381 protein-coding genes, 16 tRNA genes, 3 rRNA genes, 1 other RNA gene, 4 pseudogenes, 1 riboswitch and 1 other annotated feature (1 of these 407 running past the window's edge) are annotated in these 461,373 nt (G+C 23.9%); of the genes and pseudogenes, 221 read left to right on the top strand and 184 right to left on the bottom strand.

The window, feature by feature from the left end:
- The 7 genes from D500_RS01005 to D500_RS01035 form a co-directional block, all read left to right on the top strand.
- On the top strand, positions 1-574 hold the 3' portion of the coding sequence (locus tag D500_RS01005; RefSeq protein ID WP_008362551.1) for a bifunctional 5,10-methylenetetrahydrofolate dehydrogenase/5,10-methenyltetrahydrofolate cyclohydrolase. It extends 281 nt beyond the left edge of the window; the window shows 574 of its 855 coding nt (coding positions 282-855); its start codon lies off the left edge, out of view; it ends in the stop codon at positions 572-574.
- Positions 575-577: 3 nt separating this feature from the next.
- The gene (locus tag D500_RS01010) at positions 578-1,357 is read left to right on the top strand and encodes a hypothetical protein (protein WP_008362549.1); all 780 of its coding nucleotides are present in this window, start codon (positions 578-580) and stop codon (positions 1,355-1,357) included.
- Positions 1,358-1,466: 109 nt separating this feature from the next.
- Complete coding sequence (locus D500_RS01015) at positions 1,467-2,714, top strand: BspA family leucine-rich repeat surface protein (RefSeq protein ID WP_008362547.1); 1,248 nt, start codon at positions 1,467-1,469, stop codon at positions 2,712-2,714.
- Between the two features lie 109 nt (positions 2,715-2,823).
- Positions 2,824-2,899, top strand: a tRNA-Asn gene (locus tag D500_RS01020).
- Between the two features lie 7 nt (positions 2,900-2,906).
- Positions 2,907-2,982, top strand: a tRNA-Glu gene (locus D500_RS01025).
- 7 nt (positions 2,983-2,989) lie between these two features.
- Positions 2,990-3,065, top strand: a tRNA-Val gene (locus tag D500_RS01030).
- A gap of 12 nt (positions 3,066-3,077) precedes the next feature.
- Positions 3,078-3,153 (top strand) — tRNA-Thr (locus D500_RS01035).
- Between the two features lie 230 nt (positions 3,154-3,383).
- Here the strand turns inward: D500_RS01035 and D500_RS01040 are convergent.
- Positions 3,384-4,166 (bottom strand): hypothetical protein, encoded by a 783-nt coding sequence (locus D500_RS01040; RefSeq protein ID WP_051014125.1) that lies wholly within the window; start codon positions 4,164-4,166, stop codon positions 3,384-3,386.
- A gap of 183 nt (positions 4,167-4,349) precedes the next feature.
- Positions 4,350-4,901 (bottom strand): hypothetical protein, encoded by a 552-nt coding sequence (locus tag D500_RS01045; protein WP_008362543.1) that lies wholly within the window; start codon positions 4,899-4,901, stop codon positions 4,350-4,352.
- Between the two features lie 651 nt (positions 4,902-5,552).
- On the opposite strand from D500_RS01045, the gene dhaK reads away from it, so the two are divergent.
- The 43 genes from dhaK to D500_RS01260 all read left to right on the top strand — a co-directional run bounded on the left by dhaK (position 5,553) and on the right by D500_RS01260 (position 40,088).
- On the top strand, positions 5,553-6,551 hold the full coding sequence (dhaK, locus tag D500_RS01050) for a dihydroxyacetone kinase subunit DhaK (RefSeq protein ID WP_008362541.1): 999 nt from the start codon (positions 5,553-5,555) through the stop codon (positions 6,549-6,551).
- 257 nt (positions 6,552-6,808) lie between these two features.
- On the top strand, positions 6,809-7,117 hold the full coding sequence (gene rpsJ / locus D500_RS01055) for a 30S ribosomal protein S10 (protein ID WP_008362538.1): 309 nt from the start codon (positions 6,809-6,811) through the stop codon (positions 7,115-7,117).
- A gap of 72 nt (positions 7,118-7,189) precedes the next feature.
- Positions 7,190-7,861, top strand: coding sequence for a 50S ribosomal protein L3 (rplC, locus tag D500_RS01060; RefSeq protein WP_008362536.1), 672 nt, complete (start codon positions 7,190-7,192; stop codon positions 7,859-7,861).
- A 12-nt stretch (positions 7,862-7,873) separates the two neighbouring features.
- On the top strand, positions 7,874-8,500 hold the full coding sequence (rplD, locus tag D500_RS01065) for a 50S ribosomal protein L4 (protein ID WP_008362534.1): 627 nt from the start codon (positions 7,874-7,876) through the stop codon (positions 8,498-8,500).
- Positions 8,500-8,784: a 50S ribosomal protein L23 gene (gene rplW / locus D500_RS01070; protein ID WP_008362533.1), complete on the top strand. Its 285-nt coding sequence runs from the start codon at positions 8,500-8,502 to the stop codon at positions 8,782-8,784. Before rplD ends, rplW begins: the two co-directional genes overlap by 1 nt.
- Before the next feature lie 54 nt (positions 8,785-8,838).
- A complete protein-coding gene (gene rplB, locus D500_RS01075) occupies positions 8,839-9,687 on the top strand; it encodes a 50S ribosomal protein L2 (RefSeq protein ID WP_008362531.1) in 849 nt (282 codons plus the stop codon).
- A 21-nt stretch (positions 9,688-9,708) separates the two neighbouring features.
- Entirely contained in the window at positions 9,709-9,975 is a 267-nt protein-coding gene (rpsS, locus tag D500_RS01080; protein WP_008362529.1) for a 30S ribosomal protein S19, read from the top strand.
- A 22-nt stretch (positions 9,976-9,997) separates the two neighbouring features.
- Complete coding sequence (gene rplV / locus D500_RS01085) at positions 9,998-10,333, top strand: 50S ribosomal protein L22 (RefSeq protein WP_008362527.1); 336 nt, start codon at positions 9,998-10,000, stop codon at positions 10,331-10,333.
- Between the two features lie 17 nt (positions 10,334-10,350).
- A complete protein-coding gene (rpsC, locus tag D500_RS01090) occupies positions 10,351-11,052 on the top strand; it encodes a 30S ribosomal protein S3 (RefSeq protein ID WP_008362525.1) in 702 nt (233 codons plus the stop codon).
- Between the two features lie 2 nt (positions 11,053-11,054).
- Complete coding sequence (rplP, locus tag D500_RS01095; RefSeq protein ID WP_008362523.1) at positions 11,055-11,468, top strand: 50S ribosomal protein L16; 414 nt, start codon at positions 11,055-11,057, stop codon at positions 11,466-11,468.
- On the top strand, positions 11,468-11,884 hold the full coding sequence (gene rpmC / locus D500_RS01100) for a 50S ribosomal protein L29 (RefSeq protein WP_008362520.1): 417 nt from the start codon (positions 11,468-11,470) through the stop codon (positions 11,882-11,884). Before rplP ends, rpmC begins: the two co-directional genes overlap by 1 nt.
- Positions 11,884-12,141 carry a 30S ribosomal protein S17 gene (rpsQ, locus tag D500_RS01105; protein WP_008362518.1) on the top strand — a complete coding sequence of 86 codons (258 nt, stop codon included), beginning with the start codon at positions 11,884-11,886 and terminating at the stop codon, positions 12,139-12,141. Before rpmC ends, rpsQ begins: the two co-directional genes overlap by 1 nt.
- Positions 12,142-12,156: 15 nt before the next feature.
- Complete coding sequence (gene rplN / locus D500_RS01110; protein ID WP_008362516.1) at positions 12,157-12,525, top strand: 50S ribosomal protein L14; 369 nt, start codon at positions 12,157-12,159, stop codon at positions 12,523-12,525.
- 13 nt (positions 12,526-12,538) lie between these two features.
- On the top strand, positions 12,539-12,865 hold the full coding sequence (gene rplX / locus D500_RS01115; protein ID WP_008362515.1) for a 50S ribosomal protein L24: 327 nt from the start codon (positions 12,539-12,541) through the stop codon (positions 12,863-12,865).
- 18 nt (positions 12,866-12,883) lie between these two features.
- Positions 12,884-13,426: a 50S ribosomal protein L5 gene (rplE, locus tag D500_RS01120; RefSeq protein ID WP_008362513.1), complete on the top strand. Its 543-nt coding sequence runs from the start codon at positions 12,884-12,886 to the stop codon at positions 13,424-13,426.
- An 18-nt stretch (positions 13,427-13,444) separates the two neighbouring features.
- A complete protein-coding gene (locus D500_RS01125) occupies positions 13,445-13,630 on the top strand; it encodes a type Z 30S ribosomal protein S14 (RefSeq protein WP_008362512.1) in 186 nt (61 codons plus the stop codon).
- A gap of 21 nt (positions 13,631-13,651) precedes the next feature.
- Complete coding sequence (gene rpsH, locus D500_RS01130) at positions 13,652-14,041, top strand: 30S ribosomal protein S8 (RefSeq protein ID WP_008362508.1); 390 nt, start codon at positions 13,652-13,654, stop codon at positions 14,039-14,041.
- Between the two features lie 15 nt (positions 14,042-14,056).
- Complete coding sequence (gene rplF / locus D500_RS01135) at positions 14,057-14,599, top strand: 50S ribosomal protein L6 (RefSeq protein ID WP_008362505.1); 543 nt, start codon at positions 14,057-14,059, stop codon at positions 14,597-14,599.
- A gap of 25 nt (positions 14,600-14,624) precedes the next feature.
- Positions 14,625-14,975 carry a 50S ribosomal protein L18 gene (rplR, locus tag D500_RS01140; RefSeq protein WP_008362503.1) on the top strand — a complete coding sequence of 117 codons (351 nt, stop codon included), beginning with the start codon at positions 14,625-14,627 and terminating at the stop codon, positions 14,973-14,975.
- A gap of 18 nt (positions 14,976-14,993) precedes the next feature.
- Positions 14,994-15,752, top strand: coding sequence for a 30S ribosomal protein S5 (rpsE, locus tag D500_RS04530; RefSeq protein ID WP_008362502.1), 759 nt, complete (start codon positions 14,994-14,996; stop codon positions 15,750-15,752).
- A 16-nt stretch (positions 15,753-15,768) separates the two neighbouring features.
- Entirely contained in the window at positions 15,769-16,206 is a 438-nt protein-coding gene (gene rplO, locus D500_RS01150) for a 50S ribosomal protein L15 (protein WP_008362500.1), read from the top strand.
- Positions 16,206-17,654, top strand: a complete 1,449-nt coding sequence (gene secY / locus D500_RS01155; RefSeq protein WP_008362497.1) for a preprotein translocase subunit SecY — start codon at positions 16,206-16,208, stop codon at positions 17,652-17,654. Before rplO ends, secY begins: the two co-directional genes overlap by 1 nt.
- 130 nt (positions 17,655-17,784) lie before the next feature.
- Complete coding sequence (locus D500_RS01160; RefSeq protein ID WP_008362494.1) at positions 17,785-18,426, top strand: adenylate kinase; 642 nt, start codon at positions 17,785-17,787, stop codon at positions 18,424-18,426.
- Positions 18,426-19,181, top strand: coding sequence for a type I methionyl aminopeptidase (gene map / locus D500_RS01165; RefSeq protein WP_008362491.1), 756 nt, complete (start codon positions 18,426-18,428; stop codon positions 19,179-19,181). The genes D500_RS01160 and map overlap by 1 nt, the downstream gene beginning before the upstream one ends.
- A gap of 11 nt (positions 19,182-19,192) precedes the next feature.
- On the top strand, positions 19,193-19,417 hold the full coding sequence (gene infA / locus D500_RS01170) for a translation initiation factor IF-1 (RefSeq protein ID WP_008362489.1): 225 nt from the start codon (positions 19,193-19,195) through the stop codon (positions 19,415-19,417).
- 59 nt (positions 19,418-19,476) lie between these two features.
- A complete protein-coding gene (gene rpmJ, locus D500_RS01175; RefSeq protein ID WP_004429078.1) occupies positions 19,477-19,590 on the top strand; it encodes a 50S ribosomal protein L36 in 114 nt (37 codons plus the stop codon).
- Between the two features lie 35 nt (positions 19,591-19,625).
- Positions 19,626-19,991: a 30S ribosomal protein S13 gene (rpsM, locus tag D500_RS01180; protein ID WP_008362477.1), complete on the top strand. Its 366-nt coding sequence runs from the start codon at positions 19,626-19,628 to the stop codon at positions 19,989-19,991.
- A gap of 25 nt (positions 19,992-20,016) precedes the next feature.
- Entirely contained in the window at positions 20,017-20,406 is a 390-nt protein-coding gene (rpsK, locus tag D500_RS01185; RefSeq protein ID WP_008362476.1) for a 30S ribosomal protein S11, read from the top strand.
- Positions 20,407-20,409: 3 nt separating this feature from the next.
- Positions 20,410-21,363, top strand: coding sequence for a DNA-directed RNA polymerase subunit alpha (locus D500_RS01190; RefSeq protein WP_008362471.1), 954 nt, complete (start codon positions 20,410-20,412; stop codon positions 21,361-21,363).
- Positions 21,364-21,382: 19 nt separating this feature from the next.
- Positions 21,383-21,742 carry a 50S ribosomal protein L17 gene (rplQ, locus tag D500_RS01195; protein ID WP_008362469.1) on the top strand — a complete coding sequence of 120 codons (360 nt, stop codon included), beginning with the start codon at positions 21,383-21,385 and terminating at the stop codon, positions 21,740-21,742.
- Between the two features lie 108 nt (positions 21,743-21,850).
- Entirely contained in the window at positions 21,851-23,077 is a 1,227-nt protein-coding gene (locus D500_RS01200) for an energy-coupling factor transporter ATPase (protein WP_008362467.1), read from the top strand.
- Positions 23,065-23,976, top strand: coding sequence for an energy-coupling factor transporter ATPase (locus tag D500_RS01205; protein ID WP_008362465.1), 912 nt, complete (start codon positions 23,065-23,067; stop codon positions 23,974-23,976). Before D500_RS01200 ends, D500_RS01205 begins: the two co-directional genes overlap by 13 nt.
- Before the next feature lie 11 nt (positions 23,977-23,987).
- Entirely contained in the window at positions 23,988-24,998 is a 1,011-nt protein-coding gene (locus D500_RS01210; protein ID WP_008362463.1) for an energy-coupling factor transporter transmembrane component T family protein, read from the top strand.
- Position 24,999: 1 nt separating this feature from the next.
- Positions 25,000-25,755, top strand: coding sequence for a tRNA pseudouridine synthase A (locus D500_RS01215; RefSeq protein WP_008362454.1), 756 nt, complete (start codon positions 25,000-25,002; stop codon positions 25,753-25,755).
- 101 nt (positions 25,756-25,856) lie between these two features.
- Positions 25,857-29,996: an ABC transporter permease gene (locus tag D500_RS01220; protein ID WP_008362453.1), complete on the top strand. Its 4,140-nt coding sequence runs from the start codon at positions 25,857-25,859 to the stop codon at positions 29,994-29,996.
- Between the two features lie 164 nt (positions 29,997-30,160).
- The gene (locus tag D500_RS01225; RefSeq protein ID WP_008362452.1) at positions 30,161-31,201 is read left to right on the top strand and encodes a BspA family leucine-rich repeat surface protein; all 1,041 of its coding nucleotides are present in this window, start codon (positions 30,161-30,163) and stop codon (positions 31,199-31,201) included.
- A 128-nt stretch (positions 31,202-31,329) separates the two neighbouring features.
- Positions 31,330-31,785: a 50S ribosomal protein L13 gene (rplM, locus tag D500_RS01230; RefSeq protein ID WP_008362451.1), complete on the top strand. Its 456-nt coding sequence runs from the start codon at positions 31,330-31,332 to the stop codon at positions 31,783-31,785.
- Positions 31,785-32,183 (top strand): 30S ribosomal protein S9, encoded by a 399-nt coding sequence (rpsI, locus tag D500_RS01235; protein WP_008362449.1) that lies wholly within the window; start codon positions 31,785-31,787, stop codon positions 32,181-32,183. The genes rplM and rpsI overlap by 1 nt, the downstream gene beginning before the upstream one ends.
- A 159-nt stretch (positions 32,184-32,342) precedes the next feature.
- Positions 32,343-35,153 (top strand): MOLPALP family lipoprotein, encoded by a 2,811-nt coding sequence (locus D500_RS01240; protein WP_008362445.1) that lies wholly within the window; start codon positions 32,343-32,345, stop codon positions 35,151-35,153.
- Positions 35,154-35,220: 67 nt separating this feature from the next.
- A tRNA-Ile gene (locus D500_RS01245) sits at positions 35,221-35,297 on the top strand.
- A 136-nt stretch (positions 35,298-35,433) separates the two neighbouring features.
- Positions 35,434-37,848, top strand: a complete 2,415-nt coding sequence (gene leuS / locus D500_RS01250) for a leucine--tRNA ligase (protein WP_008362434.1) — start codon at positions 35,434-35,436, stop codon at positions 37,846-37,848.
- A 66-nt stretch (positions 37,849-37,914) separates the two neighbouring features.
- Positions 37,915-39,474 carry a hypothetical protein gene (locus tag D500_RS01255; protein WP_008362432.1) on the top strand — a complete coding sequence of 520 codons (1,560 nt, stop codon included), beginning with the start codon at positions 37,915-37,917 and terminating at the stop codon, positions 39,472-39,474.
- A gap of 95 nt (positions 39,475-39,569) precedes the next feature.
- Positions 39,570-40,088, top strand: coding sequence for a hypothetical protein (locus D500_RS01260; RefSeq protein ID WP_008362430.1), 519 nt, complete (start codon positions 39,570-39,572; stop codon positions 40,086-40,088).
- Between the two features lie 13 nt (positions 40,089-40,101).
- Here the strand turns inward: D500_RS01260 and D500_RS01265 are convergent, their stop codons facing one another.
- The gene (locus tag D500_RS01265; protein ID WP_008362428.1) at positions 40,102-40,866 is read right to left on the bottom strand and encodes an ABC-2 transporter family protein; all 765 of its coding nucleotides are present in this window, start codon (positions 40,864-40,866) and stop codon (positions 40,102-40,104) included.
- Position 40,867: 1 nt separating this feature from the next.
- Positions 40,868-41,755 (bottom strand): ABC transporter ATP-binding protein, encoded by an 888-nt coding sequence (locus D500_RS01270; RefSeq protein WP_008362427.1) that lies wholly within the window; start codon positions 41,753-41,755, stop codon positions 40,868-40,870.
- Between the two features lie 237 nt (positions 41,756-41,992).
- Here D500_RS01270 and D500_RS01275 point away from each other — a divergent pair, with 237 nt between their 5' ends.
- The 12 genes from D500_RS01275 to D500_RS01330 all read left to right on the top strand — a co-directional run bounded on the left by D500_RS01275 (position 41,993) and on the right by D500_RS01330 (position 49,976).
- Positions 41,993-42,382 carry a TIGR04554 family membrane protein gene (locus tag D500_RS01275; RefSeq protein WP_008362425.1) on the top strand — a complete coding sequence of 130 codons (390 nt, stop codon included), beginning with the start codon at positions 41,993-41,995 and terminating at the stop codon, positions 42,380-42,382.
- A gap of 251 nt (positions 42,383-42,633) precedes the next feature.
- Positions 42,634-43,728 carry a putrescine carbamoyltransferase gene (ptcA, locus tag D500_RS01280; protein WP_008362424.1) on the top strand — a complete coding sequence of 365 codons (1,095 nt, stop codon included), beginning with the start codon at positions 42,634-42,636 and terminating at the stop codon, positions 43,726-43,728.
- 12 nt (positions 43,729-43,740) lie between these two features.
- On the top strand, positions 43,741-45,162 hold the full coding sequence (locus tag D500_RS01285; protein ID WP_008362422.1) for an APC family permease: 1,422 nt from the start codon (positions 43,741-43,743) through the stop codon (positions 45,160-45,162).
- Between the two features lie 4 nt (positions 45,163-45,166).
- Complete coding sequence (gene aguA, locus D500_RS01290) at positions 45,167-46,261, top strand: agmatine deiminase (RefSeq protein WP_008362420.1); 1,095 nt, start codon at positions 45,167-45,169, stop codon at positions 46,259-46,261.
- Positions 46,262-46,352: 91 nt separating this feature from the next.
- Entirely contained in the window at positions 46,353-47,285 is a 933-nt protein-coding gene (arcC, locus tag D500_RS01295) for a carbamate kinase (RefSeq protein WP_239759462.1), read from the top strand.
- 119 nt (positions 47,286-47,404) lie between these two features.
- Positions 47,405-47,480: transfer RNA gene (locus D500_RS01300), tRNA-His, on the top strand.
- A 100-nt stretch (positions 47,481-47,580) separates the two neighbouring features.
- On the top strand, positions 47,581-48,651 hold the full coding sequence (locus tag D500_RS01305; RefSeq protein WP_008364168.1) for a hypothetical protein: 1,071 nt from the start codon (positions 47,581-47,583) through the stop codon (positions 48,649-48,651).
- On the top strand, positions 48,638-49,006 hold the full coding sequence (locus tag D500_RS01310; RefSeq protein WP_008364166.1) for a hypothetical protein: 369 nt from the start codon (positions 48,638-48,640) through the stop codon (positions 49,004-49,006). Before D500_RS01305 ends, D500_RS01310 begins: the two co-directional genes overlap by 14 nt.
- Positions 49,007-49,026: 20 nt before the next feature.
- The gene (locus D500_RS01315; RefSeq protein WP_008364163.1) at positions 49,027-49,248 is read left to right on the top strand and encodes an acyl carrier protein; all 222 of its coding nucleotides are present in this window, start codon (positions 49,027-49,029) and stop codon (positions 49,246-49,248) included.
- Entirely contained in the window at positions 49,249-49,710 is a 462-nt protein-coding gene (locus D500_RS01320) for a Fur family transcriptional regulator (protein WP_008364161.1), read from the top strand.
- A 78-nt stretch (positions 49,711-49,788) separates the two neighbouring features.
- A tRNA-Trp gene (locus D500_RS01325) sits at positions 49,789-49,864 on the top strand.
- Positions 49,865-49,901: 37 nt separating this feature from the next.
- Positions 49,902-49,976: transfer RNA gene (locus D500_RS01330), tRNA-Trp, on the top strand.
- A 35-nt stretch (positions 49,977-50,011) separates the two neighbouring features.
- On the opposite strand, the gene D500_RS01335 is transcribed toward D500_RS01330, so the two are convergent.
- On the bottom strand, positions 50,012-50,863 hold the full coding sequence (locus tag D500_RS01335) for a DegV family protein (RefSeq protein WP_008364160.1): 852 nt from the start codon (positions 50,861-50,863) through the stop codon (positions 50,012-50,014).
- A 12-nt stretch (positions 50,864-50,875) separates the two neighbouring features.
- Positions 50,876-51,715: a DegV family protein gene (locus D500_RS01340; RefSeq protein WP_008364158.1), complete on the bottom strand. Its 840-nt coding sequence runs from the start codon at positions 51,713-51,715 to the stop codon at positions 50,876-50,878.
- 73 nt (positions 51,716-51,788) lie between these two features.
- Here D500_RS01340 and ytpR point away from each other — a divergent pair, with 73 nt between their 5' ends.
- The 10 genes from ytpR (at position 51,789) to D500_RS01390 (ending at position 66,141) form a co-directional block, all read left to right on the top strand.
- Positions 51,789-52,397 carry a YtpR family tRNA-binding protein gene (gene ytpR, locus D500_RS01345; RefSeq protein WP_008364155.1) on the top strand — a complete coding sequence of 203 codons (609 nt, stop codon included), beginning with the start codon at positions 51,789-51,791 and terminating at the stop codon, positions 52,395-52,397.
- Positions 52,375-53,436 carry a nicotinate phosphoribosyltransferase gene (locus D500_RS01350; protein ID WP_008364152.1) on the top strand — a complete coding sequence of 354 codons (1,062 nt, stop codon included), beginning with the start codon at positions 52,375-52,377 and terminating at the stop codon, positions 53,434-53,436. The genes ytpR and D500_RS01350 overlap by 23 nt, the downstream gene beginning before the upstream one ends.
- An 8-nt stretch (positions 53,437-53,444) precedes the next feature.
- Complete coding sequence (tyrS, locus tag D500_RS01355; RefSeq protein ID WP_008364150.1) at positions 53,445-54,689, top strand: tyrosine--tRNA ligase; 1,245 nt, start codon at positions 53,445-53,447, stop codon at positions 54,687-54,689.
- Positions 54,690-54,867: 178 nt separating this feature from the next.
- Positions 54,868-57,831 (top strand): DNA polymerase III subunit alpha, encoded by a 2,964-nt coding sequence (gene dnaE, locus D500_RS01360; protein WP_008364148.1) that lies wholly within the window; start codon positions 54,868-54,870, stop codon positions 57,829-57,831.
- Positions 57,832-57,839: 8 nt separating this feature from the next.
- Positions 57,840-60,569, top strand: a complete 2,730-nt coding sequence (gene polA, locus D500_RS01365; protein WP_008364146.1) for a DNA polymerase I — start codon at positions 57,840-57,842, stop codon at positions 60,567-60,569.
- A 10-nt stretch (positions 60,570-60,579) separates the two neighbouring features.
- Complete coding sequence (gene mutM / locus D500_RS01370; protein WP_008364144.1) at positions 60,580-61,404, top strand: DNA-formamidopyrimidine glycosylase; 825 nt, start codon at positions 60,580-60,582, stop codon at positions 61,402-61,404.
- A gap of 157 nt (positions 61,405-61,561) precedes the next feature.
- Positions 61,562-62,740 (top strand): DnaD domain protein, encoded by a 1,179-nt coding sequence (locus D500_RS01375; protein WP_008364143.1) that lies wholly within the window; start codon positions 61,562-61,564, stop codon positions 62,738-62,740.
- Between the two features lie 9 nt (positions 62,741-62,749).
- Positions 62,750-63,688 carry an ATP-binding protein gene (locus D500_RS01380; RefSeq protein WP_008364142.1) on the top strand — a complete coding sequence of 313 codons (939 nt, stop codon included), beginning with the start codon at positions 62,750-62,752 and terminating at the stop codon, positions 63,686-63,688.
- Between the two features lie 105 nt (positions 63,689-63,793).
- On the top strand, positions 63,794-64,810 hold the full coding sequence (gene gap / locus D500_RS01385) for a type I glyceraldehyde-3-phosphate dehydrogenase (protein WP_008364141.1): 1,017 nt from the start codon (positions 63,794-63,796) through the stop codon (positions 64,808-64,810).
- 116 nt (positions 64,811-64,926) lie between these two features.
- Positions 64,927-66,141 (top strand): phosphoglycerate kinase, encoded by a 1,215-nt coding sequence (locus D500_RS01390; RefSeq protein ID WP_008364140.1) that lies wholly within the window; start codon positions 64,927-64,929, stop codon positions 66,139-66,141.
- Between the two features lie 79 nt (positions 66,142-66,220).
- Here D500_RS01390 and D500_RS01395 read toward each other — a convergent pair whose 3' ends face one another.
- The 4 genes from D500_RS01395 to D500_RS01410 all read right to left on the bottom strand — a co-directional run bounded on the left by D500_RS01395 (position 66,221) and on the right by D500_RS01410 (position 71,647).
- On the bottom strand, positions 66,221-66,889 hold the full coding sequence (locus D500_RS01395) for a LemA family protein (protein ID WP_008364139.1): 669 nt from the start codon (positions 66,887-66,889) through the stop codon (positions 66,221-66,223).
- Positions 66,890-66,901: 12 nt separating this feature from the next.
- The gene (locus D500_RS01400; protein WP_008364137.1) at positions 66,902-68,656 is read right to left on the bottom strand and encodes an MAG1210 family protein; all 1,755 of its coding nucleotides are present in this window, start codon (positions 68,654-68,656) and stop codon (positions 66,902-66,904) included.
- A 130-nt stretch (positions 68,657-68,786) separates the two neighbouring features.
- Entirely contained in the window at positions 68,787-69,734 is a 948-nt protein-coding gene (locus tag D500_RS01405; RefSeq protein ID WP_008364135.1) for a hypothetical protein, read from the bottom strand.
- Between the two features lie 71 nt (positions 69,735-69,805).
- Positions 69,806-71,647 carry a ribonuclease J gene (locus D500_RS01410; RefSeq protein WP_008364133.1) on the bottom strand — a complete coding sequence of 614 codons (1,842 nt, stop codon included), beginning with the start codon at positions 71,645-71,647 and terminating at the stop codon, positions 69,806-69,808.
- Between the two features lie 547 nt (positions 71,648-72,194).
- On the opposite strand from D500_RS01410, the gene D500_RS01415 reads away from it, so the two are divergent.
- A complete protein-coding gene (locus D500_RS01415) occupies positions 72,195-72,878 on the top strand; it encodes a lipoprotein (protein ID WP_239759464.1) in 684 nt (227 codons plus the stop codon).
- A gap of 482 nt (positions 72,879-73,360) precedes the next feature.
- Positions 73,361-74,766: pseudogene (locus D500_RS01420) on the top strand (IS3 family transposase).
- A gap of 46 nt (positions 74,767-74,812) precedes the next feature.
- Here D500_RS01420 and D500_RS01425 read toward each other — a convergent pair.
- From D500_RS01425 to D500_RS01435, 3 genes are all read right to left on the bottom strand, one after another.
- Positions 74,813-76,324, bottom strand: coding sequence for a BspA family leucine-rich repeat surface protein (locus D500_RS01425; RefSeq protein ID WP_008363291.1), 1,512 nt, complete (start codon positions 76,322-76,324; stop codon positions 74,813-74,815).
- Positions 76,325-76,573: 249 nt separating this feature from the next.
- The gene (locus tag D500_RS01430; protein ID WP_008363293.1) at positions 76,574-77,386 is read right to left on the bottom strand and encodes a Fic family protein; all 813 of its coding nucleotides are present in this window, start codon (positions 77,384-77,386) and stop codon (positions 76,574-76,576) included.
- A gap of 93 nt (positions 77,387-77,479) precedes the next feature.
- A complete protein-coding gene (locus D500_RS01435; protein WP_008363296.1) occupies positions 77,480-82,162 on the bottom strand; it encodes a DUF4011 domain-containing protein in 4,683 nt (1,560 codons plus the stop codon).
- Between the two features lie 272 nt (positions 82,163-82,434).
- On the opposite strand from D500_RS01435, the gene D500_RS01440 reads away from it, so the two are divergent.
- From D500_RS01440 to D500_RS01455, 4 genes are all read left to right on the top strand, one after another.
- The gene (locus tag D500_RS01440) at positions 82,435-84,213 is read left to right on the top strand and encodes an MATE family efflux transporter (protein ID WP_008363299.1); all 1,779 of its coding nucleotides are present in this window, start codon (positions 82,435-82,437) and stop codon (positions 84,211-84,213) included.
- Positions 84,214-84,367: 154 nt separating this feature from the next.
- Positions 84,368-85,840: a DUF2130 domain-containing protein gene (locus tag D500_RS01445; RefSeq protein WP_008363300.1), complete on the top strand. Its 1,473-nt coding sequence runs from the start codon at positions 84,368-84,370 to the stop codon at positions 85,838-85,840.
- Between the two features lie 23 nt (positions 85,841-85,863).
- The gene (locus tag D500_RS01450; protein WP_008363302.1) at positions 85,864-86,313 is read left to right on the top strand and encodes a hypothetical protein; all 450 of its coding nucleotides are present in this window, start codon (positions 85,864-85,866) and stop codon (positions 86,311-86,313) included.
- 231 nt (positions 86,314-86,544) lie between these two features.
- Positions 86,545-87,957, top strand: a complete 1,413-nt coding sequence (locus D500_RS01455) for an ATP-binding protein (RefSeq protein WP_008363304.1) — start codon at positions 86,545-86,547, stop codon at positions 87,955-87,957.
- 218 nt (positions 87,958-88,175) lie between these two features.
- Here the strand turns inward: D500_RS01455 and D500_RS01460 are convergent, their stop codons facing one another.
- From D500_RS01460 to D500_RS01470, 3 genes are all read right to left on the bottom strand, one after another.
- A complete protein-coding gene (locus tag D500_RS01460) occupies positions 88,176-90,590 on the bottom strand; it encodes an Eco57I restriction-modification methylase domain-containing protein (RefSeq protein ID WP_239759465.1) in 2,415 nt (804 codons plus the stop codon).
- A gap of 314 nt (positions 90,591-90,904) precedes the next feature.
- Entirely contained in the window at positions 90,905-92,170 is a 1,266-nt protein-coding gene (locus tag D500_RS01465; RefSeq protein ID WP_008363308.1) for a DEAD/DEAH box helicase, read from the bottom strand.
- Positions 92,171-92,196: 26 nt separating this feature from the next.
- Positions 92,197-93,183, bottom strand: coding sequence for a restriction endonuclease subunit M (locus tag D500_RS01470; protein ID WP_195886729.1), 987 nt, complete (start codon positions 93,181-93,183; stop codon positions 92,197-92,199).
- A gap of 222 nt (positions 93,184-93,405) precedes the next feature.
- Between D500_RS01470 and D500_RS01475 the strand changes: the two genes are divergently transcribed.
- Positions 93,406-95,238 (top strand): AAA family ATPase, encoded by a 1,833-nt coding sequence (locus D500_RS01475; protein ID WP_008363311.1) that lies wholly within the window; start codon positions 93,406-93,408, stop codon positions 95,236-95,238.
- Positions 95,239-95,316: 78 nt separating this feature from the next.
- Positions 95,317-97,437 carry a BspA family leucine-rich repeat surface protein gene (locus D500_RS01480; RefSeq protein ID WP_008363313.1) on the top strand — a complete coding sequence of 707 codons (2,121 nt, stop codon included), beginning with the start codon at positions 95,317-95,319 and terminating at the stop codon, positions 97,435-97,437.
- A gap of 145 nt (positions 97,438-97,582) precedes the next feature.
- On the opposite strand, the gene D500_RS01485 is transcribed toward D500_RS01480, so the two are convergent.
- Genes D500_RS01485 through D500_RS01495 form a run of 3 tightly spaced genes read right to left on the bottom strand, consistent with a single transcriptional unit; the run spans position 97,583 to position 101,186 of the window.
- Positions 97,583-98,524 (bottom strand): 1-phosphofructokinase family hexose kinase, encoded by a 942-nt coding sequence (locus tag D500_RS01485; RefSeq protein WP_008363316.1) that lies wholly within the window; start codon positions 98,522-98,524, stop codon positions 97,583-97,585.
- Between the two features lie 15 nt (positions 98,525-98,539).
- Positions 98,540-100,441, bottom strand: a complete 1,902-nt coding sequence (locus D500_RS01490; protein ID WP_008363318.1) for a PTS transporter subunit EIIC — start codon at positions 100,439-100,441, stop codon at positions 98,540-98,542.
- A 10-nt stretch (positions 100,442-100,451) separates the two neighbouring features.
- The gene (locus D500_RS01495) at positions 100,452-101,186 is read right to left on the bottom strand and encodes a DeoR/GlpR family DNA-binding transcription regulator (RefSeq protein WP_008363319.1); all 735 of its coding nucleotides are present in this window, start codon (positions 101,184-101,186) and stop codon (positions 100,452-100,454) included.
- Positions 101,187-101,387: 201 nt separating this feature from the next.
- Between D500_RS01495 and D500_RS01500 the strand changes: the two genes are divergently transcribed.
- The 18 genes from D500_RS01500 (at position 101,388) to D500_RS01585 (ending at position 130,306) form a co-directional block, all read left to right on the top strand.
- Positions 101,388-102,233, top strand: a complete 846-nt coding sequence (locus D500_RS01500; RefSeq protein WP_239759467.1) for a class II fructose-bisphosphate aldolase — start codon at positions 101,388-101,390, stop codon at positions 102,231-102,233.
- A 183-nt stretch (positions 102,234-102,416) separates the two neighbouring features.
- Positions 102,417-103,382 (top strand): ABC-three component system protein, encoded by a 966-nt coding sequence (locus tag D500_RS01505; protein ID WP_008364068.1) that lies wholly within the window; start codon positions 102,417-102,419, stop codon positions 103,380-103,382.
- A gap of 2 nt (positions 103,383-103,384) precedes the next feature.
- Positions 103,385-103,612: an ABC-three component system middle component 6 gene (locus D500_RS01510; protein WP_008364071.1), complete on the top strand. Its 228-nt coding sequence runs from the start codon at positions 103,385-103,387 to the stop codon at positions 103,610-103,612.
- Positions 103,603-105,312: a DUF2326 domain-containing protein gene (locus tag D500_RS01515; protein WP_239759469.1), complete on the top strand. Its 1,710-nt coding sequence runs from the start codon at positions 103,603-103,605 to the stop codon at positions 105,310-105,312. The genes D500_RS01510 and D500_RS01515 overlap by 10 nt, the downstream gene beginning before the upstream one ends.
- Before the next feature lie 106 nt (positions 105,313-105,418).
- Positions 105,419-106,120 carry a hypothetical protein gene (locus D500_RS01520; RefSeq protein WP_008364076.1) on the top strand — a complete coding sequence of 234 codons (702 nt, stop codon included), beginning with the start codon at positions 105,419-105,421 and terminating at the stop codon, positions 106,118-106,120.
- A gap of 281 nt (positions 106,121-106,401) precedes the next feature.
- Entirely contained in the window at positions 106,402-108,630 is a 2,229-nt protein-coding gene (locus D500_RS01525) for a putative immunoglobulin-blocking virulence protein (protein ID WP_239759471.1), read from the top strand.
- 24 nt (positions 108,631-108,654) lie between these two features.
- Positions 108,655-111,300 (top strand): Ig-specific serine endopeptidase MIP, encoded by a 2,646-nt coding sequence (gene mip, locus D500_RS01530; RefSeq protein ID WP_239759473.1) that lies wholly within the window; start codon positions 108,655-108,657, stop codon positions 111,298-111,300.
- Positions 111,301-111,686: 386 nt separating this feature from the next.
- Positions 111,687-113,924, top strand: coding sequence for a putative immunoglobulin-blocking virulence protein (locus D500_RS01535; protein WP_239759474.1), 2,238 nt, complete (start codon positions 111,687-111,689; stop codon positions 113,922-113,924).
- 26 nt (positions 113,925-113,950) lie between these two features.
- The gene (gene mip / locus D500_RS01540) at positions 113,951-116,587 is read left to right on the top strand and encodes an Ig-specific serine endopeptidase MIP (protein ID WP_239759476.1); all 2,637 of its coding nucleotides are present in this window, start codon (positions 113,951-113,953) and stop codon (positions 116,585-116,587) included.
- A gap of 225 nt (positions 116,588-116,812) precedes the next feature.
- Positions 116,813-119,041 carry a putative immunoglobulin-blocking virulence protein gene (locus tag D500_RS01545; protein WP_008363128.1) on the top strand — a complete coding sequence of 743 codons (2,229 nt, stop codon included), beginning with the start codon at positions 116,813-116,815 and terminating at the stop codon, positions 119,039-119,041.
- A 21-nt stretch (positions 119,042-119,062) separates the two neighbouring features.
- Positions 119,063-121,708: an Ig-specific serine endopeptidase MIP gene (gene mip / locus D500_RS01550; RefSeq protein ID WP_008363130.1), complete on the top strand. Its 2,646-nt coding sequence runs from the start codon at positions 119,063-119,065 to the stop codon at positions 121,706-121,708.
- Between the two features lie 59 nt (positions 121,709-121,767).
- Positions 121,768-123,186, top strand: coding sequence for an MSC_0624 family F1-like ATPase-associated membrane protein (locus D500_RS01555; protein WP_008363132.1), 1,419 nt, complete (start codon positions 121,768-121,770; stop codon positions 123,184-123,186).
- A gap of 9 nt (positions 123,187-123,195) precedes the next feature.
- Positions 123,196-123,693: a DUF2714 domain-containing protein gene (locus D500_RS01560; protein WP_008363134.1), complete on the top strand. Its 498-nt coding sequence runs from the start codon at positions 123,196-123,198 to the stop codon at positions 123,691-123,693.
- Position 123,694: 1 nt separating this feature from the next.
- The gene (locus tag D500_RS01565) at positions 123,695-124,606 is read left to right on the top strand and encodes an MSC_0622 family F1-like ATPase gamma subunit (RefSeq protein ID WP_008363136.1); all 912 of its coding nucleotides are present in this window, start codon (positions 123,695-123,697) and stop codon (positions 124,604-124,606) included.
- Positions 124,606-125,070, top strand: a complete 465-nt coding sequence (locus D500_RS01570) for an MSC_0621 family F1-like ATPase epsilon subunit (RefSeq protein ID WP_008363139.1) — start codon at positions 124,606-124,608, stop codon at positions 125,068-125,070. The genes D500_RS01565 and D500_RS01570 overlap by 1 nt, the downstream gene beginning before the upstream one ends.
- Positions 125,057-127,375, top strand: a complete 2,319-nt coding sequence (locus D500_RS01575) for an MSC_0620 family F1-like ATPase-associated subunit (RefSeq protein ID WP_008363141.1) — start codon at positions 125,057-125,059, stop codon at positions 127,373-127,375. Before D500_RS01570 ends, D500_RS01575 begins: the two co-directional genes overlap by 14 nt.
- Before the next feature lie 4 nt (positions 127,376-127,379).
- Positions 127,380-128,927: an MSC_0619 family F1-like ATPase alpha subunit gene (locus D500_RS01580; protein ID WP_008363143.1), complete on the top strand. Its 1,548-nt coding sequence runs from the start codon at positions 127,380-127,382 to the stop codon at positions 128,925-128,927.
- On the top strand, positions 128,927-130,306 hold the full coding sequence (locus D500_RS01585; RefSeq protein WP_008363145.1) for an MSC_0618 family F1-like ATPase beta subunit: 1,380 nt from the start codon (positions 128,927-128,929) through the stop codon (positions 130,304-130,306). The genes D500_RS01580 and D500_RS01585 overlap by 1 nt, the downstream gene beginning before the upstream one ends.
- 55 nt (positions 130,307-130,361) lie before the next feature.
- Here D500_RS01585 and D500_RS01590 read toward each other — a convergent pair whose 3' ends face one another.
- From D500_RS01590 to D500_RS01600, 3 genes are all read right to left on the bottom strand, one after another.
- On the bottom strand, positions 130,362-132,866 hold the full coding sequence (locus D500_RS01590; protein WP_008363147.1) for an MOLPALP family lipoprotein: 2,505 nt from the start codon (positions 132,864-132,866) through the stop codon (positions 130,362-130,364).
- A 272-nt stretch (positions 132,867-133,138) separates the two neighbouring features.
- Positions 133,139-135,622 (bottom strand): MOLPALP family lipoprotein, encoded by a 2,484-nt coding sequence (locus tag D500_RS01595; RefSeq protein WP_239759478.1) that lies wholly within the window; start codon positions 135,620-135,622, stop codon positions 133,139-133,141.
- Positions 135,623-135,802: 180 nt separating this feature from the next.
- Positions 135,803-136,717 carry an MOLPALP family lipoprotein gene (locus tag D500_RS01600; RefSeq protein ID WP_008363151.1) on the bottom strand — a complete coding sequence of 305 codons (915 nt, stop codon included), beginning with the start codon at positions 136,715-136,717 and terminating at the stop codon, positions 135,803-135,805.
- A gap of 111 nt (positions 136,718-136,828) precedes the next feature.
- Between D500_RS01600 and D500_RS01605 the strand changes: the two genes are divergently transcribed.
- The 18 genes from D500_RS01605 (at position 136,829) to D500_RS01690 (ending at position 165,231) form a co-directional block, all read left to right on the top strand.
- Entirely contained in the window at positions 136,829-137,158 is a 330-nt protein-coding gene (locus D500_RS01605; protein ID WP_239759491.1) for a class II fructose-bisphosphate aldolase, read from the top strand.
- Positions 137,159-137,341: 183 nt separating this feature from the next.
- Positions 137,342-138,307 (top strand): ABC-three component system protein, encoded by a 966-nt coding sequence (locus tag D500_RS01610; protein ID WP_239759480.1) that lies wholly within the window; start codon positions 137,342-137,344, stop codon positions 138,305-138,307.
- A gap of 2 nt (positions 138,308-138,309) precedes the next feature.
- The gene (locus D500_RS01615) at positions 138,310-138,537 is read left to right on the top strand and encodes an ABC-three component system middle component 6 (RefSeq protein WP_008364071.1); all 228 of its coding nucleotides are present in this window, start codon (positions 138,310-138,312) and stop codon (positions 138,535-138,537) included.
- A complete protein-coding gene (locus tag D500_RS01620) occupies positions 138,528-140,237 on the top strand; it encodes a DUF2326 domain-containing protein (RefSeq protein ID WP_239759469.1) in 1,710 nt (569 codons plus the stop codon). The genes D500_RS01615 and D500_RS01620 overlap by 10 nt, the downstream gene beginning before the upstream one ends.
- Before the next feature lie 106 nt (positions 140,238-140,343).
- Positions 140,344-141,045 (top strand): hypothetical protein, encoded by a 702-nt coding sequence (locus tag D500_RS01625; protein ID WP_008364076.1) that lies wholly within the window; start codon positions 140,344-140,346, stop codon positions 141,043-141,045.
- Positions 141,046-141,326: 281 nt separating this feature from the next.
- Positions 141,327-143,555 (top strand): putative immunoglobulin-blocking virulence protein, encoded by a 2,229-nt coding sequence (locus D500_RS01630; RefSeq protein ID WP_239759471.1) that lies wholly within the window; start codon positions 141,327-141,329, stop codon positions 143,553-143,555.
- Between the two features lie 24 nt (positions 143,556-143,579).
- On the top strand, positions 143,580-146,225 hold the full coding sequence (gene mip / locus D500_RS01635; RefSeq protein ID WP_239759473.1) for an Ig-specific serine endopeptidase MIP: 2,646 nt from the start codon (positions 143,580-143,582) through the stop codon (positions 146,223-146,225).
- Between the two features lie 386 nt (positions 146,226-146,611).
- Entirely contained in the window at positions 146,612-148,849 is a 2,238-nt protein-coding gene (locus D500_RS01640) for a putative immunoglobulin-blocking virulence protein (protein WP_239759483.1), read from the top strand.
- A 26-nt stretch (positions 148,850-148,875) separates the two neighbouring features.
- Positions 148,876-151,512, top strand: a complete 2,637-nt coding sequence (mip, locus tag D500_RS01645; RefSeq protein ID WP_239759476.1) for an Ig-specific serine endopeptidase MIP — start codon at positions 148,876-148,878, stop codon at positions 151,510-151,512.
- 225 nt (positions 151,513-151,737) lie between these two features.
- Positions 151,738-153,966, top strand: coding sequence for a putative immunoglobulin-blocking virulence protein (locus D500_RS01650; protein ID WP_008363128.1), 2,229 nt, complete (start codon positions 151,738-151,740; stop codon positions 153,964-153,966).
- Between the two features lie 21 nt (positions 153,967-153,987).
- Positions 153,988-156,633 carry an Ig-specific serine endopeptidase MIP gene (mip, locus tag D500_RS01655; RefSeq protein WP_008363130.1) on the top strand — a complete coding sequence of 882 codons (2,646 nt, stop codon included), beginning with the start codon at positions 153,988-153,990 and terminating at the stop codon, positions 156,631-156,633.
- A gap of 59 nt (positions 156,634-156,692) precedes the next feature.
- Positions 156,693-158,111 (top strand): MSC_0624 family F1-like ATPase-associated membrane protein, encoded by a 1,419-nt coding sequence (locus D500_RS01660; RefSeq protein WP_008363132.1) that lies wholly within the window; start codon positions 156,693-156,695, stop codon positions 158,109-158,111.
- Between the two features lie 9 nt (positions 158,112-158,120).
- The gene (locus tag D500_RS01665; RefSeq protein ID WP_008363134.1) at positions 158,121-158,618 is read left to right on the top strand and encodes a DUF2714 domain-containing protein; all 498 of its coding nucleotides are present in this window, start codon (positions 158,121-158,123) and stop codon (positions 158,616-158,618) included.
- 1 nt (position 158,619) lies between these two features.
- Complete coding sequence (locus D500_RS01670; RefSeq protein ID WP_008363136.1) at positions 158,620-159,531, top strand: MSC_0622 family F1-like ATPase gamma subunit; 912 nt, start codon at positions 158,620-158,622, stop codon at positions 159,529-159,531.
- The gene (locus D500_RS01675; protein WP_008363139.1) at positions 159,531-159,995 is read left to right on the top strand and encodes an MSC_0621 family F1-like ATPase epsilon subunit; all 465 of its coding nucleotides are present in this window, start codon (positions 159,531-159,533) and stop codon (positions 159,993-159,995) included. Before D500_RS01670 ends, D500_RS01675 begins: the two co-directional genes overlap by 1 nt.
- Positions 159,982-162,300 (top strand): MSC_0620 family F1-like ATPase-associated subunit, encoded by a 2,319-nt coding sequence (locus tag D500_RS01680; RefSeq protein WP_008363141.1) that lies wholly within the window; start codon positions 159,982-159,984, stop codon positions 162,298-162,300. Before D500_RS01675 ends, D500_RS01680 begins: the two co-directional genes overlap by 14 nt.
- 4 nt (positions 162,301-162,304) lie before the next feature.
- On the top strand, positions 162,305-163,852 hold the full coding sequence (locus D500_RS01685) for an MSC_0619 family F1-like ATPase alpha subunit (RefSeq protein ID WP_008363143.1): 1,548 nt from the start codon (positions 162,305-162,307) through the stop codon (positions 163,850-163,852).
- Positions 163,852-165,231 (top strand): MSC_0618 family F1-like ATPase beta subunit, encoded by a 1,380-nt coding sequence (locus D500_RS01690; RefSeq protein ID WP_008363145.1) that lies wholly within the window; start codon positions 163,852-163,854, stop codon positions 165,229-165,231. Before D500_RS01685 ends, D500_RS01690 begins: the two co-directional genes overlap by 1 nt.
- 55 nt (positions 165,232-165,286) lie before the next feature.
- Here the strand turns inward: D500_RS01690 and D500_RS01695 are convergent, their stop codons facing one another.
- From D500_RS01695 to D500_RS01710, 4 genes are all read right to left on the bottom strand, one after another.
- A complete protein-coding gene (locus D500_RS01695) occupies positions 165,287-167,791 on the bottom strand; it encodes an MOLPALP family lipoprotein (RefSeq protein ID WP_008363147.1) in 2,505 nt (834 codons plus the stop codon).
- A gap of 272 nt (positions 167,792-168,063) precedes the next feature.
- Complete coding sequence (locus tag D500_RS01700) at positions 168,064-170,547, bottom strand: MOLPALP family lipoprotein (protein ID WP_239759478.1); 2,484 nt, start codon at positions 170,545-170,547, stop codon at positions 168,064-168,066.
- A 180-nt stretch (positions 170,548-170,727) separates the two neighbouring features.
- Entirely contained in the window at positions 170,728-173,205 is a 2,478-nt protein-coding gene (locus D500_RS01705) for an MOLPALP family lipoprotein (RefSeq protein WP_239759485.1), read from the bottom strand.
- A 140-nt stretch (positions 173,206-173,345) separates the two neighbouring features.
- A complete protein-coding gene (locus D500_RS01710) occupies positions 173,346-175,844 on the bottom strand; it encodes an MOLPALP family lipoprotein (RefSeq protein WP_008362973.1) in 2,499 nt (832 codons plus the stop codon).
- Positions 175,845-176,045: 201 nt separating this feature from the next.
- Here D500_RS01710 and rdgB point away from each other — a divergent pair, with 201 nt between their 5' ends.
- From rdgB to D500_RS01930, 44 genes are all read left to right on the top strand, one after another.
- Entirely contained in the window at positions 176,046-176,648 is a 603-nt protein-coding gene (rdgB, locus tag D500_RS01715) for an RdgB/HAM1 family non-canonical purine NTP pyrophosphatase (RefSeq protein ID WP_008362975.1), read from the top strand.
- A 12-nt stretch (positions 176,649-176,660) separates the two neighbouring features.
- Positions 176,661-177,206: a tRNA (cytidine(34)-2'-O)-methyltransferase gene (locus D500_RS01720; protein ID WP_008362978.1), complete on the top strand. Its 546-nt coding sequence runs from the start codon at positions 176,661-176,663 to the stop codon at positions 177,204-177,206.
- On the top strand, positions 177,206-178,072 hold the full coding sequence (locus D500_RS01725; protein ID WP_008362980.1) for an HAD family hydrolase: 867 nt from the start codon (positions 177,206-177,208) through the stop codon (positions 178,070-178,072). The genes D500_RS01720 and D500_RS01725 overlap by 1 nt, the downstream gene beginning before the upstream one ends.
- A gap of 160 nt (positions 178,073-178,232) precedes the next feature.
- Entirely contained in the window at positions 178,233-180,374 is a 2,142-nt protein-coding gene (locus D500_RS01730; RefSeq protein ID WP_008362982.1) for an ATP-dependent Clp protease ATP-binding subunit, read from the top strand.
- Positions 180,375-180,380: 6 nt separating this feature from the next.
- Positions 180,381-181,403 (top strand): heat-inducible transcriptional repressor HrcA, encoded by a 1,023-nt coding sequence (gene hrcA, locus D500_RS01735; RefSeq protein ID WP_008362985.1) that lies wholly within the window; start codon positions 180,381-180,383, stop codon positions 181,401-181,403.
- 1 nt (position 181,404) lies between these two features.
- Positions 181,405-182,007: a nucleotide exchange factor GrpE gene (locus tag D500_RS01740; protein ID WP_008362987.1), complete on the top strand. Its 603-nt coding sequence runs from the start codon at positions 181,405-181,407 to the stop codon at positions 182,005-182,007.
- A 59-nt stretch (positions 182,008-182,066) separates the two neighbouring features.
- Positions 182,067-183,842, top strand: coding sequence for a molecular chaperone DnaK (gene dnaK, locus D500_RS01745; RefSeq protein WP_008362988.1), 1,776 nt, complete (start codon positions 182,067-182,069; stop codon positions 183,840-183,842).
- A gap of 62 nt (positions 183,843-183,904) precedes the next feature.
- On the top strand, positions 183,905-185,032 hold the full coding sequence (gene dnaJ, locus D500_RS01750; RefSeq protein WP_008362990.1) for a molecular chaperone DnaJ: 1,128 nt from the start codon (positions 183,905-183,907) through the stop codon (positions 185,030-185,032).
- A 190-nt stretch (positions 185,033-185,222) separates the two neighbouring features.
- On the top strand, positions 185,223-186,065 hold the full coding sequence (gene rpsB / locus D500_RS01755) for a 30S ribosomal protein S2 (protein WP_008362992.1): 843 nt from the start codon (positions 185,223-185,225) through the stop codon (positions 186,063-186,065).
- Positions 186,066-186,075: 10 nt separating this feature from the next.
- The gene (gene tsf, locus D500_RS01760; protein ID WP_008362994.1) at positions 186,076-186,963 is read left to right on the top strand and encodes a translation elongation factor Ts; all 888 of its coding nucleotides are present in this window, start codon (positions 186,076-186,078) and stop codon (positions 186,961-186,963) included.
- On the top strand, positions 186,963-187,568 hold the full coding sequence (locus D500_RS01765; RefSeq protein ID WP_008362996.1) for a hypothetical protein: 606 nt from the start codon (positions 186,963-186,965) through the stop codon (positions 187,566-187,568). Before tsf ends, D500_RS01765 begins: the two co-directional genes overlap by 1 nt.
- Before the next feature lie 134 nt (positions 187,569-187,702).
- Positions 187,703-188,416, top strand: a complete 714-nt coding sequence (gene pyrH / locus D500_RS01770; protein WP_008362997.1) for a UMP kinase — start codon at positions 187,703-187,705, stop codon at positions 188,414-188,416.
- A gap of 10 nt (positions 188,417-188,426) precedes the next feature.
- Positions 188,427-188,975, top strand: a complete 549-nt coding sequence (frr, locus tag D500_RS01775) for a ribosome recycling factor (protein WP_008363000.1) — start codon at positions 188,427-188,429, stop codon at positions 188,973-188,975.
- A gap of 1 nt (position 188,976) precedes the next feature.
- Positions 188,977-190,641 carry an arginine--tRNA ligase gene (gene argS, locus D500_RS01780; protein WP_008363002.1) on the top strand — a complete coding sequence of 555 codons (1,665 nt, stop codon included), beginning with the start codon at positions 188,977-188,979 and terminating at the stop codon, positions 190,639-190,641.
- Between the two features lie 214 nt (positions 190,642-190,855).
- Positions 190,856-192,382, top strand: a 16S ribosomal RNA gene (locus D500_RS01785).
- Between the two features lie 229 nt (positions 192,383-192,611).
- Positions 192,612-195,507: ribosomal RNA gene (locus D500_RS01790) — 23S ribosomal RNA — on the top strand.
- Positions 195,508-195,568: 61 nt separating this feature from the next.
- Positions 195,569-195,677 (top strand): 5S ribosomal RNA (gene rrf, locus D500_RS01795).
- Together the 16S, 23S and 5S rRNA genes form the textbook arrangement of a ribosomal RNA operon.
- 122 nt (positions 195,678-195,799) lie before the next feature.
- On the top strand, positions 195,800-200,239 hold the full coding sequence (locus D500_RS01800; RefSeq protein WP_008362873.1) for an ABC transporter permease: 4,440 nt from the start codon (positions 195,800-195,802) through the stop codon (positions 200,237-200,239).
- 7 nt (positions 200,240-200,246) lie between these two features.
- Positions 200,247-200,855 carry a hypothetical protein gene (locus tag D500_RS01805; protein ID WP_008362871.1) on the top strand — a complete coding sequence of 203 codons (609 nt, stop codon included), beginning with the start codon at positions 200,247-200,249 and terminating at the stop codon, positions 200,853-200,855.
- 28 nt (positions 200,856-200,883) lie between these two features.
- Positions 200,884-201,936, top strand: a complete 1,053-nt coding sequence (pheS, locus tag D500_RS01810) for a phenylalanine--tRNA ligase subunit alpha (RefSeq protein WP_008362869.1) — start codon at positions 200,884-200,886, stop codon at positions 201,934-201,936.
- An 8-nt stretch (positions 201,937-201,944) separates the two neighbouring features.
- Positions 201,945-204,329, top strand: coding sequence for a phenylalanine--tRNA ligase subunit beta (gene pheT, locus D500_RS01815; protein ID WP_008362868.1), 2,385 nt, complete (start codon positions 201,945-201,947; stop codon positions 204,327-204,329).
- The gene (locus D500_RS01820) at positions 204,329-204,847 is read left to right on the top strand and encodes a DUF177 domain-containing protein (RefSeq protein WP_008362866.1); all 519 of its coding nucleotides are present in this window, start codon (positions 204,329-204,331) and stop codon (positions 204,845-204,847) included. Before pheT ends, D500_RS01820 begins: the two co-directional genes overlap by 1 nt.
- Positions 204,848-204,861: 14 nt before the next feature.
- Positions 204,862-205,041: a 50S ribosomal protein L32 gene (gene rpmF, locus D500_RS01825; protein ID WP_008362864.1), complete on the top strand. Its 180-nt coding sequence runs from the start codon at positions 204,862-204,864 to the stop codon at positions 205,039-205,041.
- Positions 205,042-205,147: 106 nt separating this feature from the next.
- Entirely contained in the window at positions 205,148-205,549 is a 402-nt protein-coding gene (locus D500_RS01830; protein ID WP_008362860.1) for a division/cell wall cluster transcriptional repressor MraZ, read from the top strand.
- Positions 205,550-205,557: 8 nt separating this feature from the next.
- Positions 205,558-206,484, top strand: a complete 927-nt coding sequence (gene rsmH / locus D500_RS01835) for a 16S rRNA (cytosine(1402)-N(4))-methyltransferase RsmH (protein WP_008362858.1) — start codon at positions 205,558-205,560, stop codon at positions 206,482-206,484.
- A gap of 8 nt (positions 206,485-206,492) precedes the next feature.
- The gene (locus D500_RS01840; protein ID WP_008362856.1) at positions 206,493-207,641 is read left to right on the top strand and encodes a hypothetical protein; all 1,149 of its coding nucleotides are present in this window, start codon (positions 206,493-206,495) and stop codon (positions 207,639-207,641) included.
- Positions 207,642-207,767: 126 nt separating this feature from the next.
- On the top strand, positions 207,768-208,913 hold the full coding sequence (gene ftsZ / locus D500_RS01845) for a cell division protein FtsZ (RefSeq protein WP_008362854.1): 1,146 nt from the start codon (positions 207,768-207,770) through the stop codon (positions 208,911-208,913).
- An 11-nt stretch (positions 208,914-208,924) separates the two neighbouring features.
- A complete protein-coding gene (locus D500_RS01850) occupies positions 208,925-209,362 on the top strand; it encodes a cell division protein SepF (RefSeq protein ID WP_008362852.1) in 438 nt (145 codons plus the stop codon).
- 24 nt (positions 209,363-209,386) lie between these two features.
- Positions 209,387-210,367: an alpha/beta hydrolase gene (locus tag D500_RS01855; protein WP_008362850.1), complete on the top strand. Its 981-nt coding sequence runs from the start codon at positions 209,387-209,389 to the stop codon at positions 210,365-210,367.
- Between the two features lie 483 nt (positions 210,368-210,850).
- Positions 210,851-213,577, top strand: a complete 2,727-nt coding sequence (ileS, locus tag D500_RS01860) for an isoleucine--tRNA ligase (RefSeq protein WP_008362848.1) — start codon at positions 210,851-210,853, stop codon at positions 213,575-213,577.
- A gap of 8 nt (positions 213,578-213,585) precedes the next feature.
- Positions 213,586-214,200 carry a signal peptidase II gene (locus tag D500_RS01865; protein WP_008362846.1) on the top strand — a complete coding sequence of 205 codons (615 nt, stop codon included), beginning with the start codon at positions 213,586-213,588 and terminating at the stop codon, positions 214,198-214,200.
- Positions 214,181-215,113 carry an RluA family pseudouridine synthase gene (locus D500_RS01870; protein ID WP_008362843.1) on the top strand — a complete coding sequence of 311 codons (933 nt, stop codon included), beginning with the start codon at positions 214,181-214,183 and terminating at the stop codon, positions 215,111-215,113. The genes D500_RS01865 and D500_RS01870 overlap by 20 nt, the downstream gene beginning before the upstream one ends.
- Positions 215,106-216,407 (top strand): hypothetical protein, encoded by a 1,302-nt coding sequence (locus D500_RS01875; protein ID WP_008362840.1) that lies wholly within the window; start codon positions 215,106-215,108, stop codon positions 216,405-216,407. The genes D500_RS01870 and D500_RS01875 overlap by 8 nt, the downstream gene beginning before the upstream one ends.
- A gap of 2 nt (positions 216,408-216,409) precedes the next feature.
- Complete coding sequence (locus tag D500_RS01880; RefSeq protein WP_008362837.1) at positions 216,410-216,892, top strand: deoxycytidylate deaminase; 483 nt, start codon at positions 216,410-216,412, stop codon at positions 216,890-216,892.
- A gap of 31 nt (positions 216,893-216,923) precedes the next feature.
- Positions 216,924-218,195, top strand: coding sequence for a membrane family protein (locus tag D500_RS01885; RefSeq protein WP_008362835.1), 1,272 nt, complete (start codon positions 216,924-216,926; stop codon positions 218,193-218,195).
- Between the two features lie 19 nt (positions 218,196-218,214).
- Positions 218,215-218,559 carry a holo-ACP synthase gene (locus D500_RS01890; RefSeq protein WP_008362834.1) on the top strand — a complete coding sequence of 115 codons (345 nt, stop codon included), beginning with the start codon at positions 218,215-218,217 and terminating at the stop codon, positions 218,557-218,559.
- A 24-nt stretch (positions 218,560-218,583) separates the two neighbouring features.
- On the top strand, positions 218,584-219,861 hold the full coding sequence (locus D500_RS01895) for a hypothetical protein (RefSeq protein ID WP_008362832.1): 1,278 nt from the start codon (positions 218,584-218,586) through the stop codon (positions 219,859-219,861).
- Positions 219,862-220,007: 146 nt separating this feature from the next.
- A complete protein-coding gene (locus D500_RS01900; RefSeq protein ID WP_008362830.1) occupies positions 220,008-220,955 on the top strand; it encodes a lysophospholipid acyltransferase family protein in 948 nt (315 codons plus the stop codon).
- Between the two features lie 50 nt (positions 220,956-221,005).
- Positions 221,006-221,650, top strand: coding sequence for a hypothetical protein (locus D500_RS01905; protein WP_008362828.1), 645 nt, complete (start codon positions 221,006-221,008; stop codon positions 221,648-221,650).
- A 125-nt stretch (positions 221,651-221,775) separates the two neighbouring features.
- Positions 221,776-221,851 (top strand) — tRNA-Thr (locus D500_RS01910).
- A 6-nt stretch (positions 221,852-221,857) separates the two neighbouring features.
- Positions 221,858-221,941 (top strand) — tRNA-Tyr (locus D500_RS01915).
- Between the two features lie 6 nt (positions 221,942-221,947).
- Positions 221,948-222,022, top strand: a tRNA-Gln gene (locus tag D500_RS01920).
- Positions 222,023-222,026: 4 nt separating this feature from the next.
- A tRNA-Lys gene (locus D500_RS01925) sits at positions 222,027-222,102 on the top strand.
- Between the two features lie 10 nt (positions 222,103-222,112).
- Positions 222,113-222,201: transfer RNA gene (locus tag D500_RS01930), tRNA-Leu, on the top strand.
- Positions 222,202-222,297: 96 nt separating this feature from the next.
- On the opposite strand, the gene D500_RS01935 is transcribed toward D500_RS01930, so the two are convergent.
- The gene (locus D500_RS01935) at positions 222,298-223,377 is read right to left on the bottom strand and encodes a hypothetical protein (RefSeq protein WP_008362827.1); all 1,080 of its coding nucleotides are present in this window, start codon (positions 223,375-223,377) and stop codon (positions 222,298-222,300) included.
- A gap of 172 nt (positions 223,378-223,549) precedes the next feature.
- Between D500_RS01935 and rpmG the strand changes: the two genes are divergently transcribed.
- From rpmG to D500_RS02010, 15 genes are all read left to right on the top strand, one after another.
- Complete coding sequence (rpmG, locus tag D500_RS01940) at positions 223,550-223,693, top strand: 50S ribosomal protein L33 (RefSeq protein ID WP_013729662.1); 144 nt, start codon at positions 223,550-223,552, stop codon at positions 223,691-223,693.
- A gap of 57 nt (positions 223,694-223,750) precedes the next feature.
- Positions 223,751-224,641, top strand: coding sequence for a 16S rRNA (cytidine(1402)-2'-O)-methyltransferase (gene rsmI, locus D500_RS01945; protein WP_008362824.1), 891 nt, complete (start codon positions 223,751-223,753; stop codon positions 224,639-224,641).
- A gap of 22 nt (positions 224,642-224,663) precedes the next feature.
- The gene (locus tag D500_RS01950) at positions 224,664-225,065 is read left to right on the top strand and encodes a hypothetical protein (protein ID WP_008362822.1); all 402 of its coding nucleotides are present in this window, start codon (positions 224,664-224,666) and stop codon (positions 225,063-225,065) included.
- Between the two features lie 64 nt (positions 225,066-225,129).
- Positions 225,130-225,203, top strand: a sequence feature (ribosomal protein L21 leader region).
- A gap of 6 nt (positions 225,204-225,209) precedes the next feature.
- On the top strand, positions 225,210-225,512 hold the full coding sequence (gene rplU, locus D500_RS01955) for a 50S ribosomal protein L21 (protein ID WP_008362819.1): 303 nt from the start codon (positions 225,210-225,212) through the stop codon (positions 225,510-225,512).
- Positions 225,513-225,514: 2 nt separating this feature from the next.
- Positions 225,515-225,829, top strand: coding sequence for a ribosomal-processing cysteine protease Prp (locus D500_RS01960; protein WP_008362817.1), 315 nt, complete (start codon positions 225,515-225,517; stop codon positions 225,827-225,829).
- 1 nt (position 225,830) lies between these two features.
- Positions 225,831-226,112 carry a 50S ribosomal protein L27 gene (rpmA, locus tag D500_RS01965; protein WP_008362816.1) on the top strand — a complete coding sequence of 94 codons (282 nt, stop codon included), beginning with the start codon at positions 225,831-225,833 and terminating at the stop codon, positions 226,110-226,112.
- A gap of 181 nt (positions 226,113-226,293) precedes the next feature.
- Positions 226,294-227,181 (top strand): N-acetylneuraminate lyase, encoded by an 888-nt coding sequence (locus D500_RS01970; protein WP_008362811.1) that lies wholly within the window; start codon positions 226,294-226,296, stop codon positions 227,179-227,181.
- Position 227,182: 1 nt separating this feature from the next.
- A complete protein-coding gene (locus tag D500_RS01975) occupies positions 227,183-228,883 on the top strand; it encodes a sodium:solute symporter (protein ID WP_008362809.1) in 1,701 nt (566 codons plus the stop codon).
- An 8-nt stretch (positions 228,884-228,891) separates the two neighbouring features.
- Positions 228,892-229,341: a YhcH/YjgK/YiaL family protein gene (locus D500_RS01980; protein WP_008362808.1), complete on the top strand. Its 450-nt coding sequence runs from the start codon at positions 228,892-228,894 to the stop codon at positions 229,339-229,341.
- Positions 229,334-230,209: an ROK family protein gene (locus tag D500_RS01985; RefSeq protein ID WP_008362806.1), complete on the top strand. Its 876-nt coding sequence runs from the start codon at positions 229,334-229,336 to the stop codon at positions 230,207-230,209. The genes D500_RS01980 and D500_RS01985 overlap by 8 nt, the downstream gene beginning before the upstream one ends.
- A 63-nt stretch (positions 230,210-230,272) precedes the next feature.
- Positions 230,273-230,953, top strand: a complete 681-nt coding sequence (locus D500_RS01990) for an N-acetylmannosamine-6-phosphate 2-epimerase (protein WP_008362804.1) — start codon at positions 230,273-230,275, stop codon at positions 230,951-230,953.
- Positions 230,954-231,108: 155 nt separating this feature from the next.
- Positions 231,109-232,458, top strand: coding sequence for a M20 family metallopeptidase (locus D500_RS01995; protein WP_008362803.1), 1,350 nt, complete (start codon positions 231,109-231,111; stop codon positions 232,456-232,458).
- Between the two features lie 72 nt (positions 232,459-232,530).
- Positions 232,531-232,968 carry a hypothetical protein gene (locus D500_RS02000; RefSeq protein WP_008362801.1) on the top strand — a complete coding sequence of 146 codons (438 nt, stop codon included), beginning with the start codon at positions 232,531-232,533 and terminating at the stop codon, positions 232,966-232,968.
- A 23-nt stretch (positions 232,969-232,991) separates the two neighbouring features.
- Positions 232,992-233,615, top strand: coding sequence for a uridine kinase (udk, locus tag D500_RS02005; protein WP_008362799.1), 624 nt, complete (start codon positions 232,992-232,994; stop codon positions 233,613-233,615).
- 145 nt (positions 233,616-233,760) lie between these two features.
- The gene (locus tag D500_RS02010; RefSeq protein ID WP_008362797.1) at positions 233,761-234,984 is read left to right on the top strand and encodes a Y-family DNA polymerase; all 1,224 of its coding nucleotides are present in this window, start codon (positions 233,761-233,763) and stop codon (positions 234,982-234,984) included.
- An 8-nt stretch (positions 234,985-234,992) separates the two neighbouring features.
- Here D500_RS02010 and yqeH read toward each other — a convergent pair whose 3' ends face one another.
- The gene (gene yqeH, locus D500_RS02015) at positions 234,993-236,096 is read right to left on the bottom strand and encodes a ribosome biogenesis GTPase YqeH (RefSeq protein WP_008362795.1); all 1,104 of its coding nucleotides are present in this window, start codon (positions 236,094-236,096) and stop codon (positions 234,993-234,995) included.
- A gap of 8 nt (positions 236,097-236,104) precedes the next feature.
- Entirely contained in the window at positions 236,105-237,025 is a 921-nt protein-coding gene (locus D500_RS02020) for a hypothetical protein (RefSeq protein WP_008362793.1), read from the bottom strand.
- Positions 237,026-237,100: 75 nt separating this feature from the next.
- Between D500_RS02020 and D500_RS02025 the strand changes: the two genes are divergently transcribed.
- Positions 237,101-237,907, top strand: coding sequence for a hypothetical protein (locus D500_RS02025; RefSeq protein WP_008362791.1), 807 nt, complete (start codon positions 237,101-237,103; stop codon positions 237,905-237,907).
- 2 nt (positions 237,908-237,909) lie between these two features.
- Here the strand turns inward: D500_RS02025 and D500_RS02030 are convergent, their stop codons facing one another.
- From D500_RS02030 to rpsU, 4 genes are all read right to left on the bottom strand, one after another.
- The gene (locus D500_RS02030; RefSeq protein ID WP_008362790.1) at positions 237,910-239,271 is read right to left on the bottom strand and encodes a dihydrolipoyl dehydrogenase; all 1,362 of its coding nucleotides are present in this window, start codon (positions 239,269-239,271) and stop codon (positions 237,910-237,912) included.
- Between the two features lie 75 nt (positions 239,272-239,346).
- Positions 239,347-240,270 carry a Holliday junction branch migration DNA helicase RuvB gene (gene ruvB, locus D500_RS02035; RefSeq protein ID WP_008362788.1) on the bottom strand — a complete coding sequence of 308 codons (924 nt, stop codon included), beginning with the start codon at positions 240,268-240,270 and terminating at the stop codon, positions 239,347-239,349.
- 14 nt (positions 240,271-240,284) lie between these two features.
- Positions 240,285-240,845, bottom strand: coding sequence for a Holliday junction branch migration protein RuvA (gene ruvA, locus D500_RS02040; RefSeq protein WP_008362786.1), 561 nt, complete (start codon positions 240,843-240,845; stop codon positions 240,285-240,287).
- Between the two features lie 127 nt (positions 240,846-240,972).
- The gene (gene rpsU, locus D500_RS02045; RefSeq protein ID WP_008362785.1) at positions 240,973-241,137 is read right to left on the bottom strand and encodes a 30S ribosomal protein S21; all 165 of its coding nucleotides are present in this window, start codon (positions 241,135-241,137) and stop codon (positions 240,973-240,975) included.
- Between the two features lie 337 nt (positions 241,138-241,474).
- On the opposite strand from rpsU, the gene D500_RS02050 reads away from it, so the two are divergent.
- The 3 genes and pseudogenes from D500_RS02050 (at position 241,475) to D500_RS02060 (ending at position 244,304) form a co-directional block, all read left to right on the top strand.
- Entirely contained in the window at positions 241,475-241,831 is a 357-nt protein-coding gene (locus D500_RS02050; RefSeq protein WP_239759487.1) for a lipoprotein, read from the top strand.
- A pseudogene (locus tag D500_RS02055) lies at positions 241,813-243,223 on the top strand (IS3 family transposase). The gene D500_RS02050 and the pseudogene D500_RS02055 overlap by 19 nt, the downstream one beginning before the upstream one ends.
- Before the next feature lie 403 nt (positions 243,224-243,626).
- Positions 243,627-244,304 (top strand): lipoprotein, encoded by a 678-nt coding sequence (locus tag D500_RS02060; RefSeq protein ID WP_008364391.1) that lies wholly within the window; start codon positions 243,627-243,629, stop codon positions 244,302-244,304.
- A 170-nt stretch (positions 244,305-244,474) separates the two neighbouring features.
- Here D500_RS02060 and D500_RS02065 read toward each other — a convergent pair whose 3' ends face one another.
- The 4 genes from D500_RS02065 to D500_RS02080 all read right to left on the bottom strand — a co-directional run bounded on the left by D500_RS02065 (position 244,475) and on the right by D500_RS02080 (position 248,746).
- Positions 244,475-245,212, bottom strand: a complete 738-nt coding sequence (locus D500_RS02065; protein ID WP_008364389.1) for an Mbov_0400 family ICE element protein — start codon at positions 245,210-245,212, stop codon at positions 244,475-244,477.
- Positions 245,213-245,629: 417 nt separating this feature from the next.
- Positions 245,630-245,863 carry a hypothetical protein gene (locus tag D500_RS02070; protein WP_008364386.1) on the bottom strand — a complete coding sequence of 78 codons (234 nt, stop codon included), beginning with the start codon at positions 245,861-245,863 and terminating at the stop codon, positions 245,630-245,632.
- Between the two features lie 96 nt (positions 245,864-245,959).
- A complete protein-coding gene (locus tag D500_RS02075) occupies positions 245,960-246,325 on the bottom strand; it encodes a hypothetical protein (protein WP_008364384.1) in 366 nt (121 codons plus the stop codon).
- Between the two features lie 213 nt (positions 246,326-246,538).
- A complete protein-coding gene (locus tag D500_RS02080) occupies positions 246,539-248,746 on the bottom strand; it encodes a hypothetical protein (RefSeq protein WP_008364382.1) in 2,208 nt (735 codons plus the stop codon).
- A gap of 151 nt (positions 248,747-248,897) precedes the next feature.
- On the opposite strand from D500_RS02080, the gene D500_RS02085 reads away from it, so the two are divergent.
- A complete protein-coding gene (locus D500_RS02085) occupies positions 248,898-250,580 on the top strand; it encodes a hypothetical protein (protein ID WP_008364380.1) in 1,683 nt (560 codons plus the stop codon).
- 4 nt (positions 250,581-250,584) lie between these two features.
- The gene (locus D500_RS02090; protein ID WP_008364377.1) at positions 250,585-251,175 is read left to right on the top strand and encodes an MFS transporter; all 591 of its coding nucleotides are present in this window, start codon (positions 250,585-250,587) and stop codon (positions 251,173-251,175) included.
- A gap of 10 nt (positions 251,176-251,185) precedes the next feature.
- Here the strand turns inward: D500_RS02090 and D500_RS02095 are convergent, their stop codons facing one another.
- Positions 251,186-252,001, bottom strand: coding sequence for a hypothetical protein (locus tag D500_RS02095; protein ID WP_040538512.1), 816 nt, complete (start codon positions 251,999-252,001; stop codon positions 251,186-251,188).
- Positions 252,002-252,093: 92 nt separating this feature from the next.
- Between D500_RS02095 and nagA the strand changes: the two genes are divergently transcribed.
- Positions 252,094-253,251, top strand: coding sequence for an N-acetylglucosamine-6-phosphate deacetylase (gene nagA / locus D500_RS02100; protein WP_008364374.1), 1,158 nt, complete (start codon positions 252,094-252,096; stop codon positions 253,249-253,251).
- A 51-nt stretch (positions 253,252-253,302) separates the two neighbouring features.
- Entirely contained in the window at positions 253,303-254,259 is a 957-nt protein-coding gene (locus D500_RS02105) for an L-lactate dehydrogenase (RefSeq protein ID WP_008364372.1), read from the top strand.
- Positions 254,260-254,321: 62 nt separating this feature from the next.
- On the opposite strand, the gene D500_RS02110 is transcribed toward D500_RS02105, so the two are convergent.
- From D500_RS02110 to D500_RS02120, 3 genes are all read right to left on the bottom strand, one after another.
- The gene (locus tag D500_RS02110) at positions 254,322-255,077 is read right to left on the bottom strand and encodes an ABC transporter permease (RefSeq protein WP_008364370.1); all 756 of its coding nucleotides are present in this window, start codon (positions 255,075-255,077) and stop codon (positions 254,322-254,324) included.
- Positions 255,077-255,796 (bottom strand): ABC transporter ATP-binding protein, encoded by a 720-nt coding sequence (locus D500_RS02115; protein WP_008364368.1) that lies wholly within the window; start codon positions 255,794-255,796, stop codon positions 255,077-255,079. Before D500_RS02115 ends, D500_RS02110 begins: the two co-directional genes overlap by 1 nt.
- Before the next feature lie 176 nt (positions 255,797-255,972).
- Positions 255,973-257,043: a lipoprotein gene (locus D500_RS02120; protein ID WP_008364366.1), complete on the bottom strand. Its 1,071-nt coding sequence runs from the start codon at positions 257,041-257,043 to the stop codon at positions 255,973-255,975.
- 275 nt (positions 257,044-257,318) lie between these two features.
- Here D500_RS02120 and D500_RS02125 point away from each other — a divergent pair, with 275 nt between their 5' ends.
- Positions 257,319-258,485, top strand: coding sequence for a Myrrcad domain-containing protein (locus tag D500_RS02125; RefSeq protein WP_008364365.1), 1,167 nt, complete (start codon positions 257,319-257,321; stop codon positions 258,483-258,485).
- A gap of 16 nt (positions 258,486-258,501) precedes the next feature.
- On the opposite strand, the gene D500_RS02130 is transcribed toward D500_RS02125, so the two are convergent.
- From D500_RS02130 to D500_RS02140, 3 genes are read right to left on the bottom strand one after another with little or no spacing between them, the layout of a single operon-like run.
- A complete protein-coding gene (locus D500_RS02130; RefSeq protein ID WP_008364363.1) occupies positions 258,502-259,299 on the bottom strand; it encodes an alpha/beta fold hydrolase in 798 nt (265 codons plus the stop codon).
- Between the two features lie 7 nt (positions 259,300-259,306).
- Positions 259,307-260,098 (bottom strand): alpha/beta fold hydrolase, encoded by a 792-nt coding sequence (locus tag D500_RS02135; RefSeq protein ID WP_008364361.1) that lies wholly within the window; start codon positions 260,096-260,098, stop codon positions 259,307-259,309.
- Between the two features lies 1 nt (position 260,099).
- The gene (locus D500_RS02140; RefSeq protein WP_239759490.1) at positions 260,100-260,894 is read right to left on the bottom strand and encodes an alpha/beta fold hydrolase; all 795 of its coding nucleotides are present in this window, start codon (positions 260,892-260,894) and stop codon (positions 260,100-260,102) included.
- A gap of 192 nt (positions 260,895-261,086) precedes the next feature.
- Between D500_RS02140 and D500_RS02145 the strand changes: the two genes are divergently transcribed.
- Genes D500_RS02145 through D500_RS02160 form a run of 4 tightly spaced genes read left to right on the top strand, consistent with a single transcriptional unit; the run spans position 261,087 to position 264,487 of the window.
- Entirely contained in the window at positions 261,087-261,431 is a 345-nt protein-coding gene (locus D500_RS02145) for a glycine cleavage system protein H (protein ID WP_008364355.1), read from the top strand.
- 1 nt (position 261,432) lies between these two features.
- Positions 261,433-262,281 carry an SIR2 family NAD-dependent protein deacylase gene (locus D500_RS02150; protein WP_008364354.1) on the top strand — a complete coding sequence of 283 codons (849 nt, stop codon included), beginning with the start codon at positions 261,433-261,435 and terminating at the stop codon, positions 262,279-262,281.
- Positions 262,269-263,306: a lipoate--protein ligase gene (locus D500_RS02155; protein ID WP_008364351.1), complete on the top strand. Its 1,038-nt coding sequence runs from the start codon at positions 262,269-262,271 to the stop codon at positions 263,304-263,306. The genes D500_RS02150 and D500_RS02155 overlap by 13 nt, the downstream gene beginning before the upstream one ends.
- A complete protein-coding gene (locus D500_RS02160) occupies positions 263,306-264,487 on the top strand; it encodes an NADH-dependent flavin oxidoreductase (RefSeq protein ID WP_008364350.1) in 1,182 nt (393 codons plus the stop codon). The genes D500_RS02155 and D500_RS02160 overlap by 1 nt, the downstream gene beginning before the upstream one ends.
- Positions 264,488-264,551: 64 nt before the next feature.
- Here D500_RS02160 and D500_RS02165 read toward each other — a convergent pair whose 3' ends face one another.
- The 10 genes from D500_RS02165 to D500_RS02210 all read right to left on the bottom strand — a co-directional run bounded on the left by D500_RS02165 (position 264,552) and on the right by D500_RS02210 (position 280,132).
- On the bottom strand, positions 264,552-268,067 hold the full coding sequence (locus tag D500_RS02165) for a BspA family leucine-rich repeat surface protein (RefSeq protein WP_008364348.1): 3,516 nt from the start codon (positions 268,065-268,067) through the stop codon (positions 264,552-264,554).
- A 566-nt stretch (positions 268,068-268,633) separates the two neighbouring features.
- Positions 268,634-269,812: a BspA family leucine-rich repeat surface protein gene (locus D500_RS02170; protein WP_008364346.1), complete on the bottom strand. Its 1,179-nt coding sequence runs from the start codon at positions 269,810-269,812 to the stop codon at positions 268,634-268,636.
- A gap of 5 nt (positions 269,813-269,817) precedes the next feature.
- Positions 269,818-270,384, bottom strand: a complete 567-nt coding sequence (locus tag D500_RS02175) for a BspA family leucine-rich repeat surface protein (protein ID WP_008364344.1) — start codon at positions 270,382-270,384, stop codon at positions 269,818-269,820.
- A 592-nt stretch (positions 270,385-270,976) separates the two neighbouring features.
- Complete coding sequence (locus D500_RS02180; protein WP_008364342.1) at positions 270,977-272,827, bottom strand: P68 family surface lipoprotein; 1,851 nt, start codon at positions 272,825-272,827, stop codon at positions 270,977-270,979.
- Between the two features lie 133 nt (positions 272,828-272,960).
- Entirely contained in the window at positions 272,961-273,761 is an 801-nt protein-coding gene (locus tag D500_RS02185) for an ABC transporter permease subunit (RefSeq protein ID WP_008364340.1), read from the bottom strand.
- Positions 273,742-274,755 carry a sugar ABC transporter permease gene (locus D500_RS02190; RefSeq protein ID WP_008364338.1) on the bottom strand — a complete coding sequence of 338 codons (1,014 nt, stop codon included), beginning with the start codon at positions 274,753-274,755 and terminating at the stop codon, positions 273,742-273,744. The genes D500_RS02185 and D500_RS02190 overlap by 20 nt, the downstream gene beginning before the upstream one ends.
- Positions 274,748-275,962, bottom strand: a complete 1,215-nt coding sequence (locus D500_RS02195) for an ATP-binding cassette domain-containing protein (RefSeq protein WP_008364337.1) — start codon at positions 275,960-275,962, stop codon at positions 274,748-274,750. The genes D500_RS02190 and D500_RS02195 overlap by 8 nt, the downstream gene beginning before the upstream one ends.
- Before the next feature lie 5 nt (positions 275,963-275,967).
- Positions 275,968-278,151 (bottom strand): SF1B family DNA helicase RecD2, encoded by a 2,184-nt coding sequence (gene recD2 / locus D500_RS02200; RefSeq protein WP_008364335.1) that lies wholly within the window; start codon positions 278,149-278,151, stop codon positions 275,968-275,970.
- Positions 278,152-278,315: 164 nt separating this feature from the next.
- On the bottom strand, positions 278,316-279,083 hold the full coding sequence (locus tag D500_RS02205; protein WP_008364332.1) for a type II restriction enzyme: 768 nt from the start codon (positions 279,081-279,083) through the stop codon (positions 278,316-278,318).
- Positions 279,084-279,091: 8 nt separating this feature from the next.
- On the bottom strand, positions 279,092-280,132 hold the full coding sequence (locus D500_RS02210) for a Dam family site-specific DNA-(adenine-N6)-methyltransferase (protein WP_008364330.1): 1,041 nt from the start codon (positions 280,130-280,132) through the stop codon (positions 279,092-279,094).
- A gap of 192 nt (positions 280,133-280,324) precedes the next feature.
- Here D500_RS02210 and D500_RS02215 point away from each other — a divergent pair, with 192 nt between their 5' ends.
- Positions 280,325-280,492, top strand: a complete 168-nt coding sequence (locus D500_RS02215; RefSeq protein WP_008364326.1) for a hypothetical protein — start codon at positions 280,325-280,327, stop codon at positions 280,490-280,492.
- Between the two features lie 61 nt (positions 280,493-280,553).
- Here the strand turns inward: D500_RS02215 and D500_RS02220 are convergent.
- The 3 genes and pseudogenes from D500_RS02220 to D500_RS02230 all read right to left on the bottom strand — a co-directional run bounded on the left by D500_RS02220 (position 280,554) and on the right by D500_RS02230 (position 286,668).
- Positions 280,554-281,961 (bottom strand): annotated as a pseudogene (locus D500_RS02220) (IS3 family transposase).
- An 83-nt stretch (positions 281,962-282,044) separates the two neighbouring features.
- Positions 282,045-284,735, bottom strand: a complete 2,691-nt coding sequence (gene parC, locus D500_RS02225) for a DNA topoisomerase IV subunit A (RefSeq protein WP_008364028.1) — start codon at positions 284,733-284,735, stop codon at positions 282,045-282,047.
- Position 284,736: 1 nt separating this feature from the next.
- The gene (locus tag D500_RS02230) at positions 284,737-286,668 is read right to left on the bottom strand and encodes a DNA gyrase/topoisomerase IV subunit B (protein WP_008364026.1); all 1,932 of its coding nucleotides are present in this window, start codon (positions 286,666-286,668) and stop codon (positions 284,737-284,739) included.
- A gap of 217 nt (positions 286,669-286,885) precedes the next feature.
- Between D500_RS02230 and D500_RS02235 the strand changes: the two genes are divergently transcribed.
- The 3 genes from D500_RS02235 to gnd are packed head-to-tail and all read left to right on the top strand — an operon-like array spanning position 286,886 to position 289,819.
- Complete coding sequence (locus D500_RS02235; RefSeq protein ID WP_008364023.1) at positions 286,886-288,493, top strand: PTS mannitol transporter subunit IICB; 1,608 nt, start codon at positions 286,886-286,888, stop codon at positions 288,491-288,493.
- Positions 288,480-288,920, top strand: a complete 441-nt coding sequence (locus D500_RS02240) for a PTS sugar transporter subunit IIA (protein WP_008364022.1) — start codon at positions 288,480-288,482, stop codon at positions 288,918-288,920. The genes D500_RS02235 and D500_RS02240 overlap by 14 nt, the downstream gene beginning before the upstream one ends.
- On the top strand, positions 288,920-289,819 hold the full coding sequence (gnd, locus tag D500_RS02245; RefSeq protein ID WP_008364020.1) for a phosphogluconate dehydrogenase (NAD(+)-dependent, decarboxylating): 900 nt from the start codon (positions 288,920-288,922) through the stop codon (positions 289,817-289,819). The genes D500_RS02240 and gnd overlap by 1 nt, the downstream gene beginning before the upstream one ends.
- A 60-nt stretch (positions 289,820-289,879) precedes the next feature.
- On the opposite strand, the gene D500_RS02250 is transcribed toward gnd, so the two are convergent.
- The 11 genes from D500_RS02250 to D500_RS02300 form a co-directional block, all read right to left on the bottom strand.
- Entirely contained in the window at positions 289,880-291,295 is a 1,416-nt protein-coding gene (locus tag D500_RS02250) for an NADP-dependent glyceraldehyde-3-phosphate dehydrogenase (protein ID WP_008364018.1), read from the bottom strand.
- Between the two features lie 176 nt (positions 291,296-291,471).
- A complete protein-coding gene (locus D500_RS02255) occupies positions 291,472-292,239 on the bottom strand; it encodes a TrmH family RNA methyltransferase (RefSeq protein WP_008364016.1) in 768 nt (255 codons plus the stop codon).
- Positions 292,240-292,269: 30 nt separating this feature from the next.
- A complete protein-coding gene (locus D500_RS02260) occupies positions 292,270-292,773 on the bottom strand; it encodes a dUTP diphosphatase (protein WP_008364013.1) in 504 nt (167 codons plus the stop codon).
- A 23-nt stretch (positions 292,774-292,796) separates the two neighbouring features.
- Positions 292,797-293,102 (bottom strand): hypothetical protein, encoded by a 306-nt coding sequence (locus tag D500_RS02265; protein WP_008364011.1) that lies wholly within the window; start codon positions 293,100-293,102, stop codon positions 292,797-292,799.
- 105 nt (positions 293,103-293,207) lie between these two features.
- Entirely contained in the window at positions 293,208-293,534 is a 327-nt protein-coding gene (locus D500_RS02270) for a hypothetical protein (protein WP_008364009.1), read from the bottom strand.
- A gap of 92 nt (positions 293,535-293,626) precedes the next feature.
- The gene (locus D500_RS02275) at positions 293,627-294,088 is read right to left on the bottom strand and encodes a hypothetical protein (protein WP_008364007.1); all 462 of its coding nucleotides are present in this window, start codon (positions 294,086-294,088) and stop codon (positions 293,627-293,629) included.
- Between the two features lie 10 nt (positions 294,089-294,098).
- The gene (locus D500_RS02280; RefSeq protein WP_008364005.1) at positions 294,099-295,382 is read right to left on the bottom strand and encodes a glucose-6-phosphate isomerase; all 1,284 of its coding nucleotides are present in this window, start codon (positions 295,380-295,382) and stop codon (positions 294,099-294,101) included.
- A 178-nt stretch (positions 295,383-295,560) separates the two neighbouring features.
- Positions 295,561-297,456: a M13 family metallopeptidase gene (locus D500_RS02285; protein WP_008364004.1), complete on the bottom strand. Its 1,896-nt coding sequence runs from the start codon at positions 297,454-297,456 to the stop codon at positions 295,561-295,563.
- Between the two features lie 10 nt (positions 297,457-297,466).
- On the bottom strand, positions 297,467-298,021 hold the full coding sequence (locus D500_RS02290) for a 5-formyltetrahydrofolate cyclo-ligase (RefSeq protein ID WP_008364002.1): 555 nt from the start codon (positions 298,019-298,021) through the stop codon (positions 297,467-297,469).
- A complete protein-coding gene (locus D500_RS02295; RefSeq protein ID WP_008364001.1) occupies positions 298,014-298,451 on the bottom strand; it encodes an iron-sulfur cluster assembly scaffold protein in 438 nt (145 codons plus the stop codon). Before D500_RS02295 ends, D500_RS02290 begins: the two co-directional genes overlap by 8 nt.
- A 2-nt stretch (positions 298,452-298,453) precedes the next feature.
- Positions 298,454-299,692: an aminotransferase class V-fold PLP-dependent enzyme gene (locus D500_RS02300; protein ID WP_008363999.1), complete on the bottom strand. Its 1,239-nt coding sequence runs from the start codon at positions 299,690-299,692 to the stop codon at positions 298,454-298,456.
- Between the two features lie 206 nt (positions 299,693-299,898).
- Here D500_RS02300 and D500_RS02305 point away from each other — a divergent pair, with 206 nt between their 5' ends.
- Genes D500_RS02305 through D500_RS02315 form a run of 3 tightly spaced genes read left to right on the top strand, consistent with a single transcriptional unit; the run spans position 299,899 to position 305,335 of the window.
- Positions 299,899-302,796: a lipoprotein gene (locus D500_RS02305; RefSeq protein WP_008363996.1), complete on the top strand. Its 2,898-nt coding sequence runs from the start codon at positions 299,899-299,901 to the stop codon at positions 302,794-302,796.
- Positions 302,796-304,934 carry a hypothetical protein gene (locus tag D500_RS02310; protein WP_008363995.1) on the top strand — a complete coding sequence of 713 codons (2,139 nt, stop codon included), beginning with the start codon at positions 302,796-302,798 and terminating at the stop codon, positions 304,932-304,934. The genes D500_RS02305 and D500_RS02310 overlap by 1 nt, the downstream gene beginning before the upstream one ends.
- A 2-nt stretch (positions 304,935-304,936) precedes the next feature.
- Entirely contained in the window at positions 304,937-305,335 is a 399-nt protein-coding gene (locus tag D500_RS02315; protein WP_008363993.1) for an HIT family protein, read from the top strand.
- 35 nt (positions 305,336-305,370) lie between these two features.
- On the opposite strand, the gene D500_RS02320 is transcribed toward D500_RS02315, so the two are convergent.
- From D500_RS02320 to rpmB, 16 genes are all read right to left on the bottom strand, one after another.
- Positions 305,371-306,351 (bottom strand): 3'-5' exoribonuclease YhaM family protein, encoded by a 981-nt coding sequence (locus D500_RS02320; RefSeq protein ID WP_008363991.1) that lies wholly within the window; start codon positions 306,349-306,351, stop codon positions 305,371-305,373.
- Positions 306,352-306,423: 72 nt separating this feature from the next.
- Entirely contained in the window at positions 306,424-307,077 is a 654-nt protein-coding gene (locus D500_RS02325) for a uracil-DNA glycosylase (protein ID WP_008363989.1), read from the bottom strand.
- A complete protein-coding gene (locus tag D500_RS02330) occupies positions 307,070-307,999 on the bottom strand; it encodes a type I phosphomannose isomerase catalytic subunit (RefSeq protein WP_008363987.1) in 930 nt (309 codons plus the stop codon). Before D500_RS02330 ends, D500_RS02325 begins: the two co-directional genes overlap by 8 nt.
- A 46-nt stretch (positions 308,000-308,045) precedes the next feature.
- Positions 308,046-309,362 carry a methylenetetrahydrofolate--tRNA-(uracil(54)-C(5))-methyltransferase (FADH(2)-oxidizing) TrmFO gene (gene trmFO / locus D500_RS02335; protein ID WP_008363986.1) on the bottom strand — a complete coding sequence of 439 codons (1,317 nt, stop codon included), beginning with the start codon at positions 309,360-309,362 and terminating at the stop codon, positions 308,046-308,048.
- Complete coding sequence (locus D500_RS02340) at positions 309,346-310,038, bottom strand: copper homeostasis protein CutC (RefSeq protein WP_008363984.1); 693 nt, start codon at positions 310,036-310,038, stop codon at positions 309,346-309,348. The genes trmFO (D500_RS02335) and D500_RS02340 overlap by 17 nt, the downstream gene beginning before the upstream one ends.
- Positions 310,029-311,192: a methionine adenosyltransferase gene (gene metK / locus D500_RS02345; RefSeq protein ID WP_008363981.1), complete on the bottom strand. Its 1,164-nt coding sequence runs from the start codon at positions 311,190-311,192 to the stop codon at positions 310,029-310,031. Before metK ends, D500_RS02340 begins: the two co-directional genes overlap by 10 nt.
- Before the next feature lie 77 nt (positions 311,193-311,269).
- Positions 311,270-311,365, bottom strand: a riboswitch (SAM riboswitch).
- A 55-nt stretch (positions 311,366-311,420) separates the two neighbouring features.
- The gene (locus D500_RS02350) at positions 311,421-312,194 is read right to left on the bottom strand and encodes a TIGR00282 family metallophosphoesterase (RefSeq protein WP_008363979.1); all 774 of its coding nucleotides are present in this window, start codon (positions 312,192-312,194) and stop codon (positions 311,421-311,423) included.
- A complete protein-coding gene (locus tag D500_RS02355) occupies positions 312,182-312,517 on the bottom strand; it encodes a putative DNA-binding protein (RefSeq protein ID WP_008363976.1) in 336 nt (111 codons plus the stop codon). The genes D500_RS02350 and D500_RS02355 overlap by 13 nt, the downstream gene beginning before the upstream one ends.
- The gene (gene ftsY / locus D500_RS02360) at positions 312,507-313,751 is read right to left on the bottom strand and encodes a signal recognition particle-docking protein FtsY (protein WP_008363974.1); all 1,245 of its coding nucleotides are present in this window, start codon (positions 313,749-313,751) and stop codon (positions 312,507-312,509) included. The genes D500_RS02355 and ftsY overlap by 11 nt, the downstream gene beginning before the upstream one ends.
- Before the next feature lie 67 nt (positions 313,752-313,818).
- The gene (gene phoU, locus D500_RS02365) at positions 313,819-314,493 is read right to left on the bottom strand and encodes a phosphate signaling complex protein PhoU (protein ID WP_008363972.1); all 675 of its coding nucleotides are present in this window, start codon (positions 314,491-314,493) and stop codon (positions 313,819-313,821) included.
- Between the two features lie 8 nt (positions 314,494-314,501).
- Positions 314,502-315,311, bottom strand: a complete 810-nt coding sequence (gene pstB, locus D500_RS02370) for a phosphate ABC transporter ATP-binding protein PstB (protein WP_008363970.1) — start codon at positions 315,309-315,311, stop codon at positions 314,502-314,504.
- Positions 315,304-317,394, bottom strand: coding sequence for a phosphate ABC transporter permease PstA (gene pstA / locus D500_RS02375; protein WP_008363969.1), 2,091 nt, complete (start codon positions 317,392-317,394; stop codon positions 315,304-315,306). Before pstA ends, pstB begins: the two co-directional genes overlap by 8 nt.
- 40 nt (positions 317,395-317,434) lie before the next feature.
- Positions 317,435-318,568 (bottom strand): phosphate ABC transporter substrate-binding protein, encoded by a 1,134-nt coding sequence (gene ptsS / locus D500_RS02380; protein WP_008363967.1) that lies wholly within the window; start codon positions 318,566-318,568, stop codon positions 317,435-317,437.
- An 87-nt stretch (positions 318,569-318,655) separates the two neighbouring features.
- Positions 318,656-319,099, bottom strand: a complete 444-nt coding sequence (locus tag D500_RS02385; RefSeq protein ID WP_008363965.1) for a hypothetical protein — start codon at positions 319,097-319,099, stop codon at positions 318,656-318,658.
- A gap of 82 nt (positions 319,100-319,181) precedes the next feature.
- Positions 319,182-319,266, bottom strand: a tRNA-Leu gene (locus tag D500_RS02390).
- 61 nt (positions 319,267-319,327) lie between these two features.
- Entirely contained in the window at positions 319,328-319,525 is a 198-nt protein-coding gene (gene rpmB / locus D500_RS02395; RefSeq protein WP_008363963.1) for a 50S ribosomal protein L28, read from the bottom strand.
- 168 nt (positions 319,526-319,693) lie between these two features.
- On the opposite strand from rpmB, the gene D500_RS02400 reads away from it, so the two are divergent.
- The 8 genes from D500_RS02400 to D500_RS02435 all read left to right on the top strand — a co-directional run bounded on the left by D500_RS02400 (position 319,694) and on the right by D500_RS02435 (position 328,236).
- Positions 319,694-320,005 carry an Asp23/Gls24 family envelope stress response protein gene (locus tag D500_RS02400; RefSeq protein WP_008363960.1) on the top strand — a complete coding sequence of 104 codons (312 nt, stop codon included), beginning with the start codon at positions 319,694-319,696 and terminating at the stop codon, positions 320,003-320,005.
- Positions 320,006-320,029: 24 nt separating this feature from the next.
- On the top strand, positions 320,030-321,673 hold the full coding sequence (locus D500_RS02405; RefSeq protein WP_008363958.1) for a DAK2 domain-containing protein: 1,644 nt from the start codon (positions 320,030-320,032) through the stop codon (positions 321,671-321,673).
- Between the two features lie 36 nt (positions 321,674-321,709).
- Positions 321,710-322,714, top strand: a complete 1,005-nt coding sequence (gene plsX, locus D500_RS02410) for a phosphate acyltransferase PlsX (RefSeq protein ID WP_008363956.1) — start codon at positions 321,710-321,712, stop codon at positions 322,712-322,714.
- Complete coding sequence (rnc, locus tag D500_RS02415; RefSeq protein ID WP_008363954.1) at positions 322,704-323,402, top strand: ribonuclease III; 699 nt, start codon at positions 322,704-322,706, stop codon at positions 323,400-323,402. The genes plsX and rnc overlap by 11 nt, the downstream gene beginning before the upstream one ends.
- A gap of 157 nt (positions 323,403-323,559) precedes the next feature.
- On the top strand, positions 323,560-324,012 hold the full coding sequence (locus tag D500_RS02420; RefSeq protein ID WP_008363951.1) for a Panacea domain-containing protein: 453 nt from the start codon (positions 323,560-323,562) through the stop codon (positions 324,010-324,012).
- A 164-nt stretch (positions 324,013-324,176) separates the two neighbouring features.
- Positions 324,177-324,632, top strand: coding sequence for a Panacea domain-containing protein (locus tag D500_RS02425; protein ID WP_008363949.1), 456 nt, complete (start codon positions 324,177-324,179; stop codon positions 324,630-324,632).
- A gap of 2 nt (positions 324,633-324,634) precedes the next feature.
- On the top strand, positions 324,635-325,024 hold the full coding sequence (locus D500_RS02430; protein WP_040538495.1) for an MAG6450 family protein: 390 nt from the start codon (positions 324,635-324,637) through the stop codon (positions 325,022-325,024).
- A 245-nt stretch (positions 325,025-325,269) separates the two neighbouring features.
- Positions 325,270-328,236 (top strand): chromosome segregation protein SMC, encoded by a 2,967-nt coding sequence (locus D500_RS02435; RefSeq protein ID WP_008363947.1) that lies wholly within the window; start codon positions 325,270-325,272, stop codon positions 328,234-328,236.
- A gap of 40 nt (positions 328,237-328,276) precedes the next feature.
- On the opposite strand, the gene D500_RS02440 is transcribed toward D500_RS02435, so the two are convergent.
- The 16 genes from D500_RS02440 to D500_RS02515 form a co-directional block, all read right to left on the bottom strand.
- Positions 328,277-330,541, bottom strand: a complete 2,265-nt coding sequence (locus tag D500_RS02440) for a RelA/SpoT family protein (RefSeq protein WP_008363946.1) — start codon at positions 330,539-330,541, stop codon at positions 328,277-328,279.
- Between the two features lie 82 nt (positions 330,542-330,623).
- Positions 330,624-331,136 carry an adenine phosphoribosyltransferase gene (locus tag D500_RS02445; protein WP_008363945.1) on the bottom strand — a complete coding sequence of 171 codons (513 nt, stop codon included), beginning with the start codon at positions 331,134-331,136 and terminating at the stop codon, positions 330,624-330,626.
- Between the two features lie 11 nt (positions 331,137-331,147).
- Positions 331,148-335,290 carry a protein translocase SecDF, variant type gene (locus D500_RS02450; RefSeq protein WP_008363944.1) on the bottom strand — a complete coding sequence of 1,381 codons (4,143 nt, stop codon included), beginning with the start codon at positions 335,288-335,290 and terminating at the stop codon, positions 331,148-331,150.
- A 120-nt stretch (positions 335,291-335,410) separates the two neighbouring features.
- Positions 335,411-336,916 (bottom strand): YitT family ABC transporter, encoded by a 1,506-nt coding sequence (locus D500_RS02455; RefSeq protein WP_008363943.1) that lies wholly within the window; start codon positions 336,914-336,916, stop codon positions 335,411-335,413.
- A 47-nt stretch (positions 336,917-336,963) separates the two neighbouring features.
- Positions 336,964-338,328 carry a DEAD/DEAH box helicase gene (locus tag D500_RS02460; protein WP_008363942.1) on the bottom strand — a complete coding sequence of 455 codons (1,365 nt, stop codon included), beginning with the start codon at positions 338,326-338,328 and terminating at the stop codon, positions 336,964-336,966.
- Positions 338,329-338,337: 9 nt separating this feature from the next.
- On the bottom strand, positions 338,338-339,114 hold the full coding sequence (locus D500_RS02465; RefSeq protein ID WP_008363941.1) for a Nif3-like dinuclear metal center hexameric protein: 777 nt from the start codon (positions 339,112-339,114) through the stop codon (positions 338,338-338,340).
- Complete coding sequence (locus tag D500_RS02470) at positions 339,101-339,778, bottom strand: tRNA (adenine(22)-N(1))-methyltransferase (RefSeq protein ID WP_008363940.1); 678 nt, start codon at positions 339,776-339,778, stop codon at positions 339,101-339,103. The genes D500_RS02465 and D500_RS02470 overlap by 14 nt, the downstream gene beginning before the upstream one ends.
- Positions 339,778-341,301 (bottom strand): sigma-70 family RNA polymerase sigma factor, encoded by a 1,524-nt coding sequence (locus D500_RS02475; RefSeq protein WP_008363939.1) that lies wholly within the window; start codon positions 341,299-341,301, stop codon positions 339,778-339,780. The genes D500_RS02470 and D500_RS02475 overlap by 1 nt, the downstream gene beginning before the upstream one ends.
- A gap of 2 nt (positions 341,302-341,303) precedes the next feature.
- On the bottom strand, positions 341,304-343,148 hold the full coding sequence (dnaG, locus tag D500_RS02480) for a DNA primase (RefSeq protein ID WP_008363938.1): 1,845 nt from the start codon (positions 343,146-343,148) through the stop codon (positions 341,304-341,306).
- 34 nt (positions 343,149-343,182) lie between these two features.
- Entirely contained in the window at positions 343,183-344,553 is a 1,371-nt protein-coding gene (locus tag D500_RS02485) for a glycine--tRNA ligase (protein ID WP_008363937.1), read from the bottom strand.
- Positions 344,554-344,615: 62 nt separating this feature from the next.
- A complete protein-coding gene (gene recO / locus D500_RS02490; RefSeq protein ID WP_008363934.1) occupies positions 344,616-345,365 on the bottom strand; it encodes a DNA repair protein RecO in 750 nt (249 codons plus the stop codon).
- A complete protein-coding gene (era, locus tag D500_RS02495) occupies positions 345,365-346,270 on the bottom strand; it encodes a GTPase Era (RefSeq protein ID WP_008363932.1) in 906 nt (301 codons plus the stop codon). Before era ends, recO begins: the two co-directional genes overlap by 1 nt.
- A 3-nt stretch (positions 346,271-346,273) precedes the next feature.
- Positions 346,274-346,768 carry an rRNA maturation RNase YbeY gene (gene ybeY, locus D500_RS02500; RefSeq protein WP_008363929.1) on the bottom strand — a complete coding sequence of 165 codons (495 nt, stop codon included), beginning with the start codon at positions 346,766-346,768 and terminating at the stop codon, positions 346,274-346,276.
- 4 nt (positions 346,769-346,772) lie between these two features.
- A complete protein-coding gene (locus tag D500_RS02505; RefSeq protein WP_008363927.1) occupies positions 346,773-348,557 on the bottom strand; it encodes a cysteine peptidase family C39 domain-containing protein in 1,785 nt (594 codons plus the stop codon).
- Between the two features lie 97 nt (positions 348,558-348,654).
- Entirely contained in the window at positions 348,655-349,203 is a 549-nt protein-coding gene (locus tag D500_RS02510) for a DJ-1 family glyoxalase III (protein ID WP_008363925.1), read from the bottom strand.
- A 48-nt stretch (positions 349,204-349,251) separates the two neighbouring features.
- On the bottom strand, positions 349,252-354,513 hold the full coding sequence (locus D500_RS02515) for an ABC transporter permease (RefSeq protein ID WP_008363922.1): 5,262 nt from the start codon (positions 354,511-354,513) through the stop codon (positions 349,252-349,254).
- A gap of 148 nt (positions 354,514-354,661) precedes the next feature.
- Between D500_RS02515 and D500_RS02520 the strand changes: the two genes are divergently transcribed.
- Both D500_RS02520 and D500_RS02525 read left to right on the top strand, forming a co-directional pair.
- Positions 354,662-357,139: an MOLPALP family lipoprotein gene (locus D500_RS02520; protein WP_008363919.1), complete on the top strand. Its 2,478-nt coding sequence runs from the start codon at positions 354,662-354,664 to the stop codon at positions 357,137-357,139.
- 38 nt (positions 357,140-357,177) lie between these two features.
- Positions 357,178-359,427: an MAG6410 family transglutaminase-related lipoprotein gene (locus D500_RS02525; protein WP_008363918.1), complete on the top strand. Its 2,250-nt coding sequence runs from the start codon at positions 357,178-357,180 to the stop codon at positions 359,425-359,427.
- Positions 359,428-359,457: 30 nt separating this feature from the next.
- Here D500_RS02525 and D500_RS02530 read toward each other — a convergent pair whose 3' ends face one another.
- The 26 genes from D500_RS02530 to D500_RS02655 all read right to left on the bottom strand — a co-directional run bounded on the left by D500_RS02530 (position 359,458) and on the right by D500_RS02655 (position 386,276).
- The gene (locus D500_RS02530) at positions 359,458-360,693 is read right to left on the bottom strand and encodes a replication-associated recombination protein A (protein WP_008363915.1); all 1,236 of its coding nucleotides are present in this window, start codon (positions 360,691-360,693) and stop codon (positions 359,458-359,460) included.
- 108 nt (positions 360,694-360,801) lie between these two features.
- Positions 360,802-363,165 carry an endopeptidase La gene (gene lon / locus D500_RS02535; RefSeq protein ID WP_008363913.1) on the bottom strand — a complete coding sequence of 788 codons (2,364 nt, stop codon included), beginning with the start codon at positions 363,163-363,165 and terminating at the stop codon, positions 360,802-360,804.
- Between the two features lie 120 nt (positions 363,166-363,285).
- Entirely contained in the window at positions 363,286-364,572 is a 1,287-nt protein-coding gene (tig, locus tag D500_RS02540) for a trigger factor (protein ID WP_008363912.1), read from the bottom strand.
- Between the two features lie 16 nt (positions 364,573-364,588).
- The gene (locus tag D500_RS02545; RefSeq protein WP_008363909.1) at positions 364,589-364,891 is read right to left on the bottom strand and encodes an MMB_0454 family protein; all 303 of its coding nucleotides are present in this window, start codon (positions 364,889-364,891) and stop codon (positions 364,589-364,591) included.
- A gap of 15 nt (positions 364,892-364,906) precedes the next feature.
- Positions 364,907-365,461, bottom strand: coding sequence for an elongation factor P (gene efp / locus D500_RS02550; RefSeq protein WP_008363907.1), 555 nt, complete (start codon positions 365,459-365,461; stop codon positions 364,907-364,909).
- Between the two features lie 88 nt (positions 365,462-365,549).
- On the bottom strand, positions 365,550-366,503 hold the full coding sequence (fmt, locus tag D500_RS02555; protein ID WP_008363906.1) for a methionyl-tRNA formyltransferase: 954 nt from the start codon (positions 366,501-366,503) through the stop codon (positions 365,550-365,552).
- Entirely contained in the window at positions 366,493-368,637 is a 2,145-nt protein-coding gene (locus D500_RS02560; protein WP_008363903.1) for a DUF2779 domain-containing protein, read from the bottom strand. Before D500_RS02560 ends, fmt begins: the two co-directional genes overlap by 11 nt.
- Before the next feature lie 76 nt (positions 368,638-368,713).
- Positions 368,714-369,331, bottom strand: a complete 618-nt coding sequence (locus tag D500_RS02565) for a hypothetical protein (protein WP_008363901.1) — start codon at positions 369,329-369,331, stop codon at positions 368,714-368,716.
- 46 nt (positions 369,332-369,377) lie between these two features.
- Positions 369,378-370,505, bottom strand: a complete 1,128-nt coding sequence (gene mnmA / locus D500_RS02570) for a tRNA 2-thiouridine(34) synthase MnmA (protein ID WP_008363899.1) — start codon at positions 370,503-370,505, stop codon at positions 369,378-369,380.
- A gap of 114 nt (positions 370,506-370,619) precedes the next feature.
- On the bottom strand, positions 370,620-371,390 hold the full coding sequence (locus tag D500_RS02575) for a hypothetical protein (RefSeq protein ID WP_008363897.1): 771 nt from the start codon (positions 371,388-371,390) through the stop codon (positions 370,620-370,622).
- Between the two features lie 57 nt (positions 371,391-371,447).
- Complete coding sequence (locus tag D500_RS02580; RefSeq protein WP_008363895.1) at positions 371,448-372,248, bottom strand: hypothetical protein; 801 nt, start codon at positions 372,246-372,248, stop codon at positions 371,448-371,450.
- A gap of 12 nt (positions 372,249-372,260) precedes the next feature.
- Positions 372,261-372,983 carry a hypothetical protein gene (locus tag D500_RS02585; RefSeq protein WP_008363893.1) on the bottom strand — a complete coding sequence of 241 codons (723 nt, stop codon included), beginning with the start codon at positions 372,981-372,983 and terminating at the stop codon, positions 372,261-372,263.
- 82 nt (positions 372,984-373,065) lie between these two features.
- Complete coding sequence (locus D500_RS02590; protein ID WP_008363890.1) at positions 373,066-374,016, bottom strand: putative lipoprotein; 951 nt, start codon at positions 374,014-374,016, stop codon at positions 373,066-373,068.
- Positions 374,017-374,249: 233 nt separating this feature from the next.
- Positions 374,250-374,888, bottom strand: a complete 639-nt coding sequence (locus D500_RS02595) for a deoxynucleoside kinase (RefSeq protein ID WP_008363888.1) — start codon at positions 374,886-374,888, stop codon at positions 374,250-374,252.
- 11 nt (positions 374,889-374,899) lie between these two features.
- Positions 374,900-375,562: a 5'-methylthioadenosine/S-adenosylhomocysteine nucleosidase gene (gene mtnN / locus D500_RS02600; protein WP_008363885.1), complete on the bottom strand. Its 663-nt coding sequence runs from the start codon at positions 375,560-375,562 to the stop codon at positions 374,900-374,902.
- Positions 375,546-376,664 (bottom strand): nicotinate-nucleotide adenylyltransferase, encoded by a 1,119-nt coding sequence (locus tag D500_RS02605; RefSeq protein WP_008363883.1) that lies wholly within the window; start codon positions 376,662-376,664, stop codon positions 375,546-375,548. The genes mtnN and D500_RS02605 overlap by 17 nt, the downstream gene beginning before the upstream one ends.
- 17 nt (positions 376,665-376,681) lie before the next feature.
- Positions 376,682-376,990: a TIGR04561 family membrane protein gene (locus D500_RS02610; protein WP_008363881.1), complete on the bottom strand. Its 309-nt coding sequence runs from the start codon at positions 376,988-376,990 to the stop codon at positions 376,682-376,684.
- A gap of 5 nt (positions 376,991-376,995) precedes the next feature.
- Complete coding sequence (gene nadE, locus D500_RS02615; protein WP_008363879.1) at positions 376,996-377,733, bottom strand: NAD(+) synthase; 738 nt, start codon at positions 377,731-377,733, stop codon at positions 376,996-376,998.
- Position 377,734: 1 nt separating this feature from the next.
- A complete protein-coding gene (obgE, locus tag D500_RS02620) occupies positions 377,735-379,036 on the bottom strand; it encodes a GTPase ObgE (RefSeq protein WP_008363877.1) in 1,302 nt (433 codons plus the stop codon).
- Positions 379,037-379,106: 70 nt separating this feature from the next.
- On the bottom strand, positions 379,107-379,418 hold the full coding sequence (locus tag D500_RS02625; protein WP_008363875.1) for a hypothetical protein: 312 nt from the start codon (positions 379,416-379,418) through the stop codon (positions 379,107-379,109).
- Positions 379,408-380,160, bottom strand: a complete 753-nt coding sequence (locus D500_RS02630; protein WP_008363873.1) for a hypothetical protein — start codon at positions 380,158-380,160, stop codon at positions 379,408-379,410. Before D500_RS02630 ends, D500_RS02625 begins: the two co-directional genes overlap by 11 nt.
- Before the next feature lie 54 nt (positions 380,161-380,214).
- Positions 380,215-380,291, bottom strand: a tRNA-Arg gene (locus D500_RS02635).
- Positions 380,292-380,346: 55 nt separating this feature from the next.
- Positions 380,347-381,954 carry a hypothetical protein gene (locus D500_RS02640; RefSeq protein WP_008363871.1) on the bottom strand — a complete coding sequence of 536 codons (1,608 nt, stop codon included), beginning with the start codon at positions 381,952-381,954 and terminating at the stop codon, positions 380,347-380,349.
- Positions 381,955-381,988: 34 nt separating this feature from the next.
- Positions 381,989-383,842: an ABC transporter ATP-binding protein gene (locus tag D500_RS02645; RefSeq protein ID WP_008363869.1), complete on the bottom strand. Its 1,854-nt coding sequence runs from the start codon at positions 383,840-383,842 to the stop codon at positions 381,989-381,991.
- 16 nt (positions 383,843-383,858) lie between these two features.
- The gene (locus tag D500_RS02650; protein WP_008363868.1) at positions 383,859-385,730 is read right to left on the bottom strand and encodes an ABC transporter ATP-binding protein; all 1,872 of its coding nucleotides are present in this window, start codon (positions 385,728-385,730) and stop codon (positions 383,859-383,861) included.
- 240 nt (positions 385,731-385,970) lie between these two features.
- Entirely contained in the window at positions 385,971-386,276 is a 306-nt protein-coding gene (locus tag D500_RS02655; protein WP_008363866.1) for a single-stranded DNA-binding protein, read from the bottom strand.
- A gap of 163 nt (positions 386,277-386,439) precedes the next feature.
- On the opposite strand from D500_RS02655, the gene D500_RS02660 reads away from it, so the two are divergent.
- On the top strand, positions 386,440-387,672 hold the full coding sequence (locus tag D500_RS02660) for a YeeE/YedE family protein (protein WP_008363864.1): 1,233 nt from the start codon (positions 386,440-386,442) through the stop codon (positions 387,670-387,672).
- Positions 387,673-387,691: 19 nt separating this feature from the next.
- On the opposite strand, the gene D500_RS02665 is transcribed toward D500_RS02660, so the two are convergent.
- The 15 genes from D500_RS02665 to D500_RS02735 all read right to left on the bottom strand — a co-directional run bounded on the left by D500_RS02665 (position 387,692) and on the right by D500_RS02735 (position 400,054).
- Positions 387,692-388,315: a ribonuclease HII gene (locus D500_RS02665; RefSeq protein WP_008363862.1), complete on the bottom strand. Its 624-nt coding sequence runs from the start codon at positions 388,313-388,315 to the stop codon at positions 387,692-387,694.
- Positions 388,309-389,259, bottom strand: coding sequence for a ribosome biogenesis GTPase YlqF (gene ylqF, locus D500_RS02670; protein ID WP_008363860.1), 951 nt, complete (start codon positions 389,257-389,259; stop codon positions 388,309-388,311). The genes D500_RS02665 and ylqF overlap by 7 nt, the downstream gene beginning before the upstream one ends.
- A 98-nt stretch (positions 389,260-389,357) precedes the next feature.
- Complete coding sequence (rplS, locus tag D500_RS02675; protein WP_008363858.1) at positions 389,358-389,741, bottom strand: 50S ribosomal protein L19; 384 nt, start codon at positions 389,739-389,741, stop codon at positions 389,358-389,360.
- 1 nt (position 389,742) lies between these two features.
- On the bottom strand, positions 389,743-390,465 hold the full coding sequence (trmD, locus tag D500_RS02680) for a tRNA (guanosine(37)-N1)-methyltransferase TrmD (RefSeq protein ID WP_008363856.1): 723 nt from the start codon (positions 390,463-390,465) through the stop codon (positions 389,743-389,745).
- A 2-nt stretch (positions 390,466-390,467) separates the two neighbouring features.
- Positions 390,468-390,962 (bottom strand): ribosome maturation factor RimM, encoded by a 495-nt coding sequence (locus D500_RS02685; protein WP_008363854.1) that lies wholly within the window; start codon positions 390,960-390,962, stop codon positions 390,468-390,470.
- A 30-nt stretch (positions 390,963-390,992) separates the two neighbouring features.
- Complete coding sequence (gene rpsP, locus D500_RS02690; protein WP_008363852.1) at positions 390,993-391,271, bottom strand: 30S ribosomal protein S16; 279 nt, start codon at positions 391,269-391,271, stop codon at positions 390,993-390,995.
- Positions 391,272-391,359: 88 nt separating this feature from the next.
- On the bottom strand, positions 391,360-391,827 hold the full coding sequence (locus tag D500_RS02695; protein WP_008363850.1) for a 23S rRNA (pseudouridine(1915)-N(3))-methyltransferase RlmH: 468 nt from the start codon (positions 391,825-391,827) through the stop codon (positions 391,360-391,362).
- A gap of 3 nt (positions 391,828-391,830) precedes the next feature.
- Positions 391,831-393,174, bottom strand: coding sequence for a signal recognition particle protein (ffh, locus tag D500_RS02700; protein ID WP_008363848.1), 1,344 nt, complete (start codon positions 393,172-393,174; stop codon positions 391,831-391,833).
- 31 nt (positions 393,175-393,205) lie between these two features.
- On the bottom strand, positions 393,206-394,735 hold the full coding sequence (gene rny / locus D500_RS02705; RefSeq protein ID WP_008363846.1) for a ribonuclease Y: 1,530 nt from the start codon (positions 394,733-394,735) through the stop codon (positions 393,206-393,208).
- Between the two features lie 137 nt (positions 394,736-394,872).
- On the bottom strand, positions 394,873-395,910 hold the full coding sequence (gene recA, locus D500_RS02710; protein ID WP_008363844.1) for a recombinase RecA: 1,038 nt from the start codon (positions 395,908-395,910) through the stop codon (positions 394,873-394,875).
- 42 nt (positions 395,911-395,952) lie between these two features.
- The gene (locus D500_RS02715; RefSeq protein ID WP_008363842.1) at positions 395,953-396,423 is read right to left on the bottom strand and encodes a CinA family protein; all 471 of its coding nucleotides are present in this window, start codon (positions 396,421-396,423) and stop codon (positions 395,953-395,955) included.
- A 36-nt stretch (positions 396,424-396,459) separates the two neighbouring features.
- An RNA gene (gene rnpB, locus D500_RS02720) (RNase P RNA component class B) lies at positions 396,460-396,801 on the bottom strand.
- Positions 396,802-396,858: 57 nt separating this feature from the next.
- Positions 396,859-398,085 (bottom strand): BspA family leucine-rich repeat surface protein, encoded by a 1,227-nt coding sequence (locus tag D500_RS02725; RefSeq protein ID WP_008363841.1) that lies wholly within the window; start codon positions 398,083-398,085, stop codon positions 396,859-396,861.
- 92 nt (positions 398,086-398,177) lie between these two features.
- Entirely contained in the window at positions 398,178-399,530 is a 1,353-nt protein-coding gene (locus D500_RS02730; protein WP_008363839.1) for a BspA family leucine-rich repeat surface protein, read from the bottom strand.
- Between the two features lie 146 nt (positions 399,531-399,676).
- Entirely contained in the window at positions 399,677-400,054 is a 378-nt protein-coding gene (locus D500_RS02735) for a DivIVA domain-containing protein (protein ID WP_008363837.1), read from the bottom strand.
- 63 nt (positions 400,055-400,117) lie between these two features.
- Between D500_RS02735 and D500_RS02740 the strand changes: the two genes are divergently transcribed.
- Positions 400,118-400,627: a Holliday junction resolvase RecU gene (locus D500_RS02740; protein ID WP_008363836.1), complete on the top strand. Its 510-nt coding sequence runs from the start codon at positions 400,118-400,120 to the stop codon at positions 400,625-400,627.
- Here the strand turns inward: D500_RS02740 and D500_RS02745 are convergent.
- The 7 genes from D500_RS02745 to D500_RS02775 all read right to left on the bottom strand — a co-directional run bounded on the left by D500_RS02745 (position 400,590) and on the right by D500_RS02775 (position 406,125).
- A complete protein-coding gene (locus D500_RS02745; RefSeq protein WP_008363834.1) occupies positions 400,590-401,138 on the bottom strand; it encodes a DnaD family protein in 549 nt (182 codons plus the stop codon). The genes D500_RS02740 and D500_RS02745 overlap by 38 nt on opposite strands.
- 55 nt (positions 401,139-401,193) lie before the next feature.
- Positions 401,194-401,466 (bottom strand): HU family DNA-binding protein, encoded by a 273-nt coding sequence (locus D500_RS02750; protein WP_008363832.1) that lies wholly within the window; start codon positions 401,464-401,466, stop codon positions 401,194-401,196.
- A 31-nt stretch (positions 401,467-401,497) separates the two neighbouring features.
- The gene (locus D500_RS02755) at positions 401,498-402,487 is read right to left on the bottom strand and encodes an NAD-dependent glycerol-3-phosphate dehydrogenase (RefSeq protein WP_008363831.1); all 990 of its coding nucleotides are present in this window, start codon (positions 402,485-402,487) and stop codon (positions 401,498-401,500) included.
- A gap of 1 nt (position 402,488) precedes the next feature.
- Positions 402,489-403,796, bottom strand: a complete 1,308-nt coding sequence (der, locus tag D500_RS02760) for a ribosome biogenesis GTPase Der (protein ID WP_008363828.1) — start codon at positions 403,794-403,796, stop codon at positions 402,489-402,491.
- Complete coding sequence (gene cmk, locus D500_RS02765) at positions 403,796-404,464, bottom strand: (d)CMP kinase (protein ID WP_008363827.1); 669 nt, start codon at positions 404,462-404,464, stop codon at positions 403,796-403,798. The genes der and cmk overlap by 1 nt, the downstream gene beginning before the upstream one ends.
- Before the next feature lie 8 nt (positions 404,465-404,472).
- Positions 404,473-405,168, bottom strand: a complete 696-nt coding sequence (locus D500_RS02770) for a hypothetical protein (protein ID WP_008363824.1) — start codon at positions 405,166-405,168, stop codon at positions 404,473-404,475.
- 69 nt (positions 405,169-405,237) lie between these two features.
- Entirely contained in the window at positions 405,238-406,125 is an 888-nt protein-coding gene (locus D500_RS02775; protein ID WP_008363822.1) for an ECF transporter S component, read from the bottom strand.
- Positions 406,126-406,256: 131 nt separating this feature from the next.
- Between D500_RS02775 and D500_RS02780 the strand changes: the two genes are divergently transcribed.
- On the top strand, positions 406,257-406,817 hold the full coding sequence (locus D500_RS02780) for an inorganic diphosphatase (RefSeq protein ID WP_008363820.1): 561 nt from the start codon (positions 406,257-406,259) through the stop codon (positions 406,815-406,817).
- A gap of 97 nt (positions 406,818-406,914) precedes the next feature.
- Here the strand turns inward: D500_RS02780 and D500_RS02785 are convergent, their stop codons facing one another.
- From D500_RS02785 to D500_RS02885, 21 genes are all read right to left on the bottom strand, one after another.
- Entirely contained in the window at positions 406,915-407,616 is a 702-nt protein-coding gene (locus tag D500_RS02785; RefSeq protein WP_008363818.1) for a hypothetical protein, read from the bottom strand.
- 141 nt (positions 407,617-407,757) lie between these two features.
- Positions 407,758-410,013 carry a hypothetical protein gene (locus D500_RS02790; RefSeq protein ID WP_008363815.1) on the bottom strand — a complete coding sequence of 752 codons (2,256 nt, stop codon included), beginning with the start codon at positions 410,011-410,013 and terminating at the stop codon, positions 407,758-407,760.
- A 64-nt stretch (positions 410,014-410,077) separates the two neighbouring features.
- Positions 410,078-411,625, bottom strand: a complete 1,548-nt coding sequence (locus D500_RS02795) for a coiled-coil domain-containing protein (protein ID WP_008363814.1) — start codon at positions 411,623-411,625, stop codon at positions 410,078-410,080.
- Positions 411,626-411,652: 27 nt separating this feature from the next.
- Positions 411,653-412,813 (bottom strand): hypothetical protein, encoded by a 1,161-nt coding sequence (locus tag D500_RS02800; protein WP_239759404.1) that lies wholly within the window; start codon positions 412,811-412,813, stop codon positions 411,653-411,655.
- A gap of 642 nt (positions 412,814-413,455) precedes the next feature.
- A complete protein-coding gene (locus tag D500_RS02805) occupies positions 413,456-415,297 on the bottom strand; it encodes an ABC transporter ATP-binding protein (RefSeq protein WP_008363810.1) in 1,842 nt (613 codons plus the stop codon).
- Positions 415,298-415,577: 280 nt separating this feature from the next.
- A complete protein-coding gene (locus D500_RS02810) occupies positions 415,578-416,276 on the bottom strand; it encodes a lipoprotein (RefSeq protein ID WP_008363809.1) in 699 nt (232 codons plus the stop codon).
- A 178-nt stretch (positions 416,277-416,454) separates the two neighbouring features.
- The gene (locus D500_RS02815) at positions 416,455-417,105 is read right to left on the bottom strand and encodes a ribulose-phosphate 3-epimerase (protein ID WP_008363807.1); all 651 of its coding nucleotides are present in this window, start codon (positions 417,103-417,105) and stop codon (positions 416,455-416,457) included.
- The gene (locus D500_RS02820) at positions 417,105-418,913 is read right to left on the bottom strand and encodes a PTS ascorbate-specific subunit IIBC (RefSeq protein ID WP_008363805.1); all 1,809 of its coding nucleotides are present in this window, start codon (positions 418,911-418,913) and stop codon (positions 417,105-417,107) included. The genes D500_RS02815 and D500_RS02820 overlap by 1 nt, the downstream gene beginning before the upstream one ends.
- A gap of 11 nt (positions 418,914-418,924) precedes the next feature.
- The gene (locus tag D500_RS02825) at positions 418,925-419,374 is read right to left on the bottom strand and encodes a PTS sugar transporter subunit IIA (RefSeq protein WP_008363803.1); all 450 of its coding nucleotides are present in this window, start codon (positions 419,372-419,374) and stop codon (positions 418,925-418,927) included.
- A gap of 322 nt (positions 419,375-419,696) precedes the next feature.
- The gene (locus D500_RS02830) at positions 419,697-419,972 is read right to left on the bottom strand and encodes a hypothetical protein (RefSeq protein WP_040538493.1); all 276 of its coding nucleotides are present in this window, start codon (positions 419,970-419,972) and stop codon (positions 419,697-419,699) included.
- Positions 419,950-420,030 (bottom strand): lipoprotein, encoded by an 81-nt coding sequence (locus tag D500_RS02835; protein ID WP_230197107.1) that lies wholly within the window; start codon positions 420,028-420,030, stop codon positions 419,950-419,952. Before D500_RS02835 ends, D500_RS02830 begins: the two co-directional genes overlap by 23 nt.
- Positions 420,031-420,458: 428 nt before the next feature.
- Positions 420,459-420,659: a hypothetical protein gene (locus D500_RS02840; protein WP_239759406.1), complete on the bottom strand. Its 201-nt coding sequence runs from the start codon at positions 420,657-420,659 to the stop codon at positions 420,459-420,461.
- Between the two features lie 119 nt (positions 420,660-420,778).
- The gene (locus D500_RS02845) at positions 420,779-421,072 is read right to left on the bottom strand and encodes a lipoprotein (protein ID WP_008363797.1); all 294 of its coding nucleotides are present in this window, start codon (positions 421,070-421,072) and stop codon (positions 420,779-420,781) included.
- Positions 421,073-421,498: 426 nt separating this feature from the next.
- Entirely contained in the window at positions 421,499-422,326 is an 828-nt protein-coding gene (locus D500_RS02850; protein ID WP_008363795.1) for a hypothetical protein, read from the bottom strand.
- 98 nt (positions 422,327-422,424) lie between these two features.
- Complete coding sequence (locus tag D500_RS02855) at positions 422,425-423,138, bottom strand: YebC/PmpR family DNA-binding transcriptional regulator (RefSeq protein ID WP_008363793.1); 714 nt, start codon at positions 423,136-423,138, stop codon at positions 422,425-422,427.
- A gap of 9 nt (positions 423,139-423,147) precedes the next feature.
- Positions 423,148-423,762, bottom strand: a complete 615-nt coding sequence (locus D500_RS02860) for a deoxynucleoside kinase (protein ID WP_008363791.1) — start codon at positions 423,760-423,762, stop codon at positions 423,148-423,150.
- A gap of 9 nt (positions 423,763-423,771) precedes the next feature.
- Positions 423,772-424,527: a pseudouridine synthase gene (locus D500_RS02865; RefSeq protein WP_008363790.1), complete on the bottom strand. Its 756-nt coding sequence runs from the start codon at positions 424,525-424,527 to the stop codon at positions 423,772-423,774.
- A gap of 73 nt (positions 424,528-424,600) precedes the next feature.
- The gene (gene scpB, locus D500_RS02870) at positions 424,601-425,236 is read right to left on the bottom strand and encodes an SMC-Scp complex subunit ScpB (protein ID WP_008363788.1); all 636 of its coding nucleotides are present in this window, start codon (positions 425,234-425,236) and stop codon (positions 424,601-424,603) included.
- Positions 425,220-426,056: a segregation/condensation protein A gene (locus D500_RS02875; RefSeq protein ID WP_008363786.1), complete on the bottom strand. Its 837-nt coding sequence runs from the start codon at positions 426,054-426,056 to the stop codon at positions 425,220-425,222. The genes scpB and D500_RS02875 overlap by 17 nt, the downstream gene beginning before the upstream one ends.
- 9 nt (positions 426,057-426,065) lie before the next feature.
- On the bottom strand, positions 426,066-426,827 hold the full coding sequence (locus D500_RS02880) for a hypothetical protein (protein WP_008363784.1): 762 nt from the start codon (positions 426,825-426,827) through the stop codon (positions 426,066-426,068).
- 18 nt (positions 426,828-426,845) lie between these two features.
- Positions 426,846-428,342, bottom strand: a complete 1,497-nt coding sequence (locus tag D500_RS02885) for an MFS cation transporter (protein WP_008363782.1) — start codon at positions 428,340-428,342, stop codon at positions 426,846-426,848.
- 246 nt (positions 428,343-428,588) lie between these two features.
- Here D500_RS02885 and D500_RS02890 point away from each other — a divergent pair, with 246 nt between their 5' ends.
- Positions 428,589-429,113: a BspA family leucine-rich repeat surface protein gene (locus tag D500_RS02890; protein ID WP_008363780.1), complete on the top strand. Its 525-nt coding sequence runs from the start codon at positions 428,589-428,591 to the stop codon at positions 429,111-429,113.
- A 435-nt stretch (positions 429,114-429,548) separates the two neighbouring features.
- A pseudogene (locus tag D500_RS02895) lies at positions 429,549-430,956 on the top strand (IS3 family transposase).
- A gap of 55 nt (positions 430,957-431,011) precedes the next feature.
- Here D500_RS02895 and D500_RS02900 read toward each other — a convergent pair.
- The 8 genes from D500_RS02900 to trmFO (D500_RS02935) form a co-directional block, all read right to left on the bottom strand.
- The gene (locus D500_RS02900) at positions 431,012-431,809 is read right to left on the bottom strand and encodes an alpha/beta fold hydrolase (protein WP_008364512.1); all 798 of its coding nucleotides are present in this window, start codon (positions 431,807-431,809) and stop codon (positions 431,012-431,014) included.
- Positions 431,810-431,817: 8 nt separating this feature from the next.
- Entirely contained in the window at positions 431,818-434,655 is a 2,838-nt protein-coding gene (locus D500_RS02905; RefSeq protein ID WP_008364511.1) for an MAG6410 family transglutaminase-related lipoprotein, read from the bottom strand.
- A gap of 86 nt (positions 434,656-434,741) precedes the next feature.
- The gene (locus tag D500_RS02910; protein ID WP_008364510.1) at positions 434,742-436,280 is read right to left on the bottom strand and encodes an SNF2-related protein; all 1,539 of its coding nucleotides are present in this window, start codon (positions 436,278-436,280) and stop codon (positions 434,742-434,744) included.
- A gap of 62 nt (positions 436,281-436,342) precedes the next feature.
- Entirely contained in the window at positions 436,343-436,588 is a 246-nt protein-coding gene (locus tag D500_RS02915; protein WP_008364509.1) for a YneF family protein, read from the bottom strand.
- 15 nt (positions 436,589-436,603) lie between these two features.
- On the bottom strand, positions 436,604-438,574 hold the full coding sequence (tkt, locus tag D500_RS02920; protein WP_008364508.1) for a transketolase: 1,971 nt from the start codon (positions 438,572-438,574) through the stop codon (positions 436,604-436,606).
- Between the two features lie 26 nt (positions 438,575-438,600).
- Positions 438,601-438,882 carry a hypothetical protein gene (locus D500_RS02925; protein WP_008364507.1) on the bottom strand — a complete coding sequence of 94 codons (282 nt, stop codon included), beginning with the start codon at positions 438,880-438,882 and terminating at the stop codon, positions 438,601-438,603.
- Positions 438,883-439,003: 121 nt separating this feature from the next.
- On the bottom strand, positions 439,004-439,771 hold the full coding sequence (locus D500_RS02930) for a folate family ECF transporter S component (protein ID WP_008364506.1): 768 nt from the start codon (positions 439,769-439,771) through the stop codon (positions 439,004-439,006).
- A gap of 106 nt (positions 439,772-439,877) precedes the next feature.
- Positions 439,878-441,149: a methylenetetrahydrofolate--tRNA-(uracil(54)-C(5))-methyltransferase (FADH(2)-oxidizing) TrmFO gene (gene trmFO, locus D500_RS02935; protein WP_008364505.1), complete on the bottom strand. Its 1,272-nt coding sequence runs from the start codon at positions 441,147-441,149 to the stop codon at positions 439,878-439,880.
- 177 nt (positions 441,150-441,326) lie between these two features.
- Between trmFO (D500_RS02935) and D500_RS02940 the strand changes: the two genes are divergently transcribed.
- Together D500_RS02940 and D500_RS02945 are read left to right on the top strand one after the other, a co-directional pair.
- Positions 441,327-442,394 carry a DNA recombination protein RmuC gene (locus D500_RS02940; protein WP_008364504.1) on the top strand — a complete coding sequence of 356 codons (1,068 nt, stop codon included), beginning with the start codon at positions 441,327-441,329 and terminating at the stop codon, positions 442,392-442,394.
- 56 nt (positions 442,395-442,450) lie between these two features.
- The gene (locus D500_RS02945) at positions 442,451-443,353 is read left to right on the top strand and encodes a hypothetical protein (protein WP_008364501.1); all 903 of its coding nucleotides are present in this window, start codon (positions 442,451-442,453) and stop codon (positions 443,351-443,353) included.
- Between the two features lie 20 nt (positions 443,354-443,373).
- Here the strand turns inward: D500_RS02945 and trpS are convergent, their stop codons facing one another.
- The gene (gene trpS, locus D500_RS02950; protein ID WP_008364500.1) at positions 443,374-444,384 is read right to left on the bottom strand and encodes a tryptophan--tRNA ligase; all 1,011 of its coding nucleotides are present in this window, start codon (positions 444,382-444,384) and stop codon (positions 443,374-443,376) included.
- Between the two features lie 151 nt (positions 444,385-444,535).
- On the opposite strand from trpS, the gene D500_RS02955 reads away from it, so the two are divergent.
- The 4 genes from D500_RS02955 (at position 444,536) to D500_RS02970 (ending at position 451,953) form a co-directional block, all read left to right on the top strand.
- Complete coding sequence (locus D500_RS02955; RefSeq protein ID WP_008364499.1) at positions 444,536-445,612, top strand: M24 family metallopeptidase; 1,077 nt, start codon at positions 444,536-444,538, stop codon at positions 445,610-445,612.
- Positions 445,613-445,807: 195 nt separating this feature from the next.
- A complete protein-coding gene (locus tag D500_RS02960; protein ID WP_008364498.1) occupies positions 445,808-446,836 on the top strand; it encodes a phosphatidate cytidylyltransferase in 1,029 nt (342 codons plus the stop codon).
- Positions 446,837-446,844: 8 nt separating this feature from the next.
- The gene (locus tag D500_RS02965; RefSeq protein ID WP_008364497.1) at positions 446,845-451,290 is read left to right on the top strand and encodes a PolC-type DNA polymerase III; all 4,446 of its coding nucleotides are present in this window, start codon (positions 446,845-446,847) and stop codon (positions 451,288-451,290) included.
- Between the two features lie 12 nt (positions 451,291-451,302).
- On the top strand, positions 451,303-451,953 hold the full coding sequence (locus tag D500_RS02970; RefSeq protein ID WP_008364496.1) for an NAD(P)H-dependent oxidoreductase: 651 nt from the start codon (positions 451,303-451,305) through the stop codon (positions 451,951-451,953).
- A 59-nt stretch (positions 451,954-452,012) separates the two neighbouring features.
- Here D500_RS02970 and D500_RS04535 read toward each other — a convergent pair whose 3' ends face one another.
- From D500_RS04535 to D500_RS02990, 4 genes are all read right to left on the bottom strand, one after another.
- Positions 452,013-452,444: a hypothetical protein gene (locus D500_RS04535; protein ID WP_081587458.1), complete on the bottom strand. Its 432-nt coding sequence runs from the start codon at positions 452,442-452,444 to the stop codon at positions 452,013-452,015.
- The gene (locus tag D500_RS02980; protein WP_008364493.1) at positions 452,423-453,598 is read right to left on the bottom strand and encodes an Mbov_0396 family ICE element transmembrane protein; all 1,176 of its coding nucleotides are present in this window, start codon (positions 453,596-453,598) and stop codon (positions 452,423-452,425) included. Before D500_RS02980 ends, D500_RS04535 begins: the two co-directional genes overlap by 22 nt.
- Positions 453,555-453,851 (bottom strand): hypothetical protein, encoded by a 297-nt coding sequence (locus tag D500_RS02985; protein ID WP_008364492.1) that lies wholly within the window; start codon positions 453,849-453,851, stop codon positions 453,555-453,557. Before D500_RS02985 ends, D500_RS02980 begins: the two co-directional genes overlap by 44 nt.
- A 253-nt stretch (positions 453,852-454,104) precedes the next feature.
- Positions 454,105-455,553 carry a BspA family leucine-rich repeat surface protein gene (locus tag D500_RS02990; protein ID WP_008364490.1) on the bottom strand — a complete coding sequence of 483 codons (1,449 nt, stop codon included), beginning with the start codon at positions 455,551-455,553 and terminating at the stop codon, positions 454,105-454,107.
- Positions 455,554-455,824: 271 nt separating this feature from the next.
- Between D500_RS02990 and rimP the strand changes: the two genes are divergently transcribed.
- The 5 genes from rimP to infB are packed head-to-tail and all read left to right on the top strand — an operon-like array spanning position 455,825 to position 460,533.
- Positions 455,825-456,319: a ribosome maturation factor RimP gene (gene rimP / locus D500_RS02995; protein ID WP_008364489.1), complete on the top strand. Its 495-nt coding sequence runs from the start codon at positions 455,825-455,827 to the stop codon at positions 456,317-456,319.
- A gap of 8 nt (positions 456,320-456,327) precedes the next feature.
- Entirely contained in the window at positions 456,328-458,103 is a 1,776-nt protein-coding gene (gene nusA, locus D500_RS03000; RefSeq protein ID WP_008364488.1) for a transcription termination factor NusA, read from the top strand.
- On the top strand, positions 458,078-458,365 hold the full coding sequence (gene rnpM, locus D500_RS03005) for an RNase P modulator RnpM (RefSeq protein WP_154645070.1): 288 nt from the start codon (positions 458,078-458,080) through the stop codon (positions 458,363-458,365). The genes nusA and rnpM overlap by 26 nt, the downstream gene beginning before the upstream one ends.
- Positions 458,352-458,651: a L7Ae/L30e/S12e/Gadd45 family ribosomal protein gene (locus tag D500_RS03010; protein ID WP_008364486.1), complete on the top strand. Its 300-nt coding sequence runs from the start codon at positions 458,352-458,354 to the stop codon at positions 458,649-458,651. The genes rnpM and D500_RS03010 overlap by 14 nt, the downstream gene beginning before the upstream one ends.
- A gap of 19 nt (positions 458,652-458,670) precedes the next feature.
- A complete protein-coding gene (gene infB / locus D500_RS03015) occupies positions 458,671-460,533 on the top strand; it encodes a translation initiation factor IF-2 (RefSeq protein WP_008364484.1) in 1,863 nt (620 codons plus the stop codon).
- A gap of 13 nt (positions 460,534-460,546) precedes the next feature.
- Here the strand turns inward: infB and D500_RS03020 are convergent, their stop codons facing one another.
- The gene (locus D500_RS03020; protein ID WP_008364483.1) at positions 460,547-461,194 is read right to left on the bottom strand and encodes a DxFTY motif-containing membrane protein; all 648 of its coding nucleotides are present in this window, start codon (positions 461,192-461,194) and stop codon (positions 460,547-460,549) included.
- 99 nt (positions 461,195-461,293) lie between these two features.
- Positions 461,294-461,367: transfer RNA gene (locus D500_RS03025), tRNA-Gly, on the bottom strand.
- Positions 461,368-461,373: the final 6 nt, after the last annotated feature.

Below are 461,373 nucleotides of genomic sequence, written 5' to 3' on the forward strand. Positions count from 1 at the left end.
ATTACAATTACCACTACCAAAACATTTAAACGAACAAGAGTTTTTACAAGCCATTATTCCTTTAAAAGATGTTGATGGTTTTCATTATATTAATCAAGGAAAAATGTTAGAAGGATATGATACTATTTATCCTTGCACTCCAATTGGTGTAGTTAATTTATTAAAAGCTTATGATATTGATGTTAAATCAAAAGATGTTACTATAATTGGAACTTCAAATATAGTTGGAAAACCTTTAGCTATAATGTTATCTAATATGGGTGCAACTGTTAGTATGTGTAACAAAAACACAAAATCATTAAAAAAATATACTAAAATATCTGATATAGTGATTTCAGCTACTGGAAAACAAAATATTATTACAAAAGATATGATTAAAAAAAATGCTATTGTTATTGATATTGGTATTACAAGAGATCCTATAACTAATAAAATAGTTGGTGATGTTGATTTTGAAAATGTCAAAGAACTTTGTTCTTATATAACTCCAGTTCCAGGTGGAGTAGGACCAATGACTGTTAGTATGTTATTAGAAAATACTTTAGAATTATACAAATTACACATAGGAAAATAGGTTATGAAAAAATCTTTTAAATCTGATCGACCAAAAAGACATTATACATATAATGATATTTTTAAAAAAGCTAATTTAATTATTCAAATATCTAGTTCTATATTTATGTTATTAGCAACACTTGGGTTTATGTTTGGTATTGTTGGAATTACTTTAGGAGTTGTTAACAATACTACAAATATTAAGTTAAATACAGTTAGTGGAATTAGTTTATTAGTAATTAGTAGTTATGTGTTTTTAATGTGTGCTATTAGTTTATGTTTATCAGTAATTAGTAATTATTATAAAACTACAATTTATCTTGAAATTTTAGCTATATTTTCTATAGTTTCAATTGTATGTATGATTGGTGGGTTTTTAATTATATTTAGTGGTTATAAATATCAAGAACAACAAACAAACAATTTCCAAACAAATAATCAACAAGTAGTTAGATCAGATCAACAAGTTGAAAATAAAGCTCAAACTAGAGATCAAACAAATTCTCAAATATTAGAACAAAACCAAATAGATACTAATCAAAATACTATAAATCAAACTAATATAAACCAAAATACTTCTGATCAATTATCAGATAATCATATTATTAATACATCTAAGTCATTTAATCAAAACGAACAAGCTTTATTACAAGCTAAAAGAAATGAAAAATATCACCAAGTTAAAAGAACTTATCAACTAGTTAAAGAAAATAAACTAAGTGAAGAAAAATTACATACTATTTTTAATTCAGATCCTGAGTTTAAAAAAATGTATGAGGAATTTAAGAAAAAATCTAATTAGACAAAATAAGCAAAATTGCTTATTTTTTTTATTTTTTAATAAAAATTAAAAAAACTACTAGTAAAAAAAATTATAACTTGTAAAATATTTAAAAAAAGGATGATTTGTTATGAAAATGTTGTTAAAAGCTTTAAGTTTTATATTAGTAAGTAGTTCATCACTATTAGTAATTAGTTGTACAAATAATAAACCAAGTAGTAGTCAAAATATAAATTCTAATACAATGAATGCTAATACAAGAAATAATAATAATAATAATAATCAAAATCAGCCTAATATGATTAATGATCAAAGAGAAAAAAATAAAAGAGATTTAACAGAAGAAGAAAAACAAACTATTAATGATATTTTTACAAATCAACAAGACGCTTTTGCAACTTTTCATAATTACCAAGATGTTGTAGATCAACTGCAAGTTTTTTTAGCTGACAAGGGTTTAAATGAAGTTATATTAGCTAGACCAGAAGAAAAAAATAAAACGTTAGACTTAGATGAATCTGGTGCTAAGAACTCTGTAAAAGTCAGAGTTTTTGGTAATGAATTTGAATTTAAACCAAAGACTGTAAAAGATACTGTTGAAACTAAATATAGTGATAATAAAAAGGAAAAGGCTATTCAACTTGGATATAAGAAACAAACTGAAGGTAATATTAATTATTATGTTTTAAATAAATTGGATGAAAATATAAAAGAAGTCCCGATTCATTTACCACTAAAAGTTAATTCTTTAAAAGAATCCTTTAAAGATTTAAAAAATGATAAAGTAGAAAACATAGATAAATGAGATACTAAAAATATTGTTAGTCTAAGTAGTATGTTTTCAGACGCAAAGAAATTTAATCAAAATTTATCTAGTTGAAATGTATCAAATGTTAAAAATATGTCTCATATCTTTTCTGGTGCTGAGAGTTTTAATTCTAAATTAGATGGTTGAGATGTTTCTAAAGTTACTGATATGGAATCTATGTTCGATGGTGCTTTTTCATTTAATCAAAATTTAAATAATTGAAAAACAAAGAGTTTAAAAAATTTAACCTCTACATTTAGAGAAGCTAAGAAATTTAATCAACCATTGGAAAAATGAGATGTTTCTAATGTAACAATTATGGAAGGTACTTTTTCTGATGCTATTAGTTTTAATCAAGACCTTAGTTCTTGAAAAACAAATAATGTTGGTACAATGAATGGTATGTTTTCTGGCGCAACATCATTTAAACAAGATTTAAAGAAATGAAATGTTGAAAAAGTGGGAAATGCACAAAATTTTGCTAAAGATATAAAGGATAATTTACCCAAAGAAAAATTGCCAAAATTTAGAGAAGCTTACTCAGAAGATAAATATATTTATGGTAAGTAGAAATAATTTATAAAAATAAAAAAAATATTATTAAAATATTGAAAATGATAATCCGTAATGGTATTATTTTTAGTGTCTTAGATAAAAATATGACCAATTAAGAGATTATGGCTTTTTAGCTCAGCAGGTAGAGCAACCGGCTGTTAACCGGTTTGTCACAGGTTCGAGCCCTGTAAAAGCCGCCATTATCTTGGCCTGTTGGTGAAGCGGTTAACACACACGGTTTTCATCCGTGGACACACGGGTTCGAACCCCGTACAGGCTACCATATTTTTGGAGTGTTAGCTCAGCTGGGAGAGCTCCTGCCTTACAAGCAGGCGGTCATAGGTTCAAGTCCTATACACTCCACCATTTTTTATTTTTGCTGACTTAGCTCAGCAGGCAGAGCAACTGACTTGTAATCAGTAGGTCGTAGGTTCGATTCCTATAGTCAGCACCATTAGAAAACTCGAGCACTTTGTGCTCTTTATTTTTAAAAATTAAACAACCAAATATCTTACAAATTGTTCTATTTGACATTCATATTACTAATAAGATAAATTAATTATTTATATAGAATTTAATTTATATAATTTGAAGAAGATCTTTTTGATCTTCTTTTTTTGTTTTACAAAGTATTTATAAATAAAAAAAGTAAGTCTCTTTTAACTTACCTTGTTATATATTTAGTTATTGATTAGTTTTATCTTCTTTTTTAGTTCTTCTTTTAGTAGACTTAGTAGTACTTTTATCTACTTGATTATTAGAATCATTTTCTTCTGTTTTTGTAGTATCAAGCTCTTTATCAGTAGTACTTTTCTTTTTAGCTTTACTAGTTTTCTTAGTAGTTTGTTCTACTTTATTATCTTCTTCTACTTTCATAGGTTCACTAGTATTATTAGCCATTTGATAAGTAGTGTTATTATCATCTTCAACTTTACTAGTTGCACTAGCACTTTCATCTACTTGAGTATTAGCATCATTTTCTTCAATTTCAGTAGTTGTATTAGCACTTTCATCTACTTGGTTATTAGCTTCTTCTTCTGTTTTGTTATCAACAACAGTAACTTCTTCTGCTTTATTTTCTACACTAGTATTTTCTTCTACTTTATTAGTAGTTTCAACTTTTTTTGCTGATTCATTATACATACTAGTTGCTCCTAGTATTAATAAAACTCCTCCAGCAATAAAACCAAAAGGAATGTTAAAAACACCAGCTGTTATAAGTAACTTTTTATTATTACTAAATTTAGGAACAAATGTAAGACTACTTAAAACTAATGCAGCTATTGCTAGTAGTAATTCTATACAGTATAAAAACATTAAAAAATGTTGTCCAAAAGATATTTCTGATTCTAAAAGCGTAGTGCTTATATAAATAAAGTAACTAGCTAATGATATTGAAATAATAGATCCAACTATTGATACAATACCACCTGCTAAAATAAAAGTTTTTGATTTATTTTCGTTCACAGTTTTTCCCCTTCTATTTTTAAAACTTAATCATAATAATAACATATACAACTAATTTGATTATATTTAATATGACTATAGTTTTACAAGTATAAAAAAAGCCAATTTCTAGAATATAGTATTTAAAAATAAAAAAAGTAAGTCTTTTGAACTTACTTTGTAAATCTAGTTATTAATTTTATCTTAAACTTTTTCAATGATTTCTGTTTTAGATTCTATTATTTTTTTAATAATAACACCAACTAAAACTAGTAAACCACCAGCAGAATTAACAATTATTGGATGAACAAAAAATATAGATATAGCTGATATAAATATTAAAAACATATCACTATTCTTTTTAATAGTTGATAACCCAACTATACTCATTATTATTTGTATACAGTAAAATGACGGTATAACATATACTTGATAGATATGTGGTAATAATCCAGTGTTTGAAATAGGGTATCTATAAGGACTATTAAGATCAACACGTCCAAATCAATATGATGTTCAGTGCTTAGCATCTATTGATGTAATTGCTAGACCAATGATTGAATTAATTAAAATTATTATTAGTCCTGATAAAATTAAAGCTTTATAATTAAATGGTTTTTTAGTAATTTTTAATGAATTTGATAATTCTTTAGTTTGTAAATTATTAACTTGGTTATTATTTTCAACTGTTGTTTCTTGTTTAACTGGTTCATTTGTCATTTGCATATTAGTATTTGTAGTTATTGAAGTTGGCATATTAGTTCAACCAACTATTAATAATACTCCTCCAGCAATTAAACCAAAAGCAACGTTAAAAATACCAGTTGTTATAATTAATTTTTTATTGTTAGTAAATTTAGGAACAAGAGCAAGAATACCTAAAACTAGTGAAGTTATTGCTAACCCTAGTCCTATAAAGTTTAAAAATGTTTTAAAAATTTGACCAAAAAATGGAAATATTGCTGAGAATGCAATATTTATATAAAATAAATAATCTACTACAAATATTGAAACAATAGAACCAACTACTGAAACAATACCACCTGCTAAAATAAGGCTATTACTAGACTTGTTTTTTTTCCATAGTTCGCTTTCTTTCTATTTTTTATTAAATATAAAAATAATATTTAACTAAAAAAAATTATATTTTATAAGAAAAGAAAAAAAGAAAATTACAAGAAAATATGACATTGGCATAGTATCTACTTGTATGAACAACAGTACTATATTTATGACAAAAATAACTTATTAACTAAAAAATAATTAAACCTTATCAAGTAATTATATTTGATTGTAATTAAATCTAATTTTTTATAACAATTTACAAAATAAATATCAATTTTATTAAATAGTATAATTTAATTAAGCCTTTAATAAAAAAAGTTTATTAAAAAAGAAAGGTAAATTATGAAAAAGTTAATCAATAGTCCTGAAACATTAGTTAATGAAATGCTAGAAGGTTTAGTTAAAGCTTATCCAGATAAATTAAAAAGAGTTGATGGTTTTGATGTAATTGTTAGAAAAAACGCCCCTGTTGAAAATAAAGTTGCTCTTGTAAGTGGTGGAGGTTCAGGTCATGAACCAACACATGCTGGTTATGTTGGATATGGTATGTTAGATGCAGCTGTTGCAGGAGCTGTATTTACTTCACCAACTCCAGATCAAGTATATGAAGCAATTAAAAATGTTAACTCAAATAAAGGAGTATTACTAATTATTAAAAACTATACTGGTGATATTTTAAACTTTGAAATGGCTCAAGATATGGCAAGTATGGAAGGAATTGAAGTGGATTCTGTAGTTGTTAATGATGATGTTGCTGTTGAAGATAGTTTATATACAGCTGGAAGAAGAGGAGTAGCTGGTACTGTTTTTGTACATAAAATAGCTGGAGCTAAAGCTGAATTGGGAGCTAGTTTAAGTGAAGTAAAACAAGTTGCTTTAAAAGTAGTTGATAATGTAAGAACTATGGGAATGGCAATTTCTCCATGTATTGTTCCAGCTGCTGGTAAATCTAATTTCTCATTAGAAGAAGATGAAATGGAAATTGGAATTGGAATTCATGGTGAACCAGGAGTTTATAGAGAAAAATTAAAACCAGTTGATCAAATTGTAGATACTTTAACTGAAAAGATTTTAAGTGATATTACTATTAATAAAGATGATGAAGTTGCAGTTATGGTTAATGGAATGGGTGCTACTCCTGAAATGGAATTATTAGTAATTAATAATCATCTAAACGATATATTAACTAAAAAAGGTATTAAAATTTATAAAACTTTTGTTGGAAACTTTATGACTTCTATTGAAATGGGTGGATTTTCAATTTCAATTCTAAAATTAGATAATGAATTAAAAGAATTATTAGATCATAAAGCAGATACTGCTGGACTTAAAGTATTTTAATTAACTAATAAATAAATAATGTTAAAATTACATCGAATTTGATGTAATTTTTTTTAATTTAAATAGAATTTTAATTCTTAAAACTAGCAAAAATAACTAAAAAAATTAGTTCTAAAATTAATTAAAAAATATTTGGAATTAATCTAGTATTTAATATTAAAAAAGTATAGAATATTAATTGCATGTATATTTTGTGTGCTTTTTTACAACACACCCATAGGAGTTGTTGATTAAATTAGTAAATTTAGGAGGTTAGTATGGCAGAAAACAAAATGAGAATTAAGTTAAAAGGCTACGATCACGCTATTGTTGATCAAAGCATTACAAAAATCATTCAAGCTGCTGAAGGTACTGGAGCTAAAGTTAGAGGACCAATCCCACTACCAACAGAAAAACAAGTTATTACTATTTTAAGAGCTGTTCACAAATACAAAGACTCACGTGAACAATTCGAAATGAGAACACATAAAAGATTATTAGAAATTTTAAATCCAACTGCTGCAACAATGGATATCTTAAAAAGAGTTCAATTACCAAGCGGTGTTGATATTGAAATTAAACTATAATCTTCTATTTATTTAAAAAACTACAAAATATCAAATAGCAGAATATACGTGATTATCAATTAGGAGGAAAACATGAAAGGAATCTTAGGTCGTAAGGTAGAAATGACTCAAGTATTTACTAGTGCTGGTCAATTAGTTCCAGTTACAGTAGTTGAAGTTCTACCAAACACAGTTTTACAAGTTAAAACTATTGACAGTGATGGATATGTTGCTGTGCAATTAGGTACAACTGATAAAAGAGTTAACTTAGTAAATAAACCTGAATTAGGACACTTTAAAAAAGCTAATTCAAATCCTAAGCGCTTCGTAAAAGAAATCAGAAACATGCAAGGATATGAACTTGGACAAGTTATTAATGTAAGTGATATCTTTGTTTCTGGTGAATACGTTGATGTTACAGGAATTTCTAAAGGTAAAGGATTTGCTGGAGGAATTAAAAGACATAATTACTCAAGAGGACCAATGGCTCATGGATCAGGATACCACAGAGGAATTGGTTCAATGGGAGCAATCATTAACCGTATTTTCAAATCTAAAAAAATGCCAGGGCACATGGGTAATGCAAAAAGAACTATTCAAAATCTAGAAATTATTGCAATTGATCAACCAAATAACATTATGTTGATTAAAGGATCAATTCCTGGACCAAAAAATAGTTTTGTACAAATCAAACAAAATGTAAAAGGTATGAGTTCTAAACAAGCAGTTGAATTATTAAATAGAAATGCATCAGTTGAAGCATAGTTGAGGTAAAAGATGAAATTACAAGTTTTAGACATTAAAGGTAATGAAGTTAAAGAAATTGCTTTAAATGATTATGTTTGAGGAATTGAACCTCATCAACAAGCTATTTATGATACTGTTGTAAGTCAACAAGCTGCTTTAAGACAAGGAACTAAAAAAGTTAAAACCCGTGCTGAAGTATCTGGAGGGGGACGTAAACCTTGAAAACAAAAAGGTACAGGACGTGCTCGTCAAGGATCAATTAGAGCTCCACAATGAAAAGGTGGGGGAGTTACATTTGGACCAACTCCTGATGTTAACTACAAAAAATCTGTTAATAAAAAAGTAAGAGCTTTAGCTTTTAGATCAGTTTTATCATTAAAAGTTAAAGAAAATAATCTTGTAATCGTTGACAAATTTGAGTTTGCTAAACCATCAACTAAAGAAATGGTTGTAGTAATGAAAAATTTAAAAATTGATGATCAAAAAACATTAATAGTTACAAAAGAAAAAGAAGAATTAGTAGTTAAATCTGCAAACAATATTACTGGAGTTAAAACAATTTCTACTAACCAACTAAATGTATTTGATTTATTAAATGCTACTAAACTACTAATTACAGAAGAAGCTGCTATTGCAGTTGAGGAGGTATACGCATAATGCATATCACTGAAGTATTAAAAAAACCAGTATTAACTGAAAAATCATTTGCTGGGCATAAAGATAATGTGTATACATTCTTAGTTGACAAAAAAGCTAATAAAGTTCAAATTAAAAAAACTTTTGAAGAAATTTTTGAAGTAAAAGTTGAATCAGTTAGAACTATTAATTATGATGCTAAAGAAAAAAGATTAGGAAAATATGTTGGTAAAAAATCATCATATAAAAAAGCAATCATTACATTAAAAGAAGGTCAAAAATTAGACGTACTAAGCGACTTATAGAAAAATCGACCCGGATAAATTATTATAAGCGCATCAAAATAGAAAGGGAAAAACATGGCAATTAAAAAGTATAAGTCAACAACTAATGGTCGTAGAAATATGACTACAATTGACTATTCAGCTGTTTTAACAACAAAAAATACTCCTGAAAAGTCATTAGTTGTTTCTAAAAACTCTAAAGCCGGAAGAAATAATCGCGGTTTAATTACTACTCGCCATAAAGGTGGGGGTCATAAACAAAAATACCGTATTATTGACTTTAAAAGAAATAAAAGAGATATCTTTGGAACTATTTCAACAATTGAATATGATCCAAACAGAAATGCATTTATTTGTTTAATTAATTATGTAGATGGAGAAAAACGTTACATTTTATTTGCAAAAGGAATGCAAGTTGGACTAAAAGTGGTTGCTGGTGAAAATGCTGATATTAAAGTTGGAAATGCTGCACCATTAAAAAATATTCCTGAAGGAACTTTAGTTCATAATGTAGAATTAAAACCTGGAAAAGGTGGACAATTAGCAAGAAGTGCTGGTTCATCAGTTCAAATTTTAGGAAAAGATGATGATGGTAGATATGTAACTTTACGTTTATCATCTGGAGAAGTTAGAAAAGTTTTAGCTGAATGTTATGCAACAATCGGTGAAGTAGGAAACGAAGAATACAACTTAGTTAACTGAGGAAAAGCTGGACGTAATAGATGAAGAGGAATTCGTCCAACTGTTAGAGGATCTGTAATGAACCCTAATGACCACCCACACGGAGGAGGAGAAGGACGTGCTCCAATTGGTCGTAAGTCTCCAGTTACTCCATGAGGTAAGAAAGCTTTAGGTGTAAAAACAAGAAACACTAAAAAAACTTCAGAAAAACTAATTGTAAGAAAACGTAGTAATAAAAAATAGGAAAGGAGAATAGAAGATAATATGGCAAGATCATTAAAAAAAGGACCTTTTGTTGACGAAAGCTTATTTAAAAAAGTTACTGCAGCAAAAGATGGTGAAGTAATTAAAACTTGATCACGTAGATCAACTATTTTCCCTGAATTCATCGGTAAAACATTTGGTGTTTATAATGGAAAAGAATTTATTCCAGTTTATGTTACTGAAGATATGGTTGGAAATAAATTAGGTGAATTTGCTCCAACTCGTAAATTCGGTGGTCATGGTGATGACAAAGGTAAGAAAAAATAATAGGAAGGATAAGAATTAAATAATGGAAGCAAAAGCAAAATTAAGTATGATTCGTATCTCTCCTAGAAAAATGAGATTAGTTGCAGATACTATCAGAAATAAAGCTGTATCAGTTGCAGTTGCTACTTTAAAAAATCTAAATAAAGATGCTGCTGAACCAATTTTAAAATTATTAAACTCAGCAGTTGCTAATGCTGTTAATAATAACGGTATGGAAGCAGATAAATTATATGTTAAAACAATTTTTGTTAATGAAGGACCAACTTTAAAACGTTTTAGACCTAGAGCTCACGGTAGAGCATATGAAATTTTTAAAAGAACTAGTCATGTTGTGATTGTAGTTAGTGATGAAAAATAAGAAAGGATAGTTAGGAAATGGGACAAAAAGTATCACCAAACGTTTTACGTTTAGGAATCGTTAGAGATTGAGAAAACAGATGATATGCTGAAAAAGATCAATATGTTAAATGATTAGATCAAGATATCAAAATCCGTACTGCATTATTTAAATTATTAAAAGATGCTGCTGTTTCAAAAATTGATATTGAAAGAACTACAAAAGATCTAACTTTATTTATCAAAACTGCTCGTCCAGCTATCGTTTTAGGTCAAGAAGGTAAAAACATCGAAAAAATTGTTTTAGCTGTTAGAAAAACTGTTAAAAATAAAAAATTAATTGTTAATGTTAGAGTAATTGAAATTAAAAACCCTGATGCTGATGCAACATTAGTTGCTAGATGAATTGGTGAACAAATTTCAAACCGTGCTTCATTTAGAACAGTTCAAAAATTAGCTATTAAAAAAGCTTTAAAAGCTGGAGCTAAAGGAATTAAAACTGCTGTAAGTGGAAGATTAGGTGGAGTTGAAATGGCTCGTACTGAAGGATATTTAGAAGGATCAGTACCTTTATCAACTTTAAGAAATAATATTGATTATGCTTTATATGAAGCTCCAACTACATATGGTCAAATTGGAGTTAAAGTATGAATTAATCATGGTGAAGTATTTAAAAAAGAAAGAATGGCTAATTCACCGATGATGGCAAAACCAAGAACTAATAAAGGAGGTAAAAGATAATTATGTTACAACCAAAAAGAACAAAATATCGTAAACCTCATAGAGTTAGTTATGAAGGAAAAGCTAAAGGAGCTAAAGATTTAAACTTTGGTGACTTTGGATTAATGGCTTTAGATGGTGCTTGAATTGATAACCACCAAATCGAAGCTGCACGTATTGCTATGACACGTTATATGAAACGTGATGGAAAAATTTGAATGAGAATTTTCCCACATATGGCAATGACTAAAAAACCTGCTGAAGTACGTATGGGATCTGGAAAAGGGAACCCTGAAAAATGAGTAGCAGTAGTTAAAAAAGGAACAATTATGTTTGAAATTGCTCAAGTTAATGAGCAAGTAGCTAGAGAAGCTTTAAGACTAGCAATGCACAAATTACCAATTCGTTGCAAATTTGTTAAAAGAGGTGAAAATTAATGGCTAAATCAAAAATGTTAGATCTAAGAAATCTATCTGTTGATGAATTAATTAAAACAAATGAATCAAAAAGAGCTGAATTATTTGCTTTAAAATTCCAAGCTGCAGTTGGAAGTTTAGAACAAACTCACCGTATTAAAGAAATTAAAAAAGAAATTGCAAGAATTGAATTAGTGTTATCAGAAAAACGTTTAAGTGGAGAAAACACAAACAAAGTTATTAAAGCAGATTACAACAAAGCCGTAGAAGAAGCTGAAAAAGCTGGAAAAGAAGTTAGAGCAAAACAAAGAAAATTCTTAGAAGAGCAATATGGTCAACAAAACCCAACTGAATTAAATGAAGCTGATATTCAAAAAGCAATGCAAGCAGCTGAAAATGAAACTGTTGAACCTGATACTAAAGGAGAAACTAAATAATGCAAAGAAATAGTAGAAGAGTACTAATTGGTAAAGTAGTATCTGATAAGATGGATAAAACTATTACTGTATTAGTTGAAACTTACAAAAACCACCCAATTTACAAAAAAAGAGTTAAATATTCTAAGAAATATAAAGCACATGATGAAAACCAAGTTGCTCAAATGGGTGATAAGGTTGAAATTATGGAAACACGTCCTTTATCAAAAACTAAAAACTTTAGACTAGTTAGAATTATTGAAAAAGCAACTTTATAATAGGAGATAAAAAATATGATTCAAACATTATCTAAATTAAAAGTAGCAGATAATTCAGGTGCTAAAGAAGTTCGTGTTATTCGTAATCTAGGTGGTTCAGTTAGAAAATTCTCAGGTATTGGTGATATTATCATTTGCTCAGTAATTTCAGCAACTCCAGGTGCAGTAATTAAAAAAGGTCAAGTTGTAAAAGCAGTAATTGTTAGAACTACTCGTGAATTAAGAAGAGAAGATGGAACTTATATTAAATTCTCAGAAAACGCAGCAGTATTAATTAAAGAAGATAAAACACCACGTGGAACTCGTATTTTTGGTCCAATTGCACGTGAAATCAAGGACGCTGGATTTGCAAAAATTGCATCTCTAGCTCCAGAAGTATTATAGGAGGAACCAGTTTATGGCAAAGTCAAAAATATTAAAAGGTGATGTAGTTAAAGTTATCGCTGGTTCTCACAAAGGACAAATCGGACCAATCACTTCAATTTCAAAAGATAAACAATGAGTTTCAGTTCAAGGTATAACAGTTAAAAAACACGTTAAACCAACTAATGAAGATAATGAAGGTGGGATTAAAGATATTCCTGCAAAACTTCACATTTCAAACGTTGCATTACAAGACCCAAAACACAAAGATCAAATTACAAAAGTTGGTTTTGAAATTATTGATGGTAAAAAAGTTCGTATAGCTAGAAAATCAAAAACTCAAATTAAAACAGCTAAATAAGAAAGGAAATAAATTAGTATGAAATCAAGATTAGAAGTTAAATACAAAAATCAAATTGTTCCTGAATTATTTAAAGAACTAAATTACAAATCAATAATGCAAGTTCCAAAAATCCAAAAAGTTGTAATTAACATGGGTGTAGGAGATGCTACAACAGATCCTAAAAAATTAGATGCAGCTATATCTGAATTAGAAAAATTATCTGGACAAAAACCAATTGTTACAAAAGCTAAAAAATCACTAGCCGTATTTAAATTAAGAGAAGGTATGGCAATTGGTGCTAAAGTTACTTTAAGAGGTAAAAAAATGTATGACTTTTTAGATAAGTTAATTAACGTTGCTTTACCACGTGTACGTGACTTTAGAGGAGTTTCAAAAACTTCATTTGATGGATTTGGAAACTTTACAACTGGAATTAAAGAACAAATTATTTTCCCAGAAGTAGATTATGATAAAGTTATTAGATTACGTGGTATGGATATTACTATTGTAACTTCTGCTAAAACAAATAAAGAAGCATTTGCATTACTACAAAAAATAGGAATGCCATTTGAAAAGTAGAACAAGGGAGATATTATAATGGCTAAAAAATCATTAAAAGTTAAACAAGCTAAACACCAAAAGTTTAATGTTAGAAATTACACACGTTGTAATCATTGTGGAAGACCTCATGCTGTGCTAAAGAAATTCGGAATCTGCCGTTTATGTTTTAGAAAATTTGCTTATGAAGGACAAATTCCTGGTATTAAAAAAGCTTCATGATAGAAAGAGAAAGGATTCAAAAGTATGACAACAGATGTTATTGCAGATATGCTAACTAGAATTAGAAATGCTAATCAAAGATACTTAAAAACTGTAAGTGTTCCATCAAGCAAAGTAAAACTAGAAATAGCAAGAATTTTAAAAGAAGAAGGATTCATTTCAGACTTTACTGTTGAAGGTGATGTTAAAAAAACTATTAATATCGAATTAAAATACCAAGGAAAAACTAGAGTAATTCAAGGATTAAAGAAAATTTCTAAACCAGGTTTAAGAGTTTATGCACAAGCTAATGAAATCCCACAAGTATTAAACGGATTAGGTATCTCAATTGTTTCAACATCACAAGGAATAATGACTGGAAAAAAAGCTCGACTAGCTAATGCTGGTGGAGAAGTTCTAGCATTTATTTGATAATAGGAGAACTTAAATATGTCTCGTATAGGTAATAGATTATTACAAATTCCAAATGGTGTTGAAGTTAAAATAGCAGAAAACAATTTAGTAACAATTACAGGATCTAAAGGAACTTTATCAAAACAATTTTCACCTTTAATCAAAATTGAAGTTGAAGAAAATAAATTAATCACTAAAAGATTAAATGAACAAAAACATACAAAACAATTACACGGAACTACTAATTCATTACTACAAGGTATGTTAGTTGGAGTTAGTGAAGGGTTTAAAAAAGAATTACAAATTACTGGGGTTGGGTATAAAGCAGCAGTTAATGGTTCAAAATTAAACTTAAGCTTAGGTTATTCACATCCAGTTGAATTTGAAATTCCAAACGGTGTATTAATTCAAGCAGTTAAACCAACTGAATTACTTATTACTGGAATTGATAAACAATTAGTTGGTCAAGTAGCAGCAAATATTAGAGCATATAGAAAACCTGAACCATACAAAGGTAAAGGAATTAAATACAAAAATGAAACTATTATTAGAAAAGAAGGGAAAGCAGCTGGTAAATAGTACCAGAGCTTAGGGATTACTAAGTATGAAATTTACTAAAACTGAAGCTAGAAAACGTAGACATTTCAGAGTAAGACAAAAAGTTGTTGGTACTGCTGAAAGACCTAGATTAAATGTATTTAAATCAAATACTAATTTCTATGCTCAAATTATTGATGATACTAAAGGAGTTACATTAGTATCAGCTTCTACTTTAAAAATGGATTTACAAAGTAAATCAAATACTTTAGCTGCAGAAAAAGTTGCTGAAGAAATTGCTAAAAAAGCTTTAGCAGCAAACATTAATCAAGTGGTATTTGACCGTAATGGGTATTTATATCACGGTAAAATAAAAGCATTTGCTGAAAAAGCAAGAGAAAATGGATTGAAATTTTAAGAAAGGGTAGAAGAGATTATGACTGAAGAAATGAATGTAGTAGAAACCTCATCAGAAATGAATTCTAATGTTGAAAAAGCTTCTACTCAAGTTAAAGAACCTAAAAAATTTGAAAGAAAACAAAGACCAAGTGTTAAAGCAAAACAAGTAAAAGACGAATTTGAAGAAAAAGTTGTAACAATTAGACGTGTTACAAAAGTAACTAAAGGTGGACGTCATTTTAGATTTGCAGCAGTTGTAGTTGTTGGAAACAAAAAAGGTTTAGTTGGAATGGGAACTGGAAAAGCTAACGAAGTTCCTGAAGCAATTAAAAAAGCAATTAAAGAAGCTAAGAAAAACTTAGTAAGTGTTACTTTAAGAAACACAACAGTTCCTCATGAAGTTTTAGGTACTTTTGGAGCAGGTAAAATTTTAATCAAACCTGCTAAAGTAGGAACAGGTATTATTGCTGGTGGACCAGCTCGTGCGGTTATTGAATTAGCAGGAATTTCAGATGTTTATGCTAAATCATTAGGAAGCAATAATGCAATTAATATGATTAGAGCAACTTTTGAAGGTTTAAGTTCTATGCAAACTCTAAAAAGAGTTCATGAATTAAGATATGGTAAAACTTTTGAAAAACCAAAAGCTGTAGTTGTTGAAAAACAACAAGTTAATGAAGTTAAAAGTGTTGAAAAAAAAGCTAAACCAGCTAAAAAAGTAGCTAAAAAAGTTGAAAATCAAGAAGTTGTAACTGAAGTTATGACTAATAATGAATCTGAAAGTAAAGCTGAATAATAGAAAGAGTCATAGTATGAAATTAAATGAATTAAAATACACACCAGGTAGCAAAACTAAAGCTACTATAGTGGGTAGAGGTATGGCTTCTGGAAAAGGAAAAACAGCTACTAGAGGACATAAGGGACAAAATTCTCGTTCAGGTGGAGGAGTTCGTCCTGGATTTGAAGGTGGTCAAACACCATTATTTAGAAGACTTCCAAAAGTTGGATTTACTTCATTAAACCAAAAACAATACACTATTTTAAACTTAAGTGATTTAGAAACTTTAGGATTAGAAAAAGTTGATCACGAAAGCTTAATTAATAGTAAAATTATTAAAAATAGTTCAGTATTAGTTAAAATACTAGCTAATGGATCATTAACTAAAAAAGTTGATGTTAAAGTAAACAAGATCTCAAAAGCAGCTAAAGATGCTATTGAGAAATTGGGAGGAAAAGTAGAGGTGATTTAATGGTTTTTAAAAAACCTACTAATAAAGGTGATAAAAAATTGACTTTTAAATCATCTACTAAAAAGAATAATCTTACTAAATCTAATTTTTTTACAAAAAACAAAGATTTAATTCTTAGAATTCTTTTTACATTATTAGCTCTTATTATTATTAGACTTGGTGTTTATATAACTGTTCCTGGTGTAACATTAGATAAAAGATTTGCAACAGATTCAAGCAGAATTCAATTCTTTCAGCTACTTTCAACTTTAGGTGGAGGAAGTATAGGAAGATTTTCAATACTAGCTTTAGGAGTCTCTCCATATATTACTGCTTCAATTATTGTGCAACTTTTATCAACTGATGTAATTCCTGTTTTAACAAGATGATCTAAATCTGGAGAAAGAGGAAGAAAAAAACTTGATAAATTAACAAAAATTATTATGATTCCGTTTGCATTAATGCAAGCTGAAGCTACGATATTTACTTTATCAAGTCAAGGTTTAATTGTTCCAGGATGAGATAGTACTAATGTAATTGCAAATTCGGCATTTTATTATATTTTAATACCTTTAGTAATGTTAGGTGGTTCATTTTTCATGTTATGAATTGCTGATCAAATTACTATAAAAGGAATTGGTAATGGTATTTCAATAGTAATTTTTATAGGAATTATTATTTCAATGCCAACTAATTTAAAAGCAACATTTGAATATTGAGTATCAAATTCTGGTGAAGAAGCAAATATCTTTTTTTCAGGATTATTAAACTTTATGATATATATTAGTGTGTTTTTACTAGTTATATTATCAGTTGTAATTATGAATGAAGCTGAAAGAAAAATCCCAATCCAACAAACTGGATCAGGATTAACTGATTCAAATGAACATACTCCATATTTACCTTTAAAACTTAATAATGCTGGAGTTATTCCTGTTATTTTTGCTTCAGCAATTATTTCAACACCAGTTACTATTTCTCAAATTATAGAAGCAGTAAATCCAGATAGTGGTTTTGTAGCATTTACAAGAGACTATTTATCATTTAATACTTGGTGAGGAATTTCTATATTTGGAATATTAATTGTTTTATTTACATTCTTATATTCTCAAGTACAAATCAATCCTGAAAAAATTGCTGAAAACTTTCAAAAATCTGGAACATTTATTCCAGGAATTAAACCAGGAAAAGATACAACAAAATATCTAACAGGAATAATTAATCGACTTTCTGTTGTTGGATCAATATTTTTAGCAATTATTGCATTATTACCTTATGTAATTTCAAAATTAACACAACTTCCATCAAATCTTGCAATTGGTGGAACTGGATTAATTATTTGTATTTCAGTTGCTATTCAAACTGTTCAACAATTAAAAGGAAGAATTATTCAACAAAACTTTATTGAAAAGAAAAAAGAAAAATTCACTGATAATACTAATAAGAATAAAACATCTCATATTTGATAAAAAAGGCAGTTTGCCTTTTTTAATTTATAGTAATTTACTATTAAACTTAAGTATTTTATTTGCTTATTTTATTTAGAATTTAGATTATTATAAAATACATTTATAGTGCTATAAAAAAGGAACTTTATTTATGAATATTATGCTATTAGGAGCGCCTGGTTGTGGTAAAGGTACACAAGCAGAACAACTTGTTAATAAATTAGATTTTATTCAAGTTTCAACTGGTGATTTAATGAGAAAAGAGATTTCATTAAATACTAGTTTGGGGTTAAAATGTCAAGAATATATGAATGCTGGAAAATATGTCCCAGATGAAATAGTTAATAAAATTGTTGACCAATTTTTAACTCATTCAAATGACAAATTAATTTTTGATGGATATCCTAGAACTTTAGAACAAGCTAAAAGTTTAGAAAAAATGTTAGAACAATATAATAAAAAAATTGATTATGTTTTTTATATTGATGTAAATCATGAGATTTTAATTAAAAGAATTACAAATAGATTAGTATGTCCAGTATGTAAAGCTAGTTTTAATCTAGAAACTAGAAAACCAAAAAATGATAATCTTTGTGATTTTGATAATACTAAATTAGTTAAAAGAAGTGATGATAGTTTAGATAAAGTTAAAATAAGATTACAAACTTATACAGACCAAACTTTACCTTTAATTGACTATTATAAAACTAATTCAAAATTTATTGAAATTAAAGCAGATGATTTATCAGCTGAACAAGTTTTTAATTACATTAAAGGAGAGTTGAAATTTTAATGATTACAATTAAAAATCAAGAACAAATTAAAAAAATGAAAATAGCTGGACAAGTTTTAGCTAAAGGATTAAATTTATTAAAATCTATGATTAAACCTGGTGTTAATTGTTTAGATTTAGATAAAGCATTTGAAGAGTTTATTAAACAAAATGGATGTGAATCTAATTTTAAAAATTATCAAGGTTTTCCAAAAACTATTTGTATTTCTATTAACGATCAACTAATTCATGGAATCCCTAGAGATCGTGTTTTATTAGATGGTGATATTGTAAGTATTGATGCTGGATGTATGTATGAAAAATGACATGCAGATAGTGCTTTTACTATGGTGTGTGGAGTTGCAAAAGACAAAAAAAATGATATACTTATATCGGTCACTGAAAAAGCACTAGAACTTGCAATTGCTGAACTAAAACCTGGAATAAGAATTGGAACAATTGGTTCAATTATTCAAACTTATGTTGAATCACATAATTTTAGTGTTCCTAGAGATTATACTGGTCATGGAATTGGTTTAAATTTACATGAAGATCCTTATATTCCAAATTATGGAATAGCAAATACTGGAATTAGATTACAAGAAAATATGGTTATTTGTATTGAACCTATGGTTCAAATGGGAACTTATAAAACTAAACTTGCAGATGATAAATGAACAGTGTATTCAGCTGATCATAGTATGACAGCTCATTTTGAACATACAATTTTAATTACAAAAGATGGTTGTGAAGTACTAACAAAAGAAGAAAGATAGGTGCATTATAGATGGCTAAAGAAACAGAAATGGAATTCGAAGGCACTGTTGTTGAAGTATTACCTAATGCCCAATTTAAAGTGAAATTAGAAAATGGAGTAGTTATTAATGCCCACGTGTCAGGTAAAATCCGCATGCATTACATCCGCATTTTACCTGGAGATAAAGTAACTATTGTAATTTCACCATATGATATGACACGTGGAAGAATTACTTATAGAAAAATTAATAAGTAATTATAAAAACAATTTAATTTTTTAATATTGTTTTTTTAAAAAATACGGAGGTTTTAAAGATGAAAGTTAGATCATCAGTCAAGCAAATTTGTGACAAATGCCGTGTAATTAGACGTAAAGGCCGTGTAATGATCATTTGTGTTACTCCAAAACACAAGCAAAGACAAGGTTAAGAGTTTAATTAATAATTAGAAAGGATACCTAGAATATGGCTCGTATTAGTGGAGTAGAAATCCCAAATAATAAAAGAGTTGTTGTTTCTTTAACATATATTTATGGAATAGGGCTACCAACTGCTCAAAGTGTTTTAAAAACATTAAACATTTCTGAAGATATTAGAGTAAAAGATTTAACAGAAGAACAAATTAAAAATATTTCTATGGAAATCTCAAAATACAAAACTGAAGGAGAATTACGTAGAGAAGTATCATTAAACATTAAACGTTTAATGGAAATTGGAAGTTACAGAGGACTAAGACACCGTAAAGGGTTACCTGTTAGAGGACAATCTTCAAAAACTAACGCAAGAACTGTTAAAGGTCCAAGAAAAACTGTAGCTAATAAGAAAAAATAGAAAGTAGAAAGAAGAGGAAAAAATCATGGCAAATCCAAAACCACAAGCTAAGAAAAAAATTAAGAAAAATATTCCTAAAGGCATTGCACATATTCATTCTACTTTTAACAACACAATTGTTACAGTTAGTGATGAAAAAGGAAACGTTCTTTCTTGATCTAGTGCGGGAGCAATAGGATTTAAAGGTTCTAAGAAATCTACACCTTATGCAGCTCAATTAATTTCTGAAGCTGCTGCTAAAGGTGCTATGGATAACGGTGTTAAAACTGTATCTGTTGAAGTTAAAGGGCCTGGACCAGGACGTGATGCTGCAATTAGAGCATTACAAATGGCTGGTTTAGAAATTACATCAATTAAAGACACTACACCAATTCCACATAACGGAGTGCGTCCAAGAAAACGCCCAAGAGGTTAATTTATGAAACAATTTGTGAGACCAGAATTTATTCTTTTAAAAGAAGGACAAGATAAAAATTACGGAAAATTTAGTGTATCGCCTTTAGAAAGAGGATTTGGTACAACTTTAGGTAATGCAATTAGAAGAACTTTATTAGCAGCAACTCCCGGAGCAAGTGTTTATGCGATAAAAATTGCTGGGGCAACTCATGAATTTACTTCAATTCCAGGAATTATTGAAAACGTTACAAAAATTATTTTAAATATTAAGCAATTGGTTTTAAAAATTGATACTTCTATGTATAGTGATGATGAAGTAGTACAACTAAGAATTCGTTCAGATATCCAAGGACCAGTTTATGCTGGTGATTTAGATGTACCTGCTGGTGTAGAAGTTTTAAATAAAGATTTATTAATAGCAACTATTAGTGAAGGTGGAGTTTTAGATTTAGTATTATATGCTAAAAATTCACGTGGTTATAAAACATTTAAAGATAATAAAAATGAAAAAAATATTGAACCAGGAATGATCACAATTGATTCAAACTATTCACCAATTATAAAAGTTGCATATAATGTTGATTCAGCAAAAATTGGAAGAGCTATTGATCTTGAAAAATTAGAATTAGAAGTAACAACTGATGGTTCAATTACTGCAATTGAAGCTATTAGTATTGCTTCAAGAATTCTAGTTGCTCATTTAGAATTCTTTATTGATTTAAATCGTGAAATTAGTGTGTTAGAAGTTATTGGAACTAACCAAACTGATGATAAAGAATTAGATAGAACTGTTGAAGAATTAGATTTTACTCAAAGAAGTTTAAATTGCTTAAAACGTGCTGGAATAAACACATTAAGAGAATTAGTTACTAAAAATGAAGATGAAATAGGTTCAATTAGAAATCTAGGTCGTAAGTCATTAAAAGAAATCAAAGATAAAGTTGCTTCATTAGGATTAGCATTCAGACAATCATAATAATAGGAGGTAAAAACTTATGTCATACATTCAAAAACGTGGCCAAAATACTGCTTGAAGAACTTCTTTAATGCGTAATTTAACTACTGAATTAATCATTAATGAAAGTTTAGAAGTTACTCAAACAAGAGCAAAAGAATTAAGAAGACATTTGGATCATATGATTACATTAGCTAAACGCGGTGACTTACATTCAAGACGTCAAGCTGCTAGTTGATTAAGAGATATTGATGCTGATAAAAAAGAAACAGCATTACAAAAATTGTTCAATAAATTAGCTAAAAAATATGAAAATCGAAATGGTGGTTACACAAGTATTTTAAAATTAGACAACCGTAAAGGTGATAATGCACCTATGGTTATCATTAAATTAATCTAGTCTCAAATTAATAAGGTCATTGCACCTTATTTTTTTATTTCTATTATTTTTTTAAATACTTTTTAATTTATAATTATTATAATGAACAAATAGAAGCGGGGCTTTTAAATGGATAATTTAGCAGTTTTTGAAGAGTTTAATTCTAAAAAAATATCTCAAGATGATCTAGAAGCAACTATTAATTCTCTTAATAATTATTTTGTTAAATTAAACGATTTAAACAACCAATATATTAACTTAATTCGCCAAGATACTATTGATAAACTAGAAAAACAAAACATTAGAAAACAACAAAGTCAAGTTAAAAACGAAATTAAAAAATTATCAGCAACTACTAAACTTTTTAAACAAAACGTAAAACTAGCTGAAAGCTTATATAAAAAAATTAAATCTACAAACAATCAAGATGATATTAATAAAGCAAAAACTGAAGTTGAAATTGCAAAAAACATGCTATTACAACTAAAAGAAGTTATTAATGGTCAAGGAAAAAGTATTAAACTTAAAAAACTTTCAGATATTGCTATTGAAATTAACCATTTATTTTTTAAATATGGTCCTGAGTTTCCTAATGCGATTGATGATGTTTCATTTACTATTAATAAAGGTGAATATGTAACTATTATTGGTCATAATGGTTCTGGTAAATCAACTATTTCTAAAATTCTAATTGGTGTTTTAAATGCTCAACAAGGTGAAATTAAAATCTTTGGAAATGTTGTTGATGAACATAACATTGAACAAGCTAGAAAATTTTTAGGAATAGTTTTTCAAAATCCAGATAATCAGTTTATTGGTTCAACTGTTGAAGCTGATATTGCTTTTGGATTAGAAAATAAAAGAATTGATCCTAAAAAAATGCCAGATATTATTTTAGATTCAGCTAAAAAAGTTGGTATGGAATGAGCTTTAAAAAAAGAACCATTAAACTTAAGTGGTGGACAAAAACAAAGAGTTGCTATTGCTTCAACTTTAGCTTTAGATCCAGATATTATGATTTTTGATGAAGCAACTAGTATGTTAGATCCAAAAGGAAAAAGAGAAATTAAAGAAATTATGGTTCAACTAAGAGAAACTAGAACTAAAACTATTTTATCTATTACTCATGATATGGATGAAATTTTAAATGCTGATAAAGTAATAGTTCTAGATCACGGTAAACTAGTAAGAGTAGCTAAGCCTTTAGATATAGTTGAAGATAAAGAGTTTTTAAGAAACATTCAACTAGATGTTCCTTTTGTTGGTTTGGTTAGAGAAGAATTAGAAAAAAAAGGGATTAAAATAGCAAGTACGCAAAATATAGATGAACTGGTAGAACAAATATGCAAAAAGTAGATAAAAAAACTAATAAAAATTTAGAAAATATAGATTTTTCAAAAGACATTATTTTAGATAATGTCTCATATACATATGCTAAAAAAACCCCTTTTGAATTTAGAGCTTTAAATAATACTAGTTTAACATTTAAAAAAAATAAAGTTACTTGTGTAATAGGTACTACTGGTTCTGGAAAATCAACAATGATTCAATTAACAAATGGATTAATTATTTCTGAAACTGGTCAAACTATTGTTGGAGATTATTCTATTCCAGCAAACACTAAAAAAATTAAAGAAGTTAAACGTTTAAGAAAAGAAATTGGTTTAGTTTTCCAATTTCCTGAATATCAATTATTTCAAGAAACTATTGAAAAAGATATTGCTTTTGGTCCAGTTAATTTAGGTGAAAATAAACATGATGCATATAAAAAAGTTCCTGAACTTTTAAAACTAGTGCAATTACCTGAAGATTATGTAAAACGCTCTCCTTTTGAATTATCTGGAGGTCAAAAAAGACGTGTTGCTTTAGCTGGAATTATTGCTATGGATGGTAATACTTTAGTTTTAGATGAACCAACTGGAGGATTAGATCCTAAAGGAGAAGAAGACTTTATTAATTTATTTGAAAGATTAAATAAAGAATATAAAAAACGTATTATTATGGTTACTCATAATATGGATCAAGTATTAAGAATTGCTGATGAAGTAATTGTTATGCATGAAGGAAAAGTAATTGCTATAGGTACTCCTTTTGAAATATTTTCAAATATGGAGTTATTAACAAAAATAGAAATTGATCCCCCTAAACTTTATCAACTAATGTACAAGTTAAAAAATAAAGGTATTGACTTATTAAATAAAAAGATCAGAACTATTGAAGACTTTGCTGATGAATTAGCTAAAGTTTTAAAATAGAAAGGACTAATATGAGAATTACTTTTGGTAGATATATTCCTAAAAATTCATTAATACATAAAATGGATCCAAGATTAAAACTATTTATGATTATAGTTTTAATTGTTTCTGTATTTTTCCCTATTGGTCTTACTGGATATTTAATAATTAGTGGAATTATTATTGGTCTTTTTGCTTTAAGTCAATTAAGCTTTAAAATGTTAGCTAGATTATTTATTCCTGTTACTTTTATTTTTGCAATTATTGTAATAATGAACTTTTTCTTTATTCATCCTTCAAATAATGCTGTTGAACAAATTACAGAATGAATAAAAACTCATCCAAATCAAATTTTTTGAAATAAAACTAATCAAGCAATTGTAGGTCAATTAGATGTTGATGCTGTTAATAAAATAAATCAAACAATACATGGTGGAATAAAAAACTTACAACCTATAGGATACTTCTTTAATTGAAAAGTCTTTTGATTTAGTGAAAAAGCTTTATATAGTGCTTTAGTAATGGGTATGAGAATTTATTTAATGATTACTTTAACTTGTATACTAACAGGAACAACTCCTTCATTACAACTTACTTTAGCTATTGAAGATTTATTAACACCATTAAGATTAATAAAAGCCCCAGTTTATATACTTTCAATGATTATTTCAATTGCTTTACGTATGATTCCAACTTTAATTGATGAAGCTGGAAGAATTATGAAAGCTCAAGCAAGTAGAGGAATTGATATTAAAAACGGTAAGTTTAAAGATAAAGTTAAAAGTTTAACCTCACTAATTATTCCTTTATTAGTTTCATCATTTCAAAAAGCTGAAGATCTAGCTTATGCAATGGATGCTAGAGGTTATGATCCAAATGCTTCAAGAACTAGATTTGTACAATTTAAACTACGAACTGCTGATGTAATATTATTTATTTTAGGTATTGGTTTAGCTATATTTATGATGGTTTATGGTTCAAATCCAAGTGGTATATTTACTAATTGACATATTAGTCATGTTGATTCACTAGTAGCATATTAAAATGAAAACAGGTATATTACTAACTTTATGTTATGATGGTAGTAATTATCATGGATGAATTAATCAAACTAATTCAATAAGTATACAAACTACTTTAAATAAGGCTATTAAAAAAGTTATTAAAACTAAAGAATTTAAAACAATTGGAGCAAGCAAAACTGATGCTAATGTACATGCTTTAGATCAAAAAGTATTATTAATTATTTACTTTACTCCTATTTTAGAAAAATTTATTAAAGCAATTAATAAAGCTTTACCTAGTGATATTAGAATTTTAGATGCTAAATTTGTTGATCCAGATTTTAATATAAGAGAAGTTAAATATAAGATTTATAACTATTATATTAATGATGATAAATTTGATATTTTTACTAATAGGTATGAATATTTTTGAACTCATCAAAAAATAGATATTATAAAGCTACAAAATATTTTTAACCTTTTTATAGGTTTTCATGAATTTAAATTATTTTCTGGATTAAAAGAAAATGAAATAGATCAATATCAAACAAAAAGAAGTATTGATGATATTAAAGTTTTAAGAATTAATAATAAAGTTGTGATTCAATTTAAAGCTACTGGTTTTATTAGATATCAAATTAGAATCATTATTGCAAATTGTTTAAATGCTTATTTAAATCACAAAATCACAATTGATACTTTAGTTTTAATGTTACAAGGAATTGGTAAAAAAACTCCTTTTATAATTGATGCTAAAGGATTAGTGTTAGAAAAAATAGAATTTAATAAAATTTAAATCACCTAATTTGTTAGTTGTAACAAAAATGGTGTTTTTTTACTATATTGATATAATAAAAATAAGTGTGTTATTAGAAAAACAAACTAGAAAGAATAATTATGAAAACTAGGTATAAAAAAAATAGATGACTAGGATTAATTTTAAAAAACTCTTTAAAAAATTCTTTTAAATATAAATCACAATTATTTGGTTTAGTTTTATTAGTAATGATTATGAGTTTAATTATGTCTTTAATTTCTGCAATTAACTCAAGAGTTTTAGATAAATATGATGATCTAATTACTAATTCAAATCAACATAATCTAGTTTTAAAATTAGATCCTTATGAAAGTTTACCAAATAGTCTAACTACTTCTAATAACCAGATCCAAGCTCAACAACAATACATTAATCGTTTAAATGATAAGTTGTATTCTAGATATAGTTTTAAATTTGATTGATCTAGAACTGAATCACGCGAATTTAAACAAGTTAAATCTTTAAATAATTTACAAACTTTAAAAGCTGTTTCTAAACAATATCTAACTAATAATAAAGTAGATCAACTAGTAATTAGTAAAGGTAGAGATATTAGATCAGAAAAAGAAGTTGTAATTGATCCAATTTATGCAAAAAAACATAATATTAAAATCAATGATATTATTAGATTTCAAAAAGATGTTTTAGGAGATCAATTATTAGTTAATTCACTTGAAAATAAAACTACAACAAAACAACAATTTGAAGATATTAATAAAATTACAAAGCAAGGTTTAACTGATAGTAATGGTGTTTATCAGATTAAATATGCAGGAAGTTTTGATTGATATCAAGTAGTTGGTTTTGCAAATTCTGCTGATTTTATTTTCCCAACAATTAATTCTTATTCACCAATTCCAAACCGTTTAAGTGAAGGAATTGTTTATGTTGATCCATTAAGATTTGGATTAATTAAACAAAATGATGGATTTTATCGTTATGATTCAACTAGTGCAAAATTAGTTGTAAGTTCTAATAATGAATGAGAATCTTTTTATTCACTACAAACAAATAATGATATTAGTGATGAAATAGTTGAATGAATGAATCAATACTTTAATCAACTAATTAATAAAAAATTAGATACTAAATGAATTTATAAATTAGAAGATCCAAATTATAGATTTAATTCAAGAACTAGTGTAATTGATAAAACAATTAATGCTTATAACATATATGCACTTATAGTTTTATTAGCTGTAATTAGTGTTGTTTTATATACTACTTTTTTAATTACTAAAAAACAAATTTTAAACTCTCGTGGTCAGATTGGAACAATGAGAGCGATTGGTTATAAAAAGCGTCAGATGGTGTTTAACTATGTGATGATGCCTTTTTTTACAAGTATAGTTGGTGGAATTTTAGGATATATTTTATCTTGTTTAATTTCAGTAATTATTATTAATAGATTTTCTAATTACTTTAGTTTAGATTATGGTGTTTTTAGTTTTGATTGAATTGGACTTTTAAATAATTTAATCTTTATGTGATTAATTATTTCAGCAATTTCTTTTTTAATTGCTTATTTAATTATGAAAAAAGGAGCAATTAATCTATTAGAAAATAGAAATGCTAAAAAGATTTCAAAACTAGGTAGTTTAATTAAAAAAATCTCAAGTAAAAGAAAATTTAATCACAAACTAAGAGCAGCTTTATTAGTTAGTTCTGGATCAAAATTAACTGGAGTTGGATTTGTTGTTTTAATAGCTACTATGTTATTTACAATTTCATTTGTTTCACCAAATCTGTTAAAAAATAATAAGATTTATGCATATAATGGAGTTAAATATAACCAAGTAGTTGAATATAATCAACCAACTTATAACAACCCATTTTCTTTTATAAGAGTTTTTAATCCAGATAAAAAATCAAATGATACATATAATGTAATTAAAAATAATAATAAGTATTTAGCTACATCTTTACCTACTAAAAATGATCAATATGATTTACAAACTATTATTAAAGATTATTTAAATCAAACTTATAATAATGCTTATTATAGTTTAGATATTAATTTAGAAGATAAAAAAGAATTAGATTCAATTCAATTAGCTTTAGCAAATACTAAGTTATTACAAGCTCAAGATATTGCTTTAACAAAACAGTATTTTAAATACATTTCAAGTCTATCAGCAGCACCTAGTTCAATTAACTTTTTATTATTAAAAAATTGACCTGATTATATTAATTTATTAGAAAATCTAAAACAAACTAAATCTGATCAAACTTTATTAGAACAATTTAAATATTTACAACAATTTTATGCTACTTATACTAATAGTATTGGTTTAGCAATTAATAGAAATTATATTAATAGTTTTAATTTAAAAGATAGTGAAGATTCAAGAATTAATAAATTTAATGATTCAAATAAAGATCAAAACAAACTAAGAATTAAAGCTTATGATGATGTTTTAAATGATGATATTTTATCAACAAGTAAATCTAGTTTATCTGAAAATACTTTTAAACAAAACATAGCTAGTCAATTTAAACTAACAAATAGTAAATCTAGTTTAGGTTTATATCATATACTAGATAATAAGTGAAATAAACTAGATTCTAAATCAGATAAGTTTTTAGATATTTCAGCTTCTGATTTTATTAATAAAAAATATAATGAAAATGATCTAAAAGATATAGTTGCTAAACTTGTTTTATGATTTAGTGTAATGTTTTATAAAAGAGATGATCAAGCATTAATTCAAGCAGCTTATTCCCGTGCTCCTTATTTTGTAAAACAAAATCTAAAGATTTCATATAATAGTGATAAAGATTATACTTTAGGGTTTAATCTAGCTCCTTTTAATAAAGAATATGAACAATTAGGAACTTTATTAAATGTAAAAACATTAGATGATAAACATTCATTTAAAATTTATGGAATACAAAATAATCACGATTATATTGATTTATATGATGAAAATAAAACTGATTTAATTAAAAAGTTATTTGAATTAGATACTAATAGTATAGTAATTAATCAAACTATTGCAAAAAGACTAAATTTAAAAACTAATGATACTATTAGTTTAAATGTATTACAAAATGAACTTTTACATACTCAAAATAATAAAACTACTAGTTTTAAATCAACAGATTGATCTATGAAACAAAACAAAAACTATGATAGTTTTATTCAACGTTCTCAAATTAGTACTAATAATTTAAAAGTAAAAACTAATAGTAGTGAATTAAAACTAGGCTTTGATTTATTTAGTTTATCTGATGTTACTAGTTATTATCAAGATTATTTAGATAATAAAATTCAACTTAAAACTAAAAATCAAATTAAAGAGTTTAAAATAGTTGGAGTTCATAATGGATATAACATACCTACTGCTTGAATTAAAGAAAATGATGCTCAAGAAATTTTAAACTATAAACAAAATAAAAATATATGATGATCTGATATTTTTGCACCTCAATGAAATAAAACTTTTGCTTCTAATGATGCTAAAGTTGTTTTAAATGATACATTAGATAAATCTTTAACTGATTATACTTATGATCAATTTGTTCAAGAATTTATTAATAATAAGAATCATAAAAAACATAATGTAGCAAAAAAAGTTCTTCAAATATTTGATAACCAATTTCCAATTTTTAATTATAAATATTCAAAAAGTCAAGATATTGGTAATTTAGATACAATAGTTTCAACTTATTCAAAAATAGCTGATTATAACCCTGTTAGTTTAAATGGTCAGCATTTAGAAAATAAGATGATTTATGATGGAATTGGAGAAGGTGTAATTCAAACAATTACTCCAATTAAAATCACAAAACAAATACTAGATCAAATATCTAATTTAGTAATGTTAGCTTTAGTTTTAGCAATTATTACAATATTAATGATTGTATTTGTAATTATTTTATTAACTACTTCATTAATCATTTCAGATAATATTAGGTTCATTGCTACTTTAAAAGTTTTAGGATATTCAAATAAATACATTACAGAAAATATATTAGGAATGTATTTTATAGTAATTGCTAATATGTTAGTAGTTGGATTTATTAGTGGATGGTTTATATTTGTTTGAACAATTAAGTCATTATATCCTATTTTTGTTCTTCCAATTATTTTTCCAATTTGATTACCATTTGCAGTTATTTTTGCAGTTAGTGGAATTTATTTAATTACTTTAATAGTTGGCTTTAACTCAATTTATAAAACTGATGCAACATTAACTTTAAAAGATACTGATGTTTAGAAAATCATGTCTAATAGACAAGATTTTTATTTGTTTAAGTTTTAGTTAACAAATTTTAAAATAGAGTATTAATATTTAATTTTTTATGTTATTATTAAGTGCTGTGTAATTAAAAGTAAATAGTTTTTTAATAATTGAATTAGTAAAGTGTTTATAGGTGGAATATGAAAATAATAAAATTAACTAGTTTTTTAAGTTTATCAATAAGTAGTTTATTTGTTATTAGTTGTACTAGTAAAACTGATAATAAAAATATTAATAATTTAAACCAAATTTTTAAAGATTATAAAAGTTCTTTTTCAACTTTTCATTCACATAATGATGTTTTAGATCAAATAAAAATTTATGCAAATGATTTAAATATTAAGGATGTACAATTAAAAGATATTAATAAAAAGAATAATTTATTAGTTGAAGATAATATTGGTAATAAAAATAAAATAGATTTTATTGTTAATAAAAAAGTTGTGAGTTTTTATTTAGATAAAGTTTTAAAAAATAAAGTTGAAACTATTTATAACAATAATAAAACTGAAGTTATTCAATTAGGTTATAAAAAAGATGATTTAACTAATCAAATTATTTTAGATCAAATAAGTAATTTAACAATAAAAGTACCAAAGCATCTACCATTAAAAATTACTTCACTTAAAAGTGCTTTTTATGAATCAAATGCAATTAAAATAGAAAATTTAGATAAATGAAATACTTCTAATATCATTGATGCAAGTGAGATGTTTAAAGATGCTAAAAAGTTTAATCAAAATTTAAATAATTGAAATGTAGAAAAACTACAAACAAGTGAATCTATGTTTGAAGGTGCTTTTAGTTTTAACCAGAATTTAAATAATTGAAAAATTACTAGTTTAAAAAATACAAGTAAAATGTTTTGATCAGCAGTTAAGTTTAACCAAAATCTAAATAATTGAAATACAAAAAATGTAACTGATATGTCTAAAATGTTTAAAGAAGCATATATGTTTAATCAAAATATTTCAAATTGAAATACAGATAATGTAGAAAATATGGAAGGTATGTTTTCTAATGCAACAAGTTTTGATCAGAATCTAAGTTCTTGAAAAGTTGATAAAGTAACTAATGCAACTGGATTTAAAGAAAACATAAATTTAGATAAAAATAAACTACCAAAGTTTAATAAAAATATATTAGATACTGTAGATGAAGTTAGTGAATTTGATTATTAATTTAAATGTAAATATTTATCTTTTTAAAAGTGTGTTATGTTGATAAGGTTATGACATTTCTATATAATATATATTGCTTATCACACTTTAAAGACCCCGGACAAGTCAATTAAAGGAAGTTAGCAAAAATGAAACAAACTACAATGATTTCTGCAAAAGACATTAATAAAAAATGATACATTGTTGATGCAGAAAATAAAACTGTGGGTAGATTAGCAACTCAAGTTGCTCTTGTATTAAGAGGAAAACACAAAGTTGATTTCACTCCACACATTAATAATGGAGATCACGTTATTGTAATTAATGCTGAAAAAGCAATTTTTTCTGGTAAAAAAGAATCTAATAAATTCTACTATCAACACTCAATGCACCCAGGTGGATTGAAAAAAAGAAGTGTATCAGTTCAAAGAGAACTAGATCCTACTAAGATTTTAGAAAGAGCTATTAGATTAATGCTTCCAAAAAACGTTCAAGGTTCAAACCAATACAGAGCTTTACATGTATTTAAAGGTTCAGAACACCCATTTGCTGCACAAAAACCTGAAGTTTTAGAAATCCAAACTAAAAAAGGAGATGTTAAATAATGTTTAAAGATAAAGTTATTTATAGAGGAACTGGAAGAAGAAAATCTTCAGTTGCTCAAGTTATTTTAACTCCTGGTTCAGGTTTAATTACAGTAAATGAAAAACCAGCATTAGAATTCTTTCCTTATGCTACTTTAGTTCAAGATTTAGAACAACCATTAGTAGCAACTAACACTTTAAAAGATTTTGATATTTTTGTTAAAGTTGTTGGTGGAGGATTTACAGGTCAAGCTGGAGCAACTAGATTAGGTATTGCTAGAGCTTTACTTCAAGCTAGTGAAGATTATAGAAAATTATTAAGAGATCAAGGGTTATTAACTCGTGATGCTCGTATTAAAGAACGTAAAAAATATGGTCTACGTGGAGCACGTAGAGCACCTCAATACTCAAAACGTTAATCTCTGAGCAACACATTTTGTGTTGCTTTTTCTTTATTTAAGATAAAATAATATAGTCAAAGAACTTATATGCTATTTTGTTAAGCTTGTTGTAACAAAAATAAGATATTTTTAATATGTTATAATTTTTATAATTGCTATAGATCAAAAGGGGTTTTTATGAGAAAAATACTTGCTATTTTTAGTTCGTTGACTTTAGTAAGTACTGGTGTATTTTCTACAGTTTTAGCTTGTAAAAAAAATCCAACTCCAACAACTATAAAACCAAATACAGATACAACAATTATTCTTAAAAATAATTCTTTAAATAATATTAAAACTACTTCAGCTACTCTTTTAAAACAAGTAGTTTTAGCTGATACTTATGGATATAATTTTGATTTTTTAAAATCTTATTTTAATAATAAAAACTTTAATGAACAAGCAAAAAGATATAAGTTAAATGCTGAAAATAAAGATAATATAACTTTAACAACTGATTTTGATGATGCATTATCTACTTATTTTTCAAAAAATTTAACTATTAAAAATAATCAAAATGTCAATTTAGATGGTATTAAAGGAAGTAATGTTGATTTTCTAACTTCAGTTTTACCAAAATCATTGTTTGGGGCAACTAGTGAACAAATTAGTGGTGCTATTTCTTTAATTTTAGAAAACATTAGTAGTGCTGGACTTTCAGGATTACTTGATCTAGCAAAAAACATAGATATTAATTCTAAATTTTCTAGTTTTGTAAATAATCTAAAGATAAGTAAAGATTTAATAACAACACTTTTAAATTCAATATTTACTAATGAAAAATTTTTAAAAGAGTTAAATAATGATATTGAATTATTTGATGCTATTAATCTTTATAAGGATTTTGAATTATCTGATCTAATGAATTTGTCTCTTTTGAATATTTTAGATGGTGTTAATGGTCTTTTAGACAAAAATTATAAATTAATATCTAATAGTATTAAACAATCTGAAGATTCTTTGAACGTTAAATTATGAGATACTTCAAAAACTTTTATAAGAAAAATTAAAAAAATAGATATTTCAGCAAGTTCAGTTAGTTCTTCAGAGTTATCTAATAATGGAGAATCAATTATTCCCGATAATATCAAAAGATATATCAGCGTGGCTGCCAGCTTAATTAGAGGACTACAATTATTACAATACCAATTTAGTTTATTTGATGAAACTAGAACTAATGATTTTAAAATTAATGATACCAACATTTTTAAAAAAGAAAAAAGCAATACTGATTTTATTAAAGAAACATATGGACTAAACAATAATGGTTCTAATACTTCTAATAAAAAAATAAGCAGTCTTAATAACGCTTCTACTAATGGTTCTAATTCAAAAACTACTATAAATTTAAAATATTTATTAGATACTTTGAATTATTATTTAGGTAATGCAAATAAAAAAGAAAATGCTTATAGACTAAGACAATTTCTTGGTATTTTATTTTCAGGTAAATATACAGAAAACAAGTATAAATATGAAAGTACTAATAGCGGTTCAACAAGTGGTAATGGTGGGACTAATAATACATCACAGGAATATAAAAGCTTATTTTTCGAATTTAATGGGAATGGAAATAAAACTTTAAAAGAAATTAAATTAAATGGTCTTCAAACCTTTTTAACTGCCATATTATTTGAATCTCTATCTAATATCAAACTTCAAAATCTAAAGATTGATAATCCAATTTTTAGTATTGCTAAAACTTATATAGAAAAAATAGATCTTAAGAACTTTTTTGAAAGTGATGTATTTTTAAAAAAAGGATTAGCTGATGTTTTTGTATCTTTAATAAATTTAATTATTGATGCGTTTATATCTAACAAACCAATACTTAATGATAATTTTGACAAAATTATAGAAAATATACCATTAATATTAAAAAAAATAACTACAGATGATTTGTTAAAAGCTTTGTTTAAAAATGCAAATGGAACAGTTGAAATTATTAAAAAAATATTAGAAAATTTTGTTAAGTTTGATGATATTTCTAAAAAAATAGAAGATTTTATTAAAAAGCAACCAACATTTTCTTTAGTTAAAGTAGGTATTAAAAGTTTAATTCCAATTCTTGGAGAAAATTTCTTTGAATATATATATGATAAAAATGTTGAACAAACTTTTGATACTATTGCAACAATTACAGATAAAAATATAATAGATAACTTGTCTAAGAAATTAAATATACAAATACCTGCTGTTTTAGGGTTTATTTTGCCATACTTTAAAAAACTAGCTGTTAGTCTGAGAAATATATTCCCAAGTAATGTTCATTTAAATCTTCAAAATTTATTTAGTATTAAATTATCAGATTTTATTAAAATGGATAATGAACCAAGTTTTGGATCTTATTATATGAATAAATCAATAACTGAAATTTTAAATGAACTATCATCTTCAGATGGTTCTAGTTCAAAACTAAAAGAATTAAATGATAGTTATGGATTAAAAATTGAATCTTTAAAAGACTTTATAAAAGGCATTTTCAAATACGAATACAAGTGAAATAATGGAAAAAGTGTTGAGAAAAATATATTTTCAATTATTTTAGAAAATCCTAATAAATTTAAAGAAATTATAGGATTGACTAATGAAGGAATGAAAAAAGATTCAAAATCGTTAATTGATCTTTTTGCAAATAAATTAGTACCTGGTGATAAAGATAAAAATCAAGATAGTCTAAAATGATTTACTGGATTGTTAAACAACATTATTAATAATCTAAATAAAAAACCAAACTTTACTGTTGGTTTAGAAAAACATTTTAATGATGACAAGTTTAATAAGTTTGAATTTGGTGAAACTAAACAAGAAAAATCTGGTCTAATTACTTCTCAAGTCGTTACAACTACAGTTAATAATCAAAAATACACACTAATTGTAACTAGAGATCCTAAACAATCTACATTTATAGTTGATTCTATTAAAAAAGAATCAGTACAAAATAATTAATATTTAAACAAAATTTAAGATAAATATTGAATTTATAACAAAAAAAATATATGATTATTTTGTTATTCGGAATATAGCTCAGCTGGTTAGAGCACTCCGCTGATAACGGAGAGGTCGTTGGTTCAAGTCCAATTATTCCGACCATATAGATATTATTTTGACACCAATTGGTGTCTTTTTTTTGTTCTTTTTTATATAATTAAATAATAGTTATTCTTATTCTTATTTAAATTATTTTTTAAAAATAAATGTTGATTAATTTTGGTAAAGGAGTATTTGTATGGATTTTTCACATAAAGCTATTGAAAAAAAATGACAAAAATATTGAAAAGAAAATAATGTTTATAAAACTACTAATAATAGTGAAAAAAAAGCTTATGTTTTAGATATGTTTCCTTATCCAAGTGGAGCTGGTTTACATGTTGGTCATATTAAAGGATATACAGCAACTGATGTTTATAGTAGATTTAAAAGAATGCAAGGTTATGATGTACTTCACCCAATTGGATGAGATGCATTCGGTTTACCAGCTGAACAATATGCTTTAAAAACAGGAAATGATCCTAGAGAATTTACTTTAAAAAATATCGAAAACTTCAAAGTCCAACTTCATAAAATGGGATTTAGTTATGATTATGATAAAGAAGTAAATACAGCTGATCCAGATTACTATAAAGTTACTCAATGAATTTTTAAACAACTTTATAAAAAAGGTTTAGCTGAAAATAGAGATATTGATGTTAATTGATGTCAAGAATTAGGAACAGTTTTAGCTAATGATGAAATTATTGAAAAAGATGGTTTAATGGTTAGTGAAAGAGGAGAGCATCCTGTTGTTAAGAAAAAAATGCGTCAGTGAGTTTTAAAAATTACTGATTATGCTGACAAACTTTTAAATGGATTAGATCAATTAGATTGACCAAATTCAGTAAAAGAATTACAAAGAAATTGAATTGGTAAATCTGAAGGTTGTGAAATTAACTTTAAAGCAAATGATATTAATATACCAGTTTTTACAACTAGAGCCGATACTATTTTTGGAGCAACTTATATTGTTTTAGCTCCAGAAAACGAACTTGTTTTAAAACTAACAGCACCTGAAAAATTAGAAGAAGTTAAAAAATATATTGACTTAACTGCTAATAAATCTGAAATTGAAAGAAAAGATGAATCTAGAACTAAAACTGGAGTGTTTTTAGGAACTTATGCAACTAATCCTTTAACTTCTGAACAAATTCAAATTTGAATTAGTGATTATGTGTTAAATGATTATGGATCAGGAGCTATTATGGCTGTTCCTGCTCATGATAAAAGAGATTGAGATTTTGCAACTAAATTTAATTTACCAATTAGATTTGTAATTCAAACAAAAGATGAGTCTAAAGCTTTTGTTGGTGAAGGAATACATATTAATTCTGACTTTTTAAATGATCTTGATAGAGTTCAAGCTTTACAAGTAATTCATGAATATGTTGAAAAAAATAATTTAGGTAAGAAAAAAGTTAATTATAAATTAAGAGATTGATTATTTTCAAGACAAAGATTTTATGGTGAACCTTTTCCAGTTTTATATGATAAAGATAATAATATTATTTTAGTTGAAGATGATGATCTACCAGTAACTTTACCAAAAACAGATTATATAAAACCAACTAATACTGGTGAAAGCCCATTAGCTAATGTTAAAGATTGAGTTAATGTAAAAATTAATGATAAAGAGTATAGAAGAGAAACTAACACTATGCCTCAATCAGCTGGTTCTAGTTGATACTTTATTGCTTATATATTAGCTAATTCAAAAAATAATTTAATTGATTTAACTAGTGATGAAGCTAAAAAAAGACTAGAAAAATGACTTCCAGTTGATCTATATATTGGTGGTCAAGAGCATGCTGTTGGTCATTTATTATATTCTAGATTTTGAACTCACTTTTTATATGATTTAGGATTATTACCAACTAGTGAACCATTCCAACGTTTATTTAATCAAGGAATGATATTAGGTCCTGATAATAGAAAAATGTCTAAATCTTGAGGAAATGTAATTAATCCAGATGATGTTATTGATTCTCATGGAGCTGATGCTTTAAGATTATATGAAATGTTTATGGGTCCTTTAGATGCTAGTTTACCTTGAAGTTTTGATGGACTAGATGCTAGTTTAAAATGATTAAATCGTTGTTATAGAATGATTAATAAAGTTGAATTTAGTAATACTAATAATCACAAATTAGATTATGTTTATAATGATGTAGTTAAAAAAGTTGGTCAAATGCTTCAAGAATTAAAATTTAATACTGCAATTAGTCAATTAATGGTATTGGTTAATGCAATCTATAAAGAAGAATTAACTACAGTTTATAAACCATACATTGAAGGTTTTGTAAAAATGTTAAGCTTATTTGCTCCACATTTAGCTGAAGAATTATGAGAAAAATTAGGACATAATACTAGTGTAACTTTACAAACTTGACCTAGTTTTGATGAAACTAAAATCATTAAAAACACAGTAACTATTGCTTTACAAGTTAATGGAAAACTAAGATCAACAATTGAAGTTGAAAAACAAACTGATAAAGAAACTCTAATAAAATTAGCTCTAGAAAACGAAAATATTATCAAATTTACAAAAGATCATAAAATTTTAAAATGCATAGCAGTTATTGATCGAATTGTCAATATAGTGATTGACTAAAAAGGTAGAAAATACCTTTTTTATTTTGCAAAATTATATAATTACAATTGTAGAAAAGGAGTTAAAATGAAAAAAACCGTTAAATTAACAATCATTTTATTAGTTGTTGCAGTAATTTATTTTGGTTATTCAGCTTGACTTGACGGGGTTGCAATTTATGCAATTAGAGGTGTAAAAGATGATGGTAATTCATTTTTCTCACTAATGACTTCAACTTCTGCATGAGTTAATAATTGAAAAACTATTTTGATTGAAAAATTAGGAGCAGCATCTGAATGAGGTAAAAAAGTTGATGCTTATAACGGATCAACTTCATGAACTGATTGAGTAAATGCTATTAATGCTTCTGGATATAGACTAACTGGATTTATGGCTCCAGACTCATTATTATATACATTGTTAAGTCCATTTAAACTAATTTTAGTTGGTGGGGTATTTGCTATGTTTATACCTTTATTAAAACAATTATTATTTAATACAATTATTGGTATTAAATCATATTTAAAAAATAGAGATATGAATGTTTTATTTAACTACTCTAAAACTATTGAATTTGTTGAAAATTTAAAAACTAAAATTAGTGAAGATGATTTTGAAGGTGTTAAAGCGGCTTATTCATCTTATTCATCACTAGCATTTAAACCAGTATTTTTAACTAATTTAATGCATGAAATTTATAAAACATTAATTAAATTTGGTGATATTAAAGTATTTGAAAATGGTTGTGTTTCAGTACTAGAAGCAATTAATGAAATGTATGTAAAAGAAAAAAGACGTGCAATGAATAACGGAAGAGGAGATGAAATGTTTTATGATATAAAACGTGGATTTGAATATTCTTCTTATAGTTCAAGATATTTTGTTAAATATTATGAAGCAATGGCTAAAGATTCTAAAAAATTAGGATGAAAAATCTTTAGTATTGAAATTTCACGTTTTTCATTATTCTTATTATTTGCTTTATTACCAAGTATTTTATTATCTGGAATTATAAGTGGTGTGTTATTACAAGTAATTGATCAAAATTCATCAAATATTACTGCTTTAATAACTATTGGTTCATTTATAATGTTATGAGCAATATTTGCAATTATTTTCCATGCATTTTATATTTTCTTTAAAAAAGAATACAAGATAAATAAACATATTCTAATAAGACCAGCAATTACTTATTATTCATTATTATTACTAACATTTATGACTTTAACAGCTGGATGTGTTGGTATTGCTCAAGTTGGAAATATTGCTGAACCATTTACAGCACCATTAATGACTAAATGATTTGGAGCATTAGCTTATTTAGTATTAACAACTTGTTTAGTAATGTATGTATTAGCTACTTTAGTTGATAATTATAGATCAGGAAAACAATTATCAGTTAAATTAATAATTAATAATATAGTTTTACCTGCAATTATTTGAACTATTACAACTGGAGCTAACTTTGTTGCATTATTTGCTAAATCACAAGAAGTAATGAATTATAGTAATCTAATTTCTGGTGTTAATACTTTAGTAATGGTAGTATTTTGAATTTATTTATTTACAGCTCAATTCTTAATTAACAACTTAATTACTTCAAAAACAGCAAAAATTTTAAGTCAAACTAAAATTATTGAAAAATAAAACAATTTTAAAAATTATTATTGATTGATTTTATAAATTGTATAGTTATAAAATTATAACGATATAAGCATAAAATCAAAAAGAAAGGTGATCTAATGAAAAAGTTATTAAGTATTTTAGCTATTTGTACTTTAGCTACTACTAGTATTTTATTAAGCCCACTTTTAATTAATAATAATTCTAATAATAATATTGTCTTAAAAGCTGAAACTAAAAAAGAAGATAAAGAAGATAAAAAAGAAGATAAAAAAGAAGAACATAAAAAACTTGCTAGTTTAATTAAAAAAGAGAAAATAGGTTCTTTTGATAGAAAACCAACTATTAGTGAAATTATTAAAAGAGTTAATGAGATAAATGAACTAGATAAAGATAAACTAAAAGAATCTGATGTTGATGTTAAAATTGATAAATATACAGCAACTATTAATTTAAAATCAGATAAATTAGATAAGGTTGTTGTAAAATATAAAAACACTCATAAAATTGCTGAAATTATTGGTGGTTCTTTAGCTGGAGTTGTTGTTTTACTAGGAGCAGGGTTCTTTTCTTATAAAATCATTAAAAAACAAAAAGCAACTAAAAAACAAGAAGAACAAACAAAAAGAGAAGATTAAAATCTTCTCTTTTTTATAATGGTAAATCTTTTTTAATAAAACTAGTAATACTAATAGTTGTTGATATACCTATAATTAAAGCTAATATTATAAAACTCATATAAAATTCAGAAATGTTTTTAGTTGATACTTTACTAAAATCAATCAAACTTAATATAGTAAAGTGTTTAAAGTTAATTAAATAATCTCTATTTAAACTAACTCCAACTTGACTAATAACATCACTAGCTACAAATATTGTAAAAATAGCTCCGTTAAAAATTAAAACTCATACTCCTTTATTAAAAATACAACTAAACATAAAACATAATGATCCAATTGCACTTATCATTAATCAAAATGAAAAACATTGTAAACTTCAGTTTGCTAAATTAAATTGTTCATTATTTATATGATTAATCTGCATAAACACTGCATTTATTATAAATACAACAAGTACATAAACTGTAATACTAAATATAAAGTATAAAAACCTACTTAAAACAATACTAGTTCGAGATAAATTAGATGAAAGTATAAAAGTTAAATGACCTTTTTCAATTGGTCTTGTTATTAAAGAAATAGTTCCTGAAATTAAAAAAGTTGAAATAACTAAAATTCCATATTGATCAAAAAGAATTTTTATTACAGTTTTATATAATTCTAAACTTATTGTTTGATTATTATACTTTATAGAAACTAATAAAATAATTGTTATAAAACTAAAAAAAGGAATACAAAACAATCAAACTATTAATGTATTTTTAAATGAATTTTTTCATAATTGTAAATTAAACATACTAATTTGATTCTCCTTCTTTTTTATAAAATTTTAAAAAGTAATTTTCTAATGAAAAAGGAATTTCTTCAAATAGACTAATTTCATATGATTTTAATTCATTAAAAAAATAATTAACTTTACTAATTGGAACTTTATAAGTTGCAATGAAATTATTATTATTTACTAAAAATTCATTTCTATAAATATTATGGTCTTTAAAAGTAATTTTATACTCTCTATCACTAGTAGTTTTGATTTGATCTAAATCTAGTTTATTAATAATTCTTCCATTTTTAATAATTGCTACTTTATTACATAGTTTTTCGATTTCTTCAAAAATATGAGAACTTAGAAAAACAGTAGTGTTATTTTGTTTTAATCTTAAAATTAATTGGATAAATTTATTTTTCATTAAAGGATCTAATCCTGTTGTTGGTTCATCTAAAATTAGAACTTTAGGTTGATGCATTAAACATAAAACTAAACCTAGTTTTTGTTTCATACCTTTAGACATTTTTTTAATTTTAATATTTGGATTAAACTCTCAATATTTAATTAATTTTTCAACATAATCTCAATTAGTTTGTTCTCTTAATTTATAAATAAATTTAATATAACTTAAACCATTTTCGTTTTCTGGATAATTAATTTCACCAGGTAAATAACCAACTGAGGGTTGAATTTTATGTGAGTGTTTTCAACAGTCTTTATTTAAAATTGTTGCTTTTCCTTTATTTTGTTTAATATATCCCATTAAATGTCTAATAGTTGTAGATTTTCCAGCTCCGTTTGGTCCTAAATAACCATAAATTTCACCTTTATTAACTTCTAAGTTAATATCAAAAATCCCATAACCATTATTATATTTTTTAGTTAGATTTTTAATTTCTATAATTTTTTCTGACATAACTTTCCTAACTATAACTTGTTTATAAAAATAAATTCGTTCATATAAAAACAAAAATTAATTAGCAATTTAAGTTTTAAAAAGAACTTAAGTTTTTGTAGTGTGAGGTAATTTTAACATTAAATAATCAATAAAAAAAGACTAAATTTTTTGTTTAATATTTCAACATTTTTTGTTGGATTTTAAATTATGAATAATTAGAAATTATAAAATTTTTACAGGAGGCTAAAAAATATAATGTTTCACATTTTATCAGAAAAATCAGAAGAATTAGGAAAAGACATAGTGCCTGTTAGTGTAATTGGATTAGTAATTACTTTAGCTGCTATTATTTTTGTTTCATGATTAGTATTTAAAAACAAAGACAAACTTATTGCAAATAAAAATAACTTAGTTATTGTTGTTATTGGTTATGTAGTTTTACTTATTGCTTTAATTTTAGCTTCAGTTGCTCTAGCTAAATATAATTCTTATGGTTTAGCAAATGCGTTAGAAGATCTAGATGCCGCATTAAGTGGGAAATCTAACACACCAGCTAAACTTAAAGGTCTTGCATATTCAGGTCTAGTATTTTCATTAATTGGAGCTGGATTATCAGGATTTATATTCACAAAAGCAAAAAAATAAAACTTAGATTAGACTATTAAATGATCTTAATCAAATGATTAAGATCTTTTTTTATTTTTTTATTTAAATTAAAAAAATATCATTAAAAGCTATCTATATAAGATTTAAGAAGAAGTTTATTATATAAACTTCTTTTTATTTTTGATAAATTTTTGCCATTAAATAACTTGTATATAGGTGCTAAAACCTTTTGTAATTTAAAAAAAAAAAAACAATCAATGCTAAAATAAAGTTAAGAAAGGAGTTATTCTATGAATAAAGTTCGTCATTTTATTGATACTCAAGATTTGAGTACAAAAGAAATTTTTGAAATATTTAGGTTAATGAAAATGTTAAAAGAAGCACGTTATAGTGGTGCTGTTCCTGAATTGTTAAAAAACAAAACTTTAGCAATGATTTTTGAAGAACCATCAACAAGAACGCGTGTTTCATTTGAAGCTGCAATGACTTTATTAGGTGGTCATGCACAATACTTAAAACCAGGTGAATTACATTTAGGTGTACGTGAAAGTTTATACGATACAACTAAAGTTTTATCTCACATGTGTGATGGAATTATGTGTAGAGCTTTAAAACACGAAACTGTTTTAAATTTAGCAAAATATGCTGATGTTCCAGTTTTAAATGGACTAACAGATTATAACCATCCAACTCAAGTAATTTGTGATGTGTTTACAATGTTAGAACATTTATCAAAAACTAAAAACAAAGAATATGAAGATATTAAGTTTGATGATATTAAAGTTGTATTTATTGGAGATAGAACTAATGTATGTTCATCAACAATGCATATAACTACTAAACTAGGTATGAATTTTGTTCATATTTCACCAAAAAAATATCAAAGTCCACAAGAATGAGTTGATATTGCCAACGAAAATATTAAACAAGCAAATAGTGGGTCTGTATTAGTAACTGAAGATTTAGAGCACGTTAAAAATGCAGATATTATTTATACTGATTTATGATGATGAGTTGATCAAGAAGATGAAGCTGAAGAAAGAGTGCAAGCTTTCAAACCAACTTATCAAGTAACACCAGAATTAATGCAAAAAGCAGGAAAACAAGCATTATTTATGCACTGTTTACCTGCTTCAAGAAATGTAGAAGTTTATGATGAAGTAATTGATTCAGAACAATCAATTGCTTTTGAGCAAGCTGAAAATCGATTAACAGCTCAAATGGGTCTGTTAGTTTACTATCTATACCCACAAATTGATAAATCATCTAATGCTGTTAAAGATTATTATAGAGGTAAAGTTGAAGCTTTCATGGAACATCAAGACAGATCATGAAAGCAACGTTATTCATATAATAATGATTATGCTGAAAAAAACAATAAGTAATTTATATTAATTATGTCTAAAGCAAAAAAAGGTCTAAGATTATTTGATATTATTGCCTTTACATTTAGTGCAGTTTTTGTCTTAGATTCATTTGCATCAGCAGCAGCAATTGGTTGACAATCAATAATTTATTGAATTTTATTAGCCATTTTATACTTTTTACCTTATGGGTTAATCACAGCTGAATTAGGAGCAGCATATAGTGATAGTGGTGGAATTTATACGTGAGTAAAAAATGCTTGTGGTAATAAATGAGCGGCTAGAACAAATTGATTTTATTGATTAAATGTTGGGTTATGAATGTCTTCAGTTTACATTGCATTTTCTTCAACTTTATCAAAAATATTTTTCTCTCACGCTCCTTTATCTTTATGAACTCAAATAGGTATTGCTATTCTTATTACTTGATTAACAGTATTTGTTGGATTATTAAATTTCAAATATACTAAGTGATTACCTAATTTTTCATCAATTTCAAAACTAATTGTAACAATTGGTTTAATTGCTGCAGCTATTACTTGATTAGCTACTGGAAATAGTGTTAGTACAAGTATAACTGATAAAGAATATGGAATTTTACCTTCATTTAGTAAAGGAATTGTTTTTCTACCAGTAATTATTTATAACCTTTCTGGTTTTGAATTAGGTTCAAATACTGCAAGTGAAATGAAAAATCCAAAACGTGACATTCCATTATCAACTATATTAGCTGGAGTTACTATTGTAATTTCTTATATCATTGGAACTATTGCAGTTAATGTTATATTAGATGTTAAAACTTTAGACGTTTCTAATGGTATTATTCAAACTATAGAAAAAGTCTTTCCTAATTGGCTAACTAAAATTTTAGGTGTTTTCTTATTATTTACTTTTTTTGGAAATATGATTACTTGAAGTACTGGAGCAAATAAAGCTATTCAAGAAGCAGCAAGTGATAAAGAGTTTCCAAAAGTATTTGCAATAGTTTTAAAAAATGATTCTCCATTATGAGCGACTATTATTACTGGAAGTGTATGTACAGTTTTACTAATTATTGCCGGGTTATTATCACCAAGTGGAGAAATTTCTGAAATCTTTTGACAGTTGTATGCCTTTTCATCAATTATTTTCTTATTACCTTATTTACTAATATTTCCAAGTTTTATTATTATTAGATACAAATATCCAGATTTAAAACGTCCATTTAAAATACCTGGACCTAAATGATTTGCTTGAATTGTTGTAATTACTCCAATGGTCATTTTATGTTTAAGTATCATATTATTCTTATTTGGTGAAATAATTGTAGGACAAAAAACTTGAGCATTAAATTCAGGTGGTGGATATGTATTATTTGCCTTAATTGGAACTATTATTTGTATTGGTATTGGAGAACTTTTAATATGATGATCATCACGTCAAAATAAAAAACAAAAATTAGCTAAAGGAGAATAAAGTTATGAGTAAAAAACTAAATTCAACTCCTAAACAAGATGGTTTTAGAATGCCAGCTGAATGAGAAGTTCATGATCAATGCTGAATGATTTGACCAGAACGTACAGATAATTGAAGACTAGGAGCAAAACCAGCTCAACGTGTGTTTGCAAATGTAGCTAATACTATTTCTAAGTATGAAAAAGTTAGTATGGTAGTTTCTCATCAACAATTTGAACACGCTAGAAATCTTTTAAATGAAAATGTTAGATTAGTTGAAATGTCAAATGATGATTCTTGAATGAGAGATGTAGGACCAACTATTGTTAAAAATAGTAATGGAGAAATTCGTGGAGTTGATTGAGTCTTTAATGCTTGAGGAGGATTTAAAGGTGGATTATACTTTCCTTGAGATAAAGATGATGCTATAGCTAGAAAAGTTTGTGAAATTTCTAATATTGATTATTATAGAACTGATTTTGTTTTAGAAGGTGGAAGTATTCATACTGATGGAGATGGAACTTTATATACAACTGAAGAATGTTTATTAAATGAAAATAGAAATCCAGATCTAACAAAACAACAAATTGAAGAAAATCTAAAACAATATTGTGGTGTTGAAAAAGTAATTTGATTACCATTAGGAGTTTATAATGATGAAACTAATGGTCATGTTGATAATCTATTAAATGTTGTAAGTCCAGGTCATGTTGTTTTAACTTGAACAGATGATACAACTGATCCACAATATGAACGTTCTAAATTAGCGTATGATATTTTAACAAATACTTTAGATGCTAAAGGAAGAAAAATTAGAGTAACTAAACTATATCAACCAGGTCCATTATTTATTAAAGCTGAAGAAGCTGATGGAATTGATGTTTGTGATACTATGTCAAGAGAACCTGAACAAAGATTACCAGCAAGCTATGCAAATTATTATATTGCAAATAATGCAATCATTTTGCCAATTTTTGGTGATAAAAATGATGAATCAGCTATTAGAACACTTCAATCAGTTTATCCAGATTATACAATTGAACCAGTAATGGCTCGTGAAATATTACTAGGTGGTGGTAATATTCACTGTATAACTCAACAACAACCAACAAATAAATAATTTAATTTTATAAATATTTAACTACCACTCATTAATCTTATATTTTAATGAGTGGTTTGTTTTTAGTTAAAAATAGAAAGGAATTTATAATATGTCAAAAATTGTAATAGCAATTGGTGGGAATGCTTTAGGAAATTCACCAACTGAACAGTTAGAAATTGTTAAAAAAACAGCTAAATCTTTAGTAGATTTTATTCAACAAGGAAATGATATTGTAATTGTTCATGGAAATGGTCCTCAAGTTGGAATGATTAATAATGCTTTTGATATTGCAAATAAAAATGAATCAAAATCTCCAATTGTAGATTTTCCTGAATGTGGATCAATGAGTCAAGGATATATTGGGTATCACTTACAACAAGCTATTGATAATGAATTAAAACAAAGAAATATTAATAAACATACAGCAACTATTGTTACTCAAACTTTAGTTGATAAAAATGATCCAGCGTTTTTAAAACCAACTAAACCAATTGGTTCATTTATGAGTGAAACTGAAGCTAAAAAACTAGCTTTAGAAAATAACTGAAGTATTTCTGAAGATGCTGGAAGAGGATGAAGAAGAGTAATTGCTTCACCAAAACCAATTGATATTGTTGAAAAAGAAGCTATTTTACAACTAGTTAATAATTCATTTATTGTGATTGCTGGAGGTGGTGGTGGAATTCCAGTTTATCTAGAAGATGATAAATTAGTAGGAATTGCTGCAGTTATTGATAAAGATTTTGCAGCTGCTAAAATTGCTGAAATTATTGATGCTCAAAGCTTGATTATTCTAACAGCAGTTGATAAAGTGATGATTAATTATAAAAAAGAAAATCAACAAGCTTTAGATCAATTAACTTTAGCTCAAGCTCAAGAATATATTGAACAACACCAATTTGCATCAGGATCAATGCTTCCAAAAATTCAAGCTGTAATGTCATTTGTTCAAAAAACAAATGGTAAACCAGCATACATCGGATCTTTAGAACAAGCTGAAAAAGTTTTACAAAATTTAAGTGGAACTAAATTTGTTTTATAAAAATAACAATTAATAGATAATAAATAAAAGTAGTTAAAAATTAACTACTTTTTTAGATTAAAAAAAGTTCAATTATATTGACTTTATATAATAAATTTTAGATAATAAAATAGTTAATGGCGTAGGTGGTGAAGTGGTTAACACATCAGGTTGTGGCTCTGACATTCGCGGGTTCGATCCCCGTTCTACGCCCCATAAAGAAAATAACAAACAACACTTAGGTGTTGTTTTTTTGTTTTTATTAAAAAAGGTTATTTTTCTAATTTTTTTTCTAATACTTATATGAGGTGTAATTATGAGTATTGAATATAAAGAAATAGAAGTTAGAAATAGTAGATTAACTCAAAAACCTAACTATTTAGTTGATGCAATTTTTTCAAAACAAAAATATCAAGAAGATAAAAAAGAATTTTATAAACTTTATTTAATAGTTTCTAAAAATTCACGTTATTATGATGAAACTAAGTTATCAAATAATTTGTATAATCTTTTTTATTCAATTAGTTATAAAAATAACAACAAGCTAGTTAAACTAACTAGTAATGAAAAAAATCTAATTAATTATCAAATCTCAACTAATAAAGAAAAACAATTTATCATAATAAACATACCAGTAAATATTTTTAATAATAATAAATTAGAATTATTTTTTGATGCTAAGTTTAAAGCTAATAATTTAAATGAAGAATTTAGTAATACTATTTTGTTAAACACTAAAGCTAAACATAATAAAAACAAATATTTAAACAATCTAATCACTTATTATAAAAACTTTGATAAATACAAAAACAAATCAGAATTAACTAGTCTTTTAACTTATGAATTAAACTACAAACAACTAGATTTTATGATTAATCAAAAATATCAAAAAATTATGGATTTTGATTCTAATTTTAATGTGAATTTACATAAAGACTTTAATACTAATTGAGAAATTAACAATTTAATTAATAATCTTTTAAACTCTAATGTTAATAATTTTATTCAAATAAATAAACTACAAATTAATGATTATATAAAACCTAATAAATACTATAAAGATCTACCTAAAGGCTTAGTTAAAGATGATGGAATTTATTTTAACAACACTTCAATAATAAAAGATCAAATAGTTATAAATAATTCAAATACCAAAGGTTTTATTTTTAATGGGTTAGTTGAAAATACTTTTTATTATGATTTAAAGATTTTTGATGATTTATTAAAATTTGAAAACAAAATTAATAGCATTAAATTTGTTGATTGTAATGATTGTGATTTTATAAATCAGTTTGTAAGCAAATATTTATTATCAAAAGAGTTTTTTTATAGTCTAGAAATTAATCCTAATTTAGAAAGTGAGTTAGTTAAATATGAAGTTAAGTAAAAATATTAAGATTTCAATTATGTTTATTTTAATAGTTTCTTGTATATTATCAACAATTGCTTCTATTTACTTTTCTAATGTTTTTTCACTTGATAAAAATAACTTATTAAAACAATCAGTTAATATAAATAAACCAATAATTGATAGTTCAAAATATTTAAATAAATTACTAACTAATGATAATAAATTAAATATTAATCAGTTTAAAACTATCTTTTTAAAAGAGTTAAAAAAACAAAACAAAAATCTTTTTGCACTTGATGATTTACTAACATTTTCATATGATAATACTAGAGTAAGTGTTGGATATCAAAACTATAAATGGTCTTATAAAATTGTATATAATAATAAATAGAAGAAAGCTTAGGTGAAATAATGACTATTTATAATCAAATTATTAAAGAGTTAAAAAGTAGAGGTGCTAAGGGCAATATTACAAAAGACAGTGAGTTCAAATCTCTAGGTTTAGATTCTTTAGATTTAATGGATATGGTCGTTACATTAGAAGAAAAGTTAAATATTAGAATTAGTGATGAACAATTACTAAGCTTACGTACTATTGAAGATTTATTAAAAGTAATAGAGGAATTACAATAAATGATTCATTTATCTAAAACTCAACAAAATAAATACAAACAAATAGTTGAAAAATTACAATTAAAAAAAATCAGATTAACTGATATTAGAAGCATTATTATTAAAATGTTACTTGTTTCTGATCATTTAACTATTCAAGAAATTATTAATAATTTAGAATCTGAAATTAATAATATTAATGTAATGAGTGTTTATAATACAATAGATTTACTATTAAAAGAACATATAGTTTTTGCAAATACTTTTAATGGTAAAGATATTTCATATGAAATAGCAGCAGATAAATCAGTACATTTAAAGTGTGATGAATGTTTAAAAGTAATTCATTTAGATGATAAAAGCATTGAAAATTATCATTTTTTAGAATTACTAGATTTATGTGAAAAAAACAATATCAAACTAACTCATTTTAAAATTGAAGGCCATGGTTATTGTTTAGAATGTTCTAATAAAGAAAAATAACTTTAGTTAATTAATGATATGTGTTTAACCTTGAAAAACTTATGATTTATATTTATAATATTAAAGATAAGTTTTATTAGGGGCATAGTTCAGTAGGTAGAACATCGGTCTTCAAAACCGAGTGTCACGAGTTCGAGTCTTGTTGCCCCTGCCATTTTGAAATCAAATCACACTTAGTGTGATTTTTTTATAGGAGAGTAGTTCAATGGTAGAACGTCGGTCTCCAAAACCGAGCGTTGAGGGTTCGATTCCTTTCTCTCCTGCCATAGAAATTAAAAAAAACTGGATTTTTCCAGTTTTTTTATTCTTCTATTGCAACAAAACCAATAGTTTCTATACCAGCATGAATAGTATAAATATTTGGTACTTTTCCGTGGACAAAATTTACTTTTTCATCAGTAAGAATTTGTTTTACAATATCAACAGTTTTACTTGATGTTAATGGGGTTGATAAAAAGTATAGCTTATACTTATTTTTTTTAAACTTATCAGAAAGATTTTTAATTAGTTTTTCAATAAGACTATTATAAGTTCTACCAATAGCTTCTTTTTTAGGTTCTTTTGCTCAAATGATTAACAACTTAGTTTTTAAAAGATTTAAAACAGTAGCAATAACTCCTTTAGCTCTACCACCATTTGATAGTTTTTTTAGATCTCCTGGGATAATAGCTATTAAAACTTTTTCTTTATAGTTGTCAATAAATTCAATAACTTGTTCTACTGTTTGAACTTTATTTTCTTCAATAGCTTTTGCTAGTGCTAAAGCAGTATAACCAATACCTTGAGCAGCAAGGTCATTATTTTGATATACTGTTACTTTATCTTTGTATTTTTCATCTTGGCTAACTAAAGTAGCGGTTTGTAGCATTGATGATAAATTATTAGTAATTGGAATATGAATAATATGTTCATATTTTTCTAATAATTCATCGTATTTTTTTTCTAGTTCACCAGGGCTTGCTTGACTAGTTTTTATATTAGCCCCATCTGAAACTCTTTCTAAAATTTTTTCTTGATCTACAATACTATTGATATCTAAATATTCATCATTATTTGGAAAAACAATATGTAATGGAATTACATCAATAATTGTATCTTTAAATTCAATAGGATCATAAATAGCAGCACTATCAACTAATATACCAAATCTCATTATATTCTCCTTTTATTTTTTTCAACCCACTAATGCAACAGTATCAGTTCCAGTATGTGATGCTATTACATTTGTTAATTCTGATTTTAGTCTTATTTCTAATTGTTCTTCTTTAATAATAGTTTCAATCAATTCTAAAGTTTGTTCATCAGTTCTAGAATATGAAATATCTATTATTTTTAAATCTTTGATTTGTTCTTTTAATAAGCTTAAAGCTTCTTTTAAAGCCTTTTTAAATGTTCTAGCTGTTGATTGTTTATCAATACTTCCATCGTATTTTAGAATTGGAGTTATTTTTAAAATCTTAGCTAAAGCTGCAGCAGCTGGAGAAATTCTTCCACCTTGTTTTAAAGTATCTAAGTTTTTTGGAATAATAAAAGTTACAAAATCATCAACTAAGCGTGAAACTAAATCACAAATTTCAGCTGCAGTTTTATTTTCTTTTATTCACATAAACACTTTTTTAACAACTTCTTGCATAATAACACTAACTGCATTAGTATCACATACAAAAACCTTATTTTCATATTTTTCTTCAGTTTGTTGTAGCATTTTAAAAGTATTGTATTGCCCACTTAATCCTTTTGAGATTGGTAAAAAAATTACTTGATCATATTTAGTTAATAGATCATCTCACATATTTAACATATCTCCAGGAGTAGTTTGACTTGTTTTTAAAACTTGACTATTTAATAGGTCATAAAACTTGTCTTTTGATAAATGTTCATCATCATAATATGTTTGATTATCTTGAGTTACGATCATTAAAGGAATCACATATAAATCTTTATAATCACTAACTCTTCCATCAAAAGATGAATCAGTAAGAACCGCTATTTTTATATTAACCACTCATTTCTATTTCTTTAATTAAATTATATAAATTGATATAATATAATACAATGGTATAAGGAGGATATTGACTGTGAATAGCATAAAATTTGGAATTTTTTATAGTAAACAGTTCAATAGTTTATTGGTAAGTTTTTATAACAAAAAAGTTACATCCACTCAACAAATAAATAATATAACAATATTGAAAAATAATGATCAAATAATTGGGGCAAATATCTTTGATGTTGATCCAAATTTAGAACTAAATTCAGGATTTTGTTCTGAAGATACAAAAGTAGTAGATTATGTTATTAATACATTAAAAGATATTTATGAAGTTAAACAAGAATTACAATTTGTAATTGGAAGAATTATTGAATGTGAACCAATTGAAGGAACACATTTAAATATTTGTCAAGTTGATATTAAAAGTGAAGTTTTACAAATTATTTGTGGAGCAAGTAATGCTAGAAAAAAAGTGATTTGTGTTGTTGCTACTTTAAATAGTTGATTACCTAATGGACAACAAATTGTTCAAAGTAAAATCAGAGGTGTTGATTCATTTGGAATGTTATGTAGTTATAAAGAATTAAATATAGAAAATGATCAACAAGGAATTATTGAATTAGGTAGTGAATATAATAATAAAATTGGTGAAAGTTTTTGAAAGGAATATTATGCAAAACAAGACCAAGTTTAAGTTTGACTCTAGAATAAAAAATGGTTATTTTGTAGCTGACTATTTTAAAAAAACTGTAGAAATTTTAAAAAACTTTAAACCTGATCAAAAAATAACTATGCAGTTTTTCCAAAGAAATGATAATGTAGTTTTATGTGGAATTAGTGAAGTTATAGATCTTTTAAAATTTGCTTGTCCTAATTTTAATGATTTAGAAATATTTGCTTTGAATGATGGAGATATTATTAGTAATAAAGAACCTGTTTTAAAAATTACTGGTAAATATCACGATTTTGGTTGATTAGAAGGAATGATTGATGGAATTTTATCAAGAAATACTTCTATAGCAACTAATTCAAAGCAAATAATTAATGCAGCTAACAATAAACCTGTTTTAAATATGTTAGATAGAGCTGATAATTATTTAACATTAGCTAGTGATGGTTATGCTTCTTATGTTGGTGGGTTTAAATTATTTGTAACTCAAGCTAGTTTAGAATATATCAATGATAACAGTATACCAACTCCTTCAGGTACAATGCCTCATGCTTTAATTCAATCTTTTAATGGAGATACTTTAAAAGCTGCTCAAGCATTTCATCAAACTTTTCCAAATAATAACTTAGTTGTTCTAATTGATTATGATAATGATTGTGTTAATATGGCAACTAAAATTGGAAGTCATTTTAAAGACAAACTATATGCAGTTAGATTAGATACTTCTGAAAATTTAACTGATAAGTTTTTTATTAATAATAAAGATTATGTTGGTCAAACTAATTTAAATGGTGTTAGTGAAGCTTTAGTTAGAGAAGTTAGAAAAGCTTTAGATAATGTTGGATGTAATCATACTAAAATTATTGTTTCATCAGGATTTAGTGCAAACAAAATAAAAGAATTTGAAAAAAATAATGTTCCAGTAGATATTTATGGAGTTGGTTCTGCTCTTGCTAAAATCAATATTCACTTTACAGGAGATGCAGTTTTACTTAATAATCAAAAACAAGCAAAATTTGGTAGAGAAAATATTGAAAATCTTAGATTAAAAAAAGTTGAATAGGAAGTTTTATGAAAAATAATATATTAGAAGAATTAAAATGAAGAGGTTTAATTAAACAAGTTACTAATGAATCTAAAATTTTAGATGCTCAAAATAATAATGATGCAGTATATTGTGGGTTTGATCCAACAGCTGATTCACTTCATGTTGGGCATTTAATGATGATTATTACTTTAAAAAGATTTGCTGATTTTAACTTTAAACCAATAGCTTTGATTGGTGGAGCTACTGGAATGATTGGTGATCCTTCATTTAAAGCAAGTGAAAGAGTTTTACAAACTAAAGACCAAGTTGATCATAATATTAAAAAAATTAGTGAACAATTAAAAGAAATTATTCCAACAGTTAGTTTTGTAAACAATAATACTTGATTAGCAAATATTAGTTTAATTGACTTTTTAAGAGATATTGGAAAACATTTTAATCTAAGTTATTTATTAGCAAAAGAATCAATTGCTACAAGAATTCAAACAGGTTTATCAGTAACTGAGTTTTGTTATACTATGCTACAAGCTTATGATTTTTATCATTTATATAAAAACAATAACTGTAGTATACAAATTGGTGGTTCTGATCAATGAGGAAATATTACTAGTGGTATAGATTTTATTAGTTATACTATTAATAAAAATAATAAAGCTGCAGGTTTAACTATTAATTTATTAACTAAATCAGATGGTCAAAAATTTGGAAAAACTGAATCTGGAGCTGTGTGATTAGATAAAAATAAAACTAGTGAATATGAGTTTTATCAATTTTGATTTAATCAAACAGATCAAGATTGCATTAATTTATTAAAATGTTTAACATTTTTAACTAAAGATCAAATTGATCAATTAGTAAAAGAACATGAAAAAGAACCTTATAAACATTTTTTACAAAAAGCTTTAGCTAGTGAAATGACTCAGTTTGTTCATAAAAAACAAGGTCTAGAAAAAGCTTTAAAACTAACTGATGCCTTTTTTAGTGGTGATTTATTTTCTTTAACTGATGATTTATTTCAAATGGCTTTAAACTCTTTACCAAATACTCAAATTAGTAAAGAAACTAAAGTAATTGATGCTTTAATCCAATTAAAAACTGCTAGTTCAAAAAGAGAAGCTAGAGAATTTTTAACTAATAAAGCAATTATGATAAATAATCAAATTATTGAAGATGAAAATATACTAATTAGTGATTTTAAATTAATTGAAAATAAATATTTATTAGTTAAAAAAGGTAAGAAAAAATATTTTGTTATTTTAGTAAAATAAAAAATCTAAGTTATATAAAAACTTAGATTTTTTTATCTATTTAAAATATTCTTATTTAATCTATATTTTATAATGTTTTTCTATTATTTATTAATATTTAAATCTATATATAACTTATAACTTGTTTATTATTTTAAAACTATAAAAAACTCACTAAAATTATTATTAAGGAGTAACTATGAACTATTTATCTTTATTAACTGTTAAAAATGAATATGATTTTTTAGAATCTTTAATAACTATTGATCAATACATAGAATTTATTAAAAAAAATAATCTTAGTTATGCTTTTTATAGTGAGACTCATAATATGTATGGAGTAGCTGAGTTTTTTAAAAAAGCTACTGATAATAACATAAAACCAATAATTGGATTAACAATCTGTTTACAAGATTTTTCTAAACTAGTTATTTATGCTAAAAATAAAAAAGGTTATCAAATTCTAAATTTTATTTCTAGTTTTTTAAATGATGGATTTAATCATTATGATTATGAAATAAAAGAATATATTTTAGAACTAGTTAATAATAATGTGATTATAGTTGGTTTAATTAATGATTTAGATTTTAAAAATAATTTAATTAATAAGCTTAAAGATGATTTTTATGATGTTAATTTTTTAAATTTATATTTTGATCAAATTAGTTATTTAGATATTAATGATAAAAAAGCTTATAGTATTTTAAATGCAATTAAAACTAATAAAACTATTGATCAAATAACTAATACTAATAATTATTTTTATCCAGATATTAATTTTTTATCTACTAATTATTCAATAGATAATATTAAAAAAGTTAATGAACAAATTAATTTAAAAGTTGATTTTAACTTATTTGAAAACTCAGAAAAACATTTAGTTAAATATAAAAATGCCAACAATTTATCTTCATATGAATATTTAAGACAAATCTGTTTATTATCATTAAAAAAATATAAGCAAAAAGTAAAACCAAATATTAATTTAGATTTATATGTTAATAGATTAAATTATGAATTAGAAGTTATTAAACAAATGGGGTTTAGTGACTATTTTTTAGTTGTTAGTGATTATGTAAATTTTGCTAAGAAAAATGATATTTTAGTAGGTCCTGGAAGAGGAAGTGCTGCTGGTAGTTTAATTAGTTATTTATTAAGAATTACAGATATTGATCCATTAGAATATGATCTTTTATTTGAAAGATTTTTAAATCCTGATCGTTCTAATTTACCAGATATTGATTTAGATTTTCAAGATAATAGAAGAGAAGAAGTTTTAGAATACTTATTTGAAAAGTATGGAAAAAATCACGTAGCAATGATTACGACTTATCAAACTATTGGATATAAAATGGCTTGAAGAGATGTATGTAGAGTTTATAATATTGATCTATTAATTGTAAATAAAATTTCAAAAATTTTAGATCAATTTGCTAGTTATGATTTTTTAGAATTTGTTAAAGAAAATAAATTATTAAATGATTATTTTAAAGATGACTTATTTAAAGAAATTTTTTTAATAATGCATAAAATTATAGGCTTACCACGTCAAACTTCAACACATGCAGCTGGAGTTGTTTTAACTGATTGTGATTTAAGAGAACTAGTACCTATTAAAAGTGGGTTTAATGGAATTAATCAAACTCAATTTGATATGAACTATTTAGATGTTTTAGGTTTAATTAAAATGGATATTTTAGGGTTAAGAAATCTAACTACTATTCAAGAAATTAAGCATTTAATTTATTTAAATCAAAATTTAAAAATTAGTTTAAATAAAATTCCTTTAAATGATAAAAAAGCTTTTGAACTTTTAAAAAACAAACAAACTTCAGGAATCTTTCAACTTGAATCAAAAGGTATGACTGATTTAGTTTCTAAAATGCAAGTTGATTCTATTGAATTAATTTCAACAGCCTCAGCTTTATATCGCCCAGGTCCTCAAGAAATGATTCCAACTTATTTAGAAAATAAAAAAACTAATAAATATAAAATTATTGATCAAAGTGTTTATGAGATTTTAAAACCAACTTATGGAATTATTGTTTATCAAGAACAAGTAATGCAAATGCTAAATAAAATAGCTAATTTTTCTTATGCAAAAGCAGATATTATAAGAAGAGCTATGAGTAAAAAAAATAATAAAGTAATGCAATCTATGAAATTAGAATTTATAAATAGTGCAGTTAAAAATAATTTTTCTTATAATAAAGCTAATTTAATTTGAAATTGAATTGAAAAGTTTTCAAATTATGGATTTAATAAATCACATTCAATTTCTTATTCTTATATTAGTTATTGATTAGCTTATTTTAAAGCTCATTTTACATCTGAATTTTATACTAGTTTATTAGATCAAAATATTGGTAATGAAATTAAAACTCAACAATATATTAAAGAGTTGTATGAATATAAAATTAAAGTAAATAAACCTAGTGTAATTAATTCTACTTTTAATTATCAAATTATTGATAAACAAATTTTTATGCCTTTAACTTGTATTAAATCTATTGGATATGAAATAGTTAAAAAAATTAATCTAGCAAAAAAAGAAAATAAAGATATGTATTTAGATATCCATAATTTCATACTAGCTATGGTTAAACAAAAAATTAACGTTAATACTTTACAAACTTTAATTAAAGCTGGAGCTTTAGATGTTTTTAATTATAATAAAAAAACAATGTTAGAGAATTTAGATCTTTTAATTAATCAAGCTAATGCTTATAAAGAAGTGAATAATATTTTAGATGATGAAAAAATTAATCTAATTATTTATGATGAATATGAAGATGAAACTTTAGCTAGTTTTGAAAAAGAATTATACGGATTTTTTATAGACCAAAACCCAATTTTAAAATTAAAAACAAGTAATTTTAATTTAAACTTAGTAGATATTTCAAAACTTGAATATAATAAAAACCAAGTAATTTTAGGTTATGTTTTAAAGATTAAAGAAATTAAAGATAAAAATAATAACAAAATGGCATTTGTAACAATTTTTGATAACACTAGTGAAATTGAATTAACAATATTTAGTAGTGATTATATGAATTTAATAAATCAATTAGTAGTTAATAAAGCTTATATTTTTAAAGTATTAAAAACTAAAAAAGATAATAAAACTTCAATTAAATTTGTTAGTTTAATTAAGAGTATATAGGAGATTGTATGAAAACTAAAATATTAGTAGTTGATGGAAATTCTTTAATTTTTAGAGCTTATTATGCTACTGCTTATTCATCTAATTCTTATTTATTAAAAACAAATACAGGTGTTATTACAAATGCTGTTTATTCTTTTATTAGTATGTTATTATCTGTTATTAATCAAAGAGGACCTTATGATCATATTTTAATTGCTTTTGATAAAGGTAAAAAAAATTTTAGACACGATTTATTAACTGATTATAAAGCTAATAGAATTAAAACTCCAGATGAATTAGTTCAACAATTTAGTATTATTAGAGAGTTTTTAACAAAAGCAAATATTCAATGATTTGAACAAGATAATATTGAAGCTGATGATATAGTTGGATCAATTTGTAAACTAGCTGAAAACCAATTTGAAAATCTACAAGCTGAAATTTTAAGTAGTGATAAAGATATGTATCAACTAATTACAAATAATGTTATTTGTTTAAATCCAATTCAAGGTGTTAATGAACTTGAAGAAGTTGATACTAATAAATTATTTGAAAAATGACAAATACAACCTAATCAAGTTGCAGATTATAAAGCAATTGTTGGAGATAGTTCTGATAATTTAAAAGGAGTTAATGGGATTGGACAAAAAGGAGCTATTAAATTAATTCAACAATATAATAATTTAGAAAATATTTATAATCATTTAAATGAACTAACTAATAGTATTAAAACTAAATTAGAACAAGATAAAGATATGGCTTTTTTATGTAAAAATCTAGCTACTATTAAAACTGATGTTAATATAGATAATTTTTCATTTAAAAAACTAAATTTTAATATTAATAATATTGAAGAATTTTTAAATAAATATCAAATGTTTTCTTTAAAAAAACGTTTTACAAATATTTTAAATATTGATTTTAAATCAGTTGTTAAAGAAAAAATTGAAACTAAAATTATTAATTCTTGATCTAAAGATTATCAAGATCAAATAAATTATTTATATGTTGAATCATTAGAAGAAGATTATCATAAAGATAAAATTATTGGAATAGCTATTTCAAATACTAAAGGAAATTTTTATTTAGATTTTAAAAATAAAGCTCAACAATTATCATTTTTTGAAGATACTAATTTAGATAGTGTTGATGTTTTATTTGAAGAGTTTTTAAATGATCCAAGTTTTTTAAAATACACTTATGATATTAAAAAAACCTCTTATTTATTAAAAAACCATAATTATAATGTAAAACCAAGTAATTTTAGTTTTGATTTTATGGTAGCTTGTTATTCTTTAAATGCTAATATTAGTGCTGATTTATCTAGTCAAATTAAACTAATTGATGAACAAGTTGATCTAGATACTAATGAAAATGTTTTTGGTAAAGGTGTTAAAAAAAATCCTGATATTGATTTAGATATTAAGTCAAAATATATTACTAAAAAAAGTTATTTATTAAAAAAATATACTGATAAACTAATTGAACAATTAAAAGATACTAATACTTATAATCTATATTTAAAAATTGATCATCCTTTAATTGAAGTTTTATATGATATTGAAGAACAAGGAATTTTAATTGATAAAGAACAATTAAAACTACAAACTCAACAAATTTTAAAAAAAATTAATCATATTGAAGGACAAATGAAAATCATTGTAGCTGAATATATTGATAGTGATTTTAATTTTTCTTCACCAAAACAAATTCAAGAATTATTATTTGATAAATTAAAATTACCTAATTTAGAAAAAGGAACTACTAGTAAAGAAGTTTTAGAAAGACTAGTTAATTATCATCCAATTATTAACTTATTATTAGAACATAGAAAATATACTAAATTATATACAACTTATTTAAAAGGTTTTGAAAAGTTTATTTTTGATGATAATAAAGTTCATACTATTTTTAATCACACTTTAACAAATACCGGAAGATTAAGTTCATCTTATCCAAACATTCAAAATATTTCTATTAGAGATACTGATCAAAAAGAAGTTAGAAAAATATTTATAGCAAATAAAAACAAGACTTTTTTAAGTTATGATTATTCTCAAATTGAATTAAGAGTACTAGCTCAAATGTCAAAAGAACCTAATTTAGTTTTAGCTTTTAATCAAAATGTAGATATCCACTCAAGAGCTGCTAAATTAATTTTTAATTTAAAAGATGATGAAATTACTAGTGAACAAAGAAGAATAGCTAAAGTATTTAATTTTGGTATTTTATATGGTTTAACTGATTTTGGATTAGCAAATGATTTAAATATTAGTGTTAGTCAAGCAAAACAAATGATCAATGATTATTATGCTGCTTTTCCTAGTTTGTTAGACTTTAAAGAAAAACAAGTAGAAATTGCTACAAATAATGGGTATATAACAACTTTATCAAATAGAAGAAGATATATTAATGAATTAAATTCAACAAATTATAATGTTAAACAATTTGGAAAAAGAATAGCAGTTAATACTCCAATTCAAGGAACAGCTTCAGATATTTTAAAAGTTGCTATGATAAGTATTTATAAAAAGTTAAAAGAACAAAATTTAGATGCTAAAATTGTAGCTCAAATTCATGATGAAATTATTTTAGAAGTTGATGATAATCAATTAGAACAAACTAAAACTATAGTTATAAATGAACTACAAAATGCTTTAGAAAAACTATTTACTGATTTAAATATTAATGATCAAGTTGTAGTTAAATTAAAAGTTGGAGAATCAGTTGGTAAAACTTGATTTGATTTAAAATAGAAAGGATTTTATGCCAGAACTACCAGAAGTTGTTACAGTTACAAATACAATAAAACCAAGCTTAATTAATAGAACTATTTTAAATGCACAAATATTTACAAATAAAATCATTTCATCAACTAGTGTTGATCAATTTATTAATTTAACTAAAAACCAAAAAATATTAGATGTTTATAATCTAGCAAAATATATAGTTTTTGAATTAAAAGATCATGTGATTATTTCACATTTAAGAATGACTGGTAAATGAGTAATTGAAAATGTTGATCAATTTGCTTATAAAAAATCTTGATTAAGAGCTGAAATATTATTAGATAATAATTTAGTTTTTAGATTTTATGATATGCGTGGATTTGGTACTTTAAATATTTATAATAAACAAACATTTTTAAAAGATTCTCATTTAGATAAACTAGGACCAATTCCTTTAAACAATTTAACTAGTGTTGATTACTTATTTAATAAATTACAAAAATCAAATAAAGCAATTAAAACAGTTTTACTAGATCAACATGTAATTAGTGGATTAGGAAATATTTATGTAAATGAAGTATTGTTTTTATCAAAAATTAACCCTTTAACTAGTGCTAATTTAATTACAAAACAACAAACAAGTGAAATTATTAAAAACTGTGAACAAGTTTTAAGTGAAGCTATTTTATTAAAAGGAAGTACAATTAGTGATTTTGAATCACTTCCTGGAGTTACTGGAAGTTATCAAAACAAACTTTTAGTACACTTAAATAATAAAAATTGTAAAATTTGTGATACTAAAATCTCAAAAATAAAAGTTAATGGTAGAGGAACTTATTATTGTTCAAATTGTCAAAAATAAATGTGGATAAGTGGAAAAGATATAGATAACTACTATTTAAAACTACTATTTTTAACTTCTAACAAGCAATTAATTACCAATTAAAAATAATTGCTTTTTTCTTTTAAAAAAGAATATAAACTTAGATATTATAAGTTATAGAAAAGAGGTTAAAGATATGTTGAGTAGGAATTTTTCTTATTCTGTTAGCTTAAATTTTGAACTAGATCAAGAACAATATAAATCTCTAACTTGTTTATATCAACCTCTTATTAGTGCTCAAGCTATTAGTTTGTATTTAACTTTAATTCAAGAAGTAAAAATTAGTAATATTTTAAAAGAAGAAGCTTTAGAATCTAAAAGATTACTAAACATCACTAATTTTACTTACAAAGAACTAGTTAAAACACTAGATCTATTAAATGCTTTTAAATTAATAAAAGTTTATGTTAAAAAAAGTGATTATAGTTTAATTAAATTTGAAATTTTAGCTCCTTTAAAAAGTTATGATTTTTTTAATCATAAATATTTAAATAATTTGTTATTAAATAAATTAGAAGCTAATGATTATGAAATCACTAGATTTATGTTAATTAATGATAATAAAATAAACACTAGCCAATATCAAGAAATAGTTGTTGATTTAGTAGATATTTATGATCAAACTATAATTAGTGATTCAAATGTTTTTGAATTTGAAACTAATAAAGAAATTAGTTATTTTGAAAAACTAAAAGAATTTGTTAATACTGATTATTTAATTACTAGTTTAAAAAAACAAAATATTGATTTAGATTTTGTTGATGAAACTAGTTTAAAAAGTTTATATGATTTATTAACTGTTAAAAAACTTGATGAAGATCAAATCATTAATTTAATTATTAATTCATATAACTTTACTAATAAAAACATTGATCTAAATAAATTTAAAAGCTTATTATTTAGTTTAATAACTAAAAAACAAACTAATAAAAATCAAGAACTAATTGATTTAATTAATCAAACTAATTGATCTGAATATAGTAAACAAAAATATGATATTGATTTAACTTCATATACTAGTGTATTTGAAAATATTAAACAAAATTATTGTTTATCTAATGGAATAATTAATTGTTTAATTGATTTTTCTTATAAAAAAAATAATGGACAAATTATTGTAAATTACATAGCTAAAATTGCAAAAACTTTATTTGAAAAAAACATTAACACTACTTTTAAAGTAATGCAATTTTTAAAAAATATTCAATCTAAAACTTTAACTAATAACCAAATAATATTTGATTCTAATGATTTTAATTTACAAACTGAATCTATTTTTGAGTTTAGTGAAGAAGAGTTAAAGTGTTTAGTATAGAAAGTATTTATGAAACTAGATGATTATAAAAACAATGTTAAAATTAAAAAACTAATTGATGAATCGTTAAATTCAAATGACATAATTACTGATCAAGTTTTACTAGATAATCAAAATATTTTAGATGAGTTTTTATTAAACTATAAAGAATGTAGTTTAGATAAAGAATGCAATCAAGTTGTTAAAAATTATCAAGTAGATTTAGTTTTTAAAGATCATCAGTTTTATTTAAAAAACGTTTTATGTATTCATGGAAAACAAACAGAAAAGCTTTTTATAATTAAAAAAAATTATTGATTTAGTGATTTTGACATTAATTCATTTCATTTAACTTATGATGAATATTTTAATAATCAATTAAATAATTTATCTTTTAATTTATTAGATCAAAATGAAAAGAATTTTAGAAAGACTTTATTAAGTAATATTTTAAAAGCTATTCAAAAAGGTTATAAAAAAGGTATTTATTTATATGGTAATTCTGGAATTGGAAAAACTTATATGTTTAAAGTTTTAGCAAATACATTAGCTAGTAAAAATAAAACTGTAATTTTTTCAACACTAAGATCTTTAATAGATAAATTAAAAGAATCTTTTAATTCAAATGAAATTAATTCATCAGAGTTATTAAAAAAAATTAAAAACGTTGACTTTTTGTTTTTAGATGATATTGGTGGAGAAAATCTAAGTTTATGAGCTAGAGATGATTTTTTATTTGAAGTATTAAATTATCGACTAGAAAACAAAAAACCTACTTTTTTTACTTCTAATTTTTCTATTGATTTATTAGAAAAAAACTTACAATTTACAAGACAATATAATAATTTTTTAACTTCAAAAGATGTTTTTGAATTAGAAAAAATTAAAATTGATCGTTTAATTTCAAGAATAAAAGCCTTAGTAAAAGAGATAAATTTTACTGGAATAAACAAAAGAAGAACTAATTAAAATCCTTTTATTTTATAAATATTTCAGAAATTTATTTGTATAATTTAAAATGTTATAATTTTTTTATATGAATGAATTAAACAAAACAAAAGAAAGGTAACTAATATGTCAAAAAAAGTTGCAATTAATGGATTTGGTAGAATTGGTCGATTAACATTTAGACGCTTATTTGAAAAAGGTGTTGATATTGTTGCAATTAATGACTTAACAGACACTAAAACATTAGCTTATTTATTAGAATTCGATACAGCTCAAGGAATTTTTTGTGAAGGTGAAATTTCATACACTGATAACTCAATTTTAGTTAAAGGAAAAGAAGTTAAAGTATTTGCTGAAAAAGATGCCACTAATTTACCATGAGGTGAATTAAAAGTTGATTTAGTTGTTGAATCAACTGGATTTTACACTGATAAAGAAAAAGCTTCAGCACATATTAAAGCAGGAGCTAAAAAAGTTGTTATTTCAGCTCCAGCTACTGGTGATTTAAAAACTATCGTTTATGGAGTTAACCACAAATCATTAACTAGTGAAGATACAATTATTTCTGGAGCATCATGTACAACTAACTGTTTAACACCATTTACAAAAGCTTTAGATGACGCATTTACTATTAAAAAAGGATTCATGACTACAGTTCATGCTGTAACTAATGACCAAAGATTATTAGACTTAAATCATAAAGATGTACGTAGAGGAAGAGCTGCTGCTTGAAACATTGTTCCTTCAACTACTGGAGCTGCAAAAGCAGTTAGTTTAGTATTACCTCATTTAAAAGGTAAATTAGATGGATATGCATTACGTGTTCCAACTATTACTGGATCAATTACTGATTTAACTGTTGAATTTGAAACTCAAGGATTAACAATCGAACAAATTAATAACGCAGTTAAAAAAGCATTAGAAACTGATGCTGATTTAGCTTTAGCAATGAAATATGAAACTAAACCTATTGTTTCATCAGATATTATCGGATCTAAATTTGGATCTATCTTTGATGCTACTTTAACAAAAGTTATGGACGTTGATGGAAAACAATTAGTTAAAGTTTGCTTATGATATGATAATGAAAGTTCATACGTTTCACAATTAGTAAGAACTACAGTTTACTTTATGTCATTATAAAAATATTAAAATCTAAACTTTTTGTTATGTTTTACAACGGGTTTAGATTTTGTTTTTAATTGTGAATTTATTTAAATATAGTAGAATAATTATTAACTACTATAAAAGGAGAAAATATGAATTACAATAATAAAAAAACATTAAAAGACATAGATGTTAAAAATAAAACTGTACTAGTTCGTGTTGATTTTAATGTACCAATTCAATCTGGAGTTATTACTGATGATAATCGTATAATTGCAGCTCTTCCTACTATAAATTACTTAATAGAAAATGATGCTAAAATCGTGTTATTTTCACACTTATCAAGAATTAAATCAAAAGAAGATAAATTAAAAAAATCATTAGCTCCTGTTGCTAAAAGATTAGAAGAAGTTTTAAATAAACCAGTTAAATTTGTTAATAAAACTAGAGGATTAGAACTAGAACAAGCTATAAGTTCATTACAACCTAAAGAAATAGTTTTAGTTGAAAATACAAGATTTGAAGATGTATTAGAAGATGAAGTTGTTAAATACGAATCAAAAAACAATCCTGAATTAGGTAAATATTGAGCTAGTTTAGGAGAAGTATTTGTAAATGATGCTTTTGGAACTGCACATAGAGCTCATGCTTCAAATGTTGGAATTGCTTCAAATATTAAGGTTTCAGCTATTGGATTTTTAGTTGAACAAGAATTAAAAATGTTATCTCAAGCAGTTAATGAACCTAAAAAACCATTTGTTGCTATTTTAGGTGGAGCTAAAGTTTCAGATAAAATTGGAGTTATTGAAAACTTATTACCAAAAGTTGACAAACTATTAATTGGTGGAGGAATGAGTTATACATTCTTAAAAGCACTAGGTCGTAACATTGGTAAATCATTATTAGAAGAAGACAAAATTGATTTAGCTAAACATTATTTAGAAATTGGTAAAGATAAAATTGTAGTTCCAGTTGATACTGCTTGTTCAAAAGAATTTGCTGATGTAACACCAACTATTTTTGAAGGTAATATTCCAGATGAATGAGATGGTTTAGATGCTGGACCAAAAACAATTGAATTATATAAAAATGTAATTAAAGATGCTAAAACTATTGTTTGAAATGGACCTGTTGGAGTATTTGAATTTAAAAACTTTGAAAAAGGTACAAGAGCAGTATGTCAAGCAATTGCAGAACAAACTAAAAAAGGAGCATTTACTTTAATTGGTGGTGGAGATAGTGCTTCAGCTGCAATTAATATGGGATTTAAAGATGACTTTTCATGAATTTCAACTGGTGGAGGAGCTTCACTAGAATTTATGGAAGGAAAAGAATTACTAGGTATTTCTGCAATTCAAGAAAAATAATTTTAATAATAATTTAATAGATACAAAAAACTCACTTATGAATTCACAAGTGAGTTTTTATTTGCTTATAAATTAGTTATTATTTAAAAAAGTCTTGATTTGCTAGTTCTTTAATTTCACTACTTGTTGCAAAAGGAATTCTAGTTGTGTATTGCATTTTAGCAGCAACTATCATTTTTGTAGGTCATTCATTTATTGAACGATTTCATTGAAACACTGTATCATTATAAATATCTCTAGCTGCAGTTATTTCTTTTTGTAAATATAAGTTTTGTTGTAATGCTTGTCTGATTGATTCATGAGCTTGTAAATCTGGATAGTTTTCAATTTGTAAATTTAATCCTCTAATAGTTGTATCTAATTGAGCAGCAACATCAGTTCTGTTTTCATCATTTAAATTAATTCCAGCTCTATAAGCTGCAACTGTTTTCATAACATCTTTATCTAAGTCAACAGATTTAGATACTAATGAAGCTAAATTTTTCATAACGAAAAATTTTTGTTCTATATAGTTGTCAATTTGTGAAGCGTTGTGTTGTAGTTTTTGTTCTAATTGAGCTAAGTAGTTTTTAGCTTTAATTTTCATAAATGTAAAAACAATTCCAGGAATAATTCCTAATACTCATAAAAGTATTTCAAAAAACAATGAACCTTTTCCAACAGTTATTAAGATTTTTTTATTAATAACATTTACTTGTCTTCCTTGTTCTAAAATAGGGTCATTCATTTCATCTAGTTGATTTGCCATTTTTATATGTCCTTATTCTATTATTTCAACAGCACCATATTCTGTTAAAATATCATTTTCATTATATTTAGCATTTACTTCTTGATCTCATAATTCATTATCAATTGGTAAATGGTTAAAGATTTTAATTTTTAAATCAGTTACTTTATCATATCTTATATATTCATCTCAAGGAACTGGAACATCATGATATCTTCCATCTCCTCCTCAAACTGGAATATAATCAACTCTTGGTACAATATCAAATCCAATTGAAGTTGCTCTAACATAATCAATATCATCTCTATTAGCAACTAATTGGGTTTTTATAATTGAATTTGTTTTAATATTTGGATGGTCTAATAATTTTGGTGGTAAAAAATTAGCACATACTTCATGTTCATAATCACTAAGAGCTAGTTTAGTTTCAGTCTTATCTATATATCCTGGATTGATTTGAGCAAGTGATGGTATTGAAAAGTATGGAGCTAATGATCAATACATTGTTTTAAAGTAATTTTTATTTATACTATAAAAATGATTTTGTATATGTTCAATACTATAATGTTCATATTGATCTTCGTGATCATAAAAGTTGATTTCATTTAATTTATCAGTTGTAAAAACAATTCACTTATTAACTTTTAACATATGATAATTATCACCAAAACTCTTATTACGATCTTGAACTAATTCAACTAAATTTTGTTGAGCTAATGGAGTGAATAATAATCTAAATTCTCTTTCATTATTTCTATCAAAACAAGATCAAAATGATTCGAATTTAGTATTTGATAAAGGAGTAAAGTTCAGATTTTTTTCACTATATTTTTTTAGTTCTTTTTCAACATTTTTAATTAGTTTATTTTTGTCTTTTTCATTTAGTCTATCGATGTTTTGAGGTTTTCTATAAAATTCTAAGTTTGGTGCTAATTCAGTTGAAAAACGAATTTTTGAAAGATGAGAAAACTCAACAAAAGGTTTGACTACACTAGCTGTTAAGACTTGAGTTTTTGTAACTGTTCTTCTGTTTCCATTACTATCAGTATAAGATTCAGTTCAACTAATTGTTAAAGAACCAGTATAAGTTTTTCTAACAACTTCATATTTATAATCATTAGTTAGTAAGAAATAATTATCATTAATGGTTCCTGATTTTACATAAACTGTTGTTTTATTTTCATCAGATGAACTATTTAAAAAACCATATTCTTCAACTAGTTTATTTATTTTATTTACTCCTAAATGTCTATTTAAATGAATAAAAGGCATTGTTTGAGTTAAAAGTTTGTTTTTAGTTCCAATTTTAATTAATTCTCTTAAAGCTTTAGTTTGTTCAAATCCTATTTTAATTAGTTCATCTAGTTCTTTTTGTTGTTTATATTTTAAATCATTAGCTTGTTTTTTCTTTTTATTAATTACTAAGAATTGAACTAATATAAATACTATAAATAAAATAAGAACAATAACACAAGTTAATACTTCATATCATTGGTAATCTTTAGATGTAACTAAAGAATAAATAAATGATGCACCTAATACACCTGTTAAACAAATTAAAACTATATTAGTAATAAATCAAAATTTAAGTTTTTTTAAACTTGAATTAGAACTATTTATTTCAGCTTGTTTTTTATTAATTTTTATAACTTGTTCTTTATTTTGTTCAACATCAACTTTTGAAGTTGTTATTAAATTATCAAAATATTCTTTAATAATGTTTGTGTTTTTTTCTTGGTATTTGTCATATTCTTTAAGAGGTTCAAAAATAAATTCGCTACTTTCCATTCAATTTCCTTTCTATAAAATACCCTTATTTTTATTTTATATTTTAAAAAAACAAAAAATAAAACACTATCTAAAAATGTTTTATTAAAAATAAAAAACCCTGAACTTTTGTTCAGGGTTAATTAAGGTTTTATTTTAAATTGTATTTTGCTTCTTTTTCTTTAATTTTGTCATATACCTTAATAGTTATAATTCCATCTTTTCTTCAAATACCTTTGATTGTTTGACCAATCATTATTGTTAAAAATATTACATAATAGATTTGGAAAAAGATAGTTAATAACCCTCATAATAAGTATAAAAATCCAATAATAGCATTATCTGCATTTAATACTCTAGCAGCTGTATTTAAAATATTTCCTATTAATCTTAATATTGAATAAATCATTAATATTATTAATTCAACAGTCACGATTACTAAATAAAATACAGCAATAGCTTTCATTAAAAAGCTAGTAAAAGTATTTCCTTCAAATCTTTCTTTTGAGTTTTTATTAAAAAATAAAGCAAATGCTAATAGTCCAACTACTAGTAAAACACCATTACCAATAACTAATCCAACTAAAATTCAATATCAATCTTTTGATTGATCAAATCAAGTATTCATATTTGAATTAAGTATTCTTAATTGTCAGAATAATATAGCTAAAAAGATAGCTGATCCAATTGTTGTAATAATAGCAAATGATCTTGATAAGAATCATTTAGGTTTAATAGTTGAATAAGTAGTTTCATTTGGTAAACTAGTTAAAACTCAAGGAGTTAAAAATCCCCCTAAATTTAAACTTAAACATGCTAGAATATATCTATTTGCAACAAGTTCTTCATCTTGACTTTTTTTAACAAATCTTAAAATAATTGCTGCTGAAATAATAGTTTTTCAAAACATATATCCCATACTTGCATAACCAATTGATAGTAAAACTTGTTTTGAAGGTTCTAATTCTCTAATATTGATTTTGCTTAAAAAATAAAGAGATATAAGCATTCCGATTACAGCAAAAATTGTTCCAACTCACTGAAAGATAACTATTTGTCTTCTTGCTGAAGCATAAATAGGCGAATTATAATTTTTCACTTTTGTTCTCCTTTTGATACAAAAAATATTATATATCAATTGTCTAAGTATAACAAATTTATAAAATTGTTCTACTGTTGAGTCTTTTTATTTAAAATCACAGGAATAATTAACGGATTTCTTCTTTTTACTTTAAATATGTATGGACTTAAAGAAGATTTAATTGCTTTTTTAATAGCAGCAAAAGTTGGTTTATTAGAAGTTAAAACTTCATTAACAGCATTAGTAATAATTTGAATTGAATCACTAATAATTGATCCAGCATCTTTTACATAAAAACTACCACGAGAAATAATTCTTGGTTGAGCTATTAATCTATTAGTTTGTGAATCTAGTGAAATTACAACTGCAATTAATCCATCTTTTGAAAGAATTTCTCTTTCTCTAATTACATTACTTGCTTTTCCAGTCATATCTTTTCCATCAACATAAACTGCATCAGCTTCAACACGTTTTCCAATTTTAGCTTTACCTTGTAATAGTTCTAAAACATCACCATTAGCCATAATAAAACCATTACCTTTTTCTAAATTAACACTTTCACCAGTTTCGACGTGTTTTTTTAACATACGATATTCACCATGCATTGGCATAAAGTATTTTGGTCTAATTAAACTAAATAATAGTTTTTGTTCTTCTTGACTAGCGTGACCTGAAGTATGGATTTTATTATCTGAAGTATTTTCAATTACTTTAGCTCCAACTCTAGTTAGTTTGTTAACTAGTTTTTCAACATCTGCTCTATTTCCTGGAATTGGTGAAGATGAAAATACAACAGTATCTCCTGGAATAATATTAATTGATAAGTGTTTATTATTTGCAATTCTTGATAAAGCAGCCATTGGTTCACCTTGACTACCTGTTGTTAAAATCATTAATTCTTCTGGTTTATATTTATCAATATCAGTTGATTTAATAAATTCTTTTTCACTTATTTTTAAATGCCCAATTTGACGAATAATTTTAATTATTCTTTCAAATGATCTACCTAGAATTACGATCTTTCTATTATATTTATGAGCAGTTTCAATAATATGTTGAATTCTGTGAACATTTGAAGCAAAAGTAGTTAGAAAAATTCTTCCTTTAGCTTGTAAAAATAATTTATCAATATTTGAAATAATGCTTTTTTCACCTTGTGTATATCCTTCAACTTCACTATTAGTTGAATCTGCCATTAATAATTCAACTCCATTTTCTCCCATTGAAGCTAATTTAGTAAGTTCAGCAAAATGACCTAATGGAGATCAGTCAAATTTATAATCTCCAGTTGAAAAAATATTACCATTAGGAGTTTGAACTAAAATACCAAATGCATCGGGAATGGAATGGTTTAAAGCAGCATAACTAACTTTAAAGTTTTTAGTTTTTCATACATCATCAGCATCATATTCTTTAACAATAGTTTTATCTTCTATTTTATATTCTTTTAATCTATCTCTAATTAACATTGCAGCTAATTTTGGAGCATAAATCACAGGAATATTTACTTGTTGAACTAGATATTGAATTCCACCAATATGATCTTCATGACCATGAGTAATAAATAAAGCTTTAATTTTTTCTTGATTTTCAATCAAATAAGAATAATCAGGAATAACAGCACTAACACCTAACATTGTTGATTCAGGAAATTTAACTCCAGCATCAATCATTATTAATTCATTATCATATTCAATACAATAAGTATTTTTTCCAACTTCTTCTAATCCACCTAAAGCAAATATTTTTGTAGGAATGTTAGTTTTTTGATATTGTCTTTTAACTTCTTTTTGTTTAAATACATATGGTTTAAATTCTTTTTCATCAATACTGATATTTAATTCATCACCATCATCATCAAAGCTACTAATTTGGTTTTCTATTTCTTCATCTAATATATCTAGTTGTTTTTTATTATCGATATTTGACATTTTTTCCTTTCCAAATAAAAAATATTAAAATAAAAAATTAAAGTTATTTTAATTATTAAATATTACTGTTAGTTAATTAATTTTATAGTATGTTTGCTTATTAATATTGTATAACATTATTTGTTATAAAAGAAATTAAAAAAAGTTATAGAACTTATAAAAAATATAATACACTTATTAAATTATAAATATAAATAATTAACGATTTTGTTTATTAAACTAAAAAAAGAGACTTTTAAAAGTCTCTTTTTTATACTGATAAATTTAGAAATTCTTTAATTATTTTTATTTGGCCATCTTAAATGTTAAAAAGAATCAAAAAAAAATTTTAACTCTCAATCTTATTAATAAAAACAACATTATTTATAAAATTGCTTCATTTAATAGTTAAATACATTTTGCAGTTAGTTAGCAATTGTGTTAAAAATACTGGGTTTTTTCACTTTTTTTTTGTAAATTAGATTTTTCAACAATTTGTATAAGTAAAATAATACCGTATAAAAACGCAAGTTCTGTACAAATATTAATTAATTTATAGGTGTAATATATGAAAAAATTACTAACAATATTAGGTTCTCTAATGATTAGTACAAGTGGAGCTAGTCTAGTTGTTGCGTGCGGAAATATTAATGAACCAAAGGCAGAAAAGAAAACTAAACATGATGATTCAACAAAAATGGATAAAACCACTGAATCTAGTGAAAACAAAAATGAAGTAGATCCAAAAAATGATCCTACTAAACATACAAAACCAGTGGGTCCGATAAATGAACCTACCAGAAAGGCTAAATTGGTTTCAATAAACGATACTATTAATAATAGAAGTTTTATAAGTGGAACTCCAAGTGAAATTACTGGAACTATTCATAACTCTCATTTTGTAAGCAAAGTTGAAAGTGATCCAGTTTCAATAAACGATACTATTAATAATAGAAGTTTTATAAGTGGAACTCCAAGTGAAATTACTGGAACTATTCATAACTCTCATTTTGTAAGCAAAGTTGAAAGTGATCCAGTTTCAATAAATGATACTATTAATAATAGAAGTTTTATAAGTGGAACTCCAAGTGAAATTACTGGAACTATTCATAACTCTCATTTTGTAAGCAAAGTTGAAAGTGATCCAGTTTCAATAAACGATACTATTAATAATAGAAGTTTTATAAGTGGAACTCCAAGTGAAGCAACTATGCCTTATGGTTATTTAGGACTAGAAGATCTAATTAAATAATTTAAATTTAATAAATACACGTTGAAATCTAAAATAATGTCTAATAATTTATAAATTTGCCCTCATTTATCACACATATAAAATAAAAATTTTAATATGATAACAAGTTGTTTTCTAAACAAATGCAGATATCAACTTGATTAGTTATCACACAGCGTATATATCTAGATATCAACTTATTTTGTTAAACGTTGAATTAGAGTTATAGATTTTCGTGCTTAAATCTAACGTTAACGACTTTATTTATTAAACTAAAAAGAGACTTATAGTCTCTTTTTTTTCTACTAATGTGTTTAGAAGTTTTTTAGTTTCTTTTATTGTTTATCATTTCAAACGTAAGGAAGAATCAAGACGAACTTTAACCACAAATTTTGTAAAAACAACAATATGAAAATATTTAAATATTATTCATAAAAAAAGACACATTTAAGTCCCCCGAACCCCATATTCCGGACTAAAAATCCAGGAAGTGGGGTTTTTATATGGCTAAATGAAGCTTAGAAAAAAAATTAAAAATTGTCAAAGAAGCTAAAAGACTTAATGTTAAAAATAGCACCTATTTGGCAGACAGGCATAATGTCTCGGCTAATACTTTAAAGGGTTGAATTTACAAATATGAAATGTTTGGAATAGAAGCGCTTACCCACAAGAAAACAAAACCTCATTATAGTTTGGAAGCAAAACAAGAAATAGTATTATATAAACTTAAAACTAAAGAATCATACAGGGAAATTGCAAAAAAATTTAATATTATACATTCATCAACTATAGCTGGTTGAGTTAAAAGTATAAAGAAAATGGAATTTTAGGGTTAAATAATAATATAGGAAGACCTAAAAAATTATGAAAAACTCTAAGAAAAACCAGTTAAAAAAAAGAAAACAAAAATAACAACTAATAATGAAGATAGAATAAAACAATTAGAAGAAGAAGTTGAATACTACAAATTAGAGGTTGAATTCTGAAAAAAGTTAAACACCTTGTTGACAGAAGAAGAATCAACAAGGAAAAAACAAAAGTAATTTTAGAAATGCTAAAAACTCACAAAAAAGCTAAAGTTTCTATTCTTTTAAAAATAGCAAAATTACCTAAATCCTCTTTTATGAATGAAAAAGAAATTAGAAAATTCAATAGATAAGGATATGGAATTAAAAAATATAATTGTTGATATATTCAACAAATCATTTGAAAGATATGGCTATAGACGGCTAAAAATGACCTTAAAATCAATGGGATATATTGTGAATCACAAAAAAATTTTAAGGCTAACTAAAGAACTTGGTATTCAGTGTGTCAAATTTAGAACAAAGAACAGAAGATATAGTTCTTATAAAGGAACTGTTGGGAAAATCGCAGACAATGTTTTAAAAGAAATTTTTCTTCAACAAAAGCAAACAGAGTTTGATGTACTGATGTAACAGAGTTTAAAGTTAATGGTCAAAAACTATATCTGTCACCAATTATTGATCTTTATAACAGTGAAATTATTTCATATTCAATTCAATCTAGACCTAACTTAAACCTAACTAATTCAATGCTAAAAAAAGCGCTTAAGAAGGTTAAAAATACAAATGGTTTAGTAATTCATTCTGATCAAGGATTTCATTATCAGCACATGAGTTGAGTAAGTACGCTAGAAGAAAATAACATAATACAAAGTATGTCTAGAAAAGGTAATTGCTTAGATAATGCTATTATAGAAAATTTTTTTGGTTTATTAAAACAAGAAATTTATTATGGTGAGAAATACAATTCAATAGAAGATTTAACTAAAGCAATACATAAATATATTTATTGGTTCAACAATATAAGAATAAAAGAAAAATTAAAAGGATTGTCTCCTGTACAATTCAGAAAACAATCCTGTTATAATATTGAAAATTTTTAGTCCGTGTTTAAGGTAGCGGGGGGAAGTGTCTAATGATTTTTATAAACTATTTAACAAATTTTTTAGGGATTTTTTTATTGTTAAATTCTGAATGAGAGTTAGTATTAAAGTCTCTTACATAACTAACTCTATTTACATTTCATTCTGATAAATTCTGATTAAATAAACTAGCACCATTAAACATACTATTCATATCAGTTACTCTTGAAGTATCTCAATTTGAAATGTCTTGATTAAATGCTTTGGCATTTTTAAATAACTCACCCATATTTTGAACTCTTGAAGTTTTAAAGTGAGATAAGTCCTGATTAAATGAACTAGCTCCTGAAAACATTCTACCCATATCAACAACTCTAGAAGTATCAAAATTAGAAATATCCTGATTAAAGTTAGTTGCATCTTTAAACATATCAATCATATTTGTAACATTAGAAGTATCTCATTGTTCTAATCCTAAAATTTCTTTATTAACATTATTTTGAAATGCACCTTTTAAATTAGTAATAAAACCAGGTAATTTTGAAGGAACTTTTTTAACATGACTTGGAATTGGTTTAATTTGTCATTGACCATAATTATTTTTAAAATAACCAATTTCTTTAAGTTCAGTTTGATCTTGTTTATCTAAAACTTCATCTTGATTTTTTTCAGGTTCTGGTTTAACTTTATAATCTAGTTCTAATTTATTTGAATAATTATCATTATTTGGAGTAATGATAATCTTATCTTTTGTTATTTGGATATTAAAATTGTCTTTAAAATCTATGTCTTTTAATTCAGGATTTTTTTCTTTAATTAAATCAATAATTTTTTGTTCATCTGGTTGTAGATCAAACTCATAATTATTAATTTCATTAGTGTTAATCACTTCTTCAAGTTTTTTTCTAATTTCAAATTTATAACCTGTAATTTGTCCCTTATAAAAATCTGAATCAGGTTTTGATTTAATTGTTACAATGTTATTTTTAATATCTAATTCAAAATGATCTTTAAAATTAATATCTTTTAAACTATCTTTATTTAATTCGATAATTTTATTAATAATTTGATCGTGATCAACACTATCAAATTTACCTAGATATTTATCTTTTGAATTAAATAATTGATCAATATTAGTTCTTGCAAATCTGATTTCAATTTGTCCTTCATATTTGCTTTGTTCTAATTTTGCAACAACTTTAACACTATTAGTATCTTTTAATAATACTAAGTCAACATCATCTAAACTAAGTTTTATATTTTTATAAGCTTTTTGCTTATTAATCTTAGTATTGATGTGTTTTAAAATATTTGTTTTATCTTCAGTATAGAAAATTGGTAAAAATCGAGAATTAATATTAATTGTATTTTCTAAATTAATAACAGTGTTTCTATTTCTATCATCCTTTCTAACTACTCTTCTTCTGTTTTTATTAATACCAACAGCAGTAGCTGTTATTAAGCTAGTTCCAAGTAATAAACCGGCCAACACAATTAAATATTTTTTCTTTTTCTTTTTATCATTTTGTTCTTTTTTATTTTTACTTGTAATTTTAATGTTAGTTTTCTTTATAGCCATACAATTATTTTTTACAAAATTTTAAAACAAATTTCAAATTTTTTGCAAAAAATATTCTAATTTTCATAAAAAAAATATATAATAATTATTTATTTTGTTAAAAAATAGTTGTTTTTTAGAGTAATTTTAGATAATTTTGCATAAAAAAAGACTAGGGTGCGTACACTTACCTAGTCTAGTTCGATCGGAGGAGCCCGACCTGTTTTTTTTATTATACTAAAAATAGTTAATGAAGGAAAATATCTAAAACTATAAACTATTTTCTTTTAAAATTCTTATATAAAAATTTAATCTTAATAACTCGTAATTAGCAATTAAATTAGTCATAGTAGTTAGATCATTTTTCTTATGATAATCATCAAAAGCTTGATAATATAAATCTCTATTTACAAACTTAATATCAATAGGATAATAACCATTTTTAATTAACTGATAATTAATTAAAAGTCTACCTGTTCTTCCGTTTCCATCAATAAAAGGGTGAATTGATTCAAACTCTAAATGAAACTTAGCAATCTTTTTAATAATATGATCACTAGAATTAAAATATTGTTCTAATAATTGTTCTAATTTAGGTTCAATTAAATAAGGTTGAACTGGTTGATGAGAAGCATTTAAAATACTTACTGGTAGTTTTCTAAAAATTCCAGCATTCATTTTATTACTTTGTAAAACAAAATAATGTAAATGTTTAATAGTTTTTAAATCTATTTCTAAATTATCATTTAATAATTCATTCATATATAAAAATGCTTGTTTATTTCCAATGGCATCTAAATAAAATTCATAATCAATATTATCTAAAACTACATCATTATTTAAAACTAGTTTTGTTTGTTCTAAAGTTAAAGGACTATTTTCAATAGCATTAGTATTATAAACATATTCTTCTAAAAACTCATTAAATATCTTTTGTTTTAATTCATCACTTAATGGTTTTAAAGACTTAATAATTTGGATTTTTTGATCAATTAAATCTAATAAATCAACATTAATTAAATCTAATGGATTATCTAAATCAATTGGAATTAAATAATTATTATCTTTAATAATGATAACCAAGTAATTTATTAGTTTTAATTAGTTCTAATATTTTATTTTCACTAATATTTCATTTTTCACTTGTTTGTTTAATAGTTAAATACATAAAATCACCTAAATTAAACGATAAACATTTTTAGATTCTTCAACTATAATTTTATCTTTTATCATTTGATCTAAAACATGTTGAACTTTATTGATACTTGATTGTAAAACTGATTTATTATAAGTTTTTAAAGTTAATTCTTTTGTAAAATCAGTTGTACTAATTGCCATATTATTAGTTTTAAATACAGTTAAAATAAAATGTTTAATTTCATTATCGTGTATTTCACTAATTGATCTTTTATTATCATTATTTGTACTTTGTTTAAATTTAAATTCTCATCCATAAGGAATTAAGAATTGATTTTCATCTAAAATACCAATTGAATTAATCATACGAGAAACTACTAATTTAACAGTATCACTAACTTTTTGTTGTTTTGTTAAATCTCTAACTATTTTATAAACTGAATTTAGTAAAATTGGTCCTGTTTGATTAACTATATAATTAGTTGCATCTTCTAATTCTTTGACTCTTTTTATAAAAAATCCAGATTCATTTCCTAAACTATAATATCCAACTTGTTTAATTAATTTATCAATACTTGGGTATGTTTCAAAAATTTCAGCTTGTGTATTAGTTTTTTTAATAAATTTATCTTCTTTAATTTCAGATTTAGTTTCTTTAATTTCAATTTTATTTTCTTTATTTGAATTTAAAATTTTATTTAGTTTTTCTTCAATTAAATTAGTTTGTAAACTTGGGTTTTTAAATCAATCAGTTGATCAAATTCTATGAAATGCTCAACCACGAGATTCTAGTACTTGTTGACGTAATCTATCTCTATCTCTTGATGATTTTGATGAATTAAAAGTTGAACCATCACATTCAATTGCTAATAAGAATTTGTTTTCATCTCTAGGATCAACTATAGCTAAATCAATTTTAAATCCAGAAGATCCAACTTGCTTTTTAACTTTTCATCCCTTTTTAGTTAATTGTTCATAAACTTCTTGATCAAAAGAATGTTTAGATTGTTCATCAAAAGTAGTTAAATTTTCTAAATTATTAACACCAAGCTCAGCGTTTTTAATAAATTTTTCTAACATTTTAATTCCATCTTGATCACTTTTATATCAATCAACTTCATTATGTTTAAAGTTAGATACAACAATCATTCCTCTTTTAGCTCTTGAAATTGCAACATTTAATCTTTTATAACCATTTTGTTTATTAATTTCACCAAACATAACACTAACTCTACCAGCTTTATTAATCTTTCCATTAATTATAAAAATAATAAAGTCACGTTCATCACCTTGAACAGTTTCTATGTTTTTAATAAAAAACGGTTCTTTTACATCTTCACTAAAAAATGGTAATAAATCAGGATTTTGTTCTAAGAATTTATCTAAATACTCATTTGCTTTTTGTTCTACTTCAGTATTAAATACAACAATTCCAACTGAGTATTTATTTTGATAAGTTAAAATTAGTTGTTTTAAAGTTTCTAGTGCTTTTAAAATAGTGTGATAATCATCATTTTGATCTATATATTGAGAATAAATGAATTTTAATCCTTCATAATCTTTTGGAAGTTTTGAATTTGGAAAAGTAATTAAATCATTATAAATAAATTTATTTGACGTATAAATTAAATCTTCAAATTTAGATCTATAGTGTCATTTTAATCTAATAGAATTTAAATTACCTTCAGCTAAACTTAATAAAGATTCATATCCTGATGAAATATCTTCATCATAATTAGTTTGTTCTATAAGTTCATCACTTTCTAAAGCAGTAAAGAAATTAGTTGGTGGCATTTGTTCTTTATCTCCAACTATAATTACTTGTTTTGCTCTAAATAAAGAACTTATAGCAGTTTCTGGTTTAATTTGTGATGCTTCATCAAATATTACAGTATCAAACTTATAATCAATATCTTTAAATAAATAACTAACAGTTAAAGGAGATAACATTAAACAAGGTTTAATATTTAAAATAAACTCTAAGGCATTTTCAAAAATAGTTTTAAATGACATTCTTAATCTTTTTTTAGAAGCTTCTCTTTTTAAAATATTATATTGAGGGTTTGTGTTTTGAAAAATTAAAGATTCTTTAATTCTTTTATCTAAAACCATAATGATGCGGTCTTTTGCAATATTACTAATTTCTTTGTCTTTAGTTCTAAATAACTCTAAATTACTATTCATAAAAATAGCATCTTTATTTTGCAATTCAGTATCAATAATATTTTGAATTAATAGTTTATAAAAACGTTTTAAAAAGATTTCTTTATAGTTAGTAGTAATTTTATTTTCAATAATTTTATTAATAAAATCACTTAGATCTTTTTCTAGTTCTTGTTTGTAAAAAATAAAACTAATGTATTGATCTAATTGGTGTTTATTATTTAAAAGATTATCTATTAAATTTTTAAATTCTAAATAACTATATTTTAAATAAGTAGTTTTATCTTTATTTAATAAAGTTAAAAAGTCTAAATATGAATTATAAAAATTATTAATATTATTAGCTAATTGTTCTTTTTTATTATGATCAGCTAAAATGTTTAAAATCGTATTACTAATAGTTTGATTTGAATATAAATTAATAATATTTTCTAATGTTTGTTTATTTTCTAATAACTGATTAATATCTTTTATATCTATATTAAACATTAACTTTTGACTTAGATCTTGTTCTTGTTTATAAGTGTTAAATAGATCTAAAAACAACTCAAGTTCTTTAACAATATCAATTTGTTTTATATCTAAATGATCTTTTAAATTATTTTTTAATAACTTATAGTATTTATTTCATTTTAAAGATAAAGTTTTTAAAGGTTTGTTAATAGTTGTTTTAACATAATTTATAGTTTGTTGTATGTCATCTTTATTAATAAAATCTAAGTTTTTTCAACTGTTGTTTAAAGTATCAATTAATAAACTTTTAATATAGTGTAGTTCAACTAATTGGCTAGTTATTTCTAATTGATTTTTAAAATCATTAATATCTAATATTTGGTTTTTATAAAGTGTTTTTGTGTTTTGATATAAATTAATAATTTGTTTTAAATAAGTAATTTTTAAAATAAATTCTAAATTAATAGTATTAGTATTTGCTAAAACATTATGCTGATTAATATAGTCTTTAATATTTGTAATTTGTTTGTTAAATAAATACAAGTTTTCAAAGATTTGATTTTTAGTTAAAAAGTCAACATTTGTTTTATTAAACCCATATCATAAACTATTTTTATAATTAAATCCAATTACTTTAAATGCTTCATAAAATCTATTAATTAGTTCTAAGTTATGTTCAAAGTTTTGATTTGTAATTTGTAAAATATTATTAATTTCAAAGTTTAAATCTAAATAATTTTTATATGAATAATATTTATTAATATAACCATAAACATTATCAAACTCAACACTACGTTTTTTTAACAACACATCTTTATAGTTATTAAAAATATCTTTTATTTGTTGATAATTAGAAACAAAACTTTCTAGTTTTTGATCATCTAAATCAAAAAACTGTGAGTTATTTGCATCAGAAACTAGTTCGTTTAAAATTTCAGATTTATTAATTTTTGAATCATGAATTGGAATAGCATATTTTTGTAATCCAATCTTTTTTAAATTGTTATAAACTACTTGTAAAGCTGCGTTTTTTTCAGCAACAAATAGAATTTTTTTACCTCTTGAAATTAGTTCAGTAATAATGTTTGTAATAGTTTGAGATTTACCAGTACCAGGTGGACCTTGTAAAACAAAGCTTTTTCCTAAAATTGCATTTTGTATAGCAATTTCTTGAGATGAATCTGCATCTAGAATTTTATATTGTTCTAAAATATTTAATTTAGTATCTAAATTATTTTCATTAACAACTGAAATATCATTATCTAAATTATTAGTTTGATCAACAATTGCTTTAAAAAAATCACTTGCAACAATATTATTAATATTTGCTTCAATATCTTTATAAATATTAATTCTTGAAAAATCAAAATTAGCTAAATAAACATCATCAATTATCTCTCATCTTTTATCAATAACTTGATTTAATATTTGTTCAGAATAACTTTTATAAGTATTAATTAAATCATCTTTATTTAAATTTAATTCAGCATCAATATCAAAATCATTTTTTAACTTTTTAACTAAAGCTTCATTTTGAATAAAGTTTTCTGCTTTTTTAATTTGAATAGATCAAGTATTTAAAGATTTTTTTAGTTCAACTGGTAGTAATAATAATGGAGCATATCTAGTTTCGTTTGAATCATTTGCTTCATATCATTTCAAAAAACCAAAAGCTAAATATAAAACATCAATTGAGTATTCATCTTTTCAAGTTTTACTAATTTTATAAATCTTTTTTAAAGTTAGATCTAGTATATCTTTTGTTTCATAATATCCAAATTGAGTATATATTTTAGTTTTATAAAAGCTATTGTTTTTAGTTATATCTTCTAGATTAGAAGAAAAAAGAGTTTGGTTTTTTAGTGCATCAGTACTATAAAGGTTTAGCATTTTATAGTTACTTATTTCATAACTTTCTTTAGAACTAGTATCAAGACTTTTTAAAAAATCTAATAAGTTAGGATAGACTATTTTAATTTTAGATGAGATTGTTTTAGTAGTTTTGATATTAAAGTTTAAAGACTTATTTTTCATTCCTAAATCTAATAGTTTACTTTTTCAATTATTAATGTTTTTAATTAATATTTTATTTTTGTCTTGATCCATAATATATCTCCTAATAGTGTTCTTATTTTATTTTATATGATTGAAAAACATTTAATAAAAGAGACAATTTAAAATAAAAAAATCATTATTTTATTAATTTAATTTAAAAATTACTATAAAAGAACAATAATATCCAATATATAAAATTATTTATTAGTTTTGTCATACTAGATATTAAAAAAAGTGAAATAATTAATAATATAACAATTGAACTTTTATTTATTTTATCCAATTGCTTACTTCTGATTTTCATAAAAAAAGGAGGTTTTTTTATGAGTGCTATAGTTAGTGAAAAACAGCAAAGAGCAAGAAAATTGTTTGGCCAAACACCTATTTCAAAAGCTATATGAATAGTTGCTATTCCTAGTTTATTAGCTTCACTAATGGTTGGGTTATATTCTTTTATAGATCAAATTTTTATATTGCAATTTGTACCTAAATATAGTAATGTTTTTGGTAATACTAGTAGTGAAATAGTCAAATATTTAGATCTTAGTCTTCATAATTTAACAACTAGTGATATATTTAAAAGCTATAATGAAATGCTTGAAGCTTATAATCAACAAGCAAGTATATTAAATGCTTCAAAACTAACTGTGATCAATTCAAACACCATTGTTTCAATTTCAACTGCTTCATTTGCTCCATTAACTATTTTTTCAAATGCGATTGTTTATTTAGTACCTGTTGGATCTTCAATTTACTATACAAAATGTATTGGTAAAAAATTAGAAAAAACAGGAAAAAACTTATGAGCAACAATGTTTTGAGTATGTATAATGCTTTCAATTTTTTCTTCATTTTTATCTTTTATAGCAATATGATCTGGATTAATAGATAAAATTGCAGGAATTACTCAAATTGATATAAACATTGCAAATAGTGCAAATGTTGATGCTTTAAGATTACAAGATTTTTATAATGCAGCTCATAAATTAAGTGTTCAATGAGCAAAACAATATGTTTATATTTATGCTAGTGCAACTATTTTAAATTCATTAACACTTTATTTATCATATTTTATTCGTTCTGAAGGTTATAACACATATGTAATGTTTTGTGCTATTGTAGCTAATCTTATAAATATTGGTTTAGATGCTTTATTTATTATAGTTTATAAAATGGGTGTACTTGGTGGAGTTGTTGCAACAGTTATTGGTTGAGTATTTAATACATTTGCATACATTATTTATATAGTTATTAAAGATCATAAACAAAAAACCTGACTTTCTATTAAAAGTTTATTTATGTTCAAATTTAATAAAAAATTACTAGGTCCAATCTTTTTACTTGGTTTAGGTGGTTTTTTAAGAACATTTGGTATAGGTTTTTCATTTCTTGTTATGAATCTACTTATTGCAAATTCTAGTTTTGCAATGCCTGAATATTTTCAATTCTACTGAGCAAAAGGTCAACCAATTGTAACTTTATTTTTAATTACAATTTTTGGAATTAGTGATGGAGCAAGAAGTTTATTTTCATATAATTACACACTAAGAAAATTTGATAGATGTAAAGAAGTTTATTTATGAACAATGATTATTGCTTTATTATATTCAATAATTGTTTATGTATTTGTTAGTCTTACAGCAAATAATATATGAGTATGAATTTTAAATGTTGATAGTGATAAAATACAAGGTACAGCAACATTTATTAGAGTTATTTCATTAAGAATTATAGCTGTGTCATTAGTTGTTAATTCCCTTCTTGCTTTTCAAGGAGCAAATGATGTTGACAAAACTATATTTTCATCAGCTTTTGAAAACTTTATTTCATTTATAATTGTGATTCCAATTTCTTATGTAATTGCTTATTTTGTTTATAAATCAACTAATAATAAAGAAATTGCTAATTGAATAATAGTTGGAGCTTTTGTATTTAATTGTTTATTAGCTTCACTAGTTTTAATGATATTTTCATATTGATTTGTTTTTAAAAAATTAGAAAAAATTGATCAAGCAAAATTAAGTTGAAGTAGAAAAATTGAACACAAGTTTTTTCAAAGAGCCCAACAAGATGAATTATTAGAAGTACAAACGAAAAATTAACTTATTTTTAATAAATAAAAGTCATAAATTTAAAATTATTTAATTTTAACTATTTGTTATTATTAAATAATTTTTTTTATTTAGTTTACTTATTAAGTGATTAAAAATTCATTTTAATAATTAGATAAAATTATAAAGTAACATTGGAGGAATTATGTCTAATATAAAATTTAGAATTATTGATAAATATAAGATTGAATTATTAGAAGATGCTAATAAAGGAAATATTATAGATTTATCAGATGCTTATCAAATAGATTTATCTATTATTACTGATCAAATTAATAAACAAAAAGATTTAATTTATTTAGAAAAACTAAAAAAAGAAAAAGACAACTGAGAGTTAGAAAAAACTAATCAATTAGAAAAGATTAAAAGTGATTTAAAAGATGAATATAATCAAAAAAATATAGAATCAACTATTTTAATTTCACAACTTCAAACTACTAACAAGTCTCTTAGTGAAAAACTAGAAAATATTAAAAAAGATTTTCAAAAAGATCTAGACAATAACAAAAAAATATGAGAGACTAATAGCGATAAAAAAATACAAGAAATTAAAAATGAACTTTTAGAAAAAAATAAAAAAGATTTTGAACAACTTATAAGCCAAAAAATTAAATTAGAATCAGATATTAAATCATTAAAAGATCAATTAAATAGTCAAAAACAATTAATAGAATTACAATTAGAAAACAAATATAATAAATTATTAAATGAACAAAAAACTGATTTAGAAAATCAAATAAAACAATTAGAAAATAATTTAACTCAAAACAAACACGAATTAGATAATATAAACTTAAAACATAAAAACGAACTTAATGAATTAACAAATACAAAAGATAATAAAATTAATGAACTTGTAAAAGATTTAGAATTTATTAAAAGAGAAAAACTAACTAAAAATATTAAATTAATTGGTGAAGAATTAGAAAACTATTGTTTAAATCAATTTAATCAAGCATCAACTTTTGCTTTTAAAACATCAACTTTAATAAAAGATAACATGATTGTTAAAAATGAAGATGAATTAAAAGGAACTAAAGGTGATTTTATTTTTAAAGTTTATGCTGAAGAAGAAAAGCAAAATTTATTATTAAGTGTAATGTGTGAAATGAAATCAGAACAATTAAATTCACACAATAAAAAGAAAAATAGTGATCATTATAAAAAACTAGATGATGATAGAAATAAAAAGAATTTAGATTATGCTTTATTAGTTAGTGAATTAGAATCTGATAGTAATGATAGTTTAATTTATAGAGTTAATGAATATAAAGATATGTTTGTAATAAGACCTATGTATTTTATTAGTTTTTTAGGTGTATTAGAAACTATTGCATTAAAGTATAAAGATTTAAAATTAAACAGATTACAACAAGAAATTATGTTTAAAGAAAAACAAGATATTTTAGATGAATTTGAAGAATTTAAAAATAACTTATTAGATAATGCTTTAAAACATATTGATACTAAAGTTAATGAAATTAATAAATCAGCTGAAACTATTAAAAAAGAAGCTAATAAGATTTTAGAAGCAACTGAACTAGTAATAAATAAACACTTAAACACAGTTAAAAACAAAATTAATGGATTTAAAATTGAAAAAGTTTTAAAAGATTAGTAAAACTTAGAGATTGCATTAGTATGTTATTAAAAGGAAAAATAATTTTAACTAGTGTGATTAGTAGTTTAGCTTTAGTTAGTATAAGTGGATTTATTGGTTATAAAATAGGTTTAATAAATAATGTTGAATATAAAAATAGAAATAAAAGATTATTAAAAATAATTGGATTTAATAGATTTGAAACTTCTGATGATTGAATAGATTATAGAAGAGGTTATAGCTATCAAGGTGAATTTAAAAAAAGAGGAGATGAGCTATTATTAATTAAAGATAATATATATAAAATTAATTCTGAAAATTCTAAAGTAACATTTTTTTATAATAGGGGAAATGAAATTTATAAGTATGTAATTAGTAATATTTCTTATGATGTAAAAGAAATTACTAACTTTTTACTTAAAGGTTCTAAAAATAATAAAGATATTTTAGATGTTAAAAAAGCAAACATTACAAAAACAAAAGTAGAGTAGAAATAAAGTAATTTTCTACCAATAGTTTTAGTTTTTCTACCACTAATCTACCACAACCGGTAAAAAAAGCAGTCGAATAACTCTAAAAATGAACTTTTTTTACCAGTTTTTAGTGATAATCTACCACTAATCTGCCAGTTTTCTACCACTAATCTACCACAACAGAGTATAAAAGTGGTAGAATAACTATGTAATATTTTTTAATTACTATTTATAATGGAGAGTAACAAAATGAATTTTAATCATAGTGGTGAAACTACAACTGTTGAATATAAAGTTACTTTTGATAAAAAGAATCCTGATAATTTATTACATATTGTGAGTGCTTTTGCAAACACAAAAGGTGGAAGAATTTTTATTGGTATAAACGATAATAATCAAATAGTAGGTCTAGAAAATCCGCAAGTTATTTTAGAAGATGTTAGCGAAGCTATTAAAACAAAAATTGAACCTAATCCAGAATTTTATTGTGAAATAGAAGAACATAACGGATTAAAATTTATTGTTTTAACAGTTATTAAAGGTGAAGAAACACCTTATCGTTATTTAACTAAAAAAGCTGATGTAGCATATATAAGGTCTGGTAATCAAAGTATAAAAGCAAATACAAATCAGTTAAGAAATCTAATTTTTAAAAAAACTAGACAGTCATTTGATACATTGAAAACTAAAATAAATTGAAAACAAGCAAACTTTAAAAGCTTAAATCAAAAATTAAATGAAATTGGTCAACAAGCAAAAACTGTTAATCAATTAATTTCTCTTGATTTAGTAAAAGATGATTTTTTAACGAATGCAGGAGCTTTACTAGCTGATAATAAATTTATAAAATCTTCAAAAATTCATTCTACAAGATGAAATGGAAATGATAAATTAAATTCTGAAATTTTAACTTTAAATACAAAAGAATTTGAAGGTAGTTTAATAGATATTTTTCAAAAAACTGAAAAATTTATAAATGACTATAATTCTGTTATGTGAAAAAAAACTGATCAAAAAAGAATTGATTATCCAAATTATCCGTTTTTAGCAATTAGAGAAGCTTTAGTTAACGCTTTGATTCATCGTGATTATTCAATTGATGGTTCACAAATTGATGTTGATATTTATGATAATAGAATTGAAATTATCTCACCTGGTGGAATGTTTGATGGAACAAATATTCAAGAAACACCAACATGAGCTGTTGTTTCAAGAAGAAGAAATGAAGCTATAGCCAATATTTTTCGAAGAATAAATTATATGGAAAAACGTGGTAGTGGATTAAGTAAAATTATTGATTTATATGCAAGTCAGCCTAATTATTCAAATGATTTAAAACCAGTTTTTATGTCTAATGATCAAGTATTTAAAGTAATTTTATGAAATTTAAATTATAAAAAAGATGATCTTATTACAAGTAATAAAACAAATACTAGTATAGAAGCTGAAACAACAGAATTACAAAAAAAAGAAGAAGAAACACAAGATCAAATTATTTTAAATTATATAGAAAGTGTTTTTAGTTTTACAAGAAAAGATATAGAAAAAGTTGCTAATGTTAAAAGAACTAGGGCAAATCAAATAATAAATAATTTATTAGAAGAAAACAAAGTTGTTAAAGAAAATGATGGTAGATCTACTAAATATAGAGTTAATAAATAAGTGCTACCTATATAACTGATAGTAAATCCTAAAAAACTTATTAGTTGACAATTAATTTGAATTTATATAATTTCATTTTTTGAATTACAATATTTCATTTGTTTATAATATGTTATTATTTTGTAATTTGTAATTTTGCATCATAAAACCCCTCTTTCAAGATTTAAAATCTTTGAAAAAGGGGGTTATATGGTAGAAAACACCTATTAATTTTATTATTATTTAGCTTTAACGGTTTTTAAAACATAATCTATTTCATCAATTGTTAAATTAAATTTTTTAAATATGTCCTTATCAATTTCTTCAATTGACTTATTTCAATCTATATCATTTGTTGTTTCAAAATCAAATATAGGAACATATTTATAAACTCCTCTGGCGGCATTTTGTGTTTTTTTAATTTGAGAGATTAAAAATCTATATAAAGATGTATTCATATACTTTATCACATTTATACATATTTGTTTACTATCAAATGGACCTACTACTAAATATGTTTCCGTACATACTGAACCTGGTTCCCCATAAAATGGCAAACCATTAAATTTTGCGGATATTTCTCCTGCTTTTGAGACAAATACCTTGTGTTTATCTATTCAATCTTGTCTTGCTATTATGTGTTCACGTTTTATATATTCAAATTTTTCTTTTTTAGATATAGGGTTTCTGTAAATTTTTACTGTGTCATTGCTAGGTGTATTTATAAATAATCCCTTATAATTACCTACAACACCATTTGAAAAAGGTGAATACGTTGAAACTAATTGCATAAATGAATTAAAATTATGCTCAAGAGAACCCACTTTATTAATTATTGACTTGCTTGTTGCATCTCTAATAAAAATATTATCACCATTCGTATTCATATTTACTATTTGGCAAATCTCTGTTCCATCATCTTTATGATAGTAGCTTTTTGTTTCTCCCTTTGTCTTTTTATCTCAAAGGAAATAAGAAACACCACCAGCTATATTAACAGTAGGAAATAACTTTTCTGATTTTTCATAATCATGAAGAATAGAAATATGGTTTTGATCAAGCATATATTTTCTAAAGGAATCTAATCCAGTACCTGCAGTCATTCACAAGCTTGGAGTTATCATTGAAACATAGTTAGTAGATAATTTAATTGCTGCTTCAACAAATAGATTGTATACCGGGTTAGCTTGTGAAACAGACCCATTATTTTTGGCTACTAATTCTTGATAAGGTGGATTACCAACTACTACATTAAAATTCATATTTTCTTTGCCTCCTAGTGATCAATAGCTAGGTTCTTTTACTTTATTTATAAAGTTATCTTTCTTTAATCTTAATTGTTTTATTAGGTCTTCAAAAAAGTGCATATTCACTTTTCCTCTTCTAAAACCTAGAAGGGTTCTTTTTGTAATTAATTTAGCCATTGGTGTTTTACAAATAATAAAAATATTATTAGCAACTACTGAATCTCATATTTTTATCTTTTCTTCTAATGATATTTCGTCTTTATTTAGATGTTCCCTTTCTAATTTTATTTTATAAAGAGAAAAAGTTAGGTACAGTGGATATAAACCTGTTTTTGAATTAATTTCTAGAAGTTTTGAACTCTCTGAAAAAACTTCATCTGTTACTTTTTCAATTTTAACAAATCTAGGTTCCACCAGTAATTGTTTATGTCTTTCATCATAAAAATCGCTACCACCTATGGTATCACTTAAATGCATATTAACAACTCTTCAAGGAGTTAATACGGTTTCCTTATCAGGATTTCTAAATGTAGAAAATAGATTAGTTATTTCTCTAACCCTTTCAATTGGATCTAGATTATCTGCGTTTCTTACAGTATTTATTATTTTTTTACAAGAAGCCGTAAAAATGTCTTGATTATAGAACTTCTTGATTTCTCTAAATTTATCTTTTGTTACTCCTTTAGGCATAAATTCGTTTCACGATGCATTAGGATCATTACCTTCTGTATCAGTCATTAATTCAGGAAAATTGTCAACAGTTATTTGTTGGTCACCCTTTATATTTATTCCATAGACAAGTAATGGTATTCTTATTGAAACTGCTCTTAATGTGGAAATTAATTTATTTTTTCTTGTTATTTCTTCCTTTTCTTCATCACCTAACTTATTTCTTTGGTCTATCTTTTTATTGTTATCAAATTCTGGATTGTCAAATCCTAGTTTGTTAAGTTCTACTTGGTTAATATTTTTTTTATTTTTTGAAGCACCTACTATTTTACTTAATTCATCAATATTTTTTCAGTCATCATTGCTGATTTCTTTTAACATTGCCTCATCATATAATTTAATATCTTGAAATCCACTTTGATAGACTCTTTCAACATAAACTTTCTTTAGTTCCTGCATTAATTTATTAGTATCGTATTCTCTCATACTTGATTTATCAGAAGAAATAACAGGGCAATAATTTAAAAATTTAGTAATTAATTCTCTGTGTTCGTTAGTACTCTTGTTTTTATGAAGAAATGTTATTGAATCAACAATCATCTTTAGTGTTCTATCTGGAGCAAAATCAAATACATAACAATTTTCCTTAGTTTTTCCAGCAATACTTGCTGGTGTTTGAACTCTAAAGATTGTTTGCATATACTGAGCAGCAGATGTTTGATAACCACCAGATAACATTAAACAACATGTTCAAGCAGGAACTGAGACACCCGTTGTTAATCTTCCACAAGTTAGTGTTATTGTATATGTATTTTCAGGGTGTTCTGTTATTCTGCTTTGAACCTCATTAAGCGCATCATTCGGATCTATTTCTTCATCCCCATTACCAGCTACATTTACAATTTGAAATGAACTAAAAACCTCATGTTTTTTTAACAATTCTTCCAAGGCTCTTGCTTCTTTTACTCCTGGTAAAACCCAAAGGGAGTGTCTAAAGGTATCTCTGTACTTTTTAGAAGAAAAGGGATATTTAGTAGATTTATTTTCATTTGTTAGCATATGTAAAAAAAATTTACATCTTTTTCGTGCACAAATTTACCTATTAATGATTTATCAACATCACAATCATCTTTATTTTTGTCCCCGCTTCAAACTCTAAAGAACTCAGAAAAGCTAAACGCTTTATCGTTATCTAAAAAACTCTTGATCTCTGAATAATTTTTTAAATCATATATGTGAATGTTTAATTTAGGAAGATCTGAATAAGGGTTAGAATCCCCAAAATTATTAATTTCTCAATTTCTTTTTGCTTCTTGTTCCTTTATGTAATCTCAAGTTATTGTTTGTTCTTCTGAGATATTATTCATTAACACATAAGGTGTTCCAGAAAGTAATAATGTATACCTTTTATTAATTTTATCAATTACATCTCTTCCTAATTGTGTTGTCGTTCCATCATGTGCTTCATCAACTATTAGGAAATCTCATTCCATATTAAACACGTCATCATTCTTTTTAAAATTCCCCCCAATTTTTTCAGAGCCTCTTAGATCTTGTATTGATGCAAAATATATTTTTTTAAATTTATTATCCTCTAATAAATCTTTATTTTCTTTTGTTAGAAATAAAAAATCTTTTCTGTCATAAAATATTTTATTGTAATCCTCTTGCCATCCACTTTTAACAACAGGTCTGTGTGAAATAATGATAGTATTGATAAATTCTTTTCTTTTAATAACTTCTAGTGCACACAGGGTTTTCCCAAATCTCATTTTTGCGTTTCACAAAATTTTATCATATTTGTTCGGCGATAATTTTTTTGTTGTTTCTTCGATAGTATTCTTTTGTTCTGGTCTAAAAATGATAGGGGATAAATCATTTGTTTTCTCACAATTTTCTAGCACCTTACGTGATTCTTTCACCGCCTTTATAGCATTTTTAACAGTTTCTAAATCTACAATATATCATTCTTTACTTTTCTTATCAAATTTTTTCTTCTTTATACCAGATGCTTCTAAAACTCTGTGAATATCTCTATCTCTAAAAGCATGATTTTTATTATTTATAGCTAACTCTGTATGCAATAATTCATAATCAATGGCTGCTGTTGTTGTATATTGATCAATTCTTTTTTTAGCTGCTTTGTTTAGTGTTTCACAATTAATAAATAAATTATTCCTATCACCTTCATAATTCAGACTTGTTTCACCTATTTTTAGACATCCTTTATGTTTTTTATCATTAATTCTAAATACATAAATTAATTTGTAACTAAAAATGGTTTCAAAATCAAAATCATTATTCTTAATATTTTCCATACTCAATCTCCACCCATCTCCACTTATTATTTTATGTTTCTAAATTCTATAAACTTATTATTGCTCCAGTCCATAACTTTAACATATATTCCATCATGTAAATTTTTACTTTGTCTTGAACAACCATTACATTGAGTTTTTATTATTTTTTCTTCACCAAAAATATCGTGTGAAACTAATTTTGTTATTTTACAACTACCTGGTATAACAAATCTTAAACCATCCATTTGAAATATATTGTATGAGATTATTTCACTCACCCTATATAATAATGGTTCAGCAACATCTTCATTAAATTGATTCTTATAGTAATCAATATAGGAAAATAAAATATTTTGTCTAGCTAAGAACAAATTATCACCCTGTCACTCATAACCATAAATTGATTTTAGTGCTAAAAGACTCAACTCAATTCAATTCTCTTTTGATGTGTAATTTTCATTAATAATTCTAAATTTACGATCTAATAGTCCAATTCTTCTATTGATTGTAATATTTTTTCCAGTGACTGTATCATATCTACTAACTAAGTAAGGCGCTTCTCCACATGTTATTTCTAATCTTTTATCTTTTATGTAATCTAAGTATGTTTTTTCATTAATAAATTTAATTTTTTTATTGTTTACTTTTCAACCATCAGCAAGTTCGAAATTAAAAGCATTTTCATACCCAAATCAGGCATTATCTATGAGGTTATTTTGTTTATTACAAATAAAGCTAGGGGTAAAAACTTCAGCCTTATTTTTTGTTCTTTTTAATTTTTCTATGTGTGTTTTTTCATTTCTGATTGTTATGAAATTTTCTTTTAATAAGTTATCTAAAGATATTTTTGTTTTAAACTTATAACCTAAATTACGGTATGAATCTGTTGCATATATAATATTTTCGTTTGTTGTCCTATCTATTAGAAGATTCTTAAGAATTTGTATGTTATTTTTATAAAATTCTTTTATGTTAAGTTCTTTTTTCTTTATCTTATTAGGCACGCTAACATAGTTACTAATTAATTCCATAAAAACATACACACCCTTCCTTTTTTTATTATACCTAAGTATTTTAAAGTGTCTTATAATAACTATAAAACTACTTAATCTAGTTTTATTTATTAAAATAAATAAATGTTAATCGTATTTTTTGATAAAAATCCACTGTTACATCACAATATTTAAAATAAAGATAAAATTAATATTGTTATTAAATTTACAATATTTTTTATCTTTTTTTACGAGTTTCTAATGAATAAAATTACTTATAACGATCTTACTGATGAACAAAAACAAATGATTGAGCTTGCTAAACAAGGACATAATATTTTAGTTGACGCATGTATTGGTAGTGGAAAAACTACTGCTATTCAAGTTTTGTGTGATGTTCTACCAAATAATTTAAAAATTTTATATCTAACTTTTAATAAATTACTAAAACTAGATGCTAAAAGCAAAATCAAAACTCAAAATACTAAAGTAACTAACTATCACGGTTTTGCTTATGGAGAACTAAAAAAAAGAGGAATTAAAACTTCAGCAGCAGATGCCGTTAAAATATTTTTAGAACATAAAATAGATATAGATAAATATGATGTTTTAATCCTTGATGAGTATCAAGACATAAATACTGAAATTAGTGATATGTTGTGAATTATTAAAGAAAAAAACCCTAATATTCAAATAATAGCAGTTGGTGATTTAGATCAAAAAATTTATGATAATACTACACTTGATGTTTCTAAATTTATAGACAGTTTTATAAAAGATTATAAAAAAGTATATTTCACAAATTCTTTTAGAATGCCAAAAGAGCATGCAAATATGTTAGGTAGTATTTGACATAAGACAATCAATGGTGTTAATGATAAATGCAAAATCTCATATTTAAATAAGAATGAAGTAATAGAATTTTTATCAACACAAGAACCTAAGAATATCTTATGCTTAGGTTCTAGGTATGGAAGTATTAATTATGTATTAAATCAACTAGAGCAAAAATACCCTGATAAGTTTAACAAAAAAACAGTTTATGCAAGTATAAAAGATGATGAGCAAATAACTGAACCAAAAACAACATCAGCTATTTTTACTACATTTGATTCTTCTAAAGGATTAGAAAAACCGATTTGTGTAATTTTTGATTTTGATATTGCTTATTGAACACAAAGATTGAATAAAAAAGATACAAAATACGATATTTTAAGAAATATTTTCTGTGTTGCTGCAAGTAGAGGCAAAAACTCAATAATTTTTGTCAAAAACGATGATGAATTAAACAATTCATTACTAAAAGGAACTGATATTATTGAAAGTAAATATTATGTAAAAAAAGATTTTTTGGAATGTGAAGCAGATACTTATAGAATTTCTGATATGTTCGATCATAAATATGATGAAGATTTAGAAGAATGTTTAGATCTACTAGATATTAAAGAAATTTATTCACAAGATACAACCAAAATCAAAATTAAATCTAATGATGGTCTTATAGATATATCTCCTTGTATTGGTATATACCAAGAAGCTTCATACTTTAAAAAGTATGATATTAAGCAAGAAATTGAACAATTCATTTCAACAGATAGAAACACACAAGCTTTTGCTATGAAGGAGTTCAAAAAATTTATAAAGAAAAGAAATAAAATAGATGATTTAATTTTATATTTTACTTATCTTGATACCGGTCAAATAAGATATATTAACCAAGTTAAAACACCTTTTATTAGTATTGAAGAAGAAAAAGCAATTCATGATAGATTATCTACAGTTTTTAAAAAGCAAGAACAAATTCAAGAACTATGTTATTCAGTTTTAGGGAAATATAAGAATGGTATTACAATCGATATAATTGGTTTTGCTGATGTTATAAAAGATAATACAGTGTATGAGTTAAAGTTTGTTAACGAACTAAAAAGAGCACATTTTTTACAAACTGCTTCTTATATGTTGGCTTTAAAAATACCTAAAGGAATTTTGTGAAATGTAAAAAATAATACTTCTTATCAAATTGCTATAAAAGATGTAGAAGAATTTAAAAAACAGGTATGTAAAACAATAACAAAAAGATTAAATATTGAATAATTCTAACATTACAATATAAAGAAAGTAGCAATAATATATGACAAGGAAAAAAGCAATTTATAATAAAGAACGCACCGAATGTTTACAAATAGGTTATTTTTTAAATGAACAAAACGAGATACAAATTGAGCCTTTTTATGTAAATGTAAAAAAGTACCATCAATATTGCCTAAAGAAATAACAAGTTTAAAAGGTGCTTTTGAGTCAAATACAAATATAAAAATTATTGGATTAGATAAATGAGACACCTCAAATGTAACAGATATGAGTGAAATGTTTTTAAAAGCAAAGTTTTTTAACCAGTCTATAAAAACAAAAAATATTAAGTCTGAGAATGGTATATATACTGCTTGAAATACAAAAAATGTTAAATCAATGAAAGCTATGTTCAAGTGTGCTTTAAGCTTTAATCAAGACATTTCAAACTGAGACACCTCAAATGTAACAGATATGAGTTTTACTTTTTCAAATTACATAGATGTTGAAGATTTTTTTAACAAAGACCGCATGCAAATGAAGTTTAATAAGAAATTAACCACTTGAAATGTGTCAAAAGTAACTAATATGATAGAAATGTTCAAAGGAGCAGAAAATTTTAATCAAGACATTTCAAACTGAGACACTTCAAATGTAACCAATATGGCTGGTATGTTTTCTGGAACAAGAAAATTTAATAAGAATATTTCAAACTGAAATACATCAAGTGTAACTAATATGTCTTATATGTTTTCTGGAGCAAAAGCATTTAATCAAGACATTTCTAACTGAAATACATCAAGTGTAACTAATATGTCGCATATGTTTTCTGGAGCAAAAGCATTTAATCAAGACATTTCAAACTGAAATACATCAAGTGTAACTAATATGTCGCATATGTTTTCTGGAGCAGAAGCATTTAATAAATCTTTGTGTTTCGACACTTCAAATGTAACCAATATGTCTGGTATGTTTTCTTGAGCAGTAAATTTCAACAAACCATTGCTTTTTAATACTTCAAATGTAATTAATATGGAACAAATGTTTTGAAACGCTGAAAAATTTAATCAAGATATTTCAAACTGAGATGTATCAAATGTTAAAAAAATGAGTTATATGTTCTTAGCTGCTCTTAATTTTAATCAAAAATTAGTATTAAATTGTAGTGCTGTTACAAATATGACTAAAATGTTTTGCGGTTGTGAAAAATTAAATAAACCTCTAATTTTAGATACGTCTCGTGTAACTAAGATGGCATATATGTTTTGTAGTGCTAAATCATTCAACCAAGACATTTCAAACTGAAATGTTTCCAAAGTTAAAAATATGTCGTATATGTTTTCTGGGGCAAGCAAATTTAATAAGGACATTTCAAATTGAAATGTTTCAAAAGTTGAAGATATGTCTTATATGTTTTATGAAGCAGAAAGTTTTAAAAAAAATTTGAGCAATTGAAATGTAGAAAAAGTTAGAAAATTCGATTATTTTGCAGAAAAAGCAAATCTAAAATTTACAAGTAATTTACATCCCAAATTTAGTAATGAAGAGTGAGAAGCTAAAAAACTTGAGTACTCACTTAAATATTTGCCATTGCCAGAAGATGAGACTGATGAAGAAGTGCAACAAAATTTTGCTGTTATAGATATAGAAACTAACAAATTAAGAAATGTAATTTCAATTGGAGTTGTTATAGCAAATAGCATAGATTTTTCAATAATTGATAAGAACTATTGAATTATTGAAAATAATTTAAAAGATGAAGGTATGTTTAATAATTTTGTTGATATTTCATCATCAATTTGTATTATGAATTATGTTGAAGTTTACGAACAAGCTATTGAAAAATTAATAGAATTTTTAAATAGTTATAATGTAAAGGATTGATTTTCATATACAAAATTTGATTACAACATTCTAACTGAATTGCATAAAGATTTTAATTACTATGATATATCAGTAATAGCTAAAAATATACATTTAAACGATTCTCTTTCAAAAAGTGCAGATATTAATGTTGATGGTGCACTAAGAAAAAACTATGGTGTTCAAAACATATATAAAGAATTATCTGGAGATTGACTTTATATAGAAAGACATAATGCATTGTTAGATGCAATAGATGAATTAGAAATAATGAGAATGTTAGAACTATCGTATAAAGCTTTTAAAGTAAAAAGAAGAATAAAAAGATATAATGATTGATATAGCAATTTCTTAAAATAGTCTATTTTCAAATTATAAACTATTTTTTTATTATATAAGTACTACTAACATACAATAAAAATCAAAAATCTAATATATATCTAAAACTTTGAATATTATCTTAAACACAACATAATAAAAGAGGCTTATAGCCTCTTTTTATTTATTATTCTATTTCTTTAACTTCTATTTTATCTAAATAAATAGATAGTTCATCAATTAGTTCTTTTGAAGCTATTTTAGGACTAAAAGCAGTTGCACTTCCACAAATTAAAGAAAACTTTAAAGCTTGAACATAATCATTTGTTTGTAGATATTTAGTTATAAAACCACTTATCATACTATCACCAGCTCCAGCAACATTTTCTACTTTATAATCTCAAGTTGGTAAACTAGCTTTATAAACTTTTGTATCAGTAATTAAAATTGCACCATTTTTTCCTAAAGAAACTAAAACATTTTTACAACCTTTGTTTAATAAAATTTTTGCATTATTAATAATATCTTGATCAGTTTTTAACTCTTTATTAAAAGTTAGTTCTAGTTCGTCTTTATTAGGTTTTATTAAAAAAGGCTTTTTATCAACTGCTTTTAATAAAGGTTCTTTAAATGAATCAACAACACTATAAGTTTTTTTTAAATTAGCTAATTCTACTAGTTGAGCATAAATATTTGTATCAGTATTAACTGGTAAACTTCCTGTTAATATTAAAACATCATCTTTTTTTAAAACCTCATTTAAATAAGTTTTTAATTTATCAAGTTCACTAATATTAATTTCTGGAGCATAGCTACTTGATTCTGTTTGACTATCATCAATTATTTTAAGATTAATTCTAATATCACCATTTGCTTTAAATTGTTTATATTTAATATTTTCTTTTTTTAAATCATTATAAAAAAATGTTTCAAAACTACCATTAGTAAATACTAATAATTCATTATCTATATTTAATCTATTTAATAGCATAGATATATGTATTGCTTTACCTGCTGCATACATATATTGATCAGTTGGTCTGTTAGTTTTATTTTTAATAAAGTTATTAAATTTTAAAATATAATCAATTGATGGACTTAAAGAAACGATATAAATTTTATTATGCATTTTTATTCTTTCTAATTAATTTGTAATTAAGTTATAATCAATAACTATTCTATTAATTGCATTATAATACTTAGTTTTAAAACTTTCTAAATTATTATTAGTTAATTTTTCTAATTGATTAATAAAATCACTAATTTTTTTAAAATTTGTTTGAGAATTTTTAATGATTATCTCTTTTTGATTTTTAATTTGATTTTCTAATTTAAGTTTATGTTCAGAAAGTTTTTTAGCTAAAATAACACTTTTAATTTTACTAGTTATGTTATTTTTATCTTCTAATTTTTTTAATTTTTCAACTAGTTTTTCATATTTAATAGTTTGTTTAGAGAATTTTTTAATATCTTTATATAGTAGATCTATATTATTATAAATTTGCGTTATTTCAACTTCTTTTTGATTATTTACAACTTGTTTTTTAATTTTTAATTTTAATAGAATAGTTTGTAATTTAGAATTATAATGACCAGTTTTAATTTTTAACTCTTTAGTAATATTTTTAAATAATAGTTCTTCTGCTTGTTGTTCACTTCAAAATAAATAAGTAATTAAAATACCTAAAATAAATGAAGCTAAATCTATTATAATAGCTAGTACAAGCTTATCAGTATAAGCTAAAAATCCAACGATTCCTCCCAAACCAGCTAAATTATTTAATCCAACATTGAATATAGAAATTAATCAACCACCAATTCCACCTGCAATAGTTCCTAAAATAAATGGTTTAAATCTTGGCAAGTTAATTGCATAAATACAAGATTCAGTAGGCCCTGAAATTATTCCAGGTAATGCTGCAGCAATGGCTGCTGATTTATCTACACTTTTTTTAGATTTAATTGCAACTGCAATAGTTGCTCCCATTTGAGCTCAAGCTGCAGCGAATGCAGCTGCTAAAAATATTGAAGGATTATTAGTTGTTGTTAGATCAGCAACAGCTGTAAAAAATAGTACGTTATGAACTCCTAAAACAACTAGTGGTTGTCAAGTTAAACCAATAATTAAACCACTTATTCCATATGGTAAAGTTACAAATCAATTAAATGCTTTTAATACATATGATTCAATAACTGACATTATTGGGCCAATAACAAAAAATGCTAATAATCCACCAATTAGTAGTGATAAAAGTGGATTTAAAATAAAGTTAGCAACTGAATGAAGATACTTATTCATTAATTTTTGAAAATAAGAAATTACTATTCCAGTAAAAATAAATACCAAAATTGTTGAATAAAATGGTTTTATAACAATTTCTCAAGAACCTATATTTAATAAATGCACTCCTTGCTCTGGAATAATTGGTGAAATCATAATTAACCCTAAAGCAATGGCAATAGCAGTATTTCCTTTTAAATATCTAGTTGTTGATCAAATCACCATTACTCCCAATAATTTAAATCCTGAATTAGCTATTGTATTTAAGACTAAATCAAAAACATTATAGTCTTTTTGAAAAATAGAATTTGAATTAATTGCATGAACCCAACCAATCCTAATTAAAATTTGTTGTAAAGCCATAATTAATCCAAATCCAATTAAAAAAGGAATTAATGGACCAAATATAGCTGAAATTGATTTAATAAATCTTTTAGTAATACCTATTTTTTTATTATTTGTATCTAATGAATTTTTAATTTCAAATCCTTTATTTGCATCTAAATTAACTTGTAATTGTTCTTTTAAAAGATTAGTTATTTGACTAACTTCTGAACCTATAATTATTTGTAATTCACCACTAGAAATTAAACAACCCTGAGTTCCTTTTAAAGTTTTTAGATTATCTAATTGAATCAAATTTTGATCATAAAGTGTTAGTCTTAATCTTGTTGCGCAATTATAAACATCTTTAATATTTTGTTTACCACCAACATTTTCAAAAATTTCATTAATTAATGTTAGTTGTTTTTGTTGTTTTGTCATAAAGATCCTTTTATTCAAGGTTTATAATTAGTCCTTTATATTCATCTGTATGCTTATCACTTATTAAAATAGTTTCTTTTAAAACATCTACTTTAATTACATTTTTATTCCCAAATTTAGAAGAATCCATTAATATAAAAGATTTATCAGAATTTTTAATAGCTTTTTCTTTTATTAATGCTTCTTTAATATTAGTTGTATAAAAATGTTGTGATGATAAATTATTCATTCCTATAAAAACCTTATCAAAGTAAAAATTATCTAAGTTTTTCAGAGCAAGTTCTCCAATTGTTGCATGAGTAGAAGGATTAATAGATCCACCTAATAAAATTACTTCTATATCTTGTTCAATTAATTCTAAAGCTATTGAATATCCGTTAGTTACAACAATTATCTTTTTATTAATTAAATACTTTATCATTTGTTTTGTTGTTGTTCCAGTATCTAAAAAAATTAGATCACCATCACTAACATATTCACTAGCTTTTTTTGCAATAAGATCTTTTGTATTAATATTTATATGTTGTTTTTCTTCATCAAATAATTCATAACGTTTTGTTTGTGGATGTATAGATTTGGCTCCACCATACACTTTATAAAGTTTTTGTTCTTTATCTAGTTCTGAAATATCGTTAATAATAGTTTGAATAGTAGAAGACAGTAGTTTTGAAAGTTGTTTATTAGTAACAAAGTCTTTTTCATTTACAATTTCTAGAATTTTTTGTCTTCTTTCATCTTTTAACATTGTTCTTGCTCCTTACTTTTATTTTATAGTCTATTTTAAAAAAGTTTAAAAAAGTTTAAAATAATTTAAAAGATATTGTAAAATTTTAATAGATATAAATTACTTTTTTTGTTATATCTTTATCTTAATTAAACAAAATTATTACTTTATTAAAACGATTTTTATAATTTATTATTAAATAAATTATTTTAAAGGATTATTATGAAAGCTAGTTTAAAAGAACAATTATTAAAAGCTAGAAATAACGGTTATGCAATTGGTGCTTTTAATTTTGATAATATTGAAATGTTAAAAGCAATAGTTGAATCAGCTGAAGAGTTAAACTCACCAATAATTGCAATGGTTACACAATCTGCTGCTAAATATATAGGAAAAGAAATAGTTATTGCTAGTAGTAATGCGATTATTAATAATGCTAAAGTTCCTATAGTCTTACATTGAGATCACGGTTATGATATGGATTTAATTAAATGAGCTTGTGATAATAACTTTTCATCAGTTATGTTAGATGCTTCGTTAGATGATTTTAATACTAATGTAAATAAGACTATAGAAATAGTTAAGTATGCTAGATCTAAAAATGTAGAAGTTGAATCTGAAATTGGTCATGTTGGTGGTAAAGAAGATGATATGGATTCAAACATAAATAGATATACTAGTGTTGATGATGCTATTAAGTTTAATGAACTAACAAAAGTTGATGCTTTAGCAATAGCAATTGGAACAAACCATGGAGTTTTTAAAAGCTCACCTAATTTGAATTTTGATCGTATAAAACAAATAAGAAATGCAATCAATACACCTTTAGTTTTACACGGTTCAAGTGGTCTATGTGAAAATGATTTAAAAAAAGCAATAAAAGCTGGTATTTGTAAAATAAACATTGGAACTGATTTAAAACTAGCTTATGCTAATAGTTTAAAACAATGATTTAAGGATAATCCAAATGATTATGATGCTAGAAAATTTAATCGTTTTGCAATTGATGAAATGAAAAAAGTAATTAAAGATAAGCTTGAAATTATAGGGTCAATTAATAAAGCTTAGTTATGAGAACCTAAACTAATATTTTGAATAATCTACTAATCATAGTTAAAAAGATGTAAAATGGTTAGAATTTGTTATATTAACATGTTCTAACTATTTTTTTATTTTGTATTTTATTAAAATAATTAATATAGTAATAATATTTTTTAACTTTAAAATAAAAATTTTTATAGGAGTTGTTAGATGCAAACAAAAAATTACATTGACAACATAATTATTAAATTACAAAAAATACAAGATGAAATAAAAGCGTTAAATAGTGCTAATCTTTATGATATTAATAAAATTGCTGAAAATGTTTTAGCAGAAATTCTTAATATCATTTATGATTGGTCTTTAATAAATGCAAATTCAATTCAAAATAATATGTCTGGTTTTGATTTAATTGATTATAAAAATAAGATTTTAATTCAAGTTTCAACAACCTTTACAAAAGAAAAATTACAAAGTTCTTTAAATAAAGAAATATATAAAGATTATCAAGGTTACAATTTTAAGTTTTTATCACTTATTAAAAATACTAAAAATAATTGAAATATTATTAATCCTTATAATCTGATTTTTGATTTAAAAAATGATTTAATTGATTTTGAAATTCTTTCTAATAAAATTTCATTCTTAAAACTTGATAAATTAGAAAAATTATCAAACCTTTTAGATAAAGAACTAAATGATAATTCTCTTATGCAATATAAAAACTTTAGTGTTTCAATACTTGCTGATATTATTAATGAATTATCAAAAATTAATTTACGAAAAACTAAAGTTAGTATTCCTGAACCTATAGTTTTTAAAATACAAGACAAAATAAATAATAATGATTTTAAAAGAACTAAAGATACAATAAATGAATATTGAGTATTTAGTTCAATAATTACTAGTATTTATGATCAATTTGATAAACAAGCTAATAATAAAAGTTTTGCAGTTTTACAAAACATTAGACAAATATATCAAGATCAAGATGTGCAAAATAAGTACACTTCAGATGAAATTTATAATAACTGTAAAAATGAGTTAATATCTTTTATAAAAAATAGCACAAATTTAAAAGTTTTAGAGATTGAAAGTCTATCATTATACATTGATATAATATTAGTAGATGCTTTTATGAGATGTAAGATATTTAAGGGAATGGAGATTGTTTAATTATGTTAATACCAGATAATGTTCAACCAAAATTAACTGTTTATTATAATGCATCTTTAGTTTTAAAAGTGTTGTATGAACAAAATAATCTAGATATGGTTGATTTGTATGCTAATATAAAAAAAATAGATAATATTCCTTTTAATCTTTTTTTATTATCTTTAGATTGATTATATTTAACTGACAAAATTGATATAAATGATCAAGGAGTAGTTCATTTATGTTTATAAAAAGTTTAAAAATTTCTAAACAAAACGAGATTATAAGAAATTTAGAATTTAAAAAAGGTTTAAATTTAATTGTTGATAACACTTCTAGTGATGATTTAACTAAAACTGGTAATAACATAGGAAAAACTACAGTATTAAAACTAATTAGTTTTTGTTTAGCTGGTGATTCTAAAGATATTTATAAAACAAATGAAAGTAAAGATATAAATGATCCTGTTAAAGACTTTTTAGTAGATAATAAAGTTCTAATTACACTAGAATTAATTGAAAATATAGATAATCCATTTTCTAAAAAAATAGTTATTCAAAGAAATTTTTTAAAACAAAAAGAACAAATAATTAGAGTTAATAATAAAGATCTTAAAAACAGAAAAGAATTAACAAAAGAATTATTAAATATTATTTTCCCAAAACACAAATCAAAAAAACCTTCATTTAGACAAATTATTTCTCATAACTTAAGATATAATGATCAAAGTATTAATAATACTTTAAAAACTCTTCCAAATGCAAAAGATTCTCAGTATGAAATTTTAAATTTATTTTTATTTGGATTTAGTTTTTTAAAATCAGAAGAAGTTTTAAATCTTCAAGAACAGTTAAAACTAGAATATGATCATTTAAAAAAACTATTATCAAACAATCTAAATAAAGAAATCCTTGAACAAACTTTAGAAATAATTAAAAAAGAAATTAATGAGTTAAATAAGAAAAAAGAAACACTAAATATCAATGAAGATTTTAAAGAAAATTTAGATTCTTTTAATGAAATTAAACATCAAATTTCTGTTGTTTCAAGTAAAATTGCTTTATTAGAAATCAGAAAAAATACTATTAATGAATTTGTAGAAAAAATGAATTCTAATAGAAATTCTGTTGATCTAAAACAATTAGAATTAATTTTTAATCAAACTAATTTATTTATTCCAAAATTACATAAAACTTTTGATCAGCTAGTTGATTTTCATAATAAAATGCTAGATGAAAAAATCGCTTTTGCTAATAAAGAACTACCAGATGTTATTCAAAAACTAGTAACTTTTCAAAATCAACTAAATGATTTATTAAAAGTAGAAAAAGAATTAAGTGTTAAACTTTCAAAAGATGATACGTTTAAAGAATTAGATAAAATTATTGGTCAATTAAATGAAAAACATTATCAAAAAGGAGAATTTGAAACTAAGTTAAATCAGATTAATGACTCTGAAAAACTTATTTTAGATTTAGAACAAAAAATTAAAACACTAACTAATGAACTATATTCAGAAGAGTTTGAAGAACAAGTAAAAAATAGAGTTAAAGCTTTTAATACTTATTTTGTAAAAATGTCTCAGCTTTTATATAAAGAATGATATTCAATATCAGTTAACAAAAAAAATGAAAAAAATAAACCTATTTATCAATTTAGTTTAGCTGTATTAAATAATAGCTCTGGTAAAAAACAAGGTGAGATTATTTGTTATGATCTTGCTTATATACAATTTGCTGATCATTTTAATATTGATTGTTTACACTTTTTATTAAATGATAAAAAAGAATTAATGTCTGATAATCAATTATCTTTAATTAGCGATTATTTAGTAAATAGCAATGCTCAATTAATTATTTCAATGTTAAAAGATAAAATTCCTAGTGATGTATTTAAAAATTCTCATGTAGTTTTAGAACTTTCTCAAGAAGATAAATTATTTAAATTTTAATAATATTTTATTTACATATTAGAATCAAAAAATAAGCTTTTAAGCTTATTTTTTATAGTCTAACTTTTTAAATATATTACTATAATTATCTTATTTAAGGATTAGTATGAAAGAAATTAGATCAATTAGTTTATATGATATATTAAAATATTTCAGTTTAGTTGAACTTGATGAGTTTCAAAGTTCAAATGAGTATAAAAACACTACTAGTAAAGAAAAAGAACTGTTAGAAAATATTAAAAATGAAATTTTGAACAATCCTAAAGCTAATCTAAAAAAGCTTTTGGATAAATTAGATATATACAAATCAAATAATGATAACCTACTTGATCTAATTACTATAACAGAACAAAAATATTTGATAGGCTCAGATTTAATAGAAGACATTATTAAAAGGTATAAGATAAAAGATGGTATTATCAATACTGATAAATATACTAAAAAATCAACTCAGAGACATTTAAATTTTATATATCTAGTTATTCAAGATAAAATTTGCAATTTTTTATATGAATGTGAAAATGAATACGAACCATATGTAAATGATAATTTTTTAAACGCATTAAAAGAAATGCTTGATTTTACTAATTTTCATGAATTAATAAATTATATAGATAAAAGTTATAAGGAATTTAAACAAATTAGTAATAGTAGCAAAATTGGTTTTAAAAATAAAACTGAACAAAGAGGGTTTATCAATTTTTATATAATGACTACTCTTTTTTATTGTCAAATAAACATATTTGCAGATTATTTTGGTTGTTTTGATTTTAGTTATTTAACTTTATTTGCAAATAATAAAAAATAAAATGATTTAAAAGAAATTATTAAAAAATATAAAACGAGTTGAGAATATTTTATTTTTAATAATTTAGTTAAAGTAGAGATTATTTAGTTCTATATTTTTTACTTGTATGAAAAATTTTGAAATTTAAGTAGTTATTTGTAAAAAACTTGACAAGCTAATTTACTACTATATAAATATAAGAAAAGAAATTAACCTTATAGAAATATTGTTCTTAAAGTGTATTTCTTTAGTAATATATAATAATTTAGTACAAGAATATTTTTTGTGTTTTTAGGAGAAATATGAACTTATTAAAAAAGAAGAAAAATAAAATACTAGCATTTGCGATTATAGCTGGGTTAATGACTTCAGTAAGTTTGGGATCAACTGTTTTTTATTCAATAGCTGATAATTCTTTAGCAAGAGATGTTGATTCAACTAGTATAGTTGATGCTAACTTAGTTCCAATTAATGATATTGTTTCTCCTGATTCAATAAGATCAAATAGAGATAATAATATTAAAAAACTTGAAGGTAAAGACTTAAAACCAACTGTCAAAGATGAAGAAAAAAGAATTATAATTCCAGATAAAAAAGAAGAAAAACCAGAGACCGCAATTCCTGATACTAGTCATTCAACTCCATCACCACAAAATAAACCTAGAACTGAAACTAAAGTTAGAACTACTAGAAAAATTAACATAGCAGGAGCTGAAGTTGAAGCTGAAGTTGAAGGATATCCAGGTTTTAATGTTCTAGCTTATGATCAAGAAAGAAGAATTTCAAATCCAAATCCTTATACTAACATAACTGTTTCAAAGATCTTAAATGTTCAAGTTACTGAAGAGCTAAAAACAAATGTTGTTAATAATGCTTTGGGTGAAAAGGATGGGAAAGGTACTGGATTATTTAATAATACTTTTTTTAATGTAGCAACACGAGAACTAGAATCAAAAGAAAATTTAAGTACTATTACTGAAACTCTTAGAATGCAACACGGATATCAAGATTTTATACAACGTTATATTAAATTATTAGATTCACCTAATGTTGAAAAATTTTTAAAAGAAGATGCAAAAAAAGAATATCCATCTAAAAAAGCCAGTTTATCTAAAGATGAACTACGTGTTTGATTAATTTTAAATTTAGATAAAACTAAATTTACTAAAATGGCTTCTAAATCTGAAGCTTATTTAAAACAAGGTTTAACAATTGATCCTAGAAATGCATTTATTAATGAAGATGGCGAAATTGATTCTTATGGTTGAAATGTTCCTGATGAATTTAATACAGTAACTAGTCGTATGCAAAGAGATAATTCTACTAGAAGAGTATTTGGATACAATCAATGATATAGTAGATCATCTGATGATATACAAAATGGAAATTATCCAGGATGAGAAAAAGAAGAAGTGAATTTAGAAAGTGATCAAACTTTTAAAGCATATGGTATTAAAAACGATGAAGGATTTAAAATAACAAGATTAAAAAGAAAAGACAAGGTTGATACAAGTAAAGGTCAAATTAATGAAGGTATTGTTGTTGAAATTGATGCTTCTAATCCAAAAGGATATGAAAAATTAAAATCAGTAATAGAACAATTTAAATCAAAAGGCCAAGAAATTACTTCATATAGAATTAAAAATATGGGTGCTAATGATAGTGGTCAAAAATTTGGTGAAATTTTAGCTGCATTACCAGATAAATTACCACAATTAGAACTATTTTTCTCTGATAGAGATCCAAATACAGCAAGTTTAATCCATCTAGAAAATAAAAAAATTAAAGAACTATCTTTATATACTGATGGAAACTCATTAAAACGAGCTTGATCATTTAATCCATTATCATTTAGAAATACTGAATGAATTAATACTATTGATTATAATGTTAGTGCACAATATGGTAGAGGGCAAAAAATATATACAAGAGTCACTTTTAATACTTTAGCATTTGATGAAAAAGATTATGAAGATGGAAAATTACAAAGAATAAATGATGGTTTAAGAATGGCATATTATGCTAGAAATAATGAACCAATTTTTCAAGGTGGTCATGGTGCAGGATTAGATCCTGATACTAAATTAGGTGATAATAGTTATCCAACTGGACTAGATTTTTCAAGAGTTACTCAAATTAAATCATTAAAAGGATTAATATTTAATGATACTCAAAATGCAGGAAACGGGTCTAGAAATATTACTGAGTTAACTTTATATAATAATGGAGAAGTTTTTGAAATTTCAGCTGATGAATTAAATAATGCAAATATGCAACATTTATCAACTGGAGGTAGTCCAATTCCACCAAAACTATATTTTAGTAATGGTTATGCTACTCAAAAAATGAGAATTACAGGAAACGGATTAACTGATATAGGTCTTGAAAACTTATCTAAGTACTTTGCTTATAATGACGCATTTAAAGAAAAGAAAACTATTCAAGTAGATTCAAACAATTCAGAACTAGCAAATAAACTAAAAAGTTATGGATATAATGTTGAAAATGCTACAAACACAATTATTACATAATTAGTAGAGGAGTTTTTATAATATATGATTAAGAAATTATTAGTTTCGCTTGGTTCTATTAGTTTAATCTCTACTAGTATATTAGTAGTTGCTTGTGGAAATAAATTAGGTAAAGATGATAATAAACCTTTAAGTAACTCTGCTTTTGCTAACCTAATAAATAAAATAAATAACTCAGATGATTTAGAAAAATTGGCTGATTTATCTTTTAATTTAGGTAATAGAAAAGTTAATAAGAATGAGATCCTGCCATCATTACTGGAAAATAATTCTAAAATACTATCAGTTATTTTTAAAGGAAGTAATAAAAATAAGATTATTGTAACTGTTAATAATGTAAGTACACAAAAAGGCGAAAATAGTAATATTTCAAATATTCAAGGTGTTGCTGATGTTTCTCTAACTTTTACTAACAGACACACTAATAAATCTATAGATAGAAGAATTACCTTTACAGGTTTACAAAAAAATGGTGGAGCTGATGAGCATGGAAGAATTATAGGAAATCAGTTTGCCTATTTTGGTGGTGAAAAAGGTTTTCAAGAATATCTAAAATTAGATTTATTAAAAAGATTTGATTATGATAATGAGAGATATATGAATATCTTAAAAAGTTCATTAAATGTTGACTCAAAAAATAAGGTAGAAGATATTAAAAAAATACGTGATATTGATATAACAGAAGAACAAATCAAAACCTTTAATGAGAAGGCTAAAGCTGTTAGTTTTGATGAATACTATAATGCTGCTTTAAAAGGATTTACTGTACCTGTTTATGAAAATAATAGTAGTGAAGTTAAGCTAAAAGTAAATGATGGACCAGAAACTGGAAAAGGCTCTTCAGTTATTGATTCGATTGGAAGAGATCCAAATCGAACTAATGGATTAGCTAGAACTATTACAAATGAAACTTATAAAAATATTGCTACTCAAACTTTTCAAGTAACTTTTAGTTCTCCTAATAAATATGAAGAAGAAATATCTGAAGCTGAAGAATTTATTCAAAAAATTAGTTCGTGAAGCAAAGAACAATTTGAAGCTTATATGGCTATTCAAATTAGAACTCTAGAAACCAATTTTAATTATCAAAATTCTGAAATTGAAAGAGAAATTAAAAATAGTGATGTAAATCTGTACGCTGGTCATATTGATAAGTTAAAAGAAAACCAAAAGCAATTAAAGGAAAAATTTGAAAAAGAAAAAGCAGAATTACAGGCTTATAATCAAGAAAAATTAAAAAAATGACAGCAAGATGAAATAGATAAGTACAAGAAAAAAGCAAAAGATGAAGATGGTAAAACATTTAGACCAACTAGTGGTACTATGTGAATACTAGATCATCAAGTTTCATCTAATGGAACTGGTTCTAATAAATTCTATTTTGGAACTAATTCACACGTTGCTAAAGCTATAACTGATAAATTATCATCAATGTCATTAACACGAATTGATAAGAGTGTGGGTGTTGGACAAACATTAAAATTAAATTCATTAGATCCTAATTTTAAAACTTTCCATTTTTCAGATAATTTAAAAGAAGCAATTGATGTAATTTTTCATGCAACTGATTTTATAGAAGAAGACCAAAGACCTACTGAATTTCTAGAATCTAAGCAAAAGGAAAAATTTAAAAAAACTGGAATATATGCAGATTTTGCAGTAGTTGAAATTGACTTTGATAAGTTATTAAAAACATATAAAGAAAGTAATGGAAATACATCAAATAATAATTTCTGAGTTCAAAAGCAAGGACAACCTATAACTGATACCTATAAAGGTAAAGATATTAAAGAAATAGTATCGGATATAACAAATGATTATGCGAGTTTAGATGAAAGCAAAAAAGTTAAATTCAAATCTACTTCATATTTAGAAAAAGAGCAATATCCAACAATTGAACGTATGATATCTTTTGATCCAAATAATAAAACTGATTTAGATAAATTTAATAATTTAGAAAGTCTATATATACTAGGTTATCCGTCTGCTAAAGATGATTATTATTTTGATAAATATGAAGATCAAAATCAAGAAGCAATTAAGAAACTTGACTTCTCATTATGAACTAATAGCGATCAAAGGTACTATAATCAAGCTGCAAGAAAAGAAGGGTATCCACAAAAATATCCAGATTATTTACTAGATAAAGGTGAATTTTTATCATATCAAATAGGATATAGATCATTTATAGACAAACCTGGATTAACTGATGCATTTATAGCTTCAAGTAGAGTTGGAAATAAACTATACAAATTAAATGGTAAAGAATATTTCCAATATGGATTACAAATAATGCCTAGATTTTATGCACCAAGTGGTGGAGCTAGTGGTTCTAGTGTTAGAAATAATAAAAATGAATTAATTGGAGTTTTCCATGTTGCCAATGGTTCAGCTAAAACTGGATTAGCTACAGTATTTAGATCACCAGGTTATAACTATCAAGGATTATTTGGAAAGTATAATTTAGTTGAGTATGATTTAATTTATGGTGGAGCAAAACATCAAATTAATTCTTATAGATATTCTTTATATAGAAAATATAGAGATAAGCCCGATTTTAAAACAGCATTGTTTGAAAAAGGTTTAGATAGACAAAAAGGAATTCCAGATAAATTTAAGTTTAAAGAAACTAATTTTTCTAAGGAACATGATAAATATTTTAAAAGATAAATAGATTATTTTACAAATTATAAGTTCATTTGCTTAATAAGTAATTGAACTTTTTTAGTATAGAAAGAGAAATTTTTAATAAAAAGTTGTCTTTTTTGTTCTAAACATATTAATGAAATAAAACAATAATATACAAGTCACATAAATTTGATCATATTGTTTTTATAAATACAAAAATTAGTTTTATTTGATTTCTAGTTCTAGTTATATAGTTCTAACTATTACATTAATATTAAATTTATATAGTTATTTAATAAAAAATCATTCTAATTGAAAATATTCAAGAATTAAATATGTGCATAAATAGATTTTCAGATATTATTTTTTTATTTTTTAAAAATTACTATAAAATAATTTAGCATATTATTCTTTTTTTGGAGGAATTCATGAATTTATTAAAAAAGAAGAAAAATAAAATACTAGCATTTGCAATTTTAGCTGGATTGATGACTTCAGCTAGTTTAGGATCAACTGTTTTTTATTCAATAGCTGATAATTCTTTGGCAAAAGATGTTGATTCAACTGGTATAGTTGATGCTAACTTAGTTCCAATTAATGATGTTATTTCTCCAGATTCAATAAGATCAAATAGAGATAATAATATTAAAAAACTTGAAGGTAAAGACTTAAAACCAACTATTGAAGATGATAAAAAAAGAATTATAATTCCAGATAAAAAAGAAGAAAAACCTCAACCAGCAATTCCTGAAGTAAATCATTCAACATCAACTCCAATCGATAAACCACGTGTTGAGAATAAAGTTAGAAAAACTACAAAAATTAAAATTGCTGGAACTGAAGTTGAAGCAGAAGTTGAAGGATATCCTGGTTTTACAGTTCACGCATATGATCAATCAAGAAGAATATCTAATCCAAAACCTTATACTAATCAAATAGTTTCAAAAATTTTAAATGTTGAAGTTACTGAAGATTTAAAGAAAAATGTTATTAGTAGAGCTTTAGGAAGTGATGAAGGTAAGGGAGAAGGTTTATTTGATAATACTTTATTTAATGTTGCAGCAAGAGAATTAGAATCAAATGAAACACTTACAACTATTACTCAAACAGCTAAAATGCAATATGGATGACAAAGTTTTATTGAACGTTATATTAAATTATTAGATTCAGGTAATGTTGAAAAGTTTTTAACAGATAAAGCTAGAGCTCAATATCCAGAAATGAAATCTAAACTACCAAAAGATGAATTACGTGTTTGATTAATTTTAAATTTAGATAAAACTAAATTTACTAAAATGGCCTCTAGATCCGAAGCTTATTTAAAAGAAGGTTTAACAATTGATCCTAGAAATGCATTTATTAATGAGAATGGTGAAATTGATTCTTATGGTTGAAATGTTCCTGATGAATATAATACAGTAACTAGTCGTATGCAAAGAGATAATTCTGAAAGAAGAGTATTTGGATATAATAGCTATCATAGTAGAACTTCTTATGATATTGAAAATGGAAGTTATGAAGGCTGAAATGCAACTAAAGTAGATCTAAAAAATGATCCTGTATTTAAAGAATATAATATTGATGAAGATGCAGGAATTAAAATCACTAAATTAGAAAGACAAAATAAAGTTGAAGAAAAAAATGGTCTTATTAATCAAGGTGTAGTCGTTGAAATAGATGCTTCTAATACTAAAGGATATAATAGATTAGAAAGTTTAATTAAAGAATTCCAATCAAAAGGTCAAAAAATTACTTCTTATAGAATTAAAAATATGGGTGAAAAAGATAGTGCACAAGCATTTGGAAAAATTTTAGCAGCACTACCAACAGAACTACCACAACTAGAACTATTTTTCTCTGATAGAGATCCAAATACTGCTAGTTTAATTAATTTAGAAGATAAAAAAATTAAAGAACTATCTTTATATACTAACGGAAATTCATTAAAACAAGCTTGATCATTTAACCCACTGTCATTTAGAAATACTGAGTGAATTAATACAATTGATTATAATGTAAGTTCTGAGTATGGAAGAAATGCTAAAATTTATACAAGAGTGACATTCAACACTTTAGCATTTGATGAAAAAGACTATAACAATGGTGATTTACAAAGAATAAATGATGGTTTAAGAATGGCATATTATGCTAGAAATAATGAACCAATTTTTCAAGGTGGATTTGGTCCTGGTTTAAGTCCTGATACTAAATTAGGAGATAATAGTTATCCATCTGGTTTAGATTTTTCAAGAGTTACAAAAATCAAATCATTAAAAGGATTAGTATTTAATGATACTCAAAATCCAAGTAATGGATCAAGAAAAATTACAGAATTAACTTTATTTAATGATAAAGATTACTTTGAAATTTCACTTGATGAATTAAGTAAAGCAAATATGGAACATCTTTCAACTGGTGGAAGTCCAGTGCCACCAAAACTTTACTTTAGTAATAGATCAACTACTACAAAAATGAGAATTAAAGCAAACGGAAGTTCTCAGTTAGATCAGTCAGTAATAAATAATTTAAATAGTTACTTTTCTTATAATGAAGCATTAAAATCAAGTAAAACTATACAACTAGATGATGCAAATTCACCTTTAGCTCAAAGTTTAAAAAATTTAGGGTATAACATAGAAACTTCATCAAATAACATAATTACTTAGTTGGATTTAGAAAGGCAATTAATTGTATGCTTAAAAAATTATTAACTATACTTAGTTCAGCTACATTACTTTCTTCTAGTTTATTAATAGTTTCATGTAGTAATAAACTAGGTAAAAGTAGTAATAATAGATTTTTAACTGAACAAGAGTTTAATAAAATAATAGATAGCATTAATGATTCTAATGACTTAGAAAAATTAGCAGAATTATCTTTTAATAATGGTAGAAATAAAAAAGATCAAATATTACCTTCTGCTTTACAAGATAATTCTTCTATATTATCTGTTAAATTTAAAGGTGATTATAAAGATAAAATTAAAGTAACTGTTAATAACGTTTCTACAATTAGTGGTCAAAATTTAAACTTATCTAATACTCAAGGAACTGCTGAAGTTTCATTAACTTTTACTAATGTTTCTAATGGAAAATATTTAACTAAAAAAATAATGCTTTCTGGTTTGCAAAGAAATGGTGGAGCAGATCAACATGGAAGAATTGTTGGTAATCAATATGCATATTTTGGTCCAGGTGATGGATTTGAAAAGTATTTAAAAATGGATCTTCAACAACGTTTTGATTTTGATAATAAAAAATATATAGAGATTTTAGAAAGAACTCTACAAGCTGATAATAAAAACAAACTTGACACTATTAAAAAACAAAGAGGAATCACTATTAAGGATTCTGATATAGAAAAATTTGATAAATTAGCTAAAGATGTCAAATTTGATAGTTATTATAATGCTGCATTAAAAGGATTTACATTACCAGTTTATAGTGATAACGGAGAAGTTCAAGGTTTAAAAGTTCTAGATGCTCCAGAAATAGGAAAAGGTCCTTCTATTATTGATTCACTTGGAAGAAATCCTCATAGAACTAATGGTTTAGCCAGAACTATTCCAAATGAAATATACAAAAATATAGCTACTCAAACATTTCAAGTAAGTTTTAGATCTCCTAATCTATATGAAGATGAAATTGAAGAAGCAACAGAATTTATTACAAAAATACGTAGTTGATCTGATGAGGAATTTAAATCTTATATGGCTATTCAAATTAGAAATTTAGAAATTGAATTTAATTATCAAAATGATCAAATAGACATAGAATTAAAAAGTACTAAAGAAGAACAATATCCTGGTCATATTAAACAATTAAATGATAAAAAAGAAGAATTAAAGAAGAAATTTGATGAGGACAAAAAGAAATTAGAAGGTTATAAGAAAGACGATTTAACAAAGTGACAAGAAAAGGAAATTGAAAATTATAAAGAAAAGGCAAAAGATCAACAAAACATATCTTATAAACCTATTAGTGGGACTATGTGAATTTTAGACCATCAATTGCCAACCAATGGTAATAATTCTAATAAATTTTATTTTGGAACTAATTCACACGTTGCTAAAGCTATAACTGATAAACTATCATCAATGTCACTAACTAGAATAGATAAAAATGTTGGTGTAGGACAAACACTAAGATTAAATGCTTTAGACCCTAATTTTAAAACTTTCCATTTTTCAAATTTTAATAAGGATGCTGTTAATGTAATATTTCATGCCACTAACTTTATTAAAAAAGAACAAAGACCTACTGAATTTTTAGAGCCTAGCCAAAAAGCAAAATTTAAAGATACTGGAATATATGCTGATTTTGCAGTAATTGAAATTGACTTTGACAAACTTTTAAGCAAATATAGTAGTGGTTTAGAAACAACTAATAGTGATTTTTGGATTGAGAGCGAACAAAAACCTATTACAGAAAAATATAAAAATAAGAAAATAAAAGATTTAGTAACAGAAATTACTAATGGTTATGCAGATTTAAATGATAAGGATAAGGTCAAATTCAAATCATCATCTTATTTAGAAAACAATAACTATGATTCAATTAATCGTATAATTTCACTAAATCCAGATAATCAAGAAGAACTAAAAAAATTTAAGGAATTAGAAAGTTTGTTTGTTTTAGGTTATCCTTCTGCTAAAGATGATTATTACTTTAAAAAATATGAAGATGAAAACCAAGAATTAATTAAAAAAGACAACTTTTCATTATGAACAAATAGTGATCAAAGATATTATGAACAAGTTTCTAGAAAAGAAGGATATCCATCTAAATTTCCAGAATATGTATTAAATAAAGGTGAGTTTCTATCTTATCAAATAGGATATAGATCATTTATAGATAAACCTGGATTAACTGATGCGTTTTTAGCTTCAAGTAGAGTTGGAAATAAGTTATACAAATTAAAAGGTAAAGAGTATTTCCAATATGGATTACAAATAATGCCTAGATTTTATGCACCAAGTGGTGGAGCTAGTGGATCTAGTGTTAGAAATAATAAAAATGAATTAATTGGAGTATTTCATGCTGCTAATAACTCTGCAAAAACTGGTTTAGCTGCTGTGTTTAGATCGCCAGGATATGATTATAAAAAACTATTTGGTGATTATAATTTAGTTGAATATGATTTAATTTATGGTGGAGCTAAGCATCAAGTTAATTCATATAGATTCGAGTTGTTTAAAAAATATAAAAATGATTCAAACTTTAAAACAGCATTATTTAGCAAAGGATTAACTAGAGAGTTAGGTATCCCTCAAGAATTTAAATTTAAAGAAAATAACTTTAATGAAAATCATGAAAGTTACAACAAGTAATTTAGGTAAAATTATATTTTAAGAAAAAGTTCAAATACAAACTATTTGAACTTTTTGTTTTAATTGAATAATAAAAAAAAAAAAAAAAAACTGTATTGTTGTGTGGTAAAATTTTTTGTGATAAATTCGTGGATTATATATAAATTTTTGAAAATATAATTCAACATATTAAATTTAAATAAAATAATATAAAATAAATGAACACAATATTTTTTGGAGGAATTAATGAATTTATTAAAAAAGAAGAAAAATAAAATATTAGCATTTGCAATTTTAGCTGGCTTAATGACTTCAGCTAGTTTAGGATCAACTGTTTTTTATTCAATAGCTGATAATTCTTTAGCAAAAGAAGTTGATTCTAATGGAATAGTTGATGCTACCTTGATCCCAATTAATGATGCAATTTCTCCAAATTCTATTAAATCAAATAGAGATAATAATATTAGAAAGGTTGAAGGTGAAAATCTTCAACCAACTGTTAAAGAAGAAAAAAAGGTTATTATAATACCTGAAAAACAACAAGATAAACCGCAACCAGCAATTCCTGAAACTAACCGCGCAACTAGTTCACCTGAAGAAAAACCTAAAATTGAAACTAAGGTTAGAAATAAACAAACAATAACTATTGCTGGAACTCAAGTTGAAGGTGAGGTTGAGGGATATCCTGGTTTTACAGTGCATAAATATGATCAGGAAAGAGGACTATCTAATCCCAAACCATACACTAATCAAATAGTTGGTAAAATTATAAGTATAGAAGTTACTGACCAATTAAGAAAAAATGTTGTGGATCGTGCTTTAGGTGGTGCTGAAGGTAAAGGTGTTGGGCTATTTGACAACACATTTTTTAACGTGGCGTCAAATCTTAGTTCAAATGAAGATATAGCGACTGTAACAGAAACTATTAAAAGACAACATGATTATCAAAATTTTATAGACCGTTATATAAAATTACTAGATTCAGGTAAAGTTGTAGAATTTTTAAAAGATTCTGCCAAACCTGAGTATCCTAAGAAAAAGCAAGAATTGGATAGAGACCAATTAAGAATTTGACTAATTCTTAATTTAGACAAATCTAAATTTAATAAAATGGCTTCTAGATCTGAAGCTTATTTAAAAGAAGGTTTAACAATTGATCCTAGAAATGCATTTATTAATGAAAATGGTGAAATTGATTCTAATGCTTGATCACCACCTGATTCTCATAATACAGTAACTAGCCGTTTGCAAAGAGATAATTCAGAAAGAAGAGTTTTTGGATATAACAGTTATTATAATAGATCATCAGATAGTATAGAGAATGGTGATTACCCAGGATGAATAAAAACAGAAATTGATGTTGAAAATGACTCAACATTCAAAACTTATAATATTAAAAAAGATGAAGGAATTAAGATAACTAAGCTTGAACGAAAAGATAAGGTTGAAGAGAAAAATGGTTTGATTAACGAAGGAGTTGTTGTTGAAGTAGATGCTTCTAATGATAAAGGTTATCAAAAATTAGAAAGTTTAATTAAGGAATTTAAAAGTAGAGGTCAAAAAATTACTTCATACAGAATTAAAAATATGGGAGCTAAAGATACTAGTCAAAAATTTGGTGATATTTTAGCTGCCCTTCCTGATGAAATACCACAATTAGAACTATTTTTCTCAGATAGAGATCCAAGTACAGCAAGCTTGATAAATTTAGAAAATAAAAGTATTAAAGAACTTTCTTTATATACTAATGGGAACTCATTGAAAAAAGCCTGATCATTTAATCCATTATCATTTAAAAAGACAGAGTGAATTAACACTATTGACTATAATGTAAGTGCTCAATATGGTAGAAATGCAAACATTTACACAAGAGTAACATTTAATACATTAGCATTTGATGCTAAAGATTATAATGGGAATAATGATTTTCAAAGAATTAATGATGGATTAAGAATTGCATATTATGCAAGAAATAATGAACCAATTTTTCAAGGTGGTTTAGGTCCTGGAAATAATCCTGATACTAAATTGGGAGATAATAGTTATCCAACCGGATTAGATTTTTCAAGAGTTACTCAAATCAAATCGCTAAGAGGTTTAGAATTTGGAGATATTCAAAATCCTGGCAATGGTTCTAGAAAGATTACAGAATTAACCCTATATAATAATGATTCTGTTTTTGAAATTTCATCAGATGAATTAAGTAAAGCTAATATGCAGCATTTATCAACTGGTAATAGTCCAGAAAAACCAAAACTTCATTTTAGTAATGGTAATACCACTACAAAAATGAGAATTAAAGGTGCTAGTTTAGATGATTCTGCTATTGAAAACCTTAAAAAATACTTTGAATATAATGAAGCACTAAAAGCTAATAAAATTATCCAAGTAGATTCAGGAAATTCCGCTCTAGAAAGTCAATTAAGAAACCTAGGATTTACTGTTGAGAGTTCTACAAATTCTATCATTACTTAGAAAAGAGAGATTTCATAATATATGTTTAAGAAAATATTAACTTCATTTAGTGTTGTTGCTATAACTTCTTCTAGTTTTTTAGTAGTTGCTTGTGGAACTAAATTAAGTAGAGATGATAAAAAACCTTTAAATGATATTGAGTTTAATAAAATAATAAACAATATAAATGATTCAAATAAGTTAGAAGAATACGCTGATTTGTCATTTAAACTTAATTCTAGAGTAATTCCTAAAAATCAAGTTCTGCCATCTCAATGAGAAAATAATCCTAAAATGCTTTCTGTAATTTTTAAAGGAAATAATAAAAATAAAATTAATGTAATAGTTAATAGTGTAAGTACAAAAAATGGGCAAAATTTTAATATGTCTAATAGAGAGGGAACAGCAGAAGTTTCTCTGACTTTTATTAACTCTCACACTGGAGCAAAGGAAACTAAAATAATTAAATTTAGTGGTTTACTATCTAATCAAGGATTTGATGAAAACGGAAGAATTGTTGGTAATCAATATGCATATTTTAATGAAATTGGTGGTTTTGAAAAATATATAAAACTAGATTTAATTAATAGATTTGATTTTGATAATAAAAAATATATTGATATATTACAAAATTCCTTACAAGCTAATCCTAGTGATAAAGTTGGAAATATTAAAAAAATTCGTGATATTACAATAACAAATGATCAAATTAATGATTTTAATAAAAAGGCAAAAGAAGTTAAGTTTGACGAATATTACAATGCTGCTCTAAAAGGATTTACTTTACCTGTTTATGGAAATAATGGTGATGTTACTGGTCTAAAGGTTAATGATGGCCCTGAAACTGGTAAAGGTCCTTCTGTTGTTGATTCATTAGGAAGAGATCAAGCAAGAACTAATGGCTTGGCTAGAACTATTCCAAATGAAACATACAAAAACATTGCAGCTCAAACTTTTCAAGTAAGTTTTAGATCACCTAATTTATACGAAGAAGAAATTGAAGAAGCAAGAGAGTTTATTCAAAAAATAAATGAATGAACTGATGAACAATTTAAGTCATATATGTCTATTCAATTAAATAATTTAGGTATTGATTTTAGATATAAAAATGAACAAATTGAGCTAGAAATTAAGAATACAGATAAAGATAAATACCCTGGGCATATAGAACAATTAACTAAAAATCAGCAAAAATTAAAAGAAGAGTATGAAAAGGAAAAACAAAGATTAGAGAAATTTGAAAAAAAAGATTTAGAAAATTGACAAAAAAAAGAAATTGAAGAATACGAGAAAAAAGCTGAGGATACTCATAATAATTCAATTAGACCTGTAAGTGGTACAATGTGAATTTTAGATCATGTAATTTCTGAAAATGGTGCCAATAAAAATGGCAAAGATTCAACTAAATTTTATTTTGGAACTAATTCGCATGTTGCCAAAGCCATTAAAAAGAACCTTTCTTCTATGTCATTAACTAGAATCGATAAAAGTGTTGCTGTAGGTCAAACATTAAAATTAAACGCCTTAGATCCTAATTTTAAGACTTTTAATTTTTCTAATAATTTAAAAGATGCTGTTAATGTAATTTTTCATGCTACTGATTTTATTAAAAAAGAGCAAAGGCCTACTGAATTCTTAGAATCTAGTCAAAAAGAAAAATTCAAAAAAGCTGGTATATATGCTGATTTTGCAGTAATCGAAATTGATTTTGAAAAGTTATTAGAAAATTTCAAAACCGATAATAGTAATAATTCTTTTTGAGTTCAAAGACAAGAAAAAATAATTACTAATGAATACAAAGGTAAAGAAATAAAAGATATAGTATCTGATATCACTAATGATTATGCTAGTCTTCCTGATGATAAAAAAGTTAAGTTTAAATCTTCATCTTATTTAGAAGAAAATAAATATAGTGAAATTGACCGTATATTGAGATTTGATCCAACAAAAACTGATGAATTGGAAAAATTTAAGAAATTAGAAAGCTTATTTGTTTTAGGTTATCCATCCGCTAAAGATGATTACTATTTTAAACAATATGAAGATGATGACCAACAAGCTGTTAAAAAATATAATTTTTCATTGTGAACAAATAGTGATCAAAGATATTATAATGAATTATCACAAAAAGAAGGGTATGCTAAGAAATTCCCCGACTATCTACTAGAAAAAGGAGAATCATTATCATATCAAATTGGGTACAGATCGTTTATTGATAAGCCTGGACTAACTGATGCATTTATAGCTTCAAGTAGGGTTGGAAATAAATTATATAGATTAAATGGAAAGGAATATTTCCAATATGGTTTACAGATAATGCCTAGATTTTATGCACCAAGTGGTGGTGCTAGTGGGTCTAGTGTTAGAAATAATAAAAATGAATTAATTGGAGTGTTTCATTCCGCTAATAATTCAGCAAAAACTGGATTAGCAGTAGCATTTAGATCACCAGGATACGATTACAAAGGTTTATTTGGTAAGTATAATTTGGTTCAATATGATTTAATTTATGGTGGTGCTGAACATCAAGTTAACTCATATAGATATTCATTATACAAAAAATACAAAAATAAGAATGTAAAAACTGCTTTATTTAAAAATGGGTTGAGTAGAGAACAAGGTATTCCAGAACAATTTAAATTTAAAAAAACTAATTTTCATGAAAACCATGATGATTATAATGAATAAAACTAATAAAAAATAAAGATTAATTCATTCTTTATTTTCTATTTTTAAGGAGAAAATTAATGCACAAAACTTTATTTGAACAACAGAAAGTTTATGATAATGCTAAATATTTACTACAAAAAAATAAAGTAATTTCTAGAATATCAGTTTATAAGATTTTTACATTATCATATCTATTTGTTTCTTTAGTTTTGCTATTGATGTTAAGAGATTATGGGATCTTTAATAAAAAAATTATTAGTCCTATATATTTCTTAAATTTTAGTGAACCTATATATGAAGAATTTAATTGAGTTTTATTATTTAGAATTTCAATTTTAGGTTTTTTATACTTTTATCCATTAAAAAAAGCTTATTTAAATATAGAAACGAATAAACCACATTTAAAAATTTATAATATTTGGTTTTCATTATATTTAGGAATTTCTTTTTCAGCATTTGTTTTATTTTTTACTTTTACAAGCAAAGATTCAAAACAAATAATCAATCTAATCTATGGTTTAGTAGTTTTATTAGTTGTTGATATTTCATTTACATTATTTAACTACTATACTAAAAGAAAAATTAACCCTTTAATTTATTCAAATAAACTACCTTTATATGTTGATATAACTTCAAGAACTTTATTATGTTTAGCTACTTTAATTATCTTTTTATTATGATCTAAAAATAATGAAGTTGGATTAATGATTGTTAATAATAGTTTTTATAAAAACATCCTACTAACTTTTACAGTTAAAACTTTTACTAACTTTTTAATTATTTTTACAGGTTCACTAGTTTTAGGACTATTATTTATAGGTTTAAAGATTTATTGAATTTGAACACTAATTTATAAACAATTTAGTATTGATTTGATTAAAAATAGAATGTCATACTATGTTGTAATGTTATTTAGTGTATTTATTTGATTTATTAGTTTATTTTGATTAAAAATAAACCCGACTCATAAATTATTTAACACCAATTCTCATACTCAATATTTATTCATATTATTTGGAGTATTGAACTTTATTATTTTTATCTTATTTACTTATTTTGTTTATTTTAAAAACAAAATTAAAAGTCCGTTAATTAGATATAGTGCTTTAATTGTTTATCAATGAATATTATGAACTGTATTTATGATTTCAACTTTTATATATGATAAAGCTGAAGTTTCATTTATTAACTTATTAATAACTGTAATTTGTTCATTAACTACTTTATATTGACATTTTAAAAGACATCCATATGTTTCTTATCAGGCTTATGTTTTAATTACAATTAATTTATTATTAGTGTTTATTGTAATGTTATTATTTGGATTAAACTATGTTTTATTATCAATTAATAATAAGTCATTTAACTTTTTAATATCAGGATTAACTTTAACACAAACAGTAAGTATGCTAGTTGTAGTTATTAAAACTATTAGTTTAGTTTATATTCTAATTAATATGAGTATAGTTTTAAGTAAAATCACTAAAACTAATTAAAGGAGAACAATGAAAAAAAAAGAAATTAAAAAACCAGAATTAGGTTCTTTTGAAGTTTTTGATTTATATAAAGAGATTGTTAATAACAATTCTTATATTGATTATCAAAAATTACTAGCTAGTGTTTTATTAGAATGTAAACTTGGATTTAGTTCAAAAGAATACTTAGAGTTTGAAAAAATGTATAAAGAAGGTTTTGAAAAGAAGTTTGATCTTGTTTTAGATGATTTTGTAATTACTTTTAATGTTAATTTAAAATACAGTAATGATATTTTAGTTCCAATGTTAGCTGAAAAAGAAAATAGTAATACTGAAGCTATTAATTTAAAAACTAGTAAAAATGAAAAGTTAAATCAACTTTTAAAAGTATTTAATAAGTATGTTCAACAATTATTACAAGAACAAAATTATGTTGAAATTTTTCCAAAGATTATCTTATTTATTTCTAAAAGCACTAATCTATTAAAAGTAGTTTTTGATAAAGAATATGTAGTTTATAGAGGTTAGTATGGATTTAAAAAAAGTTGAAAATAAACTAGAAAGTTTAGTCAAAATCGAAAACAAAGTTCGTAATGACAAAAACATTTTATTAATTGACATTATTAAACAAAATAGTTTATTAAATTTTTATGTAAATAATGCCTTAACTAGCCAGGAAATGATTTTGTTATTAAAACAACACTATAACATTAAAACTTCATTAATTACTTTAGAAAATAAAAGTTTTAGTTTTATAAATAAATTAAATAACTTTTTGTTTCAAAAAAGAGATTTATGAATTTATGTAACTGAAGAACAAGAATTTGCAACAGATTCATATTCAAGATATGAACAGCATATTTTAAAAACAGCTAAATTAAAACAAGCAGATTTTATAAGTATTGGTTCAAGAGCTAGTAAGTTTTGTAAAGAAAATAAGTTAAATCTTATTTATGAAATTGATTCAGAAAATAGAGATTTAGAAGTTTGTTGAAAATTAACTCAAATTATTAAGTTCTTATTTAGTGAACAAAATTATGCTAGTTTACACTGTGTAATTAATTCAAATAAAAATAATCAGGGTAGTTTTACTATTTTACCTTTGTCTAAATTTGATTTAGATTCACTAGTTGAAACTAAACAAGAAATTAATTTACCAGATATTAAAAATATAAAAATTTATCCAAGCATAGATCAGTATCTTTTAACTCAAATTGATAATTTTTTAATTACTTCTATTAATTCATTATTAGTTGAATCTTCTTTTTATAAAGCAAAAAATCAATTAATTAAAACTAATAAAACAATTAATGAAGTAGAAGAAGAAATTAAAAAGATTAAGAAAAAAATCATTAGAATCAAAAGAGAAAAAGAGATAGAAGAAATAGTTTTACTAACAAGTAATAATAAAAAGTTTTTATTAAAAGGTGGTGTTAATTAATGATACATAGATATTTTAACGTCACAATTAATTTTATTGAAAATAAAAATGTTACTAAATTCGAATCTTGTCAAGTGTATTTTAATGTTGACCAAGAAGGTGAATGACAGTTATTAAATGAAAATGCTGTTTTGGGATATGAAATCTTGTTATTAAAACTAGTTGTTCTAGACCAAAGAACTAAATATCTGTTTGTTAAAAATACGAACATTATTGTTAATAATAATCAAATTATAATTAATACTTTATCTAGACCAAAATTCTTTTATAAAACTAATCTAAAAAAACTTTATTATAAAGAATTAGCAGAAGTAAATAAGCAAGTAAAACAATTAGAAACTATTCAAAAAATTGGACTAGATATTAGTAGTTTTTTAAATTTAAGTGAATTAAAAAACCAGCAATATATTTTAAAAATGAAGAACTTTTTTAGTTTAAAAGAGGAGCAATATGAAAATAAATAAAAATCACTCAAGACTTTTAAAATTAATTAGTATTGTTACTATAACAAGTTCTTCAATTATATTACCTAGTTTTTTAGTTACTAAAAACCAAGAAAGTTTTATTAGTTATAAACAAGATGGTGGTTCTGGTTCTGGAGCAGGTAATGGTGGAACTGGTTCAGGTTCAGGTGGTTCAGGAACTACAGGTACTGGTGGTTCAGGAACTAATGGTACAAATAATGGCAATTATGAAACATTTAATACAAGAGGAAAAAGAGAAAAAGATCCTACTTTTAGTACTTTTAAAGAAAAATTAAAAGAGCAATTAAAAAAAGGAATTGAGGAAGTCAAAAACGAAATTAATTCTTTTTTAGATGAAGAATTGAAGAAAATAGGTGATTTGAAAAGTCCTGAAACAGATAAAAATAAATACTTTGAAAAAATTGAAAGAAAGACATATTTAACAGAGTTAAAAAAATATTTTGATAAGGAAAAAAACTGAACTGAAAAGCCTGATGAACTAGGGTTTAATATTACTTTTCCTTATGTCATAGCAAATTTAGAAAAATTGTATACAGCAACTGTAAAATTTGAGGGAAAAGACTACTCTGATGTTAAAGTTGGTTTATCAACTGATAAAACAAAAGACATTAATAACAAAGAGAAAAAACTTGACTACTCTGATGTTATTAATGGCAAGAATAAATTAGCTCCCGATTCTAAACCCCAAGATAATTTTATAAATAGTAAAGAGTTTGATGACGCAGTAAATAATTATCTTAAAACTTGAAAAGCAGATGTTAAGAAAATGATATATCAAAATCAAGATATTTTAGAGTTTGGAAAAGATATTTTTTTAACACCTAGTAATGGTACAAATTCAAGTTCAAGATCAGAGACAACCACCCAGGTAGATGGATATACTGTCTTTCTTAATGATAAAAAACATAAAAATTGAAATGAATATATTAAAGAAAAAATTTCTAAAAGATTTACGCACTTTGATTTAGAACAAAACCAAAAATTTAAAATTGTCGACGAAGCTAAACCAACTCCAACTCCAACAAAACCAACATTACCTGATCCAACTAATAAACCGCTTGTCCCAACTAATCCCCCAAGTAGTCAAATAACCCAAGCAGTTGAGTCTTTACCAAATTTAGAACCTTATATTAATTATCAGTTTGCAAGTTATGATCTTTCTAATTTAAAAAGCAATTTAAGTAGTGCCCAACCTGAAGAAAAAGAAAAATATTTCTTCTTTTTAAATCCGATTAACACTAGATTTAAATATACAGTTGATCAAGTGTTGGATAACAATAGTGTTGTAGTAAGAATTACTGATCAAGCTAAAAACGGTAATTCAAGAACTTATATTTATGAAAATGTACAAATTGGTAAAGATTGAAGATTTTTAATGTTATTAGAAAAAGAATCTAAATATATCGAAAAAGAATTTAATAAGTTATATAAAGCGCTTTTATTAGATGAAAAAATTAACTATAACAGTTTAGCTCATGATTCATTACAAGAATCATTATTTAGTTTAGTAAATGCCGCTACTCAAATAGTAAGTAGTACTAATTTCAAATCTTTATGATTTGACAATATTATTAATAACTATCAAAAAATAGATGAATCTGATCAACTTGGTGATTACACTAATTGGGCAAATAAAAAAGCTAGTCCTTTATTTGAAACATTACTAAGAGCAATTAGTGCTTCAAAATTAAATAACAATCCAGGTTGATATGTACTAGTTAAAGCATTTAACAATGTTAAATATGACTTAGACCAATTAACAAATGATGAATCAACTTATAATTCACATTTAAGAAGAGCTCAAGAATTAGATTTAGATTTAAAATATTATGATCAACTTTATGAAGCCTTAGAACATTCTATTTTAAAACTAACAACAACAGCTAACCAATTAACTAAAAATCTAGGTATATCATCATGATTTAATAAATATACTGATGATTTAAAAGATACTAGAGAATATGTTGAGATTTTAAGAAATCTTTTAACTGGAAAACAAATTTCAAAAGGTAGTGAAGACTACAAAGAATTCATGGCTAATTATCAAAAAGCTATTGATAAATTAAGTCAAAGAAACCAAACTACTAATAAAACAGCAATTATTATTGGTTCTATATTATTGTCATTAGGGTTATTATTTATAATCACTAATTTATTGATTCTATTAATAAAAACTAAAAAGAAAAATAAAAATTCTAAATTAATCTTTATTGTTACTAGTTGTATTTCAGCTATTAGTTCAGTTATGGGAATAATTTTATTGATTTTAGGAATGAAAGGATAAAATAATGAATAAAAAGAATATGCAAAATCATACTCTTCCAAAAATTAGTGCAATATTTGATTATATTGTAGAAATTAAAGGTGAATTTGATTACCGCCAACAACAAGTGTTTACATCACTAAAAAATCAAGATGCTAGATTATTTTTAATTAGTGCTACAAATGATACTGCTTATTTATTAGCTAATTTAGAAGCTAATAAACTAGCTATTGGAGATGAATTAGTTTTATTTGAAGGTTCAAGTGAAATTTTTACTTCACAAAAACATTTTGGAAAAGTAATTGATGTATATGGAAATGCAATTTTACCAACTAATGAAATAATAAGTAAGAATGAAAAAGATCCATCTGATGAAATCTTTAAACTAAGTCACGATTTAATGAAAGTTCAAAGATTAAATCAACCATTATATACTGGACTAACTGCAATTGATTTATTAATACCAATTGGTAAAGGTCAACGTGAATTAATTATTGGTGATCGTCAAACTGGAAAAACTCACATTGCATTAAATACTATTATTAATCAAGCTAGAAATGGTGTTAAATGTGTTTATGTAGCAATTGGTCAAAAAAGAGAAAGTGTTTCTAAAATTTATAGAACTTTATTAGAATACAAAGCTATACATAACACTATTATTATTGATGCTCCAGCAATTAGTGCTTATGAGCAATATTTAGCACCATATATAGGAATGGCTCATGCTGAAAATATTTCATTAACTGATGATGTATTAATCATTTTTGATGATTTAACAAAGCATGCAAACATTTTTAGAGAAATTGCTTTATTAAGTAACCGTCCTGTTGGAAAAGAAGCAATGCCTGGTGATATGTTCTTTGCTCATTCTCAATTACTAGAAAGAGCAGGGTCTTTTAAAGATAGAAAAACTATTACAGCATTACCTATTATCCAAACAACAGATAATGATATAACTAGTTTAATTGCTTCAAATGTTATTTCAATTACTGATGGACAAATTGTTACAAGTAGCAAATTATTTTCACAAGGTATTTTACCAGCTATTGATATTGATTTTTCAGTGTCAAGAACTGGTGGAAGCGTACAAGACAAAACTACTAGGGCTGTTGCTGGTCAAATTAATAAAATCTATAGAAAATATAAAAGACATTTAAAACTATCAATGCTAGATTATAAATTAAATGACGAAGTTAGTGATTTAATGTATAAAGGACAAATGATAGATAAATTATTTACTTCAAAAGGATTTAGTCTATTTTCATATAACTTTGTTTTAATAATGACAAAGATCATTAATTGATCACTAATTAGAAATATTAAAGATGAGAAAAAAGCATTGTTATTTTTAGACGAATTAATTAATAACTATAGTGACGGTAAAAAACAATTTGAAATCATTAAAAATGGTGATGATTATGATGACAAAATGATGAAAAATTATTTTGCATTTGCTTTAAAACAATATTCTGATTATGTTGGATTAAATTGAGAAATTGATAATGAATATGATTTCTTATCATTAGATCAATCATTTTTAGAAAAAACTGCTAAAAAGTTAGGAGATAAATAATGAACGGAAAGATTATAAGTATATCTGGAGATGTAATTGAAGTTCAATTTGAACCATCAAATTTACCATCAATTAATCAATTACTAACAACTCATGATAATCAAACATATTTATTAGTAAAAAGTGTTATTAATGATACTAATATTAAAGCAATCATTATTTATGCTTCTAAACAAATTTCATTAAGCGATCCTGTTATTAATACTAAAAAAAGTTTTATGGTTCCAGTAGGAAGTAAAGCTAAAAACAATATTTTTAGCTTTACTGGAGTTTCATTAAATAATAAACATGATGAAAAACAAGAATATGTTGAAATGAACTCAACTATTAATAATAAAAGAGAATTAACTACTGAATTTGAATTAATTGAAACAGGTATTAAAGCAATTGACTTTTTTATTCCAATTTTTAAAGGATTTAAATTGGGAATATTTGGTGGAGCTGGTGTTGGTAAAACTGTTTTAATGAAAGAAATCATTTTTAATGTTAATAATAAATATAAAAACACTTCAAATATTTTTATTGGATCAGGTGAACGTTCAAGAGAAGGTATTGAACTTTATGATGAATTAACTGAATCTAATTTAATGAAAAACTCAACTATGTTTGTTTCAAAAATGAACGAATCACCAGGAGCACGTATGTCAATTGTTCCAATTGGAGTAACTGCTGCTGAGTATTTAAGAGATGTTAAAAAAGAAGATGTTTTATTATTTATTGATAATATTTATCGTTTTATTCAAGCAGAAAACGAAGTAAGTGCAACACTTGGTAAAAAACCTTCAGTTGGAGGATATCAATCAACTTTAGAAAGTGATGTTGCAAATATTCAAGATCGTTTATTTAAAAATAAAAACGGAGCTATTACTTCATTTCAAACTGTGTTTTTACCAATGGATGATTTAAGTGATCCTTCAGCTGTTGCTGTGTTTAACCACTTAGATTCAAATCTAGTTTTATCAAGAGATCAAGCTGCTAAAAACATTCTTCCAGCTTTTGATCCACTAGCAAGTTCTTCTAGTTCAGTTGATGAAACTTTAATTGGTAAAAAACATTTTAACGCTATTATTGAAGTTAAAAGAATTTTAAAAGCTTATAAAGATCTAGAAGATGTTATTTTAATTTTAGGATTTGATGAATTAGATGCTGAAAGTAAAATTCTAGTTAAAAAGGCTTTACAATTAGAAAACTTCTTTACTCAATATTTCTTTATGACAGAACAATTTACAAAACAAAAAGGTCAATATGTACCTTTAAATGATACTATTGAAAGTGTTATTAGAATTATTGAAGGAAAATATATTAAACAATCTCCTGAAATCTTTTCATACATTGGATCAGCTTTAGATTTAAAAACTGATGAAGAGTTAGGATTATAATTTATAAATAATAAAAGCAAGACTTAGGTCTTGCTTTTTTACTAACTAATTTAGATTAATTTTTTGTAATTTTTGTAAATTTAAATTTATCTTGTTTATCTCTTAAATAACTAAATGAATAAGTAGATTCACTTTTATCATTTTTATTTTTAACCTTAGCAACTAAAGTTTCACTTAATAATTGATCTGATTTATTTTTCTTAGTATCTTTAAATTCAAATTTAATTTCAACACTAGATTCATCAATTATAAGTTTATCTAATGAATTATTTAAAGTAGTAATAATCTTAGATATTTGGTTAACAGCATTTTCTGATTTATCGTCTTTTTTACTTGTATCAACATTAAATACTTTATTTAATACAGTATCTAGTAATGAATCTTTTCCAATTGGATTATTTTTATCTGAAGTTCAACCTATGATTTCTAGAGTTTTATCTTGATTTTCTTTTAGAATTTCTAGTAGATGAGTTTTACCTTTGTAATCAAATCCATTAGGTTTGTATTCATATTTATCCATTACTTTAGCTAGATCAGTTAAACCAGTTAGATTAATATTTGAGCTAGTTAATTCAGCTAATTTTTCATTTCCTTTAACATCAAGTCCAGTTAATATTGTATCTAAAATATCAGCAACAGATTTACTTTGTAAAGGTTTTAAAGCTTTTCTATCTTTTCATGAAGCTTCATCAATTTTATTTAATGGAGTTGTTAGTAAACCTTTTAAGTTAAATTCTTTAACGTTTTTAAAGATTTTATCATAACCGTTTTCTAATGTAGTTAAGAAACCTCTGATTGTAGAAAATGGGATACTTCTTGAGTCTTGACCTACGTTTTTTAGTATTCCATCTATTGTTTCTCTAAATTTTTTGAACATTGCATTAACTTTGTTTACTAAAAATACTTCACCACTATAAAGATCTTTAAATGAATTTGTATTTTTATCATCCTTTTTTAAAATTGGAAAGGCAACACTTAATACTTCATCAATTAAAACAGCAAGTAGGAAAGGCAGTAATTGTATTTTATCTTTATATGAATCAGGAATTAATTTTGTATTTTTTTGCAAACTAGTTAGAATAGCAGGAATAACTTTAACAAATAGGGTAGATAAAGAATCGTGTAGATTTTTTGTTCCTGTTAACAAGTTATTTAATGTATAACCCATCCATTTATATAAATGAGGTAGTGAATCACTAATAACTTTTTTAAGTTCATCTTCTTTTGTGCTTCCACCAATTAATGGTAAGATTAGTTTAACTTTTTTGTTTAAAAAATCATTTACTAGAACGGTTAGAACAGTTACAACAGGATGAGCACTGTTTTTTTCATAGTAATCTTTTGCATTATCAGGAGTACTGGTTTCTGGGTATTCTACTTTATTTTGTGACAAGAATAAAATATTTAATAGTTTTTGTAATTCAAATCCATCTTTTTTAGTTTCATCTTTTAATTCATCAAGTGCCTTTTTAAAGAATGAAAAAATGTACTTTAAATTAATAGATGATTTTTTATCAGCAACTATTTTTTCTATATTTTTATCCTTATAAAGTTCTATTAAAAATTGTTGATTTGTTTTAGTAGCATCAAAAATATTATTAGGAGCTTTAGGAGTATAGTCTCTAGCATTTTCAAATAGACTTAATTTTATTTGCAAGAATTGAATGGCTTCTAAAATATAACCAACAATTTCTAATTCTTTACCAGTAGCAGGTTGACCAGGACCATTTAATGCTTTGCTTAATGCTTCTGCTGCTTCTTTTAATGATTTAGAGGCATTTTCAGTTTTTATTTTTACTGGAGTATATCTAGCTCCAACTTCACTTAAACCTACAGCATTAACTATTGATGTATAAAATGCATTATCTAGATCTTCGGCTTTTAGTTCCTTGTAATTTTTATTTACATCAATTTTATTTTGAAATTCTTCAACGTCCTTTGTAAAATCAACTTTTGGATTACTTAATTTTTCTAATCCCTCTTTTAAATAAGGTTTAACTTTTTCAAAAGATGATTTTAAAGTACTATTTACTGAATCAAATCCAGTCACTAAAAACGCTGGATTTAAACTAGTTGTTAGTTCTAATATTTTTAAAATATCATCACTATATTTATCTAAATCAGTTGTACCTAATCCAATTAGTTTAAAAATTTCACTAAATAAAGGAATAGAAGGTTTTTTAGTTTCTGAATCTAGTTTAATTTTTGAATCTAATCCAGATTTGTATGAATCTTTTTCAAAGTATTTATCAACAAGATCGTTTAATGTTTTTACATCACTGATACTACTATCAGTGTTATCTAATTTTAAATTATTGTCTTTTAGTAAATCAGTTAGTGATTTATTATTATATTCTTTTTTAATTTCTTCTAAGTTAACTTTTAGTTGGTCTGCTAAAATAAGCTCTTTAGCAAATAAACTAGCAGTTGTTTGGGCATTTGTTATAGAGTTATTATTTTCAAATTTAGTTTCTTTTTGTTTTGTATGGCAGGCAATTATTGGTAAACTAGCAGTTGTTATCATCATCATTGATGATAAAATTGCAATTAATTTCTTCATAATTTCTCCTATGTAAAACACTATTGTAAAATGTTTTACATTTAGATATTGCCAATAAAAGTAGGTTAAAAGTAGAAAATAACATAAATATAGAAAAACAACAATAGTTTTTAGCTAAAATAACCTAAGTTTTAGAAAATACTTAGTTTTTTAGAAAATAGTTGTTTTTTATGTTATAAAGCTCTTAATTACTATAAAAAATTATTAAAAATTATAAAAAAAACAAGATCTTAAATAAATTAAGATCTTGTCAACCACTTAACTTTGATTACTTAGTTTTTTGTAATTTTTGTAAATTTAAATTTAGACTGTTTATCTCTTGAATAACTAAATGAGTATTTAGATTCAGTATTATTAGTTTTATTTTTAACTTTAGCAACTAGAGTTTCACTTATTAATTGGTCTTTGTTATTTTTCTTTGTATCAGTAAATTCGAATTGAATATCTATATTTTCATAATCAAATGAATCATCTAATGAACTATTTGTTAGTGAAATAAGTTTTGCTAATTGATTAATGGCATTTTCTGATTTATCAGTGTTTTGATTTGTTTTAAAGTTAAATACTTTAGATAAAAATACATCAATTAATGAACCTTTTCCAATTGGATTTTTACTATCTGAAGTTCAACCTAAAATTTCTAAAGTTTTATCTGAGTTATCTTTTAAAATGTCAAGTAATTGAGTTTTATTTTTATAATCAATTCCATTAACTTTATAAGTGTAATTCTCAATTAATGATGCCACATCAGTTAAACCAGTTAGACTAATATTTGAACTAGATAAATCAGCTAATTTTTCATTTCCTTTAACACCAAGTCCATTTAATAAAGTATCTAAAATATCAGCAATAGATTTATTTTGTAATGATTTTGAAAAGTTCTTATCTTTTCAACTATCAGGATCTATTTTATTAATTGGAGTAGTTAATAAAGTTTTTAAATTAAAATGTTTTACATTTTTAAATATTTGATCATAAACACCTTTAAATATTTCTAAATAAGGTTTAGCTTGGTCAAATGGAATTTGATCAGCAGTAATTCCAATCTCAGATATTTTTTCTGTGATCTTATTCTTTAGTGCTTCAAAAAATTCATCTAATTTATTAACTAAAAATACATCTCCACCATATAAAATTTTGAATGAATTTTTATTTTCATCTTTACCATTAGTAATTATTGGAAATGCAATTTTTAGAGTTTCAGCAAGTCCAAGAGCAAATAACAATCCAGGAACTGCTGGAATTAATGCTTCTTTATCTTTAACTTTTTCTTTTAATGTAGTAATGTGTTTAAATAAGGAAGTTAAGATAGGTGACATTGTTTTAGTAAACAATATACCTAAAGTTTCATAGGCGTTATTAGTACCAGTTAGTAGATTAGCTAAAGCAAATGAAACTCATTTATATAGATAGGGAATTGATTCATCAGTAAATTTTTTAATATTATCTTTGTCTTTTGGGGCAAAAGTTGCAAGATTTTTTTCTACAAAATTTTTAGCTATTACTGTTAATAAAGTGACAAATGGATGAGCTTTTTTCTTTTCATAATATTCTTTAGAATCATCTGCATTTATTTTATCTGGATAATCTACTTTATTTGGTGATAAGAACAACATTGCTAAAAGTTTTTGTAATTCATATCCATCTAATTTCTTTTCATCTTTTAATTCGTTAACAGCGCTTTTAAAGAATGAAAGTATGTATTTTAAATTAATTGATGAAGGTTTTTTTTCTGTTATAGATTCGATAGTTTTACCTTTATAAAGTTCAGTTAAAAATTCTTGATTTGTTTTATTAGCATCAAATAAGTTATTAGCTGAAGTTGGAGTATGAGATTTTATGTTTTCAAATAAACTGAATTTTAATTGTATAAATTGAAGAGCTTGTAGAGTGTATAAAATGATATCTCATTCTTTACCTTGATTTGATTTAGCAGGTGAGCTAATTAATTTAGTTAACATTTCTGCTGTATTATCTAAGGTTTTATTAATATTATTAGTATCAATTTCAACAACTTTAAACTCTTTTTGATTTAATCCTGAACCTATAGCATTAATTAAACTTGTATAAAAAGCAATATCTAAATCTTCAACTTTTAGATCTTTGTATTTTACATTAACATCAAGTTTTTCTTGAAACTCTTTAACATTATTTACTACATCTTTTGAATTAGAAATTGAGTTAAATAGTGTTTTTAAACTTGGTTTAATATTTTTAAAAAATGATTGTAAAGTAGTGTTACTTTGATCAAAATTTGAAGAAATAAACATTGGATTTAAATTAACTAATAAAGTTAAAAGATTTGTAATATCATCAATAAATTTATCTGAATCAGTTATGCTTAATCCAAGTAATTTAAATAAAGGATTATCTAATTTCTTTTGTGCATCTAATTTGATTTTTGAATCTAATACATCTTTATTTTTGTATGAATCTTTTTCAAAATATTGATTAATAAGTTCATTTGATGAACTGATATTTTTAATATTTGAATCATTATTATCTAATTTTAAATTTGTTTCATCTAATAATAAAGCTAAGTCTTTTTGTTGATTTCTATTTTGAATTTCTTTTAAATTGATTCCTAGTTGATCAGCTAAAATAAGTTCTTTAGCAAATAAACTAGCAGAAGTTTGAGTGTTTGTTATTGAGTTGTTATTTTCAAATTTATGTTCTTTAGTATGGCAGGCAATTATTGGTAAACTAGCAGTTGTTATCATCATCATTGAAGATAAAATTGCAATTAATTTCTTCATAATTTCTCCTAAGTAAAACACTATTAAAAAGTGGTTTACATTAAAATATTGCCAATAAAAATAAGTCAAAAGTTAAAAACAACAAAAACATAAAAAAAGTCCAATAATTTTTAAAAAAACATAAAAAAACAAGATCTTAAAAACTTAAGATCTTGTATACTTGTTAATTTATTTTACTAATTATTTTTTTGAAATTTCAGTGAATTTAAATTTAGATTGTTTATCTCTAGAATAACTAAAAGTGTATTTAGTTTGTGTGTTTGTAATTTTATTTTTTACACTAGCAATCAAAGTTTGTGATAATAATTGATCTAATTTGTTTTTCTTAGTGTTAGTAAAATTAAATGTGATTAATATATCAGATTTTGTTATTTTACCAACAAACCATTCATTTAATAAATTAGTTATTTTTTCAATTTGATTTAAAACATTTTCTGAGTTGTTTGTTTTTAAATTAAATACTTTAGTTAAAAACTCATTAATTAATGATCTTTTATTGATTGGATTATTTTTATCTGAAGTTCATCCTAAAATTTCTAAAGTTTTATCTGGATTAGATTTTAAAATATCAATTAAGTTTTTGTTTTTGTAGTTGAGATCTTTAGTTTTATATGTGTAATTAACTATTATTTTAGCTACATCGTTTAAACTAGTTAGATTAATATTTGAACTTTGTAATTGATCTAATTTTTCATTATTTTGAACATTAAAAGTGTTTATTAAAGTATCTAAAATATCAGCAATAGATTTACTTTGCAAAGGTTTTAAAAAATTTATATTTTTTCATTTTGTTTGATTTATTTTATTAAGACAAGTAGTTAATAAAGTTTTTAAATTAAAATGTTTAATATTTTTAAATACAAAATTGTATTTTTCTTTAAATAAATCAAAATATTTTTTTATAATTTCATAAGAAATTTTTTGATCACCAAATAAAGGTTCTAATTTTGTTTTAAAAGTATCTTTTATAGTATCAAACATATCATCAAGTTTATTAACTAAAAAAATATCTCCACTATATAAAACTTTAAAAGCATCTATTTTTCTATCAGTTAATATAGGAAAAGCAATGTCTAATTTTGATGAAAATAACATAAATACAAATGGTGGTATTGATAAAATAAGTGCTTGGTTGATGTATGGTTTTAAGTTGATGATGCTATTAAGTTTAATGAACTAACAAAAGTTGATGCTTTAGCAATAGCAATTGGAACAAACCATGGAGTTTTTAAAAGCTCACCTAATTTGAATTTTGATCGTATAAAACAAATAAGAAATGCAATCAATACACCTTTAGTTTTACACGGTTCAAGTGGTCTATGTGAAAATGATTTAAAAAAAGCAATAAAAGCTGGTATTTGTAAAATAAACATTGGAACTGATTTAAAACTAGCTTATGCTAATAGTTTAAAACAATGATTTAAGGATAATCCAAATGATTATGATGCTAGAAAATTTAATCGTTTTGCAATTGATGAAATGAAAAAAGTAATTAAAGATAAGCTTGAAATTATAGGGTCAATTAATAAAGCTTAGTTATGAGAACCTAAACTAATATTTTGAATAATCTACTAATCATAGTTAAAAAGATGTAAAATGGTTAGAATTTGTTATATTAACATGTTCTAACTATTTTTTTATTTTGTATTTTATTAAAATAATTAATATAGTAATAATATTTTTTAACTTTAAAATAAAAATTTTTATAGGAGTTGTTAGATGCAAACAAAAAATTACATTGACAACATAATTATTAAATTACAAAAAATACAAGATGAAATAAAAGCGTTAAATAGTGCTAATCTTTATGATATTAATAAAATTGCTGAAAATGTTTTAGCAGAAATTCTTAATATCATTTATGATTGGTCTTTAATAAATGCAAATTCAATTCAAAATAATATGTCTGGTTTTGATTTAATTGATTATAAAAATAAGATTTTAATTCAAGTTTCAACAACCTTTACAAAAGAAAAATTACAAAGTTCTTTAAATAAAGAAATATATAAAGATTATCAAGGTTACAATTTTAAGTTTTTATCACTTATTAAAAATACTAAAAATAATTGAAATATTATTAATCCTTATAATCTGATTTTTGATTTAAAAAATGATTTAATTGATTTTGAAATTCTTTCTAATAAAATTTCATTCTTAAAACTTGATAAATTAGAAAAATTATCAAACCTTTTAGATAAAGAACTAAATGATAATTCTCTTATGCAATATAAAAACTTTAATGTTTCAATACTTGCTGATATTATTAATGAATTATCAAAAATTAATTTACGAAAAACTAAAGTTAGTATTCCTGAACCTATAGTTTTTAAAATACAAGACAAAATAAATAATAATGATTTTAAAAGAACTAAAGATACAATAAATGAATATTGAGTATTTAGTTCAATAATTACTAGTATTTATGATCAATTTGATAAACAAGCTAATAATAAAAGTTTTGCAGTTTTACAAAACATTAGACAAATATATCAAGATCAAGATGTGCAAAATAAGTACACTTCAGATGAAATTTATAATAACTGTAAAAATGAGTTAATATCTTTTATAAAAAATAGCACAAATTTAAAAGTTTTAGAGATTGAAAGTCTATCATTATACATTGATATAATATTAGTAGATGCTTTTATGAGATGTAAGATATTTAAGGGAATGGAGATTGTTTAATTATGTTAATACCAGATAATGTTCAACCAAAATTAACTGTTTATTATAATGCATCTTTAGTTTTAAAAGTGTTGTATGAACAAAATAATCTAGATATGGTTGATTTGTATGCTAATATAAAAAAAATAGATAATATTCCTTTTAATCTTTTTTTATTATCTTTAGATTGATTATATTTAACTGACAAAATTGATATAAATGATCAAGGAGTAGTTCATTTATGTTTATAAAAAGTTTAAAAATTTCTAAACAAAACGAGATTATAAGAAATTTAGAATTTAAAAAAGGTTTAAATTTAATTGTTGATAACACTTCTAGTGATGATTTAACTAAAACTGGTAATAACATAGGAAAAACTACAGTATTAAAACTAATTAGTTTTTGTTTAGCTGGTGATTCTAAAGATATTTATAAAACAAATGAAAGTAAAGATATAAATGATCCTGTTAAAGACTTTTTAGTAGATAATAAAGTTCTAATTACACTAGAATTAATTGAAAATATAGATAATCCATTTTCTAAAAAAATAGTTATTCAAAGAAATTTTTTAAAACAAAAAGAACAAATAATTAGAGTTAATAATAAAGATCTTAAAAACAGAAAAGAATTAACAAAAGAATTATTAAATATTATTTTCCCAAAACACAAATCAAAAAAACCTTCATTTAGACAAATTATTTCTCATAACTTAAGATATAATGATCAAAGTATTAATAATACTTTAAAAACTCTTCCAAATGCAAAAGATTCTCAGTATGAAATTTTAAATTTATTTTTATTTGGATTTAGTTTTTTAAAATCAGAAGAAGTTTTAAATCTTCAAGAACAGTTAAAACTAGAATATGATCATTTAAAAAAACTATTATCAAACAATCTAAATAAAGAAATCCTTGAACAAACTTTAGAAATAATTAAAAAAGAAATTAATGAGTTAAATAAGAAAAAAGAAACACTAAATATCAATGAAGATTTTAAAGAAAATTTAGATTCTTTTAATGAAATTAAACATCAAATTTCTGTTGTTTCAAGTAAAATTGCTTTATTAGAAATCAGAAAAAATACTATTAATGAATTTGTAGAAAAAATGAATTCTAATAGAAATTCTGTTGATCTAAAACAATTAGAATTAATTTTTAATCAAACTAATTTATTTATTCCAAAATTACATAAAACTTTTGATCAGCTAGTTGATTTTCATAATAAAATGCTAGATGAAAAAATCGCTTTTGCTAATAAAGAACTACCAGATGTTATTCAAAAACTAGTAACTTTTCAAAATCAACTAAATGATTTATTAAAAGTAGAAAAAGAATTAAGTGTTAAACTTTCAAAAGATGATACGTTTAAAGAATTAGATAAAATTATTGGTCAATTAAATGAAAAACATTATCAAAAAGGAGAATTTGAAACTAAGTTAAATCAGATTAATGACTCTGAAAAACTTATTTTAGATTTAGAACAAAAAATTAAAACACTAACTAATGAACTATATTCAGAAGAGTTTGAAGAACAAGTAAAAAATAGAGTTAAAGCTTTTAATACTTATTTTGTAAAAATGTCTCAGCTTTTATATAAAGAATGATATTCAATATCAGTTAACAAAAAAAATGAAAAAAATAAACCTATTTATCAATTTAGTTTAGCTGTATTAAATAATAGCTCTGGTAAAAAACAAGGTGAGATTATTTGTTATGATCTTGCTTATATACAATTTGCTGATCATTTTAATATTGATTGTTTACACTTTTTATTAAATGATAAAAAAGAATTAATGTCTGATAATCAATTATCTTTAATTAGCGATTATTTAGTAAATAGCAATGCTCAATTAATTATTTCAATGTTAAAAGATAAAATTCCTAGTGATGTATTTAAAAATTCTCATGTAGTTTTAGAACTTTCTCAAGAAGATAAATTATTTAAATTTTAATAATATTTTATTTACATATTAGAATCAAAAAATAAGCTTTTAAGCTTATTTTTTATAGTCTAACTTTTTAAATATATTACTATAATTATCTTATTTAAGGATTAGTATGAAAGAAATTAGATCAATTAGTTTATATGATATATTAAAATATTTCAGTTTAGTTGAACTTGATGAGTTTCAAAGTTCAAATGAGTATAAAAACACTACTAGTAAAGAAAAAGAACTGTTAGAAAATATTAAAAATGAAATTTTGAACAATCCTAAAGCTAATCTAAAAAAGCTTTTGGATAAATTAGATATATACAAATCAAATAATGATAACCTACTTGATCTAATTACTATAACAGAACAAAAATATTTGATAGGCTCAGATTTAATAGAAGACATTATTAAAAGGTATAAGATAAAAGATGGTATTATCAATACTGATAAATATACTAAAAAATCAACTCAGAGACATTTAAATTTTATATATCTAGTTATTCAAGATAAAATTTGCAATTTTTTATATGAATGTGAAAATGAATACGAACCATATGTAAATGATAATTTTTTAAACGCATTAAAAGAAATGCTTGATTTTACTAATTTTCATGAATTAATAAATTATATAGATAAAAGTTATAAGGAATTTAAACAAATTAGTAATAGTAGCAAAATTGGTTTTAAAAATAAAACTGAACAAAGAGGGTTTATCAATTTTTATATAATGACTACTCTTTTTTATTGTCAAATAAACATATTTGCAGATTATTTTGGTTGTTTTGATTTTAGTTATTTAACTTTATTTGCAAATAATAAAAAATAAAATGATTTAAAAGAAATTATTAAAAAATATAAAACGAGTTGAGAATATTTTATTTTTAATAATTTAGTTAAAGTAGAGATTATTTAGTTCTATATTTTTTACTTGTATGAAAAATTTTGAAATTTAAGTAGTTATTTGTAAAAAACTTGACAAGCTAATTTACTACTATATAAATATAAGAAAAGAAATTAACCTTATAGAAATATTGTTCTTAAAGTGTATTTCTTTAGTAATATATAATAATTTAGTACAAGAATATTTTTTGTGTTTTTAGGAGAAATATGAACTTATTAAAAAAGAAGAAAAATAAAATACTAGCATTTGCGATTATAGCTGGGTTAATGACTTCAGTAAGTTTGGGATCAACTGTTTTTTATTCAATAGCTGATAATTCTTTAGCAAGAGATGTTGATTCAACTAGTATAGTTGATGCTAACTTAGTTCCAATTAATGATATTGTTTCTCCTGATTCAATAAGATCAAATAGAGATAATAATATTAAAAAACTTGAAGGTAAAGACTTAAAACCAACTGTCAAAGATGAAGAAAAAAGAATTATAATTCCAGATAAAAAAGAAGAAAAACCAGAGACCGCAATTCCTGATACTAGTCATTCAACTCCATCACCACAAAATAAACCTAGAACTGAAACTAAAGTTAGAACTACTAGAAAAATTAACATAGCAGGAGCTGAAGTTGAAGCTGAAGTTGAAGGATATCCAGGTTTTAATGTTCTAGCTTATGATCAAGAAAGAAGAATTTCAAATCCAAATCCTTATACTAACATAACTGTTTCAAAGATCTTAAATGTTCAAGTTACTGAAGAGCTAAAAACAAATGTTGTTAATAATGCTTTGGGTGAAAAGGATGGGAAAGGTACTGGATTATTTAATAATACTTTTTTTAATGTAGCAACACGAGAACTAGAATCAAAAGAAAATTTAAGTACTATTACTGAAACTCTTAGAATGCAACACGGATATCAAGATTTTATACAACGTTATATTAAATTATTAGATTCACCTAATGTTGAAAAATTTTTAAAAGAAGATGCAAAAAAAGAATATCCATCTAAAAAAGCCAGTTTATCTAAAGATGAACTACGTGTTTGATTAATTTTAAATTTAGATAAAACTAAATTTACTAAAATGGCTTCTAAATCTGAAGCTTATTTAAAACAAGGTTTAACAATTGATCCTAGAAATGCATTTATTAATGAAGATGGCGAAATTGATTCTTATGGTTGAAATGTTCCTGATGAATTTAATACAGTAACTAGTCGTATGCAAAGAGATAATTCTACTAGAAGAGTATTTGGATACAATCAATGATATAGTAGATCATCTGATGATATACAAAATGGAAATTATCCAGGATGAGAAAAAGAAGAAGTGAATTTAGAAAGTGATCAAACTTTTAAAGCATATGGTATTAAAAACGATGAAGGATTTAAAATAACAAGATTAAAAAGAAAAGACAAGGTTGATACAAGTAAAGGTCAAATTAATGAAGGTATTGTTGTTGAAATTGATGCTTCTAATCCAAAAGGATATGAAAAATTAAAATCAGTAATAGAACAATTTAAATCAAAAGGCCAAGAAATTACTTCATATAGAATTAAAAATATGGGTGCTAATGATAGTGGTCAAAAATTTGGTGAAATTTTAGCTGCATTACCAGATAAATTACCACAATTAGAACTATTTTTCTCTGATAGAGATCCAAATACAGCAAGTTTAATCCATCTAGAAAATAAAAAAATTAAAGAACTATCTTTATATACTGATGGAAACTCATTAAAACGAGCTTGATCATTTAATCCATTATCATTTAGAAATACTGAATGAATTAATACTATTGATTATAATGTTAGTGCACAATATGGTAGAGGGCAAAAAATATATACAAGAGTCACTTTTAATACTTTAGCATTTGATGAAAAAGATTATGAAGATGGAAAATTACAAAGAATAAATGATGGTTTAAGAATGGCATATTATGCTAGAAATAATGAACCAATTTTTCAAGGTGGTCATGGTGCAGGATTAGATCCTGATACTAAATTAGGTGATAATAGTTATCCAACTGGACTAGATTTTTCAAGAGTTACTCAAATTAAATCATTAAAAGGATTAATATTTAATGATACTCAAAATGCAGGGAACGGGTCTAGAAATATTACTGAGTTAACTTTATATAATAATGGAGAAGTTTTTGAAATTTCAGCTGATGAATTAAATAATGCAAATATGCAACATTTATCAACTGGAGGTAGTCCAATTCCACCAAAACTATATTTTAGTAATGGTTATGCTACTCAAAAAATGAGAATTACAGGAAACGGATTAACTGATATAGGTCTTGAAAACTTATCTAAGTACTTTGCTTATAATGACGCATTTAAAGAAAAGAAAACTATTCAAGTAGATTCAAACAATTCAGAACTAGCAAATAAACTAAAAAGTTATGGATATAATGTTGAAAATGCTACAAACACAATTATTACATAATTAGTAGAGGAGTTTTTATAATATATGATTAAGAAATTATTAGTTTCGCTTGGTTCTATTAGTTTAATCTCTACTAGTATATTAGTAGTTGCTTGTGGAAATAAATTAGGTAAAGATGATAATAAACCTTTAAGTAACTCTGCTTTTGCTAACCTAATAAATAAAATAAATAACTCAGATGATTTAGAAAAATTGGCTGATTTATCTTTTAATTTAGGTAATAGAAAAGTTAATAAGAATGAGATCCTGCCATCATTACTGGAAAATAATTCTAAAATACTATCAGTTATTTTTAAAGGAAGTAATAAAAATAAGATTATTGTAACTGTTAATAATGTAAGTACACAAAAAGGCGAAAATAGTAATATTTCAAATATTCAAGGTGTTGCTGATGTTTCTCTAACTTTTACTAACAGACACACTAATAAATCTATAGATAGAAGAATTACCTTTACAGGTTTACAAAAAAATGGTGGAGCTGATGAGCATGGAAGAATTATAGGAAATCAGTTTGCCTATTTTGGTGGTGAAAAAGGTTTTCAAGAATATCTAAAATTAGATTTATTAAAAAGATTTGATTATGATAATGAGAGATATATGAATATCTTAAAAAGTTCATTAAATGTTGACTCAAAAAATAAGGTAGAAGATATTAAAAAAATACGTGATATTGATATAACAGAAGAACAAATCAAAACCTTTAATGAGAAGGCTAAAGCTGTTAGTTTTGATGAATACTATAATGCTGCTTTAAAAGGATTTACTGTACCTGTTTATGAAAATAATAGTAGTGAAGTTAAGCTAAAAGTAAATGATGGACCAGAAACTGGAAAAGGCTCTTCAGTTATTGATTCGATTGGAAGAGATCCAAATCGAACTAATGGATTAGCTAGAACTATTACAAATGAAACTTATAAAAATATTGCTACTCAAACTTTTCAAGTAACTTTTAGTTCTCCTAATAAATATGAAGAAGAAATATCTGAAGCTGAAGAATTTATTCAAAAAATTAGTTCGTGAAGCAAAGAACAATTTGAAGCTTATATGGCTATTCAAATTAGAACTCTAGAAACCAATTTTAATTATCAAAATTCTGAAATTGAAAGAGAAATTAAAAATAGTGATGTAAATCTGTACGCTGGTCATATTGATAAGTTAAAAGAAAACCAAAAGCAATTAAAGGAAAAATTTGAAAAAGAAAAAGCAGAATTACAGGCTTATAATCAAGAAAAATTAAAAAAATGACAGCAAGATGAAATAGATAAGTACAAGAAAAAAGCAAAAGATGAAGATGGTAAAACATTTAGACCAACTAGTGGTACTATGTGAATACTAGATCATCAAGTTTCATCTAATGGAACTGGTTCTAATAAATTCTATTTTGGAACTAATTCACACGTTGCTAAAGCTATAACTGATAAATTATCATCAATGTCATTAACACGAATTGATAAGAGTGTGGGTGTTGGACAAACATTAAAATTAAATTCATTAGATCCTAATTTTAAAACTTTCCATTTTTCAGATAATTTAAAAGAAGCAATTGATGTAATTTTTCATGCAACTGATTTTATAGAAGAAGACCAAAGACCTACTGAATTTCTAGAATCTAAGCAAAAGGAAAAATTTAAAAAAACTGGAATATATGCAGATTTTGCAGTAGTTGAAATTGACTTTGATAAGTTATTAAAAACATATAAAGAAAGTAATGGAAATACATCAAATAATAATTTCTGAGTTCAAAAGCAAGGACAACCTATAACTGATACCTATAAAGGTAAAGATATTAAAGAAATAGTATCGGATATAACAAATGATTATGCGAGTTTAGATGAAAGCAAAAAAGTTAAATTCAAATCTACTTCATATTTAGAAAAAGAGCAATATCCAACAATTGAACGTATGATATCTTTTGATCCAAATAATAAAACTGATTTAGATAAATTTAATAATTTAGAAAGTCTATATATACTAGGTTATCCGTCTGCTAAAGATGATTATTATTTTGATAAATATGAAGATCAAAATCAAGAAGCAATTAAGAAACTTGACTTCTCATTATGAACTAATAGCGATCAAAGGTACTATAATCAAGCTGCAAGAAAAGAAGGGTATCCACAAAAATATCCAGATTATTTACTAGATAAAGGTGAATTTTTATCATATCAAATAGGATATAGATCATTTATAGACAAACCTGGATTAACTGATGCATTTATAGCTTCAAGTAGAGTTGGAAATAAACTATACAAATTAAATGGTAAAGAATATTTCCAATATGGATTACAAATAATGCCTAGATTTTATGCACCAAGTGGTGGAGCTAGTGGTTCTAGTGTTAGAAATAATAAAAATGAATTAATTGGAGTTTTCCATGTTGCCAATGGTTCAGCTAAAACTGGATTAGCTACAGTATTTAGATCACCAGGTTATAACTATCAAGGATTATTTGGAAAGTATAATTTAGTTGAGTATGATTTAATTTATGGTGGAGCAAAACATCAAATTAATTCTTATAGATATTCTTTATATAGAAAATATAGAGATAAGCCCGATTTTAAAACAGCATTGTTTGAAAAAGGTTTAGATAGACAAAAAGGAATTCCAGATAAATTTAAGTTTAAAGAAACTAATTTTTCTAAGGAACATGATAAATATTTTAAAAGATAAATAGATTATTTTACAAATTATAAGTTCATTTGCTTAATAAGTAATTGAACTTTTTTAGTATAGAAAGAGAAATTTTTAATAAAAAGTTGTCTTTTTTGTTCTAAACATATTAATGAAATAAAACAATAATATACAAGTCACATAAATTTGATCATATTGTTTTTATAAATACAAAAATTAGTTTTATTTGATTTCTAGTTCTAGTTATATAGTTCTAACTATTACATTAATATTAAATTTATATAGTTATTTAATAAAAAATCATTCTAATTGAAAATATTCAAGAATTAAATATGTGCATAAATAGATTTTCAGATATTATTTTTTTATTTTTTAAAAATTACTATAAAATAATTTAGCATATTATTCTTTTTTTGGAGGAATTCATGAATTTATTAAAAAAGAAGAAAAATAAAATACTAGCATTTGCAATTTTAGCTGGATTGATGACTTCAGCTAGTTTAGGATCAACTGTTTTTTATTCAATAGCTGATAATTCTTTGGCAAAAGATGTTGATTCAACTGGTATAGTTGATGCTAACTTAGTTCCAATTAATGATGTTATTTCTCCAGATTCAATAAGATCAAATAGAGATAATAATATTAAAAAACTTGAAGGTAAAGACTTAAAACCAACTATTGAAGATGATAAAAAAAGAATTATAATTCCAGATAAAAAAGAAGAAAAACCTCAACCAGCAATTCCTGAAGTAAATCATTCAACATCAACTCCAATCGATAAACCACGTGTTGAGAATAAAGTTAGAAAAACTACAAAAATTAAAATTGCTGGAACTGAAGTTGAAGCAGAAGTTGAAGGATATCCTGGTTTTACAGTTCACGCATATGATCAATCAAGAAGAATATCTAATCCAAAACCTTATACTAATCAAATAGTTTCAAAAATTTTAAATGTTGAAGTTACTGAAGATTTAAAGAAAAATGTTATTAGTAGAGCTTTAGGAAGTGATGAAGGTAAGGGAGAAGGTTTATTTGATAATACTTTATTTAATGTTGCAGCAAGAGAATTAGAATCAAATGAAACACTTACAACTATTACTCAAACAGCTAAAATGCAATATGGATGACAAAGTTTTATTGAACGTTATATTAAATTATTAGATTCAGGTAATGTTGAAAAGTTTTTAACAGATAAAGCTAGAGCTCAATATCCAGAAATGAAATCTAAACTACCAAAAGATGAATTACGTGTTTGATTAATTTTAAATTTAGATAAAACTAAATTTACTAAAATGGCCTCTAGATCCGAAGCTTATTTAAAAGAAGGTTTAACAATTGATCCTAGAAATGCATTTATTAATGAGAATGGTGAAATTGATTCTTATGGTTGAAATGTTCCTGATGAATATAATACAGTAACTAGTCGTATGCAAAGAGATAATTCTGAAAGAAGAGTATTTGGATATAATAGCTATCATAGTAGAACTTCTTATGATATTGAAAATGGAAGTTATGAAGGCTGAAATGCAACTAAAGTAGATCTAAAAAATGATCCTGTATTTAAAGAATATAATATTGATGAAGATGCAGGAATTAAAATCACTAAATTAGAAAGACAAAATAAAGTTGAAGAAAAAAATGGTCTTATTAATCAAGGTGTAGTCGTTGAAATAGATGCTTCTAATACTAAAGGATATAATAGATTAGAAAGTTTAATTAAAGAATTCCAATCAAAAGGTCAAAAAATTACTTCTTATAGAATTAAAAATATGGGTGAAAAAGATAGTGCACAAGCATTTGGAAAAATTTTAGCAGCACTACCAACAGAACTACCACAACTAGAACTATTTTTCTCTGATAGAGATCCAAATACTGCTAGTTTAATTAATTTAGAAGATAAAAAAATTAAAGAACTATCTTTATATACTAACGGAAATTCATTAAAACAAGCTTGATCATTTAACCCACTGTCATTTAGAAATACTGAGTGAATTAATACAATTGATTATAATGTAAGTTCTGAGTATGGAAGAAATGCTAAAATTTATACAAGAGTGACATTCAACACTTTAGCATTTGATGAAAAAGACTATAACAATGGTGATTTACAAAGAATAAATGATGGTTTAAGAATGGCATATTATGCTAGAAATAATGAACCAATTTTTCAAGGTGGATTTGGTCCTGGTTTAAGTCCTGATACTAAATTAGGAGATAATAGTTATCCATCTGGTTTAGATTTTTCAAGAGTTACAAAAATCAAATCATTAAAAGGATTAGTATTTAATGATACTCAAAATCCAAGTAATGGATCAAGAAAAATTACAGAATTAACTTTATTTAATGATAAAGATTACTTTGAAATTTCACTTGATGAATTAAGTAAAGCAAATATGGAACATCTTTCAACTGGTGGAAGTCCAGTGCCACCAAAACTTTACTTTAGTAATAGATCAACTACTACAAAAATGAGAATTAAAGCAAACGGAAGTTCTCAGTTAGATCAGTCAGTAATAAATAATTTAAATAGTTACTTTTCTTATAATGAAGCATTAAAATCAAGTAAAACTATACAACTAGATGATGCAAATTCACCTTTAGCTCAAAGTTTAAAAAATTTAGTGTATAACATAGAAACTTCATCAAATAACATAATTACTTAGTTGGATTTAGAAAGGCAATTAATTGTATGCTTAAAAAATTATTAACTATACTTAGTTCAGCTACATTACTTTCTTCTAGTTTATTAATAGTTTCATGTAGTAATAAACTAGGTAAAAGTAGTAATAATAGATTTTTAACTGAACAAGAGTTTAATAAAATAATAGATAGCATTAATGATTCTAATGACTTAGAAAAATTAGCAGAATTATCTTTTAATAATGGTAGAAATAAAAAAGATCAAATATTACCTTCTGCTTTACAAGATAATTCTTCTATATTATCTGTTAAATTTAAAGGTGATTATAAAGATAAAATTAAAGTAACTGTTAATAACGTTTCTACAATTAGTGGTCAAAATTTAAACTTATCTAATACTCAAGGAACTGCTGAAGTTTCATTAACTTTTACTAATGTTTCTAATGGAAAATATTTAACTAAAAAAATAATGCTTTCTGGTTTGCAAAGAAATGGTGGAGCAGATCAACATGGAAGAATTGTTGGTAATCAATATGCATATTTTGGTCCAGGTGATGGATTTGAAAAGTATTTAAAAATGGATCTTCAACAACGTTTTGATTTTGATAATAAAAAATATATAGAGATTTTAGAAAGAACTCTACAAGCTGATAATAAAAACAAACTTGACACTATTAAAAAACAAAGAGGAATCACTATTAAGGATTCTGATATAGAAAAATTTGATAAATTAGCTAAAGATGTCAAATTTGATAGTTATTATAATGCTGCATTAAAAGGATTTACATTACCAGTTTATAGTGATAACGGAGAAGTTCAAGGTTTAAAAGTTCTAGATGCTCCAGAAATAGGAAAAGGTCCTTCTATTATTGATTCACTTGGAAGAAATCCTCATAGAACTAATGGTTTAGCCAGAACTATTCCAAATGAAATATACAAAAATATAGCTACTCAAACATTTCAAGTAAGTTTTAGATCTCCTAATCTATATGAAGATGAAATTGAAGAAGCAACAGAATTTATTACAAAAATACGTAGTTGATCTGATGAGGAATTTAAATCTTATATGGCTATTCAAATTAGAAATTTAGAAATTGAATTTAATTATCAAAATGATCAAATAGACATAGAATTAAAAAGTACTAAAGAAGAACAATATCCTGGTCATATTAAACAATTAAATGATAAAAAAGAAGAATTAAAGAAGAAATTTGATGAGGACAAAAAGAAATTAGAAGGTTATAAGAAAGACGATTTAACAAAGTGACAAGAAAAGGAAATTGAAAATTATAAAGAAAAGGCAAAAGATCAACAAAACATATCTTATAAACCTATTAGTGGGACTATGTGAATTTTAGACCATCAATTGCCAACCAATGGTAATAATTCTAATAAATTTTATTTTGGAACTAATTCACACGTTGCTAAAGCTATAACTGATAAACTATCATCAATGTCACTAACTAGAATAGATAAAAATGTTGGTGTAGGACAAACACTAAGATTAAATGCTTTAGACCCTAATTTTAAAACTTTCCATTTTTCAAATTTTAATAAGGATGCTGTTAATGTAATATTTCATGCCACTAACTTTATTAAAAAAGAACAAAGACCTACTGAATTTTTAGAGCCTAGCCAAAAAGCAAAATTTAAAGATACTGGAATATATGCTGATTTTGCAGTAATTGAAATTGACTTTGACAAACTTTTAAGCAAATATAGTAGTGGTTTAGAAACAACTAATAGTGATTTTTGGATTGAGAGCGAACAAAAACCTATTACAGAAAAATATAAAAATAAGAAAATAAAAGATTTAGTAACAGAAATTACTAATGGTTATGCAGATTTAAATGATAAGGATAAGGTCAAATTCAAATCATCATCTTATTTAGAAAACAATAACTATGATTCAATTAATCGTATAATTTCACTAAATCCAGATAATCAAGAAGAACTAAAAAAATTTAAGGAATTAGAAAGTTTGTTTGTTTTAGGTTATCCTTCTGCTAAAGATGATTATTACTTTAAAAAATATGAAGATGAAAACCAAGAATTAATTAAAAAAGACAACTTTTCATTATGAACAAATAGTGATCAAAGATATTATGAACAAGTTTCTAGAAAAGAAGGATATCCATCTAAATTTCCAGAATATGTATTAAATAAAGGTGAGTTTCTATCTTATCAAATAGGATATAGATCATTTATAGATAAACCTGGATTAACTGATGCGTTTTTAGCTTCAAGTAGAGTTGGAAATAAGTTATACAAATTAAAAGGTAAAGAGTATTTCCAATATGGATTACAAATAATGCCTAGATTTTATGCACCAAGTGGTGGAGCTAGTGGATCTAGTGTTAGAAATAATAAAAATGAATTAATTGGAGTATTTCATGCTGCTAATAACTCTGCAAAAACTGGTTTAGCTGCTGTGTTTAGATCGCCAGGATATGATTATAAAAAACTATTTGGTGATTATAATTTAGTTGAATATGATTTAATTTATGGTGGAGCTAAGCATCAAGTTAATTCATATAGATTCGAGTTGTTTAAAAAATATAAAAATGATTCAAACTTTAAAACAGCATTATTTAGCAAAGGATTAACTAGAGAGTTAGGTATCCCTCAAGAATTTAAATTTAAAGAAAATAACTTTAATGAAAATCATGAAAGTTACAACAAGTAATTTAGGTAAAATTATATTTTAAGAAAAAGTTCAAATACAAACTATTTGAACTTTTTGTTTTAATTGAATAATAAAAAAAAAAAAAAAAAACTGTATTGTTGTGTGGTAAAATTTTTTGTGATAAATTCGTGGATTATATATAAATTTTTGAAAATATAATTCAACATATTAAATTTAAATAAAATAATATAAAATAAATGAACACAATATTTTTTGGAGGAATTAATGAATTTATTAAAAAAGAAGAAAAATAAAATATTAGCATTTGCAATTTTAGCTGGCTTAATGACTTCAGCTAGTTTAGGATCAACTGTTTTTTATTCAATAGCTGATAATTCTTTAGCAAAAGAAGTTGATTCTAATGGAATAGTTGATGCTACCTTGATCCCAATTAATGATGCAATTTCTCCAAATTCTATTAAATCAAATAGAGATAATAATATTAGAAAGGTTGAAGGTGAAAATCTTCAACCAACTGTTAAAGAAGAAAAAAAGGTTATTATAATACCTGAAAAACAACAAGATAAACCGCAACCAGCAATTCCTGAAACTAACCGCGCAACTAGTTCACCTGAAGAAAAACCTAAAATTGAAACTAAGGTTAGAAATAAACAAACAATAACTATTGCTGGAACTCAAGTTGAAGGTGAGGTTGAGGGATATCCTGGTTTTACAGTGCATAAATATGATCAGGAAAGAGGACTATCTAATCCCAAACCATACACTAATCAAATAGTTGGTAAAATTATAAGTATAGAAGTTACTGACCAATTAAGAAAAAATGTTGTGGATCGTGCTTTAGGTGGTGCTGAAGGTAAAGGTGTTGGGCTATTTGACAACACATTTTTTAACGTGGCGTCAAATCTTAGTTCAAATGAAGATATAGCGACTGTAACAGAAACTATTAAAAGACAACATGATTATCAAAATTTTATAGACCGTTATATAAAATTACTAGATTCAGGTAAAGTTGTAGAATTTTTAAAAGATTCTGCCAAACCTGAGTATCCTAAGAAAAAGCAAGAATTGGATAGAGACCAATTAAGAATTTGACTAATTCTTAATTTAGACAAATCTAAATTTAATAAAATGGCTTCTAGATCTGAAGCTTATTTAAAAGAAGGTTTAACAATTGATCCTAGAAATGCATTTATTAATGAAAATGGTGAAATTGATTCTAATGCTTGATCACCACCTGATTCTCATAATACAGTAACTAGCCGTTTGCAAAGAGATAATTCAGAAAGAAGAGTTTTTGGATATAACAGTTATTATAATAGATCATCAGATAGTATAGAGAATGGTGATTACCCAGGATGAATAAAAACAGAAATTGATGTTGAAAATGACTCAACATTCAAAACTTATAATATTAAAAAAGATGAAGGAATTAAGATAACTAAGCTTGAACGAAAAGATAAGGTTGAAGAGAAAAATGGTTTGATTAACGAAGGAGTTGTTGTTGAAGTAGATGCTTCTAATGATAAAGGTTATCAAAAATTAGAAAGTTTAATTAAGGAATTTAAAAGTAGAGGTCAAAAAATTACTTCATACAGAATTAAAAATATGGGAGCTAAAGATACTAGTCAAAAATTTGGTGATATTTTAGCTGCCCTTCCTGATGAAATACCACAATTAGAACTATTTTTCTCAGATAGAGATCCAAGTACAGCAAGCTTGATAAATTTAGAAAATAAAAGTATTAAAGAACTTTCTTTATATACTAATGGGAACTCATTGAAAAAAGCCTGATCATTTAATCCATTATCATTTAAAAAGACAGAGTGAATTAACACTATTGACTATAATGTAAGTGCTCAATATGGTAGAAATGCAAACATTTACACAAGAGTAACATTTAATACATTAGCATTTGATGCTAAAGATTATAATGGGAATAATGATTTTCAAAGAATTAATGATGGATTAAGAATTGCATATTATGCAAGAAATAATGAACCAATTTTTCAAGGTGGTTTAGGTCCTGGAAATAATCCTGATACTAAATTGGGAGATAATAGTTATCCAACCGGATTAGATTTTTCAAGAGTTACTCAAATCAAATCGCTAAGAGGTTTAGAATTTGGAGATATTCAAAATCCTGGCAATGGTTCTAGAAAGATTACAGAATTAACCCTATATAATAATGATTCTGTTTTTGAAATTTCATCAGATGAATTAAGTAAAGCTAATATGCAGCATTTATCAACTGGTAATAGTCCAGAAAAACCAAAACTTCATTTTAGTAATGGTAATACCACTACAAAAATGAGAATTAAAGGTGCTAGTTTAGATGATTCTGCTATTGAAAACCTTAAAAAATACTTTGAATATAATGAAGCACTAAAAGCTAATAAAATTATCCAAGTAGATTCAGGAAATTCCGCTCTAGAAAGTCAATTAAGAAACCTAGGATTTACTGTTGAGAGTTCTACAAATTCTATCATTACTTAGAAAAGAGAGATTTCATAATATATGTTTAAGAAAATATTAACTTCATTTAGTGTTGTTGCTATAACTTCTTCTAGTTTTTTAGTAGTTGCTTGTGGAACTAAATTAAGTAGAGATGATAAAAAACCTTTAAATGATATTGAGTTTAATAAAATAATAAACAATATAAATGATTCAAATAAGTTAGAAGAATACGCTGATTTGTCATTTAAACTTAATTCTAGAGTAATTCCTAAAAATCAAGTTCTGCCATCTCAATGAGAAAATAATCCTAAAATGCTTTCTGTAATTTTTAAAGGAAATAATAAAAATAAAATTAATGTAATAGTTAATAGTGTAAGTACAAAAAATGGGCAAAATTTTAATATGTCTAATAGAGAGGGAACAGCAGAAGTTTCTCTGACTTTTATTAACTCTCACACTGGAGCAAAGGAAACTAAAATAATTAAATTTAGTGGTTTACTATCTAATCAAGGATTTGATGAAAACGGAAGAATTGTTGGTAATCAATATGCATATTTTAATGAAATTGGTGGTTTTGAAAAATATATAAAACTAGATTTAATTAATAGATTTGATTTTGATAATAAAAAATATATTGATATATTACAAAATTCCTTACAAGCTAATCCTAGTGATAAAGTTGGAAATATTAAAAAAATTCGTGATATTACAATAACAAATGATCAAATTAATGATTTTAATAAAAAGGCAAAAGAAGTTAAGTTTGACGAATATTACAATGCTGCTCTAAAAGGATTTACTTTACCTGTTTATGGAAATAATGGTGATGTTACTGGTCTAAAGGTTAATGATGGCCCTGAAACTGGTAAAGGTCCTTCTGTTGTTGATTCATTAGGAAGAGATCAAGCAAGAACTAATGGCTTGGCTAGAACTATTCCAAATGAAACATACAAAAACATTGCAGCTCAAACTTTTCAAGTAAGTTTTAGATCACCTAATTTATACGAAGAAGAAATTGAAGAAGCAAGAGAGTTTATTCAAAAAATAAATGAATGAACTGATGAACAATTTAAGTCATATATGTCTATTCAATTAAATAATTTAGGTATTGATTTTAGATATAAAAATGAACAAATTGAGCTAGAAATTAAGAATACAGATAAAGATAAATACCCTGGGCATATAGAACAATTAACTAAAAATCAGCAAAAATTAAAAGAAGAGTATGAAAAGGAAAAACAAAGATTAGAGAAATTTGAAAAAAAAGATTTAGAAAATTGACAAAAAAAAGAAATTGAAGAATACGAGAAAAAAGCTGAGGATACTCATAATAATTCAATTAGACCTGTAAGTGGTACAATGTGAATTTTAGATCATGTAATTTCTGAAAATGGTGCCAATAAAAATGGCAAAGATTCAACTAAATTTTATTTTGGAACTAATTCGCATGTTGCCAAAGCCATTAAAAAGAACCTTTCTTCTATGTCATTAACTAGAATCGATAAAAGTGTTGCTGTAGGTCAAACATTAAAATTAAACGCCTTAGATCCTAATTTTAAGACTTTTAATTTTTCTAATAATTTAAAAGATGCTGTTAATGTAATTTTTCATGCTACTGATTTTATTAAAAAAGAGCAAAGGCCTACTGAATTCTTAGAATCTAGTCAAAAAGAAAAATTCAAAAAAGCTGGTATATATGCTGATTTTGCAGTAATCGAAATTGATTTTGAAAAGTTATTAGAAAATTTCAAAACCGATAATAGTAATAATTCTTTTTGAGTTCAAAGACAAGAAAAAATAATTACTAATGAATACAAAGGTAAAGAAATAAAAGATATAGTATCTGATATCACTAATGATTATGCTAGTCTTCCTGATGATAAAAAAGTTAAGTTTAAATCTTCATCTTATTTAGAAGAAAATAAATATAGTGAAATTGACCGTATATTGAGATTTGATCCAACAAAAACTGATGAATTGGAAAAATTTAAGAAATTAGAAAGCTTATTTGTTTTAGGTTATCCATCCGCTAAAGATGATTACTATTTTAAACAATATGAAGATGATGACCAACAAGCTGTTAAAAAATATAATTTTTCATTGTGAACAAATAGTGATCAAAGATATTATAATGAATTATCACAAAAAGAAGGGTATGCTAAGAAATTCCCCGACTATCTACTAGAAAAAGGAGAATCATTATCATATCAAATTGGGTACAGATCGTTTATTGATAAGCCTGGACTAACTGATGCATTTATAGCTTCAAGTAGGGTTGGAAATAAATTATATAGATTAAATGGAAAGGAATATTTCCAATATGGTTTACAGATAATGCCTAGATTTTATGCACCAAGTGGTGGTGCTAGTGGGTCTAGTGTTAGAAATAATAAAAATGAATTAATTGGAGTGTTTCATTCCGCTAATAATTCAGCAAAAACTGGATTAGCAGTAGCATTTAGATCACCAGGATACGATTACAAAGGTTTATTTGGTAAGTATAATTTGGTTCAATATGATTTAATTTATGGTGGTGCTGAACATCAAGTTAACTCATATAGATATTCATTATACAAAAAATACAAAAATAAGAATGTAAAAACTGCTTTATTTAAAAATGGGTTGAGTAGAGAACAAGGTATTCCAGAACAATTTAAATTTAAAAAAACTAATTTTCATGAAAACCATGATGATTATAATGAATAAAACTAATAAAAAATAAAGATTAATTCATTCTTTATTTTCTATTTTTAAGGAGAAAATTAATGCACAAAACTTTATTTGAACAACAGAAAGTTTATGATAATGCTAAATATTTACTACAAAAAAATAAAGTAATTTCTAGAATATCAGTTTATAAGATTTTTACATTATCATATCTATTTGTTTCTTTAGTTTTGCTATTGATGTTAAGAGATTATGGGATCTTTAATAAAAAAATTATTAGTCCTATATATTTCTTAAATTTTAGTGAACCTATATATGAAGAATTTAATTGAGTTTTATTATTTAGAATTTCAATTTTAGGTTTTTTATACTTTTATCCATTAAAAAAAGCTTATTTAAATATAGAAACGAATAAACCACATTTAAAAATTTATAATATTTGGTTTTCATTATATTTAGGAATTTCTTTTTCAGCATTTGTTTTATTTTTTACTTTTACAAGCAAAGATTCAAAACAAATAATCAATCTAATCTATGGTTTAGTAGTTTTATTAGTTGTTGATATTTCATTTACATTATTTAACTACTATACTAAAAGAAAAATTAACCCTTTAATTTATTCAAATAAACTACCTTTATATGTTGATATAACTTCAAGAACTTTATTATGTTTAGCTACTTTAATTATCTTTTTATTATGATCTAAAAATAATGAAGTTGGATTAATGATTGTTAATAATAGTTTTTATAAAAACATCCTACTAACTTTTACAGTTAAAACTTTTACTAACTTTTTAATTATTTTTACAGGTTCACTAGTTTTAGGACTATTATTTATAGGTTTAAAGATTTATTGAATTTGAACACTAATTTATAAACAATTTAGTATTGATTTGATTAAAAATAGAATGTCATACTATGTTGTAATGTTATTTAGTGTATTTATTTGATTTATTAGTTTATTTTGATTAAAAATAAACCCGACTCATAAATTATTTAACACCAATTCTCATACTCAATATTTATTCATATTATTTGGAGTATTGAACTTTATTATTTTTATCTTATTTACTTATTTTGTTTATTTTAAAAACAAAATTAAAAGTCCGTTAATTAGATATAGTGCTTTAATTGTTTATCAATGAATATTATGAACTGTATTTATGATTTCAACTTTTATATATGATAAAGCTGAAGTTTCATTTATTAACTTATTAATAACTGTAATTTGTTCATTAACTACTTTATATTGACATTTTAAAAGACATCCATATGTTTCTTATCAGGCTTATGTTTTAATTACAATTAATTTATTATTAGTGTTTATTGTAATGTTATTATTTGGATTAAACTATGTTTTATTATCAATTAATAATAAGTCATTTAACTTTTTAATATCAGGATTAACTTTAACACAAACAGTAAGTATGCTAGTTGTAGTTATTAAAACTATTAGTTTAGTTTATATTCTAATTAATATGAGTATAGTTTTAAGTAAAATCACTAAAACTAATTAAAGGAGAACAATGAAAAAAAAAGAAATTAAAAAACCAGAATTAGGTTCTTTTGAAGTTTTTGATTTATATAAAGAGATTGTTAATAACAATTCTTATATTGATTATCAAAAATTACTAGCTAGTGTTTTATTAGAATGTAAACTTGGATTTAGTTCAAAAGAATACTTAGAGTTTGAAAAAATGTATAAAGAAGGTTTTGAAAAGAAGTTTGATCTTGTTTTAGATGATTTTGTAATTACTTTTAATGTTAATTTAAAATACAGTAATGATATTTTAGTTCCAATGTTAGCTGAAAAAGAAAATAGTAATACTGAAGCTATTAATTTAAAAACTAGTAAAAATGAAAAGTTAAATCAACTTTTAAAAGTATTTAATAAGTATGTTCAACAATTATTACAAGAACAAAATTATGTTGAAATTTTTCCAAAGATTATCTTATTTATTTCTAAAAGCACTAATCTATTAAAAGTAGTTTTTGATAAAGAATATGTAGTTTATAGAGGTTAGTATGGATTTAAAAAAAGTTGAAAATAAACTAGAAAGTTTAGTCAAAATCGAAAACAAAGTTCGTAATGACAAAAACATTTTATTAATTGACATTATTAAACAAAATAGTTTATTAAATTTTTATGTAAATAATGCCTTAACTAGCCAGGAAATGATTTTGTTATTAAAACAACACTATAACATTAAAACTTCATTAATTACTTTAGAAAATAAAAGTTTTAGTTTTATAAATAAATTAAATAACTTTTTGTTTCAAAAAAGAGATTTATGAATTTATGTAACTGAAGAACAAGAATTTGCAACAGATTCATATTCAAGATATGAACAGCATATTTTAAAAACAGCTAAATTAAAACAAGCAGATTTTATAAGTATTGGTTCAAGAGCTAGTAAGTTTTGTAAAGAAAATAAGTTAAATCTTATTTATGAAATTGATTCAGAAAATAGAGATTTAGAAGTTTGTTGAAAATTAACTCAAATTATTAAGTTCTTATTTAGTGAACAAAATTATGCTAGTTTACACTGTGTAATTAATTCAAATAAAAATAATCAGGGTAGTTTTACTATTTTACCTTTGTCTAAATTTGATTTAGATTCACTAGTTGAAACTAAACAAGAAATTAATTTACCAGATATTAAAAATATAAAAATTTATCCAAGCATAGATCAGTATCTTTTAACTCAAATTGATAATTTTTTAATTACTTCTATTAATTCATTATTAGTTGAATCTTCTTTTTATAAAGCAAAAAATCAATTAATTAAAACTAATAAAACAATTAATGAAGTAGAAGAAGAAATTAAAAAGATTAAGAAAAAAATCATTAGAATCAAAAGAGAAAAAGAGATAGAAGAAATAGTTTTACTAACAAGTAATAATAAAAAGTTTTTATTAAAAGGTGGTGTTAATTAATGATACATAGATATTTTAACGTCACAATTAATTTTATTGAAAATAAAAATGTTACTAAATTCGAATCTTGTCAAGTGTATTTTAATGTTGACCAAGAAGGTGAATGACAGTTATTAAATGAAAATGCTGTTTTGGGATATGAAATCTTGTTATTAAAACTAGTTGTTCTAGACCAAAGAACTAAATATCTGTTTGTTAAAAATACGAACATTATTGTTAATAATAATCAAATTATAATTAATACTTTATCTAGACCAAAATTCTTTTATAAAACTAATCTAAAAAAACTTTATTATAAAGAATTAGCAGAAGTAAATAAGCAAGTAAAACAATTAGAAACTATTCAAAAAATTGGACTAGATATTAGTAGTTTTTTAAATTTAAGTGAATTAAAAAACCAGCAATATATTTTAAAAATGAAGAACTTTTTTAGTTTAAAAGAGGAGCAATATGAAAATAAATAAAAATCACTCAAGACTTTTAAAATTAATTAGTATTGTTACTATAACAAGTTCTTCAATTATATTACCTAGTTTTTTAGTTACTAAAAACCAAGAAAGTTTTATTAGTTATAAACAAGATGGTGGTTCTGGTTCTGGAGCAGGTAATGGTGGAACTGGTTCAGGTTCAGGTGGTTCAGGAACTACAGGTACTGGTGGTTCAGGAACTAATGGTACAAATAATGGCAATTATGAAACATTTAATACAAGAGGAAAAAGAGAAAAAGATCCTACTTTTAGTACTTTTAAAGAAAAATTAAAAGAGCAATTAAAAAAAGGAATTGAGGAAGTCAAAAACGAAATTAATTCTTTTTTAGATGAAGAATTGAAGAAAATAGGTGATTTGAAAAGTCCTGAAACAGATAAAAATAAATACTTTGAAAAAATTGAAAGAAAGACATATTTAACAGAGTTAAAAAAATATTTTGATAAGGAAAAAAACTGAACTGAAAAGCCTGATGAACTAGGGTTTAATATTACTTTTCCTTATGTCATAGCAAATTTAGAAAAATTGTATACAGCAACTGTAAAATTTGAGGGAAAAGACTACTCTGATGTTAAAGTTGGTTTATCAACTGATAAAACAAAAGACATTAATAACAAAGAGAAAAAACTTGACTACTCTGATGTTATTAATGGCAAGAATAAATTAGCTCCCGATTCTAAACCCCAAGATAATTTTATAAATAGTAAAGAGTTTGATGACGCAGTAAATAATTATCTTAAAACTTGAAAAGCAGATGTTAAGAAAATGATATATCAAAATCAAGATATTTTAGAGTTTGGAAAAGATATTTTTTTAACACCTAGTAATGGTACAAATTCAAGTTCAAGATCAGAGACAACCACCCAGGTAGATGGATATACTGTCTTTCTTAATGATAAAAAACATAAAAATTGAAATGAATATATTAAAGAAAAAATTTCTAAAAGATTTACGCACTTTGATTTAGAACAAAACCAAAAATTTAAAATTGTCGACGAAGCTAAACCAACTCCAACTCCAACAAAACCAACATTACCTGATCCAACTAATAAACCGCTTGTCCCAACTAATCCCCCAAGTAGTCAAATAACCCAAGCAGTTGAGTCTTTACCAAATTTAGAACCTTATATTAATTATCAGTTTGCAAGTTATGATCTTTCTAATTTAAAAAGCAATTTAAGTAGTGCCCAACCTGAAGAAAAAGAAAAATATTTCTTCTTTTTAAATCCGATTAACACTAGATTTAAATATACAGTTGATCAAGTGTTGGATAACAATAGTGTTGTAGTAAGAATTACTGATCAAGCTAAAAACGGTAATTCAAGAACTTATATTTATGAAAATGTACAAATTGGTAAAGATTGAAGATTTTTAATGTTATTAGAAAAAGAATCTAAATATATCGAAAAAGAATTTAATAAGTTATATAAAGCGCTTTTATTAGATGAAAAAATTAACTATAACAGTTTAGCTCATGATTCATTACAAGAATCATTATTTAGTTTAGTAAATGCCGCTACTCAAATAGTAAGTAGTACTAATTTCAAATCTTTATGATTTGACAATATTATTAATAACTATCAAAAAATAGATGAATCTGATCAACTTGGTGATTACACTAATTGGGCAAATAAAAAAGCTAGTCCTTTATTTGAAACATTACTAAGAGCAATTAGTGCTTCAAAATTAAATAACAATCCAGGTTGATATGTACTAGTTAAAGCATTTAACAATGTTAAATATGACTTAGACCAATTAACAAATGATGAATCAACTTATAATTCACATTTAAGAAGAGCTCAAGAATTAGATTTAGATTTAAAATATTATGATCAACTTTATGAAGCCTTAGAACATTCTATTTTAAAACTAACAACAACAGCTAACCAATTAACTAAAAATCTAGGTATATCATCATGATTTAATAAATATACTGATGATTTAAAAGATACTAGAGAATATGTTGAGATTTTAAGAAATCTTTTAACTGGAAAACAAATTTCAAAAGGTAGTGAAGACTACAAAGAATTCATGGCTAATTATCAAAAAGCTATTGATAAATTAAGTCAAAGAAACCAAACTACTAATAAAACAGCAATTATTATTGGTTCTATATTATTGTCATTAGGGTTATTATTTATAATCACTAATTTATTGATTCTATTAATAAAAACTAAAAAGAAAAATAAAAATTCTAAATTAATCTTTATTGTTACTAGTTGTATTTCAGCTATTAGTTCAGTTATGGGAATAATTTTATTGATTTTAGGAATGAAAGGATAAAATAATGAATAAAAAGAATATGCAAAATCATACTCTTCCAAAAATTAGTGCAATATTTGATTATATTGTAGAAATTAAAGGTGAATTTGATTACCGCCAACAACAAGTGTTTACATCACTAAAAAATCAAGATGCTAGATTATTTTTAATTAGTGCTACAAATGATACTGCTTATTTATTAGCTAATTTAGAAGCTAATAAACTAGCTATTGGAGATGAATTAGTTTTATTTGAAGGTTCAAGTGAAATTTTTACTTCACAAAAACATTTTGGAAAAGTAATTGATGTATATGGAAATGCAATTTTACCAACTAATGAAATAATAAGTAAGAATGAAAAAGATCCATCTGATGAAATCTTTAAACTAAGTCACGATTTAATGAAAGTTCAAAGATTAAATCAACCATTATATACTGGACTAACTGCAATTGATTTATTAATACCAATTGGTAAAGGTCAACGTGAATTAATTATTGGTGATCGTCAAACTGGAAAAACTCACATTGCATTAAATACTATTATTAATCAAGCTAGAAATGGTGTTAAATGTGTTTATGTAGCAATTGGTCAAAAAAGAGAAAGTGTTTCTAAAATTTATAGAACTTTATTAGAATACAAAGCTATACATAACACTATTATTATTGATGCTCCAGCAATTAGTGCTTATGAGCAATATTTAGCACCATATATAGGAATGGCTCATGCTGAAAATATTTCATTAACTGATGATGTATTAATCATTTTTGATGATTTAACAAAGCATGCAAACATTTTTAGAGAAATTGCTTTATTAAGTAACCGTCCTGTTGGAAAAGAAGCAATGCCTGGTGATATGTTCTTTGCTCATTCTCAATTACTAGAAAGAGCAGGGTCTTTTAAAGATAGAAAAACTATTACAGCATTACCTATTATCCAAACAACAGATAATGATATAACTAGTTTAATTGCTTCAAATGTTATTTCAATTACTGATGGACAAATTGTTACAAGTAGCAAATTATTTTCACAAGGTATTTTACCAGCTATTGATATTGATTTTTCAGTGTCAAGAACTGGTGGAAGCGTACAAGACAAAACTACTAGGGCTGTTGCTGGTCAAATTAATAAAATCTATAGAAAATATAAAAGACATTTAAAACTATCAATGCTAGATTATAAATTAAATGACGAAGTTAGTGATTTAATGTATAAAGGACAAATGATAGATAAATTATTTACTTCAAAAGGATTTAGTCTATTTTCATATAACTTTGTTTTAATAATGACAAAGATCATTAATTGATCACTAATTAGAAATATTAAAGATGAGAAAAAAGCATTGTTATTTTTAGACGAATTAATTAATAACTATAGTGACGGTAAAAAACAATTTGAAATCATTAAAAATGGTGATGATTATGATGACAAAATGATGAAAAATTATTTTGCATTTGCTTTAAAACAATATTCTGATTATGTTGGATTAAATTGAGAAATTGATAATGAATATGATTTCTTATCATTAGATCAATCATTTTTAGAAAAAACTGCTAAAAAGTTAGGAGATAAATAATGAACGGAAAGATTATAAGTATATCTGGAGATGTAATTGAAGTTCAATTTGAACCATCAAATTTACCATCAATTAATCAATTACTAACAACTCATGATAATCAAACATATTTATTAGTAAAAAGTGTTATTAATGATACTAATATTAAAGCAATCATTATTTATGCTTCTAAACAAATTTCATTAAGCGATCCTGTTATTAATACTAAAAAAAGTTTTATGGTTCCAGTAGGAAGTAAAGCTAAAAACAATATTTTTAGCTTTACTGGAGTTTCATTAAATAATAAACATGATGAAAAACAAGAATATGTTGAAATGAACTCAACTATTAATAATAAAAGAGAATTAACTACTGAATTTGAATTAATTGAAACAGGTATTAAAGCAATTGACTTTTTTATTCCAATTTTTAAAGGATTTAAATTGGGAATATTTGGTGGAGCTGGTGTTGGTAAAACTGTTTTAATGAAAGAAATCATTTTTAATGTTAATAATAAATATAAGAACACTTCAAATATTTTTATTGGATCAGGTGAACGTTCAAGAGAAGGTATTGAACTTTATGATGAATTAACTGAATCTAATTTAATGAAAAACTCAACTATGTTTGTTTCAAAAATGAACGAATCACCAGGAGCACGTATGTCAATTGTTCCAATTGGAGTAACTGCTGCTGAGTATTTAAGAGATGTTAAAAAAGAAGATGTTTTATTATTTATTGATAATATTTATCGTTTTATTCAAGCAGAAAACGAAGTAAGTGCAACACTTGGTAAAAAACCTTCAGTTGGAGGATATCAATCAACTTTAGAAAGTGATGTTGCAAATATTCAAGATCGTTTATTTAAAAATAAAAACGGAGCTATTACTTCATTTCAAACTGTGTTTTTACCAATGGATGATTTAAGTGATCCTTCAGCTGTTGCTGTGTTTAACCACTTAGATTCAAATCTAGTTTTATCAAGAGATCAAGCTGCTAAAAACATTCTTCCAGCTTTTGATCCACTAGCAAGTTCTTCTAGTTCAGTTGATGAAACTTTAATTGGTAAAAAACATTTTAACGCTATTATTGAAGTTAAAAGAATTTTAAAAGCTTATAAAGATCTAGAAGATGTTATTTTAATTTTAGGATTTGATGAATTAGATGCTGAAAGTAAAATTCTAGTTAAAAAGGCTTTACAATTAGAAAACTTCTTTACTCAATATTTCTTTATGACAGAACAATTTACAAAACAAAAAGGTCAATATGTACCTTTAAATGATACTATTGAAAGTGTTATTAGAATTATTGAAGGAAAATATATTAAACAATCTCCTGAAATCTTTTCATACATTGGATCAGCTTTAGATTTAAAAACTGATGAAGAGTTAGGATTATAATTTATAAATAATAAAAGCAAGACTTAGGTCTTGCTTTTTTACTAACTAATTTAGATTAATTTTTTGTAATTTTTGTAAATTTAAATTTATCTTGTTTATCTCTTAAATAACTAAATGAATAAGTAGATTCACTTTTATCATTTTTATTTTTAACCTTAGCAACTAAAGTTTCACTTAATAATTGATCTGATTTATTTTTCTTAGTATCTTTAAATTCAAATTTAATTTCAACACTAGATTCATCAATTATAAGTTTATCTAATGAATTATTTAAAGTAGTAATAATCTTAGATATTTGGTTAACAGCATTTTCTGATTTATCGTCTTTTTTACTTGTATCAACATTAAATACTTTATTTAATACAGTATCTAGTAATGAATCTTTTCCAATTGGATTATTTTTATCTGAAGTTCAACCTATGATTTCTAGAGTTTTATCTTGATTTTCTTTTAGAATTTCTAGTAGATGAGTTTTACCTTTGTAATCAAATCCATTAGGTTTGTATTCATATTTATCCATTACTTTAGCTAGATCAGTTAAACCAGTTAGATTAATATTTGAGCTAGTTAATTCAGCTAATTTTTCATTTCCTTTAACATCAAGTCCAGTTAATATTGTATCTAAAATATCAGCAACAGATTTACTTTGTAAAGGTTTTAAAGCTTTTCTATCTTTTCATGAAGCTTCATCAATTTTATTTAATGGAGTTGTTAGTAAACCTTTTAAGTTAAATTCTTTAACGTTTTTAAAGATTTTATCATAACCGTTTTCTAATGTAGTTAAGAAACCTCTGATTGTAGAAAATGGGATACTTCTTGAGTCTTGACCTACGTTTTTTAGTATTCCATCTATTGTTTCTCTAAATTTTTTGAACATTGCATTAACTTTGTTTACTAAAAATACTTCACCACTATAAAGATCTTTAAATGAATTTGTATTTTTATCATCCTTTTTTAAAATTGGAAAGGCAACACTTAATACTTCATCAATTAAAACAGCAAGTAGGAAAGGCAGTAATTGTATTTTATCTTTATATGAATCAGGAATTAATTTTGTATTTTTTTGCAAACTAGTTAGAATAGCAGGAATAACTTTAACAAATAGGGTAGATAAAGAATCGTGTAGATTTTTTGTTCCTGTTAACAAGTTATTTAATGTATAACCCATCCATTTATATAAATGAGGTAGTGAATCACTAATAACTTTTTTAAGTTCATCTTCTTTTGTGCTTCCACCAATTAATGGTAAGATTAGTTTAACTTTTTTGTTTAAAAAATCATTTACTAGAACGGTTAGAACAGTTACAACAGGATGAGCACTGTTTTTTTCATAGTAATCTTTTGCATTATCAGGAGTACTGGTTTCTGGGTATTCTACTTTATTTTGTGACAAGAATAAAATATTTAATAGTTTTTGTAATTCAAATCCATCTTTTTTAGTTTCATCTTTTAATTCATCAAGTGCCTTTTTAAAGAATGAAAAAATGTACTTTAAATTAATAGATGATTTTTTATCAGCAACTATTTTTTCTATATTTTTATCCTTATAAAGTTCTATTAAAAATTGTTGATTTGTTTTAGTAGCATCAAAAATATTATTAGGAGCTTTAGGAGTATAGTCTCTAGCATTTTCAAATAGACTTAATTTTATTTGCAAGAATTGAATGGCTTCTAAAATATAACCAACAATTTCTAATTCTTTACCAGTAGCAGGTTGACCAGGACCATTTAATGCTTTGCTTAATGCTTCTGCTGCTTCTTTTAATGATTTAGAGGCATTTTCAGTTTTTATTTTTACTGGAGTATATCTAGCTCCAACTTCACTTAAACCTACAGCATTAACTATTGATGTATAAAATGCATTATCTAGATCTTCGGCTTTTAGTTCCTTGTAATTTTTATTTACATCAATTTTATTTTGAAATTCTTCAACGTCCTTTGTAAAATCAACTTTTGGATTACTTAATTTTTCTAATCCCTCTTTTAAATAAGGTTTAACTTTTTCAAAAGATGATTTTAAAGTACTATTTACTGAATCAAATCCAGTCACTAAAAACGCTGGATTTAAACTAGTTGTTAGTTCTAATATTTTTAAAATATCATCACTATATTTATCTAAATCAGTTGTACCTAATCCAATTAGTTTAAAAATTTCACTAAATAAAGGAATAGAAGGTTTTTTAGTTTCTGAATCTAGTTTAATTTTTGAATCTAATCCAGATTTGTATGAATCTTTTTCAAAGTATTTATCAACAAGATCGTTTAATGTTTTTACATCACTGATACTACTATCAGTGTTATCTAATTTTAAATTATTGTCTTTTAGTAAATCAGTTAGTGATTTATTATTATATTCTTTTTTAATTTCTTCTAAGTTAACTTTTAGTTGGTCTGCTAAAATAAGCTCTTTAGCAAATAAACTAGCAGTTGTTTGGGCATTTGTTATAGAGTTATTATTTTCAAATTTAGTTTCTTTTTGTTTTGTATGGCAGGCAATTATTGGTAAACTAGCAGTTGTTATCATCATCATTGATGATAAAATTGCAATTAATTTCTTCATAATTTCTCCTATGTAAAACACTATTGTAAAATGTTTTACATTTAGATATTGCCAATAAAAGTAGGTTAAAAGTAGAAAATAACATAAATATAGAAAAACAACAATAGTTTTTAGCTAAAATAACCTAAGTTTTAGAAAATACTTAGTTTTTTAGAAAATAGTTGTTTTTTATGTTATAAAGCTCTTAATTACTATAAAAAATTATTAAAAATTATAAAAAAAACAAGATCTTAAATAAATTAAGATCTTGTCAACCACTTAACTTTGATTACTTAGTTTTTTGTAATTTTTGTAAATTTAAATTTAGACTGTTTATCTCTTGAATAACTAAATGAGTATTTAGATTCAGTATTATTAGTTTTATTTTTAACTTTAGCAACTAGAGTTTCACTTATTAATTGGTCTTTGTTATTTTTCTTTGTATCAGTAAATTCGAATTGAATATCTATATTTTCATAATCAAATGAATCATCTAATGAACTATTTGTTAGTGAAATAAGTTTTGCTAATTGATTAATGGCATTTTCTGATTTATCAGTGTTTTGATTTGTTTTAAAGTTAAATACTTTAGATAAAAATACATCAATTAATGAACCTTTTCCAATTGGATTTTTACTATCTGAAGTTCAACCTAAAATTTCTAAAGTTTTATCTGAGTTATCTTTTAAAATGTCAAGTAATTGAGTTTTATTTTTATAATCAATTCCATTAACTTTATAAGTGTAATTCTCAATTAATGATGCCACATCAGTTAAACCAGTTAGACTAATATTTGAACTAGATAAATCAGCTAATTTTTCATTTCCTTTAACACCAAGTCCATTTAATAAAGTATCTAAAATATCAGCAATAGATTTATTTTGTAATGATTTTGAAAAGTTCTTATCTTTTCAACTATCAGGATCTATTTTATTAATTGGAGTAGTTAATAAAGTTTTTAAATTAAAATGTTTTACATTTTTAAATATTTGATCATAAACACCTTTAAATATTTCTAAATAAGGTTTAGCTTGGTCAAATGGAATTTGATCAGCAGTAATTCCAATCTCAGATATTTTTTCTGTGATCTTATTCTTTAGTGCTTCAAAAAATTCATCTAATTTATTAACTAAAAATACATCTCCACCATATAAAATTTTGAATGAATTTTTATTTTCATCTTTACCATTAGTAATTATTGGAAATGCAATTTTTAGAGTTTCAGCAAGTCCAAGAGCAAATAACAATCCAGGAACTGCTGGAATTAATGCTTCTTTATCTTTAACTTTTTCTTTTAATGTAGTAATGTGTTTAAATAAGGAAGTTAAGATAGGTGACATTGTTTTAGTAAACAATATACCTAAAGTTTCATAGGCGTTATTAGTACCAGTTAGTAGATTAGCTAAAGCAAATGAAACTCATTTATATAGATAGGGAATTGATTCATCAGTAAATTTTTTAATATTATCTTTGTCTTTTGGGGCAAAAGTTGCAAGATTTTTTTCTACAAAATTTTTAGCTATTACTGTTAATAAAGTGACAAATGGATGAGCTTTTTTCTTTTCATAATATTCTTTAGAATCATCTGCATTTATTTTATCTGGATAATCTACTTTATTTGGTGATAAGAACAACATTGCTAAAAGTTTTTGTAATTCATATCCATCTAATTTCTTTTCATCTTTTAATTCGTTAACAGCGCTTTTAAAGAATGAAAGTATGTATTTTAAATTAATTGATGAAGGTTTTTTTTCTGTTATAGATTCGATAGTTTTACCTTTATAAAGTTCAGTTAAAAATTCTTGATTTGTTTTATTAGCATCAAATAAGTTATTAGCTGAAGTTGGAGTATGAGATTTTATGTTTTCAAATAAACTGAATTTTAATTGTATAAATTGAAGAGCTTGTAGAGTGTATAAAATGATATCTCATTCTTTACCTTGATTTGATTTAGCAGGTGAGCTAATTAATTTAGTTAACATTTCTGCTGTATTATCTAAGGTTTTATTAATATTATTAGTATCAATTTCAACAACTTTAAACTCTTTTTGATTTAATCCTGAACCTATAGCATTAATTAAACTTGTATAAAAAGCAATATCTAAATCTTCAACTTTTAGATCTTTGTATTTTACATTAACATCAAGTTTTTCTTGAAACTCTTTAACATTATTTACTACATCTTTTGAATTAGAAATTGAGTTAAATAGTGTTTTTAAACTTGGTTTAATATTTTTAAAAAATGATTGTAAAGTAGTGTTACTTTGATCAAAATTTGAAGAAATAAACATTGGATTTAAATTAACTAATAAAGTTAAAAGATTTGTAATATCATCAATAAATTTATCTGAATCAGTTATGCTTAATCCAAGTAATTTAAATAAAGGATTATCTAATTTCTTTTGTGCATCTAATTTGATTTTTGAATCTAATACATCTTTATTTTTGTATGAATCTTTTTCAAAATATTGATTAATAAGTTCATTTGATGAACTGATATTTTTAATATTTGAATCATTATTATCTAATTTTAAATTTGTTTCATCTAATAATAAAGCTAAGTCTTTTTGTTGATTTCTATTTTGAATTTCTTTTAAATTGATTCCTAGTTGATCAGCTAAAATAAGTTCTTTAGCAAATAAACTAGCAGAAGTTTGAGTGTTTGTTATTGAGTTGTTATTTTCAAATTTATGTTCTTTAGTATGGCAGGCAATTATTGGTAAACTAGCAGTTGTTATCATCATCATTGAAGATAAAATTGCAATTAATTTCTTCATAATTTCTCCTAAGTAAAACACTATTAAAAAGTGGTTTACATTAAAATATTGCCAATAAAAATAAGTCAAAAGTTAAAAACAACAAAAACATAAAAAAAGTCCAATAATTTTTAAAAAAACATAAAAAAACAAGATCTTAAAAACTTAAGATCTTGTATACTTGTTAATTTATTTTACTAATTATTTTTTTGAAATTTCAGTGAATTTAAATTTAGATTGTTTATCTCTAGAATAACTAAAAGTGTATTTAGTTTGTGTGTTTGTAATTTTATTTTTTACACTAGCAATCAAAGTTTGTGATAATAATTGATCTAATTTGTTTTTCTTAGTGTTAGTAAAATTAAATGTGATTAATATATCAGATTTTGTTATTTTACCAACAAACCATTCATTTAATAAATTAGTTATTTTTTCAATTTGATTTAAAACATTTTCTGAGTTGTTTGTTTTTAAATTAAATACTTTAGTTAAAAACTCATTAATTAATGATCTTTTATTGATTGGATTATTTTTATCTGAAGTTCATCCTAAAATTTCTAAAGTTTTATCTGGATTAGATTTTAAAATATCAATTAAGTTTTTGTTTTTGTAGTTGAGATCTTTAGTTTTATATGTGTAATTAACTATTATTTTAGCTACATCGTTTAAACTAGTTAGATTAATATTTGAACTTTGTAATTGATCTAATTTTTCATTATTTTGAACATTAAAAGTGTTTATTAAAGTATCTAAAATATCAGCAATAGATTTACTTTGCAAAGGTTTTAAAAAATTTATATTTTTTCATTTTGTTTGATTTATTTTATTAAGACAAGTAGTTAATAAAGTTTTTAAATTAAAATGTTTAATATTTTTAAATACAAAATTGTATTTTTCTTTAAATAAATCAAAATATTTTTTTATAATTTCATAAGAAATTTTTTGATCACCAAATAAAGGTTCTAATTTTGTTTTAAAAGTATCTTTTATAGTATCAAACATATCATCAAGTTTATTAACTAAAAAAATATCTCCACTATATAAAACTTTAAAAGCATCTATTTTTCTATCAGTTAATATAGGAAAAGCAATGTCTAATTTTGATGAAAATAACATAAATACAAATGGTGGTATTGATAAAATAAGTGCTTGGTTGATGTATGGTTTTAAAATATCAGTATTAGTTTGTAGTGAATTTAAAATTTTTGGTATTACATTAGCAAATAAAATATCTAATATTTCATATGCATCATAACTTGATGATAATAAACTATTTAAAGCAAATGATATTCATTTATATAAATAAGCAATTGATTCATCTATAAATTTATCAATTTCAATACTAGTTATTTTTTGTTTTTCTAAAAGTAATTTAAGATTTTTTGATAAATAATTTTTTAATATATCTACTAATAAACTAACTAGAGGATGAGCTTTTAAATTTTTATAATAATCATTAATTTCTTTATTTTCTTTTTGTTCATCAATATCTTTACGATATTTGACTTTTTGAGTTGGTAAAAACAACATTGCTAATAACTTTTGTAACTCGATTCCATCTTTTTTATTTTCATCTTTTAATTCATTAACAGCATTTTTAAAAAATGAAAGTATGTATTTTAAATTAATTGATGATGGTTTTTGATTAGTTATAGTTTTTATAGTTTTATCTTTATAAAGATCTTGAATAAATTTGTGATTAGTTTTATCTTTATTAAATAATTTATCTTTTGATTCTGGTGTGTAATTTCTAGTATCTTCAAATAAACTTAGTTTAATTTGTAAAAATTGAAGAGCTTGTAAAATATAACAAATTATTTCTATTATATTAGTTTTATTATCAGTTTTATTTTTAAAAGAACTTAAAACTTTATTTAATAAATTACTAGCTTTTAATAATGATTCATTAATGTTTTTAACATTTATTTCTACTAGTTCAAATTCTTTTATTGAAAAAGCTAAACTAATAACATTAATTAAACTTATATAAAAAGCAGCATCTAAATCTTGTGCTTTTAAATCTTTATATTTTGTATTTACATCAATTTTGTTTTGAAAATCTTCAACTTTTTTTAATAAATTTTCTTTTGAACTATTTAAAGTTTTTATTCAATTTGAAAAGCTTGGTTTAATTTTTAAAAAAATTGCTTTTAAATTACTATCAATTTTATCAAAAGTAGAAAAAGCAAAAATGGGATTTAAATTAAGTGTTAAATTTAAAATATCTAAAATATCATCACTAAATTTATCTATATCAGTTTCTTTTAATCCAAAAAATTTAAAAATTTCTTTAAATATAGGATTATTTAAATTGTTTTTTATATTCTGTTTAATATTTTGATTTAAAAACTTTTTATAAGAATCTTTTTCAAAATATTTATCAACAAGATCATCTAGATCATTTAAGTCATTAATACTTTTATCCAAATTATCTAATTTTAAATTATTTTCTTTTAATAAAACACTTAGTGTTTCTTTATCATTATTAATTTTGTTTAAATCAACTTTTAGTTGATCTGCTAAAATCAATTGTCTAGCAAATAAACTAGCAATTGTCTGGGTATTTATTATAGAATTGTTAGTTTCAAATTTGAATTGTTTAGTTTGACAAGAAATTATTAATAAACTAGCAGTTATTATCATCATAAATGAAGATAAAATTGCAATTAGTTTTTTCATAATTTCTCCAAGTAAAATACTATAAAAAAAGTACTCTACACTTAGATATTGCCAATAAAACTACTTTAAAACAAGATTAAATAAAAATAAAAAAGTTCAAATGTTTTTAATACATTTGAACTCAAATTTATAATAAAAAACTAATTTTTTGTTATTTTTGTAAATTTAAATTTAGAATCTTTATTTCTAGAATAATCAAATAAATACATAGTTGTAGTTTTATTTTTATTATTTATAAACTTAGCTTCTAAATGTTGAGAAATTAACTGATTATATCTATTTTTCTTATCATCTAAAAATGTATATGTAATACTATATTTCTTTTCATTTATTTTAGTATTTAAAGAATCATTAACTGATAATAAGAATTTTGATAATAAGTTAATAGTGTTTTGTGAATTATCAGATTTATTATTTGTATTAATATTTAAACCTTCATTAAATATCACATCTAATAATGAATCTTTTGCTATTGGATTATTTTTATCTGAAGTTCATCCAATTATTTGTAAAGTTTTATCTGGATTAGATTTTAAAATATCTAATAAATTAGAATTTAGATCATATGTAACATTAGGTGCTTTATAATCATATTTTTCAATTTTTGAAGTAATTTTAGTTAAAACAGTTAGATTGATATTTGTACTTTTTAATTGATCTAATTTTTCATTACCTTTAACATTCAAATCGTTTAATAACTTATTTAAATTATCAGCAATTGATTTATTTTGATATTCTTTAGCAAATGTTTTATCTTTTCATCAAGATTCATTCATTTTATTAAGTGGAGTTGTTAGTAAAGTTTTTAGATTAAAGCGTTCAACGTTTTTAAAAATAGAATCAAAGTTATTTTTAAAAGTATCAAAGTAATGTTGAATTAAAGTAAATGGAATATCTTCAGATTTTACAGGTATAAAAGAACCGAATTTTTTAAATAAATTCTCTATTTTTTCTTTAAATGTTTTAAACATTTCATCAATTTTTTTAACTATGAAGATATCACCACTGTAAAAAGTTTTAAAGGAATTTTTATTATCTTTATTATTTATTGTCACTGGAAACGCAACATTTAAAGTTGGTTCTATTATTTGTTCAAATAATAAAGGAAAGGCAAAACTCTTAAACTTTACTATATCATCACCTATTAATTTTGTTTCTTCTTGAACTATTTCTACAATAGAAGGTAATACCTTAACAAATAGATCGCTAATTGTTTCATTAAAATTCTTTGCTCCAGTTAATAGATTTGTTGATGCATATGATATTCATTTATAAATATAAGGAATAGAACGTTCAATTAATTTTTTAACATTTTCCTCTTTAACATTATTTTTTGCTAATAAAGGAGTTAGTTTTTCTACTAAAAAATCCTTTGCTAGAGTAGACAATAAATAAATTGAAGGATGTGCTTGTTGTTTTTCATAATAATCTTTAGGATCATCAGCTTTAAGCCCATTTGTAGAGTATTCAACTTTTTGAGTTGATAAAAACAACATTGCTAATAATTTTTGCAATTGATATCCATCTTTTTGTTCTTTATCTAATAACTCTTCAACTGGTTTTTTAAAAAAGGACAGTAAGTATTTTAAATTAATAGAAGAAGGTTTATTTTCAGTTATTTTGCCTATTGTTTTATCTTTATAAGCATCTTTAATAAATTCTTGATTTGATTTATTATCACTAAATAAATGATCAGTTGATTTTGGATTATATTCTCTAGTACTATCAAATAAACTTAATTTTAATTGTAAAAATTGTAAAGCTTGTAAAGTATAAACAACAATTTCTCATTCTCTATTTTTTTCAGATTCTTTTTTATTATTTATAATTGATGCTAGATTTTGACTAGCTTGCTTTAAAGATTCATTAGGATTTTTTATATCTAATTCAACTACTTTATAAGTTTTAGAACTTAATCCTAAACCTATAGCATTAGTTAAACTAGTATAAAAAGCTTTATTAAGATCTTCTAATTTAAGATCTTTATAATTTTTATTTACATCAATCTTTTGTTCAAATTTTTTAATAATCTCAATTGCATTTTTATTGGGTTGTGATAAAGATTCTAATCAAGATTTTAGATTAGGTTTAATGTTTTTAAACATTTCTTTTAATAAAGAATCAATATTTGAAAAATGATTAAACATAAACATAGGATTTAGTTTAGAACTAAATTCTAAAACTTTGATAATATCATCACTTGTTTTATTAGCATTATTTATATCTAAACTAAGTAATTTAAAAACTTCATTTAATACAGAATTATTTAAACTCTTATCTGAATCAAGTTTTATATTTTTATCTAAAACATTTTTATAAGAATCTTTTTCAAAATATTTATCAATAAATTGACTTGTTGATTTTAATAAACTAGTATCTATTTCATTTTTATCAATAGATAAATCATTTTTACTAGTTAGTAGTTCTAGATTTTCATTCAAGTTTTTAATTTCTTGATAATTTAGTTGTAATTGATCTGCTAAAATAAAGTCTTTAGCAAATAAACTAGCAGCAATTTTTGTATTTGTTAGTGAATTGTTAGATTCAAATTTATATTCTTTTTTATGACAAGCAATTACTGGTAAACTAGCTGTTGATATTATCATCATTGATGATAATAAAGCAATTAATTTCTTCATAATTCCTCCCGTATAAAACTTAAAATCGGTTAGGATAAAAGTTTTATACTTTGTTGTTTTATAACAAATTAAAATAAAATTCAAATCTTGAAGTGTTTAAAGTTGTTTAAAATTAAAAAATAAATGATTAATTTTAAATAATATATCAACTTTATTTTTAATATCTTAAAATTAAATTAGTAAAAAAAATAAAGGAAATTTATGAATAAAAAAGTAATTTATCTAGCTACAACTAATAAAAATAAAGTTAAAGAATTTAGCCAGATTTTAAAAGATTATGAAATAAAAAGTTTATTAGACATACCAAATTATGTTGAAATCAAAGAAAATAAAAACACTTTTAAACAAAATGCACTATTAAAAGCAAAACATTTAGCAAAATATATTAATGGAGTTGCAATTGGTGATGATACTGGAATTTGTGTTAAAGCGTTAAATGATTTTCCTGGTATTTATTCAAAAAGATGAGCTTATCCTTTAACTAATCATTATGATATTTGTAATAAATTATTAGATAAACTAAAACATATTAATCAGTTAAATAAAAGAAAAGCTTATATGACAACTGCTATAGCTTTATATGATGTCAAATCTAAAAAACAGTTTGTATATCAATCAAGAGCTAATGGTTATATTGATTTTCAAGTTAATCAATCTGATTTTGGATTTGGTTATGATTTTATTTTTATTCCAAAAGGATATGATAAAACTTATTCTTTATTAGATAGTGATTTAAAAAATCAAATTTCAGCTAGAAAAAAAGCAATAGATAAATTAATTGATTATATTGATAATGTAAAATAAATAAGGATTTATATGAATAAAAGAAAAATAAATATTGTATTATATCAACCAGAAATTGCTCAAAATGTTGGAGCTATTATGAGAACTTGTGTTGCTATTAATGCAAGATTACATATAATTGAACCACTAGGATTTATTTTTGATGATCGTCATTTATCAAGACCAAGTGCAAATGAGTATAAATTTGTTGATTGTATAAGATATGATGATTGAAATGATTTTATAACTAAACATCCAAATATTACTTTATTTTGTTTATCAAGATATGGTCAAAAACCAATTTCAGATTTTGACTTTACAAAAATTAATGATGATGTTTATTTAGTGTTTGGAAAAGAATCAACTGGAATTAGTAAACAAATCATTAAAGATAATTTTGATACAACTTTTAGAATACCAATGATAGCACAAGCTAGAAGTATTAATATTGCAAATACTGTAGGAATTGCTAGTTATGAAGTTTTAAGACAATGAGATTATTTAGATTTAGTTAAATATGAAACTCAAAAAGGTAAAGATTATATTTTAAGTGAACGTTGAAAAGGAATTGAAGAATAATGAACAATTATCCATATATTTTATCTGATCTTGATGGAACTATTTCATTAAAAGATTTTTCTATTAGTAAAAAAACTATTAAAGTAATTAGAAAATATCAAAAATTAAGTAATAACCGTTTTTCATTTTGTACTGGAAGAGTTGATGGATCTAATAAAAAAATAGCAGATCAATTAAAAGTTAGTTTACCTATAATTTCATGTAATGGAGCTTTAATTTCTGATTTAAAAACAAATACAGTTATTCATGCTGATTATTTAAATAATAAGTTGATGAGTCAGTTATTTAAATTAGCTTATGAACATAATATTGATATTGTTGGATATACTAATAATTTAATGATAGGAACTAATCATTCTGAAAGAATTATTTCTTGACAAAATTATATGAGTAAAACTAAGAAAAAATATCATTGAGAAATTAAAAAGTATAATGATTTATTAGAAATATCAAATGATTTAAAAAATAATAAAATTAAAATTGTTGAAGTAATTATTAGTTTACAAAATTTATCAGATAATGATGCAAATGAAAAACTAAACTTAATTAAAGAATGTATTAAAGATAAATTTGATTTAGTTCAATCTTTACCAAAACTATTTAATATTATGAAAAAAAATGTTAATAAGTTATCAGGATTAAAACATCTAGCTAAAGTTTTAAATATTAATTATAAAGATATTGTTGTGTTTGGTGATAATTATAATGATATTGAAATGGTTAAAGGTGTTAAAAAAGGATATTGTGTAAGTAATGGTGTTGATGAACTTAAACAAGTAGCTTTTAATATTTGTGATAGTTTAGAAAATGATGGTGTTGCTAAACAAATAGAACAAATCATTAAAGAAGTTAAAAATAAAAAGTAATTTATTCATATTTATAACATTAATATAATTAATAAAAATTTATTTACTTAGACCTTAAATGGTCTTTTTTATTTTTTTAGCACTCACTATATGCAATTGCTAAAAATGTGTTACAATAGAAATAGTTAAAAAAAGATTTTAACTTAAAGGAGCTGAGATAGTGGAATTTCAAGAAAAAGGAAAAATAACTGATGCTTTAAAAAAATATACAAGAGATCTAACAAAAGATGCCAAAGATAATAAATTAGATCCTGTTATTGGAAGAGAAGAAGAAATTTCTCGAGTTATTCAAATACTATCTAGAAAAACTAAAAACAACCCAGTTTTAATAGGTGAACCTGGTGTTGGAAAAACTGCTATTGTTGAAGGATTAGCTCAACGTATTGTTAAAGGTGATGTTCCAACATTATTAAAAAACAAACGTATTTTAGAACTAGATATGGGTAGTTTGATGGCTGGAGCTATGTATATGGGAGATTATGAATCTCGTGTTAAAGCAGTTGTTAGTGAAATCCAAAAATCAAATGGTGAAATCATTTTATTTATTGATGAATTACATTTAATAGTTGGTGCTGGAAAAACTGGAAATAATAGTGGAATGGATGTTTCAAACTTATTAAAACCAGCTTTAGCTAGAGGTGAATTAAAAGCAATAGGATCAACTACATTAAATGAATATCGCCAATATATAGAAAAAGATGCTGCTTTAGAAAGAAGATTTCAAAGAGTTTTAGTTAGTGAACCAACAATTGATCAAACTATTTCGATTTTAAGAGGATTAAAAGATCGTTTTGAAACATATCATGGAGTAAGAATTCACGATAATGCCTTAGTTTCAGCTGCTAAATTATCAAGTAGATATATAACTGATAGATATTTACCAGATAAAGCTATTGATTTAGTTGATGAAGCTTGTGCATCAATTAGAACAGAACTTGCAAGTGTGCCAATTGAACTAGATCAAGTTAATAGAAAAGTAATGCAACTAGAAATTGAAACATCTGCACTAGAAAAAGAAAAAGATGATAAATCAAAAGAAAGATGACAAGAAGCTAAAAAAGAATTAGATAGTTTAAAAATAGAACAAGCTAATTTAAATCAAAAATGAGAAAAAGAAAAAGAAGAATTAAGTAAAATTAATTCTCTAAAATCAAGTATTGAAAGTTTAAAACAAGAATTAGAAACTGCTCAAAATGATGGAAATTATAAAAGAGCTGGAGAAATTCAATATTCATTACTTCCATCACTTGAAAAAAACTTAGCCTTATTTGAAAAACAATCTGGTTCAAAAATGATTTCAGAAGAAGTAACAGAACATGAAATTGCAAAAGTTGTTTCAAAATCAACTGGAATTTTAGTTGATAGATTAATTTCTTCAGAAAAAGAAAAACTTTTAAATCTTGAAGATTTATTAAAAAAATATGTAAAAGGTCAAGATCAAGCAATTAAAGCTGTAACTTCAGCGATTATGAGAAGTAGAAGTGGAATTAAAAATCCAGACAAACCTATTGGAAGTTTTCTATTTTTAGGACCAACTGGAGTTGGAAAAACTGAAGTTGCAAGAAGTTTAGCTGATATTTTATTTAATTCACCTAAAAAAATGATCAGACTTGATATGAGTGAATATATGGAAAAACACTCTGTTGCTAAATTAATTGGAGCTCCTCCTGGATATGTTGGATATGAAGAAGGTGGACGATTAACTGAAGCTGTTAGAAGAAATCCTTATTCAATTATTTTATTTGATGAAATAGAAAAAGCTCATAGTGATGTGTTTAACATTTTATTACAAATTCTAGATGATGGAAGATTAACTGATTCACTTGGAAAAACTATTGATTTTAAAAACACAATTATAGTAATGACTTCAAATATAGCTAGTCAATATTTATTAACAAATGATGAATTTGCTAAAGTTGATGATCAAAAAATTCAAGAAGAATTAAACCAAGTGTTTAGACCTGAGTTTTTAAATAGAATTGATAATATTGTCTACTTTAATGCTTTATCAGTACAAACTATTGGTGAAATTGTTGATAAAGTTTTAGATGAATTAGCAACAAGATTACAAGATGAACAAAACTATTTTATTAACTTTTCAGAAGAAGCTAGAAACAAGATTATTAATGAAGGTTATGATAGATTATTTGGTGCAAGACCAATTAAAAGATATATTGAAAAAAACATTGAAACATTAATTGCTCATCATATTATTAGTGGATTTTTAATTGAAAATACTAGATATATAATTGATGTTAAAAACAACCAATTTGTTTTAGAAGAATTTAAACAATTTAATTAGGATAATATGTTAACTAATAGGCAAATAAAAATTTTACAAACAATAGTTGAAGAGTTTATAAAAACAAATCAACCAGTTGGTTCAAAAAGAATTTTAGAATTATTAGATATAAAAATATCTTCAGCAACAATTAGAAATGAATCTGTAGTTTTAGAACATGAAGGATATTTAGAAAAACAACACACATCAAGTGGAAGAACTCCTTCAACTAAAGGTTATCGATATTATGTTGATAATATTATGAAACTAGATTCAGCTGATTATACTAGATTAAAAACTTATTTAAACCAACTATTAGATTTAAGAAAATATGATATTGATAAAACAATAAACTATGCTAGTGAAATCATTAGTGAACTTACTAAAATGACAGCTGTTGTTATTAAAAAACAAAACACAAAAGATATTAAGTTAAAAAAAATTGAATTAATTGTATTATCTGAAATTTTAGCAAGTGTATTATTTATCTTTTCTGATGGTGATGTGCAAAATAAAATGTTTAATTTAAAAGATATCTCTTTATCTGATTTAAAAATAGCAATTAAATTATTTTCAGATTTTTTAGTTGATGTTAAATTAGATCAAATTCAAAATTATTTATCTGATTTAAAACAACAATTAGCTTTAAGTATTAAACAATATGATTATGTTTTAAACACTTTTATAAATACTATTTTAGAATCAAAAAATGAACAAAAAGAAACTCACGGAATGAGATATATGCTAGAAAACCCTGAGTTTAATGATACTAATAAATTAAAAAATGCAGTTAAGTTAGTTGAACAATTATCTCCTTTTGATTGATTTAATATTGCTTATGAATCTAATAAAAATATGAATAAAATAGCAATTAAAATAGGAAATGAAATTGATCAAATTAATGATGATATTTCAATGGTTGCAACAGAATTAAAAATTGGTAATTCTTCTACTGTTTTAACTTTAGTTGGACCAAAAAGAGTAGATTATAACCAAGTTAACCAGTTAATGAACTTAATTATTGAAATTATTAATACAAAGGAGAATTAAAATGACTGAAGAAATAAAAAATAAAAGATTAGATCAAAAATATGCTAGTCAAAATAAAAACAAAACTAAAGCTGAATTTGTAAAAACACATCCAAAAAAATCTGAATATCATAAGTTAAAACATAAACTTAAAAGTACTTTATTAGAACTTGAAAAACAAAAAGAATTAAATGAAACTTTAAAACATTCAATTGATTTAGAAAAGAAAACAAATTTAGTTGAAATTAATAATTTAACTAAAAAATATAATCAAAAAGAATTAGAAATTAAAAAATTTGGTGCAAGTAGTTTAGCAAAAGATTTGATTCAACCTTTAGAAATTTTAAAAAAAGTTGTTAATTCTTCTAATAATAATGAAGCAGTTCAAGCTTATGTTAAAGGGTTTGAAATGATTGTTAATCAAATAAATAATGTTTTAGAATCACATCATATTAAAGCTATGAATGTAAAAGTTGGAGATATGTTTGATCCACATAAACATGATGCTAATGAAGCAGTTGAATCAGATGTTTATAAAACAAATCAAATTATTGGGATATTAAGTGATGGATATATGATTCATGATAAAGTGCTAGTTTATGCAATAGTTAAAGTTGCAAAATAATTAATAAATATTTTAAAAGTAAAAGTAATTAATATTAAGTTACAAGGAGAAATAAAATCATGGCAAAAGAAAAAATTATTGGAATAGATTTAGGAACTACTAATTCAGTTGTTTCAGTTATTGAAGGGACTCAACCTATTATTTTAGAAAATCCTGAAGGTCAAAGAACTACACCAAGTGTTGTTGCTTTTAAAAACTCAGATATTATTGTTGGTGGAGCTGCTAAACGTCAAGCTGTAACTAATCCAAATGTTGTTCAATCAATTAAATCAAAAATGGGAACTACAAGTAAAGTTAATTTAGAAGGAAAAGATTATACTCCAGAACAAATTTCAGCTGAAATTTTAAGATATATGAAAAACTATGCTGAAGCTAAATTAGGTCAAAAAGTAACTAAAGCTGTTATTACAGTTCCTGCTTATTTTAATGATGCACAAAGAAAAGCTACAAAAGATGCTGGAACAATTGCTGGATTACAAGTTGAAAGAATTATTAATGAACCAACAGCAGCAGCATTAGCTTATGGATTAGATAAACAAGATAAAGATGAAACTATTTTAGTTTATGATTTAGGTGGAGGAACTTTTGATGTTTCTATTCTAGCTATTGGTGGTGGTAATTTTGATGTTATTGCAACTAGTGGAAATAATAAATTAGGTGGAGATAATTTTGATGAAGAAATTATCAAATGATTATTAGCAAAAATTAAAGCTGAATATAATATTGATTTATCAAAAGAAAAAATGGCTCTACAAAGATTAAAAGATGAAGCTGAAAAAGCAAAAATTAATTTATCAAGCCAATTAGAAGTTGAAATTAATTTACCATTTATAGCAATGAATGAAAATGGACCAATTTCTTTTGCAACAAATCTAACAAGAAGTGAATTTAATAAAATTACAAAACATTTAGTTGATATGACAATTCAACCAGTAAAAGATGCTTTAAGTGCTGCAAAAATAACTGCTGCTAAAATTGATGAAGTTTTATTAGTTGGTGGTTCAACTAGAATTCCAGCTGTTCAAGATTTAGTAAAAAGTTTATTAAATAAAGAACCAAATAGATCAATTAATCCAGATGAAGTTGTTGCAATGGGTGCTGCTATTCAAGGTGGTGTTTTAGCTGGTGATGTTACTGATATTGTTTTAGCTGATGTTACTCCATTATCATTAGGTATTGAAACTATGGGTGGAGTTATGACAAAATTAATTGAAAGAAACACAAGAATTCCAGCAAAAAGAACTCAAGTATTTTCAACTGCAACAGATAATCAACCAGCTGTAGATATTAATGTTTTACAAGGTGAAAGAGCAATGGCTGCTGATAATAAATCACTTGGTCAATTCCAATTAACAGGAATTCAACCAGCTCCAAGAGGAATTCCACAAATTGAAGTTACTTTTGAAATTGATACTAATGGTATTGTTAGTGTTTCTGCAAAAGATAAAAATACTAATGAAGAAAAAACTATTACTATTTCAAATTCAGGAAATCTAAGTGAAGATGAAGTTGAAAGAATGATTAAAGAAGCACAAGAAAATGCTGCTAATGATGAAGCTAAGAAAAAACATATTGAACTAAAAAATAAAGCTGAAAACTACATTAATATTATTGAAACTTCACTAGCTCAAGCTGGAGATAAAATTAGTGGTGAACAAAAAGAACAATCACAAAAAATGGTTGATGAAATTAAAGAATTAGTTAAAAATGAAGATTATGATGCTTTAGAACAAAAAATGAATGAACTAGAACAAGCAATGGCAGCTGCAGCTGAATTTGCTAATAAACATAATGATTCAGAATCAAATAATAATTCATCAGATCAAAATAACTAATATCTAAATATATAAAAACTAACTTTTGTTAGTTTTTGTTTTTATAGAAAAGAAGAGAGAATATGGCAAAAAAGGATTATTATGAAGTTTTAGGTGTCTCAAAAACAGCTAGTGAACAAGAAATAAGACAAGCATATAGAAAATTAACAAAACAATATCACCCCGATTTAAATAAATCTCCAGAAGCTCACGATAAAATGGTTGAAATTAATGAAGCAGCAGATGTTTTATTAGATCCTGATAAACGTAAAAAATATGATCAATATGGTCATATGGCTTTTGATAATTCTAGTGGATTTTCTTCTAATTTTACTGATTTTGAAGATATGTTTTCAAATATGCGTTCTGGTGGAACTTCATTTTTTAGTAATATGTTTTCTGAATTTTCTGATTTTTTTGGTTCAAGTAGATCAGATTATCAAAGATCAACTAAAGGAGAAAGTGTTAGTTTAAACATTTATTTAACATTTAAAGAACTTTTATTTGGAGTTGAAAAAACTATTGAAATTGATCTATTAACAAATTGTAGTTTTTGTAATGGAACTGGTGCTGAATCAAGTAGTGATATTAGTATTTGTTCTACTTGTCATGGAAGTGGTGAAGTTATTGTTGAAAAAAATATGGGATTTTTCCAATTTCAACAATCAGCAAAATGTTCTACTTGTCATGGAAGTGGAAAAATTATTAAAAACAAGTGTAAAAACTGTAAAGGAAAAGCAAAATATTTACAAAAACAAATAATTGATGTTAATATTCCAAAAGGAATTAGACCAAATCAACAAATTAAACTTGCTCAAAAAGGACATGCTTCAGTTAATGATGGAGTTAATGGTGATTTAATTGTAAATATTTATTTAAAACAATCTAAAGTATTTCAAATTATTAATGATAATGATATTTTAATGAGTTATAACATTAGTTATTTAGATGCAATTTTAGGAAATGAAATTAGTATTAAAACTTTAGATGGTGATATTAAATATAAATTACCAAAAGGAATTAATTCAAATGAAATTATTACAATTTCAAATAAAGGATTATATAAGTCTATAAATAGAGAAAAAAGAGGAGATTTATTAATCAAAGTTAATATTGTAGTTCCTAAAAATTTAGATAAAAAAGAAAAAGAATTAATTGAACAACTTTATAATCAAACTTCATTTAATCCAGAAAATAATATAGATAATTAAGCAGATTTAATCTGCTTTTTGTTCTGCTTATTAATTGCAAAATACAAAAAAATTGATAAAATATAAAAGTTGGTTATTTTTTAAAAAAATATCAATCAAAAATAAGAATTCACTTTCCTAGTGCTCAAATTAAATAAAAAGAGTGGAAAGTGTTCGAATTATTTTGAAGTTTAACAAATGAAAGGTTATTATGTCAAGAGAAATAACAAGAGAAGAATTATCTGCAGCTGGTGTTCAATATGGTCACCAAACTAAAAGATGAAACCCTAAAATGAAAGACTACATTTTTGGAGTAAAAAATAAAAATCATATCATTGATTTAGAAAAAACTATTACTCACTTAAATGCAGCACAAAAATTATTAGAATCACTAGGAAGCAAACAACAAAAAATATTATTTGTTGGAACTAAACGTTCTGGTAAAAATGCTGTTAAAGAAGCAGCCTTAAGAAGTGGAAATTTCTACATTAACAATAGATGATTAGGTGGAACATTAACTAATTTAAAAACTATTTTAATTAGAATTAAAGCTTTATGAGAAATTGAAGAAGAAGAAAAAAAAGGTCGTTTAGCTTTAAGAACCAAAAAAGAACAAATTAAAATTCTAAAAGAAAAAGCTAAATTAGAAAAAGCTTTAGGTGGAATTAAACAAATGCATAAATTACCAGCAGCTATTGTAGTTGTTGATCCTAAAGGTGATGAAATTGCAGTTAAAGAAGCAAGAAAATTAAACATCCCTGTAATTGCTATTTGTGATACTAATGCTGATCCAGATATGATTGATTATGTAATTCCTGGAAATGATGATTTACAAGAATCAGTAAACTTAATTATTAACATTTTAGTTGAAGCTTATGCTGAAGGTGCTCAAATTAAAATGAACCCATCAGTTTTAAAAACTGTTGCTCCAAAAAGAGAGCCAAGACAAAACAGATTAGCTGTTAATACTGAAAATACATCTGAAACTACAACTAGTGAACAAGCTGTAGTTGAAAAACAAGTTGAAAAAGTAAGTGAACCAAAAGCTGAATAAGGAGAAAAATATGGCAGTAGATGCAAAATTAATTAAAGAATTACGTGAAATCACTCAAGCAGGAATGATGGATTGTAAAAAAGCTTTAGAAGCTAGTGATAATAATATTGATAATGCTATTGTTTGACTAAGAGAAAATGGTTTAGCTAAAGCTGCTAAAAAAACTGACCGTGTTGCAGCTGAAGGAATTGTTTTAGCAAAAGAAAATGATCAAAAAGTTGTAATTTTAGAAGTTAACTCAGAAACTGATTTTGTTGCAAAAAATGAAAAATTCTTAAGCTTAGTTAATGAAATTGCTGATGCTTTATTAAATTCTCAAGCTTCAAGTTTAGAACAAGGTTTACAAGTAGTAACTAAATCAGGTCAAACTATTGAACAAAGTTTAATTTCAGCAACTGCTACAATTGGTGAAAAAATTGCTTTAAGAAGATTTGAATTAGTAACTAAATCAAGTGGTAGTTGTGTAATTTATAATCACGCTAATAAAAGAGTTTCAACTTTATTAGTATTTGATAACAAACTTGATTCAAGTGATGCTTATAATGTTGCAATGCATGTTGCTGCAATGGCTCCAAAATACATTAATATGGATCAAATTCCAGAAGACTTTAAAAATGCTGAAATGCACATTATTAAAGAACAAGCTAAAGATGATATTAAATTACAATCAAAACCTGCTAATGTTTTAGAAAACATTTTAAAAGGAAAATTATCAAAACGTTTAGCTGAAGTTAGTTTATTAGATCAATTATTTGTAATTGATGAAAGCTTTAAAGTTGGAGATTTCTTAAAATCAAAACATGTTTCATTAGTTAAAATGATTAGATATGAAGTTGGAGAAGGAATTGAAAAAGTAGTAACTAACTTTGCTGATGAAGTTGCTGCTCAATTAAAATAATGATTAGTTTTAATACAGAATATTTTGGAATTATTTCAGGTTTATTAATTACTTTTATTTTATTAATTAATTTGATGTTTAATTTCTACTTGTTTAAATTTACTAAAAAACAAGCTTTAGCTACTCACTATAATAAATTTTATTTTATTATCTTTTATACAATTTCATTTATAAGTTTAATTTTAGCAATTATAAGTTTAGTGTTATTTAATGTAAAAGATAAAGTATTTAGTCAAACTGCTAGTGAAAATCAAAAACTAGCTCCAACAATTGCTTTAAGTGTAATTAGTTTTATTTTATTAATTAGTAAAATTATTTTATTATTTATTTTTCTACCAAGATTTGCATTTAAAATTACTGAAAATGAAATTTTATATTTAGGTGAAAAAATTGAATTTAAAACTATTACAAAAATAATTGAAGATACTGAATCACATGCTTTATATATAAATTACAAACCTTCAAAAAGAACTTATAAAAGAATTAAATATCCAAAAGCTTGTCCATTTAATCAAGCACTTAAGCAAAGTACAAAAAGTACTAGTTTAGAAATTTCTAATCAAAATGCTAATGAGTATTTTAAAAATATAAAAGAATTATCTTAGAATAAAAAGTATGATTTGAAATCATACTTTTTTTATATACAACTTATAGATACTTTTTTTATTCTTATACTAAAGCTAATTATGTTTTTTTGTATAATTAAAAAGAGTTATTTTGAAGTATTTTGAGGTGAAAAATGAATTATAAATACAAAACGGTGCTTTTAAAATTAAGTGGTGAAGCTCTAAAAGGTGAAGCTGAAGTTTATGATAAAAAGTGCTTAGAAAACATTGCAAGTCAAATTGTACATTTAGCTAAAAACGGTCTAAAGTTAGGAATTGTTATTGGTGGTGGTAACATTTGACGTGGTAAATTAGGACAAAGTATCGGAATGGATGCTATTAATGCTGATTATATGGGAATGTTAGCTACAGTTATGAACGGATTAGCACTTGAAAGTACTATTACTAAAATGGGATATGACAAAATTAAAGTTTATTCTTCACTACCAATCAAAACAGTAACTGATGATTATAATTTTAAAAAAGCAAGAATTAAAATGAATGAAGGGTTTATTTCTATTTTTGTAGGAGGAACTGGTTATTCATATTTTACAACTGATACAACTGCAACAATTAGAGCAATTGAAATTGGAGCAGAAGTAATTTTAATGGCAAAAAATGGTGTTAAGGGTGTTTATGATAAAGATCCAAAACAACATGATGATGCTAAATTTATCAAACATCTTACTCATCAAGAAGTTGTTGAAAAACAATTAAGAATTATGGATCTAACTGCAGCTACTTTAGCAAAAGATGCTAATTTAAAGATTGAAGTTTTTGATATGAGTGGAGATAATAATATTATAAAAGTACTAGAAAATAAATTAGAATCAACAATTATAGAATAGGAATATGATTATGACTGATTTAATTATTAAAAATGCACAAGAGCAAATGAAAGAAACTATTGATGCATATGTTTTACATTTAAGACAAGTTAGAACTGGAAAAGCAAGTGGTGCTATTTTAGATAAAGTAATGGTAAATTATTATGGAAGTTTAATGCCATTAAACCAAATTTCTCAAATTACTACTCCTGAAGCTAATTTAATTATTATTAAACCATATGATAGAAACATAATTACTGAAGCAGTTGGAGCTATTCATAAAGCTGATTTAGGATTAAACCCTGTAAGTGATGCTACTTTAATTAGAATTCCAATAGCACCATTAACTGAAGATGTAAGAAAAGATCTAGTTAAAAAAGTTCATAAAGAATTAGAAGGTTATAAGATAAGAGTTAGAAACATTAGAAGAGATGCTATTGAAGAAGTTAAAAAAATTGAAAATATTTCAAAAGATTTAATTAGTGATAGTGAAGATCAAATTCAACAAGTTACAGATAAATTTATTAAACAATTAGATGATTTAACAAAAGAAAAAGAAAAAGAGTTAATGACAATATAATATGAACACAACTATTATAGAAATGTTTTATAATGATTTAAAAAACATTTGTCAAAAGCTAAATATTAATAAAGATCCAATTATTGAAATTAATAAAAATAATACACCAGGTTTATTATCAAGTTCTATTTGTTTAATTAGTAGTAAACAAGTAAATAAAAAACCAATCGAACTAGCTGAAGAATTTAAAAACCAATTATTATTAACTAATAATTATTTAAAAATAGAAATAGCTGGTCCTGGGTTTTTAAATGTACTAGTAAAACCTGAAATTTTATCAACAGTTATTAGTAATGTTTTAAGTTTAAAATCTAAATATGGAAATTTAGAAAAACAAAATAAAATTATTAATATAGAGTATGTTTCAGCAAATCCTACAGGATATTTACATATAGGTCATGCTAGAAATGCTGTAATTGGATCAGTTTTAGTAAATTTATTTAAAAAAGCTGGTTATAAAGTACAAACTGAATATTATATAAATGATGCAGGTAACCAAATTAATGTTTTAGCAGTAACTGTTTTTGTTCACTACTTACAAAATTTAAATATTGATGCTAAAAAACCAGAAAATTGTTATGCTGGTGATATGTATGATGATTTAGCAAAAATTATTATTGATCAATATGGTGATCAATTTAAAGATATTAAATATACTGATAATCAAATATTAGATGAAAATGTACATTTATTATTTAGACAAATTTCAACTGATTATTTTTTAAAAATCATTAAACAACAATTAGCTGATTTTAATGTAAAAATTAGACACTGATCTAGTGAACAAGAAGTTTATGATACTCATCAAATTGAAAAAGTTTTAAAATTATATGAACAAAAAAATGCTTTATATAAAAAAGATGATGCTATATTTTTAAAAACTACTCAATTTGGTGATGATAAAGATAGAGTCTTAGTTAAATCAGATAATACTTATACTTATATTCTTCCAGATCTAGCTACTCATAATTTAAGAATTAAAAGAACTAAAGCAGACAAATTAATTAATATATGAGGTGGAGATCACCATGGATATATTAAAAGAATGCAAGCAGGATTAGCTTTACTTGGAAATGATATGAACATTTTAGAAATCCAAATGGTTCAAATGGTAAGACTAATTAAAGATGGCAGTGAATATAAAATGTCAAAAAGAAAAGGTACTGCTGTTTGATTAGCTGATCTTTTAGAATTAGTTGGAGCTGATGCTTTAAGATATATGCTAGCAAGTAAATCTGCAAGTTCACATATGGATTTAGATCTAGATTTAATTACTTTAAAAAATTCATCAAATCCAGTTTATTATGCTCAATATGCAACAGCTAGATGTAATTCAATCTTAAATCAAGCTAAATCTAAAAAAATTAAACCTTTAATCAAACCTACTAATTTATTAACTAATCCAAAAGAAGTGGAATTGTTATTAATATTAGATAACTTTAAAGAAGTAATTAAAAATAGTGCAAATAATCGTTCAACTCAACAAATTTGTGATTATATTCAAACTATTTGTAAAATTTTTCATTCTTATTATGCAGAAATTAAAATTATTGATGAAAATGATTTACAATTAACTAGGTTGAGACTAGGTTTTATTAAAGCTATTTTACAAGTTTTAGAAAATGCCTTTTTTATCATTGGAATTCAACCAGTTGTAGAAATGTAAAAATTTTTTAAAAAAAATAGCAAAATATATTGCATATCTATTCTTGATTTTATATACTTATCATTGTGTGTTAAGAAGATTACTTCTTAATAATGACGATCTTTGAAAACTAAATAGAATAATTATTGTACAAATCTTGTCAAAAGATTTATTTGAGTAATAAAAAAACTTATAACAATAAAAATAGTCAGAATCGCTTTTATTTAACAATTTTTAAAATGAGAGTTTGATCCTGGCTCAGGATAAACGCTGGCGGCATGCCTAATACATGCAAGTCGAACGGAAGTGCTTGCACTTCAGTGGCGAACGGGTGAGTAACACGTATCTAACCTACCTTATAGCGGGGGATAACTTTTGGAAACGAAAGATAATACCGCATGTAGATCTTATTATCGCATGAGAAAAGATCAAAAGAACCGTTTGGTTCACTATGAGATGGGGATGCGGCGTATTAGCTAGTAGGTGAGATAATAGCCCACCTAGGCGATGATACGTAGCCGAACTGAGAGGTTGATCGGCCACATTGGGACTGAGATACGGCCCAGACTCCTACGGGAGGCAGCAGTAGGGAATTTTTCACAATGGACGAAAGTCTGATGAAGCAATGCCGCGTGAGTGATGACGGCCTTCGGGTTGTAAAGCTCTGTTGTAAGGGAAGAAAAAAATAAAGTAGGAAATGACTTTATCTTGACAGTACCTTACCAGAAAGCCACGGCTAACTATGTGCCAGCAGCCGCGGTAATACATAGGTGGCAAGCGTTATCCGGATTTATTGGGCGTATAGGGTGCGTAGGCGGTTTAGCAAGTTTGAGGTTAAAGTCCGGAGCTCAACTCCGGTTCGCCTTGAAAACTGTTTTACTAGAATGCAAGAGAGGTAAGCGGAATTCCATGTATGTGTAGCGGTGAAATGCGTAGATATATGGAAGAACACCTGTGGCGAAAGCGGCTTACTGGCTTGTTATTGACGCTGAGGCACGAAAGCGTGGGGAGCAAATAGGATTAGATACCCTAGTAGTCCACGCCGTAAACGATGAGTACTAAGTGTTGGGAAACTCAGCGCTGCAGCTAACGCATTAAGTACTCCGCCTGAGTAGTATGCTCGCAAGAGTGAAACTCAAAGGAATTGACGGGGACCCGCACAAGTGGTGGAGCATGTGGTTTAATTCGAAGCAACACGAAGAACCTTACCAGGGCTTGACATCCAGTGCAAAGCTATAGAAATATAGTAGAGGTTAACATTGAGACAGGTGGTGCATGGTTGTCGTCAGTTCGTGCCGTGAGGTGTTGGGTTAAGTCCCGCAACGAACGCAACCCTTGTCGTTAGTTACTAACATTAAGTTGAGAACTCTAACGAGACTGCTAGTGTAAGCTAGAGGAAGGTGGGGATGACGTCAAATCATCATGCCCCTTATGTCCTGGGCTACACACGTGCTACAATGGCTGGTACAAAGAGTTGCAATCCTGTGAAGGGGAGCTAATCTCAAAAAACCAGTCTCAGTTCGGATTGAAGTCTGCAACTCGACTTCATGAAGCCGGAATCACTAGTAATCGCGAATCAGCTATGTCGCGGTGAATACGTTCTCGGGTCTTGTACACACCGCCCGTCACACCATGAGAGTTGGTAATACCAGAAGTAGGTAGCTTAACCGCAAGGAGAGCGCTTCCTAAGGTAGGACTAGCGATTGGGGTGAAGTCGTAACAAGGTATCCGTACGGGAACGTGCGGATGGATCACCTCCTTTCTATGGAGATATTTATTTTACTGACTATTTAATTCTATTTAGTTTTCAGAGATCGTCAAACATCTCTGAAAAGTAAGATTGTTCTTTGAAAACTGAATATTAGATGAAATGCAATTTTCTGATTATAACAACATATTTATAATTAGATAATTATTACGAATTTTATTTCGTAATGACATCAAAACAATTAACTAAAATTAATTGAGTTACAAATTGCTAGAAAGATTTTCTAAAAAATAGTAAGAGCATATGGTGAATGCCTTGGAAAATGGAGCCGAAGAAGGACGTGACTACCTGCGATAAGTCTGGGGGAGCTGGAAGTGAGCTTCGATCCCGGAATTTCCGAATGGGGAAACCTAATATGATTTATCTCATGTTGTCTATAAGTGAATACATAGCTTATATGATGGGAACCTAGGGAACTGAAACATCTTAGTACCTAGAGGAAAAGAAAATAATAATGATTCTGTTAGTAGCGGCGAGCGAACGCGGAACAGGCCAAACCATCCTACGGGGTGGGGTTGTAGGACTTTTGTTCGAGTTAGAAAATCATTATATAATAGAAGCTACTGGGAAGTAGCGCCATAGAGGGTGATAGCCCCGTATATGAAATGTAATGATCTCAAAGAAGTATCCTGAGTACGGCGAAACACGTGAAATTTTGTCGGAATCTGCCAAGACCACTTGGTAAGCCTAAATACTACCATTTTACCGATAGTGAACCAGTACCGTGAGGGAAAGGTGAAAAGCACCCCGAAAGGGGAGTGAAATAGTCCCTGAAACCATATGCTTACAAGAAGGTAGAGCCCGTTAATGGGTGATACCGTGCTTTTTGTAGAAAGAGCCGGCGAGTTACTATTGCATGCAAGGTTAAGTTGATATAAATGGAGCCGTAGTGAAAGCGAGCCTTAATAGGGCGTTTAGTATGCAGTAGTAGACACGAAACCAGGTGATCTAGCCATGAGCAGGTTGAAGTTAGGGTAAAACCTAATGGAGGACCGAACCAGTATTCGTTGAAAAGACTTTGGATGACTTGTGGCTAGCGGTGAAATTCCAATCGAACCTGGAGATAGCTAGTTCTCCCGATATATCTTTAAGGATAGCGTTGTGTGAATTGTTATGGAGGTAGAGCACTGAATCTATGATGGCTGCACCTAGCGGTACTGATTAGAATTAAACTCCGAATGCCATAATTTGTGCACAGCAGTCAGAACATGGGTGATAAGGTCCATGCTCGTGAGGGAAACAGCCCAGATCGTCAGCTAAGGTCCCTAAGTGTAAACTAAGTGTGTAAGGATGTGGAACTGCACAGACAGCTAGGATGTTGGCTTAGAAGCAGCCATCATTTAAAGAGTGCGTAACAGCTCACTAGTCGAGTGATTCTGCGCCGAAAATGTACCGGGGCTTAAGTTTACCACCGAAGCTACGGATTGTATGTAAATACAGTGGTAGGGGAGCGTTCTAAATACAATGAAGTCAGACTGTAAAGACTGGTGGAGTGTTTAGAAGTGATTATGCCGGCATGAGTAACGTTTGGAAGTGAGAATCTTCCACGCCGTTTGACCAAGGTTTCCTGGGCAAGGTTCGTCCACCCAGGGTTAGTCAGGACCTAAGGCGAGGCTGACAAGCGTAGTCGATGGACAACAGGTTGATATTCCTGTACCAGTTAATTAGTGATGGAGTGACGAAGAAGGATAGTATATCCCGGGTGCTGGATGTCCCGGGCTAAGCACAAAGATGGCAATGTTGGCAAATCCGCATTGTATTAACATTGAAGTGTGAAAATAGGGGAGTGAACGGTTCGCCTAGTAACGAAGTATATGACTCCAAGCTTCTAACTTAATAATTAACTGCCTGTACCTAGAACGAACACACGTGGTCAAGGAGAAAATCCTAAGGCAAGCGAGATAACTGTAGCTAAGGAACTCTGCAAAATAACTCCGTAACTTCGGAAGAAGGAGTGCTCATCTATGATGAGCCGCAGTGAAGAGGGAGGGGCAACTGTTTAACAAAACACAGCTCTCTGCTAAGTCGCAAGACGATGTATAGGGGGTGACACCTGCCCAGTGCCGGAAGGTTAAAAGGAGAAGTCAGCGCAAGCGAAGCTTTGAATTGAAGCCCCGGTGAACGGCGGCCGTAACTATAACGGTCCTAAGGTAGCGAAATTCCTTGTCAGGTAAATTCTGACCCGCACGAAAGGTGTAATGATCCCTTCGCTGTCTCGGCTGCAAACTCGGTGAAATTTTAGTACCGGTGAAGATGCCGGTTACCCGCAACTAGACGGAAAGACCCCGTGGAGCTTTACTATAACTTGATATTGAAATTTGGTATGACGTGTAGAGGATAGGTGGGAGACTATGAGACTAGGACGCTAGTTCTAGAGGAGTCAACCTTGGAATACCACCCTCGTTATATTGGATTTCTAACTTGGATCTATTATTCAGATTAAGGACAGTGTCTGGTGGGTAGTTTGACTGGGGCGGTCGCCTCCCAAAAGTAACGGAGGCGCTCAAAGGTATCCTCAGTATGGTTGGAAATCATACATAGAGCGCAAAGGTAGAAGGATGCTTAACTGCGAGACTTACAAGTCGAACAGATACGAAAGTAGGACTTAGTGATCCGGCGGTCCCGTGTGGAAGGGCCGTCGCTCAACGGATAAAAGTTACCCCGGGGATAACAGGCTTATCTCCCCCAAGAGTTCACATCGACGGGGAGGTTTGGCACCTCGATGTCGGCTCATCGCATCCTGGAGCTGTAGTCGGTTCCAAGGGTTGGGCTGTTCGCCCATTAAAGCGGTACGCGAGCTGGGTTCAGAACGTCGTGAGACAGTTTGGTCCCTATCTGTTGTGGGCGTTGGAAAATTGAAAAGAGCTGTTCCTAGTACGAGAGGACCGGAATGGATGCACCCCTGGTGCTCCTGTTGTCACGCCAGTGGCACAGCAGGGTAGCTATGTGCAGAAAGGATAATCGCTGAAGGCATCTAAGCGAGAAGCCTCCTTTAAGATGAATTTTCCCATTCTTTTAGATGTAAGATCCCATGTAGACCACATGGTTGATAGGATGGATGTGTAAGTGCTGTGAGGCATTAAGCTAACCATTACTAATAGATCGAGTGAATTTTAGAAAATGCAATTTTAACTACATTTCAAGCTAATAATCAGTTTTCAAAGAACAATCAAAAATCAATCTGGTGGTTATAGCATAGAGGTCACACCTGTTCCCATGCCGAACACAGAAGTTAAGCTCTATTACGGTGAAGATATTACTTATGTGAGAAAATAGCAAGCTGCCAGTTTTAAGAACCCTAGTGGTTCTTTTTTTATTTTATTTTTTTAAAATCATTAATCTTTTATTAATAATTTATATAAAATACTATGTTAATTTATAATAATAATAGACTAAAGAAAGGAGAATTATATGCGACATATTGTTAAAAGCTATTTAAAAACTTTTTTTCAAAAAAATTATGTCTCAACATTTGGGATTCTTCTTTTTATAATTACTTTAGCAACTGTTATTATAGGAATGTTAGCTACACCTTTACAATTAAATAATAGAATCAATTATTTAGCAAAACATAACACTAGTTATAATTCAATATTAGATACTAAAACAATGAGTTATAATCCTGAGTTTAGTTATAATTATTTTTATTTAAATAAAGAAATTAATAATAAAGAAATTGATTATACTAAATTATCTGATCTTTATATAAGTGCAATTAATAGTCAATTAGAAAGTCATTTTGCAGATACAACTAGTGATAAAAAAGAAAATAATCTTTATATTTATGATTCTAATAAACCTGATGATAAAGTAAAAATCGATTTTATAGGTAATCTAATCAATAAAGACTTATTTAGATATAGAAATGGTGCTTTAATTAAAGTTGAATCTCATATCATTAATAAAAATCATAATAATACAACTAACAATTCAACTAGTTTTTCTAATGTTTTAAATCAAGTTTGAAAAAGAGTACTTGATGATTTTCATCAAAGTATGAGTGATGGTTTTTATTTAGATGATAAAGTTAAATTTGATTATATAGTTTCTGAAATTTTTAAATCTTATTCTCGTTTTAATAGTTTTTTAACTATTAATGAAATTAATTTAATTGACAAATCAGTATTAGCTTTAAAACTAAATGAAATTTTAAATAAATCTAATCAAAATAAAAAAGATGAACTAGTTAAATTTTTTACTTCTAAGTTAGATGGATTAAAAAAACAAATGCAAAATTATCAAAAAGAAAGGATTTATTTACCTTCCTTTTTAGTGTTTTCAAAACAATTTTCAAAGATTTTATCTGATGAAAAGTTTTTATATGATGATCGTATTTATTTAGTTGATCAGTTATTAAATAATGTAAAAGATTTTGCTTTACAAATCAAAAAGACTTTTAAAATTCAACAAACTTCAGTTGGTCAAGTATTACCATTTTTAACTTTACAACTAACTTCTGATAATCAAATATTTAAAAATACAAATAAAGATTTTAATCAAGTTCAATTTGATAAAAATCATAAAGAATCAAAATTAGCAAATAAATGAAATTCTAATATTAGTTATCAAAATAAAGTTAATCCAACTGAAATAGTAATTTCATCTTCTTATGCTAAAGCAAGACATTTAAAAATTAATGATGAATTTGTTATTCCTAGTTCTAATATTTCAGATCTTTATTTAAATTTAGTTAATAAAAAAGATGCTTATTATTTAAATTCAATTAACACTAAAATAGTTGGAATTGGTTCAACTTTTGATGATATAGTTTCAAAAAACTCAGCTACTGATTTTTTTCAAGATAAAACTAGTTATGTAGTTGGTTATACTAGTAAAGAATTTATAAACTCAATTAGAAATTCTAGATGAAACTTTGCAAACAAATTTGATACTTCTTATCAACCTAACTTTAGAGTTAAAAACTTAAATAACTCAACAACTCAAGATTTAAATAAACATCTAGTTATTAAATTTGATAAATGATCAGATCAAAGTTATTCAGTTTTTGATAAAAGTAGTTCATTAGTTACTGAATGATACTCTTTAAGAACTTCTCAAGCTATTAACTCAATTAAAGTTCAAGTAATTATTTATATTGTTATTGGAATTTTTGTTTTATTACTTTCATTTGTCTTTATTAACTTTGCATTAAAAAAAGAAATGAATGAAACAAGAAGACAAATTGGTATTTTTAAATCTTTTGGTTATAAAGTAGTTGAACTTTCTTGAATATTTGCTTTAAAAACTTGATTAACAATCTTTTTTGGATTAATTATTGGATATATATTATCAATTCCTATTCAAGTTTATTCATCTTCAAACTTTGTAAGTTCAGTAACATTTACTTTTAATAGTATTTATATTTCACCAACATTAATCATCTTTTTAGTTGGTATTATTCCTTTTGTATTTTTAATGGGTTCTTATTGAGCTTCAATTATTTATATAAAAGAACCAGTATTATCTTTAATGAATAATTTAAAAAAATCTAAAAGAACTAGAAGTGGTGCTTTTACTAAGTTATTATCAAAACATAATATTGGGTTTAACTATAGAATGAGATTATCTTTTATTAAAAATGCTAAAGGTAAATTTGCTGTAGTTCAAATTCTATTTGGTTTTGCTTCTTTAACTTATACTTTATTATTTGTAGCTCAAGCTATTTTATTTCAATCAATTAATCAAAGTCTAGCAACTATTAAAGAAGATGTTATTACAAAATCAGTATGAAATGTTAATAAAAAAATTGATAATACTAGTACAAATAATAAGTTAGGTTATACTGATAAAAATGATCCTAAAACTAGACAAACTCTAACATATCATGATTTAAATAAAAAAGATATTAATACTTATTTAAACACTACTTTAAAACAAACTGATAGTAGATACAGAGTTGAGTTATTTTTAAAAATTTTAAATAATACTTTTAATTTGGCTTCAAATGATAAAAAAATTGAAATGATTTTACCAAGGAAATATGCTAAAAAAACTTTAACTCCATTTTTACAACCTGGTAAAACTAATAATGATGATTATGAAGTTTTAACTAATAATAATGATTATTATTTAAGTTATATTAGTAAATTTAATTTATATAATCAAAATCCAAAATGACAAACTGCTTTAGATGATTTTAAAAATAATAAAGAAATAAAATTAACATTTAAAAATTTAAATGATAATAGTTCATATAAAGTGTTTTATGATTTAGATAAGATTAAAAAAGATGAATTGCAAAACACTATCATTGGTTTATCATCAATTAGAGATAATTCAAATAACACATTGTTTTTAAGTTCTTTTGCTAAAATCTTTTCTTATAAATTAGTACAAGCTTATAGTTTATTTGAAGTATTTATTAATTATAAACAAACACAAAATATAGATAAAGCTTGAGAACTTTTACAAAAAGATAATGACTTATTATCATTTAATCCAGGTAGTCAAAAATATTGAACTATTGCAAATAACCCTTTATTAGAAAAAGTTATTAAAAATAATCTATTAAAAAAACCTAATAAAGATAAAAATAATTTAGCTTCAAATATTAATTTTTCAATTGATTCTTTATTAAATTCAACTAGCTTATCAAATGCTAGTCAAAGTATTTTACTAGCTTCAATGATAATGCAAAACTTAGAAAATAATTTTACTAAAAATCCAATTGTAAGTTTTAATCAACTATTTTATGATTCATCAACAGATTTATTAGCTGCTATATTAAGAGCTTCAAATAGTGATATTTTAAATCCTGGATCTTATGCTTTAAACTTATATAGATTAAAAGATCATAAGTTTGGTGATATTAATCAGTTTTTAAACTTTAAAGGTGTAAGTATTAATGGTTTTGAAAGTTTATTAGAACTACCAAAAAGACATAATAATTTACCAACTTTTAATGTTATAGTTCCTTATTATTATGCAAAATCTAAAAATTTAGATATTAATAGTAAAATTTTTGTTGAAACTAGAACTACTTTTGTTAAGAAGTTTGTTTTAAATGTAGTTGGAATTAATAAATCTGAAACTTTATCAATTTCAAAAGTTCCAGATATCATATTAGATTATGATTTATTTGCTAGTGAAATGTTTTCTGATGATTTATATAAAAATAATAATCCTTTAATTTTTAACCAATTGTGAAGTAAAAATAAAATCTTAGAAGGAACAATTAACTTTACTAAATTAGATGATTCATTTAAAACAATCAAATATTATGGAAATAATTTAGCTATTGATATTAACAAAAATGCTCCTATCTTTTTATCATTATATTCAAATATCTTTAATGAATTTCATAGTTTTATTTCTAAATATAATGAACTAGATCAACAAACAGATATTTATAACACACCAAACCCTACGCTTGAAACTATAAGTAGGTTAAATTCAAAAGTGTTTAACTTTAATCTAGCAAAACAAGCAATAAGTAAAATTATTACAATTACAAATCAAGTAATGTCGTTATTTATATTATTAGTAAGTTTATTATTAACAATTATTTTAATTGTTGTTATGAATATAGTTGTTGATGAAGCTAAGAAAACTATTTTAACACTAAGAGCAATTGGGTATGAAAATAGTGAAGTTAATTGAATTGTTATGGGTAGTTATATAATTGGAGCTATAATTTCATTTATTATTGCTTATTTATTATCTAATTTAATTTGATGGTCATTTTTATATTATGTAAGTTATAAATGACATATTTATATATTCTTAGCGTTTGATTTTAAAACTTTATTTGTAACATTTACAGTAATTGCATTTGTTTTATTTATTGGTTGATTATTTTCAGATAAACAAGTTAAAAAAACTCCACTAACTCAAGTAACTCAAGCTGAATAGGAAAAATATGATTGACTTTTTAACAATTAAAAATAACTTTTTTAAAAATAGTGTTTCTAAAAATCAAAAAACTAAATATTTAGATATAAATATTAATTGAAGTTTTTCTGATTTTGAAGATATTTTAAATAAACCTAATTTTATTACTTATTTACAAAACTCTTCTAAATTAAATTTTTCTTATTTAATGATTGATGCAATTGAAAATAAAATTGATCAAATTAGAAATTTATTTAAAAAAACAAATTTAGCTTGTATACAGTATTTATTAAAAACAAATAATGATCATTTTATTGAAATTAATTATAAGAAGTTTTTATTAACTAGTTATACAGTTTTAAAAACTTTTATTAATGAGATTTTTATTTATTGGATTTTTAATGATGCTTTAAAAAATGATTGAATCGAGTTTAATAAAGTTTATGATAATAATTTAATGTATGATTATTATTTTGAAAAATTAGAACTAGATTTTCAAAAAAACTTATTTACTATTATTAAAGCAATTAATAAAAAAATAAATGATCCTGTAATTAGAATTTTAATTTCAGCTTATATTGAAGATATTAATAATAAACAAACTTATTTAAATCAAACTTATAAGAATTTAAAATAAAATATAAAGTGTTTAGAAAGAAAAACTTATGATAGAACAATTAAATGAAATTTTAAATAACTTTAAAACTAAATTAAAAGATGTTAAAGATTTAAATGATTGAGAAGACTTAAAAAAAGAATTTATAGGTAAAGATTCAAGTTTAAATTCAATTTTAAAATCAATTAAATCAATTAGTAATGAACAAAAACAACAAATTGGAAAATTAGCTAATCAAATTAGAGTTGAAATTATTGATAAATTAAATGAAAAACAAGAAGAGTTAAAAACTAAAGAATTATTAGTAAAATTAGAAAAAGAAAAAATCGATGTTAGTTTATCAAACTCTAGTTTAAAATTTGGTTCAAAACACATTTTAAATATTGTTATTGAAGAAATTAGTGATATTTTTACTGAAATTGGTTTTGAAATGGTTAGTGGAACTGAAATTGAATCTGATTTGTTTAACTTTCAAAAACTAAATCTACCTGTTGATCATCCAGCAAGAGATATGCAAGACACTTTTTATTTAGATAATAATTTAGTTTTAAGAACTCATTGTACTAATATGACTTCAAGAATGCTAACAAAATTAGCTAGTTTAAAAACTGATGATAATAATTTAGCTGTAATTAGTTATGGTAATGTTTATAGAAGAGATGATGATGATGCAACTCATTCTCACCAATTTATGCAAATTGATGGATTTGTAGTTGGAAATAAAATTAGTTTTGCTAATTTAAAATGAATTTTAAAATATATGTGCCAAAGATTATTTAACAAAAACGTAAATATTAGACTACGTCCAAGTTATTTTCCATTTACTGAACCTAGTGTTGAAGTTGATGTTAGTTGTTTTAAATGTGATTCAAAAGGTTGTTTTATTTGTAAAAAAACTGGTTGAATTGAGATTTTAGGTGCTGGAATGATTAATGAACAAGTTTTAAAATTAAACGGTTTAGATCCAAATAAATGTTCAGGATTAGCTTTTGGGATTGGAATTGAAAGAATTGCAATGTTAAAATTTAACATTTCAAATATTAGAAACTTTTATGAAAACAATGTTAAGTTTTTAGAGCAATTTAAATTTTATTCAGAATAGGAGTTTATATGATTATTACAAGAAACTGATTAAATAAATATCTTGATTTAAATAACATTTCAAATGATCAAATTAATGTTTGTTTAAATTCTTTAGGATTTGAAGTTGATAATGTTTATGATCTAAACTCATTAAATTCTGAATTAATTTTAGGTTATGTAGAAAAATCTGAACCAATCACAAACACTCATTTAAGATTAAATCAAGTCAATATTGGTTCTAAAGTTTTACAAATTGTGTGTGGTGCAAGTAATGTTAATAAAGATCAATTTGTAATCATTGCTCCTATTAATTCAACTATTGCAAATGGTTTAACTTTAACTAATAGAAAAATTCAAAATCATGAATCACAAGGAATGATTTGTGCTTTAAATGAAATTGGAATTAGTTCTTCAGTTATTAATAAAGAAGATCAAGTAAAAATTTATAACATTTTTGATCATAATTTAGATCTAAAAAAATATATCGGAAGTGATGTTAAAAAAATTATTGGATTAGATGATTATTTATTTGAAGTAGATTTAACTTTAAATAGAAGTGATTGTTTAGCTAGTTTTCAAATTCTAAAAGAAATTGCAAATTACTTTGATTTAGAAATTAAAAACTTAGATAATAATTTTTCTAATTTTAATAAAAATACTTTAGATTTAAAAATTGATTTAGATAATAAAATTAAAGATCAAGTTAAAACTATAAGTTATTCATATTTTAATTTAAATAATAAAATAGATAAATTAGATGCAAAAGATGATATATTTTTAAAAATAAATCAAATTAGTTCAACTAATAATTTAATTTCTGATCTTAGTTTAATTTCAAGTTTATCAACTGCTCAAGCTCATATTTTAATTGATCTAGATAAACTAAATAATTTAAATCTAAAACTAGAATTTGTAAATCATGAAAATAAACAACTTTTATGTTTAACAAATGATAATCAAATTATTAATATTATTGGGTTACAAACTGAAGATAAATTTAATGTTGATTTTAATTCAAAAAATGTTTTAAACATTATGTTAAATATTGAACCTAATTTGATGAGAAAACAACAAAAACTTTTAAACATTTCAAATACTAATCTACAAAGATATATAAAACCAATTAATCCTAATTTATTTAATTTAGCTAATCAATGTTTTACTAATTTATTAAATAGTTATTCTTTAATTAATAAAGCTTATGAAGTTAAGATATTAAAACAAACTTTTAAAAATATAGAACAACTAGATATTAAACTTAATCAAATTAATGACTTATTAGGAACAAATCTAACTATTGATCAAATTAAAAGTTTATTTAAAAAATTAGATTTTAAAATCACTAATAAAAATGATTTATTAACTTTTAAAATTGATCCAAACAGAATTGATATAGCTAGTAGAAATGATTTATGTGAAGAAGTTGCTAGATTATATTCATATGATAAAATCCAAGAAGTTCCTTTAACATTTACTAGTTTTAAAAAACCTAAAAACTTAAATTTAAAACTAGAAAATAAACTAACTAATTATTTAATTGGATTAGGGTTTAATAATACTAAAACTTATTCTTTAACTAGTTTAGAAGAAACTAATCATTGAAATTTATTTAATATTTCTGATTTTATTAATTTATTATCACCATTATCAAACTTAAGACAAACTTATAGAACTAATTTAAGTAAATCTTTAATTGATGTAGCTATTTATAATCATTCTATTAATAATAAAGAATTAAAACTTTTTGAAATAGCTGATATTTATAATTTAAAAGATTTAAAACAAAGACATTTAGTATTTTTAACAAGTAATCATATTTATAAAAACAGTTTAAATCACCAATTAGTTGAAAATAATTTTTACTATAATAAAGAAATTTTAGAAAATATTTTTAATTTATATAATTTAGATTTATCAAAAATTAAATATGTTAATAATATTGATGTTATTAAAGAAATTCATCCATATATAAATACTACTATTTATTATCAAAACAAACTTATAGGATTTTTATACAAATTAAATCCTAAATTTGAACAAGAAAATAAGTTAAACCAAACTTTTGTATGTGAAATTAAATTAACTATTTTAAATGAATTAAAAAATAACTTAATAGAAGCAAAACACTTAAGTAAGTTTCAAAGTTCTTCAAGAGATATAACTATTGAAATTTCAAATGATTTAGCATATCAAGATGTTTTATTAAAAGCTTTAAATGATGTTAAATATCTAACAAGTAGTAAAGTTGTTGATTTATATTTAGATGATAATTTAATTAAAAATAATAAAAAAGCTTTAACAATTCAATTTGTATTTAATGATTTAGATCATCAATTAGTTGAAAATGAAATTAATGAGCAATTTGAAAAAATAATTTCAAATATTAAAGAAATGAAAGTAGTAATTAGATAATGAAACTAGTATTTAATCAAAATGATTTTAAATTAAAAAAACATTATGAATTAAAAGAAGAACTAATTGATTTAGATCAAATTAAATCTAATAACATTTTAGTTAAATCTTTTGATTTTATTAATTATGATTTAGATCTTGATTATAATGAATCACTTAAAATTATTACTATTAATGGAGTAATAAATTATACAATATCTGCAACTGATTGTAGAACTGGTGAATTAATCAAATATAGTGATTATATTGATTGAAATGATGAGTATAGTTTTACAAATAGTAGTGATTTTAACACTAATATTATTATTGGTGATGAATTTAATTTAAAAGATTATATAATTGAACAAATAAATCTAAATATTCCTTTCAATTTAACTTTAAATAATGATATACTTAATAAGTATGGTCTTGGATGAAGTTTAGAAACTGAAGATGAATTTATTACTAATAAATCTAATCAAACTGATCCTAGATGAGACCAACTTGATAATATTAAATTAGATGATAAAAACAAATAAGGAGGTGTATTAACATGGCAGTACCATTTAGAAAAACTAGTAAATCTGCAAAAAACAAAAGAAGAAGTCATTTAGCACTTTCAGCTGCTAGTTTAGTGTCATGTACTAATTGTGGGGCTATGATTAAACCTCATCATGTATGTAAAGAATGCGGATTTTACAAAAACAAAGAAGTTAAAGTAGTAGAAGCATAATAACATTAATTAGTAATTTGGTTGTATTTAATACAACCTTTTTTTATTTTAATTTTAAAGTGGTATATTAATTATAAATAGTGGGTTAAAGTGGGTGATAAATGAAATGTTATTTGGAACGTATGAACATTGTATGGATGCAAAACAACGTTTGACTTTACCAGCAAAACTAAGAAATAAACTTTCAAATCCAGTTTATCTAACTAAAGGACATGAAGCAGATTTAGAAATTTGATCAAAAGATGATTTTTTATTACAAATTAAAGAAATTTTAGATCAAAAAAACGATCAAAAAGATATTAGAAATATTGAAAGAATTATTTGATCAAATACTGTTGAACTTGATATAGATAGTTTAGGTAGAATTAAGATTCCTTATAATATAATTCAAAGTTTAAATATTGAAAAAGATGTTTTTATTTTAGGATTAGGTAATCGATTAGAAATTTGAAGTAAAAATAAATATAATCAACATAAAAATCAACTTGTAGTAAATATAAATAGGTAGGAAATTTTATGGATAAACATATTCCAGTTTTATTAGAAGAAAGTATTAAATATTTAAATATTAAACCTGATGGTATTTATGTTGATTGTACTTTAGGAAGAGCTGGTCATTCTAGTGAGATTTTAAAACAACTTAATCAAAAAGGTTTTTTATATGCAATTGATCAAGATCAAATAGCAATTGAACAAGCAAAAGAAAAACTAGAAAAAATTAGTAACAATTTTTTATTAATTCAAGGTAATTTTTCTAATCTTTCAGCTTTACTAGCAATAAATAATGTTTTTAATGTTGATGGTATTTTATATGATTTAGGTGTTTCATCTCCTCAAATTGATATACCTAGTCGTGGTTTTAGTTACAAGTTAGATGGTCCATTAGATATGAGAATGGATACTAATACTAGTTTAACTGCTTATGAAGTGATTAATAATTATTCTGAAGCTCAAATTTCTGAAATTTTATTTAAATATGGTGAAGAAAGTTTTTCAAAAAGTATTTCTAAAAAGATTGTAGAATCTCGTCCAATTAATTCAACATTACAACTTGTTGAAGTAATTAGATCAGCTTTGCCTCAAAAAGTTCTAAAGCAAAAAAAACACCCTGCTAAAAAGACTTTTCAAGCTTTAAGAATTTATGTTAACAATGAATTAATTGTTTTAGAAAATTCTTTAAAACAAGCTTTAGATCTTTTAAATAGTAAAGCAAGAATTTGTGTTATTACTTTTCATTCTTTAGAAGAAAAAATTGTTAAAAATATTTTTAATAATAGTACAAATTATTTTCAAGAACAATTATTAAGTAATCTACCAATTAAAGCTGATTTAAATTCTAAATTTAGATTAGTAATTAAAAAACCAATTAAACCTAGTTTATTAGAATTAGAAAAAAATCACCGGTCACATAGTGCAAAACTTTGAGTAATTGAAAAAAACTAGAGGTATTTATGGATAAGCAAATTTTTCCAATCATTGAATTTAATAAAAATACTATTAACTTTCAAATTATTAAATATTTTAATGATCAAGCTATTATTTTATATAAAAACACTTATGTATCTAGTGAAAGTGAAATTTTAGAAAAAGATCAAATAAAAGATAGTTTAAATGTTTATAAGTTTTTAGCCAATTGCTTTAGTGATTTTGAAAAAAACTCTAGTTTTGCAAAAATTAAACAAGTAGGTTTAATGATTTCAAATTCAATAAATATTACAAAAAAAGTTACTAATTATGATTTAAAGTCAAAAGATAAAAAAAGTAATTTAAATACTAATTTAGATTACATTGTTAAAAAAATAAATAAATTACAAGTTTTAGATGATTCAGATTTAAAAATATTAGATTCTCATTTAATTGAATTACAAGTAAATAATAATATAGTTGATTATCAAAACTTAGATAAATATTACATTAATAATAATGATAATAATAAATTAGTAATGACATTTTTAGAACTATCAATTAGTAGTGAGTTATTTTATTTATTAGAAAAAATATTTAACAAACTTTATAAACAAATTGTATTTATAAAACCAAAAATTGTATGTCTAAACCAATTAGTTAAAAGTCAATGTAAAGAACAAAAACTAGTAATAAATTGAAATTGAGATGAAATTGAAGTTGGTGTGTTTAATAACAATGTTTTATTAAAAATTTTAAAATTTTCATTTGGAATAAATAAAATTATTAGAAATCTAAGTCAAACATTAAATATAAGTTTTGAAATGAGTAAAGATTATTTATTTAATAATTTAGATTTAAGTTCTTATAATATTGATAGTTTAAATGTATTAAGTTTATGAAATAGTTCAGAAAATAAATTAGAAACTACTAATGGAAAACAAATAAAACAATTAATTAAATCTATTATTAGTGAAATTTATAAAACTGTTAAACAAAATGTTTTAAAAGATGAAAATATAAATAATTATCAAATTTATAATTTTGGTTTAATTAATAAAATTATAGCTATTGATACAATTTTAAATGAATTTAAAAACGATCATTTTATTAATAATAATTTTATAGGAGATATAGATTTTGAACAAGATTCATCATCTTTTATTGGTGCTAGTTTAGTCTTAAAAAATGCCTAATTTACTAATTAAAATGAAAAATTAGCAAATTTTATTAAAGCTTTTTTGATAATTTATAAAAAGCACTAGTAAGATAAAAAAACTTATAAAAAATCAATATATTATTATTATTAGAAAGGGCTAAATATGACAAACGAATTTAAACAAATAGCAAGAATTAAAGTACTTGGTGTTGGTGGGGCTGGAAATAATGCCATAAGAAGAATGTTTGAAGAAAATGTTCAAGGTGTTGAATTTTATATTATAAATACAGATGCACAAATATTAGAATCATCACCAGTACCAAACAAAATTATTTTAGGAGAAAAAACTACTAAAGGATTAGGAGCTGGAGGAAATCCTGAAGTAGGAAAAGCAGCAGCAATTGAAAGTGAAGAAGAATTAAGAAAAGTAGTTGAAGGTGCTGATTTAATCTTTATTGCTGCTGGAATGGGAGGAGGTACTGGAACTGGTGCTGCTCCTGTAATTGCTAAAATTGCTCAAGAATCTGGAGCTTTAGTAATTGGAATTGTAACTAAACCATTTATTTTTGAAGGAAGACATAGAAATGTTAATGCAAAAGAAGGTTTAGAAGAATTAAGAAAATATGTTGATTCAGTTATCGTTGTTTCAAATGATAAATTACTTGAATACATTGGATCAATTCCAATTGCTGAATCATTTAAAGAAGCAGATACAATTTTAAAACAAGGTGTACAAACTATTACTGATTTAATTGCAGTACCTGCAACTATTAACTTAGACTTTGCAGATGTTAAATCAGTTATGTCTAAAAAAGGAAATGCTTTATTTGGAATCGGAGTTGCTTCTGGAAAAGACAAAGCTATTGAAGCAGCAAGAGAAGCAATTTCATCAAAATTATTAGAAGCTTCAATTGAAGGAGCAAAAGACATTATTGTAAATATTACTGGTGGAAGAACTGTAAGTTTAAATGATGCTTATGATGCAGTTGGAGTTATTGGTCAAGCTGTAAACAATAAAGATTTAAACATTGTTTTTGGTATGGCTATTAATGATGATTTAACTGATGATGATGAAATTATTGTTACAGTTATTGCGACTGGTTTTGAAAACAAAAATTTGCAAAACCAAGAACCTAATATTTTAAAAAACCCAAAAATAGAACCTGTAGTGCAACCTCAACCAACTAAAGTTGTTGAACCTGTAGTTGAAGAAGAAACAGATGAATATGATGATGAAATGAGTGCAACTACAAATGACGATACTGAAGAAGACTTTAATGATGATGATTTTCCAACATTCTTAAAATAGGAGACTAAAATATGTTTTTTAAAAAGAAAAAAAATTTTTTTAAACATGATGAACAAGATCATGATCAAATTGAGTTAGAATTAACTGATTCTGATATTTTTGAACAAGAAAGTCCTATTTTAAAAGATAGTTATACTCAAACAACTAATCAATTTAATCAAAATCATCAATCAAATACTTCAAATAATCAAAACACTTCAAATATGAATCATTCAGATATGAATAAAAGTCCTATTAATACTTATGTGTTTAGTCCAATGAAATTTTCTGAAGTTCAATCAATTGTTGATACTTTATTAGAACACAAAGTAGTAGTTGTAGATTTTAAAAACTTAGATGATAATAAAGCTAAACGTTTTAAAGATTTTTTATCTGGAGTTTTATATGTTAAAAAAGGTGAATACATTAGACTTAATGAAAATATTTATAAATTTATAATTAATTTATAGTTTATTACTTATTTAATATTTAAGATGAATGAAAAATATCCTAATCTAGCAAAAACTATGATTAATATGTGAAACTCTAGGTTTTCAAAAACTATTCATAAAAGAGATGAAGGTTTTGCTATTAATTTTAGCCCTATTAAAATATTTTCATTTTTAAACTCTATCAATAGAAATTCAAATAAAAAGTTAAAAATTAATGAATATAAAAACCCCAATTTAAATTTTTGAATTTATTCATTAGATAATACTAAACTAGCTGCAAGTATTTGGTTAAATGAAAAAGAATCAAATAAATGAGTAATTGGAGTGCACGGTTATAATTCTAATCGTTTAGATGTTTTATATTTATTATGACATTATCAAAGTTTAGGTTATAATATCTTAACTTTTGATTTTAGAAATCATGGTATTAGTGATTCTAATTGTATAACTTGAGGTTATAAAGAAAAATGAGATCTAATTGCTGTAGTTAATTGGTTAATTAAACATTATGATGTTAGTTTAATTGGACTAGTTGGTACTAGTATGGGCGCTTTTACAACTAATTATTTTTTACTAACTGAAACTGAGTTAATTAAAAAAGCAAACATTAAATGAGCAATTTCAGATTCTTCATATATGTCAGTTAAAAACCTTTTACAAAGAATGATTAAAGATTATTCTCCTAAGTTTTTAAATAATCTTTGAAAAGATGTTTTAGATGATATTTTAAAAATCTATAATACTGAATATGATGTTGATTTGACTAAATTAGATTTTGCTAATTTAATTCAAATTAATACTAAATATATTCCAGTTTTATATATTCATAACCGCTTAGATAAAGTTACTAGTTATTTAGATAGTTTTAGAATGTATCAAATGAAAAACAATATTGAAAACAGTTTAGATAATCAAATTGAAATTTATGATCATGGTACACATCATACAAAATCAATTATTGAATTTGAAAATGAATATATAACTAAAAGCTTGAATTTTGTTAAATTACATGAAAATAAATAATTCTATAATTTAATAATCATTTTAATAATGTAATGTTTTTATTAGTTTATTAATCTTTAAAAGATCTTAAAAAATAATGAAATTAAAAATAAGTCAGAATTGACTTATTTTTTTATTAAATAAAAATTTAAAAAAGTATAATATTTTTGTTAAGTTAAATATGATTCAACTTTATTTAAATAACTATAAAAAATTAGACAATAAGTTTAATTTAATATAAAATATTTTTAATATAAAAAGACACATTTTATAAATAAACTTTTTGCAGAGAGCTAATGGTTGGTGGAAATTAGTAAAAGAGTTTATAAAATATCACTTTTTATTTTCAAAAAAGAAAAGCTATAGCTGAGTAGAATTTTGCGGTTGTCACGTTAAAACTATAAAGATAAATTATAATAATATTTTTATAATTTAATTAGGATGGTACCGCGGTAAATCGCTCCTTAGTGGAGTGTTTTTTTTGCTTTAGAAAGGAAGAAAATTATGTCAAATAAATTCAAAGACACTTTATTAATTGGTCAAACTGATTTTGATATGCGCGCGAATTTAAATCAAAAAGAACCTAAATTTGAACAATTTTGATTAGATAATCAAATTTATAATAAAAAAATGAAATTAAATGAAAATAAAAAAGTTTTTGTTTTACATGATGGTCCACCTTATGCAAATGGAGATTTACATATAGGTCATGCTTTAAACAAAACTTTAAAAGATTTTATCATTAGATATAAAAATGCTACTGGATATTTTGCACCTTTTATTATGGGTTGAGATACACATGGACTACCTATTGAAAGTGCAATTACTAAAATGGGTGTTGATCGTAAAGCTATGGATAGTGTTTCATTTAGACAGCTTTGTTATAAATATGCACTTGAACAAGTTCAAAACCAAGCTAACCAATTTAATCGTTTAGGAATGTTTACTGATTATGAAACAAAATATGTAACTTTAACTCATGATTTTGAAATGTCTGAATTACGATTATTTGAAAAAATGTATCAAAAAGGCTTAGTTTATAAAGATGCAAAACCAATTTATTGATCTCCATCAAGTGAAACTGCATTAGCTGATTCTGAAATTATTTATAAAGATGTAACTTCTCCTTCAATTTATGTAGGTTGTGATGTTGTTAATAGTAAAGAATTTGAAAATACTCAATTAATTATTTGAACTACTACTCCTTGATCTTTACCATCAAACCAATTGATTGCTGTTGGAGAAAAAATTAAGTATAGCTTAATTGAAGTTGAAAATTTAGATAAAAAGTTTATTTTAGCTTCTGATTTGTTAAATCAAGTATCACAAAATATTGGATGAGAAAATGTTAAAGTACTTAAAGAATTTGATGCAAATAAATTAGTAGGGCTAAACTATGTTCATCCATTATATGACCAAATTATTAGTAAAGTAGTTTTAGGACATCATGTTACAAGCGAATCTGGGTCAGGTTTAGTTCACGTTGCTACAGGGTTTGGTGAAGATGACTTTTTAATTGGAAAACAAAATAATATTAAACCTTTTGCCCCAATTGATAATCAAGGTAAATTCGATGATCGAATTAGTGATTTAGATCCAGAACTTGTTGGAATGTTTTATCTTGATACAAACAAAATTATTACTAAAAGATTAGAACAAAGTCATAAATTATTAAAATTAAAATTCTTAACTCACTCTTATCCACATGACTGAAGAACTAAACAACCAGTACTTTATAGATGTACTTTACAATGATTTGTTAATTTAGCTCCAGTTAAAGATGAAATTCTAAAAAATGTTGATCAAATTGATACTCATCCAAAATGAGCAAAAAGACGTTTATATCAAGTTTTAGATGAAAGAACTGATTGAACAATTTCTCGTCAAAGATTATGAGGAGTTCCAATTATTGCTTTTTATGATCAAAAAAATAATTTAGTGTTAAATAATGAAATTTTAAATTATGCAATTAATAAAATTGAACAAGTAGGAACAGATGCTTGATTTAGTTTAGATGCTGATGAATTTTTACCAGATCAATATAAAAATAAATCACTAAGAAAAGAAAAAGATATTTTAGATGTGTGATTTGATTCAGGAAGTAGTGCAATTGCTTTAAATCAAAAATATCCAAACTTAAAATTACCATATGATGTTTATTTAGAAGGAAACGATCAATATCGTGGTTGATTTAATGCTTCAATGATTAACTCAACTATTTATTCAGGAATTTCTCCTTATAAACAATTAGTATCTCATGGAATGACTACTGATGAAAAAGGAAATAAAATGTCAAAATCACTTGGTAATGGAGTTGATCCAATTGAGTTTTCAAATGAACTAGGTGCTGATATTTTAAGATTATGAGTAGCTTCAACTGATTTTACAGATGATCAAAAAATTGGAAAAGAAATTATTAAACAAATTAGTGAATCATATAGAAAAATTAGAAACACAATTCGTTTTATTTTAGCTAATTTAAATGATTTTAATCCTCAAACTGATTATCAAAAAACTTTAAGTGAAGTTGATATGTATAGTTTAGCTAATTTAACTAGTTTTAAAAATAAAGTACTTCAAGCTTATGAAGAATTAAACTTTAACTTAGTTTATACATTAGTAATGAATTATGTAACTAAAAATCTATCTGCATTTTATTTAGATTTTATTAAAGATATTTTATACATTAATAGTAAAAATGATCTAAGAAGAAGACAAGTTCAAACAGTTTTATATGAACAATTTTATTGCTTAATTGATGTTTTAAGACCTATTTTAGTTCATACAGTTGAAGAAGCTTATCAAAACTTAAATGATAATAAAGTTGAATCAGTTCACTTATTAGATAATAGAGAACAAAACTTTGTTTATGATGAACAATTTATTAATAAATGAGATAAAGTAATGCTTTTAAGAGATGATGTTAATAAAGCCTTAGAAGTTAATAGAGAAAATAAAATTATTAATAAAGGATTTGAAGCAATTGTTTATATTAAATTAGACCAAGAATATGAATATCTAAAAGAAATTAAAGATTTATCTCAAATATTTATTGTTAATAGTATTTATTTTGTAGATAATATTGATAATGATTTTATTAGAACAAATATTTCATCAATTAAAGTTGAACAAAAACAAGGACTTAAATGTCAAAGATGTTGACAAATTTTTGATAATTTAGTTGATGATGAAATTTGTTATAATTGTAATAATGTAGTTAAATCTTTATAGGTGAGAAAATGTGATTAAAAGATAAATTAGTAGAAGCAAAAGTTTTTTTAAAAAACCACAATTATCTTTGAAAATTTAAACTATTAGTATGTTTACCTATTTTTGTAGTTCTAACTAGTTTAGATTGAATTACAAAAGCTATTGTTGTAGGTCATATGAAATTAGGTGAAACTAAAACTTTTTTATCTGGGTTTTTAAATTTTCATTATGTAATTAATCTTGGAATGGCTTATGGTAGATGAAATGATAAAGCTTATTTAGTAATTTTATTAGCAACATTTTTTAGTTTATTTTTAACAATAACTTTTATATTTTTAAATAATAAAAAATGATTAATTGTTTTAGTAATTATATTAGCTGGATCTTGAGGTAATTTATTAGCTAGATTATGAGCTCCTGGTAATGAAGATAATATATATTATGGAGTTGTTGATTTTTTAATTTGAGATTTTAGTTTATTTAATTCAAGAAATTATGTTTTTAATTTAGCTGATTTATATGTAAATATTGCTATTGGTTTAACAATTTTATTTACAATTATTGAACTTGTCATATTTATAAAAAGTAAAATTAAAACAAAAAGACAAACAGAAAAAATAGAAAATGAACAAAATAACTCTTAACTCATGTGATTTAACTTTAAGATTAGATAAATTACTAACTAAATTACTAACTGATTATGATTATTCAAGAAGCTATATTCAAAAATTAATTAAAGAAGAATGTGTTAGTGTAAATGATCAAATTATTACTAATAATAATTTTGTAGTTAAACCAAATTCAGAAATTATTATTAGTATAAAAGATGCAACTTTAAATGAAAATATTAGTAAAAATGAAGATATTGATTTAGATATTATTTATCAAGATGATGATTTATTAGTTATTAATAAACAAAATAATATTACAGTTCATCCAAGTTTAAATAATACAAATAATACAATTGTTAATGCTTTACTAGCAAGTGATGTTGAACTTTCTTCAATTAATGGCGAGTTACGTCCTGGAATTGTGCATCGTATTGATAAACAAACAACAGGATTATTAATTGTTGCAAAAAATGATAAAACTCATAAATTATTAAGCGAAATGTTTAAAAACCATCAGATTTATAAAGAATATTTAGCAATTGTAAGTGGAGTTATTAAACCAAATAAAGGTTTAATTGATGCTCCAATTGGAAGAAGTGCAATTGATAGAAAAAAAATGAGTGTTACAGCAAAAAACTCAAAACAAGCAATCACTAGTTTTGAAGTTGTTGAAAGATTTTTACAAAATACTTTAGTAAAATGTCAAATTCAAACTGGAAGAACTCATCAAATTAGAGTACATTTTAACTATATAAATCACCCTGTTTTAAATGATCCAATTTATGGTAAAAAACATCAAGATTTTACTGATTTTGGACAATATCTACATGCTTATAAATTAAAGTTTATTCATCCAATTACAAAAAAAGAAATTGAATTAATATCACCTCTTCCTAAAGAATTTGATGATAAAATTAAAGAATTAAGGGGTGAAAAGAATGACTAATCTTTCTACTAGTTATAAAAAGACTTTAGAAAACTTTTTTATTAAAAACTTTAAATATAAGTTATTAAAATCTAAAGTTAATTCTAGTGTAAGTTATCTTTATAGTTCTAATGAAAAACACCAAGTAATTATTTTAAATTTTGATAATAGTATTTCTTTTGAAAAAGAACAAGAATACATTATTAAAAAACTAGAAAAACAAATTAAAAAAAATGTTAATGTTTTTCATATTGTAATTGATGATGATAACCAACTAACTACAAAACCTAATTTAATTGTTTTACATTCTTCAATTCAAACTTTAGCTACTAATTTAGAACCATATTTTAAAAATACTAATTTATTATTATTTGACAAAACTGATGATAATGATTTAAATCAAGAAAAACAAACAAATGAAGAAAATAACGCAAAATTATTTACTAGTTTTTTAGAAAATGTTAAAAATAATAAAATTTCATTTTCTTGAGCAGTTTTATTTATTCTGATTTTAATACCATGCTTATTACAAATTGCAGGATATTTTATTTTAGAAAGAAATCCAAATACTAAAAATTTATTAACTTTAGCTTTTGGTGGAACTAATTGAAATTTAACAATTATTGGAAAACAATGATGAAGAATTTTTACATATGGAATAGCTCCACTTAAACAAAATGGATTGATTGTTGATATTTTAAGCTTATTAATTTTAGGAACTAGTTTTTTTAGTATTTCAAAAATTACTGAAATTCAACTAGCAAATACTAAAAAATTAATTCTAGTAACTATTTTAAGTTATTTAATTTTAGGTTTATTTTCAAGTAGTGTTTTACCAACAATTTATACTGGTGGAATTATTAGTACTATGGGAATATTTATTGGTGTATTACTAATTGATGTTGCTGGTTCAAGTACACCTATGGCTAAATTTAGTCAAGCAAAAACTATAGTTTATATTTTAATTTTAATTGGATTTTCATTCTTTTTAGGAGATGGTTGAACTGGGTTATTAATTACAGGAACTGCTGTAATTTTAGGAAGTGCATTTTGAGGTATTTTTAAAGTAAATATTAAAGAATGAACTTGAGTACAATATGTTTATATTTTTCTAATTTTAGCAATTTTAGCTATTAGTTTAACTTTTATTTTCCTACCACGTCTAACTCCAGCTTTAGATCAACACATTATAATCACATTATCAACTTATTATAAAAAAGGTTGATTTAGTGTTGATAGTTTAAATAAAATAGTGAATAATATTGGTTGAGATGGACATTTTAATCAATTTGGAAAGTTTATTACTAATTTTTAATTATGAGTAAAAGATTAGATTATTTATCTTGACAACACTATTTTATGTTGATTGCAAAAGCTAGTGCTATGAGAAGTAAAGATCCAAATACTCAAGTTGGTGCTATTGTTGTTAATGAATTACAACAAATTGTAGCAACTGGATATAATGGATTTCCTCGTGGAGTTAGTGATGATGAATTTCCTTGATCAAAAACTAGTAAAAATTGATTAGAAAATAAATATGCTTATGTTGCTCATGCTGAATTAAATGCAATTGTAAGTAGTAGATCTGATTTAAGTAATTGTGATTTGTATGTAACTTTATTTCCATGTAATGAATGTGCAAAAATTATTATTCAAGCTGGAATTAAAAGAGTTTATTATGCAAATGACCCTTATCATAATAAAGATGAATTTATAGCATCTAGAAAAATGTTAGATGCTGTTAATATTAAATATATAAAATTACCAGATATTGAAATTAGTCTTAAAGTAAAAGATTAAAATCAATATCTTTTTATTGGAAAAGGATTATATGAAAAAACTATTATTTTTATTATCAAATAGCATTTTATTTAGTTTAAGTGCTTTATTTATTTATAATTTAAACTCTAAGAATAATAGTGAAAATAGTAGTTTTGTTTTAAAACAAACTAAAAAAGAAGAAACTGATTTAAGTAAGATATTTGATAGAGATGCTTATGTATCTATTAAAGATAGATTTGTTAATACTAAAGAAAAAGTTATAAATGCTATTAAGGGAAAATACTCTAAAATAGATGTTTCACAATTAAAAATCGAAATCAAATCAGATAAGAATTATGGAAAAATAGACGTTGAATTATCTCCTAAAGATTCAAAAAGTAAATATACAGGTAAATCTACAATACCATGTTATACAAAATATGATATAAATGATAAAATTGATGATTTTGAATTACTTAAAAAAGAGACCATAGATCTTAATACAAGAGAAAATATACTTGATATCCTTAAAAAAAGAAGGGTTTCTAAACAAGTTGAAATAGACTTTGAAATAAAAAATATAAAAGAATCAACTGCTACATTAGTCGGGAATGACTTTGGTGATTATTATGGTGAAACTGAAATTAGATTCAATGCTAAAAAAGTAACATTAAGTTCTATTATCGATAATACTAAAATCAATCTTTTAAAGCCTACAAAAGATGCAGTTATTGAATTTATTAATAATAAATATCCGATATTAAAAAACGTAGGTTTATCAATAACAATTGATGATCAAAAGAAATTTATAGATATAACTTCTAATGGTGAAAGCAAATTTCACGGTACAGTTACATTGACCTATGAATTGCCTAACACCCCGCTACCAAAAGAATCAAAACCTGATAATAGTAATGAATCTGAAAAAAATGAAGACAGAAGAAATAAAAGTAAGGATTTGGAAGATAATGAAATAGATTCTGAAATGTTATCAGATCAACCACAAGAAATTCCAAAAAAACCATCAGAAGGTTCAACAATTAAAAATGAGAATAAAAAACAACCTGAATCAGAACCTGATTTATCAAATTTATCAACTTCTAATCAACCAGAATCAAAATCAAATAAAACTATGAATTATAATCCACCAGTTATAGATAAAAGTTTAAAATCTAATTCAAATACAAGTAATTTACAAATTCCTAATAAAGAATCATCTAATTCAAAGAAAGGCTCATCAGGATCAAAAACTGGAGTTATAGTTGGTTCAACTTTAGGAGTAAGTGGGGTTGTTGTTACAGGTGCTGTTGGATCTTGAATTTATTTTAAAAAACGCAAATAACTAATTAATAGGTAATATTATGATTGATAATGTTGGTATAGATATAGTTGAAAATAAAAGAATTAAATTAAAAAAAGAATTCATTATTAAAGTATTATCAGAAAATGAAATCAAAACTTTTAATAATAAAAATAAAAAACAACAAAAAGAATTTTTAGCTGGTCGTTGAGCTGTTAAAGAAGCAATTATTAAAACATTAACTCATCCAATAAGTATGAATAAAATTGATATTGAATATGTTGATCAAAAACCTGTTATTCAAAATCAAGAGTTAAATAATATTTTAATTTCTATATCTCATGAAAAAAAATATGCTGTTGGAATTGCTATAAAACAATGTAATATTAAAGAGAATAAAAATTAAAATATCATTTAGAAAAGTGGTTATATGAAAAAACTATTAGTTTTATTATCAAGTAGTGTGTTACTAAGTTTAAGCTTTTCATCTATTTATTTATTGAATTATAAAAATAATAATCAAGTTGTTTTAAAACAAGAAAATAAAGAAGAAACTGATTTAACAAAAATATTTAATAGAGGTTATGTTTCTATAATATTAGAAGATATGAGTAAATTAAAAGAAAAGGTTATATCAGCGATTAAAGCTAAGTATAATTTTTTAAATTTTGATTTGCTAGATATACAAGTAGGTATCTTGAAAAACGGTAGACAAACAAGAAACGTTCTAATAAAACCTAAAGATAGTGTAAAAGATAATAAATATAAGAATCAAGAAGAGATTGAATATTATATTAAAAAAGATATAGCTAAAGAACTAGAAGATTTTATAAATTTAAATACTATTGTTATAAATACAGAATCTGAAATATTAAAAACTATTAGTGAAAAATTAGATACAACCACTTTTAAACAAAAGCACTTTTTTGTAAGTAATATAACTGAATCAACTGCCATTATTAATGCAAAAGATAGCAATGATGATTTCTATGGTAAAGTTGAAGTTAAATTTCAAGCAAAAAAGAAAACTTTAAGTTCTGTTTTTTATAACTTTGAAGTAGATTCAACTGATATAAAAGATGATAGTGATTTATTAAAATATATTCATAATAAAAAACCGTTGCTTGCAAAAGAAAAACTATCTGTAGAATTTGATTTTTCAAAATCTAGTGTAACTATAATGGTTGATAATAATAGTTCAAATTATGATGGTAATGCTATTATAAAATTAAAACAGTCTAAGAGTTCTGAAAAACAAAAGACAGATAAAAGTATGAAAGATTTTAAAACTGAAGACAAATTAGAAACTGAAATTACACCAAAATCACCATCTAAAGTCTTGTCTAAACCTATTGAAGAAAAAATGCAAAAAGATATGTCGGATATTAAAAAAGAAGAATCACCCAAAGACAAGAATATTTCAGATAAAGAAATGTCTTCTGAATCACCATCTATAAATGAAATGAGCATACCTGAACCATCACCTACTCTAGAACCAAATAAACCATCAACTCCTATAATTGATAAAAGTCAAAACAAAAATTCTGATAACAAAATTCCATCTATTCCAAATAACACAATGAATAAATCTAATAAAAAATCAACTGGATCAAAAACTGGAGTTATAGTTGGATCAACTTTAGGAGTTGGAAGTGTTGTTGGGGTTGGTGCTGTTGGGTCTTGAATTTATTTTAAAAGACGTAAATAATTAAACATTTTCTAATAACCATATAAATATCTATATAAGAGAATATTCTATTAAAGTAATTGATGATAAAATTATTTATAGAGTGTTCTCTTTTTAAATACTCTTTAAATAAGGGTTAAATTATAAATTAACATTTAATAGAAAGAATGAATAAAATGAATCAAACTAGTAATTTAGAACAACCAACAACACAAAACAATTTAGAACAAGAAAAAAAGATTAAAGATTATATTCATGTTAATCCTTGAAAAATGTTATTTATGTGATTACCTTTATTACATATAAAATTTAAAGCAGCTAAAATTGTTAGAAAAAATAAAAAACAACCAGATAGATATCCTGAAGAATACAGATATAACTGAGTTAAAAAAGCTGTAAGTAAATTATTATATGTACTAGATGTTAATATAAAAGTTGAAGGTATTGAAAACTGAGTTGATAAAGGAGTAATTTTAGCTGCTAATCATCAATCAAATATTGATCCAGCTATTTTATTTGCTATTAATGATTTTTCAAAACAACAACCATTAGCTTTTATTGCAAAAGAAGAACTATGAACAAGCAAAAAATTTAAAAACTTTGTTAGATTAATTGATTGTATTCCTTTAGATAGAAAAAGTCCTAGAAGTGCTTTACAAGCATTTAAAGAAGGAAAAGATTTAGTTGTTGATTATAAACGTTCTTTAGTAATTTTTCCAGAAGGTACTAGAAGTCATTCTCAACAAATGAATAGTTTTCATGCTGCTTCTTTAAAAGTTGCTCAAATGTCTCATGCTCCTATTATTCCTGTTTCTATTATTAATTCATATCAAGTTTTTGCTCAAAAAAGACCTAAAAAAGTTGAAGTTAAAGTTGTTTTTGGTAAACCTATTTTACCAAGTAAACATATTTCATTAAAAACTGAAGATTTGACTAAATTTGTTGAAAAAATTGTTGATTCAAATCTAAAAGAATGAGAAAACAAAGAAATGAAATATGAATTAAAAAAACTAACTAAAAAAGATATTAAACAACTTAAAGAAGGAGACAAAAAACCTAAATCTAAAAAACAATCTAAAAAAACATTCAAAGATCTATTTAAAATTGTTGATTAATCATTAATCCTATTGTTTTTAAATTTAATATTAGAAAAGAAGTGATTTATATGAAGCTAATCGATAAAATAAAGAATTTTTTTAATAATATTAAATCTTGTTTTACAACTAAACCAAAAGTTATAATTAGAGACAAAGTTAAAGCTATTGAAACTAAAACTAATAGTGAAGAAAATAAAGAAAAACTAGATCAAAAATCTAATATTCAATCTAGTGAAACTTATACTGATATATCTAATAATTCTGAATATATTAATAAAAGAGCTATTTTAGATTCTCAAAATGAATTTAAATTAAAAGTAATTTCAAATAAAAGTGAAGCTTTAGAACAACTAGCTGATATTAAAAACACTTTTAAAAATTGTACTGATTGTTTAAATATTTATAAAAAAAATCTTGATGATATGAAATTAAAAATTTTAAGACTAAAAAAACATATAGATCATAATTATGGTTTTTTAGGTGAAGAAAAAGAATATCAGGATTATGTTTTTATAGATAATATTGAAACTTATTCTCAAACTGATGAAATGGCAGGGTTAAAATTAGTTAATAAATTAGAAGATCATTTTAATAAGTATTCTAATTATGATATCGATTATTTTGTTCCTTGTACTAATCATAAAGACTTAATTGATAAGTACAAATTATTATCAATTAAAGTTCAAGATTTAGATAAAATTATTTCAAATTAATCTCTTAATAATTACAAATTCTAACTTCTTCTAAAATTATTTCATTTTTTATGTAAACTATTGAAATATGTTATAAATGATATAAAATTATTTGTGTCTTGTGTTAGAGGAAGCGAATTTATCTTGCTGACTTAGCTCAGTTGGTAGAGCAATTGACTAGTAATCAATAGGTCGAAGGTTCAAATCCTTTAGTCAGCACCAGTTCTTGGAGGGGTAGCGAAGTGGCTAAACGCGGGTGGCTGTAACCCACTTCCTTACGGTTCGGGGGTTCGAATCCCTCCCCCTCCACCATTTTATTGGGCTATAGCCAAGCGGTAAGGCAAGGGACTTTGACTCCCTCATGCGCCGGTTCGAATCCTGCTAGCCCAACCATCTTGACTCGTTAGCTCAGCAGGTAGAGCAACTGGCTTTTAACCAGTGGGTCCGGGGTTCGAATCCCCGACGAGTCACCATTTATATTAACCCCAAGTGGCGGAATAGGTAGACGCATTGGACTTAAAATCCAACGGGCTTTACATCCTGTGCCGGTTCAAGTCCGGCCTTGGGGACCATTTTTGAAAACAAACATGCTTTAAAAGGCATGTTTTTTTGTGCTTAATTTATATTGAATTTAAGTAAAAAAAATGAATCCAAATGGATTCATTAAATTATTTAGCAGGAGTTGGTGCTGCTGGTGCTGCTGGTGCTGGTGTTGGAGGTGTTTGAGGTGCAGGAGTAGGAGCTGGACTAGGGGTTGGAGCAGGAGCAGGTTTAGATTCCTCAGGTTTGTTGTCCTTTTCACCATCTTTTTTCTTGTCGTCTTTTTTAGCTTCTACTTTATCTGTACCTTGATATTTTCAATCAGTTTTAGGAGTGATCATTGGATCTGTATCTTGTAAAAGTTTAACTACATCATACATTCCAATAGCTTCTTTTAGATAACCTATTCATTTATCATAGATCCCTTTTCTAATTTCTGATCCATTAGTAGTGTTATCAACTGTTTTAGTAGCATTTTTTTGATCTTGTTTACTAAAAGTTTCAAAACCACTTACTATACCATAAAACATTTTATCTCTTAAAACTAAGAATAATGGTCCTTTTAGGTTTTTAACTTTATCTTGTAATTTTTCAACTTTTTCAGTTACTGTATTATCATTTTTATTAAAACTAGAACTAGTTTCTCCATAAAATGCTTTTGCTCAGTTTTTAACAAGATACTCATTTAGAATTTTAGAAGTTAAACCTTTATTTCATATTTCATCATCTGAATCATATTTAAAGTTTTTAATCACAACTTCATTAGTCATATTTTTAAAGATTTGTTTTGAATCAGATGGATTTTTATCATCAATAACTCATCTTTCTTTTTTAGTTTTACTATTTTTATCTTTTTTAACTTCAACATTGTTTAAAACAGTTGTATGATTAGTTGTACTATTTCAACTTAAATTATTTTTAAATTTATAAATAAAACTAGTAGCATCACTTGTTGATGTATCATTAATTTTTTTAATAGCTTCATCTAAAGATTTAGTGTTTGTTAATTCTTCTAAACCTTGTTCAAATGATTTTGCTGATTTATTATCACTAGCTCCTAAATATAAAATCATTGTTTTATTTTCAGATTGATTAATTAGGTTTTCTAGTTCTTGATATTGTTTATCTGTTGTTTTACAACTTATAGCAAAACTAGCACTTGTTGTAATAACAAAACTGCAAGCTAATAACGATAGAAGTTTTTTCATTATAACACTCCTTTATCTACAACAATTATTTTACTATATTTGAATGTGTTTTTAGTTTTAATTTAGGATATAAAATTAATAAACTATTAAAAAACTTGAAAACCTCTTTTGAAATTGGTAATATTTTATAAGTGTTATAAAAGTTTGATATCTGGGAAAGGTGGTAGTTGAGATGCGTGAAAAATACATTTTACGTTGTACAGTTTGCAAAAATGAAAACTACATCGGTAAGAATGATAAAAAGAAACCTAAAATAGAAGTTTCTAAATACTGCAGTAATTGTAATAAACATGAAACCCATAAGCAAAAAAAATAGTCTTCTGACTATTTTTTTATTTATTAACTTTAAAATTAAAATAAGGATTTTAAAATTATGATTATTCAAAAGACTTATAAAAATAATAAACCAACAGTTTATTTAGTTACTACACCAATTGGAAATTTAGAAGATATTAGTTTAAGAGCAATAAACACTTTAAAACAAGTTGATGTAATTTGTTGTGAAGATACTAGAACTAGCAAAGTTTTATTAGATAAATATCAAATTAAAAATAACTTATTATCTCTTCATAAATTTAATGAAAATCTTAGAGTTGATCAAATTATTAATTTATTAAATGAAAATAAAAATATAGCAATTATAAGTGATGCTGGAGTTCCAATTATAAGTGATCCAGCAAGTTATATTATTAATCAATTAAAAGAATTAGATATTAATTGTAATATTACTGCAATATCAGCAGGTTCAGCTTATATTCACGCATTAATTTCTAGTGGTTTTTTAATTGATAGTCATTATTTTTATGGTTTTTTAAAAAATAAAAACAAAATAAGTAAACAAAATGAGCTAGCTGAGTTAATCAATAAATATGCAAATGATTCAATTATTTGTTTATATGAATCAGTACATCGATTAAAAGATACTATTAATTGTTTAAATGAAATATTAAATCAGAATCATAAAATTGTAATTAGTAAAGAATTAACTAAAATTAATGAAGAAATTATTTATGGATCTATTAATCAAGTTAATCAATATATTAATAGTGAAGAATTTGTTTTAAAAGGTGAATTTGTTATTGTTATTGATAAAAAAACTACTGATTTAGTTAACAAGTATTCAGATATAGAATTAATGAATTTAATAGATATAGAAATTAAAAGTGGTTATAAATTAAAACAAGCTTGTGAGATTATTAGTTTAAAAACTCAAATTCCAAAAAATATTTTATATAAAAAGTACATTTCTAAAAAAAATTTCTAATACCTTAATAGGAGGTATTAATATGAAAGAAATTAATTTAGAAAACACAAAAGAAATTATAGGAGGAGCTGGAGTTAGTGGAGCTTTAGTAACTGGTATTGCTAAAGTTATACAATCTGGTTTTGAAGGAGTAAGCAATTTTATAACTGATATTGCAAGTGTTGGTTTTGCTTTTTATCAAGCTAGTAAAAATCCAATAAAAGCAGAATATAAAATTGGAAATAGTAACTTTAAAATAGATAATACAAAACTAGTTGATTTAAAAATTCAACAAGCAAAAGCTCAAGAAATCAAAGTTCCAGTTTTAGAAGTTGGAAATAGTAAAAACAACATTAAAATCAATTACAATGATTCTTATAATAATAACGAACAAGTAAATGATATTTATAATGATTTTGATCAAAATATTAGCATTTTTAATTAATTAAAACCTTTTTAGTAGTTATCTTGTTTTATTAGTTTTGATATAGTAATATATAAATGTTGAAAAAAAGTTTCAACCGCTCTTTTGTATGTTTAAAAGAAGGAAAACTCACGTACATAGGCGAGTCTAGACTGGAGGAAAATAATGTTTGCAATCATTAAGACTGGTGGAAAACAAGTTAAAGTTGAACCAGGTCAAGAAATTTTTATTGAAAAAATTAAAGGTGAAGTTAATGATAAAATTACATTTGATGAAATTTTAATGATTGATGGTCAAATTGGAACTCCATTTGTTAATGGAGCTAAAGTTTTAGGAACTATCATCAAACAAGGTAAAGCAAAAAAAATCCGTGTTATAAGATATCATCCAAAGAAAAATGTAAATAAAATTTATGGTCATAGACAACCTTTTACTAAAGTAAAAATTGAAGAAATCAGTGCTAAGTAATTATGGTTGATATCATAATTAATTATAAAAATAATAAGATTGTTCAATTTCAAATGAAAGGTCATGCTAATAGTGATGAATATGGTAAAGATTTAGTATGTGCTGGTCTTACTGCAATTGTTAGTGGAGCTTTAAATGCGATTGATGCTTATTATAAAAATGATGTAGATATTGAAATTTTAGAAAACAAAATAACTATTTTTGTAAAAAAAGAAGATAATTCAAATTTACAATTAATGTTAGATATGTTAAAAATTCAAATACAAACTATTACTATTCAATATCCAAAAAATGCAAGATTAAAGGAGGTGTCTTAACATGCGTTTCTTATTAGGTTTACAATATTTTGCTTCTAAAAAAGGAGTTGGATCAACTAAAAACGGTCGTGATTCAGAATCAAAACGTTTAGGAGCTAAAAAATCTGATGGTCAATTCACTAATGCAGGTTCAATTATTTACAGACAAAGAGGAACTAAAATTCATCCTGGTTTAAATGTTGGACGTGGTGGAGATGACACTTTATTTGCTTTAATTGCTGGTACAGTTAAATATGAAAAATTTGGAAAAAACCGTACTAGAGTAAGTGTTATTCCTAATTAATTAAAGGGTTCTTTATGAACTCTTTTTTTGTTTTCTTTTCATTCTTTTAATTTTTAAATAAGATAGATTAAATCAGATAGACTAGTAAACTATAATAATAATATAAGGGCAGTAATAAATAGTATTACACTTCTTATTTAATTTATAGAAATAAAAATAATAAAGAAAGGCAGTAGATAATATGAAAAACCTTAAAGGTGTGTTTGCTGCTTTATTGATTCCATATAAAAAAGATGGTTCAATAGATGAGCAAGCATTAAAAAAGTTCATCGACTATAATATTGAAATTTCAAATGTTGATGGACTTTATGTTAATGGTTCAACAGGAGAAGCTTTTCTACTTTCAAATTCTGAAAGAAAACAAATTTTAGAAATTGTTGCAAAACACGTTAATAAAAGAGTGCCTTTAATTGCTCAAGTAGGTTCATTAAACATTTATGAATCAATTGAACAAGCAAAATTAGCTGAACAATTAGGATATGATGCTATTAGTGCAGTTACTCCTTTTTATTACAAGTTTAATTTAGATCAAATTTTAAATTATTATAAAGAAATTAAAAAAGCAACTAATTTACCTTTAATTGCTTATTATATTCCTTTATTATCTGGTGTTAATTTTTCACTAGAAGCTTTTGAAAAATTATTTGCTATTGATGGAGTTATTGGAGTTAAGTTTACAGCAACTGATCTATATACTCTTGAAAGAATCAAAGCAAAATATCCAGATAAATTAGTATTTTATGGATTTGATGAACAACAATTATCAGCATCAATTTATAATATTGATGGTGTAATTGGTTCAACATTTAACGTTAATGCTAAAAGAGCTAAACAGTTATTTGAATTAGTTAAAAATGGACAAAACAAACAAGCTTTAGAATTACAAAACCAAATTAATGATTTTATTGATATAGTATTAGCTAATGGGTTATATGCTATATTAAAAGAAATTATAAGACAACATTATGATTTAAATGAAGTATTTTGTAGATTGCCAATGACTCAATCAATTTCTCAATATGCGTCAAAAGCAAAAGAAATTAAAGAAAAATATTTAAAAGATATTTAATATGATTAATTTGCTTGCCAAAAGTACTACAAATCTTGCAGTTAAATCATTTCACTGAGCTGATTATGTAGTATTAGTAATTTACTTATTATTTACTTTAGGAATTGGTTTATACTTCCAATTTAAATCAAAATTACAAAAAGCTGAAAATACAGATGAATATTTTAAAGCTGGAGGAAAAACTCCAGGTTGAGTTGCTGGTTTTTCAATTTATGCAACTACACTATCAGCTATTACTTATATGGCAACACCAGCAAAAGCCTTTTCAACAGACTGGTTATTTGCATTTGGTAATTTAACTATTTTTATTGCTACTCCATTATTAATCAGATTTATTATTCCGTTTTTTAAAAAATTAAATGATGTTTCTGGTTATGGTTTTTTAGAAAAAAGATTTAGTTATTTTTTAAGAGTAGCTGCAAGTTTAATGTTTATTTTATTTCACGTAGTAAGAGTTGGTTTAATTATTTATTTACCAACAATTGCTCTAACAGCAGTTACAAATATTAATCCTTATTTAATTGCTGTAGTTATTGGAATATTTTGTGTTATTTCAACTGTTTTAGGTGGATTAAATGGAGTTATTTGATCAGATTTTATTCAAGCAGTAGTTTTAATTGGTGGAATTTTATTAGCAATAATTTTTGCTTTAATTAAAATGCCAAATTTAGCTGAAGTTAATAGTAAAGTTATAAATAATCATAAATTATTAGCTAAAGAATCAATTATTCCTCAATCTTGAGCTAAACCTTGAATTTTAATTCTATTTTTTGGTCAATTAATTAATACTTTTTATCAATACATTGGATCACAAGATGTAGTTCAAAGATATCAATCAAATCAAAGTTTTAAACAAGTTAAAAAAGGACTTTGAACTAATGCTATTTTATCTTTAATTACTATTTTACTATTCTATGGAATGGGTTCATTATTATATGCATTTTATGCTCAACAAACAGGTTTAAGTAATGTAAATGATATAATTAAAAATCTTGGAATTAAACAAAACAACCAAATTTTACCATACTTTATAGTAACTGTATTACCAGCTGGTATTAGTGGATTAATTATTGCTGGAATTTATTCAGCTTCAATGAGTACAATTTCTTCTTCACTACATTCAGCTGCTACTTGTATAGTTGAAGATATTTTAGTAAGAATTAAACCTAATATAAAAGACAAACATAAAATGTATTGAGCTAAAAGTTTAATTTTAGGTATAGGATTATTAGGAACAATTGCTGCAATATTTTTAATTATTACTAAAGCAGATAATTTATTAGATTTATTTGCTGCTATTATTGGATTGTTTGGAACTTCTGTTACTGTAATTTATTTATTAGGTATTTTTACAAAAAGAACTTCAAACATTGGAGCAATTATTGGATCAGTTAGTTCATTTATAATTGTTTTAACTATTTTTATAATTAATAAAATAGGTAAAACACCTGTTTCAGATTTTTATGGAATTATTTTAGCTTTTATAATTGGGCTATTATTAGGATATTTATCAAGTTTTATTTTTAAAAACAAAAAAATAGATAAACTTGATGGTTTAACTGTTCATACTTTTTCAAAACAAGACTTTAACAAAATGGTTGAAGATGGTGAAAAAGAATGACAAGAAATTAAAGCAAGTGAAACTCAATTTAAAAAAGATTTAATTAAAAAAATTAAAAACAAAAAAGTAGCTAGAAATTAGGTGAAGTAATGATTTACGATAAACTTTCTAATTTAAATAGATATTTAAATATTCATAAAAACATTGATTTTGCTATTAATTTTATTAATCAAACTAATTTAAAAGATCTTAAAGATGGAATTAATGTTATTAGTGATACTTTGTTTTACAACAAATTTATAACAAATACAATAGAAAAAAATAATGCTGTATTTGAATCTCATAAAAAATATTTAGATCTTCATATTTTAATTAGTGGAGATGAATTTATAGGTCATGAGTTTGTTGATGATTTAAACGAACAAGTTGAATATAATTTAAAAGATGATGTATGTTTATATAAAACAAAAACAACAAAAACAATTTATCAAAACAACCAATCATTTGCACTATTCTTTTTTACAGATGCACATTCACCAAAAATCAAAGCAAATTGCGATCAAATTACAAAGGTAGTTTTTAAAATTCTATATGACTAATATAAAAAAATATTTATCTATTGATATTGGTGGAACTTCTATAAAATATGGAATCTTTAATGAAAATCTAAAACCTTTATTTATTAATAGTGTTAAAACTATTCCTATAAAAGATGAATTATTAAAACAACTAGTAGATATTATTATTTCTAGTTTACCTTTTGATGGAATTAGTATAGCAACTGCTGGGGTTGTTGATAAAAACGGAATAATTAAATTTGCAAATAATAATATTTCTGATTATTCAAATTTTGATTTAAAAACTTATATACAAGACTTTTTAATTGCTTATAAAAATTTAGTACCAATTGAAATTATTAATGATGCTAATAGTGCTAGTTATATTGAATATGTTAATAATAAAGCTATTAAAAATAGTGTTACTCTAACTTTAGGAACTGGAGTTGGAATGGGTATTATTTTAAATGGTAAATTATTTTTAGCAAATAATGGTATAGCTGGTGAAATTGGATATATAAAAAACTTTAATCAAATTGTTGATATAGATTTATCTTGATCAAAATTTATATCACATCTTAATCAGAATAAATATCATTATGATTCTAGTGATATTTGAACTTTATATAATAAAAACGATTTTTATAAAACTCAAATAGATAACTATTTAGATAAATTAGTTAATTTATTATGCACAATTAGCTATATTTTATCTCCTCAAGTAATTTATCTAGGTGGAGGGTTTAGTTATTGTAGTGAACAAATTTTAGAATTAATAAATAATAAATTTCAAAAAGAATTTGTATTTTATAATATTAGTCCTATTGAAATTAAATACACTTCAAATAAAAATGATTCTGGAATTTTAGGAGTTTTACATTTATTAGTTGATAAACATTTTAAAAATTAGAATTTAACAGCCTCTAAATTAGAGGTTGTTTTATAATTAATAAGACTAATTTAGAAAGGTTTTATGAATTTAATTGATCAAATAAAAAACACATTAATCATTTCTTGTCAAGCAGTTGATGATGAACCATTAAATGATAGTTATGTGTTAAGTAAAATGGCTTATGCTCTAGTTTTAGGTGGAGCTAAAGTTCTTAGATTAAGTCAAGTAGAACATATTAAAGCTATTAAACAAGTTGTAGATGTTCCAATAATTGGGTTAATTAAAAAACATTATGATAATAGTGAAGTATTTATTACACCAACAATTAAAGAAGTTGAACAATTAATTGATTTAAAAGTTGATATAATTGCACTTGATGCAACTTTAAGAAAAAGACCAGATCAAAATCTAGCCGATTTAATAAAAACAATTAAAACTAAATATCCAAATCAGTTATTGTTAGCTGATTGTTCTACTATTGATGATGCTATTAATGCTCAAAATTTAGGTTTTGATTTAATTGCAACTACTTTAAGAGGTTATACTAATCAAACTTTAAATCATAATAATATTGAAAATGATTATCAATTTTTAAAAGATTTAAAAAAAGTTATTACAAAACCAATTATTGCTGAAGGTGGAATTTGAACTCCAAAACAAGCAAAAGATATTTTAGAACTTGGAATTCATAGTGTTGTTGTTGGATCAGCTATTACTAGATTACATTTAATAGTAAAATATTGAAATGAAAAAATAAAATAAATTGTATAAACAAATATTTTTAACTTTTGTTTTTCTAATAGGACTATAGTATATAGTTCTTTTTAAAAATGAACAATTTTTACTATTTTTATGTCTAAGTTGATAAATAATTATTAAAGTTGATTTGTTATATTATTATATTAGGAGTGTTTATTATGAAAATTGATGAAAAAGAATTAATATCTAAGTATTTTGATCAAGCTTTAAATGAAACAATGAAAGTTGTTTCTATTCCTTCTTATCTAACTGAACCAAGTAGTGATGCTCCTTATGGAAAAGGTTGTAAAGAAGTATTAGATTATGTAATTGATCTAGCTAATAATTTAGGTTTTCAAACATATAAAGATGTTAATAATAAATATGGGTTTGTTGATTATGGAACTGGTGAAAAATTATTTGTAATTTTAGCTCATTTAGATGTAGTTCCACCAGGAAGTATTGAACAATGAGTAACTGATCCTTTTGTTCCAATCATTAAAGATAATAAATTAATTGGAAGAGGAACTTTTGATGATAAAGGTCCTGCAATAATGAATTTATTTGCTTTAAAATATTTAAAAGATCATAATTTTGTTTCTTCAAAATATAAAATCAGACTAATTTTTGGACTAACTGAAGAAACTACATGAGATTCAATTCAAACTTATATTAAAGATCATGGAGTTGGTGATTTAGGATATACTCCAGATGGTGAATTTCCTGTAGTTTATGCTGAAAAATGAATTACAAATTTAGACATTATTTCAAATGAACCAACTGATATTCAAATTAGTGGTGGAGCTGCTTATAATGTTGTTTGTGATACAGTTTGATATAAAGGACCAAAAATTAAACAAATACAAGAGTATTTAAATAAAAATAATATAACTACAAAAATAGAAGATGATAAATTAATAGTTCAAGGAAAAGCAGGTCATGGAAGTTTACCATGATATGGAGTAAATGCTGCAACTTGATTAGCTAAAAGTATGTATGAAAATGATGTTCATCATAAAATTACAGATTATTTAGCAACAAATGTGCATTTAGACTTTAATTTAAAAAATGTATTTGGTGATATTTCAGATGAAACTGGTGAACTAACTCAAAATGTAGGAATTATTGAAATTAAAAATAAATTTGCAAAAATTGGATTAAACTTTAGAATTCCAGTATTTACTAATCCAACTCAAATTTTTATTCCAACATTAACTAAATATCTAGAAAAAAATAACTTATCTTTAGAAGTTAAAAAAATTGATAATAGTTTATATGTTCCTCAAGATTCAGATTTAATTAAAAAAATTATGAGAGTTTATCAAGAAGTAACTCAAGACTATAAAGCAAAACCAATTGCTATTGGTGGGGGAACTTATGCTAAAGCAATGCCTAATGTTGTTGCTTTTGGTGCTGAGTTTGATATTGAAAACTCAACTATGCATGCATATAATGAATATGTTAAAATTGATGATTTAAAAAAGATGCTAGAAATTTATACTAAAGCCATTGTTCTACTAACTGAATAACATTCATCTATTACTTTTATATATTTTTATGTTATAAAAAACTTAGTAAAGAATATAAAAGAAAGAGATAAAATGAAAAAATATTTATTTAATTTATTAACTATAATTTATATGTTTATGATTGTTTTAATCGCTAACGAATCATTTGGTTATGGTCATAATGCTCAATTGCACTTATTAGGTAAATTTAATCCAGCTTATGGATTAGCTGTAAGTGGAGTTGTTCTTAGCTCATTATTATTAGTTATTCCTTTTTTACTAACATTTGTTAAAAAAACAAGAAAAGTAGAAAAAACATTATTTATAACTAATTTTGTGATTTTTGTTATAACTATAGTTTTATTATTTTTAGCAAGCATATTTTTTATGATTAATAATATAGGAACTATTGGATCACATATTGGAATTATTGTTTTATATTTAACTGTAATTGGTGTAGTCTTACAAAACTATTCAAATATCTTTAAAATTAAATTGACAAAAAATAAAAATCAAACTACAGAAAAATAAAACAATAATTATTAAGGAGAAATATGAGTAAAAAAGTTAGCATTATTTTAATAGCTGGTGGTAGTGCTAGTGGTAAAACAACTATTGCTAGTAAAATAGCTAATGAGATTTTAAAAGATAAATCTGTAGAACATATTTCAATGGATAATTATTATAAAGATTTTAGTAGCTTAACTTTTGAACAAAGAAATCAAATTAATTTTGATCATCCTAATTCAATTGATATCGATCTTTTAATTAAAGATTTAAAACAACTTTTAAAAAGACAAGATATTTTTGTTCCAACTTATGATTTTACAAAACATATTAGAACAGATAAAGAAAAACTAGTTAAAGCTAGTGATGTAATCATAGTTGATGGAATCTTTTCATTGCATTTTGAAAAATTGCGTGAACTTGGAGATATTAAAATATTTGTTAAAACTCCTGATGATTTAAGATTCATTAGAAGACTAGTTAGAGATATAAAAGAACGTAATAGAACAATTGAAAGTGTTATTGATCAATATTTAACTGATGTTAAACCAATGCATGATCTTTTTATAGAACAAACTATAGATTATGCAGATATTGTAATACCTTTTAAAAAAGGAAATGATGTAGCTATTGATATAGTTGCTTCAAAAATAAAAGATTTATTAAGTTAAATTAAAACTGCAAATTAGTAATTTGCAGTTTTTTATTTGTTTTTAGATAAAGTTTATTTTTAGTATTGATTTGATTTTAAATTTATAATTTAGTTATATGTTTATTTAAAATAATTGATTAAAAAATTAGAAATGTAGGAGAGTTATGTTTAATAAAACTATTATTCATATAGATATGGATGCATTTTTTGCAAGTTGTATGCAATTAAAACATCCTGAATTAAAAAACAAACCTGTAGTAATTTCTAATAATTTTGATAAATCAATTATTTCAACTGCTAGTTATGAAGCTAGAAAATATAATATTAAAGCTGCAATGCCTTTATTTAAAGCAAAAAAACTATATCCACAAATCATTAGTATTAAACCTGATATGAATTTTATTAGTAATATTTCTCATCAAATTTGAGAATTTATAAAAAATAATTATACTAATAAAATTGAAATTGCTTCAATTGATGAAGCCTATTTAGATGTAAGTGATTTAGTTACAAATATTGATGTTTTACAATTAGCAAAAAACATTCAACAAGATATTTATAAACAATTTAATTTAACTTGTTCTTTAGGAATTGGGTTTAATCGCTTTAGTGCTAAAATGTCAACTAGTTTAAATAAACCAAACGGAATTACTTTAACAACAACAAATAATTTCAAAGAAAATATTTGACCAATTTTGATTAATAAAATGTATGGAGTTGGTGAATCAGCTGCTAAACTTTTAATTAATAATAAAATCAAAACTATAAAAGACTTAGCTTTATTAAGTGATGTTGAAGTTTATGGATTATTAAACAAAAAAGGATTAGGTTTAAAAAGTGAGGCTTTAGGTTTAGGTAGTGATTATATAAATTATTTATCAAATGAATATAAAAGTATTTCAAAAGAAACTACTTTAAATACTCCTATTTATCAATATGATGAAATAGAAACTATAATTTCAAGTTTATCTAAATTTATTTCTTATAAATTACATAAAAATCAATTACTATGTAAAACAGTTGAAATTAAAATTAGATATAAAATTGATGACCAAATATTTGATAAACAAAAGCATCTAGCAAGTAGACATAAACAAATTACTTTAAAAAATCACACTAATGATTTTGAAAAAATCTATAATAGTGCTTTAGATTGTTTTTATAGTTTATATGAACAAAACAAAGGGATTTTATTAATTGGAGTTGGAGTTTGTAAATTAATTCATAAAAATCAAAACTGAGTACAACTAGATATTAATGATGAAATTAAAGTTGATAAAAATCAAATAGATAATGCTTTAAAAATAGAAAATATGATTTTTAATATTAATAAAAAATTTAAAAAACCAGTTATTTTAAAAGCTAAAGATTTAAAAAAATCTAGCTAATAACTGGTTTATATTAGTTGTTCATTTAAACTAACTAAAACTTTTTTAGTATCTGATGGAATATTAATTCTTATCATCATTTCGCTCTCAACTTTAAAATTAATTCATCCTAATCCTGAAATTGAAATATCATATCAATTATTTAAATGTTCATTTGTAAATTTAAATTCATAAACTTGAACATTTTCACTATTATTAATATATGGAATTAAACTTTTTCTATTATTATTTCAATATCTAGTAACATTTTTAGTATTAGTTCTATGTAAATTAATTTCTTTATTTGTATAAATATGAAAATTAGTTTTTTTATTAGAAAAACTTAAATAATCAAATCAACAAACTCCAGAAAAGAAAATAGAATTATTATTTGCTAATTGGTAAGTAAATTGATGGATTTCTTTTTTAAAATAGCAATAATTTTGAAATCTTTTATTCATTAAATTAGCAATACTGTTTTTTCTACTAACTCCAGCTGAATCAAAAATAGTTGTGTTTTTATCTAATTGAATTTCTATAAAATCTAAAGTGGTATTAAAGTATTTAGAAACAACTATACTTGGAATTAGTTTATTAATTTCTAACATTTTATTAATTAAACTAGATTTACCAACATTACTTGCTCCAATAAAGTATTGTTGGTATTTATTGTTTTTAATTACTTTATTTAATAAAGGTTCAACTAGATTTAATTTATTTGCACTAGTTAAAAAGATCTCAGGATCATTTAAACTACTAGTTTTAAAAACATTATTAATATAGTTTCTAATTTTTTCTAATTTAATAGATTTAGGTAGTAAATCTATTTTATTTACTACTAAAATAACTTGAAAATCTTTTATTAAATTTTCTATTTCTAATATTCTAGAACCAAATAAATCAAATATATCTAAAACATAATAAAAAACTAAATGATTATCTTCATTTTCTTTAACTAAAGTTGAAATTTTATTAATGAATTGTTCATCATTAATTTCACTATCAACTAATTGATTGTAGTTTTTAATTTTAAAACATCTTAAACAATAAGCATGTTCAGTATCATTTACATAACCTTGTTCTAATTTATTTGTTGTTTGTAATAAGCTTCCACAACCTAAACATGATTTCATAAAAACTCCTAATCTTTTTTAATATATTTATTATTAGTGTTCTTAAATTTAGAAAAAGCATAAATAAAATCAATTAAATATAAAATCTTTAATACATCATTAAAACAATGAGTTTTAGCTAAACTAACACTTTTATTTAATACTTTAAATTCATCTATATTAATTTTATCTACTGAAAAAAGTTTTAAAGCATTACAACAACTTAAATAAATATCTTCAGTATCATTTAAATTTGAATCATTAAAAATATCTTTAGCATAATCTATAAACTTTCTTAAACTAGGAATTGTTATAGTATTTTGACCAGTTCAACCTTTTTGAATGTTTTTAGGATTATAAAACTGTTCATTTTTATTATCTAAATTAACAAATGATAAATGATTTAAAACTTGATAAATATCTAAACTATTAATTTTATATTCATTAGTAGTTTTATCTAATATAAATAGTTCTGATTTTTTATTTTTTAATAAACTTTTATTTTGATTAATTCAAGATTCAATAATTTTTTTATCATTACTTTGTCCTGCAAAAATAATTGTTTTAATTTTTTTATTAATACACATATTAATAAAACTCTTTTTTAACAAATTATATTGTTTGTAAAAATCATAATTTTTATCATTATAAATTCTTTTAATAGCTAAAGATTTAATTGCTTTACGATTAATTCTGTTATAAATTTCTTCTAAGTTTTTTGCAAAAGAGTATTGTAAAATATAAACTAAATCTTTTTCATTTTCATTATATAAAGTAGGTTGTAGTTCTTCTTTATTATGGCTTTTGTTAAAAAACTCAGTATCAACAATAATTGCTGGTCATTTAATTTGTTTTAATATTTGAGATATTTCTTTTTTGTTTATATAAAAGTATTGATATTTGTTTAAATAGTATTTTTCATTTTCAACGATAATTCTATTAAAATTCATCTTTATCATCTTTTCTATTTATAATAATATCAAAATATGATATTTAATATATTGTTAAAATAAGAAAAGGTAAATATGATAAAAAATTTAACAGTTAACCAATTTTTTTTAGTTGTTTTACAACAACATTTAATAGCTAGTTTATTAGAAGAAAATGAAATAAAACCATCTAAAACCAAACAAAAAGTTCAAATTTATACAAAATCTAAACTAGCACCTTTAATAAGTAATTTTCCATTTAGACTACAAGAAATGATCTATGATTTTTTAGATCTAAATGATTGAAGTGAATTAAAAGAATTTTTAAAAATTAGAAATGAAGAAATTAAAAACGAAATCACTCCATCAGCTTTACAAGAACTAGAACAAAGTGAAGATGGTTATGAAATTAATGAACAATTTGGTGAAATGTTTAGTGTAATGACAAGTATTAATGTCTTTTCTCTTACATATGATTGTTTAGATGATGTTCAAAAATTATTTCCTAAACTAGGTGAAGATGAATTAATTAAAAATGTTAGTTATGATGATATTAATTATTTATTTCAAACTATATTAAATAGTGCAATCGAAAAAATAAAAGAACAATATTTAAACTATTTTGATGAAAATCAAGATGAAGTTTTATCATTATTTGATGATGCACAAACAAGTAATATAATTGCTGCAAAAAAAGCATTAACAGATAAACTTTTTGAATACTTTGAAAACAAAAAAATGGAATATTCTGATTCTTTTGTTTCTAACTTTTTATCTGGTAATGCTGATAAATTAATTGCAGGTTATAAAATTATAAAAGACATAATTAAAATTGATTTTTTAATTAGTTTAAACACTTTTATTGCTGATATTATGCCTGAAATTTTAAAAAAGATTAAATAAAATTAGTTTGACTTAATTCCTTTTATTCTTGAAGCATAGTAAAAAGCTTCACCAATAGTTGGATGAGTGTAAATTGTTTTTTGTAATGTAGCAAAATTTAATTTTTGTTGCATAAATAATCCAATATGATTAATTAATAAATTAGCATTTTCTATCATCATAAAACAACCTAAAATTTCTTGAGTTTGTTTTGAAATTAAAAACTTAATAAATGAATAATCACTAACTATATTATCAGCATGAGCTCTTGGAAGTGCTTTTGAATTAATGATAATTGAATCAAATTCAATATTTTGTTCTTTTAATTGTTGTTCTGTTAAACCAATTCCAGCAATTTCTGGGTTTAAATAAATTGCTCAAGTAACTAGGTTTTTATCAAATTTTTCATTTTTATTAGTATTTAAAATATCACTTGCTACAATATCTCCTGTTTTATAGGCAACTGAAGATAATAAAGTTAATCCAGTTACATCACCAATAGCATAAATATTATCAATATTTGTTTTCATATGTTCATCTACTAGAACAAATCCATTTTTATCTTTTTTAATATCAATATTTGAAAATGCTTCAATATTTGGAGTTCTTCCTACAGCTAGTAGGATTTTTTTACTTTCTATAAAAGTTTCATCATAATAAACTTTATTATTATCGATCTTTTTAATATTTACATTATCAATAACTGTAATATCTTTTTGTTTAAAATATTCTTTTACACTTTTTTGAATATCAATATCAAATCTTGATAAAAACTCAACATTAGTTAAGATAGTAACTTTTGATCCTAAAGTATTATATAAATAAGCAAATTCTAATGAAATTGGACCATCTCCAATAATAGTTAATGAACTTGGAACATCATTTAAAACTAAAGCTTGATCTGAATCTAGTAAATATCCATTTTTTTGTGATTCTTCTAGTCCTTCAAAGTTTATAATTTTAGGTCTTGTTCCAGTTGCTAAAACTAATTTATCAAAATTAATAATTTCATCATTAACTTTAATACTATTAGTAGTTAAAACTTCACCAAATCCTTTATAAAAAGTAATACCATTTAAATTAATTTGATTACTAATAGAAGTATTGAAAAATTCTTTGTTTTCTAGTCTTCTTTGTTGCATTTTTAAAAAATCAAATGAAATATTATCAACACTAATTCCAAATTTTTCTGCATTTTTAATTAGTTCTAAAACTTTAGCTGATTTAATTAAAGTTTTAGTTGGAACACATCCTTTATTTATACAAGTTCCACCTACATCTTGTTTTTCAATTAAAGCTACTTTTTTATTATTTAAACTTAAAATATTTGCAAGACTATAACCACCAGGCCCTGCTCCTATTACTACTATGTCAAACTTTTTCATAACTACTCCTTACTGCTATCTACTAATATATTAATTTAAATATAAAAGATTAAAATATTTTTTTATATGTTTAAATTAAAAATTTTCAATATATTTTAAACCTTTGTAAGTGATTTCTCTACCTTTAATAGTTCTTATAATTAGACTTTCTCTAATTAAAAAAGGTTCTATGTTATTTGCAATAATTAAAGGAGTTGTGTTTAAAAGATGAGCAATATTATCTAAACCAACTCTTTTATTTTTTGCAATCATTTTTAAATAATTAATTTCAGTAACTGTTAAACCTAATTCATAAATTTCTAGTTTTTCTAAAACCTTTTTTATATAATTAATATCAATTTTTTTAGGATTATCACATATAATATGATCTTTAATTCTTTTAATTAGATTAATAGCAATTCTTGGTGTTTTTCTACAAAAACTAGCTAAATATAAGTAAATATCTTCTTCTAATTTAATTTGAAATTTATTACAATAAAGCTCAACGATTTTACTCATTTCTTCTAAATTGTATTCTTGCATTGTAAAACTAATTGGAAACCTATTTAATAAAGGTAAAGGAATTTTATTAATTTCAGTAGTAGCACAAACTATAGTAAATTTAGGTAAATCAATATTTACAACTTTAGAATTATAATCTTTACCAATAATAATATTTAATTTATTTTCTTCTAAAACTGGATAAATAATTTCTAAAACTTCTTTATTAACAGCATGAATTTCATCAATAAATAACACATCTTTTTCTTTAATACTTGTTAGTATTGAAATAATATCACTAGCTTTTTGTAAATTAGGACCATTTAAAATTCTAATATTTGTTTTTAGTTGTTTTGATAATAAATAAGCTAAACTAGTTTTTCCATAACCACTAGGTCCATAAATAAAAATATGATCAACTGTTTTATTTTGTTTTTTTGCAGATTTTATAAAAACTTTTAGATTATCTAAAATATTATTCTGACCAATATATTCTTCTCATTTTTCAGGTCTAAACATATAAACTCTTTCTATTAGTTATGTAAATAACTTAGTTGTTCTAAAACAAATTTAGTTAAATCATCTATACTCATATCTTCATCTATATTAATAATGATTTTATAAATATCTTTAGTTCTATATCCTAGTTTTTCTAAGCTTGTAATTACTTTAGTTTTTTTATCACTAATTTTGTTGTTAAATAGTTCTTTTTGTACGTTGTTTATAATTAGTTTTGCTGTATAACTACCTATTCCTTTAAGCTGTAATATTTTATCAGTTTTACCATTTTTAAAAATATCAATTAATTCATCATATAAATAGTTTTCTAAAATTAAAAAAGCAGTTTTTTCTCCAATTGTATTTATATTAATTAATATTTCAAAAAGATCTCTTACTAATTGGTTTTTAAACCCATAGTATTTTAAAACATTATCTATTATATTAGTTGCTATATAAACTTTATTATTTTCATTTAATTTGAATTGCTCTAAATCACTTTTTAAATATGAAACTCGATATCCTAAATTATTTTGTTCTAAATATATAAACTTGTCATCTATTTTATTTAATAATCCATTTATAAAATCGTTCATAATCTCACCTCATATAAGTATTAGGAAAAAATATTTAAAAGTGACTAATTATTTTAAAAATATGAATGATTTTATTTATAAAGAATAAAAAAAGAGTCATAAGACTCTTAATTATAATTATTTACCACTATTTGTATTTACGGTTTTGTTTTTGTTTGTAAATACGTTTTTCTTTTTTGCTTAAGTGGTATTCACGTTTTCTAGCTTCTGCTTTATTTGATGAAGCTACTTTTTGAAAGCGTTTTAATGCTTTTTCAATTGTTTCTCCATCATGAACAATAACACTTGCCATTAACTTTTTCAACTCCAATTCAATACAAAAATAATTATATCTTAAGTTGTTTTAAAAATAAAGTTTTTTAATGTTTTTTAGTAATTTGCAAATTATGTTTTGTTGATAAAAAGTAGTTTTTTACAGTAGATAAATAGCAGATTTAATATTTTTGACAATTAATTATATAAGAATTTGAAATAAAAATGGGTATTATACCACATTATTTTTTATAATCAATATTCTTTCATTTTTTATATTGACATTATATATACTAGTATATATAATGCAAGTGTTATATATGTTTGGATTTGTATATAACAAGTATTTTAAAATTTTTATAAGGAGATATATTAAATTGAAAAGAATATTAACAACTTTAAGTTCATTTGGTTTAATTACTACAATTGGAGCTAGTGTAGTAGCTTGTAAAAATGATAATTCTACTTTATTATCTAAAAAAGTAGAAGATACTAATTCAAACAAAGAAAAGGAAAAAGCAGCAGAAATAAAAAAACTTAAAAGTCAAATATCTGTATTAGAAGGCGAAGAAAAAAGAGCTAAAGAAATATTAGAAAAAATTGAAGAAGGAAATAAAAAATTAGCAAGTGCAACTGAAGAAGAAAAACAAAAACTTAAGCAAAATCCCCCGAACCCCATATTCCGGACTAAAAATCCAGGGAGTGGGGTTTTTATATGGCTAAATGAAGCTTAGAAAAAAAATTAAAAATTGTCAAAGAAGCTAAAAGACTTAATGTTAAAAATAGCACCTATTTGGCAGACAGGCATAATGTCTCGGCTAATACTTTAAAGGGTTGAATTTACAAATATGAAATGTTTGGAATAGAAGCGCTTACCCACAAGAAAACAAAACCTCATTATAGTTTGGAAGCAAAACAAGAAATAGTATTATATAAACTTAAAACTAAAGAATCATACAGGGAAGTTGCAAAAAAATTTAATATTATACATTCATCAACTATAGCTGGTTGAGTTAAAAAGTATAAAGAAAATGGAATTTTAGGGTTAAATAATAATATAGGAAGACCTAAAAAAATTATGAAAAACTCTAAGAAAAACCAGTTAAAAAAAAGAAAACAAAAATAACAACTAATAATGAAGATAGAATAAAACAATTAGAAGAAGAAGTTGAATACTACAAATTAGAGGTTGAATTCTGAAAAAAGTTAAACACCTTGTTGACAGAAGAAGAATCAACAAGGAAAAAACAAAAGTAATTTTAGAAATGCTAAAAACTCACAAAAAAGCTAAAGTTTCTATTCTTTTAAAAATAGCAAAATTACCTAAATCCTCTTTTTATGAATGAAAAAAGAAATTAGAAAATTCAATAGATAAGGATATGGAATTAAAAAATATAATTGTTGATATATTCAACAAATCATTTGAAAGATATGGCTATAGACGGCTAAAAATGACCTTAAAATCAATGGGATATATTGTGAATCACAAAAAAATTTTAAGGCTAACTAAAGAACTTGGTATTCAGTGTGTCAAATTTAGAACAAAGAACAGAAGATATAGTTCTTATAAAGGAACTGTTGGGAAAATCGCAGACAATGTTTTAAAAAGAAATTTTTCTTCAACAGAAGCAAACAGAGTTTGATGTACTGATGTAACAGAGTTTAAAGTTAATGGTCAAAAACTATATCTGTCACCAATTATTGATCTTTATAACAGTGAAATTATTTCATATTCAATTCAATCTAGACCTAACTTAAACCTAACTAATTCAATGCTAAAAAAAGCGCTTAAGAAGGTTAAAAATACAAATGGTTTAGTAATTCATTCTGATCAAGGATTTCATTATCAGCACATGAGTTGAGTAAGTACGCTAGAAGAAAATAACATAATACAAAGTATGTCTAGAAAAGGTAATTGCTTAGATAATGCTATTATAGAAAATTTTTTTGGTTTATTAAAACAAGAAATTTATTATGGTGAGAAATACAATTCAATAGAAGATTTAACTAAAGCAATACATAAATATATTTATTGGTTCAACAATATAAGAATAAAAGAAAAATTAAAAGGATTGTCTCCTGTACAATTCAGAAAACAATCCTGTTATAATATTGAAAATTTTTAGTCCGTGTTTAAGGTAGCGGGGGGAAATTAGAAACATTAAATAAGCAAAAACCTCAAGTTGAAAAACAATTAGAAACAATAAAAGTTACTAAAGAAGACTTAAAAGCAAAGTTAAAAATTTTGGAAAACAATAATTCATAAATTAGTCTATATAAATTTAAAAACTAAACAAAATAGAGACTTGTTAGTTTCTATTTTTTATTGATTAATTTCCTATCTTTTTTACAAATCCAACATTATATTTAAGACGTAAAAAATAAACTTATGTATAACTTTTTATAAAATTTAAAAAAATGAAAAACTAAAAAAGTCTAACTGGCTTATTTCATATATTTAAATCAATTAAACCTTTTTTGTATATGAATTATGTGAGTCGTTTCATTAATGCTTAGAAAGAATACAATATGAAAAAAATATTAACATTATTAGGAACATTTGGTTTAATCACTACAACTAGTGCTATAGTGCTTGCGTGCAGTAGTAAAACTTCTCAAAACCTTTCTAACAAAAATCCAGAATTAAAAGAAGAATCAAAATCAATTATTGATAAAAAAACTAAAAAAGAAATTGCTGATTTAGTAGAAACTATACTAACAAATAATTTAGATGCAAAGGATATTTCAGAAGAAATAATCAAGAATAAAGGTAATATATCAAAAGAATTTTCAGATCTTTTAGATGAAAAGCATATGAAAAATAATAAAAACGTTGAACAAACACTAAATGACTTTAGTGAGGAATTAGTTGATTTTCTAGCTCCACTTATTGTTGGTGATGTATTAAAAACATATCCTCAATTAAGAAAAAATGATGATGGTTCAGGCGAGAAATTTGTTTGAGTTCTAGAAACTCAAATTGATAATAAAAATCAAGACACAGTAGGAGTCATATTTAACGGTAGTTTAGATAAAAATTCATCTAATGAAATAAACGAACTTTATAATGGTGATGAAAGTGAAGAAATGATTAACCAATTAGTTAAAGAATATAAAGACAAATTAGCTAATTACAAAGAATCGTTTAAAACTAAAAATAAAGACAATCTTGAAAAGTTAAAATCTTTACTTTCTAAACTTTCCTAAGACCTTCGAATTCGAATAATAATACAATAATAAAAACAAAGGCTTGGGGGGTCCCCAATCCTTTTATTTAATTAGAAATTTATTATACCAAACTATAACTACAATTTATATATTGACACTATATATACACTTGTATATATAAAAAAAGACTATATTATAGATAGTCTTAATTACATTTTATGTTTATTAGAATTACTTTTTTGATATTCTTCTCATTTATCATCCATTTCAAAAGAATTATAAACATATTCTAATTCGTTATAATAGATTGGACTAATGAATTTAACATACTCATCTTGATTATTTAATCTTTTTTCTATTTCATCTCTTGAAATTGAATGATATGTTTCTATTACAGTTGTGATTACTTTTTCAACTCTTGTTCGTCATTTTTCATACTCTAAACGACCTTGCTCAGTTTTTGTTTTGTCAAGCATTCATTCTGTTCTATTGTTATTAAAACCTACTACTCCATTAAATACTAATTTATTTTTATTCTCATAAAGTTTATTCATTACTTCATCATAAATTCAAGGAGCTAATTGGTAATTATTATAATACTCATCTTCTTGGTAAAGTTGTTCAAATAATTTTCTATCCATTATATTTACGACCGAACAATCTATTACATTACCAAGAGCTTTACCTTTAACTGGTTCATTATAAATAGTTTTATTTAATAAAATTAAATTTTTATCTTGATTTCTATAAATAGAAGCTTCATTTTCTTTTTTTAGTGTTTTAACAGATAGATAATAAACTTTATCATCAGAATAAAAAACAACATAAGGACGGTGAAGCTTATAATCACTAGTTTCTATAGGTCTAGAAAATCTATCTCTTGCTATTGGTAATGTATTATCTAAATTTCTAAATTTAAATACTATACCAAACATTACACTATTCATAAATATTAGTGCTTCTTTCTATTACATATTGATTATACAAAAAAAAGAACCCCTAAAAGGAGTTCTATTTTTGGTTCTATTTATTTCTGGCTTCACTCCCGGAAGCCTGCGTTCAGTGAACCTTCTTCGTAATCAATGTATAAATATAAAATATTTATACTTTAACTATATCATAATAATTTTGGTATTGCAATTAATATCAAGAAAAATTATTGAATATACATAAAGTTTATATTTTATAATACATTTTATCTTTACTTAGTATATACTAACTTTATACTAAGTATAAAAAAAAGAACCCTTAAGTTCTTTTACCAAACAAAGCTTCTCAATACTCTTTTTTTGTAGTCTCATCTACTTTACTTTTACCAAACAAAGCTTCTCAATATTGTTTTTTAATTGCTTCATCAACTTCATCTAAATTAGTTTTATTGAATATAGTTTGTCAATATACTGTTTTATCACACCTTTATAGTCTCTTGTGGTAAACGAAGCTGCTCAACTTGATTTATTATTTAGTTTTTCTAAGTCTCATTGTGCTATTTGTTTAGTATATTTTAATTCCATTCTTTTAGCAATTTTTTCTTTAATTTCTTTTGAAAGGCCGTGATGATATGTTACATAATCTTCTACTGAATCACCATTCATCATAGCTTTAAATTCAATACTTCTTTGTTCATCATAAGTAAGAAATTTTTTTATATTCTCATATCTTCATTCCTTAATAGTTGGTAATCTCCTAACCTTTTATTTTTCTTTTAATCTGTCTAACATTATGCCTATACCTTGAACAAAAACATCTGTTCTAGTTGGGGCTTTACCATATTTAGCTTTATATAATTCCACTAGCTCATCATATTTAGCACTCACTTCAGGTGTTATATATAAACCTACTTTCATAGGTTTGTCATTTACTTTCTTTTCAGGTTTTGAAAACAAATCTCTTTCAATTTGTACATTTTTAGAAATAGAATTGGTGCTAATAAAATCTTTTGCTAAATCTTTATTTTCTTTAGATTTTTGATGAGCTACTTTTTCTTCTAGCTCCATTCCAAAGTCATCTTCATAAGCATTAGAAATGGTTAAATCAAATTCGGTTTTATTATCTTTCATTATTTCTATCTCCTTAATTTATATTTTCGGTATATTTTGGATATATATAATTTATTCTTTATATATATTTTATCGTAACTTTTTATATATTATGTATAAATTAAGGTTATATTTAATATTATACTTAGTATATACTAACTTTATACTAAGTATAAAACACTACTTTAAGTAGTTAAAATTACATTTAAGTTTATAAAAACAGTTGTTATTATTTTAGTATTTTTTAACAAATTTAACTTCAATGATTTCATATGGTTTAGAAGAACATTCTAGTCTTAAAACAGGTACTTCATGACCAAATACATCTTTTTTAAGTTTAATTCCAACTACATAATAAGTTTTATCATTTCACTTAACTTGTTGATATAACTTAACAGGTTTACTTAGTTCTATAAATTTTGGAGTTTCTCTGATTTGGTTAGGAGTTAAAGTAGGTTGTTCAGTAGTATTATTTGTAGATTCTTCAACTAATTCTTGTTGATTTGAATCATCAGTTGAAACTAAAGTAGGTTGTATTTCTTTGGCATCAATTTCTGTGCTTAATTCTTCAGATACTTTAGTTTCATTTACTTGATTTAATCTAGAATCTAAAAAGTCTTTATCATTAGTATATTCAACTAAATTACTATCAGGGCTTATAGTTCAAATCTTATTGTTTACAACTTGATTATTAGTTTGTTCTAAATTAGTTTCAGGTTTATTAATTCATAATTGATTTGATTGATTTTCAACTATATTAGTTTGTTGTTGATTTGTTTGTTCAGTTTGTTGTTCACTTATTTCTTGTTGTTTGATATCACAAGATTGATCACAAGGACAGTTTGTTACACTACATTCACAACCATCTTTTCTACCACAATTTTCTTGTCAATCTGATTCAACTTCACAACATTTATCATCTTTACAATCTTGTTCTTTGCAAGCTGATTTATCACAAACACCTTCTTCTTTACAACAATCACTTTCTTTACAGCATTCTTGTTTGTTTTCAAAAGAGTTTTGTTCACAAGATTGTTTACATTCTGAATCTTGAGTTTCTTGACAAGTTGTTTGAGTTGAACAACAATCTTGTTTGTCTTCACAACAATCTTGTTCTTCACAGCATTTGTTATCTTCACAACAAGATTCTTCTTTACAGCATTCTTGTTTTACTTCACAACATTTATCATCTTTACAATCTTGTTCATTGCAAGTTGATTTATCACAAACACCTTCTTCTTTACAACAATCACTTTCTTTACAACATTCTTGTTGTTCACAACCATCTTCTTTTACTTCACAATCTTGTTTGCATTCTTCTTTATTACAAGTGTTTTCACACTTAGATTGTTCTTGATTATTTGTTTCTTCTAATTCAGCTTTTTCTTCAACCCAATGTTCTTTACTTAATTCTTCAACTTCATCAGTATTCATTTTTTCTGGTAGTTCAACTACTGGTTCACTAATTAATTTTTGATCTAAACTATCTATTTTTTCTTGACCATCTATTTCAGTTCAACTATCTTTTGTTAAATCTACTTTTTCAATTAATTCATCAGTTAAATCTTTTTCTTCAAATCAAGTATCTTTAGTTAAATCTTGTTCATCTAAACTTGGTTCAACTAATTGTTCATCTTGATTTTCTAAATTAGTTTCTTCAGGTTGTTCAACTTCTTCAACTACTTTATCTTCTTTATCTTCTTCTACTTTTTGTTCTTGTTCGCTCTTACTACCATTTTCTTCATTTTGTCATCTATCAACATTAATAGTAGCTGTTCCAAATTCTTCAGGATCTAAATCAATTTCAAGTTCTTCTATTTGTTGATTAGCTAATAAAGCTTCTTCATCTACATCATCTTTAAAACTATCATTTGTTGTAGTTTTTAAATCATCTAAGTTGATAGTTGAAGTTTGATAAAAAGTATCATCACTAGCTATTAAATTAACTAAATTTAAATCTTTATCTAGAATTTGATCAACTTGATCTTCATCATTTTGTTCTTCTAAATATTGTTCAAAATTATTTACTTTAGTTTGATTATCTAAAGGTGATTCTTCATAAACATGATATTTAGCTTTTTGTTTTTTAAAATATTCATCTAATCAGTTTTGATGTTTTTTTCTTTGATGATAATCATCTAAATTACCAGTATTTTTTAAACTAGATTCTTTATTTTCTATATTAATTTGATCTTCTTCAGTTTGGTATTTTTCTAAAAACTTTAAAAAAGCTTCAGATTTGTTTTTATTTTTTTGATCTAATCAAATTATATATTTAATATATTTATCTATTGTTTGAATCATATAAGGTTCATAATCTAATAGATCAATAGCTAACATTTCTTTAATAGTATCAAAATCAAATTTTTTAATAGAAACATAATAATCAATCTTATTAATTAAAACATCATTTAAATATTGCTTGACTTCTTTTTTTGCCATAACCTTAACCCTAAATCTTCCTTATTCTTTTTATATTATAGTTTATATAAAATATACTTGTATAAAGTTAGTAAAAAATCAATATTTATTATTAAATAATCTATATAAGTTATTTTTGTTATAATTTTTTAGTTATAAAGGATCTGATTTTATGAAAAAAGTTCTTAGTTATTTTTTAATAATTTTAGTGTTTTTTACAAGTTTATTTTTTATTAATAATAAGCCTAATAATCAAATTAATTTAACATATAATACTCAATTTAATAATGAAGATTCTCAAAGTAGTGTTAAAGAATTTTTATGAGGTGGAAAAGCTTTAAGATACTTTTTATACAAACATTCAGATGCACAAACTAATAAAAGTTTTAATCAATTTACAGATAACTTATTAGGTAATTTTGAAATAGTTTTTAAATATAAAACTAAACATGGTTATCGTCAAAATGACTATATAACTGATCAGCAAAGTGAAGAATTTAAACATGCGATTTTATCAAGTATTTTAGTAACTTCAGAATATGGTTCAACTTCTCCTGAAGAGTTTTTTGCTGAATCATTTAGTAGATATGTTTCAGCTAATGAAAAACAAAAAAACTTAACTTGATACTTATTAGAACATTTTTTTACTAAAACTTTTTATAAATTAAAACAACAAAATATTGGAATTTTACCTTCAAATAATATAGAAACTAATTGAAAAAAAATTAAAAATGTAATTGATAATGAAACTGATGTTTTATATAAATATGAATTAGAACCTGATAATAATTTGGATGATAAATATGATAGATTAACTCCTTCAGATCTAGGATATCAGGAATTATATTATAAAGATTTAATAGATACAAATCACGTACATATAACAAGTGGTTATATTTATGGTTATAATAGTCCTCAGTATGTTTATGATACTGTTAATTATATTTATAATAAGATTTTTTCAAAACAAATTGCTAACTTAGATTTTTTAAACACAAATAGAAATGTGTTAAGTGCTAAGAAATTTATTTATTATTATGATGATAATAAAGATATTTTTTCAGATTATATGAAATTAAATTTATATAAACCAAAAAATGTTGTTAAGCAAAATGAAAGTGAACCGTTTTTTAAAAACTTTGATCAATTAGATGAATATTGAAAACAAAAATCAAGATTTAATTTTGGAAATAGTAGCGCTATTTTAATTAAACAAAATTTTGAAAATATTTGAAATGCTATTCCAAGTCCAAAAACTTTATATACTGATTATTTTGATTTAAATGCACTAAAAACTAACACAGTTCATTTATTTAACATTTTACAAAAAGTAACTCATAATAATTTAGATAAAATTTTTATTAACTTAATTCTAACTAATGATTCAAGATTTAGAATTAATAACAATGTTCTTGATGAAAAAATAAAAGGAATAACAAGTACAAGTTTTTCAAAAAATACTGCTTCAGCTTCTTATAGTTATGTTTTAGTTAAAGCTGATAGTTTTAATAAAAAAGAAAATCAAGAACAATATAATAGATCTTGATTTGCTTCAAATAATCAATTTCAAACTTTAAATCATGAATTTGGTCATGTTCTAGATAGTTTTTTAGCTTTAAATCATTATCAAGAACAGTTAAATAAAACTAACTTTTCTAGTTTAAACTTTTGAGCAGATCGTCAACAATCTAATTTATATCAAGGAAATATAGTTGTAAATAAAAATAGAAATTGAACTTTATATGCTATTTTTATTATTGGAGTTATTGGAATTAATTTAGCAATACTTATTATGTATATTGGATATAACAAAATCTTTAAACCAAAAAACAAAAAAGTAATTAGAATAGAATAATCTTATGGAAAATAAAATTAATTATAAAACTTATAAATCTTTAAAGTATTTAGCAACAATTAGTAGTGTTATTTTAGCAATTTGTTTATTATTAACTTTTGTTCAGTTTACAAAAGATAAACCTATTTTTACTAGCTTAACTCCTTTTATTAGCTTACAAGTCATTTTATTAATACTAGGTTTTGTTTCTTTAATAGTTTATATAATCTATAGAGTTAAAATACTAAAAACTAGTAATTATGTATATATGAAAAAAGAAATTATTTATTTATATTCTAGTTTTAGTTTATATTTATTTAGTTTTATATTAACTAGTATTTATTTACTAATAGGTTTATTAGTAAATAATAGTAATGCTATTAAAATATTGTTTTATGTATTTATTAGTTTATTTTTTATATGTATTATACTAAGTAGTATTTTTGAAACTTTATCAAGATTAAAAGAACAACTTTTATTATACAAACAAGAATATCAACACCAACAAGATTTAAAACAACAAAAACAACAAGCAAATAAAACTGTTATTGTTAAAAAAACTAATAAAAATAATAAAACTAATAATAAGTCTAAAAATCCATTTATAGAAGAATAAAAAATCGTAACTATTTTAATGTAGTTACGATTTTTTCTTTTCTCTTTTGTTTTATTTTAAATACTAAGTTATTGATTAATAAAATAATTAAATGATTTAATGATAATCAAATAACAAATATCACTCAAATTAAAATTAAATACCCAACTTTTGAATTACCAATATATGGACTTGTAAAATCTAAAAACTCATAAGGATAAACAAAACCACTTTCAATACTTTTATCTTTTAAATAAATTTGAGCTCTCATTAAAACAAAGATTGTATAAAAAAATGGATAAGAATAAGCTCAAAATAACTCTTTTATATTTTTATAAAACTTTTTAATTTCGTATTTATCATTACCTGATTCAAATAAATAAATAAATAGTAATAAAAGTGGAACTACAAAATGAGTTATAACTGTTGAAAAGATTTGAGTTTTTGTTAAATAAGCAAGTTGTCCAGCAATTGTGTTTCTAAACCCAACTATTCCTATTCAAAAAATCATAAAATCTAATAAGTTTCAATTTAAAACTACATTTCTAGTTTTTTGACTATTAATATTTGATTTTGGATTTTTATAATTAATAACAACAATTAGTAAATAAACAGTTGTTATAATACTTACTTGAACTGAAAAAAAGCTTAATAAAATATCATAATTAATTAATCTTATTGGCTCAGAAGTATTGTATGAATCATAATATCACTTTTCATTTAATATTCCATTAAAAAAAGCATTAATTAAAGTAATAGCAGATAATAACATTACAAATAATTGAAAGTATCATTTTCAATTTACAAATCTACTGTTTTTTAGTTTATGTTTTATGTTGAATTTCATAACACATATATATTAACACTTTATAGTTATGATAAATAGACAAATTATTTAATTGCTAATAAAAAGTAATATTATAAACTTAAGGAGTATTTATGATATTAAAAAACACCAGAATAGTTTTAGAAGATGAAATTATAAATAACGGTTATGTAATTATTAAAGATAAAAAAATAATAGAAATTGGATCTGATTATAAAAAAAAGAACGGAATAGATTTAAATAATAACTGATTATTACCTGGATTTATTGATTGTCATGTACATGGTGGGTATGGTGTTGATTTTGAAACAGGTAATAAAAATAGATTTAAACACTTTGCAGATAATGTAGTTAAAGAAGGAGTTACTAGATATATTCAAGCAAGTGTAAGTAATAGTATTCAAAAAAATGATCAAATTTATAAAGAATTTGGAGAATTTATAAAAGCTAATAATGGTAAAGCTAAATGTATTGGAGCTCATTTAGAAGGACCTTTTATTTCTAAGTTTAAAAAAGGTGCTCATCAAGAAAATCTTTTATTAGAACCAAATATTAATCTAACTAAAAAATGAAACAAGTTATCTAATAATAGTTTAAAAATAGTTACTTATGCTTGTGAATTAGATGATACATCTTATACTAAGTTTTTATTAAAAAATAATATTATTCCAAGTATTGGTCATTCTAATTTAAAAGCTAAACAATTTGATCAATTTTATTTATTAGGAGTAAGACATATTACACATTTATTTAATTGAATGAGTGGAGTTGATCAACATAACCCAGGTTTAGTTGTAGCTAGTTTTAATCATAAAGATGTTTTATGTGAGATTATAAGTGATGGAATTCATTTAGATAAAGAAATTTTAAAAATGATTTATAGTTTTAAAACTGCAGATAATTTATGTATTATAACTGATGCTATGAATGCTAAAGGTTTAGATGATGGTATATATAAATTAGGTAATTTAGAAGTTTATAAAAAAGGTATAGAAATTAGATTAACTAATAATAATGCTTTAGCTGGAGCTGGATCTACTTATGATCATAATATTAGAGTTTTTAAAGATGCTTGTGATATTAAAATGACTGATCTAATTAAAATGACTTCTATTAATATAGCAAAACAATTAAATATTTTTGATATTACAGGAAGTATAGAAGTTAATAAATTAGCTGATTTAGTAGTTTTAGATGATGATTTATATGTTAATAAAGTTCTAGTTGAAGGTAAAATAGTTTTTAAAAATACTAAAAATAAAAAATTATAAAAATTTTTTAGATGTTATATAATAAAACTAGAAGATAGGAGAAAAAACAAAATGAAGAAAACCGCAAATAAAGTTGTTCTTATTGGAGCAGGAGCTGTTGGAACATCATTTTTATATGCAGCAATTAACCAAGGAGTTGCAGAACACTACGTGTTAATTGATGCTTTCCCACAAGCAGCAGAAGGAAACGCTTTAGATCTATCAGATACTTTAGCAGTTTTACCACATTCATTTGCTTCAATTAAAGCAGGAAGCTATGAAGATTGCAAAGATGCTGATGTGGTTGTAATTACAGCAGGAAGACCTCAAAAACCTGGTGAAACTAGATTAGAAATGGTTGCAGGAAATGCAGCAATTATGAAAAGCATTGCAACTGAAGTTAAAAAATCAGGATTTGATGGAATTACTGTAATTGCTTCTAACCCAGTTGATGTTATAACTCATGTATATCAAAAAGTAACTGGTTTTGATCCTCATAAAGTTATTGGATCTGGAACTACTTTAGATTCAGCAAGACTAAGAAGATTAATTGGTCAAAAATTAGATGTTAAACCAGAATCAGTTCAAGCTTATGTTGCTGGAGAACATGGTGATTCTTCAGTTGCAATTTGATCTCAAGCAAACATTATGGGAAGACCACTTTTAGATTATGTAAAATGTGGATGCATAACTTTAGAAGATTTAGATCAAATTCAAAAAGACACTGTTGATATGGCTTACAAAATCATTAACTTAAAAAGAGCTACATTCTATGGAATTGGAGCTTGTTTAACAAAAATAGTTAATGCAGTTTTAAGAGACGAAAAAGCTACTTTAATGGTTGGTGCACAATTAAATGGTGAATACAACAACAAAGGTTTATACACTGGAGTACCAGCAATTGTTGGAGCAAATGGTTGAGAAAGAATTATTAAATGAGATTTATCAAAAGAAGAACAAGAAAAATTTGATAAATCTTGTGCAACTTTACACAAAACAATTGACTCAGTTAAAGATTTATTCGAATAATAATTAAATAATAATAACAACAAAAAATGCAGGTATGACCCCTGCATTTTTTAGTTTATAAATTATTTTTTCTTTCTAAATTTATATATTAAAATAGCACCACTTACAAATATAAATACTAAAACTATAGATATTAAAATAAATACTCATAATTGTGATCCAAATATAAAACTAGAAGTATTTTGTACTCATCCATAATTAATAATACTTACTGGATAAGTATAAGGTAAACATAGTGAAATTATTTTTAAAACATTTGAAGAAATAATTATTTTAATTGGTAAATACATACCACTTAAAAAGGCCGGTGGTAAGTAAAATAACATTGAAAAAGCATTTGCTATTTTATAATCTTTTGCTAAACTTCCAATCATTACTCCAATTGAAGAACATATTATTGATAAAAAGATTACTCCTAAAATAATATATCCAAAATTAATTTGATTTAAATTGATTTGAGAGTGTCAAAAAATTAAAGAAAAGATAAATACTCAAATAGCACTTAATCAAGTAAGAAATGTAAAAAATGAAATAATACTAATAATAAAGATTCAAGGTTTTAAAGGTAGAACTGCTATTCTTTTATAAATAACAGTTTCTTTTAAATCACTAAATGAAATTGATAAAGAAATAATTCCAACAACAGGACAAGCTGAAGCTATGATTCCTGGTATTAAATCAGAAACTTTAAAGCTTGGTACTTTTGATAGAATTGCTAAAAACATGCAAGGAAAGATAAATGAAAAGAAAATGTTATGAAATGATTTTTTTCAATAGTTAAATAACAAGCTATACATTGCTTTAAATTGTTGTAGCATTATTGTATTTCTCCTTTATTTAATTTATTTGTTTTTGATAAATAATATTCTAATAAAGTACCATATTGATCTAGAATTTGATCAATAGGAGCATCATCTATTATTTTTCCTTTATCTAGAAAAATTATTCTGTCACATAATTGTTTAATTTCATCTAAGTTATGACTAACTAATATTAAAGTCATTCCTTTATCTTTAATTTCTTTTTTTAATAAATCTATAATTTCTAGTTGAGCTTCTACATCTAATCCTGTTGTTATTTCATCACCAATATAAATTTCAGGTTTATTAAATAATGAAACAAATAAATTTACTCTTTGGCGTTGTCCTCCAGAAAGTGAAGTTACTTTTTGTTTGTATAATTCATCTAGTTTAAATATTTTAACCATTTGATCAAAATAACTTTTATCAATAATGTTTTTATATAAACTTTTATAAAAACTTATTAATTCTTTTACATTAATAAAGCTTGGATAAGTTTGAGATTGAAAATTTACTCCGATTTTAAAAGCAATTTCTTCTTTTTTAAAATCATATAAAACTTCACCACTAGTTTGAGATTTAGTGTTTGCTATAATTTCACATAATGTAGTTTTACCAGCTCCATTAGCACCAAATATAGCTACACTACTTCCTTTTTTTATTTCTAAACTAACTGGTCCTAGAACTGTTTTTTTATTATATTTTTTAGTAACATTTTTAACTTCTATTAAGCTCATAAAAACCTCACTTTAAAATATTTTTTATATTTTAAACATAAGTAAAAATATAAATTTAGATCATTAATATTTTTAATTAATCCAATATTTTATTCTAGTACTTCTATTTTTAGAGATTTTAAATTTGCTTATTTAAATAAAAAAACTTGCACAAGTGCAAGTTATTATTATGGTTTTTATCTGTTTCTGTTTCTACTATTACCGTTTAATCCGTTTAATCAATCATTAGTAGTTGATGAACCTTCGGCTGTTGGTTTTCTTCTAGGTTGTCTTGAAACTGCAGCATCTGCTGCTTCTTTTTGTCTTTTTCTTAGTTTTTCAGCTTCTAGTCTTGGTGCAAGTTCTTTTTTAAGTCTGTCTTGTTCAAACATAGAATCAAACATTTGTTTTACATGTTCTACTGCGCCTTCTGCAATATCTACATATTCAAAATCAGCATTTTCACTCATTCTAGTTCATCTATCATTTTCATCTTCTTTTATTTTTGTATATGTATCATCAAATAATAATCCAGTAATATTAGCAGCTACTTCCATATCATCTTCAGCATCTAATATTTCTTCGTTTTCATTAGCCATCTCACTAATTAGATCATATTTATGTTTATTTTTTCATAATTGAAGAGCAATTGTATCATCAAATAGTTTTTCAGTACTATCAGAAGCTTGTCTTATAGCATCTGGAACATAGTTTTCTTCATAGATTAATTTATCTATTTTATCCATTTCAAGATCTTGTAACATTTCTTCATAAACTTCTTTGTCAATACGATCTTTTTCAGCTTTCATTCATTTTTGATCGTTTTCATAAACTGTCATTCTGTGTCAAGTATCTAATAAATCACTAGTAATATTTGAAGCAGAATCAAGAGTTTTTTCAAGTTTTGTATTATATGATTTTGTTCAAGCATCTGATGCTTCTTTCATAGTGTCATCAAATAATAGTTTAGTATCATTTGCTGAAGCTAAATTTGCATCTTTAACAGGTTTTTTTACTGGTTTTTTTTCAGGAGTTTTTGGTGCTGGTTTTCCTGGTTCTTTATCATTTTTGTCACCAGGTTGTTTACCTTCACTAGGTTTTTTGTCACCTTCACTTGGTTGTTTACCATCTTTATCTGAATTAGCTGGAGTAGTTTCTGGTTTTGTATTAGCTTGTGTATTTGTATTTTTATTATTACATGCAACAACAAGAGCACCACCACTTGTAATAAGAGTTAAAGAACCTAATATTGTTAATAATTTTTTCATTTTGCCCACCTACAATTTTTGATCTCATTTGTATATGCATAGTCATAATATCTTGCATATATCCTAAGTAATTTTACTATTTTATAGATTTTTTCTAGGTTTTTTGACAAAAAATTGAAAAAAAGGTATTGCATTATTTTACATACTGTTATATAATTACCATCATTTTTTAAAATGAATTAGTACACATCGTACTTTTTAGTATTGAACAAAAAATGAAGTTATGATATACTCTTAATGTTTTGTTTATTTTTAACAAGAATGGAAAAGATTTAATGAAAAAATTACTTACAATTTTAACTAGTACTAGTGCTGTGTTTTTAATAACAGCTGGAATAGTTCTAGTAAACAAACAAAATAATGACAACCTGAGGATAAATTATAATTTTAAATATATTAAAACGAATAAACTTGATTCAACTAGAACAAGATTACTTGAAATTGGTTATTATCAATGAAATGGACATAAAAGAATACAACAAATTCCACCAACTGTTACAGTAATTGCTGCTCAACTTCCTAAAGAAATAACAAGTTTAAGAAATGCTTTTGCAGGTGCAAAACATAACGTAAAATGAGAAGTAAAATGAGACACTTCAAATGTTACTGATATGAATAGTTTATTTTATGGAAGAGATCAATTTAATAGTCCTGATATTTTGGAATGAGACACTTCAAATGTTGTTGATATGGAAAAAATGTTTGCTAATGCTTCCTCTTTTAATCAAGATATTTCAAAATGAAAAGTACCAAAAGTAAAGAAAATGAAAGAAATGTTTAAAGGAGCTTCAAGTTTTACACATAATTTAGCAAGTTGAGAAGTAAGTGAAAATATAGATAATAAAGACTTTGGTTTAGACATGAAGGTTCAACCAAAATGAAAAATAAAAGAAAAAGAACCTAAGTCTATCCCTGCTAAACCTGCTATACCAAGTGTTACACAACCTATATCTCCTAGCATTTCAACCAATCCTTCTATTGGTTATTCTGCACCTACTCAACCAATGAATGATGAAATTAAACCAACTGAACCAAGCATAAAAGAACTGTCATCAAGATCATCTATTGAACCTAAAATACAAGATTCTAATCTAATGCCATCTGATGAACCAAAAGAAACAACACCAATTATAAAACCGAGTTCAACTTCAGAAAATGAAGTTATTGAAAAATCAACAGAGTCATCACCTAAGGAAAACAATTCAATAACAACACCTACTCCAACTTATCCTAAAGAAAACATCCTAACTATTCCATCAGCTAAATCAGGATTAAAAGGAAGATCTAATTCTAATACAAAAGCTATTGTTGGATCAGTTTTAGGAACTACAACAATATTAGGAGCTGGAACAGGAGCTGGTTTTGGTTATTATTATCGTAAAAACTTAAAGGATTTATTTTTAAAACTTAAAAAAAGATGATTTAAGTCTAAACTAGACTAATCATCTTTTTTATTTATTATTTTAATAAAAATGGTTCTAATATTTTAATAAATGAATCTCAATCTTCTTCAAATACCATATGTCCAGTTTTAGGTATATAAGTAGTAATTACATCTTCAACTTCTTTTTGATAATATTTTAAACAAGCTTCTCTATCAACTACTCCATCTTTTTCTCCAAGTATTAATAAAGTTGGAATTTTTATAGTTTTAATTGCTTGATAGATTTCTTCATGTAGTTCTTTTGAAACTAAAGTCTTTCCTAATTTAATTAGTTCATCAGTATTATAATCATTACTTGAAAAATGCCATCTAGCTAATCTCATTCATTTAGGATCATTTGTATATTTTGATGGATCATAATATAAAGAACCTAAAAAATCAGTTGTAAATTCTTCAAATGTTTTTGGAAAATAATCGTGTAAAAAATCATTATTAACTTTTTCACTAGCTTTATTCATAGGACATACATAAACTAGTTTTTTAAATAATTCTGGAGCTAATTTGTAAGCTAATGAAATAGTTCCTCCACCCATAGAATGACCTATTAAAGTTACATTTTTTAAATTATTATTTTTAACAAACTCAACTACTAGTTTTGCAAATTGTAATACTGAAATTTCATGATCTTTTACTGGTTCAACTTTATTATTTCCTGGAAATTGTAGTGCATAATAATTTGATTTAGTTCAATAATTTTTAAAAATGTTAAAAACGTTTAATGAAGCATTAAATCCATGGCAAAAAATTATGTTTTCTTCTTCATTATTATTGTCTTTAAACACATAATCATAATCATAAATTATTTCTTTCATATTAATCCTATTTATTTAAGAAATTTTCTACTATTTTAATAAATTCATCGAAGTTTTCTTCAAAAACTCTATGACCTGTTTTTTTAATTCAGTGCATTTCAACATTTTTTACATGTTCTTTAAAATACTCTAAACACTCATCTCTTAAAATAACACCATCTTTTTCACCAAGTATTAATAAAGTTGGTATGTTAATTGCATCTAATCCTTGTTCAATTAATTCAAAAGTTTCTAGTTTTGGTCTACCAAGTTCAACGATTAAATCATTATCATACATTCTTGGGTTAAACTGTTGTTTTGCTTTTTTCATTCATTCTGGGTTTGAAGTTAAAATGGATGGATCATAATATAAAGATGAAAGTGTGTTATTTATATAATCTTCAAATGTTTTTGGAAAGTAATCTATTTTATATCTTTCATATAATGCTAATTGTGGTTTATTCATTGGAGTTATAAATATTAGTTTTTTAAATAAATCAGGGCGCATTTTATAAGCAATAGCTAAAGTTCCTCCACCCATAGATTTTCCAATAGCAACTACATTTTTAATATTATTTTGTTCAATAAAATCAATTAATAATTTAGCAAATTGTTCAACTGTTACTTTATGATCTTTTACTGGTTTTACTAATTGAGATCCTGGAAATTGAATAGAATAATAATTTGATTTAGTTCAATATTTTTCAAATATTTCAAATGCTTTATATGATGAATTAAATCCGTGAACATAAATAATGTTTAAATCAGGATTATTATTATCTTTAAAAACATAGTCATAATCATAAATTAGTTTTTTCATATTAATTAGTTTTATCTAAAAAGTTTGTAACAATTTTAATAAATTCATCAAAGTTTTCTTGAAATACCATATGACCTGTTTTTTTCATTCAGTGCATTTCAACATTTTTTACATGTTCTTTAAAATACTCTAAACACTCATCTCTTAAGATCACACCATCTTTTTCACCAAGTATTAATAAACTTGGAATATTAATTGCATCTAATCCTTGTTCAATTAATTCAAAGGTTTCTGTTTTTGGTTCTCCAAGTTCAACAATAACATCATTATTATAAACATAAGGATCAAATTCAGCTTTTGCTTTTTTCATTCATTCTGGATTTGAAGTTAAAATTGATGGATCATAATATAATGAACCTAAAGTATTTGTTATATATTCTTCAAATGTTTTTGGAAAGTAATCTATTTTATATTGTTCATATAATGCACGTTGTGGTTTATTCATTGGAGTTATAAATATTAGTTTTTTAAATAAATCAGGGCGCATTTTATAAGCAATACTAATAACACCACCACCCATAGAATGTCCAATAGCAACAACATTTTTAATATTATTTTTTTCTATAAATTCAATTAATAATTTTGAAAATCCAACTACACTAACTTTGTGATCTTTAACAGCTTTAACTAAATTTGATCCAGGAAATTGTAGTGCATAATAATTTGATCTAGTTCAATATTTTTCAAAGATTTCAAAAGTTCTTGGTGATGAGTTATAACCGTGAACAAAAATAATGTTTTCTTTATCATTATTATTGTTTTTAAAAACATAATTATAATCGTAAATTAGATTCATATTTTTCTCCTATATAGTTCTAAAAAAATTTTAATACATTGTTTATGTTTTTTGTTAATAATAAAAATATCAATTCTAATTTCATATTTTAAAAATAATTTAAAAATAGTTTGTTATTTGGATATAAAAATAAGTTTAAAATTAAAATGAAGATTTATATAAAATATAAATTAGACTTGTAGGAAGGTTAATATGAAAAAAGTTATTAAATATCTTATTATTGAAAAAATAGATAATAAAAATGAATATTATTTAAGAATGACTTCAGAAATGCAAGATGATATTGGTACAGTTTCTTATTTACAATTTAAAAACACAGATAAAAAAATGTTAAAAGAAGATGATGTGTTTTTAGCTTTAGAAGCTTCAAAAGCCATTTTGAATTTAAAAATGCCACTTGATGCAACTGTTGTTAAGTGAAATCAAAAAGCTTTAGACAATCCAAAACTAATCAGTTCACATGATGATTCAGAAAACTGAATTATGGTTTTAAGTGATATTGATGAACAAAAATTTATGAGTTTAGAAGACTTTTAAAATGAATACAAATCTTAGTATTAAACAACTTGATGATTTAATTAATCAAAATGATAGTTTATTAATTGCTATTGGATCTGAAATTTATCAAACAAATAAACAAGTTGATTTTGAAAATAATTTTAGTGATTTTATTAAAGAATTTAATTTTATTGATTTTAAACAAGCTAGTGTTTATCCTTTTTTAGATATATCAAATTACTGAGCCTTTTTTTCAAGATATATTAAGTTAAATTATTTTGATAAAAAACTAGATAAAACTTTTATTGATTTAAAAAATTACTTAGAAAATAAAAACTATTTTATTATTACAACTAATAGTGATAATAGTTTAGAACAAGCAGGTTTTGATTTAGATAAAATCTTTTATTTAGATGCTAAATACAATTTATTAGAATGTTCTAATAAGTGTACTGATCAACTTTATACAAATGATCTAGCTATTTTAAATATGGCAAATAATCAAAACAATTTAAAAGTTAGTTTAGATTTAATTCCACGTTGTAGTAAATGTAATAGTTTTTTAAAAGTTCATCAACGTTATTGATGTAGAACTTTTATACAAGATGATCATTTTATTAGTTCAGAAAATAAATATCAAAACTTTATTAATCAAAATAAAGATAAAAAGATGTTATTTTGAGAAATTGGAGTTAATTTTAATAATCAATTAACTGTTAAACAACCTTTTTGAAAAATGGTTAGTCAGTTTAGTAATGCAACTTATTTAGCTATGAATCAAAAAGTTTATCGTATTCCTTTAGAAATTAGATCAAAATCAATTACATATACAAATGATTTACATTTAGCAATAAAAAACTTATTGGAGGTAAAAAAATGGTACTTATAGAACCAATTAGAAATGGTAAATATATAAAAGATGGTGCTTATTGATTAGCTATTCAAATTTGAGCAGCAAGTAATTTAAAAATAGATGATACTATTGTTTTTCCAAGTATTGCAGATCCTCATATTCAAATGGGATATTTCCAAAATCCAGAAGTTGAAGTTAACTTTAAATATTTAAAAGAAAAAAACTTAGAAATAGTTAGAAGAGCAACTGGAGGAGGAACAATTTATATTGATTCAAATTCAGTTAATATTTGTTATTTAATTCCTTATAAACAAGGTAGTGAAATTTTAGGAAACTATGCTAAGTTTTATGAACCAACTATTAAGATTTTAAAAGAACTAGGAGCTAAAAATATTACTCAATCTGGTAAAAATGATTTAACTATTGATGGTAAAAAAGTTTCTGGTGCTGCTATGATGCTATTAGATGATGTGATTTATGGTGGTAATTCATTACTTTATAATGTTGATTATGATGCAATGAGTCAAGTATTAAATCCTAACCGTAAAAAAATTGAAGCTAAAGGAGTTAAATCAGTTTCTCAAAGAGTTGCAGCTTTAAGTCAATATTTAGATGAACCTTATAGAAATTTAGATATTTTTGAATTTAAAGATTTAATGATTAAAAAAATCTTTAATGTTGATGATTTAAAAGATGTTAAACGTTATGAAATGACTGATAAAGACTGAGAACAAGTTGATGAATTAATTAAAACTAGATATAAAAACTGAGAATGAACTTATGGTTTAAGTCCTAGATATGAATATAATCGTGATGCTAGATTAGCAATTGGTACTATTAACTTTTCACTAGCTATTGAAAATCAAAGAATTAGTAAAATTAAAATTAGTGGTGATTTTTTTGCTAAAAAAGATTTACAAGAATTAGAAAAAGCTTTAATAGGAACTAAAATGACTCACGATGACTTATTAAAAGCATTTATTGATGCTGATATTCAAAGTTATTTCTTTAATGAAATCAAACCTGAAGAAGTTGTAAAAATCATTTTAGATGAAGAATAATGAATAAATATGATAAATTATTTGAACCATTTTATTTAAATGGGTTTAAATTAGAAAACCGTTTTGTACTTTCACCAATGACTTTAAGTTTAGCTACTTTAGATGGAAAAATTACAGATAAAGAAGTTGATTATGTTAAAAGAAGAGCTCATTCAGCTCCTTTACAAATTACTGGTGGAGTTTATTTTGATGAATTTGGACAATTGTTTGAGTATGGAATTAGTGCAAAAAGTGATGATGATATACCTAGTTTAACTAGTTTATATCAAGCAATGAAAACTGATAATAATTGTGTAATTTTACAACTAGCTCATGCTGGTAAGTTTTCTAAAACCTCATTAAAAAAATATGGTTATTTGTACGGACCTTCATATGAAAAAAATCATACTCCAATTGAACATGAAGTTTTAGAACTACCAATAAAAAAAATTAAACAAATTATTCAAGATTATAAAGATGCTACTTTAAGAGTAATTAAAGCTGGTTTTAATGGTGTTGAAATTTCAATGGCTCAACGTTTATTAATGCAAACTTTTTTTAGTCAAATTATAAATAAAAGAGCTGATGAATATTCAACATCAACTTTTGAAAATAGATCTAGATTTTGTTTAGAAGTTGTTAAAGGTATTAGAGAAGTTATTGATAAATATGCTCCAAAAGATTTTATTTTTGGATTTAGAGCAACTCCTGAAGAAACTTATGGAGATATATTAGGATATACAATTGAAGATTTTATTAAACTTGTTGATAAAATTATAGAAGTTGGAAAAATCTCTTATTTAGCGATTGCTAGTTGAGGTCATGATATTTATTTAAATAAAGTTAGATCAAATACTAAATATAAAAATCAATTAGTTAATAAAGTAATTTATGATGTTTATAAAAATAAATTACCAATTATTTCATCTGGAGGAATTAATACACCAGATAAGTGTTTAGAAGCTTTACAATATTCAGATTTAATTGGATTAAGTTCAGTATTTGTAGCTGATCCTGAATTTGTATCTAAAATTAAAAATAACCAATTAGATCGAATTAATTTATATGTAAAACAAGAACAATTAGAAGATTTAAAAATTCCACAATCATCATTTCAAGATGTAGTTAATATGTTTAGTTTTTGTGAAACAATACCAAGTGAAACTATTAAAACATTTGAAAAGAACGTTAAAAAAGATTAGATAATAAAAAACCTCTACATCTATAAGTTAGTACTTATAGTAGGTTAGAGGTTTTTATTTTGTGTTATTTTTTCTTTCTTTTTAATATTAAGGCAACTGAACTAATAAGAATAATTGCTAGTAATGTAACACCAATTCCTATAAATGCAGCTTTGTTATTATTTACTTTTTTAACTTCAGGTTTTTTATTATTTGTAGGTGTGGTAGGAGTTGTTGGTTTATTATCAGCTGGTTTATCTGGTTTATTTGGTGTTATTGGATTACTTGGATTAGTTGGCTTATTAGGTTTATCTGGTTTTGGTTCAACTGGTTTATCAGGTTTAACAGGATCAATTATATTTTTATTATTTGAAATTACTGGGTATAAGAATCAATCATCTGTTGTGTTAAATATAGGTTTTTCTCATTTTATAGCTTGCGGTTTTTTAATATTAAATGAAACTAAAACACTACCTATATAATCACTATCTAAACGAGCACTAACTATAGCTGAATTTTTTGTAATATTTGTTACAACTAATTCATAAATATTAATATCTTTATTTAAGCTAGCTAATTTTTTTAAAATTTCATTAGCAGATCTAAAGTTAATTTCTCCTAATTGATCTTTTTTAATTATTTCAGATAAAGTGATTTTATTATCATTAGGATTTATAGGGCGAATTGGAATAAGTGGGCGTATAAATGGTTTATCTGTAGGTGGTTGTGGTTGAACGGGTTCTGACTTTTTAACTGTAAATCAAACTAATATTTGGCCTTCATATACACCATGATGTTGTTTTGGATTAGAACCGGCATTAATGATTGCTGAATTGTTTGAAATGCTTGTTACAAATAGTTCATTAATTTCTAAGTTTGGATTCAAAATACCTAGTTTTTTAAGAATTTCTTTATCGTTTTTTTCACTAATTTCACCTAATTGAGTGTTTTTAATAAATACTGGTAGAGCAATTTTATCTTTGATTTGATTATCTGGTTTTCATTCTTCTTTTCAAGCTTTAGCATTTAAATCATAATTTTCAATAGCAGTTATTATATCTTTTATATTTAAATGTTTAAAACTTCATTTTGATAAATCCTGGTTAAACTCAATAGCGTTTTTAAACATACTATTAAAATCTTTAACGTTTTTAATATCAAAGTTACTAATATCACTATTAAAGTGTTTTGCATCCTTAAACATTTTACTCATATTAGTTACATTAGTAGTATTTCATTTAGATAGGATACTATTAAATTTTGTAGCACCATCAAACATAGATTCCATATCTTTTACATTTGAAACATCTCATGTTTTTTGTTTATTAACTTCTTTAGTATTGATATTTTGATTAAAGTTGACAGCTTCACTAAACATATATGACATGTTAGTTACATTTGAAGTGTTTCAATTAGAAATATCTTTATTAAACTCAGTAGCTCCTTTAAACATTGAACTCATATCTTTAACATTTTTAGTATCTCATTTTGAAATATCACCATTAAACTTATCTGCTAGTTCAAACATACCATGCATATTTGAAACTTTACTTACATCTCAATCTGCTAAATTTTTATTAAATGTTTTAGCGTTTTTAAACATATCTTGCATGTTTTTAACATTAGATACTTCTCATCTTGATATGTCTTGATCAAATTTTGTAGCACCTTCAAACATATTAGACATGTTTATTACGTTTTTAGGTTTTCAGCTTGAAAGTTGATTGTTAAATAAAGTTGCATTTTTAAACATATAACTCATATCAGTAATATTTTCAACATTTCATTGATTCAAGTTTTGATTAAAATTAGTTGCGCCTAAAAACATTGAGTTCATATTTTTAACATTGTCAACTTTTCAATTACTTAAATCTTGATTAAATGCTATAGCATTTAAAAACATAGAACTCATATCAGTTACATTGTCAACTTTATTAAAAATTTTAGAGTTAAATTCTTTAGCATTTAAGAACATTTTACTCATATTTGTTACATTTGATGTGTCTCAACTTGAAAGATCTTGATTAAATTTAGCTGCACCTAAAAACATACCAGACATATCTTCAATATTTGACATATCTCATTTTTTAATAACTTCATTATTAAATTGATTTGAAAATGCAAATAGTTCCTTTGTTGAAGTAATTTCTTTTGGTAAATGATCTGGAACTATTTTTACATCTTTTGGTAGTTTAATAGCTCTAATTTGTTCACCATCATCATAATAACCTAGTTCATAAACTTCAAAATCTTTATCATCTCAGTATGAAATATCTCATTCATTTTCTTTAGATGAAGCATGTTCACCATTAGTTTTTCCTTTAAATTCAACTGCTTTTCATGCTCTTTTAACTGAACCTGGATCTAATTTAATTGTTTGATTATCTAATAAAATATCTAATGATTGGGGTTCTATTTTAATTGATGGATCAAATGTTGTGTCTGTTGAATCAAACTTAAATCTATTGTTTTTTAAAGATTGATTAGCTAATTTAATAGATACAGATTTTAAGTTATTTTCTTTATTTATCTTTTCTTGAAGTTCTTTAAAAATATCTTTGTATTTTTGAGCACTATTTAATTTATTTTTAAAATCTTTATTTCAAATTTCTTTAATTTTATTTGCAATTTCTTTTTGCTTTCTAGGTTCTACTTCTGCTTTTTGTTTTTCGACTTCTATTTTATGTTTTTCAATTAACTTAGTAATTTCTTCATCGTATAAAGAATTAGTAGTTTTTAAATAACTCTTATTTTCTTTTTCAACAATGTCCAAAGCCTGTCTTTTACTACGTGGTTTATAATAGCTAATTCAAGAGGTATTTGTATTTTCAAATTGTTTAATTTTATCATTACTAATTATTCAATTAGATAAGTTTTTATTAAATGAAGTAGTGTCTTTAAACATATTGGTAAAATCAACTACTCTTGTAATGTTAAAATTACTAATATCTTTGTTAAAACTAGTAGCTCCATTAAACATATCTCTCATAGCTGAAACATTTTTTGTGTCTCAATTATAAAGATCACTGTTAAAATTTGTAGCTCCTTCAAACATACTTAGCATATTTCTTACATTTGAAACATCTCAAGACATACTATATTTATTTTTGTTTTTTCAATACTTTGTATTGATGTCTTGATTAAAACTTTTAGCTTTTTTAAACATTCCAGACATTAATGTTACTTTAGAAGTGTTTCAGTTTGAAATTTTTCCATTAAATTCGGTTGCTTCACTGAACATAAATGACATATTAGAAACATTTTTAGTATTTCATTGATCTAAGTCTTGATTAAATTTACTTGCACCTTCAAACATAGATTCCATAACTTCTACATTTGATGTATCTCAATTTTTAATATTTGGATCATTAAAATCAGTCGCATCTTGAAATAATTCTTTTAATGAAGTGATTTCTTTTGGAAGTTCTTTAGGAACTGAAACTACACCATGTGGTAGTTTAATAGCCTGAATTTGTTCACCATCATCATAATAACCTAATTCATAAACTACAAAATTAGTGTCATCTCAAGTTGAAGCATCAAATTCACCATCTTTTGAATCTGTGGTTTCATTATTGTTATGTTTTCCTTTAAACTTCATTGGTTTTCAAGCTTTTTTAACAGCTCCAGTTTCTAAAGAAATTGTTTTACCATTTACTTTAATTACAAATTTTTGATCATTTGTATCAAATTTAAATCTATTATTTTGTTCAGTTTCTTTTCCTAGTTTAATATCAACAGAGTTTAAATTGCTTGTTTTTAATTTTTCCTTAAGTTCTTCTAAAATTCATTTAAATTTCTTAGCACTATTTAATTTATCTTTAAAATTCTTATTTCAAATATCATTAATTTTAGATTCTACTTTATTACTATTATCACTATAGTAAGTAACTTTAGTAACGTTAGAATTTTTATTTATTAAAAAACTAGAACTAGTTGGAATTACTAGTAAAGTTGATATAGTTAGCAAAGTTAATAACTTCTTCATATAAATCCTTAGTATAAATTTAATATATACCCAAAATAATTTTATGAAATATGCATATTGTTAAAATAATGTCAATATGTAATTTAATAAAATGTTGTATATACTAAAAAAATAAAAATGAAGAGATAAATTTAACTATAAAAAAAGTTAGTTTTTAAACTAACTTTTTTTGATTTTTATTAATTATTACGTTTTTTTAATATCAATAATATTCCTGAAGTAATTGCAAGTATTGTTATAATTGAATACAATCCAATAGCAACTTTATCTACTTTTTTATCAATTTGTTTATCTATAGTATTTATATTAGTATTTGTATTTACAGTTGGTTTTTTATTTGTATTGATTATTCTATCTTTAAATAATTCTCCAGTTAAATCAGAAGCTGCTTTAGTATGCATATTAATATGATGATAATATCTATTTAAAGCTTGTTTTGATAGATTTGAAAATTCTTCATCAAATATTAATTTAGTTAAATCACTAGATTTTTCTAATTGTTTTTTAGATATTTTTCTTTCGACCCATTGTCTTTTTTCTTTATCAGTGTTTGGAGTTAAGTCTTTTAACTCATCAATAAATTCTTCTTGATCAACTAGAATATCTATTTCAGTTTTAACTTTAGATTCTTCTTCTTTTCATTTATTTAACTCATCAGTTAAAGCATCATTGAATTTATTAAAATCAGTGCTAAAGTCTTGTTCTTCTTCTTTATCAATTAAAGCTTCAATTTTGTTTTTAATTTCACTTGGTTTAGCTCAATCAGCATTTTCTTTATCAGTGTTTGGTGAAAATACTCTAATATCATCAATAAAGTCGTCTTCAATTTCATCTTTTTCAACTTGTTTATCGATTTGATCTTTAATAGCACTAGGTTGAGCTCATTCGTTTAGTTCATCAGTTAAAGCTTTATCAAATCTATCAAATTCTTCTTTAAACTCTTTAATTCATTTCAATTCTTCTTCGGTTTTTGGTTTAAAACTTTCTTTTCATAAATTTGCACCTAGATCATAAGAATCAAATTTCATTTTTTTATAAAATATTCAGTTAGATAAATCTTGATTAAAACTAGTTGCATTTTCAAACATATTAGTAAAATCAGTTACATTATTAATATTAAAATTACTTATGGTTTTATTAAATGCTTTAGCATTTTTAAACATTTTAACCATATTATTTACGTTAATAGTGCTTCACTTAGAAAGATCAGAATTAAATTTTTCAGCATTTTCAAACATGCTTGACATATTTAAGACGTATGAAACATTTCAAGATAAGTATCTCTTTTCATTTTTTTCGATTGTTTTAGTATTTATATCTTGATTGAAACTTTTAGCATTTCAAAACATTTGACTCATATTTTTTACTCTAGAGGTATCTCAAGTAGAAATATTCCAGTAAAAGCAGTAACTGATCCAAACATTCCACTCATATCTTGAACATTTTCTGTATTTCATTTATCTAAATCACGATTAAACGAACTAGCTCATGAAAACATACCAGACATGTTTTTAACATTTGAAGTACTTCAATTTGATATATCACCATTAAACTTAGAAGCATTTGAAAACATATTTTCTGTTGTTCTTACATTAGATACATCTCAAGTGTTTAAATCTTGGTTAAATATTTTAGATCCTTGAAACATTCCTTTCATATCTCTTACATTAGATACATCTCAGTTTTTAATACTTGGATCATTAAAATTTGTTGTATTTTTAAATAACTCTTTTGTTGAAGTGATTTCTTTTGGAAGTTGATCAGGAACTTTTACTGTTCCTTTTGGTAGTTTAATTGCTTGAATTTGTTCACCATCATCATAATAACCTATTTCATAAACAACAAAATCTGTATCATTTCAAAATGAGGCATCAATTTCTAATGGTTGAGAAAGTCTACTTTCACTTCAAGTTTTACCTCTATATCTCATAGGTTTTCAAGCTTTTTGAACACTTCCAGTTTCTAATGAAATTAAACGATTATTTAACTTAATTCAAAATACTTGGTCTTTTTTGTTGAATCTGAATCTACTTTTTGCTTCTGAACTATTAGTTAATTTAATAAAAGTGGGATCTAGACCATTTTGTTTAAGTTTTTCTTTAATTTCATCTAAAATAGATGAAAATAATTTAGCACTATCTAATTTATTTTTATAATCTTTATCTCAGATTTCTTTTATTTTATTTTCTACTTTATTTTCTTCTTCTATACTACTATATGAAATAGTATGAACATTATTTGAATCTTTGTTTATTAAAAAACTAGTACTAGTTGGAATAACTAGTAAAGTTGATATAGTTAGTAAAGCTAATAACTTTTTGATATTTTTCCTTAGTTCATTTTAGTGTATATATTATAACTTTATGAAATATGCACAATACTAAGAAAATGTCAATATGTAATTTGAAAAAAATGTTGTATATACTAAGAAAATTTAAATTAATGAGCAAGTTTTATTTATAAAAAATTATAAAAAAAGTTAGTTTATAAAACTAACTTTTTAAATATTATTACTTGAATTATTATTTAACTATTTGTTCGAATTGCTTAATCAAAGCGTCAACTTGTGTTGTAGATGGATTTTTAATTTCTGTTTGGTTTATTAAAGATTTAGAAATGTGTCCTGTGATTTGTGCAGTTTTATCATCAGTAGCAACTGCTTTAGCTATAACTTCACCTTTTTCTAATTTAACAAGTGATTTTAAAGAAAGTAGTGAAGATCTTAGCATATTAAGTGTAAAGTATTCAGGTTCTTTTGAAATATCAGGAGTCGCTTTTAATTTTTCTTCCAACTTTTTAACAGTGTCTTCCATTTTCTTAACTGTTTCATCAGTAACAACTGTTTTTAAAGGCATTATATAACCAGAAGTTTTTGCTAGAGTTAATCAATTATCCTCATTGTTTTTATTTTTTCCAGTATAAATTCATTTTAGGAATTTTTTAGTTCCTTTATTTAATTTTTCATTACTTACATTAATTGGAATAATACTTGAGCCACCTTCATGGAAAATACCTACGTTTTTTCCACCATTACTTCCTTTTTTTATTAAAGGAGTGATTTGTGAATCCATAAATACATCAGCTTCTTTTGCATTAACAGTTTCAAAATCTTTATCTTTTTTAATATCATCTCCAAAGTATGGGTGGTTTCTTGTTAATTGACTAATTTTATTTTGGTGAGCTCCAACAGAAGCAGCTAAGCTGAATGCACTTTGAAATCTAAAAATATTTCATGATCCTCATTCCTTATCGGCATTTGCCATAAATTTCATAGATTGAAATACTTTTTTATCTAATGAATTGCTTTTATTATTTTCTATTCTTTTTATAGATGATGATCATTCACCTCATAATTTTTGGAATTCTTCTTTAATAGTACTGTCATTTACTAAATTATATTTAACTTTAGGTATTTTGTTAGCTTTTTCTTTTTCTAATTCGAAAATAGATTTACTTTGATCGATTCTAGAATGTAATTCTTTGTAGAATTCATCTTCCTGATAGTCTATTGAAAAAACTTCTCCCGAAATTGTGTCATTACTAATTTTTTCTGGATCAATTTCTACACCCCCTACAAATTTAGAAGCAAGATCTCTTAGAGATTGAATTGATTCAAAAGTTTCTTTAGTAATTTTTATATCTTTTAATGAACCACTATCATTAGAACCATTTTTTTCTGTTTTTACTTTTAGTGCATTTCAAATACTTTTTTCTGGAATTTTATTTCCTTTAGTATCTTTTTCAGAAGCTTCAGCCTTTTTATAGATCTCTAGGCTTTTTTCAACAGTACCTCCACCTTTTTCAATTAAATCAAACATTTTTTTCATTAATTTTAGATTAAAGTGAACTGAATCAGTATCAGCATTATCAAATGGAATATTATATAGTTTATTTGTATCACTTTGTCCTGCTAATACTGAGTGCAAATCAGCAATTTTAGAACTAAACAAATTCTTATCAATACCTTGATCTGAAACGTCTAATAATCTTTGATCTTGATTAATAACATAAGCTCCTGATTGAGCTCCTAAAATAATATTTGGTAAAGCTTTAGTATTACCAGTTTCCATATTTTCTTTAACTTTTTTGATTAAGCCAAATTCACCATAGATATTGTGTACTTCAACATCTGGATCATTATTTTTATTATCTGCAAATTGGAATTTAACTGGAACAAAGTCTTTATCGTTTTTAAATGTTTCATTATAATATTTAACTAATGGTTTTAAAGATAAAGCTAAAGGTCACCCCGAACCTTGAGCTAATGAAAATAGAACTCTATTTGATGATGAAGTAGTAGAACATGCAATAGCAACAAACGGTGCAGCTACAGTAAAAGTCATAGCTGATAATCCAAGTAATTTTCTTCTCATATCTTTTTTTTCCTTATATTGTCTATATTTTTTTGTTTTTTACTTTCTAAATAATATTTTATACTATGAAAATTTAAAACTTTTAAAAATGAAAGATGAACAAAAAAAAGAAAGGTATTTTAATTAGTAAATACTAATTAAATCTACCAATCTTTTTAGAAAAGCTCATATAAATAATTAATGGAATTAAAACTGAAATCATAGCTCCAGCAGCTTGAACGTTTATTAAACTAGCTTCTTGTTCTCTTCCTAGTGTTTGATATCAAATAGTTATATTTGTAAATCCTTCAGATAAAATGAATTGTGGTCATAAATAATCATTTCAAACTGAAATAAATGAAAAGATAATTAATAAGAAATATCCTAGTCTCATTTTAGGTAAATAAACATAAAATAATTTGTCATATCATTTTAAATTATCATTTATCATTACTTTTGATTTTTCACTTTCAATACTTTTAGCTAAATTAAAAATATAAGTAAAGTTAAAAAATGAAAAAATAGCATTTGTAATATAAGCTATAGGAGTTGATTCTAAATTAATTTGTAATAAAACAGTTTTTAAACTTAAAAATATAGAAAATTCAGGAATTAAACTAATTATTATAAAAAAGTATGAAAACACTTTTTGATAAACTGGTTTCATTTTTAATAACCCAATAATTGCTAGTGAATAAACAATTATTCTTATAGTAATTAGAATTGTTGCAAATAATATTGTTCAACCAAAGGCTTTTAAAAAGTTACTTTGAAAAGCTTTTAAAAAGTTAGACCAATTTCACTCTTTAATTACTAAATAAGTTTTATTTTCTACAATTGAACTATTATAAAGTAAGGCTTGTAATAATAAATAGTACAAAGGAAATAATAACAACAAGATCAATAACCCAATTAATAAGTATTTAATTATTTCTTTAATTATTATTTTTATCATATTTACCTCTAAATTTTAAAATAATTTTATTAATTAATTTTTTAATTAATTTGTAAATACTTTTAATTGTTTTTGGTCTTAATAATAAAATTACACATAATAATAAAACTAAATAAGAAAAACTAAAAAATGCTGCTGAATAACCTTTTTCAAACCTTAACACTCCATTTGAACCTCAACCAAGATATTTAATTGTATAACTTGTTAAAGTATGAGCATAATTTAAATCAACATTAAAATTATCTTCTAATAAAGCTGATGGTAATAATAAACAAGCAAAAATAAAATTAGTAAATAAAATTGAAAATAATACTTTAGATAACTCATTTAAATAAACATATTTAAAAGATTGAAATAATGTTAAATTATCATTTAACATTAGCTTTTTATATTTAAGATCACTTCTAGATAAAGCTGCTGCAAATAAAATTAAATTAAATGGTAATGATCTTCATATTTGATATATAGAATAATAAATTCAAATCGGTAAACGTTGATTACCACTAGTAAAACTATATTGATTTAACCCTAAAATGTAAAAAAACAAGTTTTTAGATCCAAAAAAATTAGTAAAAGCAATCCCTATTGCAAACCCTGATATAAAAAACTGAGAATAAATTACTGAAAGTAAAATACTTTTTGTAGTTCTACTAATTAAAGAATTAATAATAAAACTAAATATTAACGCTAGTATTATAGAAATTCCAGTTCCAAATAATAAAACAAACGTTGAGTTTAATATCGCATGTTTAAAGTTAGGATCAGATAGTATGTTGTTATAATTTTTAAAATTATATTCATAAATAGTTCTATTAGCTTCATTTGGAGAATATCTTAAAGATTTTATAAAAGTATGAAAAATAGGAATAATTGTAAATAATAAAATTAGTACTAATAAAGGTAACATTAATAAAACTATTTTTAATACTGGAACTGAGTTTTTTAATTTTAATTTAAATTGATCTTTTGATTTAAAAATACTTAGTTTATTCATAAATTCTATCTCCAGAACTATTAAATACTAATACATCAGTATCATTATATTCAAGATCAATTTTGTCATTAACTTCTAAACTATTATCATTTAAAACTAAAGTTCATTTAATATCTTTTGTAAAGTTAATTAAATAGTGTACTTTATCTCCAAAGTTTTTCTTTTCAATAATTTGATATTTACCATTTTTATTGACTTTAACTTTGATTTTATTATGTCTTATATAATAACTTTTATCTTTTGTTTGTTTAATAAAATTAATTTCGGGACTTCCAATAAATTTAGCAACAAATAAGTTATTTGGATTATCATACATTTGATCTCCAGAACTAAATTGTTGAATTTTACCTTTGTCAAGTAAAATAATTTGATCACTTATTTTTAAGGCATCTTGTTGATCATGAGTTACAATAATCATACTTAAATTAAATTCTTTTTTAATTTTAATTAATCAATCAATAGTTGATTCTTTAATTTTTGCATCAAGAGCTGAAAAAGGTTCATCTAATAATACCAAATTAGTTTTTTTAATAATTCCTTTTGCAAAAGCTACTCTTTGTTTTTGTCCTCCAGATAATTGACTAACATTTTTATATAATAATTGATCAATTTCTAGTTTTTTAGAAATTAATTCTATTTCGTTTTTAAAAAGATTTTTTAATCTAAGTTGTTTTAAAAACTTAAATTTATGTTTAGTTTGTTTATCAAATAAAATCATAAAAACTAAACTTAAAAAAGCTTGTTTTTTAAATTTATTATTAGAATTACTATTTATTAAGTTTTTATAAACTTCAAATTTGTTATTGATTTTTTCTGAATAATTATTATTTTTTAAAAACTCATTAAAAAACTTTAAATAAGTTGAATCAACTCATTTAGAATAATTTTTAGCACTTAAAAAAACGTTATTAAATACTGTTGTGTTTTCATAAGTAGAATTTTCTTGCATAATATAAGCAATTTCATGAATTTTAGGATTATTTAAAATTTTAATACTTCCCATATCAGGTTTAATATAACCTAATAAAAGGTTTAATAAAGTAGTTTTTCCAGATCCACTTGGTCCTAGTAAAGAAATTATTTGGTTTTTTTCTAAAGTTAAATTATTAATTTCTAAATCATAGTTTTGTTGTTTTTTATGATGTTTAAATTTTAGATCACTAATTTGAATTAAAGGATCATTTATACTATTATTTGCTTTTTTCATAGCTTTTATTTTCTTTCACTTATTTTATTTAGTATTTGATTAGTTAAAGTTGTTTTTCTTAATTTAGCTTCTTGTTTAATTGCAAAGTTAAATAAATCATAATCACCAATTATTACTAGTTGTTTTTTAGCTCTTGTAATAGCTGTATATAAAAGTTTTTTATTTAAAAAGCTACTAAACAAAGTATCTTGTAAAACTAAAATAACTTTATCATATTCACTTCCTTGAGTTTTATGTACACTACAACAATAACTTAAACTAATATCATCAAATTGTTGAGCATCAAATTCAAGTTCAATGTTATTAAAATTAATAATTGCTGATTGAAACTGATTATTTATTTTATTAATTTGTTTAATATAACCAATATCTCCATTAGATAGATTTAATTCACTATCATTTTTTAAATACATTACTTTATCATTAATTGCATATCTAAATCTTAATCTATCATAAACATTATTTTGATCTAAAATATTTTGATTAAAGTTATATTGAATAAAATTATTTAAATTTTCAATTCCTAAAATATCTGCATAAACTGGTGAAATAATTTGTATATTTAAATTTTGATCAATACTTTGTTGATAAATCGTTTTTAGTTTATCTAAACAAGCTTGTTTATCTTTATTAAAGAAAAACTCAACATTATTTGAATCATTGAATTTATTAAGATCAAAAGTATTATTTTTTATCATATAAGCTAAATCAATAATATTGTTATTATTTTGACGATGAATTTTTTTTAAGTTAGTTGTTGAAATAATTTTTGAACTAATAATATCAAAAAAAGCATTTCCATAACTTACACTAGTTAACTGGTCAACATCACCAATTAAAACAATTTTTTTAGCTTTACTAATTGATGATAAAAACTGACTAAATAAACGTGTATCTATCATCGAACATTCATCAACAATTAATAAATCATAATCTAGTGGATTATTAGCATTAATACTAAATTTATTATCTTTTTCATATCCTAAAAGTTTATGAATAGTTGTAGCATTACATTCTAAAAAACTTTCTCTAATTCTTGCTGCTGCTCTTCCTGTTGGAGTACAAATTGCATAATTTGTAGAATGATAAACTTTTTCAAACAATCTAACTATTGCTTTAATAATTGTTGTTTTACCAGTCCCAGGTCCTCCGGTTATAATACTGATTTTATTTTTAATAAAGTTTTTTAAAGCTAAAACTTGGTTATCATCATATTTAAAATCTTTACTAATATTTATTTGTATTTGATTAATAAAACTACTAATTAAATCATCATCAAAATCATCAGTAATTAAATAATTTTTAACTAAAACATCACTAATAATTAATTCATCATAATAAGATTCATAAGTATAAATATTTGAATTATTTTTAACTAATAAATTATTATTAAAAGCAAATTCTAAACCTTCTAATAACAGATTTTGATCATTAATTTTTATTAAATTTGAAAGTTTTTTTAACAAATAATATTGATCTGTATAACTATTTCCAGTATTAAATAAAATTTCATTACACACATACAAACTATAATAAGCTAATCTAGTTAAATCATTAGTTTTATTATTATTAAAATGTAAAAATATTTTATCTATTTCATTAATTAAACCTAGATTATGTTTAAAAGCAAATTCAAATCAGTTATTTACAAATAGTTGTTTTAACTCATGTTCATCTTCAACATATTTTTTTAATTTATCTAATATTTTTAAACTTAAATTATGATTAATAAATTCAATTCTTAATCAGTTTTGTTCATTAATTTCTTTAATCTTGTTATAGATAAGTTCTAATTTGTCTTTACTAACATCTTTTATTTTAAAAAACTCTTCTTTATTATTTAAAATTTCTTGAATGAAGTTATTTGTATAAAGTTTAGCGATTTTAGTTGCTGTTAGATTACCAATGCCAGGAAAAACATCTGATTTTAAAAAGTTAATAATTTGTTCTTCATTATTAATGTTTGCTAAAGTATAACTAGAAACTTCAAAGCTTGTTCCATATTTTAAATGATTTGTAAGACTACCTGTAAGTTCATATAAAACTTTAGGTTTTAAATCACTAATTTCACCTTTAATTTTTATTGTTTTTTTATTATTTTCTTCACTTATAAAAATAGCTAAAGCTCATGAATTAGATTTATATAAAAACTTAGATAAATAACCTCTGATCTTTATTTGTTCTTCCATAAAGTTATTCCTTTAATAGTTTAAAATCTATTTTAATAATACCAACAAACATTAATTTAATGCTTAATAAAATTAAGAATTATAAAATAAAAAAATGATCTTTATATTTAAGTTAAAATTTTAAATAAAAAAAAAGAAGTCTAATAAAAGACTTCTTAACTTAATTATTCTTGTTCTAAACTATATTTTTTAAACTTTACTAATTCTATAGAAGAATAATAATCAGGAGTTAGAAATTTATATTCATATAATGTAATTTCATTATTTTTATAAGTACAAAATACAAGTCTTATTGGTTTATTAGTTTTACTTAATCAATATCTATATGGATAATATAATTGTCTTATATTAAAATCTTTTGGTTCTGAATTTTTAGCTTCTATTATGACAATAAAATGATCATTTTCTAATCCTGCATCAATTTCACATTGAACCTTTTTAACATTTACTTTAATTTTGTTAGGTGTAGAATTTTTAGTATTAATTCAAAAATTAAAAGGATCAGTTCTCATTTTCCCACTAAAAGTAGAAACAAAGTCATTGTCTTCTAAAAAATCATCTAGTATTTTAAATGTTTGTATAGTATTTAAAACTTTAGATTCTGAAGATATATCTGCAATGCTAATAGTTGTGTATTTATTATTAACTTTTATAATATTAGTTTTTAAAAATTTAGTTTCAGGTAATTGTTCGTATAGATCAAAATTAGATAGAATGTATTCACCATTATTAATTGGTAAAAAACTTATATTATTGTCTTTAAAAATTTGTGGTAAATTATCATAACTATCAAATTTAGCCATTAATCTAGGTTCTCTATACTTTTTAATTTGTTCAGCACTAATAATAAAAGTCCCGTGTTGTTTAATTTCTTCTAAAACATTAAGATCTTTAAATAGTTTTTCTCATGCATTATTTGTAAATGAATCCATTTGTTATTTTATAATTCCTTTTTATAATTACTTATTAATAATTCGTTTATATGACCACGTTTATCAGCCTTACTATTAATTGATCTTTTTGCTTTAACAACATAAATTTCATAATCTTTATATAGATCTCTAATAAATTGACAATCAGAATTTGATAATAAAAACTTAATATTTTTTTGTGTTAAAAGATCACATTGTTCTTTTAATTCTATTTGTTGTTTAATATCAAAACCATTTTCAGTATAACTAGTAAATGAAGATGACTCACTAATTGGCATATATGGTGGATCTAGATATATAAAATCTCCAGGTTGTGCTAGTTTTAAAACTTCTTTATAGTCTCTATTTAGAATTTGAATGTTATTATCATTTAAATACTTAGAAACATTTAAAAGATTTTCTTTATTAACAATACTAGGGTTTTTATATTTACCAAAAGGAGTATTAAAATAACCATCTTTATTTACTCTATATAAACCATTAAAACAAGTTTTGTTTAAATAAAGTACTCTAGCAGCCTTTTTAACATCAGATAACTTGCTATATTGTTTAGTTCTATCTAAATTTCTAATTTGATAAAAATATTCTTCACTATGATTTTTTTTATGTTTTTCTAGTAATCTTATTAGTTTTAAAGGATCATTTTTAATTACATTATAAATATTAATTAGTTCATCGTTTAAATCATTAATAATAGCGTTTGTAGGTTGTAGAGCAAATAAAATAGCAGCTCCTCCTACAAAAGGTTCAATATAGTTGCTAAATTGATTAGGAATAAAATCAAGAATTGTTTGTTGGATTTGTTTTTTACCTCCAACTCATTTAACAACGCTATTTAGTGTTTGTTTTTCTTTATTAAGTGAAAAAACTTCTTTAAAATCACAATTTAAAGCATCACAAATTTTAACTATTTCAGTTAAATTTACATCTTTTTGTTTAACTAAATTTTTATAACAAGAACTAGATATATTTGTAATTTTTAAAAAATCTCTTTTGTTAATTTTTCTAGTTTCTAATAAATTTCAAAGTGGCTGATAAGAAATATTCATACAACCTCCAATAAGTTGTTAGTACACTTTAATTCTATCATTTACAGATCTTTACTTAATAAAATATTTATTCGAATGAAATATTTAGAATACACAAGTGTCATTCTTTATTTCGTATTTTATTTTGCATATCTTCATTTTTAAATAATTAATAAAAAATGATAAACTAATATAAACAAAGGAAGATTAGCAATGAAAAAAGAAACTAAAAAAGATAAATGAGATATTGACAACTTTCTAATTGTTGATGCACCTAAAAAAACCAAAGAAGAAATTGATAGAGAAGTTAAAAAGAACGCAGATGAATTATTGTCTAATCCAGAATTTATTGAAATTTTAAAAAGACTAGAAAAAATGTAATATCTTGGTAAATATAATACAAATAAAAAGACTAGATTCTCCCCGCTACCTTAAACACGGACTAAAAATTTTCAATATTATAACAGGATTGTTTTCTGAATTGTACAGGAGACAATCCTTTTAATTTTTCTTTTATTCTTATATTGTTGAACCAATAAATATATTTATGTATTGCTTTAGTTAAATCTTCTATTGAATTGTATTTCTCACCATAATAAATTTCTTGTTTTAATAAACCAAAAAAATTTTCTATAATAGCATTATCTAAGCAATTACCTTTTCTAGACATACTTTGTATTATGTTATTTTCTTCTAGCGTACTTACTCAACTCATGTGCTGATAATGAAATCCTTGATCAGAATGAATTACTAAACCATTTGTATTTTTAACCTTCTTAAGCGCTTTTTTTAGCATTGAATTAGTTAGGTTTAAGTTAGGTCTAGATTGAATTGAATATGAAATAATTTCACTGTTATAAAGATCAATAATTGGTGACAGATATAGTTTTTGACCATTAACTTTAAACTCTGTTACATCAGTACATCAAACTCTGTTTGCTTCTGTTGAAGAAAAATTTCTTTTTAAAACATTGTCTGCGATTTTCCCAACAATTCCTTTATAAGAACTATATCTTCTGTTCTTTGTTCTAAATTTGACACACTGAATACCAAGTTCTTTAGTTAGCCTTAAAATTTTTTTGTGATTCACAATATATCCCATTGATTTTAAGGTCATTTTTAGCCGTCTATAGCCATATCTTTCAAATGATTTGTTGAATATATCAACAATTATATTTTTTAATTCCATATCCTTATCTATTGAATTTTCTAATTTCTTTTTCATTCATAAAAGAGGATTTAGGTAATTTTGCTATTTTTAAAAGAATAGAAACTTTAGCTTTTTTGTGAGTTTTTAGCATTTCTAAAATTACTTTTGTTTTTTCCTTGTTGATTCTTCTTCTGTCAACAAGGTGTTTAACTTTTTTCAGAATTCAACCTCTAATTTGTAGTATTCAACTTCTTCTTCTAATTGTTTTATTCTATCTTCATTATTAGTTGTTATTTTTGTTTTCTTTTTTTTAACTGGTTTTTCTTAGAGTTTTTCATAATTTTTTAGGTCTTCCTATATTATTATTTAACCCTAAAATTCCATTTTCTTTATACTTTTTAACTCAACCAGCTATAGTTGATGAATGTATAATATTAAATTTTTTTGCAACTTCCCTGTATGATTCTTTAGTTTTAAGTTTATATAATACTATTTCTTGTTTTGCTTCCAAACTATAATGAGGTTTTGTTTTCTTGTGGGTAAGCGCTTCTATTCCAAACATTTCATATTTGTAAATTCAACCCTTTAAAGTATTAGCCGAGACATTATGCCTGTCTGCCAAATAGGTGCTATTTTTAACATTAAGTCTTTTAGCTTCTTTGACAATTTTTAATTTTTTTTCTAAGCTTCATTTAGCCATATAAAAACCCCACTTCCTGGATTTTTAGTCCGGAATATGGGGTTCGGGGGAATTATATCTAGTCTTTTTCATATTCTAGTTAATTATTCTTCTTCATCACTATTATCAAAAAAGTCTTCAAAATCTAGTTGTTTAGTTTTTTTATCTTTTTTATTAGAATGATCTACTTTTGATAATAATGAAGAAATATCATCTAAATAAGAGCTTAAATCAGTACCGTGAACTTGTTTTGCATTATTAATAGCTTGATTTTTAACATCTTTTGAAACAATAATACGTTCACTTACAGGTTTATTAAATTTAGGTTTAACTTCTTCTTGATCTTCATCATCTTGTTGAGTTAAATTATTTGATAAAGCAGGTTGATCATAAGCTATTGATCTAATTAATTGTTTAATACTTATATATGAAATTTGATCAATATTTAAAGCTAAACTATTATGTTCTAAATCAGTATGTTTTAAATCATTTACATTAATATCTATGATTTGATCATTTTGATCTAAAATAGAAACAACCATATCATTACTTGTTGCAAAACCAAATAAAACTTCTTCTTTGTTTTTCTTTTTTTCAACTAAAATTCTAGTTCCTTTTTTTGGTCTTATATAAATTGGAATTAGATTTTGATCAAGTTTTTTATAATTATTTTTATTAGTAAAAATTAAAATATCTTTATTATTATCTAAGCTTAAAGCACTAATAATATAATCATCTTTTAAATTAGCTGCTTTAACTCCTTTTGAAATAGTTGATTGAACTGGAATATCTTCAATATTGTATCTAACTGCATAACCGTTTTTTGTAACAATAGAACAATAACTAGTTTTTGAACTAACTAAATCAGCATAAACTAAACTATCATCATCACTAATTTTCATTATTTTAAATGATTTATTAAAAATCTTAGTTTCTAAATCTGAAATTTGTGTTCTTTTAATTAGACCATTTTTAGTAACTAATAATAAGTGTTGAGTTGAATTTGTAAATTCTTTTAATACAAAAGCATTAATAATAGTTTCATTTGGTTGAGTTGTAGCAACACTATTTATATGAACACCTTGTTCTTTTCATTTACTTTGTTGGATTTTATAAACTGGTATAGAATAGTAATTTGCTTGATCTGAAATTAAAATTAAATGATCTAAATTAGAACAAACTCCTTGACTAATTCACATATCATTTGGTTTTTTACCAAATAAAGACATTTCATTTTTACTTAAAACATTATTATCAATAACTTTAATATAACCATCTTTTGAAATTCATAAATTAATTTCTTTTTCAACAATTACTTCTTTTTGATCAACATCAAGATTTTCAATTAAATCATCAACTTGAGATTTTCTTTTAACTTTAAATTCTTGTTTTACTAATTCTAGTCTAGAAATAATTTCATTATCTAAAACTTGATTATTGTTTAAAATTAATTCATATTTTTTAATCTTTTCAATAAGTTCAGTTTTTTCTAATAAAAGTTTATTTACATCAGTTGAAGTTAATCTATATAACCTCATATCAACAATAGCTGTTGCTTGGTTTGTTGAAAAATCAAATTTTAAAACTAAGTTATTAATTGCATCTAATCTATTTTCTGATTTTCTAATTACTTTAATAACTTCATCTAAAATTGATAAAGCTTTAATTAATCCATTAACTATTTCTAAACGATTATTTGCTTTATTTAAATTAAATTGTGTTCTTTTTATAAATACTTCTTTATAGTGAGAAATATAAGCTTTAATTATTTCAATTAAACCTAGTTGTTTTGGTTGTTTATCAACAATAATAATATTGTTATAGTTATATGAAACACTTAGTCAAGTTGATTTAAATAAAAACTTTCTAACAGTTTCTAAGTTAGCTTTTTCATTTAATTCAATAACAATTCTTAAACCTTTTCTATCAGTTTCATCTCTAATTTCTTTAATTCCTAAATTAGGATTATTGTCAATTACATCACCAATTTTTCTAACTAGATCTTGTTTAACTACTTCATATGGAATTTCATCAATTACAATATTATTTTTTTCTTGATGTCATTTACTACTAATAATAACTTTACCTTTACCAGTTAAAAAAGCTTCTCTAATTCCTTGTTTGTTTTGAATAATAGCTCCAGTTGGAAAATCAGGACCTTTAACTATTTTTAAAATTTGATCAATATTAATATTTGGATTTTTAATAATACTAATTGTTGCATCTATAATTTCATTTAAATTATGAGGTGGCATATTTGTTGCATATCCAGCAGCAATTCCAGTAGCTCCATTTACTAAAATATTTGGAAAATAACTAGGTAAAACTGTTGGTTCAGTTTCACTATCATCAAAATTTGGTGAAAATACAACTGTATTTTTTTCTAAATCTTCTAATAAAAGATTTGAAATTTTAGTTAATCTTGCTTCAGTATAACGCATAGCAGCAGCAGAATCACCATCAATTGATCCATTATTTCCTTGCATATCAACTAGTGGAATATTTACTTTTCATCACTGAGACATTCTTACCATTGCATCATAAATAGAAGTATCTCCATGTGGGTGATATTTACCAATTACTTCTCCAACAACTCTTGCTGATTTTTTATATGGTTTATCAAATGTTAAATTCAATTGACTCATTGCATATAAAATACGGCGTTGAACTGGTTTTAATCCATCTCTAACATCAGGTAAAGCTCTTTCTTGAATAATGTATTTTGCATACCTACTAAATCTATTACCTAATAATTCTTCTAATGGATATAAAATAATTTCTGTTTTATCTGACATTTTATTTTTCCATTTCTATAACTTGTATTTGATCATCTTCTAAAGTGAATTTAACATTTTCTTGAATTCATAATTTACGTTTTTCAACATCATCACCCATTAAGGTTTTAAACATTTTTTCAGCTAATAAACCATCAGAAATTGTAACTTGAATAATTTTTCTATTTTTAGGATCCATTGTAGTTTGTCATAACTGATCAGCATTCATTTCTCCTAAACCTTTATAACGTTGAATTTCATATTTTTTATTATTAGTTTTATTAAATTCTAATAATTCTTCTTCATCTCATAAATAAATAAAACTTTTATCATTAAAAGTAATTTTATATAAAGGTGGTAAAGCAATATAAACTTTTTTATGAACAATAAGATCTTTCATATGTCTGTAAAAAAATGTTAATAATAAAGTCTGAATATGAGCTCCATCAGTATCTGCATCAGTCATGATAATGATTTTTCCATAATTAATATCTGAAATATCAAAATCTTTTCCAACACCAGCTCCAATAGCATTAATAATTGATTGAATTTCTTCATTTTTTAATAAATCAATTAGTTTTGCTTTTTCTGAGTTTATTACTTTACCTCTTAGTGGTAAAATCGCTTGAAAGTTTCTATCACGTCCAGATTTAGCACTACCACCAGCTGAATCTCCTTCGACTAAATATAATTCATTTAGTTCTCTTTTTTTACCTTGAGCTGGTGTTAGTTTACCTAACATCATTTTATTAACGTTCTTTTTACCTTTAACACTTTTAATTGCTTGTCTTGCTTTTTTTGCTTCTAATCTTGCTTTTTGACTAATTAAAGCATTTTCAATAATTTTGTTTGCTAAAACTTTATTTTCTATTAATCAATAGCTCATAAATTCATAAACTATTTGTTCAACTACAACTTTAGCATCAGAAGTTCCTAATTTAGATTTAGTTTGTCCTTCATATTCAATTAGATTTTCAGGAATCTTAACTGTAACAATAGCTACTAAACCTTCTCTTAGATCATTTGAATCTAATTTAATTTTATCTTTTAAGATTTTTTGATCTTTTGCATAATCATTAATTGCTCTAATTAAACCTGATTTAAATCCAACTAAATGAGTTCCACCATCAATAGTTTTTACATTATTTGCAAATCCTAAAATAATTTCATTGTCATCTTCTGTGTATTGTAAAGCAATTTCAGCAATAATATTTTTACTTTCATTATTAATAGTAATAATATCTGTAACTGGTTTTTTATCATCAACTAGTTCTTTTACAAATTCAACTAATCCATCTTGAAATTGATATTCAACATATCTATTAGAAATTAGATCTGATAAAGTAATTTTTAATCCTGAGTTTAATAAGGCTGATTCTTTTAATCTTTCACTAATTAAAGAAAAGTTAAATTTAGTATTACTAAAAATAGTATCATCTGGTAAGAAATTAATAGTTGTACCTGTTTTGTAAGTATTTGCTATAAAAGTTAAAGGTTTTTCTAATTTACCACCATTTCTAAACTCAATTTCATGAATCTTTTTATCACGATAAATTGTTGCTTTAAATCTTTTTGATAAAGCATTAGTTACACTAGATCCAACTCCGTGTAATCCACCACTTGACTTATAAGCTGTACTATCAAATTTTCCTCCAGCATGTAAAACTGAAAAAATCACTTCAGGAGTTGATTTTCCTGTTTTATGCATACCAGTTGGAATACCTCTTCCATTATCTATAATTGTAATTGAGTTATCTTTTTCTAAAACAACATCAATTTGAGTACAAAATCCAGCTAAAGCTTCATCAATAGCATTATCTACTATTTCTCATACTAAATGATGTAATCCTCTATTATCAGTTGAACCAATATACATTCCTGGTCTTTTTCTAACTGCTTCTAGTCCTTCTAAAACCTGAATCGCTGATTCATCATATTTTTTATTTTCAGCCATATATCTCCTATTCTAAGAACACTTACTATAATAATTATATTTATTCTAAAGCAATTAAAATTAAATACTTAAGAAATTATCATATCAATTTTACAAATAAAATATTATTTTTAAAATATCGATTTTATATAAGTATTAGAAAAATTATTTTTTCTTTTTAATCTTAGTTATACAACTTTTAGTTTTGTTATAAAAATATTGAAAGGAAGTGAAGATAATGAATTTAAAAAAGAAAATAGGCTTTTTTAATACTAAAACAGATATTGACAAATCTTTAGTACAAAATGCTAAATTTTCTAAAAATAAAGTTAAAAGACAAATTCAAAAAATCGGAAGCTTTATGGCTGGAATGATTATGCCTACTGTAAGTATTTTAATTGCTTGAGGTTTAATTACAGCTATGTTTTTAGGAAAATATGTTGATGGTAAATGAGTTGCTACTGGATGATTTAACTTTGAACCTTTTGGTCAATTAGTAGGTCCTACTATGAAGTGATTGATTCCTGTTTTAGTTGCTTATACTGCTGGAAATATGATTTATAAGACTAGAGGTGGGATGTTAGCTTCGTTTTTAGTAGTTTGTGCAATCATAGGAAATGATTTTTTATATAAAACATTAATGGCTGACTGAAAATTTGCAGAAGGAACAGTTGGTAAAGCTGGAGCACCTAATCAGATAGTTGCTGCTATGATAATTTCTCCATTATTTGTTTATATAACTAAAAAAGTTGAAATATTATACATAAATAGAATAAAACCTGGATTTGAAATGTTAGTAAGAAACTTTTCATTAGCTGGTTTTGCAATTATGTTTGGTTTATCAATTTTTTGAATTTGACCATTTGTGATGTATTCAATTAGTTGAGTGATGATACAAATAATTAATTTATTTACAAAATTACCTTGATTATTCCCGTTTATGTCAATATTTACTGAACCATTAAGATCAGTATTTTTAAATAATGCCTTAAACTGAGGAGTAATGATACCAATAGGTTTACAAGAAGTTCAATTAAAAGGATTTAGTGGATTTTTTATGGTTGGTGGTAATCCAGGTCCTGGATTTGGATTGTTAATTGCTTATGTTGTTTGAAGAAAACAACAAAGAGGTGCTGCTTCAGGAGCAAGTCTTATTCAATTAATTGGTGGAATTCATGAAGTTCACTATGTTTATATTTTAAGTGAGCCAATTATGATTTTAGCAACCATTTCAGGAGCATTTACTAGTTTATCAATTGTTAAATTACTAGCAGGTGGAGCTACTGCTGCAATTTCTCCAGGCAGTTTGATTTCAGTTATTTCAGTAGCAGGATCAGGTTATAGAATAGCTATAAATGTATTAGCTGTGTTTAGTGGTGCTATAGTTTCATTCTTAGTTGCATCATTAATTATGAAATTTAAGAAAAAACATAATAGTGTTGTTATGGGAGTTGAAGTTGGTGATGATGGAGTTAAATTTAACAACGAACAAAATTCTAATCAAAAACAAAATAACAACTCAAATAATCAATTTGATTGAAGTAAAGTAAAAAATATAGTTGTAGCTTGTGATGCTGGGGTTGGTTCTTCAGCTATGGCAGCTGGTATTTTAAAAAAATGAGTTAAAGATAATCAAATTGATGTTAATGTTTCAAATTGTGCTGTTAAAGATTTAACTAATCAAATTGATGTAGTAATTACAATGAATAATTTTGTAGAATTTGCAAAAGAAAAATCACCTAATGCTTATGTTTTTGGAGTAGATAAATTTTTAGGACCTAACATATATGATCCAATTAAAAATGAATTGTTAAAAAATAAAAAGGATAATAATGATAAAAAGTAAAGATTGTGTTTTTATAGTTGATAGTTTTAAAGATAAAAATAAAGCTATGGAATTTGTTGGATCAAAAATGGTTGAACTAAACTATATTGATAAGGAATATATAGATTTTATTAAACAAAGAGATCAATTAGCAAGTGTTGCAATTGGTAATTATTTAGCAATACCACATGGTAGTTTAACTGGTGAAAAGTTTATAAAAAACCAAGGAATTATTATAGTTAAACTAAACAAAACTATGAATTGAGATAATGAAAAAGTTAATTGAATTATTGGATTAAGTTTATTAGGTGATAAACAATTAGAAATGTTACAAACTATAGCAATTTTATTTGAAGATATTAATAAAGTAGAACAACTTACAAAACAACTAAACACTATTGATCAAATATATGAATTTTTTACAAATTTAAAAATAGGAGAATATTAATGATACAAATTGGATTAATTGGTTTAGGTAAAATGGGATTCAATTTAATTCAAAATATTAAAAATAATAATTATGAAGTAATTGGATATGATTTAAATAAATCAATGTATGAAAAACTAAACCAAAAAAATATAAAAACAGCAAATAGTATAGCTGAACTAGTAAAAAGTCTTCCAACTCCAAGAGTTATTATGTTATTAGTACCAAACGGAAAAATCACTCAAGATTGTTTTGATGAAGTTTTATCATATTTATCTAGTGGTGATACTATTATTGATTCAGGAAATTCATTTTATAAAGATTCAATAAAAAGATACGAAATTGCAAAACAAAAAAATGTACATTTTATTGATTGTGGTATTAGTGGTGGAGTTAGTGGTGCTTTAAATGGAGCTTGTATGATGGTTGGAGCTGATAAAAAAGCTATAGAACCATTAAATGAGTTTTTTAAATCTTTATGTGTTGAAAATGGGTTTTTACATACTGGAAAAGTTGGTAGTGGTCATTTTTGTAAAATGGTTCATAATGGAATTGAATATGGAATGATGCAAGCAATTGGTGAAGGTTATGAGATTTTAAATAATTCTGAATTTGATTATGATTTTCAAAAAGTTAGTTTAATGTGAAACAATGGAAGTGTTATTAGATCTTGATTAATTGAACTAATGATTGATGCGTTTAAAAACGATCCTAAACTAGAAAGTTTAACTGGACAAGTTGATATGAATGGAGAAGGACTTTGAACAGTTCAACAAGCTTTAGAACAAAACACACCAGCTCCAGTTATTGCTTTATCTGTAATTATGCGCCAGAGAAGTAAATTAGAAGACACTTTTTCAGGTAAAGTTGTTTCTAGTTTAAGAAATGGTTTTGGTGGTCATGAAATTAAGAAAAAATAAGTTTATATTTTTATAAAAATAAAAATCCAAGCAATATTAAAAGCTTGGATTTTTTAATTATTAATTATTAATTACTATTCCTTTATATCTAGTTGAAAATAATAAAGTATCAACAATTCCTTGAACACCAAATCCAGAATCTTTAACTCCTAAAAACGGAAAGACATCTGGTCCACGTTGAGATTTTCCATTAATATTTACTGTTCCAACTTCTAGTTTTTGAGCAACAGTTAAAGCTTGATCAAGATTTTTTGTATAAACACTAGCTTGTAGACCAAAATTAGATTTATTTGCTATGTCAATCATTTCATCAACATCATTTGCTCTTATAATTGGTAAAACTGGTCCAAATGGTTCTTCTCAAGCTAATCTCATATCAGTTGTAACATAATCTACTAAAGTTGGATAAATTAAGTTTTTTTCTTGTTTATCTCCAACTAAAATTTTAGCACCTTTTTGTTTTGCATCATCAATTAAACCAGTTACAAAATCAGCTGTTTTTTGATCAATTAAAGGAGTAATATCACAGTTATCTTTTGGTAAACCAACAGTTAATTTATTAACTTTTTCTTTTAAAATAGGAGTTAGTTTATCAGCTATTTTATCAGTTGTAATTACTCTTTTAATAGCTGTACATCTTTGACCTGAATAACTAAAAGCACCACTAATAATTTCTTTTGCATATTTTTCTAAATCTAAATCATCTAAAACAATTGCTGGATCTTTTCCACCTAATTCTAAAACAACATCTTTAGTTGATGAAATTTGTAATAAGTGTTTTCCAACTTCAACACTTCCAGTAAATGAAATAAAATCAGCTAATTTATTTGTAACAATATCATCACCAATTTCTCTTCCTCTACCAGTAACAACGTTAAAAATTCCTTCTGGTAAATTAGCTTGATAAGCAAGTTCACCTAGTTTTGCTCCAATTAAACTTCCTTGAGTAGCTGGTTTAAATACAATTGTATTTCCAGTAACCAAACAAGGAAAAATTTTTGAAACAGCTAAATTAATTGGATAGTTAAATGGACTAATAGCAACTCCGACTCCTTTTGCAACTCTCATAAAAGTTCCAATTTTGTTTTTAGCACCATACTTAGATCCATCTATAATTAAAGTTTTTAAATTTCTTACTTCATAAAAAGTTTGATCAATATATTCAACACTTCTAATTACTTCAGTTAAACAATCTTTATAAGGTTTAGCAGTTTCACTCATAATGATTTGTGCTAATTCTTCTTTGTTTTTATCAATTAGCTTTTTTCATTTATCTAGAATTTCAATTCTTTTTTCTAGATCAGTATTTTCTCAAGCTTTTTGACTGGTTTTTGCTGCTAAAAAGGCATTATTAATATCTTGTTTAGATAAACTAACAACAACACCAGCAGTACTAAAATCAACAGGATTAATAATTTCTAATTCTTTATTATTATCAAATAGTTCACCATTTAAAAGTGCTTTAAATTTGTACATATGCTTTCTCCTTTGCTTATATTCTATTATATAAAAAATAATATTTTGTAGCTTATTTTTAATAAGCAATATTTTTTAACTTTAAAAAAGAATTTTAGATTTTTAATATAAAAAAAGAATTGATATTAAATAAAAAAAGTTCGAGAAATTCTCGAACTTTACTAATTATTAATAAACTATTTAGCATTATTAATTTGATACATAATAATAGAACCAGCCACAGCTGCATTAATACTATCAACGTCTTCTGCCATTTCAATATTAACGTTTAGATCAATTAAATCTAATAATTCTGGTGAGATCCCTTTAGCTTCATTTCCAATAATTAAAGCATATTTATCATCTGAATCAAATTTAACTTTACTTAAAGGTTTACTATCATCATGAAGTGAAGTACCAATAATAATGTAGTTATTATCATGTAATTGATTAATTACTTTAACTAAATATTCATTAATTAAGTTAACTTGAAACAAATTACCTTGAGTTGATCTTAAAACTTTTTGATTATGAAAATTTGCACTATTTGGTGAAGCAATCACGGTTTTAAAATTAAAACTAGCAGCACTTCTAATTAATGTTCCTAAATTGCCTGGATCTTGAATTTGATCTAATAATAAAATATTATTTTCAAAATCTATTTTAGTATTTTCAGGCATACTACAAATTGCAAAAATCTGTTGACTTGTTACAGTTTCACTAATTTTTTTAGCAACATTATCTGAAATTTCAATCACTTCTTCAATGTTTGGAATTTCATCTTTTAAAACTTGTAAAGCTTTATTAGTTCCTAATAAAGTTTTAATAATTTTATCATTATAAGCTTCCATAATCATATGAAAACCTTCAACAATAAATAGTTTTTGTTTATTTCTATGTCTTCTATCTTTTAATTTTAAAATTTCTTTGATCCTTGGGTTAGAGACCGAGCTAATTACTTCCATAAATTCTTCCTATTTATTAATATTTAAGTATTAATAATTATTATTTTGTCTTTGAAAATTAATTTCATTTTTAATATTATATGCATTAATAATTTGTTCTTGAGTATAGTTTTTAATTTGACAAATATTTAAAAATGCATTTAACAAATTAGAGTAGTTTATATTATTATTATCCTTTATAAAATCATTTAAACAACTAATAATTTCAAAATAAACTTCAATAATAGAATCTTTATTTAAAAAACTATAGTTAAATTGTTCAAAATTATAATTGATTTGATTTCCAACACTAATAATGAAATGAATTCCATCAATATATTCATCTAATTGAATTTCTAAATCTGATGGTTTTTTATTAGATCAATATTTAAAACTTCTTTCTTCATTAGCATATTCACCAAGTTCAACTAAAAAAGCTGTTAGTTTTTTATCTAATAAAGGTTTGTCAGATTTAAAATTTCATTTATTTTGAATAAATTGATCTAATATAATTTGTTTTTCACTTAATCATTTTAATGTTTTGTTATCTATCATATCATCAACTCTTTTCTTTTATATTATTTTAAATCTTTTTGTTTAATGATAATTACATCATCTTGATCTGTTTTATCTGATATTAGTAGTAATATTCCACCAATAATTCCAAGTAAAAAACCAAAGATTAATCCCATAACTCCGCAAACTATTTTATATCTATAAGTTTGATATTTTAATGACTTAATAGCAAATACTAAAGTGATTATTGCTGGTATTGCAAGAAGTAATGTAAGTATTGCAAAACTACATCCAATAATAATCAAAATTAGTCCTGATCTATATGTATCATCTAGTTTTTGATTTGGATTTATCATATATGGATTCATTAACTACCTCCTATTAATAGTTAAAATGTTTTTTAAATACATTTTTATAAAATCAAATAAAAATAATTAATTAATAGTTTTTCAAGTTTTAAATAATTTTGATAGTTATTTTAAATCTTTTTGTTTAATGATTATTACATCATCTTGATCTGTTTTATCTGATATTAGTAGTAATATTCCACCAACAATTCCAAGTACTGTACCAAAAATTATTCCCATAATCCCACAAACTAATTTGTATTTATAGGTCTGATATTTTAATGACTTAATAGCAAAAATTAATGTGATTATTACTGGTGCATAAGCAATAAGAAACAAAAGATTAAGTATAGGCAAAATCAATGTAATTGCACATCCTACAACAATTAAAATTAATCCTATTTTATATGTTTCATCTAGTTTTTGATTTGGTCTTATAATATTTGGTTCCATTAACTACCTCCTATTAATAGTTAAAATGTCTTTTTAAAAACATTTTTATTAAATCAAGTGATAATAATTGATTAACAACTTTTATTTTATAGTTATTTTAAATCTTCAACAGTTATTTTGTTTTCTTGTTTTTGATCTTTTTTACTTATTGTTAGTGCAAACACTCCACCAATAATTCCAAATAATAAACCAAAAATTATTCTCATTACTCCACAAACAACTTTGTATTTATAAGTTTTATATTTTAATGATTTAGCAGCAAATATTATTGTTATTAATGTTGGAATTGAAGCAATAATTAATAAGATGCTAGCAGTTAAAGAAAGATAAACTATACCACTAACATGGTTTCTAGGTATATAAATATCATGATTAGTTGGAACGATTGGATAACTATTAGCAGCAGCACTAACACTAGCACTTCCAACAATTAAACTAAACATTGAAAATATTGCTCATAATAATGTAAAACTACATCCAATAATAATTAAAATTAATGCTGCTTTATATGAATCATCTAATTTTTGATTTGATTTTGTAATAATCGGTTCCATAAACTACCTCTTATTTAATTCCTGGTTTTTCTAATAGTTTAAACATATTGTATTTATAAACTTCAACTCCAGGTTGATTAAATGGATTAACATCTAATAAATAAGCACTCATAGCTAAACTTAATTCAAAAAAGTAAACTAAATATCCAAATTGTTCATCATCCATTTTTTCAAATTCTAAAACAATGTTTGGCATATTTCCTGTTATTGAGTGAGCTTGAATTACTCCTTTTAAAGCAGTTTGGTTAATTTCATGAAATGTTTTATTTGTTAAATAATTTAATCCATCATAATTATCATTATCAATTGGAACATTGATATCATAAGTTGGTTTATTAATTTTAATAATTGTTTCAAACATTACATCTCTAGGTCCTTCTTGGACTCATTGACCTAAAGAATGAAGATCTGTTGAAAAAATCATACTACTTGGTAATAAACCTTTATTTTCTTTTCCTTCTGATTCACCAAATAATTGTTTTCATCATTCAGTTAGCATTTGTAATTGTAATTCATAACTAACTAAAGCTTCAGTTTTATAACCTTTATTGTATAAATAATTTCTAATTGCAGCATATTTATAAGCATCATTAGTTAAATCATCACTTACTAATTGGTTTTTTGCTTTTAAAGCCCCAGCAAAAATTTTATCTGTATCTATTCCACTAACTAGTAAAGGAAAAATTCCAACTGGACTTAAAACTGAAAATCTTCCACCAATATCATTTGGAATAACAAATCTTTGATATCCTTTTTGATCTGCTAGTTGTTTTAAAGCACCTTTGTTTTTATCTGTAATTGCAACAATTAATTCTTTTGCTTTATTAATTCCAACTTTATCTACTAATAATTTTTCAAATACTCTAAAACTAATTCCAGGTTCAGTAGTAGTTCCTGATTTTGAAATTACACAAATTCCAAAATCTTTATTTTTTAAATATTCAACTAATTGATAAATATAAGTTGAAGACATTGTGTTTCCAGCATAAATTAGTTCTACTTTGTCTTGATGATATAATCCACGGATCATTTCATCAGCAGCTCTACATCCTAAATATGAACCACCAATTCCAATTACAACTAAAGCTTGAATTTTATTTCTTAAAGTTTTAGCTACTTTTTTCATTTGTTCATATTCAGTTTTATCAAAATCAACTGGTCAGTTTAATCAACCTAAATAATCATTTCCTTTACCAGTTTTATTAAAAATCATTTGATGTACTTGTTTAATTTTGTTAAGATCTACAACTTGTTCTAAATTAATATTTGTATGATCTAAATTTACTTTAATCATATTACTCCTTTTACTTTAATATTTTACTAATAAATTTGTTTTGCAGTAATAATACAAACTAATTTAATTGAATAAATAATGATTAAAAACAGTTGAATAAACAAGTACTTATAAAATCAGTGTATCTACTAATTTCTTATTATAAAATTATTAAATGTGTTTTAAAAATTTGATTAAATTATCAAATTTTTACTCTTTTTTCTTTTGAAATATACATTTTATCTTCTGGTTGAATGTCAAATGCCTTAATGAATTCTTCGTGATTTGCAGCTTGAATATTTGCTCTTAGTTCAGTTGGAGCATGAGGATCAGTTTCTAATAATCTTAAAGCAGTTTGTTGTTTGTATTTAGATTTTCAAATTCTTGCTCAGTTAATAAAAAACTCTTTAGCATCATAATCTTTTTCTAATTGTGCTGCTTGTAAAGCACAACTAATTCCACCAGCATCAGCAATATTTTCACTAACTGTTAAAGCTCCATTACATTTACCATACTCAATTTCTCTACCATCAAAAAGATCAATCATTTTTTGAGTTTTTTGTTTGAATTTTTCAAAGTCTTCTTGTGTTCATCACATTTTTAAATTACCATTTTCATCAAAATTAGCACCATTGTTATCAAATGCATGAGAAATTTCATGAGCAATAACAGCTCCAATTCCTCCATAATTTTGTGATGTTGAGTGATTTATTGAATAAAATGAGCCTTGTAAAATTCCAGCAGGAAAAACAATGTGATTATACATTGGATGATAATAAGCATTAACTTGATATGGAGCCATACTTCAATAGTTTTTATTAATTGGTTTTTTATATTCACTAAAAACATATTTATTAATAACTTCATTAAAACTAAAAACAGTTTCAATTAAGTTATTAGAATTTGAAACTAAATCAGTATAATAAGGTTCAATTTCACTTGGATATCCAATATGTACTCCTAGTGTATCTAATTTTAATAAAGCTTTTTTAATAGTATCTTTAGATAATCAAGTATTAGATTCTAATCTATTTTTATAAATTTGAATCATATGTAAAACCATTTGTTCAACATCTTTTTTAGCTTTAGAACCTAAATATTTTTGACCATAATATAAACCAATAGGCATAGAAAAGTATTCTAAAGCTAAGTTTAAAGCATGTTTATTTTTATCTTTAACTTTGCTTTGACCACTTACAAATAATGAATATTTACTTGCTAAAATTCTAGTTTTTTCATCTAAATATTTAGAAAAACGAACAACTAACATTACTACTAGTCATGATTTAATTAATTCAAGATTTTTAGTATTAAAGATTTGATCTAAATTATTTGCAAAATTATCATCTGTAAAAATCACTTTATCAACTTGTTGATTGATTAAAGCTTTAATAATGTTATTTAAATCAAAATATTTAGTTTGCAAAACGATTTTGTCATAATCATATGGTTTGTATAATTCATTATAACGTACTTTTTCTAGTGAAGTTAAAGAGTATTTAGCAATAATTTGATCAAATTCTAAAGTTTGTTTAATAATTAAATCAACTTTTTTAACATCATTAAAATAAGGTAATAATAATTTTTTTACCATTGATTTAAACTCTTTATAAAACATAGTTGTTTTTTGTTTATCATCATAATGACTTTTATCAGGTAAAATGTGAGAAGCAATTGTTAGATAAAGTGTTTTAATACTTGAATCTAAAAAATCATTAGAAACATCAAAATTAAAAGGTAATAAATAATTTCTATAAATAAATTTAGTATAAATTTGATTTAACTGATCTAGATCTTTAATATCTAAAATTTCAAAAACATATTTTTTTAATGGTTCAATGTTATTTTTATTTCTTGATTCAAAATCACTAGTTAAAGAATAAAACTTAGTAAAGTTAATTAAATTAGCTTCTTTTAATAAACCTTGAGTTTGTTTTTTTAATAGGCTTTTTGCAAGTTTTTTAATAATAATTTCATTATTAATATCAAGTTCTACAAACTCTCCAATTGAAGAACGATCACTTGGAATTTGAGTTTTTTCTAATCACTCAGCATTTACTGATTTAAAAAGATTATCTTTAATTGTATATTTCATATAGCTCCTTTTATTTATAAATATCATTTTCAGTAATAATATAATCTAGTTTAATGTCATTACTTTGTGTTAGTATTTGATCAACTTTTTGTTTATCAAAACATATTCCAACTTTTAAATAACTAAAATTATTTAAACTAAAAAACTTATCATAAAACCCTTTACCCATTCCAATTCTGTTGAGATTTTTATCAAATCCAACAAGTGGAGTAAAAATACAATCAATTTGATCTAAACTAGCAACTATATTACTAGTTGGTTCTAAAATATTAAACTTATTGTAATTATTTAAATAACTATTATCTAATAAAACCATATTCATATTATTATCATTTAATATCTTTGGAACATAAACTAAAATATTGTTTTTAAAACATCAATTAATAATATTTATAGTTTGAACTTCATATTTAGTTGATAAAAAAATACAAATTTTAGTAAATTTATGTTCTTTAATAAAATCAATTACTTTATTAGTAATTATTAAATTACTACTAGTTATATAATCTAAATCAAAATTTTTTCTTTTTTCTAATAACTGTTTTCTTAATAAAGTTTTATTCATATTTATTTAATATTTCTAAAAGATCATTTAAAGCTAAACTAGCACATAAAATACGGTTTTTTTGTTTATGAATGTTTTTCATAACAACTAGTTCATTTAATTGATCTTTATTTACTAAATCTCCAGTTATTAAAAAATTCTGATAGTTTTTTATAAGTTCAATTGCTTTTTTAGTATCTAAGTTTAATAAATTATTAATCAAAATATCAATAGAACTTGTTGCTATTGCACAAGCTGATCCATCAAATTTCATAGATTTAATTACATTATTTTCTATTAATATTTCAATAATTAATTGATCTGCACAAGTTTGAGATTTTAATTCTTTTATAATAGCATCTTTATTATTTGTTAAAGTTTTATTAGTTGGGCTTAAAAAGTGTTTAATTATTATTTCTCTTAATAAAGAATCATTATTTATATCTATCATATTTAAAAGTATATATCTAAAAATTTATCTGTGTTTTTTAATGCTAATATTAGTTGATCAATTTCAGATTTTGTATTATAAATTGCAAAACTAATTCTTAATGCTGTTTTTATATGAATAACATCTTCTAATCTTCTAACACAATGTGCTCCAGATCTACTAGTGATATTATATTTAACATCTAAAAAAGTAGAAATATCTTGAGCATTAATTTGATTAACATTAAACAATAATAAAGGTGAATTGTTATTTAAGTTATAAAAAGTAATCTTTTTATCTAAATGATTTTCTTTAATTTTTTTAACAACATATTGTTTTAAACTAGCTTCATATGAATGTATTTTATCAATACCTATTTTTAAAATAAACTCAATAGCTTTTTTAAAACTACAAATTGCTGAAATATTTAAAGTTCCAGCTTCTAGTTTTTCAGGTAGTGTTTTTAAAGTATAACTAGAAAAGTCTTTACTAATAGCTAAACTACTACCACCACCTAAATTAAGTGGTTCTAGTTTATCTAGTCATTCATATTTACCATATAAAATTCCAATTCCAAATGGTCCATACATTTTATGAGCTGAAAAAGCAATAAAATCTACATCTCAATCTATTACATCAACTTTAAAATGAGCAATTGATTGAGCAACATCAACAACAATAATCACATTTTTATTAATTGTTCTAATTTTTTGAACTATTTTTTTTACATCATTAGTATAACCTGTTGTATTACTCATATGAGCAAAACTAACTATTTTAGTTTTACTAGTAATTATTTGATCTAATTTATTTATATCAATTCCAAATTCATCGTTTAATTCTAGATTTTTAATAACTGCATTAGTTTTTTGTTTTAATCAAATTCAAGGAACTAGATTTGATGAATGTTCTAAACTAGTAATTAAAATTTCATCATCTTTATTAATTAAATTAATTAAACCTTTAGCTATCATATTTATAGATTGAGTAGTTCCAGATGTAAAAACAATTTCACTTGTTTTATTTGCGTTAATGAATTTTTTTACAATTTCTCTTGTATTATTTAAAACTTCTAAAGCTTTATAACCTATTTTATAATCAGTTGAATGAGGGTTTGTTGAAATGTTTTTTAAATAGTTAATTTCAGCATTAATAACAGTGTTTGGCTTTAAAGTTGTAGCACCATTATCAAAATAAATTAGATTAGGATAGTTTTTTAATAAAGGAAATTGTTTTCTTAATTTAAGAAATTCGTCATTCATTTTCTCATCTCCTTTTATTTATTTATAATTATATAAGTTTTAAAAAAATTATTTGTTAATTAGTAGATAGTGTAATTTTATTAGTATTACAAGTAAACGATAATTATAAATAATTATTTTAAATTAAGTTATAATTAATTAGTATATGTGATTTTAAAAAGGTGTTTTTTTAACACATTTTAAAAACAACAGAAAGGATGATAATAGTGAAAAAGCTTTTAACTTGACTTAGTGCAATAACTCTAGTTGCATCATCTAGTGTTTTAGCTATTAGTTGTAAAACTGAACAAGTAAAAAATGAAAATTCACTTTTTTTAACTAATTTTGGAGATATTCAAATTGATTCAAAAAGTTTATTAGAATGAAATCAAAAATGAAACGGAATTAGTTCAAATAACCAAGAGCTTATTAATAAAACCAATAATCTTTTAGCAGCTGGAATTTTATTAGCAATTAGAGATAAAAAGTTACAATTACCAACAAAAAATGAAAATGGTTGAGATTCTAGTGTTAATAAACAAATTGAAGGTTTATTAGGTGATAAAAATAGTACTGATACAGCTACTTTATATGGTTTAGCAAATAAAAGTTTAAATGATTTAAAAGATAATAAATATAAAAATGATGCTAAAGGTTGATTAAAGCATTTAGAAGAAACTTTTCCTGGAGTTAAAAAAAATCTAGCTGATTTAGAAAATGCTTATAAATCAAACTTTATTTTAAATGATAGTTCAAATAGTGCTTTTATTAAGTTAAAAAATCTTTTAATGTTTAATTCAACTGTTGCTGATTCTATGTGACAAAAAGGAATTCAAACAACTAATTTAGATTGAAAAACTTTAACAAGCAATTTTGCTAATGCTTATGCTGGGAAGAACAATTTAAATGATTTAGTTAAGGACATTAAAGATACTTTTACTAAGGCAAATGTTAAAAATTGAAATGATGCAAAAATAATCACTTTTACAAATATGGTTAATGGGTTAGGGGGTATATCTGAACAAAATTCAACAAGTGGTAGTGGTTCTAATAATACACTAACTATTACTTATAGTTCTGCAAAAGATGTTCAAAAAAAGATCGCAGCTTCTAATAGTGGTCAAACTAATGGTGAAGAATGAATCAAAGAAGTATTAAGAAAAGTCTCTGATAATGCTAACAGTGGTTCTATTGCTTTCAGTCAGTGAAATCCTTCTTATAATTATGATGCTCAAAAAGGACCAAAAGATTTTATAAATTATAATAATCAAAAACCTACATCTTGAACAGAAATAGTTAAAGAAATTCCACTTCTAGAAAATGGTGAGTTAAAAATAGACCCCATTAAGGGTGAATATGGTGCAATTTCAAACTCACAAAAATATGCTATTAATAATTATTTTAATTCTGAAAAACCAGTTGTTTTTTCTGATCTAATATTCAAATTCTCAAATAATAAAACATCATCAGATATTGAAAAAAATTTATCATTAAAATCACTAATACCTACTGAAGTTTCAGGACAGGATTTAACTACTAAGTTAATAGAAAGATTTCAAGGAATCCAATCTGTTTTACAAACTTATGTAGGCAATGATAGCAAAAAAGACCAAGAACCTTATACAGCTGGTCTTTCGAGATTTGACACTGTGTTTAGAGGCGAAGATGCTAAAATAAAAGCAAATACCACTTCAAACAAATCAACTGATTTTAAAAATTGAACAGAATGAGATACTAAAAACGATCATCATAAGATTAACGCAAACGGTAAATTATTAACCCTTAGTGATACTACATATTCTGATACTTTAAAATTTTCAATTTATGACTTCTTAACAAATAACAATAACAGTAATAATTTATGACAGTGAAAAGATGAAAGTAATAGACCAATAGAACCTGAAAAATTTAAAGAAATGTTAGTTGAAGGTGGTTTATCAAATGATGAAGCAAGCAAAATTGATAGTGCTATTCAACAAACATCAATGAAAAATCAGTCTCAAGATGCTGCAAGATTAACTATTTATAATCTAGCTGAGTTGTTTAAAAAAATTAATCAAAAAAATAATGCTTCATCAGCCGCTTCTTCCACAAGTAGCAGCGGTTCTAGTTCATCAAGTTCTTCTTCTAACACCGAATCGAATAATGGTATTAATAAAAATTCAAATATCTACACTATATTAAATAAAGAAGAGGGAATAATAGCATTTATTGATGGTGATGGTCTACATATCACTAAAATTGATGGTTATAAATTAATCAATAATAAAACAACACAACCATCGGTTGGTGCAGCAGCCAATCAATCAAATAATAATAACTCAATTAAACAAACCGCTGTTTTAAAACAAATTAGATCTCTTTATTCTACAACAAATGCTAGTGTTCTAGTTCCATATCTAATTAATTCAGCACTTGAAAATAACACATCAACTACTTTATCTTCAGGTAGTTCAAGTTCATCAGGAACTACTTCTTGAGATTGAACAGAAAAAGATAAGGCAAATGCACATTCAGTTAAAAATCTTGGAATAGATATCAACTCATTAAATGCCAATATTAATAATGATTATGAAAGATTCCTAATAAACACTTCATTAATAGATAATTCTAAAACTAAACCGTTTTATAACATTGATATTTTAAGTGAAGTTTCAAAATCAATTCAGTCAGGAAGTGATGCTTCATTACAAGCTAATTGATTGATTGAATTATTTACAAAAGTACTAAAAAATGATCAAAAAAAAGAAGTTAATTTGTTAAACACTATTATTTCTACAGAAAATCCAAAAGATAATAATGAAATCGAAAAAATATTCTTATATCAGGCAAAGAATTTAAAAGTTTCAGGTATTAGAAAATTGCAGCAAGCTAATCAAAAGTGAGTAAGTAAAGTTAAAGAAAATTATAAGAAATACTCAAAAGATCCTTCATTAAACAAAAAATTTATACCTGATCAAGTTATAGACTTAAATTCTGATATCAACAGCAAAAAAAGATATGATCTTTTATTACAATCACAAATTTTTAACCCCGAAATAAAAGCACAGAACAACAATGCTAGTGGTTTGTCATCTGGTGGTGTAAGTTCTAGTGGTGCAACTACAACAAGAGGTGATGTATAATGAAAAAACTAATAACAATTTTAGGATCATTATGCCTATCAGCAGGAGCTACAGTTACCTCTGTAGCATGTACTACTAAAAATGATAAATTTGATAAACCATCTATAACTGATGAATTAGCACAAAAAATAATAAGTGGGTTGAAATTATCTAATGATTTTAGTTTTACTAGAGGTGAACAATTTTCAAAATTAGACTATAAATCATTAATATTAGATATGATTAATGAAACAATATCTAAAAATAAATATTCTGACAATTTAAGTAATCTATCTAGAAAATTTGGTTTAAGCATTCCCAAAACAAAAGAATTAGGAGAAAAAAAAGCACAAGAAGTTTTAAAAAACTTGGCTACAATTAGATTATTTGCTGACTATACATCAAAAAGAGCTGCTGAAGAACATTCAGATAATATTGATTTAGGATATAGTGAAAATTATCCTTTAAATCCATATAATCTTGGATTAGAAAAAAATAAAAAAGATGACACAGTTTATGCAATTTACTATAAAAATCCTACATCAACTAATGGTGGTGGTTCAACTTGATTAAGATGACAAACAACTGGAGAATTTGACACTCCACAAAATACTGTACCAAGCATACCTCAGTTACCAAGCGTTAGTTTATTAACTGAAAATAAAAATAATTTTAGAATTGCCAAATTAACAAAACCAACTGATCAGCAATACATTAATAAAACAGCTTCTGTTAGCGATGATGGAAAGGAAACTGGCAATGGTAAAACTGAGCAAGTTGAATGATATAAAATTTCTAATAATAATTTTGAGACAGATGGTCAAGGAATTATGCAATATAGATTTATGTATCACTTCAAAACCAAAATAGAATCTAAATTATTTAATGATTTACTAGGCCATGCATATATTGACTCAAACTTATTTATAGATAAAAACGATAATACTTCTGCATCAAATAAGAAAATAATTTTAAATAATGTAAGTAAATTAATTAGTGATATTCAATCAAATTATTCACAAGTTGATAGAACTGTTTCTAATGTTAAGATGGTATGAGTTTTTTCATTAGATCAACAAAAAATATCTGAGGCAAATAAACAAATTGAGGGATTTGTAAATTCTAATGGATTATTAACAAACAAAGATAGCAAAAATAAAATAAAGAATGTTTTCGACAAGATTAAAGAAAAAGTCACAAATGAAAGCAAACAAGGTACTGATTCATTGTTTTCTATTAGTGGATTTAATGGTTTTGTTAAAAATAAAGACACTACTATTGAAAGTTTAAGCGGAGATTTAAAAATAACTGAGGAAGCTAAAAAAGCTGTAGCTCAAGTTAATGCTCCGGCTTTACTAACAAATAATAACAGAGGGTTTGCTTCTGAAGTAAGTGGTAACGTAGATTATGTATTTGTTTTGCCAATTTACCTAAATGATATTTTTTCAGCTAACGATATGCAAATTAAAAAAACCACTTCTAATGGTGGAGGCTCTAATGGAGGACCAGGAACTGGAACAGCTGGACAATCGTATGAATTAAATATATTAAAAAATACTTGAGTCAACTTAAATGATAAATATTCATTAGACAATCGCTATTTTAAAAATCTAAATATTAAGAAAGTTACATCAAAAAGTAATGGGGATGTTTTAATAGCAAATAAAGATAATAAATGATATGTTTCATTAAAGGATGACAAAAGTGATAGGCAAATAGAAGTTGAATATTCTGACAATACTAAAAAAACAATTTCTTTAAAGAAAATAGAAGAAAAAGATAAAAAGGCATTGGACTTCACTTATAGATTATCTAGTTTAGAATTTAACCAACAATTATTCAAAGATAAATTGAAAAATACAAGCATCACTTATGATATCAATCTAAAAAACTATGATAATATCAAAGATAAACAAAATGATGCTTATATTTGAAACAATGATCCTAAAAAATCAAACGATATTCAAGAACTATCAGCAGCTAAAAAACAAGTATTATTAGACCAATTAGAAGCAATTACAGCTAAAAATCCTGATGTACAAAATGCTGCTAAAACAGAACTATATAGTGCTTATTTATACACAGATGGAATTTATTACAAATCTCTATTTGATGAGATTTCAAAATACATAGAAAGTGAAAAACCTACATTAGACTAATTATGGATTGCTTATTTTGTAAAATTATAAATCAAGAAATTCCATCATTTAAAGTTTATGAAAATGAATTTGTTTATAGTTTTTTAGATGTAAGACCTGTAAGTAATGGACATTTATTAATTGTTCCTAAAAAACACTTTGAAAACTTTAGTGCTTGTGATGATAAATATCTACAAGAAGTAATATTAGCTAAAAAATACTTAGTTAATTTATTAAAAGAAAAATTAAATCCTAAAGGATTTAATTATTTATCAAATGAACAACCTATTTCTGGTCAAACTGTTTTACATTATCATGAACATATAATGCCAAAATATGAACAAGAAAAAGGGTTTTTATTAAAAGCAAATATTGTTGATATAAATGAATTACAAGATACTTTTAAAAAAATAGTTGAATAATAATAAAAAAAATAGAAGCTTATTAAATAAGGCTTCTATTTTTTATGTTTATAAAACATTCTATTATCTATACTTACAATTTTTTGAGTTCAAGTATCTAGTTCTATTTTTGATAATTCATCATTAATTTTATAAACTTTAGCATCTAAATCATCTAAAGTTGATAAAATCACAGCTTCAATTAACACCGGTTCGATGGGGGAACCAAATTCTTTCTTACCGTGACTAGCTAAAATCATGTGTTGTAGTAAAGTAATTTCTTGATTAATTTTATTATTTTGATCTTTATATAAGTTTAATTGTTCAGCTAGTTTATTAATTTCAGCATTTCCTATTGAAATATGACCTAGTAGTTTTCCTTCTAAACTATAATCACTACCATTAACATCAGCTATTTCAATAACTTTACCAATATCATGTAGAATAGCTCCACATATTAGTAAATCTCAGTCAATATTTGCATAAAAATAATTTTGTTTTAAACTTAAAACGTTTTTTACAAGAGTATAACTATGTCAAAACAACCCACTAGTAACGTTGTGATGAATACTCATAGCAGCAGGAAAAGTTAGAAATTCTTTTTTATATTTTTCTAACAAACTAAGTGTAATAGTTTTATAAGTTTGATTATTAATACTATTTAAAAGACTAATTAATTCTTGATAATTAGTTTTAATATCTAAAGGAGCAGAAATGTATAAATCAGTTTTATTTAAATGATATTTTATTAAATCTTTTTCATCAATTATTAAATAATCTTCAATTTTTAATTGCAATATATTTCGATATTCATGAACTAAAGTATCTTTTAATAAAATAATAGCGTTTGGTTTTAATAACTGTTTATCTTTTTCATTAACTATTCATTTTCTAGCTTCAATTCTTCCACTACTATCAGCTAAATGTAATATTAAATAATTATTTCCGCTACTTCCTGTTGAAACTATAACTCTTTCAATTCTTAAAATAGTATCTATTAAATGATCTTTTATATTAATATCTTTAACTTTTTTCATTAGTTGTCTTCTTTCTAATCTATCTATATTATTTTATATGATTAATTAGATAAGAACTAATATTAGAACTTTTTAAAGACTTCAGTTTATAGGTTTAATATTTAATTCTAATAGTAAATTATTAATTCTACTAAATGGTTTAGTATTTTTAAAACCTTTATAACTTAAAGGTGAAGGATGAGCTGATTTAATTACATAATTAGATTTAATTAGTAATGAATCATACATTTTAAAAGCAAAATTTCCTCATAAACAAAAAATTACATTTTTATTATGTAATATAATTTGTTCTAAAATCTTTTTAGTAATTTTTTCTCACCCTAAATTAGCATGAGAATTTGGTTTATGAGCTATTACAGTTCAACAAGAATTAATTAAAAACACACCTTGTTTTACTCAATTTTCTAAACTATTGTTATTAAAATGATCTATATTTAAATCAGCTTGTAGTTCTTTAAAAATGTTTTTTAAACTAGCTGGAGTTTTTATATGATCTGAACTAAAAGCAACTCCATTTGCTTGATTAAAATCATGATATGGATCTTGACCAATAATTACTACTTTAATATTATTTAAATCACTTAATTTAAATAAGTTTAAAACATCTTCTTGTTTTGGAAAAACTATTTGATCATTACTATAAGCTTTATTAATTAAATTATTAATTTGATCAAATAAATTTAAATCAGTAAATAGTTTATTTCAACTTGGATGTAAATTAGTCATTATTTTTAATTCAAGATATGATAATCTTGATTTTTCCCTTAACTATTAATTTTTCAATACCATTTATAGTAATAGCTGATTGACCTTGTTTAAAAAACATATCATTAATATACCCATACCCACTAATTACAGTTAATTGTAATCAATCACATTTTTCATCAACTTCAAATTCTTTAATATCATTACAATCTAAAACAAATAATGAAAAAAAATCTGATGAAAATACTTTATTATTAGCATTATGAATAATTAAATCATCACTATCAGGAGTATTTGTACATTGTATAGAATTAAAAATATCTAGTTTTCTAGGCTTATTAGTAGTTTTATCAATTCTATTATAATCATAAAATCTATAAGTTATATCACTAGATCTTTGTAGTTCATAAACTACTAGATTTGGTGTTATTGCATGAATTTTACCAGTAGGAACGTATAAAAAATCATTTCGTTGAATTCTAACTTTTTTTAATAATTGATCTCATTTATTTTGATTAACTAAATTAGTTAGTTCAGCTTTATTTTTTGCCATATGTCCATAAATTAACTCAGCATTTTTATTAGCATCAATTATATACCAACTTTCAGGTTTTCCTAATTGGTTATGATGAGTTAAAGCATAATTATCATCTGGATGAACTTGAACTGATAAATAATCATTAGCTGTTATGATTTTTACTAATAAAGGATAACTACCTTTATAGTTATTAAAAAGTTCTTTATGATTTTCAAATAATTCTTTTAAACTCAAATTATTGTATTGATCATCACTATCTATATAACTCATTCCATTTTCATGAGCTGAAATTACTCAAGCTTCACCAATATCAGTTTGATCTGCTATATCAAAACCAAAATCTTTTAACCTATCTGAGCCTCATATTTTTTTAGAAAAATAAGGTTTAAGCTTTAAAATTTTCATAATTACTTTCTATAGTTTTTAATAATCAAATAAAGTTAATTACTTATTAAATATTTATTTTTAGTATTTGATTTAATTGTTGTATATAGTTTTCTAGTGAATTTTTAGAATTATTAAAAGAATAAAATTTATCATCACTTGAGTGTTTATTTTCTTGTTCTAAAATACCTAAATTACATTTCATAGGTTTTAAACTATAAATTTTAGAATTAGTTATATAGTTAGTTAGTGCACCTAAAATGGTTGTGTTTGGTAAAGGTTTGATTTTTTTATTATTAATAAAAGCTAGAATGTTAATAGCAGCTCAAATACCTGAACTAGCTGATTCAATATAACCTTCAACTCCAGTAATTTGACCAGCAAAAAAGACATTTTTCTTTCTGATAACTTGTAATTTAAAGTTTAGAATTTTTGGAGAGTTTATATAATAGTTTTTATGCATTACTCCATATCTAACTATTTTTGCTTTTTCTAGTCCTGGAATTGTTTGAAAAACTCTTTTTTGTTCAGGTCATTTTAAATTAGTTTGAAAACCAACCATATTATATAAACTATCTTTAGCATCATCTTGACGAAGTTGAACAACTGCATAAGGTTGATTATTGTTTTGATCTAATAAATTATTAGATGACATAGGTCCTTTTAATAAAAGTTTTTTACTAGTTTTTGCAAGTTGTTCTATTGGTTGGCAACCTTTAAAAAAGATTGATTTTTCAAATTCTTTTAATTGTACTTGTTCAGCATTAATTAATTGATCAGCAAATTGATTAAATTGTTCTTCATTTAATGGACAACAAATATATTTTCCAAGTTTATGTCTTCCTGAATAATAAACTTTATTAAAATCAATTGAATCTTTTGTAATAATTGGATCTGATGCATCCATAAAAAATAGTTTTTGTTTACCAATTAATCTTTGAATATCTTGTTTTAATTCTTCAGTAGTTAAAGGTCCTGTTGCTATTAGTGTTATATCGTTTTCATCATCAATATGACTAACATTTTGTTCAATAATTGTAATGTTTGGATGGTTTTTAATAACTTGAGTTAGTTTGTTTGAAAAATCTTCTCTATCAACTGCTAAAGCATCATCTCCATCAATTTTACAACTATCAGCAATCTTTAAAACTAATGAGTTTAAACGTCTCATTTCTGATTTTAAAATACCAGCAGCATTTAGTAATGATTGACTTCTAAAAGTATTAGAACATACTAATTCAGCAAAGTTATTTGTTTTTTGTACTTCATTTTTAACTAGAGTTTTTACTTCATATAATTCAACTTGTATATTATGATTTGCTAAAAAATATGCAGCTTCACAACCAGCTAATCCCGCACCAATTATTTTAACTTTCTTGTTCATTTACTTGTTCTCTATCTAAATCTTTAAATAAATTAATTTCATCAATTACTATATCTGAATTTCATGAAGAATTAGTTCTAATAGCTCTTCCTAGATGAATATGATTATTAACTGTTAGACATTGTTTGATATTATTTCTATCAACTCCACCACCAATTAAAATTTCAATATCTAGTTTTTCATCTACTAATTGTTTAATCACTTCTAAACCAGTATTTATATTTGATCCACCACTAGTTAAAACTGCATCAATTTTATGTTTATTTAAAACATGTAAAGCACTAATTGGATCTTTTACTAAATCAAAAGCTCTATTAAAAGTAATTTTTAAATTTCCTTTAACTCTATTTACTCTTTGTAAAAAATCTTCATTAATTGTATAATCACTATTTAAAGCTCCAATTACAATTCCATGAATATTTGGTAGTTTTTGAATAACTGAAATCATTTCTAATTGTTTAATTAATTCATAATCATCAAAAAAGAAATCTTTAGTATTATTTCTAATCATTACATGTAAAGGTTTTAAAGTAATTTGATTAGCTAAAATAATATCATCTAAACTTGGAGTTAAACCACCAACTTCTAAGTTTTTACAAAATTCAATACGATCAGCTCTTGAGTTATTAATCACTCTAATATCATTAAGATCTTTTGCAATCACTTCTAAGAACATTTCTTATACTCCTTTAGTACTTCTATTTTATCTAATTTTTCTCAAGGTAAATCTTTTTTACCAAAATGACCATATTTAGAAGTTTTAAAAAAGATTGGTTGACGTAAATCTAGTGTTTTTATCATACTACTTACACTAAAATCAAAGTTTTCATAAACTGCTTTATAAATAGTATTTAAATCAACTTTATGTGTGTTAAAAGTTTCAATAAAAATAGAAATTGGTTGACTAATTCCAATAGCATAACTTACTTGGATTTCTAATTTATCAGCTAATCCAGCAGCAACTAAGTTTTTTGCAACATATCTACACATATAAGCAGCAGATCTATCAACTTTAGTTGAATCTTTACCACTAAAAGCTCCACCACCATGTCTTGAATAACCACCATAAGTATCTGCTATAATTTTTCTTCCAGTTAAACCAGTATCTCCTTGAGGCCCTCCAATTACAAATCTACCTGTTGGATTAATTAATACTTTAAAATCAGTATTTAAATTAAATTCTTTAGCAACTAAATCCATAATATTTTCTTTAATATATTTTTTAAATTCAGCTTCATTATAATCTGGATCATGTTGAATTGACATTAAAATAGTATCAATTTTAGGATTATTAATATCAGTATAATCAATTGTAACTTGAGATTTCATATCAGGTCTTGCTCATTTAAATAAACCTTGTTTTCTTTGAGCTGTAGCATTATAAACTAGTTCGTGAGCAATAGTTATAGCTAGTGGTAAATAAGTTTTTGATTCATTTGTAGCATAACCAAACATAATTCCTTGATCACCAGCTCCAATTTCATGATCATTTAATTCAACACCTTGAGCAATATCTAGTGATTGAGATTCAATTCTTATATCAATTTTACAAGTATTTGCATTAATTCCATATGCATCATCAATATAACCAATCTTTTTTAAAACATCTCTTGCTACTTTTTCATAATCAACAACAGCACTAGTTGTTATTTGACCACCAATTAATAAATAATTAGTTGTAGCAAACACTTCGCAAGCAACTTTACCGTTTGGATCTTGACTTAATACTTGATCTAAAATTGCATCTGAAATTTGATCACAAATTTTATCTGGATGTCCTTCACTAACACTTTCACTTGTAAATAATCTTTTTTCAATATTTTGAGTCATTTTTAATTTTCTTTCTATATTTTTATAGTTAATAAAATTAAAAAACCATAACAATAAAATTGTCATGGTTTAAGACAATCTCATTGTTAGCAAAAAGCCCTTATTTAAGCACCTAACCTAAAAGGTTGCTACCACTTCATCAAGTTTTATCTCTCCGTGGTTCTTAATAAGATATTATTTAGTTTTTTAATCTTTTTTGATTTTAATCTTTATTATTGTAACACACTATTAATCTTTAATAGTTATTCTATTAATACTTGTTGCTTTATTTGATTTATCATCAATTTCTATAATTACAGCATTTAATCAACATTTACCATTTGCAACATTAAATTTAACTGGTAAACCTGTTTTTGCTCTTTTAATAACATCACTTGGTTCAACTCCAATAATTGAATCAATTACTCCAGTCATTCCAATATCTGAAATAAAAGCCGTTTTATTTGGTAATAATCTTTCATCAGCTGTCATTACATGAGTATGAGTACCAACCATGGCTGTAATAATTCCATCATAATTAAAAGCAAAAGCAATTTTTTCAGCAGTACTTTCAGCATGAAAATCTACTAATAAAATATCAAAATCTGTATTATGTTCTAAAAATTCATCTAATGCATCATATGGATTATTAACTGTATCCATAAAGCTTTGACCCATTAAACTAACTACAGCGATTTTCTTTTCGTTTTTTTTAACAATAACATATCCATTACCTGGAGTATGTTTACTCATATTTAATGGTTTTAATAAATCATTAGTTGTTTTAATATATTCTAAAACCTCTTCATTTTTAAAAATATGATTACCACTAGTAATAACATCAACATTTAATTCTTTATAAAAATTATAATGAGCTTTAGAAATAGATTTTCCATGAGTTGTGTTTTCACCATTAACAACAACAAAATCAATTTGATTTTCATTAATAATGTTTTTTAAATGTTTTTCTAGCATCTCTCTTCCGGGTTTTGCATAAACATCACCAATCATTAAGACTTTCATCAAATCACCTCCTTTAAACTATTTATTAATTGTTTTTGATCTAATTGATTTTCTTCTAATTGATTAATTATAAATATTAGTTTTTCTTCTTTTTGTTTTAAGTGTAGTTTTTTTTCTAAATTAAATAATAATTTACTGGTTTTTGAAATTGAATCATAAACTGCTGTTTTTGAAATATTAAATTCTTCAGCAATTTCAGATAATGATAAATCTTCATCAATATATAATTCAAAATATTCTTTTTGTTTATCAGTTAATAGTTCTTTATAAATTTTAAATAATTCAGATAATTCTAATGTTTTTTCTACTAAACTAGTTTTCACTATCATCACCTTGCATAAATCCAGAAGATAAATGAACAATATATTGATCAATATCAAATGCTAAAAGATCGTCAACTTTTTCTCCAACTCCAATCATTTTAATTGGAATATTTAATAATTCTTTAATAGCTAAACCAATACCACCCTTACTTGTTGAATCCATTTTAGTTAAAATAATTCCACTAACATCAGCAACTTTTGAAAATTCTTCAGCTTGAATTACTCCGTTTTGTCCTGTTGTTGCATCAATTACTAGTAAAACTTCATGTGGGGCATTTTTTTCAACTTGTTGAATAATTTTATTCATTTTTTCTAATTCAGCCATTAAATTTGTTTTATTTTGTAATCTACCAGCTGTATCAATTAATAATAGATCATATTTTTCTTCTTTTGCTTTTTTTATTGCATCAAAAACAACACTAGCAGGATCAGCATTTAATTTATTAGCTTTAATTAAATCTACTTTATTATTTAATCTTGTTTTAATTCATTCTTCAAGTTGTTGAGTTGCTCCAGCTCTAAAAGTATCAGCAGCAGCAATTAATACTTTATATCCTAATTCAGCATAATAATTAGCCATTTTTGCTAATGAAGTAGTTTTACCTGTTCCATTAACTCCAACTAACATAAAAATATTTAATCTATTTTCTTTAAAATCGATTTTGTATTTTTTATTAGTTCAATCATTATCAGTATAAGCTTGATACAAAGCTTCAACTAAAGCATCTTTAACGTTTTCAAAAGAAGTATCTTTTTTCGTTTTTTTTCTAACTAAATTAGAAACTTTTAAAACCATTTTCATACCCATATCAGTTTGAATTAAAACATCTTCAAGTTCTTCAAAAAACTCATCATCTGCTTGTTTGTATTTTTTAGAAAGTTTTTTAATATCTTTAGAAAAACTAAAAGCTGATTTAAGCATCGCTTTTTCAACTTTTTTATCTTTTTCTTTTTGTTTTTCTCTTTTCTTTTTTTCTTTTAGAGTTTCTTTTGCTTGTTTTTTAGTTTCAGTTTCACTAGTTTTTGTTTTTTTTACTTTTTTTTCTTCTTTATTTTCTTGTTTTACAACTTGATCTTTTTTTTCAGATTGTTTAACAGGATCTAATTTTTGTTCTTCTTTTATTTGTTCAACTGGTTCTTCAGTCTGTTCATCTTGTTGTAAAATAGGTTCATCTTGATCTACTTGGTTTGTTTTTTTAGTTAGTTTTTCTTTTAATTTAGCTCAAAAACCCATAATATTCTCCTTTTAAAAACTAGTCAACTTAATTTTATAATCTATTATTAATTAATATCTAATATGTCTACTTATTTATTTTTTCGCTTTTTTCTATAAATTTACTTGTTTTTATAAAATTAATAATTTCTTGAACATTTAATAAATGATCTCCAGCTCTTTCTAAATTAAACATTTGTTTTAAAACAGCAGCAATTTCTTCAGCTTCTGCTTTTGTAGTTTTTTGTCTAATATCATCAATTAGCTGATCATAAAATGATCTGAATTTTTGATTAATTTTTTCTTCTAAATTTAAAACTTCTTGTTCTTTATCTTCTTTTAAATGACTAAAGATATCTGAAAAAATATCTAGCATTTCAACAACTAGTTCATATAATTCACTAATCATTAAAAGATGTTTTTGATTTGGTTTATAGTAGATAAAAAATTTAGAAATAGCTTTTGAATAATCAGCAATTCTTTCAATTTCTCTAGTGATTAAAATTCCACCAATTGCTAGTCTTAAATCTTTTGCAACTAGTTTTTGTTTTGAAATTTTTCATAAAGCAATTGAAGTAAATTCGTTTTGCATATCATTAATAATTTTGTCGTGTTCAACTACTCTTTGAGCATCAAATAATTTATTTTCTTCTTTAATTACTTGATAACTATTTGCATATTGAATTTTAGTTTCTTCAATCATATTTTCAATAAGTGATCTTAATTGATCAAGATCGCGATCTAATATTTTATTACTTGACATATCATTTCCTATTCATATCTACCTGATATATAATTTTCAGTTCTTCTATCTTTTGGATTTGTAAAGATTTTTTTAGTTTTATTAAATTCTACTAACTCACCTTTTAAAAAATAGCCAGTATAATCACTTATTCTTGTAGCTTGTTGTAAAGAGTGAGTTACCATAACAATAGTATAATCTTTTTTTAGATCTAAAACTAACTCTTCAACTTTTAAAGTTGCTATTGGATCTAGTGCACTAGTTGGTTCATCCATTAATAAAATTTTTGGTTTCATAGCTATTGCTCTAGCTATACATAATCTTTGTTGTTGACCACCAGATAATCCTAAAGCTGGAGCTGTTAAAATATCTTTAACTTCGTCTCATAAAGCTGCTTTAACTAGTGATTCTTCACAAATTTGATCTAGAATTTTTTTATCTTTAATTCCTTGTGATCTTAATCCATAAACAACATTATCATAAATAGAAATTGGAAAAGGATTTGGTTTTTGAAATACCATTCCAACTTCAGTTCTTAATTTAGTAATATCTATGTCTTTATCAAAAATGTCTTTATCAAATATTTTAATAACACCAGACATTTTTACTCCATCAATTAGATCATTTAACCGATTAATAGATTTTAATAAAGTAGTTTTACCACAACCAGAAGGACCTATAAAAGTAGTGATTGATTTTTCTTTTATTTCCATATTAATGTTAAATAAAGACTGAGTTTTTCCTTTGTTATAAAAAAAGTTAAAATCTTTAATTTCAATAGCAGTTTTTAAAGGTTCTTTTTTAGGTTTTATATTAGTTATTAATTGTTCGTTATTCATAGTTTTGATCTCTTTTTTTAAGTTTTTTATATTCTTTTTTATACTTAATAGTTTTTTTAATTTCTTTAAATAAGTTTATTAAATTAAGATATCTTTTTAAACTTTTTATAAACTGTATGAAATTAGATTTAAATGATTGGATATTAGATTTATAAAATTGCTTACTAATAAATTTTTTATAAATTATTTTAAATTCAGATTTAACTTTTTTATTAGTTTTAACTAAAAGTGATGAAAGTTTAGAACTTGATAAATTTAAAGTTAGAACAAAAATAATTGTAATTAATGACATTAATCAAGCTATATCATTACCTTGTCCTGGAGCTGATTCACTAGCTATTTTATATATTCCAGTTGTAAGAGTTGAACCTGATGATAAAAATCCTCTATCTGGATATTTTATAGCTGTTCCTAATGTTAAATAAATTGGAGCTGATTCACCTATAATTCTTGCCATTGCTAAAATCGTTCCAGTAATAATTGCTTGCAAAGCATTTGGTAAAACTATTTTAAATAAAGTTTTAGTTTTACTTAAACCTAAAGCAATTGCTGCTTCTCTGTATGATAAAGGAACTGAAGTTAAAGCATCTTCAAAGTTTTTAATTAACATAGGTAAAACTACAATTGTCATTGTAATAGAAGCTGAAAGTATAGAAAATGGTAGTTTTAAATAAATAATAAATACTGATAAACCAAAAATCCCAAAAATAATTGAAGGAGTTGAAGCAGTTAAATTTAATAAAAATCTAAAGAATTTAGCTAATCAAGAGTTTTTATTAGCAAATTCAGATAAATAAATTGCACAAGCTAAAGCTAAAGGAATTGCAAATAATAATGTACCTAAAATTAATAATAAAGTAGTAAGAATAGCAGCAAAGATTCCATCTTCACCTTCAATACTTAAAAATGCTTGGCTGTATTTTAAACTAGATAATCCATTAAATAAAGTTGTAAAAACTATTCAAAAAGTAAACATAATTACAAAACTAATAGATAATCACATTAAAACTAACATTATTAATGAATAAATCTTTTTAAATAATTTGTCTTCAGTTCTATTTGTAATAATTTGATCCAGTGTTTCTTTTTGATAAATTTGAATGTGTTTAATTTTATAAGTTTTTTTATTTTTAAATAAAACTAAATGTAGTTTTTGAGAAATAGTAGCTTTATTAGAAACAAATAAAATAGAAATATTAATAATAAATACTAATATAAATAAAAACATTCCAATTGCATAAAGTGCTGATTCATGTAAACTACTACTATTTTCAAGCATTTCTAATCCAATAGTTGAAGATAAAGTTCTAATTGATGAAAATAAAAAGCCTGAAATTCCATTATTTGTATCAAATCAAGCAGTTGAATTACCAGCAATCATCATAATTGCCATAGTTTCACCAATTACTCTAGCCATTCCTAAAATTACTGCTGAAATAATTTTTGGTGTTGCTGATTTTCTAATAATATTAAATGTAGTTTTTTCTTTTGAAATTCCTAAAGCTAATGAAGCATCTCTATAAATGTAAGGTACTGATTTAATAGCATCATAACTTAAACTAATCATAATTGGTATTGCCATAAAAGCCATTGTCAGTGATGCCACCATTAAATTATCATTACTTGAAGCACCCATTAATTTAAATAAAGCTCCAATTTGTTCTCTTGCAAATAACCCAAAAACAACTGATGGAATACCTGCTAGTAATTTAATAATTGTAATTGTAATTTTTTGAGCTTTTAATGTAAGATATTCTGAAATAAAAAAGCTTGTAAAAATTGTTAAAGGTACAGCAATTAACATTGAAATAAAAATTAAAATAAGTGTCATCAATGTTATAGTTAGAATTCCAAATTTTTGAGAATCAGGACTTCAATCTTTACCAAAAACAAATTCAAAAAATGACTGTTTATTAAATAAAACATTAGTTTTAATCATTACAAAACCTAGTAAAACAACTAGGGCAAGTAAAACAAAAATAGTTAATGTAATAATAATAGATTTTAAACAAACATAACTAGTTTCTTTTTTTTGTTTAATTATTCGAAACTGTATATCATTTGTTATTTTTTTAAACAACATAAACTATACCTACTTATTTTTTCTAAAACATTTCATATATTTAATTAAAATGATTTCTAATTAAACCTAAATGATCATAAATTTTTTTAACTTTTTGATCATTTGAAAAACTAAATCAATAAACAAAATCTAAAATATCATTATTTAGATTTTGATTATCTGTTAATTTATATAAAGCAACAAATGGTCTACTTAATGGATAAGTTAACAAATTATTTGTCTTTTTATTTAAATTTCATTCTTGATTATTTTGATTAATAATAACAGATCTTAAATTAGGAAATTTTTTTAAGTCTTGAGCATATTGCATCGAAACAAATCCAAAAGCTCCATCTGATGCATTAAGTTGAGTAAAAATAGCACCATTTGAATTATATTCATTAACAGCTTGACCTATTTTTTGTTTTTTATCTTTTAGTCCTGAAATTTTTTCAAATGAACTTCTAGTTCCTGAACCACTGTTTGTTGAATAAGGTCTTATTTTAGTTTGACTACTTATATTTTTTTCTTCTTTATTTGTTAGTAATTTATAAAATTCTTTTCAACTAACTAATTTTGATTGTTCATTGTTTGTATAAATTTTATGTAATGCTTTTTGAGAATCATCACTTATTTTATTATTTGAAACATTAAATTTAATTTGATCAATTTGATCATTAGTTAAACCAGTATTTTTGATATTATAAACAAATATAATTGAATCTTTTACAAAATCAATATAATGATATTTATCTTTTATTTTTTTTAAATTATTAAAAACTTGTTGTTTTGAACTATTATCTTTAATTTTTTTAAAATCAGTTGAATCATCATATAAATTATTTCTAATTTCATCTGGAATTGATAAATCATTTTGAGATTTTGAAATAAACCCAATACTATAAGTTTGATTAATAACATTTCTAGCACCAGCTCCAGAACCAGTTGAAGAATAATTAAATTTTTTATTAGTTTGCTTTTGATACTCATTAATTAGTTTTTGTAAAACTAAATCAGCACTAGCGCTTCCACCTATATTAATTAGATTAGATTTAATTGAAACAATAGTTCATATTCAAATTGAAAAAATAAAAAACATTCCAAGAATTAAAAAGAATAAAGATTTTTTATTTACAAAAACTTCTTTAAAACGTCTTTTAGTTTTGTCATTAGTTTTGTTTTTTGATTTTTTCATTAAAAAACTCCTAGTTTAAAGATTAACCATTTAGTTATTATAACAAATTGAACTATTTTAACTATTTAGTTAATTTTATAAGTTTAATTATCAATCTTTAAGATTTCTTTTTGCAATTTTATATCTAAATTTTATATATTTAATTTGTCTTTTTTTGTTTTTATAATTCAATTTAACTAAATTATAAAGTTGTTTTAATTGTTGTATTTCTAAACTATTTTTGCTTTTAATAGCTTTTTTATATTTTTTATGATGTTTTTCAAGTTCGATTCTAGCAACTGTTTTTTTAGCATAAGCTAATTTTAGTTCAGTTAAGATTTTTTCAACTAGTTCAGATTGAGTTAAAGTTTGATTAAAATTATAAGTTTTAATTAACCGATCATTTTCATTAAAAACTTCAAGAATTGCTTTTTGTTTTTTAGCCATTCTTATTGCTAGATTAACTGCTTTACTATAATTTAAAAAAGAACCATTTTCATCTTTTTTAACTACTAGTTTTTTATCATTAGCTTTTTTAATACTTCAGTTCATAATAACACCAATTCACACTATTATTTTATATTAATTAATATAAAATAAAAAAACTTGGAATAATCCAAGTTTGATAATCGATTGGTGCCCTTTATCGGGGTCGAACCGATATGAATTTCTTCGTTAGATTTTGAGTCTAATGCGTCTGCCAATTCCGCCAAAAGGGCTAGTAATAAAATTATTATATAAAAAAAATATGACAAATGTCATACTATTATTATTTTATTATTAAACGATTTTTTCTTGTTTTTTAAGAGTTCTTAATGTTCTAGCAGATACTTTGATATTAAATACACTACCATTTTCATCCATTACTCTAACTTTTTGTAGATTTAAATTTCATTTTCTTTTAGTTGCATTTAATGCGTGTGATCTTGATTGACCTGATAAAGCACTTTTACCAGTTAATGCATCTCTTCTTGCCATAAACTTCACCTCTTTATTCTAAAAAAATAACCATACTATTAAATAGTACTATATTTATTTTAAAATTCAATAAATTAACTATTTATAAAATATTATTTGCTAATTTCGTTAACAAATAATTACATTTTTTTATGTTAAAATATTTAAGATGAAAGATAGGTGTTTTTCGTGAGTAATATTGATGAATTTGTTGTTCAAACAATAAGAGAAGCCGTTATTACAGTACCTGGTGTAATAGGTCTGGCTAACTTTTCTACAAACAATAAAAATGACCTATCTACAAATGACATTCACAAAGCTATTGAATTTGTAATAGATAAAAATATACAACACTTTAAAATCCATGTTATTTTACTTTATGGGGTTAACATTTTAGATGTTTTAAAAGAAATCCAAATTCGTATTAAGTATGAATTAGAAAAGAATTTTAAGAACAATATAGAACATAAAGTCGATGTAATTGTTGAAGATTTAATCTAGAAATATAAGAAAGATCTGAGTAAAATGAAAAAATTAGAATTATTAAAAAACATGATCACAAGTGGAGTTAATAATCTATACAATCATTATCCACAAATAGATAAATTAAATGTCTTTCCAGTTCCTGATGGTGATACTGGAACAAATATGAACCTTACTGCTACAAATGGTTATAACGAAGTTATTGATGTTGAATATGAAAGCATTGGTAAATTCTTATCAGCTTTTTCTAGAGGATTAATAATGGGAGCTAGAGGTAATTCAGGAGTTATTTTTAGTCAAATTATTAAAGGTTTATCACTTGGTATGAATAATGCTAAAGAATTATCTGTAAGTGAATGAAAATCTGGATTTAGTAAAGCTAGTGAAATTGCTTATAAAGCAGTTATGAAACCTGTTGAAGGAACTATTTTAACAGTTATTAGAGAAACTAGTGAGCAAGTTAATCAACTTGATGATAATACTGATATTAAAGAATTTTGAAAACAAGTAGTAAAAAATGCTAATCAATCTTTAGAAAATACTCCTAACTTATTACCTTTATTAAAAGAAGTTGGAGTTGTTGATTCTGGTGGTTATGGATTAGTTAAGTTTTTAGAAGGAATTGAATATTATATTTCAAATGATCAAGTTGTTAACAAATTAGATAAATTAGAATCTAATACTGGTGGAAATGTTGATATGCAAATTGAAGAAGAATTTGGATATTGTACAGAAGCTATTGTTATGTTAAATGATGATTGAATTAATAAATTACAAAATTCAGTTATTAGAGATCAATTACAAATCTTTGGAAATACTTCTATAGTTGTTGTTATTGATAATGACATTTTAAAAGTTCATACTCACTCACTTTCACCAGGTCAAGTTTTACAATTCTTACAACAATATGGAGATTTTAGAACTCTAAAAATTGAAAATATGAATTTACAAGCTAATAAGCAAGTAAAAAATTCTGATCAAAAATGAAAAGAAAATTCTGAAATTAAAACTGAAAGAAAACTAGTTAATGATACTGCTATTATTTCAGTAGTTTCTAGTGAAAAACAAAAACGTTATTTTGAAGATGAACTAGGAATTAGTTATGCAATTAATGCAGGATCAAAAATGAATCCTTCAACTGAAGACTTTTTACAAGCAATAGAAACAGTTGATGCTAAAACAGTATTTTTATTACCAAATAGTGGAAATGTTTATTTAACTGCAAAACAAGCTGAAAAATTAGAAAATAAATCAAAAATTTATGTAATTCAAACAAAAACTATTCAACAAGGAATGGTTGCTGCTTTAAGTTTTGACCCTTCATTAACTCCTTCAAAAAACTATTCATATTTATCTAAATCATTTAAAAATGTAGTTTCATTTAATATTACAAAAGCTGAAAAAAATACTACTTTTAATGGTATTGAAATTCAAAAAGATAATTTATTAGCAATCGTTGATAATAACATTATTGGTGCTGAACAATCATTAGAAGCAATTTTTGATAAGCAATTATCAAAATATATTAAAAATAAAACTGAAATTATTACAATTTTTGTTGGTGAAGAAACTAATGAACAAGATTTAGTTCAACTAAGAAAATTCTTAGATGAAGGATATGATGTTGAATATGAAATTGTTGATGGTGGTCAAGAAACTTACTATTTATTAATAGCAATAGAATAATTTAATCCCGAATAGGGATTTTTTAAAGGAGTAATTATGTATAAAATAGCTTTTGATGTAATGGGTTCTGATTTAGGAAGTTTAACAGCTATAAAAGCAGCTAGTGAATTTATAAAAGATCATGATGATTTATTTTTAGTTTTAGTTGGAAATGAAACTGAAATTAAACAAGCTTTAGAACAAAATCCAATAGATCAGTCAAAATATGAAATTTGTCCAACAACTCAAGTAATTGATATGAATGGATCAATTTTAGATATTAGAAGAAAAAAAGATGCTTCAATTATTAGAACTTTAGAATTAGTAAGAGATCAAAAAGTTGATGGAATGTTAACTGCTGGAAATTCAGCTGCTTTTATTGGTGCTGCTCATTTTATTTTAGGAGAGTTAAATAATATTGTTCGTGCTGGATTTATGCCAACTATGCCTAATGCTCAAAATAAATTAACTTTATTATTAGATGTTGGAGCTAATAGTGAAAACACACCTGAAGATTTAGTTAATTATGCAAAAATGGCAAACATTTACTATAAAGAAGTTTTAAAAAATCCAAATGCAACAGTTGGGTTATTAAATATTGGAACTGAAAAATCTAAAGGATTAGAATTACAAAAACAAACTTTTAAACAATTAGAAGAATTAAAAAATATAAACTTTATTGGAAATGTTGAAGCAAGAGATGTATTAACTGGTAATGTTGATATTATTGTAACTGATGGATATAGTGGAAATATTTGTTTAAAAGCTTGTGAAGGAGCTGCTAAAGTTTTATTAACTGAAATTAAAAAAGAAATTACTTCTTCATTTATAAGAAAATTAGCTGCTTTAGTTTTAAAAAAATCATTTAAAAATGTTGCTGCTAAATTTGATTATAAAAATCATGCTGGAGCTATTTTATTAGGAGTTAAAGGAATTTGTTTTAAATCTCATGGATCAAGTGATGTTAGATCATTTAAAGCAACTTTAAGAATGACTCTAGATGCTGTTAAAAATGATATTGTTAAAAAGATAGAAAAAGGATTAATAGAACATGAGTATTAAAAACTTTTTTGAAAAATATAACATAAAAATTAATAACGAAAAACTATATAGTGAAGCATTAACTCATAATTCTTATTCTAATGAACATAAACTAAAATATTCTTATCAAAGATTAGAATTTTTAGGTGATGCAATTCTACAAATGTATGTTTCAAGATTTTTATATTTAAATTATTCTAAATTAAGTGAAGGTGAATTAACTAGACTAAGAGCTAGTACTGTTAGAGAAGAAACTTTATCTAGAGTTGCAAAAGACATTAATTTAGGTCAAATAATAAAACTTGGTCATGGTGAATATATTACTAAAGGCTATGAAAAACCATCAATTTTAGCTGATGTATTTGAAGCTTTAACTGCTGCAGTTTATTTAGATCAAAAAGAAGATGGATTATTAAATTGATTAGATCAAACTTTATTTAAATATATAAAAGATTCTAATTTTATTAATGATACAAAAGATTTTAAATCTGAACTACAAGAATTATTACAATCAGAAAAAAGAAGTGATCTAAAATACATTACTGAAAGAGAAGAATTTTTTACAAATGAAAATAAAATTTTATATACAGTTAGTGTAAATTTAGATGGTCAAAAATACGGAATTGGAAAAGGTTATTCAAAACAAGAAGCTGAACAAAATGCTGCTAGTGATTGTTTATCAAAACTAAGAAAACCAATATATAATTAAAAGAACTTTTATAGTTCTTTTTTTGTTTATATCTTATATTTTTATAATTAAAGTGTATAGATGAAGGTTTTTATAAGTACATTAGTCGTATCTTTTTACAAACTAAGTCAGTAAAATAATTATGCTAAAATTTATATAGAAATCAGAGGGTGTTAATATGAGACCAAAATACAGTTATAAAGACATTTCAGATTGATTTTTGTCAAAAGAAAGTATGACACCTAAAAAACTTCAAAAACTAACTTATTATGCTGAAGCATGAGCTTTAGCATTGTTTAATCAAGGTATTTTAAATGATACAAGATTTCAAGCTTGAATTCACGGACCAGTTTCACCTGAATTATGAAATGACTATAAAGATTATGGATGAAACGAAATTCCTAAAAAAGAATCTAACGATTACAAATTAGATAAAAATGTTTTAGAACTTTTAGATGCGGTTTGAACTACTTATGGTGAAATAAGTGGATATGAATTAGAAGTTATATCACATTCTGAAACACCTTGAATAAATGCAAGAAAAGGATTAGAAGAATTAGAACCATCAACTAACTTAATTGATCCTGAAGATATGAAAAACTATTATAGAAGTATTTATACAGGTGATTAAAAATAAAAATGATACACAGGACTATAGCACAATAAATTTATAGTTGCACTAATGAATTATTTTTGTTATTCTTGTATTGCCTTTCAACATACAAAAATAAAAATTTTAATATAGTAAAATATTAATACTAATATGAATAAAAAATATGAAGGGAAGTGATGCTTATGATTAAAAAATATAGTTATAAAGATGTAACTAATTGATTTTTATCAAAAGAAAGTATGACACATAAGAAACTACAAAAACTAACATATTATGCTGAGGCTTGATCTTGAGCATTACTCAATCATGGTATTTTAAGCGATACTAACTTTCAAGCATGAATTCATGGTCCTGTTTCACCAGAACTTTGAGAAGTTTATAAAGATTATGGGTGAAATGACATTCCTAAAAAAGACTTTGTAAAAAGTGATCTATTTGATGAAAAAACACTAGATATTTTAGATGCTGTTTGAACAACATATGGAGAAAAATCTGGATACGAATTAGAATGTTTGTCACACTCTGAAGATCCTTGAAAAAAAGCAAGAAGAGGATTGCCTGAGTTTCAACCTTCTAATAATATTATTAATTCAAATGATATGAAAAGTTACTACAGAAGCATTTATAACGGTGATTAATATTGAAAGAAAATAAAAAAATATTATCTAAACATTTAAATGTGGAAGTTAAACGCAAGTTAATTAAAGATAATCTTTCCTTTAAAATAGCAATTGTTCATAAATTAGATAACGGTTTTGACTTTAAGTCTTTAAATCCAGATGCTTTAAAAAATTTTCATAATTTCATAAATGATATATTTAATAAAAAAATGACTATTTCTCAAATTGAAAATTTATATATGAGAAAAAAAACTAACCCTTTTACAAGTAGAGTTATAGACCAAAACATTGAAGTTAGAGAGATACATTTAGGTAAGGGTGAAAAACAATTTAGATTATTTGGTTATTTTAATGAATATAGTTACTTCGTGTTAACCAAAATAGATCCTGGTCACAAATTTCATAGCTAAGTTAATAAAAAAAATAGTGTTTAACTTTTAATTATTCAACACTATTTTTATTTTATTTAGTACTAAATATAAAGTGATTTTAAAGACTATAAAATTTATTTTGAATTTAGAATAAACAATAGATGATTTAATCATATTTTTTATAATTTTTATTAAAAAGCATAGAGTTTTTTAGCACTAGTTTATTTTGTTATTTTTTAAAATAATATAATATAAATGTGTTATATAAAAGGAGTATTTAATTAATGTTATTTTTAAAGCAAATTAGAGCCAGTGGGTTCAAATCATTTGCCGATCTTACAGTAATGGATTTTAATTATGATATGACTGGGGTAGTTGGTCCAAATGGATCTGGAAAATCAAATATTACTGATGCAATTAGATGAACTTTAGGAGAGCAATCAACTAAAACTTTACGTGGAAGTAAAATGGATGACATTGTTTTTAGTGGAAACAATGAAAAAAAAGCAGCTGATGTTGCTGAAGTAACATTAGTTTTTAACAATACTCATGAAAACTTTTCATCAATTAAAAGTGATGTAGTTGAAATTACTCGTAGGTTTGATAAAAATACAAGAGAAAGTGAATTTTTTATTAATTCAACTAAATGCAAATTAAAAGATGTTCAAAGTATAGCCTTAGAAGCTGGATTAACTAGATCAAGTATTGCTATTATTTCTCAAGGAACAGTTGCTAATTTTACTGAATCTAAACCAGAAACTAAAAGAGAAATTTTTGATGATGCTGCTGGAGTAAGTAAGTATAAAAAAAGAAAAAGAGAAACTTTATTAAAATTAGAAAAAGCTACTGAAAATTTAACAAGACTTGAAGATATTGCAAAAGAAATTTCAAGAAGATTACCAAATCTAGAACGTCAATCAAAAAAAGCTTTAGAATATCAACAAAAAGTTAATGAATTAAAAAACATTGAATTATACATTTTAACTAAAGACTTAAAAGTTTTAGTTAATAGAATTGAAGAACTAAGAGTAGAAAAAATTGAATATGAAACTCAAATTAAAAAGTTAACAAACGAAATTAATATGAGTCAAGAAGAAGTTAATTTAATTATTGATAAAGATGTTGAAGATAATCAAAAATTAGGTGAACTTAATGCTAAATTTAATACTTTAGTTGAAAAAATTGCTAATTTAAAAGTAAGAAAACAAAAAGCTGAATTAAAAGAACAAGAAAATCTTAACACAAAAGATCAAGATGAATACAAAGCTACACTAATAAAAAAACAATTTGAAGAAAAGCAAATTAGTATTAAAACTGAAAAAGATAAATTAACTAAAGCTGAAAATTCATTATTAGAACTAAAAGACAAATACGATTATTATACAAGTAAATATAATGAAATTTATAGAGAAATTGAAACTATAAGAGCAAATGTTTCAAGAATTAATATTCAAATTGAAAGCATTGAACATAGTAAAAAAATAGCAGCACAATCATATCAAGATGGTGTTAGTGCTATTTTAAACAACCAAAAACAAATTGGTGGAGTTGTTGATGTTTTAAAATCACTTATTAGTGTAAAAGAAGAATACCAAATTGCTATTTCAGTAACTGCTAGTGGTCATATGAACTCACTAGTTATGAAAACTGATCAAGATGTTAAAAGAGCTATTGAATTTTTAAAGAAAAATAATAATTTAGGAAGAGTAACTTTTTTACCTTTAAATACTTTATCTCCTAATTTAATTAATCCTGTTCAAAGACAAATTTTAGAAAAAAGTGAAGGTTTTGTTGGTTTTGCAAATGAATTAGTTGAATATTCAGAAACTATTTCAAAAGCTGTTGAATACGCTTTAGCAAGTATAATTGTTGTTCAAACTTATGATGATGCTATTAATTTAGCAAAAAATACTAACTTTAGATTTAATATAGTTTCACTAGATGGTCAAAGAATTTTACCACATGGAGCTATAGTTGGTGGTTCTGCTAAAAACGCTAATATTTTTGCAAAACAAAATGCTCAAAATCAAGATAATACATTAGAAGAATTAAAAACTAAAGTTGAATTATTAGAACAAAAAGAAATCACAAAAACAAAAGAACTAACTGAATATAAAACAGCAAATGATAATTTAAGAGATCAAATCAATGATTTAAATGGAACAATTAGAAATGCTAAAAATAATTTAAATAATTGAACTGAAAATTTAAAAGAATTATCAGAAGAACATAAAAGTTTAACTGGAAAAGATTTATTTACTGGTGTATTTAGTAGATCTGATGAATCTGAATCAATCACTTTAGCAAGACAAATTTCAGAACTTGAAATCCAAAGAGATGAAGTTCAAATTGAAATTAATTCAATTTCATTTAAACGTAATCAAACTATGGAAAAACAAAGAGAAATGAATTCAGCTAATAGTTTAAAAAGAGATGAATTAGATCAACTAAAAAGTCATGCAGGATCAATTAATACTGAATATAATGTTTTATTACAAAGAAGAATTACTATAATTGATCGTTTATCAAATGGATATCAAATTACAGAAGAAACTGCTTTAAGTATGGAAGTTGAAGATATTGAAGATGAACAAGTAGCAAGAGAAAGAATTATAGAACTTACAACTTATATTCAAAACATTGGTAATGTTAATATGGACGCTATTGAAGAATATAAAAATGAAAAAGAGCGTTTTGATTATTATGACCAACAAATTAAAGATATTTATGATGCTAAAGAAAAACTAGAAAGCATTATTTTAGATATCGATATTGCAATGGAATCTCAATTTAAACAAATAATTGAAGATGTAAATAAAGCTTTACCTGAAGTATTTTCTAAAATGTTTGGTGGAGGATATGCTGAACTAATTTATACAGATCCAGATAATATTTTAGAAACTGGAATTGATATTAAAATTTTTCCACCAGGTAAAAAGATTACAAATCTAAACTTATTATCTGGAGGAGAAAAATCTCTAGTTGCTTTATCAGTATTATTTGCTATTTTAAAAGCAAGACCTTTACCTTTAGTAATCTTAGATGAAGCTGAAGCTCCTTTAGATCCAGTTAACGTTGAAAGATTTGCAAGATATGTAAGACATTTTTCACACAATACTCAATTTATTATTGTTACTCATAGAGAAGGAACAATGACTCAATGTGATTCACTATTTGGTGTAACAATGCAAACTAAAGGTATTACTAAAATTATTAATGTTAAACTTATTGAAGCTAAAAACTTACACTAATAAAAATCCTTGGATTTATAAAATTCCAAGGATTTTTTTATTATTTGATTTTTTGATTTGAAATACTTCTTTCAACTCCATTAATACCAGGAATTGATCTTAAAGCTGAAATTGTTTGAGTTAATTGGTTACTGTTTTTAATTTTAACAGTAATTTCACCACTTGATAATAATGATTTTTGATCAGTAAAAATATTTGCATTAATAATTGAAACTTTTAATCCTGAAATGATTTTACTAATATCATAAAGTAATTTGTTTCTATCAATACCAAAGTATTTTAATTTAGTAGTATACATATTTTTTTCAGCAACAGCTTCATTTCATTGCACAACTACTAATCTTGATTTCATATTAGCTCAATCAATATTTATACATTCTTTTAAATGAACTTTAATACCATTATTTTTAGTTACAAATCCAACTACTTCTTCATATGGTATTGGCATACAACAACTAGCTAAAGTAGTTTTAATATTAGTTATTCCATCAACTAAAATATCATTTTTAATACTTGTATCATAAATGATTTTAGATTTAATACTTGCATAAGCTTCATCATCTTTTGAATAATTTTGCTTAATAAATACTTTTTCTGCAGCTTCATGAATTGTATATTCACCTTTTACAACATCTAATAAAAAATCATTTAATGAATTATAATTCATAGCTTTAACTGTTTCTAATATTTCATCAGCTGTTTTTTTCTTTCATTTTCAATCTTTTTGATTAATATAAGCATTAATATTAGATTCAGCTTTTTTAATTAATTCTTTTTGTTGATCTTTTTTATCTAAAGTTTCTTCATTAATTTTCTTTTGTAAATATTTTCTAATTCTGTTTCTAGCATTTGAAGTAACTACAATTTTTAATCATTCATGAGTTGGTTCTTGTTTTGGAGAAGTTTTAACTTCAACAACTTCACCAGATTTTAAAACAGTATTGATTGGTAAAAACACTCCATTAACTCTAGCACCAATTGTTTTTTCTCCAATTTCAGTATGAATTCTATAAGCAAAATCTAAAACAGTTGATCCATAAGGCAAAGTAATTACAGCTCCATTTGGAGTTAAAACATAAATTGAAGCAGTAAATAAATCATCTTTAATTGATTGTTCAATTGATGATTGTTGGTCTTCAGATTTATCTAAATCTAAAATGCGGCTAAAAATATCGATTTTATCATCAATTTCTTTTTGCTTTTTAGCAATATCAACAATTTCGCCTTCTTTATATCTTCAATGAGCAGCAGCTCCAGTTTCAGCAATTTCATTCATTTCTTCAGTTCTAATTTGAACTTCAAAAATATTACCATTTGAATCAGCTAAAGTAGTATGTAATGATTGATAAACATTATTTTTTGGTGTTGCTATATAATCTTTAAATTTACCAGCTAAAGGAATATATTTTTGATGAATAAATCCCAAAATTTTATAACAGTCATCAATAGATTTTGTAATAATTCTAATTGCTAGAAGATCAGAAATTTCTTCAAAATTCTTACCTAAAACATTCATTTTTCTATAAATTGAATAAATAGTTTTAGGTCTTCCAAAAATACTAATGATTTTAATATTTTTTTCTTTTTTTAAATATTGTTCAAGATTAATAATTATCTCATTAATAATTTGTTGTCGTTTTTGCATGTCACTGTTAAATAAATCAGTGATTTTTTTAAACTCTTGAGGATTTAAAATTTCAAATGAACGGTCTTCTAATAAAGACTTAGCACTTTTCATTCCAATTCTATGAGCAATTGCTGAATAAATTTCTAATGTTTCTTGAGCAATGATTTTTTGTTTTTCTTCACGCAAGTTTTTAATGGTGTAAATGTTGTGCAATCTATCAGCAATCTTAATAATAATTACTCTAATATCTTTTGACATTGATAAATAAAGTTTTCTTAAATATTTAGATTTAATTTGTTGACGATTTTCTTTTGCAAAAAAACTTACTTTAGTTACAGATTCAACTAAATTAGCAATTTCTTCATTAAATAATTGAACTAATTCTTCTTTTTGAATAGGTGTATCTTCTAAAATATCGTGTAATAATCCAGCAATAATAGTATTTGGTCCCATTCTTCATTGAGCTAGATAATAAGCAGCAGATAGTGGATGATAAATGTAAGGATCACCATTTTTTCTTGTTTGATTAAAATGGCATTTAAACGCATATTTATAAGCTTGTTCAATACGTTCTAATTCATTTTTATTTTTAATATATTTTTTTAACTCTACTAATAAGTCTTTAAAATCTTTAATTTCTCTATAATCAAAAGCCGTATAATTATATTTATTATGCACACTATCACATCCTTATATTAGATTAATTATAAAAAAATAAAGACTAAAAGTCTTTATTTTAATATTTTATTGTTGGTTATTTTTAATATTTTATTAGTTTTTGTACTTGGTATTGATTAAATAAATTTTCATCATGTAAGAATGTTAAATCAATTAAAAATGACATTCCAACAACATTAGCTTTACTTAGCTTAACTAAATCAATAATTGCTTGCATAGTTCCACCAGTAGCTAATACATCATCAATAACAACTACTTTATCGTTTGGTTTTAAATCTCCAACATGAATTTGTTGGTGATTTGTTCCATATTCTAAACTATATTCAACATCATAAACTTCTCTTGGTAGTTTATTTGGTTTTCTTACTAAAACAAATCTCTTATTAGCAGCATAAGCAACAGCTGATGCTAATAAAAATCCTCTAGCTTCAGGAGCAACAATTACATCAGCATCTAATTGTTTTACAAATTCAGCTATCTGATCAATTGTATATTTAAATGCGTCTTTATTATTTAATAATGGTGTAATGTCTTTAAAAACAATTCCTTTTTGAGGAAAATCTTTAACATCAACTACAAATTCTTTTAAATTCATATTCTGCCTTTCTAGTCATTAATTCCATTAATGATTTGTTCTTCTTGATTCATTTTAAAGTTTTGAACATAGTATCTATATCCTAAAACATGTATCATACGTTTTTTTTCTAATCAAATTCAAATTGGTATTGCAATAATTAGTGAAACTAAACTTGCTATTAAAATACCAATAATAATAGTTAATCCCATACCAGCAATACTATACAATCCAAATGCAAGAATTAATGCGTATGCTATATAAATTATTGTTACTAAAAAGCTTCTAGTCATCCCAAATTTAAACACATTAATAAATGTTTCTTTTAAAAACGTGTTATTATTTGCAATTAAATCAATTTCAATTTTAGTATGTTTTTTATGATGTTTTAAGATTTTTTTATTATCTTTAATTTCTAATTTGAAATCTTTATATAACTGATTGTGTTTTTTATTAAAACGTAATTTTAGATTTTGTTTTAATTTGAAAACTATTTTAGATAATCAAGATTTAATATTATTTTGTTCTAATTCTTGTTTAATTATATTTTTCTTTTTATTTTTATATTCAACTTTTAGATTATAGATTTTTTCATGTACTTGATGTTTTGTAGCTTTTTTATTTGAATAGGCAAGTATTTCTTTTTCAAACATTTCCATAAATGTTTTATTATCTTTAGATTTAATAATAGATTTACCTTTTCCTAAGAATAAAACACAAGTAATAATAGTAAAGCTTAGTACTGCTAAAATTGCACTTAAAATTTCAATTCCAACTGGTACTCTAAATATAATCACTAATGAACTTACTAGAACTATTGTTAGAATTAGTGTTAAAGCTAAAGCAACAAAATAAGTTCATTTAAATCTAATTAAAATATAAACTAATAAAGCTAATAAAGTAATTCCAAATATAATTGCTATATTTTTAATTTCACCATAAGCAGTATAAGGTGTATTTACTAAGTTAATAATACCACTAGCTGAAGTATTATCATCATGATCATATCTTATAGCTAAATCAGGATTTTGTAAGTTAGTTAAAACAAAGAATTTATCAAAAATATTAATAATTCTATTATCTTGAGCATTAATGATTCTAAATCCAACATAAGCTAATTGTTTATGATCAAGGTTTTGATTATTAGTATCAACAAAGTCATAACCATAATCAACATCAACACTAGCTCTAAAGTACTTACTATAAGAAACTGGATTTTTTCATAAACTTACATAGTTTTTATTAACAATTTCTTTAAAAACTTGACCAACAACATAACTCGCTCATTGGTTTTTATCACTAGGTTTAGTTAAATTAGAATAATCTTTATTTAATTTAGATTTCATATAAGCATCTTGACTAGATTTAACTTTTTCAAGATACTCACCCATATTAACAATATCTCTACCTCTTTTTGTAGATTTATCATATTGTTTATAGTTTCTAATTGCTTCATCTAAATTTTCATAAATATCATTAACTTTTTGACCATAAGCAATTACAGAATAACTTTTTCCAAAACTTGAGTTATAATTTGGACCAATTGTAACTCCAATAATAGCTCCTAGTAAACTACAAATTATAAAAATAATTGTAAAGATTTTATTAATTTTAAAGATTCTTCTTTGTTTATTTTTATTTTCTAAAGTTTCTAAAATTTCACTAGAAGTATTTGAATCAATTCTTGCTAATAAGAATTCTTGTTTTATTAAACTGTTTTTAATTGATGATTTAACAAATGATTTTTTATTAGCTTTTTGTTGTTTTTTAGTTTCAAGTTTTAATAAAAGTTTATCTAATAGTTCTTTAGATTTATTCTTTTTAGATAACTTAGCTTTTTTATTATTAATAATTTTTTCTTGTTTATTTAAATATGATTCATATTTATTTTCAAGTTTTATTAAACGTTTGTTTACTAGTTCTAAATTCTTTTGATCTTTTTTAAGTTGTTTTGCTTTTTTAGCACTAATAATTTGTTCTTGTTTATTTAAATAGAAATCATATTTATCTTTAAATTTCTTTAATTTAATTAGATCTTTTGCTGTTAACTTAGTTTTAGTGTTTAAGTTTTCAATTCTTGATGAATAATAACTTAACATCAAATCATTAGTTCAAGTTGATTCAGAATTTTTAATAGTATTTAAAGGTAATAATCAAGCATATTTTGTAAATAACTTAGCTTTTAAAACTATTCAAGTTAATAAACGTAAACCTAAAATTACAAATAAAATAACAATTAAAATATTAATAACACTAATTGTAGCTAGATTTTTTAAAGCTCCAGATCCAAAGATAAACAGTAAAACATTAGGAATTAAAATAATAAATGATGTATCTAATAAAATAGTTAAAGTATCTTTATTACTTATCTTAAATGATGATTCTGGTGAAAGTTTTTCTTTATAAATATGAGTTTTTAGATTTTCAAAATAAATAATACTTGCATCTAATATTAAACCAATACCAACAAACATTATCATAAAGATTTCAGGACCAATTGCCATATTAAAGATAATTGGTACTAACATTGTCAAGCAAGCAGAAATTGCAGCTAATATAATTGCAAATAATCCTAATAATCTATATGCAAATAACATAAACACTAGAACTGCTATTGCTAGAATTACTAAAAATCCTAAAGTAATAACTAACATTATATTAGTAATATCAGCATTAAATTCTTTAATAGATAAAACTTTAAAAGTATATCCTAATGAAGTTTGTAAAATATCTGATTCTACTTGTTTTGCCATTGTATTACTTCATACAGGAATATAAAGTTTAGTAGCATGAGTTTTTCTATCAGTAACAATAGATGGATTTGTTGTAACTATTCTAATATTGTCAGGTGATATTTGATTATTATGTAATAAAACATTATTTCTAAATAGATTTTGATCTAAATTTTTATTAACAACATGATTACTATCAGTAGTGTCTTTTTTAAATAGAATTTCAGTCATTAATATTTTTATTAATGAGTTTGAAACTTTATCAATATAATCTAATTCTGTATCTTGACTAGTTGAATCAGTGCTTATTTTTAACTTATTAAAGTATTTTCCAACATTACCTTTTTCATCTTTAATGAAGTCTTTTTCACTAGCATTAGAATCATAAATATATTTATTTGCTGAGTTTGTAAATCTAAAAACATGCTTATCGTTTTTTGAACTTAAATTATTAGTTCCAAATAAAATATATTTTAGATCATTAACATTATCAATTTTTCCTTTTGTATTACTATTTCATCATTTAGTAATATCACTATCTACTAAACTATTTCTTTCAATAGTAAAACTTCCATCTTGAGACGGAGCATTATATTCAACAGCAAAAAGATCTTTTAATGTTTTGATAGCTACTTGTTCACTTGAATGACTACTAATATAATCTTGAATAGGTTTAATTATATGATTAAAGTAAGTATTTAGATATTGTTCAACAACTTGGTTATTTGATGAGTTTGCTTTTTTATAATAAGTTCTTAAATTTTCAATAACATGACCAACAGAAGTGATCATAGTTAAAGTATTATTCTCTTTATTTTTTTTAGGATCAATTAAATTTTTTAAATATTCATTTTTTAAACTAAAACTAACAAATGGTGAGTTTTTATTTGAAAAGTTAGCAGGTTGTAATGATTCAGCTTTAGCTTCTCCTAAAAATTCTTCTAAAGTAAGTTTTTTAGCAACTCTTTTATCATTATTTGAAGTATCATAAACTTTTTCAAAACCTAAAAGTTTCATTAAAGTTTCATTAAAGAAAATATCTTGGTAGTTTTTATCTAAAATAAATAAACCACCAGTTCTTTCAATGGCATTTTTAAAATCATCTTGATTGTTTGAATAAGCTTTTTTTGAAGCTTTAATAAATACTCTAGAAAGTCCGGCTTGTTGAGTTTCAATAGTATTATCTGAAAATGGAGATAGTTTTTTTTCTAATGATTCAGCACCTTTAAAAGCATCCCCATTAGGAATGTCTTCTTCTTGGTTTTTGGTTTTATCATAAACACCAACTAAAGCTTGATAACCACCAACAAATTTAGCTCCATATGAAACATTATTAGCTATTTTATAACTAGAAAAACCAATTCCAGTTAATAAAACTAAAATAAGGATTAGCATAATAATAAAACGTAGAACTTTTTTAAAGCTAGCTAATCTATTTTTCATTATCTACTTCTCCTTTTTTAAAATATTAAAAAATTATTAATTTATAACTTATATTGTAAAAAATAAACTCGATAAAATAATTATAACACTTTAAGATTTTATACCTAAAACTAAAATATTTTAGTTTTTAGTTTTTAATTTTTTATCATTAGTGATTTTTTGTTTAGTTAGCATAATTGCTTCTTTTTCAATTTTAGCCATCATTCTTCTATCAGTTATTACTTTTTTATATAATGATAATTCTCTTTTTTGAGTATCTAAAGAATAACTTCAAGGTCCTTTAACTTGTTTTGTTCTAATAAATGAAATCATCATATCAGGATCAATATTATTAGCTCCAGCTTGTAAAGGTTTTCAATCCATTAATCCAATATGAATCATAATTACACTTTGAGCTATATATCCATTTTCTTTTTTAACAGTTTGATTTTCTAAAAAATGAATATTGTTTCTATATCCTGCATCAAATAAGTAATTTTTTAATTCTTTTGGTTTTGTTGTTGAAATTAAAACTGTAAATAATCTATTTTTTGGATAAACTCTATCAATTACAACACCTTGAATAATAAAACAAATAAATGATGCAAATAAACTTGGACCAAAAACAAATTTTAATTTAATAATAGTTATTAAATTACCATAATCAGTAAATTTTGAATTTGAAGCTATAATTTGAGCAATTTGATCTCTTGTTCAAATTGTATTATCTGTAACATTTCAATTAGTTGGTAAATAAAAATGATGATGTGAATTTAATTCAGTAATAAATTGTTTTGAATTAATTGCTTTATTATAAATTTCAGTAAATTGTTCATTTGATAGTGTACTTAAAACACTTAGTTTTTCAGTTGCATCAATTTTATTAATTGGCATAATTACAGTATTTAAAATTACAAAAACTACTAATAAAATAAAATTAATTTTCATATTAATTGAACCAATTTGTTTACTGTATTTTTTTGATACATAAGCACTAATAAAATCAGTTCCAGCAGTTGATGAACCCACTCTATAAGTTAATGAATAAGTTAAACCTAAAAAAAATCCACCAAAAATTGAAAACACAAATAATCATAATTTAGATGATCATTCACTTGGAAGTGAAGAAATTATTTTATAGTTAATAATTAATGATCATTCACTTGGATTAATTACTGGAAGTCTTGTAATGATTTGGTTTCATCCAATACTTAATAAAATATATAATAACGATGTTAAAGTAAATTTCGTACCAACTTTTATAAACCCAAAAATAAAAAACGGTAAATTAACAACAAATAAAAAGATAAAAAATGATGAAGATGAAGATAAACCAATAACTTCTTTATTTAAAACAATACTTAAAAATCTAGCAATTGTAGCTGTTCCACCAGGAAATAATCCAGTATCTCCAGTTGCTAAAATAAAATAATCAGTTGTAATTGTATTTGCTAAAGCAGCCATAGCTACAATAAAAATATCTCATCAAAAACTACTTTTAAAATAAGTTCGATGTTCAACTTTCTTTTTATGTTTATTAAAAATTTTTATATAACTTTTTTCATAAGTTGGATGTTGTTTTATCTCATTAATTTCTTTAATAGTTAAAGGTGGTGCTTTTTTAGGTTTAATTATTGGTATTTGCATGTTTTATTCCTTATAGAATATATTATTACATAAATTTATTATATAAATTAGTTATCAAATAGTTCTGATCGTCTTTTTTGATATTTTGCTTTTTTAATTTTTTCAATATTTTCTTTAATATGTTTTCTTCTAATTTTTTGCTTGATTTTATCTAGTTCTTGTTTTCTTTTTTTCTTATAACCAGGTTTAACTTTTTTGTTTTTATATTTACTTATTATTTGTTTTGATTCATTATCTAATTCTTTAAAAGGTTTAACTTTTTTAAAACTTGGTTTAATATCAACTAATTGATTATCTACAAGTTTTTTAGTTTCAAATTCAATCCCTTTTTTAATTAGTTCTTCAATTTGAGTTTTATTTTTTAAATTATAAATTACATAACTATAACCAGTTGAATTATTTCTACCAGTTCTTCCAGATCTATGAATATAATAAGTTAAATCATTTGGTAAATTAATTGAAATTACATGACTTACACCTTTAATATCAACACCTCGACTAGCAACATCTGTAGCTACTAAATATTTAAATTCATGATTTTGAATTTTTTTTAGCATTGATAATCTTAATCTTGGTTGTAAATTACCGTGTAATTCAGCAACTTGTTTAATATTATTTTTATGTAAAATCTCAACAATATTACTAATTTCATCTTTTTGATTAACAAAAATAATACATAAAAAAGGATTAATAGAATTAATAATTTGACTTAAACTTTGTTCTAGTTCTTTATTTTTAGTATCAATTAAAACATGTTTAACATTAGTTGTTGAAATTTTATTATTACTATCATCTATAAAATGAGCATTTTTAATATATTTTTTACAAAAAATAGTTAATTGTTGAGAAATAGTTGCACTAAATATTCCAATTGTTGTCTTTTGATTAATTTTTGAAATTAAATAATCTACATCTTCAATAAATCCTAATTCAAAAATCATATCACATTCATCAATAATTAAATAATTAGTAGTTGTTAGTCTTAATTTATTTAAATCATATAATTCTTTTAATCTAGTTGGAGTTCCAATAACAATATGTGGTTGTTTTTTATCTAATTGTTCAATATTCTTACTAATATCTTCTCCACCAATAAATAAATTACAACTAATTAAATCATTATTTTTTAAAAATAATTTAGTATTTTGATAAATTTGTAAAGCTAATTCTCTAGTTGGACTAATAATTACAGCTTGAACATAATTTTGATCATTATTTAGATCTAAATTATTTAAAATAGGTAATAAAAAACTATGAGTTTTACCAGTTCCAGTATGTGCTAAAGCAATTACGTTTTGGTGTTTTTTTAATAAAGGAATTACTTTTTTTTGAATTGAAGTTGGAGCTATAAATTCAATTTGTTCTAAAGTATCATTAATATACTTTTTAAATCCAAAATCAGTAAATTTCATTTTTATCACCTATTTTTCTATGAATTGATTTTTAATATCATAACTAATTATTTTTAAATCTTTAAATTGAGTTTCTAGTTTATTTTTAAGATCATTTATAAAATGATTTTCAGCATAATGACCAATTTCAATTAAATTAACGTTATTAGAATTTGCATAAATTCATTGATCTCATTTAACTTCACCAGTAACAAATACACAATCAGTTAAGAAATTTTCAACCATACTACTAGCTCCAGATCCACTAGTTAAATAAAAACTTTTAATATTTGTTTTTAAATTAATTTGTTTATTTAATCTAATATGATCTAAATTAAAAATTTCTTTTAAATTATTCACTAAATCATTAATTGTTATTTTTTTATCTAAATAAAAGATATTTGATTCTTTATCTTTTCCAAATTTTTTAAACAAAGTTATGTTTAGTTTTGTTTTTAAAATATCTACTAAATTTTGATTAATACTAGAATCATAATTAGTATGAATTGAAAAAACTAAAATTTTATGTTTATTTAGTTTTTTAATCATTTGTTTTTTAACTGGGTTTTTCTTTTCTATTTTTAGTTCATTAAAAATAAAAGGATGTCTTGTAATAATTAATTCAATTTTATTATTAATTGCAAAATCTAAACATTCATTAGTTAAATCTAGACAAATTAAAACATTAGATATATTAATATTTTCTAGTTTTTTATATTCAAACTGATATCCTACATGATCTCAAATACTTGCTTTTTTAGGATTAAATAATTTATTTAAATAAGTTGTAATATTATCTAATAACATTGATGTACTCTCTAATTTTATTGATTTGATTATTAATTTGTAAATATCTAGGATTATTTTTATCAATTTGATTTAAAATTCTAGTTAAATTATTAATTTCATCTTCTAAATAATCAATATATAAACTATTTTTATAAAAAAACTGTTTTTCTCCAAACTCTAATTCTAGTTCATTTAACTTATTAGATTTTTTATTTTTATTAATTTCAATTAACCAATAATAACGATTATCTTCAAAAATAAACATTTCTTTTTTAATTAAATAATTATTTTTAATTGCTCACAATCTTAAATTTTTAATTGAAGTATTTGAACAAATTAGATAGTTTTTAATTTTTTTATGATCATTTTTTAAAATTTCTAAAATAGTTTGACTACCTAACCCACAAATAGTTACATAATCAATATCTAAAATTTCTTTGTTTTTAACAAATTCTAAACCATCTGATAAAATGGTAAAAATTTGGTTTTCTAGGCCAAATTTTTTTACATTATTATTAGCTATTTTTAAAGGTTTTTGATTAATATCACAAGCATAAACTAATTTAGCTTTATTGTTTTTAATTAAATAAATTGGTAAATAAGCGTGATCAGTTCCAATATCAGCTATTGTTGTTGTGTTATTAATTAAGTTTGCAACTTGAGTTAATCTAAAAGATAACATTAATATCCTTTATAAAATTCTTTTAATGTTTTTCCAGATTTATTATTTGGTGATGGTTGTTTTAATTTTCTAATAGTTTTAGCTTCAATTTGTCTGATTCTTTCTCTAGTAACATTTAATTCTTTACCAACTTCTTCTAAAGTTCTAGCTGAATCATATTTTGCTAAGTTATTATTAATAATTTCGTTATTAAATTTTCTAACTTTTTCAATTGGAGTATCTAAATGAATATCTAATTGTTCAATTGCTTGTTTTAGTTCTCTAGCATTTGCATCATTGCATTCTTGAGCAAGTCTTAATAAAGTTCTTAGTCTAGTTGGAACAATTCCATATCTCATTCTAATTACTTTTTCTTCTCTTGGTGGCATATCTTCAAATACTTTATCCATAACTTCTTTTAGAATTTCTTTTTCAGTATATTCATTTGGAGATACCATGTCTTTATCTTCAACAAAATCTCCAAAATGAGTATCATCTTCATCACCAAAAGGTTTTTCTAAACTTACTGGTTCAATTGAAAGTTTTTTAATTTCAATAACTTTATCTCCAGTAATTCCTTCACCAACTCTATTAGCAACTTCATCAGCATTAGGTTCTCTTCCTAATTCTTGAGTTAATTGACGTTCAACTCTTGCTAATTTATTAATTGTTTCAACCATATGAACTGGAATTCTTATAGTTCTTGCTTGATCAGCTATTGCTCTTGTGATTGCTTGACGAATTCATCAAGTAGCATAAGTTGAAAATTTAAATCCTTTTTCATATTCAAATTTATCAACTGCTTTCATTAAACCAATATTTCCTTCTTCAATTAAATCAGCAAAATCTAATCCACGGTTTAAATGTTTTCTAGCTACTGAAATAACTAATTTTAAGTTTGATTCAATTAGTTTATTTCTTCCTTCTCTTACATCTTCAGGATCATCACTAACAGCCATTTTTGCATACATTATTTCTTGATCTTTTGTTAAAATAGGAGCTTGTCCAATTTTATAAAAATAAGTCTTAATAATGTCTTGTATTTTAGTTTCATTACTAATACCACCAACACGGTATTTCATATGACTTGAAGATTTTGCAGATTTTCTTCCTTTTAAAGCAGCATTTTTTGCAAGTTTAAATTCATCTAAATCATCACTATTTTCATCATCAAAATCATCTAAATCATTTGAAGTACTATCTAATTCAAAATCTAGATCATCTAAATCTTCTAGATTTTCTAATTCTTCTAGTTCTTCTAAATTAACATCTTCGATTTCTTCTTCTTGTTCTTCAATTTCATCTTCTTCTTGAATTTCATCATCAAATAAATCTGAAAAAACTACTCCTTTTTGTTGTAAAACATCTAGTAATTTTTCTGACTCATTATCTGATGCATTTGGAAAAATATTAGCAAAAACTTCTAATACATCTTCAGATGAAATTTCATTATTATTTTTCTTTGCAAATGAAACTGTATAGTCTAAAAAATCATTAAATGAAGCAATCTTTTTTAACTCAGTTTTGTTATTAAATTTAGCCATAATTACCTCTTTTTCTTTTTATTTTTCAGAGTATCAATTCCATTTCAAATTTGAACTCTTTCTGTTTTGTTTTTACTTTCAACAAGCATCTTTTTTAAATTCAAGATTTCTGCATTTTTATGATAAAGATCTAATTTATTAAAAGCATCATCAATTTCAGATTCTCTAATTTTTATTTTTGTCATTAAAGAATTATTAATGATTTGTTCTTGTTTTTCATTAAAGCCTGTAAGATTATACTCTTTAAGTAAGTCAAATGCTTTATTAATATCATTTCCTTGATAAATTTTTTTCTTATATAGATTAATTAGATTAATTGTTGCATGTTTAATATCAGCATGAATCATTTTTTCAACGTTTGCTTGAATTTTATCTATAAATTGATCACTTATTAAAAGCGAAACAAAAATTCTTTGCTCGGCATTAATGTATTCTTTTTTTATAAAATCAGTAGATTTTTTTATATTAGTTTGTTTATTATTTTGATTAATTTGGTTATTTTGATTAGTAGTTTTAAAAACTTTGACTGTTTGATTATTATTTGAATTATTTATTCTTAATTGTTTTTTTAATTCAATTAAATTATTTTTAATAGTTTGTTCTGAAATGTTAGTTAGACTAGTAAGTTTATTTATTGTGTTTTCAATTAAAATATCATTATTAAGATCAACTATAAAATTTAAAACTTTTTTAATAAAGTGTTCAATTTGATTAGGATCATTAGCATCAACTTTATTTCATAATTTTTCAATTAAATAATTAATTGGGTGAATAGGTTTGTCAATAATTTGTTTTAAGTATTCTGGTTGATTATTAACTAGTTCATCAGGATCGTATTTAGTTTGATTATCAATTACTAAAACATTAATTTTTTCTTTTAATAATTGGTGAGTAATTTTAATGTTTGCTTGTATTCCTGGATCATCTCCATCTAAAAATAACAACACATCTAAATTATTTTTTTTAAACAAATTAATATGATAATTAGACAAACTAGTTCCCATTAAAGCAATTGTATTATTAATATCAATTCTACTTAAACTAATAACATCCATAAAGCCCTCTAAAACTATAATTTTTTTTAGAGTTCTACTTATTTTTAAAGCACTAGATATATTATAAGCTAAATGTGATTTTTTAAATACCTTATTTTCTTTAGTATTTAAATATTTTGGATCATTATCTTTTGTAAAACTTCTACCACTAAAACCAATTACTCGGTTATTTTCATCTTTAATAGGAAAAATAATTCTATTTGAAAAATAATCTTTTGTATAAGTATCTGTAATAATTCCTAAATTTGCTTTTTCTATATCTAAACTACTATAACTTTTATCTAATAGTTTTTGAACTAAATTAGTTTTATCACTAGAAAAACCAATTTCAAACTTTTTAATTTCTTCAATATCAATATTTCTTGATTTTAAATATTTTAAAGCTTCTTGTCCTAGATTAGAAAAAAGTGTAGTTTTAAATATGTCATTAGCTTGTGAATTTAATTCAAAAATCATTTCTGATTCTTTATCTTTTATGGGTTGACTAAAATCTTTTAATTCTTCTAAATCTATATTAGATTTTTCACAAACTGTTTTTAAGGCTGTTAAAAAATCAACATGTTCATATTCTTTAACAAAATTAATAACATTTCCAGAAGCTTTACAACTAAAACATGTATAAATCTTTTTTTCAGGTGAAACTGTTAAAGAAGGATTTGAATCATTATGAAAAGGACAAACAGCTAAATAATTTCTTCCTTTTTTAATTAAGTGCAAATATGAAGAAATAATATCAACAATACTTGCTTTTGAAATAACTTCATTAATTTTTTCATTTGAGATATATACCATGCAAACACCTCATTAATCTTTAAATTAAAATTGATTAATTAAATTGCGAGTTTAAAAAGTCTTTTAATTGAGAAATTAAAATTCTTTCTTGTTTCATTGTATCTCTATATCTAATAGTTACTTTTTGATCTTCTAAAGTTTGAAAATCATAAGTTATAACAAATGGAGTACCAATTGCATCTTGTCTTCTATAACGTTTTCCAATGTTTCCTGTTTCATCATAAACAGCATCAAAATCTTGTAATAAGTCTAAAAATAGTTGATTAGCATTTTGATTTAATTGTTTTGATAATGGAGTAACTGCTATTTGGTATGGAGCTAAATTGTAAGGTAATTTTAAAACTATTCTTGAATTATTTTCTTCTAATTGTTCTTCAGTATAAGCTTGTCAAAAAATAGCTAGCATTAATCTTTCTACTCCAACACTTGGTTCAATAACATTAGCTAGAACTTTTTGATTATTTTCTTCTTTTAAAATGGTTAAATCTTGTTTACTTAAATCTTGATGTACTTTTAAATCAAAATCAGAACGATGACTAATTCCTCATAATTCTCCTCAACCAAAAGGAAAATTAAATTCAATATCACTTGTTTTTAAAGCATAATGTGCTAATTCATCTTTTTGATTTTCTCTAATTTTGTAATTAGATTTGTCAAGATTAATTTTTTGAGTTAAAAATATTTGTATTTGATCTAATCAATATTTAAATCAATCAGTTGTATCAGTTGGATCAAAAAAGAATTCTAATTCCATTTGTTCAAATTCTCTAGTTCTAAAAATAAAGTTACCAGGTGTAATTTCATTTCTAAAAGATTTTCCAATTTGACCAATTCCAAATGGAAGTTTTTTTCTCATACTTCTTTGAACATTTTTAAAATTAATAAAAATACCTTGAGCAGTTTCAGGTCTTAAATAAACAGTTGAAGAATCATCTTCTAAAACACCCTGATTAGTTTTAAACATTAAAGCAAATTTTCTAATTTGAGTAAAGTCTTTTTTTTGGCATTTTTTACATACGATATTATTTTTGTTTATGTAATCTTCTAATTGTTCATTAGTCATTACACCAGTATTAATTGAAGAATCAAATTCTTCAATTAACTTATCAGCTCTTCATCTACTTTTACAATTCTTACAATCAATTAATGGATCATTAAAACCATCAACATGACCTGAAGCCTTTCAAACTTTAGAATTTAAAATAATTGAACTATCTAGTCCTACATTTAATGGATTTTTTTTAACAAAAAAATCTCATCAAACTTTTTTTAATTTATTTTTAACTTCACAACCTAATGGACCATAGTCTCAACTATTTGCTAAACCTCCATAAATTTCTGATCCTTGAAAAACAAACCCCTGACTTTTCAAGTGATTAACCATTTGTTCTATTGATTTAGACATATTTTTCTCCTAAAAGTAAGTAACTAAATAATTATAACATTTTTATAAATGTTATGTTAAAACTATTTAAATCAAATTAGAGTAGATAATAAGTACATACTAGTTGTAAAAATTCCTACTTGATCTTTATAAAAATTCAAAATAAAACTTGTCAAAATGTTTAAATTATTAGAACTAATTTCTTGATTTAAATTAGTTATAAAATCGTTATTAAATATAGAGTTTATAAAGTTTATCAACTGATTATCAATTAATAAACAATCATCAAAATAACAAAACTTACAACTTGAACAATAATTAGTAAAACTAATACTAGTAATTAGATTTATTTTAGAATTACAAAATCCACATTTTGATAAATCTATTTGATTTCCAATTATTTTTAAAAAATAAAACATAAACAAAACACAAACTTTAAGTCCAAATTCAGGTTTGTTATTAATTATAGAAATACTTAATTTTAATGTTTTATATAGATTATAATTTTTTATTTGATCATCTAAACTAAGTATTAAAGAAGTTATTATATTAGCATAAACATATAAATTAAAATCAGTTGCTATATGATTAAAACTATTAATTAGTTCAGATCTTTTTAACTTAGATAAATTATATTTATTTTTTGATTTAAAGATTTCAAAATTTGAATATGATAAGTAATTAATACCATATCTATTTTTACTTTTTATTCTATTAACACCTAAACAAACTAAACTTATTTTTCCATACAAATTAGAATAAATCGTAATAATTTTGTCATAATCTTGAAAATCAAAACTATTTAAAACAATTCCTTTTAAGGTTTTTTCCATTAATATTGGTCCTTGTTATAACCCATTTTTTTAATTAAACTAGGTGAGTTTCTTCAATTTTCTTGAACTTTAACAAATAATTCTAAATTAACTTGTTTTTTAAATAAATCTTGAATTTGTTTTTTTGATTTATATCTAATATCTGAAATTTTTACTCCATTTTTTCCTATGATTATTGCTTTTTGAGATTGTCTTTCAACAATAATAGCAGCACTTATATTAATTTGATCTTTTGTTTGTTCTAATTGCTCAACTAAAACAGCAACACTATGAGGAACTTCTTGACCAGTTTTTAATAAAATATTTTCTCTAATGATTTCTTTTATCATAAAACGATCAGATTGATCAGTTAAAATATCATCATCATAAAATTGATAATCATTATCAGATAAATTATTAACTATTAATTCTAATAACTTATCAATATTTAAATTAGTTAATGAACTTGTAATAATAATTTCATCAAATTGATTTTGATAATTAGATCATTCACTTGCTTTTAAAATTAGTTGTTCTTTTGAAACACTATCAGCTTTTGTAATAACTAAAATTTTAAAAACATCTAAGTTTTGAATTTGTTTTAATAAAAATAAGTCATTTTTTCCAATAGCTTCATCACTTGGAGCTAAAAATAAAATTACATCAACATCTTTTGTAGATTTTAAAGCACTAGTATTTAAAAACTTATCTAGTTGTTTTTTTGTAGTATGAACACCAGGAGTATCAATAAAAACAATTTGATATTGATCTTTTTTAGTTAAAATTCCTCTAATATTATTTCTTGTAGTTTGTGGTTTATTAGTAACTATTGAAATTTTTTCACCAATTAGTTTATTTAAAAGTGTTGATTTTCCAACATTTGGTCTACCAATAATACTTACAAATCCTGATTTAAATTTATTCATCTTTTAATTGCTTTCTAAATAATCATCTTCATTAAATTTAATTATATATTCTAAATTATTTAGTCTTAATATTTGATCTTGTAATTCAAACATTATTTTTTCATCATTTTCATCTTCATGATCATAACCTAATAAGTGTAAAAAACCATGTACAAATAAAAAACCCATTTCAGCATTTATATCATGATTATATTTAACTGCTTTTCTTTTAGCTTCACTTAAATTAATAAACATATCACCTAATTCTCTAAAACCAATTGCTTTGATTTCTTGAATTGACATTTCAACAGGAAAAGAAGTGACATCAGCAATATAAGAATGATTACGATATGTTTTATTAATTTGTTGAGCTTTTAAATCATCAACAAAAGTAATACTTAATTCTATATCATAATCAAAATTAAAATAATTATAAGCAGATTTTAAAATTTTATTACCAAACTTTTTTCAAAAAGTCATATTAACATCAGTTTTATTAAAATAGTTAATTCTTAGCATTTTTTTAATCCTTACTAATTTGATTATACCTAATATCATTACTTGTTAGTATTAATGAACTATTAGAATAATTAGTAAATAATTCTAAAACTAAACTAATATCTTTTTTATTAATAATTTCAAAATTATCATCAAATAATATGTACTTATAATCTAAATAAAAGATTTGTAATAACTTAATAAATTCTAATTCAAGTTTACTAACTGATTCTATATTAATAACTTTAGCTAAATTGATTTGATATTTATTAATTAGTTCTTTAATTAATTGTTTGTTAAAAATATTTGTATTAGTTTGATTAATAATAATGTTTTGTAAAATAGTTGAGTGCTTAATTTCAAGATTATCTAAATCAATTAAATGTTTGTTTAAACTAAATTTAGAAATATCTTTAATATTTTTTTTATTAATTAAAATTAGAATATGTTCTTTATTATTCTTATTTTTTAAAAAAGTTTTTAGATCATATTCTTTTGATAAATAATTAATTTTTTGATCTAAATTTAAATGCAAATTACTAATTAGATCTTTAATTTCAATACTATTAATTTGATCAATATTTATATAATCTGTAATTAATTTATAATTATTAAACTTAATTAAAAGTTGTTTATATTTATTAAAGTTTAATAAAAAATACACAAGTTTTTTTAAATCATTTGTATGAATTGCTTTAAATAAAATAATAATTAATAACATACTAAATTCAATATAACTAAACTTTAATAAATCTCAACTAAAATAATAAATTACTAATAAACTAATCTTTTCACACACATTAAATAAAATGTTTAAATAATCAATTTGAGTTTTGTTAATATCTTTATTAATAAGTTCTAAGCTAGTTTTTTTATCAAGTAATTTGTTTTTATTAAGTAAATGAGTAATTAAGTTTAAATTTTTATTTTCTATTTTATTTTTATTTATAAAAAAGTTATGAATTAAACTAATTAATAATCAAAAAATATCAAAAATAAATAAGATTATAAAAATGATTTTATTAATATAAAACACAACAAATAAAATTACTAAACTATTAATAACTGCACTAATTGTATTTAACAAAACATGAGTTTGAAAACTACTTATAAAATCAATTTCACTATAACTATTTATAATATCTAGTTTTATGTTATTTTCAACTAAATAATAATAAAAGATTTCTAGTTTTTTTGCTCTAGTTTTTTGATAATACTTATTTAATAAAAATTTCAAAAACTCATTTAAAAAAACATTAATTAAAAAAATAGCTAAAAAGTATAAATATAAAGAATAATTATTATTTTGATTTGTTATAGATAATGAATAAACATATAAAAACCGCATTTCTAAAATCGTTAATAAAATACTAAAAATATTTAAAATAATATAAAACAAATAACCTATATAAAAGTTATCAAATACAGTAAATAGATTATTATAATTAGCTTTAAACTTTTTATAATTTGAATTAAAAACTAAAACATAACCTGTAAATATTTGATAAAAATCTTTGTAAGTAAATTTTTGTTTTTTTGTTTTTAAAGGATCATAAATTATTAAATGATTTTCTTGTTTTTTTACAACTACAAAATGTAATAACCCAAGCTTGTTAACAACTTGAGCTAAATAAATCTTTTTATCAATTTGTTCTAAATCATTTTGAATTTCTAAAGCTTTAGTATTTAAATAATATTTCTGACAAATATTTGAAATATCATAAAAACTTAACATTTGTTCAGAATAATTGATTTCAAGTTTTAATCTATCTAAATCATAGTTTTGATTATAATAATAATTTATTATCATAGCTAAACACGCTATAGAACAATCATTATATTGAGTTTGTTTAATCAGTTTAATAAAAATCACCTCTCATTATAGTATTAGGAGGTGATTTAAAAAATTAACCAAAAATTACTAAACTTTTATAAATTTCTTCTTTTTTTTCTTTTCCAAGTAGATATTCAACAATTGCTAAGCTAAATAACATACTACTTCCAGCACTAGCTCCAGTAATAAAATTACTATCAACTACATAAGGTTGATTTACTACATTTGCTTTTGATAAATTAAAATTACAATTTGGATAATGAGTAATAGTTTTATTATCTAATAATTTAGTTTGACCAATTACTTGAGGAGCAGCACAAATTGATGCAATTAGTTTATTGTTTTTATTAAATTCTAAAATGTTATCAATTAGTGTTTGATTATCAAATAAACTAGTAACACCACTTCCACCAGGTAAAACCATTCCATCATAATAATTAACGTTCAAATCTTTTCATAATTTATCTGCTCTAATTACTATGTTATGTGAACCTTTAACTTCTAATTGATTAATTGTTGAAACCATATCAACTAAAATACCAGCTCTTTTTAAAACATCACAAACTGTAACTGCTTCTATTTCTTCAAAACCAGGATTTAAATATAATGCGATCTTTTTCATAATTCTCCTTTATTTAATTATACAAAAAAGAGTCTTTTTAAAAAGACTCTATTCGTTTGAAACTGTTAATAAGCTAGCTGGCTTTTGAGTTCTGATTTTATTTGATGAAACAATTAATGAACCAATAAATGAAATTGCAACTATTATAAAGCTAACTATTAGTGTTCAAATTGAAAATCCATAAGGTATAGCAAATCCTAAACTTGTAATAATTTGAATAATTAGTGTGATTAAAATTCAAGTTATAGCTGTTGAAAGTGCTCATATGATTAAACTAAATACAATAGCAGTTCCAAAAGCATATTTACTAATTTTATAATTTGAATAACCTAAAGCTTTCATTAAAATCATAAATTGTTGATATTGAGTAACATAAATATCTGAGATTAACATTACTAATAAAGCTGAAGTAGTAATTACAGTAATAATTAATAACATACCAATTGAAATAGCTATAAATGTAATTTGATTAATTAATGTTTTTGATGTAGCTAATAAGTTTTGATATCTAATACTACTTATCATATCATCACTACCAGAAGCACTTGAAGCTCCATTACCATTTAAAATATAAAATCCATTATAAGCATTATCTGGTATAAAACTAATTCCACTAGTTAGATCTAAAGCTTCTTCAATATTTGAATATTTTGAATTATGTCATAAGAATTGAGCTTGATAAAATGGTTTATTAGTACTAAATAATAGATTATTAAACTCTTTAGAATTATTAGTTTTATCTATATAGTTATTAATTTGATTATAGTCATATCGATCAAATCTAGAAACTATATTATTATATTTTTCTCCAGCTTTTATTATGGTTTCTTTATTATAAAAATTATCTTTAATTCCAATTTTTTTACCAATTGAAAGATTTAAAACTAAATTCATTAAACCTTGATCAACTAAAATTAATTGTTGATTGTATGAATCTAAAATTCCAATTGGTTTTGCTGTTATTTTTAGATCTTTATTTTGATATTTAACTTTAGCATCTTTTTGAATAATAACAGCATTTAAACCATTAGTATTGTTTGTTTTTGTAGCTTGATACATTCAATATTCAGGTTTTGCTGTTAGATTACTTAACCCTGATTTATAAACATTTTCAATAGGTAATGTGTATCTTAAATCATATGGTCTTATCATTAAAAACTTTTCATTATTATTTGTAATGTTTCAAGCTTTTAAAACTGATTTTGGAACTTTATTATATTCAATATCTTTTTTATATCATCATTCAGAATCATTTTTTAAAAGATCTTTAGATTTTTTAGAACCAATTTGATGAATGATATGATCTAGATTAATTAAGCTTTGAGGAATATAAAGTAGAATATTTTTATATTCATAATAAGGTCTAATATAAGAACTGATTAAATCATCAAAGTCATTATTATAAGTAAAATCATCAAATAAATAACTATTATTTAATAAATCTCAATCTTTTTTATCATAACTAGAATCATTATCATATTTATCTTGTTCATATAATAGTTTTAAAGTAAATTTATTATTATCTAAATTATATGGATCTAGTCATCTAATATCTTCATTAACAACTGCTTTACTATTTCTACCAGTTCTATTTTTACTAATTAATTGTTTTTGTTGATCTGTTAATGATTTATAATATTTAGAATTAACAAAGTTTAAATCATCATAAATTCAAGCATGTTTTGGAATATTTACATACCCATTTTTAGTATCTATAAAAAACTGTTTAGATGAAGTTGAAATATCTAAAATATTTGTATTGTTATTTAATCTATAAAAAGCATTAGCTTGTTTATTTGGTAAAACTGGAACATTAATTGTATTTGTTTTTGAATCATATAAAACAAATTGATCATTTAATTTAATATCAGTATTTTTCTTTTCTAAAAACACTTCTTGTAATGCTAGTAGTTTTTTATAATCAACAAATAAGTTATTAGCATTTTTTTGATTAATAATAAATGCTGATTGATTATTTGCTATTCCAGTTAAAACTAAATTAGTATTTTTTTGATTAATATTTGCATTAATATCACTAACTGTTGTTAAAGTTTCGTGATTTGGAATGTAGTGTTGAACATTATAACCTATAGAAAATTGTTCTTTTCTTGATGGTTGTTGAATATAAGCACTAACATAAGGTGGAGTTGCTTTTAAAATTGCATCAAAGATTTTAGTTTTTCAATCAGCACTATTACTTTGTGATAAATCATTTACTAAAATTGAAATTGCTGTAGTTCCAGTTTTTGTAAAGTTATTTGTTAGTTCTTTAAAAATTAAATCTTTTTGTTCATCAGTTCATTTAGTAGTTTTATCATTTTCATTAATTAGATTATTTTTTGAATTTAAAATAATTCCTAAAATTTGATCAATCACACCAATTGAAAACTGGTTACCAACAACATTATATAAATTATTACCAAACATTTCAGTAAATAATAAATCTAATCCATTAGTATGGTTTGAACTTGTAGATTGGTCTTTATTTTGAATTAATTCTAATAATGTTCAAGCGATTTTTTTATTAATTAAATCTTGATTTTTATTATTTTTAAATTTTTCTACTTTATATAAATATTTTGGAAATGGATTAACATCATAAGAACTAGAAGCATAAGCAGTTGGATCTTTATAATAAAATAATTCTTCGTTATTTAAATTAGTTGATAATATACTTTCATCTAATTGTTTTTGACCATTTCAATAATTTATAGTTGGTTTTGTTAGTGGTGAATTTGAAACACCTTTTGCATAATTATATTCATTAGCATATTTAATGCTTTTATAATAAGTATTTTTAATAGTAAAAGCAATTGAAGGAATAGCTAAACCAGCTGAAATAAACATAGTTGAAATTCCAACAACAGTTACTAATAAAAAGATGTTTTTCTTACCAGATGAAGCTAAAGTCAAACTAAATTTAGTAGTAAATTTAGCTTTTTTAAATCAAGTTCTTTTTAATCTATTAATAAACTTAGAACTAGATCAATTTTGTTTTACAGCTAATATTTCAGATAATTGCTGTTTAGTAATAATAATTGCAGTTAATAGTGAAACAATAATTCCAAATACTCCAAATATTAATAAACTAATTAGTAATGAAAATGGTTCAATAGTAAATGAATATAAAGGAATACTAAAATAATTTACAAATAACTTAACAAATACTGATTGAGTTGATAAACCAATAATTCAACCTAAAGGAACTGAGGTTAAAATTATTACTAATACATAAGCTAAATAACTAATTGAAATTTGTAAAGGTGAACTTCCTAGTGCTTTTAAAATACCAATTTGTTTTGCGTTAAAATAGATTGTTTTTCTAATACAAATAACTAAAGCAATAATAGCAATTAATGAAACTACTAAAGCTGCTATTAAAGTTGCTGTTTTATAACTATTTATTGCAAGTGGAGCTATTGTTCAATTAAATCTAAAAATTGAATGATCAAAATCTTTAATATTTATTCAACTATAAACTTTATTTTTTTGATCTTTTTGATATTTTATAAAATCATATAATTTAGAAACATCATTTAATTGATAAGCATTAAACATATCAATTGAAGCATTAGCTTGTTTTTTTCTTAAAAAGAATGATAAATATCCTTTTGAAATCCTATTAGTATTTGATTGAGAAGTAGCACCTAAAAGATCTTTTAAAGTAGATCTAGATACATATAAAATTGCACCTAACTGTGATTGAGGAATTGGAAAATCAGGATCAGTTGTTGGGAAAAATGAATAAGTATCAGTAGCAAATCCAACAATTGTTAATAAAGATCCATCAACTATAATTTGTTGACCTAATTTTAAGTTATGACTTCTTGCAAATTGTTCTGAAATTAAAGCTTCACCTTTACTTGGTGATCTTGCTCCTTGATTTTTATTTAAAATAGTTAAATTAGTAGTGTGATCATTATTTAAAACTACTAAACGATATCTAATTTGAGTAACACTATCATAATTAAAAACTTCACTTCTAAAATTAATATCATAACCACTAGCAATAGCAGTATATTTTAAATGTGCTAATCAAATATTGTGAAATAAATCAATATTATCAAATTGATTTTCACCAATTATAAAATCTTTTTTTATAAATTCAGTATCTGATAAAACAGTAATAACATTAGTTAAAGAAGTTCCATTACCATTATAAAATAACAATTTAAACAATGAAGTATCATTAATTATTGGATTAATTGCTTGAACTTTTTTATTATTATCAATAGTTGTTAAAACTAGTTCAGTATTTCCTTTTAAACCTTTTTCTAAAACTAGTTTTTTAATATTATGATCATTATCATTATTTAAAACTAAAACACTATTATCATTTTGATTTACAATAGTTTTATTTGATTCAAATTCAGTTAAATAAGGTTTGTTATTATCACTAATTATTCAATTTTTAGATTTAGTTTCATCAGTATTATCAATTTTATTTCCTGTTAAAAAAACATAAAAATTATTACCTTTTTTATCATTGTTTTGTTCACTAAAATAAGGTAGATAAACACTTCTATAAATATATTGAAATAAAGACATACCACTTATATAAAAATAAGAAAATAGTTCTTTATTTACAATTTGTTCATTAAAAGTTTTTCTAAACTCTTTTGCATTAAAGTTATTTTTTATATTTTCATATTTAACATTATCTAGTACTTTAGCATCATTTAAAAACTCATTTTTATCTTTAAAACTATTTGTTAAATATTTACCAATTATAGTGTTTTTTAAATATGAATAATTAGAATTATTTTTTAAAAATTGGTCATAAGAATGATAAACAAATTTATTAAAATATAAAGCAAGTTGTCATAATCAATTTTGTTGTCAAATCCAATTAACATCATTTCCATTAATTGTAGTAAATAATTCAACAAACTCTTTATTTTCAAATAGTTCAGTAAGTATTGTTTTATTATCAAAATCTTTAGTTAGATTCTTTTTATTTAAAATAAAGTTTAAATATGAAGTATTTTTACTATTAGAGTTTAGATTGTAATAAGAATTAGAATTATTAACTAAATCTAATAAAGGAATTACTGAACGATCTGTTGTTGAGTTATTTCTATCAGTTCTATATGATCTGATTTCATTAGTACTACTATAATCAAATTTATCTACATTATTAACTATATTATTATAAGTTTTATTAATTCTTGAAGTTAAAGTTAGTGAAGTACTTAAAATAAATGATGCTAAAAAAGATAATAAAAGAATAATGATAAATTGAATTTTAAACTTAAATACACCTTTTAATCCTTGTTTTAATAACAATAAAAAGCTAGATATTCTTTTCATATCTTTCTCCATAAAATCAAATCATTTGTCTTTTTAATACTATCATTTTTTTATCTAATCTACATTTTTAAGAGCCTTTTTAAAATAAAACAATATGGCTATATGTTAATATTTAATTGATTAAATTTTACTATAACAAGGAGAGTAGATGAAAAAATTATTAATAGGTTTTAGTACATTTTCATTATTAGTTAGTTCATCTAGTGTTGTTTCTTGTACTATAACTCATCAATTTAAAAATAATCATTTAGATCAAATCAAATTGCTATTAAACACTTCAGCAATTGCTGCTCAATCAGTTATTTTAAGTGATAAAAATACTACAAATATAAGCACTGATTATTCACTAAGAACTTTTAGTCAAACTAAAATTACTGACTTATATAAAAATGATGCAAAAAAATTAGCTGATAAATATGTTACTGATAAAAAAGCTAGTTATGAATATCAATTTAAATCAATGTTTTTAACACTACAAAGTTCAAATTGAACTGAACAACTTAAAAAAGTAGCTCAACTAAATAAAGAAAATAAAACTACTAATTTAGATTTAGCTTGAAATGATACAAGTACAAAAACAACTGATAATAATCTTTTTAAAACTTTAAGTTTAGTTTCAGCTGGATTTAACTTTTTATTTTCAGGTGACTTTACAGCAAATCAACAAGGTAATTTAATTAATAACTTTTTATCAAATCAATCTGGATTATTAGAAACCACTGTTTTTAATAACAACAAATTTTCTAGTCTATTAGATTCACTAAATAGTATTGAAGATAATAAATTTTTTAACCTTGCAAATAGTTTATTTTCACAGCCTGAATGAGTTAATGAAATAGATAAAGATAATAATTTAAACCAAAAAACATTAAAAAATATTTTAGATTCTTCATCTCAAAAATTATGAGAACAAATATTACCAAAAGATGAAAATCAAGAATTTAAAATAGATTGATCAAAAATATTTACACCTTTAATTGATTTATTAAAGGCTTTTAGTATTTATCAAAAAATTATAGAAGAAAAATCAGATAAATCAGATAAAACTTTAAACTATTCAACTATGGATCCTTTACATTTATTTAGTAAAGATAAAACAAATAGTGAATTTTTATATGAAGTATTAAATATTAATTTAAAAGATATTTACAACAATAAAAGTAACGAACAAATCAAACAAGAAATTAATTCAATTGATCTAAAACAATTAATTAAATTTTTTAAAAATACTTTAGTTTTTGATAAAGAGGACAAGCACGGTTATAAGCTTCAAAAGTTTGTTGTTATGTTACTAGGTAGTGCAAGCGAACATGAAAAAGATAATGATATAAAAAATAACTTTTTATTAAAACCTGCTTATGATTGATATGAAAAAAATAAAGAAAAAGTTAAAAAAATAGTTACAAAACAATTAGAAAAAATTGAAAGTATAAAACCTTTTGCTCCTACTATTTCTAACAATATTACGACTTTATTTGAGATTATAAAAGCTTTTCATCAAGATTTAGTTGAACAAGGAACTAATAAAAAGTTAAAAGGTGAATTAGATAAATATTTAGGTCTAGCAAAAATACTTTTACCTACTTTAGGTTTAGATAAAAAAATAGTTGAATTTTTAGATTCAAAAGCATTAAAAAACTTTTTAAACAATCCATTTTTAGCTTTATATAAACAAGACTTTTTAAAAGAAGTATATATATTAATTAATCAATTATCAGGTAAAGAAATTATTAATAATCAAATTATTGATAATATTTCAAATATTTATAAATTCACTACTTTAAAATTAGATAAATTTGCTAACTATTTACTAGGATTAGTTAAAAAACCAGTAGATGGTAAAAATAGTTTTGATGAATTTCAATTTTTATATAGTTTAAAAGATTTATCAATTTCTGACATTATTAATAATTTAGAAAGTTTTTATAATAAAGAAAATTCATCTTATATTTTTAATTTAGATAACTTTAAAGGTTTATTAGATTCAATATTTAATAAAAACATAACTGCAAGTTTTAAATATAAAGAACAAGAACAAAAACTAGAAACTAAAAATAATTTATCAACTATACTAACATTACTAGCTTTAAATCCAAACAATGTAAAAGATTTAGAAGTTAAAGTAAATGATGATAAAAACAAGCTTTCTGATCAAATCAAAAAAGCAATTGAAGAAAAACAATATGGATTAGCTTCAGTGTTACTTCTTGGTTATAACAATAATGAAAAGAAATTTTATAAAGATTCTATTTTAGATAATGCTGCTAATTTATTTGGACATAATGAAAAAGATTTAAATAAAGATGCTTCTAAAAATGCTATAAACATTTTAATAAAGTCTTATTTAGAATTAATTAATTGATTTCAAAATGTATCTTTAAAAAAATATGCTCAAGATAATTTTGCAGTTTATTTAGATCAAAATAATTGATCAACTGAATTAATTGAACAAAAAGGAACTATTGATAATTTAAATGAGCCATTAATCATTAAATATGTGTTAAAATATATAGACCCAAATGATAATAATAAAAATTGAAAGTATAATGTTGTGATAAAAAGAACTTCAAATTTAGAACAACCTTGAACAATAACTGAAATAACTAAGTTAACTGATAATAAATAATTTACTAAATTACTTTCTATAAATTTAAGGAGAAAAATATGAAAAAGTTACAAAGCTATCTTAAATTACTATCAATAGGTTCTGTTATAGTTCTTGCTGGAACTACAATAAGTTGTAGTAATATTAATAATTCAGCTACTAGAAATTTTGTAATACCAACTGTTAATAGACGACCTAATAATTCAAATAGTGAAAGTAATAGTAACGAAAATAAAAATAATACAACTCCTGAAAATACTCAACCAGTAAATAATGATCAAAGTAGAAATCATAATTCAAGTAATGATTATTCACATAATGAAGTTATAATTCCAACTGATAGCAATCCTAATAATGGTCAAGCTTTTTACTCTTCTATTTCATATTTAAATCACAATTTAACAGAATTAGAAAATAAGTATATTGACTTTGGAAATAAAAGTTTTAAAGAGATTAAAGTTAATGATAATGATATTAAAGACATTATTCTAAAAAATGAACTTTCTACAAATTTTTATTCACACCCACAATTTAAACTTAATAATGAACATATTATCTTAGATGAATTTTCAAATAAAGAATATAAATTTAAACTATTAGATAATTCAACCCACCAAGAAGTACCCGGTGATCAAATTAAATGGTATCAACGAATTTCTTATCCAAATAGTGAAGTTCTTGAATCAAATAATAATGATAATAAAGGCACTTTTTTACTAACTAATGATGGTACTGTAAAATGAAAAGATACTAGAGAAACTAATAGTGATAGAGAAATTGAAGAAAAATCAGCTAGATTATGAGCTAGTTATAAAGGTTATCTATATTCAGCTGTTGTTTCTGTATATTCTAAAGAAAGAAGTAAAATACTAGATAACGAGAATAAAGCCAGAGAAGCTGCAAAAAATATTGTTGAAAAAGAAAAATGAAATGAATTACCAACATTGGAAAAATTAACAAAAGCCTACGAATGAATGACTAAAAATGTTGAGTATGATTATGGTAATAGAACCGGTGAACTACTAAGAGGTCAAAATGCATATTCTGCATTAGTTGAAAGAAAAACTGTATGTACCGGATATGCTAAAGGTTTTAAAATGATTATGGATGAATTAGGTATTCCATGTAAATTTATCGAAGGAGATAGTAATAGAGAAGAGGCATTTATCTCAAAACATGCTTGAAATTTAATCCAATTAGATAATGAATGATATCATGTTGATACAACTTCAGATAGGGTTGAAAGAAATAAACATAAGACTAATTTTAATTTCTTCTTAAATACAAATAACGATTTTCTAGATACTGATACTTTTTATCGCGATTTTACAGATCCAGGAACTCACCTAAGAAATCTAAAATTTAAAAATTTTGTTGAAAATGAAGAAGATGTTTTAGCCTTAATCGACAATAACTATGATGTTGATAAAGAACAAGTGAATAAATTAGAATTAACAGGCAATATTGATTTATTGAAAAATACTATAAATAAAGCATTTACTAAAAGAAATTTAGAAGTTAAAAATTATAGATTAACATCTGTTAAAAAACCTAACCAATCCATTACGTACTTTTTTAACGAACAAAGTACTAAAAATACAAATGTAAAAGTAACTAGTATTGAAAAATATAATAATGAAAATGCTATAAAATTAATTTTCGATAAACCTGTAAATGACTTAAAAGCTGGGAACTTTAATATTAATGGTGCTTTTATTAAAAAAGTAGAACAAAATAAAGAAAAAAATACTTATATTTTATATTTGGAACATTTTAATAAATTTGGAAAAACACAAGTAAAACTTGATTCTATTAAAAGAAAGGATTACAAATTTAATTTAAATGGGAAAAATAAAGTAGAGTTTAATATTGAAAAACACAAAAATCCAAAAGTTTTCATTAAATCAATAGATAATGAAACAATAAAAATTGTTAGTGATTCAAATAATCTAGAATATAGTTTTAATACTAAAAGTTGAAAAGATGTTCCGAGTGATTCAATAATAAATGATGCTACTATTGGTGATCTTTATATAAGACATAAACAAACTAAAGATAAACTAGAATCTGATATACAAGTAATAAAAATTGGTAAATTTAATGAAGTTAATAGTAAAGCTAAATTAATTAACGGCAATATGCTTATTGGTTTAGATAGAACTATGGAATATAAAAAAGAAAAAGACAATAATTGAACACCAATAACAGAAACAGTATTAAAAAATTTACCTAAAGATACTTATTTAATTAGAGCAAAAGCAAACGAAACTACTCTAGCTTCTGATATTTCAAAAGTTGAAATTAGATAAAAAATAGTTAGTAAAATTAATAATTACTAACTATTTTTTATTTTTCATTTTATTATATAATTCATACACTTTAGATTCATACTGATTATTTTTATGGTAATAAAACTTTTTGTTTTTAATTTCATTTGGTAAATATTGTTGTTCAACTCAGTCATTTTCAAAATCATGAGGATATTTATAATCAACTCCAATACCAAGTTTAATAGCTGATTTATAATGATTATCTTTTAAATGTTTTGGTACATTATAAACATTTCCGTTTTTAACAAAATCTAAAGCAGAATTTGTAGCTAGATAAGCTGAATTAGATTTTCAACTTAAACTCATTTCAACAATTGCTAACCCTAAAGGAATTATTCCTTCAGGAAAACCAATTTGTCTAAAAGCATTACATGCTTGAACTACTCTACTACAAATTGCTGGATTAGCTAAACCTATATCTTCATAGCTAATAATAATCATTCTTCTCATTAAACTTTCATAATCACCAATTTCAATTAATCTACTAAAATAATATAAAGCAGCATCAACATCACTACCTCTAATTGATTTTTGTAGAGCTGATTTTAGATCATGAAAATCATCACCATTCTGAGCTGTTGGATTTTTTGAAATTGTAATAATAGTTTTAATTTTTTCTAAATCAATATATTCATTACTATAAAGTTTATCTATTAGTTCTAAATAATTTAAAAAAGTTCTTACATCTCCAACACTTAGTTGCGCTAAAAAATCTAAAGCCTGATCTGAAAGATTGATTTTTAATTGATATTGATTAATAACTTTTTTAGCATAAATAACTAGTTCATCTTTAGTTACAGGTTTTAATTCTATTAGTAAACTTCTACTTCTTAAAGCTGGATTAATTACAAAAAATGGATTTTCTGTAGTTGTTGAAAATACAAAGATATTTCCTTTTTCCATATATTCTAATAAAATATCTTGCTTATCTTTATTTAATCGATGAATTTCATCAATTATTAAAATAAATCTATCTTGTTGTAAAGCTTTTTGAATAATATTAGTTAATTTATCTTTTTTATCATAACTAGCATTAAAAATTTCATAACTAATGTTTAAATCATTTGCTAAGCTTATTGCAAAACTAGTTTTACCAACTCCACTTGGTCCAAAAAAGATTAAAGAAGTACAATAATTATTTAAAATCATTTTATTAATTAAACCATTAGGTTTTAAAATTTCAGTTTGACCTATTATATCTTTAGTAGTTTTTGGTCTAATTAAAAAAGATAAAGGTTGATTCATACTAACACCTCATTTCTATTTTATTCTTTTAAACTACTAAATATTTATTGTTTAAGTTTAAAAAATAAAAACTCACAATATAAATTGTGAGTTAATTAATAGATTAAATTACACTGTTAATTGTTGATTATTATTTTTAAAGATAATTTCATAAACGTCTTCATATTTTGACACAGGAGTGATTTTTAAAACATCTTGAACTTCTTGAGGAACATCTTCAATATCTTTAACATTTTTTGCAGGAATTAAAATATGTTTTAATCCACTTCGAGCTGCTGAAATTGATTTTTCTCTTAATCCACCAATTGGTAAAACATTTCCTCTTAAAGTAATTTCTCCAGTCATTCCAAAATCTTTTGAAACTGGTTGTTTTGATAAAGCTGAAATTAAAGCTGTTGTTAAAGTAATTCCAGCACTTGGTCCATCTTTTGGCACAGCACCTTCTGGAACGTGAATATGAATATCAATATCATCAAATTTGTCTTTTGAAATACCAAATTTTTCATGATTTGCTTTTACATAAGTTAAAGCAATAGTTGCTGATTCTTTCATAACTTCACCAAGTTTACCAGTTAAAGTTAGATTTCCTTTTCCAACATAAGTACTTACTTCTATTGGTAAAATATCTCCACCAAATTGAGTATAAGCTAATCCAGTCACAACCCCAACTTGTGATTCTTCTTCTTTTGAAGTATGTTCAAAAATATGTTTTCCTAAATATTCATTTACAACTTCTCTAGTTACAACTAAATTAGTGATTTCACCATTTAAAAGTTTAACAATGAATTTTCTAGCAATTGTTGCTAAATGTCTTTCTAATTGTCTTACTCCAGCTTCTCTAGTGTAATATTTAATAATTTCATCATAAGCTTCATCAGTAAATCTTAATTCATCTTCAGTTAATTGATCTTCTTCTAAAATCTTTTTAGTTAGATAATCTTTTGCAATATGCATTTTTTCAATTTCAGTATAGCTTGATAAATTAATAATTTCCATTCTATCATATAAAGCTTCTGGAATATTTTCAATATAGTTAGCAGTTGCAATAAACATTACAGTACTTAAATCATAAGGTTCTTCAATGTAGTGATCTGAAAATTCTTTGTTTTGTTCTGGATCTAGAACTTCAAGCATTGCTGAAGCTGGATCTCCTCTTTGATCACTTGCCATTTTATCAATTTCATCTAATAAGAATAGCGGATTTTTAACTTTAGCTCTTTTTAAAGCTTGAATAATTCTACCAGGCATTGAACCTACATAGGTTTTTCTATGCCCTCTAATTTCAGATTCATCTTTAACTCCACCTAGTGAAACTTTAACAAACTTTTTACCTAAAGCTTCAGCAATAGATCTAGCTAAACTAGTTTTTCCAACTCCAGGAGGACCTACAAAAGTAATAATAGGACCTTTTAATGATTTAGTTTTTTGTTTAACAGCTAAATATTCAATAATTCTTTCTTTAACTTTTTTTAATCCAAAATGATGTTTTTCTAAAATTTCTTGAGCATATTTTAAGTCATCAATATCTTCTGATTGTTCTCATCAAGGAATAGACATCATTCAATCCACATAGTTTCTTTCAACATTAACTTCAGCACTACCTGGTTGCATTGTTTCTATTCTTTTAATTGATGATAGAATTTTTTCTTTTACACTTTCAGGAAATGGTTCTTCTTCTAAACGCTTTTTATACTTATCAATTTGAGAAGCATCAGAATTTTCATCATCTAATTCTTCTTTAATGATTCTCATTTTTTCTCTTAAATAATATTCTTTTTGTTGTTTATCCATTTTATCTTTTAACTTTTTGTTAATTTCAGAATCAACAGTTGAATTATTATTTAGATTATTATTTAATTTAGTATTAGCTTTTGGTCTGTTTACAATTAGTTCTTTTAATAAGTCTAATTTTTCTAAAATAGAAGTTGATTGGATTAAAAGCAATTTAGTGTTTAAAGAAACTAGAGGCATTTTATCAATCATTTGATAAATTAATGAGTTTAATTTATCAAAATCATTTTCATTAAATGCTAAAAGTAGTTCAGAAGTATTGAATGCATGTTTTTCTTGTAATTCTTCAAGAAGTTCTTTAATTTTATTTTTTTGAGCATCAGTTTTTGGTAATTTGTCTTCAAAAACAGTACCAATAGCATAAATAATACCATCTTCTTCAACAAATTCATCAATTTTAATCTTTTGACTATAGTTTAATTCAGCTGAAATAGTACCATCTTTTCAAACTTTTTTAATTGATAAATCAGCAACAGTTCCTAAATAAAATAAATGATCTAGATTAGGTTCTTCTTCTAGTGGACTTTCTTGAGAAACTACAACGATTTGGTTATTATATAATTCAGCAGAAGCATTTAAAGCGTTCTTACTTTTGATTCTTCCAAACTCAATAGTTTTAGAAGTAGTTGGTAGAATGAATATTCCTCTAGTTACAACAACAGGTAGCTTTTTATCTTTCATAAAATTCACTCCTTTTATTTTCTTTAAATATTGTAACATACTTTTTTAGCACTTAACATACTAAAGTGCTAAATTAATAAAAACTATCCTTAATTACAAAAAGGATAGTTTAATTAGTTATTAATTTCCGTTGTTTTCAAAAATAAATGTTTCTAATAATTCTGATTCAACTTGATGTCTGATTGCTTGATTATCAATTAGTGATTTAATTTGTTCAGCTTGAATTCCATATAAATTTGCAAATTCTTCAAATTTCTTATTAATATCTTCTTCACTAGCAACAATGTTTTCTTTATTTTTAATTTCACTAGCAACTAAGAATGATTTAATTCTATGGATTGCATCACTTTTTAATTCTTCATCAATTTCTTCTTGAGTAATTTTAGTAATTTCTTTGTATTTTTCTAAAGTAATTTTTTGTTGAGCTAATTGGTCTTCAAATTCTTTTCTAACATCTTTTAATTGTCTATCAACAATTGTTTTTGGAATTTGAAATTCTGAATTTTTGATAATTTCATCAATAACATTTTCAACAAATTCTGATTTAGAGATTTTTGTTTTTTGTTCTAAAACATCAGCTTTAACTTTTTGTTCTAATTGTTCATAAGTACTAATTTCAGGTAAACCTAAATCTTTAACTAATTCATCATCTTTTGCTGGTAGAATTTTTTCTTTAATGTTTTTAATATTTAAAACAAATTTAGCATCTTTTCCTGCTAATGAAGGAATATATTCTTCAGGGAATTTTACATTAATTTCTTGATTGTCTCCAACTTTTAATCCGATCATTGAATCTTCAAATCCTGGAACAAATTGATTAGATCCAATTTCTAAAACAAAGTCTTTAGCTTCTCCACCTTCAAAAGCTTGATCATCAACATAACCTTTAAAATCAAAAGTTACAATGTCACCTTTTTTGATTTGATCATCAGCTTCTTTTTCTTTTTGCATAGCAAATCTTGAACGATACATATCAATTACACTATCAACATCTTCTTGATTTACTACAACTTCAACTTTTTTAACAGTTGAAATATTTTTATATTCTCCAACTTTTAATTCTAAAACTAGATCAAATACAAAATCAATAACAATTTCTTTATCTGATACTTTAACAATTACAGGAGTTGGTGAGTTATCATTTGAAATTTTATTTTCTTGACTTAAAGCAAAATCAAATGCTGGTTTGACTACTAATTTAAAAGCTTCATTATAAACTTTAATTGGTGTTAAATATTTAGCAGTTTCACTTTCAGGAGCTTTACCTTTTCTAAATCCTGGAACAACTAAATTAGCTTTTAATCTATTTTTAGCTTTTTTTAAAAATTCACTTCATTGATCATTTTCAATAGTAACAGTTCATTTTCCTTGACCTTGATCAACAAATTTTTCTTGTGCAAAAATCATTTTAATATTTCCTTTTCTATTTTATATATGATATATTGATGTTTTTAGGTTTTATAGAAATTGTTTGGATAATTGTTTTATCAATAGCTTTAAAGATTTTTTCTTCATTAATATTTAGATCTTGTAAGTTTTCATTTTCAACTTTAATAGTAGCTAGTATGTTTAATTGATTTTCATCAAGTATATAAATTGAAGAAGAAACATTTTCTATGTTTTTGATTTTAGTTACTGATAAAATAACATTTTCAACTAATCGATTAATGACTTTACTTTCTATTTTTAAATTACCTTTAGAATTTTTTTCAATATCTATATACATATAAATACCTCTTAATTAGGCTCTTCCTACGTATTTCCCATCAGTACTTGAAACAATTATTTTAGTTCCTTGATTTACAAATAAAGGCACCATTATTTCTAATCCAGTTTCTAATATAGCTTTTTTTTGTGCCCCACTTGTAGTATCTCCTTTAACTGCAGCTTCAGCTTCAACAACAGTTAGTTCAACTTTAACAGGAAGATCAATACCTAAAACTTCATTTTCAAATTCAGTCATATTAATCATTAAACCATCAACTAAAAAGTTTTTTTCTCATTCTAATCTAGTCATTGGTATTGAAACTTGTTCGTATGTTTCAGTATTCATTAAATAAGCATCATTTCCATCATTATATAAGTACTGCATTTCTTTTCTTTCAATCATAGCTTTATCAACTTTTTCTCCACCTGTAAAAGTTAATTCCACTCTAGCTCCAGTTCTCATATTTTTAGCTTTAACAGTAACTTTTCCTTGTTGTCTTCCTGTTTTTGAAAATGATTGTTCTAATACTAAATAAATGTTTCCATCATATAAAAATGTTGTACCTGGACGTAAATCGTTTACTGACATGATATTCTCCTATCTTTAAGCTAATTAAAAAAGCAAAATTCTTTATAATTATATCATTTATTTATAATAGCTTATTTGTTATTTATACTTAGTCAAACTTATCGTTTATTTTTAAATCATTTAATTTATTTAAATAGTAATTAGAAGCTAAAATCATTTTTTTACCTTCTTTTTGAATTTCTAAAATTAATAAAGCTTTATCTAATGTTTTTACAACTATTCCTTGTTTATTAATATCAATAATAGTTCCAGGAATTACATCTTTATACATATTATCAATTTCAACTACTTTAGAACTTTTAATTTTATATCTTTGATTATTAATTGTTGTATATGAAATTGGAGTTGGTGATAGTGATCTAATTAAATTAAAAATATCTAAACTAGTATTATTTCAATTAATTTTTTCTTCTTCACTTGAAATATTTTTACAAAAAGTTACTTGTTCTTCATTTTGTTTAATTAACTCAAATTTGTGATTATAAATATCTAGTAAATATTTTTTACACATACTATAAGCTAACTGACCCATTTTTTCAAACAAACTACCTGAATCATCGCTATCTAAAATATCAATTTCTTGTTGAACATAATAATCACCAGCATCCATTTGCTTAACCATTTGCATAATTGTAATACCAGTTTTTTTATCTCCATTTTTAATTGCATATTGAATTGGAGCTCCACCTCTTAATTTTGGTAATAAACTTCCATGAAAATTAATTGAATCAATTTTTGCTAGTTTTAAAATCTTTGTTGGAATAAATTGACCAAAAGCACAAGTAATTAAAAAATCAAATTCTAAACTAGCTAATTGTTCATAAATTTCACCAATCTTTTCAGGTTGAACTACTTGTAAATTATTTTCTAAAGCTAGTTTTTTAACTGGAGTATAAACTATTTCTTTTTTTCTACCAACTGGTTTATCTGGTTGACTAACTACTAAAACTACTTCAACTTCATTCATTTCAATTAAAGCTTTTAAAACATCAGATCCAATTTTTGGTGTTCCACAAAACACAACTTTTATTTTATTTTCCATTTTTAGCCTCTCATATTTTAATTATTTCACTAACTTTTTTTAAAATTACTACCATTGCTAAAGTATCACGATTACAATACTTAATCATATCTGATCTAATTAAATTATTTCAAACATTTATTTCAATTCTTTGTTCTAAAAATCTTCTAAATGTTTCACTTGCTTTACTTCCATTATTAATTGTTAAATTTTTATAAGTAAAAGTTGAATCTAAACCAGGTTGAGTTTTTTTAATTGAATAAGATCCATAAAAGTTTTTATTAGCAATTAAAAATCAAGGTCTAAAATTAGCATCAATACTATTATCTTGTTTAACACCTTTAAAAAAGTCCATTAAATCAATTGTATTTTGTACTATATATAAAATTGGTATAGCTAGTTTTGGAAATAAAAAAGCAATTCTTTTTAAAACTGATTTTTCAAAAGCATCATTATAAGCTACATAAACACCTTTTTGATTACTAAAAATATTTTTTAAAAAATTAATGATAAATTCTTTTCTTGGATCTTGATAATCATTTGCTAAAAAATCATAATGAATCATCGTTTCAGGTTTATTATAATCATAATTTTTATTATGAATAATATCGATTGAATATTGGAATGGAATTTGATAATAAGGGTTTATTTTAGCATATCTTGGAACTGCAAATTTTACTGTTTCAAAATCATACATATAAATTGGTAGTGTTTCATACTTATTAAACACTTGTTTTAAAATATAAAAATAATTATTATCAACCATTAATGAAGGATCATTTTTAATTTGATCATCAATTTTTGCTATTTGAAAAATTCGATTATATTTATAGTTAATAAATTTATCATATTGATCATTTAATAGACTAGTAATTTTACTATCTAATAAACTATTATAGTCTTTAAAATAAGCTGAAGGTAAATGTCTAATTAAAAAAGCTTTTTGAGTTTGTAACATTCCTCCAAAATGCCAAAAATTAGAAATAGTTTGATCAAATCATTTTAATACATGACAACAAGCTTTGTAATCTGAAAGTTCTCTAGTTCATTTAACTCAATTTTTGTTCTTTTTATCATAATTTAAATAACAAGAATCATTTTTAAAAATTTCTATAATTTCATTTTCATCTTTTTTTAACATATAAGCTATTTTTAAAAACAACTCATCTAAATTAACTACATTAACTAAGTTATTAAAATCTTCAAATAATGTATTTCTATTTTTAGCTTGACCATAAGTAAAATAATCAATTTCAACTAGTTTATTTAAATCTAAATCTTCTATTTGATCTAAATTTTTAAACCCTAAATCTAAATTATCAATATTATCAACAATATCTTTAGCTTGTTTAAAACTAATATTTTGATAGCTATTAACAAATTCATCAATACTTGTTTTTAAATCAAAATCTAAACTAGTATCATAATCTCTTAAATAGTTTTTATTTAATCTAGCAATTGCAATATTATCAACAATATATCCATTTTTTTCTAAAACATACACTTGATAAACTAGATCTCAAAAATGTTCTTTTTTTACTTTAGTTGTAGCTTTAGCTTCAATAATTTCAACATGATTATTACCATTTAACTTTAAAACATCACACTTAACTTTTAAATTAAAATTATCAAATTCAAATGCTGGTTCATATAAATAAATATATTCATTTTGATGATTTTTTAATAGTTCTTTAGTTTGATTAACTGCATCAATTATATTTGCTGTATCATTAAAATCTTTAGTTAATTTATTAGGATAATCTTTGATTTGTTTTAAATCAAAATACTCAATTACTTTTTGACCAAACTCTAATCCATCTTCAATAGCATCACCTTTAAACTCATCAAGATTAAACCCATCATCACTATTAAAAAAACTTACTCATTTATCTAAAAATTCAGTTTTTTGTTCTTCAGTTTTTAAATCTAAATTAGTATATTCTTCAAACAAATTAATACTAGTAGCATCACTATTAAAATCATCTTCAGTTTCTAAATCATGATCAATATTAAAAAAGTATTCTTGATTTTGATTTCATTCTACTGCTTTTTTAAAATTATTAATATTTTGTAAAATTCAAGCAATCTTAATACATTTTAAATTAGCAATCTTAAAAATTTCTTTAGAAATATTAATTTTAAAAATACTATTCATAGCTTAAATTCTTTCTAATATTTGCTAGTAAAATTATACTTTATTAAAAATAAAAAAGGCATTGTTGATGCCTAAGTTAATTACTTTTAGATCTTGAAGGAACAAACTTTTTATTAGTAGTATTTAGTTTTCTTTCTTGATAAATATCAATAGTTCCTTTTTGAGATTTTTGTTTTTCTTTTGCTTTTTTAAGTTGTTCTTTTTCTTCTAAAGCAAGTTTTTTAGCTTGCATTTTTTCAACTTCTTTTAGTTTTTGTTTTTCAGCTTTAGTTAATTTAATAGTTTTTTCTCCAATTGCAATTCTTCTTTTAGTTTCTTCTAAATCAATTTGAGAATTTACCATTCATTCAGTATTATATTGTGATTTATTAACTTTAGTAGTTAAACCTTCAACTTCATATGCTCTAGTTTCAATTATTTTTTGAGTTTTTGGTTCTATTAGTTGTACTATTACATCAAATACATCTCTATATTTGTATTCAGCACCTTTTCTAGCATATACTTTTTCAAATTCAATTCTTAAATTCTTTTTATTTTCATTAACTAAAATATATTCTTTAATTTTTTCTCTTACTTGATTGTATCTTTTTTCTTTTTCTTTTTTATTTGCTTTTTTACCAGTAATAGTGCTTCAAACTACAAATCCAATTACAAAAACTAAAAGCACAATCATCAATATTGTAGATGTTTGCATAAAATCATTTCTTTCTATAACAATATAATTATAAAGTATTTTAGTTTTATTTAATTACTTTATCAATAACAGCTCCACCTAAACAAATATCATTTAAATAAAAGACTGCTTGTTGACCTATTGTAATTGCTTTTAAAGGTTTATTAAAAATTACTTTATAGTTATTATCATCTATTTTTTTAACTACTACTTTATTATCATCTTGACGATATCTAAATTTAGCTTGACATTCAAATTCACTAACATTATCTACATACTTAGATAAATCTAAAATTCAATTAACATCATTTACTATACAACTAGTTGAGTATAAATAACTTTCATCACTAGTACTACATACATATAAAATCTTTTTTTCAACATCTTTATTAGCAACATAATAAGGTTCACTCATTCCAGATAAATGAATTCCTTTTCTTTGACCAATTGTATAATACATAATACCAATATGTTGTCCTAAAACTTTATTAGTTTTAATATCAACAATATCTCCAGTTTGACTTGGAATATAGTTTTGTAAAAAATCAGTAAAATGACGTTCTCCAATAAAACAAATACCAGTTGAATCTTTTTTATTTGCTGTAATTAAATTTTGTTCTAAAGCTATTTTTCTAACTTGTTCTTTTGTTAAATTTGCTAGTGGAAATAAAGTTTTACTTAATTGGTTTTGATTTAGTTGAGCCAAAAAATAAGTTTGATCTTTATTAGTATCACTTGCTTTAATTAATTCATACTGATTAGTAGTTTTATTATAATTAACTTTTGCATAATGACCCATAGCAATAAAATCAGCATTTAAATTATTAATTGCATAATTTAAAAACTTATCAAATTTAATATATTTATTACATAAAATATCTGGATTTGGTGTTCTTGCTTTTTTATATTCTTCTATAAAATAAGTAAACACATAATCTCAATATTCTTTAATAAAATCAATTCTATGTAATTTAATGTTTAACTTATCAGCAACTGCTTTTGCATCTAAATAATCTTGTTCTTGAGGACATATATCATTATTAATATTTGTATTACCCAAAATATCATTATTAGTTGCAGAATCTCAGTTTCTCATAAATAATCCTTCAACTTCATAACCTTGTTGTAATAATAAATAACAAGCAACTGAAGAATCTACTCCACCAGATAATCCAACTACAACTTTTTGTTTCATATATATCCTTTCAAAAATTAATGTTCATATAAAATTATAAATTAGAACAAATATTATATGTTAGACTTACAAAAAAAGCTCCTAAATATTTAGGAGTTAACTGTAATTATTTTTTTAATCTTTTTCTAATTGTGAAATCTCATCAACTAGTTTGAATAGTTTTTCTTTTAGTTCGTTAGTGTTTTTTTCAGAGATTAATTTGTTAATTTCTTCTAAAAAACTTTTAATTGCTTCTTGTGTTTTCTTTTCTTGTGTTATATAAAATTTAGAGTCAAAGAAAAATTTAAATTCCAACAATAGACCTTCTTTTAGTTGTTCATCAACAGTTCAACCTTTATAGGTTTTCAATTTATCTTCAATTGATTTTTTATCTGATGTAAGTCCTTTAATTTCTTCTAAAAGATTGATTAATTCTTCTTTAATTTTTTCATATTTTCTTTCTTTAAATAAATTTTCAATTTTTTTACTATATTCAAATCATTCTTTATCTTGAATTTGTTTACCTAACAAGTATTCTTTTTTAGTGATTAATTCTTCTGCAAATTTTGTAATTTCTGTCTTATTACTTAAATCTTTTAATAACTCTAAGACACGCTCTTTTTCTTCTGACAAAACATCTGAATTATTGTTTCTTTGAATAGGATGATCAGATTGCACATCATTTTTATTTGGCAAATGTTTTTCAATAATTGTATTATTTAGGCCACTGTTTTTATTGTTTTCTTTACTATCTTTTTCTCTAGAATTAGAACTATAATGTTTGTCATTAGATACATTGTTTATGTAATTAGTACCTTTATTAGATTCAGTTCTTTTGCATGAAACAACTAACATTGAAGAAAAAGCAAATGTTATAAGACTTAATATTGTTACACCTTTTTTCATTTTTTACCTTTATAAAAGTATAATTATTAACCTTAAATGACTTAACTTCAAATTGATTTAACTAGATTTTTTGTTAGCTAAAGAAAGAAGTTTTTCAGTTAATTTATCATACTCTTGGTTATCTATTAATTTATTTATTTCATTAGTTAGTTTATCTTGGTGTTCTTTAAATTCATTTCTAAAAATATTAGCAAATAATTCATTAATCTTTGTTAAAATCTTATCTTTGTTTTCTTCTGAAACTTGATCCAATAATTCTGTTATATTTTTTCTTTCTTGTTCAGTAACCTTGTTGTTATTAAAGTTATTACTAATTAATATAGTTATTTCAGTTCTTATTTGATCAAAGTTTGATTCACTAAATAATTTAAGAATTTTTTCATTTAATTCTTGTATTTTCTTTTCAGCCTGTCTTTCTAACAAATTAAGAGAATTCTGATAAATAAGTTGCTGGGCAAGATTTTTAATTTTTTCAAATTCTTTGTGTTCTATCATTTTGCCAATTTGTTCTTTAAGTTGATTATAAACATCTTTTTGCTTATTTTTCTTATCAGGTTTTTTTTCTGATTCAGTTAAATTACCATTTATTTTTGTTGAACCATCATTTTGCAAATCCTTTTCACTGTGACTAATACTGCTATTTGGATTTTGATTATTATTTTTAGGTATTGAATTTGGAAACAGATTAGAATTTTTATTAGATTCTCTAGTTTTATCACTCTTATCAATAGAATCAGTTTTTGATTCTTTATTTTTAGTCCTATTTATAGTATTATCATTAGGTTTTTTGCAAGAAATAGTTACAACCGTTGTAAACAAAGCTGCTATTAAACTTAATATTGTTAGAAATTTCTTCATATCATATACCTATTATTTGATTGATGTTTTTTCTAAATTAGCTATTTTATCTATTAAGTCAAATAGTTTATTTTTAACAGATTCATATTGTTCTTTAGATAATAAACTATTTATTTCATTAGTTTTACTTTTTAGTTCTTCTTCTAATTCCTTTGATGCTTTCTTTTCAAATAAATTTTTTATTTCTTCTAAAATTAACTCTTTATTTTTCTTTTCTACCTTGTCTAGTAAATCCTTTATTTTTCTTGATACCTGATCGCTAGAGAAGTTGTTTTCTTTATTAAAACCTTCACTAAATAGAACTGTTAATTCTCCCTTTATTTCATCATATTTTTCTTCTTCAAATAATTTTGAAATTTTGCTTTCTAAATTTGATAAATCATTAGGTAATTTGTGTTCGTTAGATTTTTGCAAATATCTAGCGAAAAGTTTTGATGCTAATTCCATAATAGTTTGTTTTTCTTTTTTATCCAAATGATCTACTAATTCTTTTTTTAACTTACTTGCAAAACCATCTGTTTTTTCTTTTTTTTCTTCTATAGCATCAGTTGATTTATCATCTGGTTCATCTTTTGGTAACTCTTGTTCATTAGAATTTGATTTTTCTTTTCCTTCCTTATTTACATCTATTTTTTTATTAATACTTTGATTACCATTTGTAGTTTTACAAGACACTAAAACAAGCGATGAGCTTAAAACTGTTATAAAACTTAATAATGTTAGAATTTTTTTCATATATTTCCTTTTTAAAGATTTTGGTGTGCTACTTAAATTTATATTTTTCAAAATAGTGATGATGATATTATTGATTAATTCATTAACCTATTAAAGATACATTTATTAATAATACTTTTTCTATATTTTTTGATTTTTCAATCATTTTATATAGTTTTTCTTTAATTTCGTTATATTGCTTATTTCCTAATAATTGCTCTAATTCATTATCTAAATTATTTCTCTTGTTTTCTGATTCATTATCTAATAAATTAAAAAATAACTGTTCTATCTTATCAACAATGGTGTTTTTTTCTTCTTTTGATATTTGTTTTAATATTTCATCTAACTTCTGTTTGTATTCTTGATTTCAGTTATAATTTCCATCAGAATTCTTATTTATAAGGTCATTGATCTGGGTTTTTAATTTTTCTGATTCATATTTATCAAATAATTTAAAAATATCACTTATTAAAGACGAAATTTTACTCACTTTATGATCGTACTCATTTTGTATCAAATTAGAATTCAATTCTTTAAAAAGATACCTAATTTTCCCATCATTCTTTTTTGATATAATTTCATCCACTTCATGTTTAAGTTTTTTTATATTTTCTGATTCCTTTTTTAAAGGTTCTTCATCTTTAAATGCTTGATCATTAGGCATTTCATTCCTTGAAGGATTTTGAGAATTACTGTTTAAAGAATCATCATTAGAATTGCTTTCATTATTATTACTTAGACCTGATCTACTATTTGAATTTGGTTCTGATTCTGCATTCTTTTCAGATTTACTTTGATCCTTTTTGTTTTCTTCAGGTTCTATTTTTTTATCTTTGTTTTCAGTATCTTTTTCTTTTAAATTATTATTACTATTATCTTTTGTATTCTTACTATCTTTATTATGTTTATTATCTTTTGGATTATTATTTTGTTCATTCTTATTTTCTTTGTTTTTAACTTCTTTATCAACATTATCTGTTTTACAAGAAACAACAACTAGTGATGAACTTAGAGTAGTTAAAAAACTTAGTATTGTTAAGAATTTTTTCATATCTTTTCCTTAGTTTACTAATTTAATAATTTAAATTTAGCTTAGTTTAATTATTAGTTGTTAATACATAAAAAGCTATTATTTTTTACTATTATTTAAAATTAAAAAAAGATTTTATCTTATGTTTTAAAAATAACTATTAATTTAATTAGTAAAACTATAAAATTAGACATTAAAAAATAAGATCAACTAAAATAAGTTAAAAAATCATTTTTAATTTATTTTAATCTATCTTATTTATTATCAACGTTTTTGATCATATTAGCAATACTTTTTGCAATATAGTTTGGATCATCTAAATTAGCATCAACTACTCAAAAAGGAATAACTTCTTTATAAATGTTATATCAAAACTCATAAGCATTAGCTAAGTTTAATCAAAACTGATCATTTGTATCTAATTCAACTTCTCTTGAACGTTTGTTAATTCTTTGAATAGCTTTATATGGATCAATTTTTAAATATATCACAACATCAAAAGTTTTTCAATTATTTTTTAAATCAAATATATTTGGAAGAATGCAAGTTAAAAAATAGTCTTTAAAAACATTATAATCCGTATCATTTAATCTATTATACATATGATCAGTTTGACTAAATACCATTGAATCTAAAATACTTCTATCATAAATAACATTTTTATAATCTTTATATTTGATAAATGTTTTCATTCGATCAGTTAACATTCATAAATCTAATTTGTAATTATAATCTTGAACATTTAAATTATTATCATCATATGCTTTATTAAAATAAGGACAATCTAAACTTGTTTCATTTATAAAAACATAATCATTTTTTAAAAGTTCTTTTAGATTTTCTAATAAAGTAGTTTTACCTGCTCCTGTTGTTCCAAAAATTGCTATTCTCATTTTTTAATCCACTAACTTTTTATTTTAAAATATAAATCATTTAAGATTTGATAAATTATTAGACTAGCTTTGTTTATAAATTGATCAAATTGCATCATATTAGTATCATTTACAAACATTACATCACTAATAACTTTAATACTACTAATTGGTTTTTTATATAAATAAGCAGTATGAAATAAACTACAAGCTTCCATATCAACTATATCTATTTTGTCATCTATTTTATTAATAAAATTAGTTAAATGTTCTTGTTTATTAATAAAAACATCACCACTTGCAATATTACTTATTTTATAATCTAAATTTAGTTTTAAATTATTATTAGCTAAAAAATATTTAGGTAATTTAGGAATTTGACCATAAGAATAATTAAATCCAGTAACATCAACACTAAAATAATAAGCTTTATTAACAAGTATAATATCTGATTGTTTAAAGTTTTTATTTAAACTACCACAAGTTCCTATATTTAAAATTTCACTAATATCATAGTGATTTAATATATAACTTAAACTACAACTAGCATTTACTAATCCTATTTTACTAATACATAATAATATATTTTGATATTGATATAGTTTTAAAATATCATTATCAATTATTAATTTAGCATTAGTTTTTTTAAAACTATATTCTAGTTCTTCATACATTGCACTAATTACTAATTTCATCATCTTTATTTTCTAAATAATAATCAACTGTTTTAATTAACATTGATCCAATATTTTGTTTACCGTGTTTTTTTATAGCTAAATCATATTGATTTTTTAATAAAGTTTTAAACCCTAACATTAAATCTGAAAAACATAACTCTCTTAGTTTTTCAACATTTTCATAATCTCTTTCAATACTAATTTTATCTGCACAAAAAACAATAATATCTAATTTAGACATATTTTCACAACCAACTGTGTGGTTAAAAACAGCACTTAGTATTTCTTTATCTTCAATTAATCAATCATATAATAAGTGTAAATAAGCTGTAAAAGAATGTCAAACTGGATAAGGTTCATTAATTAATTCTGGTAAATAAGTTTGTAAGTAATTTAAAGCTTGTTGTTTTGATCATCTTTTTGTAATATCGTGAAGTGTACCAGCAATTAAAGCTTTTTTAGGATCAACATTTCACTTTAAAGCTAGATCATAAGCCATTTTACCAACATTTAAACAATGTATATAACGTTTTTCATCCATTTTTGATTCCATACGTTCATATAAATACATTAAATTATAATTAACATAATCATTAATTTCTTTAATTTGTTTATCTAAATGTTTTAAGTTTCTAATATCTGTTGAACTTAAATAATTATTATCAAATTCAAATAATTCTAAATTATATTTATCTAAAACTTCTTTATTATAATCTTCATTTCTTTTAAATACTTTAAAATCAATCATTTTAATAAGTTCATCAAAATTGTTTCACTCTTCAAAACGATCTAATTGATCTGATCCCATAATAAAAGAAAAATGATCTGATTTATTATTTTTTAATATATGTTTAACTGTTTGATAAGTTGGTGTTGATTTTTGATTTAAAATTTCATAATCATAAATTTTAATATAGTCAAATTTATTTTTAATAATTTCTAACATATTTAAACGATCACTAACACTACTGTTTTGTTTAGTTTTAAAAGGGTTTAAATAAGCTGGAATTAATCACACTTCATCAAATTTTAATTTATCATAACAAGTTTTTATAATATTAACGTGATCTGTGTGAATTGGATCAAAACTACCACCAAATAGAGCTATTTTTTTACTCATTATTTCACCTAAATTTTTTAATTTTCTTGGTTTTGTTTTTCTTGTTTAAGAACTTGTTTAATTTCTTCATCAATTATGTTAACTTCAAGTTCAATTGGTTTTTTATCATTTATATTTTGATTATTTTGATCTGTTTTATTAGAGTTTTTATTATCTTTTTTATTTTTAATTATTTTAATTTTACGAACTAGAAAATTAAGTAAGAAAATAATTAAAGCTAAACTTGCAATTGTTCCAAAAACTGTTGCAATAACTCAAAAAGGAATAGCTATTCCAAAAACTTCAATTGGTTTAAAATTGTTTGTATATATGTATAAATTTGTCATAGTTTTTATCTAATGATTTTTTTTGGTTTTATAGCTAATGATCTTTTGTGTTTACTTATTTTATGTAAATAATCAATACGTTTTTTTAATTTAGGATCGTTATTTTGTTTTAATAAATAGCTATCAATTAAATCATAACTAAATCCAATTTCACCTTCATCAGTTTGTCCTTCTCACAATCCTGCTGTTGGTTTTCTATTAATTATAATTTCAGGAACATTTAAAATCTCAGCTGCTTTTTTTACTTCTGATTTTAATAAATGAATAATAGGAACAACATCAACTCCACCATCACCATACTTAGTAAAATAACCAATATGTCATTCATCTAAATTATCAGTTCCTAAAACTAAGTATTTTTTAGTTTGAGCAATTGTATATAAAGTTGTCATTCTTAATCTAGCTTTAGCATTTGAAATAGCTAATAAACTAACTTCATCATCTAAATTTGAAAAACTATTTTTAAAAGCATCAAAACTTTTTTCTAAATTTACTTCAATATTTTTTAATTGATTTTTTTTAATTAATTCATTAGCACAATCATAATCTAGTTGTGATGAATAAATAGGCATTCATACAGTTAAATAATTATTAGGAAAAGCACGTTTTGCTAGATTTGCAACAACAGCTGAATCAATTCCACCACTAATTCCAACAACTACTCCATCACATTTGGCTTTTTTTACAGTTTGTTGAATAAATTCAACTAAATAGTCTAAATATTGTTTTAAATTAGTTTCCATATTAATCTGTTCACTCCAATTCATAATCAAAAACTTTTACTAAGTCACCTTTTTTAACACCTTTTTTAACTAATGTTTCATATACTCCAGTTTCTTTTAGTTTTTCATTAAACATTAATAAGTTGTCTTCAGTTCATATTGGGAATTTTTGATAAATTTTAAAAATAGTATCTCCAGCTATTTCTCAACGATTATTACCTTTGTTATAAACTTGAATATCATCTTGTTGTTCAGTAAATCTATAAATTGCAATTTCTTCTTGTTCATTATTTTGATCTAATTCTCATAAAGGTTGTTTTTGTGCAACTTTTAATTGATCATAAATTTTAAATAATAATTCATCGATATTTTCTTTTTTTAATCCTGAAATTTGAACAACGTTTTTATCTTTAAAATAATTAACTATTTTTTCATCTAAAAGATTTAATTGAGCTTCATCTAAATCCATTTTATTTAAAACTACTACTTCAGGTCTTTTTTCTAAATTAAGATTATAAGCTTTTAATTCATCTCTAATTAGTTCATAGTTTTTAATTATATCTTCAGAACCATAATTTCCTGAAGCATCAATTATATGACAAATTACTAAACATCTTTCAATATGTTTTAAAAATTGATGACCTAAACCTTTTCCTAAACTAGCACCTTTTATTAAACCAGGTAAATCAGCAACTATAAAAGTATCATTATTTTTAGTTCGAGCAACTCCAAGTTGAGGAGTAAGTGTTGTAAATGGATAATCAGCAACAACAGGTTTAGAATTTGAAATAGCTCTTAGTAAAGTAGATTTTCCTGCATTAGGTAATCCAACAAAACCAACATCAGCTAAAACTTTTAATTCAGCTCTAATTTCAAATTCTTGACCTAATTCACCAGCTTCAAAAATAGTTGGGGCTTTATTTCTTGAATTTGCAAATCTAGCATTTCCTTTTCCACCCTTACCACCTTTTGCAATTAAAACTAGTTTATTATTTTGATTAATATCAGCTAATATAGCATTAGTTTTTTTATCATATAAAATAGTTCCTACAGGTACTTTGATGATTTTATCTTCACCTTTTGCTCCGTGCATGTTTTTAATATCACCTTTAAAACCATCTTGAGCACTATATTTTTTTTGTAGTTTTAGATCTAATAATGAGTGTTTACCTTCATCACCTTGAAAATAAACAGAACCACCATCACCACCATCACCACCGTCAGGACCACCATTAGGAACAAATAAAGCATGTAAAAAACTAACAGCTCCATCTCCACCTTTACCTGCTTTAATGATTAAATCAGCAGAATCAACAAATTTCATATAGCACCTACTTTATATTTATTGTTTATAATATTTTAATATTATAAAGTTGATTTTTAAAAATATCGTATTAATTGCATTGATTAGTTAATGTATTTCAACACTCATCACATAAAAAAGTTGGAATGTTATTTTTATAATTAGTTTCTTCTAATTTATCTCAAATTAGAATTTGACTATTAACAAGATTTTCAACTTCTTTTTCACTTAGTTTTTTTGTTTGATTTTTTAATAAACTTCCTATTGGAGTTGGTGATGAATTAATTACAAAACTAATTTCATAACTATCACACAAAGAACAAGTTATATTAAAAAACTTAACCATAAAAAAATTATAATCTTTAAAATATTTATAATTTTTTGGATCAAAATTAATTTTCATACTTAAAAACACCACTTTTTTTAATTTCACTAATTATATTAATTACATTAGATTGATTAAATTCTATAGTTTTATTTAAACTTTTTAGATCAAATTCTAAGTCATTTAACTGATAAGATAGCTTAATAACAGCAATAATAGTATCATTGTTTTTAATATCATTAACATATGGAAACTTATAAATAAAATACGAAAATAACACTTGTTTACAAGTCTGATTTAAAAAAATATCTTTTTGATCAATAATTTGTAAAATATCATCTTCAATTTGATAATAAGTATTAAAAATTTGATTTGTATTTAATGATATAGGATTAATTGAATAACTTGTGTTTTTATCTTTAATAACTTTTAAATTAAAATCAATTTGTTGATCAGCTAAACTAATTAATAACAAAGCCTTATTTTCATAAACATTATCTATGTTTAATAAATAGTTTTTTATATCATCAATTATTAATCTAATATTTATATTTACTAAGTTTTTAATAGCAATAATTTGATCTAGATTATTTTGAGAATTTAATAGTTTTTTAATTTCTAAAACACTATAAGTTTTATTTAAATTAGAATTTTGCTTTTCTTTTATTTCTTTTAAAAACTTATAAAGCTCTTTTTCAAAATCAACTGGTATATAACTAATTTCTAGTTCTTGATTAATAATCATTAAAGCTTTATCTAAATTATTGTCATCAATTAATTGTCTTATTTGTTTTAAAGTTTGATCATAGTAATTTGTCATAATAAGTCTCTTTAAAATAAAAAATCGTGCTAAGCACGATTTTAGTTTTCTAAGTGGTGCCCACGAGAAGGCTCGAACTTCCGACCTCACGCTTAGAAGGCGCGTGCTCTATCCTACTGAGCTACATGGGCAATAGCAATCATATATAAATTTATCACATTTATATATGAAAAGAAATAATCTTAATTAATTTTTAAAATTTTCTAACTTATAAATAATTAATAAAGTTTGACAATAGTCTTCTTTATTTTTTATATGTTTAAAATTAGATAAAAGTTTTGCTATTTTTAAAGTTATCTCATTAATAGTTTTTTTATCATATAAAGCTTTTTTTCTTTTATATGGACCAAAAGTAATAATAAAGTATTTAACTAATATTTCTCATGAATAATTATATCTTTTAGCAGTTGATGGAACTAAAGCTAATATTAAAGAAATAATTTTTAACATATTTACAAATTGATTATTAGTTTTTAAAACTTCAATTCTAAAATCTTTTTTAATAATTTCTTTTATAACATCTTGACTAAATCTTAAATTTTCTAAATTAACTGAATTATATTGTTTTTTATAAACATTATGATCATTTAGTTTGTATAAATTTAAAGTATCAACTAAAGCTAGTTTTTTTCTTTGAATTAAAAAATCAGCTAAATAATTACTATCAACTTTTAAAATATCAATTAAATCAATATAACTTGTAGATAATAACACAGCATCTAAAAAGTCAATAATACGATCTTTATCACACACAAACTTAGAATAATCTTTTAATAAAGAAATATGATTTCCAATTTGAATTGGATTATAGTCTTTAATTAAAAATGGTAATAAAAAGCGATCGCTATCATCATAATTTTTAGTTAAAGTATCAGTTTTACTAGTTAGATAAATAGTTGAAGTTTGATTAGAAGTTTTGTTTTGTAAAAACAAAGTTATATAGTTATAAAAACTATCAAAAATTTCTCCACCATCACTTAAAGCTCATACTGATTTAATACGATCTTTTAAAAACAAAGCTGTGTATTTTGCTAATTGAAAGATTAATTTATATTTTTTTTCTATAGAATAAGAAGTTCAATTTTCAAATTTAAAGTTTAATAAAAAGGCATTTCATTCTTCATCATATTCTAAAATATCAATATGTGATTTAAAGTAATCTAATTCGTTTGAAGATAAAGGTCTTCCTGATTTTAAAGCATTTAAAATATTTTGTTTTGTATAAACTTTTTTAATGTTATTAAACATTTGTTGTTCGTTTGTAATATCAATTACTAACATTGTTAAAAACAAAGGATAAGATAAAGAATGATAAACTATCTTATCATTATTTCTTGCTAAAAAGTTAGTATCAAAACGATGCATTTTTGATAATTCAATTAATAACAAGTTTAAAAAATCACTATTGTAATTATTGTTATTAGTTAGGATTAAATTATCTGCAATATATTTAATTGTAATATTTTCAATAATAAAAGAAATTTCTTCAAATTCATTTTTAGTTAACTTCGAACTATAAACTGAAGTTTTTGAATTATTATAATTTAAATATTCAAAAAATCTTGAATAATTATTTGTAATATATTTACAAATTTCACTAATAGATGAATCATCAATATTAATTAATGGCTTATCTTTTAAAATTTGATATTGAAACAACCCATAATGAGTAATTTCAAAAATCTCATTAACTTTTTTCTTTAATAATTCATCTACTTTTTTAAATCTATCTGTTTTTATTTTCTTAACCATATCATGAAAATAAACTCAATATATAGATTCTAAAACTGGCATAATTACACCTACTTTATATAATAAGAAATCAATCTTATTCCATTAACCCAGCTTCATATAAGTTTCTAAAATGACCAGGTTGTTTTTTTAATTCATCAAATGTTCCAGATTGTACAATTCCTGAACCATTAGCTCCTAAAACATAAATATGATCAACATTTTTAATAGTTGTTAGTCTATGTGCAATTGTAATACACATTCTACCTTTAATTAATTCTTCTAGTTTATCTTGAATTTCTTTTTCAACAACATTATCTAAAGCACTTGTAGCTTCATCTAAAATCACAACATCTGGATCTTTTAAAAATACTCTAGCAATAACTAGTCTTTGTTTTTGACCACCAGATAAAATAAATCCTCTTTGTCCTAAAACAGTGTGATATTGATCTGGTAAAGACATAATAAAATCGTGAAGTTCAGCTTTTTTACATGCTTCAATCACTTCTTCATCAGTTGCATCAAATTTAGAATATTTAATGTTTTCTAAAAAAGTACCATATAAAATTTGTGGTTCTTGTTCAACATATCCAATATGATCTAAATAAGCAGGTAAGTTAATTCTATTTAAATTATGTTCATTATTAATTAGAATTTTTCCTTGAGTTGGTGAATAAAATCTTAATAAAAGTTTTGCTATAGTAGTTTTACCACTACCAGTTTGACCAACAAAAGCATAACTTTTTCCTTTTTCAAAAGTTAAATAAGTTGGTGGTATAACAATTCTTTCAGGTTTTTTTGGATATGAAAAAGCTATATTATCAAACACAATACTATTAATTTTATCAATTTTATAACCTTTTAAATTTGAGTGAATTAAAGGTTTTGGATCTGTTAGTTCACTAATTCTATTAGCAGCATTAGAAGCAGCAGTTGCTGATCTTAAACTTGGTAATAAAATAGCAATTCCCCCAATTAAAGTTGATAGTAATGGAAAGATTAAAGCAATATTTGCTCCTAAACTATTACTTGATTGAGAATTACTTAAATATTGAACTGCAATAATAATAAATATGATTGGAATTAATAACTGAATTACAAAAGTTAAACAAGTATTTAATAAAGCAGAAGAATGAGTAAATTTAGTTAATCCATCTTCATAATTTTTATTTTGTTCTTCTAATCTTTTAATTTCAAATTCTTCAGTTCCACTAGCTTTAATAAGTGAAATGTTATTAATTCTATCTGTCATATCAGCATCAGTGTCTCTTTTTATATCAAATGCTAATATTAATTTTCTTCTCATATCTATAAAAAATCCAACACAGAATAAATTAGCTATTAATAAATAAACTAAAGCTAGTGTTGCAATCATATATAGTTGTTGAGTATACATAATAACAATAGCAGTAATTGAACCAGATAAAGCATAAATTAAATTAGTTAAAAATTGTTGTACTCCTAAAGCTAAAAACTGAGTATCTCCAACTAATCTAGTTAAAATATTTCCTGAAACGTGATCAAAATAAAAATCTACATCTTGATCAGTTAAAGCTTTTAAAATTTTAAGTCTTTGCATTACTTCAATTTGAGCTGAATATAAAGCAATCGTAAAGTTAGTAAAATATTCACAAATAATTACTATTAATAAGTTAATACCAATTACATATAATCATCCAGTTGAATTTAATTGCATTCAATTAAATAATCATTGAGTATCATTATTTACTAAAGTATTAATTACTTTTGAAGAAAATAAAGGAAGCATAGCTGAAAAAATAGCATCTAAAGAAGTAAAAAATACAACACCTAAAAATAATAAAGGATTTTTTTTAGCTATTTCAATATTCATTCTAATAAAAAGGCCAAATTTTTTTAAAGTAAATTTACCCTTATTATCAAAAGTTCATTTTTTCTTAATATTTGTATAAACTTTTTTTACTTTTGACATACTAACACCTCCTTAATTAAGCATCATATTTAGAAAATCCAGCTTCATATAAATCTTTAAATTCACCTGGTTTTTTAACTAATTCTTTAAAAGTACCAATTTGAATAATTCCTTTTTTAGGACTAAGAACAATAATTTGATCAACATTTCTAATAGTTGAAAGTCTGTGGGCAATTGTAATACTTGTTCTGTTTTGCATTAGTTCTTCTAATTTAGCTTGAATTTCTTTTTCAACAACATTATCTAAAGCACTTGTAGCTTCATCTAATATTAAAATATCAGGATCTTTTAAAAACATTCTAGCAATAACTAATCTTTGTTTTTGACCACCAGATAAAATAAATCCACGTTCTCCAAGAATTGTATTATATTGATCAGGTCAGGTCATTATTAAATCGTGAAGTTCAGCTTTTTTGCAAGCTAAAATAATTTCTTCATCTGTAGCACTAGGTTTTACATATCTTAAATTATCTAAAACTGTTCCTAGTAAAACTGATGGATCTTGTTCAACATAACCAACATGACTTAAATAACTTGGTAAAAATACATCTTTAATATTAATGTTATTATTAATTAAAACTTCTCCAGAAGTTGGATCATAAAATCTTAATAATAATTTTGAAATAGTTGATTTTCCAGCTCCAGTTTGGCCAACAAACGCATAACTTTTTCCTTGTTCTAATGTTAGATTAAAGTTAGGTAAAATTACATTATCAGGTTTATCAGGATAAGCAAAGTTAACATCTTTAAATACTAGATTTCCTTCAATTTTATGAATTCTAATTCCTTTTTTATCTAATGAGTGATTGTTAATAAGTTGTTGTGCATCAGTAATTTCATCAATTCTTTGAGCTGATGTACTTGCTTGAACCATTCCAATAATAGCTCTTAATAATTGCATAATTGGTCCAATTAGCATTCCAGCACAAATTAACATAGGACCTAAAATAGTTTTTAAAGTATTAATATCATTTTTATACAATCATAAAGCTATAAGTGTCATTAAAATTTGAACAGTATTAATTGCAAAAAATAAAATACTGATCATTACAGCTTGAAAGTAACTAATTTGTTTGTATTTTTTATAATAAATATCATGAATTTGTACAAATCTAGTTTTTTCATATTCTTCAGTACCATTAGCTTTAATTAATTTAATTGTATTAATTCTATCAGTAACATCACCATTAATATCAGTAATGATTTTTCTAAGATTAAACACTAGTTTTCTCATAGGTAAAAAAGATAGTCCAAATAAAATGCCAAAAATTGCAAATAAAGCAATGAAAAATAGACCAATATATAAACTAGTTGTGACAAATAAAGTAATTAAAGTAAATACCATTGTAAAAAAAGCAGTAAATATAATATTTGGTATAACTGAAGCTTGCATACCAATAATTTGAGTATCTGAAACTACTTTTGTTAAAATTTCTCCTGTTTTTTTATTTGAATAATACTGTATATCTGTTGTAATTAGTTTTTTAGTTAATTCATTTCTCAAACTAATTTCAATTTTTTTACCAAGTTCATTTCCAAATAAGTTAGCAATATAAGTAAGAATGGCAGTTATTACTAAAATAATAATCCAAATTGCTAAAATTACTTTTCAATTTAATCCCCAAGAACCTACAAAAGTTTGTTTAGTTTTTTCAAATTCAACAGAAAATTGTAATTGTTGCATTAATAAAGGGTTAAATGCAGCAAATAAAGCAGAAAGAATGGCAGTAATTAATAAACCTATAGCTCATTTTTTATTAATTTTCATGTGTTTTCAGATAACATTAATAAAACTTTTTCTACCCTGATTAAAAGATTTTCTATCTTGTTTTATTTCTTCATTAGTCATTGGTTTATAAAAATGATCGAAATTATTTTTAACTTTCATTCTTATTCTCCTTATAGTAAAATCTCTAATAATTATAACATTTAGGCATTTAAAAAGAAAAAGAGACCAAGTTATAGTCTCTAGTGCTATTTAAAAATCTTTAATCAATTTTACTAGTAGATTTATTAATAATTTTATTGATTTTTTAGATAAATGAGAAAAACTATTTTTTATTTTACAAATATAAGATATCTAAAATTTTTACTAAATAAAAGACTAGATTAATTTTAATAAGTGTGATTAGTTTAAATATAAAATTCTGCTTGCAAAAATCTCGTTTCTAATATTTGTTAGGTCATTATTTGAAGTAAATGATTGAATTCTTCCTTCAATTCCAACAACAGCTTGATCGTGTAATAAAAACTCATCATCAACAGCATTTGATCAAGCTTTAATATTAATATAATCTAAAGAATCTACTTCTTTTGATTTGTATGGTTTTGGTACTTTAACAACAAACTTGTAAAGTTTTTTTTCTCCATCTTTTGAAGTATAAGCAACAGTAGCATCACCTTCTAATTGTCCAATAAGATTTACTAAATTCATATATTTTTCTCCTTTTTGTTTTCTCATTATTGTATTAGGGAAAAAAATTACAAAATGACCTTTTTTTAACAATTTTTTTAACTTTTTTTAAAATAAATTTAATAAATACTTTAAGTAAAATTTAAACAATTTTTAAAATTATAAAATATTAGTAGTGATAAATATGAAAACTAAATTTATTCAACCTATTATTGCTTTAATAATATTAGTTTTATTAATCATATTAGCTATATTTTTAAAATCAGCAAATTTAAGATGATCTTTAGTTATTGGTTTTATATTAGGTTATGTTATTAATAGATCTAGTTTTAATTTTTCAATTGGTATTAAACAGGCTTATTTATATAAAAATACTAATTTAACAAAAGCTTTTATTTTACTTTTAGTTTTTAGTTTATTAATAGTTTTTATAATTAAAATGATTTCTAATTTTTATAATCTAAATTTAATTTCAAATATTTCTGATGTTAATAATATTAGTATATTAACTTTTATTGGTAGTTTTTTAATTGGAATATCAATAATAATTACTAGTAATTGTGCTAGTGGAATTTTAGTTGATTTAGCTAAAGGAAAAATAAAAGGATTAATTGGAGTAATCTTTTTTATAATAGGATCAGTTGTTGGATATATTAGTTTAAAGTCTTTTAGTAAAACTAGTTTTTTTATAAAAACTAGTACTAAAGTGTTTTTATTAAATCACATAGGTTTTTTAACAACACTAATTTGTAGTTTATTAGTTTTATTTATTTTATATTTAATAGTTAAAAAATATGAACATAAATATCAAATGCAAAACTTTAATTTAAAAATAAATGATGACAAATTAATAAATAATTCATCTAAAAAGTTATTTAGTTATCAGACTTATTATAAGTTATTTGTAAAAAATTGATCTTTTATAACTGCTAGTATTTTAATTAGTATTTGTGCAAGTTTTATTTTAGTAATAAATAATAAAACATGAGGTGTATCAAGACCTTTTTTGATATTTTTTACTTATTTATGTAGTGTTTTTAAAATTAATTTATCAAATCAAATGTTTGCAGATTTTATAAAAATTACTAATAATGGTTTATTAAATGATAGTTCAACACTTATAAATATAGGATTTTTTATAGGTTGTTTAGTTTGTTGTTTATTAGCAAATAAATTTAAATGTGAATTTAAAATTAATAAAAAAGAACTTTTTTATTTTACAATAGGAGGTTTTTTACTAGGATTTGGATCAAGTTTAGCTAATGGATGTAGTGTTGGAGGAATGTATTCAAAAATAAGTACATTTGATTTATCTGGATGAGTATTTTTAATTGGTATGATTATTGGAATATTTGTTGGAATTAAAATTTTTATTAAAAAACATAATATAAAAACTCAACAGACTATAGTTTTATAAAAAAAGCAAAGATTCTAGTTTAACTAGTTTCTTTGCTTATTTTTTTAATTGGTTTATAAGATTTTCTATGAATATCTAAAATTCCATACTTTTTTATTGCTAATAAATGTTGTTTTGTACAATAACCTTTATGAGATTTAAATCCATAATTTGGATAAATTTGATCATATTCATCTAATATTTTATCTCTTGTTACTTTTGCTAAAATACTACTACAAGCAATAGAAAAACTTAAATCATCACCTTTTATAATAGGTAAAGTTTTAATATTTTCTAGTTTTATATTTTGATTACCATCAATTAAACTAAGTTGTGGAGTAATTTTTAAATTATTAATTGTTGTTTTAAAACCTAGTAAACTAGCTTGTAAAGGATTAAGTTTGTCAACTTGTTCACTTGAAATAACAATAATTTGATAATCTAAACAATTTTTAATAATTTCATCAAATAGAATTTGTCTAGTTTTAGGATTTAATTGTTTTGAATCTTTTATTAAAGGATTAAAGTAATCAGGTTTTAAAATCACACTAGCTACAACTAAAGGTCCTGCTAAACAACCTCTACCAGCTTCATCACTTCCTGATAAATAAGTGATATTGTGATCTTTTTTAATTTGATCATCAAATAATTTTCTATCTATCATAATGAACTTATATCATTACCTTGTTTGTTATCTTCTGGATTAATGGCTTTTTGAATTTCTTCTGGAACTACTTCTAAAACTTTTTCAAAAGAAATTTTTCCTAATTTACCTTTTTCTAGATCTCTTAAAAATGAAGATAAAATTCTTTCCATATCTAAAATATCTTCAGTAACATATCATTTTTTTTCAATTCCAATTGTTTCAAAAATTTTATATGAGTCAGCAACTGAAATTGGTTTTTGTAATCTTAAATTGATTTTGTAATATTTTTCAATAACATCATCATAATTGTTATAAACATAACTCATTAATTTAGCAGCAACTCTTTCTTTTGGAAAGACATTATCTTTTATTGAATTAATTGCACAAATATTTACAGCAACTGTTTCAGATTCTAATTTTGAAGGTAAAACTCCAGGTGTATCTAATAGATTAATAAAAGGATTTAAATGAATTAATTGAATTCCTCTAGTAACTCCTGGTTTATTTCCAACTTTAACATTTTTTCCTTTAATAACTCTATTAATAAAAGTAGATTTTCCAACATTTGGAATCCCAATAACTAAAGCATTAATTAAAGTATTTTTAATTCCTTTAGCTTTGTCTTTTTCACGTTTTTTAACTGTTAATTCATTAATTACATTAATTAAATCATTAACAACATCAGTATGTCTATTATATAAAACTATTACTTTTGAATTTTCATTTTTAATATAATAATCTACTCATTGTTGAGTAACTTTAGAATCAGCAATATCTGCTTTTGAAAAAATATAAACAATTGGTTTATCTTTTAAAAGCTTTTTAAAAGTAGTGTTTTTTGATGAATAAGGAGCTCTTGAATCAATAACTTCAACAACAACATCAACCATTTCAATTCTAGCTTCAATATCTTTTAAAGTTTTATTCATATGACCTGGAAATCAGTTGAACTCTGCACTCATAAAATCACTTCTTTCTTTTTTTCTAATATAATCTTATCAATAAATAAAAAACATCATAATAAAGTATGAAAATACTTTTCATGATGATTAAATTATTGTTATTTAGCTTGTTTAGTTGGCATAATTTCTTTAATTCTAGCAGCTTTACCAGAAAGATTTCTAATGTAATAAATACGAGATCTTCTAACTTTACCACGTTTAACTAAAGTAACTGAGTCAATAATTGGTGAGTGTAATGGAAAAGTTCTTTCAACAAATACACCGTTTGACATTTTTCTAACAACTACTGAATAAGTAATTCCAGATCCTTGAGTTTTAATAACTAATCCTTCAAAAGATTGGATACGGAATTTATCTCCTTCTTTAATTTTTACATCAACTCTAATAGTGTCTCCTGATCTAAAATCTATTAAATCATCGCGTAATTGATTATTAACAATATCAAATCTTGACTTAACAGTTTTTGTAGCTTTTGAACTCATACTATTGTTCTCCTTTCATTTTTTTATAAATTTCTAGTTGGTGTTTATTTAATTTAGTTTCATCAATTAAATCTGGTCTTTTTTTAAGTGTTTTTATTACTTGTTGAGCTTCTCTTCATTTTTTAATATTTTGATGATGACCACTTAATAAAACATCTGGAACTTTTTTATTTCTAAATTCATATGGTTTAGTATAAACTGGATGATCTAATAAGTTATTTTCAAAACTTTCATTTTCATGTGATTCTTGTTTAATAACATTTGGTAAAATTCTTGAAATTGAATCTACTAGAATTAAACTAGCTAATTCTCCACCAGTTATAACATAATCACCAATTGAAACTTCATCATCAATATAATCTAAAATTCTTTCATCATATCCTTCATAATGACCACATATTATAATGATATGTTCATAATTATTAGCATATGATTTTACAATTGGTTGTTTTAAAGTTTTTCCTTGAGGTGTTGTTAGTAAAACAATTGAATTGTCAGTTTTAATTGATTCAATTGCTCTAATTAGTGGTTCAATCATTAAAACCATTCCACTACCACCACCATACTGATAATCATCAACTTGATTATGACTAAGTGTAGAAAAGTCTCTTAAATCAATAACTTCTATTTGTATAGCTTGTTTAATAATTGCTCTTTTAATAATTGATTCTTCTATATATGAATTAATGATTTTAGGAAATAAAGTAATAATAGAAAATTTCATAACTATTTTAGTCCTTCAACATCTTTTGCAATTATCACTTGATTTTCATAATCAATCTCTTTTATAAAAACATCAACTAAAGGCACTCAAAATTCTTTTTGATTTTCAGATTTAACTTTAACTAATTGTTGATAATTATTATTCATATAATCACTAATAATTCCATTTGTTTTTAAACTAGTAAACTTAAAACCAATTAATGAAATAAGTTGAGTAATATTTTTATTTTTTAAACAATATATTTCTTTATTTTTATATTTAATAACATCATTAATATTATCTAAATTTAAAAATTTAACAATTAACTGATTTTTAGTTTTATTTAAAGTTATATTTTGTATTCTTAAAACTTCGAAATTATTATTAGCTTTTATAAAAAAGGTATCGATTTTATTTAAATCATCAATCATAATATCATCATTAAGAATAACTTTAACTTGCCCTTTAATAGAAAAAGTATTGACTATAACACCTATTTTAATAAGATTAGCATTCATTGATTTTTAATCTATTTCTAGATACAGGTTTTATTTTTTTTCAGTATTTTTAGAAAATTTAGATTCATGTAAGGCTTTTAAAATACCTTGTTTTGAAAGTAAACTTCTTACTGTATCAGTTGGTTGAGCACCATTGTTTAGTCATTTTAAAGTTAATTCTTTATCTATTTTAACTTCATCTTTTAATGGGTTGAATGTTCCAACTAATTCAATATATTGACCATTACGGTTAATACGTGAGTCAGCAGCTACTATTCTATAAAATGGCGCTTGTTTTTTACCGATTCTTTTTAATCTTAATTTAACCATTGTGTCCTCCTATAATATATTTTTAAAACCTTATTAATAATATCAATTTTAAAAAAAGGTGTCAAGTAATTTTACTTAACACCTTATATTATTTATGATATTTTTCGTTTTTAATAATTTTAAAAACTCGATAAATTTGTTCAATTAAAACAATTCTACATAATTGATGTGGAAGTGTTATTTTTGCAAGTGATATTTTGTTATTAAAAGAATTTAAAAACTTTTCTGAATACCCATCACTAGGACCAATTACAAATAAAATCTTAGCGTTTTTATAATTTAAATTAGTTTGTATAATATCAACTAAATTTTGAGTTGATATTAATTTAGAATTAACATCTAAAATAATCTTTTCAAAATCTTTATAATTTTCTAATTTATTTAATAAAAGATTTGAGTTTTCTTCTTTGATTTTATTTAATTCACCATTAATTTCTTCTTTTAATTCAATTACTTCTAAATCAATATATTTTTCTAATCTTTTAAAATAATCATTAAAAGCATCAATATAAAACTTTTTATCTAATTTACCAAAACAAATAATTTTAATTTTCATAAATTAGAATTTAAATCCACCTTTTGATAGATTTGGCATTCTTCCACTTTTAATCATTTTAGTCATTTCTAAAACTTGTTTTTTACCTTTTTCAAATGAATTAATTAATTCATTAAATTCTTTTTCACTTCGACCTGAACCTTTAATAATACGGTTTTTTCTACTTATTGCTTTTAAAACTCTAGGATCGCGTCTTTCTTTTAAAGTCATTGAATCCATTAAGATTGAAAACACAACTAGTTTTCTTTGAGCATCTTGAATTTGTGCTTCACTTACTTTATTAATAGGTAACATTTTCATTAATTTATTTAAACTACCCATTTTTGCAATTTGAGCTAATTGGTTTCTTAAATCTTCAAGATCAAATTGACCTAAAAACATACGGTTCATAGTTTTTTGAATAGAACGTTCGTCAATATTTTCAACTGCTTTTTCAAATAAAGTTTCAATATCTCCCATTCCCATCAATCTATCAGCCATTCTTTTTGGATAAAAAGCAGCTAATGCATTAAATCCTTCACCTTCACCAATAAATTTAATAGGTAATTTAGTTAAATAACTAATAGATAAAGTAGCTCCACCTCTAGCATCTCCATCTAATTTTGTAACAACAACTCCGGACAGTTTTAATTTACTATTAAACTCATTTGTAACATTAATAATTTCTTGACCACTCATTCCATCAACAACTAATAAAATTTCATTTGGTGATGTTTTTTTCTTTAAATTATCTAATTCTTTCATTAGAACTTGATCAACTTGTAATCTTCCTGCAGTATCTAAAATTACAACATCAAAATTATTTTCTTTAGCATAATCTAAAGCTTGTTCAGCTGTTTTAACTGGATCTTGTTTTCCTTTTTCAAATACTTGTGTATTTGTTTTTTGTCCTAATTGAACTAATTGTTCAATAGCTCCAGGTCTATAAATATCAAGTGCTACTAATAAAACTTTTTTCTTATTTTTTTTATTTAATAAATAAGCTAATTTGTTTGCTGTTGTAGTTTTACCACTACCTTGTAGTCCAACCATCATTACAACACTTGGCTTTTTATTTAATTCTAAAGGCGCATTTTCTTTTCCTAAAATATTTACTAATTCTTCATGAACAATTTTTATCATTTGTTGATGAGCATTAGCACCTTCTGAAATATATCCACCTAAAGCTTTTTGTTTTACATTATTAATAATTTCTTTTGCAGCTTCAATATTAACATCAGCTTCTAATAAAGATAGTCTAATTTCTTTTAAAGTTTCTTTAATGTTTTCTTCATTTAAAGTAGAACTTTTCATATTTTTTTCGATGCTTTTTTGCATTCTTTTAGATAAAAAATCACCAAATCCCATATTAACTCCTTTAATTTTTATAGTTAAATATTTATTTTAAAATATCAGTTTCTTTTTTTTCTCTTATTACTGTTATTGTTATTTCACCAGGAATAATTACTTTTTCTTTAATTTGTTCTTTCATTTTTTCTAAAATTAAAGCTAAATCTAAATCAGAAGCAACTAGTGGATCAACAATTAATCTAATTTGACGACCTGATTGTAAAGCATAAGTTTTAGCAACTCCTGGAATTGAATTTCCTATTTTTTCAATTTCATTCATTCTTAATATAAATTCATCAATTGCATTATATCTAGCTCCAGGTCTTGAAGCTGAAATCGAATCAGCAATAGCTACAATTGCAGCTATTTCACTTTCTTTTTCCTTGTCTTCATGATGTGATTCAATACAATTTATAATGATTGGATCTTCATTATATTTTCTTGCAATTTCTGCTCCTAATTCAACATGACTTCCTTGCTTTTCAAAATCTAAAGCTTTACCAATATCATGTAATAAACCTGCTCTAGTTGCTTTTTCAGCATCTAAACCTAACTCAGCTGCAATTAAACCAGATAATTTAGCAACTTCAATTGAGTGAGCTAAAACGTTTTGACCATAACTAGTTCTAAATTTTAATTTACCAATTAGTTTAACTAGTTCAATATCAATATCATTAATGTTTAATTCTTTAATAGTATTTAACCCAGTTTCTTGAATAATATATTCTAATTCTTGTTCTTGTTTTTTTAATTCATTTTCAATTTTAACTGGTTGAATTCTTCCATCAACAATTAGTTGTTCTAATGTTCTTGTTGCAATTTCTCTTCTAATTGGATTAAATGAAGAAACTATAACAGTATTTGGTGTTTCATCAACAACAATATCAACACCACCAACTTGTTCAAAAGTTTTCATATTTCTATGATCTTTTCCAATAATACGACCTTTAAGATCATCAGATGGCAATTTAACAATATTAGTTGTTCTTTGACTTGTAAGTTCTACTTTAATTCTTTCCATTGCTGAAATTAAAATGTTATTAGCAACAACTTTAGCTTTACTATGTGCTTGTAATTCAGCGTTTTTTAAAATAGAAATAAGTTCTTTTTCTGATTTATTTCTTACTTGTTTTATTAATAGTTCTTTTGCTTGTTGTTTTGTTAAACCTGATACGTCTTCTAAACGTTTAATTAAATATTCTTCTTTTTGATCTACTAAGAATTTTCTTTTTTCTAGATCTAACATACTAGCATCTAGTCTTTGAGATTTTGACTCAACAATTTCTTGGTTTCTTTTTAGATCATTAGCTCTCATATCTAATTGTTCTTTAACTCTATCTAATTCATTTTTTTCTAATTCACTTCTTTTTAAAAAAAGCATTTTAGCTTCACTAATTTCTTTATATCCATTAGCTAGAACTTGTTTTTTAGCTTGTTTTGCTTCTTTTATATATTGTTCAATAAGATGTTTTCTTGATTTAGATTTTCATAAATAAAGTAGAATTGCACTAGAAATAACAAAGCAAATAAAAAATATACCACAAAAAACTGAAAGTATTATAATTATGTCTTCATCCATGTTCTCTATTTTCTTTCTGCTTAAAAAAATTACATATACTTAATACTAATTTATTATAACATTTAAAAAATAAAAGAAATTTTGACAATAAGACGAAAAGCAAAAAAGCACTATAGTGCTTTAAATTTGTTTATTTTTTATTCTTGTTTAATTAGTTTTTTAACTTGTTCAATTAGTTCATTTGTTCTATTTTCATCAGCATTTAATCACTGAATTACACTTGTTCTTCCTTGACCAATTTTTTCATTTTGATAAGAATATCAAACTCCTGATTTTTCAATAATTTCATGACTTACTAATAAATCAACTAATTCACCAAGTTTATCAATTCCTTTATTATATAAAAGTGAAATTGTTGTAGTTTTAAATGGTATTGATGTTTTATTTTTAACAACTTTAATTTTAATTTTATTACCAATAATTTCTGAATTATTTAAAATGTTTTCTGATTTTCTAACTTCTAATCTAATTGATGAAAAGAATTTTAGCGCTTTTCCACCAGTTGTAGTTTCAGGACTTCCAAAAATAACTCCAATTTTTTCTCTTAATTGGTTAATAAAAATAACTGTTGTATTAGATTTTGCAATTAAACCATTTAATTTTCTTAATGCTTTTGACATCATTCTTGCTTGTAGACCAATTGATTGATCACTCATTTCACCTTCTAATTCAGTTTTTGGAACTAAGGCTGCTACTGAATCAACAACAATTAAATCAATACTATTTGAATTAATTAACATTTCTAAAATATCTAAAGCTTGTTCTCCATTATCTGGTTGACTTACTAATAATTTATTAGTGTCAATTCCTAAATTTTGACAATATTTTGGTTCTAAAGAATGTTCAGCATCAATAAAAGCAGCAATTCCTCCAGCTTTTTGAATTTCACAAATTGCATGTAGTGATAAAGTAGTTTTACCAGATGATTCTGGTCCATAAATTTCAATAATTCTTCCTTTAGGATATCCTCCAATACCTAAAGCATTATCTAATAAAAGTGATCCTGATGAAAATGTTTCAACATTTAAATTATCACTTTGGCCAAGAACCATAATTGATCCTTTACCAAACATTTTTTCAATTTCTTTAATAGCTTCTTTTAGTTCTTTTGAACTTCACATTTGTGCTTCTCTTATATCATTATTTTCTATTGTATTTTGTAATTCTGTACTCATAGTTTCTTTTCTATCCTTTCATAATAGTATTAGAAAAAGTTTTTAGAAAAGAACCATTTTTTTTAAAATTTTTACAACAAATTTAATTGCTTTATTTTTAAAGTGCTTTCTAGATATAACAAATCTAGGTTTAAATTCATAAATTTTTATTTGATCATTAAACTTAATTCCAATATAAGCTAATCCTTTAGGTTTATTTTCCATACTATTAGGACCAGCATTTCCTGTAAAACTTACTACTATATTTGTTTTTGTTAATTCATAAGTTTTTAAAACCATTTCTTTTGCACAATTAAAAGAAATAACACCATCTTTTTTAATAACTTGTTTATCTATATTTAAAATATTTTCTTTAAATTTAGTTTGATAACATACAAATGATCCAAAAAAGACTTTAGAACTATTTGTAATATTAGTAATTAAATTACTAAATAATCCTCCAGTAAATGATTCACAAGTTGAAATTGTTAAATTGTTTTTAATTAATAATTTAACTAATTTTTTTAAACTCATAAAATCACCACAATCTATTAAAAAAGACGAGATTTTATCTATAACCCACGTTTTGTACTTTTACAAGCGTCAATCATCTATCTAGTTATTTTAACTTCTGATCTTAATTCTTATTTTCTTGATCAGATTCCTCTACCAAAATTTGAGTTTCTTACTTATGGGGTTTACCGCGTTCCATTTCAAGATTTCTCTTTATTCGTCTCTGTGGCACCTTAATAACATCACCATAGCAAAGCCTTAGGTTAGTTATGCCGTCAGTAATTACTTACTGCCTAAATTTATTTATTCATTTAGCATAATCACTACAATCATCACAGATTGTGCAAGCGTGGAGTTTCCTCTATATTATTTTTTCAAATACAGCGATTGACCAATAAAATCTCTTATTAATTTTACAACATAAATAAAATAAAAGACTAGATAAGCAAATCTAATTTACTTATTAAATTTTGGAAGTTTTTCTTTATTATTTTGTATTTTTGAATTAGTTGCAAAATCATCATAAATTACATTTTTATTAAGTTGTCATTTACTTAAATTTTGATCAAAATTAGTTGCACTTCTAAACATTTGACTCATATTAGTTACATTAGATACATTTCAATTAGATATATTCTGATTAAAACTAGTTGCATTAAAAAACATATTACTCATATTAGTTACACTAGAAGTATTTCAACTTGATATATCTTGATTAAAACTAGTTGCTGATAAAAACATCGATCTCATATTAACTATGTTTTTAGTATTTCAAGTTAGTTTTTTATTATTGTTATTAAACTTTTTAGCATCAGTAAACATTGCTTCTGTATATAAGACATTATCAGTTTTTCAATTAGATAAATCTTGATCAAAACTACTTGCTTCATTAAACATTGAATTAAAACTAATAACATTAGAAGTATCAAAATTAGATAAATCCTGATTAAAATTAAAAGCACTTCTAAACATTTGACTCATATCTTTAATATTATGAGTTTTTCATTTTTCTAAGCCTTTAATATTTGAACTTTTATTTTCATTAAAAGCTAATTTTAATGAAGTTATTTCTTCAGGTAAAACGTCTGGAACTTCATTTGTTTCACTTTGTATTGTTTCAATTTGAAGTTCAAAATCTTTAGTTAAAAAATAACCAATTTTAACTAATTTATTATTCTGATAAACCGGATTAACTCCTCAACCTCAATAATTATTTGCTAGTTGTTCTTTTGTATTTTCAATCTCTATTTTTAATGAGTAATTTTTATTTTGTTTTTCTAAAATTTGTTTTTCTTTAGTTTCAATATTATTTAAAAGTGTTTTAATTTCATTATTATTTTTAAATTTATTTAGTTGATTTTTTGTTTTAAAATACTCTTTTTTAATAGGTAAATCTATTCTAGTAGGTTTATATTTATATTTATTTGTTTTGTCATATAACCTAGTAAAATGTTCAAATTTATTAGTAACTTTTTGTATCTTTTTTAATTCATTTAAACGAGTTTCTAAAAGATTATTTTCTTGTTGTAAACTAGTTAATTTTAGATTGACTTCATTTATATCATCAACAGTTTTTTTAGTTAATGTTTCTAATTTTATATCATCATTTTTTTGACAAGAAACAGCTATAATAGATAAATTAGTTATTAATAATAAATTTGATAGTAATAATATTTTTTTCATTTTTTTATTCTTTCAATTCAATATAAAGATATTAATTTAGAAATAAAAAGCTCAAATAAGTTTATTTGAACTTTTATAGAAGTTTAAATACTTTATTTCATTACAGGTTTTGCTGCGGCTGGTTTAGCTGAGGTTGTAGTTGAAGGCATGGCTGCAGTTGCTGGTTTTGATGGTTTTACTGATCTTGCTGGAGTTTCTGGATTTTTAAATTTAGGAAGTTTATTTGTTTCATTTTCAATCTTTGATTTTTTTGCAAATTCTTTATGACTAACATTGTCTTTAACTTTCCATTTACTTAGATCTTGATCAAAAATAGTTGCTTCTTTAAACATTGAATCCATATCAGTTACTTTTGAAACATCTCAAGTTGTAACATTACCATTAAAACTTTTTGTTCTTCTAAACATTTGTTTCATACTTTGAACATGAGAAGTATCTCATTTATCTAAATTAGAATTAAACTTTTCAGCTCCATCAAACATTTGTTCCATATTATAAACATGAGAAGTTTTTCAAGAACTTAAATCTTGATTAAATTCTTTAGCTCTAGCAAACATTTTTCTAGCATATGCTAAATTGTATGGATTTCATTTTCCTAAATTTTGATTAAATTTAGATGCATCAGCAAACATTGAGTTAGCATCTCTTAAAATTTTTACATTTCAATTAGAAATATCATGATTAAAATTTTTAGCACCTTCAAACAAGAAGCTCATTTGGCAAACTCTTGAAACATCTCATTTTTCAATACCATCAATATTTGTGTTTAAATTGTGACTAAATACTTTACTTAAACTATTAACTTCTCTTGGTAAAAGTGCACTTATTCTAGAAACGTTTTTAGGCATTTCAAATGCTTGAATATAATGAATATATTTTTTGTAAGGTTTTAAATAATTGTTACCTTCATCATCATAATAACCCATTTGAATTACATCAACAATATCAGCAATTTCTTTTTTTCCAGATTTTTTAACTGGATCATCTCAAACCATTTTTTCTCATTCATCTTTGGTTTTTTCATGAATCATTCCATCTTTTGTTTTGTATTTAATTGATTGATGACCATATTTAACGTTTCCAATTTCAAGTTCAATTACTTCTTTATCAACTAAAACTTTGATTTTTTGTTTTAAACTATTATTTTCATCTTTTTGTAATTTTGAAACATTATTTTGATATAAACTACCATCTAAATCAATTGCATCACTAACTTGTTTTGGTAACTTTTCTTTAAGTAGTTCAACAATTAAACTTGTATTTTTAGCACTATCTAATTTATTTTTAAAATCTTTTTCTCATAAATTAATAACAGCTTGTTTATTAGTTATTTGATTATTTTGATTAATATTTGAGTTATTTTTATTTGTTTTACAAGCAACTACTAAAAAACTAGTAGTACTTAACATTGTTAATGAAGTAAATAATGTTAATAACTTTTTCATCTCTTATAGCCTTTTATAAATTAATTATTTTTAATAAGTATGGATTAAATGAAGTCTTTAATACCACTTTTATTATAGTAAATTTAAAAATAGATATTTAAATCAGACTAAAAGACAAAAAAAATAGAACATCTGTTCTATTCTCTTTATCTTAATTTGTTTATTAATAATTTGTATATCTCATCTATTTTATTTAGTTTTTCTTCATATTCAACTAAATTTTTTTCAATTCTAGTTATTCTTTTAATAACATCAACATCATTTAAATTATCTTTAACTAGTTTTCAATTCTTTTTAACGTATTGATCTAGTTCAGTTTCAGTTTGTTGTTTATCAGTAGTAAGTTTTGCAATCTTTAAATTAGCTAATTCTAATTGGTCATTTAAACTAGTAATTTGATTTTCTAAACAAACATAATCTTTAATAATTTCATCTAAAAAATCATTTACTTCTTCAACTTTATATCCTTTATAAACTATATTAAATTTTTTATTTTGGATCTGGTTAACTGATAACTTTTTCATATAAATGACTCCTTTTTGATAATAATTATAACATTTTTTCTAATACTATAAAAAGGAGGATTTATGTATCCATTAAAAAATAAAGGTCAATATTTAGAAACAATTTTAAATATTACAAATCAAAAATATTTAGATGAAAATATGTGTGTTGTTACAAAAATACCAACAAATATTAATTTAATTAAAATCAATAACAAAATTATTACTAATGCTACTTTTAAAGATAATTTTAATTGCGATTATATTGGAGTTTATAATGGGTTATATTTTGAATTTGATGCTAAAGAAACTTCAAAAGATGAATTTAACTTTAATGCTATTAGAAAAAACCAACAACAAAAACTAGATTTAGTAACTAAAAATAAAGGTTTAGCTTTTATTATTTTATATTTTTCACAATATGATGATTTTTATTTAATTTCTTATTCTCAACTAAAAGAATATATAAAAGCAAATAAAAAAACAATTCCTAGAAGTTGAATTATTTCAAACTGTAAAGAATTGTTTTTAACAAATAAATTAAAATTAGATTATCTTAAACATTTTGATCATCTAATCAATCAAATTGCATAAGTTTATTTGATGATTTTAAAAATAGCTCAATTTCTTTTAATAAGTCTATAAAACTAGAAATTTTTTTATTAGTTGTGATTTGTAAAATTTGTTCTTTATTAATACTTGTTTTTAATAGATCTAAAATTTGTAATTTTTGATTCTCAAATAAATTAAATAATAAGTTTTTTTCTAGATTATTAAAAAAATCAATGTGTTGTTCTATTAAAAAAGTGTTATTAACAAGTAAAGCGATTTTATTAAACAAATTAGAAAAATCTATAAAATCAGTTTTAATTTCAATTAAATCTTTTTCAGCTAAAATTTCTAGTTCTTTTTCAATTTGTTCACTTGTTAAATTTAAATAATTAGCTAATAAATTAGGAGTTGTCATTTTTCTAGTTTGATCATTTAAATACATAATCATTAAAATTATTAAAGCTTGATTATCAGATAATTCTAATTTTTTATAATATTCTAATAACAGCTTTTTTTTAGAAACAAGTCCTTTTTCTAACATTTTTAAAATCATAAAAGTCCTTTTATAATGCTAATAAAAAGGTTGTCTAGCAACCTTTTTTTAATTATTACATTAATGATTCTTTAAGTTGTTTTGCTGGTTTAAATCTTGCTGATCTAGAAGCTGGAATAACTATTTTTTCACCAGTTGATGGATTAATTCCTTCTCTAGATGCTCTTTCAGAAATTACAAATTTTCCAAATCCGGCAACTGATACTTCTTTTCCTTCGATTAAATGTTTTGAAATTGTTTGAAAGATTCTATTAACAACTTTTTCTGCATCAACTTTAGAAATATTTTCATTAATAATGATTTCATCAATTAATTCTTTTTTAGTCATATTAAATTATTTCTCTTTTCTACTTTTCAACTTAAACCAGTCAAACACCTTTAAATGAATGGTTTAAAAGCGCTATTGGTCTAATGTTATTATATAAAATTTTATATAATGTGTTGATAAATTGATTGTGAATTTGATATTTATCACATAGTAAATAAGCAATTTTTACTACTTGAATTTGATTTAATGTTAGATTATTTTTTTCTAGTGCTTTTTTTGTATCATTAAACTTTACAATGTCAACACCTAGTTTATAAAAAATAGAATTATTAGTTAAAATATTTTCAAAAATATTTGCTAAAGTTGCAAAATTAAAAAATGATTCTAATCTTGTTTGATAGTTTTTTGTTATTTGATAAATTAGATTAATTATTATAGTAATCAAACTTGCTTTAGCATTACTTCCTGCATCAAGTTGATCTAAAATTCCTAAACTTAGATTAATTAAATCTTTAAAATAAACTACTAATTGACAAGTATTTAAATCATTTGAAACATAACATAAAAAATACTCATTTGAAAAAATTTCAACTAACATATTAGCTGTGTTTAAATCATTTGAAACTATCATACAACTTGATGGTTTTTTTAAAATAATTTCACTAGCATTACTTGGTCCATACAAACTAACATATTCTTTTAACAAACTAGTATTTTTAAATTGTTTAATTATAAAATTTGATAATAAATCTAAATTAGTTTCATCAAATCCTGTGATTGTATTTATTAAAATTACTGGTTTTTTTAAATACTTTTTAATCTCATTAATCATTGATTCTAACTGATTATAAGTTGTTGATAAAATTAGAATTTCAACATTTTCTAAACTAGCAATTAGATCATTTGTAGCAATAATTTTTTTATTAATTTTTAAATTATTATAGATGTGATTAAAATTAATATTTTGTTCTTCAATTTGATCATTTGTAAAAATAATAACATTATGATGATTATCAGCTAAAACATTACTTAAAGAAACACTATATGGATTTAATCCAATAATAGTTATGTTTTTTTTCATATTATTTTCTTTCTCTAAAAATTAAATTAATTGGAATACTATCAAGTCCAAAACTAAATCTAATTTGATTTTCTAAAAATCTTTTATATGAAAAATGCACATAATTTGGGTTATTACAAAATAAAACAAATGTTGGAATATAAGCTTGAACTTGACTTGCATAATAAATTTTTAACCTATTTCCATTAAAATCTGGAGCTGGGTTAATTAGTTGAGCTTTATTTAAGACTTCATTTAAAACATAAGTTTTAATTTTAATAGATAGATTTTGTTTAATTTCATCAACTAAATCTAAAATTTTAGTTACTCTAGTTTTATCAATAGCAGAAATAAAAATAATTTTTGCATATGATATATATTTAAAATATGCTCTTATTTCTTCTTCTTTTTTAATAATTTGTTCTTCTTTATTTTTAACTAGATCTCATTTATTTACAACTATAATAACAGGTTTTTTTTCATCATAAATTAACCCACCAATATTTGTATCTTGATCAGTAATTGGTTTTGTTGCATCAATCATTAATAACACAATATCAGCATTACTAATAGCAGATAATGATCGTAAATAACTATATTTTTCTATAGTTTGACTTAGTTTAGATTTTTTTCTAATTCCAGCTGTATCAATTACAGTATACTTTTTTTTATTATATGAAAAAGAAATATCAACAGCATCTAAAGTAGTTCCTTCAATTTGACTAACTATCATTCTATTTTCATTAACAAATGAATTTACTAAACTAGATTTACCTACATTTGGTCTTCCAATAATTGCAATTTTAGTTGAATCATCTTCTATAATTTCATCATTTTTTGAAATATAAGAAATCACTTTATCTAATAAATCACCAATTCCAATTCCATGAGTTGAAGAAATAAAATATAGATCACTAAACCCTAAACTCATAAATTCATAATTATGATCATCAATAGTTTTTTTATCATATTTATTAACTGCTAAAATTACAGGTTTTTTTGATTTATGTAAAAGTTTTGCAATCATTTTGTCATCTTTATCTAAAGAATTTAAAAAATCAACAACAAAAATAATTACATCAGCTTGTTGAATAGCTATTTGAGTTTGTAATTGAATTTCATTTGAAAATAATTGATCAGATAAACTAATTCCCCCAGTATCAACTAAAATAAATTCTCTAGTTAATCATTCAGCATTACTATAAATACGATCTCTAGTTACTCCTGGTTTATCATCAACTATAGATTTTTTTTCTTTAATAATTCTGTTAAATAAACTTGACTTTCCAACATTTGGTTTACCAACAATTGCTACAATTTTCTTTTTCATTATTTTCGACTTTCTAAAGCTTTAATTTTATTAATAATCATTTCTACAACCTGATCTATTGTTAAATAAGAATTATCTATATATCATGCATCATCAACTAAAACTAAAGGACCTGTTAATCTAGTTTTATCTGTTTTATCTCTATTATATAAATCATTATAAATTTGTTTATATGATTTATCTAAAATATGGTTTGTTATATTTTGTTCAAATCTTCTTTTTGCTCTAATTTCTAAATCACAATCTAAATAAATTTTTAAATCAGCGTTAGGTAAAACAACACTTGTAATATCTCTTCCAACTACTATATAACCTTTGTTTTTAACTAGTTGTTGTTGAGCTTTTACCATATGATTTCTAACTTGACTTATTATTGTAATTTTATTAATTACATTTAAAATATCACTACTTATTAACTTGTTTGTAACATTAATATCATTTACAAAAATTTGATCATCTTTTATTTGATAATTAAAACTATCTAATAAACTAATAATTTGGTTTTGATCATTAAAATCAATATTTTTAGATAAACAATATCAACTAAAAGCACGATACATTAACCCAGTATCAACAAATGTATAATTTAAAATTTCAGCTACTTTTTTACAAATTACAGATTTTCCACTACTACTAGTTCCATCAACAGCTACAATTAGTTTTTCCATACTTTCTCCTATAAAACAATAAATAATAATAAAGAAAAAATCATAATAAAAATAAAAACAGAAATTCAAATTAAAAATCAATTCTTTTTAATTTGATACATTTGTTTTTTTCTTTCTAATTCAAAAATCTTTTTTAGATTTTCACTTTTAGTTTTTTTAATTAAATCAGTAATATTAGTTTCTTTTAGTTCATTAAATTCTTGAGTGATTTTAATATCATTTTGATCAAAATCTAGTTTAGTTAAATTATTAAAATCTTGATTAATTAGTTGTGATGTTTCAAAAATCTCACTAGTTGTTTTTTTATGTAAACTAATGTTTTTAGTCATATTTAATAAATTAACAAAGTGAAATTTTTGTTCATCTAAAACTATAAAATCAGAATAATTTTTTATATCTACTAACTCATTAGTACTAAAGTTTTTTAATAAATTAATTTGCTTATCAATATTGTTTAAAAGTTCTTGATTAATAGTTTGACTAATTTTAGTTTTTGCTAAATAAAAACTACCTTTTTCAAATTCATCATAAATATTATTAAAAATATTTTGAAAGTAGTTTTCATCTAATTTATTTAAAACATTTAAACTATTATTAATAAATTTACTATAATCACCTAAGCTTTTAGCAGAATTAATTTGTTTATTTACTAAATCAATTTCTTTATTAAATAATTCATTTCTAGAAGTATATTCTTTATTCATAAAACACCTATTACTAACATATATTTTATAATAAAACATATTTAAACATAAAAAAATGCCAATGGCATTTTATTTGTATCTATGATTAATAGGTCTCATTTTTCATTCAACTAAAATAAATAATAATAAAGCAATACCGTATCTTAATACATTTCATCCAAATACAGCAATAACAATAAACATATTAATGTTATTAAAAGTTAATTGATTTTCTTCATGAACATGATTATGATCATGACCTGCATGAAAAAATAGTTGAGAGTTATTTGAAATTAAACCTCTTTGATTTGTAGATGGATCTAAATATAAAGCTAAAACAAATCCTAAAGTTGAAAGAATAGCAATTAGTACACTCATAATTGGTAGTGGTGTTCATCTTTTAAATCTAGCTACATTTTTATTAGTATCATGATGAATTGGTGAGTTATTAAACATTACATTAAATATTAAAAATACAATTCAAACTATAAAAACATTAATAACAGCTTCAATTGGTGGTTGAATTCAACCGTGTTCCATTCCATGAATGATGTTATGTAAAATTGGAGCTAAAAACCCTAAAACACTAGCAAAGATTGGACCTAAAGTAGCTATTGAAATACAAACAACTGAAATATCTAAAAATCTAGATTGAATTCATACTTGATCACTTACAGGAATTTGAATTGATTCTAATAATATATCAAGTGCACTAACTGAAGCAGTTAAAGCTAAAAAGATTGCAGTTAATACTATTTTAAATATTAATTTTTTTCTATTAAATTGAAAAACAGTCTTTAATTCAAAATTACTATTTTGAATATCATCGTGATTTCCAAATCTATCAAAATGATGTTTTCCGTGATAATGATCTATATTTTCATACTCTTTATCGTGATGAATATGTTTTTCTAGATCTTGATCAGTATGACAAACTACATCATTTAATTGTTCTTTTAATGATTTATTTTCTTTCATAATAGCCTTTCATTTATATAATAATTATTATATCAATAATATCTTATTTATAAAATTTATAAATAAATAAATATCATATTATTTAAAATTATTTGTTATAAAATAAAATTAAAAAAAGAGAGGTTCTTAAAATGAAAAATAATGTAATTAGTATGGTAGTTGAAATACCAAAAGGTTCATCTAACAAATACGAAGTTGATGAAAAAACAAAAAGAATAAAACTTGACCGTGTTTTATATGGAGCTAATTTTTATCCTGGTGAATATGGAATGGTTGAAAATACATTAGATTGAGATGGAGATCCATTAGATGTAATTTCACTATGTACTTATCCAACATTACCAGGAGTTGAAGTTAATGTTAGAATTTTAGGATCAATTAAAATGGTTGATGCTGGAGAAGTTGATACTAAATTATTTGGTGTATTTAATGATGATCCAAGATTTAAAGAATATCAAACTTTAAATGATGTTCCAAAACACTATAGAGATGAAATCGAAAACTTCTTTTTACAATATAAAGCTTTACAAAATAAAGTAGTAAAAATTAATGGATGAGGAACTTTAGAAGAAGCTTTAGAAGAACTAGAAGAATGCAAGATGAGATTTGAAGAATACAAAGATCGTTTAGCTAAAGGACAAAAAGATGAAATTTTAGCTGAATGAAAACAAAAAGGTCTAGGTCAAGCTTAATATTTTAATAAATTTAATAATAATGGATCACTAATTTAGTGATCCATTTTTTAACTAAAAAACACTCCTAAGGAGTGTTGTAAGGATTATATTATAATTATCTTTTAATTTGATCATCAATGCTATCAAGTTGTTTATCAATCATAACATTCATGTTGTCAAGTTCGCTAATTCTTCTATTTAAGTCAATAATTTGATTATTTTTATCAACTAAAGCATCTTTAATGTGCATAATTTTTTGTTCAAGTGACTGAGCATTTCAATCAACAAATTTAAGATCACTTTTAGCTAGAAGATTAACAAATTCTTCATTATTAATTTTTGCTAGTTCTTGTTCATAATAATTCAATGTCAAACTTTTTCCTAAATTATCTTTTAAATATGATTCCACACCATTATAAATTGCGTTTAAAATTTCACTTATTTTTTCAATTACAAATTTTGCTTTCAACCCAGATTGTAAATTAACAACGTTTTTATATTCATCTAAATACTCAATGTTTGGAGCATCAACTGGTTGAACATCTCCATTTTGGTCTTCACTTAGTTCGCTTGTATTTAGACTAGCTTCTTTAAATCTTTTAGATTTTTTATCATAATAAGCTAAATAATATGTAGTTTGTTTTGTTTCTTGATAAGAATTTAGATTAGTTGTTCCTTCTACATGATATTTAGTTAGTTTTTTTAATTGATTGTTAAAAACATTTTGAAGTTCATTAACATTATCTTGAGCATCTGAAATAACTGATTTAACTTTTTTTAAAGTGTCATTAACTTTTTTTTCTAATAAAGGATTCATATAATCAACCTCCTTTTAGATTATTTTTATAAAAATTAGTTTTTATTATTTTAGTTTTTAAATTGTTGTTTGATGCTTGTTAATGTTTGAATGTTTATTATATCTTTTAAGAATTATTGTTAGTAGTTGAGATCATTTGATTTAATTAGTGTTTGCTTGTTCTTCTATATTACCAATCATAGTAACATCTGAAAGATGCCAAGAAAAGTAGGCAAGGACTATAAGTTTTCAATTGAATAGATCAGTTTTTATTCCAAATTCTAAGGGAAGTCTTTCTGCATCAGATGGATTTGCAATTATACCTTTAGATGCTGGTACAAAAACCGTTTCTGTACCTTTTGCTTTAGTTCAAACAAGATAACTTGAATTATAATTTTCTTCTTGCAAACTTATAGTTTGTTTTTTATATTGAGTTTGAAATAGTTTAAACTCTGTAATTCCAGGTATTTTAGAAATTAAGTATTCTTCTTTAATTTTTTTAACATCACTATTAAAATCTAAACTATAAAATTCTGATAAATCTGTTGTAATTGCAGTTTTTTTAGTTTTACCATTTAGGTATTTTTTCCATTCAGATCAAATATTAAAATCTTCATCGTTTTTGGTTTTGACATTTTCTGGTCTTCCAGTCATATTGAATAAAATTCTTTTTGATACAGAAGGTAATCATCGATTATTCTCATCTTTTGGAAAATTAGGATTTCCTTTTTTAATTCCATAAAATTTATGAAATTGAGTTAGCAATGTTTCTATTCCTTTGTAATATGCATTAAATATAGAAGACTGTTTATAAGTTTTTTCTTTTAGTTCTTTAGTATTATCAAAATCTAATTTACTTTCATTTGGATCTAATTCAACTGCATAATTAAAAGAAATATTTCCTAAATCATGAACATACCCACTTGCTAATGTTAAACGTAGACCTTGTAAATCAAAACTTTCAAAAGAAGTAGCAGCTTTATACATATTTTTAAAAATATCAGAATTTTTAAATTGTTCTTCTAATTTATCTGTACTTTCATTAAATTCAGAATATGTATCTAATAAAGTTTGTTTAAATTGGTCTTTGTAATTTTGCATTTTTGCAATTCATGGATCAAGTAATTCTTCAACTAATTGTCCATTTCCTTTTTTAGTTTCAAGTAAATCTATTTTTTCATCAGTTTTTACTTCACCAAAATACAAATGCAATTGTTTGTATGCAGTAGCAATTGCATTAAACAAACCATTACCATTTTGGTCTTCTGTCACTTGTTCTAAAGAACCAATTTTAAGCTTTGTTTTTTCACTACCGATTCTTTCTTGATCATCTTTATATGAAATTTTAAAGTTCTTAACAACTTCATTACCACTGCTTTTAATAAGTTTTTCTAAAATTTTATCTTTAATTTTTTCTGATAATTCTTCATTATGTTTAGAGATAGCTGATTTATAACTATTTGTTGAAGCTGTTAACAGATCTTGAACTGTTAAATCTTTTGAAGCTTTTTTTAATGTTTCAAAGTCAACTTTTAATAAATCATCATTATTCAACAATAAATCGGATCATAGTTTTTTAATGTTTTTTAATAAATTAATGGCTACTTCTTCACTTGAAACATTAATAACAAATTCATTTGAAATAGTTTCATTTTTTACTTGATTTTCACTATCTTTATATCGATATGAAAAATCAATATCTAATTTTATAGTTGAATCAAATGAACCTTTATTTTCAAAGAATTTCATTTTTGAATCATCAAATCTAAACTTAATTCCTTCAATTCAATTATTATCATTAAAATCGCTTAACAAAATTCTATATTTATCAGTTCCTAATTTATTTAATCTTTGTTTGAATTTGTTTATAGCAGTATTTATATCTAAAATATTTTCTAAACTTTTATTAAACTCACTTTGTTCTTTTTTATCAAGGTTATCATAAAATTTTTGATAACCATCTTCATCTTTATTAGAATTTAATTTTTTACCCAATTTAGAAAAATTTTGTCTTGCAAAAAAATCTTTATCATCATCTTTTGTTTTTTTTGACAAAATAGCTGTTCTTGAAACAATATAAGGTCTTATAGTTTCATTATAAACGTCTCTTATTTCACTATTAAATTGTTGAATTAGATCGTTTTTTTGTCTAATTTGAGATGCATTATCATTAGTATCATTATCATCAGCTTCATTATCATTATCACTATCATGATGTCTATTAGGATCAATAACTTCTTCAATAGGCTCATCACCAGAGTTATCTGTGTTATTATCTGATGTATCAGTATTACTATCTGAAGTATTGGATTGATCTGGTTTTTTAGGTTGAGGTTTTTGCTTTGTACATGCTATAACTGAACCTGTAGTCATTGTTGCAAAACCAAAAATTGCTAATACTCTAAGTAGTTTTTTCATTATGCTTATTCTTTCTAATTAAATGTTTTTTGATTTTTAAGAATAAAATATATTAACTATTTAATTACTTGTTTTTATCACTATTAGTAGTATTAGTTTCAGTGGTTGTACTTGTGTTTGTTTCAGTGTTATTGTTAGCGTTTGTGTTAGTTTCAGTGCTTGTATTTGAGTTAGCATCGGCGTTTGAATTAGTTTCAGTGTTATTGTCTTTAGTTTCAGTATTACTATCTACTTTATATGTTTTTGCTAATTCATCAAATTTATCTTTAACCGCTTTTAGTAATTTTTCAACTTCACTAAAATCTTGTTTTACCTTATCTAATTTTTCTTTAGAAAATTCTGCTTTTTCTAGTTTTTCAACTACTTGTTTGTTTTGTTGTAATTTATCATTGTAATCTTTTAATGTTGCTTTTACTTGTTCAAGTTCTTTTTTTACAGTAGCATCATCTTTATTTTGATCATTTACATGTTTTTTAAACCCTGCAACTTTTGTTTCAAGTTGTTGTAAAGAAGTTTCTACAGTATCAAATTTTTGTTTTGTATCATTAAAGGTTTGTTTTGCTGCAGCTAAATCTTTTTCTTTATCTGCAGATTTTTCTAAATCATTAAGTGCTGTAGCTAGTTTTCCAAGTTGTTGTTCAATTGGTTGTAATGAATCTTTTAAAGTTTTTAACTGACCAAGTTCTCCTTCAAAAGATTTATTTAATGACTCTATTTTTTCAACAACTTTTTTCAATGCTTCTAATTCTTTTTCAAGATCTCCTAAGCGTTGACTTACAGTTTGAACTTTTTGTTTAGCATCATCAATTGCTTTTTTAGCTTTGTTTAGTTCATCTTTAGCAAGGTTTGAAGAAGTAACTTTTTTAAGTGCATCTTCAGCTACTTTTAGTTGTTGTGAAACTCCTTTTGAAACTTCTTTTGATGATGTTACTTTTGCTTCTACTTTTTTAACACCCTCATTTATTTCATTTAGTTTTTCTTTAATAGCTTTACCATTCACTAAATTTGTAAGTTGTTGTTCAACTTCTTGTAACTTACTTTTGATTAAATCTAAAGTGCTTTGAACTTCTTTAAATTGATCATCTACAACAAATTTATTAAGTGTAGCCTCAGCTAGTTTTAGTTTAGCCTTTGCTTCATTTAAATTTGAACTAGCTTGATCTGAATTTTGTTTCATATCAGCAAATTGTTTTTTTAATTCAGCTAATTTTTCTTCAGAAAAAGCTGCTTTATCTTTTTCTAGATCATTAAGTACTTTATCAACTGCATCTAAATTTTGTTTAGCTGCATCTGCTTTTTGTTTTACAAAATTAAAATCCTCTTTTAGTTTTGTAAGTTGTTCTTTTGTTTCTTTAGAAACTTCTGATTTTTCTAGTTTTTCAAGTGATTCATTAGCTTTTGTTAATGAATTTGTTACTTCTGTTAAAACTTGTTTTGAATTTTTTGTAGTTTCTTTAGTTTTTTCAACATCACTTTTTAGTTTTTCTAGTTGCTGAGTAGGAGTAAGGTTTTTATCACCCTCTTGAGCACCAGTTTTTTCACATGCAACAACTGGAGCAACTAAAACTGTTGAAAAACTAACTAAAGATAATAATTTTAGTAGACCTTTCATTGTATTCCTTTCTTTTTAGTTTCATAGCTAAAAATCTTTTTTCTTAAATTTCAAAAAAGCTATTAAAAAACTAAAAGCATTTATTATAAGCAAAATAATTAAATACAATCTGGGTTTAGTGTAATTATTAGTAGTGTTTTTACTAATAACATCGTTTTTTAAAAGTTCTAGATCATATTCTAGATAACCTAAAAATAAATTTTTTTGATCTTCTAATTTTATAAATGAATCTGAAGCTGGAGCAAATCAGATATCTTTATAATAAAAACCTAAATTACTAGTATAAAAAGTTCATAGTCCGTTATATAAGTTAAGATATGAAAAATATTTCATTTTAGTTCTAGTTGTAAAGTAAGTAGATCAATCTAATTGATCTTTTAAAACACGAGAAGTAGAAAGGATAGTGTAATTACTAGAATATCTAATAAAATAATTTTCAAGTATTCTTGCTATATACATTAGATTAAAATTTAATTTATTTATTAGATTTTTAGAATTATAAAATTTAAAACCATCACTAGTATCAGCTAGTAATTCATATTCATAAATATTTTTAAGATCAGTTTTACTTAGCTGATATATCTGATTTAAATTATTCTTTTTTATTAAATAATTACTATTTTTTAAATCATCTAAAAACAAGAAATCATATAGTAAATCATACTTACTAGTCTGTAAATCGTTTTTAAAATAATTATTAATTTCTTTTGAAAAATTTTTAAAATCTAATAAGATATTTTTTTTATCTAAATTAGTTGTATTGATTATTAATTCATCTAATTGTTCATTTGAAATAAACGTATTATTTAAAGTTAGTGTTAAATCAAATAAATCATTTCTAGTTCAACTACTTGGAACTTTGTTGTTTCTTGAGGGCTTTGAAAACAACTTTAGATCATTTTCATTAATAATAACTTTTTGTTTATTGATTAAACCTAGTTCATCTCACATTTTTATTCTTAAATCAATGTTTTTTTTATTACTAAATTGATCTTTTAAAAATTTATTATCTATAAAATATTTGTAAATATATTTAGATAAATAAGGATATTTAATTTTGTTTTCTAAAATGTTTTTATTTAATGTGTATGTATCATAAACATCATTTAATTTAAAGATTTCTAAATTTTTATCTTTAGTTAAAAACTCAATATTATAACTTTTTTCATTAGCTTTAACAAATGACATTGGTATATTTGCTACAAAACATAAACTGACAAGCAAAGTACAAATTATAGTTGTAGTTTGTAAAGAGAAAAGAAACATTAACATACTTATAAAATTAATTAGACAAAATGAGGCAAACAAATTATACAAAAGATATACTAATGTCATTTTTAAAATAAAACTATCATATTTAAAACTATTAAAAATACTATAAGCTAAATTGATAAAAACAAAACTTAGTAAAATGTTTATTACAATAATTAAATTCATTAAAAAGTATTGTGAAATAAAAAACTTTGATCTACTAACTTGGTTTGTTAAAACAATATAAGTTGTTTTATCTTCTAGATTTTTATTAAAGAAAAATTGAATCATTTTTAAAATAAGGACAAATAATAAACAGCAAGTAAAAAATAGGATGTAAAAATTAAAGATAATAACTTGTTTATTGCCTTGTTTAACAAAACCTAGTAGAACTCCTATTAAAATGGAAACTAAAATATTACAAAAGTTTAAAACATAAAACAAACGTTCTTTTAATAGATTTTTAGAACAAAATTTAATCAGTTTACTAAAAGGTATTTTTTTATATTTAATAAGATTAAAAGAATCTTCAGGTTTTTTAGACTTTTTAAAAGATTTAGACATATTTTAGATCTTTAACTATTTAGTTAGTTTTTCTAAGAACATTAACTCACGTAGTTTGTTTTGTTCTTCTTTGATTTCTTGTTTTAATCTTTCTAGTTCTAAAATACTTTCTCTTTCTTTTAATTTATTATCAAAACTATTTAGTTTTTCATTAAGCATTTTTTCAAAATATAATTCTTTTTTAAACTGTTCTAATTCTTGTTTTTGAGTTAAAATATCAGATTTTAATCTATTTAATTCTTGATTTTCTAATGAATTATTAGTTATAGAGTTGTGATTGATTTGTGATTTTAACATCTCTAATTGAGATTTTAATTCTAAATACTCATCACTTAAATCAGAATTTTTAAAAGAATTAGAGTGATTATTTAGTTTAGAAGGATTGTTCATATTTTTTAATTGTTTAAAAAGTGTTTGCTGAATTTTATTAGACTGTTTATTAATAAAATCTTTGAGATCTAAAACGTTATTTATATTTTGACTATCTGAATTAATAAAAGTATCATTTTGTTCTTTTAATTCATCTATTTTTTCTAAAAAATCATTTTTGATTTCTAAAACACTACTTATTTGTGTTTTTAAATCATCTAAAATGTTTTCATAGTTATCTAAATTGTTTTGATTAACTTGTTGTTTTAAGTTCTTTATTTCATCAAACATATTTAAAAATGTTTTTTGTAATAAATCGTTAAATAAATTATTTACAGGGAGATTATTATTATTATTATTATTTATTATTTCAACTTCATTATTTGAAGTTGTATCAGGACAATTGGTTATATTAGAAATATCATTTGTAGTTTTATTAAAACTAAATTGATTGTTATATTCTAAATTCTTTTGTAAAGAATTCATTGAGTTTTTTTGATATTTTGGAATATGTTTAGTGATTTTATCTTCTAAAGCTTTTTTAATCATATCAATATCAATTGATAAAGTATCTAAGCTTTTTACATAAAGATTATGTTTTTTTAAAACATCTAAAGCATCACTAATACTTTGATATTCTTTTAAACCAATTACTAAAGAATTATTATTAGTATCTAGATTAAAAGTTAAAATATCGTTTTGATTTAAAATTTTTTCTACTTGTTCTAGTAAGATATTATATTCGAATGTAATCTTTGTTTTTTTATACAAATTAAGTTCTTGTTTAGAACCAGAAAATAGTAATTTACCTTTTTCTAAAATAATAAAGTTTTGTATAATATCATAAACTTCATCTATATTATGAACTGTTAGAATAATAGTACTATTAGAGTTTTTCTTAAATTCATCTAGAATTGTATAAATCTGTTTTCTTCAATAAGAATCCAGATTAGCTCCAGGTTCATCGCATACTAAGATTTTAGGTTCTTTTATAAAACATAAAATTAAGTTAATACGGTTTTTCATTCCTCAAGAAAAACTTTTTAAAGGTTTATCTTTAGCTTCTCATAAATCGAACTTTTTTAATCAATATTCTAGTTTTTGTTTAACTAGTTTATTTTCTAAACCCATGACATAGCACATATTGTATAAAAAATCATAAGCTGAGATTGAGTACAAAGAAAAGTCCATTTGTGAATAAAATCCAATATCAGAATTGTTTTGAATTGAATCGTTATTTTTTCTTTCTTTTTGGTTAATAAAAATGCTTCCTTGATAATTAATGCTTGTTCTTAGTAAAGAGTTAATAAACACACTTTTTCCAGAACCACTACTTCCTAATAAAGCAGTAATTTTTCCTTTTTCAATATTAAATGAAAAAGGTCCAATTTCTATATCTTTAAATTTTTTATAAAAATTATCTACTACAACTAAGTATTTCTCATTTGATAAATCAACTTGTAGTTTTTTTGAAACATTTCCTACCATATCTTCCTTTGTACTATATATGCAGATTTGAAACCCAACTAGATTACAATTATTTAGTTTATGTTTTGTATTTTTTAGTTGTCTCAAATCTTATTTTTATTTTTACAAAAAAAAAATTAAAAAACAACCCTAAAATATCTCCCACAACCATTTTATAATGTTGATAAGTATAATAAAAAGCCTTTATAAAAGGCTTTTTTTATAAGGAGGTTTTGTTTTATTTTTTTTTTTTTTTTAAATTAAAAATAAAAAAGGCATACTTATGTATGCCTTATCTATATTACATTTGCTTTTTTTTCTTTTTTACACTTCTATAAATAATAAATCCAGAAGAAGCTAATAAAGCTACTGAAAGTAGAGATAAACCTACATAAACCCCTGTTTTAGATTCAATGTGAACTTCAACTTGATTCTTATAAGTTGAATCACCGTTTTTTGCTTTTAAAACAATCTTGTTATCTTTTCTTTCAATCATTAACTTAGAACTATCTAAATTAGCTTTAGGATTAGCTTTATCTAGTGCAGCTATAATTGTTTCATCTTTATTATCTGCTAAGCTTTTTAATTTTGTAACTTTTACTATTTTAGATAAATCATTATTTACATCAAAAACTACAGTAAATGATTTGCTGTTACCACCATTACTTTTTTCTTTTAAAGTAACTATTGCGCTATCATTTGATACACCATTAGTTGTTGTTCCATTATTTGCCCCATTATTATTTGCTTTAACTTCTACATCAACTTTATCTTTAACCTCTTTTGTTAAATTTTGTTTAGTGAAAGCTTTTTTTATTGTTTCATTATCGTTCTTGCTAACAAAACCCAATTCTCTTGTTTTAATTAATTTTTCTAAAACAATTTTTTCTTCACTTTGTTTTTTATCACTCATTGCACTTTTTTGTCCACATGCAACAACTACAGCACCAGTTGTAGCTACTAAACCAACTGAACCTAATATTGTTAATAACTTCTTCATTTCTATCCTTTCATAGGCTAATAGAATAATAATATCGTCAAAAATTATTATATACCATCTATTAAAAACAACCATAAATAAAAACAACAAAAAAATAGTATTTTATATTTAAAATACTATTACAAAATCTTTAAGTTGTTAAAACAATCTAAAAATACTATATTAAAACAACAAAATTTTATATTAACTTACTTATTTTATTTATTACTTCTAAATAATTATCTTCACTAAACAATAAAGAACCTACAACTATAAAATCTAATTGTTTATCAATTAGTCTTTTAATATTGTTTCATCTAACTCCACCATCTATTTGAAACTTTAAATTAGGATATTTAGTTTTTAGTTCTTTAATTTGTTCTAACTTAGTTCAAGTACTTTTATCAAACTCTTGTCCAGTAAACCCTGGTTTAATAGACATAAAAGTAACTAGATCTATTTGATCTAATAACTCTTTAATTTCATCAATTTGATTATTAAGATCTAAAACTAATCCTACTTTTAAATTATGTTTTTTAATTTCATCAACTAATAGTTTAAGTTCATCTAAACTATTAGTTGCATTTATATGAAAACTTAAATAATCGGTATTTTTAAATAAATTGATTTTATCTAATAAATCAATTCCCATAATATGAACTTCAATAATCAAACTAGGAAATTGTAACTTAATTTCATCAAGTAATTTATTTGACAAAGCATAGTTTTTAACAAAAACCCCATCCATTACATCAAAATGAATTTGATCAATTCCAGCACTAATTAAGTTATTAATTTCAGTTTTTAAATCAATCAAATTAGCACAATAAATTGATGGTGTAATTTTCATTAACTTAAAAACTCTTCTATTTTTTGTTTTGCTTGTTGTTGATCTAATAGATTTTCTAAAACTATTTTGCGTTCAAAGTTAATACTGTTTTGTAGATCTATTCCACATACTACAGCTAATATAGATTCATCATTTGGATCAAATGAATTTAAATTAGTATGAGTTACTATTATTGGTAAATCTAATTGTTCAACTACATTTTTTAAATTCATTTCAATTAGTAATGATGAACCTAAACCTTGACCACAAACTGCAACTATTTTATTTTGTTTTTTAAGATCATATTTACTTGTTAAAATAGCTTTTTTATTTTCAACAACTTCTGCTTTAGTTTTATTATCATTGTTTTTAACTACTTTTTTTCTAGTTAAAAAACTATATAGTGGTAAAATAGCTCAACTAATTATACTAATTATTGGTAAAACTCAAATAGCTGTTTTACTTCCAATTGCTTTTAGTAAAACTCCAATAGGAAGACCTAATAAAAAGTCACCATCTCCTCAAGCAATATGTTGTTTAGAATCAGCTATGTTTGGAATTAATTGTAAACCAATAAATAAGAATGGAACAAATGAAATAATTAATCCATTTACAAATGATCCAATAATAGCTCCTTTAATTCCACCTGTTGAATTACCAAATACTCCACAAGTAGCTCCAACAAAAAAGTGTGGAACAATACTTGGAATAATAATAATTCAAATATTAACATTAATTCCTTTAATACTTACAATTAAAATAGTAATCCCCATTGCAATTATTCCACCAATAAATGATGAAATAAATCCAATTAAAACTGCATTTGGTGCATAAGGAAAGACAATCGGACAATCTAAAGCAGGTTTTGCATCAGGAACTACTTTTTGAGAAATTCCTTGAAATGATGGAATAATTTCAGCAATAAACATTCTTACTCCAATTAAAACAATTTCAACTCCAGCTGCAAAAGTTAGAGATTGTAATAACCCTTGAACAAACACATCTTTTCCATTTTCAATAATGTTGTGTTCAACCATTTTTTGATAACCATGCACTCCAAAAGTTGTAAAGTAAACTATTAAGTAAAGTAATAACATAGTAATACCAATAGCAACATTAGTATTTCTTAAAAATGCTAAACCTTTAGGAAACTTAACATCTTCAGTAGAACGTGAAGGTTTTTTACTAATTTTTGCTAACCCAGAACCAATAACAGCAGATAATCAATAACCTAAAGAACCAGTGTGACCTAGTGCTAAGTTGTTATTATTTGTAATTTTAACAACGTGCTTATTTAATAAAGCTGGAGTTAAAACCATATAAATAGAAACTAATAAAGCTCCTGAAATAACAACAGTTGTTAAGTTCTTAGCTTGATCTAAATTAAGTCCAGCAACGTGCATTACACTTGCAAACATTGTTGAAAAGTAAAATAACACATGTCCTGTTAAATAAATATATTTAAATCTACTAATTCTAGCTAAAACTATATTTAAAAACATAGCACAAATCATAATTAATGATCCAGCTAAAACTATTTTTGAAATACTTAAAAATAAACCTGGTAGAACATCGTTATTTGCAATAGCTCCGTTTCTTTGAAATAAAAGGTCAAATGCAAAACCTAGTTTTTGAATAGAGCCAGCAATAATACCAGCCCCACCCCCAATAATTAAAAACCCAATTGCTGTTTTAATTGTTGAAGTTAAACTTTCAGTAAATTTCTTTTTTTGTAATAAAGAACCTATAAAAGCAAACAGTGCTACTAATATAGCTGGAGTTCCAATAAATTCAGTAAAGAAATTTAAAATGTATTTTCCAAACTCCATTTTAATCCTTTCTACTTATCATATTTTTGTAAAACTAATAATAAGTCTTGTGTGTTTTGTACTTTTTCTAATTCATCTAAAAACTCTTTGTTGTTAAATAAAGTTGCAAATTTTTGTAAAAGATCAATGTGTGAATGATCATCTTTTGCAAATAAAGATAAACAATATTTAACGTGATATCTTTTTTCTTCTTTAAAAGCTATTGGATGTTTAAAAACAGTTAAACTAATAGCATTATTTTTATCTTTTCATTTATCTTTTGGTGTTAAGTGAAGTAAGGCTATTTGTGAAGCTATGATATAGTATGGTCCTATTTGATTTGTAAGCTCTATGATTTCTTTTGAAAAATCATTATCTACATAATCATTTTTTACTAATAAATCATTAGCAACATATATAGCTTGTTGTCAAGAATCTATTTTTGTATCTATATAAGTTACAAGTTCTTTTTTAAATAGCATAATACCTTTCTATTTTAATAACACACTTTAATTTTATAATTTCTAAATATGAATAAAGAATTAAAAAATGAAACAAGGTAGATTAGAGATTAAATTTATAGTGTTTGAATTTTAAAAATAGTTATTTTGAAACAAAAAAGAAGAATGAAAAATTCTTCTTTTGTTGGTTTTAATTTATTGTGTTGTGGTCTTCCATATATAGGTTATCTATATTTGATGAAGAAGATGAAGTGCGCCCAGGACTTGAATTGCTTGGACTAGTTCCTTGACCACTTTTGGGAGTTTCTGAATGTTTTTCAGATGCGTTTCCAGATTCTGTTGGTTATTCTGAATTAGTTGTAGTTTCTGATGAATTAGCAGTTCCGGCTGATCCACCATTTGGTTTAGATTCTCTTGAATTACTCTCTGATTCTTCAGATTGTTTAGTTTGTTCATCTGTTGGCTTTGATGGCTCGGTTTTATCACTAGTTTTTGACTTTTCCGATTCCTTATCTTTTTCTTTTGAATGTTCATTTGAATTTTTAGAATCTTTTGGATGTTCTGAACTTGTGTTGTTATTTGAAATAGCAGATAATTTATCATGTGCATGCAATTGCAACTGATGCTGTTGAACATACTATGCTAATTGATCCTAATAAAGTTAATAATTTTATCATTAAAATTACCTCCTTAAATAACTAGTTTAATTAGATAATATCTGACTTATATAGCATAAAAGCATTTATATATAAAATATATATAAATGCAGTATTGTTTTTTTAATATAAAAATATGATATATTTAAAAATTTAATTTAACAAACTTTTTTATATAATAAAATTTCTTAAAATTAATAAGATTTTGGTTTTTTATAAAAAAAATAGACTATTAAAAGTCTATTATCTATTACATTTTTTAGTTTATTTATTAAATTATATTTATAATACGCTTTCTTAATACTATTTTTCTTTTTTATCTGGTTGAGCTTCTTTTTCTTTTTTATCTGGTTGAGCTTCTTTTTCTTTTTTATCTGGTTGAGCTTCTTTTCTTTTTTATCTGGTTGAGCTTCTTTTCTTTTTTATCTGGTTGAGCTTCTTTTTCTTTTTTATCTGGTTGAGCTTCTTTTTCTTTTTTTATCTGGTTGAGCTTCTTTTTCTTTTTTATCTGGTTGAGCTTCTTTTTCTTTTTTATCTGGTTGAGCTTCTTTTTCTTTTTTATCTGGTTGAGCTTCTTTTTCTTTTTTATCTGGTTGAGCTTCTTTTTCTTTTTTATCTGGTTGAGCACCTGTTAATTTAGCTAATTCCATTTCAAGTTCTTGTAAATTTTTGCTTGCTTTTAATGCATCGTTTTCAGTTTTATCAATTTCTTTTGCTGTTTGTTGAGATACATTACCCTTATTTGTTGGATCTTCTTGTTTACCTTTTTCTATAGCTTTTTGTATTTTTCATTAGCTTCTCTTAATTGTCTTTTAGCCTCACTAATTTTTTCTTCTAATTCACCTATTTGTTTTTTCTTAACTTCTTCAACAGATCCACCTGCACCAGGGTCATCTCCTAACATTTCACCACCATTTTCGGGGCTTTCTCCTGATTTTTGAGCACTAGTTTCTCCATTTCTTCTTACAAGTGAACTAAGAGCTCTAGTTTCACAAGCAACTGCAACAGCTGCTGATGAACCAACAATTGCAACCGATCCTAATAATGTTAATAATTTTTTCATTCTTTTCTCCTATAAAATAAACTTGCTAATTATCTGATTTATATTGTATGAATTATTATAAATAATAAATAAAATGTGTCAATATGTAATTTTAAAAAAGAAAAAGTGGTATAATGATTTCCTTTAAAAATTTACTTATAAATATTAATACATTCAAATATATTTAGTCAATAGCAAAAATAAAAAAAAAAAAAAAACAATCATAAAATATGCAAAAAATCTTATTACTGATATAGAACACCTATATTAGTAATAAGATTTACTAAATAAATTTATTAATAATTAAATTATATTTACCTAAAAGTTTTATATAAATAGTTTAACTATATAAATAAACAAATATTAACTATATAACTAAACTAATATCAAATAAATAACTAAACAAATATCTTTTATATAACTAAACTACTTAACTAATCTATTTAACTAAACTATAGTAAATGGACCAGTTCACTTGTAATGATTAGTTCAAAAGTTGTTTATTTTAAAAACAGGAATGTATGTTCATCTAATAGATAAAGCATAAACTCTAGCTGCTTTAAAATCATATTCATACATTTCTAATGAGCTTGAAACTAACTTACTTACTTCAGTATTATAATAAAGTTCTATTTTATTTTTAATAGCTATAGAAATATAGTAGTTAATAAATAAACAAATAATAAATGAAAAACTTAAATAATTAAATATCATATACTTTCATAGTTTATATAAAAAACTATTATTCATATTATTTTGATTACTAGTTAAATTATTAACTTCAAAAATATCTGTAATTGCATTATAAATAAATAAAAAGAAATTGCCACACATACTTAAACTTAAAAGTATTACTAGTAAAGTAGGAATAGTTAAAATAGTTATTCTATATGTTCTTATTAAATTATCTTTTTGTACTTGTTTTGCTGAAATTCATAACCTTGAAATTAAATAATCTAATTCATAACCAACTGATTCAAATATATATTTACTAATCATGATTTGTTTTTTGTTTTTATTAATGTTTTTATAAACTTTAATCATATTATCAGTATCAGTATAAATGATTTGATAATCATTTAAATTAAACATTACTTGAAACTGTCTAATTACTTTATTAATATCAGTTGAATTAATTACTAGATTACTAGAGTTTATAAAAGGTACTTGGTGATTTAAATAACTTCTAGTAGTTAATAAATAAATTAGTAGTATTAAAAATATAAACAAACAATTAACTATTAGAAGTACAAAGTTAATTACACTAAAACTCATAAAACCACCTAACTTATTGTTTTTTAAATAAACTTAATAATATTTTATTAGTATTATTAGTTAATTAGCTAATAAATGTAAATAAAAAAGTTGTATTTCTACAACTCTGCATTGTGATATACATCCTGTACATCTTCTAGTTCATCTAGTTTGTCTAATAAAGTTTGTAATTGTAATTTAGTTTGTTCGTCATTTATTTGGATTGTTTTATCAATTGGAACAGCTCTAGTTTCAGAAATTAAATATTCAGTAATATTTAATTTATCTAGTGCTTGTTTTACACTATTATAAGCTTTAAAAGGAGCATAAACTATAATAGTGTCTTGTTCACTAACTAAATCATTAATTTCAACTTCATCTAACATTAAAGCTTCTAAAACTTCATCTTCTTTTTTATTTTTAAAAGCAAAAATAGCTACATCTTCAAATAAAAAGCTAACTTTTCCATCAGGATTACCTTTGTTTTTATTAAAAGTTTCTCTAATCATAGCAGCTGCTCTATTAACATTACTTGTTAAAGTATCAACAAGTATAGCAACATTTCCAGGACCAATTCCTTCATATCGATTAGATACATAGTTTTCAGCATCTCCACCAGCAGCTCTTTTAATTGCTCTTTCAATTACATCTCTTGGTATTTGGTTTGCTTTAGCTTTATCTATTGCTGATCTTAAAGATAAATTAGAGTTTGGATCAACTCCACCTTGCTTTGCAGCCATATAAATTTCTTTTGCAGCTCTTCCATTAGCTGCAGACTTTTTAGCAGCGGTTTTTGCCATTGAAGCTGCTCTTACTTCATGTGCTCTTCCCATAATTTACTCCTAATTTTTTTTCATAGAGTTTAGTTTGTTCATAATTAATTCTATTTGAGTTTTAACATCTAATTCAGCATCAACTACAAAAAATGGAAAATCATAAACATTTTTGTTATAAAACTCTTCGTAATTTTTATTTAAAATTTCTCAATATTCATCACCAATTAACAACTCTTCAGGTCTTCCTCTTTTTTTAATTCTACTAATAGCTGTTTTTGTTGATACTTTTAAATAAATAACAATATCAAAACTTAATTTATTTTCTGGAATTTTTAAGTTTTCTAAAACTACGTTATTATAAAAATCTATATAAGTATTATAGTCAGTTTGATCAACGTTTTTAAGATCATAATTAACTTTCATAAAAATAGGATCTTCTAATAAAGTTCTATCAAAAATAATATTTTCTAAGTTTTTTGCTTGTTTTAGTTGTTTAGATCTAGCTGTTAGCATGTAAATTTGCATTTTAAAAACAGTCTTTTTTAAATCTTTATAGTATTGTTCAAAATAAGGGTTTTCTTCAACAGGTTCTTTAAAAATTTCATAACCTAATCTTTTACTAATTTCATTAGAAATTGTTGATTTTCCTGCTCCAACAGTACCAAAAATTGCAATTTTCATTTTGCTCCTTTATTTGTTTTTTGTTTTTAAAGAATTATAAATTCCATAAAGCTTTTTAATTTCATGAGTTTTTAGTTCACGATATTGACCTGGTTTTAAATCAGCAATTTCTAAAAATTCGATTTTAGTTCTTTTAAGTTTTAAAAGTTGAGCTTGGATTGATTCAAACATTTTTTTAACGTGATGTTTTTTACCTTCATTAATTGTTAGTTCTACAATTGAAACATTTTTTAATTTGTCATATTTAACTAATTTAGCATCATAAGCTTTAGTTAAATAATTATCATCAATATATACACCTTTAATTAGTTCATTAATTTGTTGTTTTGTAACTTGGTTTTGACACAATCCTTGGTATGTTTTTAAAAACTCATATTTTGGATGCATAATAAAGTTTGATAACTCTCCATCATTTGTCATAATTAATAAACCACTAACATCATAATCTAATCTTCCAACTGGATAAACTCTATGATCTAGATCTTTAAAATAATCAGCTACAGTTTTTCTTTTTTTAGGATCATGCATAGTAGTTAGAACTAATCTTGGTTTATAAAATAAATAATAATATTTTTGATTATTTGAATCAGATACAACTAGTTTATTATCTATTTTAATTTCAGCTTTTACATCAATTTTAACTCCTAAAGTATTGATGATTTGACCATTAACTTTAACTCTATTTTCTAAAATTAGTTTTTCAGCATATCTTCTAGAACAATACCCGCGAGAACTAATTATTTTTTGTAACCTTTCTAAGCTCATTTTTTCTCCTTAAAAAAACCAATAACAAAAGCTATTGGATGTATTTTTTATAATATCAAATAAAACTAATAAACTAGTTATTTTCACTATCTAAATTAAAATCATCAACATTACCATATAGATCAGTTGATTGTTGTTCTTGTTCTTGTTTTTGTTCAGCGTTATTTTGGATTGCTAATTGAATGTCTTGTTCACTAATTACTGGTAGTTCTTCAAGTCCACCTTTAATGTTAAACACTTTAAAAAAGTTATCAGTAATTCCATACAAATTACTTCTATTATTTTCAACATCTTTTCCAACAACTCTAATTAGTTTTTTTTCTCTTAGTTTATAAAGTTGATAAGTAGAATCAACGTTTCTTATTTCATCAATACTTTGTTTTGTAATTGGTTGTTTATAAGCAATAATAGAAAGTACTTCAATAGTAGAATGAGATAGTTTTTTGTTTTCATTATATTCTTCTAATTTAGCAAAATATTCATGTAACTCTGGTTTTGTTTGTAATCTAAAGTTATTTTTTTTATAAGTTTGAATACAAAAAGCACAAGATTCATCTGCTAAATATTTTTTATTTAATTCAATAATGATTTCTTTTATTTCAGTTGGTTTTAAGTTATCTAAAACTGTTTGAATATCTAATAATGAAACACCATCATCACCATATATAAACAATAACCCTTCAATAATAGCACTATATTGTTGATTCATTTGCAATCACCTCTAGTTGTTGAGTAATTAAATTTTCATTTTCAATTACTTCTTTTCTTAAAGATATAAAAATATGATCATCACGAGTATCAATTACTAAAATTTGATATCTTACTAGATCTAGAACTGCTAAAAAGATAATAATAAAGTTCTTTAAGTTAAATTCTAAAATTTCTAGTAATTCTTCTAATCTTCACTCTTTTAGTTTTTGTGAAGTTATTTTATTAACTATATCTAAAATCACTTCGTGAACTGTTAGACTAGGTGTAGTTAAAGTTTGATAAATTTCAGTTTCTAAATCAAAATCAGCTTGATATTTAAAAGCATTTGAATTAGTAATTACGTTATAAAAAATTTCTGTTAGTTTATCTAAATCTAAATCATTTAAATCAATTAAAGGATCAGGATTTTCAAAAACTAAATCTTTTTTAAAGTTTTGTTTTGATCTTTTTTTTGAAAAAGTTTGTAAGTAAAGTTCTTGAGAGTTAAAAAGTCTATCTGATATTTCTTTAATTTGATTATATTGACTAATTTGATAAACTAAATCATCATAATCTACTACTTCTTCTTGATTAGTTTGTTCATCTTTAAATAATAAATATCTAGATTTTAATTCAATTAATTGTGAAGCTATAATTAAATACTCACTAGCAATTTCTATATCTAATTGTTGGTTTTGTTTAATGTATGCTAGATATTGATCAACAATTTCTAATAAACTTAGTTCAATAATATCTAGTTTCTTTTCTTTAATCATTAATCACAATAACTCAATTGGTCCTGAAAATTGGTCAATGGTTAATTCTTGTCAGTGTTTCATTTTGTCTTTCTATAAATTAGTTGAATTGATTTCAAGTAATTTATTAATCTCATCATTTGTCTTAAAATCTAAAGTAATTTGAATAAAAATCCTACAAATAATTATAAATAATGACTCTAGTTCAAATACTAAATTTACTAAATAATCTGAATTATCTAAATTAGTTTTTACTCTTGATAAATAATTAAACAACCAAGAGTGTTTTAAAGTACTAAAAAACTGTTCACTTCTACTTTGAGTACCTCTAGTTTTATAAAAAGCATAACTTAAGTTAGTAAAATCATTAACAAAATTGAAGTCTTTATAATACTCTTGATTTGGTTTTAATTTATATTTTTCATTTAAATTATTAGTAATTTTAATTAGTTTATTAAAAATACTAAACATATATAAAAACATAATAGTTAAACTATGAAGTTCAGCATTTTCTAATAAGTAATTTTGTTTAATATCATCATAAAAGAAATTATCTAAACTTTGTTTTATATAAAATAATAAAACTGGATTTAACTTATTAAATATATCAAAATTAAAAAAAGCTTTTCTTGTAAATAAAATAGATAATAAAGTTTTTAATAAATATATTAAGTAGTTAAATTGATCATTTTGATTAACTATGTGATTTTTTAAGTTCTTTTTTAATAACAAATCATCAATTACATTTGTTAAATATATACAAATATCAAATAGTTGATCTTGACTAAGATCTTTATTTCTACTCATTTTAATTAGTTCATTTAATTTAGTAGTAATTAATTCATATTCAGTCATAATGTTCTTTTCTATTGATTATTCTCTAATTAATCTAGTAATCATTTTTTGTTGGATATCTTTTTTAGCTAAACTGGTCATTTTTATTTTAATTTCTTTTAGATCTAAATATTCAGCAAGAATATAATTTGCTGTTCATATAAATGTTGTTAGATAAATTCCTAATAAAGTAAAAATTAATATACAACAAATATAATAAACATCAGTAATTTTTTTTAAAAATAAGTTGTTTTTATTTAAATCAGTATTATTAATTACTTGTAATACTGATTTAAAAATACTAAACACTCCAATATTATTAACTTTACAAATACTAATTACTAGATATCAAATTGATAAAGTTAAAAATACAACTGTTAAAAAAGTAGATAGAACTGGTGTTTTTGTAGATCTATAGTCTCACATTAACCCAATTCCAAATCATAAATAAAACATCACAAAGAAAAATAAACCAAATAATCACATCATTATAGTTAATAAATAAATATTATGTATAAAAGTAATTAAAATTACTCCAAACATAGTTAAACTTGTAAGAATAGAAACTGATTTTATAATTCCAATTGATTTAATAATTAGTTTATAAAATAAATAACCTAATAACATTTGTCCTAATAAAAAACTAATTCTAAAAGACTGTAAGTAATTTCAAATATTTGTAGTTTGATATAATTGTTGTTTTAATTTACTTACTAAAAATAGTTCAAAAATATCTGATCTAATAATTACATTTACACTTGTAATTAAAAAACTCATAACAATTAAACCAATTAAAACTTTATAATCATATCTTTGCAATTGTTCAACAATATCTTCTTTATATTTAATTACTTTAATTTTTCTTTCTTTTACAAATATAGAAACTACTAAACAAATAACTAAACAAATTAAACTTAAAACAAAAACAACTCAATTTGTAAAACTATTATTATTGACTAGATTTAAATTTAATAAACTATAAAGTTCATAGCTTATAAAACTTGCAAAACTTACAACAAACCCAGCTTTTATACTACTAAAAACTGGAAATAATCTTTCATTAAACTGTTCATTAAAAAATAAAAAGTAAATGATTTGACATGAAATTCCAACTGCTAAAAATAAAGATATAAAAATAATACTTGTTATATTTATATAACTTAAATAAGCAATCATAATACTAATAAACAAACTAAATAAACTAATTCAAATTCAAATTCTTCTACTTTGTAGTTTTAAAGTTAGTCATAAAGCTAAAGGATTTAAAATAGTTGTATATAAAAAATAACTACTTAAAAAAAGTAAAACTGTAAGAATTGAGTTTGGGATTGTTTTTAATGTTGGTGAATCAATACTATTTGTAATTATTTGAATTAAAAAATTAACTACAATTCAAAAACTACTAATTTCAAGATAAAATAATCCTTTTTGTTTTGAAATACTATTTTTATAAAATAAATAAATAGCAACAATTAATCAAATGATTATTAATAAAGGATTTATTATATATAGATCTCATTTAATCAAATTATTCACCACTTCTCTAATTACTATTTATATTATAAATAAAAGCATATGCATAAAATTTAAAATTATCTATAAAACTATGTTTTATCATAATAAACTAAGTTTTATTATCTATAGATAATAAATTAAAGTCAAATTTAAATAATTGTAGTTTAGTTTAAATTAAAGAGTTTAAAATCATAAATTTGTAAAATGTTAAAATTAAAATAATAGCAATATAGTAATGTTTTAAAGTAATTAAGAAAAGAGATTAAAATGAATCAAATTATAAAAGAACCTATATATAATGATGATTTAACTGAATGTTTAGAAATTGGATATGAATGATATGATAATCAAATATCAATCATTCCTTTACCTCATACTATTAAAAAAGTACCAAAGATTTTACCTAACAAAATTACTAGTTTAGAAAATGCTTTTATTTATAATCAAAATGAAAAGATTGAAGGAATTGAGTATTGAGATACATCAAATATTACTAATATGTATTCTATGTTTTATGAAGCTAATAATTTTAATCAGGACATTAGTATGTGAAATGTAGAAAATGTAACTGATATGAGTTATATGTTTTGTTGAGCTTATAAGTTTAATCAAAATATTTCTAGTTGAAATACAAGTAATGTTGAATATATAAATGATATGTTTTATTGTGCTAATAGTTTTAATCAAGACATTTCAAATTGAAATGTAAGTAAAGTTAAAAAAGAATATCAAAACATTGGAAATGGAAGTTTTGATTGAAAAGAAGAATTTAAACCTAAGTTTAATAAATAAAAAGGATTGTTTTATAGTTTAACAATCCTTTTTTAATATTAAATTTTATGATTTATTAGTTTTTGTTTCTATACTAAAATTTGGAACAGGATTTATTTTGTCTTTAATAAAAATAGATAGCTTATTTATTTTGTTTTTACATCACTAACACCTATAATTTCTCCTATTATCATCAAATATAACTTTGTTTTAATGTGTGATGATTCAACTGGTATTTCAAATGTTATGAACCTTTCTATTTATAAATAAAAATTATCATTATACCAACACTTTTACCAACACTTACACAATATGTGTTTATAAATACCAGCATTTACAATAAACTATTAAAATTTTTTACAACAAATTTATCAATTAAAATAAATTAAAAAAACTTGAATATTATCCCCCGAACCCCATATTCCGGACTAAAAATCCAGGAAGTGGGGTTTTTATATGGCTAAATGAAGCTTAGAAAAAAAATTAAAAATTGTCAAAGAAGCTAAAAGACTTAATGTTAAAAATAGCACCTATTTGGCAGACAGGCATAATGTCTCGGCTAATACTTTAAAGGGTTGAATTTACAAATATGAAATGTTTGGAATAGAAGCGCTTACCCACAAGAAAACAAAACCTCATTATAGTTTGGAAGCAAAACAAGAAATAGTATTATATAAACTTAAAACTAAAGAATCATACAGGGAAGTTGCAAAAAAATTTAATATTATACATTCATCAACTATAGCTGGTTGAGTTAAAAAGTATAAAGAAAATGGAATTTTAGGGTTAAATAATAATATAGGAAGACCTAAAAAAATTATGAAAAACTCTAAGAAAAAACCAGTTAAAAAAAGAAAACAAAAATAACAACTAATAATGAAGATAGAATAGAACAATTAGAAGAAGAAGTTGAATACTACAAATTAGAGGTTGAATTCTGAAAAAAGTTAAACACCTTGTTGACAGAAGAAGAATCAACAAGGAAAAAACAAAAGTAATTTTAGAAATGCTAAAAACTCACAAAAAAGCTAAAGTTTCTATTCTTTTAAAAATAGCAAAATTACCTAAATCCTCTTTTATGAATGAAAAAGAAATTAGAAAATTCAATAGATAAGGATATGGAATTAAAAAATATAATTGTTGATATATTCAACAAATCATTTGAAAGATATGGCTATAGACGGCTAAAAATGACCTTAAAATCAATGGGATATATTGTGAATCACAAAAAAATTTTAAGGCTAACTAAAGAACTTGGTATTCAGTGTGTCAAATTTAGAACAAAGAACAGAAGATATAGTTCTTATAAAGGAACTGTTGGGAAAATCGCAGACAATGTTTTAAAAGAAATTTTTCTTCAACAGAAGCAAACAGAGTTTGATGTACTGATGTAACAGAGTTTAAAGTTAATGGTCAAAAACTATATCTGTCACCAATTATTGATCTTTATAACAGTGAAATTATTTCATATTCAATTCAATCTAGACCTAACTTAAACCTAACTAATTCAATGCTAAAAAAAGCGCTTAAGAAGGTTAAAAATACAAATGGTTTAGTAATTCATTCTGACCAAGGATTTCATTATCAGCACATGAGTTGAGTAAGTACGCTAGAAGAAAATAACATAATACAAAGTATGTCTAGAAAAGGTAATTGCTTAGATAATGCTATTATAGAAAATTTTTTTGGTTTATTAAAACAAGAAATTTATTATGGTGAGAAATACAATTCAATAGAAGATTTAACTAAAGCAATACATAAATATATTTATTGGTTCAACAATATAAGAATAAAAGAAAAATTAAAAGGATTGTCTCCTGTACAATTCAGAAAACAATCCTGTTATAATATTGAAAATTTTTAGTCCGTGTTTAAGGTAGCGGGGGGATTAATTCAAGTTTTTCTTTGTTTTATTGTCTCTAATTATTTGTTATAAAATTATCAATTATTTGATTTAGTTGTTCAGATTGATCTTTATAAACCATATGAGAAGCATTATTAATAACTTTTATTTTTACATTTTTAATAGTTTTATTAAAAAATTCTAAAGAAGTATTACAATCTATAATTCGATCATTTTTAGCTAAAACTACTAAAGTTGGAATATTAATTGATTGATATGCTTTTGTTATTTTATTATGTAAGTTACTATCAGTTAAACTTTTTGCTAAATTAACTATATATTGATTAGTATAATAATTTAAATTAAATTTTAATCTAGCATTATTTATTCAATTTTGATTTGTTAATAAATGATCATAATTATAGTAAATATATGGAACAAATTTAGTTAAATAATCATCAAATGAATTAATAAACACATAATCATTTTTCCAAAATTCTAAATCTAATTGAGTTTGATTAATAGGAGTAATTAAAATTAGTTTTTTAAATAACAAAGGGTTTTTTAAATAAGCTAAACTAACTACACCAGCTCCAAGTGATTTACCAATTAAAATCACATTTTTTAAATTATTTTTATTAATAAATTCAATTAATAAATCAGCAAATTGTTCAACACTAACTTGATGGTTTTTAATAGGTTTTATTAAATTAGAACCTGGAAATTGTAACGCATAGTAATTTGATTTTGTTCAATAATTACTAAACGCAGATAAAGCAGTTAGTTTTGAATTAAAACCGTGACAAAAAATTATATTTTCTTTGTCATTGTTATTATTTTTAAAAACAAACTCATAATCATAAATAATTGACATAATACTTATTAGTTAACACTTATTTCTACTATTTCAGAAGCTAATGAATGTTTAGATGGTTTAATTCTAACTTGATAAGTTCCTGAACCTAAATTCTTAACTTTATTTGCAGTTATATTAGTTCAATTAGTATTACTATCTTTTAATCTATATTGCATTGTGTAATTTACACCAACTAAAGTTTTATTAATTGATTTAATATTATGATTTGTTGGTATTTGACTTCTAGATATACTAATAGTTTGAATATCAGAACTTAGTTTACTATCTGATCCTTTATATCTTAAATATAATTTTCCAATAGTTGATTTAGGTATTATAGAATTAGCAGGAACATCAGCTCAACTAGCGTTGTTAAAATTGTATTCCAGATGGCTTAAATTATTAGTAATTTTAATAGAATCATCACTTAAAACTTGAATAATAGCATTAGGTTGAGTTTGTCTTTGAATGTTAAATTTAACTGTATTATCACTTGTTAATGTAAATTTATAATCTTTTCTTTTAATTGATTCTAATTCAACTTTAACTTCATTATATGAACTAAAATGATCTAAAGTTAAAATATAAGAATTATTTTCTTGTTTTACCTCTTTAATAAGAGCATTTTTAATATTAAAGTTACCTTTTTTTAGATCATCTACTTTTTGACTTAATTCAATTTTAATAGCATGCTTATCTTGATATTGTTCTACTTTAGTTACTTGAACATTAGTTACATTTTCTTGAGTTTGAGGATTAAAAGTATAAGTAGCTTGCTTGTTTGGTCCAATTACTAAAGTAAATCTTGAAGTTTTGATATATGAATCTAATTTTCTTTTTTCAAAAGCTTTATAAACTGTATTGAAATTATGTTCATTAGTTATTACATCTAATTTTCCAATTTGTTTAGTATCAGGATTTCAATTATTATCAATTAAAGCTAATGCATCTTCTTCAGTTACAACGAAATTTTTAAATTTAAAGTTTCTTAAACGAGTTCCTTTATTTTTAAATTCACGATCAAAAGTATCCTTTTTAACAAAATCATCATTTGTGTTTAAGAAGAAGTTAAAGTTAGTTTGATCTTTTGTTCTATCTGAAGTTGTATCAACGTGATATCATTCATTATCTATTTGAACTAAGTTTCAAGCATGTTTTGAAATAGTTGATTCTCTATCGCTGCTTCCTTCCATAAATCTACATGGGATTCCTAGTTCATCAAGTATTAATTTAAACCCTTTAGCATAACCAGTACATACTGTATATCTTAAAACTAGAGCTGAATAAGCATTTTGATTTTTTAAAATAGGTCCACTTGTTAAATCGTGATCATATTTAACTTCTTTTGTCATTCACTCATAGGCTTTTATAAGTCTTTCTAAAGGAGGTAAATTATTTCATCCTTTTTCTTTAACTAAATCTTTAGCTGCTTGTTTTGCTAATTCTTCATTATTTACCATATCACTAACATGTTCTGAAAATACTCTAACAGTAGTTGAATATAAATAACCTTTATAACTTGCTCATATAACAGCTGACTTTTCATCAGGAGTTCTTCCATCAGATTCTTTAGTATCTTTTCACTCTAAAACACCATTATCTAAAAGATTAAAAGTAGTTCCATTATCGTTTTCATTTACTCCAAATACTTTATCTTCTGGATATCTAGTTCTTTGGTATCACTTAACTTCACTATTATTAATTTCTTTTTGAGTATTTTTATCAAACAGTTTTAATTCAACTCTTTTATTTTGGTGTTTATCTAAAACAATTTCTTTTTTGTTTAGTTCAAATCTAGGATGAGAATAGAAGTTAGCAGCAACATCATTTCTTAACATTAATTCTTTAGCTTTTTGTTCTGATAAATTAATTTTATTAAATGCTTTAAGTGTTTGATTGATATATAAATCATCAATATTTGAATCTGATTTTATATCAATAGTTTCAAAAGTTTCATCACTTTTTATAGCTAGGTCTACTATAGGTTCTTCAATATGTTCTTTAGCAGGTTGTACTACTGGACTTATTGGAGCTATTGATGGACTAACAGTTGTTGCTGGAGATAGTGGAGTTAAAGGAGTTGTATGAGTAGCTGGAGTTAGCGGAGTCCATGGAACACTATTAGTAGCAGTAGTTATTTCTGCTACATTAACTAGTTTTTCTTCTCTTACTTCACGTCTTCTTCTTGGTTTTGATGGTTCAGAAGGTCTATTTACTTTTGCTGGTTTTAAATTAAAAGCAGGAATTAGTTCAGATTCATTTGATTTAGCTTTTTTAGTCTCTGTTGTATTAATCGGTTTTACAGCAGGTTTAATAGTTCTTTCATTATTGCTAGTTGTAGGAGTTGAACTAGTTCTTTCATTAATATTATTTATTGGAGTTAAACTAGTTTTTTCACTAACACTAGTTGTTGGAATTAAAGTAGTTTTTTCACTAGTATTATTTATTGGAGTTAAACTAGTTTTTTCACTAACACTAATTGTTGGAGTTAAAGTAGATCAGTTTATAGAACTTGAGTTAGTTTGATTATCTTTAAGTTCAAATTTAATATTAGTATTTCCAATAAACTCATTTGAGTCTTTAACATTAATAACTGCATTAGAATTATTAATCATTTTTACTTCTAATTGATCTTCATGTAAATTAACTAATTTTTGATCATTTAATTCTAAAAAAGTTTTAATAATAGTTGAAGGATTAGTATCTTTAATATCATATAAATTAGTATTTAAATCTAATTTATTAATATCTGTTTGTTTGTGTAAAATAGTTGTTTTATCATCAGTTGAACAAGAAACAACAACAGCACTTGTTGTTAGGGTAGTTAAAAAAGTTAGAATAGATATTAATTTAGTTTTTCTCATTATTTATTACTATTTTCTATTAATTATTTGTATTAAATTTATCAAATAAACAAAATACCGCAAATATATTATATATCATAAAAAAGTTAAAAATCAAAATGCATATTTTTATATTTTAATTTATCAAATTCTTTAGTATCTTTTTTAAAGATTTGTTTATTATAATTTTGACGTTTTTTAATAGATTCTCACATTGAATTATCTAAATAATTATTTTGTAAAAATAAATAATAAGTAATTGTGTTTTTTGCTCCAATTCGATGATTTCTTTTTAAAGCTTGTTCATGATAACCATAAACTGCTAGTGAAAACAAAATTGTTTTTTCATATTCTTGTCAATTATTTCCAGTTGCTCCTGAAAAATAATTAGAAATAATCACACGTTTTTTACTAGTAGTTTTTTTAGTTTCATCTAAATTCAAATATTCTAAATAATTAGTAATATCTTTTTTATTACCATTTCAAATATCAATTTTATAATCTAGTTTTTTACATATTTTATAAATTTCATCAAACTCAGGATCATAGTTATAAAAAATAATATAGTTATCAATTTTATTAGTTAAAAGTTGTTCTAATTTATTTAATCTAGAATAATCAAATCAATGATAATCTTTACTATTTCCTTGAAAACCAATTGAAATCTGTCTAGTTCTTAATCAAAATGAACCATCATCACTAACTTTTCATTTATCATCAGGATAACTTAAATTTTTATAATATGGATTATTAATAAAATGTAATGAATTTGGTTTGTAATTAGATTTAATATTGTTTTTATTACAAAACATGTACAAATCATACTCACTAACTTTTTTATTTGTAAAAATTTCAAATTCAATACTAATTGGTAGTTTAGTTCCAATATATTGTTGTTTTGGTAAATAAATTGGTGGAATATTTTTAGTAGTTAAAGCAAACTTATTAATTAATTGTTCTAGTTTTTTAATGTTTTTATAACCACTAATTTTATAAACTTTTCTATAAGCATTATTAAATTTAGTTATAATACAAAACTCATTTTCAAAATTATACTTACTCATATTTAAACCTAAGAACTTTAATTGATTAAACATATCAATAGCTCCTGTTGTTTGAGGAGTTCCACTTAATAAATATAAATATGTTTTTAAAGCTTGTTTTTTAACTAAATCAACAAACTTTTTAATATTTATTGAAATTAAAGCTCTTGAGTTTTTAATAGTTTGACTTTCATCAATAATAATTGCTATTTTTTGGTTTTGATGTACTTTTATAAACTCTGTTAAATAATTAAAAAAGTTTTCTTTATTAATGTTTAGTAAAAAAGAATGATAGTTAATAATAATAGCTTCTTTTTGGTTTTTATTAAAACTAGTAGTTTTTAGATCTGTTTTTAAATAGGTTTTAAAGTTTAAGAAATTTTGTAAATAATTTATAAAACTAGCATTTTGTTTTGTTGTTTCTAAAGTTTTACTTCTACTTGCAATAACAATAATTGCATCAACTTGATTAATTTCACAAAAAGCTAAACTTAAAATTGTTTTTCCACTACCCATATCTAAAAACAGCCCAAGTTGATTTCTATTTTTATTATTAATAACTAGTTCTTTTTGTCAGTCAAATAATTGATTAAAAATTTTCATATATCTTTAACCTTATATTATAATTTTGAAAATAAAAAACAAGTACTAAAAAAGTACTTGTATTATTTTGCTCTTTTAATAGCATTCATAGTTTTTTTAATATCAGCTTCAGATGGTTTTCTTCCCATACTCATATACATAGCTCTAATTTGTTTTTCAGTAATTGGTGGGTTTTCTTTTAGTTGTTTTTTTACCATATGTCTAGTAATTACAAATCCTAAAATTAAACCTATAACAATAGCTCCAATAATTACTCCAATTAGCATTCCAGCTAATGCTCCTGATGAAAAAGTTGTTGTTAATAACATTAAAATTTCTCTTTTCTATTTATTTAAATATTCTAATATTTTTTTTGTAATATTTTCTTTTGTAAATCCAAATTCTTTAATAACACTATTAGCTGGAGCTGATTCACCAAAACGATCAATTCCAAATACTAATCCATTATCACCAACATATTTATACCAAATTGCAGTTGCTCCCATTTCAATAGCAATTCTTTTTGTTGATTTATCTATAATTTGATCTTGATATTCTTTTGATTGTTTATCAAATAAATTAGTTGATACCATTGAAACTACTTTTGATTTAATATTATGATTTAATAATTCATTTTGAACATCAATTGCTAATCCAACTTCACTACCACTAGCTATTAAGGTAATCATTGCATCAGTTTGATCACTTATAATATAAGCTCCATGTTCAACATCACTAAATACATCTTTATGAGCTAATTGTTTAACATTTTGTCTAGTTAAAATAATTGAAGTTGGAGTTTTATTTAACTTAGTTAAAGCTATTTTATAACAAGCAATAGTTTCACTAAAATCAGCTGGTCTTAATACAACATGATTTGGAATAGTTCTTAACATTGAAAGTTGTTCTATTGGTTGATGAGTTGGTCCATCTTCACCAACTGCAATTGAATCATGAGTAAAAACATATAATTGTTGAAGTTGCATAATTGAAGCTAATCTCATTGCAGGTTTTAAATAATCTGCAAAAACAAAAAATCCACTAGCAACTGGAATTAAACCTTTATGAGCAGCAATCCCATTATTAATTGCACCCATTCCAAATTCTCTAACTCCATACATAATATTTCTACCAGTTTTATTTAAACTAGTAAATTGATTATCAGCACCTTTAATTCTTGTTGAACTTGATAAATCAGCACTACCACCAATTAACATTTTTTCTTTTAAAGCAATTTGTTCAAAAATCTTTCCTGAACTTAGTCTTGTTGCTTCATCATTAACTGGTATGTTTTCTAATAAACTATTAAAATCAAAAGTAATCTTTTTATTAATTGCATTATCTAAATAAGTACTTAATTCAGGATATTTTAAACTATAATTAGCTTTTAATTGATTTCATTTTTCTTCTTCTAATTGACCTTTTTTAACATTAATTGATCAATGTTTATAAACTGAATTTGGAATTATAAAATCATCATATTCTCATTCAAAGTATTGTTTAACTTTACTAATATCATCATTTAAAGGAGCACCGTGAACATCTTTTGTTCCTTGTTTTGTTGATCCTAATCCAATTATTGTTTTAACTTCAATATATGTAGGTTTATCTGAAAGTTGAGCTTTTTTAATAGCATTATAAATAGAAGATAAATTTTCTCCATCACTAACTTTAATAGTATTTCAATTACATGCTTTAAAACGTTTATGCATATCTTCAATTTGTACATCAATTACATTGGAATCTAATTGCACATCATTTGAATCATGAATTAAGATTAGTTTATTTAATTTGTGTTTTCCAGCAAATGAAATAGCTTCTTGACTAATTCCTTCTTGTAAATCACCATCACCACATAAAACATAAGTATAGTGATTAATTAAATCAAAATCATCTTTATTATAAACACTTGCTAAATGAGCTTCAGCAACTGCCATTCCAACTCCCATTCCAACACCTTGACCTAGTGGTCCTGTTGTTACTTCAACTCCACTAGTTAAAGTTTTTTCAGGATGACCTGGAGTTTTACTTTCTCATTGTCTAAATTGTTTTAAATCATCAATAGATAAATCATATCCAGATAAATGTAAAGCTGAATATAATAAAGCACTACCATGACCTGCAGATAATATAAATCTATCTCTATTAAATCATTCTGGGTTTTTAGGATTAAAATTCATAATTTTATTAAATAAAACATAAACTATTCCAGCAGCTCCTAAAACAATTCCAGGATGACCAGATTTTGCTTTATTAATTGCACTTACACCTAACATACGTAATGCATTTAAATTATCATTTTTTTTATTTTTCATTTTGCTCCTTAAAATCTAATAGAAATTTATTTTTTCTTTCAAAGTCTTTTATCAAGCTCATATTTTTTTATTAACTCTTTTAATTCTTTTTCACTTTCTCATTCTTCATCATCATCTACTAAAATATCTTCACCATCCAAGTTTTCTTCTTCATTATTACTTAAAACTATTTCTAGATATTTTTCTTTTAATATTTCGTATTCTTTATTTTCTTCTTCAGTAATTAAATTTTTTTCTTTTAAATTTGCATATTGTTTAATCTTTTTAACAAGTTCTTCAAAAGATAGATCATTAATATTGTTTGACATTTTTTCTCCTATATATTATTTTATACTATTATAAACCTAGTTTTATAGATTACTAATTAGCAAATCTAATAAATTATTAAAATAAAAAAACACTTTATTTTATTAAAGTGTTTGTTAAAAACTAATTTGAAACTTGACTAATAACACTAGTATTATTAGTTTCTTGAACTAATTTTTCTACTTTTGTAGATTTTTTTTCTTTTTTATCTTTTTTAGATTTTCGTTCTTGTTTATTTAAAAATTCTAAACTATCAAATCTAGTACATCATAAATTGTTTCAACTATTTGGAACTCTTTTTAAAATTAAAACTGAAACTTCAAAAGTTGAAATAATTAAAATTGGTTCAATAGCTGCATCAATTGGAAAGACAATTAGTTTTTTAATTAAAGTTGCATAAACATAAGGACTTTTACCAATAGATAATACTGCAATTGGGTGAGAAATAAATGTTAGTGTAAAGCTTGCAATAAATAGTAAAACAACTACAGATATTGTATATGTTACTCTTGATTTTTGTTTTTTAATAAATACTAGTGATCCTAACATTGCATATAACATATAAACAGCCATAAATGAAAAGTGGATAAAAATATTAGGCATTACTAGTCCAGCTGTATAACTTATAGCTCCAACTAATGCTCCACCCATAGGACCAAATAACATACCAGATAAAAATAAAATAAAGTTACCAAACATTAAACGTGCGCCAAACACACCACTATAACCAATAACATTTGTTAATAAAACAATTAACGCCACTTGCATTGCCATCATTGTTATTTTAATAGTTGTAATAGTTTTTATAAATTTTGGATCCATTACATAGGCTATAGCAAATAATAAAATGATTACACAAATAGCAGCACCATTTGTTAAAAAGAACAACATTTTAGCCTCTCAATAAAAATTTATTATTTTTACATTTATTATTGTATCAAGTATCTAAAATATTAGAACATATATAATTTAATTTTATTTTTTAAAAATTGTTAAGTTAATTATTAATTTTTTTAATATATTGTTTTATTAGCTTAATTGCTCTATTTTTATAAAACTTTTTACTTTGATCTGATAAATCACAATTATTAATCATATCAACTAAAGCTCAATTAACTCTCATTGGACTAAAATCATCATAAACATTTAATAAGTAATTATACAAACTACCAATTGTTGTGTTTTTATTAGGTAATATCATTTTTTTATTATTTAAATAACGATCTAAATTAATTGCACTAATTAATCCTGAACTAACTGATTCAACATACCCATCAACTCCAATAATTTGACCTGCAAAAAAGATATTTTCATAGCCTTTTAACTGCACACCTAAATTTAATAATTTTTTAGTATTAATATAATTATTTTTATGCATAACTCCATATCTCATTATTTTTAAATTCTCTAATCCTGGAATTAAGCTAAAAACTTTTTGTTGTTCTAATCACATTAAACTAGTAGAAAAATTATTTATTGTATATAAATGATCAATAACACTATCTTTTTTTAATTTAATAGTAATATAGGCATTTTTGTTTATTGGTTTAAAGTTATTTATAAATTCTTGTTTATTTTTAGCTAAACTTTCTATACTAAAATAATTATTTTGTTCTAATAAATCTATTTCATTTTTTAATGGTGAAATAAAAACTTTTGCATTAATTAAAGCATTATAAAACTTTTCAAACTGTTCTTTATTTAAATCAATATATAAATAATCTAAATTATTATTTAAACTATAACAAATATCCATATTAATTGATTGTTTTAAAATAGTTGGTTCTACTTTATCAAATAATTTTAAATTTTCTTTATTAATTAAAGTTTCTAGTTTGTTTAAAAAACTTGGTGTTGAAATAGGACCAACTGCAATAATTGTTGGAATATTTAAATCTATATTTAAATATTCTTGTTCTATAATTTTTAAATTCTTAAATGTTTTTAAATAATTAGTTATATATTTTGAAAACTTTATTCTATTTACAACTAGTTCATTATTATTATTTAAACTAGTATGTTTTGCAGCTTTAATTATTAGTGAATCTAAAAGCTCTAGTTCTTTTTTTAAAACACCAACTGAAGTTTTTAAATCAGTTGATCTAAAAGAATCTGAATAGGCTAATTCACAAAAATCATCATAATGTTGAATTGGATTTTTTTTAAGAGTTTTAACTTCATATAATTCAACAAAATAACCTTTTTTTAATAAATAATAAGCAGCTTCACACCCTGATAATCCTGCTCCTATAATTCTAATTGTTTTCATACACACCAACTTATATTTATAATTAAAAATAGTTTTAAATAATTAATCTCTAATTAAATAAATTATATGTTTTGTAATAGAAATTAATTTAATTAGATATATTAAATCAAACAAATTTATTTTTTATAAAAAACTATTTTTTAATAAACATAATAAAATATTAAAAGAAAGGATTATATGGATCTAACTATTATTCTAATAATTTTAATCTCAATATTAATTATTATTTGTATTAGTATTTTATTTTATTTAATTAAAAATAAAAACAAAGTTCAAGATAGCAATTTAAAAGATAATCTTGAATATAATAAAGAAACTATAAATCAAAAAATTGAATCAGAAAATAAAGTTATTAATACTAATTTAGATAATCTAAAAGAAAAAGTTAATGAACAAAAAACTGATTTAAAACAATCACTAGATAAACTAGAACAAAACATTTCAAAGTTTAATGAAATTACTAAAAACATAGAACAAATCGATAAAAAAGTGGATAGTTCATCAAATAATATTAAAGAATTGTCTTTAATTTTTAAAAACAGTAAAACTAGAGGAAATCTAGGTGAATATACTTTAGAATCAATTTTAACTAATGTTTTAGGACAACAAACTAAAAACGGAATCTGACAAACTCAATATAAATACAAAAACTCAAATGTAATTGTTGATGCAATTATTAATACTCAAATTAATGATAAAAAAATCGCAATTGATGCTAAATTCCCTTTATCAAAAACTGATATTTTAGTCTCACAAGATTCTAGTTCTTTTGAATATAAACAAGCTGAAATAGAGTTTAAAAGTTCTATAAAAACTATGATTAAAGATTTAAATAATAAATATATTTCAAGTGAAGAAAATATTTCAAGTGTGATTATGTTCATTCCTTCTGAAATTGTTTTTGAATTAATTTGATCTAAATTTAGTGATTTATTTAATGAAGCAGTTAAAAATAAAATTTGAATTTGTTCTCCAACTACTCTACCAGCTGTTTTATTTTCTCAACAAATTAGTATAAGAGATTATAAAATTAGTAAAAACATTACTGAAATTCAAAGACTAATTAAAGTAATTACTGATGATGTTAAAAGATTATTAGAAAGAAATGAAAACATACTTGCTAGTTATGAAAAATATAAATCAGAAACTGAAAGACTGTTTAAAGAATTTCAAATTTCAGCAAGTAAAATTGATAAAAACTATTCTAAATTAGAATCAATTAATATGAATGATAATCAAGAATAATCAATATTTAACAATTTTAAAATAATAGATTTTAAAAAGTTTTATATAATCTAAATATGGAAAGTACGAAAAATAATTATTATACAGAAATTGAAAAACTACTAGCATTAGATTATGATTCTTGTGTTTTGTATTTATTAAATAAATATGGTAAAGTTCAAGGTGATTATATTAAATATAGTTCTAGTTTATTTTTTAAAACTATAGAAGAAAATTTAGATATTAAAAGATCTTGATATGGTTTAGAAATTCATCATATAGATGAAGATAAAATCCCAAATTTATCATCAAAAGAAAATAGAGAAAAATACATTAGAGAACAAAAAGCTGATCGTTTAGTTTATTGTAATTTAATTGAACATTTAGTTTTACATATTAAAATTTATGAAAAAACTAAAAATACATTAAGTAAAAATGGAATTAGAATAATAATTAGAAAAATTAATGATTATTATTCTTATCATGAATTTGATGATGATAGAAATAAATTATTTTTTCAATCAATTAAAGATAAAAAACTAGATTATTTTAATTGCTTAGCTTATATTAATGATAAAAAGATTCTAACTGGTAAAAAGTGATTTGCACGTTCTTTATTAGAAGATAATCACAACAATTTATACCAATTAAGTGTTTTATATGATGAAATTGATGCTTATTTAGATGCTAGAATTCTACCAAATGAAGTTGATGATAGTTTTAATCGTCCAAAAACTTTTAAACTTGAAAAACTTGAAGATTTAGACTATTATGTAGAACAAAGAAAAAGAAGAATTCAACAAGAAAAACAACCTATTGTTTATAATAAAGCATCAACTAGATCAACTAGATCAACAAGTTCAACTGAAGAACCATATAATAAACCAAGTTTTTGAAGTCGTCATAAATGATCAATTATTCTTGTAATGTTTTTAGTTATATTCGTAATCATATTTTATATGTTTATAATTTTTCATTAAAAAAAGGACTTAGGTCCTTTTTATTTTCTACTATAATTTAATCCCATTAAATTCTGAACTTTATTTAGTTTTTTATTTGCTATATTTCTAGCAGTATTAGCACCAAGTTCTAATCATTGTTCAACTTGTTTTGAATTATATAGTTCTTTAAATTTAGTTTGAATTGGAATAATTTCATCAATTAGAGCTTGACTAACATCATCTTTTAAATCTTTATAGTTTTTATTTTCTCAATGTTTTTCAGCATCTTTAATTGAAATATTTTTTAATTGGCAATAAATAGTAATTAAATTAGAAACTCCAGGTTTATTAATAGGATCATATTTGATTAAGTTTTCTGAATCAGTAACTGCTGCTTTAATTTTTGATTTAATTTCATCAATTGAATCTAACATTGTAATAATTGCTTTTGGATTATCACTAGATTTAGACATTTTTTTACTTGGATCTTGTAGATCCATAATTTTAATTTCACTATTAATTAAAGGTTCAGGAATCTTAAACATTTCTCCATACTTATTATTCATTCTAATAGCAATATCTCTAGTAATTTCAATATGTTGTTTTTGATCAATTCCAACTGGTACAAACTTTGGATCATATAATAAAATGTCAGCTGCCATTAAAGCAGGATAAGTAAATAACCCGGTTGGAATATAACCTTTTCCATTAACTGATTCAGCTTTTAGTGATTTATCTTTAAATTGAGTCATTCTAGATAATTCACCCATACTAGTATTTGTTGTTAAAATTCAACCTAATTGAGCGTGTTGTAATACATCTGATTGTAAAAAAATAGTAGTTTTATTAATATCTAATCCACAAGCAAAATATAAAGCAGCAATTTCTTTTGTATTTTTTCTTAGTTTTTCTTTTTCTTGAGGTATTGTGATTGCGTGTAAATTAGCAATAAAAATAAATAAATTATATTCTTCTTGATATTTAATAAAACGTTTGATTACTCCTAAATAGTTTCCTAAAGTCATAGTTCCACTAGGAGTAATTCCAGAAACCATAATTTCTTTTTCCATAAAAATTTTCCTAACTAAAAGCAATAGATTAATATTATTCTATAAAAAAATTGATTAAATAAAACCCAATTTAATTGTTTTTTAATAAAGTAAAAAAATAAGTTTAATTTAATTATAATATAATATTGAAAATAAGAAAGTAGGACTTATTATGAACAAACACCAAATAATTAATGAATTATTAGAAAAAAATAATGCTGATGCAATTTTATTATATTCACCTGAAAATAGATATTGATTTTCTAGATTCCACTCTTCTTTAGGTTATTTATTAATTACTAAAACTGATAGTCATTTATTTTTAGATGGAAGATATATAACAGCTGCTAGAACTAGTCAACATATTAATAAAGATGTACAATTACACCATTTTTCAAAAAGTTTAAAACAAGACTTAATTGATGTTTTAAATGAACATAATGTAAAAACTTTAGCTTTTGAATCTGATTGAACTTATTTTGAACAATACCAAGCTTATAAAAATCACTGATTTAAAGACTTTGAATTAGTTGGAATTAATTGTTCAAAAATGAGAATGGTTAAAGATGAATGAGAAATTGCTAACATTCAAAAAGCTTGTGATATTACTGATCAAGTATTTCAAGCAGCACTTGATTTTGTAAAACCTGGAATTACTGAAAAACAATTACAAAGATTTATTGATGATAAATTCTTAGAATTTGGAGCAGATAAAATTAGTTTTGACACAATTATTGCAAGTGGAGTAAATGGAAGTATGCCTCATGCTGTTCCTAGTGATAAAGTAATTCAAAACAATGAATTTATTACAATTGATATGGGTTGTTTTTATAATGGATATTGTTCAGATCAAACAAGAACAATTGCGCTTGGAGAAGTTGATCCAAAATTAGTTGAAATTTATAACATTGTTTATGAAGCACAAAGCTTAGGAATTAGTTTAGTAAAAGAAGGCGTAGTTGCTGGTGATATTCATAAACAAGTTTATGATTTTATTGATAAAAAAGGGTATGGAAAATACTTTGATCATGGATTAGGACATGGAATTGGAGTTGAAATCCATGAAGAACCAAGTGCTGGATCAGCTGGAAATGAAGTTTTAAAAGAAAATATGACTATTACTGTTGAACCAGGAATTTATATACCAGATCTAGGTGGAGTAAGAATCGAAGATGATGTTTTAGTAACTAAAACTGGATGCAAATTATTAACTTCTTCGCCAAGAATTTTATTAAAATTACAAAAATAATATAATAATTTTTTAAATGACCTTATAGGTCATTTTTTTATGTCTTATAACACATTTTAAAATAATTAGTTTGGATTTAAACTATTATTTAATAAATTATTTTTTAAAATCTTTTTTTATATTTTGATTTTAAGCTAGACTAAAAACTATTAGTAAGATGATAAAATATAATCTAGTTAGAAAGACTGATTTGATATGAATACAATTATTACTAAAGATGAAAATAACATAAAACAGATTAAAAAAAATCTAAAAACAAGACTAATTTCAGCAACTATTTTAGTGTTGTTATTAGGTGTTTATTTAGCATTTCCAATATTGTATTATTTTACTAATCAAAGTTCATCTAAACTTTTAATTACTTATAATGTTATTTCATTAATTTTAAGTAGCTGTATTTTATTTTTATCAACAAGAGAGTTATTAATTTCATTTAATATAAAACCTATAGAACACAAATTATTTATTGAAATTTTAACTATTGTTTTATTTTGAATACCATTTAGTAATATTGAATCAAAAATACCAATTTATAATAATTTAAATTTAAAAGAATATTGATATTTAATAGTAATTGCTATTACTTTATATTTATTTTTAACTACCTTTTTTTTAATGAAGTTTTGTAATAAAAATATTTCTCAAGTAACTAAAATTTTATTTGTTTTATTAATTATGGTATTTGCTTTTAAAGCAATTAATTTCTTAGCTTTTTTAAAAGTAGATAGAGTAATTTTGTATGGTTTTAGTTCTATTATTTGAATTTGAGCAACTGTAATTTTAACAGATAGTTTTGCTTATTTATTTGGTATAAGATTTGGAAAACATAAACTAGCTCCCATTATTAGTCCTAAAAAAAGCTGAGAAGGTGCAATTGGTGGATTTTTTGCAAGTGTAATTATTAATTTAATATGAGTTTTAACAATCTTTTTTATTCCATCAACAAGAAGCTTTGCTCCATTTATTGGTTGATTTGATTTAATACTAAATAACAACACTAGTTTAATGTTAGTAGTTTATATATTTTTAACTATTTTAGTTTCATTATTTACTCAATTTGGTGATTTAGTATTTAGTTATATTAAAAGAAGTATTGATATTAAAGATTTTTCTAATTTAATTCCAGGTCATGGTGGGGTTTTAGATAGATTAGATTCTTTTTATTTTGTATTTTTTATAGTTTATATAATTTTACATATTAGTCTGACATTTAACAGTCTATAGGGGGTTTTATGCAAACAAAAATACTTGGCATTTTTAAAAAATTAGGTGTTGAATTAGACCAAGAAGATCTGATTTATTTTAAAGATGCTATTTTAGTAGAAACTCCTAGAATTTCTCAAATTAAAAATAAAGGTTATTTACATATACAAATCAAAGATTTTTTACCAATTGAAGTTTTAAAAAAAGTTGAAGAAAAACTAAAAAATAACCAATATTTTAACTTTAAATTAATTTTAAGCATAGAAAATCAACAATTTGATAAACAACTAATTACAAAATATTTAGAGTTTATTAAAATGTATAAATCTTTATTTAATAATCGTGTTTCTTGAAAGTTATTAGATATTTATAATTTTGATTTAAATGATCATCAATTAGTGTTTAATGTTAATAGTCAAACAATTAAAAATGAAATTAGTTTAGAACTAGATTATTGTTTAGCAAAGCTAAATCAATTTGGATTTAAAGATTTAAGTTATTTAATTAATGTTAATGAAATTAGTTTAGATGTAATTGATACAAAAAAAACTGAGTTAAATAATAATAACAATAATGTTGAACCAATCATACAACCTAAAATAGTTGAAAAAAAACCTAGTTCAAATAATAGTTATAAAAAAAGACCAAGTTTAGATAAACCTAGTTATAATTCTTTATTAGATGTTGAAGATGATGCTCAAAATATTGTTATTCAAGGTGTTGTTATTAATAAGGAATTTAAGTTATCAAAAACTGGACGAAAGATTTTTTATATAGATATTACTGATTATCAATCTTCAATTAGATGTATGTATTTTGCAAAAAGCGATGCTTTATGTGAGTTTGATGATTTAACTGAAGAAGAATTAAAATCAAAAGATCTTGAACAAATTAAAGCAAATAAAATTCAAGTTAATGATTGAATTAGTGTTAAAGGAAAAACTAGTTTATCTTTATATGATCAAGAACAAATCTTTTATATTGATGATTTTAAAAAAATAGAAAAACAACTTGTGTCAAGAATTGATGATGCAAAAATAAAACGTGTTGAATTACACGCTCATACTAAAATGAGTGTAATGGATGCAGTTAGTGATCCAATGGATTATTTAGAATTAATTAGTAGTTGAAATCATAAAGCAATTGCTTTTACAGATCACACTAATGTTCAAGCTTTTCCAGATATTTATAAAGCTTTAAAAACAGTTAATAAAAATAAAGATGATAAAAATAAAATCAAAGCTATTTATGGATTAGAAATTAACATGTTAAATAATGATTTATGATATGTTAAAAATCCAAAAAATCAAAATCTAAAAGATGCTAAAATGGTATTTTTTGACTTAGAAACTACTGGATTAAGTCCTGAATTAGATGAAATTATTGAGTTTGGTGCTATTGAATATAATTTTAAAACTGGTGAAAGAAAAAAAATCGATATTTTAATTAAACCAAAAGCTAAACTAAAAGCATTTACTCAAAAACTAACTAACATTACTGAAAAAATGTTAGAAAATAAACCAAGTATTGAAACTGCTTTTAAACAAATACATCAAGTTATAAAAGATGCAATTTTAGTTGCTCATAATGCTAATTTTGACTTTACTTTTTTATCTTATTGATCTGAAAAATTAGGTTATGGAAAATTAGAAAATACAATTATTGATACTTTAACAATTTCAAGAATTATTTATCCAGAATTAAAATCACATCGTTTAGGTTCACTTGCAAAAAGAGTAAATATTTCATATGATCCAAGTATTGCTCACCGTGGAGATTATGATGCTGATATATTAGCTGATATTTATGAAAGAATGCTAGATGAAACTAGAAAAAAAATCAAAATAATAACTGATGCTGATTGAAATCAAATTAATCCAATAAATGATATAGATAATTTAAACTATCATAAAAATAAAGGTTTTCATACAAACATTTTAGTTAAAAACCAAGCTGGGTTAAAAGAGTTATATAAACTTGTTACAAAATCACATACTACTAATTTTTATTCATCTCCAAAGATTTTTAAAAATGATTTAATAGAAGTTAAAAAGAATAATAATTTATTATTTGGTTCAAGTTGTGTTAATAGTGAAATTTTTGAACTAGCTAGAACTAGTACATTAGATAATTTAAAAAAAGCAATTAGTTTTTATGATTATATTGAAATTCAACCAATTAGTGTTTATAAAAACTTATTACAAAATGATTCACTTGATTTAGATCAATTAAAACAAGTAATAACAAATATTATTAATGTATGTAAATCAGAAAATAAACTTATTGTTGCAAGTAGTGATTGTCATTATACTAATCCTGAATTAAAACAAATTAGAGAAGTTTATATTAATGCTAAAGGACTTGGTGGAATAAGACATCCTTTATTTGATTTTAATAATAGAGTCAAAGATTATCCTGATCAACATTTAAGAACAACAAAAGAAATGTTATTAGAATTTGAATGATTAAATGATGATAATTTAGTTAATGAAATTGTAATTACTAATTCAAATAAAATTGCAGACATGATAGATAGTAATGTTGTTCCTATAAAAGATGGATTGTTTACCCCAAAAATTGCTAATGTTAATGAAAAATTAAAAGACAAATGTTATCAAACAGCAAAAAATATGTATGGAGAAAAACTTCCAGAAATTGTTGAAAAAAGATTAGAAAAAGAGCTAGGTTCAATTACAAAACACGGATTTGCAATCGTTTATTGAATTTCTCATTTACTAGTAAAACAATCATATGATGATGGTTATTTAGTTGGTTCTCGTGGTTCAGTTGGTTCTTCATTTGTAGCAACAATGGCTCAAATTACAGAAGTTAATCCTTTAAAAGCTCACTATAGGTGTTTAAATTGTAAATATTCAGATTTTAATACTGATCCAAGTTATAGATGTGGTTATGATTTACCTGAAAAAAATTGTCCTAATTGTAATCAAAAATTAATTGGTGATGGTCATGATATTCCATTTGAAACTTTTTTAGGATTTGATGGAGATAAAGTTCCAGATATTGATTTAAACTTTTCTGGAGAATATCAAAACCAAGCACATAACTTTACTAAAAAAATGTTTGGTGAAAATAATGTTTTTAGAGCTGGAACAATATCAACAGTTGCTGAAAAAACTGCTTTTGGTTATGTTAAAACTTATTTTGAAGAAACTAAAAAAGATGATAGATTACCAAGAAAAACTGAAATTAATAGATTAGCAAAACTAGCTGAAGGAGTTAAAAGAACAACAGGTCAACACCCTGGTGGAATTATCATTTTACCAAATGAATATGAAATTGAAGATTTTACTCCAGTTAACTATCCAGCAGATGATACAAGTTCAACTTGAAAAACTACACATTTTGATTTCCACTCAATTCACGATAACTTATTAAAAATGGATATTCTAGGTCATGATGATCCAACTGCTTTAAAAATGTTAAGAGATTTAACAAATATTGATCCAATTACAATTCCAACTGATGATAAAAATGTTTATTCATTATTTTCATCTTTACAAGCTTTAAACTTAACTTCAGATAAAATTAATGATGAAATCACTGGTGCTATTGGAATTCCTGAATTTGGAACTGGTTTTGTTAGAAATATGTTAAAAGAAACACAACCTAAAACTTTTGCAGATCTAGTTCAAATTTCAGGTCTTTCACATGGTACTGATGTTTGGTTAGGTAATGCTAGAGATTTAATTAAAGATAAAAAAGCAGACATTTCTACAGTTATTGGATGTAGAGATGATATTATGGTTTATTTATTAAGTATGGGATTAGAAAGTTCTTTAGCTTTTATGATTATGGAATCAGTTAGAAAAGGTAAAGGATTAAAAAAAGAATGAATTGATATTATGAAACAACATAATGTTCCTGATTGATATATTGATTCATGTTTAAAAATAAAATATATGTTCCCAAAAGCACACGCAACTGCTTATGTATTAATGGCTTATAGAATTGCTTGATATAAAATTTATTATCCAACTGAATATTATGCAACTTATCTAACAACAAGAGCTGATGTATTTGATTTAAAAACAGCACTAGGTGGATATGATGCAGTATTATTAAAACTAAAATCTCAACAACAAAAAGTAAAAAATGGAGAAAAACTTTCTAAAAAAGAAGAAGATTTAGAAGTTGTTTATGAAGTTTTATTAGAAATGTTTGCAAGAGGAATTAAGTTTAGTAATATTGATTTTGAAAAATCTGAAGCAACTAGATTTAAAGTTGACATATTAGAAGATAATACTAAAATTATCATTCCACCATTTAATGTTATTGACTCACTAGGAGAAGCAGTGGCTCTTTCAATAATTAATGCTAGAAACACTAAACCAATAACTTCAGTTAATGATTTAAAAAACAGAACACAAACTACACAAACTCAAATTAAAATTTTTGAAGAATTTAATATTTTAGATTCATTATCAGTTGATGAACAACTAACTTTTGATTTCTAATAGAAAGATATTATGCAAAAAGAATATATTAAAGAATTGATGCTTAACAGAAAAAGTGCACGTGATTTTGATCCAATTAAATCAATTAGCGATCAAGATTTAGAAATAATTTTAACTTCTATGAGAATGGCTCCTAGTGCTTTTAATTTGATGAATTTAAGATTATTAATAATTGATAGAAATTGTAGTTTTAAACCTGAATTAGCTAGTTTGTTTTATAACCAATTAAACTTTATTAATGCTGATAAAGTTATTTTGTTTGTTTCTGATAAAACTAATAAAATTTTAAATTATACAATTGATAAAACTGTAAATAAAATGTTTAATGAAACTCAAGTTGAAATTGCAAATAAATTTAAAAATAATTTAGTAAATGCAACTAATAGATTAGCTCAAACAAATGAATTAGATCATTGAAGTAAAACAACAGCTCATATAGCAGCTGGAATTGGTACTGTTGCTTGTGCTAGTTTAAATATTGATAGTTGTATAATTGGTGGATTTAATGCTAAAGTTTTAGAAAACTTCTTTATTGAAAAAAACTATTTATCAGAAGATGAACAAATTGTTTTAACAATGAGTTTAGGATATATGAATAAATCATTAAAACCTAAACCAAAAATTAGAATAGATGAAGAAGAATACATTACTTTTATAAAATAGAAAAAAATGAGGATATCCTCATTTTTTATTTATATAGTTAATTATTTATTAGGTTTAATTTATTTAGGATTTTTTAATTCGTTTGTAAGTTGTCGAATTGCTGTTTTTAGATTATTTAATTCTTTAACCATAAGTTTTTGGTCTTTAATTTGACTAATTTTGTCATATTCTTTTTTAAAGTCTTTAAGTTTATCAATAACAGATTTTTGTTGATTATTAACATCTTCAAGTTTTTTGTCTTGAGATTGATCTTTTTTAATTTGTTTGTTATCTTTTTGTTTAATCAAATCATCTTTAGTAGATTTATTTTTAAGTAATGATTGATCATTATTTTTATCATTAAGTAATTTGTCAACTTTTGTAGCAGTATCTAATATATTATTTGAACCAGCAGCATTAAGTGTATTTAATGATTTTTGATCATTTATAGCATTTTGTACATCTGATTTTAAAACTCTTCCATTTTTTCTTAAACCTGTAATTGTAGATAAGTCAACATTATTATCTTTAGCAAAACTTCAGTTTGTCTATAAGATTTTGGTGGAGTTTTAAGATTACTAATTTTAACAATATCATTTGAATAATCTAATGAACTAGTAGATGAATTTGGTGGGTTGTTTAAACCAGAAATTGTACTATTTCCACTCAGATAAGCTGAATTATTTGAATTTAGGTTATTTGATTTATCAACTTTATCTGAAATTGTTGTTGGAATTTGATCAGATGAAGTTGAAGTTAGGTTGTTTGAATCTGAAGCACCTGAACCAGATTTTTTTAAAGCTGATTTACCTAAAAGTCCAAATTTAGCAGCACCAGCAGTAGCAGCAATTGTTCCAACTTTAGCAATAGCTTTAACTAAAGGAGCAGCACCAGCAATATTAATTGATTCTCCAGTTAAATCACCTAAAAGATTTGCTCCTTTTGAAATAAAGAAAGAAGCAGCAACAAGACCAGTTAAGTTTAAAAGAGATTTCATTCTTGAAAAAGCTACTTGTTCAAAAGCTTCAGTAATTTTTTTACTAGAACTAATAGAAGCAGTAAGTGAATCAACTATTCTAGTTGAAAATAAATCTAAAAATAAGAATGAAACGTTTCATACAAACATTAAACCTAGAACAGAAAATGATTTACCAATCATTTTTTCTCTAATGTATTTTTTTAAGCGTTTTTGATTATCAAAAACTCCAACAACTGCATAAATTGGTGCACTTACAAATAATGTAAATAATTCCATTGATTTCATTAAAATTACAACTGCAATTTGAATATAAGTTCAACCAACAAAAACTGTTGCAATAATTGGAATTATTGGGTTGATGTTATCTATAAGATCAATTCATTTTAAAGGATCACTTGAACCAAGTGCTGTTGCTATTGTGTTTGGATCAACATCATTGTTTAATGAACCCGTATTTAATATAATAGAAACAATAGTTTTAGCTGATGTTTTATTACCAAAGCCAAGCGCTACTTTTATTAAATCAAAACCTAAAACAATTAAATATTGTAGAATGAAGAAACCCAATGGCATTACAGTAATAAAAACAGTTGCAAAAAGTATACCTTTAAGAGATTGTTTAATTTGTTTTCTAAAATCTGATCTAAGAAGTACTATTATTAGAAAAACAAAAAAAAGATATTGCACCAATTGTACCTACTACATATAAAATTGTTCAAAAAGCTTGTGGTATTTTTTTGATATCAAAATTATCACCACCAAAAATAAGAATTCTAACTAAATCTCTTCTTAAAAAATCAACCATTGTAGCTAAACCTGCAGGAATTGATATTAAACCAAATAATAATAATCAAAATGGTAAAGCGTGGAGATTTTTCAAGAGATCAAAAAAATCAATTATTTTACCTAATGCTTCTTTAATTGCTTTAAAAATACCCATTTTTTCTATCTTTTCTATTTTTAAAAGTGTTATTTAACACTTTGTTTTTAAAAGGATTTAGATGAAAATGAAAAAAGTAACCTAAGTGGTTGCTTGTGTAAAACAAAAAATATTATCTAAAATAACGTTTTTTATATGGTTTCAATTTTGTTAAAAGATTTGAAAAAATTGATTAAGTCTGATGTTAAATTAATTTTAACATAAATAGTCTATATTTTAAATTTCTTTCTGTTTGAAGTCAAAATATATTTTTTTAACTATTAGTTTTTTTGAATTGTGGTCTGTGTTCAGGTTTTCAGTTGGAATTAACATAACCCAAATCTTGATATCATTTTTTGACTTTTAAAGTGTTTCAATTTGAAAGATCTTGGTTAAAGGAATAGGCACCTGAAAACATTAAACTCATATCTTCTACATTTGATACATTTCATTTACTTATATCTTGATTAAAATTATATGCTTCTCTAAACATATTACTCATATGAGTTACATTTGAAGTATCTCAAGTTGAAATATCTTGGTTAAAATTACTTGCATTGGTAAATAAAGATGACAGAACTGTTTCACTTTTAGGTATTTTCTTTGGAACACGTTTAATTGTTTTTGGTAATTTTAAACCAAAACCATGATTTCAAGATATTAATTCTTCTACAGTTATTCCTTTTTCTTTTCACTCATTGTGATTAAAATCATCTATTTGATGAAAATCTTTTTTAATTTCGTTCTCTAGTGATCTTCTTTCATTTCCATCTTTATTAATTATAATAAAGTCACCAGTATCTTTTGTAGTAATAACATGTCTTTCAATGTATACATATAATTTAAGTTCTAGTTCATCTTTATTATTTCAATCTACAAAATCAGTTTTTAAATTATTTTTTTTGATTTTCATTTTTGTTTCATATCAGGTTTTATCAGAATTTACAAATTTATAATAAGTTGTGGTTTCTAATATTCTTCCTGAAAAATCTTTGTCATAACTATCTACACTAATTGTACTTTTTATCTCAGATTCACTAAAATCATAAGTATAAGAATCTTTATTAAAAATAGATTCATCAAGAGTATCATAATTGTTTTTCTTTAATAAGTAAAAGAAATCTTCTTTAACTTGATCTGGATATTTATTTGCTTTAAAATTTTCTAATTCAAAGTTTTCAATTCATAGTTTTTTTCTAGAAATGATTTTATCAATATCTAAAATACCTAGAGAAACGTTATTTAAAGTAGTTGATAAACTAGTTGTTTTGTTATTAAGACTTTCAGCTTTTAAGTTAATGTTAATAGTTGTATTTCTAATATGTTCTGGTAAATTGTCTTTATTAGTTATTTCAGAAGAAAGATTGTTTAAAGAATTATTATTGTTTTTTAAATAAGTAGAAATATCAGATTTAAGTTTTTCTAAGTTTTTATATTTTTTATTTGAAAGAGTTGAAGTTAAAGAAGTTGAAACTTCTTTTAATTGTTTATTTAAAGTAGTTGTGTTGGGATCAACAATAGGTTTTAATTCATCAATAGGTTTTGTTGGTGGAGTTATAGTTGGTTTATTTTCATCAACACTAGGTTTTGTTTCACCTGGTTTTTTATTATTATTTATTTTATTTTGTTTTTGTTTATGAATAACAATAGGTGGAATGATTATAGCAGTTAGTAAAACTGGAGCACACACTAAAGGTATTCAAATAGTTTTTTTAAGTTTCATAAAATCCTTTCTATTAATATATATTTAGTTAATTTCTTTATAAATATTTTATTTTATTTACATAATAGCTATTTTTAAAATACTAAATAAATTCAAATTTATATTTAACTTTTATTTAAAAATTTTTAATTAAAACTATTAAACTAGTTATCAAATAATTTGAAAACAAAAATTAAAGCATATATAATCTATATGTATTAAAAATATAATATGAAGCTAAAAAGCAAGGTTTTTAATACCTTGCTTTATTTTTTCTAAACTAAGGAGTGTTATGAAAGATTTTGAATCAATAAAATTTCAAATTAATGAATTAGTTAACAAAGAATTAGAAGTTTTGAATTTAAAAGTTTATGAAATTAATAATCTCAAAGAATTTGAAAATGATATGATTCAAATACTTGTTGAAGATGCTTTACAAGCCAATAAACCATTAGATTTTGATATTTTAATAAAAGCAAATGATTTAGTTTCAAATAAAATTGATCAATTGATTAAAACTAAAGATAAATATTTATTAGAAATCTCAAGTAGTGGAATTGAAAAACAAATTAGAAATAAAGAAGAATTAATAAAAGCTTTAGATCAGTGAGTTTATGTACAACTAAATAATGAAATTAAAAAAATTAAAGAATTTGAAGGATATGTAACTAAATATAATAATGATACAGATACATTTAGTTTTTCATTTTTTATAAAAGGTCAAAAAAAGAAATTAGATCTTAAATGAGATAACATTCAATTCATAAGATATGCAATTAGATTTTAAGGAGATATATGCTAAACGGAGTAGAACTATTAGAATCAATTAAATTAATTGAAAAAGAAAAAGGAATTAGTAAAGAAAGTATTATTAATGGTCTTAAAGAAGGTTTACAAAAAGCTTATGAGAGATTTTATGATACTGATGCAATTATTAAAATTGATATTGATGAAAAAACAGGTCAAATTACTATGCATCAAGAATTAAAAGTAGTTGAAGAACTTGATGATGATTGATTAGAAATTACATTACAAAAAGCAAGATTACAAAACCCAGAAGCTCAAATTGGTGATATTATTTATAAACCTATTGAATTTAGTGAAGAATTTTCAAGAATGGTTGTAAATCAAGTAAGACAAATTTTTCAACAAAAAATTAGAGAAGCTGAAAGAGCAAGAATTTATGAACAATTTGTAAGTCTAGAAGGTGAAGTTGTTCAAGCTAAAGTAGTTGGAATGAATAGAGAAAATAATTATGTTTTAGATATTAATGGAACAACTGCTTATTTATGAAAATCAAAAACTATTAATAATGAAGTTTTTCAAATTAATGAAATTATTGATGTTTATATTGAAGTTGTTGATAAAGAAAGTAAGTTATCTCAAATTTCTATTTCAAGAACAGCTCCGATGTTTTTAACAAAACTAATTGAAAGAGAAGTTCCTGAAGTAAGAATGGGAATTGTTGAAGTTAAAGCTGTTAGTCGTGAACCTGGAAAACGTTCAAAAGTTGCTGTAATTACACATAATGAAAATATTGAACCAATTGGAGCAATTATTGGAGTTGGTGGAAATAGAATCAATCGAATTAGTGATATTTTAAAAGGTGAAAAAATCGATATTATTAAGTGAGATGAAGATCAAAATACTTATTTAATTAATGCAATGACTCCTGTTAAAGTAATTTCTATTAATAAAATTGGTGATGAATATGATATAGTAGTTCCAGATACTCAATTATCATTAGCAATTGGAAAACAAGGAATTGCTGCTAAACTGATTGCAGGTTTATTAAAAACTAAAATCAACATTTTTTCATACTCAACTGCTTTAAAAGAAAATATGGATATTTTATGAAATGGTGATACAACTAAACAAGAAGTTGAAACTAATACATATACTCCAAAAACAAAAGTAACTAAAAAAGAAGTTAAAGTTGAACCAGTTGTTAAAAATGTTAAAAAAGTTGCAAAAAACACAACTAAAAAAGAAGAAAATCAAATTGATGTTGATGCTTTAATTGCTTTTCAAGCTGAAGTTGAACAAGAACAAGAACTAAAAATGCAAGAAGAGTTATTAAAACAAGAACAAGCTTATAAAGACTATGAACAAAGTTTTGATCAAACTGTTGTTAGAGATGATTTTGATTTAAATGATCAAAAATTAGAAACTATAAAACCAGTTGAAATTCAATCAATAAAACCAGTTGAAGTAGTTGAAATTAAAGAAGAGCAACCAAAAAAAGTAGTTGAAGTTGTTAAAGAAGAAATTAAAGAAACTAATATTGAACCAGTTGTTAAAGTTGAAAAAGAAATAAAAACTGAACCAGTTCAACAACTTGTTAAAACAAACACTAATAAATCAAATGCTAAATTTGAACAAAGTAGATCTAGTTATAAAAAACAAAAACAAAAAGAAGAAGAAATAGATTTTGGATTTGATTTAGCAAATGAACCAGATATTGATGAAATTGATGCAAATCTAAAAGCATTTAATGATGCAATCTTAAAACAAGAAGATGATGAAGATCTAGATATTGATTTAGATGATTATGACAAATACTATGATTAATAAAAATAAGAATCTAAGAAAAGATATTGCTTCAAATGAAATGTTTGAAAAGCATCAATTAATTAGAATAGTTAAAAATAAAAATGATGAGATTTTTATTGATACTACATATAAAGCTAATGGTAGAGGTGTTTATTTAAAACCAGACTTAAATAGTTTAAAATTAGCAAGACAAAAAAATTTAATTGCAAAAAGTTTAAAATCTAAAGTAGATGTATCTATTTATGATAAATTAGAAGAATTTATTAATGCAAAAAGATAAATTAGTAAAAGCTATTGGAATGGCATATGCTTCTAATAACCTAATAACTGGGTTTAGATTACTTGAAGAAATTAAATTAAATAAAGTTAAATTTGTACTTTTAAGCTCAGATATGGGATTAGCTCAACAAAAAAAATATATCAATAAATGTCTTTCAAGAAATATCGAATGTGTTTTTAATGTTTTAACAAAACAAGAATTAGCAAAAGCATGTGGAAAAGATATTTTAGTAGCTATTGGATTAAAAGATGATAACTTTATCAAATTAATCAAATCTAATTTATAGATAGAAGGGGTTTTATAATATGAAAAAACAAGTAAAAAATATTAAAAAACAAAAAGCTCAAAACCAAACTAAAAATATTAAAAAGCAATTAAAAGAAGAAGTTAATACAGGGTTAATTGATGGGATTTTTGTTTATACAGAACCACTATCAGTAATAGAATTTGCTACTAAAATTAATAAACCATTAACTGCTATTTTAAAATACTTCTTTAATCAAGGTCAATTATTAAATCAAAATACACTTTTAAGTGAAGAACAAATGGGTGAATTGTGTTTAGAATTTGGTTTTGACTTTAAAAAAGAAACATCAGTAACAAAAGAAAACATTTTACAAACTTTATTAGAAACTGTTGATGATGAAAAACAATTAAAAGAAAGACCTCCGATTGTTACAATTATGGGTCATGTTGATCACGGAAAAACTACTTTATTAGATTCAATTAAAAACTCAAATGTTGTAGCTAGTGAAGCTGGTGGAATTACTCAAGCAATTGGTGCTTATCAAATAATAACTAAACAAAATAAAAAAATTACTTTTATTGATACTCCTGGTCATGAAGCCTTTACTGAAATGAGAAGTAGAGGGGCTAATGTTACTGATATTGTTGTTTTAATTGTTGCTGCTGATGATGGAGTAATGCCTCAAACTGAAGAAGCAATCGATCATGCTAAATTAGCAAATGTTCCAATAATTGTGTTTATTAATAAAATCGATAAACCAGGAGCAGATCCAAATAGAGTAAAAACTGAATTAATGAAATATGGTTTAGTTGCTGAAGAATTTGGTGGAGATATACCATTTATTGAAGGATCAGCTATTAAAAAAATCAATTTAGATAAATTACAAGATACTATTATTTTAATTTCTGAACTTGAAAACTTAAAAGCAAACCCTGATAAATTTGCTTCAGGAGTAGTTTTAGAAGCTCACTTAGATAAAGCAAAAGGACCAGTTGCTTCAGTATTAGTTCAACAAGGTACTTTAGAAATTAAAGATATTATGATTGCTGGAACTACTTTTGGTTCAATTAAACATATAGAAGATGAGTTTAAACATAAAGTTTTAAAAGCTGAACCAAGTAAACCAGTTGTTGTTTATGGATTAAATCAAGTTCCTAAAGCTGGAGATAAATTTGTTGTTATTAATGATGAAAAAATGGCTCGTGAAATAGCTGAAGCTCAACTTAAAAAACAACAAGAAGATGAAAGAAGAACAAAACAAGCCTTTAGTTTAGATGCAATAAAAAGACATATTGATGAAGGTGAATTAAAAAGTATTACTTTAATTATTAAAGCTGATACTCAAGGAAGTGTTGAAGCTTTAAAAAATTCTTTATCAAAAATTAATATTTCTGGTGTAAAGATTAATATTATTAGAGCTAGTGTTGGAGCTATTTCACTTTCAGATATTTCATTAGCATCAACTGTTAGAGATGGTTTAGTAATTGTTTATGGATTTAATGTAAGACCTGATGCTATTGTTAGAAAAAAAGCTGAAGAAGATAATATAGAAATTAGATTACATAACATTATTTATAAAGTAATTGAAGAATTAGAAGATGCAGCTAAAGGAATTTTAGATCCAGAAGTTAAAGAAGTAGTTTTAGGTCAAGCACAAGTAAGAGCTTTATTTAGACATTCAGCAATTGGAACTATTGGTGGATTTTATGTAATTGATGGAGTTATTCCAAGAAATGCTAAAATTAGAGTGATCAGAAATGGTGTTGTAATTTATGATGGTGAAATTAACTCACTACAACATCAAAAACAAGATGTTAAAGAAGTTAAAGCTGGTTTTGAAGGTGGATTAACTATTAAAAACTTTAACGATATTAAAGAAGACGATATATTTGAAGCTTATAAAATAGAACAAATTAAATAATCAAAAAGACAGATTATTCATCTGTCTTTTTTTTGTACAACTGTTCTTTGAACTTTAAAAGTTCTTCGTATTCTTGTTGTTTTTTTAGTTTATATTCTTGTTTTTTAATTTGTTTTAATTGTTTTTTATTAGGAACTAATTGATTGTTTAAATAAGCATTTAAAATAGCTTGGTTTTGTTCATCTTTTTGATATTCTTTATTTTTATAAACTATACTTATAAAAGTTCCAAATAACACTCCCAAAACCATACTAATAATTACTAAAACAAACCTTAAAATAGTTTTAATAAATAAAGTAGTGTTTCAATGATAAAACACATTTCCAGTTAGAATAATTAAAATTCCAACAAATACTAATCCAAAAGAATAAGTAAAACTATCACTTTTTATAATTTTACATAAAACTAATAATAAATTAATTACAAAAATCACTAATAAATAAGCTAAACAAATTAAAAACAAATATAAATAAGCTAGTTTATTTAATTTATTAAAATGATTAAAAGAATAATTTTGTAAATCTGGACTTATAAAAAATAGTATTACTAAAAATAGTGTGATTGTAGTAAATAATTGTAATAAAAGATTTATTCAAAAAGGAGTTCTAGTATTATTAAATTTAATATTATCTAGTAATTTTTCTTTATTTTGATTTTCCATAATTTTTAATTTTAACACTTTAAGTATATCAAAATCATAATAACAAAAAATGAATATAAAAAAACAACACTTAAGTGTTGTTAGAGTTATTTTTCTATATGGAGCAGGTGAAGGGAATCGAACCCTCACAATCAGCTTGGAAGGCTGAAGTTCTGCCATTAAACTACACCTGCATTACT

The organism is Mycoplasma feriruminatoris (assembly GCF_000327395.2).
GTDB lineage: Bacteria > Bacillota_I > Bacilli_A > Mycoplasmatales > Mycoplasmataceae > Mycoplasma > Mycoplasma feriruminatoris.